We start from the raw sequence: 461,373 nt of genomic DNA, 5'->3' as shown, positions 1-461,373 counted from the left end.
CGTCCGGCGTCAGGGTCTTTTTCGCTGCGGCGTCCGTCACCGGACCGGCGGTTTGAACCGCCTCCGTCTGCGCAAAAAAATGCGTTTTGACCACCGGGATGGCATGCTCGCCCAACACCATGCCGAGCAATCCGGCCAGCGCGATCAACGGCGGCGCCGGCGACTGCACCTTGAGCAGCCAATAGAGAAGTCCGATGCCGAAGCCGACTCCCAGAGAAATGATGTAGCCCATGCTATTCGTCCTTTCCAGAAACACTCTTCAATTCGGCCAGTCCGATCCGAGCACCAGTCCGCAGAAATTCAAGCGGCGATAGTTCGGATCCCACCGGTCCAGTACATCGGCATTCACCGTTCCGAAGGTCGTCTCCGGACGATGTTCCATGCCACGCGCATAGGCTTCGATGATCTTCTTCTTGAAGCCCGATTCGCGCGGATAGGCCTGCACGATTTCATCGCGCTGCTGTGCGGTGAAATCGTCGTGGCAGAAGCCCCGAACATCCATCTGCACGCCGGCGCTGGTCAGCGCAACCAGCGGCGACATATGTTCCGGAATGCCCGGTGTCGTGTGCAATGCGATCGCCTCCCATACTTCGTCGATCAGACGGTCGACCACAACGTGCCGCCGCAGAAAATCGCGCGCGGCATTCGCGCCGTCCACCTCGAACCGGTACGGCGAGTGTTGATACTTCGCCGTCAGCCCAACGTTATGAAACATCGCAGCGACATAAAGCAGCTCGGCGTCGAAGGTGAGGTTCTCGCGATATCCGGTCAGCGCACCAAACAGAAATGCTCTGAGCGAATGATGAAACATCAACTCCGACTCCGTGCCCCGAACCTGATCGGTCGCCGCCCGAGCCATGACACCGTCGGGAATCTCTATGCCGGCAATGGTTTTCTTCATCTCAGCTCCTCAGTGTCGCCTCAGCCCCTGGTGTGCCGCTACACGCCCGCCGGACCGCTACCAAAGCCAGGCGATGTTCAGGACTGTTCGACGTCCAGGGAGCTCCCGTACATTGCAGCGTATCGAATTAAATCCATAAAGACTTTGGCGAATTCTTAAAAACCCTTAACCGACGCGAGTCGTCTGCGAATCCAGTTAAAACGACAGTTCGTGGATGCGCCGCACGCCGTCGCGAATCCATTGCAGAAAGCCACCCGCGCTCTGCTCCACATGGCTCGGCGATGCCAGCACCATCTCCTCGGTTGCATGATGTTCCGACAGCAACCGGCACATTTCCTTCACCACCTCCGGGCGCTGCGCGAGAACAGGCGTCAATGCACTCTTGTCCAGCCTGAACACGATGGCGCGGGTCAGCGCACGCACGACCACAGCGGTCCGGACGCCCGCGAGAACGCCCGACTGGCCGATCGAATCACCCGGCGCAAGCCTTCGCAGTTCGACCTCGCCGCCGTCCTTCGCGACGATCACTTTCGCGACGCCCTGCGCCAGAATATGAAGCTCGTGACCGTCCTCATCTGCCGCGGCGTAGATCATGTCGCCGGCATCGAACTCATGCTGCGTCAGTTGCGCTGCCAGGTGCGATATCTCGTCGCTTTCCAGCGTCCGGAAGATCAGCACATTGCGCAGCAAGCGATGTTTCTCGTCCATCGCCTCGAGAATCGGCTCGGGCACCGACAGCGGCCGCAATACGACACCGCGTGAGAGCAGATGGCGGTGCGCGAGATCGAACAGCTCATTGCGCACGCCGATCTTTTTGCTCAACGTGTCGACATAGCAGACGATCTCGTACTCGATCGCGTCGTTCGTGGCGCGGCGCACGCTTATCAGCGGCTTGGGATCGAGCAGCACGTCCGCGCAACTGGCGGCGGCATTAGCGAGCGCCTCAAGGACCAGCGCAGGCCGGATCGACGGCTTGATGGGCAGCACGATGCTGATGCCATGCGTATGCGACGGCTCATTGGCGTTGACGATATTCGTGCGTGCCGCCACGCTGTTCGGAATCACGACGATATTGCCCTGACCGTTCAACAGGCTCGTCGCCCGCCAGTTGCTCTCGACCACCTTGCCTTCCACCTCGCCGATCGTTACCCAATCGCCGATCTGAAAAGGCTCGGTCGCATTCAGAACGACGCCTGAAAACACATCGTTGAGCGTGCTCTGGATCGCGAGGCCGAGTACGACCGCGAGCGCGCCGGATGTGGCGAGCAGTCCTTTCACCGGCAGTTGCAGCACGAACGCGATCGCCCCCACCGCGGCGGCCATAAACACCAGCGCACCGAGTACGTCCTGAAAAAGACGCTCCCGGTGCCACGTCTCGGGCAACACCACGCGATCGAGCACGATGATCACAAGGCGCGCGCCCTGCAGCCACCACACCACCTCCAGCATCTGCGCAAGCAGATGGCGCAGCGGTTCATCCGGCCAGGGCGCCTCGCGCAGCGGATTCATTCCCGAACGGAACAGCACGTAGCTCGACAGACCGAACATAAGCGCACGCAAGGCGAGGCGCATCTGGTCGCTCTTGCGGTCCATGAAGCGCCAGGCGAGAAAATCGAGGACCAGAATCCCCAGGCCAAACAGCACACCGTCGGTCAGGGTCGGCATCGTGGTCCTCGTTTGCGTGGTGGGACGAACCCGTGCCGATCAGAATGCGAAACAGCTACATCCCAATGCGCCCCAGAAACCGTTCGAATCGCTGACCGGTACGTTCTTGCGCCATGCCCAGCCGTGGGCGTGGGCATGCACGCCGCACAGATTCACGCAGCCGTCCACGCACGCCACCGCGGTCGGCTTGTAACGGCTGTAGCCGCCGAATTCCGCGACCGGCGACCACGACGGGCTGACCGGCAGATCAGGCGGTGCGAGCGGTGCGAATTCGTCGTCCGCGTACACGATCTTGCCGCCCACCACCGTCATCGCGGAGGTCAGGAACTTGATGCGGCTTTCGTCGACGGTAAAGTAGTCCTCGCTGAGTACCGCGAAGTCCGCGAAGTGGCCGGGCACCAGCGCGCCTTTACGGTCGTCCTCGTTCGAGAACCATGCGCTGCCTACCGTGTAGCGGCGCAACGCTTCCATGCGATCAAGCTTGTTCTCGCTCGAATACATCGACGTGCCGCCGACCGTTTTGCCTGACACCATCCAGTAAAGTGAAACGAACGGATTGAAACTCGCGACGCGCGTGGCGTCCGTACCGGCGCCGACCGGCAGTCCGGCGTCCAGCATGCTGCGGATCGGCGGCGTGCGCTTGACGGCCTCTTCACCATATTGCTGAATGAAGTATTCGCCCTGAAAGGCCATCCGATGCTGGATCGCGATGCCCCCACCGAGCGCGCGCACCCGCTCGATGTTCTTCTGTGTGATGGTCTCGCAATGGTCGAAGAACCAGCGCAGCCCGTTGAACGGGATCTCGGCGTTCACGCGTTCGAATACGTTCAGGAAGCGCTCGATCGATTCGTTGTACGTGGCGTGAAGGCGGAACGGCCAGCGGTTCGCCACCAGCAGTTTGACGACGGCTTCCAGTTCGTCCTCGAGCGTATCCGGCAGGTCCGGGCGCGGTTCGAGAAAATCTTCGAAGTCCGCTGCCGAGAACACCAGCATTTCACCGGCGCCGTTCACGCGCAGAAAATCGTCGCCCTCGCCGGGTTTGGTCACCTTCACCCATTTCGCGAAGTCTTCGATTTCCTTCTTGGCATTCTGCGTGAACAGGTTGTACGCGATACGCACGCTCAGTTCGCCATGTTTCGCGAGGTCCATGATGACCGCGTAGTCATCCGGATAGGCCTGGTAGCCGCCGCCTGCGTCGATCGCGCTCGTCACGCCAAGGCGATTCAGTTCGCGCATGAAATGCAGCGTGGAATTGCGCTGATCTTCCGGTGCGAGCTTCGGCCCTTTGGCGAGCGTCGCGTACAGAATGCCGGCGTTCGGCCGCGCAATCAGCATGCCGGTCGGGTTGCCGCGCTTGTCGCGCTGGATCTCGCCGCCCGGCGGATTAGGTGTGTCTTTGGTGTAGCCGACCGCGCGCAACGCCGCTGCGTTCAGAAGCGCGCTGTCGTACAGATGCAGAATGAACACCGGCGTGTCCGGTGCGATCGCATTGACTTCTTCGAGCGTCGGGCCGCGGCGCTCGGCGAACTGGAATTCATTCCAGCCGCCCACCACGCGCACCCATTGCGGCGCCGGCGTGCGCGCCACCTGCTTCTTCAGCATGTCGAGCGCGTCCGCGAGCGACGGCACGCCGTCCCAACGCAACTCCATGTTGAAGTTCAGCCCACCTCGAATGATGTGCAGGTGGGAATCGTTCAGACCGGGGATGACCGTGCGCCCCTTGAGGTCGACGTGCCGCGTCGCGTCGTTCACATGACGCATCACAGTTTCGCGAGATCCCGAAGCGATGATGCGGCCGTTCGCAACGGCAAGCGCATCGGCGAATGAACGCTTGTCGTCCTGCGTCGCGATCTTGCCGTTGAAGAACACGACCTCGGCCGGCGTTGGCTGGGAAGTATTGGAATTCATGGTGATCCTCATAGGGAGCGCTCCGCGCTAAAAAGCGCGGAGCCTTTCCGGGGAAGCGGGTGCGCGTCGCGAGTGCGGCTGGTGCGACGGGTGAGGCGGGTGCAGCTATTTACTTCGTCTTTGCCGGCACAGGCGCCAGAACTTCGTGCGCGCCCGACGTGCGCTGCGGAGCCTTGTGCACCATGGTGTAGGCATAGTCCACACCCATTCCGTATGCACCCGAATGCTCCTTGGCAATCGCCATGACTTCGTTGTACGTCTCTTTGTGCGCCCAGTCGCGTTGCCATTCGAGCAGCACCTGTTGCCAGGTCATCGGCACCACACCGGCCTGAATCATGCGCTGCATCGCGTAGTCATGCGCTTCCTTCGACGTGCCGCCCGATGCGTCGGCGACCATATAGATTTCGTAGTCGCCTTCGTCCATTGCACACAGTGCAAACGTGTTGTTGCACACTTCCGTCCACAGACCCGCAACGATCACCTTTTTCCGGCCGTTTGCAGCCAGCGAGTCACGAACCTTCTGGTCGTCCCACGAATTCATGGACGAGCGTTCGAGCACCTTGTGGCCCGGGAACACGTCCAGCAATTCGGGGTACGTGTAACCCGAGAAACTTTCGGATTCCACTGTCGTAATCGTGGTAGGGATGTTGAACGTCCGCGCTGCCTTCGCGAGTCCTACTACGTTGTTCTTCAGTACCTGACGGTCGATGGACTGAACCCCAAAAGCCATTTGCGGCTGGTGGTCGATGAAAATGATCTGCGAATTGGCAGGCGTCAGGACTTCGAGTTTCGGATTTGCCATGGCTTTGTACATCCTAAAGAATTAGTGAACACAGGAAGACAGGTCGCACTCGCTTGAAGTGCGTGAAAAACTGAAATCCATTCTATCCACGGCCTTCTAAAGAGTCCCCCCCGAGAACCTTAATAGTTCTTAAAAAAGATTGCCGATAAGCAAGACCCCTTTCATCCCTGCCTGGCCCGCGCTGTCACACGCTCAGAACATTTCACATTTTCTGCAGGACTTTATCTGCACGGCGCTCCTACACTTCAATCAGCCCGAAGTCATGAATCAGTCATGAACGCAAGATGCCCCTATTAATACAGTCAAAGGGATTTTCCATGAAAGAAGCACTTAAAGCAGCAGCGCATCGCGCGGCGCCCTTGAAAACACCGACTCGTCTGACTGAAGCCGCGACCCGCGACATTGCCGGGGCGTTGACCACGTTGCTCGCGGACGTTTTTGCCGTGTACCTGAAGACGAAGAACTTCCACTGGCATATGTCGGGGCCGTACTTCCGCGACTATCACCTGCTGCTCGACGACCAGTCCGATCAGATCTTCGCGGCAGTCGATCCGATCGCGGAACGCGCGCGCAAGATCGGCGGCAAGACGCTGCACTCAACCGGCCAGATCACCCGGCTGCAGCGCATTCTCGACAACGACGCGGAATTCGTCACGCCGGCCGACATGCTCGCCGAGTTACGCGAGGACAATCTGGCGCTCGCAGGCTATATGCGCGAAACGCATTCGCTCTGCGACGAGTACGGCGATGTGGCTACGGCAAGCCTGCTGGAAAACTGGATCGACGAAGCGGAGCAGCGCGTGTGGTTCCTGTTCGAATCCGGGCGCAACGCTTAAGGCTGCCTGAGCGGGCGGGCACCTTGAGTCTTGATCTTTGAACCTTGAAGTGAGCACGCTTGTGAGCCGTGGGCGCGCCGCCGCTCAACCTTCGGGTGAAGTGTGCAGCCGTGCTTCGAGAAACTGAACGAGCGCGCGCACTTTGCTGGAGTGACGGCGATTGGGCAGATACGCGGCATAGATCACGGCATCGCTTTGGTGGGGACTCGCATCGAAGTTCTCGAAGAGACGCATCAGGCGTCCCGCGCGAATCTCGGGGCCGGCCAGCCATTCGGGCAGCAAGGCGATGCCGCGTCCCGCCATCGCAGCCTCGAGCAGGATGTCGAGACTGTTCGACAGCAGATGGCCGCGCACCTCGACGCTTTGTTCGACTTGCTGTTCGCCTCGCTGTTCGCCGTGCGTTTCGGCACTTCCCCGGCGGAAGGTCCACACCTGGCGAGCGCGATAGCCGCCGCCGTACGCGACACGAAGACACTCGTGGGCATCGAGCGCTTGCGGTGTCTGAGGCGTGCCGCTGCGCTCCAGGTAGTCGTAGCTCGCCACGACGTAGCGCAGATTGTTCGCCAGCTTTCTGGCGATCAGGTTGGCGTCGCGATCGGGCAGGCCGATCCGGATCGCGACGTCGATCCGGTCCAGCGCGAGATCGGCAAAGTGATCGGCCACGACGACGTCGAGAAACACGCGTGGATTGTCGGCAAGGAACGCCGCCAGGTGCGGTGCGAGCCGCAAGCGGCTGTAAGTGGACGGTACCGAAATTCTGAGCGAACCGACCGGCGAGGCGCCACTGTCGAAGACGCTCTCGTCCGCCTCGGCCAGATCGTCGAGCACCTTGCCGACCTGCTCGACGTACGTAATACCGGCGTCCGTGAGGCTGACCTTTCTCGGTGTGCGGGTCAGCAGCGCGGTACCCAAGGAGGCCTCCAGCGAGTCCATCAACCGCGTAACCGATGAGGTGGCCACCCCAAGACGTTGTGCGGCCTTTGAAAAGCCGCCGGCATCGGCCACTTCCAGCAGCGTATTCAGGGCGAGGATTTTGTCCATGATTGGTCTTATTGACGGTTTGATTGCGAAAAACGCAACACTCGCTTGCATTTTAGACTCATTCTATAAATTCAACGCAACGCATAAGCTGCATCCGTTATCTAGTGAGGGGTGCAACATGCAAGCCGTTCAGGTCGAGGTCAATTACGACAAAGTGCTGCGCACGCCGAATACACGTCTCGCGCATCGTCTGCTGTCCGCCGTCGGCAATCAGGAGATCGACGCAGCGCGTGCTCGCGCCGACAGGCTCGGCATTCAGGCAGTACCCACCATTCCGATAGACGACCGTGTCATCAGCGGCGCGCAGCCGCCCGTCGTCTTCGCCAGCGCCCTGCGGTCCGCAGGGCAAAGGAGCGCAGCATGAGGTCCCTTGAAAAACCCCGCGCGATCATAGTCGGCGGCTCGCTCGGCGGACTGCTCTCGGCCACCACCTTGCGGGCGGCCGGCTGGCAGGTCGAGGTGTTCGAAACATCGCCGAATGAGCTGGAAAGCCGTGGTGGCGGCGTGGTGCTTCAGCCGGATGTGCTGGATGCGCTCCAGTTCGGCGGCGTCGCATTGCCGAACCCTCCTGGCGTGACGTCAGGCGAGCGCATCTATCTGGACCGCGAAGACAACTTCGTCGAACGGCTGTACATGCCGCAGATGCAGACATCGTGGAGCCTGCTGTACCGCGCCATGAAAAATGCGCTGCCCGTGGCGATCGTGCACGCAGGCGAGACCTTTGTCGAATTCCGCATGGAAGGCGAGCAGATCGTCGCGCAGTTCGAAAGCGGCCGCAGCGAGCAGGCGGATCTGCTGATCGGCGCCGACGGCATACGCTCAACGCTCAGGCGGCGCCTGCTGCCCGAGGTTGTGCCGGCCTACGCGGGCTACGTGGCGTGGCGCGGGCTCGTCGAAGAAGCCGATCTGCCACTGCACGCAGCGGACGTGCTGCGTGACCGGTTTACTTTTCAGCAGGACGAGGGGCACTCGGCCCTCGCCTATCTGATTCCGGGCGACAACGATGCGACCGCGGTCGGCGCGCGCCGCTGGAACTGGGTGTGGTACCGCAAATACAGCCGCGAAAAACTCGACGAGCTGCTGGTCGATCGTCACGGCGTTGCGCGCGCGTTCTCATTGCCCCCGGGCACGACCAAAAGCGCGGACATCGCCCAGTTGCGGGACGACGCACACGCGCTGCTCGCGCCGACCTTTCGCGCCCTCGCCGATGCGACCGATGATCCGTTCATGCAACCGATCGTCGACCTGCGCTCGTCGAAGATGGTGTTCGGCCGGGCGATCCTGCTCGGCGACGCCGCATCGGTTCCGCGTCCGCACACGGCGGGTAGCACGGCGAAGGCCGCGGCCAATGCCCATTCTCTGGCGCTTGCGTTGTCATCGATATGGCAAAGCGGCGCAACGATCGACACAGCCCTCAAGCGCTGGGAAATCCAGCAATTGCAACGCGGCAAGCTGATGACCGATCTGGGTATTTCGCTCGGCAACCGGGTGATGAACATCGCCCGCTGAGGCCCGCATTTTCCGTTTTTTTATTTCAAGGAGTTGTCATGTCAACCCAGGCATCCACCACGGCGGGCGGCACAGGCCACGTCAAAATGACACGCAGTCTGATCGCGTTGTTCGCGTTCTGTTGCGGCGCTATCGTTGCGAATCTGTACTACGCGCAACCAATCACCGAACTGATCGCACCGGACATTCACATGTCCGGCAACACAGCCAGCATGATCGTGTCGCTCACGCAGATCGGCTACGCATTCGGCCTGTTCTTTCTGGTGCCGCTCGGCGACCTGCTCGAGAACCGCAAGCTGATGATCATCACCGCGCTGGTCTCGATCGTGAGCCTCGGCGCCGCGGCTTTCGCTCATCAACCCGGCTGGTTCCTCGCGATCTCGCTGCTGGTGGGATTCAGCTCCGTGGCCGTGCAGATTCTGATCCCGCTCGCCGCGCATCTCGCGCCGGACGAGTCGCGCGGCAAGGTGGTCGGCACCATCATGAGCGGCCTGCTGCTCGGCATTCTGCTGGCGCGTCCGATCTCGAGCATGGTGGCCGGGCACTTCGGCTGGCGCGCCGTGTTCGGTTCTGCAGCGGTGCTGATGGCGATCGTCACCACCGTGCTGGCGCTGACTATTCCGCCGCGCCAACCGGAACACAAGGCCACCTACTTCGAACTGATCGGCTCGCTGGGTCATCTGGTCCGCACCATGCCGGTTCTGCGTCACCGCTCGTTCTATCAGGGGCTGATGTTCGCTTCGTTCAGTCTGTTCTGGACCGCGATCCCGGTCGAGTTGACGCGGCATTTCGGACTCTCGCAAACCGCCATCGCCATCTTCGCGCTGGTGGGTGCGATCGGCGCAACTTCTGCGCCGGTGGCCGGACATCTGGCCGATAAGGGTCACACAGTACGCGCGACGCTGATTGCACTCGTGGTGGGTGCCGTCGCTTACATGCCGGCGTTGATCCATCCGGCGTGGGGCGTGTTCGGGCTGGTCGTGACCGGCATCGTGCTTGATTTCGCTGTGCAGATGAATATGGTGCTCGGCCAACGCGAAATCTATGCGTTGCATGCGGCAAGCAGAAATCGCCTGAACGCGCTGTATATGACCAGCATCTTCGTGGGCGGTGCATTCGGTTCGGCGCTCGCGAGCCCGCTCTATGAACACGGTGGCTGGCCGCTCGTCGCCGGTGCTGCCACGGCCTTCCCGCTCATCGCGCTCGCGCACTATCTCGCGATCGGCCGTCCGCACGCTGCCCGCATCGCCTGATTGGCTCTTCGCTTCTGAACCCGGACGGCTCGCCCGAGTCCGTCCGCGTCGGGTTAACAAGTTTTCAGTGTGGCTTCAGGAAATTCCCTGACATCGGCGATACGCTGATCAACATCGTCGTTCCAGCTGAGCGACGTTCAATCGTTTGATTCAGAATTTCTCCAACAGGTGCATGAATGACTCGCAAGTCTAGATTGCTGGCGATGGGCGGCGCGGTCATCGTGGCCGCGCTGATCGTCGTCGCATTGCTGATGTGGAAGCCCGCCATCGCACCGATCAGTCCGCCGCCGGCGTCGTCGTTCGACGCGCAGACCCGGCTCGCCGGCGCGCGCGTCGTGGCGCTAGGCGACTGTATCGTGTGTCACACCGCGAAGGGCGGCAAACGGTTCGCCGGGGGCCTGCCGCTCGCCACCCCGTTCGGCACCATCTACGCGACCAACCTCACGCCCGATGTCGACACCGGCATCGGCAGCTGGTCGCTCGAAGCCTTCACGCGAGCGGTGCGCCACGGCGTCTCGCGCGATGGTCACCTGCTCTATCCCGCGTTTCCCTATATTCACTTCACGCGCATGTCGGATGGCGATATTTCGGCTGCCTACGCCTATCTGATGACGCGCGAGCCGGTGAACGCGACCGCCCCCGCCAACGCCCTGATCTTTCCGTTGAACTTCCGGCCTTTGCTGGCCTTCTGGAACATCCTGTTCCTGCACGCCGGCGAGGAGACAGCGGATGCCTCAAAAGATGCGGAGTGGAATCGCGGCAAGCTGCTGGTGGACAGCCTCGGTCACTGCGCCTCGTGTCATTCGCCGCTCAATGCGATCGGCGGTGAAAAGATGGGCCATGCATTCGACGGCGGCATCGTCGACGGCTGGGAAGCGCCCCCGCTGAACGCACTCGGCGCGGCGCCGAAGCCGTGGACCCAGGAACAGCTCGTGACCTATCTGCGCAGCGGCCGCGCCAGCGAACACGGCGCGGCGGCCGGCCCGATGCTGCCCGTCACGCGCGACCTCGCTACAGTGCCGGAAGAGGACGTACGGGCGATTGCCACTTACATTCTGTCGATTCAGAAGGCGCAACCGGCCGTCGTGAATGCCGCTGCCGAGGGCGCGGCGCATGCCGCTCAAACGAATCAAGCGGATCAAGCCGACGCATCGCCTGCTGCGCAACGCGGTGCGATCCTGTTCGGCGCATCGTGCGCGCAGTGCCACGGCCCCGCCGCGCCAATGCAATCGATCGGCGAGCGCCCCACGCTCGCGTTCAGCACCGCCGTCAACGCAACCACACCACGCAACGCCGCCCAGATGATTCTCAGCGGCAACGGCTGGCACGGCGAAGACAGCATGAACTACATGCCGTCCTTCAGCGAAATCTACAGTGACCAGCAGATCGCCGACCTGGTGTCCTATATCCGCGCAACGTATTCGCAGCGCGGCGAGTGGAAGGACGTCGAGGAAACGGTGGCCCAGGTCAGAAAGGAGAATAACGCGCGATGATCAACCTTACCGTCAATGGCGTGCAGCACGCGCTCGATATCGATCCGTCGACGCCGCTGCTTTACGCACTGCGCAACGACCTGCACCTGCACGGCGCGAAGTTCGGCTGCGGTCTTGGACAATGCGGCGCGTGCACGGTGATCGTGGGCGACCAGGCCGCCTTTTCCTGCCTGATGCCCGTGTCGTCGATCGGCAATCGCCCCGTGCGCACGATCGAAAGTCTCGGCACTGCCGAGCATCCCGGTGCGCTGCAAAAGTCGTTTATCGAGCATCAGGCCGCGCAGTGCGGTTATTGCATCGCCGGCATGATCATGCGCGCCCAGGCGCTGCTCGACCATAATCCGCGGCCGACCGAAAGCGAACTGCGCGATCACATGGAGCCGAATCTTTGCCGTTGCGGCACCCACATGCGCATCCTTGCCGCGATCCGCGAAGTCGCGCACCTGCCCGCGCCCGACGCTGCGCCCACCTCGCCTCACGGCGTGGCGACCCACGGAGGCATGTCATGAGCGTCAAGGAAGACGATTTCAGCGAGGGACGCCGCCGCTTCATGGTGTCCGGCGCGCTGGTGGTGAGCTTCAGCCTGTTCCCCGGCATCAAGGCAATGGCCCAGGAGGTGATCGCCGACGAAGGCGCCGCCGTGCACGTCGCCAAAGCGACCGAGACGCTCGCGGGCAGCCTGAAGACCAATCCGTTTCTCGATGCGTGGATCAAGATCGATCCCGCGGGCAAGGTGACCGTCTACACCGGCAAGGTGGAATTAGGCACCGGCGTGCGCACTGCCCTGCTGCAGATCGCCGCCGAAGAGCTGAACATGGCGCCTTCGCTGATCACGTTCCTGACCGCCGATACGGGCGCCTCGCCGGACGAAGGACTCACTGCGGGCAGCCACACCATCGTCGACAGCGGCAGTGCCTTGCTGAACGCGTCCGCCCAGGTGCGCGGCCTGCTCGTCGAGGCGGCGGCCAAACATTTCGGTGTCGAGAGCAGCGTGCTGAAAGTTCAGGACGCGGTCATCAAGACGCCCGACGGCCGCACGATGACTTATGGCCAGGCCGTTGGCGCGGTCGATCTGCATCGTATGGCCACGCCGGCCTCGCCGTTGAAGGACCCCGCCACGTTCGTGACCATCGGCACGTCGTTGCCGCGCCTCGACATTCCAGGCAAGGTGACAGGCGGCGCGAGCTATGTGCAGGACATGTCGATGCCGGGCATGCTGCATGCCCGGGTCGTGCTGCCGCCGGTCTATGCCGCGAAGCTGCTGAAGACCAATACGCCCGACATTCTGAAGATGCCGGGCGTGGTCAAGGTGATCAGGGACGGCAGCATGCTGGCGGTGGTCGCCAAAGGCGAATGGCAAGCGGTGCAGGCGCAGCGCGCGCTGGCCGCGGGAAGTCAGTGGAGCGCCGGACGCACATTGCCCGACCCGGCTGCAGTACACCGCGATCTGAAGACGATTTCCACGCAACACATCGAGATCGCGAATACGCACAATGCGGCCGGCGCGCCCGTCAAGACGCTGAGTGCGAAGTACACCAAGCACTACATGCTGCATGGTTCGATCGGCCCGTCCTGCTCGGTCGCGCAGTTCAAGGACGGCACCATGACGGTCTGGACGCACTCGCAAGGCGTCTATCCGCTGCGCGATGCGCTCGCGGAAATGCTGTCGCTGCCGAAAGAGAATGTGCGCTGCGTTCATGTCGAAGGATCGGGCTGCTATGGGCACAACGGCGCGGACGACGTAGCATCGCACGCCGCCCTGATCGCCCGCGAGATGGCGGGCCAACCGGTTCGTGTGCAATGGATGCGCGAACAGGAACATACCTGGGACCACTTCACACCCGCGATGGTCACCGAAGTGAGCGCATCGCTGGACGCGAGCGGCAGCATCGTCAACTGGGACTACGCGCTGTGGAGCAGCTCGCACAACGAGCGGATCGTCAACGCGGGCCGGCTCCTTCCCGCACAAATGCTGGAGAAACCGTTCGTGCCGGCGCCGTCGGTGCCGATGATGCAACCCGAAGGCGGCGGCGACCGCAACGCGATTCCGCTGTACGCGTTCCCCAACATGCATGTGATGAACAACTTCTCGCCGACCATGCCGTTGCAAACATCGGCAATGCGCTCGCTCGGCGCGCATATGAACGTCTTCACGATCGAGACGTTCATGGACGAGTTGGCCGCCGCAGCCGGCGCCGACCCCGTCGCGTTCCGGCTCAAGCATATGCAGGATCCGCGCGCCCGTGACGTGATCCGGCTCGCGGCCGAGAAATTCGGCTGGCCGCGCGCGCCGCGCAAGGCCAATCACGGCGTCGGCTTTGCGTTTGGCAAGTACAAGAACCTGATGGCGTATGTGGCGATGGCCGTGGAGATATCCGTGGTGCCCGAGACGGGCCAGGTGATTCTCGAACACGCCGAAGTCGCGGTTGACGCGGGGCAGATCGTCACCCCCGACGGCATCCGCAACCAGATCGAGGGCGGTGTGATTCAATCCACCAGTTGGACGCTCTATGAACAATTGCAGTTCGACACATCGCGCATTCGCAGCTTCGACTGGAGCAGCTATCCGATCCTGCGGTATTCCGCCGTGCCGCGCAGTTTGAACGTGCATCTGATCAACCGGCCGGGTGCGCCCTTTCTCGGCGCCGCGGAAGCATCGATGGGTCCGACCGCCGGCGCACTCGGCAACGCGTTGTTCGATGCAACCGGAAAGCGCCTGCGCGACATGCCCCTGGGGGGCGATAGCCTGCGCCGGCTGATTGACGCATAAAGAATCCGCACGACGCCGCCTGCAACGGATGAATCTGCCTCGCGGACATAAGCACATGAGGTTTCTACAAGGAGCAAGCCAGTGATCATCGATCTATCGGGCAAGACCGCCATTGTTAGCGCATCCACGGGGGGCATCGGCCTCTCGATCGCCGCGGGGATCGCGGCGGCGGGCGCGGATACCCTTGTCAACGGACGCAAACAGGAGGCCGTGGACCGGGCCATCGACGCCATTCTCAAGTCTGTTCCCGCCGCCAAACTACGCGGTTTTGCCGGCGACCTCAGCACGATCGAGGGTTGCGACGCGCTAGCGAAAATCGTGCCGCAAACGGACATCCTCGTGAACAACCTGGGCGTGTACGGTCCCGGCGACGTGTTCACCACCACCGACGACGACTGGGAGCGCTATTTCCAGGTCAATGTGATGTCCGGCGTCAGGCTGACGCGCAACTACCTCAAGGGCATGACGGAACGCAAATGGGGGCGCGTCGTGTTCATTTCGTCCGAATCGGGACTGAACATTCCCCCCGATATGCTCGCGTATGGCTTCTCGAAGACCGCGCAACTGAGCATCGCGCGCGGCATCGCCAAGCAGGTGGCCGGCACGGGCGTCACGGTGAACGCCGTGCTGCCGGGGCCCACCTTGTCGGACGGCTTCCGTGCGATGGTGGAAGAAACAGCGAAGGCGCAAGGCAAAACGGTCGAACAGGTCGGCATCGAGTTCGTGCGCACGCACCGCCGCAGTTCGATCATTCAGCGGCCGGCAAGCACTGAGGAAATCGCCAACATGGTGGTGTATGTGTGCTCGCAGCAGGCTTCGGCGACCACCGGCGCGGCGCTGCGGGTGGACGGCGGCGTGGTGGATACGATTGCGTGAGCGGTGGATATTCGCGTGAGCGGCGGACGCGTGCGTCCGCCGGTTTTCGTCATGGCCGATAGCCGGGTTGACAGAAGCCGCTAGTAGAACCCTCTCTCCCCTTCCGGCCGCGTTTTGAAGCGCTTGTGCACCCAGTAGTACTGCTCTGGAATCTGCGGAATTTCTGCTTCGAGCCACTCGTTCATCCGGCGCGCGTCGGCATAGTCATCGCCGCTCGGATAGTTGTCCCATGGCTTGAACACCTTTAAGCGATACCCTCTGTAGCCCGGCAGCACCTCGCCGATAAACGGCACCACGCGCGCATGACCGGCACTGGCAAGACGGCCGGTCGCCGTGAGTGTGCATGCCGGCACGCCAAAAAACGGCACGAACGTCGAGTTACGCGTGCCGTAATCCATGTCCGCGCCGAGCATCACCGGCTTGCGATCGCGCAGCCAGCGCAACACGATTCGCGCGCTGTCGGCACGGCTTGCCATATGAGAGCCGAAGCGCCCGCGCTGCTCAATGGCCACCTTATCCAGCAGCGGATTCGAGATCGGCTGATAGAGCGCGCCGCATTGCCGCTGCAACGCGTGATTGATAAAAATCGAGCCTGCCTCGATGCCGACAAAATGCGCGCCCAACAATAGCGTCGGCGGCATATCGGGATCGAGCAGATCGATTTCGCTGTCGACCTGCACCAGCTTTTCGAGCTTTGCCGCCGACCCGAACCATTGAACGCTCCGTTCAACGTAGCTGCGGATGACATGACGAAAATGCAGCCCCGCAACTTCATTGCGACGGGCTGCGTCCCAGTGCGGAAAGCACAGGCGCAAATTGGTGTGGACCACCCGCTTGCGCCCGCTCGGAATCTGGTACAGAAGCCAACCGAGGCCGTCCCCAAAGCGGGCCACAAGACCGTATGGGAGGATCGCCAGAAGTTTCAGGAACCCGATAGCGAGCTGGGTGCTCAATCGCGTTAGCATTAAATCGTTCCTTCGCCGAAATAAAATGACCAACCTGCCGCAGATTCCATCTCGCATCCCGCGGCGGCGCGAGGCCGGGTTTGACAGCCCAGACCAGACCGGGCATCGTTTGACTCCATCCTGGTCTCGCGAGAATAAATTCGCGCTATCTTTTCCTGAAGACTTCTGAAGGATGGACGCGGGCCGCCACCGGCCCCCACTCAGTGCGACAATCGGAGCTATTGGATCGCGGACGACTCAGGGCCAGGGCCGTCGCGATCGGGCTACTACCGCAGGAATAATAAATGAAGCTTTCATTTGAAGTATTGGAAGCACTCGACGCAATCGATCGCACCGGTACGTTCGCGGAGGCGGCCGAACTTCTGCATCGTGTGCCTTCGTCACTGAGCTATCTGGTGCAGAAGCTGGAGAGCGATCTCGAGGTCACCCTGTTCGACCGGAGCGGCCGGCGGGCGAAATTCACACACGCCGGGCGCGTGGTGGTCGAGGAAGGCAGACGTCTGCTGCAAGGCGCCGAAGAGCTCGAGCTCAAGGCAAAACGCGTGCAACACGGTTGGGAAGCGGATCTGCGCATCTGCATCGACGAGATCCTGCCGTTCGACGCGATCTGGCCATACGTCCATGCGTTTTACGACGCGAACATGGAGACGCGCCTGCGCCTGTCGCGCGAAGTGCTGGGCGGCACGTGGGACGCCCTGGTCACGCGGCGGGCCGACCTCGTGGTGGGCGCCGCGGGCGATCCGCCCAACGTACCCCATCTCGTCACCCGGCCGATCGGATCAATGCGGCATGTTTTCGTGGTAGCGCCCAATCATCCGCTCGCGGCGCTTCCCGAACCGCTGACGCTGGAAACGGTTGCGCGCTATCGCGGCGCCGTTATCGGCGATACCTCGCGCGAATTGATGCCGCGCACCGTCGGCGCCGCCGCTACGCAGAACTGTCTGACGCTGCCCACGCTCGCCGGCAAACTCGCCGCGCAACTCGAAGGACTCGCTGCCGGCACCATTCCCGAGTGCCTCGCGGCAGCGCCAATCGCGCGCGGCGAACTTGTCGCCAAGCAGGTCTTCGGCATGCGCGAAGTGACGCACTTTTATATGGCCTGGCGCGAAGACGAAACCGGCCAGGCGATGCGCTGGTGGATCGATCGGCTCGACTCGCCCGACCTCGTCGAGCGTTTCGTCAGCCATCTATACGCGTGACAGCGGCTGCTGCGTGTCAGGCGCCGATACAGGCGAGCCAGACGTCCCTCTCACCCACGGCGGCGATTCTTGCCTCCAGTTCGCTCAGCAAGGCGCGGCCGTTCTGAACATCGGGGTCGGCCGGGTACCTGCTCAAGCGAGCCAAGGCGCGCGACAACAACCTGCGCGCCTCGCCCAGACGATCCTGCTCGATCCAGAGCCGCGTGAGACTACTCGCGGCGCGCAGCGCGAGAACAGACGCGCTCTGCCGGCGTGCCGAATCCAGCGCGCTCGTGAACCACGCCGCGGCATCCGCGTCCCTGTGCAAGGCGCGCATCACATCGCCCTTTGCACGGCATAGCTCGGCGTAATACCAGCGCTCCCCCGTGTCCTCGCAATGCTGCAAGGCTTCGTCGATCACGGTCAACGCCTCGGTGTACTGTTCCGCACGCATCAGCGCGCGTGCGAACTGACAGAGCAGCATGGTCAGTTGCGCCAGAAAGTCGATGTGACGAAGTTCGTCCAGCGCGTTGCGAAATTGCGCCAGGCTGGGCGGCTCTTCGCCGGAGAGCGAATACAGATACTCGTCATAGCATGCACAGCACGTGTGCCAGATGGACAGCGATACGCGCGACGAGGTGCTCTTCAGCATCTCGAGCCCGCGTTCTGCCGCCGCGCGATCGCCCGTGAGCAATGCAAGCGGCACAAAAACGTCGCCGAGCACATAGCAGGTCACGAGTTCGAAATCGTGCTGAAGGGCAGCCTCCAGCGCCTCGCCCGCAAGCCGCATTGCCCCTGCCGTGTCCCCCAGCGCCCACGTCACGCGCGCGAACAGCGCCCGCGCGACGATCGCCTGGTCGAACCTGAAGCCGATCGTGTTCCACCGATGATCCGCGGGCACCCACGCGCTCAACATCTCTTCGAGGTTCCGGCGAGCCATGCGCTGCTCGCCGGCGTAATGCAGCGCAACGCCTTCCATGCGTCGGCCGATCAGGCTGTGCGTCGGGTCGGTGAACTGGCCGGCCAACGCTTCGAAGCGCCGCGCCACGACCAGCGCCTGACGCGCCTCGCCGGCCGCCTGATACGAGTGCCGTAGTCCGCACAACGCGCGCGTTTCAAATCCGGCGTGACCTGCGGCAACGGCAAGCGCCAACACCTCGGACCATGCTTCCATCGTCTGCGGAGTCGGACCCTGGGTATAGACCAGCGCAGCCGCCCAGCTCGTGGTCAGCCTCAAGCGCGCTTCGGGCGGAAAGCTCGACGTGTTTGCATCACGAGCGGCATCAAGCGCGACGCGCGCGCGGCTACGGCATTCGTCGACCAGTGCAAGATCGAACAGATACGGGACGACGATCGAGGCAAGCTCGATGCCGACCCCATGATCGCCCGTGGCCGAAAAAGCCCAGTCGAGCGCGGCGCGTACGTTGCCGATTTCACGTGTGAAATCCGCCAGATCGTCTTGCAGCGACGTCACCATCAGTTCGTGCCGCACGCGCTTGAAGCGTTCGCAGAACGACTTTGCGTGGGCAAGCGCGGCGGCGCCACGCTCGCCGTTGTCGTCGAGTCGCTGCAGCACATAGGCACGCGTGGTTTCCAGCAGACGATACCGCGGCGAAGCGCTGCCGTCGGCGCGGATCACCAGCGACTTCGACACGAGGCCACTCAGCGCATTCAGCACTTCCGTTTGTGTCAGGCCGAGTTGCGCGCCGACGTAGTTGGCCGAATCGAACGTGAATGCATCGACGAACATGCCGAGCCAGCGCAAGATGGCGCGTTCGCTGTTGTCGAGCAGGCGGTAGCTCCAGTCGAGTGTCGCCTTCAAGGTCTGATGGCGCGGCAACGCCGTCCTGTACCCTCCCGACAGTATCCGCAAGCGGTCGTCGAGCCGCGCCGCCAGCACATCAAGGCCGAGGATGGCGGCACGCGCCGCCGCCAGTTCGATGGCGAGCGGAATGCCGTCCAGATGCCGGCAGACCTCCCCGGTCAGAAAGACGCTGCGTTCGTCGGACGAAAATTGCGGATCGGCAGCGCGGGCGCGGGCGAGAAACAATTGGACCGCACTCATTTGCAAGACGTCATCGCCTGGATTTTCGGGGCTGGGCACCTCGAGCGACAGAACCGGATAGACGATTTCGTCACGCACCCGCAGCGCTTCGCGACTCGTGGCCAGCACCCGCATGGTCTCGCCGGCTGCCGCCAGCGCCTCCGCCATCGAGGCGGCCGCGTCGATCACGTGCTCGCAATTGTCCAGCACGATCAACAGGCGCTTGCCCTTTATCTCATGCGCGATCTGCGCAAGCGAAAGGCCGGTCGAAGAGATCTTCATGCCGAGCGCCATCGCAAGGGCATCCAGCGCAAAGCGCGGTTCCGACACTGGCGCTAGCGACACGAACGCCACACCGTCGGTAAGGCGCGGCAGCATCTGTCTTGCCGCTTCGATAGCGAGGCGCGTCTTGCCGATGCCGCCCGAGCCGACGAGCGTCACGATCTGCGCGGCTTCGATGTTGGCCAGCACGTCCGCGACGGCGCATTGCCGCCCCACCAGCGGCGATGCATAGAGAGGAAGATTGTGCGTATTGGAATTGGACAGGAGCGCGGTGAAGACGCCCTCTTTCGCATCGGCGATCCCGGCGGGCGCCGCCGACTTCACGGCCATTCGATAGCCGCGGCCCGGCACCGTCACAATGCGGCCGCGATCCGCGCCCAGCGCCTTGCGTATCGCCGCAATGTGCACCTGCAGGTTGTTTTCCTCGACGATCGTGTTGGGCCAGACGTGCCGCATGATCTCCTCCTTGGAGACCAGCGCGCCTTCGGCGGCGATCAGCAATTCAAGGACGTCAAAGGCGCGGCTGCCAAGACGGACCGATTCGCCATGCGAGCGTATTTCTCGATGCTCGATCGAAATTTGGAGTTGGCCAATTTGAATCATCGCAAGCTCACGAATCCATGAGAGTGAATCGATTGAGCGACGGCCTTACTTAGGTCACGATCATCTGTTCTTCGGGTTGTCAGGTCAGGACGGACGCGTGGGCAACCGGAACCCGAAAAGCTTCCTGAGGACAGGCTTATCCGGATCGTCAGATCGGGAAAATACTACGTCAGTTCGAGCCGCTCAACGGTGCAAAATTTTGATGATCAAATCGAATTTTTTGAAGCTTCGATCATACAGGACGATGCACGGCCTGTTGCGGGTCGCCCGCTAGTCTTTCCACTGCGAGCCCAGAATCAGCCCACAAAAGTTCACGCGGCAGTATTCGGGATCGATCCGCTCGAGCACGTCCGCGCCGACCGTGCCGAATGTCGATGCCGGGCGATGCACGATGCCGCGCCCGATCGCTTCGATGATCCGTTCCTTGAACCCGCTGTCCCGCGGATAAGCCTGCAGTATGTCGTCGCGCTGCGCTCGCGTGTACGCATTCAGGTTCTCCGCGAGCAAGTCCGTGCGCACCGCCTCGGAAAGCACCCGTGCCAGCAGCGAGCCATGTGCCGGAATACCGGGCGTCATGTGCAACGCGATCGCATGCCAGACGTCGCTCTGCTCAGCGGCAGGCGCGCCATGGCGCTGCAGAAACGTACGCGCGGCGTTGGCGCTGTCCACTTCATAGCGCAGTTGCGAATGTACGTATACCGAACTGAGACCGACACTTGCGAACATCGCGGCGACATACAGCGTGTCCGGATCGCATACGAGCCGCTCGCGTTCGAGCGTCAACGACGCGAACAGGAACACGCGCGCCGCATGCCCGGCCAGGACATCCGGCAGGCACGCGTGCACGGCGTCCGCAGCCGCCACGGCAATCGGACTTCGCGGAATTGGAACGCCGGCAACGATGTCCGGGGAGTTTGCAAGGCTTGGTGTCATGCAGCGAGTGAGGTGGAGTGCGTTCTTGCAGCGACTCACGTGCGCCGGCTCGCCGGCGTTCGCAAAAACCATGCAATACAGTAGCGTCCGGCACCGCCGATCACGATCGTGCCGAACAGGATCAGCAGCATCCACGCGAACTGCGCCTGATCGAGCGTCCACTCGGGATGCACCAGCGTAAGCGCCATCAGGGTGATCACAATAATCGGCAACGCGGCGAGCCGTGTCGCAATGCCCACAATCATCAGCACGGGGCACAGCACCTCGGCAAAGATCGCGAAGCAGAGCGTGAACGTCTTGCCGACGTGCAGCGGGTCTTCGATCGCCGCCAGTTGACTTGAGTAATGCATGGCCTTCGGCAGACCGTGCACGATCAGCACCAGCACGCTGGCCGCGAGACGCAGGAAGAGCAGCGCGGCGTCGGCCGTGCATGACGGTATCGGTGCGGACGCCAGTTCGGACGCCAGTTCGGATTCGAGGCGGTTCATCGAGGCTGCCCTACCGCTCACAACGCGAAGCAACTGCGACCGCGCGCGCTCCGCCATGTTGTCGAGTCGCTCGGCGGCACGTCGCTATGCCGGACGCAAGTAATTCGGATGCCATGAAACGCTCCATGTGCGCGGGATGCGATGAACTGGCACGGTTGCGCGAGGCCGCCGTGCTGCATTCCGGTTGAGATGAACAAGCCAGCCGGCACAGGCATCGCCCGGGCGATACCGGCGGTTGACCTGCGCTTGAGACGCGCGTGTTCCACGATGTAACGTGCCCGGCTTGAAACCGGCGCGGCATCACGGCCTGAGCAGCAGATTAGGATGAGGACGCACTAAAAGTCCTGACGACGACCTTAATTGTTCTTAAACGCAGTCGCGCACACCGCGCAAGCATTGGGCGGTGGCAGGCAAGCGGACGGCAGGCCGAGGATGGGCACTGCCGCAAACAGACGGGGCATATAGCGATGCTGCCGGCGCAGAACGCCGGCAGCATCAATCTTCACAGCCTGACTTGACCTTATCTGGCTTCGCCCCGCCCCAACTTACGACTCGAGGAAGGCCAGAAGATCGGCATTGACGCGATCCGCTTCCGTCGTGCACATGCCGTGAGGTGCGCCCGGGTAAACCTTGAGCGTGGCGTTCTTGATGATTTGCGCCGACTTACGCCCGGAGTCATCCAACGGCACGATCTGATCGTCATCGCCATGCAGGATCAGCGTCGGTACATCGATCTTCTTGAGATCCGGCGTGTAGTCGACCTCGGAGAATTGCTTGATGCACTCGTATTGACCGAGCACCGAGCCCATCATCCCTTCGCGCCAGAATTCGTCGATCACACCTTGCTGGACTTTTGCATTGGGCCGGTTATAGCCGTAGAACGGCACCGCGAGGTCCTTGAAAAACTGCGACCGGTTGTTCGCGGTGTTGGTGCGAATACCGTCGAAGACCGACATGGGCAGCCCCGTCGGATTGGCCTCGGTCTTCACCATGATCGGCGGCACTGCGCCGATCAGGACCATCCTGGCAACTCGTTTCGTTCCATGACGGCCGACGTAGTGGGAGATTTCCCCGCCCCCCGTGGAGTGGCCGACGAGCGTGGCGCCCTTGAGATCGAGTGCGTCGATGACGGCAGCAAGATCGTCCGCGTAGGTGTCCATGTCGTTACCGTGCGCGGTTTGGCTCGAACGGCCGTGTCCCCGGCGATCGTGAGCGATCACGCGATAGCCCTTCTGCACCAGAAACAGCATTTGCGCGTCCCACGCATCGGCGTCGAGCGGCCAGCCATGCGAGAACACGACTGGGCGGCCCGAGCCCCAATCCTTGTAGTAAATCTGTGCGCCGTCCCTGGTCGTTACGAAGTTCATGGATCGTGCTCCTGTATGTGCAAGATGATTGCCGGTTTTGTTGCCCGATGCAGTGCTTGCGGCGTTGGAAACAGCAGGAATCACCGCTGCCGCAACCGCGCCAGCTCCTGCCATCAACATGCTGCGACGCGACGCGGAAGGTGTTTCGTTTTCGGTTTTAGAGGTCATTTTGGCTTCCTTATCGTTGACGACGACATGAGTGAATTTTTTCGCGTACACGATGCGGCGCACCGGCCCCGGACCGACGCGGCATCGCGACTGATCAGCACGTTAGTGGGATCAAGCGATAAAAGTCCTGACAGCGGTCTTAAACGTTCTTAAACGTCACGCCGTATATCGGATGCTCAAGGGAGTTCGAAGAGAAGACGTGCGGCGCGGCTCAACGTAGCGCGAAGCTAACGTGAAGCTATCTTGAGGCGTGGGACGACCCGATGGCAGAAAGCGTCGAACTGCGAATCACAAACCGCGCAGCCTACGTTTCGATGCAAGGTGAAGGCCGCGAGCGCGGCGGAGTCGAGTCAGAAAATGAGAACGCGAGAAAACAGGAAAGCGAAAAAACAAAAAAGCCGTTCCGAATTTTGCATTCTGGAACGGCTCTTTAGCTACAGCTGAAGCTACTGAATTCTTTGGGGTGGCTGATGGGGCTCGAACCCACGACAACAGGAATCACAATCCTGGACTCTACCAACTGAGCTACAGCCACCACTGACATCTGTTTGACTTGCTAAGCAACTCATTGCTGAGAAACTTGGATCGCCAATGAAGAAACGAGATTATACGAACAAGAATTCCGTTTGCCTAGTCCTTTATTCAAAAATTTCGACGGGCTCACGCAGATGCTGTCTTGCCTCGTTGAAGATGCTCAGATCGCGCGCCGCGAGACGCTTGCTATCGGACAACACACGGCGCCATCCACGCGCACCGGCTTCACCTCGGTAGAGGCCGAGCGCATGACGCGTGATCGCACCAAGGTACGTGCCGCACGCCATTTCAGCCGCGCAATAGTCGATCAGCTTCGCCTCGACCTGCTCGCGCGTGAGCGGCGCATCCGTGGAGCCGTAGAAGCGTGCATCGACGTCGGCCAGCACATAGGGGTTGTGATAGGCCTCGCGCCCGAGCATCACGCCGTCGATGTGCTGGAGATGCGTCTCCACTTCATGGAGCGTCTTGATGCCGCCATTAATGATGATCTCCAGATGCGGAAAGTCGCGCTTCAACTGATAGGCGTATTCGTATTTGAGCGGCGGAATCTCGCGGTTCTCTTTCGGGCTCAGGCCCTTGAGAATCGCGTTGCGCGCGTGCACGACGAACACATTGCAACCGGCGTCCGCGACCGTGCCGACGAAGTCGCGCACGAAGGCATATTCTTCCACCGCGTCGACGCCGATCCGGTGCTTGACCGTCACCGGGATTGACACGGCGTCGCGCATTGCCTTCACGCAATCGGCGACGAGTTGCGGCTCATTCATCAGGCAAGCGCCGAACGCACCCCGCTGCACGCGCTCCGACGGGCAGCCGCAGTTCAGATTGATCTCGTCATAGCCCCACTGCTCGCCCAGCCTGGCCGAACGCGCGAGGTCGTCGGGCTCACTGCCGCCGAGTTGCAAGGCAACCGGTGCTTCTTCGGGCGTAAACGCCAGATGGCGCGGCACATCGCCGTGCAGCAACGCGCCGGTGGTGACCATTTCGGTGTAGAGCCACGTATGCCGCGATATCACGCGATGCAACGAACGACAGTGGCGATCGGTCCAGTCCATCATGGGGGCGACGCTCACGCGGCGCGGACTGGGAGTTTGAGCTGAAGACATGGGGCGGCCGGACGGCTTGAATCAAACCGCAATTTTACCGCAAGTGGCCAACTACCCTTGAAACGCCGCTGACAAGCCGGAATTTCCCCCCAAACACCACCGATAACCCGCTCTTCCAACCGGGTTTTTCAATGCCGAAAATGCTTGGTCGACGGGGTCAGACCACCGTGAACGCCGGTCGCATAACCCTCTGACCGATTATTTCAGTGGCAAGAACAGTAATTTCAGATTATCGGTACAAAGTTTCGATAGTAGGGGTATACACTGCCTTCCATCGACGTTGCAGATACCACCCATCGGCCCCTGCGACGCCTTCCTGAAATGAAATCGAAACGTTACCGGAGTCATACCATGAAGACCAAGCTCATCGCCGCCCTGTTGGTTGCTGTTTCTGCCTCGATCGCTGCCCCCGCATTCGCTAGCGGCTACGGCCCGGCACCGTTCTATCGTCCGTCGGTCGGCGCACCGGCTTCGCAACAAGGCCAGAGCGCGCAAACCGTCGCGGCTGAACGCGCTAACGCCGAATCGAACGCATACGGCGGCGTGAACAACGTGTCGTCGCAATCGGGTACGCGTGCACCGGCTTCCTCGGGCCCACAATCGGTTTTCTTCGGCCACTAATCTGTCGCCGCTGAAGGCTGCCGTCCACAAGACGGCAGCCGAACTGGGCGCCGCGCTTGCAGCGATGCAGGCCGGCGCCCAGTCCTGTTTACGGTCCGATTTACGGCCCGGTTTACACGGCGGCCGTGCCCGCAGCAGTCAGTCAAAAGACTCCGTCTGCATAGCGAAATGCGGAATGCGCCTGCCGGCTCACGTGGTTTCGACTATGCGGCGAGGCCGGCATCGATCGTTTCGCGCGCCGCCCTGAAGCCCGCCTGGGCCGCGGCATGCTCGGTGGACCAAAGAGTGTCGATATGCACGAGCCGCCAGTCGACCACCACAGCGTCGCCGCGCAACACCCGGAAATGCGCCTTGACGCCGGTCAGCACCTGTTCGACCGCGACTTCGATGTCGTAGTCCTGATAGCGCTCCTGGTAGTCGCCCATGTCGAGGCCCTTCGGCTCCATGATCGCCTCCGTGGTGTCTTCCGTGTGCCTGGTGGAACTGCGGCCGCACTTGCCCGCCGGGCCGTTATCGCGGCTCGGAGTACGCGGTTGCCAGCCCTCACCTGACGATCAGTCGCAATCGCCAGAAAGATACTGCCGCCCGCTGCAGGTGATTTCGACTTCGTTGCCGCTCGCTTCGGCCGCCAGCCCGCTCGCCAGCAATTCCGCCGTAACGGATTGCGCAAACTTCGGCATGGGCTGTCCGACGCCGACATCGTTCAGGCGCCGCAAAGCTTCAACCGCTTCAGGACTTAATGACTTCGACATGGCCGTCTCCGTCGTGACGCTGAATTTATCGTAGCAAGTTTTGCGGCCACTCGCAGGGGCGGGTCGAAGTACGGGGGCTGCGTAACTCGCGAATTTCCCGCGCAACGCCAGGTCTATCCCACAAGCGGGACGGCAGCAGATGCGGCAAGCGGCATCGGAAAGGAGGTCGAGATGGAGCGAAGCAGAATGGCAACGCTGACAGCGTGCGTCGCGTTCGCGGCGTTCAGCGCGAGCGGCACGGTGGCGTTCGCACAAACGTCAAAGCCGGCACTAAAGGCACAGGGGGTACAGATGGCACCGCAAAATGGCGGCGCATCGATGGTCAAGCCGCCCGAGGCATCCCCGGGCTCGGGCGGTTCGAGCAATCCGGACAATATGCCGATCAAGCGTCCGCGCCAACCGACCAACGACAAGATGATGCACGAGCCGCCCGCCAGCGCGGCCAACGCAAAATAGCGTCGGCACGCGTGGCGGTGCGAACGGTACACCAAGGCCTACAAACGCGCGATCGACACCTCCGTCGACTTCACCAGCGCGATCACCTCCGAGCCGACCTGCAAGTCGAGTTCGTCGACCGAGCGCGTGGTGATCACCGAGGTGACGATGCCAAACGGCGTGTCCACATCGACCTCGGACACCACCGGCCCGCGGATGATTTCCTTGACCTTGCCTTTGAACTGATTGCGTACGTTGATTGCGGAAATGCTCATGTCGAGTGACTCCAGAAAAGCGATAGAAAACAGTCAGTCAAGGGGTATCAGACGGCCCAGCGAACGTCTGTCGGCCGCGTGAGGCGGCCCTCGTTACGTGCGTCATCAGCGCGATGGGACAGCGCATCGTCGTTCGGCGCCGTCTTCAGTACGCGTTGCAACACAAGTTCTTCCAGCGCGGCAAAACCGGCCGACGCACGCGCCCGCGGACGAGCAAGCGGCACCGGCTGATCGAGCGCGATGCGACCCTCTTCGATCAGCAGAATCCGGTCGCCTAGCGCGACGGCTTCATGCACGTCGTGCGTCACCAGCAGCGCGGTAAATTGATGTTCGCGCCACAAGCGCTCGATCAGCGCGTGCATTTCGATGCGCGTCAACGCGTCGAGCGCGCCGAGCGGTTCGTCCAGCAGCAGCAATTGCGGCCGATGCACCAGCGCACGCGCGAGCGCCACCCGCTGACGCTGACCGCCCGAAAGCTGCGCGGGCCAATCGTTGGCGCGCTCCAGCAGACCGACTTCGTCGAGCACGGCGCGCGCATCGTCACGGGCGCTGCGGCCGAGGCCGACCATCACGTTTTGCAGCACGCTCTTCCAGGGCAGGAGCCGCGCGTCCTGAAACATGATGCGGGTGTCGAGCGGCCGGCCGTCTTCGGCACGCTTTTCGAGCACGCCCGACGTGGTCTTTTCCAGACCCGCGACCAGACGCAGCAAGGTCGATTTCCCGCAACCGCTGCGGCCGACAATGGCCACGAAGCTGCCGCGCTCGATCGACAGATCAAAATCGGCCAGCACCTGGCGCTCGCCATACTGCTTGCCGACGCCGCGCAGCTCGACCGAATAATCGGCGGACCGGCTTGCGTCGTTGCGCGCCGATGCCCCCGCCGCCAGGGGCACGACGCCCACGCGATGCTGATCGCGCGCCGGGTCCGCGCGGTCGAAGCCGGCAGCCTCGTCCGCGTCGTGATCGACGGTGCGCGGTTGCGCCAGTTCGGCTTCGAGATCGCTGCCCGCGATACCGCCGAACGATGCCGACAAGGTCGTTGCGCTCATGTTTTCGCTCCTCGTTGATAGGCCGGATGCCAGCGCAGCGACACGCGCTCGAGACTCTTGGCCAGCACGTCGGCGAGTTTGCCGAGCGCCGCGTACAGCAGGATGCCCACTACCACCACATCGGTTTGCAGGAATTCGCGTGCATTCATCGTCATGTAGCCGATGCCCGACTGCGCGGAGATGGTTTCAGCGACGATCAGCGTGACCCACATCAGCCCGAACGCGAAACGCACGCCGACCAGAATCGACGGCAACGCGCCCGGCAGAATCACATGGCGGTACAGTGCGAAACCCTTCACGCCGTAACTCCGCGCCATTTCGATCAGATTGGCGTCGACCGAGCGGATGCCGTGAAACGTGTTCACGTAGATCGGAAAGAACACGCCGAGCGCGACGAGAAATACCTTTGCCTCTTCCTCGATACCGAACCACAGGATCACGAGCGGGATCATCGCCAGCGCGGGAATGTTGCGGACCATCTGCACCGTCGAATCGAGCGCGATTTCGGCGGGTTTGAAGAGACCCGTTGCGAGGCCGAGCACGAGTCCGATGCCGCCGCCGATCGCAAAGCCGGACACCGCGCGCCACGTGCTGACCTTCACATCCGCCCACATTTCGCCGGACTGGATCAGCGACCACGCGGCCTTCACGACCGCGAGCGGTTCGGGCAGCACGCGCGTGGAGAGAATGCCGCTCCGCGCCGCGAATTCCCACGCCAGCAGAATCGCCAGCGGCGCGAGCCACGGCGCGAGATGCCCACCGATGCGGCGCAATACGTCGAGACCTGCGCCCCGCGGCGCGGCAGGTGCCGCGCCCGCGCTTGTGCCTGCGTTTGTGCGCGGGTTTGTGCCCAGGTTTGTACTTCGTCCCGCACTCACACTAGATTGAGCCATGATGATGTCCTCATTGCTTAACCGTTAGGCGTCGTAGCCGAACCAAGCGAAAGCGCTCAGCTCGAACTCGCCGCTTTCGGCAGATAGTTGTTGCCCACGATCTCGCCGAACGGTCCCGACAGCGGACCGCCCGAACTCTTGATTTGACGGCCCGGCAGCAACGGAAACACCAGTTCGGCGAAGCGATACGACTCTTCGAGATGCGGATAGCCGGACAGAATGAACGTGTCGATGCCGAGCGCCGCATACTGGTTCATCAGCGCCGCCACCTGCTCGGGATTGCCGACCAGCGCCGTGCCCGCACCGCCACGCACGAGCCCCACGCCCGCCCACAGATGCGGATAGACCTCGAGTTCCGCGCGGCCGCCGCGCTTGCCGCCGTGCAATGCGGCCATGCGGCGCTGTCCTTCGGAATCCATCTTCGAAAACGATGCCTGCGCACGGGATATGGTGTCGTCGTCGAGCTTGCTGATCAGCTTGTCCGCGGCGGCCCATGCTTCTTCTTCGGTCTCGCGCACGATCACGTGAAAGCGAATGCCGAACTTGATCTTGCGGCCACGCGCTTCGGCACGGGCGCGAATGTCGGCGATCTTCTTCGCGACGGCCGCGGGCGGCTCGCCCCACGTCAGATACGTATCGATGTGATCGGCCGCGATGTCGTGCGCAGCCACCGACGAACCGCCGAACCATAGCGGCGGATGCGGGTTCTGCACCGGCGGATACAGCGCCTTGCCGCCCTTCGAGGTCAAATGCTTGCCGTTGAAATCGATTGCGTCGTTGGTGTGCGCGGCGCTGAGCAGCTTGCGCCAGATATGCAGGAATTCGTCGGTGATTTCATAGCGCGTGTCGTGATCGACGAACACGCCGTCGCCTTCCAGTTCGGCCGAATCGCCACCCGTTACGACGTTGATCAGCAGACGTCCATTCGACAACCGGTCGAAGGTCGCCGCCATGCGCGCCGCCAGACCCGGTGACGAAATACCCGGACGGATCGCCACCAGAAACTTCAGACGTTTGGTCGCGGCAATCAGGCTCGATGCGACGACCCATGCGTCTTCGCACGAGCGGCCGGTCGGCAGCAGCACGCCCTCGTAGCCGAGCGTATCGGCGGCGACGGCGATCTGCTGGAAGTAGTCGTAATCGGCTGTGCGTGCGCCTTGGGACGTGCCGAGATAGCGGCTGTCGCCGTGAGTCGGAATGAACCAGAACACATTCATATGCTGCTCCTGCTTTTTCGAAACTGGATTGAATTGAGACGTGTGTGACGACGGTGCGTTGGGTGAAAGCGCACACGCTGGTCGCGCGCCGCTGGTCGCGCGCCGCTGGTCGCGCACCGCTAGGCGCGCGCATCCATCCGGCACGAGAGCCGGACATGCAAGCGCAAAAAAGACGGAAAAACTGCAGTGAGGCGCGGATTAGTTTCGACAGCGCATCCGCAGGCGCGCGTGCGCCATGCAGCGGTTGAAGATCGGTATCAGGCAGGACATCGCGACAGCTTCCCTCGACCAAACGTGCGCGTGATGCGCTCGATTAAACAGGCGACGGCGGCAAACACCGTCTGCATGGAGAAGCAGTTTATGGATCGGGGCCCGGCTTTTGAACGATTTTATTTAGCTTAGGTTTTCCACTTTCGTGATTAGCCCGACGTTCAAGCATACGGATGTTGCGCCTGACCGACGCTGAAAACGGGATACCCGGCGCGATCAAATCTGAAGTGCAACACCTTCCCCGTGTAAGGTGCGCACATGCAAAAAAGAAGAACGTATCAACAGCTTCAGCCTGAAGAGCGCATGACCATTGCAAGCATGAAGCAGCAGGGTTCGAGTGTTCGGGCCATGGCCCGAACACTCGGGCGCCCGGCATCAACTGTGAGCCGCGAGCTGACCAGAAACACCTGTTCTGCCGTGGGCGATGCGTCTTCGCCGGCGCACACGCTCAGCACGAGCCAACGCGAGGCTGCGCGCCCATGTCCCAAGCTGCACCCGCAAAGCGTGTCGTGGCGCGTCGTACTCACCCTGCTGGAATGGAAGTGGTCGCCCCAGCAGATCTCAGGTACCCTCAAGCGCATGTGGCCCAACGATCCGACCCAGCACGTCTCGCACGAAACCATCTACACCACCATCTACGCGCAGCCACGCGGCGAGCTGCGCCGCCAGCTGATCGCCTGTCTGCGCCACGGCCACAGCACGCGTATGTCACGCAAGCGGGGCACTGACCGGCGCGGCCAGATCCCCGACATGGTGAGCATCCATGTGCGCCCGCCTGAGGTCGACGACCGGGTGATGCCAGGCCATTGGGAAGGCGACTTCATCAAGGGCGCCGGCAACCAGTCTTCCGTCGGCGTGCTGGTTGAGCGCAGCAGTCGCCTGGTGCTGCTGGCGAAGATGGAAGACGCCACCGCCGCCTCGGCACTGGCGGGCTTCACTGCCAAACTGAATTCGATCGCCGCCCCACTGCGCCAGAGCTTCGCCTACGATCAGGGTAAGGAAATGACCCGGCATCAGGAGCTCAGCGCGGCCACCGGCGTGCACGTGTACTTCTGCGATCCGCACAGTCCATGGCAACGCGGTACCTGCGAGAACACCAACGGGCTGCTGCGGCAGTATCTGCCGAAGGGCACTGACCTCTCCATCTACAGTCAGGACGAACTCGATGCCATCGCCGACAGCCTCAACAGCCGGCCTCGCGCTACCCATGCATTTCATTCCCCATTCGAGGTCTTCGAACGTATGCTCGCAACCGCGTCGATAACCTCAGCTTCCATTCATTAGCCCCCTGTTGCGCTTCACTCTTGAAACCGCCCCCCTATATATAATGGCGCCACATTTCCAATAATCCGGTGCAGGCCGCGCGAACCGCGCCGCCTGAGCTCTCGCGGTGCCATGCATGCAAAAACTCATCCTGCCGTTCGTCGCCGGTTTTCTGGCTTCACTGTTCTTTCATGAATCGACCCTGGCGCTGCTGCACGCAGCCGGGCTGATCGACCCAACCGGTTTTTTCGACTGCGCCGTTTTTGCCGCTCGGGCTGCCCGAGTTCATTGCGAACGCAATCTGGAGCGCGTTCTGGGCGGTGCTGATGGCGTGGCTGTTGCGCGTTGCGCCGGAGCGGCGCGCGCCCTGGGTGCCCGCCTTCGTATTCGGCGGCATTGCGTTGACGGCAGCAAGCGTGTTCGTAGTCGATCCGCTGCGCGGCATCTGGCCGAGCGGCAACATGCTGCCGCGCCTCGCGGTGGGGTTCGCCGCGAACGCGATGTGGGGCTGGGGCGCGCTGGTGTTCATGCGCGCCTTCATGGCAAGCGAAGAAGAGGATTGAGTAGGGATTGAGCGCGGGCTGAGCGTCTTTACGCCGGCTCGCAAGGCGATGCCGATCGGGCAACTGGCATCGCTTCTGCTGCTGTTGTCACCGTTGCCCGCGCTTGCTTAAGCCCGCAGATCACGCAAAGGGTGTTCGTTTGCCGGCCACGGGCTCTCGAACATCGCCGCCACATCGGCGGCATTCACGTCTTCAATGCGCGCGAAACGCCAGCGCGGCGCGTTGTCCTTGTCGATAATGCGCGCGCGAATCCCTTCGATCGTGTCGCCCTGCGCAAAGCTCGTGCGCGTCAGATCGAGATCGCAGCGCAACACATCCGCCATCGAACCCTCGGCACGCGTCACCACTTCCAGCGACACAGCCATCGACAACGGCGAACGTTCGCGCAACACAGCGATCGTCTGCTCGGCCCAATCGGCGGCCTCCCCGCCCTGCTCCTGTTCCTGCTCCAGCGAAGCGAGAATTTGCGTCATGTCAGGCAAGGCGAAATGCCGGTCGATCAACGCACGCGTGCTCGCAAGCAGCGAAGCTTCGGGTGCCGGCACGACCTGATGCGCGGCTGTCTCGCGCTCGACGCACGCCACCACGTCCGTGCCACGTTCGAACAGTTCGGAGCGCAGCGTATCGACTAGCGCGGGCAATGCCGCGTCGTCGATATAGGCGTCGGCGAGACCTGCGTAGAGCGCATCGGCTGCGCCGATCGTTTCGCCGGTGACCGCCAGATAACGGCCCAACGCGCCGGGTGTGCGCGCCAGAAACCAGCTCGCGCCGACGTCGGGAAAGAGACCGATGCGGGTCTCCGGCATCGCCATCTTTGTCGAATGGGTCACCACGCGCAGGCCGCCGGTACGATGCGCACCCTGCGAAATTCCCATGCCGCCGCCCATCACGACGCCGTTCGTCAACGCGATGTACGGCTTCGGGTAGGTAAAAATCGCATGATTGAGGCGGTATTCCTCAGTGAAAAACGCATCGCGCGCGTCGTGTTCGCCGCGCTGCGCCGACTCGTATAGAAAGCGGACATCGCCGCCCGCGCAGAACGCACGCGGATGCGCGCTGCGCACCAGGACGGCAAGCACGCCGGGATCCTCACGCCACTGATCGAGCGCGGCGTGCATTGCGCGGATCATGCCGGTCGACAACGCGTTGAGCGCTTTCGGCCTTTCCAGTTCGATGAACCCGATGCGGTTGGCTACGTAAGTCGCGACTTCGTCGCTGATGGCGGGCGAGGCGGAAATGGACATGGAGAGCTAGGCACGGTGGCGCAAAATGAATTGGAACTGAACGTTATCACGCACTCGCGGCTTTGGGCCTCGTGGCGGGTTTGGTGTCGGATTGGGTGTCGGATTGGGTATCCGCTGCGGCAGGCTTCTTTTTCCGCGAGCGGGACGCGCTCGTGACACCTCGCAGCTGCCCGGCGTCCTGTGTACCCAGCCAGGCATCGAGTGCGACACCCACCACCGTATCCAGCGGCGCGCTCGGAAACACGGGACAGGTGAGGTTCAGCGCGACGATGCCGTGCAGGGTCGCCCAGAACGCCTCCGCCCATACCCCCACCTCCATCGCCGCGGGCAGGCGCCCCGACGCTTTCAACTCCTCGATTGCGGAGATCATGATGGTCAACGCGGCGGCGTCGGGGTCGTCGTCCGATTTCGGCGGCGAGAGGCTGGCTTGTCCGGACGCGGGAGAACCCGCGGCCGCTGTTTCTGCCGCCGTGATTCCGACTGCTTCGACCGACGCTTCCCTATCCGTGAGCGCGGCCAACGGCTTGCTCGCTCCCGCCGCAGACGCAGACGCAGACGCCGCAGCCGCTGCGCCGCCCAGTGCCGCGCCCGTGTAGCTCGGATCTTCCATGAAGATCAGCCGGTAGGTTTCCCGATGCGCGACCCCGAATGCCACATAAGCACGCCCGAGCGCCTTCAAGCGCTCGGTGGGATCGGCGATCTGCGCAAGCGGCACGAACGTCTGCAGCAATTGCGCATAGCCTTCCGCGCACAACGCCTGGGCGATCTCATCGCGGCTTGCGAAGTGAAGGTACAGCGTGGCGGGCGAATACTCGATGGCGTCGGCAATCTTGCGCATTGACAACGCGGCAAAGCCTTCGCGCATCACGATGCGCCGCGCGGCATCGAGGATGCGCTCGCGCAGTGCCTGTTTCTGACGGTTTTTTCGTTCGGCGATTCCCATGCCGCACATTTTCAGGTTGACAAACTGAAAAGTCAAATTAAACTGAACACTGTTTACTTAACGTCGTTCAGTAAATTTTCATCAATCAGTCAACTTCATCCAGGCGCGATACTGCGCCACTTTCAGGAGTCGTCATGCAAGCCTTGGGAACAGTGGGATTATTCGGCGCCGCGGGCGCGGCAGGTCAAATCATTGCGGCCGCGCTGAGCGCGGCGGGCCGGGACTACCGGGTGGTCGGCCGCTCGCGCGCGCCGCTCGAGGCGGCTTTCGGCCATGACCCGCATGCGGAAATCGTCACGTGGAATCCGGACGATCCGGCTTCGATCGAGGCTGCGGCAGCCGGTTTGCAGACCGTGATCTATCTGGTGGGCATGCCCTACGATCAGTTCGCCTCGCATCCGCCGCTCATGGAAAAAACGCTCGCCGGCGTGACGGTCGCGGGTGTCGAGCGCTTCATTCTGATCGGCACCGTGTATCCGTACGGCCGCGCGCGCGGCAATCCGATTAGCGAAAATCATCCGCGTGAACCCCATACGTTCAAGGGCAAGATGCGGCTCGCGCAGGAAAATCTGGTGCTGGCGGCACACGGGCGCGCCAGCGGGGCGAGTCGCCTGTCGACGCTGGTGCTGCGCCTGCCGGATTTTTACGGCCCAGGCATCGAACGCAGTCTGCTGAATGGCGTGTTCGAGGGCGCGGCACACGGCAAGCGCGCGCAGATGATCGGGCCGGTGGATGTGCCGCACGAATTCATCTACCTGCCGGATATCGGACCGGTGGTCGAGAAGCTCACGCGTTCACCCGACGCATACGGCCGGTGGTGGCACCTGTCCGGCGCGGGGACGATCACGCAGCGGGACGTAGCGAGACAGGCCTATGCGCTCGCGGGCCGCGAGCCGAAGCTGATGGTCGCCGGCAAGACCATGCTGCGCATGCTCGGCCTTTTCAATCCGATGATGCGGGAACTGGTGGAGATGAACTACCTGATGACCGAACCGGTAGTGCTCGACGACTCGGCATTGACGAAGCTGATCGGCCCGATCGCAAAAACCTCATACGAGGAAGGTATCCGTCACGCTTTCGACGCAGCACGCGAGGCGGCATCCGTGAGCGCCGCCCCACATGGGGATACGGCAAAGGCGGCGAAGGTGGTGTGACTCGCCGCTTAAACCGCAACGTTGCCCGGCGGGAAATGGCCGCTCTTGAGCAGCACGGGTGTGCCATTGCTGATCTGCAAATGTTCGCGCGCAACCGCCTCGATATGCGGGCGCCCGGCGTCGAACGCGCGCATCCAGCCTTCGGGATCCTCTGAGTACGCGCCGAAGTGATCCTCGAGCGCCTCGACCGAGATCGCGCACGGCACCGATTCGCCGTCCACGAGCGCGGGAAACACAACCGTCAGATTGGAGTCGCGGTAAGCAGGCGCATCCGCGGGAAACCGAATTTCCATGGCCGCCTCATCAGAAGTATCCGGCAGAAAAGGGACGCCGGTGAAAACCGGCCGCCCCCGGAGATGCCCGTTATGGTACTCGCGCGGCTGGACCGCGGTCCAGCCTCCCTCGCCCTTCGGCCCGATGCCTCACACCGCGAGCAGATACGTTCTGCATGCGAGTCGATACGCCGTGATACGGCAAATTGCACTTGTGCCGCCTGCCTCTGTCGAACCGGTTCGACAGCACGTCCGTGCCGACGCAATGACGCCATTTCGAGTTCAGCGAGCACAATATGGGAAAATATTTTCTGAACAACCGCGAACTGCCTGAGCCGGATGCGGCGAACGCATGGTTTGCTTACGCCGAAAACCACGGCATCGACATTCCGAAAGCCATCAGCATCTGGGAAGACGCGGCCACCGAAAGCGGCACGGAAAGCCGCCGAATGGTTAGCGCGGCGGGCATCACGATCGAAACGGCTTAGCCTCCCAGGTGCTCACTGCCGGTGTGCGCGGCGGGTCTTGACACCTGAGTTGACACCCGAGGCGACACCCGAGTCTCGAACCCTATTTGAAAGGAAAACATCACGATGCATTTCATGACGCAACTGCGCCGCTCCGGCCGCTTCCGACCCAGCAGCGCCACGCTTGCTCTAGTTCGCCGGGCGTCCCTGTCTGCCGCCCTGCCCGCCGCCGTGCTGCTCGGTGTGAGCCTGAGCGGCTGCGCGTCGTCGAACACCACTTCGCTCATCAATCTGCCGAACGGCCAGACCGGCTTTGCAGTGAACTGCAGCGGCGCCGACGCCGCTTCGAGTTGGGCCTCGTGCTACGTGCAGGCCGGCAAGGCATGCGGCGCGACCGGCTACGACATCGTATCGAAAGACAACGACGAAGGCGGCGCAGCGGGTGGCAGCATCACGAACGTCGTCTCGGCCAATGTGAAAAACCGTTCGATGATCGTGCGCTGCAAGTAACGCTCAGTGGTGGCGCTCTGTGGCAAAGCTCAGTGCGCCTGCATCTTCGAGAACATGTTCAACACGGCGACCCCGGCAATGATCAGCCCGAGCCCGATGACGGCCGGCACGTCAGGCACCTGCCGGTACAGCACGACCGCGACCAGCGTAATCAGCACAATGCCGGCGCCGGACCACACCGCGTAGACGATGCCCACCGGAATAGTCTTGAGCGTGAGCGACAGGCAATAGAACGCGATGCCGTAGCCGATCACCACGACCGTTGCGGGCCACAACCGCGAAAAACCTTCCGACGCCCGCATAGCGGAGGTCGCGATGACTTCGGCGACGATCGCAATGGCGAGCAACGCGTAAGGAGGCATCCGCATCGGCTCAGGCCTTTGCAAGCGCGAGCTTGCTGTAGTCGTGACCGAGGTGGGCGCACAGCGCCTCCACCACCAGTTCGTGATCCGCGCGCTGCGGCAAACCGGATACCGTGATCGAGCCGATCACACCGGCTCCCGCCACCGTCAAGGGAAACGCGCCGCCATGAGACGCATATTCCGTGTTTGGCAAGGCGTGCTTGTCGGCGAGCGTGCTGCCCGCCTGTTGCATCTTCAAACCGATCGCGTACGAACTGCGCCGGAAATGCGCGACGGTGTTGCCCTTGCGGCGCGCCCAGTCGACGTTGTCCGGCGTCGCTCCGTTGAGCAGGCTGAAGAACAACGGCTGACCGAACGTGCGCACGTCGATGGCGGCGGCGATGCCGCGCGCCTTGGCGACCTCGTGCAGATAGGCACCCACCTGCCAAGCGCGGTCGGCATCGAATTGCGGGAACACCAGCGCGTGTTCCTGAGCGGCAATCACCTGTAGATCGTGTGCGATATCCATGGAGTTCAGAGCAAGGTGAGAAGTGAAGCGCGGGCCGTTGCACCGGCATCCGGACGCCGCGACGAGAACCTGGATTCTAGCGCAGCGTCTGTCGAGGGTCTTCCTGCATGCGACGCAGGCCATGCGCACCGCGACTTCGAAGCGCGCCACGCCTGGGAGGCGACGCCGCATTGGCATGGTTTGAAGCCGGTTCTTAAATAGCTATTGCGCTGGCTGTCGCTTTGTCCTATAATCTTTTCTTCGACGGACGCGGGGTGGAGCAGTCTGGCAGCTCGTCGGGCTCATAACCCGAAGGTCGTAGGTTCAAATCCTACCCCCGCAACCAAGTAGCGCTTAAGTCGCTAAAGCGGTTCGAAACGTCGAAACATCATCAAAGGCTTGCCCAACCGGCAGGCCTTTTTTGTTTTCTGCACCCTGTCTCTTCGCTTGGTTCTCCGCCTCCCGTTTGCGCGTTCTGCGCATCGATCGCACGTATTCTTCCCGTACCCCTTTCCTTCGCCGGATAAGCATCCAGACCGCTAGCAAGCCGGACCGCGCTCAGTAATGCAGCATCCGCCCCGACGCCTCGTCACCGTCGCCCTGATTGATCCGGACTCCAAACAGATCCCGCCTCAACGGCAGCGATCAGCACGCGCGCCCACGGGGGCCTGACCAGCGAAATACCTCACCCCGCACTCACTGGCGCACGCCGCCATGGCCCGCTCCCGGCAAAGCTCGCCCCAGTGATAAACTCCCATCACTCTTTCTCGTCCCCTTCCTATGAAATTCTGTTCTGTCTGCGGCCACGGCGTCAGCCTGAGCATTCCGCCGGGTGACAACCGCGAGCGCTTCGTATGCGGCAGTTGCGGCACGGTGCATTATCAGAATCCGCGCAACGTGGTCGGCACCGTTCCGGTCTGGGACGACAAAGTGCTGCTGTGCCGCCGCGCGATCGAACCGCGCTACGGCTACTGGACGCTGCCGGCAGGCTTCATGGAAATGGGCGAAACCACCGCCGAAGCGGCTTCGCGCGAAACGCTGGAAGAAGCCGGCGCGCGAGTCGAAGTCCAAAGCCTGTTCTCGCTGCTGAACGTGCCGCACGTGCACCAGGTGCATCTGTTCTATATGGCGCGGCTACTCGATCTCGACATCGCGGCCGGAGAGGAAAGCCTCGAGGTGAAACTCTTCGAGGAACGCGACATTCCGTGGGACGAGATCGCCTTCCCGACCGTCGGCCAAACCTTGCGTTTCTTTTTCGCCGACCGTGCCGCCGGCAGCTTCGGCCTGCATACGGGCGATATCTTCCGCTCGCTGCGCGAAGGTTGAGCGGCACGCATGGTTCCCTGGCTCGGACCTGACGATCCGTTTCCCGCCGTCGAGCGCGCGCTCGGCGCGACAAGCGGCGCACCCGGCCTGCTCGCCGCCAGCGGCGACCTGCTACCGTCGCGGCTGATCGACGCCTATCGGCGCGGCATCTTCCCGTGGTACTCGGACGGCCAGCCGGTCTTGTGGTGGAGTCCCGATCCGCGCATGATCCTGCGCCCCGCCGAGTTCAAACTGTCGCCGTCGCTGCGCAAGACGCTCAAGCGCGTGCTGCGCGAGGACGCATGGGAAATCCGCGTCGACCATGATTTCGCCTCCGTGATGCGCGCCTGCGCGCAGGCGCCACGGCACGGCCAGCGCGGCACGTGGATCACCGCCGACGTGGTCGAGGCGTATTCGTCGCTGCACAGAATGGGCGATGCGCACAGCATCGAAACCTGGTTTGAGGGCAAGCGCGTAGGCGGTTTGTACGGGGTGTCGTTCGGTCGGATGTTCTTCGGCGAATCGATGTTCGCTGAGGTCACCGATGCGTCGAAAATGGCGCTGGCCGCGCTCGTCGGACACTTGCGCCGTCACGAAATAGAAATGATAGACTGCCAGCAGAACACGTCGCATCTGGCGTCGCTGGGTGGTCGCGAGATAGCGCGCAAAGCGTTCATTGCGCATGTTCGCGCGTCTGTCGATGCACCGCCGATTCCCTGGCACTTCGACAAGAGCGTATTGCGCGATGTCGTCGCGCCGGCGGCGTAGGAAGAATCAGGCCGAATCCGGATCCGTCGCCCAGCGAGCCGCGGGTCACGAGCCGTCAGGCACGCCGGGTTTGCAACACCAGAGACGCTTCGAGAGCTGCCAACGTGACTCATCCCAACGAGCTGCCTCTTTCCCCGCTTTCCGCGCTGCAATTTTATGCAACAGCGCCCTATCCCTGCAGCTATCTGGATGGCCGCATCGCGCGTTCGCAAGTCGCCACGCCGAGCCATCTGATCAACTCCGACGTCTACACCGACCTCGTCAAAGCCGGCTTCCGGCGTTCGGGTGTGTTCACCTACCGCCCGTATTGCGACGGCTGCCGCGCCTGTGTGCCGGTGCGCGTGCCGGTCGATCAATTTCAGGCGAACCGCACGCAACGCCGCGTCTGGAAGAAGCACGGCGAACTGATCGCAACGGTCGCCCCGCTGCATTACGACGAAGAGCACTACGCGCTCTATATGCGCTATCAGTCGGCACGGCATGCCGGCGGCGGCATGGACCGCGACAGCCGCGATCAATACGAACAGTTCCTGCTGCAGAGCCGGATCAACTCGCGGCTCGTCGAGTTTCGCGAGCCGCTGCCGGATCATCCGGAAGCGCCGGGCATTCTGCGCATGATCAGCATGATCGACATCCTCGGTGACGGGCTCTCGTCGGTCTATACGTTTTTCGAACCGGGTCTGCCGCACACCAGCTTCGGCACCTACAACATCTACTGGCAAATCGAGCAGGCGAGGAGCCTCAAGCTGCCCTACGTGTACCTGGGCTACTGGATTCGCGAGAGTCCGAAGATGGTGTACAAGGCGAATTTCCGGCCGCTCGAAGGTTTGATCGACGGTGCCTGGAAAGTGCTCGATCCCGCCAGCATCGATCTGCCGCCGGTCGATCTGGCGATTCAGGGCCGGCGCGGACCGCTGCGGCCATAGCGTCTGCGGGCGATCGCGGCGTCCACGCCTTCGCGCCCCGTCCGGTTAGTCTCATTCATGCCTTAAAGCCGGTAAAATGGCGGGTTCCCATTTTTCGGCCGCCCGGCCTCGTCCCGTGTTCAGTTCCCTCTACCCGCTCGTACGCGCCCAACTCTTTCGCATGGACGCGGAAGACGCTCACCACCTGACCTTGCGCATGCTCGGCGCCGCCGGTCGCACCGGCCTTGCGGGCGTGCTCGCGCCACACGTGCCGGATGCGCCGCGCACCGTGATGGGGCTGACGTTCCGCAATCCGGTCGGGCTCGCGGCGGGACTCGACAAAGATGGCGCGTGCATCGACGGACTGGCTGCGCTCGGCTTCGGCTTCATTGAGGTGGGCACGGTCACGCCGCGCGCGCAGCCGGGCAATCCGCGCCCGCGCATGTTCCGCCTGCCGCAGGCGAATGCCGTGATCAACCGGATGGGCTTCAACAACGCGGGCGTCGACCAGTTCGTGAAGAACGTGCAGGCCGCGCGCTATCGCGGCATTCTCGGGCTGAACATCGGCAAGAACGCCGACACGCCGATCGAGCGCGCCGCCGAAGACTATCTGTACTGCCTCGAACGGGTGTACCCGTTCGCGAGCTACGTGACCGTCAACATCTCGTCGCCGAATACGAAGAATTTGCGCCAGCTGCAAGGCCCGGGCGAACTCGACGCGCTGCTCGCCGCCTTGAAGGACAAGCAGCAGCGACTGGCCGACATGCACGGCAAACTGGTGCCGCTCGCGCTGAAGATCGCGCCGGACCTCGACGACGAACAGATCAAATCGATCGCCGATACGCTGTTGCGCCACAAGTTCGAAGGCGTGATCGCCACCAACACCACGCTGTCGCGTACCGCCGTCACCGGCATGCAGTACGGCGACGAAGCCGGTGGCCTGTCGGGCAAGCCGGTGTTCGACGCGTCGAACGAAGTAATCCGCAAGCTGCGCACCGAAGTTGGCGAAACGGTGCCGATCATCGGCGTGGGCGGGATTTTCTCGGGCGAGGATGCGCGCGCGAAGCTGGCCGCGGGCGCCTCGCTGGTGCAGCTCTACACCGGTTTCATCTACCGCGGACCGGCGCTGGTTGCCGAATGCGCGCAGGCACTGCGCTAAGTGGCAGTGTGCGGGCGTCCGCGGGCCGTGCCTGGGCCGCCCGCCGCATCCTCACGGATTCCCCACCCATTCCGCATCAGTAATATAGACATAAACAAACGGTATTTACGTTTCGATAGTCTGCTTTGTTATGCTTTCGTCTGCTAAAACGCCAGACGAACAAAAAAGGAACACGATGAAATTTGGCTTGCTGAAGAAGTTGCTCGTCGCCGGCCTGATCGGCGCCTCATTCACCGCTGTCACCGCCCATGCGGACGACCTGCTCGACCAGGTCAAGCAACGCGGCACGCTGCGCATCGGTCTGGAAGGCACCTTCCCGCCGTTCAATTCGAAAGCGCCGTCGGGCGAACTGGTCGGCTATGACGTCGACATCGCCAAGGCCGTGGCCGCGAAGCTCGGCGTGAAGCCGGAATTCGTCACCACCGAGTGGAGCGGCATCATCGCCGGTCTGCAGGCGAACAAGTTCGACGTGATCGTCAACCAGGTCGGCATTACTGATGCGCGCAAGCAGGCGCTCGACTTCTCGCCGGCGTACACGTACTCGGCCGCGCAACTGATCCAGCGTCAGGACGACACGCGTCAGTTCAAATCGCTCGACGATCTGAAGGGCAAGAAGCTCGGCGTCGGTCTGGGCACGAACTACATGGACATGGCGAAGTCGGTGCCGGGCATCGATGTGAAGACGTATCCGGGCGCGCCTGAATACCTGCGCGATCTGTCCGCCGGCCGTCTGGACGCGGCGCTGAACGACCGTCTGATGCTTGCGTATCTGATGAAGAACTCGCAATTGCCGCTGCGCACGGGCGCGACGCTCGCCGCGGGCAACCCGTCGGGCATTCCGTTCAGGAAGGGCAATCCGAAGTTCGCCAAGGCGATCGACGAGGCGATGAGCCAGCTCGAAGCGGACGGCACGTTCTCGAAGATCTCGGACAAATGGTTCGGCATCGACGTCAGCAAGCCGATCAAGTAACACGTAACACGCGCGCCGGATGAAACGAAGGGCGGCATCGTCAATGATGCCGCCCTTCGCTTTTGTCTATGATGTGCGCTTTGCGCGCCAACTCTACCGACCGCTCATGTCCACCACTTCCCTGCTCGTCCAATCGCTTCCTGTGCTCGCACAGGGCGCCGTCCTGACGGTCAAGTTCGCGGTTCTGTCGATGATCTTCGGCCTCTTCGCCGGCGCCGTGCTCGCGGTGATGGGCATCAGCCATAACCGCGTGCTGAACTGGATCGCGCGCGTGTATGTCAGCCTGTTTCGCGGCACGCCGCTGCTGGTGCAGATCTTCGTGATCTATTACGGCTTGCCGAGTCTCGGCATTTCGCTCGACCCCACACCCGCGGGCGTGATCGCGTTGTCGGCGAACGTGGCGGCGTATCTGTCGGAAAGCATGCGCGGCGCGATTCTCGGCATTCCCAACGGCCAGTGGCTGGCCGCCTATAGCCTCGGACTCTCGCGACGCCAGACGCTGCGCTACGTGATCGCGCCGCAAGCCTTGCGCATTGCCGTGCCGAGTCTGTCGAACAGCTTGATCAGCCTGATCAAGGATACGTCGCTGGTATCGGTGATTACCGTGACCGAACTGCTGCGCAGCGCGCAGGAGATCATCGCGTCGACCTATCAGCCGCTGCCGCTGTATCTCGCGGCAGCCGCGGTGTACTGGGTGCTGTGCCAGGTGCTCGAGTGGGTGCAGCATTGGTACGAAAAGCGCCTGGCGCTACCGTCGCGCCACTGAGCCCCCGCACCTCGTCGCCACCCTACCGGCTGGCGGCGAGCGACGCCGCATCCAGCGGCGCGGCGAAGCGCTCGAAGCGCGGTTTGTAGAAGTGATCCGGGTCGAGCGAGAACGCGACATGGCGCGTGCGGCCCATCAGTTCCTTGCGCGGAAAGAAGCCGAAGTAACGCGAGTCGGCGCTGTTGTCGCGATTGTCGCCGAGCATCAGATATTCGCCTCGCGGCACGACCACCGGTCCGAACGAATTACGCGGACTCGGCGCCTCGGGCGCAAGCCGCACCGTGTGCGCAACGCCGTCGAAGCGCTCGGTCAGATAGTCGCCACGTGTGGCTGCATCGCCGGGCAGCGGCTTCAGGTGTAGCGGCCGGTAATCCGCGCGCACACCGTTCACGTACAGCACGTTGTTGCGCATGGCGACGCTGTCGCCGGGCAAGCCGATCAGACGCTTGACGATCAACTCATGTGCGGCGGAAGAATCGACCGTGACGATATCGCCGCGCTGCGGATCGTGCAGATGCGCGATCGTAATGTGGGTGAGCGGTACGCGCAGATCGTAGGCCATCTTGTCGACGAAAATCCGGTCGCCTTCGCGAATTGTCGGCAACATCGACCCGCTCGGCACGACGTTCCAGTCGGCCACGGCGCTGCGGAACAGCACCATCAGAAACAGAAAGGCGACGAGGCTCTTGTTATCGCGCCACAGTTTTCCAAGCATGCGCATCGCAGGCGGCTCCAGTGGAAGGGGAATCGAAAGCTGGGGCACGTGGCCCTTTTTTCGAGTCCGCGCGCCCGTGCAAATCGTACCACCGCCGCTGAAAGCACCGCAGCAACGCGCCCTCACTCGCCCGCGAACTTAAGCCCCAACGCGGCGCGCGCGGCGTCGGCCATTTCGATCATCTGCAGCGACTTGCTATGCGGCATCAGCGGGCTCTCGATCTGCCCCGCCCGAATCAGTTCGCAAAAGTGCGCGGTTTCGTAGTTCAGGCCGCCGCCCTCGAACGATTCGTCGAGTTCGACCACGCGACCGTCGGCGTAGCGGATCGTCGCGCGTGCCGGATTCCACCAGGGTTCATGAATCGTGACATGCCCGCCGGTGGCCATCAGCAACGCGTCGCCCTTGCCGTGCAGGTCAAGTCCGCAAAACAGCTGGGCGATCCCGCGCTCATGCTGGCTATTCAGGCTCGCGAACGTATCGACGCCGGTCTTGCCGAGCCGCCCGAGCGTCTGCACTTCGCGCGGCGCACCGAGCCAGTCGACCGCGAGAAACATCTCATAGACGCCGATATCGAGCAGCGCGCCGCCCGCATGCTCGAACGACAGCGACGGATGATCGTCCGGCACCCCTGGCACCGAACAGCCGGCACGCACAAGTCCGACCTCGCCGATCGGCTCGGCATCCAGATGCGCGCGCAACGTTCTGTAGAGCGGATAAAACGGCGGCTTCATGGCTTCCATGAAAAGCCGTTGCTTCGCGCGCGCGACGTCGAGCACGCGCTCGAGTTGCGGCTTGTTGATGGTGGCGGGCTTTTCGCACAGCACGTGCAAACCGGCTTGCAGCGCGGCGATTGCGTAGTCGGCGTGACTGTCCTGGACGGTGGCGATATACAGCGCGTCGATACCGCTCGCGAGCAATGCGTCGAAACTCGCGCGCACCTCGCCGCCGAATTCTCCGGCGAAGGCAAAGGCGGGTTCCGCGCGACGCGACCACAGCGCGGTCAGTTGCGCCTGCGGCACGTGAGCGAGTCCAAGAGCGAAACGACGGGCAATGCGGCCCGTCCCGACAATCCCCCAGCGAATCATGTCGCGAGAGGAGGTTTCTTGCGTTGCGATTGTCATCGTTCCTTCGAGTCCGTGCAGTTCAGAACAGGCGCTATTGTGACGCAAGCCGCGCGCGTGCGCGGGCATGCTGCCGCACTGTTCGTACTGCAAGGTCCCTGCCGGAAAGTAATTCGGGCCACCGCCATAGCCAGCGCATTCAGTCGCGCATCGGCGGCTCAGAAGTGAACTTGCTGCCGAGCTCTTCCGAGGTGTAGTCGATCATCGCCAGCGAGGCGATTTCCGCTTCCCTCGGATCGCGCCGTTCGATCGCTTCGACCACGCGTTGATGCGTGTTCACCGCCTTCTCCCACAACCCTTCCTTCTGACTCACGATCGGGTTGACGGTCGACAGCGCCCCGCGAATGATCGCCGCCATCTGCTTGAAGAACTGATTGGCGCTCGCCACCACGATGCGCGCGTGGAAGAGTTCGTCGGCGGCCTGGTAGCCGGCTTCGCCCGGCCGGATCACGCGAAACGCCTCGAAGGCCTCGCGAATCGCCGCGATGTCGGCGGCACTGCCCCGCCCGGCCGCCTGCGCCGAGGCGCGCGGTTCGATCAGGATGCGAAACTCGATCACGTCGCGCAGAAACAGCGGATCGGGTTTCGCGCGAAAACGCCAGTTCACGACGTCTTCGTCGATCATTCGCCAATCGCTCATCGGCCGGATGCGCGTGCCGATCTTGGGCCGCACGTCCAGCATGTCGCGCGCGAGCAGCATCGACAGCGCCTCGCGCATGACGGTGCGGCTGACGTCGAACTCCTTCGACAGCACGTCCTGCGGCGGCAGGATGGCGCCGTATTTCTCTTCGACAATGCCGGTCACGAGTCCATCCATGACTTTGCTGACCAGCGATCGATCCTTATTTGCCTGTTCCATGACCCTCTCCCCGAAGCGGGGTTTGCCCCCGCGTAGCCTGTTGATGAACCGGCCCTGATGTGTCGTTTTATCGATGCGTATTGGTTCTCTTACGATACGTTGCTAGCTTCGAAACGGTTGCGCCAGTTGGGAAACGTCCTGAGAGGGTTATCCCTCTGAAGAATTGTTTCTTCCATGTAACGCCGCATGTTTTGACGGGCCATAAGCTTGCGTCTCAAGCGTGCCTGCGCTGCAAAATTTGCATTGTGCGAAGACGCACGTAGTGAATCGAATTGTCTGATCCTCGCCCCTTGGGCGGTTCCGGACCGGCAAGCGTGTCTCAAAGCGGTGTGGCCACCGACGCATAGCGCCCGCCAAAGAAGATCAGCGGCGCGTGTTCGTCGAGCGAGAACACCAGCACTTCGCCGACAAACAGCGTGTGGTCGCCGCATGGATGCCGGTCGACCATGCGCGCCGCGAATCGGGCCGCGGCATGCTCGAGCAGCATCACGTCAGGCAAGCCGTCCACCGGCGCGAAGTGCGGCGCGAACCGGCTCTGCGGCTCGCCGGCAAAGTGCCGGCTATGGGGCTCCTGCGCATCGGACAACACGCTCACGCCGAACCTCGCGCTGTTCATCAGACGCTCGTGCATGCGCGCTCGGTGCCCGACCGACACGACGATCAACGGTGGTTTAAGTGAACCAGACATGAAGGCATTAGCGGTCATGGCGTGCATCGCGTCGCCACTGCCGGTCGAAATGACGACGACGCCGGTGGCGAAGCGCCCCAGCGCATGACGGAAATGGCGCTCGTCGAAGCTCGACACGTTCAGGTTCGCCGCGTTGGCGCGTCCCGCATCCGCGCCTCCTGCGTTTTGCGCCTGCCGTGTCTGAGCGGTATTCACGTCGTTACAGGAGTTCGGACGTATCGACGAACGCCATGCCATCGCGCTCGCGGCGCCGCGTTCCGAAGAGCGGCTGGCTGCCGCGCACCTGGCGCGTCAGTCCGATGAACGGCACGCCATGTTCGAGGTACGGCCCTTCCGTCTTGCGAAAGCCGAATTGCTCGTAGAAGTCGCGCAAGCCGAGCGGCGCGCTCACGCGCGTGGCGTGTCCCGGCCAACGCTCGGCGATCGCCTGCAGCACGCGCTCGAGCAACAGTTCGGCGGTGCCGTCGCCACGCCGCAGCGGGCTCGTCAGCACCTTGTCGATGGTGATTTCCGGATCTTCGGCGTCGCCGGGCTGCAGGCGTGCGTAGGCCAGGATCGGCATGGGCCGCGTCATATCCTCGACCGCGAAGACGTGCAGCGCGGTCTCGTCCCGGCCATCGGCGTCAAGACAGACGTGCGATTGCTCGACCACGAAGACCGCACTGCGCGCCCGCAAGATCAGATACAACTCGCGTGCCGAAAGCTGCTCGAAATCCAGCGTTTTCCAATTCATCACATTCCCCAGCGGTAATAAGTTCAGCGAGGGCGGCGTCGCACGCCGCTCCCGACGGTCTGAGTCAACACGCCCGCCTGTTGTCATGGCTACACGGTACGTCCGCGAAACGCGTGTTTCCGTGCGGCATCGCACTGACGCTGGGCTTTGCCGATTCTTAAATACAAGGCGTCGGGGCGTGGTATGCCCCGTTCGTTTTTCGCCAGCAACACTCGAGAGACCGTTCACCAACAAGGGGGCACCCCAATATGAAAACAGCTCTGCGTCGAATCCTTTCCGAATCGGCCCGTCTCGACGTCTCGCCGGACGCTCTGGCCGACGACGCCGACCTCTACGCCGCGGGCCTGTCTTCGCTCGCGACCGTCCACCTGATGCTGGCCATCGAAGACGAATTCGACATCGAAATTCCGGACCGCATGCTGACGCGCCGGTTGTTCTCCAGCATCGATTCGATGGCCGCCGCGGTCACCGAACTGCAACAGGCGAAGGCGGCGGCATGACCGCCCCGCTGCTGGACACGTCCTCGGCGACGGTGCCGCTCGCCGACCCGGGCGTCGTGCTGAGCGCGGTGGAAACCGAACCCGGGTGGCGTGCGGCGGCGCAGCGCTGCGCCGCCGTGGCCGCGCAGTTCGCCGATGCAGTGGACCGCGAAGCGCGCTTTCCTCAGGAGGCTTTCGAGGCGCTCAGGCGCGAACGTTTGCTGTCGGCGATGGTGCCGGCCGCGTTCGGCGGCGCGGGCCTCTCGCTTGCGGATATCGGTGCGATCTGCGAAACGCTCGCGCAGGGCTGCGCCTCCACCGCGATGGCGTACGCGATGCATCAGATCCAGGTGGCCTGCATCGAGGCGCACGGCAGCGACTCGGCATGGCAGCGGCAGTTGCTCGCGCGCCTCGCTGAACATCAATGGCTGCTGGCTTCGGCGACGTCTGAAGAAACCATCGGCGGCAATATGCGCACCAGCGCCTGTTCGGTCGAGCTCGACGGCGAGCCGGGCCAGCAGCGCTTTCGCATCGAAAAGCTCGCGCCGACGATCTCGTACGGCGCGCACGCCGACGGCATTCTGGTCACCGCGCGGCGCACCGCCGAATCGGCCGCCGCCGATCAGGTGCTGATCGTCGCGTTACGCGAAGAAACGCAGCTGGAAAAACGCGGCGGCTGGGATTCGATGGGCATGCGCGGCACGTGCAGCGAGGGCTTCCGCCTCGTTGCCACGGGTCTCGCCGAGCAGATTCTGCCGACTCCCTTCGCCGATATTGCCGATCAGACCATGCTGCCGGTCTCGCACACGCTGTGGGCCTCCGTCTGGACGGGCGTCGCCGCCGACGCGGTGAATCGCGCAAAAGCTTTCTTCCGTGCGCAAGCGCGCTCGACACCCGGCTCGATTCCACCGGCCGGCCTGCGTCTCGCCGAAGCGGTCGGCCTGCTGCAGATGATGCAGGCACGCCTCTCCGTTGCGTTCGACGCAGCGCGCAGCGCCCACCACGCGCGGCACGGCGGCTCGCAGGCCGATGCGCCGCTCTCGGCCATGCTCGGCTTCGCCTCCGACATGAACACGCTGAAGACCAGCGTCTCGACCACCGCGCTGCAGGTCGTGCAGGAAGTGCTGATGATCTGCGGCATGGCGGGTTACAAGAACGGCACGGAATACAGCGTGGGACGTCACCTGCGCGACCTCTACTCCGCGCCGCTCATGATCAACAACGACCGCATCGCGCAGAACACCGCGAGCCTGTTGCTCGCGCAGCGTCCTGCCGCCCCGGGGAGAGCCTGACATGAACACGATGACCGACACCGCCGCGCTGGCAACAGCAGCGGCAACGGCCGCTTCCGCTCAGAAACCCGCGGCGCCGACATTCCGCGACGAACTGCTCGCCACCGGTCTCCTGATCGATACCGGTGAAAACGGCCTGTATGGCCGCAGCCAGATTTTCGAAGACGTGGTGGATCGTCTGAACGTGGCAATCACGCATCTCGGCGCGGACCAGCAGCCGGAAGTGCTGCGCTTTCCGCCCGCCATGCGCCGCACCGATTTCGAAGACAGCGAGTATCTGAAGAGCTTTCCGAACCTCGCCGGCACAATCCATTCGTTCTGCGGCAACGACCTGGGCCACCACCGCCTGCTGCGCGCACTCGACGACGCCATGACCGAACGCGACGACGACCGCAGCGACGAATGGATGGCGCAGCAGAAACCGACTCGCGTGGTGCTCACGCCGGCCGCCTGCTATCCGATCTATCCGGTGATGGCGCGACGCGGCCCGCTGCCCGCCGACGGCCGCACCATCGACGTGCTGTCGTACTGCTTCCGCCACGAACCCTCGCTCGATCCGGGCCGCATGCAGATGTTCCGGCAACGCGAATACGTGCGCCTCGGCAACGCCGAACAGGTGATGGCATTCCGGCAGATGTGGGTGGAACGCGGCTCGCTGCTGATTACGCTGCTGCAACTGCCGGTGGAAGTGGATCTCGCCAACGACCCGTTCTTCGGCCGCGGCGGCAAGATCGTGGCCGATAGCCAGCGTGCCCAGGCGCTCAAGTTCGAACTGCTGATTCCGATCGCGAGCCCGGACGGCAAAACCGCGTGCCTCTCGTTCAACTATCACATGGAGCACTTCGGCGCGATCTGGAAGATCGCCTGCGAAGACGGCGCGGTGGCGCACACGGGTTGCGTGGGCTTCGGCATGGAGCGCATTACGCTCGCGATATTCCGTCATCACGGGCTCGACGTCAACGCATGGCCGGACGACGTGCGCGCGCTGTTGTGGGGCGACACCGGGGCATGCGTGGCGCGGGGCATGCAGAGCATGCGGCCGGCGTCCATGGCGGATTCGCAGGGTGACGGAGAGAGCGCCGGAGATGGCGTATGAATCCATCCTTGATCCCCACGCCAAAGGGCGGGAAATCGGCCTTCCCGTTGTCCCGCCGGCTCGATCTGCCGGCTCAGGACGGCACGGCCGCGGCCGCCACGCCGCCGCTGCGCCAGCACGCGCCGCACGCGCTGCACCAGGGCGAGCGTGTGTGGCAGGAGACCAACTGTTACGTAGACCTGTGGATCGAACTGCTGCACGGCTTCGGGCTCGATCCGCGCGCGGCGCTCGGCTTTACCGTCACGCAGGACTTCGAAGGCGATCAGTTCACGTTCTTCAAATTCCCGCTCGAAGACCTCGAGCGGCTGTACGGCACCCAGGTGCAGGAACTGGCGATCTACGACTCACTCGAAGCCCGTGTGCTCGCGCAGACTCTGCGCGGCCATACCGTGCTGGTGGAAGTAGATGGCTTTTATCTGCCAAATACGCGGGCCACGTCGTATCGGCGCGAGCATCCGAAAACCACCATCGGTATCGACTTCATCGATCCCGCGGCGGGCCGCCTCGGCTATTTCCACAACACCGGCTATCACCTGCTCGAGGGCGAAGACTACGACGGCGTGTTTCGCAAGCTGCCGCAATTCGCGCAGCAGCCCGATCTGCTGTTTCCGTATGTTGAATTCGCCAAACAGGTTCGGCCCGCCCTGGAAGGCACCGTGCTCGCCGAAGCATCGGCGGAATTGTTGTGTGCGCATCTAAACCGGCGGCCGCTGATCAATCCGATCTCGCAGTGGCGCGAAGCGTTTCCCGCGCATCTCGAGACGCTGCTCGAACGCGGCGAGGCGTTTTTCCACCCGTACTCGTTCAACCTGATGCGGCAGCTCGGCGCGAACTTCGAATTTCTCTCGAAGTATCTCTTGTGGCTCTCCGCGCAAGGCTTCGAGATGCCGGAGTCGATCGTGACGGCGGCGCAGAGCATCGCGTCGGAATCGATGGTGATGCAGTTCCGGCTGGTGCGGGCTATCACGCGTAAACGTCGCGATTCGTGTGAAGACTGTTTCGACGTACTCGAAAGCGCCTACGAAAAGACGCTGCTGCCGCTTGCCGCGCTTGCGCTGTGACGCGTTCCGACCTCTGGCCACAACAACTCGACACCGGCTGGCAGTGCGTCAGCACCCCAGCCGGCGCATGCGCCTCTCCCGCCGACTTACCCACGCAAGGCTGGCTCGCCGCACAAGTACCCGGCACGGTGGCGGGCGCGCGCCGTACCGCGGGCCTGCTGGACATCGCGAATCCACCGCCGCTCGCTTTCGACGATCACTGGTACCGGCTCACGCTGACCGGCACCGGCAAACGCCGCTTGCGCCTGCATGGCCTCGCCACGCTTGCTGAAGTCTGGCTCGACGGCACCAAGTGCCTCGACTCCGATTCGATGTTCGTCGCGCACGATCTCGACATCGAACTGCACGGCAACGCAACTCTCGCGCTGTGCTTCCGTTCGCTGACACCGGCGCTGGCGGCCAAGCGCTCACGCGCGCGCTGGCGGCCGCGGCTCGTTACGCCGTCCACCTTGCGCAACGTGCGCACCACGCTGCTCGGTCATATGCCGGGATGGTGTCCATCGGTGCAAGCAGTCGGCCCATGGCGGCCGATTGAACTATTGAGCGACGCGCCGCACGCATTCGATACGCTCGATCTGAGGAGCCGCCTCGAAGACAACGACGGCGTTGTTTCGCTGACGCTACATTTTCTTCATCCGCATGACGTCGACGCGTGCAACGCTTCGTTGAATTGCGGTGGCTCTGTTTCGTCTTTGCAATGGAGTGATGCATATACACTGACCGGTAGTGTGCGTGTTCCCCATGCCGAACGCTGGTGGCCTCACACGCACGGCGAGCCCACTTTATATCCTCTGACGTTGCAGCTTGATGACGCGCGCGAGATATCCCATTCATTGGGATCGATCGGCTTTCGCAGCATCGAAGCGGATCGCGGCGTGGACTGTACGGGCTTCGCATTGCGCGTAAATGGCACGCCGGTGTTCTGTCGCGGCGCGTGTTGGACCAGCGCTGACCTCGTCACGCTGGGCGGCACCGAGGCGCAACTGCGCCATGCGTTCACACTCGCCCGCGATGCGGGCATGAACATGATGCGAGTCGGCGGCACGATGGTGTACGAGTCCGACGCCTTCTATGCGCTCGCCGACGAATACGGCCTGCTCGTCTGGCAAGACTTCGCACTGGCGAATTTCGACTACCCGAACGATGCCGCCTTCAGCCCTTCCATCGAACGAGAAGCGACACAGTTTCTGACCCGCACGCGGCGCTTTGCATCGCTTGCGGTGCTGTGCGGCGGCAGCGAAGTCGACCAGCAGGCGGCCATGTTCGGCCTGCCGGCTTCGATGCGCGCGCAACCACTTTTCACCGAGCTGTTACCCGCCGTGGTCGCGCGCGAACGGTCAGATGTACCGTATGTGAGCAACTCGCCCTCAGGCGGCGCGTGGCCGTTTTCAACTAATGAAGGTATTACGCACTACTACGGCGTGGGCGCCTATCAACGCCCGCTCGACGACGTGCGCCGCTCGCAGGTCCGTTTCGCCGCCGAATGCCTCGCCTTCGCCAATGTGCCGGACAGCGCCACCTTGCACGACGCGCGCGGCACGCACGGCGCGCTCCATCCGCACGATCCGCGCTGGAAAGCCGCTGTACCGCGCGACCCCGGCGCCGGCTGGGATTTCGACGACGTGCGCGACCATTATCTTCAGACGCTTTACGGAATCGAGCCGGCGCGCTTGCGTTACGAAGATCCGGAGCGCTATCTGGAAGTGTCACGCGCGGTAGTCGCCGAGCTGATGAGCGACGTGTTCGCCGAATGGCGGCGCGCGGGCTCGACATGCGGCGGCGCCCTGGTCTGGCAGCTCCAGGACCTGCGCACCGGCGCGGGCTGGGGCGTGATCGACGCCACAGGGAGGCCTAAAAGCGCCCTGCACGGGCTCGCGCAAACGTTGCAACCCATCCAGCTGCTCATCACCGACGAGGGCCTTAACGGCCTCGATATTCATCTGCTGAACGAACGTGCTCAACCGTTGCACGCACAACTGGATCTGGTCTGTCTACGCGACGGCTGTGTCAAGGTCGTGTCGGCCAGCCGCGCGGTCGAACTGGCGCCGCACAGCACGCAGCGTATCGGCGCGGCGGAATGCCTCGGCCAGTTCTTCGATTTCACGCACGCGTACCGCTTCGGCCCGCGCGCTCACGACGTCACGATTGCAACACTGCGCGATCCGGCGAGCGGCCGGATCGTGTCGGAAGCGGTTCATCTGCCGGAGCGGCGCGCCAGCGAGCGCCACGATCTCGGCCTGACCGTTCACGCCGAGCGCACCGCCGACGGCTGGCAGCTGATCATCGAAGCGAAGCGCTTTGCGCGCTTCGTTCATGTCATTGACACGCATTACCGCGCCGGGCACGACTGGTTCCATCTTCCGCCGAACCGCCCTTGCGTTGTAACACTTCGCCCCGTTGAAGAACTCGTTGCACGTGCATCTAATGCGGTGATTAAAGCTGACGCAACATGTGTGGCGCCCGCCGGCGAAGTCCGCGCGCTCAATGCGATATCCGCCACGTTCTACGGTTGAATGTCGTCCCTGAACTAACTATCCCGCAGAAACGCATAAAACCTCGCGCTGCGCGAACCACCTGTCTGGTCTGCGGAATCACTGTTGGTTTATTCGCGACTTTCCGGTCTTCAAAAAGGACACTTCGTACTGCTCCGCACGCAGCGCATGGAACACATCTGAATCAATTCCGGCACATCTTGGACGGCCCTCTCAAACGCATACGCAAGGGCGATGTCATCTCTGAGACACCTGGGGCAAAGCGATGCTCATCAAGCGCTAACCCAATCCGATCAAGGACTTGGCTCGAATAAAAATACCCTTCGAAGGGGGCGTGCGTTAAGCGGGCGTTGTACAGAATTGAAACAAAAACCCACGTTTGGCTTCGCGCACCGCTAAGGCCTGGTTCGCTGCGCCGCACCAGCACTCGTTTCCCCCAGGGTTGGCACGCTCCTCGCTAAAGGAGAAGCACACCACCGCGTCGCCGCAATGAGATCGACACAACAACGGCGCAACGGCGGTGGAGCATCAGGCCAATACGGGGCCGTTCCTGTTCATCCCTTTGCTGCTCGCCAAGCAGCGCGTCGTCAAACCAAGGATGCAGGCATCGGATCAAAAACGCGAAGCCAAGCAATGCATGGCTTCAACGAGGACCGATCATGTTGACACTTCAATCAGATCTGCACGGCAACCATTTGCTAGGCGCATTACCGTCCCACGAATGGCAAGCACTTGCCCCTCACCTCGAACTCGTTCATCTGCGCACCGAACAATTGCTTTGCGATTCAGGTCAACGCATCCATCACGTCTACTTCCCGACCACGGCGATCATCTCGATGCTCTCGACGATGGAAGACGGCAGCTCGGTCGAAATCGCCGCGGTCGGCCGCGAAGGCATGACCGGCGTGCCGGTGCTCACGGGCGGCGAAACCATGCCGAACCGCGTGCAGGTGCAATGCGCCGGCTTCGCCTACCGGATGAGCGCACAGGCGCTCAAGCAGCAATTCGCACGCTCCGACTTCCTGCGCCGCCTGATGCTGCTGTACATGCACGCCCTCCTCACGCAAGTCGCGCAAACCGCGGCCTGCAACCGCCACCACGCGTTGAACAAGCAACTGTGCCGCTGGCTGCTGATCGAGGTGGACCGCGTGGCATCGAATGATCTGACGGTTACCCAGCAACTGATCGCCGACATGCTCGGCGTGCGCCGCGAAGGCATTACCGAAGCGGCCGGCAAATTGCACGACGAAGGTCTGATTCATCACAGCCGCGGCCATATCAAGGTGCTCGATCGCAAGGGCCTCGAAGCGCGTGCCTGCGAATGCTACGGCCTCGTCAAACGCGAATTCGACCGTCTGCTGCCGCGCCTGCGCCAGGCTGAAACCGTCGAGTAAGCAGGCCGCTCAAGGCTGCAATGTTCGACTACAGGATAGATCAACATGTTCAGGAATACTGCGCGATGTCTCGACGCACTCTTTGTGATTGCGGGCGGGCTGCTCGCTCATTGGATGCGTTTTTCCACGCCAATTGAGTTGCAGGACATCGAGCGTCTCCTGATCGCCTTTAACTGTGTGCTCGTGTTGCTGCTATTTCCCGGCCTTGGCGTGTATGAACCGTGGCGCGGCAAGGCACTGCCTGCCATGCTGTTGAGAGTTGCCGCCGCGTGGCTGGTCGTGGTCGCGACCTCCCTTCTGCTGGCATTCACCCTGCACCGCATGGATGCGGTTTCGCGGCTGTGGTTCGGTTACTCCACGCTGATCTCCGGTGCGCTGATCATCGTCACCAAGTGCGTCGTACATGTCGTGCTGCGCAGCGTGCGCCGGCGCGGCATGAACTTTCGCACGGTCGCAATCGTCGGTGCGCCCGGTTTCTCGCGTACGTTGCTCGCGCATCTGGACCATGCGCCGCAAGCCGGCTTCAAGCCGGTCTGCGTGTTCGACACTAGCGATACCAGCGACACCGGCATCGAAGCGGCCGGCACCTATGGCGCGCGTTTCCATCGCCTGCCGGTGCTGACCGATCTGAACGCGTTCGCCGCCAAGGTGCGCGAAGAGCATGTGAACGAGGTCTGGCTCGCTTTACCGCTTTCCGAAGAACATGCGATCTATCGCTTCACGCGTATCTTCAGACATGACTTCGTCAATCTGCGCTTCATTCCCGATGTGCGCAGCCTCTCGCTTTTCAACCACGCGCTGGTCGATGTCGTCGGTTTACCGACACTCAATCTGAGCGCGACACCCGCCGCGTCGCCGCAGATGTGGCCCAAGCTGATTTTCGACCGCCTGTTCGCGGCGGCCGCGCTGTTCGCGCTCGCACCCGTGTTCGTCGTGCTCGCGATCGGCATCAAGCTGAGCTCGCCCGGGCCGGTGTTCTTCCGTCAGACTCGCAAGGGCGTGGACGGCCAGCCTTTCGCGATCTACAAGTTCCGCTCGATGACCGTGCACCATGAGGCCCATGGCCAGGTCACGCAGGCCGCGCGCAACGACGCGCGCATCACGAAGCTCGGCGCCTTCATGCGCCGCACCAGTCTCGACGAACTGCCGCAATTTCTGAACGTGCTGCTCGGCCAGATGTCGGTAGTCGGCCCGCGTCCGCATGCGGTCGAACACGACGATCTCTACAAGGATCAGGTGTACGGCTATATGAACCGCTACCGCATCAAGCCGGGTATCACCGGCTGGGCGCAGGTGAACGGCTATCGCGGCGCCACCACCAAGGTCGAAAAGATGGAGACGCGCGTCAAGTTCGACCTCTTCTACATCCACAACTGGTCGTTCTGGTTCGACATGAAGATCGTGTTCATTACGATTTTCAAGGGGTTCGTCGGACGCAACGCCTTCTGATCGTGCTGCTGTGGGTTCCTGCTCGGGTTCCTGCGCGCATCGTCGCAGGCATGCGAGCGCGGGGGCGCGGAGGCGCGGCGCTCGCGCTTCGCAAATGGCGAGCTGGATTACCCCCGCGCACAATGCGCGGGGCTTGCAGAAGGTGGGACGTTTATAGAAACGCGCTGACGTCGGTATGAAAACGCACGGCCAGCGCCTTCGCCACCTTTTTGCTGATGGCGCGCCGGCCCGCGAGAATATCGCTCACCACCGTGGGCGATGCGATACCGATCAGATCCTTTTGCTTGAGCCCGTGCGTCTCCAGCAGATGCCGCAGCACCTCGCGCGGCTCGGCTTTCGGAATCGTCACGTTGCTCGCTTCCCAGCTTTCAATTAGGTCGGTGACGATCGCAAACAGATCGGTAAGCGGATCCTCCGCGTTTCCGTTCAGGTGATCGGCGAGCGAGTTGGCGAGCCGCACCATCTTCTGATAGTCCTGCTCGTTGCGAATGGGCGTGATCGGCAGCTGCGTTTGCAGCGCAGACCAGGTTTGAGCGATGTCGGGAAAGGCTCCCGGAAGGCGATCGGCATTCATGAGTTTAAATTCTTCCTCGTCCAAACGTCGTATTCCGCGTGCGTCAATACGTGACGAACGAATAACGACTGTCTGTTGTAGTGAATCGCCGCGATGATCCGGAACCGGTTGCCACCACCATCAAAAACGGTGTATTGCGGCGGCACGTGGTCCACACCCGCGAACGTCTGCTTCAGGTCGTTATAGCCATATGCGAGGCAAGCCTGCGCAAGTGCGTACCACGCAAACAACGCACTGCGCGCCACCGTATATCTCGTTATAAAGCCCAGCAATGCCTTCTTTGAACTGACCCGCATCGAATTTCCTCGTATGGTTTCGCGCACTGAACATGCACGCTCTACCTGCAAGGCTCATGGGACGGGATCAGCACCGATAGTCAACCATTTGGCATAGACCGAACAGCTGGCAATCGCTCACTGCGGTACAACAAACTCACTTTATTCGCATATCGAGAAGTTCGCAATATGCGAATAGTCAAATTCTGTCACGATCGTGCGCGTCACTTCTGCCATGAAGGCGCGCCGGAAAACCGCCGCCGAAAATCGTTCGGCATTCGCGCGGCAAGCCGCCGGCGTGATCTGTCCACGCTGCCGCTCGAAGCGGTCAATCGCCTCGAGCATCGACACGACCGTTTGGGATGCGAAATACACGCCGGTAGGACGCGCTTCGCCGACCGGCACCACCGTTTCAAGCGCCCCGCCCTTGCCGAACGCGATCACCGGCGTGCCGCACGCCTGCGCTTCGAGCGCGACGATGCCGCAGTCTTCTTCGGCGGCGAGCACGAAGGCGCGTGCGCGTTGCAGATGGTCTTTGAGAACGTTGAACGGCTGCTCGCCGAGGATCGTCACGTTCGGACCGGCCTTGGCGCGAATCGCCGCCATCTCCGGCCCGTCGCCGATCACGATCAGCTTGCGGTGCGGCGTCGCGGTGAAGGCTTCAACGATCAGATCGATGCGCTTGCAAGGCACCATCTTGGAGGCGGTGAGATAGAAGTCTTCCTTGTGCGCGCACAGTTCGAATTGGTGCACGTCGACGGGAGGCGGAATCACGGCCGCTTCGCGCCGGTGAATTTTCATCACGCATCGCGCGACGAATTGCGAATTCGCGATCAGACGGTCGACGCTGTTCGCCGAGTGCGAATCCCAGCCGCGCAGATAGTGAAGCCATGCACGCACGACCCATGACTTCGGCCCGCGCGTCAGATTCGCTTCGCGCAAATACTGGTGTTGCCGATCCCACGCATGGCGCATCGGCGCATGCACGTAGCTCATGTGGGTCTGATCGGGGCCGACCACCAGGCCCTTGGCGAGCGCAAAGGAACTCGTGATGATGAGGTCGTAACCCGATAGATCGAACTGCCCGACGGCCAGCGGAATCAACGGCAGATACGCGCGATAGCGGCGCCGCGCAAATGGCAGGTTCTGGATGAACGACGTCGTGACGGGCTTGCCGCCCAGCGGGCGGCGGTCTTCGAGGAAATCGACGAGACTGAAGAGATCGGCATCGGGAAAGCACTCAATGAACTGTTCGAGCACGTTCTCCGTGCTGCCGGGTGCGACGAGCCAGTCGTGCACGATCGCCACGTTCATGATCTCCCCACCTTTAGATAAGCGAAGCGCCCCACAGCCATACCGACGAGTGTAAGTGCCGCATCATTTACCGTGCGTGCGCATGCCCACATTCGACGTGCGACAGTGCGCGAATCGTGACGAACCGTCATTGTTCGCTTCTTGCGAACCAGGCTCTTGCCGATGCGGGTTGATACAGGAACGTTGAGGTCACCGCGCGTCTCGGCTAGAACAGAAGGCCGACGATGCGGGTTTGTGCAGATGGATGCAGGGACAATGCGGGGGGCGATGTGGGAGAGCGAGCCCGCTGCTGCAGGCTCGCATGCGGCTGGAAAAGCGCGGTAATCAGCTCTTGCTGTATTCGATCGTCTCGACGCCCGTATCCGTGCCGAGCATGCACAGATTCGCGCCGCGGCCTGCGAACAGGCCCACCGTCACCACGCCCGGCCATGCATTGATGTGCATTTCCAGCGTGCGCGGGTCGCTGATGCGCAGACCCTTGACGTCGATGATCTCGTTGCCGTTATCGGTAATGAACGGCACACCCTCTTTGGTCACGCGCACCACCGGCACGCCGCCGAGCGCCGTCACGCGGCGGCCGATCGCGGTACGGGCCATCGGCACGACTTCGATTGGCAGCGGGAAATTGCCCAGTGTGTCGACCAGCTTGCTCGCATCGGCGATGCAGACGAATACGTCCGACACCGAGGCGACGATTTTCTCGCGCGTCAGCGCGCCGCCGCCGCCCTTGATCATCGCCCCGCTGTGGTCGATCTCATCGGCGCCGTCCACGTACACCGGCAGCGAATCGATTTCGTTCAGGTCGAGCACCTTGAAGCCGTGCGATTGCAGGCGCGCGGTGGTGGCGAGCGAGCTCGACACCGCGCCGCGATAGCGGGTCTTGCTGGCAGCCAGCGCGTCGATAAAACAGTTCGCGGTGGAGCCGGTGCCGACGCCGATCGCGGAGCCTTCCGGCACGTTGGCGTTCACATAGTCGGCGGCGGCCTGGCCGACCAGTTGCTTGAGTTCGTCTTGGGTCATGGGGAATGCAGGCGAGCAGTAAAAACGATAAGTTTACCGGAGTGGCGGGCGAGCGCCGGATTTACCGGGTAAGGCGACCGTTAAAAACGGTCGCCGCAAGCCCCGGAACGCCGTTTTTGCTGGCGACATGCGAGCCGGTCCTGCCGTGAGCATTCAGGGCTCGGCGAACGGACCGGCGTCGAACGATGCGGCGGTTTTTTACTTCTTCTTCACCGACCGCTGGCGCACCGCTTCATAGAGGCACACGCCGCTCGCCACGGAAACGTTCAGGCTCTCGACCGTACCAGCCATCGGAATCTGCATGACCAAATCGCAGGTATCGCGCGTGAGACGCCGCATGCCTTCGCCTTCGGCACCCATCACCAGCGCGACCGGACCGTCTAGCTCGGTCTCATAGAGGCTCTTGGTGGCTTCATCGGCGGTACCGACAATCCACACGCCTGCGTCCTTCAACTCACGCAGCGCGCGCGCCAGATTCGTGACGGTAATGTACGGCACGGTGTCGGCCGCGCCGCTCGCCACCTTCGCGGCCGTTGCATTCAAACCCACCGCGCGGTCACGCGGCGCGATCACCGCGTGCGCGCCGGCCGCATCGGCCACGCGCAGGCAGGCGCCGAGATTGTGCGGATCGGTCACGCCGTCCAGCACCAGAATCAACGGCGAACCGTTGATGCCGTCGAGCAGTTCGGCCAGATTCTGCGCGAGCGGCATGTCGGTCGCACGCGCGACCACGCCCTGGTGACGCTCGGTGTGCGAGAGACCCCACAGACGCGTTTCGTCGGCGGCGATCAGACGCACGCCGGCTTCTTTCGCCGCGTGCAGGAACTCGGTCATGCGACGGTCTTTGCGCGTGGCGTCGTAGTAAACCTCTTCGACCGTCGACGCGTCGTGCCGCATACGCGCGGTCACTGCGTGGAAACCGTATAGAACCTTGAGACGTGACATGACTGAAAAACCTTTGATTGAGCGCGCCTCGAAGCGCGCGCTACTGTGATGAATACGAGCCTTCTCGGCGTGTTGCTAGCGTATCGGCTTCGATACGTGACTTGATTCCAATAAAACGAAGACCGCGAACGAACACCGCGCGCAACCGGTACGTTTCAACGTACCCGATGCGCGCGGTTCAGGCCGTGATGCGACTTCAGCGCTTCTTGCGGGCCTGCGATTTCGATGCCGGCTTGGCGGCAGCGCCGCCGTGCTTCTTCGCCGCGCCGCGTGCCGCGCGCGCTTCCTTGACAGCCGCGGTTTGCGCCGGCGCAGCCTTCTTGCGCCGTCCACCCGCGCCGGCCGCCGCGCCGCCCACGCCATCCACCGGCGGCAACGAACGTACACGCGCGCCGCCGCCTTCGCCGGATGACTTGTCGGCCAGCGCCGGACGGCTCGCCGGCGGCTTGATCGGCGTATCGCGCACGAGGCGGAAGTCGATCTTGCGCGCATCGAGATCGACGCGGCTCACCTGCACCCGCACGCGATCCGACAGGCGGTAGCGAATGCCGGTACGCTCGCCGCGCAACTCGTTCTTGACCTCGTCGTACTGGAAGTAGTCCGAGCCCAGTTCGGTGACGTGCACGAGGCCTTCGATGAACAGCGAATCGAGTTGCACGAAAATGCCGAACGACGTCACGCCGTTCACCATGCCGCCGTACTCTTCACCGAGCTTGTCGCGCATGAAGTAGCACTTGAGCCAGGCTTCGACGTCGCGCGAGGCTTCGTCTGCGCGGCGTTCGTTGGCCGAGCAATGCAGACCGAGTTCTTCCCAGATCGCCACGTTGTTCGCGCGCTGACGGCCGCGTTTTTCGTCGTCGGCCTGCTGCATCGCGCGGGCGCGCGGCGACAGCGCCGTATTCAACTCGACGCCCTGCGGCGGCTCCGGCTGATACTTGCGGCCTTGCAGAATCGCGTAGATCGCGCGGTGCGTGAGCAGGTCGGGATAACGGCGAATCGGGCTCGTGAAGTGTGCGTACGCCTCATATGCCAGACCGAAGTGGCCGATGTTGTCCGGGCTATAAACGGCCTGTTGCATCGAGCGCAGCAACATGGTCTGCAGCATCTGCGCGTCGGGCCGTTCGCGGATCTGCGCCATCAGCGCGGCGTAGTCACTGGCGTGCGGCTTGTCGCCGCCGGCGAGCGTGAGGCCCATGCCGCGCAGGAAGGTGCGCAGATTCTCGAGCTTCTCGGCGGTCGGCCCGGCGTGCACGCGGAACAGGCCCGGGTGCTTGTTGCGCTTGAGGAAGTCGGCCGCGCAGACGTTCGCGGCCAGCATGCATTCCTCGATCAGCTTGTGCGCGTCGTTGCGGGTGCGCGGAATGATCTGCTCGATCTTGCCCTGCGCATTGCACACGATATACGTCTCAGTCGTGTCGAAGTCGATCGCGCCGCGCTTCTGGCGCGCGGCGAACAGCGACTTGTAGACGCCATACAGATTCTGCAGTTGCGGCAGCAAGGCAGCGCGCCGCGCGGCCTCCGGACCCTTGGTGTTCTTGAGTACGGCGGCCACCTCGGTGTAGGTGAGGCGCGCGGCCGAGTTGATCACGCCAGGGTAGAACTGATAGGCCTTCACTTCGCCGCGCGCGGTGACGATCATGTCGCACACCAGCACACAACGGTCGACGTGCGGATTCAGCGAGCACAGCCCGTTCGACAGCTTCTCCGGCAGCATCGGGATCACGCGGCGCGGGAAGTACACCGAGGTGCTGCGTTCGATCGCGTCCGCGTCGAGTCCGCTCTTCGGATGCACGTAGTGCGAGACGTCCGCGATCGCAACGATCAGGCGGAAGCCTTCGCCGCGACCGACCTGAACCGGTTCGCAATAGACTGCGTCGTCGAAGTCGCGGGCGTCTTCGCCGTCGATCGTGACGAGCGGTACGTCGCGCAGATCGATACGATGACGCGCGTCGACCGGGCGCACTTCGTCGGGCAGTTTGGCGGCTTCGTCGAGCGCGGCCTGGCCGAATTCGTGCGGCACGCCGTACTTGCGCACCGCGATTTCGATTTCCATGCCGGGGTCGTCGATATCGCCGAGCACTTCCACCACGCGGCCGAGCGGCTGCGAATGACGGCTCGGGAAATCGGTGAGCTCGACCACCACGACCTGGCCGACCTTGGCCTTCTTGGTGTTCTGCTGGATCAGGATGTCGTGACCGATGCGCTTGTCTTCAGGCGCGACGATCAAGGCACCGTTCTCGTTGAGCAGACGGCCGATCACGCGCTTGTTGGCGCGATCCGTGACTTCGACGATATGCCCTTCCGGCCTGCCACGGCGGTCATAGCCGACGATGCGCGCGAGCACGCGATCGTTGTGCATGACCTTCTGCATTTCGCCGGTGGGCAGGAACAGATCGTCCTGGCCGTCGTCGCGAATGAGAAAACCGTAGCCGTCGCGATGCCCCTGAACGCGGCCCCCGACAAAGTTCGACGGATGGGTCAGTTGATAGAGATTGCGCTGATCGAGCCGGATCTGGCCGTCGCGCTCCATGGCGCCTAAGCGCTTGAAAAATCCTTCGCGCTCCTGGCGCTTGATCGACAAGGCTTCGGCGATGTCGTTCGCGGCAAGCGGCGCTTCACTCGTGCGCAGGACGCCCAGGATTTCTTCGCGGCTTGGAATCGGATACGGGAATTTGCTCAAGGGCTTGTCGATGATTTTTTCTCGTTGCATGGACGTCGGTCGGCGATGTGGCTCGGCTTAAGAAGCGTTTGGGTTGCGCTTAAGTTGCACTTGCGATTGCACTGGAATAACTGCTCGGGTCCGGCTCGTTCAAGTCTGAGTCCGACGGGCGTGTGCACCGTGCCAACGAACTACTGCGAGGCATTCTAACACCCGTCTTGCGCGCCACGCGGCCCGTCAATAGTTGCTGTAAGCCCCTTGCAGCCTCACTGCGGCGATGTTTAAGTGACTCTTGAGAAAGGCTTGACAGCCCTGAATGGGTCGCTATAATGGCGTTCTTTGCTGTTCATCACCTGCCCAGGTGGCGAAATTGGTAGACGCACTAGGTTCAGGTCCTAGCGGTGGCAACACTGTGGAGGTTCGAGTCCTCTCTTGGGCACCAAGATTCAAAAGTAAAGCCGCCTGGCATTTCGAATAGGCGGCTTTATTTTTTGTGTGAGGCTGCGTGATCCGGTTCAGGTTGCATGGGTCGGATTACGGGGTTGGCAGGACGGTTGAGCCGACGCGAGTTGGCAGTGATCGAGCGGTGAAGTTTTGCTTTGCTGCACGGCACAACCGGGGCGATTGATGAAGCGAATGTTAGTCTGCATGTAGGGATTGACACGCTGCACCATCACGCTAAAATAGCAGCCTAGCTTGAAGACGTGCCCAGGTGGCGGAATTGGTAGACGCACTAGGTTCAGGTCCTAGCGGTGGCAACACCGTGGAGGTTCGAGTCCTCTCCTGGGCACCATAAGGCTGTATAGCGCAGTACAGAGAAGTCCAGAAGACCCCGTAAATCATTGAATTTGCGGGGTTTTTTGTTTATTGCCGTCCAAGCAGGAACACGGCAAGCCATGTGCAGATGAGTGCGTTTTTGAGTACATTGAAAGTTCGAGATCACGCAATGTACTCACCATGCCTCTTACCGTCCGCGAAGTCGAAGCAGCCCGGCCCCGGCCAAAGCCCTACGGTGTCGCCGATGGCGACGGTCTGGTCCTCTGGGTCACGCCGGAGGGCAACAAGTTCTGGCATTTCCGCTATCGCCTGCACGGCAAGCAACCGCGTATCTCGCTGGGACGCTACCCCGACGTCACGCTTCAGAAAGCGAGGCAGCAGGCAGCGGCATACCGGACGCTCGTCGCCGACGGCGCCGATCCGCGCGCGAAACGACGGATAGACCGGCAGCGGGCGGACGCCAGCGACGACGGCACGTTCAGGGCCGCTGCTGAACTCTGGTACAGGAGCAAACAGGATGCGGGTCGGTCCGCTTCGACGCTGGACAAGATCCGGACGTACCTCGACAAGGACATCCTGCCCGAGCTCGGTTCGAGCAAGCTGGTGAACATCACGCGCGCAGACTGCGCCCGCGTTCAGGAACGCTTCGAAAAGCGTGACGCCCTCAACGTCTCGAAGAAGGCCCGCGGCTGGTTGCGCGAAATCTTCAGTCAGGCCATCGCGCGCGGCAATTGCGAATTCAATCCGGCTTCAGAACTCAGGGTCATTGCGAAAGCAGCGCCGAAGGCAAAACCCTATCCTCATCTCCTCGAACCGGAACTGCCCGACTTCCTGCGCGCGCTCGATAAATCAACGAGCCGCCTCATCGCCTACGTCGCTGCTTGGATGACGATCTGGACGGCGAGCCGTCCAGGCATGGTCCGGTACGCCGAATGGACCGAAGTCGATCTCGACGGCGCGCTGTGGACGATCTCCGCAGACAAGATGAAGATGAGGCGCAGCCATGTCACGCCCCTTCCAACCCAACTGGTCAAGGCGCTCAGGGAGCTCAAGAAGCTGACTGGCCGTCACAGGTACCTTTTCCCCGGTATCGGCACAAAGCACGAGGTCATCAGCGAAAACACCATCAACCTCGTGTTCTCCAGGATCGGCTACAAGGGGCGCATGGTTGGCCACGGTGCCCGTCACACCGCAAGCACCCTGCTTCGTGAGCACGGCTGGCAGAAGGACCACGTTGAAATGCAGCTATCCCATCTTGAGGAAGGCACTGCCGGCGACTACAACCACGCCAGGTATCTGCTACAACGTCGAGCAATGATTCAGTGGTATGCCGACTACCTCGATGTGCTCAAGACGGGTATGCGACCTGATCAGCAAGAAGGTTTTCGTCGAAGGGTCAATGTTATACGTTCACGAGCTGCTGTCGAGAACCAACGCGTGAAAACGACGACATAAGAAATTGGTACGACGCCCGAAGGTGTGGTAGCAGGAGGTGAGCGTACCGTGGATGGGCATTCAAACCGCAGCGGCCAACGACGTCGCACAGCCAACGACACCGACTGTCCGTTGACCCGCACGACAAACTGCGGGTCGTGCAGAAACCTCGCCGAAAGGATCTGTCGGACAGCATCGGGGTCCGGGAGGTGCCTAGCCACTGAGACGGACAAGATGGTGCGACTGCCCTGCCGGATGAAAGACGCTTCACTCTCGATACGGAATGGTTTTTTCCTGCTCTGCGTTCCGATCTCGAACGTGCAGCCCTTCCCCCGCGCCACGTCTCCACCGAATACAAATCCCCGAAGCAAAGCAGTCCGTGACGCCCCGCCCCGTTGCGGCCATAAGCCCTGCGTCTTAGATCCTTGCGTTCTGGCGCGAACTCAACATCTTCGCCCTGGTTCTTCACGCGATCGTATCCAAGCGTCATCCAACGCGCTTTGAACTGTGCCGGCGTCAGCCCGTGGCCGTTGTCCCTCACAACCAAGTTCGCGTCTTTGGCCAGCGGGATAGCGGTGTCCACTTGCGAGGCCCCGGCATCCCACGCATTGGCGACAAGCTCTGTTAGCGCTACCTCGGGGTCGCGGGCAATGCGGCCCAGCGTCCTGACGAGATAGTCCTCCTCGAAGAGGTAGCCAAAGCCCTGTTTTTGCTTTGCGGATCGGGGCATGGAGTGCGGCTCCTCAAAGGCCATATTTAACGCGGCGATTCTTGAAGGCTGGCTCGGTCCCTTCGAGAATCTGAACCACCTTGGCACGGATCGTTGGGTTCTCAATGCCGCCAGAGTCGTATGTAAAGCGACTCTCCGCTTTGTTGCACTGTGCGTAGATGATCTGCTCCGCGTCGCACACTACCGCTAGATTGGGGTTGTGGGTGACCATGATCACCTGCCGACGTTCCTTGGCCGCCTTAATGCACTTCACCAGAATCCGATAGATGGTCTGATTGTCCAAGTTCTCTTCGGGTTGGTCGATGACGATGGGAATGTCATCCTTGTCAACCAGCAAGTAGAAAACCAACAGCAGCAGCCCTCTTTCGCCGGGAGAGAGTTGCCCAATCTCCTGATTGTCGTAGGTTAGCGAATAGCGCGGAGAAAGGTAGGCGAGTCCATATAGATAGTCTAGGAGTTCTTGCGCTTCGACTCCCCGGCGCAACTGATCCGCCAACCGTGTTTCGCGCCCTTGTTGGTCTCGTCGGTCATAGCGAAGCATGTCATCAATTTTTTCGGCGAACACAACCGCATCGTCAGCAGTGACGAAGCTCGCCTCCCTCAACAAGACGCGCATGAGCTCATTGCTGTCATCGACCCCTGAGAAAGAGCCCCGCGACTGGCGGTTGAGGCGCCCAAGAAAATGTTCTTGGAATCGAGACTCCTCGATCCTGACCTCGAAGTCTAGCGGCAGAGACATGTCCATCTTTTCTGCCGATTTCACAAAAGCTTGAACGGGTTCATAGAGGCGCTTGTATTCGTCGCCGGTCGCGACGATATGCTCGTGGATCTTCTTGGTTAGTTCGATTCGGTTGGCGCGCAGCCCCGCTAGTCTATTGGGCAGCGCGTTCAGCCCTTCCAGCTCCGCCTCGAACCAAGCGATGCTGTTGACCTTGTCCTTGCTGCCAACGAGATCGACCTTGGCTCCTTCCCACTCGGCTAGCGCCTCCTTATAACGGATGAACAACCGCTGCTTCTCATCCAGTTTGCCCTTGGTCGCCGCGATCGCAGTCTCGACGCCTTCCCTGCGCTTCATCAGGCTGCCGGGTTCGGCGCTCTGAAGCTGGGCGTCAATGTCGAGAATTTCATTGCCAACCGCCGTGGCGATATTGTCGATCGGCGCGGATTCAATCCGGAGCTCGACCAGATCCTCCACCTTAACCCCCGAGTCCAGCTCGTTGAGCAGCGCCTGCAACTCCGCCACGAACAGCTCGTGCGTCTTGCGGTGGTTTGAGAGCGCTTGAACAATTCGCTTTGACACCGCTTGCTTCTTCGCCGCCAGACTCTTGCGCTCGCGAAGCGTCGCCTCTTCCTTGCTGATCTCTTGCGCTTGCTGTTCAAGCGTTTGAATCAACGCCGCCGCCTGCTGTGATTCCACCTGTGCCGTGGCGGAAGCGCCGGGATCTTCAATCTCCGCCGGCTTGGCCCCCTCCAACGCCACGAGCTCGGCCTTCTTGGTGGCGAGTTGCTCCTCCAGTCCAACCTTGAATTCCTGAGTTAGTCGTTTCTGCGTCAGAAGAATTTCGGCATTAATTTTGGAAATTTCATTAAGAACGCTTTGCCTCGCCGCGTTGATTTCCGCCACCTTGAAGTCGAGCAACTCGTCCATCGATGCTTTGCCAAGCTGATCCTCTTCGGGGACGTGGGAGTAGATAATCTTTCGCAGTTCAGTGTCGAATGTCGATGACCCGCCCCCTCCGAGCTCGTTGCAAAGGGTTTCAAGGTAGCTTTGCGGCAGATACTTCACGCGCTCCACGCTGCTCGCCTGGGGATCCTCATCAAGATCCCGCTTGGATTGGTTCCCATCCTGCCAAACGAGGGTTCCGACGAAGTGCTGCGCCAAACGCCCTTTTGGGTTGCGAAACCTGTTGTCGTTGAGAAAAGAAAAACCGCCATGGTTCTTAGTGTCGCCGACAAGCGCAATGATGTCAGAAAGCGCGCTCTTTCCGCTTCCCTTGTTGCCGATGATGGCCACTAAATCGGCGTTCAACGGCAGATCGACATCGAACCATGTGTCGGTTAGGGTCGAGCCCGGCTTCTTGCCAATGCGGATGGCCGAAGCGTATTTCGTCCGATTTCTTTCGACCAACTGCCTCTTGGGCGGGACGTCACCTACATAAACCCTATCATCGAACTCGTATATCGCCTGAGCAAGACCAGAGAAAGTGGCATCCGCCTTGATCCAAGTGAAGCAATTGCCGATCCTATCCTTGTGTTCGGTGTTGCGTAGGTGGTGAGCGTCGGAGCAGTCCAACAGGGCGGCGTTTACCCCTGACTCTCGCAGCTTATTCCGCCCTTTCAAATACGCCTCGGGATTCTCCGCGGCCGTGAATACAAGATCGGCCTCGTTGATGACGCTCTTCTTCTCAGCGATCGTATGGTCGTCCCACTTGAGGTTCTCCCATTCGGTCTTGCCGATGGCGAGAAGATGGCGATCGGCCAAAAGTGGTTTGGACAGGGCCAATTTCACGCGCTCAAAACCCACGTTGAGATTGTTGAACCCCTCTTTCAGTGGTGAACCAAAAGCATCCCGTTTGTCGGCGGGAACCGAATCAATGATCGCCTGACCCAATGCGGTAAGATTCTCGGGGGTGATCACCCCGCCCCACGTCCCTCCGGCAGCTTCGGCACCCGCAATGAGCTTGTAGTCGGGGCTGATCGCGCTCAGAAACTGCTCTCGGATCAGCGCTGGCTCGACTTGATCGAAAATCACATGCAGATTGATACGGCTCCACCCTGATTGAGTGAAACCACCTTTTCCCTCCTTGACCACGCCGCCGAATTTGTCGAGCCGGAGCTCAACAACAGGCAGGATCAAATCCAGATTTTTCAGACGGCCGCCTTCACGCTTTGCTTTGAGCACTCGCTCATAGCCGTCGACGAACAGGTAATCGTTGATGCCGATAACCTTAAAATCAGGCGGGAGCGCTTCGAGATCCGAGAAAAAGGCTTCCCACGCCTCCTCTAGCTTTCCAGGGTAGTTGTTGACGATTGATGCAGGAGTGTGGACGTGGAGATCCCACTTCTTCCATGTCGATCCGATTCTCTCATTGGACATGCTCAGCCCCATGTTTTTATGTTCTCGGCTTCCGCGGGCGCACTGTTCCGCGTCCGAACCCGCCTCAGCAGCACCCCTCGGGGCGCACGCTCCGACTCAATCGGTATGGCGCACAGCCAGCCGCCGGCCTTTCTTGTTCGGCAATAAATGTAACACGATGAAGTGTTGCCATAGCAACGCCCGCCTGAACTTTGGACATGATTGTCCGAGGGGCGCCATGGGCGCGGAAAATCATGCTTCGCGGAGATTCATTTCCGCTGAGTCCGCCGCGCGTCCGGGTGCTGCAACCCGGACGCTATGTCGCGCACTCCTGCTCGGGAGGCTCAACGCGATAGCCGGCGTAGATTAGAACCCGTGGCGGACATACAGCTCGTGACCTTGGTAGAGGCCAAGCGGCACAGCGCCAGCGATCGGATAGTCGAACACCGGCGCGCTGACCCAAGCTGTCCGAAACTGCATGCACTGGCTTGCGCCCTCGCCGGCCACATTGGACGAGGTCAGCGCGATCCCCCACTCCTCGATATCGGTCAATGCGGTGGAAATCTGAACATACGGGTCGCCGACTGAGGTGGCTTAGTCCTTAGTTATTCTCTTCCTGTCACTATAGTGGTCCGCCTGGGCGGTGCAACGTTGTTCCCGTCTAAAGAATTCCGGTCGGTCGCGCGAGCCAGCGCGCAAAAGACCGCGAGCGCTATTTGTCGCGTGATCCCAGCGACGTGTTCGTCGGGTGTGCTGCGCTCGTGGATATGTCGATCTTCCTGTTCGCATGTCAGATCGTGACGAACAGGATCGGCTGGATGCATCTGACGTTGTGGACGAACGACGCGTTCGTCAAACCGCGCTTGCGTCGGCCGACAGATCGCTTCAGCTTCTGCCCTTTAGCTCAGGAAGGCCTTGTTGAGCTTCGTACGGTTTGCCCCGCCCAGCCCCTGAAAGGAGGCCCCCGTGATAATCAGCTGCGCGCCAGAAAACGATTCCTTTGCCAGAAGATCGATGAAAGGCTGAACGATAAAATTTTCCTTGTCCTCGATCGACTCACCCAGAAAGTCTCCGGGCAGGTCGATAATCGATAGGCCCGGATAATGTCCGTGACCCTTGTCACTCAACCACAGTAAGCCGAAGTGATACGCCATCAGGAAATAGAGCGTGTCTGTGCCACCCAGTGTTGAGTTCCAGCGCCGCGAACCGATCTTGATGTTAAAGCCCGTTCTCGACAGGTTCACGTCGACCTCACTGTGCCTCCACACTCCCGGCTTCAGCCGATTGAGTTCCTGAAGATAGAAACGCATACCGGTTGCCAGCTCCTCCTCCGCGGCGCCGAAATCCGTCGCGGCCATCTTCTCGTCAACCTTGATCTGGAGCGGGGCTATCTGCTTCTCGAGTTTCTCAATCTGTTCCGTCAGTTGATCACCCAGCTCGAGCGCCCCCTTCAATCGCCTTACCTGCCTCTGGCGTTCACTGAGCTCGCCCATCGTCATATCGATGGCGCTGATTTCCTGGCTGACAAACGCTGCGACCGCTTGCCGTGCCGGTGCAAGCTCGTTTTCCAGCATTCCAAGCTGCTCATCAATCGCCGAAAGCTGGCGTACAAGCCTTTGCGCCTCCCGTTCCAGCACATCCAGCAAGGCGTCGGCTTCGGCAAGCTCACCATTGAGCCGGTCGCCCTCGAAGCGCAAACGGGTAGCGCCCAGCCCTTCTATGACCGGATCTATCGGCAGCGTCTGATGGCAAAGATGACAGTGAGCATCATCTTCAACCTTTGCTGGCGCAACCGGCTGATCGCATGCGGGACAATGCGTGATCTTCAGATCGGCCAACACGGCGCCGGCGTCCTCCGCCCGACTCAACCGCGCGAGTTCATCGCTCAGATCAGTCCGGTAGCGCCGCATTTCGTCGAGGCGTTCCTGCGTTGCCCTGGCCTGCTTGAATGCGTCCTCTCGCTCAGCGATAAGCAGAGCACGCCTTTCGCTCAGTTCCTCGACGCGCCCTCGCTCCTGCACCGGCACGGCTCTGTCCCGGCCGTCGGAAAGTGTCAGGATTCGCTTGCGCCGAATCTCATCAAGGTCGTGTTCCAGCTGCTTTTCCGCTCGTTCCACTGTATCGGCCGTCACGAGTACCTCATCACCGCCTTCTGCCAACAGGTCGCCAGCCAGCTCGTTGAGTGTCGATCCGTACTGCTCGCGCCTCGCGGCAAGACGCTCAGCCGCGAGCCGCATTTTTACCAGCTCCCCGTACTCCTCGGTGTAGATGTTCTCAGCCAGACCAAGAAACTGCAGCAGACAGGCGTGCTGCTCCGCCTCTGGCTGCATGTCGGCAATGCCACTCCAGAAACGTTGCTGCCGATAGATGTGCCGCAACAGCATGCGGAAACTGAGCTCTGGCCAGGTCTGACCGGACAACGGGTTGCCCTTCGGGAAATGCAGCAACGGGATGCCGAGTTTGCCAAGCAAAAGATGCTGGAATTCCCGCGCTGGCATCGCCTCCTTGTTGACGAAGATTTTTGTCTTGCCACCAGCCTCTTTCCAGCGCCGCTCAACGTACAGGCATTCGTCGCCAACTAGCAGTTCTACGGTCGCGCTGTCGTATTTCGCAAGCAGTTGCTCGTCAAAAGTGGCGTCGATTGAAGTCGGATCGCCCAGCAGGTGATCAAGCGTCTGGAGCCACTTTGTCTTTCCGGTATTGGGTGAACCGACTAGCACGTTGACGCCAGGCAGAAACGTCAAGGCTTCGGTTTGTCCGTTGAAAAGTGTCCTTGTCAGGCGCCCGATCGAAAGGAAGGATTGACTCACGATTCGATTACCTCCCCGAGGCGACGCTGCCCGACTTCCCGATCAAATATTTTGTAGATCATGTTCTTCAGGGACGATCCGCTTTTGCCACCAAAGGCCTTCTTTACCTCGCGCATACGATCCGCAATGGGCGCAAATGACGCGAGTTGGGCCAGGCGTGCCGACCGATCATGTCCAAGATCTGTCAATGCAATCCGGAACGAATTCTTTTCTTTCGTCACAGCTATTAAATTCCTCGCTTCCAGATGGGCCAGTACATGGTAGTACCGCTTGTCCCACGGCCCGTAGTGGTGCCGGACCATTGCCGACTCGACGGCATCGCCAACCCGGGACGTCGTGCCCGTCTGCTGGCACGCCATATCAAAGAACTCAGGATACCGGACGAAGAAATCAAGCTTTGCCATCTTGGTGAGACCGTCGATCCGTCCTGCCGTACCGCACAGCTTTAAAAGCAGCAGCAGGCGAGCGGCATGAAATTCGACGACATCATCAGCCACCAGCGGCAGACTGGCGGGCCGGGTGCCGAGCCGATCCAGCGATCTCATTTGCGCGGCCTCGCGAAGCGATGTAAGCAACGGTCAGTGATGTCATACATGCACCCCTTGAGATAGGCGGCCCGATCCTCCGAACCGATGGGGCGATTCCCATTCATCTCGTCGAGCCGGTCCAGGCACATCATAAGAAACGAGATTCCATCGATATCAAGTTGCCCCGCGCTATACCGCGTGCGCAACGACATCATCTCCGACTTGACGCGCTGCTGGAGCCATTCACCATGATCATCGGCCATATAGCGCGGATTGCGCGTCGCCGCTGCATAGTCGCGGCGCATTTCTACTGCCAGCGCAATAATCTTGTCCGCGCCGAATGAATTCTGAGCCACCGCGCCGATCGAGCTTTGAGCCGGGGTGGAGACCGGCCTGAAGAAGGGCCGGTTGTGGATAAGTGTATGGGTTTCCGGAGTAGTTGTCCTCCTTCGTATGAGGATGCATTGCGCAGTGGAAGCTGCGAAGGGCGTAGCCCGTAGCGGCTTCCACTGCGCGGCAAGCGACGATCAAGCCGATTCGTTCTCGCTCGCACCGTCGGCTCTGCGCGCTGCTTCACGCGAACGGATACGCTTCTTTGCACTGGCGCTGCTATGGCGGAAACGGTAGCTTTCGTTGCCGGTTTCCACGATGTGGCAGTGGTGCGTCAGCCGGTCCAGCAATGCCGTGGTCATCTTCGCGTCGCCGAACACACTGGACCATTCGGCGAAGTCCAGATTCGTTGTCACCGCAACGCTTGTATGCTCGTACAGGCGACTCAGCAGGTGGAATAGCAACGCCCCGCCGGCCTGGCTGAAGGGCAGATATCCGAGTTCGTCCAGTATGACCAGGTCGAGGCGCAGCAGGCTCGCCGCGATCCTCCCGGCGCGTCCCTGCGCCTTCTCCTGCTCCAGTGCGTTGGCCAGATCCACGGTCGAGTAGAAGCGCACCCGTTTGCCGTGGTGCATGATGCCGGACACGCCGATGGCGGTCGCCAGATGCGTCTTGCCCGAGCCTGGGCCGCCGACCAGAACCAGGTTGTGCGCGCCCTCCGTGAACGTCATGCCGGCCAGTTGCGTGACCAGCTGGCGGTCGACCGGCGAGCCATCGAAGTCGAAGCCGGCGATGTCGCGATGCACCGGGAACTTCGCCGCGTTCATCTGGTGGCTGACCGAACGCACGCCCCGATCCGCGACCTCGGCCTGCAACAGCCGTTCGAGCAGCCATTGCGAAGACGCCGCCTCGACATTCACCTGTTCAAGCAGTTCGGCCCAGCCGGCAGCCATGCCGTGCAGCCGCAAGTGTTTGAGTTCGACGATCAGATCACGCATGACCGGCCTCCGGCTGTTGCAGCGCCGGGCGCAGCCCGTCGTAGCGCGATGTGTCGGCCAGCGGCGGTGTTGTCAGTTGTAGCGCAGTATCGATCTTCGGCGGCATCTGCACGCTGCGCATGCGCGACAGCACGTTCACCACATGCTCGACGCTCACGCGCCCGGAGGGCGGCGCCTGCTCCAATGCGAGTTCGACTGCAACCACTATGGCATCCAGACCGCTTTCCGGGACCAGCGCCAGAACCTTCGCCATTACCCGGTCACCACCTGGCTCGCGTAGTAACGCCCGACGCAGGCGTTGCAGCGGCTCGGGCATATCCTGGAACGGCGCACCGTTGCGCAGCGCGCCAGGCTTGCGCTGGATCAGCGGGATATAGTGCTGCCACTCGTATCGCACCAGTCCTTCGTCGGCCAGTCGATCGTGTTCGGCCACCACGGCGTCGTCGCCCACCACCACAACATGGCCAGGATAGAGCCGCGTGCTGAGCATCTGGCCTGCGAATTCGCATGGCACCGAGTAGCGATTGCGGCCAATCACCACCAGGCAGGTCGACGAAACGCGTGCCGCACGCTCAACATAACCGTCGAACGGTGTCGGCATCGGCATCAGATGGGCGCGCTCCTGCTCGAACACGTCGGCGACGCTCAGGTCACGATAGTCCGGATGCTTCACCTGATCCCACAACGACCGGCACCGGGTCGCCAGCCATGCATTCAGATCAGCGAAACTGCCGAAGCGTTGCGCACGCGCCTCAATCCAGATGCGCAGACGGCTGTCCTGCACGTTCTTCTCGACGATGCCTTTCTCCCAGCCACTGGCGACGTTGCAGAAGTCCGGATCGAACAGGTAGTGCGAGCACATCACTGCGAAACGCGGATTGACCGTGCGGCCCTTGCCTTTGTGAACCTTGTCTACGGCCGTTTTCATATTGTCGTAGATGCCCCGGCGGGCCACTCCGCCGAAAGCGGCGAACGAGCGCGTATGGGCATCGAACAGCATCTCGTGCCCCTGGCTCGGATAGGCAACCAGCCAGAACGCCCGCGACGCACACAGCTTCATGTGCGACACCTGCAGCTTGCGGTAAATGCCGCCGACAACCAGTCCTTCCTCGGACCAGTCAAACTGGAATGCCTCGCCCAGCTCGAATCGCAACGGCACAAACGCCGACTTCAAAACCGCCTTGCCTTCGCTTTGCCGCCAGGCCCGGATGAAATCGGTGACCCGCGAGTAACAGCCGTCGTAGCCGCCGCCCTTGATCTCCTGGAACAGCATCCAGGCGGTGCGCCGCTCCTTCTTCGGTCGCCGCGCGTCGACACTGAGCGCCTGCACCAGCACCTCATGAAACGGCGTTAGCCGGGTCGGCTGCGAGCGCCGCTGATACTTCGGTTCCTCCTGAACATCCATGTTCAGATATTTGCTAATCGTGTTGCGTGACAGGCTTGTGAGACGCGCTATCTCGCGTACCGACTTGTTCTGGCGGTGGAACATCCGCCGCACCTTGCCAATCATCGTCATCGGGATCATCCCCAAACACCCTGCCAGAAAAAGTAGCAGGATAGGTTGATTGCCCGGCTAAGTTCTCAGTCGGCGCGATCCCTACATGTGGCTGAATTTTCGGTCGGCGTAAACACAATAATCTCTTCGCCTGCACCAATCTCCCGCAGCTTGTCAGCAAGCTTGCCACCCCCTTGTAATGCTGCGCCCCGCCGGATCTCGGTCGTGCGTTCCTTCCACCATGTAGATATGGCATCGCGCGTAATGATCTTGTCGTCGCGACTGGGGTACCATCGGGCTTCGCCCGCACGCTTGACCCATACGCGCAATTCACCCAACAGGAGTTCGACATGCTCTTGAAGCAGGTCGAGCTTCTGCTGGGCTGAAAGTTTTATCAACGCCAGCAGGTTCGCACGCTCGATATTTGACTTGTCGGCGCGAACATCCCACAGGCAGTTTTCGATCCAGTATTTCGCATCGTTTCCCTTCGCGGATTGAAATGCCGGGCAGTACCCGTCGATGCCCGTGAACAGTTCGAGAAACTTCGCCCCGTTCGATTCACGTCCCGGTGCATCGAGAGGAAACGTCAACACATCAAGCGCAGTTACAGCTGGCCGGTGCGTGACGATACGAAAGCGCGATAGCTCTCGATGTTGGTCGCGGGAAAGTGAAACTTCGAAAATCGAGCTGCCGACGGCGCCTGACTTGCGATAGCACAGGTCCGCGACTGACCAGAGCTTGTCTGCTTCACCGCCTTTCACCTGCACGAATTCAGCGATGCGTCCTGCTTCGCCCGATCGCAGGAGCAGAATGTCATCGTGCGATTCGCAGTGGATTTTCACCAGCGAGGGATCGCACAGCATATCAATCAGAAAGCCGACAGCGACCTCGTCCTGATAACTGAAGCCGGTTCTGGCGATAGGGCCACCCTCTTCCGCCGGACAAGCGTCATCGACAGATGACCAGTTTGTGTCATTGGACGTGTCGGCATATGCCCCGGCCGTTATCGGGTCCCCCATTTGCCCCTCTCTCGCTCTATTCTATTTGCCAGTCTGATTTTCGCATTATCATACTCCAACTAACTCAAGAATTGCCTCCAGGTTCTTTCCTTTCAAGACCCACTCGATCAAACGATCGTGACGTAAGCCGCTTCCATCGCCATGAGCTATGCGGTTTGGGTCGGGAAGGACGAGGCCGGGTTTTGGCGGGCCGATGCAGTGGGTGCGCTACGCCAGCTGGGCATGCGGGCCCGCGAGTTGTTTTGTGGTCGTGCTTCGGCACGTAGCAGAGGGAAGCAAGGGCCGCATGGCCGTGAGGGTGACGGTTCGACTGACTTGCACGATCACCGCCTTAATGTATGCCTCGAGGCGCATTGATGCATTGATTGCACCCTATCGGCTGAGAGCTGGGTAGCGCCACGCACTTGCGACGTTTTCCGTCGGAGCAACAGTTCACCCACTCGCCTTTTTCGCATAAAAGGTCGCTAGCATGTTGCCGGATGACGTCTCTGTCCCATACCAATCACCGATTCATTCTTTCCATTCTGGAATTGACAACGCAACGAGCACAGCAGCCCTCGAAGGACGGCGCGCCAGCGCGGCGCGCGATGCGCCGGCCAACAATGCGACTTCCCCCGGCTTAACGCTTGACCAGGATCACTGGCACCTGCGTATCGCCTGCGTAGTACCGGAACGGGGGCATCTAACCGCTCACGAAACATTCATGTCGTGGCTCTTGAATCTCCTGGCAACCAGCCACATATGGCGACTCGGACAAGCCGGCAACCCGAGACCCATGCGTAAAAAGCAAAATTTTCAGCAAGCGCGCGCACGGATATCCAGCGAGTCGAGCAAGGCCTTGGCGAAGTGTTGACCGAAGGAGAAAGCACGGGACGCTGGGCTCTCCCGGGCGCACTGATCGACGGCCTCACCAGGCTGGTGAACGAGTACGACCGCCAGATCTGCTCGACCCCGGATGCAAATCGTTGCGATGGCCAGCGATCACCTTGACCGGGTGATTGATCTGGCCGAACGTGAAGCGTACTCTTCCCGGTTGCAGAGCCCCGCGGCATTTTAGGCGTACCGCGCCGGGCAGCATGCTCAGCGGCCAGCGCGTGTGGGCTGAATAACCCACAGCGCGCGTCATGCGAACTTCGCCAATCCTAAGCATCGTCACATTGGTGACATCATGGGCTCCGCTGCTTTACAAGCCGATTCTCAGGGTCGTGGACGTCAATTGCCGGGGTAAGCGCTGAACTTCCTCTCATGGCGGGCAAGTCGCCGCGGCGTTGCGAACCGCGCTCGAAAGGGCTCGACGATTGCAGGGTCAACTGCCACTGGCATGTCCAGGAGTCCGTGATCACGAAACCATGCGAATCGGTGCCGCCCGTTTGAAAAAGCCACTTCGCCGCGGCTCAGGCCGATCTCCGGTACCTGAATGGGGCGATGCAGATTCGCCGCGAGCCACTTCCCGAAGAATGCATAGCGATCATCCAGGCCGCCCTTGCCACCGGGCCCAACATAGAGACCCTTATCGTGCTGCCACGACGCGTCGATCGCGTTGACGGAGACCCAAACGATGGGATCAGCAGGGATGCAGTGTGTCCAGACCAGCCGTTCATAGTTCACTTTTATTGCCCTTCAAAAGCGTGGCCCTCAGATCTTCGGAGATGACCATGGCCGTCATGGCGCGAGCCGTTCGATATGGTCTTCGCCAAACTTCGCGATATCGGGCTTTCACGTAACCTGCTCGCCGTATGATGCCCACATCCGCTTGTTGTGGAACGACCACGATATAGAAACTGAATTTGACGCTCGCCGACGTTTCGCAAGGTCGCGGCCATATTGTCGATGAATATGCAATTAAGTGTAACAACAATGCATCTCTCTCGACCAGCAAAGCTGTATTGATGTCGCCGTGCCGTCCGTCGTCTCACGGCATCCCCTGCGGTCGTCCATTGCGGGCAGTCGAACTCCGTGGATAATCGGCCACAGCAAGTGCAATACGGAGCCGAGCGAAATGGACCAGGTAATGCGCATGAAGGATGTCGTGAAAAAGATTGGCCTGTGCCGGGCGACCATCTATGCAATGATCAGCCGCGGAGAATTCCCCCGGCCTATCCGCATCGGAGAACGTGCAACAGGCTGGCGCGAGTCGGAACTGGAGGCGTGGCTTGCGAACCGCACTGAAGCAAGGGAGCGGTCGGCGTCGACGCTACCATCGGGCCGCTGATTTGCCGCTTGCAAGATCAAGAGCCCACTGCCAGCATCGTGCCACGGCATCCCGACGCGCCACACCGGCAGACATAGCTGGGCGTCGCTTCTTCGTCTGTTGGATCTGCAATGGCCAACTGGCAGTCAAGAAACAGTTCCTCACCGGGCGTGACCGCAGTCGACGCATGAATGTACACGCGGTCTTCGATTTCGATCGCCTCGCAATTGGCGTTGCATGAGTGATTGAGCCAGCGCGCGCTGTTTCCCCGACGCCCGCCGTCAATGACGCGTCCGTCCGACAGCCCGAAGAAATACGTGTGGCCGGCGGTGCCGGTGCTTCCATGCTGCCTGAGGGCGGCTGTCCACCTGATCGTCTCGCCCTTGTATTCGATAATTCGCTCGCCGGCTTCGAGTGCCCGTCATGCGAACACGTCACGCCCATGCACGGGCGAGCGTCGAACCACTACATGTCGGCGAATGACCTGTCTGTCCTCTTTTTTCATGGCCAAAGTATAGGGCGACAGATTGCGATCTACGTGTACTTCTTGAAGTACTTCGCCATGTTCCATACCGCGATCACAATCATGATCGACACCGGCCAGAAAAGCAGCCAGATCGGCAGCCGTACCGGCGCGACGAGCCAGATGACCGCAGTCAACGGGATCACGCCGAACGTCAGAAAGCGTTTCGCGTGATGGTAACGGGTCGCCGACTCGTGTCCGCCCTGCGCGCGCCTCACGTGTCGCGCCGCCAGACCGTCGGCCACGGCAACAGCAATCGCGAGCACGAACTGCGGAATCGTCATTGCGAGCATCGCGATGCGAACGCCGAAGAGCTTGATCCCGTACATTGCCACCATGAGCGCCTCGCGCGTCGCCCCGGAAAACGCCGGTTGCAGGTAGGACCCCAAACCATGCGAAGGCAGGACGCCTGCCTCCCATGCCCGCGCCGACGCATCGACGCCGGTCCAGCCGAACCAGCCCCAGTACGCGGCGTCCGCCGCCCACGCAGCCAGCCCGGGATCGGTCGTCTCGCTCAGGTAATAGCGAAGCAGCGCCTGCATCCCACCCACCGGGTCATCGCGCCACAGCGTTTGCGCCGTGGCGAGATCCGCCAGCACCGCGAGGATGCTGGCGAGCAGCAGCCAGAGGACAACGTGGATCGCCAGATCGACGATCCAGAAGAAAGACTTCACACCATCGGCATTACCGTCGCGCGTTTTCGCCGCCATGGTCGCTCGTCTATCGTCAGAACCCGGCACCCTTGCCCTGCACCGTCCACGGTCCAGAGATCGGTGCGGGCGTACCGGCATCCGCGTGGACCGGCATGAAGCTGCCTACGGCGCCGCCAATAGCATCGGGCGACACACCTCCTGCCTCGTCGAACGGCGCCACCGCCTGGACATAGGACGCATAGCGGGATCGCATGTCTGCCACCACGTCGTCCAGCCCCGGCAGCATGATCGGGTCATGCGCGTCGAGCAGCGGCAGCCGTACCTTGACCAGCTGGCCGCCCTCGATGAGCGCGAACGCCTGGCCCTTGGGCAACTGCGTCAGATCAGATGCCTGCAGCATCGGTACCTGTCGTACCGAGATCTGGTCGTGTGTCTGCGCCGTGAAATGCACGCCCTCGCCGTGCCTTACCGCATCCGTCGCGGACGACGCAAGCGTCAGTGATTTCACATCGACCATCGGGAGCTGGTCGGTCAGAATCTTCGCGGTCGTGACGTACTTCACCCGCAGCATCACGACCGTATTGAAGTTCCCGAAAATCTGTTCGGCCTTCGCCCTTGAGCCGATCCTGGCTTCAAGATCAGCGCTCGTCTGCGTGTAGGCGGTGACCTGATAACCGGCGCCGCCCGCCTTGTTGACCAACGGCACGAATTCGTCGCCGACCAGTTCGTTGAACTCGTCCGCATGGATCGAGACGCGCCGCCGGCCGCCTGCCGTGCTTTGCCCATAGCCATGCCCGTACTTGTAGATGCGGCCCGCGGTCGACGTCAGGTCCGCGAACATCGCATTGCCGACCACGCCAGCCACCTCGAAATCCGACAACGCGTCCAGTCCGACATACACAATCCCGCCGCGATCCATCACGCGATTCCAGTCGAACACGGGACGCGGATCGTGGGGATCATCATAGTCGGGCGACAGGAGTTCTGATGTGCGACCTGTGGTGAGCTTTTCCAGGAGCGGATACAGCGACGACACGAGCTTGTCGAAATACGAGCGTTCGTTGCTGATGACCGACAGCAGGCCATTGGCGATCGGATCGGTCCAGCCCTGCTGCCGGATCAGGTTCGCCACCTGCAGCACTTCCTGGTTGCGCTGCAGGCGCATCGCCTGCTTCGCCTCTTCCTTGTCCAGCGGCTCGAGCCCGTCCTCCCATCCCGGGTAATCACGATCGAGCCAGAAGCGGAAGTACCGTAACGCGAGCCCGTCGATGTTCACCGCGTTCCGGTAAATCATCTCGTAGGTTGGGCGAATCCCGAGCGCACTCATCGCCCGGGCCATTACGTTCACGAAACGCCAGACAAAGTCGCGAAATGCAGCGGACTGCCCCTCCTTCGGCAGATTGCCGGCAATGCGCGTGGCAACCTCGGTGATCCGCGAATACGTGCCGATCGGGCTATAGCGCGCCGACCTGTCGGGATAGCCGAGGTGGAAGAACGTGAACTCGCTCTCCCGCCCGCAACGTTTCGCTTCCGCATACATGCGCAGCAGCAGGTCGACGTCGCCCTTCGGATCGAACACGATCACGACGTCACCGCGGCGGATGTCCTGGGCCACCAGCACCTCGCACAGGCGGGTCTTGCCCACGCGCGTTGTCCCAAGCACGGCCATGTGCCCCACACGCTCGGCCATGTCGAACCAGATGGCCCGCTCGTCCGGTTCGACGCCATGCAGCGCGGGGTCTCCTCCAACTGGCGGCAACGGCGCGACGGGATTCCACCGTGCCTCACGGCGGGTCACCTGTGCAATCCGGCTACCGGGATAGCGGCGCTCATGGTCCCGCGCCCGGTCGTACAGGTCATTGCGGGCAAGCAGCCGGCGATTTTCGGGAAAACGGGCCTGATAGAGCCGCTGCGTGTGAATAACGCTCCAGCGAAAGCCGCGTCCGAGGAACACCTCCTTCGCGGAGCACGGAATGTCGGCTGCGGGGATCACGTACTGCGGCAAGCGGCGAAGATTGCGCTGGAAGCGGATCAGCCGCCACGCCTGTCGCCCGCGAACGTAGGCGAGTGACAGCAGCGCGAGGGTCGTGACGCCGCCCGTCGCGGGCGTGATGAGAAAGAGTGCCGGGTGGGACCAAAGGATGCCGGTCGCAGCGAGCGCCCCAATGGAGGACACCAGTTCGACGGGCCTGCGAAAGAAGTTCTCGACCGGATACGCCATCGCCGTCGCCCCGGTGCCTCGTTACGCCTCAGACGACCGAGGTGAATCGGCGTCTTGCGCTACGACCGCCTTCTGCTTCGACTGGATCATCACGTTCGGCGGCGGCACGGGACTGAAGAACCGCTCAGGCTCCGGAACGAGCATCGCAGATAACTGACGGCCGCCGGCGCCCTTGATCGTGTAGTGGAGCAGATAGGAGCGCCCCGCGCCGCCCGCATCGGCGGTCACCGGATAGCCGGACTTCTGGAAATCACGCTGGACCTGCTTCCACGGTTCCGGGGTTGCGCCATCTTCCGCCAGCGTCTGTTCGATCGCGTCGGGATGAGCCTGCGCGAAATCGCGGAAGATCGCGGGCGTCACCAGCAGCATACCCTCCGGCACAAAATGTACACGGGCCATCGATTCGTTGTACGGCAACCCGCCATTGGCAACCCCCTCCTGCACCCAGGCCATGAACCGTTCGGCATTTGGCCGCGGCTGCCGGGCACCCGCCCGGGAGGCAATGGATCGCGACGGAACCCGCGCCTTCTCGCGCGGGCGAACCGGGGCGCTCACCAGATCCGGTACGAGTGCAGGATCTCTTCTCCCGTCGCGATCAACGATTTCATCGTTCAGCACGGCGGCGCTCTCTGCGTCCGGCAGATAAGCCTGCTCACGCTCGTTCATGGACGGCGTGCCGGCATCGAACGCAGCGCTCTCCTGCGGGTCGGGCAAGTCATCGGCCGCGACTGGCGACGACGTTTGCGGGCCAAGCTCTGCGTGTGCTTCAGTCACGCCCTCATCAGTGAGCTCGACACATTCAGCTGTCGGGTTCGGCACAGCGCCCACTTCGATAACCTGAACCGAGGCCGCCGGTAGCGCACGCGGATAGCGAGCCGGATCGGCGTAGAGCCGATCGAGCGGAAAGCGCAGGACCGTGAACGTTTGCTGCCAGGCACCAATCGTCACTGTGATGGTCCAGATGGCGCCGCCTTCCGGCGTCGGCACCAGCGCACCGTATTCCTGCCACGTGTCGAAGAGCCGGTTGTTGTCCGACGGGATGCCAGCCGCGCCGCGCTGTTGCTCTTCATGCGACGCGACGTAAGTGCGGACAGCCTCGGCCAGCGTTTTCGCCACGCACCACAGCGATTCGCCGTCGCAATAGCCGGTGGCTCCCGCACGGTTAAGCGGCACGCCGCCCTCGGCCAGAAGCCGTCGCAGCCCTTCCATCAACCGCTCGATCAACGGAACCGCGCGCGCCGTCGCAAACCGCGTACGGGGACCGGCGAGCAGGTTTTCCGCTACCGAGCGGCGATCCGCATCGCCGACGATCTTCGCCAGCGCGCTGTCTTTCGAGCTGGTCTCGCCGGATAGGTAGGCAGCTAGTTCATGCAGCACCGGCGGATACTGGGCCAGCCAGCTCAATGACGCCGGTGGCACGACGCGCTGCAGCAGCACGATGGCAAGACGCGAATGGGCGCCGTAATCGCGCTCGCCAGGCGCCGGGAAATCCACGCGATACCACTCGCCACCCTGCCCGTTCATGCTGCCGGCCATCGGCACCCAGGGACGGAGTTCGTGCCTGCAAACCAGTTCGACCTTCAGATCCGCGAGCGGCTTGCCGATGTCGTGCAGCAGCGCGCCGACCAGGACCGCATAACTGCACCGCGCTCCGTGCTGCATCTGGTCTTCGGGACTCGCCCCCAGCGGCAGCCGGTACCCCTCACGGAAATGCAGCGCATAGCGCGCCACCTCGAGCAGGTGAATCAGCAGGCCGCCCGGTTGCGCGTGATGATGCGATTCCGATGCGGGCAGGAGCTGCACGAATTCCGTGAGCCGCTGCAGCAACGGTTCGAGGTCGCGCTTCTCGCTGTCGAAAGACAGACCCAGACTGCTGGCGATACGCCGGACTGTCCCCTCAACACCGGTTCGCTGAATCAGCTCACGGTATCCCAGTACCGGCAGGTATTGCGGCGAAGGCGGCACGCTGCGCCTGACAGGCTGCGCGGGCGGCGCAGCCGGAGGCAGCGGCGGAGTCGCATGCACCGTCGCTTGTTGCAACTTCAACCAGTCAACGGCATTGGCAAAAGCCATGTGGGGTTTCCGGCTGAACGGGAGAACGGGATCAGCCTCGGTCGTGAGGCCTCGCGAAAGGTCGCCATGGTTGAACGGTACGCATCGCGCTGCTGGAACCGACGCAAATAACTGCGCGACGGGATGCCGCACCGCGCAGTCATACTGCTCCACAGATGGTCTCACTTGCGAGCCGCCGGCCGGTCCTTTCCCGGCCTTCTGCGGCAAAGGCCGCAGCGTTTTTCTCTCTTGCAGCAGAACCCCTTTTTTGCACTTCGCCGTTTGCGCCTTTGAGCGGGTGATGCGATTCATCCCAGCATCACCCGCGGCCTTTGGATTGGGCCCTTCCCTTTACGCGTCCTTCATTCCCCTTGCCTTTCCAGCTTTCTTGCAACGCCTTTATCCCGCAATGGACAGCACGCGCGCTGTCGGCTCCGTTCATTGGCCCCGTCAAAAAATGACGGCGCGAGCCGCAGCGCTTTGCTGCTGGCATTCCGGCCATACCGGCACCTGCGCTGCCTACAGTGAAGCCGTCAGTCCTTCCCCCTGGACTGACGCGCGCTGTTGACCTGCCGGGCTGCGCCCCGCTCCCGGCAGGTTCTTTTTCGCAGATTCTTTTTCGCAGCTTCTGTTTCCTTCAGGCAACCCCAACCGGATGAGGTCAACGTGAAGCGGGTCCCGATGATGTCCCTGTGCACATTGCTCGTTGCAGCGACCAGCCGCGCCGACTGCATCGACGATGCCGCGCGGTTCCATTACGTCAACGTCCAGCTGGTACGCGCGATCGCCACCATCGAATCGGGACAGCGCGCGGGTGTCGTCCATCTGAATGATGACGGCACCACCGACATTGGGCTGATGCAGATCAACAGCCGGTGGCTCGTGACGCTCTCGCGCTTCGGCGTCTCGCGCGCAGGCCTCCACGACGGCTGCACCAATGCCTATGTCGGCGCATGGATCCTGTCGCAGAACATCCATCGCCTCGGACTCACATGGGATGCCATCGGTGCGTACAACGCCGGCACACGCGAGAAGCGCATTGCCTATGCGCGACGCGTCTACCGCGAATTGCGCCTGGCTCCGGCACCCGTGGCTCAGCCGCAGGAAGCCGTGACCGCCAGGCATTCCAGCTCGAACTTCATTGCCCGGCTTTTTGAACCCATCGCATGGGGGAACGCGCAATGAGCCGGCTCACGTACGAATACGCGATCGAGGTACTGAACGATTACCTCGGCCCGCTGCAACCGATGCTCGCCGATCCCGACGTGCAGGAAATCATGGTCAACCGCGCGGACACCATTTTCGTCGAGCGCAACGGCATCATCTCGTTTGTGGCCGGGTGCGACCTGAATCCTGACGCGCTCGATCGCGCGATCACGATCCTCGCCAACGTCAATGCGAAAGCGCAGACCCCACTGCTCGATGCGCGGCTGCCCGGCCTTCGTCTTGCCGCAGCCCGCCAGCCGGTCGCCATTCACGGCGATATGCTGTCGATCCGAAAGCACGCGCGCCGCCGCATCGGTCTGGCCGACTACGTGCGCAGTGGCGCGTTAGACGTACTGCCTGCCGCGCAGCGCGCCTTCTCCCCGCGCCGCAATGCGGCCCTGCTCGACCGGCTGTCAGGCGGTGGTGCCGCGTTGTGCGAGTTCTTCCAGTGGGTCATGCGTGAGCGGATCAATGTCGCATTTTCGGGCGGCACTTCGTCCGGCAAGACCACGTTGCTCAACGCGATGATCGATGCGATGCCGGCAAGCGACCGGATCGTTACCATCGAGGATACAGCGGAGCTTCAGGTCCACGCGCCGAACCACGTGGGCCTGGAAGCCAACCTCGGCATCACCATCCGCGATCTCGTGCGCTTCTCGCTGCGCATCCGCCCCGACCGGATCATCGTCGGCGAAGTGCGCGGCGCTGAAGCCTTCGACCTGATGGAAGCGCTCAACACGGGACACCCCGGCTCCATCGTGTCGTTTCACGCTGACTCGGCTGACACGGCACCCGCGCGACTCGAATCGCTCATCCGCATGAGTGACGAGGGGCGCCTGATGAGCATCGCCGACCTGCGCCAGAAGATTGCCTCGACGTTCCGATTCTTCGTGCATGCCGAGCGGCAGGGCGCGATACGCGGCCCCGTCGAAATCCGCGAAGTGCTCGGCGTCGAGCACGACCGTTACCGCACGCGCTGTCTCTTTTCCCGCTACGCCGATGTCGAGGAGGCAGCCCATGCCTGAAACAACCCATACCTCCCGGGGCGTGATTGCCATGCGCCGCGCGGTCTCCCCTGCCGTCGGCTGGTGTCGCGCAGTTCGCACAGCGTGGCGAAGTCTTGTGCTGCTCCATGAACGTCCCATCCGGGCAGTCCTCACTGCGTTGTGGCTTGGCTCGATCCCGGTTATCGCTCATGCGGGCATCTGGAACGGTGGCCTGTGCACCGTCTATCAGGACGTGCTCGACAACGAGCTGCTGGAAGTCGTGTCCCTCTCCGCACTGGTCGGCTCGATCGTGCTGTGGCTGCTCGACGATGGTCGCAGCAACATCAAGACGCACGTACTGCGCGGGGTGCTCGGCACGCTTGCGATTCTCAACATGCCGCTGCTGTGGGCACAGGTCTTCAACCATGGCGCGGCCTGCACCGGCACGCTCTGACGGACACCTCTGAGGACACACGCAATGGACGCACAGCACGCCGATCAACGCGCGGACAGCGAACCGGACAATCCGCTCGCGGCACGCATCCGCAAGACGATGCTCGAACAGTTCCTGCTGCTCGGCATCGACCGTCGCTGGTGCATCGCACAGGGTGCCATCGTGATCACGTTTGCCGCCGGTATGCGCAACGCGTGGGTGCTGCTCGCGGTGCTGGTGACGCACCCGGTGCTGTGGCTTGCCGTGCGGCGCGATCCGGACCAGATCCGCTGCTACACCAAATACAGCCGCCAGGGCGATTACTACGAACCGCGCCATCTCCTGCGCCAGAAGGTCAACGCGCGCCCGAAAGGCTTTGCGCGAGGGTTGCCATGCTGAAGTCCGCCTTTGCACGCTCCCCGTTCGACAGCGAATCGCTGGCCCGCGTTGCACGACGCACTGATGGCGATCGGCGCTCGACCGCCGAACTGGTGCCGTGGCTCTTCCGCTTTAGCGACGCGCTCGTCGTCAACAAGGACTCAGCGTTGATGGCGACGTACGCGTTTTCAGGACCCGACGCCGATGCGCTGTCGACGGGCCACATCCTCGAACTGATGGACAACCTTGTCACGTCCCTGCGCGACACGGCGCGCCGTCCGGTCACGATGTGGTGGACCGTCCACCGCCGGCGCAGCGCGCAGTATCTCAGCGCACCGATGCCGGATCCGGTTTCACAGCAGGTGGACGACGCCCGACGGGCAACGTTCGAGCAGGCTGCGAACTATACAAACCGTCACTACGTGACCTTCACGCTGGCGCCCGAGGTCGGCATCGATCGCTTCGCGGGCAAGGTCTCGCACGGGATGACGCGCGACGGGCTTCCCGTCGCCCGGTCGCTGATGCAGGCCGTGCGCGGCACGTTCTCGGACCAGTACCTGTTCGCGTACACCGCCTCGGAACTTGCGACCGTCGTCGAAACGTTCGAGCACATCCTGTTTGGCTTCGTGGCCGGCAACCCGCGCCTCGCCTGCCGACGGCTGTCCGGCGACCGGTTGGGTGCCTTCATGCACGCCTGCGGCTCGCCCGCCAGCGATCATCTGCAGGCCGTGCCGGTCCCCGACATTCCTGCGCTCGACGTCGCCATGTGCGATACCGAAGTGCGGCCCGGCCACGACTACCTCCATTTCTACGCTGGCGGTCGCCAGCGCTTCGGGATCGCAGCAGGCATTCCAGGCCGCCGTGACTTCTGGCCGGACAGCGTTCTGCCGACCAGTCTCGACGGCCTGCTCAAGGTACCGGGCGAGGTAACCATCAGTCACTGCTTCCGGGTCACATCCCCTTCTGCCACGATGCGCTTCATCGACGGCGTGCGCCGCTATCACGAAGGACGCCGGCTCGATACGCGATCGCTCCTTGCCGCCACGCTGCGCGGCGGCGACATGTCTGGTGCGCGGCAGAACCAGGCACGTTCGGCGGCGGCCGACGAAGCCAACCGCCGCGCCGGCAAGGTCGAGATGGCTGAAGAGCTGTACGGGTACTACAACCTGTCCGTGCTGTCGTACTCGCCAGTATTCGAGACAGGGCCGTTCGATGATGGCCACGCCGCTGACGCGGCATGGACCCAGGCCGTGGCCACCCACAAGGCGGTAGAGGAAGCGCTGCGCGCAGCGCACTTCACGCCGTTGCGCGAAACCCTTCACGCCCTTTCTGCGTTCGCAACCACGATTCCCGGCATGTGGCGCGAATGTGCGCGATGGTCGTTCATCGACACGGAAGCCCTTTCCCGCCTGCTGCCGCTGCGCGGTGTCTCGGACGGCCACCGCATCAACGAGCATCTGACAAAGGAAACCGGCGTGCTTTGTCCCGCGCTGGCTGCGTTCCCAACGGAGTTCGGCACACCCTACTGGTTTACCGGCTTTCTGGGTGATGTCGGGCACATGCTGGTATGTGGGCGCACCGGCTTCGGCAAGACGATCTTCATGCTGCTGTGCGCGACGCTCTTTCGCAAGTATCCGAACGCCCGGCTCTATGGCTTCGACAAGGATCTGTCGATGCGCATCCCGACGATCCTGCAGGGTGGTCGCTACATGCATTTCGACAGCGAGGCGGGAGACGTCCACAGCGACGAGCGTGCGCAGATGAATCCGCTGGTGCTGCTGGCTGATCAGCGGCATCTCGAATTCCTCGTCGAATGGGTCGTACTGCTCGTGCAGCAACGCGGCACGTATCGCGTGAGCGCCGGCGACCGGCGCGAGCTGGAAACGGCATTCGCCGCGGTTCGTAGCCGGGGCAGCCGCACCGACCGGCGGCTCTGGCGACTGGGCACGGTCCACGCGTCATTGCCGGCAGGGCCGCTCGCGGACGAACTGGCGCTGTGGGTCGGCGGGGCCGTGCACGCCCACTACTTCGACAATGTCGACGACAGCTTCGATGACGCGCACTGGGTCTCGATGGCAACTGACCGGATTCTCGCGAGCCCGGTGATCGCACGGCCATTCCTGTCGTACGTCACCTACCGCATCCAGGATTCGCTCGAGCAGCGACGCGCGAACGGCGTGATCGGCCCGACGCTCGTGATGCTGCCCGAGATCTGGAACCTCCTCGACGATGAGGCATTCGCCGCGCAGATCGGCAACTGGATCGTCACGATGCGCAAGAAGCTCGGCTGCGTATGGATGGATGCCCAGTCGCCCGAGCAGGTATCGTCCTCGTCCGTCTGGCCGCAGATCCGCGACAACGTACTCGTGCGCGTGTTTGTGCCCGTCGAGAACTTTACGCCCTCCGCGAAGACCGCCTACCAGCGCGACTTCGGCCTGTCCGACGGTCAGATCCGCACGATCCAGAAGCTCGTCGCAAAGCGCGACTACTTCATCGCCGAACAGGGTGGCGCGTCGCGGCGCATTTCGGTGCCGCTCGATCCCCGCTCAATCGCAATCCTGCGCTCGGAAATGAGCGCCCAGATCGTCTTCGACCGGCATCTGCATTCGGGTTATCCGGACTGGAAGGAACGGTACACCGACGAAGCCGCAGCGCAGGCGCGCGGCGATGCAATGCCCGCGCCCGAGCCGGAGGCCGGCCATGCGTAACGCCCTGCTCGGCCGCATCGGCGCACCGGTCGTCATTTGTCTACTTGTGCACGTCAGTGCTGCCCGGGCCGGTGGCGGCATGACCGGCGGCGCCACGGAGATCACGCAACTCCTGAATCACGCGGAACTGGCTTCGTCCGTTTCGCAGCAGGCGCAGATGGTCGAACAGAACGTCCAGGCGCAGATCACGCGCCTGCAGCAGTATGTGACGATGGTCCAGAACCTGAAGCAGGTGCCGGCTTCTCTCATCGACCAGACGATCGCCCCCTACCGCACACAGATGGCGAACTTCCAGTCGCTGTCGACAGCGATCACGCAGCTGCAGCAGGCGGCGAACGCCACGAGTGGCCTGTTCGGGCGCAGCCTGTCGGAGATGAACTCGACCGGCATGTCACCGGCGCAGTGGCTGTCGGCCTACACGTCGCTTGCCTCGACGCGTGGCGGGATCTACCAGCAGCAGCTCACGCAGGACATGCAGAACCTGAACACGCTCGCCGCTCGCGCGGAGAACCTGCAGCAGATCCAGTCCCAGATTCCGAATGTCACCGGCGCCGTACAAGGGCTGCAGATGCTGAACCAGCAGTCGAACGTGCTTGCCGGCGAAATGGTGGACCTGCACGCGCTCATGCAGCGCCAGGTCGCGCAGCAGATGCAGGACCGCGCCGGCGAGGCGCAGGCCCAGGGCAATGCCGCGCAACTCGCCGCCGCGCGCGCCGCAGCGATGGGCCGGGTCAACCAGCAGGAACAGCAGACGACGCAGGGCGCGCCGGACTTCGATCTGCTGCAGAACCCGTGACCCGGAGGCGACGATGCTGCTGCGCTGGCTGATCCGCTCGCTGTGCATGACACCTGCCGAACTGCGGCTCGTCCTCGGGGGTGTACGCGCGTACCGTGGCCACCGTCAGACCATCGACGAGGAACGAGACGCGCAGTGGCGCTTCGACCGGCGGATCACGCGCAATACCCGCCTGTCCCTGCTCACAGGACTCCTGATCGTGCAGGTCGACAGCCCGCAGGTCTTTGCGGCCGGCTGGTTCGCGCTGCCGCTCGCTGCACTGCTGGCTATGGTCCGCCTCGCCGGCGGTCTGCGCTAAACGGATGTGGAATCTGAGTCATGAACGACGTCATCTCGGTCCTCAATATACTATTCGCGACGATGCAGACGAAAGGAGGCAGCCTGCAGACGCTGTTCCTGTCAGACGGTCTGGACCTGCTCGCAGCGCTCGGCCTGATCATCGCGACCTGGCACGTGTTCCTGTGGCTGCTCGAGGGCGACTTCCCCGGCTTCTTCGCGAACCTGTTTCGCCACCTGATCAGGTGCGCGGTCATCCTGGTGCTGCTCACCGCGTGGAGCACCACGGTTCATAGCTATTTCGTCGACAACATGCAAACGATGGCCTCACGCGTGTCCGGCGGCGACGGCAATCCTGGCGATCTGCTGCGTGCGCTCGTCAATGCCGCCTCGACCATCATGCAGGGCGTGCGCACCGAAGCCGCCCAGGTGTGCGAGGAGGTGCCCGATGTCACACCCGAAGGCGTTGTGATTCCGAACACCGAACATCAGGAATGCGGTGCGACGAGTGACGCAGGGGCGAACTCGGCGGGCGTGAGTTCGATCTGGACGCTCGTCAGGAACCTGCCGCTGATCCTGCTCGCGTTCCTCGCGAAAGCGCTGGCGATCATCGCGATCACGCTCATGACGTTGATCTTCGTCGTGGTTGTGCAGTTCGGCTCGTTCCTGCTCGACATTGCCTTCTGCCTCGGACCGGTCCTGATTCCCTGGTATGTGCTGCCTGCCGGTGAATTCCTCTTCGATGGCTGGCTCAGGTTCACGATCTCCGCAGGCCTCTTCAAGGTGGTGGCCTGGCTGATGATGGCGATCGTCTACAGCGGCGTGCTGCCCGGCATCCAGAGCCTCGTGCAGCAGACGGCGATGCAAAGCGGCACAAACAGTGACGCATACTACGCGACGAACTACCTTGCGATGCTCGCGCTTGCGCTCGTCTGCGGCGTAGGGGCTTTCATGATGTGGCAGGTGCCGGACATCGCGAAGTCGCTTGTCTCAGGCGGCGCTGGTGGTGGCTTGCGCGGCTTTGGCAAGGGCGTCATGGGGAACAAGTTGACGCCCAACGTATTGAAATGAGATCAGTGATGCCTACTTTCGTTTTGATGACTCGCATAGTACGCATTCCAGGACGCATCTGCATCTCTGAGATGCTGCTCGTCTGCCTCCCGAGACTGCTGCCTGTCTCGTGGCGTCCGGCTAAATGCCGCCCACGCGAGAAACCCCACTGCTCCCGCGAGCATCATCGCGACGCCGAAATGCTGCGCGCCGACCTGATACAGGAGGAACGCGGCAAACAGGAAAACTGGCAGCACGAAATACAGCAGGATGATCCTGAGTCTGGCCATGGCTGCACCCGCGCAGCAAGTGAACTGGGTTTCAGTCTAGCACCGCACGCGCGGGCCTGCGCGGAGGCATGAGCGATGGATGAACAGATGCCACCGTCGCGTCCGTCCCGTTCAGACCCGGCCGCCCCTGCCGGCACTGATCTCTTCGCGCCGCCCAACACCGGAGAAGCCGTGGCCGCATGGTTCGCTGCATTTCAGCGGCCCGTGTGGGAAAAGCGCCTCGCCATCAAGGTCGCCGCTGCTTTCGCGCTGATTGCAGCCGGCGAATGCGCAGCACTGATCGTCCAGAGTGCGCATAGTGGTCCGCGTCCGTATTTTGTCGAGCATGATGAAAAGAGCGGCGCGGTGTGGGTCTCGGACCGTTACGCCGAAACGTATTCAGTGACCGCGGCCAACAGGCGCTATTTCCTGGTGAAATGGGCCTCACGCGTGTTCACGATCGAGGCCGACAGCCAGGACACGCTCACGCGTCAGATCCCCGCTGCGTTCGGCTGGACATCGGGTGCGGCGACGCGGGAGCTCGAAACCTGGATCACGGTGACCGATCCCGTCGCGCAGCGTGTCGTGCAGACGCCGGGGCTCACCCGTGAATTCGTCGAGAACTCCACCTCGTTCTCGCCCGATGGCCAGGTCGCGTACCTGATCTTCACACTGGTCGAGAGCGTGAACGGCAAACCATCGCGACCGAAACAGATGCTGCTCACGATCAGCTTCCTGCTCGCGCCCGAGACCCTGAAGCCCGGCGAAGAGAAGGACAACCCGATCGGCCTGCGTATCACCCATTTCAGTCTCACGCCCTACCTCGGCGTCAATCCTGGAGCAGCGCAATGAACGTCATTGCATCCGTCACATGCGTCGCGATGCTGCTCGGTGCCAGCATGGCGACGGCCAACGGGCAATCCGCGTCGTCAGCCCCGCCTGCTGCCTCGCCGCTGCCACCGGGCATACCCTCCATGGCACAGAAGCTGCCGGACCCAGCCCCCCCACATCCTGCTCCCTCGTCCTCCCGGCACCGCCGGCAAGCGGCGGCGCTTGCGGCGATCAAAGGTCCCTACCCCGCGCCTGATGACGCGTCGCTCGTCGTATACGACTACGACCCGGACTACTCGTACCCCGTGCTCGTGCGGACCAGCCAGGAAACGCATCTGGTGTTCGGACCAGACGAGGAAGTGGTGGGCGTCTATCTGTCGGATACCGGCAAGCGCTGGCTTGAGCACACCGCTCTGACGAAGCGGGATGTATTTATCGAGGCGCGCCTGCCCGGACTCGAAAATGCCGCCACCATCATCACGTCCCGCCGGCGCTACGAACTCGACCTGCGATCGTCCGATGACGGCAAGGCGTACCACCGGGTCTCGTGGCACTACCTGGGTGCCGACGCGCAGACAACGGTAGGAGAGGTCTCACCGTTTGGCATCGAATACCCGGGTAACGCACCCACGAGCAACGCTGCCGCGCGGCCGGACCGCGCGACGCCCGAAGGGCAGCCGGCATCGGACACGGCGGGGCCGGACGGCCCTCACATTGCGCTCGATCACGCGAACTTCGACTACCGCGTCGAGGGCAAAGCGCCGTTCGCGCCCGTGATCGTGTTCGACGACGGGCGGTTCACGTACCTCCAGCTTCCGCATCAAGCTGAACTGCCCGCCATCTTGCTGATGGACGACAAGGGGGAAGCTGAGATCGCGAGCTTCGTTCCACTTGGCAACGACTTCTACGAGGTCCAGCAGACCGTTCCGTATGGGTTGCTGCTCAAGCGTGGCAAGGAGGAGGTCCGGATCTTCAACGGTCAGGGCAAAGGCTGCGGACTCTTCGGCTGCGATTCAGCGCGCATGACGAACGTCTACGGGAAGCCGTGATCATGGCCGCCCCGCAACACAACGGCCACAGCGGCGCCCCGCTTACGCCCGATCCAGCGCGCCTGACGCGCGTGCGGCGCGATCTCGCGAAAGTGCTGCTAGTCGCGCTGGGCTCTGCCCTAGTCGCGATTGTGCTCGTCCACGCGCTGTCTCACCCGCACGAGAGCGCCGCCGAACGACGCGCGAGAGAGCAGCTCGATGCTGAGGCGCGGCAGCCCAGGGCGTCGCCGGATGCGCTACGCAAGCGGCTGGAGGACCAGCGCAATCTCGCGATGGCCCGAGCAGGAAACGAAACGGCCAGCGCCCCGCTTGGCGGCACGCCGCTTGACGGTATCCCCAAAGGTGCACCCGGCGAAGACGCAGGTCCCCTTCCCCCCAGCTATCACACTTCCAGCCAGTCGGCGGCGAACCGCGATGCCGATCGTCTCGCCCTTCAACGGCAGATCGAAGCGATGCAGAGCCAGTCGCTCGTTGCGTACGAAGACACGACGCGCGGCACCCAGGACGCAGCGGCACGGGCAACCAGTGTCCAGGACCCGGATCGTCCTGCAGGCCGCCTAGCAAACCTTCCGGAACAGTCTGACGCCGCCGCTCAGACGATCCATGGCGCGCCTGACACAGCGTCGTCTGCGTTACAGCAGGCAAGCGTCGCGAGCGGCATTGACCGACGCAACGCGGACTGGCTGAAACAGCAGTCAGACACGGCTGACGATGAGAAACCATTGGTCCCAGTCCCGCTCAGGTCACCGTACATGGTACTGGGCGGCACGCCCATTCCCACGGTCATCCTGCAGGGCGCAAAAAGCGACATGCCAGGCGTCTTCCGCGCGATGGTCGACCGCGACATCTATGACAGCATCGACGGCACCTGCAAGCTCATCCCGAAGGGCACGCGCATTCTCGGCCGGACCAACAATGACGTGGCGATCGGCCAGGACCTGATGCTCATGGCCGCCACCCGGATGATTTTCCGTCACGCGACGATGCGCCTCGACGGCCTGACCGGCAACGATCCCGACGGCGAGGCGGGTGCCAGTGCCGACGTCAACAACCACTTCTTCCGGATCTTCGGCTCGACGTTCCTGATCGCAGGCGTCGCCGCCTGGATCGGCCACAACCAGAACCAGTCGAACGGCACGACGATCAACGTCAACGGCGGCGTGGCGACGGACCTGTCGTCGGCCGCAGCGCAATCGCTGTCACAAACGACGCAAACCATTCTCCAGCGCAACATGAATATCCAGCCGACGCTGAAGCTCGAGCCGGGCCAGCGCATCACGTTCATCACCCAGCGGGACATGATGCTGCCACCCGGCGTCACTGACGGGAGCTGCCATCGATGAAACAAGCCACCACCCTGCTTTCTGCAACCGTCCTCCTCGCCGGCTGCCTGCTCCAGTCAGCCTGCGCCGAACCGCCGCCGATGACGGGGCCCGTCTACGACTTCGACTGGCATCTGAGCGGAGATGCCGAAGCCCGACCGTACCAGGTGTTCGACGACGGCCGGAAGATCTATCTGCAATTCGCCGATCCAAAACGCGTGCCCGCCGTTTTCGCCGACACCGCGGGCGGCCTCCTCCTTCTGCATTGGCGTGCCGATCCGCCGTACATCATCGTTGATCAAATGGAAAACGCGCTTGTATTCCGCGCCTCAGAGCGGGAAGCACGGGCGCTCCGCGCTGCGCCGTCGCGGCCACCGCAAGCCGCACACTTCGGCGCAGCCCAACCCGCGGTGCTCATGCCTGCCGCCTCGTCGGCAGACGTCAACCGCACTTCAGACGCAGCATCGGAAGACAGATAAACGCTGCCCGGTCGTGACTGTCGTGACGCTCTCGTACGCCACAGGGACCGGGCTATGGTCGACTGACCGCATCGATAGGGTAACCGTTGACCGCCAGCAAATTGACCCGTCATTCGACGATTCGTCACGCGTGCTGGAAACGTGTGCCACTGAATTCGCCGTTGAGGGCGCGGCACGCCGCTTAATTCTCTCCACGCGCGCGCTTCAACTCGAGGTAGTTCTGGTTTGCCTCAGCATCGTCCGCCCGGTATGCGATGTCCGGTGCACTGCGCCCGTCATCTCCGTTGAGCCCCGGTAATGACATGAGGTGGTCGCGGAGATCGCCCCTGGCAACGGGAGCCACCATCAATGGGAGCAGATACGCGTCCAGGTGCTTGCCCTGTGGATTTTCCAGTTCCCGGGTAAGCGATTCCAGGTAATCGTCTTTGCGGGATGCATTCCAGTTAATGGCGAAACCTGCGCGGTGGCAAAGTTCCGCATGGACGAGAAGCATCGTGCGACCGTTGCCGTCCAGAAAAGGATGCCCCCAGGCAAGAGCGCCCATGACCATCCCCGGTTTTTCCCGAATCGCCTTGGGATTGTTGCCAGCCGACAGTCCCCATTCAACGGCACGCTGGCATAACTCCGAAGCTTCGAACTGTATCCGCTGTCCCTTCCCGACCAGTCTCCCAACACCGAGAGCATGGCGATCCTGGCCCGCCCACGGGTAAAACTCACTGAACAGGATCCGGTGAACCTCAAGGAAGTGCACGTACGTAATCGAACCTCTGATGGCGTGAAGATACGCCAATGCCGCCTCGAGGTTCGACTCAAAGAATCCGTGTTCTATGTACTTGAGTTCATCCAGATCCTTGATGCCGTCAACGTTACGCAGGTAACCCCTGGTTTCGTAGTCCCCGAACGGGTCGAACACGCTTGATCTCCCTTATGTGGTTCGCCATCAGTCGGGCAAACTGCCGGCCGTTAATCCGATCCTGCTTCTTGAGTGCAACCAGCAGCTTGCCTGTGAGATCGAGCTTGACATCGTCACCCGCCGCTCGCGTCACTGCCTCGGCAAAATCATCGAGGCCCGAGCGCCGGTATTGAATGCCGTAGGCTTGCGCGAGCCGCTCAACAAACTTCCCGACGTTCTGGGTTGGCAGCTTGTCGACATCTGCAGGTAGGCTGGGGGCCGCGCCCGTTTGTGATCTTTCGGGTTGACCGACATACCGCACCCGGATGTTGTCCCAGCCGAGCTTGCGGGAAATCCGGCTCGTCCCTGCGTCAACGAGGCAGACGGAGCGACCGTTTTCGTGCTGGATTGTCACATCAAGGACCGCCACGCCCAGTTTCCCGAGCGCCTCGCGCAACAGCACGTCACAACCAACGGCAAATCGCGCGTTGCCTTCCGGATCCGGACTGGTCTTGGCATAAACACCGGCTCCCAGTCGAACGAGGCGTCCATCGGCAACGAGATGCTGAAGTGCAGTGCTAAGGTGCGACGAACTCCCCAACCCAGCCAGTTCCCGTCGAAGCACGACATTACCCGACCGCTTCTTCAGCGACATCAAAAGCCTACCGTCCAGGTTCATCGATCACCTCCAAATCCGGGTTACATGGTTCCATTATAACCCGCACGAAATTCCTTATACAACAATGGGTTATCGATACAAATCTTGCCGAAGTAGCAGCATGATCCGTTGGCCGGACGGCACCTACAGGGTTTCGCGCAGAAGCGTTGGCAGTCCCCATGGCGCGGGCGGCCCACGCAAGTGGCTCATCCCAGCGCCGCCCGGCGCAATCCCGGGCGTATCGCCGGCTGGTATTGACGGGAGCTCCGACGCCAACGCGTCGCTGTTGCGGGTGAGGATCTGGCAGCCTCGACCGAGGCGTCCAAATTTACCGTCCTGTCACGTTCCGTGGACAACAGAAGCCGTTGTACAGCCGTGTGCCGGCCCGAAGCCCGTTTCACAAAAGTCGTCAAGCTCGGTTTCACGCCGGACAACTGTGGGACAGTGACACGCGCCGGATCTTATACGCGTCACTGGCGGTGAGGCGCACCCGACCGATCGAAGCCCCTGAGGGTCACGCGGACGCGTCCCGTGCCGCCCGGGCCTGGAGCCCGGCAAGCTGGGTCAGCGCATCAGCGGCGCGCTCAACCGGCACGAAAATATGATCGTGAAAGGCGGCGGCAACGACGTTGCAGCTGATGCTGGCCTTCGTCAGCACCTCAGCCACCGCGGCAGTGAGTCCCACCGCCTGCAGATCGGAGTGAACGGTCAGCGTAATCCACGCTGCCCGGAAAAGCACAGGCAACTCCTCGCGCAGTGCTGTCGGCTCATCGATGATGAGGGTCATCCCTTCGCGCTCACGAAACGTCGCCAAAGGCGCGAGCCGCGACACATCCCGGTCCGCCGGAACGGATGAGAAGACATAGGCTCCTTCATTGAGCTCTGGCTGCATTGACGCGAGCAGTTGTTCGAGATCCGAAAGGGGTTGGCTCACTGTGCTCCCTGTACAAGAAGAGAATGAATTGGGCTAGGTATACTGGCCGCGCCATTGCAGGCCGTACCCACGTTGCATATCGAATCTATAGTGACCGAATCCAGCGAACAAGACGCGATTGAAGGCGCGTCCGAGACGTCGTTGAGTTGATCGCGCCTCCCAAGGCCCAAACCCTCAAACAATGGGCCACCTTCGCAGGCAAAACCCAATGTTCAAAGGCGAATTGCACCGTCCTCGCTGACTCTCCATGAGGTCGTAGGATCGCCGGGGTGCGACGGGACGTGTGACCTACGCGACAGAACGCACAAAATGGTCAGAACATAACGTATTACACATATTTTTAAATTTCAAGTCCTTCTTTGCTATCGGCCGGCACCGCACACTTGGCGCATTTGAGGGCGGGAGCAGCGGTGACACGGCAGCAAGGCGAGCAAGAACATCTGGTCGGGGCAATCGGCAAGGCCATTGCGCGGCGACGCAAGGCGCTCGGCCTGACCCAGGAACAGCTATCTGAAACCGCAGGTCTCGCCCAGGCGTCGCTCTCCCACATTGAACGCGGCGTCACCTCGCCCAGCATCGAGCGCCTGGCGCGGCTCGCAGGCATTCTTGAATGCCGTCTTTCAGACTTTCTCGGTGAGACCGGCACAGGTCCGGCCGACCGCGCCACCCGTATCCATCAGAAGCTCTCGGGGCTCAGCCCGATACAGCAGGATGCGTTGGAGCGCCTGATGGATGAGGCCATCGCTCTGGCAACAAACGCACGCCCCGCCGTCAAACGCCGCTTGCGCAAACAGAGCCCCTGACTGCGCGACCGGGCTGCACGGCATTGTCCCCGAATGGCTGATGCTGTTGAAAAAGTCGCTGCCCTGCTTTTTCAACTCGGCGGTGAAAAATCGACCTCTCAGATCGGTCTACAAACCGCTCGCGAATGCCGGCTAAGGGTAAGACGACCCCTAAAAACCTTATGCGGGAGACGTCAACGACTTTTTCAACAGCATCGGCTGCTGGCTGCCATTGGGTCTTCTTTCTATATGTGGCGTCAACCTGCCCCTCTGCCGGTTCGCGAGTACGCAATGCAATATTCCAACGCAGGCCGGGCGATGCGCGGCCGTTGGGCTTGACTGGCTACCGGTCCGCTTTTATCGCCTGCTATCCGCATTCGCCGGAAATGATCCGGCAGACGGAAGGCATTCCCTACCGGATTCCCGACCGGCACTCACCAGTCGTGCCCGACCATGAGATTGAGTCGCCTGTCGTTATATCACTAAGATGTGCGAATTAAATATCGAGCGGATTAGCTTGATTTTTCGATTTCGCCGGCTATCATTCGCGATTGAAGTTGCCCGCTGGAGCCCATCCAGCATCCCTTGCAGCACCGTCGCTTTGCGACACCTTTTGCGGTTGCGCTTCGTCCCATTGTCCGGACCGCCGCAGGTCGTTTGACCAGAAGCTTCCTTCCTTGCCCGCCCTGGGGAATTACCATTCCCCGACGCGGGACATGGCGATTCCCCTTTTTTCGTTCTGGAGAATCGTCATGAATCAGTTAGTCGAACCCCGCAAGTATTTCGACCTTCATCTGCGTGGCCTCGGGTATCTGTCGCGCGTGCGCGACGTAGCCGCCAAAGGCAATGGCCGCAGCAAGGCGAAACCCTTCCTCGCATGCGCCATTTCCGCGTTTCATGGCGATCCCAATGTCGAGAACGGCATCGTCTATCTTTCGCTCGACCTGATCGTCGCCGGCGAAAAGGCCAGGGAAGCGGTCCGCGCCGTGATGGACGACGCGAACGATCCCGATGTGAAAGTCCTCGTTGCCTTCCGGTCGGGTGACCATTACATCCGGACATTCGAGCGTACCGGCAACCGCGCAGGCGAAACCGGCGCCGTACTCAAGGGGCGCCTGCTCAAGCTCTTCTGGGTCAAGGTTGACGGCCAGGAAGTGTACCGCGATGAAAGTGATGGAAGCGACGACGCCGACACGGAAAACGATCAGGCGCCGGAACGGGTCAACGCATATGTACCGTCCACTGACCCTCGTGATCGGCACGATTCGGCCAGCGTCGAGGAGCTTCCGGGCAGTAGCAATGCGCGGGAACCCGGCGAAGCGCCGTCTCCGGCTGAGCGCACTGCTCCGCGCACCAACCGCTATCCAACCCTGCGCCGTCATGGCAACGCCAATGCCCGTCGTGCGCCCGTCAGTGTCGACTGAACCGTAACCCTCGTCCCCCGCCTCGCGGGGGTCTTCTCCCACGCACGACCGGTCTGCCGGTTTTCCCGGGCGACGTATCACGAAACGCCCGGGAAAGCCGGCGCCGACCACCATGCGCACTGGGTTCACGGTGGCCCGAGCACGCCGTGCCGTTTGTGCCGGAACGATTTCTCCGGCCCAGACACGCGCCTGGCAGGTTCAACTGCCAGGCGTCATGCGTCATTCGCTTCTCACCTGCAATGAAAGTACGCATGAGAGCGAATGACGCATGACGGTTTCACTGCCGGCCTGCCAGCTTGCAGGCCCGTCTGTCGCCACGCGAGGCGACACCTTTACAGCCAGCTTCCGGTGCCACTGTCTGCACGGCTGTTCCCACGTCACGTGACGCGGGCTCCGGAATCACCTCCTGTCACGCCTTCGGGCCTCACCTTGTCCAACCTTCGCGGGGATGCGCTTCCCCGCCCGGGCAGCCGTTCGCCGCGTCTTTCCGGAGAACGTCATGACTCAAGCCAGCGAAACACACGGCGTCACTGCCACGATCGTGCCTGATGAACGCCGCATCGATATCCTGCCGCGCTATTTCGGCAGGCACATGATCCGCGCGGAAGTTGCTGTCTACACCGCAATGTCATCGCTATGCGACACCTATCACGGTGGATTCTGGGACTACATCGAACTGTCCAACGGCGCATTCTATATGTCACCGCGCAAGGATGGGCCGCTTGCCATCACCTGTGACGGCAACGGATACGACGGCGAGATGAGCAGCGATGCCGCAGGCATTGTTGCCACGCTGTTCGCGCTGAATGCGATGGCGTGGTCGACCGAAGACGCAAGCTTCACCGACCTCTATCACAGGCTGCTCGCCTTCGTACCGTCTCACGCGGAAAGCCGCGAAATCTTCGCGGCGATCGACTGACGTCCTGCCTTTCTCTTACACCCTGCGGAACGCATCCCGCTGGGGCGCGTCTCCGCGACTCATCACGGAGATGCCCATGTCAAACTGTAGCTGCCGTGCCGTCAAAGCATCCGTCGACAAGCCCCGCGACGTCGGATTGCACTACTGGCCGGGTGTGCGAACGAAACACCACGCGCGAACGTCAGGGACGCTTGCCCACGCCGCGAACCGGCCCGTCGACGAAGGCGATCCTTCGCAGCAGGTTTTCCGGTGCCGTGACGGGCGGATATTGCCGAGCTACACGAACCGGAGCGTCGGTCTTTCCGCCGGCCTCTATCTCGGCCTCTATCTCGGCCTCTTCAACGGGCGCGACGATCCGCTCGGATCCTCGCTTGTCGACGGGTTTGACGGACCGCTAATCGGCAGACTGCGCTATTGCCACACGATCAGGGCCCGCGATGTCGAACTTGACTTTCTCGATCCGTTCGAAGCGCGCCTGTTCTTCCCCGACACGGCGTACGTCGCCGGGCCGGATGGCGAGGTTCCGGCCGCAAAGATCGTGATGCCAATCCCGCTCATGTTCAACTCAGGAGCCATCGTCTTCGATGGCCGCTACTTCGCCGACTGGACCGTGTTCATCATCAGCGCCGTTCGTACTGCGACGGGTCGCGATCTTCGCGCGCAGCGGCGCGTGTGACGCCGGCATCACGGTCGCCGTTTTCACTTTTTTCCATCATCTGCACCGCATCAGCGGTGCTTCCCCGCGGGGCATCGCCCCGCCCCGGGAACGATGCCTCGCCTCACCTTGCGAGGACCATCATGGGATGGCTGTTTGGTCATGGACAGACGCGTGCGCAGTTGATCGCTCGCCGGACAGGTGACGAGGAGCATGACGGCTTGACACGTCGCTGCCTTCGTCACTGCACCAGTGGCAACGTACTGTGGACCGTCTGGGAAATTGAACGCGCGGGCGTTGCACCAATGCGTTTCATCGGCTGCGACCTGCTCGCATGGGACAAAACCTGCGCAGGCTGGGGAAACAAGGATATGTGCGAGGAGATGGAACCGCTTTACTACTCCTGCCCGCTCGCCTATCTCGACATGGTCCCGCCCGTGGCGCCCGCATGGCGCGAGCAGGTTCGCGCATGGCATACGGCACGCTCACGGGCACACTCACGCCCGCTCGCGCCAGGCGATGTGCTCACACTCAGCGGCCTGTCGATAAAGGAGGCTGTCGTCGTGAGTCGACACCATCGCTCGTGGATCGTCGAAAGCGGCGGGCGACTGTTCAGGTTTCCGCCACGTCTGTTCCGTCATATCGTCGGGCAGCGCAGCGCCGACGCGTGCGGCCCGCAACACGCAGGCTGATGCATCAACGCCGTCATGACGCGTCGCGCTCCCTGCGCTACCTGCCGGAAGTTTCCGTCCATGAGCTTGCGGAAATGAACATGACTGCGGCCTGTCCGCGCCGGTTGCGCATCGCCCTATCGGCAAAACCTGTCAGCAGGGCCTGCAATGTTTCGCTCGGCGGTTCGGCTGTGCCGCTGTGCTTACCGCGCAGCGGCCGTCTGTCCGCACGATCTTTCCCAAACCGCGGGACACCATGCCCGCCAGGGAGGGTCCCGCCTCACTCCGTGGAGGCATCATGATTTCGCTTTCCGGCACGCTTGACGTGCGCACCATCAAGGGCAGCAACGGCCCCTTCCAGGTCGGCGAACTGACGACGTCCGTCGGCGACTTCAAGGTTAAGGACAAGCTGCTTGAGCAGTTCGAACCCGGCGCCTACACCGGCACCTTTCTGATCGACAAAATCTATCCGCACAGCTACGTGTGGTACGGCAAGGTCACCGTCGAAATCCGCGCGAAGCTCGCCGACGTGCAACTGGACAACGACGAACCGTTCAGCGAGACAGGGCGCGAGTCCGCCTCGACGGAGCCGGACCCCGTCGACGAGGAACGCGTACCGGCCGCTCCTCGCCCCGCCCACGCGGAAGAAGCGCCCGCAGCCGCGCAGACGGGCAATGATGCTGGTGAGCTGTATCTGCCCGATCTCTTCGGAACCGACCTAGCCGATGCGATCGTCGCCGGCGAGCCGGTGAAGCTTGATCCGACCGTCGATCGCGGCGTGTTCCGTCAACAGCGCGACCAGCTTCGCGCATTTGGCTACGCCTTCCAGGCGTCTACCCAGACCTGGCTGAAGGCCTGATTCCGATCCACCTTCGGTGTGCCAGGGTTCCACGCTCCGGCACACCCGTGACCCACAGGAGATTCGTATGGCCCTGATCTTTCCTCGTCTAGCGCGAAATTTTGTGAAGAACGGGTACTTTCCGACCGACGCCGTCACACTCGCGCGCATCATGCCGGCACTCGCGCTGGCCGACCCCGACCGTCCCTCGCGACTGCTCGATCCCTGCTGCGGTGAAGGCGCCGCGCTGCAGGAACTGAGGGCTTCGCTCGTTGCGCGCTCCACGACGCCCGATAGGGTTCGCGCCTTTGGTGTTGAGTACGACCGCGAGCGTGCGTGGCACGCGAAGGAAGTGCTCGATACGGTTGCGCACACTGACGTTCACGACATGTTCATCACGGCCCGTAGCATGGGACTGCTACTCCTCAATCCACCGTACGGTGATGTCGTATCTGACAAGGCACAGACGGGCGAACGCCAGCCGGATCGTCTCGAGAAGATCTTCTACCTCAGGACGGTCCCCTGGCTCACATTTGGCGGCGTGCTGGTCCTGATCGTGCCGCATTACGTGATGGACCGCGAGTTCGCCACGATGATTGCCCGCAACTTCACACAGGTCCAGGTGTTCCTCGCGCCCGACCAGACGTTCAGGCAGCTTGTGCTTGTCGGCGTCAAGCGCCGGGCGGATGGGGTCGACGCCGCACTGGCCGCGCGCCTGGCCTGCATCCATGAGGGCGAACTGCCATCTGAGCTGCCGCAAAGCTGGACGGCCGAGCCGTATCGCATCCCTTCGATGGCCGGCGAATACGCTTTCATGTCGGCACGGATCGACGCGCCGCAGCTCGAACAAGAGTTGCAGCGCCTGAAGCACGCCACGCTCTGGCCACAGTTCGCCACGATGTTTGCGGCGAAGGCTGTCACGCCGCGGCGTCCACTACGTGATCTGTCCGACTGGCATCTCGCGCTCGCGCTTGCAGCCGGGCAGATCACAGGTGTGGTGACGGGCGCCGACGGCACGCGCCTGTTGATCCGCGGCGACACCATCAAGCAGAAGGAGCAGGAAGTCCAGATCGAGGAAACCGACAAGGGCGAAATCCGGACCACGATCCTGATGCGCGACCGGTTTGTTCCGACGATCGCGGGCATCGACTTCACCCCCGGCCCTAACCTCGGCCGGATTGTCACGATCCGCTAACCTGGATCATCTTCATCAAACCCGCGGGGCAACGCCCCGCAGGGGCGGGATCCGCACTTCACGGACACGACATCATGAATGATACGAGCCTCCGGAGGCAGCCATTGCCCGCCTTCATGGTCGGCTACAGTCTTGACCATAGCCACCGCGTCGTCGTCGGCGTTCGGGCCGCCAGCGCCGATGCCGCCTGTGCCATCGCACGTGCGGCCTTCGACGCCGGAACATTGTGGGACGATACGCCGGACATACCACTGCTCTACGACGACTACGAAGAGCTTGATGGTCAGGTCCTCAACTTCGACGCCACGTCCGTCGCAACGTGGCCGGCCGCCGATGTGTCGGTACGCGCCGCAAGATTGCATGCAGCCGCGCATCGGCTGCTCGCGTTCGCACGACTTGCCGACCGACGGCTACCGCTCGCAGCGGCGATCGAAGCGTGGCATCCCGATACCCTTGTGCCGATGACGGTCACCGCCGAACAGGCGCGCGAACTGCGTGTATTGCTGGAAAGGCTCCATGCCTGCTGACGCACGAGCCCATTTTTCGAACATACCTGCGCGCCCCTCGAAAGGGGCGCTTTCCCGGAGAGTCCCACACGACGTTCGGGGAAAGCGATCCCGCTGATCTGCCGGCAGCAGATCCGTCGTCGCCCGTGACGCGACACCCTTCGTATCACCCGCAGCTTTCTTCCGGCGCCTTCGTCTGCGCGGCTGCGGCTTCGTTCGCGAAGCCCCGGAATCTTCCTCAACCCGCCCGGGTCTGCACCCGGCGGGTGCGCCGGACATTCAGACTGGAGCGCCCTCATGCTGTATCCCATCAAGGAACTGCAGGACATCTTCGTCGATGCCTGCGTACGTGCACCCGATGGCGAACTCACCTTCGTCTCGGCCTTCGGACGCGATGGCGCCGTTCAGCAGCTCTATGCCTCGCTGCACCTGGGTATCCAGGAAGGCGGCATCCGGCAGCTCACGCTGCTTGATCCACACAGCAGCCAGCCGGTTGCGGTCATCCCTATCGGCGACCCGCGGCGGCTCGACAAGTACAGCGGCCGCCTGCCGAAAGACAACCTGTTCGGGAACCTTGTCCATACCTGGATTTATGACGAGTCGCTCCTCAACCCATCGAAAGCCGCTGGTTCGGCATGGTTGCTGGTTGATCGCGACACACAGGCGCACGACGACGAGTCCCTTCAGGCCCGCGTCTGGTCGCTGATCGAACATCTCAGTCCAATACCGCTGCTGCCGCCTTGGCGTACGCCGGTGCTCGACGCACTTGGCGCTCAGCTCGTCAGCCATCTCGGCAACACACCTTATGCGCCTGTCGGGCGCATCCACGCTTCGCGGGTCACGCTCCGCGACACATTCGGGAAGGCCATTTCGGATTTCGTCAGCAGCGGCATGCTCACGCTCGACTAACGCGCACTAACACGCACTAACGCTGGTTCAGACCGCACAAGCCGCATCCGCGGCTCTCTACATTCACCCCAACCTGCGGGACTCACGCATCCCGCCAGGGAAACGTGCGACCCGCGTCTTATGGAGACGCATCATGGAAGATCTGCAACCCGCTGTCGTCGATAGCAACGCCATTGATGAAGATTTGGTGCCCGGCGATCAGTCTCGAGACGTGATCGCGCTACCGGACTTTATCGCGAACTTTGGAGCCGGCCTGCTGGACGCCGTCCGCCAGCAGAATCCGTCGATCTATGACGGCCACCGACCACCACGCTGGGACGCATTGCTCAATGAACTTTCGCGTCAACCATTTCCCGCGCAACGCGAAGTCATCCATGCGATCACGACGCTGCTCACGCAGCAGGCGCCAGGCGGCGTCATCAATGCCGAAATGGGCACGGGAAAGACCTTGATGGGGATCGGCGTCGCAGTCCTGCTGCATCACGCCGGTTATCCGCGCACACTGGTCATCGCGCCACCGCACCTCGTCTACAAGTGGCGACGCGAAATCAGAACGACGGTGCCGGGCGCACGCGTCTGGATTCTCAACGGCCCTGACACGTTACGCAAGCTGCTTCAGCTGCGTGTCATGCGTTCGAAGCCGGCCGTGCCGGAGTTTTTCATTCTCGGTCGCGTGCGCATGCGCATGGGTTTCGACTGGAAGCCGGCCTTTGCCCATCGCGTCGCCACGCTCGACATGGAAACCGACGCGGTCACCCGCGTCTTTGCCTGCTGCCCCCGCTGCGGCGAATTCGTTTGCGATGAGGACGGCAATCCAATGACGCCCGCCCTGGCGCGGCCAGCACTCAACGAAAAGCGCCGTGCCTGCAGTTGCGGCGAACGGCTGTGGACCCTCGCGCCAAAAGGCCAGGGCACACGAACAATGCGCGAGCTGGTGAAAGGCGCGCTGTTGCAGATGCCAACCGTCGGCGAGAAAACCGCCGAGCGGCTGCTCTCGCGCTTTGGCGAATCGATGCTGGCCGACATGCTGCAGGATAATCTGTACGAGTTCATCAATCTGATGGACGACAGCGGTGAGCTCGTTTTCTCGGACCGGCAGGCGAAGCGCATGGAACGTGCCCTCGCCCACACTGAAATCTCGTTCGGACAGGGCGGCTATCAGGCCTCGGAGTTCATCAAACGCTATCTTCCCCAGGGCTACTTCGGCTTGCTGATCGCAGACGAAGGCCACGAATACAAGAACGAAAATTCTGCGCAGGGACAGGCCATGGGTGTGCTGGCCCGCAAGGCCTCGAAAACGTTGCTGCTCACCGGCACACTGATGGGTGGTTACGCCGATGACCTCTATCACCTGCTCTATCGCCTGCACCCCGCCATGCTGATCGACGACGGGTTCAATTACAACAGCAACGGCTCAATGGCAGCGGCGACCATGGCCTTCATGCGCGAGCATGGCGTGCTCATCGATATTCACAGGCAGGTCGATGAAGGGTCGCACCGCACGGCGAAGGGCGACCGGAAGAGCGTCTCGACGGTGAAGGGCCCGGGCTTCGGCCCCAAGGGCATCATGCGGTACGTCGTGCCCTATACGGCCTTTCTTAAGCTCTCGCAGATCGGCCAGAACGTCTTGCCACCCTACGACGAATCGCTGCTCCCGGTCGCGATGACCGACGAAATGGCGGCCGCCTATCGTGCACTCGAATCGACGCTGACGTTGGAACTGCGCGCCGCGTTACGCTGCGGCGACAAGAGTCTGCTCGGTGTGGTGCTTAATGCGCTACTCGCATGGCCGGAATGCTGTTTTCGGCCCGAACTCGTCCGTCATCCGCGCACGAAGCGCATCCTCGCCAGCGTGCCCGCATTGCTGCGTGACGATGAACCGGGTCCCAAGGAAGAAGCGCTGCTGCGACTCGTGCGCGGTGAACTGCTCAATCGGCGGCGCACGCTCGTCTATACGACCTATACCGGCACGCGGGATACGTCGGTACGCCTGAAAAACCTTTTTGATGCGGTCGGTGTCAGGGCATCCGTTCTTCGTGCCAGCGTCGCTGCTGAAAAACGCGAGGACTGGGTCGCGGACCAGCTCGAACGCGGCGCCGAGGTCATCATCACAAACCCGGAGCTGGTCAAGACCGGTCTAGATCTGCTCGAATTCCCGACGATCGCTTTTCTTCAGTCGGGCTACAACGTCTATACGTTGCAACAGGCGGCACGCCGCAGCTGGCGGATTGGTCAGACGCTCGACGTCACGGTGCGTTTTCTCGGGTACGAGGGCACCGCCCAGATGCGGTGTCTGAAACTGATGGGGCAGAAGATTGCCGTCTCGCAATCCACTTCCGGTGACATGCCGGAATCCGGTCTCGACATCCTGAATCAGGGCGGCGAAAGCATCGAGGTCGCCCTCGCACGACAGCTGGTGAATCAGGAATAGCCTCGCTCATAACTCATCTACCTGAACCATCCCTGCACTGCAGACGGCGGAGCTGATAGTTCCTGCGCCATTCAGCAACCACCCAGCTTCGCCAATTCCCTAAACTTCTGGAGGTATGCAGCATGATCCTGTTTCCTGCTTCAGAACTGCGTCCGGTCCTCGTCGAGGCCCGCACGCTTGCCTGCCGGGTCATCCTGGTCAAGGATCACGGCGTCTACATGATGTCGGAGAAATCCAGCCCGTCGCGTGTTACGTCGCGAAACGGCGAATCCCGCCTCATTGCATATGCCGTTGGTTGCAATCCCGAAACGGTGTCATTCGATGAATGGTGGAGCCTCGCATGTACCGAATTCGGCGGCGACGACTTTGCCGAATATTTCGATCATGACGCCGCCATTTTCGACCGTGTTATTGACGACGGCTGGAATCTGGAAATTCGTGCAGACGAACATCACCTCTATCTTGATGTAGTCCTACGCGATGCCTGACGGCCTTCAGACACGAGGAAACAACAGGCGTCGTCCTGAAGCCCCTGTTCTCGCAAGCGAACAGGGGCATTTTCATCCCATCCGATCAACCTGCGTCTCCGCTTCCCGCCGCCTGGAATATCGACGAGCAATTTCTTCAACAACAAAATGGCCATCGCATTGCGTTGGTTCGATCGGCCCGACGGGGCAACAGCGCGATTACACTTGCGAGGTGTCCTCCTGCTTCGGGGGATTCCGGGTTACCGCGGGCTGCTGATGATGCAAAACACCGAATTTTCTGCTTCGCCCCAGGCTGCACTCACAGGACGTCAACACCCGTCGCGCGTGGCCCACACGCTTCTTGCGGCAGGGATTGGAACGGCGGTCGCACTGACTGCCTGGTATCCCGGGCACTACGCAATCGCGCTGCTGGCGTTGCCGGCCGCCTGGTCGAGGTTGCGCAGCCAGCTCGCTGCCTTCATGCTTTGGGCCAGTTATTATCTTGCCGGCGCACGCGACATCCCGATGGTATGTGCGCGGTTCTTCGGGGGCTACGACGAGCTCACGCGGCCGCCCGCGCTCGCGCTCGGCATGGTGCTGTGGGTGCTTCAGGCCATCGTACTTGCGTTGCCCTGGGTCCTGCTCAAACCCGGTCGCTCGCTTCTTGATCGCAGTCACGTCTGGCGCGCGGTGGTCGCGACATTGGTCGTCACTGTTCCGCCGGTCGGCATCATCGGGTGGCTATCGCCGCTCCATGTGGCGAGCACACTTTATCCTGGATGGCGATGGGTTGGCATGGGCCTGGGCATGGCTGCGCTGTGCGCCGCCGCCATGCCGCAAGCGTGGCCCAGGACGCGGGTCACGTGGACGGCACTTGTATGCCTTTCTGTCTGCGCACATTGGCAGTTCGGCTCTGCGGCACCGCCTGCCGGATGGATCGCGGTCGACACAGCACTCGGTCGCTTTGACCAGTCCAGCTACACACCGCTCTACGAACGCAACGCGCGGCTTCAGGCAATAGCCCGGCGCGCGTTCGCAGCAGGGAACATCGTCGTGATCCTCCCCGAACAAATCGCCGGTTTGTGGCGCGCTTCGACGGCGCTCTGGTGGCGTGCCGATATCCAACGCATGCGCGCCATCGGCCAGACACTCGTGATCGGGATAGACATCGCCGTGAAGACCGTACCGTTGCGGTACACCGATAGCGCGATCATCATTGGTGCGGGGCATGGCCGTGTCAATAGCCGGCAACCTGTACCGCTCGCGCTATGGCGCCCGGGAGGAGCAACCAGTGCCGTCCCAGGGAGTCTCGCGCAACCGTATCCCGTTATCGCCGGTAAGCGCGCGGCGATATCACTCTGCTACGAGGATCTGCTGTGGTGGCCGCACTGGCGCACATTAGTTGAAAAGCCGGATGTCGTTATCAGCCAGTCGAACGGCTGGTTCGACGGCGACCTTGCGCTGTCGCGCATCCAGCAACAGGGGATCGCGTCGGTGGCGCGTCTGGCGGGTGCCCCGCTGTTACGCGCCACGAACAGGTAACCGTGCTGCTTACCTGCTGCCGTTGACCGCGTCCTTGAACGCCTTGCCAGCGGTGAACTTCACGGTCTTTGCCGCAGCGATGCTGATTTCCTCGCCCGTCGCCGGATTGCGGCCCGTACGCGCGGCGCGCTTGCCCTGACTGAACGAGCCAAACCCGACCAGTTGCACCGTCTCTCCCCTGACCACGGCTTTCGTGATTGCGCTGACAACGGCATCGATTGCCTCACCCGTGATGGACTTGCTCGAGCCCGTAGCCGACGCAACCGCATCAATCAGTTCCTGCTTGTTCATTACCTTCTTCCTCTTCGTTGAATGACATCCCTGGTGGCTTCCCATACGCTGGGTAGCTTGCCGGTAGCGTCCGAGATACGGATTGCGTACCCTATCGCGAAGACGGCACGCACGCAAGTCCGTCCGGACGCCATAGCACAATGGGCGCGTCGCCGCGATATCGATCGCGCCGCGCAAGTTTCAAATCAGTGAGTTCGGTTCCACGACAAAGGGACAGCGATCCCGGGTACCAGCGGATGCGCCCATCCTCGCATGGTCGGCTCCCAGCGTCTTACGGGTATTCCTCCGGTTCATTTATTCCGGGCGTCGCCAGGGTCTTGAAAACCAACAAGCAGTCGCCATACTGCCTTTCCGATCACCTGGTCTGCCGGACGGCACCTCACATGGATTACCAAGTCAGCTACGAGCACAGCCTGAGAACCGATCCCGACGCGTTCATCGTACGGGTGCCATCGCAGCGCGTGGAAGGCATCCCAGACAATCTTCTCCGGGATCTCCTGCCCGATTACATTACCGAGCTCATCCTCCAGCGCTCACCAGCAATCGGAAAGATTCGAAACCTTCGAATTCTTTGACAATCAGGCTCATCCGGCCGGCAGGTATGGACCGCCGCACGCGCAGGCTGTCTCAACCGTCGCCAGCTGCACCAAATATTGACCAATCAAATGAGTCGGAAGTCTTCCTCGCGTTCGCGCCCGCCGCTGGGCAAAAGCATGCTGTTGCCGCTTCCGGTTGCCCGGATCCGGTCACTTTCACTCGAACATCATCTCGCACTGGAAACCATCACCAGCGGCCACGGTAACGTCGATTTGCTGGTATGCCTGCTCAAAGCCGTCTATACAGCCTGGTATCTTCGGGAGGAAATACCCGCAAGCGCCGGCAGCCGACCTTTCCAGCACGCGGAGGCCGCGCTTGAACGATGTATCGCCAGGGCCGAGCGTGGCGAAGCCTGGGAGATGCTTGATGCGGACAAGAGCGCAATTGAAAAAGTTTTGTTACTTCATGACAAACAGCTCGCGACAGTGCCTGCTCATCGCTTTCTGATGGCGCTCGATTCGCTTAACCACTTTGCCGTTGGGGGACTGAAATCACCGATCCCGCCATTGACGTGCACCGACCAACATTAGGCTGAACGAACCTCTACGCCGAGGTTTGCCGGAAGACTTGCGGCAGGTTGTCCTTGTTGGATGATGCCTTAGCCCGGTCATCGAGCGGACTACCGTAAGCGATACCGAGGATTCCTCCCGCCTGTTCCCGGTATTCGGCGGGCCACATTGGAACATCAACATCACCCTCGAAAAAATCTTGAAGCCCGCCCTTCTCAAAGCACCAATCAAGACAACATCGTTCGTTTTACTGAATTAGTGCGTGGGCCTAGCGGCACCACGCGGAGCCACGATCATCCTCCGAATTTGTGAGATTAAGCATCGCTTTACGAGGTAAACCGTCTACGATCCAATTGCTTCGGGGCCTAAAGTAGACCTTACGGCCATGCTGTCGAGAGTTTGATGGTTTTAAGGCATTGAAACGCCCGGCGGTCAAATGATCGCCGCGACTCCCGAAGAAGCTCACCATCAATAGAAACCCGTCGGCGGTCGGCGTGTGCGCGCGCCCGAGATTACGCGAAGGCGCGGCAGTGACTTCAGTGGCGAAAGCGCAGCACCACCTTGTCAGCACGCTTCAGGTGCTCTGCTGCCCATATCGCACGTAACGACGTGTGGCGACGGGCCACAGCCAGATATTTTGTTGCGCCAGATCGCCGGCCAAACCGATCCGCGAATCCGCGACGTGATCATCGCTGCCGACCGACGGCGTCGATGATCGGCTGGAAATCGAACAGGTATGCCCTCCGTTCAGATCCGTCGATCCGAATTTCGCTGGCAGTGGCTGACGCAGCATTCGCATTGTCCCCAGGGATTGGCGTCTCGAGAGGCGACATCTACGATCCACCGGAACGACCAACTGCTGACGCGCCACTCGTCGGTCGACGCCGGCCGGAACAATGTCGGGACGACGATCAGATCACCTTCAGTCGGGCATTCGCGGCCAACTCTGCTGTCACTGGCGGCCTGCTGGCCCGGCTTACGGAATGGTATGGCTTCCCCCGCCCGAACGCAGCAAAAATCGTCACCGCGATCAAGGCACGAATCGAGTCGGTTGTAGCAAAGACCGCCAGCCCGAGCGAGGCCATGCAAGGGATGGTCTCCGATGTTCAGGCGCTGCTGCCACGTACAACCAAGCAACCCGAAAATTCGAGACTTTAATGGAATCCCGATGCTTTCCGACCGCACCAGTAAGCAATCGCGTGGTGCGACCGGAAGCAATCCTCACCGGACTGGGCAGAATCGCCGGCAACATAACACGAGCCCGATCGAGCATTCGACCTTGGCCGCAGCGAATTCGACACAGCGACGGGAGCGAGGCGACCGGCACCGCAGGAACTGACCAGCGAAGTCTTTACACTTGATTTGCACTCCTATGAGTTTTCATCCGTGACTATCCGCCCCGTCTCACTCTTATTATCAACTCGTCCTGAAATTGTTGTGAAGCGAAATGAGCACATTGGTCCAGTTCGGTCTCTCATGGGAATGCCTGGCGCCAGCGGTACCTCGCACGCGCGGGGCTCGATCATGCTGTACGGACCATGATCCCATCGCGGTGGTGACACCTTCGCGGCCCAGCCGTACTATAACGACAACATCGGCAACCGCATCCGTAACAACAACAACGCGGTCAAGTATCAGAGCGTCACTACGACGGTTGCAGGTCTGGCGGGCTCTACGGCTTCGATGCGGCAGGCGACTGTGTCGACAGTCGTGCGTACAGCTTGGGGGCGTCATACAGGTTCGGAGGATTGACCGTTGCCTCCGTCTACCGCCAGTTGAACAATTGCGGATCGTCCAGGAAAGTGAGTGGCGCAGTGGCAAGCACAGACTCGACGTTGTATGCATCGCTTCAGCGCACCGGGGTGCCGGCGTCAATTACGCATTCAGTTCGGGTGCTGCTGCCGCAGTTGTCAGCCAGACCCAACTGAGCCGACCCAGCCGGTCTACGGCTGCGTGATGGAGCGGGTGAAGGGAATCGAACCCTCGTCGTAAGCTTGGAAGGCTTCTGCTCTGCCATTGAGCTACACCCGCGCGGCACGCATTCTCGCACAGCTAACGGCCTGGCGACAGGCATCAGAAGCACTTTCCTGAAATCGGGCAAACGCGAGCACCGCAGCGCATCTGCGTCGTCGCTGCCATCACGTGCGTCACCGCGACGATCGGAAAAGCATCCGGCATCTTCACAAGTCGACCAGTCAACGGTGCGAAGAAGCCCGTACCCGGCAGATGGATCGATACCAACCGCCCGGCCGTGTACCTGCCAACAATCCGGCCAGCCGCGCGCGAGGTGCGCTGACTCGCGGCGGCGGCACTGCATCCTGAATCACAAAGCACCTTCCGGGTTGTCACAAATGCATCATCGGCCGCGCTCACGATGCAACGGGTGGTGGCCCCAGAGCCGCTGCCAGGAACAACCACCAGGAGATCATCTTGTCCGTCATCCGATCCGCCAGGGCTTACGCCAACAATGCTGTCGCTTACGTCGCATGGTCTGTCGAACAGGTCATTGCCGAGTGTCTTGGATTCGAAATCACCCGCATTTATGCAGACGGAACCGAACGTCCACTGGCTGCGTGGGTTGCCTTTGAAGGCCAGTCCAATCCCGACTGGGTGCCGCAGACCACGTCGGTCTGGCCTGTACAGAAATTCACCTGGCGCGACCTTACCGTGCGGCAGCGCCGTGATGAAGCCAGTCTGCGCCCGGCAGACCCCATTGTGAAATACCGCATCCGCCCGGTGGCCCGCATGCGCGACGGGTTGCAACCCGTCGCGGCACCAGCAGTCGCGCAGTACACAGGCGCTCCGCTGCCACTCGGTTATCTTGACGAGGGCATCGAGACGGGCGATATCAAGGTCACCAGCGACTTTGGCGAGATTCACGCCGCATTCAACAGCGGCATCCTCTCCACGCAGTGGCTTAGCCACGCAATGGAAAAGACGCTCGGTCATGTGCCGACCAAAGGCGATGTCAAGGACGAGATCGTCAAAGTCGATAGCCCGATTCGCGCCTACCTGGCGGGCGACCTTCCAGATCTGGTCCAGGGCCTCTTCGATCGCCTCCACGGAGGCGGTGAGCTCTATCTCGCGCTTTATGAACTGACCGACCCGTTGCTACGACAGCTGATCGTCGAGCATGCGCCCAATGTACATCTCATCCTGTCGAACTCCAGCTTCGACAAGACCACCAAGGCCTGGGACACCGAGAACGATCTGGCCCGCAAGAAGTTGCGCGAAGCCGGCCTTGCGGAGATGCACGACCGCATGTTCAACAACAATGGCCATATCGGGCACAACAAGTTCGCCGTCTATGTAGACCAGCATGGTCAGCCCCAGGCGGTGCTCTCAGGCAGCCTGAACTGGACGGAGAACGGCTTGTGCGCCCAGAGCAACAACAGCTATGTGGCCGGGCACCCGGAGCTTGCTGCGCAGTTTCTGCAGTACTGGAACGACCTGCGCGACGACACCAGCCATTTCGAGGAGCCACAGCCCAGCTTGGCGCCGGCGCGCAATGTACAGGGCGCGCAGCTGCGCAGCGCCAACGCCGGGGCGCTGCCGGCAGTCACCCTCGATGCGGGTGCGCTGCGGCTGTGGAGGTCGCCCAATACGCGGCAGGCCAACAAGCCGTCCAGCAACCCGGCCTTGCCGCCCGATCTTAACGAGGTGTACGGTTTCATCCGTAACGCAAGGCAGGCGGTCTTTTTCGCCGTCTTTCTGCCCAGCGTGAAAGGCGCGACCAGTATCGTGCAGGAAGCAATCGACATGGGCCGCAAGGACACCAGTCTGCTGGTGTACGGGGCCATCAGCAGCCCGATGGCGATGCCGAACTACATCAGCCCGCAGGATCGCGCAGACGGCGGCGACGATGACAGTAGCGACGCCCAGGACAGTCACTACCAGCCTTCGCTCTTCGAAGAAAGCGGCGTGCACATCGTGCGAGCGAACGCGCTCTTCCGGTGACATCACGGGCAACTTCGAGCGCGAACTGCTCAGCGCCGGCAACGCCATCATTCACGACAAGATCCTTGTGATCGACCCGCTCTCCGAAGACGGATGCGTAGTCGTCACGGGTAGCCACAACCTGGGCTACAAGGCCTCGTACGCCAACGACGACAACCTCGTCATCGTGCGCCGAAACCCGCAACTGGCACAGGCGTACATGGTGCATGTGCTGGATCTCTACGAACACTACCGTTTCCGCGGCGTCCAGGCGGAACTCAAGCACGAGGGCAACCGCCCGTGGAGCGGCTTTCTGCACACCGACGCGGGCTGGCAAAATCCCGCGAGCATTGAGGCCCCCTCCCTCGCGCACTATCTCGGTTGAGAGTTGAAGCGACCGGGCGCACGTCCCGATGATGGCGTCTGTGCGCCCGGCGGTGCGAGTCCGTCATTCAATGACACGCTGCAAATGGCCACACCAGATTCTTAGATTCTTACGTAACGCATTTGCGCGCCCGGGGCGTTCGGGCAGGCGATGCGGCGGTCTGGCGGGCGTTGGCTGCGTCATCACTCGAACACGGTCTGGTCACACAGCAGAAAGCGGCAGGCCGGACCTGACGCCGCATGCTGGGGACAATGAATCTCGACGGTCGCCGTAGAGCGCCCTGCCCCGAAACGACCACCCTCTGAGACCCGGACGTGCCATCCGCGAAAGCACGCGACAAAAGGTTCGTACCGCGCGACGGCCAGGCCTTCGGATACAAGCGCACGCAGCATCCGCTCTTCTTCGATATCCGCTATGACGGGACATGCGCTGCCGTTCGTGGCCGCGTCCTCCCGCGAAGCCCGGGAATCCCGCCGCGGCTCGACGCACGAACGGGAACTGCAGCGGCAGCAATCAGGGTGCGTCATTGCGCTTGCGTCCGCGCAGCCCGACGCGAACGCCGGCTGGCAGAATGGGAGGACCTGGCGTCAGGTTCTGGGGAGTCCGATGGTGGCGCATCGTCCTCGATGGCCTCGGCCTGCGGTGTGTCAGCGTTGTCCGGATCCTCCGACCCGGCTGCACCCTGGTCGGGCGACGAACCATCCGGAGTTTCTGCTTCACGTGTCTGCCGCGCCCGATACACGACCTGGTCGATCCGCACGAGATTGAGCGAGATGGACTCGGCGTCGATATGCGCGCCGGCGTCCGCCTCATTGTCGCGGGTGACCCACGGACTGACATAAAAGTCGCCGCGCACGACAACGCTGGCACCGGTGCGGATGTGCTGCAGCACACGCTCTGTAAGGCGCTCGTTCCAGATGGTCACGTCGACGGGAAATGTCCGCTCTTCGCGCTGCTCCAGCGTGCCGTCCTCAAGCCGCCGGTAACTGGCGGACATGACGCGCAACTCGACAATGCGGCGCGTGCCGCTCGCGGTATTGACCTGTTTCATCGTCGGCGACACCAGCACGTTGCCGACCAGTTCTGCATAGATGCCCATTGCGAAACTCCGTTCATCAAGGGATTGCCCCTTTAATTCGAACGTTCGAACGCGCTGTCCACTGCCTGCTTTACTGGTGGGCTGCTCTGCGCCAGCCTGATGATCTCAATCACGCCACGACGGGACCCGCGCCTGTCTCAGCTCTCATCGGTCCGTCGAACCTTGACCGTGCCGTGCTCCAGATACATCGCGAGCTGACTCGCCGCATAGCGGAACACCGACTCCAGTGCATTAAGCTCTTTCGCGCGCGCATTGCACTGCTGCAGGTAGGTGCGCAGCGGCGCCGGGATGCGGTTGAAACAGCCCTTCACACGATGCCAGCCGACCGCATGCGGCGCGCCGCGCATAAACCAGTCGAGCCGGTGGCGCGTTGCGCCACTCGCGAGCGCAATGCGTACGCAGCGAAGCGACACGTCGAGCCCGGCGGTCGCACTCTCCGATGCCAGCGTCTGCATTTCCGTGACCGTCTCGTCAAGCCAGTGCTCGTATGAACGCAGCAGCACGCGTATCCCGGGGTCGCCCGCGATCCGCGACACGGGTAGCGCCATCGCCGGCTCGCCCCTGGCCGCCGCCTTGCGCTCGCCCTTACCCTTAAAGGCCTTTGAACGTCGATCCAGATCCGAAGGTCGGTCAGTCATTGCCGCAGTCCTCGCATCACGGGACCAGCGCCGCTGCCGCAGCTTCCGCGACCGCATCGTCCCCGGACAGCCGCACACTGTCGAGCAGCCGCAGTTCCGCGTCCGACAGACGGCTCACGCGCCTCCGGCTGTGGCGCGGTTCGCGTGCGCCGGTGAAGACATCGCGCGGCAACACACCGAGCAGCGCGCGGGCGGCTTCAACGCGCTGGCGTGCGGCAGTATCCGCATTCGGCAGGAAGTCGACCCGCGAAAGCGGCAGCAGTTCGGCGCGCGTGAGCACGCGCTGGCAGTGCACCGCGAAATGGAACACGGACAGGCACCGGTGTCTGGCCGACCCGATGCGCCGGAAGCCTTCGGTCGACGACATCAGATCGCGCAGTACCGCGGAGCGCACGAGGCGCACCAGATAGTCGAGCTCGACCAGCAGCATCACGATCATGTAGCCGTACGGCGAGCCAAAGCCGAGCGAGACCTGTGCGGGTTCGCGCGATTGCAGCACCGAGTACTCCAGGCCTTTTTCGCGTGCAGCATCCAGCAACTGGCGGGCACGCTGCTGCTCGAGTTCGTTCGCACGCCGGATACCGGCGATCCGCTCGGCGATCTCGATGAGCTTCCAGTCCGCGTACGGATTGTCGTTGCCCGACAGTGACCACAACGCACGCAGCGAAGCGGCCACGCGGCGGCCGCCCGCCATCGGATGTCCCTGTTCTCCCGGCGCGATTGATCTGCCGAGAAAAAGCCGCATCGCGTCCCGCGTGTGCAGCCGCATGCGGTCCGCGCCGTCGCTGCCGAGCTGGCCGATGCGGCTGATCTCCTGCGCCTCGTGCGGGCGCACCAGTGAATCGCTGCCCTGTCGCAGCGCGTGCGTCTCGCGCATGTGGTTCAGCGCGTCTTCGCGTTCGAGAAACAGCTGATATCGGCCGAACAGTGGATCGGCCGGATCAGGATCGTCTTCAGCAATCAGGTGCGCGAGGACCGCGCGTTCCGCGTCGAGGTCGTAGCCGTCGGCAAACGGTGAGGACGTGGAGCGCGAGAAGGCATCAACAGCGGGATCAACATGATCATGATGGGCAGACGAGGTGTCCATGAATGGGCTCCTTGAAACAGATAGTCGGTGACCGGAATGGCGAGCACTGCGGTGTTACCCGGGGTAACACGGCGCGCGTGAGGGTAGCCGGCCAGGCTGGCTGTTACCCCGGGTAACAGCAGCACGTTGCAATGCGCGTCGCACAGACGATAAAGTCCGTCATGCATGACAGCCCACCCGATGCGCTGATCGATGCGCAATCCCGGCACGCAGTGCATCCCGGATCGCCGCCAGATGCCGGCACGCGGTTTCGCGCGTTGACACAGGCAGACCGGCCGGGTCCTGCGGGCTGTGCGACGCCACGATCGCGCCCTCGCCTGGCCCTGCCTGCCTGCGCGCCGCCCGTTCGAGATGCGCTCTTGTGGGGATGAACTCCCCGGCGAGATAGCGGCGCACGAGACCTGCGATGTAGGCGACGGGCAGTTGCACCGGCTGATGCCGGTGACCTGCCGCCATCTCGTCGAGCAGCATCTGCCGATCCGCAACAGGAATCCGCGCGAGGTGCGAAGCGACCAATGACCGCTCGCTCACACTGACCATCGCTGGCCAGGACAGCGGACCATCGTCGGTGCCGCCGGTTGTTCGCGGCGAAATCGAACCGCCCACGACAACCTGCGTCGGGCCATGGCCCCGCGAATAGCTGTCGCTCGGGGTTGTCGTAGTCTGGTATGTAATCCTTCCATATACGCGCGCGTCTGGAACGCACGTTTCCCGCCATCGGTAACGGATCAAACCCGCCCACCGCATCACAGTTGCGGCAGCATTCGCGTCCAGTCCTGCCTCCAGTGGGCGACTTCCGGTTGGCGAGTTCGGGCACGCACGTGCGCCCGCGCAGACGGGCGGCCGGTGGACCGGTTCGCTTACTGGCGTTGTGAATGACGCGCTGAACGGCGTACTGAACGACGCACCCTCGTCCTGGCTGTTACCCGGGGTAACAGCCAGCGGTCTGGATGCCGCAGCGCCCTCTTCTTCATGCAGACTCTGCGCGAGCAGGCGTTTGCGCGTCGCCAATCGCTCGCGCATATCGCCGCGCGACGCCAGGCGCTCAAGCTGGCGTTTCAGTTCGCCCGCATTGACCTGGGTGAACACACGTCGACCGGTGCACTGGCGCATGAACTCGCGAATCAGCCCCTGGCGCAGGAGCCGCGCTCTCGCATTGTCGAGCTGACGCCGGTTAAGTCCCAGCGTGCGTTGCCATTCTCCGGCCGTGTGCGTGAACCAGGTACATTGCCGGTCGGCCTCACGGCGCTGCAACTGCACCATGCGCGAGAGCAGTAGCGCGGCATTCACGTTGCCGATGAGATCAACAAAAATACGTCGGTACGCGACAGTCGGTCCCAGCAACGCGTCACCTGCGAACGGGTCCGCCCGCATCGCTTCGATCGATGCCGGGAGCTGCACGGCCATTGCACAGGTCGCGCGAACGGCGGTCGAGATAGCGTCGACCTCCAGCCGGTAATGCATGCGCGCGGGCTGGCCACCCCGCCATTCGCTCACCAGATTCAGCTCCCGCAGGCGCCGCCGCGCATTCTCCTGCTCCTCGCGCGAGAGGCCCGTCTCAAGCAGCCAGTGTTCGCGGGTCTTGTGGACCCAGCCGCCGTTGGTCTCAACGTCGCGCCCGCGTCGCGTCCAGTACACGAGTTGCGAGAGCAGCAGCGCCTGCTTCGGATGCCCGGTGATGCGGGCCATGCGCGTGCCGAAAGCGATGGGCCGATGCGGCCTGAGCAGGATCCACATCGTTTCGAACTCGGTGATATAGGGATGGCAGCCGGGCATCATGATTCGATCTCCTCCGGCTGCTCCGGGTGCTTTGGCTGCTTCGACTGTTGTCCATGATCCGGACGGTCGGGACGTACGGGCGGCCAGACGATATGGGCGGTGCGCTCCTGGGCCTTGCGCTGAAGCAGCGCAAGCACGGCCGGCCAGAGGATGCGGAACTCATCGGCTGACAGCGCCTTTCGCCGGCGGTGCGCGATGAGGCCCTTCGATCGGAGCAGTCGCCGCGCGGCGCGCTGCTGCGGCTCAGTGAGTGCCAGTCGTCGCGCAAACTCATCAGGCGTGATCTGCAGCCAGGCATGCTGTCGCCCGTTTTCGCTTTCAACCGTCGACAGTTCCGTGAGCATGGCGGCCGCGGCGAGGTCGCCGCAGATCTCGACGAAACAGCGGTCGATCGTGATCGGCACGTCGAGCATCGAGAGAACCATTTCAGTCTCGGCAGGCGGCAGCCCGGGTGAATCGTCCCAGGTCTTGCCGGGCAGCAGGTTGCCCTGCGGATCAAGTCGCATGTCGTACATGGTCAGACTCCTGGTGGGAAGAAGACGGGTGACGGTCTCCGGCATCTGCGTCGAGTGCCGCGAAAAGCGTCGCGAGCGACCATCGCCCGTCACATTGCTCATGCAGCGCCAGATAGCGTTCGCGCAGGTCGCCGATGTCTTTGAGACGGGCCCATGCATCGAACAGCTGATCCATCCCGGAGCGCGACAGCGCGCGGGGTTTCGTCGGCGCGAGAACATTGAGTTCGGCTCGCAGCTGCGTGATCGTTGCGCGCGTGGCCGTGCGGAAAAACCTGCGGATCATCGGAATGCTGGCCTGCCGCTCCACAAAGGCGCGCAACAGATCCTGATCGCGCCACTGCCGCTCGATCAGCTCGCAGCGACGCTGCAGCGCGTCCGCATCCACAAAGACACGCAATGCACCAGCGCCCAGCAGATCGCGCGCGAGTGCGGATGAACGGGCATCGCCGAGCACACGCCGGATTCCGTCCGGCAACCGGTCTGTCAGCGATGTCCGCTGGCGCGACGCTGTTTCACATGAAACTTCGGCATCCTGAATGCCCGTAGCGATGTACCGATCTGTCACGCAGGCGCACGCAATCAGCTCAAGCAGCGCGATGCGTTCGAGCGCTTCGCTCTCCAGTCGCAGGAAGGCGGTGTCCATCACGGCCCTCCCCGCTGAAGACGCTGGTCCGCACCGGGCTCGGGCCAGCGCGCGGGCGTAAAGCGTTCGGGATACGCGGCACGGAATGCGCGCGCCGCGCCAATGACCTCGCCCCACCACTGACCGATCGGGTGATCGGGATTGAGCATCACGTCGAACATCACGTCCATGCGATCAGCGAGCAACGGCTCGCCGACGCTCGCGTCACAGGTGCGGTTCCACGTCTCGTCATCGCGGGCCATGTGTGCGAAGCGGCTGTCAGGCGGCACGCGTGTGACGCCGGTGGCGCTGTTTTGCCGTGAAAGGCTCACGAGCCACCACCAGCCGAGATACTGGTTGAGCATCTCCTCGTTACGCTGCGCGTCGGCATCGGGCGAGGAACCGGATGAGAAACCGGGCGATGAACCGGATGAGAGGCCCGGCGACGAATCAGGCGACAAATCGGGCGACGAATCGGGCGAAAAGCGCGGTCTGCCCGGCGGCGGTGGCTCGACCATGAATCCGTACGGCAGCCCTTGCGCATCGCGCACGCAGCCATCGAGACCACAGGTCCGCGCGAAAGCCAGCACCGCCTCCCGGAAAAGCTCACCCTGGTTTGAGGGCGATGCAGCGTACGGCCCGCTGTCCTGATGACCTTCGTCGGTCACCCGTGTGAACGTACCGTCCAGCGCCGGTTGCGGGCCATCGGGCGGTACGTCTGACCCATCAGGTTGTTTCCCTACGGCGGTCGGGGGCGACACGGCCCGATCCGCACCCGGCGTGGCGCGCGATTGTTGGTCGGCGCCTGATACCAGCACGGCCGACAAAGCCGACGAAGCCGACGAGGCCGAGGGACCTGGCGTTGCCCCTGCACGATCCGCGTCGAGAACCGGCGTGACCGATAAAGGTTCAGGTCGTTCGCCTGGCATGCCACCGAGTTCACGTAGCGCATCACCCGTGGCATCCGGCACGCGCTCGAACAGATGACACATCCGGTCCAGGGCATCGCGCGGCACGCCCAGTTCGCCTGCGAGGCGCTGTCTCAATCCGTCGACCAGCTGCGCAGCGTCAAATGGCGTGGACCGCGCCAGCGTACCGGCCGCATCCGGGTTGTCCGGATTGCACCGGGCGGCGATGCCGGTCAGGTGCGGGTCGATCACCCGCGTCTGCAGCCAGTGATCGTCGAAGCCGAGGCGGCGTACGAGACGCAGCAGCATGCCGATGCCGGGCTGGATCACATCGACGAGCGCGCGCCGGCTCAGGTACACCGTGGCCGGCCCCAGGGCCGACAGACGGTCGATCGCGAACTGGAAGAGCGCGAGCAGCACATGACTCACCGGCGCCCCCTCCTGTTCGAGCAGCCGCGAGAACTCACGTAACGACAGCGTCTCGCCCCGCCCGGCTTCCAGATCCGCCCTGAGCGCAAGATAGCCGTTCGCCCTGTCCCAGAAACAGAGGTCAGCGCGCTGGTCGTTCTCACGCAGGTGGGCCGCCAGCAGCTTCGGCTCGCCCGGGTACGGCACGCAGACGAAGTCGTAGTAAAGGAAGCGCTGGTCGCGCGTTTCGTCGTAAAGGGCCGTCGCTGCGGTCACGCGCGAATTGCCGCCCTTCGCCACCACGTAACGCGTCTCGCCAGGACGGCGGGTCACCGTCACGATCTGTTCGATACCGTTCGCGCGGATCGACTCCTTGAGCTCAACGATGCGCTCATGCGATGCCCGCCGTGGATTGCGCTCGTAGACCATCACATCGAGGATCCTGAGCCGGATCACCGAGGTGAGCTGCGGTTCGGGCGTCCGGGCGGCCGGGGGCGGCACGTCCAGGCGCTGCGCGGCGAGCGCCTCGTGCGTCTCGTGCGCCTCGCGCACCCCTCTGAGCGGGTTTGCTGACACGCTCATGCGAGCGCCCCCTGCCCGATGTCGCGAGCCCGGATGTTGATCGTACCGACGTCGACCATCGCACGTCGCGGTGACCCGGCATACACATTCGCCAGCGACGGGAACAGTTCCCATGCGAGACGGTGCATGACATTCCAGGCCGAATTGTCGAACCGGCGGCGACGATCGAAGTCGTGCACGGGAATGCGCGCCGTCGCCGCGGCCGCATAGGCGGCCGCTGACGGGATCACAGTGTCGAGGACCCGGACTTTTGGATGCCCGGCAAACCGCTGCCGCAGCACGGCGGCAAGTGCCCGCGCATTGGTGGTGCGCTCGTGCGCATTGATCAGCGCAAGCAGGTCGCCGGAACGGAAGGATTCGCCGAAGTCGGCCAGCCGGTTCAGCTCATCGAGCATGGCGATCGTACCGTTGGCGAACTCCCCGGCGCTGAGCGCATCCGGCTTCACGGGCGACACCATGAGGTCGGCCGCCATCGCCGCGGACTTCTGCAGTTCGCCTACCGCACCCTGTGTATCGATCAGCACCACGTCATACGGCTCGATCAGCGGGCTGCGCATCGCCCGGCGCAGGATCATCAGGCGATCCTCGCGCCGGCTCAGCCACGCCTGCAGCGCTGCATCGGGCGTATCGGAGTAGACGAGATCAAGATTCGAGAAAATCGTGCGACTGATGCAGTCGATCGACGGATTGCCGCCTGAGGTCACGACAGCGCTCAGAGCCTGCGGTGAACGGTACTGGACGGGAAAGAACCTGCTTAGACCCGGCTGGACATCGGCATCGATCGCGAGCACCTTCAGGCCGAAGGCTACGAGCAGGCCGCCCAGATTGGCGGCGACGGTCGTCTTACCGACGCCGCCTTTGGTGGAGACGAAGGAGATAACTACCGGCACGGTGGGATGTCCAGGACAGCATCATCGCTTGAGTGGAAATTCAGTTAATGAAACAGAATTTGCGTCGCTAGGTCGGGTCGTAAGCCGGCCCATGTGGATCAGGATCGGGCGCCTCAGTGGCGTCGCCCACGGTCCCGTTCGCGCCAGAGTGCGTGAGTTGCGAGGCAATCCACTTTTCATACTCGTCAGCGGGAAAAAGACGACGGCGCCCCACGCGGATTGACGGTGGCATCGGCAGCCCGAGCGTGAGCCGGTTGCGTGCAGTCGCTGGCGCGATATGCAGCTCGCGCGCAATCTCTTCCAGCGTGTAAAACCGGCTACCGATCATTTTCCCTTCATGACGCGTCGACGCATCATGTCTCCAGAAAACGCCCGTTTAATCCAGGTACGTCCAGACTTGTCCATTACTCAATTGTTCCTATAATCAAGGCACAAGATCACTCTAGGAATGTGAGACAGACATGTCAAGCACCACGGATCACGGCGACTACCATCAGCGTGTCGCGCAGGTGCGCGAACACCTCGGCCTGTCGCAGGACAAGATGGCCCGGCAGCTCGGCCTTTCCCTGCGTGCCTATGCGAATTACGAGCGCGGCGAGCGTGCGGTACCGGTCGAACTGCTGCGCGCGCTCTATGAGCAGTTTTCAGTCGATCCCGTCTGGCTGATGACGGGTGACGGCAACATGATTCTCGACCGCGATGTGCACTACCGGCTCGACCAGAAGACGCTCGACAGCGTGCTGGTCGCCGTCGCACGCATCGAGCAGCGTCTTGATGTGCCGCTCGACGCGAAGAAAAAGGCGCGACTCATTGGCCTGCTCTACGAGCAGTGCCAGTTGCTGGGCGAGAGTGCCGAGCAGATCCTGAAGGACTCGCGCATCAGTCGTCTCGCACGCTGATTGCGGTCAGTGATTGCGCTCAGGTCAACGACGAGAACAATTCTGCAATGATGCCCGTCGACCATCGTTCCAACATTAATCTTCAGACGTAGCGTTTTGTGACGCATGCGTGAAAGCGCCTGTGATATCGCCATCGGTCGTGGAGAAAGGAATGGGACGCCGGGAAGAAATCAGCAAGGAACTGGACGAACTGGCCATCGAGATCGAGAAGGACGCGCTGCTTGCCCGTGGCAGGCAGGCCGCGAAAATCGCATTGGCACCCGAAACGCATATCCGTCTTGAATTCGTCATTGGACAGCACGCGCCCACCAGCGTGCAGATCTGTATCTCGACGGAGCCGGCCGACGATGGCGCACCAGCATAGCGCCGCGCGTTCTGTTCGTGGCGCCGGCCGGCCCGCTGATTCCTGAAAAATTCCCCGAGCCGTTGATCGATTCTCCGCGCGGAATATCGCGCATCGTCACGTGACGGAGCCTCCTTTCGCGGAGTCGATGAGGGGACCCAGTTGACGCCATGACCGTGGTTTAGAGCAAGAACGCCTGTGACCATCTTCATCGCGAAGCACCGCGTCACCCCGGGATCCATACAGGATATCGACGATAGAGCGCCCAGACTGACGCTGTAACCCACACGATCACCTGTCTCTTCAGTCCTTCTTCAAGGCGTGCTCCGTGATGTTGCGTGAGGTTGCGTGATAGAGCGGAACGTTTCGCAGTCCTGCCTGGCATTTGTCGCGTGCCTCCAATTCCCGCGGCGCCGCGCACGTCATCCGCCCGATCATACCCGCGCCCTTCATTTCATTGCCGCCGGAAACGGTCGGCAAGAATCGAAAAACATCGCGCACGCCGTTGCCGAAAATGCAACCGCATGAATATTTTCGCAACGCGGGATCAAGCGCGCGCTGGTTTCGTAATATCAAAGCCCGTTGTCGTCACCCATGTGCATGCGATGCGATTTCGCATCCGCTGCGGGCGACGTGCCTGTCTTCGTTGTGAGGTAATCCATGCGAGGTAATTCATGAATAGTCGCGCCGTAATTCACGACCAGGATCTGATCCGCTCCGCGTTTCCCGAATGGGATACCCTTCACCGGACCATGACATCGCCCGACGTGCTCAATGTCGTCATCGATATCGTGTTCGACTGGCTGAGCATCACCGTTGCCATCCTGATCCTGCTGCGTGTCGGATGGTGGACGGCACCGGCGGCTGTTGCATGGATCGGTAACCGGCAGCGTGCGCTCGGCAACCTGCTGCACGACGCCGCACACCGCAATTTTGCCCGTTCCAGTCGGCTCAACGACGCGCTCGCGCGACTTTTCATCGCGCCGGCGCTCTTCAACGGTCTAGCCCTCTATCGGGAACTCCACGCCCGCCATCACGCGTGGCTCGGCGACCCCACGCACGACCCTGACTACATCGCCGTTCAGCCCGGGCCTGGGGACGGCTGGTGGCAACCGTTTCTCAAGGTGCTGCTTGCGCCAGCGGCCTGGTCAGCTTCAATATTCGGCCACCTGCATCTACGGCGGCTCGGCTGGATGCAGCGGTTGGGCATCATCGGATGGTGGGTCGCCGTACTGGGTGCCGTGACACTTGTGCGGGGTGTTCATGCGGCGGCGCTTTTTTTCGGCATCTGGATGCTGGCGAGAGCCACCTTCTTTCACGCGATCACCACGTTTCGTGAGCTGTGCGATCACTTCGGTCTGGCGCGAGGCGGGATTTTCAGTTACACGCGTGACGTCTCGTCCCGCAGCGTCATGCGCTGGATCATTCACCCGCACAACAACGGCTACCACCTCATGCATCACCTGATGCCGTCGATTCCCTATCACCGCCTGCCTCGCGCACAGCGCAGGCTGCTGGCTTTGCCCGCCTTCGCCAGCGAGGCGAGAGTCTGCCATGCGTACTTTCGCGGCCCTGAGGCCGTCGTGCGCGAATGGGAAGTCCAGGGAGGTGAAAATGCTGCAGCGTAATCTCGGTGCGATCCACGTGGCCGCGCTGCTCGTCTCGGCCAGCTACGGTGTCGCCTTCCTGCTCGGTTCCGGCGAAATGGCACTGCATGCCGGCATGGCGGGCAGTCTGTATGCGATCGTCACCGCACTGGGCATGCTCGGGCTTGCGCTGGCCGCGCCGACACTCTGGCGGGGCCGCGAACTCATCTGGGACGTGTTTGGCGAGCGGTACGGTCCGGTGGTGCGCAGGCTCGTCGCGCTGCTCTCGCTCGTGTGGATGTCCGGCGTACTGGCCGCCCAGATCCATGGCGGTATCGCCGTGCTCGTCGCGACGGGCCTGCCGGCAACCCATGCACTGGTGCTGATCGCCGCGGCGCTGCTGGTCATGTCCTGCATTGAGCTCGGCATCGCTGCGGTGCTCTTTGCGTGCTGCCTGCTGGCGACGAACATCGCGCTTGTGCATGCGCTCGCCGCATCGGGCGGCCTGCCCGTGTACCTGCATGCGTGGCCGTCCTTCATTGCGGAGATATGCACTGCGCCACGAGCCGGGACCCTGGTCACCATTGCAGCGGTCGGCTTTCTGGTCATCACGGGATCCGACTATCAACAGTTCGCCATCGCGGCGCGCCGACCGCGAGATGCGTGGCTGGGCTGCGTGCTCGCGAGCCTCTTCCTGATGGTGACGGGGTTTCTTCCGGCCGCGACGGTCGTCGCTGCGCTTCGCGCCGGCAAGCTGTACGGCCTGAGCGAGACCGCGAGTGCGATCCCATGGATCATGCTGCAGACCAGTGGGGCGATGGGGATGATTTGCATCGGCGTTATCCTCCTGGCCGCGCTCGGATCGGGAACGGCCATCACGCGAGCGATGTCGTCGGCCCTTGAGGGCCTATATTCGCGTGATGGCCGCCACGGCCACGCGAGTGATGGTCACCACGGCCACGCGTCGCGCGTGCTGATCGTTGCCATCGGATGCGCAATCGCGACGGACGGTCAGGCGATCGTATCAACCATCGTTTCGTTGAACGTCGTGTATGTTGCGGCCGTCGGGTTGCTGTTTCTCCTTCACGAGACCGGACGACGCGTTGCGCCGCGCTGCGCATCATGGATGTTGCTCTCTGGCGCCGCGACCTCCCTGCTCGTTTCGTCGATGAACTGGACTGATATCGGAAATCTGCCCGCCTGGCTCCCGCTGCCGGCCGGGTTGCTGGCGTCCGCCTGCGTGCTGGCCGCATGGCGATTCACCCGCGTGCCGGGGCGCGCGCGATCCTGAAGTCCGGCCGTCGAAGCCGGGCAGAATGGAGCGGTGGGCAGGCAATCTTACCCCTGGTCGTTCGGGCGTTCAGACGAGCAATTCTGATTTCGGCTTCGGAAGTTTCAGTCTCCCTGGCTGGATTCGCCCGACCAGCGCTGGATGGCCCTGTAGTCGGTAGGGGTCTTGCCGAGATGCCTGCGAAACAGCTTGGCGAGTCGCCCGCCGCTGCCCACGCCGCAACGTCGCGCGATCTTGTCGACTGGCAGACGGGTCTCGACGAGCAAACGGCAACACCTGTCGAGGCGCAGATGCAGGAGGTAGTCGCACGGTGTGACGCCCATTTCCGCCTTGAAACGTCGCAGGAAGTTCCTGCCGCTCATTGCTGCCGCCTCGGCAGCCCGCCCGATCGCAAGTGGCTGGTTGCCATTTGCCTCCAGCCATCGCGCAGCGGCCCTGATCTTCTCGCTGACATCGCGCGTCGCCGTTCGACAGATCATGTCGGTAAGTTGCGTCAGCGCCGGTGACATGATGTCGTGCGGAATCGGGCGCACAATCTCACCGCCAAGGTCTTCCTGGATGATGCTCAACGCCGCGCGAATCGCCGGAGACACCTCGTGCGTCCTCGGCGCCCGGAGGGCCGTTCTCCCCCCAACTGAAGCCTGTTCGTCGATGCACCAACCGGCTTGCGCGCATCTGAACCCGGCTCCTTCCAGTAGCTGGTGCCCTTCGGCAATGGCATAAACGAGCCCGGCACGCTCACCTGTTCGGCGCAGCCACTCCATGCTCTGCCTGTCACACGCGATGTGTTGAACGCCTGCCCCGCCTGCGACGAAAAGCACCTGGAAATGCCTGACATGGCGCGGCGTGTCGACGCTTTCGGTCCACACGTTGACCGAAGACGAGCTTGCGACGCAACCGCCGGCACTCGAAAGCAGATACACCTGGTACGGCACTGCACGCCCCCGGTCACCTGAAACGAGTGCATTGGCACACTGGAACAGTTCGATCACAGAAGCGGTCTCGCAGAGCGCAAATCCGTCGAATAATGCAATACCAATATGCTTCACTGACTTGATCGTAACGTTCTCTGGCATGTATGCGTGAATATCGTCGCTGGAAAAGGGTGGCCGCCCGTTGGCAGGCAACGTCTCCCGCCTCCATGGACCGTTATGGTCCCGGATCCGTCGCCGGCGTAACATTCACCGCTTGCGTCACTGCGGAACCCCCGGGTGGACGGAATCGAGGTAAATGAAACGGGACCGGCTATGAGAAAGGACAGCGGGAGATCGGACCGCATGACATGTCCCCAGAAAAACACGGGCGACAATGAGCGGCGTGACAAGCGCGGCCGAAAGACGCGCCACGCAGCGTCGAGGCGGCCATCTGCGATGATCCTTCAACTGCCGCCGTCTCCCTCCGGAGCCGGCTGAACCAGGCTTCGGCGTGCCGCTTCCATCACCAGTGCACTGATCTTCGCGAGCGACTCGGGCTCCTGCTCCCAGTGATGCCAGTACAGATCGATCATCACGTCGTGATCGGGGGCGAGCGCAACCAGTCTGCCGTCAATGATTCGCGGCTCGGCCTGCATCGCAGGTACGAGACCATACCCGACGCCGTCAACAATTGCATTGAACAACGCCGACGGTGAAGGCAAATAGTGCTTGATGTACCTGCCGACTGTCGCGCCGAAGTACGACCTGAGAAATATGTCGTGCAACCTGTCCTTGCGGTCAAACAGGATGGCTGGTGCCTTGAGCGCGCCGGGCAGGATCAGGCCGCCAGCGAAATGTTCGCGGGCGAACCCGGGCGAAGCGACACACTGATAGCGCATCTGTCCGACCGGCTCGGCCGCGAAACGCTCACCCACAGGCTCCGCCTGCGTCGAAAGAAAGCCTTTGACGTCGCCGCGGGCAAGCGCATCGAGCGTGTGATCCTGGTCATCGACCAGAATCTCAAGCTCGACATGGTACTGCACCAGTTCGCGCGTCACCGGCTCGAACCAGGTTGCAAGGGAATCGGCGTTGATTGCCAGTGCCAGCGCAGTGGTCGCGGCTCTTCCGGGCTCGATTTCCCGTAGCAGGTCGTCCTCCCGAAGCCGGATGGACATGAAATGACGATAGACTTTTTCTCCTGCCTGCGTCGGCATCACGGTCGGTTCGCGGATCAGGAGGAGTGCCCCCGTTGACCTTTCAAGCCGCTTGACCCGGCGTGTCGCTGCAGCAGAAGAGATGTTTAGTGCCGCGGCCGCCTGCGAGAAACTGCGATACTCAACGACCGCGGCAAACGTTTCCAGTTCGGTCATGTTCAACATCGTGTCCTCTTCCTGAACCACGCATAGGTATCAACAAAAAACTCTGTCTGGAATGCGGCGGCGCCGTCGCCCATAGCCGCTCGAGGCGGCGGCGTCGATGGTTTCCTTCGTTCAGGTGCCGAAGCGCCGCCATCGGTACTCCAGCAGACGCGCACCTTCGCTGAAGTTGTTGCCCGATTCCAGTGGTTGGTCCATGTGCGTAACGGGCTGGGCATTCATTGCATCTTCCAGATCGTTGCCGGCCTTGCGCATGACCATCCATGCCCAGCGAGGATGCGATGCCGGCGCCGTTTCAGTGGTTCCTTCCGAAGCATGCCATTGCAGCTTCAGCCGGCGCCAGGCCGGCGTGGAAGTAGCCCTGCAGACGTTTGATGATCATCGCGTCAGGGTGATACGGCGGCCGCACGAAATTTGCTGCTACGGCTTCGTCGTACCAGGCGCACGTCCATATCTCGAGCTCCCGGGCGTATTCGAGCGTGAGCGGCTTCGACTTTTCGAACATTTTTGTACTCCATTCATTCCCGGACCCAGTCTGGATTGCGCCGCCGATACCTCAATCGCGGTGCACTCGAAGGAAACTAAACACCGGACGTTCAGGCTCAGGCGGGAATACGCGTCAACCGCGGTCATTGTTGCGGAAGAAAATTGCAAGCGGACTCGCAGTTGGTCCGCATGCCAGCGACGAGCTGTGCGATGACCGGCACGCCACTTTCAGGTTTGTGGTGAAGGATGTCGCTCAAGATTTCTCCTTTCTCCCGCAGGACCTTCCATCTCGCACATCAGTCCGTTCCGGCTCAGACGCCGATTGCGCCAAACCGGCGACGAAGATCGGCTCAAAGAGATATCCCTGAACCCAATGCGCGCCACAGGCCTGGGATATGTGCAGGTCTTCCTCGTCCTCGACACGTTCGACCACCACATGCGAAGCGCATCTTCGCGCCAGACGGATCAGCGCACCCAAATGTACTCTAACGCATCCGTTCGAGCGGGCCCGATGCAGATATCCACCATCGACTTTTGCAATGTCCACACTCAGTTCCATAAGACTCCGCACGGAACTGTAGCCTGCACCGATGTCATCGAGAGCGACGCGACATCCGAGCTGTTGCAGCGCCCGGACGAAGTCCGCGACTGCGTCGATGTCGGTCAGCGGCGCGCTTTCCGTCAACTCGATGACGAGCCGTGCCGCGACCTGAGGCTCCCCGGCAAGGGTTTCGATGACCATCGACCGCCAGCCGCCGAGCGCTGCACTCTGAATCGACACGTTACAGCCCAGCGACATGTCCGGATGCGCACGCAGCGTATCGATCACGGTCGTCACGACCCATCTGTCGAGGCGGCTCACCAGTCCGAGCCGTTCGAGAGCGGGAATCCACTTGCCTACACTGACCGGTACGCCATCTCCGGTCCTGCACAACAACGCCTCCCAATAGCTGACGCACTCCGTACCGGTCGCGCTGCAGACCTTCTCATAGCGGAAGCACAACTCGTCGCGTTCCATCGCGCCTAGCAGTTCCCCGGCAATTTCCATGTCCCGCGCGTATCGGGTCCGCCACTTTCTGGTGCCCATGCGCATCTCCGCGGATGCTTCTTTTTCGGGGTCGAACGGTGTGCCGTCGCAGGTCGGGATCGATGCACCGATGGCTGCGCGGATCGGGCCCATCGACGTGAACACCGGCGCGTCGCCCAGCGCCGCGACGACCGCATCGACGATGCTATGGTCGCTGCAAACTGCGTGAGCGTTCGCCAGGTCTTCAGGAACAGCTCGGTCAATCAGAACGACAATCTGCTCTCCGTTGCGCGTCATGATGCCCGACTCCCGCGTACAGAAATCGCGAGCGCGCCCGTATACAACATGCCTGACGGTCAGCGCGGTTGCGGTGCCGTACCCTTTGCGGTCTGCCTTTTTCATTCCTCCAGGATCCCAGGTCGCGCTCAAAGTTCCTAACACGCTCTAACGTCTGGTTTCACCCTCAGTCTCGGCATACGAAACTTCAGCGATGCGCATGGCAGGCCTCTCTGGATCGGGTGGGAAAATGCACCATTTTCCGTTTCGGTGTCGAAAAAAGAACATCGCCTTTGACCCGCCGCCGTTATCTGCGACGACGCAAACGTAACGTCCCCTGCTGGATCGTCCGTAGTGGCTGACCCGAAACCCTCTGTTCGGGTCGGGCGCCAACCAATCCTCGACCATACTCCTCAACGACATTCCCACGCTCGTCATAACTTTCTCATCCTTGATGAAGGTTACGGTACGGCGACCTTCAAGATCGCACCTCAGGTCCTCCGAGTACTCCCTACCCCACGTGAAAAGGGGTGCCAATGGCCGCAGTCTGGGGGTGTGCAAGACACTGATGTCTGCGGTAGCCCACGCGCCGCCGCGTCAAGACCGGTGTCTGATCACACGAAAACAGCCATACCAAAACCTCCGCCCACGACGATGTGCAGGCGCGCTCCGCCCCCGTCTGCTCCAAAATCCCTCGCAGCCAGGCATTCGGTCCACCAGGCCAATTGCGCTCACATCTTTTCCATACGGCCACCGAATCAAGGAGTGCTGAGCGCAAGTCAGGCCTGATCTCTCTGCATTGGGCGAAAAGATGCACTGTTTGAAGCTGAAGTCAGGCCGCCCGCTATACTGGATCGAGAAACCGGACGGCCGCCATGCCCGCTCCTGAGCGCACGAAGCGCGAGCTCGGCGATATGCAGGACCGGTCGCTTCACACCTTGTTCGATCTGCTCACGGCAACTGAAGCCGTTGGTCATGATCAATGCATCCGGCGGGGCTGCGCGCAAGAGCGGCAGCAGCTTGTCTTCCGCTACTTTCATCGACAAATCATAGTGCTCGTTGTTGAAACCGAACGATCCAGCCATGCCGCAGCATCCTGTATCGAGCAGCTTCCAGCGCACACCGAGTTTGTCGAGCAGCGCGGTTTCGCCATGCATGCCGAACAGCGATTTCTGATGACAATGCCCGTGCACGATGACATCGGCATCGAGCGTCGGCCACTGAAATTCCGTTTCGGCGAGGAAGTCCGACAAGAGATGCGTTTGCGCCGAGAGCTTTCGCGCAATGTCATCCTGCGGCAACTGCTTGAGTAATTCGTCCTTGAACACGGACAGACAACCGGGCTCAAGTCCGACGACCGGAACGCCGAGCAGGATGTCTTCCGATAGCTCGTCGACCGCGCGTCGCAACAAGGCCTTCGCCTGGTCAATGAGCCCGTAGTCATACAGCGGACGCCCGCAACACAGACGCTTGTGAGGCAATACCACGTCGTATCCGAGCAGTGTCAGGACATCGAATGCGGCGCTTGCAATTTGAGGCGAGAAATGATCGTTGAAGGTATCAACCCACAGAATGACCTTGCCCGTCTGCTTTGCATTCGGATGCCTGTCGCGTACGCGATGACCATCCGCAAGTTGTCTGAACGGTTTCGACGCGAAAAGCGGCAGATCGCGCTGCGGCGCGACGCCCGCGACCCACTTGCTGATAGGCGCGATGAAACGCGACGACGTCATAAGATTCGTGAGCCATGGAAAACGACTCGCCAGCGGCGCCCATTGCCCGATCCTGCCCATGAACATCGCCTGCCTGGGCCGGCGATGACGCTGGTAGTAGTGAGACAAGAACTCGGCCTTGTACGACGCCATGTCGGTATGCGTTGGACAGTCCGACTTGCAGCCCTTGCACGCGAGACAGCCATCTAGCGCTTCCTTCACCTCGCGGCTGTTCCATCCGTCGGTGATAACTTCTCCTTGCAGCATTTCCCAGAGCAGATGCGCGCGGCCACGGGTCGAATACTTTTCTTCGCGCGTCGCGCGAAAACTCGGACACATGGTGCCGCCATCAAGAGAACGGCACTTCCCCATGCCGATGCAACGCTCCACCGCGCGCTGCAAGCCATCGCCTTCGCGGCTGGCAAACGTCAGTTTCGTCGTGAGCTTCACGGGCTTGTACGACGGTCCCATGCGCAGATTCTCATCCGCGCGGTACGCGTTCACGACCTTACCTGGATTCAGCCGGTTCGCAGGATCCCAGATGGCCTTGAACTCCTCCATTGCCCGCATGACTTCGGGCCCGTACATAATCGGAAGGAACTCGGCCTTCGCTTGTCCATCGCCATGTTCGCCGGACAGTGACCCGCCGTAGTCGACAACAAGTTGCGCCGAATCGCGCAAGAATTCGCGCCACCTGAGCACGCCTTCCGGCGTTCGAATATCGAACGTGATTCGCGCATGCACGCAACCGTCGCCGAAGTGTCCGTAAAGGCACGTCTCGTAGCCGTAGCGGTCGACCAGCGTCTGGAACTGACGCAGATAATCGCCGAGACGCATTGGGTCGACCGCAGCATCTTCCCAGCCGACGATCGGGTCTGGCGTAGCCGGATCGATCGACAGCGAAACAGCGGATGCACCCGTCTCACGAATCGACCAGATCTTCTGCTGCTTCACCTTCTGCTCGACGACGAAACTCGTGACATTCTCACCACCCAAGCCCGCCTTGAAGTACCCATCCGCTTCCTGCGCTTGCGAAAGCGCGTCGTGAACCGTGTCGGCGCCGAATTCGAGCACGACCCAAGCGTCGCCTTCAGGCAGCAGCGCGATCTCTTCCGATTTCAGTCCGCGCACCTCCAGACCACGAATGATGCCGCGATCGAGCCCTTCGATGGCGAGGGGTGAAAAGCGATTGAAATGCGGTACCGCATCCGCCGCTGTGTAAATGTCCTTGAAGCCGAGCACCAACAGCACGCGACATGCCGGGCTATGCACCAGTCGAACCTTGGCCCGAAGCGTCACCGCGCACGTGCCTTCCGTGCCGACGAGCGCGCGCGCCACGTTGAAGCCGTTCTCCGGGAGCAACTGGTCGAGATTAAAACCAGAGACGCGTCGTTTGATTTGTGGAAACTCGTCGCGGATGTGACCCGCGTAGCGGTCGCGCAAATCGCGCAGCTTGCGATAAATCTCACCGCGCCTTCCACCTTCGCAAATGATGGCATCGAGTTCCGCGTCGCTCGTCGGGCCTACCCAGAAGCGCGCGCCATCGTAAGTGGCGATCTCGAGCGCCTCAACGTTTTCCACGGTCTTCCCAGCCATCACCGAATGCGCCCCGCACGAGTTGTTGGCGATCATGCCGCCGAGCGTGCATCGGCTGTGCGTGGCCGGGTCGGGGGCGAACGTGAGGCCGTGCGCTTCGGCGGCGTCGCGCAGCGTGTCGCAGATCGCGCCCGGCTCAACGATGGCCGTGCGCGTCTTCGCATCTACCGATACCACGCGATTCACATACTTGCTCGCGTCGGCCACCACGGCCACATTCACGCACTGCCCGTTCTGCGAGGTACCCCCTCCGCGGGTCAAAAATGGAACGTCCTTGCGACGGCATACGTCGAGCGTTGCGACAAGATCTTCGATATCGGCGGGCACGACGACGCCGAGCGGTATCTGCCGATAGTTTGATGCATCGGACGCATACAGCGCTTTGGAGCCCGCGTCGAAACGCACTTCGCCGCGCACCCTCGCACGCATTTCAGCTTCTAAGGCTTGCAGAAGGGGCAAGCTCCCCTGGAACGGTCTGGCTGATTTCACGTTACTTCGCTGCCTTGGCTGTCATCTTGAAGATACCGGTGGCGTTGCCCGCATCGAAGCGCAGGTCTACCTGCCAACCGCGCTTTGCCTGATCGAACTCACGCTTGCGCGTGATGAACTCATAGAACGAGCCCGGCACCTCTCGGGTAATCTCGTCGCCATCGGACGAACGGAAAGCGCGCCGCACTGTATCCGCCCTATAAGCCGTCTGGAACACGCGCCCAGAACGCGAACGTTCGACATCGGGCTTCATCGGACGACCCTTCGACTTCTCATCCTCCGAAAGGCTGAATACGTCCTCGACGCGATCTGTTGCATGATTGAAGGCATTCCCCTCAGTCGCGATCCATGCCATCTCCGCCGATTCAAGCAGCAACGTGTCGTAATCCGTCTCTCGTGGAATGGCGTGCTGGCGCGAGAATGCGCCGACGATGACGGGCAGCAACTGTTCCGCCGCGTCGCCGGGCAACGATCCGTCGCGCTCCAGGTCCGAAAGCTGTGAGATCGCGAGCGCCGTCAACGGATCTTTGGATGAAGCGACGACGTTCGTCACAGCCTGCTGGAACTCCTTCGAAAAACGCTCCGGGTGTAGCTCACTGACGAAGAACTGGGCGATCTCATCGGGTGCGTCCTCGTGCGCATACGCACGGCCGGTCATGCCGAGCTTGACGAGTGGATAGCGGCCGTTGAGCCTGAAGCCGAGCGGACGAAGAATCCTAGTGAACGCGGCCTCGCCGGGCGGCAGCGCGCCGTTGTGGGGCCAGCGCACCGTGCGCAGCGCTCCGTGATCGAAGAACACTGACCCGCCCTTCGCAATCGCTTCCTTCGTGTAGGTGCGGCCGTTTTCCGACCGCTGTAGAAGATCATCGAAGAGCGCCATATTCATCGCTTGCGCCAACTCGGCGCGGGTTACAGTGCCTTCTTCCCAGTCGTTGAGAATGGAGGGGAAATTGAGCGTGGAAAAAAGGACACGAGTCTTTTCTTCGCCAAGTAGGACATTGAGCAGTCTGGATACGTTTGCGTTGTGCATTGATCTATTCTCTTGAACCCGCCGCCGCCGCGGAGTACGTGTTTGATGGTTTGACTTGGCCCATGGCCTTACTTTCTGCGAAGGGATCCGGCCTCTACGTCGGTGATCAGCTTTTGATCGTGACGGCTTTGGTAACCAAATAAGGTTCCAACGCCTCAGGACCGCCTTCCGAACCGTAACCGGAATCCCCGACGCCGCCGAACGGCATTTCAGGCCACGGCGTAGCGCCCTGATTAATCCATAGCATTCCAACATTCAGGCGTTGCGAAAGCTGATGTACGCTCTTCACGCAATTCGTGAATGCGTATCCCGCAAGTCCATACGGAAGCCTGTTCGCTTCTGATATCGCTTCGTCGAGGGCATCGAATCCTCGTATCGCAGCGACAGGACCAAAAGGCTCCTCATTGAAGATCGCGGCGGTTAATGGCACGTCGGAAAGCACCGTAGGCGCGAAAAAATTGCCTCGATCGCCGATCTCGTTTCCACCCGTCAACAACGTGGCTCCAGACTCACGTGCGTTGCTCACGACCTCTTTCATGGCCGCCAAGCGACGCTTATTTGCCAACGGCCCTAGCGACGTGCTTTTTTCCAGACCGTCACCTATTTGCAACTGTTCGGCATACGCGACCATCGCAGCCTCGAACGACCCGCGCAAGCTGTTATGCACGAGGAATCGCGTGGGCGAAACGCAGACCTGTCCCGCGTTTCTGAATTTTGCGGCACCTAAAACTTTCGCAGCCTCCTCGACATCAGCGTCTGCAGCGATGATGACTGGCGCATGACCGCCCAGTTCCATCGTCGTCCGTTTCATATGTCGGCCGGCCAGACTGGCCAGCTGCTTGCCGATAGCCGTTGATCCTGTGAACGTGACCTTCCGAACTGCTGGATGGGAAACAAGAAACTCAGAAACTTCCGCAGGATTCCCGAAGACGAGACCTAAAACGCCCCGAGGAACGCCTGCGTCCGAAAATGCCCGAATAAGCGCCGCCGGCGAGGCGGGCGTCTCTTCCGGCGCTTTCACAATGAAAGAGCAGCCCGTGGTCAGCGCGGCCGACAGCTTTCGAGCGATCTGATTAACCGGAAAATTCCAGGGCGTAAAGGCTACGACCGGTCCGACCGGTTCCTTCAACACGAGTTGTTGAACATTCTGACTTCGCGACGGAACGACGCGTCCATAGACGCGCAAGCCTTCATCAGCGAACCATTCGATGATCTCCGACGCCGAGAAGACTTCCGCCCGCGCTTCAGCAAGCGGCTTTCCCTGCTCTTGCGTTAGGAGGGAAGCGATGGTCTCGACGCGCTCCCGCAGAAGCATTGCCGCGCCTCTCATTATCCTCGCTCTTTCAACCGCTGCGAAGTTGCGCCATTCAGCGAAGCCCGCTTCTGAAGCGGATGCAGCGCGTTCAAGGTCCTCCTTTGCCGCGCAGGCGACCACGCCAATCCTTTCGCCGGTCGAAGGGCTGATCACATTGATGGTCGCTCCATCAAGTGCGTCACACCAAGTTCCGTTAATGAAAAGCTTGGTATCTGAATAGGTCATTTAACTACCTTCCGTCATAATGCAGCTCAACGCGATTTTGCGAAGACGCTTCGCGAGTCAACTTGCGACGTCGTTGGTGACGCTTCTCAGGTGAGAAGAACGTATATCTTTCGAACTGCCTCGGTGACTCTCAAAGTTCCTGAGAAGCCGGCGGGGATAACGCCCGTGTCGCCCTTGGAGAATTCAGTCTGTGGTGTGGTTTCGCTCTCGAGCGAGAAGGTACCCTCCAGGACGTGGAAGATCTCGTTGCGGTTTGATGGATAGACGAACTTCCAGGCGCCAACCTCTGCCTCCCAGAAACCGACACCCGGACGTGATGGTTCAAAGTCCACCAAAGGACGGCTGATTCTCTTCGGCCTACCAGTGATTAGCATTTCGTCAGCGGGATAGCTCATATTCTCCTGCAGCTGAGTCGGGTCGATCTTACAAACCCGTTCGAAAGTCAACTGTTCCATAGCTTCTCCTAATAAAAAGCGCTGTTACGTTGCCGGTGTCATAGGGCAACGCGTAAGAGACGGCGCATGCGGGCCCTTCGGGCACCTTCGTGCTTAGCTGCTGACACCTGGTCTGCACGCCGCCGCACGCCAGCTCCCATAGCCCGACGAGCCCGCACGCGTGGTTGAAAATGGCGCTTCTAAAACAGTTATGTTCCGTCGACAAAACGTCCTTCCGCCGCCATGTCGACCAGTGGTCGACGGTCACTCGGCACCTCCTTTGGCTGGAGAAAATGCGGAAGTAGCGCAGCATCCCCAGCCCGGCCCACTGCTACGCAAGCTTCGATTGAAAAATCGTCTGGAATGCTCAGTTCGCTACGGATGTGGTCGCTGTTGATCCCTGCAAGAGCATGAGCGCCCCACCCTATAAGGCTAGCCTGCAACGCAAGAAACGCCCAGGCAGCTCCAGCGTCAAATGAATGCGTGGGCAACGATAGTTCCTCATCTTTTCCAGGTATCCGAAATGTCCGCTTTGACATAACCACAACGATCGCCGCGGCACGGACTGCCCACGAGCGGTTGAAGTCATTCAAAAACGAAAGAAACGAGTCCCAGTGATCCGTGTCCCGATGGACGCAAACAAACCGCCAAGGCTGAGAGTTATAAGAGGAAGGAGCCCAACGGGCGGCTTCGAGAATAGTGAGAACGGTACCCTCATCGATAGGATCCAATGTGAAGGCGCGAGGTGACCAGCGCTCGACGAACTGCGCATCGATTGGATAGCTAGGTATGCGAAGCGTTTTGATAGCCATAGTCAGAGCTCGATAACGATCTATTCGAAACCAAAAATAGACGCAACATTTGAGACGGATGTCTCTGGAGTCACGCCTGAGTCTTAACCTATTCAAGAAATCAATCGACACCGCCGGTGCCACCCCGGGGTTAGAAGAGTCTCTGCGGAGTCATACAGGAGGTCTGCAAGCTGCGGCCACCTCAGCGAACCATCGGTCACGACACTCCTTCATAAACAAAACAAATGTTCGCCCTACTTTCGACAACGGGCGAGACCTTGGGTATAGCAGTCCAACCCTGAAGGTAATGCAAGGGTCTACGAGACGAACATCGACCCGATCAAGGTATCCGTGAACACTGAATGGATCGATAAAACCGACACCCATTCCCAGTGCGGCCAACTCGCATGTTGAGTGGGAGAACGAGGTATCGACGCGCATGACACGGTGTACGTCTCGCGATTCGAAAAGGCGATCAACATGCGGCCGGGCTTGATAGTGCGCCGTGGTGGAAATAAACGTACGCCCTTCGAAATCCGTCGGTGAAAGCATCGACTTTTCCGCGAGCTGGTCCCCCTTCTTCATGACGACGTAGTAGGGAACATTACAGAATTCGTCTACTGAAAGGTCCTCGCGGTCGTAAGGTACTTCTGCAAGGCCAAGATCGATTCGTTCCGTCGCAATCCAGTCTTCCACCTTCGTGGAGCTTTGAACATCCAGTGAGATATCAACGTCTGGATGAGTTTCACAAAACCGGGCTATGACTGCCGGCAAAAAAGTTATTCCTAGGGCCGGCATGCATGCGATCGAGACGCTGCCTACGCGAAGTTTCCTCACATCAGCGGCAAGTTCCCCGATCTTTTGGTACGCACGGAATGTGTTCTCTACTTGCTCGTGGATCATCCTTCCTTCAGGCGTCGGCACCAGCCTGCCAGCAGCGCGGTTGAACAATGTCACGCCGAGCTCCTTTTCGAGCTCGGTGATCAAGCGACTCACCGATGGCTGAGACAGCCCCAGTAAGTCCGCAGCACCGTTTACAGTGCCGACCATCATAGTCGTGCGGAATGCTTCAAGTTGCCGGATGTTCATAGTTTCCCAGTTGATAGCCCACTTTCAACAGCCATCATCTATGTTTCGGACCAGCGTCGCAAGGATGTACCGACCACGGTGTTCTGACGGTCGGGCCTTCCTGGTGCTTCGCGGCTGGCACTACTCAATAAAGATTCGGTCACGATGAGCGATTACACTGGCCGACAATCCGTTCGACTTGAAGCACCGGCGTCCGCAGTCAAATAGTCAGAGGTGCGCTCCGTGCAAAACCGCGTTCGTGCCACAGAAGGCATCCCGCATCAGCGGTCTCATTAAATGCAATCTCTCTGATCACTCCAACGATGATGGAGTGGGTGAATCCGTCATGCTGATCACTGATTTCACAGTCCAATGCAACCGTTGCATCAGCCAGGACCGGTGCACCGGTCACGAGAGATGCCCATTGGTTGGAAGTGAAGCGGGCTTGCCCTTTAGTTTTGCGAAATGTGTCAACGACCCCGCAGTGCGCTGTCGAAAGGAGATTTACGGCAAAACTACCTGCCCTCAGGATCGCGTCGTGGGACGAAGCGCTCTTGTTCACGCAGACGATGACCGACGGCGGGTCGTCGGATAGACTGCATACCGATGTAGCGATGAGGCCGACCGGCTTTGCGTCGTGCATTGCGGTAATAACTGTAACGCCGGCAGCGAACAACGACATCGCCTGCTGGAAGTTAGCTCTTGAATCGATGGTTTGCATTTGGTCACCTGCCTGGACTATGACGGATCACGCAAGCTTGAAGATGCTGGGTTTGAGGCCAAGGTTCTCGCGCAGAGTTCGTCCTTCATAGCGATCCCTGAACAACCCGCGGCGGCGCAGTTCCGGGATGAGGAGATCACTAATGTCTTCCATGCCGCCCGGAAGGATGGCCGGGCAAAAATTGAAGCCGTCGGCGCCATCATTCTTGAACCACTCTTCCATCTCATCAACGATGTCGCTCGCAGTTCCAATCGCGAGGCGTACCCAGAAAGTCGATGCGACGCGCTGGTAGAGTTGCCGAATTGAGAGTTTCTCAGTACGAGCCATCTCCAAGAGGTTTGATGCGATGCTCCTGAGTTTCTGACCACCGATGTCCGGCACCGGCCCGTCAAGCGGATACCCAGACAGGTCGCCCAGTGCGTTATAGAGCGAGGCCAGACCACTCAGCGGGTGGATAAGCTCCTGAAGCTGGTCGAACCTGTCTTGCGCCTCTTGCCTGGTCTTACCTACGAACGGTGTAATGCCCGGCATGATTAGCAACTCTTCGGGCTCGCGACCATACTTCGCAAGCCGCGCCTTAAGATCGCCGTAGTAATCTTGCGCATGTTTCAGGTCGTGCGAGTTACTGTAAACCACATCCGCGCATCTAGCAGCAAGTTCACGTCCGGCCTCGGAAGCTCCGGCCTGCACGATGATCGGCTCTCCCTGCGGTGTGCGCGCCGAATTCAGTGGACCCCGCACCTGGAAGTGCTTGCCCTTGTGATCAGGAACGTGCAACTTGTCTTCGTGGTAGAAAAGTCCGCTTTCCTTGTCTCGGACGAACGCGTCATCCTCCCAGCTTCGCCAAAGGGATTTGACGACATCGACGAACTCGTCGGCTCGTTCGTACCGGTCCTCATAAGCAAGGTTCTCGTTCCTGTTGAAGTTTTGAGCTTCCTCATCTGACCATGATGTGACGACATTCCATCCGGCGCGGCCACCGCTGATGTGATCGATCGAAGCGTATTTGCGCGCGATGTGAAATGGTTCATTGTACGTGGTCGAAGCGGTTGCCACCAGGCCGATATTTGACGTCGTCGCGCCCAATGCGGCGAGGAGTGTGATCGGTTCCAACTCAGCATTCCGCATGTCACGCGCAAGAGATCCTTTCGGATTGTCATTGGCGCGGATCCCAAGACCGTCAGCAAAGAAAACCATGTCGAGATGCGCTGCTTCCGCCTTGCGGGCCGTGCTCAGGAAGTACTCGAAACTGAGCGCGCCGTCCGCGGGCACGTCCGGATGCCTCCAGGCGGCCACGTGATAGCCGAGATATCGCATCGAGAGGCCGAGCCTCATTTTTCCGTCTTTGGTCATTGCAAGCGCTCCCATTCGTGGACTGTTCCGCCCGAAACATGGCGGTATGGGTGAATATTCGCGCTTCACCGTCCGATAAACAATGTCGCCAAAAGCGGCCGACTATTTGAAAAGTGGATAAGGGTATCCCCCTATTCTTCGGGTAAAGGCTAGACGGATGCGGTGTACTGCCTGCAACGCAGCCCTGCATCTCCGGCGGTCTGTGCAGTGCGCACCGGTAGCCGCGCTTATCGACATCGACGTTGGAGATCGACGGCCAAGAAATGCTCGGTGCGCGAGGCAATGAGTTTGCCGAGTGAAGTCTGTCCGTATCCGGGGAAACCCTCTATACGAATTTCAAATACCAGACCCTTTTTGACAGCATTGTGTCGTTCACGTCGACGGCACACCATCCTACTCATGCCACCCGTGCATGGCCCGGCGGCGCAACGAATAACCACCGCAACTGAAAGACATCGATTTCGGCGGCGAATGCCAAGAAGCGATGTCTCTCTCTGCCGCTGCTGTCGCGACGCGACGCGCGGCGATACACCCGTTGGGCTGCTCGCCAGCACCGACTGCAAAGGAAACAAGATGCCGAACAGAGCCAACACCCTTGACCCCATCGTCTGCCCGAAGCCAGCAACGAGTTGGATGCGCGATGTTATCGCCGCAAACTTTGGCACATTTTTCGAATGGTTCGACCTGCTCGTCTACGCAATGTTCGCAATCACTGTGTCGAAGCTATTTTTTCCGACCGGCGACGAACAATCGGCGCTGTTGCTTAGTCTGCTCACTTTCGCAAGCTCATTCCTCATCCGTCCGGTCGGTGCGATCATCCTGGGCGTGGTCGCCGACAAACATGGCCGGCGTTTCACGTTAAGCCTCACGGCGTTTCTGATGCTGTGCGGCACTGCCTCGATCACACTTGTGCCCACATACGACAAGATCGGCGTGTTCGCGCCGGTAATTCTAGTCGCGGGACGCCTGCTCCAAGGCTTCTCAGCAGGCGGCGAATTTGGAGCGGCCAATTCATTTTTGACCGAACAGGATGCGAAGCGCAGGGGGTTTTTCGGAAGCCTGCAATGGTCGACGTCAGGTCTCGCCGTACTGGTGGCGTCGCTCTTCGCCTACTGCGTGAATCGTTATCTGTCGCCGCAACAGGTCGAATCGTGGGGCTGGCGTCTGCCATTCGCCTTTGGCTGTCTGATAGGACCGATTGGTCTCTATATCCGACGAAAGGTGAACGAGACGGTGGCGTTCGCGCAGGCAAGTGCAGCGGTTCGCAAGCCGTTGCGCGAAACGGCGCAATCCCATATGTCGAGCGTGCTCATGGGGGCGGTCATTTCAGGCGCCGGTGGCCTCGCTAGCTTTATGAACATCTACATGCCGACGTTCGCAATTCATAATCTGGGAGTCAGCAAGGACGCAGCCTTCCTGTCGTCGACGCTCAGCGGCCTCGTATCCGTCGTTTTCCCGATAATCGGCGGCATCGCAGCGGACCGGCTCGGCACCGTCAAGGTGATGCGTGCCGCGCTACTGTGCGGCATGGTGCTCATCCTGCCGCTCTTTTACATGCTCACGCGTGCGCCGAGCACCGCAACGTTGATCACATTCCAGTGCACCCTTTCACTGGTGTTCTACAGCTTCTACTACGCGCCGGTCGGCTCGTTGCTCTCACAACTGTTTCCTACGTCCTGCCGTACCACCGGCTCGTCGCTCGCCTACGTAATCGCGATGACGCTGTTCGGCGGACTCACGCCTGTCGTGACCAACCTTCTCGTGAAATTGACGGGCAGCATCATGTCGCCGGCCTATTACCTGATAGTGATTTCGACTCTGGCGCTCGTGGCTCTGATCGCCAGCCGCAAGCGCGTCAACTGACATATCTCCGAGCTAACATGCTGCCCATTCAAGAAATCACATTGAAACCCGAATTGCCCAAGCAGGTCTCCGTCGCAATTATTGGCGGCGGAATCATTGGAATCAGTTGCGCGCTTGCGCTGGCGCGCAAAGGTGTCGACGTCGCGGTGTTCGAAAAAGGCGCGATCGGTTGCGAACAGTCTTCACGCAACTGGGGCTGGGTGCGCTCCATCGGACGCGACATTAAGGAACTGCAACTGTCTGTCCTCGCTAACGAATTGTGGCAGTCAATCCAGTCGCAAATCGACGTGGGCTACCGGATGACGGGACTCGCATATCTTGCGAAAGACGAGTCGGAGATGGCGCTGCATCAAAAATGGATCGATGCATCCGGCGCCAGCGGTGTCCGCGTCAGCCTTCTCGCCAAGGCCGAACTCGCGAAGATTCTCCCACAGTCGAGCCGCACGTGGGCTGGGGCGTTGTATAGCCCAAGCGACGGCGTCGCCGAGCCCGCGATGGCCACACGCGGCATCGCAGAACTTGCACGCGCGAACGGCGCATCCATCTTCGAGCACTGCGCGGTGCGCGGCATCGACGTGTCCGCGGGTCGCGTGTCGGGTGTCGTGACCGAGCACGGCGTCGTGAAATGCGCCGACGTGGTACTGGCAGGCGGTGCGTGGTCGCGGCTTTTCTGCGGCAATCATGCAATTGAGTTTCCGCAGCTCAAGGTCCATGCGTCAGTGCTGCAAACCGCTCCTATCGACGCGAAACTGGACGTCGCGATCAACGGAGGCGACTTCACATGCCGCAAACGCGCCGACGGCGGGTACACCGTGTCGAAACTCGGCGCCTCGGTCGCCGATCTCACGCCCGACAGTATCCGCCTGAGCACGAAATTCTTGCGCGCGTGGCTCAACGAGCGCAAGTATCTGCGACTGCGTCTTGGACGCCCCTTTTTCGATGAGCTTAAAATTCCACGCCGCTTCAGCCTTGACAGCCCGACGCCATTCGAAACGTACCGCGTGCTGGATCCTGAGGCGAACAACGGAATGCTCAACGACGCAATGGATTGCCTGAAGCAGACCTTTCCGTCGTTCGCCAATGCGTCGATCGTACGCAAGTGGGCCGGCATGATTGACGTCACGCCCGATGCGCTGCCGGTTATCTCGAAGGTCGAGCAGATACCGGGTTTCTATCTCGGTTCCGGCTTTTCAGGCCATGGCTTCGGCATAGGACCGGCCGCAGGCGCTGTGCTCGCCGATCTGGTGACAGGCGATCGCACACAGGTCGGCATCGAAGACTTCGCCCTAAGCCGTTTTTGCTCGTAGGGATGGAGGTTCCTCCTTTGACGGCGGGACCCATAGCTCGCACGGCTATATACATCCGCCACCGAGACGCCTTCGAGCCCAATGGAGCTCGGTGTGCGCTCAGCGGAGCGGCGGAAATGCTTGGGTGCGGGTTCGAGACCCGACGCAAACGCACGCGACGCAACGAGTTTCTTGACACGATGAACACGATCGTTCCGTGGGCCGAACTGTGTGCGCGGTAGTCGAACTGTATTACCGGAAACGCGAGGTCGCCCGCCGATTCGTTCGGAGCCGATGCTGTGGATTCTCTTCGTGCAGCGCTGCTTCAATCTGGCCGAGCTCGCTTGCAAAGAGGCCCTGTATGACACCACCAGCCTGCGTCGCTTTGTGGGCATTGATCTGGGCTGGGAAGCCGTACCGGATGTGACAACGCCGTCAAGTCCGACGCCTGCTTGAAGCACCAACTCTGCGAACGGCTCTTCGCCGAGGTACGGGGAGTGTATCGACGCCACTGCCGTTGTCCGCGCGGTGCCGGCACCGCAGGACGGGCCGGGCCACCCGCGTCCGTGCACACGGCCAACACCGACGACACGTCATATATCGCGCGGCGTGCAGCAACGACCTTTCGGAAGATTGCGTCGGACTCCGGCGGTCGAGTCGGAGACAGCCGGAGATCGTAAAAAGCAGCGTCCCCCGGGTTCACCCCCTAGGGTGCTGCGATTCCCGATAACCCTTCACCGCCTGCGAGACGGGTAGCTCAGACACGCGTCACAGCCTCATATCGCGCGCCGCAAGCAAAAACGTATCGAGCAGCGGCACGCAGTCGAGCAACTCAGGGCCGCCTGCGCGGTGGAACTCCGGGTGCCACTGCACGCCGACGACGAACGCCGCGCGCCTATAGCGGATTCCTTCGATGATCCCGTCGTCGGACGACACGGCCTCGATGTTAAGATCGCGACCGAGCTCACGGATCGCCTGACGGTGGATCGAGTTCGCGATCACTTCCCTGCGCCCCGGCAACATGCTCGCCAGCGACGAGCGTTCCGGAAAGCGGATCGCATACCGGTGCTGGCTGTAGCGCTCACTCACGTGCGCGTTCGCGGTCGGCACCTCGGTCGCGATGTCCTGATACAGCGATCCGCCGAATGCGACGTTGATGAGTTGACAACCGCGGCACACACCGAGCACCGGCTTGCCCGACTCTACGAACTCGTGCAGCACTCGAGCGCGTACATGTCGTGCACCCGATCGCCCGGCCATTCCGGCCGTGCGTCGGATGCGGCGTAGGTTTGCGGCGACACGTCCGCGCCGCCTTGCAGCAGCCCATTGAGATGCTTCGCGTAGTCGCGCAGCCGGATGTTGCTCGGATGCAGCGTCCCTTGGTGCCCGACGGTCGGGATCATGAACACGAGGACGTCGCGCGACATCACACGGTGCGCAATCGATTCCTCCACATACTGCAGAGTCTTACCACGCAACCCCGGCGCGCCGGGCTTCGGATGGAAGATCCGTGCTGACACGCCGATGCGCAGCGTGCGCTGCGAGCTTCGCTGGCCAGCACGATCGAACACGCGCCGAGCGCGCGCCGCAATGATCCGGCCGAGCGCCGACCATCGCCTGTCGCTACGACGCAGGTACGTGCTGGTGCCGCCGACGCCGCGCCGGCCGGCGGTGGCCGCAATGATTCGAAATCCGGCTGCGCCCCGAAGCCCGGCGGCATGCTCGCCTTGGCCGCGGCGGCGGCCCCCGATCTGGCGAATAGCGCGGCGGCGGGTGATCCGGCGTTGGGCGGCGAAGTAGCCGAATCGGTAGTTGAACCGGCCGACGAAGCATCGGGGGCAGTAGCCAATGAATCTTCGGCGTCGGGTGCAACCGGCGCGGCGAAGTCGCCACCTGTCGCACACCGGCGTCAGTGGCATCGTGCGCGGGCACGGTCTGGACCGGTGATGCGGCGGACAAAGGCGTGGTATCGCTCATGACGAGGGTCTGGCTCGTCCTTTACGGGAATAAAGAGACCAGAGATATATATCTTTCAAAAGTACCACAGGTAGACGGAGCGCCGTCCACCCGTGGAGCATTGTTCTGCATCTTTGGATGTCAGAATCGGTGACGCATACCGACAACCACCAGTGTCTGGGAGTTACCGTTTCCAGTCAGCCCATATGAACCGACCGACGCGACTGCATCAACGAGCCCTCCTGCGGCCGTCCGCTGCGTTCCGCTCGCATGCTGGTAAGCGGCAACCGCGTAGAAGTCCGTGCGCTTCGACAAGGCGTAGGTAGCGCCCGCCGTCACCTGGTTATACGTTGCAGACGTGTCACCTCCAGCGCGGGTGTAGATGTATCCGAGTCCGCCGAGGACACTGGGACTAATCTGATAGAGGGCATACACTTTTCCCGAATTGAAGTGCTGCTGCGATTTGAACGTCGACTGCGCGTCCGCGTTAAACGCCGCGTAGCTATACACAGCTCCGAGCGTCAGCGCAGAAAGCTGATAGCGGGCCGCTGCATGCGCTATTCCGATCGTCGCAGCAGTTTGATAGCCGTTGCTGATGGGTCCGTCAAAGATCGAATCCATCGTACCACTCCACGTGGTCCGAAGCTGTCCCGAGGCGGCCGCGGTATTACTTCCATGAAGATAGCCTGCCGCGATGCTCAATGCTCCGCCAGTGTAACTGGCTGCCGCAGAGTAGGTATTTCCTGACCCAGGCTGTCCAGCCACACCATTCAGTGCGTACAGTCCTTCAAACTGGATACCTCCAAACAAGGGGCTAACGTATTTGATTGCGTTCGAGATGCGCGCACTGTTGTCGTTGTTATCGACGTCTCCGGGAGTTGTGGCTGGAGATCCGAAGACGCTTTCGAGTGTCAACCCTTGAACCTTGTCAACCACCGGATCATACTGCCGCCCCAGCTTAAGAGTACCGACACTGGCGCTCGTGATACCGACCCACGACTGCCGGCCAAATTCGCGCCCACCTTGACCAAATGCGCCGGTGCCGACATTAAAACCATTTTCAATCTGAAAAATTGCCGCCAACCCACCACCCAGGTCTTCTACGCCTTTCAACCCCCATCGATCACCATTGAGATTACCGTTCATCATCGCATAGCGGCTGCCTTGATTGGTGTTGACGTAGCCAAAACCTGCGTCAATCAAACCGTACAAGGTAACGCTCGATTGCGCATGAGCCACGCCGACGAGTGCGGTTGACGCCAACACAATAGCAGCAGACTTTTTCTTGTGCATTTGATCTCCATCGATCATTGAAGAATGACTGTGCAGACTGCGACACAGTGACATTTTTTTATATGTTGTACTAAGTTAATAATCTTCGACCAATCCCCCCGATACCCATTTGAATTTGAACTGACACGGTCGACAGCGCGTCCGAATCAAGGTGACTTCGCCGCAACCACGTTACGGCTGGATCGCATCAAGGTCGAGCGTCGCTAACAGTCGTTGATCCATACAACGACGCCTGTTCCTGCGAACAACCCGCGACCCTGGTCGGCGCGCAGACACCGGTGCCGTATCAGCGACGTTCGTCCCCCCACTCCGGAAGCCGAGCCGACGCATGGTAGACAGCTCGCCTCCAAGGAAGGAGCGTCAGACGCGGCGCGGCATCGGGGGGCCTAGCGAAGAGCACTCCCGCACTGTGATTCGCCAGGCCGTCCGGGACTGCGACGGACTCCTTCTCAGTCGGCCTGTTGCGGCAAGCGGGGGCCCAGTTCGGGGGGCATCAGGCAGGTGAATGGGTCAAGTGCGCTTCGCCGCTGGAACTCATCCTTGACGGCCGTGCGGAGCCTATCGTCCGTCAAGACGTCCGCTCCGGTTGCCGCCATGACCTTCGCAGCATAGGCCAAACCCTTGCGCGCCGGATCCGAATTGCTCTGGGCGGTCCATTGCCAAGTGTGGGACGGCGGGCCAATGACATGGGTCGCCGCCAGAAGCTGCACTGTTGGCACCGTGCGACTCACATCACCAACGTCCGTCGATCCCATGACCGGCTCAGTGACGTCGCGCAACGGCCAGACTTCGTCACACAGCACCGTGTGCTCGCGCGGCGCGAGCTGCCACAACTCGTAGGAAGCAGCGATCGCTTTCGCCGAACAGGACGCCTGATAAGGCGCCGCGATTGCGCGGTCACGTTTGTCGAAGCCAGTAGGCCCCAACTTCGTCAAATTGGCGTGGAGCGCTTCTTCCAAGGGACGATTGCGAAGCAAGCTTGCGACCGCAGCGTGCACGTCTTCGCTCACCTCGGTCTCTGTCATCAACGCTGCGCCTTTGGCTACCTTGCGGACCCGTTCGGCTAGTTCGACCAATTCCGTCTGTTGGGCGGCGCGGATCGAATAACGTACCGTAGCGTGGCTCTGCACGACATTCGGCGCGATGCCGCCTGCATCGATGATGGCATAGTGTATGCGGGCATGGCTCGACATGTGCTCGCGCATATAGTTGACGCCGACGTTCATGAGTTCGACGGCGTCCAGCGCGCTGCGGCCGAGATGCGGCGTAGCTGCAGCATGGGCGGTGCGCCCCGTAAAGCTGAAGTCGATTCCGAGAGTGGCGAGAGAGCCAGAGTCCCATACCATGTTAAAAAAGGCTGGATGCCACGTGATGGCGGCGTCGACGTCGTCGAAGGTGCCTGCGCGCGCCATAAAAGCCTTGCCCGCTCCACCCTCCTCTGCTGGACAGCCGTAGTAACGCACGCGGCCTTTCAATCCGTTAGCCGCGAGATAGTCCTTCACGGCCGTCGCCGCCAAGAGAGCCGCGGCGCCAAGAAGGTTGTGCCCACACCCGTGTCCGTGTCCGTCCTTTTCGACCGGCGAGAACTCGGCCAGTCCGGCCGCCTGGCTCAGTCCGGGGAGCGCGTCGTATTCGCCCAGGAACGCGATGATGGGTCCGCCTTCGCCGGCCTCGCCCATAACGGCGGTCGGAATGCCGGCGACATTCCGGACAATACGAAACCCCTCCTGCTCCAGCATCGCCACATGCTGGGTAACCGATCTGAACTCGTTATAGGACAGTTCCGGCGTTGCCCATACCTTGTCACTGAGCACGAAGAAGTCTTCCTTTTTTCCTTCGACGAGGTTCCAGATTTCTTCCGCGACTGCCATTGATATGCCTCTCTGCATCAGTTGAAAATAGGTTTGAAACTCTAGTCTTCCGAGGGACAGGCCGCCTTCAATCCAACACAATTCCATTCGCGTGACCGAACCGGTCAAGACCTTTTGGAAAGGCCATGATGGCAAAAAGCATGACCGCGCTTGCCATAACCGCATAGAACGCTGGAGAAGCGGGATTGCCGGTGTGTTTCAGCAACCAGGTGACGACAACCTGTGCGGTGCCACCGAAGATAGTGATCGGAACGGCATAAGTGACACTGAGGCCAAGAGATCGTATGCGCGCCGGCAACGCTTCGCCGATTAGCATCAGCACCGAGGGTCCCGCCACGGCGGGCATGGCACTCATCAATACGGTGGCGATGAGCAGGGTCGGCACGCTCTGCGCGAGAATGAGAAGGTGGTATGCCGGGTAGATGCCCACGAGCAGGACCGTGTATGGAAGCGCCACTATGAACCGGACGTTATAGCGATCACAGAGCCACCCACCAAGCAGACCAAACACGATCAGCGACGCACCCAACACTATCGCCGAAAGCATGCCGATATGAGGTGGCATCTTCAGTACAGCGATGGAATATGTGGTCATGTAGATCGCCACGTAGAAAACCGCGGTGCTGGCTCCGAGCATGGCCATGCCGGGCAAGATCGCACGGCGATGCTGCCACAAATCGCGCCAGGGGGTGGCCGTGGTATTCGCGCCATGGCTACGCCCATCGAAGGTTTCGGGCATCTGTTTGCGTAGGTAGAGCGCGACCGGGACTAGTAGGAGCCCGAGGGCGAACGCTAATCGCCATCCCCAACTCTGCATGTTCTCCGGCGCCAGTAGCGACGTGAACGTGACACCGACGATCCCTGCGGCGAAGCTCGAAATGCCCTGGCTGGCGGTCGACCAGCTCGTATAGAAACCGCGTCGTCCTTCGGGGGCTGCTTCCATGAGGAATGCCACAGCCGGCCCAACTTCGCCGCCCAAGCCGAACCCTTGGATGAGCCGGCTAACGACCACGATGATCGGAGCAGCGACGCCGATGGTAGCCCGGTCGGGAGTCAGGGCCAGTCCCATAGTGCCGACAATGATCAGCGCGATGGTAAGGAGCAGGGCCGGCTTGCGTCCGAGGTGGTCGCCGAGCCGGCCGATGAGCAGTGCACCTAGAGGGCGAGTCACGAAACCCACCCCAAAAACTGCGACCGAAGCAAGAATTCCTGTCAGTCCGTCCAAGGATGGAAAGAAAGCCCGTGCTGCGTAGACCGCGAAGAACGAGTAGATCCCAAAATCATAGAACTCAAGAGCGTTGCCCGCGATCGCCGCAACAACCGCTCTCGTAGGCACTCGTCGTTCCGATTGCGCGAATCGCGAGTGTGGCGGCCGGCGCTCATCAAGCACAGTCATCTTCTGTCTCCATTGGGCGAATTCTTCGTTCGCGGTTCGTGATTCGTGATTCGTTGCTGTCCGCCACTAACGAATGCAGTGGCATCGATAGAAGTCTGCCTCGCTGATGTGAACGACACAATCCGGCCAAAATAGGTCAGGTATTTGAAACCCGTATAGGGTGCGCCTCGATACCGATTCTGGATCGACACGCCAGCATCCGATGCTTCACTAGGGTAGACTTGATACGTCCTTTGAAGTAATTCTCACAAAAGACCGTACCGACATTCGAACTGGCGAGCCACGTGAACACATCAGACGGAGCGTGTCACTACGTCAGCATTCAATACAGCCAACGACTGACTGAGGCTGGAATCGACCCGTCGGTCAGAAGCCGGCCGACGAGCGTGACAACGCGCTGCCTGAACCGATGAACGGCATCTACAAGACGGAACTGTTTCATCGCCGCGCCCCTTGGAAAACGAGGGAATCCGTCGAATAGGCAACGCTGGAATGTGTGAGCTGGCAAAACCATCATCGTCTGATGGAATCGCTCGGCTATCTCCCGCACGCTGGGGCTGAAGCAAGCTATTACAGGCAAGTCTGACGTGCCTGCATGTAGTTAAACCAACCAGCCTGCGGTTCAGCTCGCTTGCACGCATCCGCAACACAGCGATGATCGGACTCTTGGATCGGAGCGACAATGACTGTGCGTGGAAAGCACATTCAGCGGATCCTCACATCGGCCACACAAACGGCTGTTAGCTTACTCAAAGCTATCCGGAATCATCTCCGTCTTTCCCGGCAATCGTACTCGTGAATGAGTCTTGTGAAGAACGTCGTCCGAAAAGCCTCTCACATTCGATTTTGAACGCCTCGATCTCTCGCCACTTCTCCGCAGAGGACAGGCCGCGCTCCGTCGCTAGCACGGACGCTGCTTGATCGATCTCAGCCTCGCTGAATTGATGCCGCCAACCAAGTCCGGTGCGCCGAAAAAGAAGATCCATGAGGGTCACGGCATGTTCTTTCTGTATGCCATGCTGGAGATCTGAAAGTCGTGTTGACAGTCCCGATACCAATGCGGGTGAACTGTCGCTTGCGGGCGGCTGCTTTGGCGCATAGTCTGGTCGTTGCCGTCGGTGCTGGGGTCTTAGCCGCTTTGCAACCGCCTTAGCCAAGAGGCGGCCGGCCGAACGATGGCTCAACACGGGCCCGGCGGTCATCGCGAGTACATTTGGCATACCGTCCTCAGTAAGGTCGTGGAGTTGCCGGGAACGATTCCCGAAAGGAACGGCTTTGTCATACGTCAGCGGCCTGACGCCTGCCCAGGTCAGCCGAACCTCCTTCTCCGAAAGCCCTATGCCTGGCATAAGACGGTTAGCTTCTTTGAGCAGCCAGGCCTGTTCCTCGTTAGTGACATGGATGTCCTCTTTGTTTCCCTCGTAGAGGGTCTCTGTCGGCCCGAAATAATGCAGGTCGTGCCAGGGAATACAGTAAAACGGTTCGCGCTTACTGTTCAGCGTTGCGACGCCGTAACCGGCGCAGGAGTTCGGGAGCTTGACAACAATATGCGTTCCCTTGGTCCCGAGCACGCGGCGTTTAGCGTTTGGCTCAGGCGTGGCGTTGACCTCGTCGATCCAAATGCCTGCTAGGTTAAGCACGATAGAAGCACTGACTTCTACGGTCGCACCGTCCAATTGATCCCTAAGCACGACTGGCCAGACGCCGCCGTCGCGACGCCGTCCGAGCGTGGCCAGGGTGTAATTGCGAACGACCGCCCCCATGCGTTCCGCGTCGAGGATACAATCCATGCATACTCGCTCGGGCCAGTCGAACTCGTACTCACGATACACCGCGACTGAATGGATACGGTCAAGATCACGCAATTCGTTCATCAGCGGCATATTACGCGCTTCGGCACCAGAGATACGGTGGTAATCAAGAGGCGGGTTGCGAGGACCGAGCAGTTTCAGAATAAGGAATGCAATATCCACTTGCCAGGCGCGATAGGGACCTTCCTGATAAATCGGGAAGGCGAACTGGAGCGGTCGAGTGCGCAACGATGACGTCTCGACGAACTCGGCCCGCGCCTCCATCGCTTGTTTCGCCATTTTCATCGCTGTCATAAAGCGCGTGGGATGCACAACAAAGTCCCAGATCGAACGACCTGGCGCCAAATAGCGCAGACCACAATGCAAAAGACGACTGGAGCGACTCGAAGTCCCCGAACCGAAGTCACCTTTATCGACGAGAAGGACGCTGTGACCCTGCCCAATGATTTCCTGGGCGGCGGCGGCGCCGTTAATGCCTCCGCCAATAATGACAACGTCGAAGGTCTCGTGGTCGAGAAATTTAAGCGGTGGTCGCACGACTTCTCTCCTTAGTCGCTCGTTAAACGCATGCATCACCCCAGCCGACCTCCCTTCTTAAATGGCGAGATACGATTGGCGAGATGGCTGCGTCGCGCCCGCAATCGCGGACAAACTTCTCAGTAAGTTCATCGGCAGTGACACGGCTACGAGACGGCAACGGCGAAATGATCGTCAGCCGTGAACGCAGGGCTCTGGCGCTAACGGAATTTCGCATTGAACCTTATGGATGGAATGGTAGGCCGTGGATACATTTGAAACAATGTAGCCAATAACGGTTAGCTATTTGCAAAACAGATAGGCTTGGCCGCGCATCGTCAGCGACGACGCGCCTCCGGCGCAGTACGCGCCAGCGTGGTATCAACCGTGTGAGACGTCCGGGGTCGGTGTCCGGTTCAACTGCGCGACTTGGTCGAGCATGATCTTGCTCGGCAGGCCCAGCAGAGGTTTTCCTATCCGCCCTTTCAGCGCGACGATTGATCAATATGGCTTGTCCTCGCGTTGCGAGTGGCATGGAGTTTTTCACGTTTTGCCGGAACCGATGAGATGATGAACGGTGGCGCATAGCGCAGAATCGACCGCATTCCTATGCCGTAGATCCGTGCGCAAGCGCGAGCATCATCGCACAACGTGCTGACGAAATTTAGCAGGACACGTGCGGGGAGTAAGAGGTCCAAAGACGACCGAAAGCATATCGCGGTTTGATACCGACTTCTATGAGCTTCAAGTTGTCAAGGCGGTTTTCACGTTTCGTTAGCGCACAGCCGTCTCTTCTGCATTCCTTTGTTTTGAAGCCGATCATCGCGCACGTAAGACTCCAACGTCTTACCACCTTCTATCCGCCGGCGCGTCACCGCCAGCCTTATCCTGATGCGCGTTACGCTGGAAACCATCCCCAGGAACATGCCCCATCTAAAATATCGGTTGCATGTGCAACCCAGTCAGTATACGGGCACGTTCACTTCAAACCGATGTCTGCTATCTCCTGCATCGCTAATCCCAACCTCCTTCCCGCCAGACCTGAGGGCTCATGTGGACTTTAGCTGTGCACCTTTGGGTATCTCTCCGTCCCTCAAATAGCGCCACAGCGCAATCGTGAGGCGTCGTGCGACAGCGACGATCGCAATCCGTCGCGCGCGGCGGTTCGGTCCTGTGCCCTGCGTGCGCTGGTTGAACCACTGCGTGAGGACGCTGTTGGGCTGGTAGCGCAGCCAGTTCCATGCGATTTCGATCAGCAGCGCGCGGACTCGGCGGTTTCCCTGTTTGCTGATTCCTTGGTCGACCTGGCTTTCGCCGCTGTCGTAGGGCTGCGGCACCAGCCCTACGCACGCACCGACCTCGCGCCGGTTGTTGAACTCCCGCCAGAAGAGCTCGAGGGCAAGGCGTGCCGCGCCCACTTCCCCGATCCCTTGCAGGCGCGCCAGCGCATCGCAACGCTGGCGCGCGGGTGCTGGTACGTCCATCTGTCGCGTCTTCTCCAGCGCTGCAAGCTGCTGTTCGACGAGTGCCAAGCGTTCGCATTCCCGCAGTAACCGCTCGCGCAACTCGCGCGGTAACGGCGTGCCGTCGTGGCAGCGCACTTCGTCGCGCTCGAGCCGGTCCGCGAAAGCCCGGTGATCGACCGGATCCCAGCAGCCGAGGGTGGCCAGCAGCTTGCGCATGCGATCCTGGTGCTGCAGGATTTCCTTCTGTAGTTGCCCGCGCTCGCGCATCAACTGGCGCGATGCCTCGTCGTGTGGTGACGGCGCGTGCACGACGTGCATGCGGTCGCGCTCGCCCCGCAGCCACGCGCGCAGGTTGATGACGAGCTTGATGACATCGAGCCGGTCGGTTTTGGCGCGTCGCTGATGGCGTTCGACCGGAATGCTGGCCGGATCGACCACATAGCAGTCAATGTGTCGGCTATTCAGCGCGCGACAGATCCAGAACGCCTCCTGGCCGGCTTCATAGCTCACGGCGATCCGTACGTCGGTGGGCAACGACCACTTCTCTTTATGGACCTCGATCAGGTCCAGCACTGCCTGCAGACGCGCCGCGGCCTGCGGCTGCGCGACCGTGTGCACGGCCGGCTTCTCGCGTCGGCCGTCGTGGAGTGCGACTTTCCATTTGGCCGCCGCCAGTTCCAGCGACACTGCCAGCACCAGTCCGTCATCACTACCCGTGTATGCCTGATCGTTACGCATGATGTTCTCCCGTGAGCAAACCTCAGCACGCTGATTTTAGGCGTCAGCTTGGCGAGGGCCTCGCTTCATAGGATCTAATCGAATCCCGTCGTTTACATCGTCTGGAATGTATGAAGGATACTGCTCAGAACTCCCACGCTTCGTTGAGCGGACCTTAGGCGCACACCACGCGTCCGTACTGGGCAGACAATTTTGAGGCGAACAATACGAATAGGGAATACCCTTATCCACTATTCGAATACCTAACCGTTATTGGCCACATTGCTTCGGCCGCATCGCAGTCCTACCATCCGTCCCATAACACCTTCGCCAGAAACATGGGCCTACGGGACGGCTACTTGTTGGCAGTGGACAGTATTGAGAATCGTATGACATAGGTGCAAACAGAAGAGAACCGTTCGGATCTGATTCAAGGATGGCCTGCGGATATGCTCCATGGCACCGACAGATTCATCGTGGAGTGCTCCGTCATCGCTGCGGATTTCAACATGGCTGCGGTCATCGAACGGGGCGGCAATATCAATTAGTGATTAGGGGGGAGCATGGTGCGATGCGAGACATTAAGCGACTTGAGATATCTCCTGGAGAAACAGGATCTCACAATTACGGACCATGACCTAAAAGTGTTGTGGGAAGCGGTGCCTCATGTGCTGCGCAGTTGTGAATACTCCGGCGCCATTGAAAACAACGAAGCCGTCGAGCATTCCCATATTTTTACAGTGCTCGACAATCTAGCTGCATAGGGATCTTTTGATGCAAATACCTACGATTGCTGAAGCGTCGAACCTGATACACAAGCGCAAACTATCACCGGTCGAACTTATCGACGCGTGTTTAACGAGGATCGAGTCTGTCGACGCCAGCTTGAATGCATTCATTACAGTAACGGTGGACAGGGCGCGCCAAGAAGCGATTGAGGCCGAACACCGGATGATGAAAGGCGAGCTACGTGGAAGGCTGGACGGCATTCCAATCGGCCACAAAGATATTCTCTTCACGAAGGGCGTCCAGACTAGTGCGCATTCGAAACATCTCAAAGGTTGGGTGCCGGAAGGTGATGCTCACGTCGTGCGTTCGCTCGCGGATGCAGGCGCGATATCGTTGGGCAAACTGGCGATGCACGAATTTGCGCTAGGTGGACCGTCATTCGATCTGCCGTGGCCGCCAGCCCGGAACCCGTGGGATACACGGCGCTTCACGTCCGGTTCATCGAGCGGTACTGCCGCTGCCGTTGCGGCCGGCCTTATTTTAGGCGGTACAGGCACTGATACAGCGGGCTCAATCGCTGCGCCGGCGGCCCTATGCGGCGTTGTGGGGCTGAAGCCGACATACGGTCTATGCAGCAAACGGGGCATCTTACCGCTCGCGCCCTCCTTGGATCATGTTGGACCCTTGTGCTGGACCGCCGAAGATTGTGCGTTGCTTCTTGAGGAAATGGCCGGATATGACCGCGAGGATCCGGCCAGCGCAAAGCGAGCGCCTGCGGATCTCGCTGTGCGGGCTGAAGATAACGTGCGAGGGATTCGTATTGGTATCGCGTCAGACTGGCATGAAACAGAACACCCCGTTACGCCCGCTGTCAAGGAAGGTCTGGATCGCGCAATCTCAGTTTGGACGGAACAGGGCGCACATGTAGACCAGGTGACGATGCCGCGGCTAGAAGAGTATCGGGCAACGTGTTTCGTGATCTTGACAGCAGAGGCTTATTCCGTTCACGAGAAGGCGTTGCGCTCCAACCCATCTGACTTCGGCGAGCAGCTAAGACTTCGACTATTGCTAGGCGCAACACTCAGTGCCGCCGATTATGTCAACGCAGTCAGGCAGCGCAGACGGTTATGTATGGCAACGGCTGCCGCAACTGCCGACGTGGACGTGATTGTTACCGCGGGTGCAGCCAATGGAGCTCCATTCATGACGGATGTGCCCAGGTGGGGTGATCTGGAAAAACCAGGGTTTTACGAACCGTTCAATATCACTGGTTGGCCAAGCATCGTCTTCTGCTCCGGATTCGGGATAGACCACATGCCAGTGTCGGTTCAGATAGCAGCAAAACCGTTTATGGAACACAAACTTATCCAATTAGCGGCGGCCTTCGAGAAGGCTACAAACTTTCGCAACATCCGCCCGCGCATCACTAACGGACAAGCACGCGCTTTCTGTTGATCATTTTCCGCTTTCCGCGGAGTGCCTTGATGGAATGAACCAAAAACGAAATTCGATCACGGATCCGAGGCTCACCCTCATTCGCGATACCTCTCGGAACGGCTTCGAACGTCTCGACCGGAAGCCATCGTCTGCCATGGGAAGTTGGTTCCAAGGGCCACTCGGAGCCCAGAGCCGACGAGGGTCCAACTTCGCACGCAGAAAAACAGGCCATTTACCGACTATCTCGCGGGCAAATGGCGACAGGTTGGAACAGGATAAAGGACAGTGACGTGAGAAAACTCTCGATCTTGTTACTGCAACGAATCGTGCTAGGCGTGGTGACAGCACTTGCAGTTTCGATGGTCATATTTTTTTCTGTGCAAATGCTGCCGGGAGATTTCGCTAGTGCCATACTCGGACAATCGGCCACTCCAGAAACAGTGTCAGCGCTGCGAACGCAACTTGGACTTGCTCAGCCATCGCCGTTGCGGTACGTGCATTGGATCGAACACCTCTGCCGCGGGGACCTCGGATTCTCTTTCTCAGGATGGTCGCCAACGGGCGGTCGATCGGTTTCTGGAATCGTGCTTCCTCGTCTCGGCAACACCCTGTTCCTCGCATGTCTAACCGCTCTCATAGCCGTTCCGGTTTCATTGGTTCTTGGGATCACGGCCGCGATCTACCGAAATTCCTGGTACGACAGAGTAGTGAATTTGATAACACTCGGCGCCATCTCGTTTCCGGAATTCTTTATCGCGTATCTCATGATTCTTTTCATGAGCTCGAAGCTCGGGATTTTTCCGTCAATAGCGTCAATTGGCCCCGACTCCTCGCTCGTACATAGGTTTTATGTCACTCTCCTTCCAGCGCTCACACTGACGCTCATTGTGACGGCTCACATGATGAGAATGACGCGTACTGCAATTGTTTCGCTCTTGACGCAATCATACGTCGAGATGGCCAACCTGAAGGGCCTCCGGCGCACGCGGATCATTGCATTGCACATTCTTCCAAATGCAGTTGCGGCGATCGCCAACGTCATCGCGTTCAATCTCGCCTATCTGGTAGTTGGCGTTGTCATCATTGAAGTGATTTTTGTTTACCCCGGCATGGGCCAGTTAATGGTGGACTCTGTGGCCAGCCGCGACATTCCCGTGGTTCAAGCTTGCGCGCTTCTTTTTGGTGGTATCTATATCGTTCTAAACCTGTTCGCTGACGTCGCTTCAATACTAAGCAATCCTAGGCTCCTGCATCCGAGATAACTCATGAATACAATCCATCACGCGTCAACCCAGCCGGATTCGTCGGCTGGTCTCGATCAGAACTCTCGTACTGACCGAATTATCGCTTTGATGTGTTCGTCGCCGGCGAACGTAAAGATCGCCACGACGATACTTCTATTGGTTTTCTCGGCAGCAGCCCTTGCCCCGATAATTGCACCCTACAGCCAAACCCAAACGTTTGATGCCGTTTTAGCACCTTGGAGCAGCCAGTTCTGGTTAGGTACAGATCAGTTGGGACGAGACGTCTTTAGCCGCCTTCTTTTCGGTGGTCGAAACAGCATCCTCATCGCAGTAGCAACCACAACGCTTTCCTTTTCCGTTGGGGCGACGGCCGGTTCCCTTTCTGCGATCCGCGGTGGCTGGACAGATCAGATCATGAGTCGCGTGAACGACATCCTAATGGCAATCCCGACTTTGATCTTCGCCCTGATGCTCCTGTCCGTATTCGGTACAAACGTACTCAACCTTGTGCTGATCATTGCTTTTCTCGATGCCACCCGGGTCTATCGTCTTACTCGGGCCGTTTCAGTCAACGTTGTAGCAATGGAATTTGTCGAGGTTGCCCGTCTGCGGGGGGAAGGCTGGATTTGGGTCATGCGGCGAGAAATTCTACCCAACATCATCCCGACTCTTGTAGCAGAGTTTGGAATACGCTTTTGCTACGTTTTTCTCACCGTCGCTGCGCTCTCATTTTTAGGTGTCGGTATTCAGCCGCCAACCGCGGACTGGGGATCAATGGTCCGGGAAAATGCTTCATTGGTGGGATTCCTGGATAGCGATCCCATGCTTGCGCTAACGCCGCTCATTCCGGCGTTCGCGATAGGCATGGTGACCATCTCGATGAATTTGATAATAGATTGGACTCTTCAACTCGTTGGCGGATTGAAGGAAACGCGATGACCAATAGGAACCTGAGTGAAAGCGATGTGATTCTTCACGTGGAAGGCCTTGTGATTGACGGTTTCAGCAAAGGTCAATGGCATAGGATTATCGACGACATTGATCTTCGTGTACATCGCGGTGAAGTCGTAGGTCTGATAGGTGAATCGGGCTCAGGCAAGTCGACGCTGGGGCTGGCAGCCATGGGTTATGTGCGGCCGGGGTGCAGAATCGTGAGCGGAAAGGTCGAGTTCTTGAACAGAAACCTTGTCACCGCGTCGGAGTCGGAGCGACTGAACATCCGCGGATCACAAATCACCTATGTCGCCCAGAGCGCCGCAGCTTCCTTCAATCCATCGCAGAGACTCATACGGCAGACAGTGGAAAGTGCTGTGGTCCATGGCATCAAGACCCGTCGCAATGCGGCCCGGGATGCCAAGGATATGTTTCGCGCGTTACTGCTTCCTGAACCCGAACAGATAGGCAGGCGCTATCCACACCAGGTATCCGGCGGTCAACTGCAGCGAGTGATGACAGCGATGGCAATGTCGCCGGAACCGAATCTGATCATCTTTGATGAACCCACAACCGCTCTCGATGTGACGACGCAGATTGAGGTATTGGCCGCGATCAAGGATGTCGTTGAACGTTATCACGTGGCCGCTATTTTCGTCACGCATGACCTCGCGATAGTGTCCCAAATGGCTACACGTCTTATGGTTCTTCACAAGGGAAAATGCGTAGAGGAAGCGCCCACGAGAGAGATGATAGATGAGCCGAAACACGAGTACACACGCTCATTGTGGGCTGTACGGTCGCTGGAAAAGCCGTTCGTTGCCAATCAATCTCGAGAGGTTTTTCTCAAACTAGAAGGCGTTTCAGCGCATTACGGCAGCGTCAAGGTTCTTGATCAAATAACCATGACTATCCCCAAAGGGAGGACTGTTGCAATCGTCGGTGAAAGCGGATCGGGTAAAAGCACGATAGCTCGGGTGATTGCAGGTTTACTGATTCCAAGTAGTGGTGAGGTTGTGCTCGAAGACCGAATTCTTCCTAGTTCTTATGTGAATCGCTCCCGCGAGCAGCTCCGCCGCGTACAGATGATTTATCAAATGGCCGATACTGCACTGAATCCGCATCACACCGTGCGGGATATCCTTGCTCGTCCGCTCGCGTTCTATTCAAAAATCACCGATCCCGAGCTATCCAGACGAGTGTCAGATTTACTCAAGAAGATTGAACTCGATGATAGCTTCGCCTCGCGTCGGCCATCTGAGCTTTCTGGTGGCCAGAGGCAGCGCGTAAGCATCGCCCGTGCTCTTGCGGCTAGTCCTGAGCTCATCATCTGCGACGAAATCACCTCAGCCCTCGACCAGGTCGTGCAGGAGGGCGTACTTAAGTTGCTGATGAAACTGCAGAGGGAGTTCGGTGTGACGTATATCTTCATTACACATGATCTCGGCGTAGTAAAAGCCATCAGTGACGAAGTGGTGGTAATGCAGAATGGGCGAATAGTTGACCAGGGAAGCAAGGAGGCCATTATGGCCCCACCATATGCTCCCTACACCGAATTGCTTCTTTCATCAGTTCCGCAAACTGACCCTGGATGGCTTGACTCGACGATCAGTCAAAGGCGGCCGAAGGGTTCCACAAGACTTAAGTCTTCGGTTTAACCGTCGCGGGTCATACAGACCATAGGCGTGGTTCAACCAGAGGGAGCTGCGCAAGTTGGGAAATTTCATCGCTAATTGGAGCGAAACGGCATGAGCAATCCGCTCGGCGCTTGACCGGACGTAAGAGACGGTTGTTTTTCACTTTAGCTCGCACATTCCAAAAACCCGCAATCCATTCTACGCACAACGAGGAAATATGAATAACGAAATGGGCTATAAACTGGAGCTTCTCTTGCGAGACGTCTCCAGATCCCAAGTTTCCCGCAGACAATTTTTGCAAACATCCGGGGCGCTCGGGCTAGGTGCGACTGCCCCTTCTTTGTGGGCACAAACTGCATACGCCACGCCGAAAAAAGGAGGGACCTTCCGCGCGGGGCTAAGCGACGGCAGCACGACCGATTCGCTTGATCCGGCAACGACAGCCAGTCTGTACATGATCCAGTTGGGGTATGCATTTAGAACATACCTGACTGAGACCACTCCGTCCAACCAGGTAGGGCCGGACTCGGCTCAATCATGGGAGTCGTCGCCCGATGCCAAGGTATGGAAGTTCAAGCTCTTTCGCGGCCAGCAATTTCATAACGGCAAGACATTAACTGCGAGCGACGTCGTAGCCTCAATTAACTACCATCGACGGCCAGGTTCCACATCTGGCGCTAAGACCCTCCTGAAGGACATCGCGGACATTAGCGCTGATGGTGTTGGTGTTGTCGTTATCAAGCTGAGCGCCGGCATGGCAGACCTACCTTATCTCATGGCAGACTACCACTTCCCGATCATGCCCGGAGACGGTAATGGCGGGATTGACTGGGGATCGGGAATAGGCGCTGGACCGTACAAAATTGTCCGCTTCCAGCCCGGTATAGGCGCAGAACTAACACGTCATGACAGGTATCACAGACCTGACCAGGCGTACTTTGATGCGCTTCACCTGATGGTATTGAACGACGTCAACGCTAGGCAGACGGCGCTGCTCAACAACGAGGCCGATGCCATCGTAAGCCTTGACCTGAGAATCTTACCTCTTCTGAGTCGCAATCGGTCAGTCGCAATCGACGAGGTCGCGGGCGGTAGCTACAACGGGATGCCGATGAATTGTCTGTCATCGCCGTTCAAGGATCCGAATGTCCGACTCGCGCTGAAATATGCGTTAAATCGCGAAGAAATCATCGCGAAGATTATGAACGGTCACGCGACGGTGGGAAACGATCAACCAGTGAGCCCGATCATGCCCTACGCCGCGAAAATTCCGCAACGTCACTACGATCCCGACAAGGCTAAGTTCTATCTTCGAAAAGCAGGACTCGATTCGCTTAAGGTTCAACTTTCGACAAGTGATGCTGCAGGCGCTAGCGCCGTAGACATGGCAGTTCTGTTCGCGCAGGGCGCATCGAAGGCAGGGATCGACATCGGAGTGGTCCGGGAATCTGCTGACGGTTATTGGTCAAATGTGTGGTTAAAAAAGCCGTTCGTCGTTGTCAACGCCGGGCAAAGACCAACACCGGACGTTGTGTTCTCGCAGTTCTTTGAGGATGGCGCTGCGTGGAATGATACGCACTGGCACAATGACAGGTTTCAGTCGCTTCTTCTGACGGCGAAGTCAATGCTCGATCAGAAAAGGCGTTCTGAGATATACGCAGAGATGCAAGCCATCTGTAGCGACGACGGAGGTTATTTGATTCCGTTCTTCGCAAACAAGGTTAGCGCACGCAGAAGCAACGTGAAGCATACCAAAACAATTTCCAGCGCATGGGAGCTTGACGGCGGGCGAGCATATCAACGATGGTGGTTCGGGGATTGATGATCTCTTCCACGTTAGCAGGATGGTTGTACGGGTGAGTTTGCGCGATGAAGGAGATAAGATCGCTTTATCACGGCCACTAGCCGACTGCGTCGTTGAAATGGCACTGATCGAACTCGCCGCGATGGATCGTCGTACTTCCATTTAATCGGCCTGGGATTCTTGTTGTGCTCGCGGATATAGCGCATCAGCTTGCGCTCCAGATCCTTTACCGTGGTGAAGATGCCTCGCGCAAACACGTCGCGCTGGATGCGCGAGAATCAGTTCTCCACCTGATTTAGCCAGGAGGTATAGGTCGGCGTGTAATGCAACCGCACGTTTCGGTGTTGCCGCAGGAAATCTTGCACGCGCGGGGTCTTGTGACTGCTGACGTTGTCGCAGATCACATGGATCTCTTGTTTGGGCCGCTGGCTGGCTACAACGTCGGTGAGGAAGGCCACGAACTGCTCGCTGGTATGGCGCGGCGCCATCTCGTGCGGGCACGGGGCACGGTTGTTACGACTGCAGGGCCGACCGTCGTGTCGACTGTGACCTCAGCCGCGTTTCCGTTGTCCGTCATGCCGACGTACCTGTTTTCACGCCTGCCGCTGCATCCGCCCGCACCACCAGTTTGGCTGGGCGCTGCAGCACCAGGTTCTGGAACTGCTGTGCCTGGGCGCCTCGCTGCGGCGTACCGCCGCGACTTTCGCGCTTGCTAGCTACCACCCTGAGCGGCGCTGGTGTCAGCTGGCAAAGTGGATAGATGGCATGAACGCCGCCCTCCGCTCGGGGAAAGAAAGGGCGTGCTGAAGTCGCAGGAGCCAAGTCTGTACCGATGCGACCTTCCTCGATATGCCAAAGTGACGCGGCTAGCTCCCGTTTTTGAAGCGAGGAACGACCAGGGCTACCACGACCTACGGGCTCGACATCTCGAAGCGCGTATTTCAGATGTGCTGGATCGAAGACGAAACCGGTGAATTTGATAGCCGGCGCTTTGACGGAGCCCGGCTGTTCAATGCCGCCGTTGCTTCGGGCGTCCATGTATCGCGGATCCCGACCTGCATCTCGACATCCAGTTCAAACCGGTGGATTTCGTTGCCCAGCAGGCTGATATCGCTGTGAGCCGCGGCGCAGTATGCTGGCCGAGACCGACGCGGACAAATTGACGATGAAAGGGTCTATTCGGTTTGCCTCCTGCCCTGCTCCGTCCTCCGGTAGGTACAGGCGCGTGCAGAAGCCGGGTGAAAGCCGCCATAGGCGGCTACGCGGCATCCCGGCGTCGGGCCTAGCCGTCAGATGATCGTTGCGTACGCGCGACAAAGCGGCGTGCTTTTAGTAGGCAGCAGCAAACGAGTACATCAATGAGTGACTCCGTCGGAATTATGTTACGGCTGGATTGCGTCAAGCTCGAGCATTGCCATCAAAGACCTACAGTTGTTGATCCATACACCGACGAGTGTTACTGCCGACAATAGCGGACCCCGAAACAGCCGGCAGTCGCTGGCGTCGTATCAGCGACATTCGTCCCGACTCCGGAAGCCGACCCGATATCTGGTAGACGGCCCACTTGCAAGGGATGAACGTCAGACGCGGCACGCCGTCCTTGAGTCCAGCAGACTGCACGCCGGTCCCGGCACCGCTGTGCTTGCCAGGGGCTACCCGGGACGGCGGCGGGTTCCTTTCTCACCCGGCTTGTCGCGGCAAGCTGGGGCCGAGATCGGAATTGCTCTGGGCGGTCCATTGCCATGTAGCGCTGGCCAACAAGAACGCGCGCGTTCTCCAGGTCCTGTTGAGTACCAACGCCTCGTATAAACCGGCGGCAACATGAACACCATACACGTCTAACTCTGGCATCACCCAACGCAGGTTTGCGTAGCTCTAGTACGTGATGACGAAATTGGTAGAACCAGCATCCTGAAACCTGTTTCCGGTGCCGGCTGTGTAATCCAAGCCGTTGATTTGTTCAGGACAAGGGTACGCGGATCTCATCAAGGCTGCGGGCGTGCTTCGACAATTGCCCACGAGCAAGCCGGATACATGCATGCAGACCATTTCCCATCAACACAAAGAGCTTGCAAAACGCGTCGGGTCCATATATGCACTGAATTCTGACCCACCGGGAGTGCGGCAGAAATCTTGGACAGTTTATGCCGCAAAGCAGAGGCTCTCTCGGTATTCGATCGGGCTGAGTGAGCCAAGCGAAATCCTGATCCGCTTTTCGTTATACCTGTGGATGTAGGAATCAACTACCTCAATGAATTGGTCAATGGTTGCAGCCTGCCACTCCCAGGAATAGAACAGCTCCGTCTTTAGCCGCCCGAAGAAGCCTTCGCAGGTCGCATTGTCGGGCGAGCATTCTTTGCGCGACATCGAGCGAACCAGCTTCGCATCGCGTATGCGCGAGAGCCACCCGGCCAGCGATATGGGCAGCGCGATCGGAGTGGACGACGGGCCGGTTGTTGCTATTGGCCACCTTCTCGATGGCTGCATCCATCATGGTGTTCGCAAGCTGTGCTTCCGGACGCGTGTCTATTGACCAGCTGATACCCTCGGTGGTGACGGCCAGACCCGACTGCATCAAGATCCCGCAAACCGTATGCATCGGGCTCTGCCTTTTCCTGTCGGGACGACTCGGGACTTTACGTGTCGAACCAATCAACTTGGGCCTCGCGCGCAATGAGTAGACACGTGGTAGGTGCCTCGAGTATCGTGCATCGGTCGCGCAGCGGAAGGCGGAACGGCTCGCCAAACGACCAAAGCGAGCGAAGCTGGCGATTAATGGGACGGCTGCACCAATACGTACAGGAGCGTCTGGAGGGCAAATTACATGACGCTGAAGGGTCGTGAAATTGCCGGGGCCAGGCAGGCACCGTTCAAGGGGCGAAATAAACCGCATCGCGGTGACCGAAAGTGTGTCAACGGATGGGCTGCGCATCCCGCGCTGTAGTCTGGCATTCAGCACGTGCAACTCGGGCTCGCTCATGGTGCCCTTCCAGATATGGGGCTGACCGCTTCTTCTTGGCTTCAGTCAGACCATCCTAGCCTCCGCCGAATCAGCGCCGCCGGTAGCTCGTCGTCTCCGGCGGCTACGCCGCCTCCGACTCCTCACTACCGGCCAAGATGATCGCCGCTATACCGACCGGACAAGTTCATTGTCGCCGTCCATCGTGAAAGACCGTTATCCTGTCTACCTCGACTGGGAACGTTTCGAACAGGTCCAGGCCATGCTGCGCGATAACCATGCGGAATATCAGCGAAACAAGACGCGCGGGGTACCCCGCGACGGTGCAGCGGTGCTCCAGGGCATCGTCTGGTGCGGGCAATGCGGTCACAAGATGGCGGTGCAGTACAAGAATGCCAATAGCTACGCCTGTAACTATCTGCTGCGCAGTCAGGGGGCCCAGCTATGCCAGCACCTGCCCGCTGACCTGATCGATGCGCGGGTCGTTGAGGCCTTCCTCGCGGCAATTGGACCGGCGGAGCTGGAGGCCTGGGCGCGTGCAAAACATGCAAGACAGCAGACCCGTGACGCCACCAATCGGGCAGAGGCGCAGCAGGTCGAACGGCGACGCTATCAGGCGCTCCTGGCCGAGCGCCAATACAATCGCGTCGATCCGGATAACCGTTTGATTGCTGCCGAGTTTGAACGGCGGTGGGAAACGGCGCTACGCGAATTGCGCCAGGCGGAGAATGCGCTCGCCCATCGTCAGGCGCAGGCATGCAAACCGGAGGCGCTGAGCGCTGAAGAGCAAAGCGACTTTCTTGCGCTCGGCGCCCGGCTACCGGAAATCTGGCAGCGGCCGCAAGTCAATCGCGAGAGCAAGAAGGCTCTGCCGCGTTCCCTTATTGATAAAATGATTCTGCAGCGGGTCACGCGCGACCGCATCACGATCCGTGTTGTCTGGCGCGGTGGCGAAATATCCCAACTGGAGGTTGAACCCAGGGTGCACGCCGGACTGGCGCTCTCCCGGGGCGCCGAGATGGAGGCGCGGGTGCTTGAACTTGCCCGGCACGGTATCGACGACGTCACGATCGCCGGGATCCTGACCCAGGAGGGGCATCACTCGGCCCGATGCAGCCATGTCCCAGCACGGACCGTACAGCTCATCCGGCAGCGACATCGTGTGCTGCACGACGCCAGATCAATCCGTGAGCGCCATATCGCCGGATGGCTGACCATTGCCAGGGTGGCGCAATGTCTGCAGGTCTCGACCTCTTGGGTCAAGCGCCGCATCCACACCGGCGTCATCAATGTGCAGCGTGACCCGCAAAGCCGTCAACACCGGATACCGCGGAAAGCATCGCTGCACTCCAGGAACTCAAATCGGGCGTGCGAGACCATCTCGTCATCGCCCCGCGAGCAAACAGATGAGGGCATCAACATGACCTATCGTAGACGTCGTCTTCGTCCAAAATCAAAGTTCGTGTCAGCGCGGCGAGTTCAAGCAAGCGATGCCAATCCGCATTGTTTCGCTCCAGCCGGGACTCCTCCAACCGAGTACGATGCCGGCGTGGCCGATCGCAACCTCGGCCATTAAATGCGGGAACCGGTCACACTGCTGCGCGCTGGCTCCTGACAGACAGAGGTCGCTGTCGATGACATGAATGCGCTCGATCGGCCAGCCAAGGCGACAGCACGGTCGCGCAGCGTGTACTGGCGCCTAATGCTCTCGGTGTTCTCGAAGACTTGCCGCAGCGAAGATTGCCGCACGTGTAGAAAGGCGTCGCGCCGCAGGTGGTCAGCCGTAATTTCTGGTACCGGTCAGTAGACATGGACGAGCCCCGAATGAGTGCGCAGCACGAGATTGGTCAACAGGCGCACCAACGCGCCGTTCGGCTGCAGTAAATGCGCGACGGGTTCGTGTCCAGTAGAAAGGGTTCCTAGTCGTCGCTGTTTCAATGAGCATGGGAAGCCCGTGCTGCACGCCTTGGTAACGCAACGCCGCAGCGCCCTCTGGACGAGGCTGCCGTCGATCACGGCCGTGCGTAACGCCTCGTACGCAGCGACCGGTGCCTGCGCTATGGCATCGCGAGCGGCAGCAAGTTCCACGGTTTTTTTTTCGCGCTATTGCGCGTTCGATGCTGCGTGGATGAACCGAGATACCGAGCTCGGTTTCGAGCCGGTCGGCTAACGCCCGAGCGTGAATCGGTCCGCCGTCTTCAATGCGCTGGTCGATGAAGGCCATGACGTCTGTGCTGAGCTTGTGCGCGCTTTTCGGGCTACGCTGCTTCGGTGTGAGGCCAAGCAACCCATCTCGCGCGAACGCGGCTTCCGCCTGATAGAAGGTCGGGCGAGATACGCCGAAAAATGTCGCCGCTTCGGCCTTCGATGTGCCGCGGACGCTGACGTGACGCAGCGTCTCGTGCTTGAGCTGGATCAGGTCACGTTGGCGCCGAAAAAATCTCCCGACTGAAACCAAGAAGCGTGCACGCGTTCGGGATGCGGGTTCAGCACGCCGAGGCGCTTAAGGCGTTCGATCTACAGACCGAGCTTCTTCAAGGCGGCGCCCTTGCTGCGTACGGTGTGATTTGAAATATGCTGCAAAATTTATATTCCTAAAACAATTAGCTTATCTAATCGATGCATAAATTGGCATGATTTGCCGAAAATACCGGTGCATCGTGCCAGTCATCGAAGAATAAAGCGGCGTAATGTGATTTACGCCGCGACAGGTTCAACCGATGGTTGCAACACCCAGGCTGGCGTTTAGTTTATCTGCAGGCGTCATGAAACCCGACGTCTTTCTGGGTCGCTGTTCAACTGCAAGGTGATCTTCTTCAGATCGCCTTGCGAGTAGCCGGCCAAACCGGTGCCTTTGGGGAAGTACTGCCGGAGCACTCCGTTGGTATTCTCCTTCGTGCCACGCTGCCACGGGCTTTGGGGACTGCAGAAGTAGATCTGCATGTCGGCGGCGACTGTGAATTGCTTGTGCTGTGCGAGTTCCATGCCCCGGTCCCATGTGACCGATCGGCGGAGTTCCGCACGCAGCTTGCGAACCTGTTTGCTCAGCCCGGATACGATACTTTCCGTGTCCTTGCCCTTTACCTTCACGAGGATGGTGAAGTGCGAATGACGCTCTACCAGGGTGGCAATGCGTGTATTGTTCGAGTCGCTCAGCAAGTCGCCTTCTCAGTGCCCCGGAACAGCCCGGTCTTCGACTTCGGCAGGCCGTTCGCGGATTGATACCGCATCAATGATCTGCCCGCGCGGTTGTCCCTTTGTTGACGCTTTCTTCGAACGTCGCATCATCCGGCGCATGCGCAGATCTTCATCAGTTCCGCTTTCAGCACTCCACGGGCCTGAATGAACAGACTGCGGTAAATCGTTTCGTGTAAGACCTGCATGGTTTCATCATCGGGGTACTGCTGCTTCAGCCAGCCGGCGATCTGCTGTGGCGCCAATCTCAGTTGCACCGTTCTGGCGACTAGCCGACTCAGTTTAGCGTTCACGGCAAGACGGCAGGGTTTCGGTAGCCTGCCCTGTGCCGCACGTTTGCGTCAGCCAGCGCTGCCCCGTATTTGTTCAGCCCGCCATGGCGGGCTACTTCACGGCTGATCGTCGACGGTGACCGGCCCAGGCTCGCTGCGATCTGACGGATTGAATCGCCTGCATGGATGCCGAGCGAGCGGCCGATGTCGCTTAACGACTCACCATCTTTCCATCTCTGCCACAACAACGTCTATGCAGGTGATAGCACGCATCTTCATTTTTGATTCACTTACTTTTCCTCTTGGCCCGACATTAGACCAGAAGGTGTTGCAACAACCGGTTGAGCGCGACGCAGCGCATTTTATTTGACATGATCCGCAATCTCCGCCATCAACTCATTGTACCGGCGCAGGTCGTCCGTGCGCAACCAGGAGCGCCCCGCTGCCGCCTGGCGAACGAGTCCGGTACGTCGGCGTCAGTCCATGACGCCATGATGGACACCAGCCGGGCATCGCCGTTGTAGAACATCACGCGGCCTCGCCCCAGTTCTGTCGTCGTGTGCGACGTGAAGGCGGCTACCGCGCTGAGGATGGAATGGATGGATGATTTCGGCCGTTGCGATCGCCTGATCGTCGTCACGAAAAGCAGTTGCTGACTTACGATAAAGCAAGGTCGAGCAAGGGGTGCTTCTTGCCCAACGCCACATTCTCGCCCGACCTCGTAGTCACCGTTTCTCTAGCTTGGCCGAGGCAAACTCCGCAATCGCGTCACTCCTGTTTCGATTTGAACAACAAACCCTTCAAGCTTAACTGGCCAAATTAAACACATTTGATCGTACAGACGCACAGCGCTCAGCACCCTAACACTTTTAAGATCGCTTCGGGCAACCGGTTGCCCTTCACCTGGATCTTCGATGCTTGCTCACTGATCTGGCTCACGTCCTCCTCAGTAAAGGCGAGGTCGAGGGCGCCTAGATTCTCCTCCAAACGGTGCAGCTTGGTTGTGCCGGGAATCGGCACGATCCATGGCTTTCGCGACAGCAGCCACGCCAGCGCAACCTGGGCCGGTGTGGCGTTCTTATGTGCGGCGAAAGCCTTGAGCACGTCGACCAGCACTAAGTTCGTCTTGCGCGCCTGCGGGGAGAACCGCGGGACGGTATTGCGAAAGTCCGTCGGATGGAACCGGGTGTACTCGTCGATCCTGCCCGTCAGAAAGCCGGCGCCTAGAGGACTGAACGACACGAAGCCAATACCGAGTTCTTCCAGAGTCGACAACAGCTCCGCTTCTGGCCCGCGCCAAAACAGCGAATACTCGCTCTGGACGGCCGTCACCGGTTGCACGGCATGGGCGCGACGGATGGTCTGCTCGCCCGCCTCAGACAGCCCGAAGTGTTTGACCTTGCCGTGAGCAATGAGGTCTTTGACCGCACCGGCTACATCCTCAATCGGGACCTCAGGGTCGGCGCGATGTTGATAAAACAGGTCGATCCGGTCGGTGCGGAGACGCTTCAGGCAGGCTTCCGCCACCGTCTTCACATGTTCTGGGCGACTGTTCGTACCGCCCCTGCGCTCACCTGTCGCCATGTCGATGTCGAAGCCGAATTTCGTGGCGATAACCACCTGATCGCGGATCGGTTGCAACGCCTCCCCGACAAGCTCTTCGTTGACAAACGGCCCATAGGATTCGGCCGTGTCGAACAGCGTAACGCCGCGATCATGAGCCGCTCGAATCAGCTTGATCATTTCGTTCTTGTCGCTCGGCGGCCCGTAGACCGCGCTCATGCTCATACAGCCAAGGCCGAGGGCAGAGACTTCCAGATTGCTCTTTCCGAGTTTGCGGATCTTCATAGTTTTGCCTCCTTGCTGACATGACCGCCATTATCAGTAGGTCCGAGCGAATTGTTAGCGACGTCGCCGAACGAAATCCTCGATCCGATTGCAGGCCTCATTGAGCTTCGGCTCATCCACCACTAGTGCCAGCCTCACGAAACCGTTTGCAGTCGGACCAAAGCGACTAGCATCGAGCAGAGAGACGCCTTTCTCTCGGAGCAGTTGCCACGTGAAGTCGTGTGTGCCTATTCCCGTTCCCCGAATGTCGATCATCATGAAGATGCCCGCCTCTGGAAGCAGGCATTGAAGATTCTGAACGGCATTCAGGCGCTGAAACACGGCATCACGCCGCCGGCGATACACGTCTCTCATCTGCGCGACCACGGAACGACGGTGTTCGAGCGCCGCCAATCCAGCTTGTTGGATGAAACCCGGTAGTCCATACAACATGCAAAGTGCCAGTCGACCCAGATGATCGATCGCTGCCTCCGGCCCGATTACCCAGCCTAGCCGCCAGCCGGTCATTGCATGCGACTTTGAAAAACTGCCTAACGTCAACGTTCGGCTCGCCATGCCTTCCAAAGACGCGATGCTAATGTGGTCGCGCTCAAAAGTGAGGTCCGCGTATACCTCGTCAGAGACGACCCATAAGTCGCGCTCGCGCGCCAACGCGGCGATCTGTTCAAGATGTTCGCGCGGCATGACCACGCCAGTGGGATTGCAGGGCGTCGCGAAGAAGATTGCGCGTGTGCGCGCGGTAACTGCGGCTCTAAGCGCCTCGCAGTCGAGATGGAAGCCATTCGCGGCGTCCACCGCTACGGGCACGAGGGTGGCGCCGGAGGCGCGAATTGCAGCTTCGTACGTCAGATACATCGGCTCTGGCACGAGCACTTCGTCGCCGGCCTCGCAGACGCAGAGCGACGACGCGAACAGTCCGTTCTGCGCGCCGGCACAGACGATTACATTCGCCTTGGTGACGGCACGGCCGCTGTCGGCCTGATGTTCAGTCGCGATCGCCTCACGCAGGTTATCCCGACCGGCGCCGCCGGTATAATGTGTATCGTCTTCGTGCAGGGCCGAGATGGCACGTTCAACGACGGGAGCGGGAGTCGGGAAATCCGGATCGCCAACGCTGAGCACGATCACATCTTCGCCTTGAACGGCCGCCAGCCTAGCCGCCCTGTGAATGTCCCACGCCGACGTTCGCTCGCCCTGCAAGCGCTCGACGAGATTCGCAAATTTCAAGTCTATCTCCCTCTTCGGAATGCCAGGCGAACTCCGCTCGCTTGTTGAACATGCATCTTTCTGTGCTCCTAGCGAAAATCTAACAATTTACATAGGATACCGAAAACCCAGTTAGTCCACCGACCCGGTCGTTGGGGATGTTGCCTATGCCTCCAATACATGCTGAAACATTTTTGCCTCGAGTTCCCGGAAGCGGACATAGTCCATGTCCAAGGTTTGATTATCACTGGACAAGAGGAACGCATATCCCGGTCGCCCTCGGCTGCCGTGCGTCTTTGTCAGATAATCGCCGATCTTCGGGAATACAATCATCCGGTCCAGTGTCGCCAATTCGCCAAATCGAATGAGATCTGGATTGTTCACAACATATCCTTCCCGATTCGAACACATGTAAACAAACCTTAGGCCTTTTTGTCTTGACCCACGCAATGCGTTCACTCGCCTTTGAAACTGTCCGGAATTCAATACCGTCTCAACCATCACAGAAAGTTGACTGTATCCCTGCGCCTCCTCGACGGCCGCGAAGAGTTGAGCGCCGGTCAGACGCGCGCCGCACTCGATAAGCCGCGGTCCATTGACCGTCAGCATCACCTCACTGTGTGCCGCGCCGTTGCGAATTCCCAGCGCGTCCAGCGTCTCAAGAACATATTTCTCGACCCTCTCGAAAATTTCCGTCCGCCGCATTACGAGTTGGGCATACTCGTCTGTCGAGATTGTGTCCACCAAGCCACCAACGCCGATCCACATATCGGTGACAAAATGATGGCCCTCACAACTGACACTATTTACCATCAACTCCTGGCCTTGAAGACGTTCTTGAATTACGAATTCCGTATTGATTACTCCTGTCACGTTCGGTTTCCCATGAGTGGTCACGAAGGCAGCTTCTATGTCCTTCGCATTCGAACAAAGTGCGACACCATCCGACTTCGCTCCCATTGTTGGCTTCAATATGACCGTATCCAACTCAGATTCACTGTACCAGGCGAGAAGCTCGCAGAGCGACCGCGAAGCGAATTGCCTCATACTGGATATACCAGCCTTCTTAAGTGCTTCGATCATATGAAATTTGTTTCTGCGAGCCTGCGTTGTTCTGGCGTCATTTCGCGGAACAGCGAAATTATCGGCTAATAAATCTGCTAGTACGACACCGGACTCACTACCGGGCATGATTGCTTTAACTGAATACCCGCGCAGATTTTCGAGTATTCCCGACATGCCGGTCGATTCGAAATGAAAGTTGGCAATGTAGTCAACCGGCTTGTAGCCAAACCGCGACGTTTTTTCTGTTGAGCTAATGTGTATGCACTCGTATCCATGGCCGATGAAAGCCGGTGCCAAATATCGCCCCGACGACCATCCATCAACAATCACAATCACGTTTTTGCTTCTGGTTTGCATTTTTTCGTCCTCGCAAGACTCGCGGCGAAATTGAGATATGCAGTCCCCCACGCTGAGTCGATGTAGTAGCCTCCGCTTATAAAAAGCTCACAAAGGAAAGGGAATAACTCTCTACTTATTGCCGAACTCGCGTCCACAGGTAACAGCGACGCAACATTGTCCAATGCGACTATATCAACGGAGTTTTCCCCTGAACCACACGTCTGTCGTGGTTTGGAGAAATCGGTCGACTCTCGATAAATACGTAGTGGGTTGTACGGACTGGCCGCGTCGCAACTTACGTCGCCAATCATCGAAAGCCGATGCGGCTTTTCGAGCATTTTTGGGTGGAGCAGTGTCGTCGTTGTTTCGTCTGACCGTATGCAGTTGAAAAAGATGTCGAAATCTAGAAGCTCATGACGTGAGTCTGAGGCAGTCTCCGTCCTTCCCCAACATTCGTGACCGAGGCCAACGGTCTCCAACAGGTAGCGCACTCCCGATCCAGTCACTCCCCGTGCACCAGCTATGAGGATCCTAGCGTTTCTTACTTTTTCGATCCTCCGCTCCAGAAACTCTACTAGCTCTTCAAAGCTACTATGGAACGTTTTCTCTAGCGATACTTCTGCCGCATTACTCATCTTTCGTTCCATAAGTTCCAGCGTCACGGCCGCCCCACATACACCCGCCCAGAAACTTACTCCTCGACTCACAAGCTCCAAACCCCGAAAGTCTCGAAGATACTCAAGATCGAGCAGCGTGCCTCCGCCTCGGCGGAACCGGTCTAGCACCTCAACCGCGCCCGTCTGTTGCTTGAAAACATGGCCAAAATAAATGTGAGTATGGCGGACCTCGTTGACGTCTTCACTTAGCTCTTTCAGTCCTAGAATGTACGCATCGGAAGGCGCGTTTTGCCAAGAATGCGACTTGACGATCTCACACCCGACTTTTTCGTATTGCTCGTCCGGGAAGCACCGAATGGGCGAATGCTCTACGGTCACTACAATGCCTTTCTTGGCCAACATCGCAGCATGAGCCGGTACAAGGGGCGTGCGGCGCTCAAAACGTTTGCTTTCGCATCGAAGCCAGATGTGATTCATGAAGCCCTCCTCAGCCAGTAAGAGACATACCTCGATCGCTTCGCGAGACCGGGGAATACCTGTGCCATGATGCCGTCATCGGACGATGTCATAGCTGTAATCGCTCTTCGACACAGAAATCGTGCTCGCGTGCAGTGCTTCGAAAAGTTCGTCGACCAGTGCCAGCAGTATCCGCAATCCGCCGCCCCCCAAGTCGGGTAGCAGTGGTAGTGGTGACGGTCAAATATAGGGAATACAAGCGCACGAGGGATGTCCCGGTGTGGCGCTCCAGATACTTGCCATGGGTGTTGCCGATCAGGAACTGCACCGGCTCTATGAATAGCAGCGAGAAGGTGCCAAGGTCGCGCATTGGGTAAACCTTGCATTGTGCACCGTATGGCGACGCGTCCAAAAGCGCCCGCACTTTCGACGCGCAGCGATCGGTACCGTTGGTGGACAGAACGTGCGCTGGCTCCTCGCTAACTTCCCGCAGAAATTGAGTGAATCCGAGCGTCTGGTCGGCATCGCCATAGAGTGCATAGCGCTTTCCGTGTAGATTCGGCTGAGTGTCCGCCATGGCATCGACTAGTTGTCACAGCTCCATTTCAAGCTCTGCAGGAATCCGCCTTCCCGTCATAAGGAAATGGTCGGTACCTACGACGCCGATGGGCGCGTTCAACGCGATAATCTCCTGGTCGTGCTCGGCGGTGAATCTCCTCGCCTTCTCGCAACAATATTCGTGGAACACCGATGTCGCTTTTGCGTTCAGCGCGCATCCTACTCCCTCCTTTGTCGCTCCCCCGTTGTACATCCGGAAGTCGCCATCGGTCGATGCGTTCCATATCTCAGATGGATCGCAGATGTTGACCGTCACGCCGAATAGATCGAAGTTTCGCCGAATCCCCCTCATGTTGCCGACGACGAAGTCGTCGTCTCCGCCGATAAAGTTCGCGCTGTCGTCCGGCACGCGTGCAAGCGGGGCGGCAGTTCCGGCCTTACCGCGCCAAGAGCGCTTCAGAATGCCCGGTAGCGCATTGTCACAACCGGTCACATGGTTTCCAAAAAACGCGGGCGTGTGTGCGAACGGCACATCGTAGTCTTCCCGTACGCTACCCTTCTGCTCGCCGATCCCACCTTTTCCGTCGAAGGTGATCTGCCGAAGTTGAGACATTGTCGTACTCCAATGAGATAGAAGGTGAAAGCCAGGGTGCGAGTTTGGGCTGCAAAGCCGCGACCATGTCCTCAGCCAGCGGTTCGTCCCGTCTGTCTTCTTCCGTCGAGTCACGCGTCGGTCGGATTGTGTTCGCGCGGATCGCTCTCACGCAGCTATCGTGCCATGTGCGTACGAGGCGTCGAGAGCCCAGCCGAATAGGGCTTTTCGCAAGTTTCCGGAATTGTGGCTTGCGACGTTCGCGACGTCAGCTTCCCGACAAACCCGCGAGTCTTTGTCGCAAATGCAACTCGAGCGCGGGTTCATCTCCATGCTTTGGCGTCTTCACCATCGCCCAAACCCGATTCGGCGTTGGTATGAACGTTGCAAAACCGCTTGGCCGTTTGCCGTTTGCCGTTTGCCGTTTGCCGTTTGCCGTTTGCCGTTTGCCGTTTGCCGTTTGCCGTTTGCCGTTTGCCGTTTGCCGATGATGCACGAACCACCGTCCTTTTTGCGAGTGCTCGGTTATTTATTAGGTATGCTAATGGCCTATGTGTTCATCCGCTGCGAACCCGATAGAAACCCGTTGTCCCGTTTGCAGCACGATGGGCGTGTCGTTGACGCCGTCTTCAAGGGACGCACAAGCACTTGTTGACGGCAGTGTAAATCCGACACCAGACGGTGGCGCAAGGACCAGTGCAAGATTCGGCCATGCCCCGCAGGCGTCGCCGCCCGCGAGGTGAGGAAGACAGACTCAGAACCCGGCCCCGATGTTGTCGATGTCGGCATCGCTGGGTGGTAACGCTGCTCTCGGATCAGCTGAGAGGATAAATTCCGACTTGTGCACCATTGTGAGCAGCGGGAACTTGATAGCCAGATGCCGCGTTGGCAACGTGGGCGTCCGTTCCAGTGCCTTGAAGAAAACATGGATTTCGGTGGGCGTCAGTGCCCGGTCGCGAGGCTTGAACCGCGCGATGACTGACGGCCAGATGGCTTCTGCCGGGTTGTCCACCTTCAGCCCCCTAGCCTGTACGAAACGGCAGGCCTGCAGCACGATATCGTGTGCCTGCACCGGCGAGAGCGGCGGCTCTCCGTTCCCTGATCTTTTTGCACCTAGCCATCAGGCGCGAAGGTGTGATCTCTTCGAGTTTCAGGTGCGCAAACTCCGTCGCGAGATTCCGGTTGTAGACAGACTTTCTTATGGCATGCGTCGACTCCGCGAGGCTGACTTTCACCAATCAGCGCATACGCCGTGCGGGCGGAGACGTCGACAAGGTGCAGCACCGCAAGAACCGCAACAAGTCGAAGATCCGGGCGCGTGTCGAACATGTCTTCGCGGTCGTGAAGCGACTGTGGCGCTTTACGAAGGTACGCGATCGCGGGCTGGCAAAGAACGGTCGAAACGACACGGCTCGAAATCCGCTTCATGACTTCGAGACGTTCAAATCGCGAACACGTCGCTAATTTGGCGCCTTGTTCAGCGCAGCCCCCAGGCATTGCCAGCAACGCACGCGCGCCATCGCCACTGCTTGACGCGCTGACCGGCCAGGACGATATCCATACGGATCGTCATGAAACACCGGCTCCGCGATGGGTTCCAAATATTTGTTTGACCATCTTCTGCGATTCTGTCCGACACCGTCAGGAGGGTCGTCTCGAACGGCACACGCGCTCAACGATCATTCGGGCGGCCACGATCTGCCACCCACTTCATCTACATACCGTAAAGCGCATTTCTGAACGTATCCACGTTATAGATGAAAGGCATCGACACAATCGATTTTACAAATCAATTCTTGTGCTGCACAGTGAGAACCGTCGTTACGGAAATGTGAGTCTAGCTGATTGATCGAACACTTCATATTTATAAACCTAAGTAGTACGACAGATTTAGGTATGTCTCCATGATGCCCACACTTTCGGATGTATCTCTCGACACGCCACCTAAGCTTACCGAAACCGTGCCCGTCGCGGCCTTCCGGATGGGACGATCGACCGTGGAGCCGCATACTGGCTCGATAATTGAACGAAACGGGCCAGATCTGTGAAGGTCCTCGATTGCGTATCCGAGGCGCGCGACGAGTGCCACGATCGCGCCGGACGTCGCGACGTCTACTTGACGTTTGACGACGGCCCTAATCCACTTTGCACACCGGACGTCCTCGATGTGCTGGCAGAACACCGGGTGCCAGCAACGTTCTGCGTCATCGGTGCGTACGTAGAGGACCAGCCGAAGCTGATCCAGCGAATGATCGCCGAGGGACACGAGATTGCCAATCACACGATGACTCATCCGGATTTGTCTGGATGCGAACCTGATGAAGTACGACGCGAAATATTGGACGCGAAGAGGATCATCCGGATGGCGTGTCCCCAGGCCACAGTTCGGCATATGCGTGCCCCTTACGGAATATGGACGGACGAAGTGGTCGTTGAAACGGCAAAGGCGGGGCTGGCGGCTCTTGACTGGTCGGTCGGTCGACCCGCGTGACTGGTCTCGCCCCGGCGTCGATGCGATTGTCAGCGCAGTGCTGGCCTCTGTCCGGCCTGGCGCAATTGTGCTCTTGCACGACGGATGTCCTCCCGGCGAGTCAGGACGGTGCTGTCATGCTGGGCTGCGCGACCAGACCCTCATGGCGCTTTCCCGCCTGATTCCAGAACTGCATGACTGCGGATTTGTAATCAGCTCGCTACCCCTACCACCCTGAACAAACCGACATCTATGAATGCCATTGCCACAATCAGCACTGCCCCGGTTTTGTTGTATGCACTACTCTCGACTGTTTACAAAAGCGTACAGGCCCTCCATGGCCTACCGACGAGTGGTCCGCCGAAGTCGCCCAATGCCGCCGACTCCAACTTTCTGCCTGACGTGGACATCATCGTGCCGTGCTTTAACGAGCAACCGCGCACGCTCTCGGCGTGCCTGGAGTCCATTGCAAACCAGGACTACGCCGGAAAACTCCGGCTCTATGTGGTTGATGATGGTTCTGCGAATCTCGACGCTTGTGAGGCCGGTATACGATGCGTACACACGCGACCCGAGATTCAACCTCATTACGCTCCCCCAAAATATGGGAAAGCGCAAGGCACAAATCGCCGCAATACGCGCTTCATCCGGGGAACTGGTACTCAACGTCGACTCGGACACGACGCTGGCGCCCGATGTCGTCAAGAAGCTCGTATTGAGAATGCGAGACACGACGATAGGCGCCGCCATGGGTCAGTTGACGGCCAGCAACCGGAGCGACACCTGGCTGACCCGCCTGATCGATATGGAGTACTGGTTGGCTTGCAACGAAGAACGCGCGGCACAGGCTCGCTTCGGCGCTGTTATGTGTTGCTGTGGTCCGTGTGCCATGTACCGCCGGTCCGCGCTTCTTTTGCTCTTAGACCAGTACGAGACACAGTTTTTTCGGGGGAAACCGAGCGACTTCGGCGAGGACCGCCATCTCACGATTCTCATGCTGACCGCAGGTTATCGGACAGAGTACGTTCCGGATGCCATTGCGGCGACAGTCGTTCCGGACAGACTGGGGGCGTATCTGCGCCAACAACTGCGCTGGGCGCGCAGTACGTATCGGGACACGTTGCTTTCGCTGCGCCTCCTGCCCTGTCTCGATCGCTACCTTACGCTGGAGGTGATCGGACTGAATCTGGGCTCGCTATTTCTCGCCTTATCGCTTCTAGCGGGGCTCGCGCAGCTCGCATTGACAGCGACAGTGCCGTGGTGGACTGCCCTGATAATCGCATCATGGACCATGATCCGCTGTAGCGTGGCATCGGTTCGCGCTCGCCAGATTCGATTTCTTGGCTTTTCTCTTCACACACCTATTAACCTCTTTCTCTTGCTCCCGCTGAAAGCCTATGCGCTGGGTACATTGAGCAATAGCGATTGGCTGTCCCGTGGCTCTGCAGGCAACGTATCGAACATTCGTGAAAAACAGCCCGACACTCCGGATCCGGTTACAAAGCCGAACATGACTTCAGCGTCAAGAGTTGCGACTCCCGCACCGTCGACCGGATCACGCGTGTGAGTCTTCAACGTTAGCAACGTCTGACGAAGCATTCGATGGCAATTAGTTAATCGGACATATAGGATCTCGAGTATTGCGCCACCCCAGAATCGCCCACCGTCGGCAGTCGTCCGCTTGAGTGCGATCGTCTCACGCAATGGCTCAATTGCCGCCTTCCCAACGCGAGTGCATTCACCGGAATCCTGGTACTCCATTGTCAGTAACTCTTCCGCATGGCAGGCAAAGGATCTTCTATCGGCTAGGGCGTTTTCAATCGGGCCGCGGCAGCAAAACGGCTTCTTTTTCTCCAAGACGAGCGCGTAATTTTCCTTCTTATCTCCATGTCCAAAGCAGCAATCAGCTTCGCCGGTGTAAGGAAGTCATATGGCGACAAGATCGTAGTCGACGGATTGTCGTTCAGCGTCGCGCCTGGAGAGTGCTTCGGTCTGCTAGGGCCAAATGGCGCGGGCAAGAGCACGACGCTGCGTATGGTTCTCGGCATGGCGCCGCCCGACGCAGGCAAGATCATCGTGCTCGGGGAGCCGGTGCCGGCGCGCGCTCGCTCGGCACGTATGGGCATCGGCGTGGTGCCGCAATTCGACAACCTCGAGCCCGGGTTCACCGTGCGCGAGAACCTTCTGGTATTTGGGCGCTACTTCGGCATGAGTACACGTGAAATTGAAACGGTCGTGCCGTCGCTGCTCGAATTCGCCCGCCTCGAAAGCAAGGTCGATGCGCGCGTCACCGAACTATCCGGTGGCATGAAGCGGCGGCTGATGCTGGCACGCGCGCTGATCAACGATCCACAGTTGTTGGTCATGGACGAGCCTACAACGGGTCTCGACCCGCATGCGCGCCACCTGATCTGGGAACGCCTGCGTTCCCTGTTGGCGCGCGGCAAGACGATCCTCTTGACCACCCATTTCATGGAAGAGGCCGAGCGGTTGTGCGACCGACTGTGTGTGCTGGAGGAGGGTCGAAAGATCGCCGAAGGCGGGCCTCGCGCGCTGATCGCAGAACAGATCGGGAGCCACGTGGTCGAGATCCACGGCGGCAATCCGCATGAGCTGCGCACGTTGATCGCGCCGCACGCGCAGCGTATCGAGGTCAGTGGTGGGACCCTCTTCTGCTATGTGTCCGATCCGGAACGGGTGTGTGTACAGTTGCGCGGGCGCGCGGCGCTGCGCCTTTTACAGCGTCCAGCAAATCTCGAGGATGTCTTTTTGCAGTTAACCGGGCGCGGGATGAAGGAGTGAACGATGAGAGAGTTTTATGCAGCGGCCCTGCCCGCGAACGTGTGGAACTGGGTTGCAGTGTGGCGCCACAACTATCTGGCATGGAAAAAAGTCGCGTTTGCCTCGATTCTCGGTAACCTTGCCGATCCTATGATCTATCTGTTCGGCCTCGGCTTTGGTTTCGGGATAATGGCAGGTCGCGTCGATGGCGCATCTTATACCGAGTTTCTCGCAGCGGGTATGGTCGCGACGAGCGCGATGACCGCCGCGACCTTCGAAACGATTTACGCAGCTTTCTCTCGCATGCATGTTCAGCGCATGTGGGACGCGATCCTGTGCACACGGCTCACGCTCGGCGATATCGTTCTTGGTGAACTGGCATGGGCCGCCACCAAGGCCTTTTTTGCCGGCATCGCCGTCATGGTGGTAGCCACCGTGCTGGGTTATGCAGCGTGGTCATCCATTCTCTACGCGTCGCCTGCCATCGCCCTGACTGGCCTCGCCTTCGCGAGTCTGGCGATGATCCTCGCGGCGCTTGCACCCAGTCACGATTACTTCGTGTTCTATCAAACGCTCGTTCTCACGCCCATGGTGCTCCTGAGCGGCGTGATCTTCCCGATCAGTAAGTTACCTGCCGTTTTTTTGCGACGTAGCGCGCTTCTTACCGCTGGCGCATTCCGTCGACCTTATCCGTCCCCCGATGCTCGGACACCCGGTGGTCTCTGTTGCCCTGCATATTGGTGCTCTCTGCATTTGCACGGTGTTGCCGTTCTTCCTGTCGGTGGCACTGTTACGTCGACGCCTCATGTCTTAATGCCTGCTATGGCCAGTACGAGTGAGTAGGAACAACACCATGTCGTACAACGCGAACGCTTCGTGTATCCGCGCACGCGCCTCATCCGCCGACGGTATCCCCGCACCCGATATAGCACCGGAAACGAGTCGCGATGTGGGCAAACAGCAGCGTCAGCGCGCTGCTGATCGCGTACGACCTGTAGTGATGGTCGGCGAGCCACACCTCGTGGTAGCCGAACGTTTGGGCGGCCGGCGCATTACGCACGGTTTGCGTCAGCGCATCGCGCGTCGCCGTCGGGGTTCTCGACGTTGAGGAAAAGGCCGTAGCGTTGTGCGGAATCCGACATGGCCGGCCCTCTCGTGGAAAGACCACGTCAAAGGCAATTTTGCGCCCACATCTCGCGCTATGTAAAGTCATGACGACGTCAGCCATGCCTCAGGCAGAAGCGCGACGCTGCGACCACGCCGCGCGGCTGGGCAGGCCGAGCCCGCAACACGCCCGCAATGAAGCTCGTCACGCTCGACGAACGCAAAGCAGACCACGGCGCGCGGTGACGCGCGCACAACCGCCGCAGCGCGACCAGCGAGTCCGGGTCGATCAGATCCAATGGGCACAGCACCCGGTAGGCGCCTGACAGCAAAGCCGCGAAGCCTTCGGCACGGCCATCGTCGTCGATGGTCCCGGTGTGATGAACGAACTCGCCTCCGGCCGCTTCCACCAGCGCACGCAGCACGGCGTTGATGCTTGGCCGCCCGCCTACATAAACCCATCGACGCCCGCTCAATGCGCGCGTCAATACGCGGTCGTCAAGCAGCGCCTGCTCAACCGCGAACAACTCGTGCTGCAGGCTCGCGACATGTGCCCGCGCGCGCTCCAGCGACAGGCTCGCACTGCTGTCGGGAAGGCATGTGCCGCGGTTCTGATTCATGACGGGCTGCGCTTCGGATCGCACCGTTACGGCAACGGCAGACGGCATGGGTCTCATGGCGAGCGCCTCGTGGCATGGCCCGTAAGCCGTTCGCCCGCTGCCGGAGTGAGAAACCAGCTACGCTCCGTGTCGTACGTGTAGCGCGTCCGACCGGCATGACGCGCGTGCGGCGCCAGCCGATGCTCGGACAGCGGCTTTGCCCGGCCCCAGGAGTCGGCGCGCAGCGCGGGCGGGAAACCGACGTCGTCGAACGCGTAGCAAAGTTGAACCAGCCAGGGTTCGCGGCCCTCTTCGTCAAGCAGCAACGGCGGCCTGGTGCCCGCCTGCAGATGCGCATGCCATTCGCCGTAATACAGCAGCTCGCCGCAGGACTCGACCACGAAGTCGGCCACCCGCGACGCGACACAATCGAAGCGGTGACCGACGCGTGCAAAAAGCAGCATAAGTCTGAGCCGCTGCAAGTAGCACAGCGCCAGATCGCGCAACCCCGCTTCGTCGCTGATCGCGAGTAGCCGGCGCGGCGGTTGCGGCAGGGCGGGCACGCAGGCGGGCGTCAATGCCCGGGCGCACGGCCCCTGCTGCTGCGACTCCGCAACGGGCCATTGCAGCGTCAGGTAGCAGGCCCGGGTGCAGGGTGTACAGCGAGGGCGGCGCCCCGGGGACGCAGCAGATTGGAACGAATCCATAGGTGCGTAAGGTTTGTGGTGCGATTTCTCGGTTAGATGCCAGAATAGATAACGATGAGCATGCTTGAGCAAGTCCGGCTCCTTCTCACTGTGGATCTACCGAAGAAGCCTGGCAAAGCGGACCGGCGACGCACCTGCTCAACGGGGGCGCGGGCCGGCCATTTTTGCCTACTCCGCGCCAAAGCAAAGCGCGTGGTCCGAACAGACGTCACAACTCGGTGCCTTGCAGATGAACAGGCCCTCGCGCTCGCAGAGTTGCTTGTAGAAGAACTTCTTCCACTTCATGTCATGCGTATTCTTCGCGGCCAGTCGCGGAAACCAGTGGCTGATCAACGCGGACAACTCGCGCCGCGACGGCAGAAGCAGGTCTTGCCAAAGGTGGTTTTGCCCGAGGCTCGCGCAGGCCAATGCATGGGCGACGCAGTTCGCCTCGTCTGCCGGCCCGGCGGGCGGATCGGCATGGTGATTGAGCAACGCCACCAGGTCTTCCAGTTCGTCGTCACGCGGCATCGTGGCGGGCGGCAACGCACACGTAAGACCGAGCGCCGGCCCGGCACCCGGGAACCAGCGCGCGAGCATCCGGCGCGTCTGGTCGGCGTCCAGTCCGCGCATCGGTAGCACATGGAGGCCGTGGTGCTCGAACCCGCTCGACAGCACGCCGGCCAGTGCCAGCACGGTGGGATCGCCCGCATCCACCGCGCACGCCATCAGGGTTGCATAGGCGTTCATCGCGTCATCGCTCAGAGAACGGCCGCCGTGTGCGTGTAGCACTTTTTCGGGCAGATCTTCGCGCATGCGGTGCAGCCGACGCACAGTTCCCGATGCACGACAGTCATCACCTTCTTCTCGTACTCGTCGTCTTCATCGTCGCCGTCCAGTGCGATGTGCGCGCCGTCCTCGTCAAGCCCGACGAGTTGCAGCACGCCACGCGGACAGACACGGAAACAACGTCCGCAACCAATGCATTTTTCTTCGTCGAGCCTGTTGACGAAGGTCGGCGTCCAGGTGGCGCCGCTCGGCAGCGTAACGCTGAAGATATCGCTCATGGTGTGGCTCCGTGGCTTCGCTGGTTCAGGCCGCTGCCGCAGCGGCAGCCTTGCGGGCTGCCATCAGCGCGGCGTGGGCGTCATGGCAGCGCCGGGCGACAGCGAGAATGTTCTCCCAGTTGGTCGGGAGTTCCTCTGAGAGGTCGTGCAGGTCCAATTTCGCCCGGGTCGCTTGCGCGTTGAGTTTCTTCAGGTGCGCCTTGAGTTCATCGGCATCGGTGCTCATCGTCTCGGCCCCCTCACAATTCCTTCAGGCACTGTACTGTGCGACGGCGGGGTACGTCCGCATCAGCTCGACCGCTTCGCCGAGTAGCTTTGCGCCAGCCTCGCCGAGCTTCTCCAGCGAAGCGAAGCCGAACCGGTGTACGTCGCGCAACTGCTTGTTGACGACAACGAGCCGCCCCGCGAGCAAAACCATGCGGCCGAAGCCCTCGTGGCTCATCTTCATCATCGGCGAAACCATTTGGCCGGTCTCACGCTCGATCGCCACCGCAATCGCGCTATAGAAAAGCTCGAGCCGCCACAGCGTTTCGGGGTCGGGGTCGCCCATGATCGGAATCGCGCGGCGTTCCTCGGGCGTGTGGATGTACGGCTTGAGCAGTTGCAGGTCGGTCTTTCCGTCCCACACGCCGTGGGCATCCTGCGCGCGCAATTGCCTGACGAGCTGCTGCACGAACGGTGCGCGCAGCAACATTTCGTCGCTGGCCTCGGACGGAATTGCGGATGATTCAGTCATGGGATACCTCATCGTCTTCAAAGTCGTATACTCGTTCGCCATCCTTCGCCAGCGCCTTGCGCAGCCACGGCGGCGGCGTGCCCTTCAGCACCTGTTGCAACTTGCCGAGAATCTCCTCGATGGACTCGGGCCGCGGCACCTTGATCGGGTGAATCTTCAGCGCAACCACTCGCGCCGCGGCCGAGCCGCCGATTGCGGCGACGTACAGGATCGCGCAATCCTTTACGGCTTCGAGCTTGGGCGCGAGCTTGTCCTCGTCGCCGTCCTCTTCGAGCTTGCCACCAAAGTCGAACGCCTTGACGAACCGATAGCCGTCCGGTGTGACGTTGTAGGTGACGATGCTTCTCGCCCAGCCAAAATGCGCATCGACGAACTGCCTGTCCTGGGTGGCGAACGCGATCTTCATGCTGTGTGCTCCTTTAGGTGGGTCAGGCACCGGCCGCGACGACAGGAATGTTCGCTTCCCGCGCCGGATCGCGCGCGGCCAGATCGATAGCGGCCTGCGGCAGCGGCCAGTCGCCCGGATCGTGATGCGGAATCTGCTCGATCATCAGGTTGGCGATCTCAAAGATCAGGTTCATCGTGCCGCGGTAGCCGACGTAGCGTCGATGTGCGTTTCCAATCCGGTCGAAGACCGGAAAACCGATCCGGAAGAGCGGCTTTTGCAGGTGCTCGGCCATCTGCCTGCCGTGCGAATGGGTGATCAGCAGGTCGCAGTCCGCCGCGGCGCGCTCCATATCTTCGAGATCGCCGATCACGACCTGATCAGCGGGCAGCAACGCGTGCGCGGGCGATCGCGTCGTGCTGATGCAGCAGCGCAACTGCGCGCCCATCTCATGCAGCATGCTGCCCACCGCGAACAGCAGATCGGGCTCTGCGCCGATCGCGACCTTGATGCCTCCAGTGTAGAAATGGCCGTCTAGCATCGCATCGAGCAATTGGCTGCGCTGACGCCGGTATTTCGCGGGAACGGGTCGTCCTGCGCGCTGCGCGAGCAAGTGCAACAGACGGTCGTTGGGTTCCAGTCCGGTGAGCCGCCCGAACACTTCGAACGGTGTGCCGGCGATAGCATGCAATGCCTCCGCACCGTCGCGCGTCTGCTCGCCCACACCGATCGTAAATGCCGATGCACCCGCGGCCCGGATCTCCGCGAGCGTGGTACCGCCCAGTGTGGTGCCGCGCCAGTCCGGCGCGATATGGCCGTCGAGCGAGCCGGAAATGTCGGGCAGCACAATGACATCAAAGCCGAACGCTTCGATGATCTCGCGCAGTTCGTCGATGTCGCCAGGCGACAGATGGCTGCCGGGCAGCAGCGTCACCTGATTGGCCACCGTTGGCAACGCCTTGACCAGCGCGTTGACGATGCCGGTAATCGCATGCCGGTAGCCGTCTTCGAATGCGCCGACATAGTCGGGGGTCGACACATAGACGATCTCAGTGTCCTTGAGTTCGGGCTTGCGTTTGCGCACGGTAACGAGATAGCCGGCCACGTCGTCGCCCTCGGTCTCGGTGAGACCTGTTGAACAGATCGCGATGACCTTCGGCGCAACGCGCTTGCGGATGTTGAGCAGCGCGGCCTCGATGTTCTCGTAGCCGCCGAGCACCGCGGTGACTTCCTCCATGGCCGTCGTCTGCAGCGGGATCGCCTCCCTGAAGTGGCGCACCAGCAGCACGAGGCCGAACGACGTGCAGCCCTGCGAGCCGTGCATCACGGGCATGCAGGCATCGAGCCCAAGGAACGCGAGGCTCGCGCCCAGCGGCTGGCTCATCTTGAGCGGGTTGACCGCACAGGCTTTCATAGATTCGACGACATCGGCCATGGCATGTTCTCGAGTTCAGGGGGCGTCAGGTCGGTATACCGGGTTCGAGGCTCATCGCCCACGCCGCGACGCTCGACAGTGGGCGCGCGGCTTGCGTTTGGACCACACCGAGCGCTCCCCCGTCTTCACCCCACGGAGCAGCGATGCGCACCTGTTGCCACACCGGGTTGTAGATCGCGCGGTCGATCTCGTACACCAGCTCGACCATCCCCTCGTAGCCGCCATAAGGGTGGTGGCGTTCCTGGTTCATGTCGAGCCACGGTATGCGGGCCTTCAGTGCGACGAACTGTGAGCGGCCACCGGACAGCATGATGTCGGCCCGCGCGTCCCGGAGCATCGCGTACATCTCGCGCGGCGCCATGCCGTCGATCATGTGGGCGTCGTCGCCCATGATCTCCCTGATCTTGTCCTTGTCTTCCTTAGTGCTCTTCTTGACGCTGGTGCCGACGATTTCGAGCCCTGCTTCCTGCAGCGCGGAAACCACCGACCAAGACTTCACGCCACCTGTGATAAGCAACACCCGCTTGCCGGTAAGGCGCGCTTTGTAGTGTGCGATGCGCTCCCACGCGCGCGCTTCCTCGACGGCGATCAGGCGCTCGGTCCGCTCGAGCAGATCGTCCGGCGCGCCCTGCCGCACGAGCAGGCTGGCGATATGGCGCAGCGTGTCGCTCATGTCGCCGATCCCATAGAACGAGCCCTCAAAGTAAGGGATGCCGTAGCGCCGCTGCATCTTTGTCGCGATGTTGATCATCGACTTCGAGCAGACCATCATATTGACCTTGGCGCGATGCGAACTTGCGATCTCGTTGTAGCGCCCGTCGCCGGAGATGCACGAGAGGATACGGATGCCTAGCGCGTCGAGCAGCGGCTTGGTCTGCCAGAGTTCGCCCGACAGGTTGTATTCGCCAATGACGTTGATGTCATACGGCGTCGTGTACTCGGGCTCGCGCGTGCCGATCACATAGTTGAGGATCGCCTCGCCGCCAAGCTTGTTGCCCAGATTCTTCGGCCCGGCGAAACCGGGGGAAAGGACCGGAATCACCGGCTTGCCAAATTGTTCGGTGGCGCGCTTGCAGACTGCCTCGATGTCGTCGCCGATCAGCGCAGTGACGCAGGTCTGGTAGACGAACACTGCGGGCGGATCGTATTTCTCGATGATTTCGCGCACGCTCCTGAACAGGCGCTTCTCGCCGCCGTACACCACGTCGAGTTCGTTGATATCGGTGGTGAAGCCGATGCGATAGAGTTGCGAACCGGATGAAGCGGCGTGCCGGTTGTCCCACGAGTTACCTTCACAGGCAATCGGCCCGTGCACGAGGTGTGCGACGTCCACCACCGGCTGCAAAGCGATCTTCGCGCCGTCGAACGCGCACCCGCCTGCGGCCGAACCCGGCGAAAGCTGCTTCGTGCAGCCCCTTTTGCGTTCCTTCTCGCTCTTGCCTTGATTCTTGTCGCAACCCGGCTCGTCGAAAACTTCGGCGATTTGGGCATTGAGCGAAACAGACATGACATGCTCCTGATGGATGGACGTTTCTCTAGTGGCAAGTTCCATACCACCGGGAAACGCCTTGAAAACGTGCCAATTGGCGCTGAAGCGCGTCGCTCGCGCGCATCGCCATGGCGGGTTTGAACGGTTTGCGACAGACGGTTCGCGACACAGAAAACGACAACACACGTTCACTGCCTGCCTTGCCGTTCCGTATGGAGCAGGACCCGTGCGATCGCATTCGCGCGCGCCTCCAGCAACGCATCCGGCCCCAAGGGTTCGCGAACCGCCAGGTAAGCAGTCAGCACGCGGCGCATCCGTGGAGCTTTCGCGTAGTCCGTCTACCATGACCGGGATACGCCGCGAAGTCGCAGAGACAGACTTCCAGCAAGCGCTCGAAGCGCTCAGGCCTGATCTCGGCCGGTACGCGTTCGAGCAATGCACCGAGCGCGCCTGCGCGCATATCCCATGCGCTATTTCAGTGTGCATGCGCCATTCGGGCTCCTGCCCCGCTGGGCGGCTCAGTCGTCGTCGGCCAGCACTTCGAGCGCCGCCAGTTGCTCATACTCGTCGCCCACCGCGCAGATCGACAGGTACTCTGCCCGTCCGTTCGCATCGGAAACGTCGTTGACCAGCGCGAGCAGTTCGTGCGCCGTTACCTCGTCATTGATCTCCGCGAGGCTCAACGGGTCGAACGCCGCCACCTCGCGCTCAAAGTCGTCGTAAGCGAACCACGCACGCAGCGCACTGAGTCACACTGCTCGACTACATAAATCATGCCCCGCTCCCTCGCTGAGGTTCGTCACGCAGGCTAGCTACATGCAGCGCAGCAATTTCGTTTTCAGCGGTGCCCCGCTACTCGACACCCTCCGCCGCAATCTTCGCCCACACCGCTCGAGGTAACCACGGCGCGATGCCCGCCGGGCTCGCGCCGAACTGCCGCCGAGCCGCCGACATCGCGCTCTGTGCAATCGCAATCTCCTCGTGCGTCAACGGCAACCGGCGGCCACATGCGCGGCCTCCCGGCAGCACCTGGGCGATCACCTGCCGGTTCGGGTGTTCGAGCAGCGGGACGAGGTGGTCGGCCTCGCCCACACCGGCCAGGCAAACCTAGCCGCTGATGACCTCGACGTTACGGCCGTCCTGCGTCATCTTGACCAGAACTTCATCTGCCACGCCCGATGTATCTGCTGTGTCTGCCATCGCCGCGCTCTCCTCGTCAGCGAATGATGTCGTAGCTGTAGTCGGTCTTCGCCACGTCGATCGTGTTGGCGTCGAGCGCTTCGAAGAACTCGTCCAGCAGCGTGACCAGCACCCGCAACGCACCTTCATAGCCCCAGGTCGGAAAGCGATGGTAATGGTGGCGATCGAAGATCGGGAACACCATGCGTATCAGCGGCGTTTTGGTATCGCGCTCGAGATATTTGCCGTAGGTGTTGCCGATCAGGAAATCCACCGGCTCGGTAAACAGCAGTGAGCGCATGTGCCACAGATCGCGTTTCGGATACACCTTGCAGCCGGCGCCGTAGGGCGACGCGTCGAACACCGCCTGCACCTTCGCAGCCCAGGTTTCGTTGCCGTTGGTCGCCAGAACGTGCGCCGGCTCGGCGCCGAGTTCCAGCAGGAACTGCGTGTAGCCCAGCATCTGGTCCGGGTCGCCGTAGAGCGCAAAACGCTTGCCGTGCAGGTGAGCCTGGCTGTCGGCCATCGCATCGACGAGCTGGCCTCGCTCCTTCTCCAGTTGCACCGGAATCGGCTTGCCGATCACGCGCGAGATTTCCATCAGGAACCGGTCGGTGCCCGCGACGCCAACCGGCGAGTTCAGCACCACCACTTCCTGGCCATGCTCGCCAATGAACTTGCTGGTCCTCTCGCAGCAGTATTCCTGGAACACGAAGGTCGCCTTCGCGTTCAACGCGCGCTCGACCTCCTCCTTGGTCGTGCCGCCTTCGTACATCCGGAACTCGCCGTCGGTCGGCGTATTCCACGTTTCGGATGGGTCGCAGATGATGTTCACCGTCACGCCGAACAGATCGAAGATGCGGCGAATTTCCTTCATGTTGCCGACCACGTAGCCGTCGAAGCCACCGATGAAGTTGACGCTGTCGTCGGGCACGCGCTCAAGCGGCGTCGCTGTGCCGGCCTTGCCGTCCCAGAAGTGCTTGAGGATGCCGAGGAGCGCGTTGTCGTAGCCGGTCACGTGGCTGCCGACGAAGGCCGGCGTGTGCGCGAACGGCACGTCATAGTCTTCCGGCACGCTGCCCTTCTGCTTGCTGTTCTTGATGAGCGCGTCGAGGTCATCGCCGATCACTTCCGCCATGCAGGTAGTGGAGACCGCGATCATGTCGGGCTTGTACAGGTTGTACGCATTTGCGAGGCCGTCGATCATGTTGTTCATGCCGCCGAACACCGCCGCGTCTTCGGTCATCGACGAGCTGACGCACGAGGTTGGCTCCTTGAAGTGACGCGAGAAGTGCGAGCGGTAAAACGCTACACAGCCCTGCGAGCCATGCACAAAACTGAGCGTCTTGTGAAAGCCGATGGCCACGTACACTGCGCCGAGCGGCTGGCAGGCCTTGGCCGGGTTGATGGTGAGCGAGTCGCGTGCAAAGTTCTTTTGCCGGTAGTCTTCGCTCTTGGTCCACTCGACGATCTGCTTGACCTGCTCGTCTGAATGGTTGAACTCGAAATTTTCCTTTTTCGCCTGGAAAATTTTCTGGTACTCGGGCTCACGGAACAGGAATTCCTGGTCGAGAATGTGGTCTGCGGATTGGGGCACGGGATGCTCCTGATATTCAATTCAATGGCCTGCCGGCCGCTGATCAGTCCGGTGATCGGTGCGGTGGCCGGCGCTTAGGGGGTTTTCTTCCAGGGCGCCTTGGCGAGCCCCCACACCGGGCTGGAAATAGCCATGTCCATGTCGCGCGCGAAAATGGCGTAGCCGTCGTAGCCGTGATATGGACCGGAATAGTCCCAGCTGTGCATCTGGCGAAACGGCACGCCCATCTTCTGGAACACGTACTTTTCCTTGATGCCGGAGCCGACCAGATCGGGCTGGACCTGTTCGACGAACCTCTCAAACTCGTAGCCGGTCACGTCGTCGTAAATCAGTGTGCCGTCCTTCACGTAGTGCGTGGTGCGCTGATAGTCGTCGTTGTGGCCGAATTCGTAGCCGGTGCCGACCACGTTCATGCCGAGGTCTTCGTAGGCGCCGATCACGTGGCGCGGACGCAGGCCGCCAACGAACAGCATTACGGTCTTGTCCTGCAGGCGCGCTCTGAACTTCGCGTTCACCGCATCGACCAGGGGACGATACTTGGCGATCACCCTCTCCGCGTTGGCTTTGATGGTGTCGTCGAAGTGGCTGGCGATCTCGCGCAGGCTCTTCTCGATCATCGACGGGCCGAAGAAGTTGTATTCCGTCCATGGAATGCCGTACTTCTCTTCCATGTGCCGGCTGATATAGTTCATCGAGCGGTAGCAATGCAGCAAATTGAGCTTGGCCTTGGGTGTATTCTCGAGCTCGGCGATCGAGCCGTCGCCCGACCATTGTGCGATCACACGCAGGCCGATCTCTTCGAGCAGAATCCGGCTCGACCAGGCATCGCCGCCGATGTTGTAATCGCCGATGATCGCAACATCATAAGGCGTCGAAACAAATTCGGGCCGCTTGTCCGGATCGGCCTTGTCGAATATCCAGTCTCGAATCGCATCGTTAGCCAGATGGTGGCCCAACGACTGGCTGACGCCGCGAAAACCTTCGCAGCGCACCGGCAAAATGGTGTGCCCTTCATACTGTGCACTCTTCTTCTTCGAGACGGCCTCGATGTCGTCGCCGATCAGGCCGATCGGGCATTCACTCTGGATCGAGATGCCCTTGTTCAGCGGAAACAGTTCCTGAATCTCGTCTATGATCTTGTCGAGCTTCTTGTCGCCGCCGAAGACGATGTCCTTTTCCTGGAAGTCCGACGTGAACTGCATCGTCACGAAGGTGTCGATACCGGTAGTGCCGATGTAGTAGTTGCGACGCGCGCCCCACGAGTACTGGCCGCAACCGACCGGACCATGACTGATGTGGATCATGTCCTTGATGGGCCCCCAGACCACGCCCTTTGAGCCGGCGTACGCGCAACCGCGAATCGTCATCACGCCCGGCAATGACTTGATGTTTGATTTCACGCCACAGTCGGGCTTGCCGTCCTCGAAGGTGCCCAAATGCTTGGCGCGCCGTTTGGCCATTTTCTCCGGATAGGCCGTCAGCACTTCATCGATCAAGGCCTTGTTCGCGGCCTTGCGCTCTTCAACTGTGACGCTCATGGGAATGCTCCATAGTGTGGGTATCAAGCCTGGCAGCGGGTAGCCGGCACGGCCCGGTTCATCGCGTGAAGAAGAACACCGTGCCGCGCGCAGCGGCGCTCGCTTAGGCGGTCAGTTCCGCTGCAGGCTTGCCTACTTGCGATTCGTCGATGGACGTCATGATTCCGTGCTCCATTAACAGGTCTTCCAGTTGATCCATTGTGATCGGCGTCGGGATCGTGCCGTTGCCCGCGTTGTTGTGCACCTTGGTGGCGAGCTGCCGATACTCTTCCGCCTGTTTGGATTCGGGCGCGAACTCGATCACCGTCATGCGCCGCAGCTCGGCGTGCTGCACGATGTTATCGCGCGGCACGAAGTGGATCAGCTTCGAGCCGAGCATCTTCGCCAGCGCTTCGGCGAGTTCGAGTTCCTTGTCGGTCTGACGCTCGTTGCACACGAGCCCGCCGATCCGCACACCGCCGCTGTTCGCGTACTTCAGAATGCCCTTTGAAATGTTGTTGGCCGCATACATGGCCATCATTTCGCCGGACATCACAATGTAGATTTCCTGCGCCTTGTTCTCACGAATCGGCATTGCGAAACCGCCGCACACCACGTCGCCGAGCACGTCGTACGACACGTAGTCCACGCCGTCATAGGCGCCGTTTTCTTCGAGGAAGTTGATCGACGTGATGACGCCACGGCCCGCGCAGCCGACGCCCGGTTCCGGGCCGCCGGACTCCACGCAACGGATGTTGCGGTAACCGATCTTCATCACGTCCTCGAGTTCGAGGTCCTCCACCGAGCCGGCTTCGGCCGCTAGCGACAGGATGGTGTCCTGCGCCTTTGCATGCAGGATCAGGCGGGTAGAGTCCGCCTTGGGATCGCAGCCGACGATCAGGATCTTCTGCCCGAGCTCAGTCAGGGCTGCCAGGGTGTTCTGCGAGGTGGTCGACTTGCCGATACCGCCTTTGCCGTAGAACGCGATTTGCCGAAGTTTAGACATTGCATTTCTCCATTCAGGAAGAAGGGTTGAAACCAGGGTTGCGTAACCGCGACCATGTCAGCCTGTCGTGCCTGTATGGGTCTTCTTATATCGAGTCACGCATCGGCCGGACCTGTGTCCGCGCTGGACTCCAAATGCAGCTTCTGTGCCACATCACCAGCGGTACTGCGTCGCGTCCGCCCCGCCGCGCTGCGGCGGTTGGTTCGGGACTTTTGCGGACTCCTCCTGTGTCTTGTCGATTTCGCGACAAACCACGTGAACTTCGTCGCCAATGAAACCATTCGGCGCGTTTGTCGTGCGATTTCTGTCGCATTGGCCTGCGTGCAGCCGGACAATCGCCGGGTTGCCGCCTGGTTCGGTTATTGCTTTGATGGCATCATGGACACACCAACCACCCAACCTTCGCGACCCGTGCCGCGCGAGACGCACTTCGACCGTCTAGGCGGCGAGACCGACGTCAACCGCCTGGTCGACGCGTTCTATCGGCACATGGATACGCGGGCCGACGCGCAGCGCATTCGCGCGATGCATCACCCCGACCTGTCTTCGACGAAGGCCGTGCTGGTGCTGTATCTGTGCGAATGGCTCGGTGCCGACAAGCGATACTCGGCACAGCATGGCCAACCACGGCTGCGCACGCGTCATGCCGCATTCGCGATCGGCACCGCCGAACGGGATGCGTGGCTAGCTTGCATGCGCGCCGCGTTCGACGAGACAGGTGTCGATCCGGCGCTGCGCGACGAACTGATGCAGGCTTTTTTCAAAATCGCCGACCGGATGCGCAACACGCAGACGTGCCCCCCCTTCAACTCTGTTCAACCCGAGGATCTGTGATGACCGAAACGCTCGCCCACAAGGATATCGACGACACCGCGTTCGCCCGTCTCGAACATGAAGGCCGTCTGCTCAACCCGGTACTCAAGGGGCTGACGAACAAGTTCGGCCGGGTCGGCTTCCGCGGCGAACTCGCGCTGCGCTTTGCCCCGAAGCTCGCCGACGAAGCGCGGCCGCCGGAGCTGACCTGCGATCAGGTGATGGCATGTGCGACGATCGGCCATAAGCACTTGCCGTTCTTCGTCGGGTATCTGCTGAGCTTCGAGCATCTGAAGGACGTGGCCGAGGTGCTCAGCGACACGCTCTCGGCGGGTGGCAAGTACTTTCTTTTTTGCGACAACGTCGACCTGAGCAAGCGATATCAGGTGCCATACAAGGGCGCGATGTTCTATGTTCTGCCGATTATCGAGTCCACCGTCTACAACGAGATGCTCGAACTGCTGTACCTCGAAAAGAACGAATTGAAGAAGAAGGACTTAGGCGGCAAGCTGGATGCGGTAGCGGACGCGGCCATCAAGTTCGACGTGACCTTCGACATGATCACCTACAGCGAAGGACTTGAATTGATGGGGCCGGTGCGCAACCCCAACGAGAACCGGCCCGTCTGAAGCGCGGATCCCAACGGCTGCCGCCCGTGCCGCTGCGCCAACCGATGTTCCCTTGCACCCGAAGGCGACCATGATCATGCATACCGACACTGCTTTCGTCGTCCGCGAACGCCTGGCCTCGCGCGTTGTCCGGAACGCCGATGCACAACTCGAAACGAACGTGCCTGCCGCACTTTCCACCTGGCTGGCGTACCACGGCTTCCCTGATCCGCATTCGCGCTGCGTGAACGGCGAAACCCCGTTGATGCGCGCCGCGCAGCATGGCGAGGACGCGGTGGTCGAAGCGTTGCTCGCATTCGGCGCACGCGCCGACGCGCTCGATGACGACGGCAACCATGCGCTCTGGTTCGCGTGCCTGCACGGCGGCCCCGCGACCATCCTGCGGCTGATCGACGCCGGCGCGCCGATCGACCATGTGAACGACGACGACATCACATGCCTGATGCATGCAGCCGCGAGCGGTCGCCTCGACGTCCTGCAGATGCTGCTTGCGCATGGGGCGAACGCAGAACTGTGCGCACCGGATGGCCGCAGCGCGCTCGACATGGCAGCCGACCTCGGGTTGCAACTGCTGCGCACGGCCCGACAGATGGAAGGAGCGGGCACGCAACGTATCACTACAGCACCGGTCCTCCTCTGAGATGTGAGCCGTCGGTCGACGAGCCCATCGGCAGCGAACCCGGTACGGCCGGCATCGTCGACAGGAGATCACAAGATGAATGGCCAACGCGTGTTTCCTCGCGACCGCGCCAGCATCGCCGCATGCAGGCGAGCCCGCACGCCATCGTCCTGCCATTCCCGCAACCTTCGCGAGCAGGTCATACCGCTACCGAAGTCCATCTCCGGCGGCAAGTCTTTCCACGGTATGCCGGTGAACAGCACGAACAGGATGCCATTCAATGCAGCAGCGCGTTCATCAACGCGCGGGCGTCCGCCCCGGGGCGATACCCGTCGCTTTGGCAGCAAGGCTTCGAGCGTTGGCCATAACTCTTCGCCGATTCTTTGTCTTGTCATCCAACCTCAAACGTATACCCCTTGCTTTCGGATGATAGGCTTTGTTAGCGAGCCTTAAGAGGGACGTGCGTCGCGCGACCAGCGAAATCGGTCCACAGATCAGTCGAAAAATCGTATAGTTTGCAGCCTCGTGCGGTGTCGAAGTACCAACGTCACGAAAACCGCTGCACGACGATCCGTTCCGGAAGCATCGCTTCGAGCATTCGCTGAGCACCGACGAGCCCGTATAGAGGGAGACTCATGTCGACGTGATGCGCGGTGTGCTCCATGATGTGATGAAACAGCGCGCCAAAACGCCAGCGAAAGGTCAAGTGCACCGTCGTGGATACGAACGGATCCGAACGCCCCCATTTCGCGCGATCATCGTACCAGTGGATTTGCGGATGCGTGTGGTGCGCGTACACGACGAAACCGACCATCGCGCACCAGAACAGGAACGGCACCCCGAACCCGCATGCGATTGACGGGATCACCCCCCGCTGCGTCGCGCGAGCGATCCACGCGAGCGCGCCGATCCATAGCAGTGCGAACACCGATACCAGCGTGCAGTCACAGAAGAATACCGGGCGCCGCGTCGGCATTGCGGCACGCGACGGGAAAAACATCTTCGTCCACCAAATTTCGATCATGTAGTAGAGACCAGGCGCGCAGCCGCTGCGATAGATCCGTTCCAGTGCGCGCCGTGGCCCACTCAAGGCGCGATATTCTTGGATCGTCAGCGGTGCCCACACAAAATCGACGCCTTTCAGGTTCGTGTAGCCATGATGCACCACGTTGTGACCCACTTGCCACAGGCTATACGGCGTGAGCGACGGCAGGAAGGCGATCCGGCCCAGCCAGCGGTGGAGCGTGCGGTGCCGGGTCAGGCTCTCATGACATGCGTCGTGACCGATGACGAAGAGCCGTCCGATGACGAAGCCCGCCATGCATCCGAATACGGTCTTCAACACGAACCCGTGCGCGAACACGCTCGCGGCGAGCGCACACAATAGTAAAACGTAGTCGAACACGAGCAGCAGAAGCGCGTAGGCGGTGCGGCGTTCGGCGAACGGCGTCAGCCACGAGCGGATGGCCTTGCGATGGGGCAATGGCTCATTGGCGGGAACAGGGTGATTCGGGCTGTTCATGAAGAAAGACCGGTAGAACGGTGCAGCACAACACTACGCATGCGGTCGACGGCTGCATGGCGTGTCCGCGATGATGTGACCAGACCGTTTCGCGCTGGCGGGGAGTCAGCGCGACATCATGTTCATGCTGACATTGTGCATCACCCAGATCGTGCCGAAGATCAGGAACAGCGCGGCGAGCGCGGTGTAGCATAACGCCAGCACGTTCCAGCGCTGGCCGCGCGACAGGTCGAGATGCAGGAACGTCACCAGTTGCACGACGATCTGCACGAACGCCAGCAACGCGAGCGCCATAATCGCGGAGCCGGACGGCAGCAACCGTTGCGCGACGATCGAGAATGAGCCAGCCGTCAGCAGCACGGCGAGCACGAAACCGGTGATATAACCGGCGACGTCACCACGCGAGGCGATCGTGGACGTCGAGTGTGAATGGACCATTTAGAGCATGCTCCCGAGATAGACAAACGAAAACACGCAGATCCACACGATGTCGAGGAAGTGCCAGAAGAGGCTCAAGCATGTCAGACTCGTGAGGTCGCGACCGGACAGTTCAGGCGAGCGGACGACCTGCACGACGAGCACGGCCATCCAGACGAGGCCGGCTGTCACGTGCAGGCCGTGGGTGCCAACCAGCGTGAAGAACGACGACAGGAAGGCGCTGCGACTGGGCCCAGCACCGTTGGCGACCAGGTGCGAGAACTCGCGCAGCTCGAACGCGAGGAACAGCGCGCCAAGCACGAACGTCACGAGGAGCCAGCCGATCACGGCACCACGCCCCTGGCGCTGCGCGCCGAGCACCGCGAAGCCGTAGGTGGTGCTGCTCAGCAGCAGCGCGCCGGTTTCAAGTGCGACACCCGGGATGTCGAACAGGTCCCGTCCGGACGCGCCACCCGCGAACTGGTGCGCCATTACGGCGAACACGGCGAACAGCGACGCGAACAGCATGCAGTCGGTCATCAGGTACAGCCAGAAGCCGAACACGGTGGGCGTTGGGCCGTGGTCAGCGCTCGACCTGCCGTGATGGACGAGTAATGCAGATTGCGTCATGGATCAGGTCTCCGCAGATTCGGGCAATTCAAAGTCGGCCGGGGTGGGTGCGCTGCCGCGTCGTGCTTCGATTTCGCGCACGCGCGAGGCCGGAATCACGTAGCCATGGTCGTCGCGGAAGCTACGCGCGATCAGCGCGGCGACGATCGCGACGAAGGCCAGCACGGCGAGCCACGTGATGTGCCAGACGCCGGCGAAGCCGAGCACGAGGCTGAATGCGCCGATCAGGAACCCGTCCGCGGTGTTCGACGGTAGGTGGATGTCCTCGTAATGCGCCAGTGCGGCATTTGCTGCGCCGCTCTCCTTCATGTGCGCGAACGCGTCGAGCTGGTGGACGACCGGTATGCGCGCGAAGTTGTAGACAGCGGGCGGCGACGCGGTGGCCCATTCGAGCGTGCGGCCGTTCCACGGGTCGCCCGTCAGGTCGCCGTATTCCGGCTCGTTGCGATGGATCACGCTCACGACGACCTGGGCGATCTGGTGCACGACACCGAGTGCGATCAGCACCACGCCGCATGCCGCGACGAACAGCCAGGGATGCCAGGTCGGATTGTCGTAGTGATTCAGGCGCCGGGTCATGCCCATGAAGCCGAGCACGTAGAGCGGCACGAACGACACGTAGAAGCCGACGAACCAGCACCAGAACGCCCGCTTGCCGAGCTTCTCGTTAAGCTTGAAGCCGAACGCCTTCGGGAACCAGTAATGGAAGCCTGCGAGATAGCCGAACACGACGCCGCCTATGATCGCGTTGTGAAAGTGCGCGATCAGGAACAGGCTGTTGTGCAGCACGAAGTCCACGCCCGGGATCGCCATCATCACGCCCGTCATGCCGCCGATCGTGAACGTGACCATGAAGCCGATCGTCCACAGCACGGGTGCGGTGAACTCGATGCGACCGCGGTACATCGTGAACAGCCAGTTGAAGATTTTCACGCCCGTGGGGATCGCGATGACCATCGTCATAATGCCGAAGAACGCGTTAACGTCCGCGCCGGAACCCATCGTGAAGAAGTGGTGCGCCCACACGAGGAATGCGAGCACCGTGATCGCGCACGACGCGTAGACCATCGTTCTGTAGCCAAACAGCGGTTTCTTCGCAAACGTCGCGATCACTTCCGAGTAGATGCCGAACGCGGGCAGCACGAGGATGTACACCTCCGGGTGGCCCCACGCCCAGATCAGGTTCAGGTACACCATCGCGTTGCCGCCGAGCTCATTTGTGAAAAAGTGCATGCCTGCGTAGCGGTCGAGGCCGAGCAGTGCGAGCGTCACGGTTAGGATCGGGAACGTTGCCATGATCAGCACGTTCGAGCACAGCGCGGTCCACGTGAACACCGGCATCTTCATCAGCGTCATGCCGGGCGCGCGCAGCGTGACGATCGTAACGAAGAAGTTGATCGCGGTAATCAGCGTGCCGACGCCGGAGAGCTGCAGACTCCAGATGTAGTAGTCGACCCCGACGCCGGGACTGAACTGCAGCTCCGACAGCGGTGGATACGCGAGCCAGCCTACCTGCGCGAACTCGCCGATCACGAGCGACAGATTGATCAGGATCGCGCTGATCGCCGTCATCCAGAAGCTCAGCGAATTCAGGAACGGGAAGGCGACGTCGCGCGCGCCGATCTGCAGCGGCACGACAAGATTGAAGAGGCCGACCATCAGCGCCATAGCCATGAAGAAAATCATGATGACACCGTGCGCGGTGAATATCTGGTCGTAGTGGTGCGGCGGCAGGTAACCGGGGCCGTGAAACGCGATCGCGAGCTGAAGCCGCATCATTACGGCGTCGACAAAACCGCGCATGAGCATCAGCACCGCGACGATGATGTACATGATGCCGATCTTCTTGTGATCGACGCTTGTCAGCCACTCGGTCCAGAGCCACTTCCAGCGGCAGAGCTTCGTGAGCGTGGCGATGACCGCCAGCACGATGAGCGCCATGAACGCGGCCGCGCCCATGATGATCGGCTGATCGAACGGAATCGCGCCGGGCGTGAGTTTTCCAAACATGGCTTACTCCGTGGTCTGTGTGCGACATGCGGCGTCGCGGAAGGCCGTGACGTTGCCGTTGTTGTATCGGGCAACGATGTTGCGGAACAGGTGCTGGTCGATCGATGAGAAGTAGCGTACCGACTGCTTCTCGCTCGGCTTCGCGACTTCGGCGTATTCGTCCATGCTCAGGCGGTCCGGCGAAGCCTTGACCTTCCGCACCCATGCGTCGAAGTCGGTGGGGCTCGTCGCAAGCGTGCGGAATTTCATGTCGGCGAATCCCTTGCCGCTGAAGTTGGCGGACATGCCTTCGAAATTTCCCGGTGCATCCGCGATCAGGTGCAGACGGGTCTGCATGCCGACCATTGCATACACCTGGGTGCCGAGTTGCGGGATGAAGAATGAGTTCATCACCGAGTCCGACGTGATCCGGAAATTCACCGGCGTATCGACTGGCACGGCGAGCTGGTTCACCGACGCAATGCCGAGGTCCGGGTAGATGAAGAGCCACTTCCAGTCGAGCGCGACCACCTCGACATCGATCGGCTTCACGCTCGACTGCAGCGGCCGGTACGGGTCGAGCTCATGCGTGGTGCGCCACGTCAGGATACCGAGGTACAGGATGATCAGGGTGGGGATCGTCCAGACGGCGATCTCGATCGCCGTCGAGTGCGCCCATTTGGGTGCATAGACCGCGTGACGGTTCGACGCACGGTAGCGCCACGCGAAGAACAACGTCAGCAGGATCACCGGGATCACGACGATCAGCATCGCCCACGTGGCGGTGGCGATCAGCGACTTCTCGGCCGCGCCCACGCTCCCTTTTGGATCAAGCACAGTCAGATCACATCCCGATAGACAGGCGCTCAATGTTGTGACGATGGCTATCGACCGTTTCCTTAAGGCTTTTCTGTCTATCATGGTAGTTAATCTGGGTTGTGGCAGCTTTGACCTGAAGCTCGCTTGACGCATGCGGCATCACACTCGCAGCGTCATGGTCCAACAACCTGCCAGCTTTGTGATTGATGCCGATCAAGGATGAACAAAGCGGCGGGGTGCGGTGCACTGACGCAGTGCGCGGGCTAAATCAGGCGATTGCCCATGTCTTCATGGCTGAACTGAAGCAGAGCCAGGCTGCGAGGGATGGCCTCGATCTGGCAATCGAGGGTCGCAACGGGGCACGTGGCGCGGAACGAAGGACAGACTTTACGGCGTCCGTGTGAACAGGGGAACACCTTGCTGACGGTGCGGTTTGCGGGTAATGCAACGCTCGCAGCATTCTCGATGCGCGGGACAATCTGATCCGGATCAGCGAATACGCACCCTGGCGTTGCTATTTCGGAGTTCGACGAACACGCCCCGTCGCGTTGTTTGCGCCAGCCACCGCCGTCGTGCCGCTAGATCAGTTTTGACCAGGACGCGCTCGAGGGTCGCTCCAGATAACCGTCGAACACCATGGCCACTGCGCGCACGAAGAACCGGCCTTTTGGGGCAATCGAGATGCCGTTTCCATCGATGCTCACCAGTCCCGCCTCCCGGTATGGTTCCAGGGCAGTAAGCTCACTTGAGAAATAGCGGACGAAGTCGATCTGATGCGCTAGCGAGATCGCCGCGAAATTCAGCGGCACGCTGCACATGAGCGTCATGATCACCTCCCGACGCAACGCATCGTCAGGCGATAGGGCAATTCCGCGTTCGACCGGCAGCCGGCTGGGTACCGGTCAATGCGGGTGAAGGCCAATAGTCCGGCCTCAAGGCTCCCGCTATCTCGACATTCCGACGCGTGACCCGATGTCGCATCTTGACTTCGGGCTCGGGACCGGTTGATCCTGCGCAAGGGCCACCCTGATTTGCGCGTCGACAATTCCCCGCATACGTCAACAAGGGCAAAGCGATGAAGCACATGATTAACGCCGTGATGATCGTGGCAAGCCTGTGCGCTACCGGTTTGTTCGAAGTACGGGCATACGCGAATGACGTAAGCGCGAACGGAAGCACGATGGCAGGCGCGGTGCCGGCGGACGGGACCCACGCCGGTGACTTACTCGTGCGTTTGCGTGCCATCTCGATCGAGCCGGAAGTACACGCGAGCGGCACGTTGTCGTCGCTCGGCATGGGTGTCAATAACGCACTCGTGCCGGAGTTGAACCTGATCTATATGATCCGCGATGCGAACGGCGTCGAGCTGATTCTCGGTACCTCGCGGCAACACGTGACGTCTGGTCTTTGCGATCTGGGTGGCGTGAACGTGCTACCACCGACACTGCTGCAATATCACCTCAACCATGCTGGCATGATCCGACCGTATGTCGGCGCGGGGGTCAACTACACGTACTTCTACAACGACGGCCTGAGCGCGGGCCCAGAAGGCACCCGAGGTGTCACGCAGCAGCTTCGGTCCGGCGGTGCATGCTGGCGCCGACGTGCAGATCACGAAGACCGTCTTTCTCAACGCGGATATCAAGAAGATCTGAATGCACACGGATGCCTCGGTCGGCGGCAGTTCGTTGGGCCGACTGGACATCGACCCGCTAGTACTGGGGCCAGGCGTTGGGATGAAGTTCTAGCGAGCGCAGTGAGTGTTCCGTTCCGTTGTTAAGTGCGCACGCTGCTCGGACTGGGCGCCGATCCGGCTGTGCATTACCAGGACGACTTCACTGCCATCGACATGGCGGCCAGCCTCGACTGCCTGCAACTGCTGCGTCAAACCTGAGAACCCCGGCAATGGGCCCACATCACCATCTACAAAAACCCGGCTGCTCCGGCAATGCGCGCCAGAAAGCCCTGCTGCGCATGGCCGGCCACACGCTCGACGTGTGCAACCTACTGAGCTGGCCTTGGACCGCCGCACGCTGCAGGGCCTTCATGGCGCCGCGGCCGATCAGCGAGTGGTTCAAACGCGCGGCACCGCGCATCAAGTCGAGCGAAGTGGTGCCGGAAACGATCGACGCCAATGTAGCGCTGACGCTGTTGCTGGCCGAGCCGCTGCTGTTCCGCCGGTCGCTGATGCAATGCGACGAGCGCCGCATGGTCGGCTCCAATGCGGCCCTGGTGTACACCTGGATCGGGCTCGGCGCGCACGCACCGGCCCCGGACATGCTGCTCGAAGACTGCGCCGCAATGACAGACCACAGCTCGCACCAACGCGCGATCCGCTGCGCCCCATCCACCTGAAACGGAGATCGGATCACCATGCCCCTGTACGACTACCGCTGCGCGGCCTGCGGCCACGCATTCGAAACGCTGGTGCGCGCCGGCCACACGCCCGTCTGCCCGCAATGCGGCGGCACCGCGCTGGACAAGCAGGTCAGCGCGCCGGCCTCGCCCGGCAAGAGCCGCGCGATCATCTCCTTCGCGCGGCGTCAGGCGGCCCGCGAAGGGCACCTCAGCAACTATTCGCCGGCCGAGCGCTGCAAGCTGCTGCGCTAAGCCGAACGGGGAATCGCGCAGCAGGTCAGCGCGCCGGCCTCGCCCGGCAAGAGCCGCGCGATCATCTCCTTCGCGCGGCGTCAGGCGGCCCGCGAAGGGCACCTCAGCAACTATTCGCCGGCCGAGCGCTGCAAGCTGCTGCGCTAAGCCGAACGGGGAATCGCGCTGTCGATGCATGTGAACTTCGAGGGGCGCCTACCCGATGGCACTCAGACTCACCGTCGTCATGTGGCCGGCACGCTGGAACAGGCCACCGCCGACTGCCTGCCGGAACGCGCGAAGGGCATCTGCCGTATCTCGACGCTACCCGGATCCACGCCTTCGGTCAGGATCATCGCGGCCGTGCCGGCCTGCTCGATGATCGTCAGCCGCGCGCTGGTTTCGATAGCGGCGCTGCGGGTCGTGCCGGCACCGCCGCAGGATCGATGTCCGGACAGGCATGCATGAGACGCGAGTTCAATTCGAGCGCGATCGCACGTAGCAGCGCCGCGTCCGGCTGGTGCTCGTCAGGGAAGTTCTGACAACGCGCACGACGTGTTGTTGAACGCCAGCTCCGCGCTCAGCAGGGTCGGTGTGGCCGCGAGCGCGTCAGCAAGCAGCGCGGGCAGCGGCGGATCGAACCTGACATGCTCCGCCCCCAGCCGCTGCAGCAACGCGAGTACCGCCCGGCGGCCACGCAGCACGCGTGTCGCAGCGCTACTTCGTGTTTGCAGTTCAAGCCAGGCGCCGCGGTCACGCAGCATCAGCAACGCGCTGCTGGTCCGCACGCAGGCTGCCGGCAGCGCAGCACGACCAGACGCGCCGTCCCGCCTGCGATGCGGCGCGCCCCGGCATGCGTCTCAAGCGGCCCCTCGCGCCGCTGCGGTTCGCGGTTCGGGTCGGTGAGCCAAAGTGCATCGCCGGGGTCGTGCTGCCGCACGCTCGGCATACCCAGTTCGAGTTCGTCGAGCAGCGCGCCGATGCGCGGCTCGGCATCAGGCCAGAACCAGGCCGGACCTAGACCCAGCGTCTGACCGGTGGCTTAGCAATGTTGCGTCAGCACGGCCGCCCACGCGCTCGCGCGCTTCGATGACAACGACGGAAACGTCCTGAGCGTGCAGTGCGCGCGCCAGCGCGACGCCGCATAGACCCGCGCCGACGATGGCCACGTCGACCACCAGCGATTCGACCGCGGTCATCTCGCCGCTCAGACGAAGTCAGCAGTTCGATGGTCACCGGCTCTTCGGCCAGCACGACTTGACAGGCGAGGCGCGACTTGGAGCCGATGCCGACGAGCGTATCGAGCTTGTCGTTTTCGAGCCGCTGGATCTTCGGCAGGCTCTTGCGCCCTTCCTGTACGAACAGGCGGCACGATCCGCAGTCGGCCTTGCCGTTGCACTTGTGCTCGATGCTCTCGCCTGCGGCGAGCAGTGCCTGCAGCAGGGTCGCGCCGACGGCAACGTCGTAGGTCTTGCCCGAAGGCAGTACGGTCAATGTGGTCATGATGGCGATCTTGATAGAAGGCTACGGATAAAGAACGCTGGCTAGCGGCCACGCTTCACGCGGCCAGTGTGGGTTGCAAGGCATCCACCAACGCTTCGGCGAACCCGCCCAGCGGCATCGCGATGCACGTGATGCCCTGCTCTTCGAGAAAGCGCGCCTCCATACGCGTCGGTTCGTCGGGCAGCACGGCCCAGTGCATGTCGGAGGAGCGCTTCATGATCTGGCGCGCGAAGCTGCGTGTGAGCTGGTCGTCAAAACGGCAGCCCAGAAACAAAAAACTTCGACCGCGGCGCCACGCCTGCACGGCGGGCGGAATGGGCGTCTGGATATCGATCTCGGTCATGACTTCGACGAAGTCGCTGTCAGAGACCAGGTAGTTAGAGGCCGGCGCATGGCCGCCAATCGGCTTGTAGAGCAGCGCGCCCGAGGCCGGCACGGCATCCAGCAACGCGCCGTCTGCGCTATAGGCCGCGAACCAATGGCCGAAATGCTCGGCCTGCGACAGCCCCTGCAACTGCGCCCAGCCGCCCTGCGGCCGCGACTGCGCCAGCGCGCAGGCGAAGGTGTCGTCGTACCAGCTGTCGACAACCAGCCCGGCGCCCATCGCCGCCAGCGCGCAATGCAGTGCCGACGGCGTCGACGTCATGGCGAAGGCCTCATTCATGACGCTCACCAGCGACTTGCGATGCTTGAAGTTTTCGATGAACTGCGCCGCCTGGGTCAGCCGGGTGCGGATCTTGTACAGCACGCTGACCTTGGCCGTGATGATTTCGGCGAGCGCGAGCGGCGTGGCAGGGGCGGCCGTATCGGGGCACAGCGCGAGCAGCGCCGGTCCCAGGTACGGAATGACGCCGCCCGCACACAGGCGTTCGGCGATGGTCTGGACTGAAACGGTCATGGAGTGCGGCTCACAGATAAATGGCAGCGCCGGCGCCCACGTTGGTCGCGGTGTCTTTCAGCGTCTTGACGATGTACTTGACCTGGTCGGTGTCGAGTAGCGTGTGCAGCGGCAGCGCCAGCGCGCGATCGCCGATGCGCTCGGTGTCGGGCAACAGGCCGCTCTTGCGGCCGATCGCATCGCCCGCGTTCAAGTAGTGGAACTGCTGATGCAGCGGATGGCTGTAGGCCACCGTCTCAATGCCGCAAGATTTCATGTCGTCGATCATCTGGGCGCGCGCGCTCTGCGTAAAACGTTTGCCCAAATGCACAACATAGAGCATCCTGTGCACTTCTTCGACGTCCTCTGCCAGGTAGGCTGGCTTGATCCCTTCGAAGCTTTGCATCTCTTCGTGATACCAGGTCTCGACCTGCTTTCGCTGCGCGAGGCGCGTGTCGAGTTCGGCCAGTTGCGCGAGACCGAGCGCGGCGGTCAGATCACTGATGCCCGCCTGCAGCGGCACCCACGAGCCGACCGAGACGGACGCGCGGTCCGTGACGCGCCGCTCGCGCAGATAGCGCAGTTCATGGACGAGTTCGTCATCGTCGGTGACGAGCATGCCGCCCGCTCCTGTGCACAGCGCGGACGGGCTGGAGAAGTCGAACACTGATACGTCGCCGAAACAGCCGACGTTGCGGCCCCGGTAGCGCGAGCCCAACGCCTCGGTACTGTCTTCGATCAGCCGCAAGCGCTGCGCGTCGGCCAGTTCGCGCAGCAGCGCCCACGCGGCCGGGTGGCCGTTGGTATTGCCGGCGAGGATCGCGCGCGTGCGAGGGCCGATCTTCTGCGCGGCTTTTTCGGCGCTCAGACAACCGCTCCAGTAGTCGATGTCGGCGAACACCGGCATGGCTCCCGCCAGCGTGATCGCCTGCGCCACCTGATGCCAGGTGTGCGACGCGCAGACCACCTCGTCTCCCGGGCCGATCCCCATCGCGCGCAACGCAATCCAGGTCGCGAGCGTGCCGCTCGCGACCGCGACCGCATACTCCCGGCCAACCCAGCCCGCAAACGCGCGCTCGAACGAATCAAGCATCGGCCCGTCGCTCCAACGCGAAGATTGCAGCACAGCGTTGACGAAATCGATCTCGCGCGCCGCGCAAGCCGGTTCGCTCAGCGCGATCTCATCGATTTCCATGCGCCCCGTCCTCGGTCAGGATCAACGCATCGGCCTCTTCAGGCCGCTGCGTGATGGACCTGCAATGCCCGGCCGACATCGCGAAATAGATACTGCGCACACCGAACCGAAGCGCTGCTATATCGTCGCGCATCACCGCTGCGCTGACATGCATTGTGAGCACCTCGGGATAACGTTCGTGCCATTGCGTGGCGGCGTCGCGTAGCGTCGGTGCCGTGCGGAGCAGGTCCGCCGCGAAGTCCAATTGCTCGGCGTTCAGGGTCATCTCACTCCTCCACGCCCGCAATGCGCCGCGCTTCGACCGTGATGGGCAGCGGCGTATCGTCGGCCATCGCGGGCAATTCGAGTTGCCAGCCGTTCGCGAGCGTGACGAGACCGCCCCACATCCCGGGCTGCGCCATCGCGACAATGGGCTCCTCCAGGTCCTTCTTTGGCACGTAGGCGCTCAGCGCGCCCTTGCTGTCCTTGCGGATCATGACTTTCATGGTTTCGGACTCCGGAGATTGATGACAGGTTCAAACCACGTTCAAGCGGGATGCGCTGCTTCCTCCAGCAGTGGACGAAGCAACGGCGGCAGATAGGCGAGCACGTACTCAATGTCCTGCGCCGTAGTGGTTTCGCGAGCGACAGACGCACCGCCGCCAGCGTCTCATCGCGCGGCACATCCATCGCGGCAAGCACGTGCGACGGCTCGCTGCCGCCAGACGAGCATGCCGAGCCTGACGACGCGGCAACGCCCGGCAGCTCGATGCGCTGCAACACGACCTCGGCAGGAACCTCGCCGAAACGCAGGTAGCTGGTGCCGGGCAGACGCGATGCCTGCGCCGAAAACACGTGGACGGCCGGCAGTGCGCACCGCAGCCCCTGCTCCAGTGCGTCACGCAGCGCGGCCACGCGCGCCGCTTCGCTCGCTACGTCGCTGATACGCTCGAGCGCCGCTGCAAAGCCGGCGATGGCCGGCAGGTTCTCGGTGCCGCCGCGTCGATGCCGTTCCTTGCTGCCCTGCACCTGCGGCACCAGCGTCACGCCGTGGCGCACGAGGAGCGTACCGATGCCCTTCGGCCCGCGCAGCTTGTGCGCCGACAGCGACACCGCATCGACCCCGCTCTGCGCGAAATGGAACGGCAGCCTGCCGGTGAACTGCGTCGCATCGACATGGAGGCGCGCGCCGGCCGAATGCACGAGATCGCGTACTTCGGCGACCGGCATCAATACGCCCGTCTCGTTGTTGGCCGCCATCAGCGATTCCACCCCGACGTCAGGTCCAATCAGCGCGGCGACACTGTCGAGGTCCAGCGTCCCGTCGGGCCGCACGGCGATGTAGTCGACCGCAACGCCGCGTGCAGCCAGCGCTCGCGCCAGCTTCAGGTGCGCTGCATGTTCGATCGCGCTGAATACGCCACAGTGCCGCCCCCCCGGCGGCGCCGCGTGCAGCCAGCACACGGCCAGGTGATTGGCTTCGGTGGCGCCGCTGGTGAAGATCAACTCTGCGGGCTTGCAACCGAGCGCTCGCGCGATCGTCGCGCGGGCCGCAGCGAGCGCGCCCTTCGCCTGCTGCCCGACGGCATGCTGCGACGACGCGTTGCCCCACGCATCCGTCAGGATGGACAGCATCGCCTGCGCCACGGCGGAGGCTGGCGGCATGGTCGCGTTGTGGTCGAGATAGATCATCGCCGGGCTCCGTTAGTTTGCTTCACGGCCAGAACACGCATTCGCGATCGATGCACAGCGTGTCCAGCAGCTCGGCCAGACCGGTGCTCTCATGCTGGGGCATCCATCGGTGCGACGCATGATCGCGCGCGCTCAGGTGCCACATACCGTCTTCATCGCGCGTGAGCCAGGCTATGTCGATCAGCCCGCCATTCGCGTCGACATTGCGGGAGCAGCACGGGCTCTCGACACGGAACCCCTGCCCATCGCGCAGCACGCGCGGCAGCACATAGTGGTAGCGGGTACGCTCGCGCAACGCTTGCTCGATCTGGCGCTGGGTCAGGTCGAACGGGCGGCTCGCGCGCAAACCGTCGCGCGGCGCCGCCGCTTCTGGCGCACTCGCCTGAACCGTCATGACATGGCTCCTTCTTCAGGTAGCAGGCCGGCGGGCGCGGGCGCAATTTCATTCCCCTTGCATCCGACGACACAGTTGCCGAAATCCACCAGATAGACTGGCTCGCCGCTCTCAACCACCTGGCCGACGTTGACGATTTCGCCGACCGTACCCGCCTCGGCCAGACAATCGTCCTGGCCGCGCTCCGGAAAGCTGCCGTCGTTGCACAGGTCATCCAGCGCGATCACGCGCATGCCCCACTGATAAGCAGGCTGAACCGGTTCGATACTCATGCTGACGGCTCCTGCGGTTGCGACGTTTCCGGCTGGACCCGCGTGCCGATCTTGTGCAGCGCTTCGGCCCGCTCGCCCAGGCCTTGCAGCACGTCGTCCGGCAGGTTGTCGAGCGTACATAGCTCTTTCGCGCGCATGCCGACACGGTGGCCGCTCTCGACGAAATCCACCGCGTAGATATAGAACTGCTGAAGGAAGGTGTCGATGCTGGTGACGTAGCCGATCTCGCCCTTGTTCACCAGCACTTCGCCGATGTCCTTGCCGTTGTACGTACCGTCGTTGCGGATAACCGAGCGTGCGATCACGCGCTCGCCGTAGTTGAAGCGCGGGGGAAACGCGACCTCAATCAGGTCGTCGTCGCGGTTGATGTCAGCCATGCTTCGCTCCTGCTGATCGTTGCGTTTGTCCGGTGGTCATCAGGTTCGCGACCTCGCCCGACTGCCGGCGCCGCCGCGCGAGCGCGCGCACCTCTTCGTCCGCGTCATTCACCAGCGACGCCACGATTTCGCCAGCGGCGCGCCGCGCGACTTCCCAGCGCACTCGCCAATCGGGATCGAACGCGAGGCGCGATAGCAGCGTCGCGGGCAGACGCTCAGCGACGATGCGGCGTACCTCGGCCTCGCTGTCGTCGGCAATACGCAGCAGCGCGGGCATCTCAAGACGCTCGGCCAGTCGCATCCGGACTACGCGATCAGGGTCGCCGATCATCTGCGGCAGCAGCGCGAGCGGCAGACGCTGCGCCACCCACTCGCGCACGCCGTAGTCGGAATCGCCCCGCATGCCGACCAATGCAGCAGGCGACACGCGCTGCGCCACGCGAATCCGCACCTCGCGATGCGGATCGTGGATCAGGCGCGCCAGTTGCGCCTGCGGCAATCGCAACGCGAGCTGCAGCCGGACCATCTCGTCCGGATCGCCGAGCAATGCAGGCAGACAAAACACATCGGCGTGACTCGCGGCGATTGCGCGCACCTCGAAGTACGGATGCGCAAGCTGCTCGTTGGCCAGTTCAGGATGCCAGTGAAAGAAGCGCTCGACGCGGCGCGCGTACGCATCCTGCATGCACGCGTGCCCTGGCCCGCAACCGTGCTCCGCCGGCAACTCGCGGAACCGCACGTAGCCGCAGCCGGTGCAGTCGAGCGGGCCGCCCTGCCAGTGGCGCGGTACAATGTCGCCGACTGGTACGCGCACGTTCTGTACGCTCATGGTTGCGTCCCCGTCCAGCCGCGCGTCGGATACGCACTCAGCGCATCCATTGCATCGTCGGACCCGGCGCCGGTCTCATGACGATCCAAGACATGCGAAAGCAGCGCGCCCCCCACCCGGTCTTCGGGATCGAGCCGGCGCAATTCGCGCAGTAGCATGCGCGCTTCTTCAAAGTCGCCGAGACGCATGTTGAGGTACACGAGGCCCTTCAGTGTGAACAGATAAAAACGCGCGGCCGCGTCATAACGCGTGGTCACGTTCGCGGCCGCAAGCGGTTCCTCGCCGAAATCTGAGCCCAGCGCGGTGCGGGCGACCGCCAGCGCGTCTTCGCCGATCGCACGCGCCTGCGCCAATTTATGGCCGTAGAAGTAAAAGCGGTACAGCGCGATCAACGGCACCGGATGGCGCGGCGCGGCGGCGCGGGCGCGTTGCAACAGCGCGAGCGCCTCATCGGGGCGCTCGCGCAACCGACCCGCCTCGGCGATCAATGCATTGACGCCTGACGGCAAGCCGCCGCCAATCGCGCTCTGCGCAAACGCGGTCATTGCGTCGTCGAGGGCACGGTCGCCGGACTCCATCGCCATCGCTCCTCTTCAGGAAATCTGACGCGGCAGCGGCGGCCGTCCGCGGCCAATCGCGCTGACATCGATGGTCGCCACGCCTGGCGGCGCCGAATCCGCACTGCTGCTGCAACCACAAGCGGCCTGGTTCGGATTGAAGAAGATCAAGCCGGACTGGGTTGGCCTGTCGGCGAAATCTATCGTTATGCCTTCGAGCATCAGCCGGCTCTCAGCCGGCAGGAATACGCGCAAGCCGTTGATGTCGAGTTCCTGTTCGCCTGGTTGTAGCGCCGGCTCGGCGGTGAATTCCGCGGTATGGCCGGAACAGCCGCCGGCGCTCACCACCAGACGAAAGCCGGCGCCAGCCGGCAGGCCCGAAAAGCCCACGATACGACGCATGAACTTCTCGGCGGCGCTCGTAACAGTTACGCTGGACAGCATGATGCGTAGTCTCCTGTTGGATGAATGGCCGGCCCGGCCACGAGCCAGACTCAAACCTGAACGATGCAGCCGTCCACGGGACACACCGCGACGCACTGCGGGTCGTCGAAGTGGCCTTCGCATTCGGTGCATTTCTTGGGGTCGATCGCGAACACGCCGCCTTTCTCGCTGATCGCGACATTGGGGCATTCCGGTTCGCAGGCCGAGCATCCCGTACAGGTGGACGCAATAATCTTCAGAGGCATGGAGGCTCTCCTGTTGTCCTGTCTGGAAGGGTGTGGGATATCACGCCGCTGAGGCTGACGAGGTGTAAGCGCCCTGGCGGATTGAAGCATCGCCGCGGTCCCGATGCACGATGGCGCCGCTGGCGATGCGACTGCGGTAGTCGTTGAACCAAGCAAGCAGCGCTTTTTCGATGAATTCGCCGACGTACTGATCGACCGGCTCGATGCCCGCTTGCGCCAGTTCGTCTTTCGGGCAGGCGCCGATCTTCGCGACCAGCACCGCGTGGCAGTCGTGGAGCGCGCGCACGACCGACGGTAGTTGCTCGTCGTCGCCATAACCGCCCCGGCAATACAGGTCCACCCGGCGATGGCCGCCGAACAGCGCTTCGGCTGCCGAGACCTCGAAGATCTGAAACTCCGCGACGTGGCCGAAGTGCTCGTTGACCCGGCCGCCGCCCTTCGTTGCGACCGCGACCAGCACCTTCATGTCGTCGGCGACGTCGATCTCGCGAGAGACAGCCAGCGCTTCTTGCTTCGCGTCGTGCTGCGCCTGACGCTCGGCTTCGACGCGCTGCTGGTATTCACGGCGGCGGTCGAGGTCGTAGACCACTTCCATCTGCTCGATCTTGTCGAGCGTGAATTCCTCGCTGCGGTCCTCGCCGAGCAGGCCAACCGCATCCGCGCGGCACTGGCGGCAATGACGCATCAGGTTGGCGCCGCCCATGCAGGCGTCCTGCACGGCCTTGAGTTCCTGCGCAGTCGGCCCGCGCTGGCCGCTCAGGCCAAAGTGAGTGCCGTGTTCGGGCTCCGAGATCAGCGGCATGATGTTATGCAGGAACGCGCCGCGTTTCTTCACCTCGCGGTTGACCTCGATCAGGTGCTCGTCGTTGATGCCGGGAATCAGCACCGAGTTGATCTTGGTCAGCACGCCGCGTGCGGTGAGCATCTCGAGACCCTTCATCTGCCGGTCATAAAGGATGCGGGCTGCTTCGTAACCGGTCACGCGCTTGTGCTCCCAGAAAATCCACGGATAGATTTGCTCGCCCACCGCCGGGTCGACCATGTTGATGGTAATTGTCACGTGGTCGATGTTGTACTTGCAGATTTCGTCCACAAGGTCGGGCAATGCCAAGCCATTGGTCGACAGGCACAGCTTGATGTCCGGCGCCTGTTCCTGCAGCATCCGGACCGTCTCGAAGGTCTTCTTCGGGCTCGCCAGCGAATCACCAGGACCGGCAATGCCAAGTACCGTCATCTGCGGAATCTCGCTTGCGATGGCCACGACCTTCTTCACTGCCTGTTGCGGCGTTAGCTTCTGAGAGACCACGCCGGGACGCGACTCGTTCGAGCAGTCGTATTTGCGGTTGCAGTAGTTGCACTGGACGTTGCAAGCCGGCGCCACCGCCACATGCATGCGCGCAAAGTGATGATGGGCTTCTTCCGAGTAGCACGGGTGATTCTTGACCTTCTCCCAGATGTCCGGCGGCAAGTCGTCGAGACTGCCCGACGCGCCGCAACTGGCCTTACCCTCGCCACCGTGCGCGCCGCAGCCGCCACCGGTGGACGGGTCTTCGATCTTCACGCCGAGAGGTTTAATCTGCCCGATGCCGATATAAGCCGCTGCGGGCAAGTCGCTCGCATTTGAACTCGCTTGCATGGATATCTCCTCGCAACCGACGGCGGCCGCGCGCAAGCCATAAAGCCAGATCCATGCCACTCGACAAGAAAGCCAAGGATCAACGTGTTAGGGGATATTTCGCAGTTCTGTATGATCCCGGCGCGCGACGTATCCCTCCAATTTCGTTGCGTCGTGTCGGTGTTGCGACAAATCTCACACGACCTGGAACGCATGTGCCGAACCAGCGAGATGGACCCGCACAAGCTGGGTAGGCGAAGCATTCTCTATCCTGGTCAGAACCGGTGAACCTCAATAGAGGATGTATGCAGCGCATAGCCTATCTGCCGGGGCGTGATCCCCAGGAAGCGCGCCGCCTTCGCCTGGGCCGAGCCGCTGCGCTCCGTCGACCAGATCAATCGTTCGCGTTAACCCTCCGGCTTCCCCGGCTTGCGATGTCGTGAACGTTCAGTCGTCCGCCGCCGGATCCAGATCAGTGGCAGCCTCAGCGGCCGGGCTGCCCACCAGACAGCCGGTGCCGACGCCATATCCGGATCATGATGCCCGTACGGCGGCTGCGACGACGGCACTTCAGCGATCGGCATTTCGCCCAGAGGCGCGGGACGAACCGCATCCTCGCGCTCGATGTAGTGCAGCACCTTCGTCAGATAATGGTCCTCCTGACACAGGAACTTGAAACGGTCGATCACGCCGTCACGCGTCATGGTCGCCTTGCATTCGACACAGTTCTCCAGTTCACGAACTTTGCCCGGCCAGTAGCATCTCATCAGCACCCGCATCGCTTCCGCGTCGAGGCGAATGGACTGCGCGTTTTCACGGTTGAAACGGGCAAGAAGCTGTGCCTTGGCCGGAATATCTTCTCGCCGCTCACGCAGGGGCGGCAACTCGATACTGACCACGTTGATACAGTAGTACAGATCCGAGCGCAACTCGCCGGCCGTCGCCATCCGTTCAAGGTTGCGATTGGTCGCGAGAATCAGACGCACATCCACCTTCACCGGCGTCATGCCGCCGACACGCTCGAACTCGCGCTCCTGCAGCACGCGCAACAGCTAGGCCGGAAACGACGGCGCGATATCGCCGATCTCGTCAAGGCACAGCGTACCGCCGCCAGTTCGAAGCGGCCCTTACTTGTGGCCCCTGCGCGCCGGTGAAGGCGCCTTTCCCGTCGCCGAACAGCTCGCTTTCCCGCAAGGACTCCATCAACGCCGCGCAATTGCCCGGACGAACGACTCGCTGCCACGCGGCGACAAGTCGTGGATCGCACGCGCGATGAATTCCTTGCCAGTGCCACTCTCGCCGTGCAGCAGCACGATGGTACGCGCGGGGGCGAGCTGGTGAATCTGTGCGAACACTGCCTGGATCGCCGCCGAGACACCGACTACCTGGTCGATCTGTTAAGCGGGCTTGATCACCTTCCGCATGCGCCTGACGTCATCCTGCATGCTATCGTGCGCCGCGCATACGCTGCGCTGGAGCAGCAACGTCTACCCCCATCAGGGTCGCGACAATCATCACCAGATGCAGGTCATCGACAAACAGCCGGCTTGCACCGGGGTTCACGCAATCGACAGCGAGCACGCCGAGAGTGCGCCGGTCGGTGTGGATCGGCGTCGCTAGCATGGCGATGCACGCCCCCGGTATCTGGTCCGCGCCACCCATGCGAACAGGAGCGACGGTTCATCATTCACGTTGGACACGATCACCCCGATGCCGCTCTTTCACGCGCGGCCGACGGTGCCTTCGCCGGGACGGAACTGAAGACGCTGCTGCTCGTCACGCGAAAGACCCGTAGCGCTCAGGCCGCCCAGTTGCCGGTCCGGTTCGGCCAGCACCACAAAGGCGCGCCGCCACTCCATGGTGCGCACAAGATAGTTCAGGGACTCGGGAAGGCTTTTGCCACATCGAGCGACGAAACCAGCGTCTTGCTCGCCTCGTAGACACCGTCCAGCGCTTGCCGGGCAACGGCCGCCTGCATGTTCACATTGACTTCCTCTTCGTGCGCTGCGCGCTTTCGATGTACCAGCGCAAAGCGCAAGATCAACGCAAAGACACAGCGTCTAAGGTAAGCCCATTTCTACGCCTGATGATTGAGCCATCGCGCATGTCAATCCCGCGTGCGCAACGACAAATCCGACAAAAAGGACGACGAAAATCCGGGCTCGTCGCGCGCATCGACACAAAAACAACAGCGAAACAACACCGGACCGGCTGAACGAGGCCACTAGAGCGTGAAAATCCACTGGCATGGAAGTTGCAATGAAGGTCGCACTACCCCCGCTTTCAGGAGCCTGCAATGTCGGATTTCCAACGCGTCAGCACCGGCCTTCATCCACGCGGCGCCGACCCCGTGTATCGGGATCATGCCACCACCACGCCGGTCGATCCGCGCGTGATCAGACGCATGCTGCCTTACCTGATCGACATGTACGGCAATCCTGCCAGCCGTTCGCATGCCTATGGCTGGGTCGCCGAAGAAGCGGTTGAACTGGCCCTCGAACAGGCCAGTTCGCTCGTGAACGCGGACCCGCGCGAGATTGTCTGGACCTCCGAAGCGACGGAATCGAACAACCTCGCGATCAAGGGTGCCGCGCACTTTCATCGCGCCAAAGGCAATCCCCTGGTGACGCTCACGACCGAGCACCAGTCGGTGCTTGGCGCGATGCCCGAACTTGATCGCGAAGGCTTCGAGGTCACAGTGTTGCCGGTGCAGGAAAGCGGCCACGTGGACATCGCTGCAAACGGCGCGCTCTGCCGCGCCCGGGGCATCCTGCTGCACGTGGATGCCCCGGGCGCCGGCAAGTGCCGGTCGATCTGATGTCTTTCCCGGCTCACAAGATCTACGGCCCCAACGGCATCGGCGCGCTATATGTGGGGCTCCGGCCGCGCGTGCGGATCGCGTGCCAAATGCACAGCGGCGTCCACGAGCGCGGCATGCGCTCCGGGACGTTGTGCACGCATCAGTTCGTCGAGGAACTGGCATCGCCGCCGACCGCGATCCACTGCTCGATTCTCGCCGAGGACGCGATCAAGGCGGCCGTGTCCGACTTTCGCCCGCGCCAGACGCTTCGAGGCGCAGTAGCCAACGACCTGCAACTCGCCGAGCAACCGACCTGCTCATCCAACCCGAAGTGAGTCCATTCAAGCCTGAGAGGAACCTCCATGGAAACGCTCGCCCAACCGGCTTCCGCCACACCCGGCGTCATGCCGGGCCTGCTCGAATTCACGCCTCAGGCCGCTGCGAAAGTGGCCTCGCTGATCGAGGAAGAAGGCAATCCCAACCTGAAGCTGCGGTTGTACGTGTCCGGCGGCGGCTGCTCGGGCTTCCAGTACGGCTTCGCGTTCGACGACCAGGTGGTGGACGACGACATGCAGACCGTCACGGACGGCGTCACGCTGCTGGTCGATTCGATGAGCCAGCAATACCTGTTCGGCGCGCGCGTCGACTACGAAGACGGCCTGGAAGGTTCGCGCTTCGTCATTCACAACCCCAATGCGCAGAGCAACTGTGGCTGCGGCAGTTCGTTTTCCGTGTAAGACAATCATGACAATCTCACTGACTGGCGCCTCCTGACGACGAGGAGAACAACCAGTTCGACAGTGCATGGGGTCTTGACGTGCAATCGCGTCTCGCGTGCTGCGTGAAGCTGCGCGACGCCGACCTGACGATCGAACCGCCGTGACATACGCGCGACCTCGCGCGTGAGCACTGGGGGGCAAGCGTCCTTAGCGCTGTGCGGCCTCTTCAAGCGCCATGGCGGTCATCGCCGCGAGCGCATAGCCGCGCTGATAGCCGCTGCCTCTGTTTATCTTCCGGCATCGTCGTTCCTATGGATAGCCAATCCCTACAGCGTTTGCATCGCACCGATGGCGTCCGCACGTCCTGGCTGACCACGCACATCGCGTCGTCCATCGCTTTTTGCAGCGCCGTGTTCCTCGCTACACCTAGCTGTTCGAAACAGGACATTCGCGACAGGTCTTCGTTGGGACCGCTTCATCACAGCGCCAGCGAACGCCGGGAAGCCCCGCGGCAAGCGGCTATTCGCAGTAACCGTGCATGGCACAGTACTTGCGATGGGTATGATCAAATGCCTAAAGGACCACTTCCCGTGTCGAATCCGATCATCAACGACACCACACTGCGCGACGGCGAACAGACCGCTGGCGTCGCATTCACGGTTGCCGAAAAATGCGCGATTGCCGAGGCGCTGTCAAGCGCCGGGGTACCCGAACTGGAAATCGGTATCCCCGCAATGGGTGCCGAGGAAATCGATTGCATCCGGACCATCGTCGCGCTGAATCTCGACGCCGATCTGATGGTCTGGGGCCGTCTCACCGACGCGGACCTGGCGTCGGCCTTGTGCTGCAATCCCGACATCATTCACCTGTCGATTCCCGTCTCCGATATCCACCTTCAACACAAGTTGCGCCAGCCGCGCTCATGGGTGCTCGCGCAGGTGAATCGCGTGATCAGCGCCGCCGTCAAAAGCGGCCGCAAGGTTTCGCTGGGCGCGGAGGATGCCTCGCGCGCGGACCCCTCGTTCCTCGACGACGTGGCGCGGCACGCGCAACAGTGCGGTGCGCAACGCATCCGCTTTGCGGACACGCTCGGCGTCCTCGATCCTTTTTCGACCTATGAAGCGATTGCGCGATTGCACGACGCGGTCGATCTGGAAATCGAAATCCACGCGCACAACGACCTCGGGCTCGCGACCGCGAACACCCTTGCCGCACTGCGCGCCGGCGCAACCCACTCCAACACCACCGTCAATGGTCTCGGCGAACGCGCCGGAAATGCCGCGCTGGAGGAGATCGTGATGGGCGTGCGCCATATCATGGGTCGCAATACCGGCGTCGACACGACCGCGCTATTGAGCATCTCTCGGCTTGTCGAACGGGCTTCAGGACGCCCGGTCGCGCTGAACAAAAGCATTGTCGGCGCCAGCGTATTCACGCACGAGTCCGGCATCCACACAGACGGGCTCGCGAAGAATGCATCGACCTACGAGAGCTTCGATCCCGCCGAACTCGGTCGCGAACGCTCGGTCGTGCTCGGCAAGCATTCGGGTTCGCAAAGCGTGCGCCAGGCTTATGACGCGCTCGGCCTGCCCGTCAGTGAAAAGCTGCTCGTGCTGCTGCTGCCCCGTATCCGCCACCATGCCACCCAGCACAAGCAAGCGCCCAGCGCCGCCGACCTGTATCGCTTCCTGATCGAGTTGCGCTACACCGTCGGAGAATTGTCATGAACGGCGCTGTGGTCCGCTTCACGAAGTGCGTCGCGCAACCCGATCAGTCTGGCACGACGCCGCCGTGCGCCACCAGCGACGCCTGCGACAAGTACTTCGCCGAGCCGACGTTCTGTCCGCATCTATCCTCATCCGCTTGCAAGGAGTAAACGCTATGAAAAGCTTTGTCCAGCAACTCAAGGCGCTGTCCTCAGCCGAGGACTTCCTGCAGTTCTTCGGCATTCCGTTCGACCAGAAGATCGTCAACGTGAGTCGGCTACACATCCTCAAGCGCTTCTTTCAGTACATCCAGCAACAGGACGCGCTGCCGGAAAGCGACGAAGGCGCGCTGTTCGCGTCATATCACGCGCTGCTGCTCAAGGCTTACGGCGACTTCGTCACCTCCACGCCGGCGCAGGAAAAAGTGTTCAAGGTGTTCCGGGACACAAATGGGCGGCAGCACGTTTCACTCGACAGTCTGCGCGCGTCGCTGCCCGCGCGCACCCTTGCCTGACAGGTGGAGCAAGACCATGCACATCGTTAAGACCATGCACATTGTCGTCTGCATCAAGCAGGTCCCGGACTCCACGCAGATCCGCGTTCATCCGGTCACCAACACGATCATGCGCCAAGGTGTTCCGGCGATCGTCAACCCGTATGACCTGTTTTCACTCGAAGAGGCGCTGCGGCTGAAGGACCGCTTCGGCGGCAAGGTCACGTTACTTTGCATGGGCCCGCCGCAGGCCGAGGAAGCGCTGCGCAAGTGCATCAGCTTCGGCGCGGACGACGCCGTGCTGCTCACCGACCGCGCATTCGCTGGCGCGGATACGCTCGCTACGTCGTACGCGCTGGCAGCGGGTATCCAGCAGATCGCGAAGGAGCAGGCGGTGGACATCGTGTTCACTGGCAAGCAGACGATCGACGGCGACACCGCGCAAGTCGGCCCCGGTATCGCCAAACGCCTCGGGCTGCAATTGCTGACCTACGTGTCGCGCATCGTCGAGACCGCTCTCGATGCGCGCACGATCACCGTCGAGCGCCGCGCCGAGGGCGGCGTGCACGTGCTCAGGACCGCGCTGCCGTGCCTGATCACAATGCTGGAGAACACCAACGAACTGCGTTTTGCGACGCTGCCCGCGATGATTCATGCGGCCGGCTATCCGGTGCACAAATGGAACTGCGAACAGGCCGGCATCGAAGACCTCAGCAAGATCGGTCTGAAGGGCTCGCCGACAGTGGTCAGCAAAGTCTTTGGACCGACGCCGCGCAGCGAGAAAGCGGAGATGCTCGACCTCGACGCATCGAGTCTTTGCGACGTGTTGGTGAACCTGCTGCAAAAGATCTTCACGCGCCATCCTACTTTGGAAGCTGACCTGCTGATGAAGGAGGGGTCATGAACGCACCCGCCGCCCCCGCGAAGAAACCCGCCGGCCGCGCAGGACGCATCCTCGAACTGCCGGAACACCTGAAGGCCTACAAAGGCGTCTGGGTCTTTATCGAGCACGACCGTGGACACGTGCACAGCGTCTCGTGGGAACTGCTCGGTGAAGCGCGCAAACTGGCCGACACGCTCGGCAGCCGAGTGGGCATCGCGGTGCTCGGCGGCGCGAATGAACCGCTCGAACAGTTTGCCGCAGAAGCCTTCACTTACGGCGCGGACGATGCGTACATCGTCCACGACCCGGTCTTGCAAGGCTATCGCAACGAGCCGTTCACGAAAGGGCTCACCGACCTCGTCCACCAGCATCAGCCCGAGATCCTGCTGCTGGGCGCGACGTCGATGGGCCGTGACCTTGCCGGCTCCGTAGCAACGACCCTGCTGACCGGGCTGACCGCCGATTGCACTGAACTCAACATCGATCCTGCGTCGCGGGCGCTGGCGGCGACGCGCCCCACCTTCGGCGGCTCGCTGCTGTGCACGATCATGACGCTCGCGTACCGTCCACAGATGGCGACGGTGCGCCCGCGCGTGATGCCGATGCCGCTGCGCGACGCCGAACGCACCGGCAACATCGTCCCGGGAACGCTGGGGATGATCGAGACGGATATCGTCACGAGGCTGCTCGACTTTATCCCGGATGCGAGCAGCAACCGGATCAACCTGCCCTATGCCGATGTGATTGTGAGCGGCGGCAAGGGGTTGAAGAGCCCGGAGAACTTCCAGCTGGCGTTCGAACTGGCGAACGTGCTCGGCGGCGAAGTGGGTGCGACCCGGCCATGTGTGCAGGCCGGCTGGGTCGAGGGGGAGCGCCAGGTGGGACAGACCGGCAAGACGGTACGGCCCAAGCTCTACATTGCCGCCGGCATATCCGGCGCGATCCAGCACCGCGTGGGCATGGAAAGCGCAGACGTGATCGTGGCGATCAACACCGACCCGAACGCACCCATCTTCGATTTCGCACACTACGGGATTGTCGGCAATGCGTTGCAAGTGTTGCCCGCGCTGAAGCAGGCTTTTGTGGAGCATTTGACCCGGCGCCGCAAGCAGGCTGCCTGAGGAGAATCACGATGAGAAAACCATCACAGTTCGATGTGATCGTGGTCGGCGCCGGTCCGTCCGGCAACGCTGCCGCTTACACAATGGCCAAGGCAGGTCTGGAAGTGCTGCAGATCGAGCGCGGCGAATATCCGGGCAGCAAGAATGTTCAGGGCGCGATCCTGTACGCCAAAGCGCTCGAAGAGATCATCCCGGACTTCCGCGACGATGCGCCGCTGGAGCGCCACATCATCGAGCAGCGAATGTGGATGCTCGACGACACGTCGTTTGTCGGTACACATGTGCGCAGCGAGGATTACAACAAGCCGCCCTATAACCGCTACACGATCATCCGCGCGCAGTTCGACAAGTGGTTTTCATCGAAAGTGCGCGAAGCCGGCGCACTGCTGCTCTGCGAGACCACGGTGAAGGAACTGATCATGGACGGCGACCTGGTGGTCGGCGTGCAGTGCGACCGCGAGCACGGCGATGTCTATGCCGACGTGGTGGTGCTCGCCGACGGCGTGAATTCGACGCTCGCGCGCAAGGCGGGCTTTCATGGAGAGATCGGGGCCGGCAACGTTGCGCTCGCCGTCAAGGAGATTCTCTTCATGCCCGAGGAGACGATCCGCCAGCGCTTCAACGTCGGCGAGGACGACGGCGTCGTGATCGAGATGGTCGGCAGGATCACCGACGGCATGATGGGCACTGGCTTCCTCTATACCAACAAGGAATCGCTCACCATAGGCGTGGGCTGTATGCTGAGCGACTTCAAGAAAAACCCCAACCGCACGAGCCCCTATGTGCTCCTCGAAAAGATGAAGCGGCACCCGTCGATCGCACCGCTGATTGCGGGCGGCGAGATGAAGGAGTATTGCGCGCATCTGATTCCCGAAGGCGGTTTTCACGCAATCCCGCAGGTCTACGGCCACGGCTGGATGATCGTTGGCGATTCAGGCGGTTTCGTGAACGCCGCGCACCGAGAAGGATCGAATCTTGCCATGACCTCAGGACGCCTCGCCGCCGAAACGGTGATCCACGCGAAAGCCGCGGGCCAAGGCTACCGCGCCGGCACGCTCAAGGCCTACAAGGCCGCGCTCGATCAGAGCTTCGTGATGAAAGACCTGCACAAGTACCGCGACATGCCGGCCGTGCTGCACCAGAATCCGCAGTTCTTCACGACCTACCCCGACCTCATGGCGCGCGCCGCGCGCACGATGCTCACGGTCGACGGTAAGGACAAGAAAAGCAAGGAGCGCGAGATTTTTTCGAGCTTCCGCAAAGCCCGTTCGCTTTCCGGCATCGTGGGTGACGCCTACAAACTCCTGAGGGCCTTCCGATGAGCACCCTACCCGTCAACGTAGAGGAAAAGCTGTTCCAGAACCGTTACCGCGTCGATGCAGGACGGCCGCACGTCCACATCAAGGATGCCGACGTCTGCCGGAGCGAATGCAGCGAGAAGAGTTGCACCTTCGTCTGCCCGGCCTCGTGCTACAAGGCCGAAGGCAACGGCGCGGTGACGCTGATCACCGACGGCTGCCTCGAATGCGGCAGTTGCCGCATCCTCTGTACCGACCACCAGAATATCGAGTGGGACTACCCGCGCGGTGGTCACGGCATCCTGTTCAAGTTCGGTTGACGAACATCGTCATGGCCAGACCAGAACGACATGTGTTTGCTTGCACCCAGAACCGGCCGCCGCAGCATCCGCGCGTCGTCTGCGCAGGCCGCAAGGGCTCGACCGCGCTGCTGAAGGCATTCTGGGCGGAACAGCAGAAACGCCAGGCGCCCGATACCGTCGCGATCACGTATTCGGGCTGTCTCGGCCCGTGCGATCAGGGCACGAACGTGCTCATCTATCCCGACGCGGTGCTCTACAGCGGCGTGACGATGGCCGACGTGGAGAAAATCTTCACGCGTCAACTCGAAGGCCGCGAACCGGTGCGGCGCCTCATCGAAGGCCTGCATGGCGCGCCGGCCGAGCAGATCGACGCAGTCCTGTGGAGCGTCACACTGACCTCTCCGCGAAGCCTTGCCGCCTACTATCTGCTCAACAAATTCCATGCCGGACGCCGCGAACTCGATGAGGCAGAGCACGCGGCCCATCTGGGACTAAAAGCAGCTGCGCATGCCGCCGGGTTGAATGAGGATTGGCAGATGGTACAAGCCGGCGACGCGAACTTCCACGCGCCCGATCCCGCCCGGTCCCGCCCGCTTCTGGCTGTTCACGCTAAAGGCGCTCGCCTTCATCGGCCTGCGGCGCGGCGAACGCGAAACCGCAACACAGTTGATCACACAACTACGACAGCTCGATCCGGCGGGCCACCTCGGCTTCGGCGTAGTGGAAGCGTTGCTGCAACGGTCCGTCTGAGGAGAAGCACGATGTCCAAACAGCCCGCCATCGCATCGTTGGCCGACGACAATCTGGCAGCCGGCGGCGTGGCAGCAGTCGACCGTGCGCTGACCCTGCTGGCTGCCTTCGGCAACGGCACGCACGTGCTGTCATTGAGCGCGCTCGCGGAACGCACGCGTCTGTACAAGAGCACCGTGCTGCGCCTGCTCGCGTCGCTGGAACATGCGCATCTCGTGGTGCGCCGCGCCGATGGCTGCTACGTGCTGGGGTCCGGCGTCGCAAGGCTGCATGCCGTCTATGCGCAATCGTCCTCCAGCGAGTCGCTGGTGATACCCGTGCTGCAGGAACTGGTGGCCGCAACCCGTGAAAGCGCCGCGTTTCACGTACGTCAAGGTGCGCAACGGCTATGCCTGTATCGCGTCGACTCGCCACAGCCTGTGCGAGATCACATCCGCGCGGGCGAGCTACTGCCGCTGGATCGTGGCACAGGAGGCCGGGTGTTGCAAGCCTACTGCCACGAGGGCGACGAGGCACTCGGTCAGCAGATCCGCCGCCAGCAGGTCATCGCGCTAGCAGGAGACCGCGATCCGCAATTGGCAGGTATCGCCGCGCCGGTGTTCGGCCCGTCCGGGCAACTCGCCGGTGTCATTACGCTGACCATGCCCCGCGAGAGACTGGACTCCGCTTGGGCGGAGATAGTGAGGAATTCTGGGCGAACTCTCACACGATACCTTGGCGGAATCAAGCCGGGCGAGGCAGACGGGTAGTGATGCGTGAGGAACGAACTTGGGTTGTTACTCGCTTTTACTGAATGTCTTAATGTTGGCCATTGCGGCCAGCCGCGCTCGATCCCAACTTCGACTCAACGAATGTCAGTACATGGACACCCTCAGTTTGCCAAGTTTTCAATCGGTGATGATGGGTAGGTAGATTGCAACCATAGATTCGGACTTTCAATGTGGCTGTGCCGCTGTGCCTGACGGGTTTCGCTTGATCGGTTCCCCGTCGCTTTCGCACACTCGACGGTGCTCGGACATTCCCGGGCCTTGCCGACCACGCTCTAACCTGTCGTGCCATCACGTCATGATTACCTAAGCAATCGGTCGACTCTTCTCGTGTTGTCAGCGTTTTGTCCTTCTATTAGCCGGGCTGACTACGCAACCGCAGCGGCAGATGTATCTTCTGCCCGGAACTCCCGGTCATCTGCCCACAGCGCCCAGACGGCGCGCGATCTTGTTGGCGTGCGACAGAGTCGCCTCGCTGATATGACCCCGGGCGCGCCTCCAGAAATTCAACGCGATCGAACACCACCGCTTGCGTCGCTGACCGCATCCGGTGTGAGCTGATGGTCGAGCGCGACATGGCCGACGCACCGGCGATGACAGCGCAGCGTTCGCACCACCTTAGTCGAGATACCGACCGCCCCTGAGGTCGGCCGGGCTGTTCTCGACGATTACCGAATTGGAGCCGACTGGGCCGCTTCCGATCGTGATCATGCCAAGGTCCGCGCCAAACCCTGGCTTGACTTGTCTGAGCTATTCGCATCAGTCCCGATGTCGCGGCCCCGATACGCCGCAAGTCCGACAGTGCTTTCAGAAACGCTTGATCTCGACACCGTATTTCCTCAGCGCGTAGCCAATCTGGCGAGGCGTCAGTCCAAGCAGCCGCGCCGCCCTTGCCTGCACCCAGCCGGATCTTTCCATGGCGGCGATGAGACGCTCGCGGTTGGTCATCTTCGCACCACTTCCGAGAGCTGCACCGCCAGGCACTAGCGGAGCCCGCTCGCTGCCGACAGGCGGGACCGCAACTGCGCCCGGCGTAGCAGCCTCAGCCGGGGGCGTACCCGGCTTCACTTGCACTGGTACGATCGGCCCGGGCTGCAGCGCCATCTCGTCCGATCCGCTCTTCCACAGCATCGCGGACAGACACTGGCCGTGGCAGCAGGCAAAGTCGTTTCTCACGATCGCTGGTCCCGGCGCCAGGGTCGCGCTCCGCTGCACGCAATTCTCGAGCTCGCGGACATTGCCGGGAAAACCGCAGTTCATCAACACTTCAATCGCGCTCGCATCGAAGGTCAGCGTACGGCCGTTCTCGCTGTTGAAATTCTTGAGAAACTCAACGGCGAGGAGAGGAATATCACTGCGCCTTTCACGCAACGGCGGCAGCAGCAAGGGAACCACGCTGAGGCGATAATAAAGGTCGGCGCGGAACTCGTTCCTTGCCACCGCGTCTTCCAGGTTCTTATTCGTGGCGGCAACCACGCGAACATCGACCTTGATGGTCTGGTTGCTGCCGACGCGCTCGAATTCTTGCTCCTGCAGGACGCGCAGCAGCTTTGCCTGGAACGAGGCCGAAATCTCGCCGATCTCGTCCAGAAACAGCGTCCCCTTGTCGGCGAGCTCGAAGCGCCCCTTGCGCGAATTGAAGGCGCTGGTAAAGGCACCCTTCTCATGACCGAACAATTCGGATTCCAGCACCGTCTCAGGGAGCGCCGCGCAATTGAGCTTGATGAAGGCCCGCTTGGCTCGCGGCGACAGCTCGTGAAGGGCCTTGGCGACCAGCTCCTTCCCGGTACCGGATTCGCCGCGCAACAGAACTGTGCTGTTCGATTTGGCTACCACCGCGATCTTCTCAAGCAGGCCGCGCAGCGCCGGACTGTCGCCAATGATCCCCTCGACCTGAAACTTCTTACGCTCCTGCGCAGGGTACTTGAGCTCGGACAATTGTTTTTGCAGCCCGTCCCTCCCCGCCATCAGTCGCTCGCGGTCGCTCTTGAATAAGCGATGCAGCTTCACCGTCTGCCCCACCAGGTTGGCGATCATAGTAAGCAGCCGCACGTCGCAATCGAGCCGGAAGTTCGACCCATTGTCCGGGATGCGGTCGATGGTCAGTGTGCCCACGACCTTCGCGTCGATGCGAATAGGAACGCCGATGAACGACACTCGCATGTTGTCGGAAGCACCGAGCACGCCCATGTCGGCGGCACTGAAGCCCGAATGCCCCACTACGTTCTCGGCGACGAGCGGCCTGTCCGTCGACATGATCTGGTCAATTGCCTTCTGCGGCAGGCGCATCCGGTAGCGCTCATCGCTGCCTTCGCTCCAGCCGGCGCCAACGGTAATGTCCGGTACGCCATCATCGTCGAAGAGAGAGACGATGCCGAGCCGCATCTGCACAAACGATTGCAGGAGATCGACGACGTTGGCCAACATGACTTCGAGCCGGCAGGGGGCGGTAAGTACCTTCGATATCTCCAAGATGCCGGTAAGCGCGCTCTCGTACCACTGCACAATAGGGACCGCGTGGTCCGTCTCGGACTTTGAGCTAGGCCTTTCGCGTACGGAAGCGATATGCAGCATGACGACGTCTCCGTTGTTGTGACCATCCTCTCTGTCACCTTGTTCGGATTTACGAGTATTGTGTTGCATATCATCCTCGATCTCGCGCCCTTCACGGGCTGACTTCAAGAGATAACGCCTTTTCATGGCAGGACGGTGAAACTATAGTGCCTTGATTTACTTATTTTCTCCTTTTGCGATCTCGCCGCGCAGATTCCGCCGGGAACGCGAGTTCCATTGATGTCGCTCAAAACAACTGCGATTTGTCTACTCCGGTGCAGCCGATTACAGGTGTCGTCCATCATTGATTGCTGCCTCAGTCTGATGCGCTATACCGATGACTTTGTGATCACCGGTCACTCGAAAGAGTTGCTGGAAGACGAGCTCAAGCCACTGGTCGAGGTCTTTCTGTAGGAGCGCGGACTGACGCTCTCCCCAGAAAGGACCAGGATCACGTACATCTCGCAAGGGTTCGACTTCCTCGGGCAGAACATTCGAAAATATCCAACGGCAAGCTACTCATGAAGTCACCAAAAAGAATGTTCAAGCGTTTCTGACGAAAGTGCGCACAGTCATCAAGGACAATGCATCGGCCAAACAGGTCAATCTAATCGGCCTGCTCAACCCGATCATCGATGACTGGTCGAACTATCGTCGATACGTGGTCTCGAAAGAAGTCTACAGCGCAGTCGACACTGCCATCTGGCAGGCGTTGTGGAAGTGGTGCTGCCGGCGGCATCCGTGCAAGGGCGCACGATGGATCAGAGCGCGATACTTCCATCATGAAGGACGCGGCACTGGGTATTGGACGCGATACTGGTGGACTAACGGCAGAAGGGAACCCAGGACGATTGAGGCTACGCAAAGCATTCGTCGTGTGGACGGAGGATCGAGTGCGCGGGCCAATCTCGTCATGGTCCATCCCGTCTGCCACCAACAGATCCATCGTCGTGGTCTAACAGTAACGAACCTCCTCCCAATCGGGGGCTTTGAAAGGCTTGAGCCGTCTGTATTAAAGGGACATGCACGGTCCTGAGGGGGTCGCTATGCAGCAAATTCGTAGCGGCTACCCGACACGGCGTCAAGAGGTCTCGCGACCACCGCGAAACAAGGACTGATCGTCGGCGCGGGCGTTCGCAGGCAACCCATACGACGGCCACACGCTGGCGGAGCAACTCGAACAGAGCTCCATTCTGTTGCAGGATCTGCCGGGTATGCCGCAACCGAAGGCCGTGCTGGTCGATCTCGGGGTTCGGGGCGTCAATGCCGAAACATCATCAGTATGACTTATTCATCGCGGCAAACGGAAGACCCTGATCAGCACGCAGCGACGTTGGCTCAAGCGACGGCACGCGATCGAACCGGTCATCGGCCATGTGAAGGACGACCACGGCATGCGGCGTTGCTGGCTCTCTTAAGAAACACACCCCAAGTGTCTGATTGGGAATGAGTTTTTCAGACGGGTTGCGGTTGTTCTGTGGCGACGAGCTTCATGCCGAGCTTCTGGGCGCGCTGGGATAACTGCCGAAGAACACGTTCGCGGCAGCGCTCTTCGTAGTAGTCCTGCCCTTGATCGGTGTATTCCTCGCCCTTGGTAAGCATTGTGTAGATGAGTCGCGCGAGCTTGTGGGCGACATCGGTAATGGCCTTCGGTTTGTCCATACGCGAACACATCCGCCTGAAGTACGCGCCCAGTGCCGACTGGCTGGTGCGCAATGCCGTAGCGGCCAGACGCAGGGCCTGGGCCGCGCGGTTAGCGCAGCGCATGGTCTTGCCACTCATCACTTTGCCTCCGGTTATCCGGGTTCCTGGGCACAGCCCCAGCCAGCTCGCGAAGTGTGCCGCCGAGGGAAAGCGTGACATGTCGGCGCCAATCTCCGAGATGACAGCCAGCGCCGTCGTGACGTCGATGCCGTCAATGCGCGTGAGGTCCACGCCGCACATCCTGACCAACTGCGTACGCAGGTCAAACTTCGGCGCGTTGCGTGTCCGGCCGCGCTGCTTGCCCCTGGCAGGTTCACCCTCATGAGTTTGCAGGCGTTGCAACTGTCGCTGGATCTCGCGGTCGCCCTCGGCCAGTTGCGTACCGATGAAGTCGAACGCGTCCACCGCCTGCCTGAGCGCGAACAGGTGCTCGGCACGCCAGGTGCCTTGCAGGCTCTTAGCTATCTCCTCGACGCTGGCAGGGATACGCGCATCCTTCATGCCCGCGAGCGCATGGCCATCCCGCTCGCCGGCCACAATGGCGCGCAGAATCTTCTGGCCCGTCACACCGACTAAGTCGGAGATGACGTTGGCGGGTTGGACGTTCATCTGGGTCAGCGCCTTCTGCATATGCTGGACGTGGCGCGACTGGCTGCGCAACAGCATCCCACGTTGGCGCCACAGCGAGCGCAGCACACAGACCTGGTCGGCCGGGCGAAATGCCCCGCGCAGCAAACCGTACGTCATGAGCTGCTGGATCCATTGAATTGGTAAGGACCTCCCCGATCACCCGGCACCGTCTGGTGCCATCATGGCTGGTGCTACACAACCTTCTGGGAAGGGGGAAGTCATGGACAAGATTACTCGTGTTGGTGTGGATCTGGCGAAGAACATCATGCAGATTCATGCGGTCGACGGCGCCGGCCATGTCGTGGTACGCAAGGCGATTGCGCGCGAGCGATTCATGAGCTGGTTTGCCAATCTGGAACCGTGCCTGGTTGCGATGGAGGCATGCAGCGCGGCGCACTACTGGGCACGCAAGCTGCGCGCGCTCGGGCACGACGTGCGCCTGATTCCACCGCAGTTTGTCGCTCCCTACCGCAAGGGCGGCGTTCACGTAAAGAACGATGCACTCGATGCCGAAGCGACCTGCGAAGCGGCGAGCCGCCCCCACATGCGTTTCGTGCCGGTCAAGTCAGCCGCACAGCAAAGCGTCCTGGTGCTGCATCGCATGCGCACGGGATTTGTGGAGGAGCGCACCGCACTGGTGAACCGGTTGCGCGGCCTGCTGGTCGAGTTCGGCGTGTTCCTGCCGCAAGGTATCAACCAGTTGCGCAAGCATTTCGTCGAGCGCATTGAGGATGGCAACAACGAGCTGGCAGGGCCGGCGCGCCAGGCCCTGATGCGCGGCTGGGCACAATGGCAGTCGCTGGACGACGAAATCGCCTGGTTTGACAGACAGATCGCCGAGCACGCCAGTCACGACCCGCAGGCGCGGCGTTGCATGGACGTATGTGGCGTGGGCCGGCTGACGGCATCGGCCGCGGTGGCGACCATCGTGGACGCGCAGCAATTCAAGAACGGCCGGCAGATGGCCGCATGGCTGGGCATCGTGCCCCGGCAAAAGAGCAGTGGCGGCAAGCAACGGCTCGGGCGCATCACCAAACAGGGAAGCGACTATCTGCGAACCCTGCTGTTTCAGGGCGCACGCTCCGCAGTCCTCACCGCTCACCACCGCCAGGACCGGCTCTCTTGCTGGATCGTCCAGCTTCGGGCTCGCGTGGGCTACAGCAAGACGCTGGTCGCGGTAGCCAACAAGCACGCGCGTATCCTTTGGGCGGTGCTGGCCAAGGGAGAACGATTCGATCCGTCCCACGCGCCCGCTCGCACTGGTGGGGCGGCGGGCGCGTGAAACCCTAAACGACATCACCATAAATTGACTTCGTAGTCGAAGGACGCAACCGACAAGGATAGAGCGACAGGTCAGACCGGCAGCAGGCGAACTCGAAGGATTGTCAGGCGCTACCTCGCATGTATTCGCCGTCCATTGGATGGAGTCCTGCTGCGCGGTTACTACCCGGGCCCGGGCGCGGTTGTGACGGCGCCCAGCAAGGCCGTTTATAGGCATGCAGTCTGTCTCGCCGCCAACCGTTGTCGTTGTAGTCCCTCACTTTGCCGATACAGGAATCAAACACATGAATCACTAAACCCAGCTTGCAAAAACGGGGAGGTCCTTATAGACAATCCAGCACATCGGACTTGCGCCCCGAGACGTTCCTGACGTGACGCGCATTGATCAGCATGACCGTGAAACCACGCGACTCCAGCAGTTCGAACACGGTCCAGTACACGCCGGTCGATTCCATCGCGATGGTGTCGATCCGGCAGGCCTTGAGCCAGTCGGCCATGGCGTTGAGGTCTGCCGTGAAACTGGCAAATTCGCGCACCGGCTCATCGTCCCGATCCGGCGGGACAGCCACAAAGTGGGACGCGCTGCCAATGTCGATGCCGGCGGCATTGGGATGGGTGATCGACAATGCTGCCGCCCGGGACTTGCGCGGCTTCAGGCTGACTGCAGGGTTGCGTTGGGCCAAGGCTTGCTCCATCTTCAGTTGCGGGAATGGCGCTGCATCGGGTACGTCGTTAGCTCACTCTCTTAAACGGGATATCAGCACAGCAGCTTACGCCGTCACGCCGATTCACCAATATCGATGACGTCACCCAGGACCACGCTCAAAGACGGGCATTACGCACCATTGCCTCACCGGTCTTCCGCAGCGCCGCATTCGACTTTGCCACACCGAAGCCACCCTTTGTTTCTTCGGCGCGATTTGCGGCAGCGGGCCGATTATTTCGCTCAAAGGGCAAAGCGGCGATGCGCTACACGCGGTACTGTGCGCTGCCGGTTACAACCTGCGCTGGTTGCTGCGCGCCGTCGTCCGTCTCGGCCGGGGGCCTGGATTTTTTATCCTCGCGGTGCTGCATGGGCTCGCCAATGTCACGCTGCAGCCGAGCGATTGTTCGGCACAACCGCTTTCGATGGGTTGATTCCTGTTCGCCGACAGGCGCACCCTTGGCTTGGCTCGCTACCGCAAACTGAATTTTTTCAGGATCGACTATCTACCCGCACTATGTCTTTGATTCGTGGATAGAGCGATGGCGGCGTCACCGCGCGCAGCAGGGGCCCGGCTTGAGGTGGAGATACTGGCGCACATCAGCGCTCCCGCGAGAGTTATGGGGCCGAACGCCTGCAAGGCACCTCGTAGCGCATGGCTTGCACGTCGGCGTATCCGATAAAGAGACTGCGTCGCAAGCAGGGGGTTGCGTTGCAACCAGAAACGCAAATTCAAGGCAACAACCAGATTGACACATGGCTTGCCGTTCGCGCCGAACCTGCTCGATCAGGCGTTTGCCGTCACCGCGCCGAATCAGGCCTGGTGTGGTGATATCCGTTATGTCGCCACAAAACCCTCGAAACCCCACAGATCCATGCCGCAAAAGCCTTGCTGAAAGATCCCATTTTCTAACCTGGGTGGATTGGTCTTCGCGTGGTCTCACGCGGAGCAACCATGCGTGACGCCTCCTGCAATATTATCTCCCGCATCCAGTTGCTTGCCGGATCACTGCTGTGAAGGGCAGACCATTGGACGGCCTCGGTGAATGCGGGCAGTGGCAGCGGAAGTTCGACGATCCGCAGAGGCATCGTTTTTTCGAAATGCTTGGCCAGCCTGAAGGGCATCGTCCCTATACGGTCAGTGTTTATTAGCATAGGCGGGATCATGCTAAAGCTCTGCACGATGACCTCGTTCCGTCTCTTGAGACCGTGCTCAAGCAAAAACCACTCGTCGATGGAGGGCCGCCGCGTACGTCCGAACCTGACCGAAACGTGCCCCATCGACATGTATCTCTCGAATGTAAGCTGCCCTGATAGCTGCTTGTTCGTGCGGCAGCCTACGCACACGAGTGTCTCCTCGAACAGCTTCGCTTTAGGATGCGCGCTCGACATGAACAATTCCGGCAAGATAAGAAAATCGGCTTCGCCGCGCCGGAGAACCTCATCGGGGTCATCGGCAAGTGGTAGCAATTCGAAGCCGACGGCGGGAGCTTCCCGTGCAATACGCTCCACGATCTTTCGAAAAAATACGACTGCCATGAAATCGGAAAGGATGATCCTGAAGCGGCGATCCGATTTGGCCGGGTTGAAGACGTCCCGGGAAATAACGGAGAGCTGGATGTGCACCAGAGCCTCGCGGATTGGAGCAGCGAGCCCTTCAGCACGCGGTGTGGGGACAAGTTCCCGGCCCCTCATCGTAAACAGTTCATCGCAGAAATAGGCGCGTAGCCGGGCGACGGCCGCGCTCATGGCCGGCTGGCTCAGGTTGATGCTGCGTGCCGCCGCGGTGAGGTTACGCTCGGTCATCAGAGCATCGAGCGCGACGAGGAGATTTAGATCGAGGCCCTTGAAACGCATGATCCCAACTTATCCATAGTGTGGATGTGTTCCATCAAAACAATCGATTTCACGAATTGTACAGTATGGAGGATAGTATTCCTGGTACATCCGACTGGATTTCGCCAACCTGCTGGCGCCTTCGTGGTGCCGGGTAGCGGAAGAAGTGTGTCGTAGAACTGAGCGAAGCCGAGGAAATGACATTGCAGCAGTTGTCGATCAATCACATGCATCGGGGCACGCGAGCGCGGCCCTGTCGCTGCTCGGAGACAGGATCAAGCGCAAGCTTACCGCTGAGCAACTCGGCGTGAGCGGGCAGTCCGTCTGCGACTGGCTCACGCATGGCGCAACAGCGGCGTGGACGGCCCGACGGGCGGCCATATCGGTGGGAACATGAAGCACCACTGACGACGCTTCATCACCTGCACGAAGGAAACGCCGATGCCGAACTCGCTGAACTTTCTCGGCGGATACGGCACCAAATTTCAAGTCAATTTCTCGTGGACGCTCTCATGAATACTGTAGCAAAACGTCGGGCCGGAGAAATGGAATTTAGGCATATCAAAATGGTTGTCGATCTTTGCCCTGACTCCGAGAAAAATCCTCAGGCGTACGCCGAGCATCAACCGAGGCGCATGTCCAATGCGGCCACGGCCTTCGGCGGCATGGACAAGCTGGATCGCGCCGACACGACGCAACAAGCGTCTGGCAGGTCGCGTAGGCGCTTACTACCGGCAAAACTTCGCATAGTTCTCCAAACCCTTTCTATATCGGCCGCTTACCTTCGTACAGTTGAGCCACCGCTCGACTTCGCCTTGACTTCGCGACGAATCGCGAGCAGCCGATTGCAGGTGCCAAATGCATCAGGGACCCGGCCAAATGGATCTCGTGTCAGTCGCAGTCAGATCGTGCGGAAGATGCGGGGGAAGTCTTTGGTAGATCTGGTGCGAAAGGCACGCGCACTCGATGTAATCTCCATCGTGGATGCGGTTCGATCGGCCCGTGAAGCGTTGACGGAAATGCTCTTTTCTTCGGGCTTCATCCCAGAACTGTTCCAGAGTGCAGATGATTTCATGAAATCGAACCGCTTTCTCAGAAAGTCGTTCGCGTGCGTCAGGTCCACCCTCAAAGGCCGGACGGCGCATAGGGGGCAGTCGTGAATTTGGCCGTGTCCACAGCTGAAGGACCTCTCTCCATGCGCTCTCAGGTGCGGTGGAGGCTGGCTTGGGAAAACGAGTTGCGACTCGCCGACCACATCGAACTGTCCGAGTTCTTCCGACAGACCTACGGACCGACAGGGGCGTTTAATGCAAAACCATTCGAAGGCAATCACAGTTGGGCTGGTGCGAGGCCAGAGGTCCGTGCAATCGGCTACGACGCGCGCGGCGTAGCGGCTCATATCGGCGCACTGCGTCGTTTCATCAAGGTCGGCGCAGTCGATCTACTAGTGGCCGAACTAGGATTGTACGCGGTACGTCCAGATCTTGAGGGACTCGGAATCCCTCATTTAATGCGCGTGATGTATCCCGTGTTGCAGGAACTTGGCGTTCCATTCGGCTTCGGCACAGTTCGACACGCGTTGCGGCAACATATTGCAAGGCTGCTCGGCCGACACGGTCTGGCGACTATTGTGTCTGGAGTTCGCGTCAGGTCGACCCTGCGAGAAGTGCATCTCGACAAGCCGCCCACGCGCATCGAGGACGTACTCATTGTCGTCTTGCCGATTGGACGGTCAATGAGCGACTGGCCGACCGGAACGCTAATTGATCGGAACGGGCCAGAGCTGTGAGGCACTGCTTATTCGAAGCGCGTAGCGAGTGCGCTGACATCTCCGGGCGTCGCAGCGTTTATTTGACGTTTGACGACGGCCCTAATCCGCTTTGCACACCGGACATCCTCGATGTGCTGGCGGAACACCGGGTGCCGGCGACTTTCTGCGTCATCGGCGCGTACGCAGCGAGTCAGCCGAAGCTGATCCAGCGAATGATCGCAGAAGGGCACGAGGTCGCAAACCACACGATGACTCATCCGGACCTGTCCAGATGCGAACCCACCGAAGTACAACAGGAAATACTAACGGCAAGCAGGGTCATCAGGATGGCGAGCCCCCAGGCTCCGCTGCGGTATATGCGTGCCCCGTATGGCATGTGGACCGAAGCAGTGCTCACTACGTCAGCGAGCGCTGGTCTGGCGCCCCTCCACTGGTCGGTAGACCCGCGAGACTGGTCCCGTCCCGGCGTGGACGCGATTGTCAGCGCAGTGCTGGCCTCTGTCCAGCCTGGCGCAATTGTACTCTTGCACGACGGATGCCCTCCCGATGAGTTGGGACGATGCACTCACGCTGGTCTGCGCGAGCAGACCCTCATGGCGCTTTCCCTCATGATTCCAGCATTGCATGACCGGGGGTTTGCAATCCGATCGCTTCCTCAACCTCAGCGAACGAACCAGACACCCTATGAACATGCTTGCCGCAACTAGCGCTGTCTCGTTTTATGCGCTGCTCTCGACTGTCTATAAAAGCACGCAGGCGCTTTATGCTCAGCCGACAAACGTGTCATCGCTGTCGGACGGCTTGGTCGACTCCGACGCTCTGCCGGGCGTGGATGTCATCGTGCCGTGCTTTAACGAGCAACCGCGCACGCTCTCGGCGTGCCTGGAGTCCATTGCAAACCAGGACTACGCCGGAAAACTGCGGGTCTATGTGGTTGATGATGGTTCTGCGAATCTCGACGCCGTGAGGCCGGTATACGATGCGTACACACGCGACCCGAGATTCAACCTCATTACGCTCCCCCAAAATATGGGAAAGCGCAAGGCACAAATCGCCGCAATACGCGCTTCATCCGGGGAACTGGTACTCAACGTCGACTCGGACACGACGCTGGCGCCCGATGTCGTCAAGAAGCTCGTATTGAGAATGCGAGACACGACGATAGGCGCCGCCATGGGTCAGTTGACCGCCAGCAACCGCAATGATACCTGGTTGACTCGTCTGATCGATATGGAGTACTGGTTGGCTTGCAACGAAGAGCGCGCGGCACAGGCTCGCTTCGGCGCTGTTATGTGTTGCTGTGGTCCGTGTGCCATGTACCGCCGGTCCGCGCTCCTTCTGCTGCTAGATCAGTACGAGACGCAACTTTTTTGCGGGAAACCGAGCGACTTCGGCGAGGACCGCCATCTCACGATTCTCATGCTGACGGCAGGTTATCGGACCGAGTACGTTCCGGACAGTCTGGGGGCGTATCTGCGCCAACGACTGCGTTGGGCGCGCAGTACGTATCGGGACACGTTGCTTTCGCTGCGCCTGCTGCCCTGTCTCGATCGCTACCTTACGCTGGAGGTGATCGGACTGAATCTGGGCTCGCTATTTCTCGCCTTATCGCTTCTAGCGGGGCTCGCGCAGCTTGCATTGACAGCGACAGTGCCGTGGTGGACTGCCCTGATAATCGCATCATGGACCATGATCCGCTGTAGCGTGGCATCGGTTCGCGCTCGCCAGATTCGATTTCTTGGCTTTTCTCTTCACACACCCATTAACCTCTTTCTCTTGCTCCCCCTGAAAACCTATGCGCTGGGTACATTGAGCAATAGCGATAGGCTGTCACGGAGCGTTGCTGCCAACCTACCACATGGGGGTGGAAACAGGCCGTCACCGGAAACCCGAAGGCGGGACCGAACGCTACAGAATTTTCGGTAATTGCGGCGGCGCTTCGCAGAGCAGATCTTACGCGCGGCCCTTCGACGTTGGTGGTGGCATATGACGGCGTTTGTAGCGACGAGTGATCGTGCACACTACTTATCTTAGATGCTATGGGAGGGCCGTGTCAGTCGTATCCATTTTGCGTGCTCCTTTGCCGAAATGGGTCTGGAAAAGCCGTTTTACTCCAGCGGGCTTACTTCCACCGCCCTCCCATAGCATCTAGAAATGATCGTGCTTTCCGTTGAAAATCTAGCGGTTGGTTTCCAAAATCCCTTATCGACTAACGATTCGTGCATCCGTCGATTCCGCGAAGATTGTGGAGCTACTGAGCCTTACTGCAAGCAGCTCGGCACTCGCCCACCGCCAGATTTTGCACAGACAGGAAGATTCTCCTGTGAAAACTTTGCCGCGCGGCAAAGCGTTCGTACCGCATCTGCATATAAACGTCTCAATTAGGAGTGCTGTATGGATGAACGACATCATTTCTTAATGACACCAGGCCCGTTCGCCTTGAGCGACGAAGTGACGGCACAGATGCAATTCGATATGGGCTCGCGCGACCGGAGCTTCAAAAACATCACGGCTTCGGTGCGTAAACTGATGATCGAGCTGATCGACGGGAATGACACACATTCGGTCGTCCCAATCCAGGGCAGCGGTTCCTACGGTATGGAGGCTGCGCTGGCTACCTTCATCTGTCCGTCTGATTGGCCGCTCGTCTGCATCAACGGAATTTATGGCGAGCAGATACTGAAAATACTGGAGCTGCGAGGCGTGCAGGCCGTCAGCATGAAGGCGCCGAGCGATCAACCGCTCTCGGCCGCCGACATCGCCGCGTATCTGGAGCAGGACCGCACGATGACGCAGGCTCTGATGCAAATAGACGGTCTGGTGGAGGTTTTTGCTATAGAAAGGATACCTCATCAAGAAGACAGGACGGCCTCCCAAACTGCGGGCGCAGCGGTACCTTTGAGGCCAAGATTCGCGAGGCTGAATTGGCCCTTGGGAATACGATGGACCAATTCAATACCTGAGAGAGTAATCGCTGCGTTCCTGAAACGTTTGAAGCCGAGCATGACTTTTGTCCGGGACTCGATGTTGCCATGGTCCTGCTCGACCAAATTATTGAGATATTTCGAGGATCGGACGTTTGTGTCATCAGGCAGCAAGCCATCGGCCTTCATCTCGCGCACGGCGCGGTGCGAGGCTGCACAACCATCAAGCGTGATGGTATTCGGTCGCTGGCCTTGATGTTCGATTGCCTTGCTGAAAAAGGCTTTTGCCGCCTTCACGTCGCGCTTGGCGCTGAGCATGAAGTCTACTGTCTGGCCCACCCGATCCACCACTCGATAAAGATAGACCAACTTGCCGCGCAGCTTGAGGTAAGTCTCGTCGACACGCCGCGACTGCCCTGTGGGCCTGCCAAAGCGGTTCGACCGTTTTACGAACTCCGGCGCAAAGCGCCGCACCCGGCGCAGGATCGTCGTGTGCGCCAGCGACAGACCCCGTTCCGCCATCATCTCGACCAGTTCGCGCAGGCTAGGCTTGTAGCGTAGGTACCAGCGAACACACAGAATGATCACGTCGCGGTCAAAGTGACAGCCTGCGACCAGTTCGTCAAGGCTCTTCAGCTTGCTCATCGTCGGTTCTCAATTTGTTCAGCCTGACACCTTAATCGATTCGCCCCCGCGCTATTTGCACCAGAGCCGTTTCTGTCACCAAGGACTCCATCACTCGCCATGCAGATCGTTGAATATGTCGGCCTTGATACGTCACGAGTGAGCGCACAGTACGAAAAAGTACGTGCCGCGCTCGAGCGCGATGACTTTCGGCAAGCCCAAGTCAAAAAGCTGAGCAATCTTACGCACGGACATTTCTATCGCGCAAAATTGGATTATGCGAATCGCCTGCTGTTCACGTTGATCCGGCACGGCGATCACGTTTGCGCGCTGATGCTCGAAGTCATTGAACATCACGCCTATGAGAAATCCCGCTTCCTGCGGGGCGTCGCGATCGACGAGGACCGGATTCCCGATGTCGATGCGCTTACGTCTGATGGCGCGACGCCGGTGCGCTACCTACACCCAGAGTGCCGGGAAATCCATCTGCTGGGCAATATCCTGTCGTTCGATGATACGCAGGATGCCATCTATCGCGAACCTGTGCCGCTGATCATATCCGGCAGCGCCGGCAGCGGCAAGACTGCACTGGCGCTGGAAAAACTCAAGCAGGTCGATGGGAATGTGCTGTACGTTACCCAATCGGCCTATCTGGCCCAGAACGCTCGCGACCTGTACTACAGCCACGGCTTTGGGCATCCCCGCCAGGACGCGACGTTCCTGTCGTATCGCGAATTTGTCGAGAGTGTGCGCGTTCCGCCTGGACGGGAAGTTGGCTGGCGTGAGTTCGCCTCGTGGTTCACGCGGCAATTGCCATTCAGAGGACTTGACGCTCACCAGAGCTTCGAGGAAATCCGTGGAGTCATCGGCGCCGACGCTAACGGGGCACTCCGGCGGGAGCAGTATCTTGAGCTGGGGGTAAGTCAGTCGATCTTCCCGGCCGATGAGCGCAATCGTCTCTACGACCTGTTCGAGCGTTACCAGGCATGGCTCGTCGAGGCGAACCTGTATGATCTGAATCTGGTTGCCCACGTATGGCGGGCGTTGGCGAGCGCATGCTACGACTTCGTCGTCGTCGACGAGGTTCAGGATCTGACCGACGCGCAACTCGCGCTGATTCTGGCGACCCTGAAAAATCCGGATCAGTTCATGCTATGCGGGGATGCGAACCAGATCGTGCATCCGAATTTCTTTTCGTGGAGCAAGGTCAAAACCCCGTTCTGGCGCGATGAAACGCTCGCCCTGCGGCAGCAGTTAAAGATCCTGCAGACCAGTTTTCGCAACGCCCACGAGGTCACACGGATTGCGAACACGCTGCTGAAAATCAAGCAGCGCCGCTTTGGCTCCGTCGATCGCGAAAGCAACTTCCTGGTCATGCCGGTTGGCGACGAGGCCGGATCCGTAAGCCTGATTGCGGGCAGCGATTCCGGCACGAAAGTGCTCAACGACAGGACGCGTCAATCGACGCGCTTCGCGGTGCTGGTCATGCGCGATGAGGACAAGGCGCAAGCGCGCACGCATTTCCAGACTCCGCTGATTTTCTCGATCCACGAAGCCAAAGGCCTCGGATATGAAAACATCATTCTCTACCGTTTCATCTCCGGGCATCCCGCGCAGTTCGACGCGATCGCGCAGGGCGTCACCGCGAACGATCTGATGGATGACAACCTGGAGAACCGTCGCGCCCGGGATAAGACCGACCGGTCGCTGGAGGTCTACAAGTTCTATGTCAACGCGCTCTACGTGGCGCTCACCCGCGCGACAACCCATGTATATCTGATCGAGTCGGACCTCGGGCATCCGCTGCTGCAGTTGCTGGGACTGCAGCAACGTGTTGAGGGCATTGATGCGAAGACGCAGACCTCGACCCGCGAAGACTGGCTAAAGGAAGCGCGCAGGCTGGAGCTGCAGGGCAAGCATGAACAGGCTGAAGCAATTCGCGAACTGGTTTGCCAGCAACCAGCGGTCCCTTGGCGCGTATTTGATGAGGCGTGGTTGCGTGACACGATGGATCGGGTGTTTCGCCAGCCCGCGTCGGGCAGCAGATCCAGGCAGCAGCTGCTCGAATATGCGTGCAGCTACGATGAGCCGATTCTGGTTAGATGGCTGGCGACGCGGGTGCGTTTCGACGCCGCACGACATCTTGAACAGCAGCGCGCTACGCTTGGGCGCAAACATCTGTCGGCGTATTTTTCCGCGTGCTCCAGGGAGGTCCTGCAGCACTGCGACCGCTATGGCGTGGACCATCGCACCCCGATGAACCAGACCCCGCTGATGGCGGCGGCCGCCGCCGGTAACGTGGCGCTCGTTGAGAGCCTGCTTGAGCGTGGCGCGAACCCCGAAGCGACCGATCACCTCGGACGTAACGCGCTGCACTGGGCATTGCTCGAGGCGTTTCGCGATGCCCGGTTCGCGCGCGGGCCGTTTGCAGCGCTGTATGAGCGGATTGCACCGCCATCCATTGACCTGATGAGCGGTGAACGCCTGGTTCGCATCGATCGGCACCTGTCCGAATACCTGCTGGTGCAGACACTCTGGGCGCTCTTCAAGTCCCGTTTTGCAGTGCCAGGTGGGCGTGCACGTGGGGGATTTGAGGCCGCATCGATCCTGGACGCGTGGCGCGATCTGCCGGACCACATCCTGGCTCCAGAACGCAAACACCGCGAGTACCTGTCCGGGCTGTTGTCGCGTAATGAAATAACGCGCGACTATTCCTACAACCGCCATCTTTTCACCCGTCTCGCGCAAGGGTGGTATCAGTTCAACCCGGCGTTGGCAGTACGGTGCCGGGATGCATCCGATGAGTCGTGGGTCCCCCTCTATGAAGCGCTGAATGTGCGACTGATCGCGGAAAGCGCCGATCCACGGTACCTGAGCCACATTAACGCGCTCATGGAAAAGGCACATCTCGCTCCACTGTCGCCGCCAATCGTCGCATCTGGGGGTCGCGAGGTGCCAAAGGCGCTTCCCTCGCCGGTACGCCCCCTGGCGTCGCACGCCGGATTTTCGGTGGGCGATATAGTCAGCTTCACTGACAAGGCGCTGCACACCCGCACCGGCACAATCGTACGGCTTAACCAGAAGACAGCGGCCATCACTTGCGCTGACTCTGAAGGGCATTGGCGAGTCTCCTACCTTTTGCTACGACGGAGCACGGCATAGGGATGTGGTACAAGCCAGATTTCGCGCGCTACAGCAAGAAGCCCTTCGGCGCGCGTCAAGCAATTGTCGCCTCACTCGTGCAGCGGCGTTGTCACGTTCGCGCGCTGGTCAGCTAAGATGACGTGATGAAAAAGACGAAATCGCTCTACCCTGGCCATCGATTTCCGGCATCAGTCATCAGCCACGCGGTTCGGAGGTATTTCCGCTTTCAACTCAGCCTTCGCGACATCGAGGAGCTACTGTTCGAGCGCGGCGTGGTTGTCAGCCATGAATCGATCCGGTGGTGGACGGACAAGTTCGGCGCCAGTTTTGCGCATCAGGTCAGGACTGCCAGTCGCAAACCGGGCAGCACATGGCATCTCGACGAAATGTTCGTGACGCTGCGCGGCGAGCCCTGGCTGCTGTGGCGTGCAGTCGATGAGCACGGCATTGAACTCGACATCCTGCTTCAGAAGCGCCGCGACAACGCCGCTGCCAAACGCTTCTTCAAACGGGTGTTGGCGGCCTGTCCTGCGGCGCCGAAGAAAATCGTCACCGACCAGTTGCGCAGCTACCCGGCCGCGAAAACGGAGATCCCTGAGCTAGCGAATGTGAAGCACGTTTTCGTCAAGGCCTGCGCGCGCGTGAACAACCGCGCTGAAAACAGTCATCAACCCACGCGTGAATGCGAGCGCCGGATGCGAGGTTTTCGCTTGCCCGAACGCACGCAGTCATTCCTGTCGTGCTTCGGTCCGATCCGCCAACACTTCGCTCAAGCGTCATCTGCTGAGCGCCTCGCTCTATCGCAAACAGCTCGCCGCGCGATTTGAAGCATGGCGTCTCTTCACCGGCATTGCCCAAGCTCCGACCACCGTGTTCTGAGACACGACTGTCCTGACCGATATCTCGTCATGGAGTCAGCAACGTGACAGCGCCGTCGCAACCCCACCTCGGCACATTGATGTCGTTCGGTCCTGGGGACCCCCAAGCGCTCCCACTTCTCCGGAGGGAGGGCGGCGTCCATTCCATCTCGACCGGTCCATGGCCAAATTGCTCTTTTAATTATTTCGAGTATGCATCAAGCGAACAGGTTCGACATTCCATCCGCTAGCGGATGGAACCGATCGAGCCACCTCCAGCGCGGCCGAATTGTCCGGAACGTAACATTCGCGACACGAACAATCGGACGATGCACCGCCATAACCCGACATTGTGCCGGTCGACATCCCGCAAATTGTGCCCCGCCTGTAGATGCTCGCTTGGCACAACGCTTGCAATCCATCGGCGACAACTCAAGAGACCTGACATGCTCAATCCGATCATCAATGACACAACGCTTCGCGACGGCGAGCAGACCGCTGGCGTCGCATTTCGCACTGAGGAAAAATGCGCAATCGCCGCCGCACTGTCGCAGGCCGGCGTGGCCGAACTCGAAATCGGAATTCCTGCCATGGGTGAGGACGAAATGGCGTGCATCGCTGCAATCGTCGACCTGAACCTCGACGCTCGCCTGATGGTTTGGGGGCGCCTCACCGACGAGGATCTCACCGCGGCATTGCGTTGTGATGCCGATATCGTTCATCTCTCGGTTCCCGTTTCGGATATTCATTTGCAACACAAGCTGCGGCAGTCGCGCAGTTGGGTACTGGCGCAGATCGCACGCGTCGTCGGCGAGGCAGCGAAAAACCATCCCAGAATTTCCTTGGGCATGGAAGACGCCTCGCGCGCGGATCCCTCATTTCTCGTAGAAGTGGCTCAATGCGCGCAGCAGCACGGCGCCCAGCGCGTGCGCTTTGCCGACACTGTCGGTATCCTGGACCCCTTTAAGACCTTCTACGCCATTGCAGCGCTACGCGTTGCCGTCGATCTGGAGATCGAAATACACGCGCACGACGACCTCGGGCTCGCCACAGCCAACACACTAGCCGCCCTTGGGGCCGGCGCGACCCATGCGAGCACCACCGTCAACGGGTTGGGTGAGCGCGCCGGCAATGCAGCGCTGGAAGAAGTCGTGATGGGCGCACGGCACCTGCTGCGACGAGAAACTGGCGTCGACACCAGAGCGCTGCCCGACATTTCGTCGTTAGTCGAACAAGCCTCAGGCCGCGCAGTTTCCTTAAACAAGAGCATCATCGGTAGGAACATCTTTACTCACGAGTCGGGCATTCACACCGACGGCCTCGCGAAGCACCCCACGACCTACGAGGGATTCGATCCGGCAGAGCTCGGCCGGCAACGGTCGACGATACTCGGGAAACATTCTGGATCTCAAAGTGTGCGTGAGGCCTACGACGCACTAGGCGTGAGGGTGTCGGAGCGGCTCATCCCGCTCCTGCTTGCGCGCATCCGCTCTTTCGCCACGCAGTACAAGCGGGCGTCGAATGCAACCGATTTGCGCCGCTTTCTGACCCAAGCCTGCGGCATACGGGTCAAAGTGCCGTAGTGTGGTTATGCCCACGCTTGTCGAGCTGGTGGGGCGGACTGCGGAACTGGCTATGCCGAGCCGGGCTATGTGGAGGATGACTACTGGGAGCAGACGCTGGCGATCCGCCTGACGCAGCGCTCGACGACCCGGGACTGTTAAGAAGCCTTAACAAAATGATATTAGGGGCTGTTAAGGAATCGCTGATTAATAGGCCATCCCGCGAGGTTGTCGGCGGCGATGGGTCGGAATTTCCGGATGCCGAAATGAAGCGTTGGCAATTCTGGTGAGTTTGACCCGAGGATGCGCCTCATTTCTCGCACTTTTCACACGCGTGACGGACTGCTCCCATGAACCGACCGCAACCGGTTTCGCGCGATCGCCAGGTTCGCCAGGGCGAACAGACTGAACAGTTGCGCCATGTTCTTGGCCAGTCCCTTGTAGCGCACCTTGCGATGACGGAACAGGTTCTTGACGATATGAGACGGATGCTCGACCCGTGCGCGAATCTGCGCCTTCGTTCGCTCGACCTGGATCACCAGATCCTTCAGCGGACACCTCAGCGATGACGGCCGGGCCTGATAAATCAGTGTTTCCCTAATCCGGCCAATTGCCCAGCCAATTCTGTTTTTTTGTGCAAGATTAGTGTGCGATATCAGTAATCGTGAAAATAATGTTAATAAATTTGATCCGGATTTTTCATTGACATTCGTCAAAGTTCGCCCGCCGGCTTCTTGATCTCGCACCAAATCTCCGACTGGACGCTTGCGTTAGGATCAAGACTGTTCGGCGCAACTATTCTGCGGATGTCGACGCATCGAAAGATCGCCCCTTCGACGCAACCCACGGCACGACGTAGATTAGTTGGGAAAACGTAGCGGCATGGTGGCGCGTTCTCTGCCGAGTGCGCCGTCTTCTGGCAAACAGAGTTGCAGCGAGCGAAAGAGGAAGCGCTGCAGTGCGGTTGCTGCGGACGTGCGGTCGTTCGACTTCGCGTGGCTGAATAGACCGAATTCAGCCACAGGCGGCATCGGCAGCCCGACAGCACGCGGATCGATCACGTGCATAGTATCGCGGCGCACGTGCCAGTCGAGCAGTAAAGCAATGCCGAGTCCGGCCTCAACGGCCGACTGGATCGCCGACAGGCTCGTGCTCGTGCAGGCAACGCGCCACACGATGCCGGCGTCAAGCAACGTCGCAAAGAAGTTCTCCTGCCATCTACATGCTCCGCCGAATGCGATGATTGGTAGGGGGCCATCACGCAGGTCGGCATTGCGGGAACGTGCGGCGGCCCAGCGAAGCGGTTGCCGCCAGGTAACGAGCGGCTCCGCGTGGATCAGCGCAGGATCGCCGATCGCGAAATCAAGTGTGTTGCTTGCGAGCCGCTGCGATAACGCCGGGCTCGCATCAACGACTATCTCCAACGAGACATCGGGAAACGATGCTGAGAATTGCCGCAATGCATGGCGAAGGTGACTCATTGCGATGTCTTCCAGAATGCCCACCCTCACCGTACCCGAGACGTCACCGACAGTCAGTGCGGAACGGGCCGCGAGGCCAATTTCAAGCACCTTGTGTGCATACGGCAGTAGCAGGCTGCCCGCCGAGGTCGGCTTCACGCCGCGCGGTGAACGTTCGAGCAGGCGTTGGCCGACTTCGTCTTCGAGACGCCGAAGGGCCATGCTCACGGCAGCCTGGGTGCGATGAAGAGCCACCGCAGCATTGCTCACGCTGCCGGCCTCTATCACCGTAACGAACGTACGCAGCAGCGTGCTGTCGAGATCGCGAATCATCAATTCCCCTCATGCAAACATAAAGATTATCAGGTTATACCACGCATACAGCCGCGGTTAATATCCTTCCGTCACTCACGCAGAGAGCATAGATGAAGAGGAATTGAACGGACAGCAAACCGGATACGCGTTGCTGAAAGCGTCCGTGACATTCGTGCGTGCTACCGCGCCGATGTCCACCGTCGCATTCATATGCGCGATCCAATGAAGTACAGTACCGTTACCCGCGACGATGGCATACGGCACGATTAGCACAACTTGGCTACCACACCGCTTTGCGGTGTTAGCGCTCGTGGCCATGGTCCAGCCCCCTCTCGAGAAGGAGTTTCCATGTGGTGGCACACGAGAAGATCGAACCAGCTAGCTTCAGTCGACAAAAAACATTCGAGGCGAGAGCGTTCCGCAACGTTTGGCACGAATCCACTGGCAAAAGCCTAGCTGATCAAAAATCGTCTAGGAGCGCCCGACAGTACGCCCTGTCACCGCACAGCGACTGCAACGCGGCTTAGCCCCCACTGCAGGGGAATTCTCAGACTCTCCAAGGGACATCATTGCTTATTGTAAAGGCAGCTGTACCCCTGGTTCGTCCGGCTCAGGCATAAACAGTAACCGGTGCGCCCTGTTTTTTTTCGATCTGGATGGTTATATGAATACAAGCAACGATCGAGCACGTCTTGAGCGAGTCGCTCAAGACGCAGTCGCCCAGATGTTCGCTACTTCGCCGGAGACCGCCGCCTTCCATCGTGGCGATTGGATCGACAGTGAATACTATCGCCGCCACCTCATCGAAACAGTGTTGCGAATCCGCCTTAACAACGAGGTCGACGCGTTCGCGCTGTACAAAATCGGCTTCAAGGACAACACGCTCGCGCAAATTCTCGCGCAATACCTTGCAGAAGAATATGGGCATGAGGGGCTATTTCTGCGTGACATCGAGAAATTCAGCCTGTCTGCAGCCGAGATCGACTGCACCGCACCTTTCCACAGCACCGACAAGCTGATTGGCTATCTTTATTTGAGCATTAGCCGCGACGGTCCGCTGTCGACAATGGTTTGGAACTGGTTTGTCGAATGGTATTCGAATCGCTATAACAAAATCATCACCGAAGCAGGAGCGCGCGCGTTCGGGCACGATCTCGTGAAGCGTTCGCTCGACCACATTCAGCACGACGGATCTCACGGTCACGATGATGTGATGTGGGTCGGTCTGCAGCGGGCAATCGACGGCTGGGGCGGAATCAAACAGGCTGAGACCTATTTGCGCCACTTCGTCGAACTGCTCCACGAGTACTTCGACGAGCTACTTGTGGCGACCACGCCCCGACGCGAAACTGTTGCTATATAAGGAACGTCCCCATGACCGCCATCATAGTGATTGAACCGGCGTCGTCCGGCACGGCGCTTGTCGCCGCCGCTGCGCGCCTTGGTGTCGCTGCGCACGTGTTTTCCGCCGAGCGCGTCGTGCCGCGTGACCTACGGGCGGCCGTCACGTCGTTCACGGTGGTGGACACTGCTTCGTCGAGCGCCGTCGCAGCCGCCGCATGCGCCATTGGCGCCGATGGAATCGTACCTGGGTTCGAATACTCAGTCGATGTAGCGGCGGAAGCGGCCGCTCGGCTCGGTCTCCCGCATCTGCCGCTCGAAGCGGCAGCGCTCACTCGCGACAAGTACCGCAGCCGATCACACCTCGCAATTGCGGGACTGGCGGGGCCCCGATTCGCCCGAATCGCAGATCGCCGTGACATCGTGACGGCCGCCTCGCAGGTCGGCTTTCCAGCCGTTGTTAAGCCTGTGGACGGCTGCGGTAGCCAGCACGCGACGCGCGTCAACTCTCTTGTCGAGCTGCAGCTCGCGGTCGAGCGCGCCATGCGCCACGGCGTTGTAGATATGGGCCGCGAAATTGGCCACGTGTTGCTACTTGAGCAATATGTCGAGGGTCCGGAGTACAGCATCGAAGGTTACGTCGGCCGACATGGGCCGCGCGTGCTTGCGGTGGCAGAAAAGCTGCTGAGTGCCGAGCCGTATTTCGTCGAGATGGGGCACATTGTCGAAGCAGCGTTGGCGCCAGAGCATCGTACAGCGCTGGTCGCTTACGTCGAGAAGGTCGCCGCGAAAATCGGCCTCAACCTCGGCGTTTTCCATGCAGAGGCGCGCATGACGCGCGACGGCCCCGTGCTCATCGAGATCGCCGCACGGCTCGGAGGTGATCGGATCTACCGGCTGGTTGAACTCAGCAAGTCCATCTCCTTGCCAGAAGTGATGATACGCAGTCATCTCGGCGACACCGATCCAGCGCCCCTCTGTGATGCAAGGCATGCGACGTGCGTGAGCGGTGTGCAGTTCTTCACGCCCGTAACTGGGCGCTTCGCCGGCGCCGCTGCGGTCGAACGCGTGCGCGCGACGCCCGGCTTCGAAGAGGTCGAGGTTCTTTCGCACATCGGCGGTACAGTCCTAAAACTGACGGACTTTCGCGCCCGCGTCGGACATGTGCTGTTTACGGCCGCAGATCGCCCGACGCTCGATTTGCGCCTCGCCGAAGCGCTGAAAGCGCTAAAATTCGATCACGCCGATAACGGTAGCTGAAAAATTTTCGCGACATGAGAATCAACTGATCCTCCGAGGGTAATCGCATAGTCGTGCTCAACCGTTGGTCCGACGAGTTCGCTGCTTAATATCACAACATCGATGATGCCGTCACGCTGCGCGCGGGACTGGACGCCAATCGGCGCCGTCGCCCCCAATCCGGAGCGCGAGTCAGTCGTCACGATGGCCTCGCACACCGCACTTAAACAGCCTTTGGCTACATGACTGAGGCGAGTACCTTGACACGCGCCGGCTGACACCACGCCAAACGGATTGTTCAGGGCGGACGAAATAGCTTGCGCACGCCCGAAATATCTTCTCACAAATCAACCAACTCCCTTTATCAGTAGTGAGTCATGGCTGACGAAGCTACTCTCACGTTAGCTTGCTACAAACATCAATTTTATTTGTTTGATATGACCGCAGTCGATTTGATATCGTGGCATCCATGGATATTCACCATGAATAGCATTTTTCTGCCGAGGAGCAGCACAGCTATCGGCAACGGAATAAATAACCTCGATCTCTTCTGTCGAAGGTCCCTGCGCTATTTCCAGCCATCATCATTCCTCAAGTGGATGCATTGCCACAAAGGAGAAAATCCATGAAAAATCACGTCGCATCTTCACAAAGTCCATCACCGACTGTTGACCTATTGTATGACTACGCGCCGTTCCTCCAGCTCTGCGAGTCTGAAGGGGCAATCGGCTCCTTTTCATCACGCACTCCAACTCCGCGCGTTGCCATCGTGGGGGCCGGTATTAGCGGTCTTGTGGCGGCGACTGAGCTGATGCGGGCAGGCGTAAACGACGTTACGGTCTTTGAGGCCCGCGATCGCATTGGAGGAAGAATATGGTCACAAGTATTTGATCCGCGGTACCCGCACCTTATTGCTGAAATGGGCGCAATGCGGGTCCCTCCGAGTGCAACCGGTCTTTTCCATTATTTGAACAAACACGGCATTTCCACGACCACGTCTTTCCCCGATCCAGGAGTGGTTGATACCGAATTGCATTATCGCGGCACTCGCCATACCTGGCCGGCGGGAGATTCACCGCCACCTTTGTTCAGGCTTGTTCATGAAAGCTGGAGGGCATTTTTACAGGAAGGGTGCGTGATCAATGGCACATCTCTTGTAGCGCCGGCAGAAATCACGGTCATGTTGAAATCACATCGCTTTCAGGAAGCGCGTGCGGCATGGCAAACGTGGCTCGATGTGTTCCGTGACAGTTCTTTCTATGCGGCCATTGTCGCGATTTTCACTGGCCCTCGCCCCCCCGGAGGTATCCCTTGGGAAAGGCCTTATGACTTTGAGCTGTTTGGCTCTTTAGGAATAGGATCCGGAGGTTTCCTACCTGTTTATCAGGCCGGATTCACCGAAATACTGCGCTTGGTCGTTAACGGCTATCTGGATGATCAACGCCTGATTTCCTGCGGAATCTCTACACTGGCTGAGCGCCTGGCGGGAGCGGAGATCGCAGGGTGCTCCGTTTCTGAACGGGTTCGCTTCAATAGCGTGGGTCGCATCTACAAAGAGAATGGAAAGATAAAACTGGTAACTGATGAAGACGAGGCATTGGTTTTCGACCGAGTGATCGTCACTAGCAACAACAGGGCAATGCAGATGGTTCATTGCCTGACCGACGACGAAACGTTTCTCAGCCGCGACGTCTCACGAGCCGTCAGGGAAACGCATCTTACGGGTTCCTCAAAGCTGTTCATGCTCACCCGCGACAAGTTCTGGATCACTAAAGACCTGCCAGTCACCATCCAGTCTGACAGTTTTGCGAGAGGAGTATATTGCCTTGATTACGAACCCGATAAGCCAGATGGTCAGGGTGTAGTTTTGCTTAGTTACACTTGGGAAGATGACGCTCACAAGCTACTGAGTGTTCCCGACAAAAAACAGCGGTGTGAGTGCTTTGTTGACGACCTTGCTACATTCCATCCAGAACTTGCGCGCCACCTGGTTCCCGCCGATGACGACTATGAACGTAGCATCCTGCACCATGACTGGCTGACCGATCCGCATTCTTCGGGTGCCTTTAAGCTCAACTATCCGGGCGAAGATGTTTACTCGCAGCGTCTCTTCTTTCAGTTCAAGACCGCGAATGATCCCGCATGGGATTCCGGCCTTTATCTGGCAGGATGTGGCTGCTCTTTTACCGGTGGGTGGATTGAGGGAGCTGTGCAGACGGCTGTGAACAGCGCCTGCGCCGTCATACGTAGCGCAGGAGGAAATCTTTTACCGGGCAATCCTCTTGACGAGATCCGCAGTGCTTATCGTTACTGACATCGGACAGGATGACATCCTATTCGCGGAAATTTTATGTATCCAAAAAACACTGTGGAATCGCTTTGCGATGGCATACGTACCGGTGCACTTTCAGCGGCTGAAATCCGGGAGCGTGCACTCAGCGCTGATTCGCATCTGAAAAAGCTCAACTGCTTCATCCGCACTTGCGGCCCGGACGCGCATTTCGCTAAAGCGAATGATGCCCTGAAAGGCGCACCGCTCTACGGCATTCCCTTTTCCTTAAAGGACAATATTTGTGTTAAGGGGCTCCCTGTCACTGCCGGGACACCGGGGATGGAAGGTTGTATAGCCACGCGCGATGCGCTTGTTGTCAGAAAGCTGAGAGCGCTCGGTGCTGTCGTTGCCGGCAAGAACAACATGCATGAACTCAGCTTTGGTATCACATCGGTCAATCCTCGATGGGGAACGGTGGGAAATCCAGCGGCTCCAGGGCATTTGGCTGGTGGCAGCAGTGGCGGCTGTGCCGCTGCTGTGGCAGCCGGTATCGTTCCGATGGCGATCGGAACGGACACCGGCGGCTCCGTAAGGATACCGGCCGCCTTCTGTGGTATCACCGGCTTCAGGCCCACAAGTGGTCGCTGGTCTTCGGCCGGAATCATTCCAGTTTCTCGCACGAAGGATTCGCCGGGCCTTCTGACGCGGACGGCGAAAGATGCATTACTTCTATATGATCTGCTGTCCCCCGATAGCCACCTTCCGACAAAACAGAAAAATACTCGCGGCCGAATAGGCCTTCCGGCCTCCATGTGGACTGACCTGGAGGATGATGTCCGAAAGTATTGCTGGCATGCCGTCAGGCGATTGACTTGCGCTGGTTTCCAGTGCGTTGAACTGGATGACGCGGTTGTTGCTGACCTGAATAGAACCGGAACCTTCACCATTCCGGTTTACGAATTCTTCACTGACTTTCCCCGCACATTGCTTTCCTTAGGATGGGGAAACAGGATAAATGCTGTATTTGATAACATTCGCGACAAAATTGTTCGCAACATCATTCACGCCAATCTTGGTGGACAGCTTATATCTGCCGCAGATTATTCATCAGCAATCCAGAATATAGGCGTCTTACGTCTACAAATAGACTCGCTGTTCAGCACTCGAGGCATCGATTTTCTCGTGTACCCGACAGTTCCGCGTAGCGTCCCTCATCTGAGCGATGCCAGCAGGCCGGGACTGTTTGCCGAGGTGATACGTAACACCGACTTGGCCAGCAACGCCGCGATACCTTCTATCACCCTTCCAGTTGCTCCCGATGATGCATTACCGGTGGGGTTGAGTATTGACGCCGCGCGGGGCCAGGACCGCCGCCTTCTGGCCGCAGCAATGTCTATGGAAGACATTTTGGCTTCCTGAAAATGGGGCTGCCATTCAACACCGCACAGACGCACGGCACCGATAACAGCCAACATTCATACGCATTGCCAGGAGGCAGATAGCTAATGCAAATTTCGTTGAAAAGAATAAACGTGCTCTTTGACGCAGATAGTTTTGTTGACCGTCAACCTGCCGCAAAAAGTCATTTCATCTGCGGCGAAGGAACCATAAATTTGGTAAAAACCTTTCTGGTCATGAATCGCGGAGGAGACTGTGAATTTCAGGGAGGCGGACAGTGGCGCACTGCCGAGCAGATCATCAGCACGGTAACTCGGGCCCGGGATAAACGTGCCCCCTTAATCTACATTCAGGACAAGGCAGGAGGGACAGGCAGTTTCGACACCACGAAAGTGCTCTCGCCGGACATGGCCAGATTACTTTTATCTCCATTCGGAATGGGCAGGGTCAGTGCATCCCTCGCAGAATTTTCAGAAGGAAATTTGCTAATTTCCGTCATACTCGGTCCGACCTCAGGTCCACTTGCTTTACCGTTGATGCTCGCAGACCTAGTGTTGATGACTGAGAAAGGTGCTCTATGTATGGGTCGTCCGGATATGGTGAAGGCAATGCTGGCCCAGGAGTCCGATCTCTATTCGCTAGGTGGAACAGACGTTCACAGCAAGGGCTCGGGCTCGGTTCAACTGGTATTCAAAGATGAAGAAAGTTTATTCAAGTGCATAAGAAAATTACTGCATGGAAGTTTCAAAGGCAAGGGACCCCATGGCCTTGAATATGAAGAACCCGATGCGGTTGATTTTGAAAAATTAATTCCAACAGATCATCGCACACCCTATGACATGCATCATTTGCTGAATTCCTTTATCGACAAAGGCAGCTTTACGGAAATAAGCGCCGAATACGCGGAGGAAGTGTTGACCGCCTACGCGAGCATCAAAGGAAATTTCGCTGCAATTATCGCCAACAACCCCCGACATAATGGAGGTGCAATTTATCGGAAATCCGCCTCAAAAATGGTAAAAATGATAAATATTGCCGCAAAAACCAACATGCCAATCATATTCATTGCCGATATCCCAGGATTTATGATCGGCAGAGAAGCTGAAAAAAGTGGCATATTTTCGGCCGCAGCGGAATTATTCAGAGCACATGTTCGATGCAAGGTACCAAAATTACTGCTCGTTGCCAGAAAAGCGTATACGGGAGGAGTGTACGCCATGGGTGGTCCTGGATTTGACCCTGTGGCAGTACTGGCGTATCCGCGGGCCCACATCGGCGTTTTCAGCCCGGACACGATGAAGAAAGTAATGTCTGAGTCTGATGAAACCACCAGATCCATAATGCGAAAACTGACCGATGAAATTGAAAACCCAGAATTGTTGAAAATTAATGGGCTGATTACTGATGTCATCGAGATAGAACATACTCGAGAACAAATTACCAAGTATTTGTTCCCTGTAGGGAGTGAAGCTAGCGCCTGAGTTGAATCGCAAGCGTCTCACTTCCACAGTCCAGCGCAGTCTGCTTGTCGGTAACGCGGATACATGGCGGGCGGATATCACCGCATTAAAGGGCGAAGTTTCGCGGTTTGGCCTCGGTCTGCCGTTGTTGAGAGCTAGCGAGGAGTTGCATGCGGCGTCGACTGAAGCCGACGCCGACCGAATGTCGACGAACCAAGTTGCAGTCTCCAGCGAAGCCACGCTCAACCGCGAGCAGATCCAGAAGGACCGAGAAAATGTTGAAACAAGCGCTTGCTGGCCGTGGAAGTCCGACGTTAAGTCGTGAGTTCGGTGCACGGAGTGGTGGCAGGCTGCCGAACCATCGCGATCACTCACAACCGTCCGAGAAACCTGTATTACATAACGGCCGCTAGCGTCGACCGACGACAGTCCCCGTGGCGCACAGCACGCGTACTGTGAGCGATAGACTTCATTAATGATCATCTTCAGCACCCAGCGACCGCGCAGTCGCAGCGTCGTCCATCACCGCAGCGCCATTCAGGCAACAACCAGATTGACACATGGCTTGCCGTTCGCGCCGAACCTGCTCGATCAGGCGTTTGCCGTCACCGCGCCGAATCAGGCCTGGTGTGGTGATATCCGTTATGTCGCCACAAAACCCTCGAAACCCCACAGATCCATGCCGCAAAAGCCTTGCTGAAAGATCCCATTTTCTAACCTGGGTGGATTGGTCTTCGCGTGGTCTCACGCGGAGCAACCATGCGTGACGCCTCCTGCAATATTATCTCCCGCATCCAGTTGCTTGCCGGATCACTGCTGTGAAGGGCAGACCATTGGACGGCCTCGGTGAATGCGGGCAGTGGCAGCGGAAGTTCGACGATCCGCAGAGGCATCGTTTTTTCGAAATGCTTGGCCAGCCTGAAGGGCATCGTCCCTATACGGTCAGTGTTTATTAGCATAGGCGGGATCATGCTAAAGCTCTGCACGATGACCTCGTTCCGTCTCTTGAGACCGTGCTCAAGCAAAAACCACTCGTCGATGGAGGGCCGCCGCGTACGTCCGAACCTGACCGAAACGTGCCCCATCGACATGTATCTCTCGAATGTAAGCTGCCCTGATAGCTGCTTGTTCGTGCGGCAGCCTACGCACACGAGTGTCTCCTCGAACAGCTTCGCTTTAGGATGCGCGCTCGACATGAACAATTCCGGCAAGATAAGAAAATCGGCTTCGCCGCGCCGGAGAACCTCATCGGGGTCATCGGCAAGTGGTAGCAATTCGAAGCCGACGGCGGGAGCTTCCCGTGCAATACGCTCCACGATCTTTCGAAAAAATACGACTGCCATGAAATCGGAAAGGATGATCCTGAAGCGGCGATCCGATTTGGCCGGGTTGAAGACGTCCCGGGAAATAACGGAGAGCTGGATGTGCACCAGAGCCTCGCGGATTGGAGCAGCGAGCCCTTCAGCACGCGGTGTGGGGACAAGTTCCCGGCCCCTCATCGTAAACAGTTCATCGCAGAAATAGGCGCGTAGCCGGGCGACGGCCGCGCTCATGGCCGGCTGGCTCAGGTTGATGCTGCGTGCCGCCGCGGTGAGGTTACGCTCGGTCATCAGAGCATCGAGCGCGACGAGGAGATTTAGATCGAGGCCCTTGAAACGCATGATCCCAACTTATAAATAATGTGGAGGTGTTCCATCAAAACAATCGACTTTACGAGTTGTGCGGCATGGAGGATAGTGTTCCTGGTACATCCGATTGAGTTTCGTCAACCTGCTGGCGCCTTCGTGGTGCCGGGGTAGCGGAAGAAGTGTGCGGTAGAACTGAGCGAAGCCGAGGAAATGACATTGCAGCAGTTGTCGGTCAATCACATGCATCGGGGCACGCGAGCGCGGCCCTGTCGCTGCTCGGACACAGGATCAAGCGCAAGCTACTCCAGCGGGCTTACTTCCACCGCCCTCCCATAGGATTCGTGCATCCGTCGATTCCATGAAGATTGTGGAGCTACTGAGCCTTACTGCAAGCAGCTCGACACTCGCCCACCGCCAGATTTTGCACAGACAGGAAGATTCCCCTGTGAAAACTTTGCCGCGCGGCAAAGCGTTCGTACCGCATTTGCATATAAACGTCTAAATTAGGAGTGCTATATGTACGGCCAACATCATTTCTTAATGACACCAGGCCCGTTGGCCTTGAGCGACGAAGTGAAGGCGCAGATGCAATTCGATATGGGCTCGCGCGACCGGAGCTTCAAAAACATCACGGCTTTGGTGCGTGAACTAATGATCGAGCTGATCGACGGGAATGACACACATTCGGTCGTCCCAATCCAGGGCAGCGGTTCCTACGGTATGGAAGCTGCGCTGGCTACCTTCATCTGTCCGTCTGATCGGCCGCTCGTCTGCATCAACGGAATTTATGGCGAGCGGATACTGAAGATATTGGAGCTGCGAGGCGTGCAGACCGTCAGCATGAAGGCGCCGAGCGATCAACCGCTCTCGGCCGCCGACATCGCCGCGTATCTGGAGCAGGACCGCACGATCACGCACCTTTGTTTCGTGCATTGCGAGACGACTACCGGTGTCATTAATCCACTCGATGCGATCGTGGATCTGGCTAAACGGCGCGGCGTCAGGACGATCATCGACGCGATGAGTTCTTTTGGCGCCACCGACATCAGTGCCAGGAGAATCGCTTTCGACGTGCTCGTAACGTCCAGCAATAAATGCATCGAGGGGCCGCCGGGCGCGGCTTTCGTCATCGCATCACTTGATCTGCTCAGGAGCAAGGGCAATCCGGTCAATTCCTTTGTCCTCGACGTCCGTAATCAGTGGCAAAGTTTCGAGCAAACCGGCGAATGGCGATCCACGCCACCCACGCATGTGATCCAGGCATGCGCAAAAGCGCTTGAAGTACTTGCCAGTGAAGGCGTGATTCACCGCGGCGAACGTTACGGCGCGGTGCGTGACGAAATCGTCCGCTCGACCGAACGATACGCATCGCCACTTCTAAACGCCCAAGTGCGCTCACCCGTGTGTCTGGCGCTCACGGCAAACGGCATCATTAATACCCAGAGGGATTTCGATGCGCTTTACGCGCATCTCACCAACTACAACCTCTATATCTATTCGAAGCTGCATCTTCAGACCCGCAGCTTCAGGATCGGATGCATCGGCTCCATCAAGCCGGCATGGATCCGCCTGCTGGCGACCGCATTTCGAGACTTTTTCGACGCGTCCCGGATTACCGGAAAGGCGTCAATCCACCCCGAAGCTGAATTCGTCAAAGAGGTCTTGTAACATGTCACGGAATATTCCCGGCACGGAAATGTCCCGAGAAACCGCGCTCCTGTATGCCGGTTATCGGCACGACCCCATCACCAAGGCCGTCGCGGTGCCGATCTACCAATCCACCGCCTATGAGCTCGACGGCGATCTGTCGAAGATTGCCGACATCTACAACGTCAAGGAAGACGGATTCACCTACACGCGGATCATCAATCCAACCACGCGCATCCTGGAACAGAGATATGCCACGGTGGACGGCGCCGCCGATGCACTCGCCGTGGCGTCGGGACAGGCCGCAACGTTCCTTGCCCTCGTGAATCTAAGCAGCGGGCAGCCTGGCGACAACGTGGTGGCATCGAAGTACCTGTACGGGAATTCTTGGAACCTGTTGTTCAACACGTTCAAACGGCTGGGCATCGAGGCGCGATCGGCCGACCCACGAGAGGTGTCATCGTTCGAATCGCAGATCGACGATAGAACCGTCGCGATCTTCGGCGAGGTGTTTTCCAACCCCTGTCTTATACCGTTTCCCGTCGCGGCGCTTGCCGAAATCGGCAAGCGCCGCGGCATTCCGCTTGTGGTCGACAACACGACCACGCCGCTCGTGTCCCGCCCCGCTTCGCTTGGCGCCGCCATAACAACATATTCGGCGACGAAATACATCTGCGGCCACGGCACGACGCTGGGCGGGTTGGTAGTCGACAACGGCAACTTCGCCTTCGACGATCCTTCCCGCTTGCCTTTACTCAATGAGCCCGACGAAGCGCATGGCGGAATACTCTGGCGCGATGCCGTGCGGAAACTGGGCGACCTTGGCGCGAGCGCCTATCTCCTGAAGGCACGGATGACCTGGCTTCGCGATACCGGTGCCGCGATCAGTCCGTTCGCGAGCTTCCAATTGATTCAAGGCCTAGAGACGCTGCATCTGCGCATGCAACGCCATTGCGAAAACGCGGCGGCGGTGGCCAGTTTCCTGAAGCAGCACCCGAAGGTCAGGCGCATCTCGTATCCGGGGCTCGCCACTGGACGCGATCGCGAACTCGTTGACGAACTGGTCGACGCCCGCGTCGGTCATGGCGCCATGATCATGTTCGAACTGGACGACGAGGCGGCTGGCCGGGCGTTCATCCAGAACATCCGGCTCATGTATCACGTTTCGAACGTGGGTGATGCGCGGACACTCGTGACGCATCCCGTCTCGACCACTCACACCACCGTCCCGAAAGAGAAACGCGAGGCCGCGGGAATATTCGACGGATCGATCCGCCTGTGCGTCGGCATCGAAAACGTGGACGACGTGATTTTCGATATTCAACGCGGGCTCGACGCCATCTGATGCCCAATCCGGCGAGGAAGATAACCATCATGGAAACGTCTCAAGTCTGGAAACTGCGGAACAAGCGGTTCGATACATTCCATTTCTCCCGCGACATCACGCGGGATCTGTCCGAATTGCGACCGGACAATATCACCGGCGCGCTGTACGTGCTGAAGGACTACCTGGTCATACTGGCTTGTGCGTTTGTCACGGTTCGGTTCAGTTGGTGGCTTTACCCAATTGCGGTGCTCATGATTGGCGCGCATCAGCGGGGGCTGACGACGATCTCGCACGATGCCGCCCACCGGATACTCGCGAAAAATACAAAATGGAACCATTTTCTCGGCATTACGTTCGCCGCCTATCCGATCTTTCAACGGCACTGGGCCTATCGCGTTTCCCATGTGCATCTTCATCATCCGTACCTTGGCGATCCCGAGCAAGATCCCGACCTGCAGTTTTTCATCTCTTCCGGGGTTTATCAGGTGCGCGAGCCGCGCGAGTATGCGTTTTCGATCGTCTGGAAGGCCATTCTGGGCGGGGCCACGCTGCGCTATCTGAAGTACCTGTGGCACAACCGCTTTCTGATTTCGAACAAGGACGACAAGAGCGTCGACAAACGGGGCGCCGCCATCGATTCCTACGGGTTCGCGGCCTTCTGGGTGATCATCATTGCCGGCTTTGCCAAGGCCGGTGCGCTGCATTTACTGGTGCTGTTCTGGCTGATTCCCTATCTGACCACCTTCCAGATACTGGGCTGGTTCATTGAGATCGCCGAGCACTCGCCAATGTGCGAGACCGAGGTCGAAAACGTCTATCTCACGCGCAACCGAAAGGGCAACCTGATCGAACGGCTGCTGTTCGGCGTAAATTTCGATGAATACCATCTGGAGCACCATCTTTCGCCCGGTGTTCCGTTCTGGCTGTTAGCGCGCGCGCAGAACATCCGCATGCGCGATCCGAACTATGCCGAGATTACCGATTCCTGGGGCGGCCTGTTTGTGCGTGGCCCCAAGGGGCAGCCGAGCGTCATCGGCCAGTTGCTCGACCGGAACAGGCGTCTCTACGACGCGCGGCGTGCATCCCTCTCAACGGCGGTGCAAGAGCAATGATGGACAAACCTCGTGATGTGGGTCGCGCCGTCGTCGGAGTCACGGCCAATCGTCACCTTTACGACGGCGTTCACCGTGACTGGTTGCGGCGGCGCTACATCGATGCGCTCGACCGGCACGCATCCGTCGAATGCGTGATCCTGCCAACGATCGACGGCGATCTGCCCTGGGACGCAACCGTGCGCAATTTCCGCGAAGTGATGCGGCGCCTGGACGGCCTGGTATTGACCGGCGACGAATCGAATCTCGATCCCAGGATCTTCAACGAGCAGCAACGCGTCTGGAATCGCGGGGAAGACGATGTCATTCCCGGCGAGCGAGATCGGCCAAGGGATCGTCTGTCATGCGTCGCATTGTCGGTCGCTATTGAACTCGAAATGCCGGTCCTCGGTATCTGCCGCGGTTTGCAGGAGATGAGCGTTCATCGGAACGGCACGCTGCATGCCGACTTGTCAGTGGTGGGCCAAGGCATCGTGCATAGCGAGAACCCGAACGTGCCTCGCGATCAGCAGTATCTCCCCGTTCATACGATCCAGGTCGTTCCCGGCGGACTACTGTCGTCGATCGTCGAGAACCGCGAGCTCTACGTCAATTCCCTGCACAACCAGGGCATCACCACGGTGGCGTCCGGTGTTCAGTTGGAAGCGGTCGCCGAGGATGGCGTGATCGAGGCTCTGTCCTACACGACGTCAGCGGCCTTTCAACTCGCGGTGCAGTGGCACCCCGAATGGCATGCCGCCGCCGATACCACGAGCCGGAAGATATTCAGGGCATTCGGAAGTGCATGCCATGCTTATCAATCAACGGGGCAATTGTCGAAATAGCGGCCGGGCCGGTTTTTTGGCAATCCAATCTCCCTTGCAATTCAATCGCATCTTCAGGCTAACTGGACGATTTATGGATTTACATTTGTTGGCTTTGTTTTCCGTTGCCTTCACGTCCGCAATCGCCGTGCCCGGCCCCAACGTTGCGTTTGCAGTTGCCCAGGCGATCAGGCATGGAATCAAAACGACAATTCCCGGTGCATTATTCGGTTTTGGGCTGGGAACCGCCATTCACGCGACGGTCGTGCTGTCGGGCGTCGGTTTGATCATCTATGACCATCGCTGGATCCTGACTTACCTACGATGGATCGGGGCGATCTATCTCGCCTACCTCGCGGTCGGCGCCTTCTTCGCGAAATCCGGGCCGAGCGACGGGAAGGTCGGCGATTCGAGCCCGAAGCAGATGTTTGTCGATTCGCTGCTCGTTTCCCTGACCAACCCCAAGGGATGGCTGGCCAGCCTGCTCACCTACCCGAGTTTCATCAGCCCGCGCGTTTCGTACACCATCCAGGCAATCTCCTTGGGTCTGGCGGCGATGGTCATTTCGCTCTCGATCTATAGCGGGTATATGTTCCTCGCCCACAAGGCGCGCGCGGCCTTCGACAACAAATCTGCATTCAACAGGGTAACAGGCGTGATTTACGCGTTGGTCGCGCTTGGTCTGATCCTGTCTCCTTATTGACGGACTGGAATCACCGATGGTTTATCGATCAACGGCATGACAAAAAGGAGCACCATGATCTTCGACTATATTTTAATTGGCGGTGGCAGCGCGGATCGATCATCGCGCGACGGCTCGCCGATGCGAATATCGGCTCGGTCCTGCTCATCGAAGCAGGACCACCTGACGAGGGAATCCCCGCGATGATGGATATCTCCCGTCTGTTTGAACTCGATTCCGGTACGGACTGGGCGTTCCTGACCAAACCCAAGAAGCATTCCGGCCGCCAGATCACGTACTCGCGCGCCAGGATGCGGGGCGGCTGCGGCAATCACAACGACTGTGCCTACCTGGTACCGCCGGAAGCGAATTTTGATTCATGGCGCGAGCTTGGTGCCGATGGATGGTCAGGAAAGGATGTCAGACCGTATTTCGAGCATCTGAAAGAACGCGTCACGATCGAGCAGCGTCCGGAGCGACACCTCGTTTCGCGCGCGTTTATCGAGGCAGGTGTCGCGCTCGGATTGCCGAAGGTCGATTTCGGCATTGGCATGCTGACCTTGAACGTGCACGGGCGCCTGAGGAATTCGTCGTCCGTCGCCTACCTCCATCCGTTGACGTCCTTGCCCCCTAATCTGGAGATCCAGACCGACACGCTCGTCGGCAGGATCAAGTTCATCGGCAGCGTGGCCAGCGCCTGCCTCACCGGGAGGGGGCGCATTGCCGCCGGGCGGGAAATCATTGTTTGCGCAGGGAGCATCCAACCTCCTCAGCTTCTTTTGAGCTCGGGAATCGGCGATGCGGTCGATCTGCGTGAACTCGGTATCGACGTGGTCCACCACAGTCCCGGTGTCGGCAAACACCCGATCGATCACTACTCAGTGCCGGTGATTTTCGAAACGGCGGCGCCGGTACCCGACCGGCACATCACGCCTTACGAGGCGATTGCCATGCTGAACACCACACCGGGCGCGCAATCGGTGGAGAGCCAGCTACAACTCGGCCCGACGGCCGGCTGGGTCAACGGGCGGTTCGGTGACGAATACCAAGCGTCGACCCCGAAGCGAGATCTATTATTGCGCTCGAGCCGAATGTCGCCAGAAGCCGGAGCCACGGGTTCCGAAAATTACCTCCCCCGATATTTGCGTCGCGCCGACAATCGACCTCAACTATCTTTCGGACGCCGATCATTACGACGAGAATATTCTGCTCGAGAGCGTTTCGTTTGCCGGCGGCTGGGCCAGACGGAAAGCTTCAAGAGAATTATCAGCAAGGAATTGCTGCCCGGCCCCGACATTATTCAAGAGAGCGATCTGCGCGAATACATCCGGAAAAATTGCCAGACGTACTATCACGCTGCCGGCACCTGTCGAGCAGGCTCCGCCAACGATCCGAACGCCGTCGCGTCCCCGATCTGAAGGTCAAGGGGGTTTCCGGGCTGCGCGTCTGCGACGCGTCCGTGTCCGTGTCCGTGTCCGTGTCCGTGTCCGTGTCCGTGTCCGTGTCCGTGTCCGTGTCCGGCGATGGTGTCGGTCAATATCAATACAACCGTCACGATGGTCGGCGAAAAGGCAGCAGATCTGATTGTTTCCGGTGCCAGGCAGTTTGCTTCCGCCGAAACTGGCAGCCAGTCAAGCGTGGATCGGCAAGTACCTGGCCGATCGATGCCGATATCGGCCAGATGCTCGGATTGGCATCGTCTCAGTCGCGCACTGAAGCAGAAAAGACGAATGAATACGCTGCAGAATAAATCGCAATTCCCGTATGGTTTCCGTGATCGATGCCGGCTGCGGCGAAAGCCGCGACCGAATCGTTTTGATACCTGGCGTACGTTTAACTCATAACGGAGGCTGCAAGCCCATGCCAATCAGAATTCCCAAAGGTTTGCCCGCAGTGTCCGCACTTGAGACGGAAGGCGTCACGGTGATGGACGAAGAGAGCACGGTATATCAGTATCACCGGCCGCTGCGCGTTGGCTTGCTGAATCTCATGCCAAACAAGATCAGTACGGAAATCCAGATTGCCCGCCTGCTCGGCGCCACACCGTTGCAGGTCGAATTGACGCTCGTCAAGATCACCAACCACGCGCCCAAGAACACGCCGACTGAACATCTCGTGTCGTTCTACCACGACTGGTTGGACGTCAAGGCGCAGAAATTCGACGGATTCGTCATTACCGGGGCGCCGGTCGAAACGATCCCTTTTGAGGAAGTCAGTTATTGGGACGAGCTCGCCAGCATCTTCAACTGGACGCAAACCAACGTCCACAGCTGCTTCAACATCTGCTGGGGGGCCCAGGCGGCAATGCATTATTTTCATGGCATGCCCAAATACGCGCTGAATGAAAAAGCCTTTGGTGTATTCAGGCATCACGGCCTAAAAATCGACTCGCCGTACCTGAAGGGTTTTTCCGACGATTTTGATATCCCGGTGTCACGCTGGACGGAAATGCGGCACACCGACATTCCGGCCGACAGCGGCGTCTCTGTGCTCATTGACTCGGCGGAAACCGGCCTCTGTCTGCTCAACGACTGCAAACATCACGCGCTCCAAATCTTCAACCACATCGAGTACGACTCACACACGCTGGCCGACGAGTACTTCCGCGATCGAAACGCGGGCAGAGACATCCATCTTCCGAGAAACTATTTCCCCGACGACTGCGAAACCTTGCCGCCAAAAAACCAGTGGCGTAGTCACGCACATCTGTTGTTCGGAAACTGGATAACCCAGATTTTTCAAACCACCCCATCCGATCCGGGCAGGATCGGCATCGATCGATGATGGCCGCCCGACGGCGTACGCCCATGCGGATTGGAACCACCTCGGCCCCGGCCGCCCCAAGGGCCTCCCGTGCAGATAATTGAAATGACACCTTCTTCTTGATAGATGGCTGAAAACATGAGCATGAAATTCGATGAATTGAAGCACGCAGTGACCTCTGGCGCCATAGACACCGTGCTCGTCTGCATGGTGGACATGCAGGGCCGCCTGATGGGAAAGCGGTGTCATGCCGATTTTTTTGTCCATCACGGCTACCAAGAAACGCACGCCTGCAATTATTTATTGGCCGATGACATGGACATGCTGCCGGTGCCCGGTTATACCAGCGCCAGTTGGGTGGACGGTTATGGCGATTTCCTGCTCAAGCCCGACCTCTCCACCTTGCGGCGGCTGCCGTGGCTCGACGCAACCGCATTGGTGATCTGCGACGTGTTTGATCATAATGGGCAGCCGGTTGTCCATTCGCCGAGACAGATTCTGCAGAAACAGTTGCGCCGGCTGGCCGATCGCGGTATGTGCGCCTGTTTCGCATCGGAGCTGGAGTTCTATTTGTTCGATGAATCCTACGAGGCGATATCGAGAAAAAAATACAATAAGCTGGAGACATTCGGCGCCTACAATCAGGATTACCACATCCTGTCGACAACGCGCCAGGAATCCGTCATGCGCCCGATCAGAAACGGACTGCACGGCGCAGGAATCGCCATTGAATGCTCTAAGGGCGAAGGCGGTTCGGGTCAGGGAGAAATCAATGTCCGCTATTCCGACCCGCTGGTGATGGCCGATCACCATACGATCATTAAGCACGGTAGCAAGGAGATTGCGGCACAGCATGACAAGGCGATCACCTACATGGCAAAGTGGAGTTATGATCTGGCAGGTTCCTCCAGTCATGTCCACGCCTCGCTGCGGTCGCTGGACGGGCGACCGCTGTTTTATGACGACAAGTCGCCTCACGGCATGTCCGATCTGATGCACCATTACCTTGGGGGCCTGCTGAAATATTCGAAGGACATCACCCTCTTTCTGGCGCCCCACATCAACTCCTATAAGCGATTCCAGATCGGCACGTTCGCGCCGACCAAGGTCGCATGGAGCCAGGACAATCGGACGGTCGGTTTCCGCCTTTGCGGCGAAAGCTCGGACGCCGTCCGCGTGGAGTGCCGCATCGGCGGTGCGGATCTGAATCCGTATCTCGCTTTTGCGGCCCTGATCGCGGCGGGTCTTGCGGGCATCGACGAGAAACTGGCATTGCCAGACCCGTTTGTCGGCGACGCTTATCGGGATGCCGAGCTACCGGAAATTCCGAAAACGCTGCGGGACGCCACCGACATCAGTTCGAATTCGACGTGGCTGCGCGAGGTGTTGGGGAACGAGGTCGTCGATCATTACGTGCACGCCGCGCGATGGGAGCAGTTCGAATACGATCGGCGGGTCACGGATTGGGAGTTGGCCAGGGGATTCGAGAGAAGTTGAATCGCCACGGCACTGCCACGTTAAATTGTTCGCGACGCGATAGGGGTTGCCCTTCTACGAGCAGAAAGTTGTCAAGGTCATTTTCGAACTGACTCGTGAATCGCCGACATGTCCCTCCTACACCTCGTCAGGACGAGGTGATGTTGCTGTAGTCGAATCTGCCGGGAGCACCCGTTTTGCAGTATCGAGTCCATATGTCGTAGCGTCCATCTGGGGCCTCTGTTCCTCAAGTGGTTGTGTCGCAACTCCACTTCGGCACATTGATGTCGTTCGGTCCTGGGGACCCTGAAGCGCGCCCACTTCTCCGGAGGGAGGGCGGCGTCCATTCCATCTCGACCGGTCCATGGCCAAATTGCTCTTTTAATTATTTCGAGTATGCATCAAGCGAACAGGTTCGACATTCCATCCGCTAGCGGATGGAACCGATCGAGCCACCTCCAGCGCGGCCGAATTGTCCGGAACGTAACATTCGCGACACGAACAATCGGACGATGCACCGCCATAACCCGACATTGTGCCGGTCGACATCCCGCAAATTGTGCCCCGACTGTAGATGCTCGCTTGGCACAACGCTTGCAATCCATCGGCGACAACTCAAGAGACCTGACATGCTCAATCCGATCATCAATGACACAACGCTTCGCGACGGCGAGCAGACCGCTGGCGTCGCATTTCGCACTGAGGAAAAATGCGCAATCGCCGCCGCACTGTCGCAGGCCGGCGTGGCCGAACTCGAAATCGGAATTCCTGCCATGGGTGAGGACGAAATGGCGTGCATCGCTGCAATCGTCGACCTGAACCTCGACGCTCGCCTGATGGTTTGGGGGCGCCTCACCGACGAGGATCTCACCGCGGCATTGCGTTGTGATGCCGATATCGTTCATCTCTCGGTTCCCGTTTCGGATATTCATTTGCAACACAAGCTGCGGCAGTCGCGCAGTTGGGTACTGGCGCAGATCGCACGCGTCGTCGGCGAGGCAGCGAAAAACCATCCCAGAATTTCCTTGGGCATGGAAGACGCCTCGCGCGCGGATCCCTCATTTCTCGTAGAAGTGGCTCAATGCGCGCAGCAGCACGGCGCCCAGCGCGTGCGCTTTGCCGACACTGTCGGTATCCTGGACCCCTTTAAGACCTTCTACGCCATTGCAGCGCTACGCGTTGCCGTCGATCTGGAGATCGAAATACACGCGCACGACGACCTCGGGCTCGCCACAGCCAACACACTAGCCGCCCTTGGGGCCGGCGCGACCCATGCGAGCACCACCGTCAACGGGTTGGGTGAGCGCGCCGGCAATGCAGCGCTGGAAGAAGTCGTGATGGGCGCACGGCACCTGCTGCGACGAGAAACTGGCGTCGACACCAGAGCGCTGCCCGACATTTCGTCGTTAGTCGAACAAGCCTCAGGCCGCGCAGTTTCCTTAAACAAGAGCATCATCGGTAGGAACATCTTTACTCACGAGTCGGGCATTCACACCGACGGCCTCGCGAAGCACCCCACGACCTACGAGGGATTCGATCCGGCAGAGCTCGGCCGGCAACGGTCGACGATACTCGGGAAACATTCTGGATCTCAAAGTGTGCGTGAGGCCTACGACGCACTAGGCGTGAGGGTGTCGGAGCGGCTCATCCCGCTCCTGCTTGCGCGCATCCGCTCTTTCGCCACGCAGTACAAGCAGGCGCCGAATGCAAGCGATTTGCGCCGCTTCCTGACCCAAACCCGCAGCACGCGGGTGAAAGTCTCGTGAGTGTGGTTATGGCGGCCGAACTTGTCCAATAGAAGTAACGACATGCAAGAAGTTATCGAACAACTGCGTCACCTGTCGTCGGCCGAGGATTTCCTGCGATTCTTCGACATCGCATTCGACGAGAAAGTGGTGAACGTGAGCCGCCTGCACATCCTCAAGCGCTTCTTTCAGTGTATCGAGCAACAGAAAGAACTGCCGTGTAACAGCGCGACGGCCGTGCTCGCCGTTTACCGATGCTTACTGCAGAAGGCCGACAACGACTTCGTTGTATCCACGCCCGCGAAGCAAAAGGTATTCAAAGTTTTTTGGAAGCGGACGGTCGGCGGCTCGTCTCAGTTGACGACCTGCGCGCGTCGCTGCCGGCACGCGGCGGCGCCTGACCTGGAGTACCTCAATGCATATTGTCGTCTGCATCAAGCAGTTCCCGGATTCCGTGCAGGTCCGGGTTCACCCTGTCACCAACACTATCGTGCGCCAGGGTGCTTCGGCGATACAGTTCTTTACAACATACCCTGATCTCGTCGCTCAAGCGGCCCGCACCATGATTACGGTAAATGGCGTCGACAAAAAGACCAGAAAGCACGAGATCATGGCCAGTCTCCGCAAAAATCGCTCGCTGACCGGGCTGGTCAGCGACGCATACAAATTCGGAGAGCCTTCTGATGAAAACGGTCACTGTCAATATCGAGGAAAAGCTGTTTCAGAACCGCTACCGCGTGGACGTCGGGGCGCCGCACGTCCACATCAAAAGCATTGAAGTCTGCACCAACGACTGTGCCGAAAAAACTGCACGTTCGTGTGCCCGGTCTCCTGTTATCGGAAGGAGAGCAACGGCTCGGTCACGCAGATTACCGACGGCTGCCTGGAATGCGGTAGTTGCCGCATTCTGTGCACGGACCATCACAACCTCGAATGGGTGTATCCGCACGGCGGGCATGGCATCCAGTTCAAGTTCGGGTAGACAAACATATCCATCGTCACATCGGCTTCCGCGCGCCGCAAAAGCGGCCGGACGCCTCACCATATCGGAGTAAATTGTTGAATCTCATTACTGGTATCGAATCGACCGATCTGTTTGGCGGCAACGTCCCCTCCCCCGTGCTACAGTTGATCGAGACAACCCGCGGCGGCAGCAATGACGATGTGGCCGCCGCGTTGTGGACTGCGGTCCTGTCGTATCCGCGCTGCCTGCCATCCTACTATCTGCTGTATAAGTTCCATGCGAACCGGGGTGAACTTGGCGAGGCGCAGGAGGTCGCGACCAAGGCTTTGGCGGCCGCCGCCCGGCAAGCGTCGCTCGACAGCGACTGGTGTGCGGTGCAGCCGGGCGACACCGACTTCACCATTCTTGGTCCGGGCCGCTTCTGGCTCTTCACACTGAAGGCGCTCGCGTTCATCAGCGTGCGGCGCGGTGAGCGCGCCGTTGCACTGAAGCTGATCGCCAAGCTGCGCAGGCTGGACCCGCTCGATTGCATAGGCTTGGACGTCGTTGAAGCCTTGCTCGCACAGTCCGGGTCCCGATAATCGCCGTCGGAAGATCAACTGACAGATCGACAATATGCCCGCGGCATGGCTATGGTAGAACTCCATTGCAGTCCGCTCCGTACCTGACCTTGATGAACAAGGACGCACCGCAGCGCCGCTATGAACTGCGAGAGATGTTCAACGCGCTTCGCTGGATCGTACGCGCGGGTGCACCGTGGCGTTTGTTGCCCAATGACTTTCCACCTTGGGAACTGGTCTACCAGCAGACGCAACGCTGGATTCAGGCCGGCTGTTTCGAGGCCATGGTGAATGACCTGCGTTCGATCATCCGGATCGCCCAGGAGCGTCGTGGTCAACCCAGCGCGGTCATTCTCGATGGGCGGACCCTGCAGTCGACCTGCGAGAGTGGACCTCGCGCCGGTTACGACGGCTACAAACGCAAACGTGGCAGCAAGGTCCACATGGCGGTTGATACCTTGGGGCAATTGCTTGCTGTGCATGTTACGCCGGCCAACGAACAGGAACGTGCGCAGGTCGGAGAACTGGCGCGTCAGGTTCAGCAGGCCACGGGCCAGACGGTCAAGGTGGCGTTCGCCGATCAGGGATATACCGGCGAAGAGCCTGCGCAGGCAGCACTCGACGAAGGAATCGAGCTTCAGGTAATCAAGCTGTCGGAGGCGAAAAAGGGCTTCGTGCTGTTGCCGCGCCGCTGGGTGGTCGAGCGCAGCTTCGGCTGGCTCAACCGCTTCCGCAGGCTGGCCAGAGACTACGAGCGATTGCCCGAAACCTTGGCTGGTTTGCACTTCGTCGTATTCTCCGTGCTTATGCTTGTCCACTTTGCAGCCCTTAACAAAAGTGCCTAACACCCTCTAGACAGCCAGATCTTCATTCTAGCCCGAAGCAATCCGCGAAATCGGCACAATCGCCGCTGAGCTCGGCTGAAAAAAGTGAACGCCAACATTCCGTAAAATTGAGGAATGGAGGTATTGATGAACCGAATCCCCAAGGCTGTGTACACTGTTACGTCGCACTAAATTTGGGTTTCAGCGGAGCTGTTCGTCTCGGTATCAAATAGGATAAGTTGTAGCACGCCGCCTTGAACATCATGAGATATGTCGGACGTGAAGAAGGCCAGTACTGCTCTGTTATCGTGGGAAGTGACGAAGCCCCACACGAACAACAAACCAGACCGGCCTATGCCTCGAATTGTATTCGCGTTTCCTGTTCTTGAACGACATCTCAACGCGGCCGATCGCACGCCACAGGTCTATCGGCCCGTCGCTTGCGGGCACTGCGGCTGCTCGGGCGTGTGGTGTTACGGCCGCTATCACCGCAAGGCTGACCGCAGCGCCGCCGGTGATCTCAATCCGGTTCCCGTTTTGCGCTTTCGCTGTCGAGCCTGCAGCCGTACGTGTTCGCGCCTGCCGCTGTGCATTGCGCCCCACCGCTGGTACAACTGGGCGCTCCAGCAGCAGGTCCTGCTTCTGCTGTTTGCCGGCTGCTCGCAGCGCCCCGTGCCAGCGCGATCTTCGCGCTTGGTCGGCATACGGTACGGCGCTGGTGGCAACGCCTCGGCGAATGCAGTCTCACCTTCGAATTCTATTTGCGTAGCCGTTTCGGCCAACTCGGGCGCTCAGTCGAGATTGCTGAATTCTGGTTGCGCTGTCTGCAGCGCATGCCGCTGTGTGAGGCGATGGCCTGGCTCGATGGCGACGGTGTTTGCGTCCCGTGATCAACGGCTTCTGAACGGGTGCGCGACGGCGTAATTCCTGTCATTCCGGCTATCCACACACTTTGCCCACTCGCGCCGAATTCGGATCGCGGTTCTCATGGTTGCTCCCTTTTAACAATTGGAGTGCGCATGAAGGACATCGACCCGAAGGCCCTGTTTCGCCTATCTGTACTCGGACCACTGGTCAGTCGGGAACGGCTTGATCGTGGCGATTTGCAGAAGATCATCCGGCAACTGGCTCAGCAGGAGTACGCCATTCCGGGTTCCCGCCGACACCACATCGGCGAGAAGACGCTTCAGTCGTGGTATTACGCCTGGAAACAACACGGGCTGGAAGGCTTATGCGGCAAGCCTCGTGTTGATCGCTGGCAATCGAAGCTGCCGCCCGCAGTGCAAGCGGCGATCCTTGCGGCCAAACGCGAGAATCCGCGACGTTCGATCCGCCAGATCCGTCTATTGCTCGAGTCCGCCGGTATCGTGGCGCACGACACGCTCTCGCGCTGCGCCGTTCATCGGCTGTTGCAAGCCAATGGGCTCTCGCGGATCATTGGCTCGGCGAGTTTGCCCGAGGAGAAGCGCAGCTTCGTGGCCGAACACGCCGGCTCCATCTGGTACGGCGATGTTCTGCACGGTCCGCACCTGTCGCTCGGCCGTGGCCGCCGCAAGACTTACCTGGCCTCGTTGATGGACGACGCCTCGCGGCTCATCGCCCATAGCGCGTTCTGTTTCTCTGAGACCGCGATCGACATCGAGGGCGTGCTCAAACAGGCCTTGCTCAAACGCGGCGTACCGAAGATGTTGATCGTCGACAGTGGTGCCGCCTACCGCGCTTCCACGCTGCAAGGCATTTGCGCACGGCTGTCGATCAGGCTGGTTCATTGCAGGCCGTATGCGCCTGAGGGTTATGTGCCGGCCAAATATATGGCGCGGCGAACGGCCAGAAGTATGCAACATATTTTAAATCGTTCGATACTGGTTCGCCCATGTTTTCAAAGGAGGGCAAGCCATGTTGGAAACCCTATTCACTCGCCCTTGTCATCTGGCTCGACACTGCTCAAACCCGTTCGCCGCATCGATAGATCAGTATCTCGAACATTGCCTGGAACAAGGCTATCCACGGTCGTCATTGAAGAAGATCGCCTGGGTCGGCTTCGCCGCGCCGGAGAACCTCATCGGGGTCATCGGCAAGTGGTAGCAATTCGAAGCCGACGGCGGGAGCTTCCCGTGCAATACGCTCCACGATCTTTCGAAAAAATACGACTGCCATGAAATCGGAAAGGATGATCCTGAAGCGGCGATCCGATTTGGCCGGGTTGAAGACGTCCCGGGAAATAACGGAGAGCTGGATGTGCACCAGAGCCTCGCGGATTGGATTGGAGCAGCGAGCCCTTCAGCACGCGGTGTGGGGACAAGTTCCCGGCCCCTCATCGTAAACAGTTCATCGCAGAAATAGGCGCGTAGCCGGGCGACGGCCGCGCTCATGGCCGGCTGGCTCAGGTTGATGCTGCGTGCCGCCGCGGTGAGGTTACGCTCGGTCATCAGAGCATCGAGCGCGACGAGGAGATTTAGATCGAGGCCCTTGAAACGCATGATCCCAACTTATCCATAGTGTGGATGTGTTCCATCAAAACAATCGATTTCACGAATTGTACAGTATGGAGGATAGTGTTCCTGGTACATCCGATTGAGTTTCGTCAACCTGCTGGCGCCTTCGTGGTGCCGGGGTAGCGGATGAAGTGTGCGGTAGAACTGAGCGAAGCCGAGCAAATGACGTTGCAGCAGTCGTCGATCAATCACATGCGTCGGTAGTCTTCTTCGCGGGCCCGCCGCATGCTTGGCAACGATTTGGGATTTCCGCGAGGTTCCAGCACTTCAGCTTTCTGGTCGCGCCATCACTGAAGCGCAACCATCGTCAGTGTGGAAGTCAGCCTGTCACGGAAGATCCTCAATGGCATCCAGTCAATCTATCGACGCTGGAACGCTGGCATCGTGAGTCGGCTGACTTCACATCATTGATTCAATCCCGAACTGTCGCGAAGAATGTTATCTGGAGCCAGAATGACCCACCCTACACCGCCTCCTGAGCCATTTGCAATCCTTGCGATGCCAAGGACGGGCACGCACTATCTGGAGCAGTTGCTAAACAGGCATCCGAACGTATTGAGCAACGGTGAGCTGCTCAATACGTATGATACGAATTGGCCCGATAAGGATCGCCTGCTACGTGGCGACCGTGAGCTCCTCGAGCTTGCCTACCTTCGCTACCCGACGCGGAGCGACAAGACCAATGTGACGCATGTCGGCTGCAAGATCAATGAACCTCAGTTTCGCGCCCGTCCGGGCTTATTTGCTGAGCTGGCTCGTTGGCCACGCCTCAAGGTCATCCTCCTGCCTCGCAGAAACACATTGGAATCGCTTCGATCGCTGGTGCAGGCAAGGCAAACCGGCCAATGGCTGAGGTTCAGTTCTGGCAACGATGCGGCTCTGCCTCCGCGCGTCGGATTGTCAATCGCCGACTGCGAGGCCTACTTCAAGACCGCCGAGGATTTCCACGCTAGGGTCGCGCACTCCTTCGCATCGACCAACCTGCTTGTGATGGAGTACGAGAGCCTTCTTTGCGAATCCGCCGCATGCCTGGCAACGATTTGGGATTTTCTCCAGGTTCCAGCGCCTCAGCTTTCTGGTCGCGTCATCCTTCAGCGCCAGGAAACGCGACCACTGGACCAAACGGTACGGAATTTTCATGAATTGCGGCGCCATTTTGCAGACGGACCCTACGCGAGATTCTTCGGGGCTGGTGAGGTCTGACTGGTATTCGCAGCGGCGAGCGATAGCCTACCTTACTTAGGTGGTACGGGTTCGAGTCTTGCCAATAGGGCCTTCCTCCCACAATCAAGGAGAGAGACATGCTGTGCTTAGGAGTGAGCGGCGGGCTGGACAAAGTTCATGAAAATCCACTCGAACTGCCGAACACATTTCTGCACGATGGCGCTGCGGTGCTTGTCCGGGACGGACGCGTAATAGCGGCCGTCGAAGAGGAGCGCCTCAACCGGATCAAGCACTCTAACAAGTTCCCGAGCAGTTCGATTCAATACTGCCTTGCATCCGCAGGGATTCAGCTCAGCGATATCGACCGCATCGCGTTTTACGCTACCGAGGCCTATTGCAACGTCATGCTCGAACGCCTGTTCCTGTCCCAGCCGAACATCTCCATTCCGGTGGATGCCAAGCTGTTTCTGCGTAAGTTACTAATGCAGGAGTTCGGTACCGAAGTCGATCCTTCGCGAGTCTCATTCGTGAGTCACCATCTGGCGCATGCCGTGAGCGCGTTTGCGATGTCTGGATTCGAGCAAAGTCTGATCCTCGCGGTCGATGGCGGTGGTGATTTCCTCTCGGGGCTTTTGGCGCTCGGGTCCGGAACAGAAATTACGCAACTCGCGACTTTCGCAGAGCATAATTCTCTAGGGCTGTTCTATCTCGAAACAATCCGGTATCTCGGTTACGGCTTGTTCGACGAATACAAGGTCATGGGGCTTGCACCTTATGGGGACCCCGCTCCCTATCGCGGGCTCTTCGAGCAATTCTATCAACTCTCCGCCGACGGTGAGTACCGCGTCTACCTGGACCGCATCGGTCCGACGTTGCTCCGCAGCATCCAGGTCCGGCGAAAGGGAATGCCATTCACACAGCAGCATCGAGATGTGGCTGCTTCATTGCAGGAAGCGCTGGAGCGGATCGTGTTTCACATTCTCCGCCATCATCGCGAGGTCACCGGTATGAAGCGGCTGTGTATAGCCGGAGGAGTAGCTCATAACTGCACCATGAACGGTAAGCTGCTGTATTCGGGACTTTTCGAAGACATCTTTGTGCAGCCCGCAGCGCACGACGCCGGTTGCGCATTAGGCGCCGCCCTTATGATGTCAAACGACTTCGGTCAGCCCGCGCCGCGTGAGCGATTGCAGGAGGTCTATTGGGGGCCCGATCTTGGGAGCGATCTAGTCGTGGAGCAAGAATTGAATGCGTGGGCCGGACACCTCGACGTTGAACGCAGTGATGACGTGGCAGGCAGAGCAGCCGACTGGATGGCAAATGGCGCCGTGATCGGCTGGGTGCAGGGTCGTTCGGAGTTCGGGCCACGCGCGCTTGGCAACCGCAGCATTCTTGCCGATCCCAGGCCGACCGCAAACAAGGACCGGATCAACGCCATGGTCAAGAAGCGCGAGGGTTACCGACCGTTCGCGCCATCAGTGCTGGAGGATGATGCGCACGAATTTTTTGACCTCCCAGAGGGTACCCGCGAATTCCCTTTTATGAATTTTGTAGTTCGCGTGCGCGACTCCAAGCGTGCCTTGCTCGGCGCCATCACGCACATTGACGGTACAGCGCGGCTGCAAACAGTATCGCGGAAAACCAATCCCGCCTACTGGGAGGTTATTAATGCGTTCAAGAAGCGGACAGGAATCCCAATTCTGCTCAACACTTCCTTTAATAACAACGCTGAGCCAATCGTAGATTCGGTTGCAGACGCGATTGCCACATATCTGACGACAGAGCTGGATGGACTTGTGGTCGGGCCGTTCCTCGTCAAAAAACGGCCCGCAACGCAGGAACATTGGACTGCGCTCGCGGTTTCACTGCCGCCCTATGCATCGCTCTATCGAATCCGCGCTCACACAGCGCGGGATCGTCAGGAGACGGTATGCGAAATTCGCACCGGCGGCTCCATCTGTGACAGTGTGCGCATTTCACATGAGTTGTTCGATATGCTAATGCAGATCGAAGGCGAAGCCGTGCTCGGACATCTTCTCGATACAATTACGCTTGAGCAGACGCGACGTGAAACCCTCGTCAAGGAACTGCGCGGATTGTGGGAACAGCGTCGGGTTCGACTGCATCCCTCACGGGCGTTGTCACGGTAACGACGCCCTTCCAATGAGTGGCTGAAGGTCTGAAGCTGCGTAACAGCCCTCGCGAGCTATTTTTTCTGGAAGTTAAACAATAGCGTTTGGTCGCCGTGCAGTTCTCGTAGCAACACGCCTGTTTTCAACGGAGCACCAGTCCCGGCCCAAGGTCCGGATACTTGCAGCGGCGAACCATAAAGGTATGGCGGAATTGACACATCAAACGAACTTCGAATTGCTGCGCCGGGAATTGGACACAGACGATCCATGGCGGCTCGACAACAATCCGTTTGAGCACGAGCGCCACAGGCAAATGCTTCGGATGGCACTTTCGCAGGGATCTGTCACAAATGCGCTCGAAGTCGGATGCGCCGGCGGAGCCTTTACGGAAAAATTGGCACCGCACTGCCAACGGCTCACCGTGATCGATATTGTGCCACGCGCAATTGCTAGGACACGCGAACGGATGATGGACCCACCACACATCAATTGGATCGTCTCCGATGTCCAGCATTTTTCGACTGAGCAACAGTTCGATCTGATCGTGGTGGCGGAGGTTCTCTATTACCTCGACGGCAGCGTCGAGGTGCGCGCCGCTGTCCGCAATTTAGCACGGATGCTTGCGCCCGGTGGACAGCTGGTTTTCGGATCGGCACGTGACGCCAATTGCCGGCGATGGGGCCACGTTGCCGGAGCCGAGACGGTCATAGCCATCCTGGAAGAAGAGCTGGTTGAGATCGATCGTTTGAGCTGCGTCGGTCAGTCGTTGAATGAAGACTGTCTGCTCGCCTGCTTTCGCAACGGGACTTCTCCTTCGTGTGGACCAACTTACCAGCGTTAGGCAGGGAGATATTATGCGCATCTGTGGGATCAAACTGACACACGACGGAGCGATCGCCCTTGTCGAGGATGGAAAACTCGTTTTTTTGCGTGGAGCAGGAAAAGCGAGACAACAATCCGCGGTATCAGGCGATCGACGACCTCGACGCGATCACGATCGCATTGTCCGAGCATGGTTTCCGTGCGCACGATATCGACCAGTTTGTCATCGACGGCTGGGACGGGGTAGTCGAGTCGCAGTTTCGGGTCCTCAGTGGGTCGCTTCCCGTCAGCCTAAAAGGGGCCCCTTATGCCGAACGCCGAGCCGATGATCTGCTCGCTTCGCTCGACGGCTCCGGACTGCTTGTCGGCGGCCACTCCTTTCCTTATAAAAGCTATCCTCACGTGTCAGGCCATGTGGCCTCCGCGTACTGCACCAGTCCCTTTGCCCAAAGCGGGCAACCTGCATTCTGTTTGGTGTGGGATGGTGGCATCGTCCCACGGCTCTATCATGTAGAACGCCACCACGCCCGCCATGTTGACTGCCTGTTCCCCATGATAGGTCACATCTACGCCGCGGCGGGTCATCACTTTGGTCCTTATAAGAAGCCGGGCGGCGCCCGGTGGGATCTGGGTGTGGCCGGCAAGCTGATGGCTTACATCGCGCTGGGCTCCGTTGACGAAGATATCGTTGAGGTATTTCGCGGGCTTTATCAGGCACGCTTTGCTGGCGACGCGGAGTGTGCGCAAGCTTATCGCGAGAACATCCACAGCGCGGACGCGTCACTAGCGGCTGTAGGAGAGTTCTTCGAAGCTAGCGCGCTGCGACTGGAAGCCAGGCCATCCGAAGACGTACTCGCCTCGTTCCATGTATTCCTCGAACGTCTTCTCGTTCATGAAATGGGTATCGCGCTGCAGCGCCATTCGATTCCGGGGCCGAGAAATTTGTGCATCGCTGGCGGATGCGGGCTCAATATCAAATGGAACAGCGCCCTGCGCGCGAGCGGTTTGTTCGACGCAATCTGGGTACCGCCGTTTCCCAACGATAGCGGGTCGGCGATCGGCGCCGCTTGTTGCGCGCTGGCAGCTGAGAAGGGCTTCGTGCCGCTGGAGTGGTCGGTATATAGCGGACCGGTCTTAAAAGGTTGCCAAGTACCGCCCGGATGGACGGCGTCTACTTGCTCCATTGCAGAACTCGCCAGCATACTCGCCAGTAGCAAGCCCGTCGTTTTCCTTGCCGGCCGGGCCGAGCTCGGACCACGAGCATTGGGGGGCAGAAGCATTCTGGCCGCCGCGACTTTGCCCACAATGAAGGATCATCTCAACGACATCAAGTTTCGAGAGCACTTCCGTCCCGTGGCGCCAATTTGCCTTGAGGATCGTGCGCCGACCATTTTTAGTCCGGGGAGCCCTGATTCCTATATGTTGTTCGATCATCAGACGCGCGCGGAATGGCGAGAAAAAATCCCTGCCGTCGTGCATCTTGACGGATCTGCCCGATTGCAGACCATTTCAAGAACTTCCGAGCATCCGGTGGCGCAACTTCTGGTCGAATACGAAAAGCTGACGGGTATTCCGTTGCTCTGCAACACGAGCGCCAACTATCACGGACGAGGTTTCTTCCCGGACGCTGCTTCAGCCTGTGCGTGGGGACGCGTCGAACGTGTGTGGTGCGATGGTTTGTTACTGACCAGGACTGGTCTGTCGCCGTCAGTCGACGAAACACTTTTCGCTACGTCGCCGTTCGAAGATTGCTGACGTTGCAGCTCAGTGGTCAGTACGATGCGGTCAATTGTCCCGGCAGCTCGCTTTATCGCTAAGGTCCGAAGACGATCAGCAGGCCGCCCCTGGCTCGATTTTCGCAAGCACTTATCCCGGGCGGAGGTTGCTCATCGACCCACGGAAGCTCGATGCCATCCTCGGAAATTTTCAAGGTAGTTGTTGCCTCAACGTTTAGAGTTCAGACGGTCTTTCGCTCCTGCTTATCGCGCTGCGGAGTGCCTGGCAGGTTGTGAGTTCGATCCGGGTTCAGATGCACAGTACTTATGCGCTGCCACTTGCGCGTGCGGCCTGTCCATCGCAGCGGATTGCGTTGCCGGGCAGTCTCATAGAGCGCCATGCGCCGATCCAGAATGTCCTGATCAAGGTTGGCATGACGCTGCGCCGGCGTCACGAACAGGATCGCGCTGTGACGATGTTCGTCGTTGTACCCGCGCACCAGTGCGCCCACCCAGGTGCGCGCGACGAACAGGTATCGAACGCCTTGAGCGGGTAAGCGGGCCGGTACTTCAGGGGCTTGAACAGCGACTCGGAATAAGGGGTTGTCGTTGCTCACGCCCGGGCGACTCAACGACGGCATGACACCCAGCGCCTGGAGTGTGGCGAGCATCGCCGTGCCTTTCATCGGGCCGCCGTTATCCGAATGCAGAATCACCCAGTCAGGCTGTATCGCTTCACGCGCGCAGAGGTCCCTGAGAACCTCGCTGGCCAGCGCGCTGCTTTCCTCCGCATAGATCTGTCAACCGACGATCTTGCGTGACTGAATACATCCAGAAACAGGTATAGATAAAAGTACTGCCGACGGATCGTCGTCGGCAAATACGCGATATCCCAGGAATACAACTGGTTCGGCGCGTCGGCGCGAACGGAATGCGGTTTGCTGCGAGCGTGGCCGGCCGTTCGCTGCGCCGGTGGGCGAGTTGTTTCTCGGCCTTCAGTATCCGGTAGAACGTCGATTCGGAGGCGAGATAGCGTTGCTGGTCTGCCAGTCGCGACGCGATCTGGCCTGGCGGCAGATGACCGAATTCGGCCGAGTTCGCGACCACCTGCAACTCGGCGCGTTCGTCGGCAGAAAGCTTGTGACATGCCTCGTGGTGCCGTAACGAGCGCCCGTCCGCCGCGTCAGGTTTGCCGCGTTGCCAGCGCTGAACTGTCCGGGCACTACTAAGCCCCAGCATGTTGCACGCGTGTGCCTGGCGAGCCCCGGCCAGGGTCGCCTCGCTGATCAGGCTGGTCAATGTCTTGCGCTCTTCAGGGCCCGTCATTCGGCCTCGCCCTCGAACAGCGCGCGGTACTTTTTTTGCAGCACCAGTAGCGCTGCAGCTTCAGCCAGCGCCTTCTCCTTGCGGTTCAATTGCGCTGCAGTTGGAGATTGGCCTGCTTCAGATCCCGCACCTCCTGGTGCGCTCTCGCGCCGGCTACCACCGATTCCACCAACGGCGCAGAAGTCCGTTCGCCACTGCGCGAGATGATGCGCAAACAGGCCGCGCTCACGACACCAGCCGTTCAACGATTCGTCGACCAACCCGTGGCTCTCCTGCAAGGCCATCAGCCGTTCCTCCAGCGAACAGTCATCCGGACGCTTTGCATGTCCCGAGCTCGAGCTCCGGTTCGCGGCGGCTGCACCTCCCATCCATTTCGTCAATGTCAAAACATTCACGTTCAATTCGTCCGCTACAGTTCCAACCGTTCGGTTGCCCCCGCAGGACCTTCGAGAGCGCCTGCTCCCTGAACCCGACAGAATACGTCTGTTTCGCCTTCAACTTGCACCTCTGACTCTTCTTGATAAAGAAATTCAGAAGCGACAACTATGACGCCGGGGGATTGTTGCGCACCGGCCCGACAAACAGTAGCCCTCAAGGACCACCTGAGTGAACACTTAACCAAGAAGAGTTGACCTAGATTAAGGGTACACAGGGAGGCAGCGAATAGTATGAAGCAATACGACGGGCGGATATCGACGTCCGTCACGCCAGTTCACCCACAACATTACCGATGCGAACGCTGCAGTGCCTGCGTCAACGGGGGACCAATATGTAGATCTCGGATGACAGCAAGCTCTATACATGAATGCTACTTCAAAGTCCGTGGGAAGGATCTCAGTACACGCGAGCGAGCGACCGTCAAAAGTTGAGACCAGTCATTGAGTCCGCGGAGAGCCCAATAGCGGAATGGGGCAGGAAGAGGCGCCCTTCTCTTGCCTGGATCGTGCCGCCCACCAACAAACCGCACTATCAATATCATGAGCATGCCAAATTACGACCTACCGAAAGACATAGCAAACCATCTGGTTGATCCGCAGTTCTATACCAACCTCAATCGCCTCCATGAAACCTATACTTGGGCGCGTGCAAACAACCCCGTCGGGCGCGCCATGGCGGATGGACATGACCCGTTCTGGGTGGTCACGAAACACGCCGACGTCTCCATGATTTCAAGAGAAAATGCCTTGTTTCACAACGGCGACTATTCTGTCGTCTGCAGGCCAAGAGCGTCGATCGAGCATGTCATTTCCACCACCGGTAGTCCAAACATCGCCCGATCACTCGTGCACGTCGACGGCGACGAGCACAAGAGTCTACGCGCGCTGACGCAGTCGTGGTTCATGCCTACCAGCATTCTCGAGCTTGACGACCGCATTCGATCGCTGGCAAATATAACGATCGCGAAGCTGTTGCATCACAACGGGCAAGTGATCGATTTTGCGAATGACTTTGCATTGCATTTCCCACTGAGCGTGATCATGGATATTCTCGGCGTTCCGCAGGAAGATTCCCTGCGCATGTTGACGTTGACTCAGGAGATGTTCGGAAGCGAGGATGCCGAATACAAGCGCGAAGTGCAGCGCCAAGGCGATGCGAGCAGCGCGATGGGCAAGGCCCTGCTGTCCATTGTGGCCGACTTCAAGGATTATTTTGACCGCCTGACCGAAGACCGCCGGAAGAACCCACGTAACGATATCGCAAGCTTGCTGGCCAACGCGGTGATCAACGGACAGCCTATCGATGAAGCGACCCGTCTTGGCTATTACGTGATCATCGCCGCAGCAGGACATGATACGGTTTCGTCGTCCATATCGGTCGCAATGTGGGCGTTGAGCCGCTTCCCTGAGCTACTGCCGCGACTACAGGCGGATCGTTCGCTGATTCCGCAGTTTATCGACGAAACCCTTCGCTACGCATCGCCGGTGCGTCATTTCATGCGTACGGCGACTGCCGACACCAACGTCCGGGGCCGGACAATCCGCAAGGGCGATTGGCTGATGCTCTGCTATGGCTCGGCAAATCGTGACGAGCAGGTCTTCCCTGAGCCATTCGCATTCAATATCGACCGCAAACCGAACAGGCATCTCGCTTTCGGCGCCGGCGCCCACGTGTGCCTGGGTCAGCATCTCGCGAACATGGAAATGCGCATCTTGTTTGAGGAACTGGTCCCGAGGTTGCGGCTTATCGAGCCGGCGGGCGAAATCGAATTCGTTGCGTCCAGCTTCGTGAGCGGCCCAAAGCATCTTACAGTTCGTTGCGTGGTGCATCCGCGTTGACCCACCGGAGTCTGTAGTTGGAGTGAACCCTTGAGGCTCCGCCTTCACTGCGGAAGTTACCAGGCGGCTACGTACGGGTCCCGGCGTGAAGCCGAATATGAGCTCGGGCTTGACGATGAACCGAGCGTCCTCTTTGCGCACCTCTGCATGCAGCGTGGGTTGTGGCGGCCGCACAGCATGGCGATTTCGGCGAGCAGTACGTTAGCCAGTCGGAGGCAGTGCAGTGTAAGCGGCATTGAGCGCGCGGCTATAGCAATGACAGCGGCATCGCGCGCGTCAATCTAGGCATTGCCATCGAGCAGGTCGGCAATGCGGCGCATAGTGAGGCTGGTAAGGATGCGACTAGGACACCAAGGTCAACAGCAACTGCCACGGACAATGCTTCGATGGTGAGCGTGATCTACGACGAAAAAAAGTTCACCGAACGTCTTCAGTTCGGAGATGAGTGCACAGCTTGGTCTCATCGTCGGGCCGGCGCTTTGTTGTACCAACGCTTTCGGTTTCGGCCGAGGGCTACGGGGTGATGGTGGCCTTTGCCTACGTCAACGCTCATGAATGGATCGACTAAGCGACGTTGTTGGCTTTTCATGCATCGAGGGCTTCGGACGTTGCACGGTTCGGTCTGCAACATCGGCGGCAGGTCTCCGCATTCACGTACCGGATGGCCTACCGATGTTCCGGCTGAACTCCTATTAGCGATCACCTGCCCCACCAAGCCCGGTGCCCCCGGCTCACAACTGCAACTTGGAAAATCATGCCGGGCCTAGATTCCCAATTCTCAATTATCGAGGCGTGAAGAAAATAACGGAGTGCGCATGGCATAGATTTGGCTGTTACTTCATGCAACTCCACTTTCTGTCGGATTTGTTCAATGACCACGATATTGGCTCATCAGAAGCAAAAAGAGATTTGGCTTCCAAATGATAAAATCAGTATGCGCAGTGGTGATGGGAGTGTTTTTTGGATTAGCGTGCTGCGATTCAAACCGTGCGCAGAGTAGCGTCACGCTATATGGAGCATTAGACGTTCTCACTGATATCTCAAATCAGGGCAGAGGAACCTTAACTAAAATGTCGAATGGCGGCACGTTCGGATCGCGGCTTGGCCTTATGGGTAGCCAAGCCTTCGGCGACGGATACAAAGCTATTTTCAGACTTGAGAGTGGTTTCGCGCCTAATACCGGCACCATACAGCAGGGCGGCGCACTTTTCGGCCGGCAAGCGTATGTTGGCTTCGAAGGTTCTGAAGGGACTTTGACTTTTGGTCGCCAATACTCGCCAGAGTTTCTTGCTATGAGTGACAACGACGTTTTTTTAGGAGGCTTAGGAGGGAGCGTCTGGGACGTTGATCGCACTTTGCCTAATGGTACCGTCCAAGCTACGCTCCTTACCGAGGTCATTACGTGCCGCGTTAATAATTCCGTTCTTTACTCATCTCCGAAAATTTATGGATTCTCGGTCGGGTTGATGTACGGTCTCGGCGGTGTTGCGAAATCTACAAGTGGTGGAACAACTTTTAGCGGGGCAATCAACTACACCAATGGCCCCGCAACGTTTCATGCCGGATATGTCTATCAGAGGGACGCATTGGATCGGGGATATTACAAAGCACGGGGTGTCGGCGGTAACTATGGGATTGGGCCGGTAAGAGTGTATCTCGGGTACACTAAAGATGACTATTCAATCATAACTGACGCAGCATCGTTTAATAATTCGTGGCGGTATGCAATTGTCAATCTGGGAGTGAGCTACCAAATTACACGTTCGACCGTTTTAATGGCACAAGTTATAAAATTGATTGACACCTCGAATGGAATTACTCAGTCAAAAAACTCGTACATTGTTGGATTAGGTGTTTTTTATTCTATTTTTAAACAAACCAGTATATATATCGGGTACGCACAAACAAAAAATAAAAATGGGTCCACTTACACGTTGGGGCAAGCCCTATATTACGGGGAACCGGCATACCCCAACACCACGGCACGCGTGCTTAGATTCGGAATGCGAACGACCTTCTAGATTAAAGTTGAAAATCGGTGGCTAATTAGCCCGTCCTGAACAATTCGCTTTGCGACCACCGGCGTTACGGCGATGGGACCGCAGCAGTGCGGCGCTCAAGCAAGGCAGCCAGAATAAAGACACAAAGAAGCCGTAGCTTCCTCAGGATCATCCTCAAGTTGTGGCCGGCGCCGCACAACACCGCGTGCATTGCATCACCCAGCGCGCCTTTGAGCCAGTTTCTGCCGAGCTTCCCGTCAGCCTTCATGTGACCGATGGCTGGCTCGATTGCGCTGCGTCGCCTGATCATCGCGCGTAGTCCGCGTGTGATGCCGCGCCGCAAGCCCGGGTGGTAGATCTTCACGCCGTCGACAGCGACACCCTTGTATCCACGGTCGACGATCGCGACTTCCGGCGTGATGTCGCACAGGATTGTCGCCTGCTCCAGCGCTTCAGCCAGCGTATGACCGTCGTACGGATTGCCCGGCATCGAGCGCATCCCAACTACCAGTCCTTCCTTGTGAGTCGTCGTGATCGACACTTTCACGCCGAATTCGTACGGCTTGCGCGCCTTGCCTTTGGCCAGACACTCCACTTCCGGCGCGTGCAGCGCATAGAGCTTGTTCTTGTCCTTCAGCTTCTGCAACAGGATGCGCTTCGTGCGGCCAATCAGCTCCACCAATGCAGCGCGTTCTGGGTCTGCCACCTGGGCGACCTGTCGCTCCACATCGCGCATCACCCGTCCGACGCGTGAACGCAGCGTGCGCAGTGCTTTCCTCATGCGCTTGTACTGCTTCGCGTGAGCGTAGCGACCAATCTGCAGCCCCAGATACGGCGCCTCGCGGTTGTAGTTCTGCCTCAGCTTCAGGCCGTGCCGTGCCGCCGCCTTCACCAGATGTTCGCGACATCGCTCGAGCAGGCGTGAATCGGTTGGATGGGCAATCGCCTTCTCGTCAGGTAGCAGCAGCGCATTGCTGCGCCGCCGCCCCCTTCTAAGGTAGGGTCGAGAACTGGCGCGCGCACGGTAGGCCCCGGTGGCTTCTCCCTCGCTTTCGCGGTGGGCCTCAATCCGGTTGCCATGGTCACGTTTCCAGCTCCCGCCACGTCAAACGCAGCATGCGGCTTTCCCGCACTCGCTTTCCTGCCTGCTTCACGTCAAGGTTTATGGGACCTATCATGCCGGGGACGCTTTCAGTGCGGCAGCACGACGAACCCGGTAGCCGTTGAACAGCTTCAATTCGTCATATAGCCAGCGCCTACTCCACCTCTTCCAGCCGAAGCCCCGACGATTCCGGGATCGACCCATGTGGCGTCGAATCGTCTTCTCCCCCCAGTCCTTGATGAAGTTGAAGCACTCGCTGGACTGTCCAACAGCGAAGTAATTCACCCAGCCTCGCAGCACCGGGTTGATCAGTCGCACCAACCGCACCAACGGATGTTTCAGGCTGACCTGATCAACTGGGAGCGGCTGGACGCATTGATGAGACGCCGTACTTCACCGCGACTCCTTCGCGAAGTGTCGAGTAGCCCGGAGGAACTTCCCCGCCAGGCCCTCACAGATCCGTACGTGAACCTCTCGATTCATACGGCTCTTGTCATCCAGCCGGAGGCAATACCCCCACCAGTGATACAGCAGATCCGGTGCGCGCGCCGCCAACTGCCTGAGCCACGTCCGAGCCTTGGCACGACTTCGTTTGAATCGACGGTACTTGCGCGCCGCCCATTTCGCCAGAATGTCGTTGAAGTGGCCGATCACACGTTTGAATACGCTCATATAGAACGCCGCGTAATAGTTCCACCATCCGCGCAGGGCTGGATTGACCCGCTCGGCAATGTCTTCAATCCCAGCATCCGTCCAGCGGCCGATGTCCCACATCCGCATTTTCTCGCGAATGCGTTTCGCGGCTTTGCTGCTGAGCGCGGGACTGAAGCTGTTGAAGTAGATGCCGCGCTTGCTCTTGGCCAGCCGGCCACGGAAGGTGTATCCCAGAAAGTCGAAGCTCGTGGAGGGATAGTCCTGCTTGCGATTCCCATCCCGGCAGTACACGATCCTCGTCTTCTCAGGATGCAGTTCCAGGCCACAGGCCTTGAGACGCCCACCGATTGCCTCCTGCAACCGTCTGGCTTCGGCGTCACTTTTACAGTGGACCAATCCATCGTCGGCGTACCGCACGAAGGACGTGTCCGGAAAGTGCCTCGCCATCCAGGTATCAAAGGCATAATGCATGTAGAGATTAAACAGTACCGGGCTGACGACACCACCCTGCGGCGTGCCCTGCGTCCGCGACACCATTTCCTGCCCCCTCATCATTGGTGCCGTCAACCAACGTTCGACGTACAGCTCCACCCATGTGCAACGGGCATGCTGCCGCACCGCTTTCATCATGAGCTCGTGATCGACGTGGTCAAACGCACCTTTGATGTCGAATTCCAGTACCCAGTCGTATTTCCAGCAACGACTCCGGACAGCAGCAATCGCATCCAGCGCCGATCTGGAAGGACGGTAAGCATAGGAATCCGGATGGAAACAGGGCTCTACCTGCGCTTCAAGATAATTGCGTACAACCGCTTGGGCAACTCGGTCTGCCACTGTGGGAATTCCCAACAAGCGCTTGCGGTGCTTGTCATTGCCCTTCGGAATTTCCACGCCACGCACCGGCGGGGGAAAGTAGCTCCCTGAAGACATCCGGCTCCACAGCTTGTACAGATTGCCTCCAAGCCGCTGTTCAAATGCCTCGATGGTTTGCCCGTCCACACCATGCGCGCCATGGTTCGCTTTCACCTGAAGCCATGCTGTCCACACAGACTGCTTCGTTATTGCAAACGGCCTGACTCGACTCATCGGCTCATCCCATTCTCTGGTTGGCCCACAAGTCTTGCCGGATGACGCATTCCCTTCGCTCCACCCCCGTTACGAGGCTTCATCGCTACTACGAAATGCTCCGCCCCTGTATCCCGCATCGGTACTCTCGCCTTCTTCGAGTCTTTCAAATCAAGCTTCTCCCTTCGCACCGGAATGACAGGTTCCTATGTTCCGTTCAATCGCCTGGAGTAACGTCACGCCGTCTATATGCCGGTCGCCACCAAGCCAGTCATCAGGCTCCCGCTTGGTTTATCCCGGGATGCAACGTGGACCTTGGTTTTGACGACGGGTGGGAAAAGCTATCGACACCTCATCGACGGTTCGCTTGCGCTCGTCTCGTTATTCCGTACCTGACGCATTCACTGCGCCTTTTCTTCAACGCTCACCACCATGGCTCTTTACCACAGCAGCTTGAAGTGGTTTGATGCCTTCTCCTGAAAGACGACATCGAGGGGCCTGCCCTCATCGATCAAACAGCTTTCATAGCACACACGTTACGAACTTTTTTCAATAAATCGCGCTCCATTTTTACTTCGGCCAATTCCCGCTTGACCCGCCCCGCCCCGGCTCGGCCTCGACCTCCGTCAGTGGTCTCTGATGCTGCCCAACATTCTCCAGCTTGCCATCCTTTGCAGCACGAACCCAGTTTGCTAATGTCTTCATCGAAATTGACAATCGATACGCGGCTTCGAAGACGCCGAGGCAATCGGCTATTACCAGCTTTACTGCCTCTTCACGAAATTCCTTCGTGTACACAGCCTTGGGGATTCGGTTCATCAATACCTCCATTCCTCAATTTTACGGAATGTTGGCGTCCACTTTTTCAGCCAACCTCACCATCGCACGACGCGATTGATGACGATCGCCGCAAGCGATGACCACGATAGACAGATTCGATGTTCTGAGTCCCGGATGTTATCCGAACCACTGAGCAGCGTGACAACTCTCTCTTTGGACTGCGGGTGATCCGGCGTCTGAATCCGACAACGCCGCGTGGACAATTGACGCACCGCAAGGTTTGCGTATATTCAAAGTGTTCAGCTTCTCAATTCCTCGTATGATTCACTCAGGCGGCCCGAGGTAATGTCAAACCAAGCATAGTGCTGGTCAGAATGCCATTGGGAAGAAAAGCGATCGTCATCTACGGTTTTCGTTTTCCTGCAGCGGGCATCGGCTACGCAGTACGCCGGTACGACCGCCTCAATCTTAGTCCACGGGAATTGCGCTGCACTATATCGGCTGGCCCATTTCCCTCTAACGGCGGAACAACCTTCCTATGGACATGCTAGACGTCATCGGTATTGGTATTGGACCCTTCAATTTAAGCCTCGCGGCGCTCATTCAGCCCACCGGTTTGCGAGCGCTCTTCTTTGAGAAGCGCATAGAATTCTCCTGGCATCCCGGGCTCATGCTGACCCAAAGTCAACTCCAGGTGTCGCCGCTCAAGGATTGTGTGACCTTGGTAAATCCCACAAGCCCATATTCCTTTCTCAACTATCTCTCTGTACATCGACGCCTGTACAGCTTCGTGAATAAAAGTGGAAACAGCACATCGCGAAGTGAGTTCACCCACTATTACCAATGGGTCGCGCAATGCCTGGACACGCTTCGATTTGGCGAGGAGGTGATCGATATCAGGCCTTGCAATAAGGGCTATTGCGTGACCACTACCGCGCGCACATATCATGCGCGCGCGGTAGTGGTCGGGGTCGGCGTCGAACCCAAGGTGCCGGCATGTGCGCGGCAGGTGGTTGGCGAGACGGTCTATCACGTAGACGACTACCTTAACCGGAAACCTTTCAGCGAAGACGAACATGTGCTGGTGGTGGGCGGCGGGCAGAGCGGCGCGGAAGTCGTCGAGCACATGCTGACCGAGTCAGGTCCCGACAAGATCACTTGGGCGACGTCGCGCGCCAATCTGTTTGCGATGGACGACAACGCATTTGTCAATGAAGCATACATGCCCAGTTATAGCCAAAGCTTTCACACGCTGCCGATCCAGCAGCGCAGGGCCATTGTCGAAAGCGAAAAGCTCACCAGCGACGGCATCTCCGCCAGCCTGTGCAACCGGCTCTATGAAGCGTTGTACGAACGCAGCGTCCATGGCACGCTAGCCGACTGCTTTCGTCTGTTGCCTTCGGTGACAATGGACGAGATCACCCGCCGCAGCGGTCGCTGGCACATCGGGTTGACCTCGCGGGTCACGTCGCAGCGCAACGGCATAAGCGCGGACAGAATCATCCTGGCAACCGGTTTTCAGCCGCGCCATTTACCATTCGTTCAGAAGCTGCTCGACGGCGCAAGCCTTGAAGACGGTCTGCCAACGCTCGATCCCGATTACGCCGTGCGCTTCGATGCGCCAATGCCCGGTCCCGTGTATCTGCAAAACCAAAGCCGCGTGCAGCATGGCCTGCAAAGCGTCAATCTTTCGCTGGTCGCGTACAGGAACAGTCGCATCATCAACAGTCTGCTGGGTCTTGCCTTCTATCCGGATGTTCCGGACCGGCAACTGCTCGACAGCCTTGAGGATCAGGAGACTGAAGCAGGATCAATACTGTGCGACGCGGCTCAGGCCTCGCGCCGGCCGGCAGTGGCGTAAGCGGATGACTGACTCCTCCATTTATCTATCGACTGGCAAGCGTGCGATCTCGCACCCCGAGCACTTGCCGGCATCCCTGCAATTACGGGCGTTCATTCCGTTTCTGATCGCGTCACTGGTGATCGCCGCTTCGTACGGGACGAGTTTTCTCCTGCCCGAGTACCTGCAATCCCTAGGCATGAAGAGCGATGTCGCCGGCGCCGTGATTTCGAGCGGCATGGTCTCGACCATGATCTGCTGCTGCGTAGCCGGGCGCATAGCCCAGCGTATCGGTGTCATGCCGACCATCGCCCTGGCCTCGCTCGTCATGGCAGGCAGCATGCTCTGCTTAGCCGCTGCGCCAATAAACATTCGTGCCGTCTATGCAGGCGGTTTGCTGTTGGGCGCTGGGTGGTCCGTGTTCTTCATACTCGCGCCGCTGCAAATCATCCATCATCTGTGCCCCGACGCACGTATCCAGTACCTGACCTTCGTCTCCGGCACGCAAATGGCCGGACTAGGCATGGCGGCGCCTTTGAGCCGCCTGATCGCCCAACATACCGGCTCGATCGCGCTGGCCTACCTTCTGTTCGCTGCGGCATGCGCGGTGGCGGCAGTCTGCGTCAAGATCGCCAGCGAGGCGATGAGGGATGGGTCCTGTTTGCCGATGACGCGCGTGGCCATTACCGCGACCGACACGTTGGCCCTGCTCACGGCACGAACAGCAGTGCCGATCGCAATGATCGCACTGGCAGCCTGTGTCTTCGCCGGGCTGGCGACTTACCAGACACCCTATGCCGTCTCGCGTAACCTCAGGCCAGACCTGTTCTTCCTGACGTTCACGACAACCAGCGTGGCACTGCGCTTGTCGCTCGCGAGAACCATGGGACGTATCAAGCCCGACCGACTGGCGCTCGTATTGTTTTTGCTGACCGGCGCCTCGCTCGTACTGTTCCTGTTGAACCACGGCAGCACGACGCTTTATATCGTCGCTACCGCGCTGTTCGCCACGGGCTACGGACTGAGCTACTCGACCCTGAACGGCATGGCCGCGAACCTCGCCGGAGACCACGGCGTTTCGGTGCCCGTGACTTCGCAAATCTTTACGCTTGCCTATTTCATCGGTCTGTTCGGATGCCCTTTCCTATGTGGCGCCCTGATTCACGTTTTCGGCGCCGATGCAATGCTCGTCGTCCTGCTAGGCGCCGTACTCGCTAATGTGGTGCTACTCGGCGTCATGCGCATGAAGGTGCATTTCGCCGCCTGACTTCTCCTTGAAAACTCCGTTCTTTAACGAGGTGGTTCGTATGCTGAATGAAACGCAAAAATCCAAGTGGCACGAAGATGGATATCTAAAAGTGGAGGGCTTTTTCGATCCGGTCACCCGCGAAAAGATTTCTGCTCTGGTCAACGATGTCTCGCGCTGGGAAATCAGCGAAAACAAATGGATGATGTGGTTCGAGAAGACCGAGGATGACCGCAGGATCGTTTCAAAGATAGAGAACTTTTTGGATTTCAACAACGAACTGCGCGACCTGTTGCTGGCCGACAAGCGCATCCAGACTGCCGTCGAATCGCTTCTCGATGAAGATACCCGCATGCTCAAGGAACTGCTCATCTTCAAGTACCCGGACAGCGGCGGCTATCGTCCGCATCAGGACATCTATCACATCCCGCACAATATTCCTCAACGCATGGTGCATGCCGTGGTCGCCATCGGCATCGACGATTCCGATCCGGACAACGGCGGCCTGTTCTTCAGTCCGGGCAACCATCAGAAAGGTGTGTTTCCGATGGACGCCGGCGGCGTGATTCATCCGGAGGTGGCCGAGACGTTCAAGTGGGAACCCGTGCCCTGGAAGGCCGGCGACATCTTCGTCTTCGACGACTACGCGCCGCACTATTCGCAGCCCAACAAAAGCAATCGTTCGCGCCGTACGCTCTATCTGGTGTTCCAGCGCGCCTCAACTGGTGGCCCCACGCGTACGGAATACAACAAACTGAAGCGTGCCTACAACCCACCCGAAGACAAGGAATCGGATATCCAGGATCTGAAGCCGCCAAATGGCATTTTCTATCGTACCTGATGTAATTCACCGGAGGATGTGCGTGTACACAAAGCAGATTGACCAATCCACGATGCGGCCGGAAAACGGCGTTCTTGTTTGCCGGCTGCTCGAACATCTGCCGGCTGGCCTGACAACAGCGTTCGGCACGTCGATTGTTGAGGTCGTGCCGGCGGGCGCTGTCGATCTGCACTCCCATTCCGAGCATGAACTGTGGATACTCATTTCAGGCAAGGGAGTCTTCGAGGTGAATGGTCAGGCGCGGCCAGTCGCAGATTCAACACTGCTCTATATCGAGCCGAACCAGGAGCACGCGATTCGCAATGCCGATCCGGCGGCGAGCCTGAAATTTCTATCGATATGGTGGGACTAACGTGAACACACGCACTTTTTTCGTTTGCCCCGCACCGCCCTGCCCGAACGGAAAACTGCATCTCGGCCATATTGGCGGGGTCTATCTGCTCACCGATCTTTTCGTTCGCTTTCAACGCATGAGAGGTCACCGCGCCTACCACGTCACAGGTGCGGACGAGCATGGCACCTACACAGTAGTGAAGGCGCGCAAGCTCGGTCGCCCGATTGACCAAGTCGCGCAGTTGCATATTGACGAGATAACGGATTGCTTGCGGGCAATGCACATCGAGCCCGATGTCTTCATCAGAACAACGGACGCTACGCATAAGCAGAACAGTCTGAAGATCTTTCGCGAGCTGGAAGCTGCAGGCTACATTGATGTGCGTAATGGCCATCAACTCTACTGCGAAAACTGTGACGAGTTCGTGGCCGATTCGCTTGCCGTCGGCCTCTGCCCCGCGTGCGATGCGTCCACCGACAGCAACTTGTGCGAAAACTGCGGTTTGGCGCAACAGCACTCGAAGTTGCGAACGCCAGTCCACACGTCGTGCGGCAAACCGCTATCGCTTCGCCCCATCGAACAGGCTGTTTTCGACATTCCTCGCATGGCAGCCATGCTTGACGATGCGATCAAGGGGAGTGAATGGGATCAAACGATCCAGCGTAAAGCGCGTGCATGGTTGCGTGACGAATTGCGGCCACTGCCTATGTCGCGCATTTTCGACCGGGGTGTGACACTTGAAGCACCCGCGAAAATTGCGGGGCAAACATTGATGACGTGGTTCGAAGGGCTTTGGTGTTTCGAGACGGGGATCCGCTTGCAGTGCGCGCGCGACGAGGTCAACTACGACACCGTGATGCGCGACCCCGATACACGCCTCCTGTTTTTCATGGGCCAAGATAACCGCTTCTACTACACCATCGGCGTGGCTGGCAGCCTGCTTGCGCGTGGCTATCCGCTTCCGGCAAATCATTCGATCCAGGACTTCTATAAATTGGAGGGCCAGAAATTCTCGACTAGCCGCGACCATGCACTCTGGGCAGATGAAGTATCCCGGCAGGTCGACCCGAGTGTGTTGCGCTATGCGCTCGCTCGGATTGCCAAGCCGTTCGGCACCAACAATAACGATTTCCAGATCGGCGAACTGATCCGGTCGGCTTCGCACATCCTTGCGTGGGAAAGCGCCCTCCGCCGCGATTCACTGCACTCGGCGAATGTCGATGGAAGCGGTCTTACGCCGGCGCACGACGACATAGTCCAACGTTATATCACCGCGATGGACCAGGTACGCTTCTGGAACGCCCTCGATCTGATTGACGAATACTTCGTCGCGACGGGCTTCGGCACGAGCCCGGAAACGTGGCGGCCGGTGCACGTATCCGTCTTTCTGAGCATGCTCCATCCCGTGATGCCAGTGCTGGCCGAACGCTATGGAAACGTGTTCTTTGGCGAGAATTGGACACCGGCACTCGGCGCAAACGCCACGCTATCGGCTACGCCTCCCAGAGCAACGGCCGAATTTCCGCCGTTCGGAATGCCAATTGCCGACTCGTTCATCCGCCAATATCAATCGCGCTTCCAGCGCGCTGTCGATGCCGCGTAACCAACGATGGAGCCAGTCATGTCGATGCGCAGTCGCACTTCGCTCAGTTATGGGGTATTCGACCACACCTCAGGCAAGGACACAGTCAACTTCGCCTATGGGCTTCCCGATCCTTTGACGTTCGCCCGCCTGCAATGGCCGGACCCGCTTACCGTCGAGACGGGCGTCAGCATCTCCGACCTACCGCAGTACACCGACGCCCATGGCCTTCCCGAACTGCGCGGACAGCTTGGCCAAAGGTACCGGATGGCGCGTGGCAATGTCATTCTGACGAACGGCGCTTCACAAGCCCTGCAACTGCTCGCCGATGCTTTTATCGACCCAGGAGACGTCGTGCTGACCGAAGACCCGTCCTATCTCGGCGCGTTGCGCATTTTCTCTATTGCGGGCGCGACGGTGGTTCAAGTAGGTGCGGATTCCTTGGGTGTCGACCTCGATCTGCTCGAACAAGCATTGCTGCACGCAAAGGGGCGAGCCAAGTTGTACTACACCACTCCGGCGTTCCACAATCCGACTGGACGATACTTTGCACACCGGCATATGGTCGAGGTGGAGGCTCTACTGTCCCGCAACGGCGTGCGGCTGGTGCAGGACCTGGTTTATAGCGAGTTGCCCTACGATGGCGCGTCACCCGAGGTTCTGCAGGCGGGTGGCAACATCATCAATGTGCATAGCTTCTCCAAAATCTCAGGCCCCGGGCTTCGCCTAGGCTGGGTGCTGGCCGAGCCGGAAATTGTCGACCGCCTGGCCCACCTGAAATGCGATGGAGGTGTGAGTCCCATTGTCAGCAAGTAAGCATTGGACCTACACCGTCGCGGATTTTGTTGACGCGCGAGAGGATCGGCTGCTAGCGAACGGGATCGATGTGTGAGGCGGCGGGCAGCAAAGGAGCGACGTTCCAGGGTAACAGTTCGTCGATGCGATTCACTGGGTGATCGGCGATGCGCTCGATGACGTAATGCAGGTAGGCTTCGGGATCAACGCCGTTCATGCGGGCAGATCCGATCAGGCTGTACATCGCGGCTGCACGTTCTCCGCCTGAGTCCGCACCGGCAAATAAAAAGTTCCGTCTTCCGATTGCCACGCCGCGCAATGCGCGCTCGGCAATCAGATGTCAATCTCGGCCTGACCATCACTGCAGTAATAGACCAGCGCAGGCCAGCGATTCAACGAATACTGGATCGCTTTGGTGGTGTCCGATTCGCGGAGAGTGTGAGAAGCGTCGTCTGGAACCACCGTTTCATGTCATCGAGTAGTGCACAGCCTTCTCCTGGCGAACGCGCTGTCGTTCTTCAGGCGGCTTGCCACGAATGTGCTCTTCGATGCGATAGAGTGCGCCGATGCGCTCGAGTGCCTCACTGGTGATCGGTGATGCCCGAACAGCGTGCAGATCATGTAGCTTTCGACGTGCATGCGCCATGCACGCTGCTTCGCGAATCTGACCGCCGAGGTAAAGATCTGCATAACCGGCGAACGCATCTGCCTGCAGTACGCCGGTGAAGTTGGCAAGGTGACGTTGTGGATGTTCGCCGCGACGATCTGGCGTATAGGCAAACCAGACGGCTGGCGCTTCGTCCGAACCACTGGGCCGATCATCGCGCACGTACACCCAGAGCCGGCCGGTCTTCGTCCTGCCATTGCCCGGCGCAAGCACCGGCAGCGGGGTGTCGTCGGCGTGAATCTTGGCGCCACCAAGCGCGTGGCGGCGCACCGCGTCGACCAGAGGGTTGAGCAGCCATCTCAGACTGCCCAGCCAGTGGCCCATGGTGCCCGCTTCGATCTCGACGCCGTCGCGCGCGTACATGACGGACTGGCGATAGAACGGGATGTGGTACGCGAACTTCGATGTCGTGATGTGTGCGAGCAAAGCCGGACCCGGCAGGCCACGATCGATCGGCCGGCTCGGCGCTGCGGCCTGCACGATACAGTCGCAGCACGAACAGGCGAATTTGGGGCGACGATGACGGATGACGCGGAAGTGTGCGCGCACGTATTCGAGCTGTTCGGATACGTCTTCGCCCAGCGGGTTGAGTGTGCCACCGCATTCCGGGCAGTTTTCCTCGATGGGTCGATGCACATACTCTTTGCGTTCGAGGTGATCGGGCAGCGGTTTGCGACAGCCCCTCTCGCGGCGTTGTTGCGCCTTCTTCGAATCAGCCTGGGCGGCCGCACCTTCATCGGCCTGCAGGTCCTCAAGTCGCAGCTCAAGCTGTTCGATCTGACGATCGAGTTTCTCTGACTTGCGACCGAACTGCATGCGGCGCAGTTTGGCGAGCATCAGCTTCAGATGTTCGATCTCGATCACGCGGGAGCTGAGCTGGTCCTGCAATTCAACGACCCGCTTCGCGTTTGCATGAGCCGACGCCGCATGCGCGCGCACTAGCGCCTTCAGCGCATCAACGTCGTCGGGCAGGTCGGCATCGGTCAGATCCATGACGACAGTTTACGACTATCTGCTGCACGCGGATCATCGGGTAACAGACGTTTACAAAGCACTGCGCGGTCGTGCCGCGTCGACCGGTTGTCGCCAGTCAAACCCTTCGAGCAGGAGCGAGAGTTGAGCGGTGGTCAACGCCACGACGCCCGCGTCGGCGCGAGGCCATGCAAAGCGCCCCTTCTCAAGACGCTTCGCAAATAAACATAGGCCGCCATCGCTCCAGTACAACGCCTTTAGAAGATCACCACGACGCCCCCTGAAGATAAAAACATGGCCGCCGTATGGATCCTTCTCAAGCACCATCTGTACCTTTGCCGCAAGCGAATTGAAGCCGGAGCGCATGTCAGTGACGCCGGCAGCGATCCAGATCCGTGTGTTTGCAGGCGGCCCGATCATCGCAGAATCCGCTCGAGGACCAGGCGCAATACCGTGGCATCGGGCACGCCTTCTATCCGGACCGAAGTATTGCCGTGTTGAAGCTGAATGCTGCCCTTTGCAGCCTCCCGAGGTGCCGGCGCGTTCGTCGCCTCCGGAGCACGGGCCGCCGGTCGATCGGACTGTACATCGACAACGACAGGCAACATGGTCTCCGCCCGCGCATCTTCGATCAACAGACCCTGAGCGTACAGTTTGCGCCAGGCCCACACCTGATTGGCGTTGATGTTGTTGTCGCGGGCGACCCTTGCGACCGAGGCGCCGGGTTCAAACGTCTGCTCGACGACCGATTGTTTCCATTCCAATGGATACCGTCGGTTCTGGCGCTTGGCAGGTAACTCGACTGTCTGAGGCACTGTGTCCATTCCCGCTGTTTGTGGACAGAGTCGGTCACTCGTGTCCGTCGCAGACGATGATTGCATCTTCTACGCGAGGCGGGGAACGGTACAAATCAGATGCTTACGTCAGCAATATGGCGCTCGCCTTATTGCAGTCGTCGTCTTTGGACGCTCACGTCGAACACCTAAGGACGCACTACCGGAGCAAGCGTGACGCAATGCATAGGCTGTTACAGGCCTGCCGATTCTGCAAACCGGATTACGAGATTCCGAGTGGTGGATTTTCGTTCTGGGTCTCGCTTGCCGAAGGCATCGATTCCGCCGAATTGGTCCGCGAGGTGCGCCGGAAGCACAATGTGAAACTCGTCGAAGGAAAGCACCATGGACCGTGCGGTGCAGCCCGTGTACGCTTAAGGCTACGCTGAAGAAGCCACCGTTTTCGCCAAAAGCTTGTCGCTGAATTTCGGAATGCGAGATCAGCGACCCGACTGGTTCGATTTCCTGGCCCTGAAGGGCCTTGCAAGGGGGTCTCTCGACCCACTTTGACTACTCATGGACGCACCTGTGCCATCAGCCGCGTGCGGCTCATGTAGATGTTGGCCAGCGCGAGTGCAGTAAAGGCGCGCGTGGCGTTCTTCGCGAGGCCGCGATAGCGCACCTTGACGAAGCCCCACAGCCGCTTGACCACCGCAAAGACGTGTTCGACCCGGGCGCGAATCTTCGACTTGTTTGCGGTTTTTCGAGCGCCTGGTTTCATCGACTTCACCACTGCGATTGCGCACACGCTGGTTGGTGAAGTCCTTCGCTTTCGGTGCCTTGCTGGCGATGAGTTCCTTCTGGCTTGCATAGGCACTGTCACCGTACACACGCCGCTCGGCGCCATGCAGCAGGGTCGGCAGCGGATGCTTGTCGTGCACGTTCGCCGCCGTCACTACCGCGCTGTGTGTCAGCCCCGTCTGGCTATCCACACCGATGTGCAGCTTCATGCCGAAGTACCACTGCTGGCCCTTCCTCATCTGATGCATTTCGGGATCTCGCGCCTTGTCCGCATTCTTTGTGGAACTCGGCGCACCGATGATGGTGGCATCCACGATGGTGCCGGTGCCTACCTTCAGTCCGCGCCCTTGCAGTACATCGCCGACCCTCGCGAACAATTGCTCGCCGAGCTTGTTGCGCTCCAGCAGCCGCCGGAACTTCAACAGCGTCGTACCATCAGGAACGCGCTCGCGCCCCAGATCAATCCCGACGAATCGCCGCAATGCGGTGCTATCCAGCAGCGCTTCTTCGCAGGCTTCGTCGGCCAGGTTGAACCAGTGCTGCACAAAGTGCATACGCAGCATGCGCTCCAGACCCACTGGCGGGCGACCGCCTTGACCCTTCGGATAGTACGGCTCGACAACCTCGCACAGCTGCGCCCACGGCACGATCTGCTCCATCGTCTCAAGGAACACATCGCGTTTGGTTGGCCGACGGTACTGTTCAAATCCGGCGCCTTGATCGGCCGCCATCGCAAGGGTCTGTTGTTTCATCCACATCTAACGATTGAACGACCAATGCCGTTGACCTTTTTCAGCGTAGCCTTAAGCTTCAGTTATCTCCAGCCGCGTTTGATCGAGCGCGGCTTGGCTCAGATAGACGATGCGCATGCGAGCCTTCTGACATCGACGCGCTTTAAGCTGCGTGGCTAGAGAATGCCAAGTACTACGGATAGTCGGTGCGAGATGCACAAGCGTAGGCCGAGCGAAGACATCCACTGCGCCGCCCCTACCGCAAACAACTCGACGAACGCTTTTCGGCATGGCACTACGTCACTGATTTCGCCCAGGATCCGTCCGTTATATAGACAGCCCCCCCCTTCGCGCGTGTCTCGGAACCCTCAACGTGAGAACCTCAGTACATTCTGCGTTCGGTTCGGCAATTGATTTACCGCAATAGTCGATTGCTGTGCGTTCTGTACGATCAACGCGTCATCGCTCTGAAGCCGATATCAACATCAAGACCTACCTGATGTAAACGGTATGGAATTCCGACCAAAGTCGAAGCAGGAGAGCAAGTGAAGAAACTTCTGATCGTATCGATCGCCGTCGTGCTGATAGGCTATCTATGCATCAGCGGTATCGCGTACATCCACGACAAGGACTATGCGGAAAGAGCGGCCGTGAGACTGGCCGCGTCCCCACAAGCGTACGGCATCCGTGAAGTGTTAGATCGAAACGCGTGCTATTACTGCCACTCGACGAAAACCATCCTGCCCAACTATGCCGCGCTACCAGGCATTCGTCAGCTAGCCGAGCACGACATACAGACGGGCCTCGCCTACTTCCGCATCGACAGCCTGTACGCGGCGCTCGAGAGTGGCGCACCGGCCCCCGAAGCCGATCTTGCAAAGCTGGAAACCGTTGTGAACGAACGCACAATGCCACCAAATCTGTTTCGCTTCGTACACTGGACCACCGGCTTGAGCGCCTACGATCAACGTGCGCTTCTCGACTGGATCGCGTCCCAGCGACGCAGCGCATATGCGACGCCCGGCGTTGCACCAGAGTTCGCTAACGAGCCGGTACAACCTTTGCCTCATTCCTTGCCGACTGACGCGGGCAAGGTCGCGCTCGGGAAGCAGCTTTTCAACGATGTCAGACTATCGGCGGACAACACGATATCGTGTGCGAGCTGCCACACGCTAGCGATCGGTGGCGTAGATGGAAACAAGGTTTCGTCCGGCGTGGGCGGCCAGTTGGGTGCAATCAACGCACCGACAGTGTTCAACTCGGCACTCAACCGCAAGCAGTTCTGGGACGGTCGCGCCGCCACGCTGCAGGAGCAGGCCGGCGGCCCACCGCTGAATCCGGTCGAAATGGCGTCCACGTCATGGAGTGAGATCATCGATAAGCTGAAACAGGACTCATCGCTGACGCAACAGTTCTTGCGGGTATACCCGGACGGTTGGTCAGGCGAGAACATCACAGACGCGATCGCCGAATATGAGACGACACTGCTAACGCCGAGTCGCTTCGATGCTTACCTGCGCGGCGACATGGATGTGCTGAATGGCGAGGAACTGCGCGGCTACCAGTTATTCAAAGCAAACCATTGCGCGACCTGCCACGTTGGCAAGAATCTGGGCGGACAGTCGTTCGAACGGATGGGCCTTGCGGCTGACTACTTCGCCGCGCGGGGCTACGAACGCACCGACGCAGACAACGGCCGCGCCAACTTTACGAAAGATCCGCTCGATCGTCATGCGTTCAAGACGCCGACGCTGCGCAATGTTGAGTTGACCGCGCCCTATTTCCACGACGGTAGCCGCATCGATCTGCGCGAAGCTGTACGTGACATGGCGACATATCAGGTCGGTAAACAATTGGCCGAATCGGACGTTGACGCAATCGTCGCGTTCCTGAGGACGCTAACGGGTACGCACCAACCCGTCGCGACCCATTGATCCAACCACCGCGGCTGACATTAGGGCGCGACAAAAGCACCTTGCAACGGCCGCGCGCACGCGCTGATCCTCCCCGCAAGGCGCATTGGGGAGAGATGGCGATACCCCTACGGGCCGGTCGGGTGGCCCGACATAGACGTACGACGCGCATGCGCTGATGCAATGAGCACTCGGTCAGTGATTCCGTGGCAAGCGCCGCGATTTTCTCGGTACGTCTCAGCTTGGCGGAATATATGTTCGGAGAATCTTCATGCGTCTTACTGTCCAGCTCGACATGTTCAATCGGGCCCATCCGATGGCATTTGCAATCCTCTGGATCGACAAGGAAAAGCGGCAATGGTCGCGCGAAGGTCATTTTGGACTTGAACTGCCTAAATGGGGCTCGCTGCACGTGGATTGCGGCAATACGCTAGTGTGCGAGCCCAACGACAGGACACCAGTATATGTTCTAGAAGGACTGAATCTAGACTGTTGCTACGGACTCTTCCAAGGTGAAGCCGGACGCGTGCAGTGGTGCACGGAAGGCGACCTCGCTCTGATGTCCGGCCATTGGCGTGTGCAGTGTATCGACAACGAACGGGCGCAGCCGGAACACGGACTGTTCGCTACCGGTGGCGACTCCTAACGCAATCTGGGTTACAGGTTGTGTCGCAGTAAGAGACAGGCGGTAGAATCCGGCTGGTTTTATCGCATCAACGCGGTCAAGTAAAATCCGTCGACCGCAACGCATGACAGGCATGATGGCAAAGACGAAGACGCGGCGCAAGACGCTGCCCACTGGCATTGGCAAGGTACTGAAGCGGCTGCACTACCCGTTGGACGTGATCCTGCTGTGCGTGCGCTGGTACGTGGCGTACTCACTGAGCCTACGTAACCTCGAGGAAATGATGGCCGAGCGGGGTATCGAGGTGGATCATTCGAGCGTGCACCGGTGGGTCATCAAGCTGCTGCCGGTGCTTGAAAAAGCATTCCGCAAACGCAAACGGCCCGTGGGCAAGAGCTGGTGCGTCGATGAGACCTACGTCAAGGTCAAAGGCCAATGGAAATACTTGTACCGTGCCGTCGACAAGACACGTAACACGGTGGATTTCCTGCTGCGCGCCCATCGGGACAAAACCGCGGCGCGCCGCTACTTCGAGAAGGCGATTGAACAGAACGGCGAGCCCGAGACAATCACCATGGACAGGAGCGGCGCCAATCTGGCTGCGCTTGAAGCACTCAATGCCGAGCGTTTAACACCAATCAAGGTTCGTCAAAACAAATACCTGAACAACGTCGTCGAGCAGGATCACCGTGCCATCAAACGCATCATCAAACCGATGCTGGGGTTCAAGGATTTCCGCTGTGCGCGCATCATCCTGTCTGGCATAGAGATCGCACACATGATCCGCAAGGGGCAGATGCGTGTCGATGGCGTCACCTCGACTGCAGCCGAACAATTCTACTCGTTGGCAGCTTAAGCAGTACTACTGATATCACGCTTTTCTCAAGCTGTAATCGTTAGCGCGACAGAACCTCGCATAGCGGACGAACCGCTCGGCCACACCGATCACCATGCGTCGCAGACCGCGGCGTCCGTGCGTGCCCATCACGACCAGGTCCGCGTCACGGCGCTGCACGCAGCGCATCAACGCGCTGGCGATGTTCTCGGCGATGCCTTGCGTCTCTACGATCTCCGTGTCGCCCGCGACATTGAGCTCGCGCATCTGGGCGAGCGCGCCATGTAGCAAGCTCACGCCGACTTGACGCGCAGCGTCCGTCAGTAGATGCGGATCGCACGCGCCCGCGTATGTGAAAGCCGCCGATTGATCCAGCACGTAAACCGCGGTCAACTTGCCGCGCGAGAGCTTTGCGAGCTGGATCGCTTCGGAAAGCGCACATTTCGAGGCTTCGCTGCCGTCCACGGCCACCACGATGTTTGCGTACATGACTGCCTCCTGTTGAAACTTTGAAACAACCGTCGGAAATCAGACGCGCGTGGCGCCGCGCTCGAGCAGCCGTTCGGCCGCATCGAAGGGCGCCTTCACCGCGACATCGGGATCAGGACTCTGCCGGTGCTCGAGCGGGACCAGTTCACCCGTGCGCAGGACCAGATCGAGACGTGCATCGAACATGAGGTGGTTCACCGTCGCGTCCGGCACAGCGTGCCGTATGTCGGTTGCGTCATTCGGCGCATGCCCGCGAATGGCCTCGATCGCAAGATGGCAACCAGAAATGGATTTGCCGAACCGCTCGAGGCGCACCAGTTGTGCTGCTGCGTCAGATTCGATTTGCGCGGATCCTGTAAATCCGAGGTAGACGATCTGCATATCGATTCCCCATACTGCCTCCGCGCGTGCTGTTCTACCCATCGGCCGTTCCGGCGGCCAAAGCCGCGTACGTCAGCGAGCCGATGAAGAAATCATCGGCGCTATTCGTGGCTTCCGATTGACTTGCATCAATGGCGTGGCAGTGCTGCGCAGCCTGCGCTGGCAGGTTGATTGAGCGCGGGCGCGGGACATGGCACCCGAGCGAACCGGCGTGTGCTATTTTTCGGAGCCCGTGCCGACACAACCTTCCCCATGCGCAACGCGGATATAGAGACGCCCCTCGCCCTCCCCGCACATAGCTCGCCGTGGACGCTCTTTTGCATCTTTCTGAGGGTCGGCCTGACTTAGGGCAATGCTGATCAAGTCCACCATTCATGACTGTCATGCGTTATAGCGTGGACATGCAACGGTAAAAGCAAAAACAATGAAGCAACTGACACTGGCGATGGCCGTCGATCAATGCTCGGGATTCGGAGCACAGCGCAAACCTACGCGACGCGAGGTGTTTCTCGATGAAATGAACCGGCTCGTGCCGTGGGCGGAACTGTGCGGGGTCGTCGAGCCGTATTACCCGAAACGCGGCAACGGTCGCCCGCCTATCGCACTGGAGCGCATGTTGCGGATTCATTTTGTGCAGCACTGGTTCAATCTCGCCGACCTTGCGTGCGAAGAGGCGCTGTACGACAGCCTCAGCCTGCGTCGTTTTGTGGGCATTGACCTGGGCAGCGAAACCGTTCCAGACGCGACGACGCTGCTCAAGTTCCGGCACCTGCTTGAAGAGCACAAGCTGGGCGAGCGAATCTTCGCCGAGGTGGGTCGCGTTTTGCAGGCGCGCGGGGCAAAGCTCAAGAGCGGCACGATCGTGGACGCTACGCTGATCGGCACCCCCTCTTCGACCAAGAACAGGGAGAAAGCGCGGGACCCCGAAATGCACCAGACGCGCAAAGGACAGCAGTGGTATTTCGGCATGAAGTTGCATATCGGCGTGGATAGCCAGAGCGGGCTGGCGCATAGCGCGGTCGTCACGGCGGCCAACGTGCACGACAAGCATCCGCTGCCACAGCTTCTGCATGGGGAGGAACAGCGGGTCTATGGCGACAGCGCGTATGCGAGCCAGAAAGCGCTGATCCATGGCAAGGCCCCGAAGGCTCGCGACTTCACGAATCAGCGCACGCGCCGCAAGGACAGCGTCGATGAAGTGGCGCGTCGCAAGAACCGCAACAAGTCGAAGATTCGCGCCCGTGTCGAACATGTGTTCGCCGTGGTCAAACGGTTGTGGGGCTTCACGAAGGTACGCTATCGCGGTCTGGCGAAGAATGCCAATCGCGCCTTCGTTTCGCTCGCGCTGGCGAACCTCTACCTGTCGCGAGGTCGATTTACGGCACAGGTGCGCCCGTAATGGGCGACACACGGGCGAAAAGCCCGCGCAAAGCGCCTGCGGCGCGACAAAACGAACCGGAATGACCATCTTCATTCGTGATTCGGAAAGTTTACGCATGTGCCATCTCAATCAGCCGCGTTTACACGGCTTGATCAGCATTGCCTTAGTTCGGCGGTCCGGCGGCTCACCTTGGCTACTTTCGCGACGAATTCGTCAGACGCCGCCGCTGGCGCGATGAACACACGTACAGCGATATGGTTGCGCTGTGCCAGATTCTGCCAGTGCCCGGCAGCAGCCAGGTCGGCATCGCAATCGGGCGTCTGCGTGGCGGCGCTGCCGGTGCGGTAACTGCGTGGCTCGACTTTACGCTGCCGTCGGTGTTGTTACTCGTGGCTTTTGCATACGGCTTCACGCATCTGTCGGATACAACTTCGCTTCATCTGCTGCGGGGGCTGAAGATCGCGGCGGTCGCGGTGGTCGTCCAGGCAGTCTGGTCGATGGGACGCATGCTCTGCCCTGACCGCGCACGCGCGACGATCGCGGCGGCCTCGGCCATCACAGTAATCCTGCTCGGTGCGGCCTACGGTCAGACTGCGTCGATCGTCGCCGCGGGGATTGCCGGCGCCGCATTTCTGAAGTCGTCGACCGAAGTGCCGCGCGCGCCGCTCGGCATGCCCGGGTCCAAAGCCGGCGCGCTCGCTTGTCTCGCGGCCTTCGCACTGCTGCTGTTCGGACTGCCCACGGTAGCGGCCTATCTCCACAGTTATCCGCTCGATCTGTTTTCGGCGTTCTACCGGGTCGGATCTCTTGTGTTTGGCGGCGGCCACGCTGTGTTGCCGCTGCTGGAAGCGGTCGTCGTGCCGCGCGGTTGGGTTCCCGCGAACACCTTCATGGCAGGCTACGGCGCGGCGCAGACGGTCCCGGGTCCGCTTTTTTTGTCGCCGTGTTTCTCGGCGCCGCCAGCACGGGTCAGCCGTGCAGGGTACGGCCGGCTCACTGATCGCTACCGTGGCGATCTTTCTGCCTTCATTCCTGCTGGTCGGCGCGGCGCTGCCTCTATGGGGCGAGTTGCGCGCGTTCGCGCCAATGCGCGGCGCCATGGCAGGCATCAACGCCGCTGTGGTCGGCATTCTACTCGCCGCGCTGTACGACCCCGTGTGGACCAGCGCAGTGCATACCGGGCGCGATTTCGCGCTGGTCGTCGCGGCCCTGGTCCTGCTCGGCTGGTGGCGAGTGCCGTCGTGGGCGGTCGTGCTGATAACAGCCGCGCTCGCGTGGTGGGTCGTATAAAGGCAATACCCCTTTTTTGCCAGGCATGCGTGTGGATCACTTGCACTGCATTGGCGAGCCCCGTCGCGCTCTGTTGATCCAACTCAACGAGCCTTCCCGCTGCGCGGGTATGGTCCAAGCAATACATCCAAGGCCATCACCCTACGGGGAGCACGACATGAATAATTCCGAATACTCTGGCATGCATCCTGTCGCGGGTCAGGGCCGCGATAAAGCGATCGCATCCGGCCATTTCTATCTCGTCGGCGGCGGTATCGCTTCGCTGGCGGCCGCGGCGTTTTTGATTCGCGACGCCGACGTACCCGGCTGCCGCATCATGATCCTCGAAGCGCTCGACAAACCGGGCGGCAGCCTCGACGGCGCCGGCACGCCACAGGGAGGCTACGTCGTGCGCGGCGGCCGCATGCTCGAGAGCAAGTATCTGTGCACCTACGATCTGTTCGATTCAATTCCCACGCTTGACGGCCGCATCAGCGTCACGAAGGAAATCTTCGACTGGAACGAGACGAGCCGCACTTGCTCGAAGGCTCGGCTCATACGCAACGGCCAGCGCGAAGACGCGCCCCCTTACTGGCTCGCCGAAACGCACCTGCTCACACTCGGCCGTCTTTCGCTCGAACCGGAAGCCCAGCTCGGCGGCAGCCGGATTTCCGACCACTTCGAGCCGGACTTTTTCGAAACCAATTTCTGGTATATGTGGTGCACGACGTTCGCCTTCCAGCCTTGGCATAGCGCCGCCGAATTCCGGCGTTATCTGCTGCGTTTCGCGCATATGACGTCGGGCTTCAACCAGTTGCACGGCATCATGCGCACGGTCTACAATCAGTATGATTCGATGGTGCGGCCGCTGCGCAAATGGCTCGATGACCACGGGGTGAGATTTCGCACCAACACGCGGGTCATCGATCTGCGCTATGACGAAAGCGGTGAACTGAATCGGGTGGCAGGCATCGTCTGCGAACATGAAAGCCGTCGCGTCGAGATTCCAGTCGGTGCGGCGGACAAGGTCATCGTCACGCTCGGGTCAATGACGGCAGGGTCGAGCCTCGGCGGCACGAACCGCCCTGCCGTGTTCAATCATAACGACAGCAGCGGCGCGTGGGCGCTCTGGAAAACCATCGCAGCAGGACGAGCCGAATTCGGCCATCCATCCGTTTTCGCCGACCATGTCGAAGAATCCAAATGGCTGTCTTTTACAGCGACGTTGCATGATCCGACGCTGTTCCGCCTGATCCGTGATCTGACGGGCAACGTGCCCGGCGAAGGTGGCCTGATTACCTTTCCCCAATCGAACTGGCTCGTCTCGATCGTGCTGCCGCACCAGCCGCATTTCCTGGGGCAGCCGAAAGGTGTCGAGGTGTTCTGGGGTTGCGGGCTTTTCGTCGACCGGCCGGGCAATTTCATCGCCAAGCCGATGGCCGGATGCACGGGCCGCGAAATCATGACGGAACTTCTCGGTCATCTGAACGTTCAGGCGGAAGCCCCGAATATTCTCGACGACGCGATCTGCATTCCGTGCCTGATGCCCTTCATCACCAGCCCGTTCCTGCGGCGCAAGCGCGGCGACCGGCCGCAAGTGATGCCCGAAGGCTGGGCAAACCTCGCGTTCGTCGGACAGTTTTGCGAGTTGCCGAACGACGTCGTGTTCACCGTCGAATATTCGGTTCGCTCGGCGCAGACAGCTGTGTACACGCTGCAGAACCGCTCCGGCAGTGTACAAAGGCCAGCACGATCCGCGCGTGGTGTATAGCGCGGCCTCCGCGTTGCACAGGCACTAACCGGCAATGCTGGTTTTGCGCCGTGTGCGGCCGCCCTCACACGCCGTGCGGCACGCGCATGTTCAGGAGAGCGCCGTGGAACTCGAGGCAACACAGCGAAAACGCCCGGGCGCGCTACTCGCACGACTCAAGGAACACTCGCTCGCGCGCATCGGCCTCGGCCTCATCACGGGCGTCGCCGACGACGATCCAGGCGGCATCGCCACATATTCGCAGGCCGGTGCGCAATTCGGTCTGAGCATGCTGTGGACGATGCCGTTCGCGTTTCCGTTAATGGCGGCCGTCCAGGCGAGGTGCGCCAGTCTGGGCCGCGTGACCGGCAAGGGCCTGGCCGCCAACATCAAGGAGGCGTTTCCGGGTTCTGTCGCGCTAACGATTACGGCTTGAGAAAAGCGTGATATCAGTAGTACTGCTTAAGCTGCCAACGAGTAGAATTGTTCGGCTGCAGTCGAGGTGACGCCATCGACACGCATCTGCCCCTTGCGGATCATGTGTGCGATCTCTATGCCAGACAGGATGATGCGCGCACAGCGGAAATCCTTGAACCCCAGCATCGGTTTGATGATGCGTTTGATGGCACGGTGATCCTGCTCGACGACGTTGTTCAGGTATTTGTTTTGACGAACCTTGATTGGTGTTAAACGCTCGGCATTGAGTGCTTCAAGCGCAGCCAGATTGGCGCCGCTCCTGTCCATGGTGATTGTCTCGGGCTCGCCGTTCTGTTCAATCGCCTTCTCGAAGTAGCGGCGCGCCGCGGTTTTGTCCCGATGGGCGCGCAGCAGGAAATCCACCGTGTTACGTGTCTTGTCGACGGCACGGCACAAGGGCTTCCCCGTTGAGCGCAAGCTCAATCGAGGTTCGCGTTAATACATGCTGCAATGCCACGTCGGCGCGCGTGAGAGGGTGAAGGACTGCTGTACTACAACCGGTCATGTTGGGCCGCTGGCCCGGACCCTGATGAAAGACGCGCGCAAGGACCTCATTCGTTGGGCGGGATAGAAATCCCCGTTTCTCTGACAGGTATGCCTTGCGCGGGGTCCAACCCGCTTCACATCACCGCTGGCAGTGCAAAGTGATCGTTTATCCGCTCATGATGACTATCGTTGGTCGTCGGTGTTTGGTCAGGCGCGACGACTTCACGCTGCGGCCGGTTCGTGCTTGAAATCCTCGCCGTAATTTAGCATTGCCCAAGCCGTTCTCGCATCCTTGGCCGCAATCGCGACTGCCGCACGCCAGTAGCCGCGGCGTTCCACCAGGCTGCGTACCCAGCGGCTGAACCGGTCCTGCTTCTCGCCGAGACTGGCGATCACGGCGCGCGCCCCGAGCACCAGCAGGCTGCGCAGGTAGGCGTCGCCTGCCTTCGTGATGCTGCCCAGCCGCGCCTTGCCGCCGCTGCGTGCTGGCCGGGCGTCAGGCCAAGCCATGCAGCCACCTGGCGACCGTTCCTGAAATCATGTCCGGCACCGATGCTCGCAAGCAATGCGCTTGCGGTGGTCGGACCGATGCCGCGCAGTAGCATGAGTCGCTTGCTGCGTTCGCCCTCACGCGCGATCTCCCTGATCGCGCGGTCGTATTCGGCCAACCGGTCCTCAATGAGGTAGCCTGATTTTTTAAGACACTCCTTTTTGATAAACTTTATCAATGGGAGCACAGATGACGAAACCAAGAACATACACACCAGAGCTTCGTGAAGAAGCTGTAAAGCTTGTGCTTGCACAGGGCCTGACGCTGGATGAAGCGGCGAAGCGAATTGCCATTCCGATGGGGACTTTGGCCACGTGGGTCAAAGCAGCCAAGCTTGGCAATGGCGCCGTGACGGCGCCAGGCAGTCGTACGGTTGCCGAATTAGAAGCCGAGGTAGCCAGACTACGTAGGGAACTGGCGGAGACCAAGATGGAGCGAGATATCGTAAAAAAAGCGGCAGCGTATTTTGCGCAGGAGTCGCTGCCAAATACGCGGTCATGAATACGATGCGACTCGATTATCCGATTGCTGTCCTGTGCCGTGCCTTTAAGGTTTCGCGCAGCGGCTTCTATGCCTGGTCTAAAGGTAAGCTGTCTCCACGTGCGCAGGTTGATGAACGCCTGAAAGTCGCCATCAAGGCTGTGCACAAGCAGAGCCGCGAGACCTATGGCACGCGACGCGTGCAGCCTGAGCTTGAGGCACAAGGCTTTATAGCCGGCCGCGACCGCATCGCTCGCCGGCGCCGAGAGCTCAATCTGCGGTGTAAGCAGAAGCGCAAATTCAAAGCGACGACGAATTCGAATCACAACTTGCCTGTCGCCGACAATCTGCTGAACCAGACGTTCGCGCCAACGCGGCCAAACGAAGCCTGGGTGACAGACATCACCTATTGTGCCACCGACGAGGGATGGCTCTACGTCGCCGGCATTAAGGACGTCTTCACCTGTGAGTTGGTTGGATACGCCATGAGTGAGCGCATGACGCAAGGACTCACGGCGCAAGCTCTGTGGCGTGCTGTGCGCAACAAACGCCCCGAGAAAGGCCTGATTCATCATTCGGACGTGGGAGCCACAACCATCACTGTAACGTCGAACCCCAGCGTTGTATTTACGCAAAAAATGGCACGAATTTAAAGCCCGCCGCAAATGAGTACATCAATGAGTACGCTACGAAGGAAGAACAACAAAAAATCCTTTAAACTCAATATGCTATAAGACGAACATGAGTCCTCTCCTGAGCACCGAACTGCTGCTCAGTGAGGTATAGAGGAGTCGAAATTAATTGATCGAGCAGTTGGACGTGCAGCGCTTTTAGTCCGTTGCCGTCCATTATTGGAAAGAAATAATCCAGGTGCAGACGAGTACGTTTTCGAGTACATGGAAAGTTCGAGTTCGAGAAATGTACTCGCCTGCACTCCTGCCTGTCATTAGCCGACCGACACTCTCTCTGCTCGGTTCTGACAGATACACCGTCTCCAAGCCTCGACACTGTGTGGCGTCTATGCGGTCAGAGTCAAGCCGCGCTCGGCAGGCTGTACCGGACCGGCGCTATGCGTCGCGGGATCCTTTGCTATCCAGCCGTCAAGCATATCCGCCCACGCCTGCAACATTGAGCGCCTCTGCTCGGCATATTCAGCCTTGTTGTAGACGGCTCGCACCCCGCGCTGCTCGTGCGCCAGACACTTTTCTATCCAGTCGCTGTTGAACCCGGCTTCATGTAACTGCGTGCTGGCCGTTCTCCGCAGGTCATGCACCGAGAAGGATTCGAAGTCCTCTGCCCCGCTCTCGCGGACAATCTTGACGGCAGCGTCGATCACGCGATTCAGGGTGGCGGCACTTATCGGCAGTTCCGTTTCGTAACGACCGGGATGCAGGTATGAGCTTGCGCCGAAACACGTCTTGAAGGTGACCAGAATATCGAGGGCTTGCTGGCTCAGATAAACGTTGTGCGCGCGCCCGGCCTTCATACGATCTTTTGGAATTGTCCAGACCGCCGCATTGAAATCCACTTCATCCCACGTGGCTAGGATGAATTCCGACTTGCGCACCATTGTCAGCAGCATGAACCTGACCGCCAGACGCAGCGTAGGCAGCGTGGGCGTGCGCTCAAGGGCCTTGAAAAACACATGAATTTCGGCTGGCGTCAGTGCCCGGTCGCGCGGTTTGAAGGTGGCGATTGCGGAAGGCCGGATATCTTCTGCCGGATTGGCTACTTTTAGCCCCCTCGCCTGCACAAAACGGTATACCTGCAGCACGATTTCGCGCGCCTGAACAGCGGGGGCGGCAGCCCCCCGTTCCTTGATCTTTTCGCACCTGGCCATGAGGCGTACCGGAGTAATTTCCTCGAGCTTCAGCCGCCCGAAGTCCGCCGCCAGGTTCCGGTCATAGACGGACCGCCGCATTGTGCGGGTCGATTCCGCGAGGCTCGCTTCGGCAAAGTACTTCTCGGCCCACTTGCCGAACGTTAGCGCCTCGGCCGCTTCCACGCGCTTTTCGACCTTGGCCCGCGACGGGCTGATGCCTTGCTCGACGTCGCGGCGGGCCCGTTCGATAAGCAGCCTCGCTTCCGCGAGGCTGAGTGACATCCCGAAGCTCAATTCGTGCGTCTCACGCACGCCCCTGGCGGGTAGCCGGGGATCGTAACGACCAATGACCAGCGTCTCCCTCCGCCCGTTGAGCCGGTAGTCAAACCGGAAGCTGACGACACCGGAGACCGTAACCGCGACGTACAGGCCGCGCTGGTCGGCCACCTTGTAGATCCTGCCGGCTGGCTTGAGCGCCCGCAATTCCAGATCGGTAAGCATGCAATACTCCGTGAACTGATACCGTCACCTGATACCGTCACGCGTCGTGACGGTATCGCGTTGGATCGTCCGCAGAGCAAGATGCTATACCGTCAACCATACCGTCGGTAGTGCCCAGCTGTTATCAGCCCCCATTAGACTGCACCAGGCAATAAACCCTTGATTCTGTGAGGAAAAGCGGGAGAGGCCGGATGTCTGCAGACTGCTGCAGAGCATCCTGAATTACTCCCACTCAATCGTTGCCGGCGGCTTACCCGAGATGTCGTACACCACCCGGTTAATCCCGCGCACTTCATTAATGATGCGGTTCGACACATGCCCCAGCAAGTCGTGCGGCAGATGCGCCCAATGCGCGGTCATGAAGTCCAGCGTCTGCACGGCGCGCAGCGCAACGACGTACTCGTAAGTCCGCCCGTCGCCCATCACGCCCACGCTCTTCACCGGCAGGAACACGGCGAATGCCTGGCTCGTCAGGTCGTACCAGGACTTGCCGGTTTCCTTGTCGATGAAGGTACGCAGCGTCTCGATGAAAATCGCGTCTGCGCGACGCAGCAGATCGGCGAAATCGCGGCGCACTTCGCCGAGAATCCGCACGCCCAGACCCGGGCCCGGGAACGGGTGGCGATACACCATGGCCGGCGGCAAACCGAGCTTCACGCCGAGTTCGCGCACTTCGTCCTTGAACAGTTCGCGCAGCGGTTCGAGCAGCTTCAGATTCAACGTCTCCGGTAGGCCGCCCACGTTGTGGTGGCTCTTGATGGTCTGCGTCGCCTTCTTGCCCTTGCCGGCCGATTCGATCACGTCCGGATAGATCGTGCCTTGTGCCAGCCACTTCGCGTCGGTCAGCTTGTTGGCTTCGGTCTGGAACACCTCGACGAATTCCGCGCCGATGATCTTGCGCTTCGCTTCCGGGTCGGTCACGCCGGCCAGCTTAGACAGGAACACTTCGCTCGCGTCGACGTGGATCACCTTCACGCCAAGGTGATCGGCGAAAGTCGCCATCACCTGCTCCGCTTCGTTCAAACGCAGGAGGCCGTGATCGACGAACACGCAGGTCAGCTGATCGCCGATCGCGCGATGCAACAGCGCCGCCGCCACCGACGAATCCACGCCGCCCGACAAGCCCAGAATCACGTGCTCGTTACCCACCTGCTCGCGAATCTTCGCGACGGCTTCGTCGATGTAGTGACCCATTTCCCAGTCGGGATTCGCGCCGCAAATCTGCAGCACGAAACGTTCGAGCATCGCGCGGCCCTGCACGGTGTGCGTCACCTCCGGGTGCCATTGCAGACCGTAGAAATGGCGCGTTTCGTCGGCCATCGCCGCGATCGGGCACGATTCCGTCGAGGCCATCAGCTGGAAGCCCGCCGGCATTTCCAGCACCTTGTCGCCGTGGCTCATCCACACCTTCAGCATGCCGTGACCTTCCGGCGTGGTGAAGTCGCTGATGCCTTCAAGCAGGCTCGTATGATTGCGCGCGCGCACTTCGGCGTAGCCGAACTCACGCAGGTGGCCGATATCGACCTTGCCGCCGAGCTGCTCGGCCATCGCCTGCATGCCGTAGCAAATGCCCAGCACGGGTACGCCGAGTTCGAACACCGCTTGCGGCACGCGCGGCGTGTCCGATTCGGTGACCGAGCTCGGACCGCCGGAAAGGATCACGCCCTTCGGTGCGAAATCGCGAATAAACGACGCATCGACGTCGTACGGATGAATTTCCGAATACACGTTGGCTTCGCGAACGCGACGTGCAATCAGTTGGGTGACTTGCGAACCGAAGTCGAGGATCAGGATCTTGTCATGCATGGCAGCGGACGGAGTCATAAGTGAACGGATACGGGATGCCGCGCACGAAGCGCGGCGTTGAATTCAAAGCGGTCCACGTGGGGACGATCGAGCATGAAGCTGAAGCGTAACGATGAAGCGCGCTGGACCGTTCAGCACCACAGGCACTTGCCTGCGGCGCGCGCGAACGGAATCCGGTAGCTTCGGCAGGCGTTCTGGCGCTCGAGGCGTCAGTCATGAGTCAGCCATGAAGATTCAGCCATGAAACGGCGGCCGGGGCGCACCGGGCGCATCGGCGGCGGCGTTGCGGGCATCCTCGCGCGCGGCTGCAACTTCATCAGCCCGCGCGGCGCGTTCAGACGCCGTTAGACCCGGTTCGTCGAGCGCCGGAACAGGATTCACAGGCCGTGTGACCGGCATGACAGGTTCGACCAGAGGTTCGACTACCGGACTAACTACCGGCTCGGCCCGATAGGCCGGAAAGCCCCCAGTCACACGACCGGCGTCGCGCTTGTTGGCAGCATCTTTGGCGGCGTCTTTCGCGGCCTGCTTTTCGGCGCGCTCAGCGGCTACGGCCTCAACCAGGCGCACCTTTTCGCGCCGCCGCACCGCGCCCGACAGGCGCACACCGCCCAGGCCGACCACCAGCAGCACCACACCGGTGATCACCGCGGTGATCTGACCGAAGCCAGTCAGCGCCGGCGTATGCAGCCCGAGCAGCCAGACCAGCATCAGCACGCCCGTCAGCCAGTTCACATGGCCAACGACCTTGGCGACCGTCGACGTGAGCGCCCCGTCGATCGACGCGTGCAAAGCAAGCCACGCGAGCCCGATCAGCGCCACGCCAAACCCCTGGCCGACCAGAGCCGGCTGGGTTTGCACCAACAGCAGCGCGTTGTACAACGAAGTCCAGGGCGTCAGCAGAAACAGCAGGCCGAACGCAAGCAGCAACAACGCATCGAGGATGAGTACAGCGCGCAGCAATGGCTTCATTGGCGATTAGTCCACGTGGTAGTTGGGCGCTTCCTTGGTGATCTGCACGTCATGCACATGCGACTCGCGCAAGCCCGCGCCCGTGATCTGCACGAACTCGGCCTTGTCGTTCATCTCCGCGATCGTGCGGCAACCGCAGTAGCCCATGCTGGCGCGCACGCCGCCGATCAGCTGGAACAGGATCGCGTTGACCGAGCCCTTGTAGGCGACGCGGCCTTCGATACCTTCCGGCACCAGCTTGTCGATGTTCGCGGAGTTGTCCTGGAAGTAGCGGTCCGCGGCACCGTCTTTCATCGCGCCGACCGAGCCCATGCCACGGTACGACTTGTACTGGCGGCCCTGGAACAGGAACACGTCGCCCGGCGCTTCTTCGGTGCCGGCGAACATGCTGCCCATCATCACGGAATTCGCACCCGCAGCCAGCGCCTTGCTGACGTCGCCCGAGAACCGCACGCCACCGTCGGCGATGACCGGCACGCCCGTGCCTTTCAGCGCTTCCGACACGTTGGCGATTGCCGTGACTTGCGGCACGCCGACGCCCGCGACGATACGCGTGGTACAGATCGAGCCCGGGCCGATACCGACCTTGACGCCGTCTGCGCCATATTCGACGAGCGCCTTGGCCGCTGCAGCGGTGGCGATGTTGCCGCCGATCACTTCGACGTGCGGGAATTTCTGTTTGACCCACTTGACGCGCTCGAGCACGCCCTTGCTGTGGCCGTGTGCCGTGTCGACAACGATCACGTCCACACCCGCCTGCACCAGCAGCTCGACGCGCTCTTCGTTGTCTTCGCCCACGCCGACCGCAGCGCCTGCGCGCAGCTTGCCATGTTCGTCTTTACACGCGTCCGGGTGTTCGGTTTGCTTGGTGATGTCCTTGACGGTCATCAGGCCGCGCAGTTCGAATGCGTCGTTGATGACCAGCACGCGCTCGAGGCGGTGGCTATGCATCAGCGCCTTGGCTTCGGCGAGCGGCGTGCCTTCCTTGACGGTAACGAGGCGCTCGCGCGGCGTCATGATATTGCGCACCGGCTCGTCCAGACGCTCTTCGAAGCGCAAGTCGCGGTTCGTGACGATACCGACCAACTGCGCGCCTTCAACGACCGGGAAGCCCGAAATGCCATGCTGGCGTGACAGCGCGATGACGTCGCGCACCTTCATTTGCGGCGGCACGGTGATCGGATCGCGCACGACGCCCGATTCGAAGCGCTTGACCTTGGCAACTTCACGCGCCTGCTCGGCCGGCGTGAGATTCTTGTGGATGATGCCCACACCACCCATTTGCGCCATCGCGATGGCGAGGCGAGCTTCGGTGACGGTGTCCATGGCGGCGGACACGAGCGGCATATTCAGGGAGATGTTGCGGGTCAGCCGGGTCTTGAGGCTGGTGTCGCGCGGCAGAACATCGGAGAAAGCCGGGACGAGGAGCACGTCATCGAACGTGAGTGCTGTTTGGATCAGACGCATGGCAAATCCTATAGGCGCAAAAGCGAATTATACGCGATACCTCCCCGGTTTTCACTGCACTAACAGCAGCTTAGCGAATTTCCGGGGATTTTTTTCACGACTTTACCCGCTTCGATTTCGCTTCCACGTTCGCCTCGGGTTCGATCCGGTTTCGTTTGCGCGTTCGGGCGCATGAAGGCGCCGCCGGGTTCGTGCGCGGGCAATTCGGGGGGGATTCCACGCCGCCGGGCCACCGGGCGGAAACTGCGCGAATGTTTAAAGGCGCCTGAAAACGTCGCATAAAACCGCTGGAATGCAGAATCAAACAAGACGCCCTGCCCGCCGAACGGCTATTCTGCCGACCATTCCAGTTTTTCTTGCAGGGGCAGTCGATGCAGCGCGGTGTGGCATATGGAGTAATGGCCGGGGCCTTATGGGGCATGGTGTTTCTGGTGCCGCGCGTGCTGCCCGATTTTTCCCCGCTGCTGCTGAGTGCCGGCCGTTACACGATGTACGGCATCGTCTCGCTGGCCGCCGCGCTGCCGATGGCGCGCTCGCTCGTCAAACGCCTGACCCGCGAGGATTTCGGCGCGCTCGTCAAACTGGCGTTGGCCGGCAACCTGCTGTACTACCTGTTGCTAACCGCGGCGGTCCATATGATCGGCATCGCGCCGGCATCGTTGATCGTGGGCGTCCTGCCGGTCACGGTGACGCTGCTCGGCCGGCGCGATCACGGCGCTGTGCCGCTCGCCCGCCTCGCGTGGCCGCTTGCGTTGGTGGTAGCCGGTATCGCCTGCATCAATATCGACGTCTTCACGGTGGCGGAAAGCACGCCCGTCAGTTTCGCGACGAAACTCCTCGGCCTCGCCTGTGCGGTCGGCGCGCTCGCCTGCTGGACCTGGTTCGCGGTCGAAAACGCCCGCCACCTGCAGCGCCAGACGCATTTCAGCGGCAATGAGTGGTCGGTGCTGTGGGGTGTGATTACCGGCGCCCTCGGCGCGGCCTTGTGGCTGGTGGTCGCCGTCATGCCCTCTGGCAGCCTGCAGGGGACGCTCGGCGACGAGCGCTGGCACACCTTCTGGATGCTGAATCTGGGCCTCGCAGTCGGCGCGTCGTGGCTCGGCAACGGGCTGTGGAACGCGGCGTCGAAGCGGCTGCCGCTCACCCTGTCCGGCCAGATGATCGTGTTCGAGACGCTATTCGCGCTGCTCTACGCGTTCATTTACGACCAGCGCCTGCCGCGTCCGCTGGAAACGGCGGCGATCCTGCTGCTGGTGGCGGGCGTGTGCTGGTCGGTGCGCCAGCATGCGGACGACGATACGTCCTGTGCGGCCTCGAATGAGGAAAAGGCCCAGCCTTCGGTGCATTGAGACGAGGCACCCGTCACGCTAGCCCGCCACAGCCACAAGACGAGCCTAGCGCGAATCCTTGTTCTGCCAGCGGCGCCCTTCAATCGAACCCGCCTTGCGGGTTTTCTCGACACGCCGTTGCCGGGACAGCTTCGGATCCACCAGCAGCGGTCGATAAATCTCGACGCGATCGTGGTCGGCGAGCAGCGTATCGAGCGGCTTGAGCTTGCCGAACACACCGACCTTCTGCGTGCCCAGATCGATCTGCGGATAACGCTGCAGGATGCCGCTCGCCTCGATCGCCTGCTGCAGCGTGGCGCCTGCCGGCAATTCCACGGCGATCAGCGTCTGCTCGTTGGCGAGCGCGTAGCAGACTTCAATCGACAAGCGCGCGCTCATGCCTTACCGTAGCGCTGATCGGCGCGCTTCACGAACGATTCGACGAAGGTGTTGGCGATGTGGCTGAACACCGGCCCAATGATCTTCTCGAGAATGATGTTGGTGAATTCGTAGTGCAGCGCGAATTCGATCTTGCAGGCATCGGCCCGCAGCGGCGTGAAGCGCCAGAAACCGGTGAATTTGCGAAAGGGCCCGTCCGCGAATTCCATATCGATGCGCGTGGGCCGCTCCATGGTGTTATGCGTAGCAAAGTGCTGCTTGATGCCCTTGAAGTTGATATCGATCTTCGCCTCCATGCCGGTTTCGTCCTGGCGGCGGATTTCGACACCCCCGCACCAAGGCAGGAAGTTGGGGTAATCGGCGACGTCGGTGACGAGGTCGAACATCTGTTCCGCCGAATGGCGGATCAACACGGTTTTCTGGACATCTGCCATAAATTGAACAGCGCGTGGCAAGGGTGGACAAGCGCCGCGGGCTTTCCTCGCCCCGCTTTGCTAAAATCGTGATTTTAAACGAGTTGGGCACTTTCCATTCATGAGCATCATTGACAACAGAAAAGCCTTCTACGACTACTCGGTCGAAGAACGCTATGAAGCGGGGCTCGTGCTCGAAGGATGGGAGGTCAAAGCCCTGCGCGCCGGCCGTGGCCAGATCAAGGAAGGCTACGTGGTCATCAAGAACAACGAACTGTTCCTGATCGGCACGCACATCAGCCCGCTGCCCGAAGCCTCGACCCATATCCATCCGGACCCGGTGCGCACGCGCAAGCTGCTGCTGCACGCCGAAGAAATCAGCAAGCTGATCGGCAAAGTCGAGCAGCGCGGCTATACGCTCGTGCCGTTGAACTTCCATTACAAGGGCGGTCGCGTCAAATGCGAGATCGGGCTGGCCAAGGGTAAGAAGCAGCACGACAAGCGCGAGACTGAAAAGAAGCGTGATTGGGAACGCGAAAAGGCGCGTTTGATGCGTTCGCCGTCGTGATCTGACGGGCGTCGGCGCTGACGGGCGTCGGCGGCGTCGGCGTCGAGTCATGCGCGGATTTGCTGCGCTCGGCGTTACCGCAAGCATCGCCGAATAAAAAAAAGCCCGCACAAATCGCGGGCCATTTTTTTTGGCAGTTCCAGGCAGCGGAGGGTCGGTTCAGGCAAAACAAGTTCAGCTCAGGCCACGCCAGCCCGTCTTGCCGCCAACTTCAGCGCGCCTCGCTCGCGCCCTTCCCCTTGTTCACGATGGTCAGCGCCGAGGCGATCATCGAACTCATATCCGCCAGGTTACCCGGCACGATCAATGTGGTGCCCTGCTTCGCCAGGTTGCCGAACGCGTTCACATACTGCTCGGCCACTTTCAGGTTCACGGCCTCCATCCCGCCGTTCGACTGGATTGCCGCAGCAATCTTCTGAATTGCCTGCGAGTTGGCCTCAGCCACGGCCAGAATCGCCGAAGCCTGCCCCTGCGCCTGATTGATCGCCGCCTGCCGCTCGCCTTCGGACTTCTGAATCGCCGCCTCGCGACCACCCGACGCGATATTGATCTGCTCCTGCTTACGCCCTTCGGATGCCGCGATCAGCGCGCGCTTCTCGCGCTCGGCGGTAATCTGCGCCTGCATCGCGTGGAGAATTTCTTTGGGCGGCGTGAGGTCCTTGATCTCGTAGCGCAGCACCTTAACGCCCCAGTTCGACGCCGCTTCATCGAGCGATGAGACGATGCTGTGATTGATGAAGTCGCGCTCTTCGAACGTCTTGTCGAGTTCGAGTTTGCCGATCACCGAGCGCAGCGTGGTCTGCGACAACTGCGTAATTGCGAACACGAAGTTGCTCGAGCCGTACGACGCCTTCATGGGATCGGTGACCTGGAAATACAGCACGCCATCCACCTGCAGTTGCGTGTTGTCGCGCGTAATACACACCTGGCTCGGCACTTCGAGCGGGATTTCCTTGAGGATGTGCTTGTACGCGATCCGGTCGACGAACGGAAACGCGAAGCTCAATCCCGGCGTCAGCGTACGGTGATAGCGGCCAAGCCGCTCCAGCACCCACGCATGCTGCTGCGGCACGATCTTGAGCGTCTGTGCTGCCAGCACGATCACGATAAGCAGAAACACCGCCCCGACGATGGTTGAATCCATGACTGACCTCCGGTCCGTAGTTCGAATAGTTGTGCGTAGTTCTGCACACGCGTTGGTGCGCGTTCAGTCTGCGGTTACACTGGTTTTCGCCTGCCGGCTGGCCACCACGACAAGACAACTGCCGCGCATCTCGGCGATTTCATAAAGCGGCGCATCTTCGGGCTCGCCAGCGGCCAATTCGACGTCCCATGCAGCCCCGCGGTAATTGGCCCGCGCCCGGCGCTCGTGCCACACCGGCACACTCAACGTCTGGCCGATGTCCAGATTGACGTCCGGGTTTTTCGACGCCTCCTTGCGCGTTCTGCGGCCGAAGCGCGAGCGTCTCAGCAACAGGACTGCCGCCAGCGCCACCACTGCCGCAATCGCAAACTGCAGGTCGGCGTTGACGCCCGCCAGGTGCGCGATGGCCGCCGCCACGCAGCCCAGCGCGATCATTAGCAAATAGAAGGTGCCGCTGATCAACTCCAGCACGACCAGCACACCCGCCCCGATCCACCAGAACAATCCACCTGGCGCCACGTCGACCTCCACAAAGCAAAACACCCCGGATCTACCGGGGTGTTTATAGCACGAAGCGGGTGCATTTACCGCGCGGTGCAGCAGCTTTTACATGCTTTTGACAAACTGCACCGCTTGTTATGCAAACCGCTTATCAGGCACTTTCCTGGCGCTTATTTCTTCGCTAATTTTTCGATTACTTCGCCAGCGATTTAGCCAGTTGCTGCCACGTCTCGATGATCGAATCCGGGTTCAGCGAGATCGACTCGATACCTTCATCGGTCAGCCATTGCGCGAAGTCCGGGTGATCCGAAGGACCCTGGCCGCAGATACCGACGTACTTGTTCAAACGCAAGCAGGTTTCAATCGCGCGCTTGAGCATGAACTTCACCGCCGGGTCGCGTTCGTCGAAATCGACTGCCAGCAGTTCCATGCCGGAATCGCGGTCGAGGCCGAGCGTGAGCTGCGTCAGGTCGTTCGAACCGATCGAGAAACCGTCGAAGAATTGCAGGAATTCTTCGGCGAGAATCGCGTTCGACGGCACTTCGCACATCATGATCAGGCGCAAGCCCTTCTCGCCGCGCTTCAGGCCGAACTTCTCCAGCAGCCCAACCACGCGCTCCGCCTGCTTCAGCGTACGCACGAACGGCACCATGATCTCGACGTTGTCGAGGCCCATCTCTTCACGAACCTTCTTCAGCGCGACGCATTCCATCTGGAACGCTTCGGCGAAGTCGTCGGCGATGTAACGCGATGCGCCACGGAAGCCCAGCATCGGGTTTTCTTCGTCCGGCTCGTAACGCGAACCGCCGATCAGCTTCTTGTACTCGTTCGACTTGAAGTCCGACAGACGCACGATCACGGGCTTCGGATAGAACGCCGCCGCGATCGTCGCGATACCTTCGGTCAGCTTGTCGACGTAGAACGCGCGCGGCGATGCATGGCCGCGTGCCACGCTCTCCACAGCCTTCTTCAGGTCCTGATCGATGTTCGGGTACTCGAGAATCGCCTTCGGGTGAACGCCGATGTTGTTGTTGATGATGAACTCGAGCCGCGCCAGACCCACGCCGCCGTTCGGCAGTTGCGAGAAGTCGAATGCGAGTTGCGGGTTGCCGACGTTCATCATGATCTTCACCGGAATCGGCGGCAGTTCGCCGCGCTGCACTTCGGTGATTTCGGTTTCTAGCAGACCATCGTAAATCTTGCCTTCGTCGCCTTCGGCGCACGACACGGTCACCAGCGCGCCTTCCTTCAGCACGTCGGTCGCGTCGCCGCAGCCGACCACGGCCGGTACGCCCAGCTCACGCGCGATAATTGCCGCGTGGCAGGTCCGGCCGCCACGGTTCGTGACGATGGCGGACGCGCGCTTCATCACCGGCTCCCAGTTCGGGTCGGTCATGTCGGCCACCAGCACGTCGCCTGGCTGCACACGGTCCATCTCCGACGGATCGTGGATCACGCGCACCGGACCCGCGCCGATCTTCTGCCCGATTGCACGGCCGGTAGCCAGCACGTTCGATTGGCCCTTCAGCTTGAAGCGTTGCTCGGCTTTGCCCGCGGCCTGGCTCTTCACCGTTTCCGGACGTGCCTGCAGAATGAAGATCTTGCCGTCGCGGCCGTCCTTGCCCCACTCGATGTCCATCGGACGCTCGTAGTGCTTTTCGATGATGACGGCGTATTTCGCGAGCTCGATCACATCTTCGTCGGTGATCGAGAAGCGGTTGCGCTGTTCGTGCGCGACGTCGACGGTCTTCACGCGGCCTTGCTCGCCAGCCTTGGTGAATTCCATCTTGATCAGCTTCGAGCCGATCGAGCGGCGGATGATCGGGTACTTGCCCTGTGCGAGCGTGGTCTTGAAGACGTAGAACTCGTCCGGATTCACGGCGCCCTGCACGACCGTTTCGCCCAGACCGTAGCTCGACGTGATGAAGACGGCGTCCTTGAAGCCCGACTCCGTATCCAGCGTGAACATCACACCCGCCGCGCCGACGTCCGAGCGCACCATGCGCTGCACGCCCGCCGACAACGCGACTTCAGCGTGGGTGAAGCCCTTGTGGACGCGATAGGAGATGGCACGGTCGTTATACAGCGACGCGAACACGTGCTTCATGCGATCGAGCACCTCGTCGATGCCGACCACGTTGAGATAGCTTTCCTGCTGACCCGCGAACGATGCGTCCGGCAGGTCTTCGGCCGTTGCCGACGAACGCACGGCAAACGACAACTCTTCAGGCGAGCTTTTTTGCAGGATGTCGAAGCCTGCGCGGATATCCGCTTCGAGACGCGCCTGCATCGGTGCGTCGACGATCCATTGACGGATCTCTTTGCCCGCTTCGGCGAGCGCCTTCACGTCGTCGACGTCGAGCGTTTCGAGACGTTTGGCGATGCGTTCAGTCAGGTTGTTGTGATGCAAGAAGTCACGGAAAGCCAGCGCTGTGGTGGCGAAGCCAGTCGGCACACGCACGCCGGCTTCGGCGAGCTGACTGATCATCTCGCCAAGCGACGCGTTCTTGCCGCCGACAATCTCCACATCGGTCATCCGCAACTGCTCGAACGGAACTACATACGCCTCTTCCTTTGCGACGGTAACTGCGTTAGTCATACAAGCCCCTAAGTGTGAAAGAAATTCACGGCTGTGCAAGTGGGCTTGAACGCGAGACGCCCATTGGAAGCGTGAGCTCGCGTCTTGCACAACCTGTTGGAGAAGCAATCGCTGCAAAGGGCCGGAAACGCGACAAAGCGCCAGATGCGCGACGTAGAATGCGGTTGGACGAAATTGCCGATCGATCCACCCCATTCACCGCAAGTTACCGGCTGAAAGCGTGGCGTTAACCGACTGTTCGCGGTGAGTTAGACGCCAATCGCCTGCAATTGCTTATCCAACAGGTTGCCGCTATTCTACCGTGCCGACTCTCAAAATGTGACAGTCGGACGAGAATTGCGCCTCGAATCGCGCCCCGGACCGGCTGACGGGCTCTTGCGAGGCTCTCGCGAGGCCTGCCGCCATCCGGGCGCGGTTGCGGTGCCCACGGCGCGCTGCAACGACGCCGCTGCAATCTACGGTTAGCCACCGTGCAGCGACGTCAACGCAGCGATGTTTGTTTCGAGCGCTTTTTCCTGCTCACGTTCCCCAGCCCCACTGATGCCGCCCACCGTATTCATCGTCTCCGACGGTACCGGGATCACTGCCGAAACCTTCGCGCATTCGATCCTCTCCCAGTTCGACCAGAAATTCCGCCTGGTTCGCGTGCCCTTCGTCGATTCGACGGACAAAGCCTATGCCACGCTAGAAAAGATCAACGAAGCGACCCAGCAGGACGGCCGCCGTCCGATCGTCTTCACGACGCTGGTGGACAGCGCCTCGAATCAGATCGTCAAAGGTTCGAATGCGCTTGTGCTGGATATGTTCCAGACCTTCGTCGAGCCGCTTGAACAGGAACTGGAGCTCAAGTCGAGCCACGCGATGGGCCGCGGCCACCAGAACGCCGACACCGAGGAATACAAGAACCGGATCGAGGCGATCAACTTCTCGCTCGCCCACGACGACGGTCAATCGAACCGCAATCTGGCCGATGCCGACGTGATTCTGGTCGGCGTATCGCGCAGCGGCAAGACGCCGACGAGCCTGTATCTGGCGATGCAGTACGGTGTGAAAGCAGCGAACTATCCGCTGATTCCGGAAGACTTCGAGCGTGGCAAGCTGCCTACGCCGCTATTGGCGCATCGGCAGAAGATGTTTGGTTTGTCGATCGATCCGCAGCGGCTGTCGGAGATCCGCAACGAGCGCCGGCCGGGCAGCAAGTACGCCGCGCCGGAAAATTGCCGCTACGAAATCAATGAAGCCGAAGCCATGATGCGGCGCGAAGGGGTCAAGTGGCTGTCGTCGACGCATAAGTCGATCGAAGAGATCGCGACGACGATCCTGCAGGAAATCAAGCTGGACCGGCCGTCTTATTGAGCGTGAGTTTTACGTGCGCTGGTGGCACTGAGGTGACCGTGGAGGCCGCCTCAGGCCTGAATCAGCGCAACGTCACGCGCGGCGCTGCTGGCGGCATTGTTCGAACACGCAGACAGCCGCCGCGGCCGCCACGTTCAAAGATTCCATGCCCCCCGGCTGAGGAATCGTCACCCGCAACGAAACCGCGTCGCGCCAGATCTGCGATACGCCCGCCCCTTCGTTGCCGAACACCCATGCGAGTGGTCCGCTCAGATCGCAGTCGTAGATCGCCTCGGCGCCGTGCGAATCCGTAATGACGATAGGCACCGCGAGGCGCTCGATCAAGACCTGCGCTTCGACGTCCTCGTGGATTTGCAGCAGAAAATGCGCGCCCATACCCGAACGCAGCACCTTCGACGACCACGCGTAAGCGGTGCCCGGCGCGCAAAACACCTGCTGAATACCGGCGGCCGCCGCGCTGCGCAGAATCGAACCGACGTTGCCGGCGTCCTGCACGCCATCGAGCACGAGACACGTTTGCGCGACCTTCTCCGGCAGCGGCGTGTCGAGCTTTTCGACCAGCAGCAGAATTCCAACACCGTGTACGACGTTCGACACCTGCCCGAACAACGCGTCGGGCAGCGTGACGATACGGTGCTCGTCGATACGCGACACGATGGCCTGCGCTTCGTCGTGACGCAGCGCGCCCTCGGTAACGATGCACATTTCCGGCTGCCCGGCGACGTCGAGATACGCGCTTGCGAGATGGAACCCTTCGAGCAGCGCGTGGCCGCTGCGGCGCTGCTGATGCGTCGAGCCGGCCAGCGCCTTGAGGCGCTTATAGAGCGGATTGTCCCGCGAGGTGATGGCTTTCACAGGCAGCGAAGACAGTGAGAATAAGGAAAGAGTGGACGACGCACCAAGCCACACATGGCGCTCAGGCGCCGCTGCGTTCGCCGAAGGCGTCGTCGTCGAGCATGGCGCGGGTGAGCGTTCCGGACACGACGATCACCGCGCCCGCCGGCAGTTGCTTCGCAGCCGTGCCGAAACGCTGATGCGCTTCGCGCACCGGCGCGAACGAGCGCCGATGATGCTCGCAAGGTCCATGTTCGCGCAGCGCCGCGAGATGCTGTGGCGTGCCGTAGCCCGCATGCGCGTCAAAACCGTAGACCGGATAGGTTTGATGCAACTCCAGCAGCATCCGGTCGCGCGTAACCTTGGCGAGAATCGAGGCTGCCGAAATGCTTTTGACCAGTGCATCGCCGCCGATTATCGCCTCGCTGCGAATGCTTAGCGTCGGGCAGCGATTGCCGTCGATTTTCACGAGTGTCGGCACGACTGAGAGGCCTTCGACTGCCCGCTTCATCGCCAGCATGGTGGCGTGCAGGATGTTCAGCGTATCGATTTCTTCGACGGTAGCCGACGCGATGCAGCAAGCCAGCGCCCGGTCGACGATCTTGTCGTACAGTTCGTCACGCTTTTTGGCGGTGAGCGCTTTCGAATCGTCGAGGCCGCGAATCATTGGCTTCGACGGGTCAAAAATCACTGCCGCCGCGACCACCGGGCCCGCCAGCGGCCCGCGCCCGGCTTCGTCGACACCGCAGACGATGTCGTCCGGCGTCTCGAAGTCCAGACCGACCTGCCGCGCCGCCGCGCCTCCAGCGGTCGCAGCTTTGCGGCGTGGCGCGCGTGCAGTGCTCACGGCCGCGCCTTCCGCTTTTCGATGACGCTCGCCACGACTTCCGCCGCACGCTGCGCGGTGTTCTGCTTCAGCACGTGATGCATCTCCGTGAAGATTTCCGTCAGCGTGCGCCGGTTGGCCTCGTCGCGCAACTGTTTCAGCGTGGCCTCGGCAAGCGCCTGAGGCGTTGCGAAGTGCTGCAGAATTTCCGGCACGACGAAACGCCCCGCCAGAATGTTCGGCAAGCCGACGTACGGCAGATAGCCTTGCCGGCGCATGATCTGGCCGGTCAGCCAGGGCACCTTGTACGAGATCACCATCGGCTTTTTCAGCAGTGCGGCTTCCAGCGTCACCGTGCCGCTCTTGACGAGGATCGCGTCGGCCGCCGTCATCGCGATTTGCGACTGACCGTCGGTGATGGTCAACGCGAGACCGGGATGCGAATCGACCAGCGGCCGCAGCATTTCGCGCAATGCGGGCGTGGCCGCCGGCATGACGAAGCGCAAGCCCGGCTCCTGGTGCTGCATCATCTCCATCGCGGCAAAGAACGTCGGACCGATCAGATCGATCTCCGAGCGCCGGCTGCCCGGGAGCACCGCGATAATCGGACCGCTTTCAGCGAGGCCGAGCGTGCGGCGCGCGCCAAGCGTATCGGGTTCGATCGGTATCTCGTCAGCGAGCGGATGGCCCACGTAGGACGCCGCGACGCCCGCCTTTTCCAGCAGCGCCGTTTCGAACGGGAACACGCACATCATGTGGTCGACCGCTTTGGCGATCTTCTTGATGCGCCCGCCCCGCCATGCCCAGATGGACGGACACACGAAGTGAACGGTCGGAATGCCCGCCTCGCGCAACGGATGCTCAAGGCCGAAGTTGAAATCGGGTGCATCCACGCCGACGAACACCGACGGCGGTTCAGCCAGCAGTTGGCGTTTCAGTTCGTTGCGAATGCCGAGGATCCCGGGAATATGCCGTAGTACTTCGACATAGCCGCGCACCGTCAGCTTTTCCATTGACCAGTGGGCGTCGAAGCCCGTGGCGATCATGCGTGGGCCGCCGATCCCATAGTACTGAGTGGTGGCAGGCAGATGGCTCGCGAGGCCATCGAGCAGCGATGCCGCCAGCAGGTCGCCGGACGGCTCGCCAGCGACCATCGCCACGCGTAGCGGACTTGGGTTCAGGGCCATCGTTTAGCGGATGATGCCGCGTTGCGATGCATCGACAAACGCGAGCAGCGTTTGTACCGGTGCATCGCCATCGCCACCCGCGGACGCGAGTTCGCGCAACTGCACCTTCGCTTCTTCCAGCGACAGGCCGTTCTTGTACAGCAGGCGGTACGCCGAGCGCAGCGCCGAGATCGCGTCCGCGGAGAAACCGCGGCGGCGCAGACCTTCGACGTTGATACCGTGCGGTTCCGCCTTGTTGCCGGCGGCAATCACGAACGGCGGAATATCCTGCACGAGCGCCGACGCGCCGCCCAGCATCGAATGCTCGCCGATGCGCACGAACTGATGCACGCCCGACATGCCGCCGACGATCGCGTGGTCGCCGATGGTCACGTGGCCGGCCATCTGCGCATTGCTCGACAGAATGACGTTACTGCCGACGTGACAGTCGTGACCGATGTGCACGTAGGCCATGATCCAGTTGTCGTCACCCAGCGTGGTGACGCCCGCGTCCTGCACCGTACCGGTGTGGATCGTGGTGAATTCACGGATCGTGTTGCGGTTGCCGATCACGAGCCGGGTCGGCTCGTCCCGATACTTCATGTCCTGCGGACGGCCGCCGACCGATGCGTAGTGGCCGATCCGGTTGTCTTCGCCGATCGTGGTGTGACCTTCGATCACGCTGTGCGAACCGACCGTGGTCCGTGCGCCGATCGTCACATGGGCGCCGATGACGGCATATGGTCCGATTTCGACGGATTCGTCGACTTGTGCGCCCGGTTCGACGATCGCAGTGGGATGAATCCTGCTCATGCGTCCTCGCTTCTGATTCTGTTGCGTTGTCTGGATGGGCCTAGGTGGAGCTTGCAGCGCTCAAGGGAAGCCGCTGACTGCCCGGACTCCGATCTTTAAGCGTCTTTATCCGTGTGCCGCACGGCGCACATCAGGTCGGCTTCCGCCGCCACGACACCATCCACTTCGGCGCGCGCCTTGAACTTCCAGATGCCGCGCATGTGACGCTCGAACGTGCAGTTCAGGATCAGCTGATCGCCCGGTTCCACCACGCGCTTGAAACGCGCATTGTCGATGCCCACGAACAGATACAGCGTGTTCGACGGATCGCTCGGCTCTTCCGAAAACGTCAGCAGGGCCGCCGTTTGCGCGAGCGCTTCGAGGATCAGCACGCCGGGCATCACCGGACGGGTCGGGAAGTGACCCTGAAAATACGGCTCATTGATCGACACGTTCTTCAACGCTTTGATGCGCTTATGCGGCTCAAGTTCGAGCACCCGGTCAACCAGCAGGATCGGGTAACGATGCGGCAGCAGCGCGAGAATCTTGTGAATGTCGAGATTGATTTTTTCGGTGCTCATGGTGTTTCTACTCACGCATTGTCTGCGCGATGATGACTGCGGATGCTGGTGCAGGTGGGTTGGTAACGCGCGCTGCCGGCGCTTGCCGAGACCGGCGGCCACGCCACCCGGTCACGGCAACCGACTTTGCTTCCTGATGCTTGCCCGCCATTTTACGCGGTGCCGGCAGGTTGCCCTACGGATTGGCCCAATATCTCAGGTTTTGTCGCTTGCGGAATGGCTTGCTGTGCCGGCTGGCTTGCCTGCCGACGCGGCATTTTCGAGCGCCTTGATCCGGTCACGGAGTTTGTCGATGTTACGCAGCAAGGCGGCGCTCTTGTTCCAGTCCAGATGATTCACTGCCGGGAACGCGCTGGTGTACATGCCGGGCTTCAACAACGACTTAGACACGCCTGACTTCGCCGTGACGATCACATAGTCTGCCAGCGTCACATGACCGGCAATCCCGACCGCGCCGCCGATCATGCAGTGACGGCCAATTGTCGTGCTGCCCGCGATGCCCGCGCAGCCGGCGATCACCGTGTAAGCGCCGACCTTGCAGTTGTGACCGATCTGCACGAGATTGTCGATCTTCACGCACTCTTCGATGATCGTATCGGCCATGGCGCCACGGTCGATCGTCGTGTTCGCGCCGATTTCGACGTCTGCCGCGATCGACACACCGCCGACCTGCGGAATCTTCACCCAGCTGCCGGTACGCGCATCGCCTTCGCCCACAAAATCCGGCGCGAAGCCAAAACCGTCCGAACCGATCACCGCGCCCGCGTGCACGATCACGCGCTCGCCGAGCTTGCAGCCGTAATACACCGCGACATTCGGATACAGATGCGAGCCTGCACCGATCCGTGTGCCGCGGCCGATCACCACGTTGGCATCCAGGCGCACGTTTTCGCCGATCACCGCGCCCGCTTCCACCGTGACGTGCGGACCGATCACAGCGCTCGCGGCAATTTGCGCGGACGGGTCGATGGTTGCACTCGGATGTACGCCGGGCACCGCCTTCGGTGCGGCCATGTCGATGAAGGTTTGCGCGACGCGCGCGAAGTAAGCGTACGGATTCGGCGTGACGATGAAGTTGCGCGCGGCATGCAAATGCGCGGCCTGCAAATGATTCTCGCCGAGGGCGAGTTTCGCGAGATCGTCGGCGTTGATCAATACCGCGCCCGCACGGGTTGTCTCGACTTGTGACAGATACTTCGGATTGGCGAGGAATGCCAGCTGGTCCGGACCTGCCTGGTCGAGCGGCGCCAGACTGCTGACGCGCCGCGAACCATCTCCGACTACTTCACCGCCGAACTGTTGGACGATGTCCTCGAGCGTAAATGCCATGCCTATCCTGTCTCCTGTGTCGACCAGAGTTAGCGCTTCAGCCCTTACTCCGATCCCATGCAAGATGGTTGCTGCAAACTCAGTCCAACTTGTCAGTTCTACGGCGCCGCGCTGCGATCCGCCAGCCGGCAACCCAGCGCGCGCGTTCAGTTACCCGAGGCCGCGAGTGCCTTGAGCACCTGATCTGTAATGTCGATGCGCGGGCTCACGTACACCGCTTCCTGAACGATCAGGTCGTAGTGCTGTTGCTCGGCGATCTGCTTGATCACCTTGTTGGCCCGGTCGAGCACCGCGGCCAGCTCTTCGTTACGGCGCTGGTTCAGGTCCTCGCGAAACTCGCGTTGCTTGCGCTGAAAGTCCGTATCCAGCTGCGACAGATCGCGCTGCTTCTGCGCGCGATCGGCGGCCGACATCGACGCGCCGTTCTTGTCGAGCGAGTCGGACATCGACTTCAGCTTCTGCGCCATATCGGCCAGATCCTTGTCGCGCTTGGCGAACTCCGCCTCGAGCTTGACCTGTGCAGCCTTCGCGGCAGCCGATTCACGCAGGATACGGTCCGAATTCACCGCAGCGATCCTGGCTTCCTGCGCGTGCGCTACCCCCGCCACGCCAACACCCAGCGTCATTGCCAGCGCAAACGCACACGCCACACGTTTCGAAAACATACCGGTTAGCAAAGTCATCCTCTCGATACTGTAGTTTGGCCGGGCCCGCCGCCTGAAGCCACTCGCGGCCGGATCGCCGGCCGCCGGATCAGAATGCCGTCCCGATCTGGAACTGGAACTTCTGATACTGGTCGCCGGTGTGCTTCGTGAGCGGGAAGCCCAAGCTGAGCTTGAGCGGACCGATCGGCGAGATCCACGCAAGACCGACACCATAGCCGTAACGCAGGCCGTTCGCGCCAATGCTGTTGCCCTCCGTGCCCCAGACGTTACCGCCGTCGAGGAACGTGAAGACACGCAACGTACGGTCGTAGCCCGTGCCCGGCAGCGGGAACGTCAATTCGATGTTACCCACCAGGAGCTTCGAGCCGCCGATCGGGTCGTTGGTCTTCGCGTCACGCGGACCCAGCGAGCTCGGCTCATAGCCTCGCACCGAACCGATACCGCCCGCGTAGTAGTTCTTGAAAATCGGGTATGGCTTGCCGCCAAGGCCGTTACCGTAACCACCCTGGAAGTTGAAGCCCAGCACGAAACCACGCGAGAACGAATAATAGTACTGCGCGTTGATGTCGGCCTTGTAGTACTGCGTGCCGCCGATCGGCGTGCCGTATTCGGCGTTCGCCTGCGTGAAGTAACCGCGGCTCGGCACCAGTGCGCTGTCACGCGCGTCGCGTGACCAGCCCACCGTGATCGGCACGTTGTTCGACACACGGCCGAACTCATGCACGTAGTCGATATAGCTTTGCGGCGTGTTCGCGTCGATGTCCAGCTGGTTCTGCTCGAGGCCGGCGCCGAAGTACACCGTGTCAACTTCGGAGAACGGAATACCGAACTTCAGGTCGCCACCGATCGTGACGATCTTGAAGCTCGAATCCGTCGAGTAGTACAGCGGCTGGTACGTACGGTAGTACACGTCGGTAATCCGCTTGATGCCGTCGACCGTGAAATACGGGTCAACCTGCGTGACCGTCAAGGTACGGTACGTCTTGGCGGTATTCACGTTCACCGAGAGACTCGTACCCGAACCGAACACGTTGTCCTGCGACACACCGGCGGAGAGCACCACCTTGTCGGTCGACGAGAAGCCCGCGCCCAGCGTGATCGCGCCGGTCGGCTTTTCGGCCACCTTGACGTCCACATCGACCTGGTCCGGCGTGCCTTCGACCGGCACCGTGGTCACGTCGACATCGGTAAAGTAGCCGAGACGGTTGATCCGGTCTTTCGACAGCGCGAGGCGGTTCGAATCGAACCACGAGCTTTCGAGCTGGCGCATTTCGCGGCGCACCACTTCATCACGGGTGCGCGTGTTGCCGACCACGTTGATGCGGCGCACGTACACGCGGCGGCTCGGATCCACTTGCAGCGTCAGGTCGACCTTGTGGTGTTCCTGATCGATCTGCGGCTGTGCATTGACGGTGGCGAACGCGTAGCCATATTCGCCCAGCTTGTCGACAATCGCCTTGGTGGTAGCTTGCAGCTTTTCAGCCGAGAAGCGGTCACCCGGTTTGATCTTGATGAGCTTGTTCAACTCCGGCTCGCGATCGAGCAGGTTACCGGCCAGCTTGATGCTGTTGATCGTATACGGCTCGCCTTCGTGCAGCGTGACCGTCAGATACATGTCCTTCTTGTCCGGCGTGATCGACACCTGGGTCGACTCGATGTTGAACTCGAGGTAGCCGCGATTCAGGTAATACGAGCGGACATTTTCGAGGTCGCCGGTGAGCTTGTCTTTCGCGTACAGGTCGTTCTTCGTGTACCACGAGAACCAGTTCGGCGTGGACAGCTGCATTTCGTCGCGCAGCGTACCCGTGCTGAACGCCTTGTTGCCGATGAAGTTGATCTGGCGGATCTTCGCGCTCGGACCTTCAGCCACCGAGAACAGCACCGACACGCGGTTGCGGTCGATCGGCGTGATCGTGGTGGTGACTTCGGCGGCATAGTAGCCACGCGTCAGGTATTGGCGCTTCAGTTCCTGCTCGGCCTTGTCGACGAGTGCCTTGTCGTAGTAACGGCCTTGCGACAAACCGACCGCGCGCAGCGCCTTGGTCAGGTTTTCCTTGTCGAACTCGTGAATGCCGGCGAAGTCGATCGTGCCGATGGCCGGACGCTCCAGCACCTGCACGATGACGACATTGCCTTCGGTCGCGATCTTGACGTCGTTGAAGAAGCCCGTGGCGTACAGCGCGCGAATGGCTTCAGAAGCCTTGTCGTCGCTAAAGGTGTCGCCTTGCTTGATGGGCAGGTACGCGAACACGGTACCGGGTTCGACGCGTTGCAACCCCTCGATCCGGATGTCTTGCACCACGAAGGGCGTCGTTGCGTGAGCAACCAGCCCATGCGCGGCGAATGCCGCGGCTATAACCGTCTTTGGAACAAAGCGATGAGGTTTAAACAACGTGCTTCCCCAGTGTGTATAGCTGCATCAGGTCGGACGGTCGCCATCGTGAACGCCGCCAGACACTTTAAAAATGGATTAAACGAGCCAGATCGTTGAACAGCGCAATCGCCGACAAAGCGACGATGCAGGCGAGACCCGCCCTCTGAAAAACGAGTTGCCAGCGATCAGAGACAACTTTGCCGGTTACAGCTTCAACCAAATAATATAACAGATGCCCACCGTCCAATACCGGAATTGGTAACAGGTTCAGTACGCCGAGGCTAATACTGACAAGGGCCAGGAACGACAGGAATGCAGAAGGACCTAGACGTGCGCTCTTTCCTGCGTAATCGGCGATCGTGACGGGACCGGAAAGATTCTTCAGCGAAGCCTCGCCAACAATCATTCGCCCGAACATGCGCACCGAATAGACAGCGAGATCCCAGGTACGGCGTGCGCCCAGTTGCAGACTTTCGATCGGCCCGTAGCGCACGTCGATCGACGGCACCTGGGTGGCGAGTTCCGCACCGATCCGGCCGATCTGCTGACCCGTTGCGTCATCACGCTGCGACTGCGGGACGATACGAACGTCTTCCAGCTTGCCCGCCGCCTGCCCACCACGCTCGACCTGCAGCGTCACGGGCTTACCGGCGTGCGATTTTACATAAGCGATGAAGGCCGTGGCATTGTCGGTAGGAACACCGTCCACCGCCCGCAGACGGTCACCCACGGCAAGCCCTGCCTTTTGCGCCGCGCTATCCGGCTGCACGCCCGCGACCGTCAGCTTGCCGCCACCCGGCTCGAAGCCGAGATGCGACATAAAGTCGTCGTCGACGTCTTTCTCGGTGATACCGCGCAGGTCCAACTGGAAATCCGACGTGCCGTGGGCATCTTTTGCGCTCAGCACGACACGCTTGTGATCGAATGCCGCGCCGAGCAGTTTCCAGCGCAGGTCCGACCAGGAGCGCACGCGCTCGGATTCACCAGCGTTCTCGGCACGCACAGCAACGATGGTTTCACCGCCGTCGAAACCGGCCGACGCCGCCGGCGTATTTGGAGCAGGCGCAGCAACCACAGCCGCCGGCTCCGTCACGCCGGTGGCGAACACGAGGGCAAACAGCACGATGGCGAGCAGGAAGTTCGCGATCGGACCGGCCGCGACAATCGCGATACGGCGCCACACCGACTGCCGGTTGAACGCATGCGGCAAGGCTTCAACGGGAATCGGCGCGCCGCCTGTTTCGCGCTCGTCGAGCATCTTCACGTAGCCGCCCAGCGGCAGCGCGGCAATCGTCCATTCGGTGCCCGTCTTCGCGCTCACCCATTGGAACAGCGGCTTGCCGAAGCCGATTGAAAAGCGCAACACCTTGACGCCGCACAAACGCGCCACGCTGTAATGTCCGTACTCGTGGACGACCACGAGTACGCCAATCGCGACCGCGAAGGCAAGCAGTTCGATCAGCAGGTTCATAGGCGCCTCACTGGACGGCGCGTTCCGTGCGACGGGCGCCGTCCGGCAGACGCGCGATGAAGCCGGCAGCGGCGCGGCGTGCAGCGGCGTCGGCCTCGATCACGTCTTCGAGCGCGTGCGCGCTGCGGTTCGGCAACGCGTTGAGTACGGCATCGACGACCTGAGCGATCGCCATAAAACCGATCTGGCGCGACAGGAATGCTTCAACAGCGATTTCGTTCGCCGCATTCAGTGCCGCGCTCGCCAACCCACCCTCGGCCAACGCCTTCACCGCGAGCGCGAGACACGGGAAGCGTGTGTAATCCGGCTTTTCGAACGAAAGCGACGCGACCTGCAGCAGATCGAGTTGCGCCACGCCCGAATCGACGCGATCCGGAAACGCCAGTGCGTGCGCGATCGGCGTGCGCATGTCGGGGTTCCCCAATTGCGCGAGTACCGAGCCGTCGACGTACGACACCATCGAATGAATCACGCTTTGCGGGTGAATCAGCACTTCAATGCGCTCGCCCGGGAGATTGAACAGCCAGTGCGCCTCGATCACTTCAAGGCCTTTGTTCATCATCGTGGCCGAGTCGACCGAAATCTTACGGCCCATTACCCAGTTTGGATGCTTGCAGGCTTCGTCAGGCGTGACGTCGACCAGGGTGGCCGGTTCGCGCGTGCGGAACGGCCCGCCCGATGCGGTCAGGATGATCTTCGAGACGCCACCGTGCAGTTCGGCTTCGCGCGGCAGGCATTGGAATATTGCGTTGTGTTCGCTGTCGACCGGCAGCAGCACGGCGTTGTTGTCACGTACCGCGTCCATGAAGATCGCGCCGGACATCACCAGCGCTTCCTTGTTGGCCAGCAGAATGCGCTTGCCGGCGCGCGCGGCAGCCAGGCTCGGCGCAAGGCCTGCCGCGCCAACAATTGCCGCCACCACCGTATCGCAGCCATCGCTCTTCGACACGTCGACGAGCGATGGCTGCCCGTAGGTGACTTCGGTCTTGCAGCCCGCTTCGCGCAGCTTTGCCGCGACGCTCGCGGCGGTATCGGCGTCGCCGACCACCGCGGCTTCAGGCCGAAAGCGCAGGCATTGCTCGACGAGCTTGTCGCCGTTGCGATGCGCCGTGAGCGCGAAAACCGAAAAGCGCTCGGGATGACGCGCGACGACGTCGAGCGTGCTGTCTCCAATCGAGCCCGTGGAACCGAGCAATGTCAGACGTTTTTGCATATCTCTTTCTCTAGCCTAGCAGCAGCATGGCAAGCGGCAGCACCGGCAACAATGCGTCGATGCGGTCGAGTACGCCACCGTGCCCAGGCAACAGGCCGCTTGAATCCTTCACTCCGGCCTGGCGTTTCATCATCGATTCGAACAGGTCGCCCACCACGCTGAATGCCACCAGCAGGGTCAAAGCGAGCAGCGTACGTACGGCGCCTAATTGCGCCAGCAGCGCAGAATACAGGGTCGGCTCGAACGCATGTAAAAAAACCGCAGCAGCGGCGACGATCATCACGGCCAGCCAGCCGCCGATCGCGCCCTCCCAGGTCTTGCCCGGACTGACGGCGGGCGCCAGCTTGTGCTTGCCGAAAGCCTTTCCAGAGAAGTATGCGCCGATATCGGCCAGCCATACCAGGAGCAGCAGCGACAGCACAAATGGCACGCCCTTCATGCGCGCGGCGACGAGAGCATGCCAGCACGCGACGAATACCACAATGCCGGCCGGGAATAGAAAAGCGCGCCAGGCGCCTTGCGCGAGGGCCGGCTTACGCAGAAGCACATACGGACCCGCGATCACCCAGAAAATAGCGGCCGCCTGAAACAGCGGTCGGGGCTCCTCGACGCCGGTGCCGAGACGTGTACTCGCAACCAGCGCGACGGCGGCCACCAGTGCATAAATGACCGGGCCCGCGCCGCCCAGCTTCAGCAGGCGCGCCCATTCCCACGCTGCGAACACGACGACGAAGGCGATCAGCGCGCCGAACGCGCCCACCGGCGCGAACAGCGTGACCGGCAGGAAGATCGCCAGCAGGATGATCGCCGTGATGACACGGGTTTTTAGCATGGAAGCGAATCGACGTTCTGCGATTGCGGCTCGAGTTGAGCACTGGTGCGGCCGAAGCGGCGCTCACGCTCCGCGTAGGATGCGATGGCGTGGCCGAGCGCGTCGGCGTCGAAATCCGGCCAGAACGTGTCGGTGAAGTAGAACTCGGTGTAGGCAAGTTGCCACAGCAGGAAGTTGCTGACACGGCGCTCGCCACCGGTGCGGATAAAGAGGTCCGGCTCCGGCGCATAAGCCATCGACAGGTGTTCGGCGAACGAGTCCTCGTTCACCTCGACCGCCTTGCCCGCCAGCGCCGATTGCTCGGCGAGCTTGCGGGTGGCCTGCATGATGTCCCACCGCCCGCCATAGTTGGCGGCGATGGTCAGCGTGAGACGGGTGTTGCGCGCGGTTTTGGTTTCCGCGCGCTTGATCAGATCGCGAATCCGCGTATCGAATCGGGACAGATCGCCGACCACACGCAGACGGATGCCGTTCGCGTGCAGCTTGCCGATTTCGCGCTCCAGCGCGGTGACGAACAGGCGCATCAGGAACGACACTTCGTCGTTCGGGCGGCGCCAGTTTTCCGAACTGAAGGCAAACAGCGTCAGGTATTCGACGCCCTGCCGGGCGCAGGCTTCGACGGCCGCACGCACTGCGTCGACGCCGCGCGTATGACCGGCCACGCGCGGCAGACGGCGCTGGGTCGCCCAGCGGCCGTTGCCGTCCATGATGATCGCGATATGTCGCGGCACCGCGGCGACATCAGGCACGCGCACGGTTGAGCTGGTATAGGTCATGGCCGTCGGGACAGTGACTGCAAAAAAGAAGTAGAAACCTTGAAGGTGCTGAGCCGGTCGCGGCGTCAGACCGTCATGATCTCGGCTTCTTTGGTCACTACCAGTTTGTCGATTTCCGTGACGAACTTGTCCGTCAGTTTCTGAACGTCGTCACCTGCACGGCGCTCGTCGTCTTCCGAAATTTCTTTGTCTTTCACGAGCTTTTTCAGTTGCTCGTTTGCATCACGGCGCAGGTTACGAACAGCGACCTTGGCCGTTTCCGCTTCGCTCTTGACCACTTTGGTCAGTTCGCGGCGGCGTTCTTCGGTCAGCGCAGGCATCGGCACGCGGATCACGTCGCCTTGCGTGGCCGGGTTCAGACCGAGGTCCGACTCGCGAATCGCCTTTTCGACGACCTGGACCATCTTCTTTTCCCACGGCTGCACGCCGATCGTGCGTGCGTCGATCAGCGTCAGGTTCGCGACCTGCGAAATCGGCACCGGCGAACCGTAGTAATCGCACTGGATGTGATCGAGCAGGCCCGTGTGTGCACGGCCCGTGCGGATCTTCGACAGGTCGTTCTTGAACGCGTCGATGGAACGCTGCATCTTTTGTTCAGCGCCCTTCCTGATATCAGCCACAGACATTTTTAAACCTCCGAACCTTCAAAACGGTGCGAACCGGCCAGCGCGCGCACTATGCGGCGGCCTGGGCTCGCGTTAAAGCCCACGTTATGTGAACGAGAGTTTACACGTGGACGAGGGTGCCCTCGTCCTCGCCCAATACGATGCGCTTGAGCGCACCCGGCTTGACGATCGAGAACACCCGGATCGGCAGCTTCTGGTCGCGGCACAGCGCGAACGCCGTGGCGTCCATCACCTGCAGATTGCGGCCGATCGCTTCGTCGAAGCTGATCGTCGCGTAACGGGTCGCGCTCGGATCCTTCTTGGGATCGGCCGAATAGACGCCGTCCACTTTGGTAGCCTTCAGCACGACTTCCGCGCCGACTTCCGAGCCGCGCAGCGCGGCGGCCGTATCCGTCGTGAAGAACGGATTGCCGGTACCGGCCGCGAAAATCACGACTTTGCCTTCTTCGAGCTGGCGAATCGCGCGGGGGCGGATGTACGGCTCGACCACCTGGTCCATGCGCAGCGCGGATTGCACGCGCGCTTCGATACCGGCGTGGCGCATTGCGTCCTGCAGCGCCAGCGCATTCATCATGGTGGCCAGCATGCCCATGTAGTCGGCCGTGGCGCGATCCATACCGGCCGCGCCGCCCGCGACGCCGCGGAAAATATTGCCGCCGCCGATCACCACGGCCAGCTGCGTTCCGAGACGGACCACTTCGGCCACGTCCGCTACCATTCGTTCGATGGTTGCGCGATTGATGCCGAAGGCATCGTCGCCCATCAGAGCTTCACCGGAGAGTTTGAGCAGGACGCGTTTATAGGCAGTGGGCATAGGGGTATCCAGATCGCGCAGAACAGGGCAACAACAAGGGACTAATGTAGGGGTGAAATACTGATTCGGGCAAGCGTCGCCAAATTGACGAACCCTGGGATTCGCCAGCGGCGTGCGCCACGAGGATCAACCCGCGCGCTGCCTTGCGGCGCTGCCGACCGCGGCAAAGTCTTGCTCCGCCGCGGGTCCAACGGTACTAACCGAAACTTAAGCGATGCTTATTGCTGCTTTGCAGCAGCGACTTGAGCCGCCACTTCAGCCGCGAAGTCGTCCTGCTTCTTCTCGATGCCTTCGCCGACCACGAACAGCGCGAACTTCTGCACGCTCGCGTTGCCAGCCTTCAGCATCTGTTCGATCGTCTGCTTGTCGTTCTTAACGAACGTCTGGTTCAGCAGCGACACCTCCTTCAGGTACTTCTGCACGCTGCCGTCGACCATCTTGGCGACGATTTCAGCCGGCTTGCCCGATTCAGCAGCCTTCTGCTCGGCAATGCTGCGTTCCTTGGCGATCAGATCCGCCGGCACGTCGTCCGACGACAGCGAAACCGGCTTCATGGCGGCGATGTGCATTGCCACGTCCTTGCCGATCTGCTCGTCCGCGCCGGTGTACTCGACCAGCACGCCGATACGGGTGCCGTGCAGGTATGCTGCCAGCTTGTTCGCCGTGTCGAAACGCACGAAACGGCGGATCGACAGGTTTTCACCGATCTTGCCGACCAGTGCGAGGCGCACTGCGTCAACCGTCGAGCCGTCGAGCGGCAGTGCCGACAGCGCAGCCACGTCAGCCGGGTTTTGCGTAGCGACCAGTTCAGCGATCGTCTTCGAGAAGGTCAGGAAGTCGTCGTTCTTCGAAACGAAGTCGGTTTCGCAGTTCAGTTCGACCAGCGAACCCGCGTTGCCGCCGATGAACGATGCGACCACGCCTTCAGCCGTCACGCGCGACGCTGCCTTGCTGGCCTTGTTGCCCAGCTTGACGCGCAGCAGCTCTTCAGCGCGCGCCATGTCGCCGTCGGCTTCCGTCAGCGCCTTCTTGCATTCCATCATCGGCGCGTCGGTCTTTGCGCGCAGTTCTGCAACCATGCTTGCGGTAATTGCCGCCATCATTTGCTCCTTGAGTTCCGTCTGTCACACGCCGCCCGGACTTCGATACCGGCGGCAAGAATTCGTTTCAACATCGCACGCATTATTTACGAGCCATGTTTCAGCCACTGCTCACAGCACACCACTACTTTGTCGCGGCTTAAAAAAAGGGGGCCTGTAGAGAGCCCCCTTTTTTGCCGGACACGGGGCAGCCTTACGCTTCCGGGTTGACCTCGACGAACTCGTCGCCGTCACCGCCACGGGCAGCTTGCACCACTTCATTGACCGAGTTTGCACGGCCTTCGAGGATCGCGTCAGCCACGCCAGCCGTGTACAGAGCGACAGCCTTGCTGGCGTCGTCGTTACCCGGGATCACGTAGTCGATGCCTTCCGGCGAGTGGTTCGTGTCGACCACGGCGATGACCGGAATACCGAGCTTGTTAGCTTCGGTAACGGCAATCTTGTGGTAGCCGACGTCGACCACGAAGATCGCGTCCGGAATACCGCCCATGTCCTTCACGCCGCCGATCGACTTTTGCAGCTTGGCCATTTCGCGCTCGAACAGGAGCGCTTCTTTCTTGCTCATGCGTTCGGTTTCGCCAGCTTCCAGCGATGCTTCCATATCCTTCAGGCGCTTGATCGAAACCTTCAGCGTCTTGAAGTTGGTCAGCATGCCGCCGAGCCAGCGTGCGTTGACGAAAGGCATGCCAGCGCGCTGTGCTTCTTCAGCGATCGTATCGCGCGACTGGCGCTTCGTGCCGACGAACAGGATCGTGCCGCGATTCGCTGCCAGTTGACGCGCGTACTTCAGCGCGTCGTTGTACATCGGCAGCGTCTTTTCGAGGTTGATGATGTGAATCTTGTTGCGATGGCCGAAAATGAAGGGGGCCATCTTCGGGTTCCAGAAGCGCGTTTGGTGACCGAAGTGGACACCGGCTTCCAGCATTTGACGCATGGTAACTGCCATGAAATTCTCCGCGAGGGTTAGGTCTTAAGCCGGCTGCCGTATCTGCCGCGCCGCCAGTTGCATTTTCTGGCTGAACGCGACGGACACCCTGGGTGCGCCGGCTTGCGAGTCTGCTGCCTTGGTGCTGCCTACCCCGTAGCGCAGGCAACTATCGCTACGAGAAGCCTCCCCTGCCAGTTAGTGCCCGTCCGCCCATTAGAACAGCGGATAAAGCAACAAAATAAGACAGAGATCGACTTAGCCAAAGATTATAGCACGCGCCTATAGGCCGACTCAACCCGCCCGGTAGCTCCTGTTTGCCGCTGGCGGTTGCACCCGGGCGCTTGCCGCCGGCCTCGGCAAGGCAAACGCAGGCACCGGCAAGCCACCGCAAACACGAGGACAAAAGGCGCCAACCCTCTCGCAAAACCCTGCGGCGGGTGGAATATGGTGCGATAATCTTGCAATAAATTGCATTTCAGGCCCGACTCATGGCTATTACGCTCAAAAACGAACACGATATCGCGCAGATGCGCGTCGCCTGCAAGCTTGCTAGCGAAGTGCTCGATTACATTACGCCGTTCGTCACGGCCGGCATCACGACCGGCGAACTCGACCGGCTGTGTCACGAATACATGCTCAAGGAACAAGGCACGGTTCCGGCGCCGCTGAATTATCAGCCGCCCGGCTACCCGCCTTACCCGAAAGCCACCTGCATTTCGGTCAACGACGTGATCTGTCACGGCATTCCGGGCGATAAGACACTGAAGAACGGCGACGCGCTGAATATCGACGTCACGGTGATCAAGGAAGGCTATTTCGGCGACACCAGCCGGATGTTCATCGTCGGTGAAGGCTCGATCATGGCTAAACGCCTCGTGCAGACCACCTTCGAATGCATGTGGCTCGGCATCGATCAGGTGCGCCCGGGCGCCCATCTCGGCGATATCGGCTACGCCATCCAGAAACACGCCGAAGGGCAAGGCTACAGCGTGGTCCGCGAATATTGCGGCCACGGCATCGGCACGGTGTTCCACGAAGACCCGCAGATTCTGCACTACGGCCGTCCCGGCACCGGGCTCGAGCTGCAGACGGGCATGATCTTCACGATCGAACCGATGATCAACGCCGGTCGGCGCGACATCCGCACCATGCCGGACCAGTGGACCGTCAAGACCAAAGACCGCAGCCTGTCGGCACAGTGGGAGCACACCGTGCTCGTCACGGAAACCGGCTACGACGTGCTGACCGTTTCGGCCGGCACGCCCGCGCGTCCGCCAGTTGTCGCGGCCACGGCCTGACCGACTTCCGACCTCACCCGCCCGCCAATGAGTAGTGTTCCAGCCGTCGCCCAATCCCATGCCACGTCGCTCAAGGCGGACTACAAAGTGGCCAAAGCCCAGTTGCTGGAACGCTTCAAGACCGCCTCCAACGTCGACTCGCTGATGGCGGCGCTCGCGCGCGCCACAGACGAGTCACTGCGCGCCGCCTGGAACACCTGTGGGCTGCCGCCCGAACTGGCGCTGCTGGCCGTCGGCGGTTACGGGCGGGGCGAACTCGCGCCGCATTCCGACATCGACATTCTGGTTCTGCTGCCCGACGCGCCAATCGAGCATCTCGAAGCGCGCATCGAACGCTTTATCAGCCTCGCATGGGATTTGGGGCTCGAACTCGGCAGCAGCGTGCGCAGCGTTGCGCAGTGCGTCGAAGAGGCCGCCAACGACGTCACCGTGCGCACCTCGCTGCTCGAGGCGCGGTGCATTACGGGGAGCACCACGCTCTTCGACAACTTTGTTGAGCGCTATCGCGAAACGCTCGACCCGCGCGCGTTCTTCCAGGCCAAAGTGCTGGAAATGCGTCAGCGGCACGCCAAGTTTCAGGACACGCCGTATTCGCTCGAACCGAACATCAAGGAGAGTCCGGGCGGTCTGCGCGATCTGCAACTGATTCTGTGGATTACACAGGCGGCCGGTTTCGGCAGTAGCTGGCGCGAGCTCGAGGCACGCGGCCTGATCACCGAGCGCGAAGCGCGCGAACTGCGCCGCAACGAAGGCTTTCTGAAAACGCTGCGTGCCCGGCTGCATGTGATCGCCGGCCGCCGCCAGGACATCCTGGTATTCGACCTGCAAACGCCAGTAGCCGAAAGCTTCGGCTACCAGCCGACGGCCACCAAGCGCGCCAGCGAACAGCTGATGCGCCGCTATTACTGGTCCGCCAAGGCCGTGACGCAGCTCGCCACGATCCTGATCCAGAACATCGAAGCGCAGCTTTTCCCCAACACGAGCGGCATCACGCGCGTGCTGTCGGACCGTTTCGTCGAGAAGCAGGGCATGCTGGAAATCGCCAGCGACGACGTATTCCAGCGCGAACCGAACGCGATCCTCGAGGCGTTCCTGCTCTACGAGCAGACGCCGGGCGTGAAGGGTTTGTCGGCGCGCACGCTGCGCGCGATCTACAACGCCCGCGACGTGATGGACCAGCATTGGCGGCGCGACCCGGAAAACCGGCGCCTGTTCATGGACATCCTGAAGCAGCCGGCCGGCATCACGCACGCGCTACGCCTGATGAACCAGACCAGCGTGCTCGGGCGCTATCTGCTGAACTTCCGGCGCATCGTCGGACAGATGCAGCACGACCTGTATCACGTCTACACGGTCGATCAGCACATCCTCATGGTGTTGCGCAATCTGCGCCGCTTCGCGGTAGCCGAGCACGCGCACGAATATCCGTTCTGCAGCCAGTTGATCGCCAATTTCGACCGACCGTGGGTGTTGTACGTGGCGGCGCTGTTTCACGACATCGCCAAGGGCCGCGGCGGCGACCATTCTACGCTCGGCATGGCCGACGCGCGGCGCTTCTGCCGCAGCCATGGCATCGAGGGCGAGGACGGCGAACTGGTCGTCTGGCTGGTCCAGCAGCATCTGACCATGAGCCAGGTCGCGCAGAAACAGGACACGAGCGACCCCGAAGTCATCAAACGGTTTGCCGAACAGGTTGGCAACGAGCGCCGGCTGACTGCCCTTTACCTGCTGACCGTGGCCGACATTCGCGGCACCAGCCCGAAAGTCTGGAACACTTGGAAAGGCAAGCTGCTCGAAGACCTCTACCGCGCAACTCTGGCGGTGCTCGGCGGCGCGCGGCCTGACGCGCACTCCGAACTGAAGTCGCGCCAGGAAGAGGCGTTGGCCCTGCTGCGCCTCGAAACCGTGCCGGAAGGCGCGCAGAAGGCGCTGTGGGACAAGCTGGACATCGGCTACTTCCTGCGCCACGACGCGGCGGATATCGCATGGCAGACCCGCGTGCTGTACCGCCACGTCGAGACCGCGACGCCGATCGTGCGGGCGCGTCCTTCGCCGATCGGTGAAGCGCTTCAGGTGCTGGTGTATGTGAAAGACCAGCCTGATCTGTTCGCCGGCATTTGCGCGTATTTCGACCGCAATGGCTTGTCAGTGCTCGATGCACGGGTCAGCACGACCCGTCACGGGTATGCGCTCGATAATTTCCTCGTCGCGCATACCGAAGAAGACGTGCATTATCGCGATATTGCCAATCTGGTCGAACAGGAACTGACCGCACGCCTCACGGGTGACGGCACCCTGCTCCCAGGACCGTCGAAAGGCCGTTTGTCACGGCTGTCGCGGACCTTCCCTGTTACGCCGCGCGTCGATCTTCGGGCCGACGAACGCGGCCAATACTACATCCTGTCCGTGTCTGCGAACGACCGGCCAGGCCTTCTTTATTCAATCGCGCGCGTGCTGGCCGAGCACCGGGTCGGCGTCGCGTCGGCGCGGATCAATACGCTCGGCGAACGCGTCGAAGACGTGTTCCTGCTGGATGGACACGGCCTGTCGGACAACCGTCTGCAAATTCAGGTCGAGACCGAGCTGCTGCGCGCGATTGCAGTGTGAGATTTCATGCGAGTCAAATTAACAGCCAAGCACCCGCGGCCGGCTTCGTCCGAACGCGCCCCTGTCCGTACCGGAAGCACCTCGGCGCGTAAGCCGACGCGCCCGGCCGGGCCGAAGCCGTCCACGTCGACGGCGGGTTTTAGCGGGGCGCGGGGTGCAGGCGCTGGCGCAGCGGGTGGTGGCAAGCGGCCGGCGGGCGCAGGTAAGCCGGCAGGCGCCGGTGCGCGTGCACCGCGGGCTGAAGGATCGTTTTCCCGTGAGCGGGATGCGGGTGGTGCAGGCGCTGCGCGCCGGGCACCGTCGGATCGGCCGCCGCGGCGTGAAGGGGCCGGTGGTGCGCCGCGTCGCTTTGAGGGCAGCGGTGATCGCGCTCCGCGTCGCGACGATAGCGAGCGTGCGCCGCGGCGTGCTGATGGTGAACGCAGCCAAGGCGCGCCGCGCCGCTTCGAGGGCGGCGGTGATCGCGCTCCGCGCCGGGACGATGGTGCGCGTGCGCCGCGCCGGTTTGAAGGTAGTGGCGATCGTAGCGAACGTGCTCCGCGTCGTGCTGATGGTGAACGCGGGCAAGGCGCACCGCGCCGGCTTGAGGGCGGCGGTGATCGTGCTCCGCGTCGGGACGAGGGCGCTCGTGCGCCTCGCCGGTTTGAAGACGGTGGCGATCGCAGTGAACGCGCACCGCGCCGCTTCGAAGGCGGCGGTGATCGTGCTCCGCGTCGGGACGATGGCGACCGTGCTCCGCGTCGCTTTGAAGGCGGTTCGGATCGTGGGCGAGCGCAGTCAAGGTGCGCCCCGGCGGTTTGAAGGCAGCTCGGACCGTAGCGAACGTGCGCCTCGCCGCTTCGAAGGCAGCGCAGACCGCAGCGAACGCGCACCGCGCAGCTTCGAAGGCAATCGCGCCCCACGCCGCGACGACGGCGAACGCCGCTCGTTCAGCGGCCCACGCCCGGGCACAGGCCGCCCGTCTGAAGACCGCCCACGTGGCGAGCGTCCTGCGCGCGACGCCTCGGATCGGCCTCGCTTCGGCAGCGATCGCGGCGCACCGCAAGAACGCCGTAGCGGCGAGCGCGGACCGCGCAGCGACAGCGCACCGCGCCGTTTTGAAGGCGAACGCGGCTCGTCCGAGCGTGGCGAGCGTACTTTCGCAAAACCCGTCAAGAGCGGCTACGGCGACCGCACGGATCGTCCGGCGCGCGCGCCGCGCGACGAGCGCGGCGAACGGGCACCGGCCAAACGCGAATTTGGCGATCGTCCGGCGCGTGCCGGCGAGCGTAGTGAACGTAATGACCGTGGCGAACGCCCAGCTCGCAGCTTCGACAAGGCGCTGCCGGCCGCCGGCCGCCGCTTTGGCGATGACACCCGCCCGGCCCGCGCCGACAAGCCGCGTGGCCCCACACCGGCAGCCAGAGCCGAACGCGACACCGATGCCGCCCCGCGCACGCCGCGCCGCGATTACGAAGACGCACCGGGCACCGTGCGCCTGTCCAAACTGATGTCGGAGCTCGGCATGTGCTCGCGCCGCGAAGCCGACGAGTGGATCGAAAAAGGCTGGGTGCTGGTCGACGGCGAGCGGATCGACACGCTCGGCACCAAGATTCGTCCGGACCAGCGCATCGAGATCGATCCGGCCGCCGAAGCCGCCCAAGCGAGCCAGGTGACGGTCCTGATCCACAAGCCTGTGGGCCTTGTATCGGGCCAGGCGGAAGACGGCTACCAACCGGCGATCACGCTGGTCACGCCGGAAAATCGCTGGGAAGGCGACAGTTCCGACATCCGCTTCTCGGTCTCGCATCTGCGCCAGCTCGCGCCGGCCGGTCGCCTGGACATCGATTCGACGGGCTTGCTGGTGCTGACGCAGGACGGCCGCATCGCCAAGCAGCTGATCGGCGGCCATTCGGAGATCGACAAGGAGTATCTGGTGCGCGTGGCGTTCGGCGAACACACCACCGACGTCGAAAGCCACTTCCCGCCGGAAAGCCTCGCGCTCTTGTGCCACGGCCTCTCGCTCGACGACGTGCCGCTGAAACCCGCACAGGTCAATTGGCAAAACGGCGAGCAACTGCGTTTCGTGCTGCGCGAAGGCAAGAAGCGCCAGATCCGCCGGATGTGCGAGCTGGTCGGCCTCGAAGTGATCGGCCTGAAGCGCGTACGGATGGGCCAGGTGATGCTGGGTGCGCTGCCGCCGGGCCAATGGCGCTATCTGTCGGCGGACGAGTCGTTTTGATGCCGGGAGCCTGACGCTCGAACAGTGAAAAACTCACGGTGCCCGCGCCGTGATGTTCACCCAACAAAAAACCCACGCCTCGGCGTGGGTTTTTTGTTTCCGGCGGCGGCATACCCGAGAAAACGATCGTCGCAGACCGGAACGAAGCGTCAATCGTCGCTATTCGGGTCCAGATCCGGAAACAGGACTTCCGTGAAGCCGAACTTCGCGAAATCGTTGATCCGCATCGGGTACAGCTTGCCGATCAGATGGTCGCACTCATGTTGCACCACGCGCGCGTGGAATCCCTCGGCGACGCGGTCGATCGGTTTGCCGTATTGATCGAAGCCGTGATACTTGATCATCGAAAACCGGCTCACCGCGCCTCGCAAGCCCGGCACGGACAGGCAGCCTTCCCAACCCTCTTCCATATCCAGCGACACCGGCGAGATGGTCGGGTTGATCAGCACCGTTTCCGGCACCGGCGGCGCATCCGGATAGCGCTCGTTGTGCCCGAAACCGAAGATCACCACCTGCAGATTGACGCCGATCTGCGGCGCAGCGAGCCCCGCGCCATCCGCGTCGTGCATGGTTTCGAACATGTCTTTGACGAGTTCATGCAGTTCGGGCGTGTCGAAGTGATCGACCGGATCGGCAATGCGCAAAAGGCGCGGATCGCCCATCTTGAGAATTTCGCGGATCATAGATGCCCCTCCAGGAGCTTACGCATACCATCTTCGTCGAGTACCGGGATGCCGAGTTCCTCGGCTTTCGCCAGCTTGCTTCCCGCTTCGGCCCCCGCCACCACGTAATCTGTTTTCTTCGACACCGAGCCGGCCACTTTCGCACCGGCCGCTTCGAGCATTTCTTTCGCCTCTTCGCGGGCGAGTGTCGGCAAGGTGCCGGTCAATACGACCGTCTTGCCGGCCAGCACGCCTTGCGGCGCCTTGGGCGCGGGCGGTCCTTCCGGCCATGTGACCTTGCCCGGCGCACGGAGTTGCTCGATCACCGTCCGATTGTGCTCTTCGGCGAAAAACTGATGAATCGACTCGGCCACCACAGGACCCACGTCGTTCACCTCAAGCAATTCTTCGACCGAGGCATCCATGATCGGATTCAGCGAGCCGAAATGTTTGGCCAGATCTTTCGCCGTCGATTCGCCCACATGCCGGATCCCAAGCGCGTAAATGAAGCGCGCGAGCGTGGTGTGCTTGGCTTTTTCGAGCGAGTCGAGCAGATTCTGCGCGGACTTCTCGGCGAAGCGGTCGAGTTCCGCCAGTGTCGCAAAGCCAACGTTGAACAGATCGGCCGGCGTGCGCACCAGATTCTGCTCGACGAGTTGATCGATGATCTTTTCGCCAAGCCCGTCGATATCCAGCGCCCGCCGCTGCGCGAAGTGCCACAGCGCCTGCTTGCGCTGCGCCGGGCAGAACAGGCCACCCGTGCAGCGTGCAATCGCCTCGTCCGGCAGCCGTTCGATGCTCGAGCCGCACACCGGGCAATGCGTGGGCATGACGAACTCGCGGGCGTCGTCCGGGCGGCGGTCGAGCAGCGCGCTCACCACTTCGGGAATCACGTCGCCGGCGCGGCGCACGATCACCGTGTCGCCGATGCGGATATCTTTGCGGCGCACTTCGTCTTCATTGTGCAACGTGGCGTTCGTCACCGTCGCACCGCCGACGAACACCGGTTCCAGCCGCGCAACCGGCGTGATCGCGCCGGTGCGGCCGACCTGCACGTCGATCGCGACGAGTTTGGTCAGCGCTTCCTGCGCGGGGAATTTGTGCGCCAATGCAAAACGCGGCGCGCGCGAGACAAAGCCGAGCGCGTCCTGCTCATCGCGCCGGTTGACCTTGTAGACGACACCGTCGATATCGTAAGGCAGCGTGTCGCGCTTCTCGCCGACCGCGTGGAAAAACCCCAGCAAGCCTTCGGCGCCCTGCACCACCTCCCGCTCGCCATTCACCGGCAAGCCGAGTTCCTTGTACCAATCAAGCAGTTCGCTATGCCTGGCCGGCATCTCGCCGCCTTCGAGCACACCGATTCCATATGCGAAGAACGACAGCGGCCGCTGCGCGGTGATCTTCGAATCGAGCTGCCGCAAGCTGCCTGCGGCAGCATTACGCGGATTGGCGAACTCCTTCTGCTCAGCGGCCCGCTGGCGCTCGTTCAGTCGTTCAAAATCGCGCTTGAACATGAGCACTTCACCGCGCACGTCGAGTACGCGTGGGATGCGCTTGCCTTTGAGCTTGAGCGGAATGGAACGGATCGTGCGAACGTTCTCCGTGACATTCTCGCCGGTGGTGCCGTCGCCGCGCGTGGACGCCTGGACGAACATGCCGTCGACATAACGCAGCGAGATGGCCAGCCCGTCGAATTTCAGCTCGGCCGCGTACTCCACCGGCACTGGCGGTTCGCTCGCGTTCTTGCCGAGCGCGTCGCCGACGCGTTTGTCGAACGCGACGATGTCTTCGTCTTCGAAGCCATTGTTCAGCGAAAGCATGGGTTGATCGTGCACGACCGGCTCGAAGCCGCTTGATGCCTCGCCGCCCACGCGCTGGGTCGGCGAATCCGGCGCGATCAGGTCCGGATGCTCCGTCTCGATCCCCTCCAGTTCCTTGAAAAGCTTGTCGTATTCCGCATCCGGCAGGTCCGGCTGGTCGAGCACGTAGTACGCATAGTTGGCGCGTTCGAGTTCCGCGCGCAGCCACGCGGCCCGCTCTGCCGGAGCGCTGGTTGCAGGGTGTGAGGCGGGGGTTCGGGCCATGCTGTCGGAAGCTTCTTCAATGGAATTCGGACATTGGATTATCGCAGGAAGCGTGCCCCTTTACATCGGCCGAATGGCCAGTTTCGTGGGTTCCATGCACGACCTGAAACACTGCCCCAAACGCCAACGGCCGCACATCGTGCGGCCGTCGAGTACTGCATGAAAAAGTGCTGCCGTTACTGGCTGAACAAACGCCGGGTGGCCGGCGAACCCGCCGGAATACCCGCCTGTTCGAGCTTCGCGTAGAGCGTCATCAGCTGCTTTTCGATGGCCAGCAGCGCCGTTTCCGGCAGCGGGCGGCGCCCATCGTCGACCACCCGTCCGCCAATACGTTCAGCCAACGATTTCGCGTAGTCGCACATCAGGCGGAACGGCAGGATGTCTTCGTCCGCGACTGGCACGTCGAGCACCAGCGTGATCATCTGGCCGCCCTTGTAGGTCAGGTCGTCGCGCAGGAAATTGGTGTCGCCGAATTGCAGCATGAACACCGGGCTCTGCTTCGCGTCGAGCTTGACGAAGCGCGTGCCGTCGCGCGAGAGCAGCAAACCGTCCTGCGACGCGACGGCCTGGACATAGTTGGCCGACCACGGCGCGCCGTCGGAGAGTACGTTGATCGACAGTTGCGCATCGCACTGCGCCGCGAAGCCGTCGAGCTCGCGCGCCATGGCAACCGTTTCGAGCATGTCGGGAAATTCCGGCGACGCGTCGAGCGCATCGGCAAACTGCTGCACGCCGGTCACGAACTCCGAGAACTCCAGTTCGTTGAGCGCTCCGCTGCGATTGGCCAACTGCGCTGCCGCGCGCAGCTCTTCATAGCGCGCGCCGTTTTGCAGCAATTCCCACGCGCCGCCTTCGAGCTTGCCTTCGATATGCACGGGCTTGCTGCCGGCGCGGCGCAGACGCTGCGCAAGCGGAATCACCTTGTCGCCGGCCACCGGGCCGTTCAACCGAATCGGCACGATGCAGTCGATGCGGCGATCGACGATAGCCGGCGGCGCCGACGAAATCGTCGTGGCAGCGGGCAGGATCGGCTCGACCGGTTCGCCGGCCTTCGCGGCCTGACCGCCTTCGGCTTCAGCACTGTCTTCCGCTTCCGGATAGCCGTTCGGCGTAGTCATCTCGGCCTGAATATCGGCCGGTGTATCGAGCGGCGCGGCGCTTGCGCCAAAAGTCGGCTCGACACGCGCCGCCGCGGATTCCGCCGCCGCGTCCGAACCCACTACCGGCTCGCGCCGCGTGGTCGGCCGGGCCGGCTCGATAAACGGACTCTGTTCTTCCTGATCGTCGCGCGCGAAACTTTCGGCGGTATCGGCCGGCATCGGGCGCGGCATCTTGCGGCGCACTTTCGCGCCCTGCCATGCGTTGTACACGACCACGCCCCCGACCACCACGGCGCCCGCGCCGATCAAACCGAGTGTCAACTCGTCCATGCATGCTCCATCAGCAATTCTTCTGTCTGCGCGGCTCTGCGCCCACCCCACGTGTCGCGCGGCCGATGGCCGCTGCGCTGAACGCGGGCGCCCGCGATGATCAATCTAAACGAAAACTTAAACGATATTCTGGGCGAAACCAGCCGCGGTTTCCATGTCGACCGCGACGATCCGCGATACACCCTGCTCCTGCATGGTCACGCCGATCAGTTGCTGCGCCATTTCCATCGCGATCTTGTTGTGCGAAATGAACAGGAACTGCGTTTTGTCCGACATCGCGCGCACGAGGTTCGCGAAGCGCTCCGTGTTGGCGTCGTCGAGCGGCGCGTCCACTTCGTCGAGCAGACAGAACGGTGCGGGATTCAACTGGAACATCGCGAACACCAGCGCAGTGGCGGTCAGTGCCTTCTCGCCGCCCGACAGCAGGTGAATCGTCGAATTCTTCTTGCCCGGCGGTTGCGCCATCACCTGCACACCGGCATCGAGAATCTCGTCGCCGGTCATGATCAGCCTGGCCTGGCCACCGCCAAAGAGACGCGGGAACAGTTCGCCGAAATGACGGTTCACTTCGTCGAAGGTGCCTTGCAGCAACGTACGCGTTTCGCCGTCGATCTTGCGGATCGCGTCTTCCAGCGTTTCGATCGCATTGTTCAGGTCGGCCGATTGCGAATCGAGGAACGTTTTGCGTTCGGTCGCCGCTTTCAGTTCGTCGAGCGCGGCCATGTTGACCGGGCCGAGCGCCGTGATCGCGTTGTTGATCCGCGTGACTTCGCCTTGCAGGTAGGACGGCTTCATGTCCGGCGTGAGCTTGGCCTGCAATTGCGCTTCATCGACGCCGGCCGCGGCCAGTTGCTCGATGAACTGCTCGCCGTTCAGGCGCGCGGCCTGTTCCTTCAGCTGCAATTCGTTGATGCGGTCGCGCAGCGGCTGCAGCGCACGTTCGGCGGTCAAACGGGTTTCGTCGGCGGCACGCAGCTTGGCGGTCAGGTCGTCCAGTTCGAGACGCGCGGCGTGCAGCGCTTCTTCCTTGACCGCGCGGATATCGAGCGCGTCCTGCAAGCCGGTATGCGCGGTTTGCTCATTGATCGTTTCCAGCTCGGCGCGCGCATCTTCCAGCGACGCGGCGACGCGCTCGCTCTGCTCGTGCGAAACCTGGATGCTGCGCTTCAATTCGTCGATACGGTTCGCCATGTTGCGCGCGGCGAAGCGCGCGTCGGTGGCGGCGCGATCGAGATCGCGCGATTGCGCGCGCGCGGCGGTGAGCGATTCGTCGAGTGCTTCGAAGGCCAGTTGGTGATCTTCGAAACGCGCCTGCAATTCGGCGAGTTCGGCGTCGTGACGCTCGAAGTTCGCTTCCGATTCGCCGCGCAAAGCGCGCTGCTCTTCGATCTGCGCGGTGATTTCCTCGAGCTCTTCGCGGATCTGCGTGCTGCGCTGCGTGTAGCGCTCATGCGCCTGAGCGAGCTTGAGCACGTCCAACTGCAAGGCGTGCACGCGTTGCGTCGCGCGCTCCGACTGTTGACGCACATCGGTCAACGCTTGCGCGGCTTGCGTGTGCGCGGCTTCGGCGCGGATCGCGGCGGCCTTCGCCTCATCGGCAAGCAAGGCTTGCGCACGCACCTGACGCGTCAGGTTTTCGATTTCCTGCTGACGGGCCAGCATGCCGGCCTGTTCGGAGTCGGCGGCATACAACTGGACGCCGACCCGCGTCACCACGTGGCCGGCCTTCACAACGAACGAGCCGCCTTCCGGCAATTGCGCGCGCATGGCGAGTGCCTGCTGCAGATCGTCAGCGACAAAGGCGAGGCCGAGCCAGTCGTTCAGCACGGCGCGAATGCCTGCGTCGTCGATACGAACCAGCGACAGCAACGGACGCAAAGCCGGCGATGCAGCGACCGGCTGACCGGCCGGCGGCGGCGCGTAGAACGCGAGCTTGGCGGGCGGCGCGTCGGTCGCGAATGCCTTGACCCAGTCGAGGTTCGACACTTCCAGCGCGGCGAGCCGCTCGCGCAGCACCGCCTCAAGCGCGGCTTCCCAGCCGGCTTCGACGTGCAGCTTCTTCCACAGACGCGGCAAGCCGCTCAGCTCGTGCTTTTCAAGCCACGGCTGGATCTTGCCTTCGGTCTGGACGTTTTCCTGCAATTGCTTGAGCGCGGCAAGGCGTGCGTCGAGCTGATGAATCTGTGCGCTCTCCGACTGCACGCGCTCCTGGGCAGCGCGCCGTTCGCCGTCGAGGCGCGGCAGCGTTTCCTGCGCGTCGGCGAGACGGGCCTGCGCGTCATGCAGGATTTCTTCGTGCTCGGCGAGCTGCATGCGCAGATCTTCGAGTTGCGCTTCGTCGGGTGCGTCGAGACCGCCCGCTTCCGACTTCAGCCGCTCGTGACGCTGCTGCAGTTGCTGCAATTGCTGATCCGCATTGCGCTGGTGCGCGGCTTCGAGCTTGATTGCCTGTTCGGTCTGCGCGATACCGCCGCGCTCGGCATTGAGTTCACTTTGCGCATCGCGCCAGCGCGCTTCGAGCGCCGGCATCGCATCGTGCTTCGCGGCGGCTTCGTCTTCGGCCAGCGCGGCTTTTTCTTCGGCGACAGCCAGTTGTTCTTCAGCGTCTTCGAGATCGCCTTGCGCTTTCTGGGCTTGCGACTGCCACTGTTCACGCTGCGCGGTCAATGCGGCGATCTGCGCCTGCACACGGTTGCGCGATTCGACGATGAACTTGATCTCGGCCTCGAGGCGGCTGACTTCGGCATTCGCCTCGTACAACGCACCTTGCGCACCCTGCATTGCGTCGCTGGCGGAATAATGCGCGACGCGCAGCGTTTCGAGTTGCGCCTCGACTTCGCGCAGCTTCGCGGTTTGCGCTTCCAGGTCGATCTGCGCCTGTTCGATCGCGCGTTGCTGGCGTTCCTGCTCGCCGCCGGCTTCGTTCTTGCGCAACAGCCACAACAGGCGTTGCTTCTCTTCGCCGTCGGCCTGCAAATCCTTGTATTTGGTCGCGACGATCGCCTGCCCCTCGAGCTTCTCGAGATTCGCACTGAGTTCGCGGACGATGTCTTCGACGCGGATCAGATTCTCGCGCGTGTCGTGCAGGCGGTTCTCGGTCTCGCGGCGGCGTTCCTTGTACTTCGACACGCCCGCGGCTTCTTCGAGGAACACGCGCAGCTCTTCCGGCTTCGCCTCGATCAGGCGCGCGATCATGCCTTGCCCGATGATCGCGTAGGCACGCGGCCCGAGGCCGGTGCCGAGGAAGATGTCCTGGATGTCGCGGCGGCGCGCCGGCAGGTTGTTGATGTAGTAGCTCGAGGTGCCGTCGCGCGTGAGCACACGCTTGACGGCGATTTCGGCATACTGCCCCCACTGTCCGGCGGCACGGCCGTCGGCGTTGTCGAACACGAGTTCAACGCTGGCGCGGCTACCCGGCTTGCGCGCGGTCGAGCCATTGAAGATCACGTCCTGCATCGACTCGCCGCGCAGTTCGGAAGCGCGCGATTCGCCGAGCACCCAGCGCACGGCGTCGATGATATTGGACTTGCCGCACCCATTCGGTCCGACCACGCCGACAAGCTGGCCCGGGACCTGGAAATGCGTGGGATCGACGAATGACTTGAAGCCAGCGAGTTTGATCGAGGTCAGACGCACGGCGATTTCGCTGTTTGAAAAGGGAAAATAAAAGGTGGCTCGTGAAGTCCGCGCCAGCCGTTCGCCGGTACAGCGAAACGGCCCGTGCAACCCCGCGACACGGGCGCCAATCGCACGCGGTGAAGCGTGCGCCGGCTAATGAGGGGCAATCATACCATCGCGCGCGAGCGGTTCTTAGCGTCCTTACGGTCTGTGCTGTCGCCGGTGTCGAGACCCGTGTCCTGATTGGCCGGATCAGGCGGCAAAGCCCTGGTTCGGTGCACCCAGCTGGATAGCGCCGACGCCAGCACGATGCACAGACCGCCCGCCCATTCGCGCGGGCCGGGTGTTTCGCCGGCAAAGAGCCACGCGGACAAGGCCGTGACCACGATCTCGAACAGCATGATGATCGAGGCCCGATTGGCGGGCACTCGCGAGAGGCCGTACTGCACGAGCATATTGTTCGACGCGAGCAGAAAACCGAGGCCGAGCACCAGTAGCGCGGCCGTGCCGAGATGCGCGCCGGTGGGCGGTGCGGGCATCGCCTCGAACAGCGAGGCAAAGGCGCTGAAAATCGCCGCGCCGCCGAAGATCGTCGCAGTGCGCATTTCCGGTTTCATCTCAGGCAGCACACGGCTCGTCTTGAGGATCAGCACGTTGCTCATCGCAAAGCCCATGCCGCCGGCAAGCCCGGCCCATTCGGCCAGGTTGCCGGGCACCGGGATGCCCAGTTGCGGCGACCACAGCATGGTCATCGCGCCGGCCAGAGACAGCGCGGCAAGGCCGGCGCCGGCCCAGGTCAGCCGTTCGTGCAGGATGAAGTGCGCAAAGAGCGCGGTCCAGGCGGGGGTGAGATAGAACAGCAGGAGGACGCGCATCACCTCGCCGTGGATCGAACCCCACACGAAGCCGAGATTGGTAATGCCCGCGGCCAGCGCGAGGGCCGGCAGCAGCCAGTGCCAGCGCACGGTCCTGAGCGCGCGGTAGCGCACCAGCAGAACGAACAGGCAACCGGCGCCGCTCGTGAGCGCGCTCGCCGCCGTGCCCGTTGCGCCGAGCGCATTCAGCATGCGCAGCGGATACCAGATCATGCCCCACACCGAGGCACCGAGCATGATTGCGAGGGTGGGCCAACCATTGCGAAGCCAGTTGGTCATGAAGCGAGACTCCCGCGGCGATTGTTGCTCCTGCGGGCGGTGCTGCCGATTCTGGCGAAGGCGTTCTTGCGCCCCCTGCCTCCTGATCGTCCCAATTGTCCGAAAGTCTCCGATGCTGCTACGTGCATTGCTGCTCCTGCTTCGTTTTTGCGCGAACCGTCCGCGGTTCACGTCGTTCCCGCTGCGTCGCATTGCCTGCGCTGCCTGGCGGGTTGCGCCGCGGCTTACACGCCAGGCGCCGCCGCAATGTGCCCCCAGATGCCCTCTGCGGGACACAATGCTTGCGTTCGGGCCGCTGCAGCCCGGAGTCATCCTCGATACTACCGTCGCGTTTCTATCTGCTGCATGCGTTTTGAGTCGCACACAGCAACGCGGCCATGAATTTCCCGCGCGCGCCGCCACGCTATAATCATCCGCTCGCCGCCGCTGTCGCCCTTTTCGCGTGTTTGATGCGTTTTACGGTCGGCATGCGTGCCCAGCCGCTCTTTGCATCCGTCTGCGCCCATCCTCGATCAGGCTCGATCCGCCCAGTGAACCCGCTACTCGACTCCCTCCAGCCCTACCCGTTCGAAAAGCTACGTGCGCTTTTCAAGGACGTCACGCCGCCGGCCGGCCTTGCGCACATCAGCTTCGGCATTGGCGAACCGAAACATCCCACGCCTGCGCTGATCCGCGACGCGGTGATTGCCTCGCTCGGCGGCCTCGCCGCTTATCCGGCCACCATCGGAACGCCTGCCCTGCGCGAGTCGATCGCGAAATGGGTGACGCAGCGCTACAACTTGCCCGCGATCGATCCGGCCACCCAGGTGCTGCCGGTGTCGGGCTCGCGCGAGGCGCTTTTTGCGCTCGCACAAACGGTCGTCGACCCCAAGCTAAATGCTGACGGCGAGCCTGCGATCGTACTCTGTCCGAACCCGTTCTACCAAATCTATGAAGGCGCGGCGATTCTCGCCGGCGCGCAGCCGTACTTCGTCAATACCGACCCGGCGCGCAACTTCGCCTGCGACTATTCGGCGGTGCCGGCCGACATCTGGGCGCGCACGCAGCTGCTCTACGTGTGCTCGCCGGGCAACCCGACCGGCGCGGTGCTCACGCTCGACGACTGGCGCGAACTGTTCGCGCTGTCGGACCGTTACGGCTTCGTGATCGCCTCGGACGAGTGCTACTCGGAAATCTACTTCGACGAAGCCCATCCGCCGCTCGGCGGCCTGGAAGCGGCGCACAAGCTCGGCCGCGGCTTCGAGCGCCTCGTCATGCTGTCGAGCCTGTCCAAGCGCTCGAACGTGCCGGGCATGCGCTCGGGGTTCGTGGCCGGCGACGCGGCGCTCCTGAAAGACTTCCTGCTATACCGGACATACCACGGCGCGGCCTTGTCGACGGTGTTCCAGAGTGCCAGCATCGCGGCCTGGAATGACGAAACGCACGTGCGCGAGAACCGCGCGAAGTACGTGCAGAAGTTTTCCACCGTAACGCCGATGCTCGCCGGGGTGCTCGACGTCCGCCTGCCCGACGCCGCGTTCTACCTGTGGGCGGACGTCTCGCGCACGGGCCTGTCGGACACCGAGTTCGCCCAGCGCCTCCACGCCGACTATAATGTGACGGTTCTGCCGGGCTCGTTCCTCGCGCGCACTGCGCACGGTGCGAACCCCGGCCGCAATTTCGTGCGCATGGCGCTCGTCGCCGATGTCGACGAATGCACGCAAGGCGCACAACGGATCGTCGATTTTTGCCGCGCGCTCGCGGGCTGAGTTTTTCGTGCGTTTTTTCGCGAGTTTTGTATTCAGCAGCCCAGCGCACCGCATTCCCTTCTCCAGACTTCAACTCTTCAGAAAAGCACGCATATGTCGCAACAACTTCAGCAGATCATTGATACCGCCTGGGAAAACCGCGCCGACCTGTCGCCGAAGGCCGCGCCGGCCGAGGTGCGCGAAGCCGTCGCCCACGCCATCGAGCAACTGGACAAGGGCGCGCTGCGCGTGGCCGAAAAGAAGGACGGCGACTGGATCGTCAATCAATGGCTGAAGAAAGCCGTGCTGCTGTCGTTCCGCCTGGAAGACAACGTGGTGCAAGCGGCTGGCGGCTACTCCCAGTTCTACGACAAGGTGCCGTCGAAGTTCGCCAACTACACCGCTGAAGACTTCGCCGCCGGCGGCTTCCGCGTGGTGCCGCCCGCCATCGCGCGCCGCGGCTCGTTCATCGCGAAGAACGTCGTGCTGATGCCGTCGTACACCAACATCGGCGCTTACGTGGACGAAGGCTCGATGGTCGACACGTGGGCGACCGTCGGTTCGTGCGCGCAGATCGGCAAGAACGTCCACCTGTCGGGTGGCGTGGGCATTGGTGGCGTGCTGGAGCCGCTGCAGGCCAACCCGGTCATCATCGAAGACAACTGCTTCATCGGCGCGCGTTCGGAAGTGGTGGAAGGCGTGATCGTCGAAGAAAACTCGGTGATCTCGATGGGCGTGTACCTGGGCCAGAGCACCAAGATTTACGACCGTGAAACCGGCGAAGTCACGTATGGCCGCATTCCGGCGGGCTCGGTGGTGGTGGCGGGCAACCTGCCGTCGAAAGACGGCTCGCATAGCCTTTACTGCGCCGTGATCGTCAAGAAGGTCGACGCCAAGACGCGTGCGAAGGTCGGCCTGAACGAGCTGCTGCGAGGCGACTGATGGCACGCGGCACCAAGACCGTTGTCTACGGCATCCCGAACTGCGACACCGTGAAGAAGGCCCGTGTGTGGCTCGAAGAGCATGACGTCGAGTTCGAATTCCACGACTTCAAGAAACACGGCGTGACCGAGCCGCTCGTGCAGGACTGGCTGAAGGATGTGAAGCTCGACGCGTTGCTGAACCGTCGGGGCACAACCTGGCGCGGCCTGTCCGACGACATGAAAGCGGCGGCGGACACGCAATCGGGCGCGATCGCCTTGATGATCCACAAGCCGTCGGTGATCAAGCGGCCGGTGCTGGTGGTCAATGGAAAGGTCAAGTCGCTCGGTTTTGCGGCGGACGAATACGCAGCACTGTTTGCCTGATCCGAGCGCGTGAATTGATACGCGTGATCTGAAGCGTGAGACCGGACGCAACGGTTCGAACGCCATGATCAAAGACCTGAACCGGCGCGAAGATCGAACGCAACAAGCGGTAAAACGCGGCCTCGCCGCGTTGCTTAAAAGCTGTTGCCGGCTGCGGTGTCCAACCGCCAGCCGGCATTTTTTCATTTCAAAGTGGCTTGTACTGAATCCATGTCCGGCACCCTTGCTCTTACCGAACAACTGATCGCGCGCGCCTCTGTCACGCCCGACGACCAGCATTGCCAGCGTCTGTTGATCGAACGCCTGTCCGTGCTCGGCTTCGAGCACGAGACGATCGAATCGAACGGCGTGACCAACCTGTGGGCCGTCAAACGCGGCGTCGACGGCACGCGCGGCAAGCTGCTCGCTTTCGCCGGCCACACGGACGTCGTGCCGACCGGCCCGCTCGAACAATGGCACTCTGCGCCGTTCGAGCCGACCCATCGTGACGGCAAGCTCTACGGCCGCGGCGCGGCGGACATGAAGGCGTCGATCGCGGGCTTCGTGGTGGCAAGCGAGGAGTTCGTCGCGGCGCACCCCGCGCATCGCGGCTCGATCGCTTTCCTGATTACGAGCGACGAAGAAGGCCCCGCGACCGACGGCACCGTCAAGGTCGTTGAAGCGCTGCAGTCGCGCGGCGAGCGCATGGACTACTGCCTCGTCGGCGAACCGACCTCGAGCGCGCAGTTCGGCGACATGGTCAAGAATGGCCGGCGCGGTTCAATGTCGGGCAAGCTGATCGTCAAGGGCGTGCAAGGCCATATCGCCTACCCGCATCTGGCGAAAAACCCGGTGCATCTGCTTGCGCCCGCGTTGGCCGAACTGGTCGCCGAGCGCTGGGACGACGGCAACGAGTACTTCCCGCCCACCACCTGGCAGGTGTCGAACCTCCATAGCGGCACCGGCGCGACCAACGTGATCCCCGGCCATGCGGATGTGATGTTCAATTTCCGCTTCTCCACGGCCAGCACGGTGGAAGGCCTGCAGGCACGCGTCCACGCGATCCTCGACAAGCACAATCTCGAATACGACCTGCAATGGAATGTGAGCGGCCTGCCGTTCCTCACGCCGCGCGGCGACCTATCAAACGCGCTGGCTAAAGCCATCAAGGACGAAACCGGCGTCACGGCTGAACTGTCGACCACCGGCGGCACCTCGGATGGCCGCTTCATTGCCCGCATCTGCGAGCAGGTGATCGAATTCGGTCCGCTGAACGCCAGCATCCACAAGATCGACGAACATATCGAAGTCGCACACATCGAGCCGCTGAAGAACGTGTATCGCCGCGTGCTCGAACAACTGATCGCCTGACCAAGGAATATCCGCGATGACGCTCCCGTTTTCCACTGTTCGCGACCTGCTGCGTTTCGCGGTGTCGCGCTTCAATCAGGCCGAGTTGTCGTTCGGCCACGGCTCGGCCAACGCTTACGACGAAGCCGCCTATCTGATCCTGCAAACACTGCATCTGCCGCTGGATCTGCTGGAGCCGTTCCTCGACGCGCGCCTCTCCGCGGCTGAAATCGACGCCGTGCTGAACGTGATCGAGCGCCGCGCCGCCCAGCGCGTACCCGCGGCCTACATCACGCAGGAAGCGTGGATGCACGGCTTCCGCTTCTACGTGGACGAACGCGTGATCGTGCCGCGCTCGTTTATCGGCGAGTTGCTGCAGGACGGCCTGCAGCCGTACGTCGAAGATCCCGAACAGGTCAGCGCCGTGCTGGAACTGTGCACGGGCTCCGGCTGCCTTGCGATCCTCGCGGCGCACGCGTTCCCGAACGCCGATATCGACGCGGTCGATCTCTCCGCGCCCGCTATTGAAGTCGCCTCGCGCAACGTGACGGACTACCGGCTCGACGACCGCATCGCCCTCTTCGAAGGCGATCTGTACGCGCCGCTCGCCGAGCGCCGCTACGACGTGATCATCAGCAATCCGCCGTATGTGAATGCCAGCTCGATGGAGGAACTGCCCGCCGAATACAAGCACGAACCCCACATGGCCCTGGCAGGCGGCGCGGACGGCATGGATATCGTGCGCCGGATCATCGCCGAAGCGCGTAACTGGCTGACCGAACACGGCGTGCTGGTGGTCGAGATCGGCAACGAGCGCGCAAACGTCGAAGCGGCATTCGGTGGCCTCGATCTGGTCTGGCTGTCGACGAGTGCCGGCGACGACAACGTATTCCTGATTCAGGCCGCGGATCTGCCAGTCTGACGTTTTATTGCTGGACCCTCGAGGCGCGCGGCAGGCATTCAGTGCTTGGCCGCGCGCTTTGTCCGTGGGTCGCCCGTGAATTATCGGAGGATCGCCCACGTGTCTCCCGCGTGTCGCCCATGAATCACGCCCCCCAACGCACTCACGTTCGGTAAGATGGGCGCGGTCGGCTGTGCGCGGCGCCGTCAGGCAGCCGCGGCGGCGCTTTGCCAACCCTTCGCCCGCCTATGGAATTCGACCTGCTTCATGTCGGCCCGCTGGTCGCCCTCGCCCATATTCTCGGCGTGATCGCGGCGTGCCACGCGATTCTGTACACCCGCACGTCGCAAGGCGCGATCGCATGGGCTGTGTCGCTGGTCGCCATGCCGTATCTGACGCTGGTGCCCTACCTGTTTCTCGGCCGCAGCAAATTCGAAGGTTACGCGGACGCCCGCCGCATCGAAAACGAATTGCTGCGCACGCGCGCCCATCCTCGGGAATGGGATACAAAAGCCTCCTCCGCCGGGCTGCCTACGCAGGAACTGGGCGCCAGACTTGTGCATTCGCTCACGCGCCTGAGTGGTATGCCATTCCTGCCGGGCAATTCCGTGCGCACGCTCGTGAACGGAGCCGCGACTTTCGAGGCAATCTTCGAAGCGATTGAAAGCGCACGCAATTACGTGATCGTGCAGTTCTTCATTGTGCGCGACGACGCGCTCGGCGAGATGCTCAAAGACGCGCTGATCGCGAAAGCGCAGCAAGGCGTGCGCGTCTACTTCCTGTACGACAGCATTGGCAGTTTCGATCTGCCCCACCGCTACGTGGCGGCGCTGCGCGCGGCCGGCGTGGAGACGCACCCGTTCGCCACCAATCGCCGCTTCGTCAATCGCCTGCAGTTGAACTTCCGCAATCACCGCAAAATCGTCTCCGTGGACGGCGAGCGCGCGTTTGTCGGCGGACACAACGTGGGGGTCGAGTATCTCGGCAGCAAGCCGCCGCTGTCGCCGTGGCGCGATACGCATATCGAAGTGCGCGGCCCGGCCGTCGCCAGCATTCAGTTCGTATTCACTGAAGACTGGCACTGGGCGACCCAGGAGCTGCCCGAGTTCGTCATGCCGGACGTCCAGCCGGCCGACGAGGGCATGCACTGCCTCGTGGTGCCGAGCGGTCCGGCCGACAAGCAGGAGACCTGCTCGCTCTTCTTCGTGGAGGCGATCAACGCGGCACGCGAGCGGATCTGGATCACGACACCTTATCTCGTGCCCGACGAAGCCGTCTTCGCCGCGCTGCGACTTGCGGTGTTACGCGGCGTGGACGTGCGCATTCTGATTCCGTGCCGGCGCGATCACCGTGTGGTGTTCGCCGCCTCGAAACTGTATGCGTACGACTCGCTGCGCGCGGGCATCCGGATCTTCCGCTACCAGCCGGGCTTCCTGCATCAGAAAGTCGTGCTGATCGACAGCGTCGCGGCGGCAATCGGCAGCGCGAATCTCGACAACCGCTCGTTCCGGCTGAACTTCGAGATCATGGTGCTCACCGTGGACCGTGGCTTCGCCAAAGATGTCGAAGCGATGCTGCTCAAGGACTTCGCGGAGTCGCTCGAAATCGACCGCACCGAGTACCGCAAAGCGGGTGCGCTGCGGCGTGTGCTGATGCACGTGGCGCGGTTGTTCTCGCCGATCCTGTAGCGGCCACCGCGGCTCGGGCGCTGCCGGCTTCGACTGCGCCTGGCACCTTACCGCTTGCCGCCCTACCGTGCTTTACAGCAGCTTCTCGACGTCCTCGACAATCGCCTCGGGCTTGGTCAGCGGCGCATAGCGCTTCACCACTTTACCGTCGCGGCCGATGAGGAACTTGGTGAAGTTCCATTTGATCGCTTCGAGGCCCAGCAAACCCGGCGCCTCGCCCGTCAGATAGCGGAACAGCGGATGCGCGTTAGCGCCGTTCACGTCGATCTTGTCGAACATCGGAAAGGTCACGCCGTAGTTCTTTTCGCAGAAGCTGCCGATCTGCGCGGCATCCCCCGGTTCCTGCTTGCCGAACTGGTTGCACGGAAAACCGAGCACCGCGAGTCCGCGCGCAGCATAGGTGTCATAGACCTTTTGCAGGCCCGCGTACTGCGGTGTGAATCCGCATTCGCTCGCCGTATTGACGATCAGCAAGACCTTGCCCTGATAGCGCTCGAGGCTCACTTCCTCGCCGCCGAGCGTACGTGCAGAAAACGAATAAATCGATGTCATGTGTTCTCCCCGTAAAAGCCGTCAGTCTATGCCAAAAGATGCGCCGGTACAGTCGGCCGAATGGCCGATCCTGGCTGAGCGCCCGGTGTCAGCCCCGGCAGTCTAAAATAGCGTTTTTCTTCCGCCGGCCTCTTCGTGATCCGCTTTAACCAGTTCAGCCTCGCGCGCGGCACCAAGCCGCTCTTTGAAAACACCACGTTCACCCTCAACCCCGGCGAGAAGGCAGGCCTGGTGGGGGCGAACGGCGCAGGCAAGTCGACGCTGTTTGCCGTGCTGCTCGGCGAACTGCATGCGGACGGCGGCGATTTTTCGATGCCGCCGACCTGGCAGATCGCCCACGTCGCGCAGGAAACACCCGCCGCTGACAAGACCGCGCTCGCCTACACGCTCGACGGCGACGCGGCCTTGCGCACTATCGAAGCACGCATTGCCGAAGCCTCGGCCGCGCATGACGGCGCCGCCGAAGGCGAAGCGCACGCCGCGTTCGCCGACGCCGACGGCTACACCGCGCCCGCCCGCGCCGAGGCTTTGCTGCTCGGCCTTGGCTTCACGCTCGAACAAACGCGCGAGCCCGTCAGCAGTTTCTCGGGCGGCTGGCGCATGCGGTTGAATCTGGCGCAAGCGCTGATGTGCCGCTCCGACCTGCTGCTGCTCGACGAGCCGACCAACCACCTGGATCTCGACGCGATCGTCTGGCTCGAAGACTGGCTGCACCGTTATCCGGGTACGCTGATCGTGATCTCGCACGACCGCGAATTTCTCGACTCCGTCTGCAACGTCACGCTGCATCTGGAACAGCAGCAGATCAAGCGTTACGGCGGCAATTATTCGCAGTTCGAAATCCTGCGCGCGCAACAAATCGCTTTGCAGCAAAGCGCGTATGAGAAGCAGCAGCGCACGGTCGAGCATCTGCAGAGCTACATCAACCGTTTCAAGGCGCAGGCCACCAAGGCGCGCCAGGCGCAAAGCCGCGTGAAGGCGCTCGAAAAGATGGAAATGATCGCGCCGGCGCACGCGTCCTCGCCGTTCACGTTCGAATTCCGCACACCCGATTCCGCACCGAATCCGATGATGGTGATGGAAGACGTGCGCTGCGGCTATCACGGCGAAGACGGCGAAATTCCCATCGTCGACCATGTGATGCTGTCGATCCAGAACGGTCAGCGCATCGGCCTGCTTGGCGCCAACGGCCAAGGCAAATCTACGCTCATCAAAACGCTCGCCGGCACGCTCGAAGCCCTCAGCGGCCATGTGCGCGAAGGCAAGGGACTGCGCATCGGCTACTTCGCGCAGCATCAGCTCGAAACCCTGCGTCCGGACGATACCCCGCTGCAGCATCTGGCACGTCTGGCGCCGGATACGCGCGAACAGGAATTGCGCGACTTCCTCGGCAGTTTCAATTTTTCCGGTGAGATGGCGACCGCGAAAATCGCGCCCTTCTCGGGCGGCGAAAAAGCCCGTCTGGCACTCGCATTGATCATCTGGCAAAAGCCGAATCTGCTGCTGCTCGACGAACCAACCAACCACCTGGATCTCGAAACGCGTCACGCATTAACCATGGCGCTCGCGCAATTCGAGGGCACGCTGATTCTGGTGTCGCACGACCGGCATCTGTTGCGCGCCACCACTGACGTGTTCATGCTGGTCGCGAAGCACCGTCTGCAGGAATTCGACGGCGATCTCGACGACTACCGCGACTGGCTGCTCCAACATGCCGTGGAACAACGCGCGGCGCTCAAGGCGGGCACGGCGTCAAGCGGCACGGATAGCGCGGACAATGGCGTCAATCGCAAGGAGCAACGGCGCCTCGAAGCAGAAACGCGCCAGAAGCTCGCGCATCTGAAGAAGCCACTGCAAAGCCGCATCACGAAGATCGAAAAGGAAATGGACGCGCTCAACGCGGAAAAGGCGACGCTCGATGCGTTCGTCGTCGATCCGGCCAGTTACGAGCCCGAGCAGAAGAGCAAACTGACGGAGGCGATCCGCCGTCAGGCAGACGTGAACGCGCGCCTCGAAGCACTCGAAGCCGAATGGCTCGAGACTCATGAGGAACTCGAACAAATCGGCTAGCGGCAGGCAGTTGCTGGACCGCGCCGGCATCGATCGGAGGTAGCCCTTGTCACCCGTGAGCTCGTCTGCGTCTTCATCGGAGTCCTCATCTGAGTTGCTCTCCGCGTCTTCATCAGCGTCATCGGTCGCGTCGTCGCAGGTGGCAGCGCCGGCTCCGCTGCAAGGCCTGCGTGTGCTGGACCTGACGCGCCTGCTGCCCGGTCCGGTGGCCGCCTTGCGGCTTGCAGAACTCGGCGCCGACGTGCTGAAGATTGAAGCGCCCGGCGCGGGCGACCCCACCCGCACGATGATGCAATCGTCGGGCGACCGCGTGGCAGGCCGCCCCGGCGCGTTTTACCGGCTGGTGAATCGCGGCAAGCGCGAAACGCGCCTCGACCTCAAATCGGAACCAGGACGCAACGTGCTACGCGCGCTCGCGGCCGAAGCGGATGTGCTGATCGAGAGCTTCCGTCCCGGCGTGATGGAGCGCCTCGGTATCGGCTACGAAACCCTGCGCGCGGTCAATCCGCGGCTGGTCTACTGCGCGATCAGCGGTTACGGTGCGAGCGGTCCGTTTGTCGACCATCCCGGTCACGATCTGAACTACATCGGCTATGCGGGCGTGCTCGATCAACTGGCGAGCCGCGACGGCACGCCGATTCTGCCGAATTTCCAGATTGCCGACCTGCTCGGCGGCGCGTTAAGCGCCGTGACGCAGATTCTTGCCGCGTTGTGGCATGTGTCGCGCGGCGGCGCCGGCCGCTTCGTCGATGTATCCATGACGCACGTCACGCATGCGCACAACGTCGTCGCGCAAGTGGCGCTCGCCAATGAGGGCGCCGCGCCGGCCGCCGGCGCCGGTCTGCTGAACGGCGGTGTGCCCTGCTACAACCTGTATCGGACACTCAACAACCGCTGGCTCGCGGTCGGCGCGCTCGAACTCAAATTCTGGGAAACGCTGTGCATGGCGCTGGACCGCCCCGAATGGGCGACGCGTCACTGGAGCCTGGGTCAGGCGATCGGCGGCCCGGACGCCGCCGCGCTGACGCAGGATTTCGCCGACCTGATCGGCAAGCGCCCGCTGGAGGAATGGGTGTTGCTGCTGGAATCGCTGGACTGCTGCGTCTCGCCGGTGCTGACCCCGACGGAAGCCGCGCAGCATCCGCTGTTCAACCTGCAACCGTACGCCGCGATGAGCGAAGACCAGAACGGCGACGAAGCTGGGGACGAAGGTGGCCACACCCGTCACGCGCCATTGAAGCGCGACTAGGGCTAAGCAAAAAGGCCAAGCTCAGATTTGGCCAGGCGCTCTGCGGTGCGGGCTCACGCCCCACCGCCCCGAAACCTCAGCGCCGCGCCACCGGCTGCCGCGGCAAAACCTGACGCGGAGTTTTTTCGTCGTCGTACAGGAAATGTTTGCGGCCTTCCACGTGACGGCTGATCGTTGCGCGCACTTCGGCGGGAGTGACGTGTTCGGCCACCACCCGGCGCGAAATCTGCCCCGTCGTGTCGATCCACTCGACAATCCGGCAAGCACCGCCCCAAGGCTGGCGAATGGGCTCGGAGACACGGCAGCCGCGCACCTGCATCGGCCGCTCGACCACGGTTTCATATGACTGTTTCAAGGCGCGATCCTCTTTCCGGCATCACAAGGGATGCAATACCTTCGCAGCTTAGGAAAAAGGAATGTCGGGTAGGTTACAGCCAATATGGAGATATTTACCGCGCATTACGGCGGCGGCAGCGCCCGTGGGCGCCGGAGCCCCGTCTATTCGAGCGTGCGGACCCGATCGATGGCTTGCTCGATCCTTTCAACTGCAACAACCTGTAAGCCTTCAATCGGCTGTTTGGGTGCATTGGCCTTCGGAATGACCGCGACCGAAAAGCCCAGTTTGGCCGCTTCCTTAAGGCGATCCTGACCGCGCGGCGATGGCCGGATTTCGCCGGCGAGGCCCACTTCGCCGAATACGACCAGCCCCTTGGGCAGCGGCTTGTTGCGCATCGATGAGTGAATCGCGAACAGCACGGCCAGGTCGGCCGCGGGCTCGGTGATCTTCACGCCGCCGACCGCATTCAGGAACACATCCTGGTCGAAACAGGCGATGCCCGCGTGCCGATGCAACACCGCCAGCAGCATCGCCAGACGGTTCTGTTCCAGCCCCACGGCAAGGCGCCGTGGATTCGGCGCGTTGGCCGAGTCGACCAGCGCCTGCACTTCGACCAGCAGCGGCCGCGTGCCCTCCTGCGTCACCAGCACGCACGACCCCGGCACGGACTGCTCGTGCTGCGACAGAAACAACGCCGACGGATTGGCGACCCCGCGCAGACCGCGTTCGGTCATCGCGAACACGCCCAGTTCGTTGACCGCGCCGAAGCGGTTCTTGATCGCGCGCACCAACCGGTACGAGGAATGCGTGTCGCCCTCGAAGTACAGCACCGTATCGACGATGTGTTCGAGCACGCGCGGCCCGGCGAGCGCACCTTCCTTGGTGACGTGGCCGACCATGATGATGGTGGTGCCCGACTGTTTGGCGATGCGCGTCAATTGCGCCGCGCACTCGCGCACCTGCGCGACCGAACCGGGTGCGGAGGTCAGCGCGTCGGAATAAACGGTTTGAATCGAGTCGATCACCGCGACGTCCGGCCGCTGCTCGGCGATCGTCGCCTGGATTTTCTCGAGCTGGATTTCTGCCAGCAGTTGCAGCTCGCTCGCCTTCGAGCCTGGTTCCAGCAACGAAAGTCGTTGCGCACGCAACGCAATCTGCGCGGCCGATTCTTCGCCGCTGATATAAAGCGCGCGTTTGTCCGCGGCGATTTCCGCGAGCGACTGCAGCAGCAACGTCGATTTGCCGATGCCCGGATCGCCGCCAATCAGCACCACGCCGCCTGGCACGAGGCCGCCGCCCAGCACGCGGTCGAATTCGCTGACGCCGGTCGAAAAGCGTGGCACGTCGGAGGCGTCGATATCGGCGAGACGCCGCACCGGCGCACTCTTTGCGAGCGACTGGAAGCGATGCGTGGAGGGCGTCTCCGCGACCGATTCCACCAGCGTGTTCCACGCATTGCATGACGGGCACTGCCCGGCCCACTTCGGCGATTGGCCGCCGCATTCACTGCAGATGTACAACGTCTTCTGTTTAGCCACGCGCCCTTGCCTGTGTTGCTGTTCTTTGAATTGGTACGTTCGCAGAGGCTCCTCATCGAGGAACTCACTGCAATCGTCATGGGGACCCCGCTTCGCAACAACCGCCATTGAGGCCGCCATCGGCGGCTCTCACCAGCCTGTCAGCGCGCTGCGCCCTACTCCGCGCGCACCGGCACGCGCGGCGCCACCGCGCACATCAGCTCGTAGCCGATCGTGCCGCACGCCTGTGCGACGTCGTCGATCGGCAGCGACGTGCCCCACAGCTCGACACGCGAACCGACGTTGGCCGTCGGGATCGGCGTCAGGTCGACGGTCAGCATGTCCATCGACACCCGCCCGACGATCCGCGTCCGCACGCCGTCGACGATCACCGGCGTGCCTTCCGGCGCGACTCGCGGATAACCGTCCGCGTAACCGCAGGCCACCACACCGATGCGCATCGATGCGCGCGCCTTGAACACCGAACCATAGCCGACCGTATTGCCTTCGGCGATCGTCTGCACGGCGATCAGTTCGGAGGCGAGCGTCATGGCCGGTTGCAGGCCGGTGCCTGCGATCGCGGCCGTCACACCCGAGGGCGACGCCCCGTACAGCATGATGCCTGGGCGCACCCAGTCGAAGTGCGCGGCGGGATGCCACAGCGTCGCCGCGGAATTCGACAGGCTGCGCGCGCCGGCAATCCCTTGCGCGCCGCGCTCGAATGCTTCCATCTGATGGGCGATGCCGCGTTCGCCGTCGGCATCCGAGAAATGGGTCATCAACGTGATCTGGCCGACGCCCTGGCAAGCCCGCGCACGCTCCCACGCGGAGCGGAATTTTTCCACCGTGTACCCGAGGCGGTTCATGCCGGTGTTCATCTTCAGCTGGATATTGACGGGCTTGGACAGACGCGCCATTTCAAGCATGCGCAGCTGTTCGTCCGAGTGCAGCGCCGTGGTCAGGCTGTAGCGGTCGATCACGTCGATATCGGTTGGACGAAAGAAGCCTTCGAGCAACAGAATCGGCCCGGCCCAGCCCAATTCACGCAACTTCACGGCTTCTTCAAGGTCCAGCAGACCAAAGCCGTCGGTTGCGCGCAAGCCGGGAAAAGCGCGCGCGAGGCCGTGCCCGTATGCGTTCGCCTTGACGACGGCCCAGATCTTGGATTTTGGTGCGTAACGCCGGGCGACGGCGAGATTATTGGCGAGTGCGGCAGTATGAATCGTGGCTGAGAGCGGGCGCGGCATAGGTAATTTTCGTAAAGACGCTTGCGAATCAGGAGCTTACAGGGCGTTTTCAGTGCTCGGCAGCCCGCTGGGCGGTGCGATCAAGGATTTTGCTAGTCCGAATTCAGCTATTTTCGTGATATAAAGCCGTGCGCACAACCCATTTCGAACGGTATAAGCCCGGACGCTTTAGATACGGCCGGGGCGGATAGACCGCAGCGAGGACAGCATCGCATCAGATGAAAAAAGGTTTTTACACCATCATGGCCGCGCAGTTTTTTTCGTCGCTGGCCGACAATGCGCTTCTGATCGCTGCTATCGCACTGCTGAAAGATCTTCACGCCCCGAACTGGATGACGCCGCTGCTCAAGTTGTTCTTTGTGCTGTCGTACGTCGTTCTGGCCGCCTTCGTGGGCGCCTTCGCCGACTCCCGGCCGAAGGGCCACGTGATGTTCGTCACCAACACCATCAAGGTTCTTGGCTGTATCACGATGCTGGTCGGCGCGCACCCGTTGATCGCCTATGGCATTGTGGGTTTCGGCGCGGCGGCCTACTCGCCCGCCAAGTACGGCATTCTTACCGAACTGCTGCCGCCTGACCGGCTGGTCGCGGCGAACGGCTGGATCGAAGGCACCACGGTCGGCTCGATCATTCTCGGCACCGTGCTAGGGGGCGCGCTCATTAGCCCGCATATTGCCGCGCCGATCCTCAGGCACCACATTCCCACGGTCAACACACCCGCTGAAGCGGCGATGCTGGTGATCATGGCCATTTACGTGATCGCCGCGCTCTTCAATCTGCGCATTCCCGACACCGGCGCGCGCTATCCGAAACAGGAACGCGGCCCGATCAAGCTGATCACCGATTTCGCCGACTGCTTTCTCGTGCTGTGGCGTGACAAGCTCGGCCAGATTTCGCTCGCGGTCACCACGCTTTTTTGGGGCGCCGGCGCGACGCTGCAATTCATCGTGCTGAAATGGGCCGAAGTGTCGCTGAACATGTCGCTTTCGGAAGCCGCGATTCTGCAAGCGGTGGTGGCAGTGGGCGTGGCGGCCGGCGCGATTTTCGCGGCTTCCCGCGTGCCGTTGAAGAAATCGCTGTCGGTGCTTCCGGTCGGTATCATTATGGGCATCGCCGTGATGCTGATGGCCTTCTACACACGGAATCTGTTCCCCACGCATTGGGGTCTGTATTTCGGCCGTATGCATGTGCCGGGCTATCTGATCGTCGCGTATATCTTCCTGATGATCGTCGGCGGCCTGTCGGGATTTTTCGTCGTGCCGATGAATGCGCTACTCCAGCATCGCGGCCACGTGCTGCTGTCGGCGGGTCATTCGATCGCCGTGCAGAACTTCAACGAAAATCTCTCGGTGCTCGTGATGCTGTGCCTGTACGCCGTGCTGGTTTGGCTCGACGTGCCGGTCTCGGCGGTGATCGTGCTATTCGGCACCTTCGTCTGCCTGATGATGTGGCTCGTAATGCGGCGCCACCTGGCTAACCAACGCGCGTTCGACTCGGTCGCGCTGATCGGCGAAGCCAAGCACTGACGCGCGGCGGGCACCGCGCTTACTGCCCGCGCCTTCCCCCTTTCCTCGCTTTGCCATGACTCAACCCATTCCCAATGTGCTGACGATCGCCGGTTCCGATTCCGGCGGCGGCGCCGGCATTCAAGCCGATCTGAAGGCTTTCTCGGCGCTCGGCGCCTACGGCGCGAGCGTGATCACCGCGCTCACCGCACAGAACACGCGCGGCGTCACGGCGATTCACGCGCCGGAACCCGCCTTTATCACCGCGCAACTCGACGCGGTGTTCGACGACATCCGTATCGACGCCGTGAAGATCGGCATGCTGGCGAATGCGCAAATCGCGCGCGCGGTTGCCGATGCGCTGCGGCGGCACAAACCGAAACATATCGTGCTCGACACGGTGATGATTTCGAAGAGCAATCACGCGCTGCTGCTCCCGGATGCAGTTGCCGCCGTGCGCGACGAGTTGCTGCCGCTCGCCGATCTGCTCACACCCAATCTGCCGGAAGCCGCGGCCTTGCTAGGCGTAGAAGCCGCCACCGACGAAGCCGGCATGGTCGAACAAGGCGAAGCGCTGCGTGCGCTTGGCGCGCGGGCGGTGCTGATGAAGGGGGGGCATTTGAGCGCAGTGGACAGTCCCGACTGGCTCGTCCAGGATAGCGGCACGCTGCGCCTGGGCGGCCCGCGCGTGCCGGTGAAGAATACGCACGGGACGGGCTGCACGCTATCGTCGGCGATTGCGGCGCTGATTCCGCAGCGCGCCGATCTGGCGAGCGCGGTCGCGGACGCCAAACTGTATCTGACCGGCGCGTTGCAGGCGAGCGATCGGCTCGACGTCGGCAGCGGCGTCGGACCGGTGCATCATTTTTACCGGTGGTGGTGAGACAAGAAGGTGCTTCGACATCGCAGCGGCGCTGGCCGCTGCGTTGCACCTCCCTACGCCGCTAGTGCTTGCGGCCGCCCTGTTGTTCGCGCGATTGCCGCGCGTAGGCCTGCGCCAACTCAGGCCAATCGTTCGGCACGATAAAGCCACGCGAGCGTTCAATGCGGTTACCTGCGCTGTCATCGACGAACGCCGCGACCATTGTCGGTCCGTGCTGATGTGACGTTTGCGTAGCGAGCGTTTGAGCATCGACAAAAGCGAATCTCACTCCTTCCGACTCGCCCGGCGTGCCCGCTGCACCTCGCTCGTGCCGTCGCGGCGCAAGCCATTCCAACCGTGGCAACTCGCGCCACGTCTGCGCATGCGCCGCGGCAAAATCCGGCCAATCGTTGCGCGTGACCCACCAGCCCCGTCCATGCGACGGATCGAGTTCGACAGGATCGGCAGGCGTTTCACCCGCTCGGTAGAACAGCCAGCCTTTGATAAACATCTGCGGCGTCCACGGCCCCGCATACCCAACCGATGCAAACTCTTCGCGCGCGCTCAACGGCAGTTGATGATTCAGCACATGCGCGAGCTTCAGATCGAAGCGGTCCTTCAGATTCGGGCCGACGTAATCGGCTAATCGTGCCGTCGACTGCGTGGCCGGCTGCTCATGGCTTTCGCCCGCATGCAGATAGCACTTCACCGCCAACTCCCAATGCAGGCGCGCGCCCTGCTGCGTCGCCACGAGAAAATCGCATTCACCGAGCGTCACGCCCGAGCGCCGCAACGGCACACCGGCCGCGACCAGCCGCGCCGCCGGCCCGTGTTGCAGGAACCATTCGAGCAGCCGTTCGGCGTAGCGACCAAGACGTGTGATTCGCGTCGCGGCGAGGTCGCGCTGCAAGTCGGCCGGATCGGCGTCCAGCGCGCGTAACCAGTCGACGGTGGCATTAGCTTCCTGCTGCGAGTCGAAAGGACGGGCGAGCGCGCCCACGGGTGGTTGCGCGCGCAACAAATCGGCGCTCAGCAGCAACCACGCGAGATCGCGCAAGGCCGGTACGCGCAATGTGTCGAGCAACTCATCGAGCATCGCCGCGGATGGGCCGGGCGCAACGGCGAGCCGCGCCACCGGGCCGCTTGCGTCCGTCACTTTGCCGCGCTGGACGGCACACCGCCCGCCGCGAGCCACGTGTCGCGCGCGAGGCACAGGTCCGCCCAGGCCTTCGCCTTGTCGGGCAGGCTGCGCAGCAGATACGCCGGGTGATAGGTGACGATCACCGGCACGCCTTCATATTCGTGCACACGGCCGCGCAGCGACGAAATGCTCGCCTCGGTCTTAAGCAGACTTTGCGCGGCGAAGCGGCCCAGCGCGACGATCAGCTTCGGCTTGAGCAGTGCCACCTGCCGTTGCAGATAAGGCTCGCAACGCGCGACTTCGTCCGGTTCGGGATTGCGGTTGCCGGGCGGGCGGCACTTGATCAAGTTGGCGATATAGACGTTGCTGTCGCGCGCGAGCGTCAGCGAACGCAGCATATTGTCGAGCAGCTTGCCGGCCTGGCCGACGAACGGCTCGCCCAGACGATCTTCGTTCTCACCAGGTGCCTCGCCGATCAGCATCCAGTCGGCATTGCGATCGCCGACACCGAATACCGTATTCGTGCGTTTCTCGCACAGACGACAGCGTTGGCAAGCGGCGACCTGCTCGCTCAACGCGTCCCAGTCGAGCGTCTGAATCGAGGCGGGCTCAGGCGCCTCGCGGCGCGCTTCTACGGGAGCGTGAGCAGGTTGATCGTCGAACCATGCGAAATCATCGTCGGGCGGAGCGTCGAACGCGGGTGGCTCGGATGCTCGCGATTGCGGCGACGGTTGTTGTACCGGCTGCCGGGCATCGGACTGTGCTTCCATCCGCCCTTGCGCCTGTTCCTGCGCGGGTGGCGGTGGACGACGCTCGCCCTGCGTTCGCGCGGCATCCGCTTGCCGCGTTTCGCCCGCACGCACCGCGGGCCGCGGCGTGCCGGTCACGGACGCTACCTGCCGACTATCCGGCGCATGCGCAACCGACGACGCTTCACGCGCCGCCGCACGCGGATCGTCGAGCCGCGCCGCCTGATCCGCTAACGCGCCAGCGCCCTGCCCGGCCTCAGCTTCAACCGTGGTTTCCTGCGCCGCCGACGTGCCGCGACGCACCCACAGCGGCGTCAGCCCAAACTCTTCCAGTACCGATTCATGCACGGCCATCTGCGCCCTCCGTGGCAAACGAGAAACGCATCACAATGGCGTCCTCCCGGCTGCGATGTCGCGCCGGATAATAGTTTTTGCGCCGGCCAATCGACGCAAAGCCGAAGCGTTCGTAAAGCCGGATAGCCCGATGATTCGACGGCCGCACTTCGAGCAGAAGGCCTTCGAGTTTTTCGGCGCGCGTAATGCGCACCGCTTCGCGCAACAGCGCGAGCCCGGCACCGGCGCCTTGCGCGGCAGGTGTCACGCACAAATTGAGCAGATGCATTTCATCGACCACCGGCATCAGCACGCAGTAACCGATCAGCGTGCCCGTGACGTGACGCAGGCAGATGCCGAAATAGCCGTTGCGCAGCGAATCGCCGAAATTGCCGCGGCTCCAGGGGAATTCGTAGGCGACCTTTTCAATGGCCGCGACCTCGTCCAGATCGGCTTCGGTCATCTGCGACATGTAGCGGTCCGCCAGCAACACGCCGCTCATTGCCGGCCCTCGCCTTGATGCGCTTCATGCGCCAGCCTGGCGGCCTGCTCGGCCTTGGCCGCTTTTTCGGCGGTGCGCTCCGCCGTCGTCTGGGCGACCTTGTCGCGAATGTATTCCGGCGCGGCCCGGTCGGCCGGCACAGTGCGGCCGGCGCGAAACGCGCGCAACGCCGCGTGCGCGAGCGGCACCGCATGCGGCAGCGCTTCGCTATCAACGGTTCGCGCAGCCGCGACGGCGGGTAGCCGCACGCCGAAAGCGGCAGCGGCATTACCGGCCAGCGTGAAGGGGACGTCAGGCAAAACGAGCCGTTCCGGCGCGTCGAGCGAAGCCGGCTGGAGTGTGCGCCATTCGCCAAGGGCCGGGTCCCATGCGTAGTCGGCCCAATAGATCTCGTCCATCCGGGCATCGAGCGCGGCGAGCACGCGAGTCGCCGACGGATCGCGCAGCCGAGCGCTTTCCGCGCAGGCCAGCAGTGTGCTGACCGGCACGACCGGCAGGTTCAGGCCGAACGCGAGGCCTTGAGCGACGCCCGTCGCCGTGCGAAGACCAGTGAATGAGCCGGGGCCGGAGCCGAATGCGATCGCATGGCAGTCCGCCAACGTCAGACCCGCTTCGTCGAAAAGTTCGCGAATGGCGGGCAGCAGGCGCGTGCTTGAGACTGCGCCGGTTTGCTCGTGGCGCACCCAGATCCGGGGTTCGGCGCGGCCCGGGTCCGCTGCCTGGGCGGCACCGCCAACGTCGGACAAAAGCGCTACCGAGCAGAACTCGGTCGAAGTATCGAGGGCAAGAAGCACAGTTTGAGTCATGGACCGTATTGTAATCGGCACGGCGCGTGCAGATGCGGTTTTGGGTGTGGCCGCCCGGCGGGGATCGGTGTTTGGAATAAGCCCTCGGCCCTGCGGCAGCATGCAGTTGTTATGATCATCGGCCCAGACAAAACCAACCCCGCCAGCCGGGCAAAACCACCATGACAGACATCAACGCGCAATTCGTTCAGGCCCAGGAAGATGCCAGGCAACTGCCCGAGCGTCCGGGTAACCTCACCCTCCTGCGCCTCTATTCCCTCTTCAAGCAAGCCACCGACGGCGACGTCCACGGCGACAAACCCGGCTTCACCGATATCGTCGGCAAATACAAGTACGATGCGTGGGCCGCGCTCAAAGGCACCGCTCAGGACGCCGCGAAGCAGCAATACATCGATCTCGTCGAATCCCTGAAAAGCGGCGCGTCGGCCTGAACCGGCCTTGTAGCGGAAAACTGCTTCCAATCAGGTAGCCTGGAAGGGCGGCAAGAAATCGGTAATAAGCCGGCCAAAACAAAAGTTTTCCGCCAGGAAACTTCTTTATGGTGGCGCAGTGCAACAAAACTCTATACAATGCTGCCTGCGCTTCACTGCTTTGCCCGGCTTTCCTCTAGCGGCCCTTGCGGCGCAGCGCCTCGTAGCGTTTAGCTCCAATCCAGTTTAGAACCTGTCCCCTCCTGCCTAGCCCCCTACGGGCGATCATGTCCCAGGCTGGCGGCACGCCGTTTTGGCATGTCGCATCCGATACAGCTTCTAACGAAAAGCTCGCCTTCATTGTCGCGAGCTGCCCCCGTTTTTCGATTTGCTCGCTGCTTCTTTGCTCGCTGAATCCGACGACTTGGGTATGCCGATTGGCGCCGACGTTTTAATTCCGTGTGTACCAAGGATTTACCAAGGATTCTCATGACTTCGAGCAATACCCCCAGCAGCCCGTTGAACGCCATCGCCGATCAAGCCCTCGGTCTCGCCGACGCACCGGTACAAGCTGCAGCAATCGCTGCCGCTCCGGAAGCTGTCGCCGCAGAAGCCGCAGCGCCGACCGGCCCGTCGTTCGCGTCGCTCGGTCTCTCCGCGGATGTCGTCTCCGCGCTGACCGCCGCTGGTTATCAAAACCCGACTCCGGTTCAGCAACGCGCGATCCCCGCTGGCATCGCCGGCCGCGATCTGATGGTCTCGAGCCCAACCGGTTCGGGCAAGACCGCCGCGTTCATGCTGCCCGCCATCGAACGTTTCTCGCAACTGCAAAAAGCCCAAGCCAGCCAGCCGCGTGAGCCGCGTCCGGCTGACGGTGCCCGCACGCGCCGTCCGCAACCGGTTGCCCGTCCGACCATGCTGGTTCTGACGCCGACCCGCGAACTCGCAATGCAGGTCACCACCGCCGCTGCCACGTACGGCAAGCACCTCAAGCGTCTGCGCACCGTCAGCATTCTGGGCGGCGTCGCTTACGGTCAACAACTGATGCTGCTGGCAAAGAACCCGGAAATCCTGGTTGCTACGCCGGGCCGTTTGATCGACCACCTGGAACGCGGCCGTATCGATCTGTCGCAGTTGCAAATCCTCGTGCTCGACGAAGCCGACCGCATGCTGGACATGGGCTTCATCGAAGACATCGAAACGATCGTCGCCGCTACGCCGGCTTCGCGTCAAACCATGCTGTTCTCGGCCACGCTCGACGGCAAGATCAGCTCGCTGACCGGCCGCCTGTTGAAGGATCCGGAGCGTATCGAGATCGTTCAACGCCTCGAACAGCGCACCAACATCGCGCAAACCGTCCATTACGTTGACGACCGCGACCACAAGGATCGTCTGCTCGACCATCTGCTGCGCGACGAAGGCCTCGACCAGGCTATCGTCTTCACGGCAACCAAGATGGACGCTGACCAACTGGCAGGCCGTCTGGCCGACGCTGGTTTCGAATCGGCAGCTCTCCACGGCGATCTGCCGCAAGGCGCACGCAACCGCACGATCAAGGCTCTCCGCGAGCGCCGTGTGCGCGTGCTGGTGGCAACGGACGTCGCCGCGCGCGGTATCGACATCCCGGGCATCACGCACGTGTTCAACTACGATCTGCCGAAGTTCGCTGAAGACTACGTGCACCGTATCGGCCGTACCGGCCGTGCAGGCCGCTCGGGTATCGCCGTGAGCCTCGTGCACCACGCGGAACAAGGCGCGCTGAAGCGCATCGAGCGTTTCGTGCGCACCCCGCTGCCGGTCAACGTCGTCGCAGGCTTCGAGCCGCGCAAGTCGGCTCCGTCGGGCAATGGCGGCCGTCCTGGCTTCGGCGGCCGTGGCCGTCCGGGCGGTGGCAATGGCGGCGGTGGCCGTCGCTTCGGTAGCGGCAGCGGTGCTGGCAAGCCGGCCGGTAATGGCGGCGGCGCTCGCAGCGGTAGCGGCAATGGCGGCGGCTGGGCAGGCAAGTCTGCCGGCGGCGGCTCGCGTGAAGGCGGTTTCGGCGGCGGTTCGCGTGACGGCGGCTACGGCGCACGCCGCAGCGACGGTCCGCGTACGGCGCGTCGCGGCAGCTAAGCAGCGATTCAGCTATTCCCACAGGCAAGCGCTAGTTACGTGACTCGTTCGGTACGTAGCGCAGCCTGAAAAGACCCGAACAGCCCCGCGCTGTCCGTCAGTCGAAAGAAACCGGTGCTCAGGCACCGGTTTTTTTTCGCCCATACTTCGGCGACCGCCGATTTTTCACGATGTGGAAAATTTTTTTGCGTCGTAAAAAATCGTGCTGCACGGCACAAGATACCCTATTGCAAGATGGAAAAAGACATTTCTTAATGCGGAACGAATTACATAAGCAATTGATTTTTAACAACAATAAATATTCAAAAAACGCTCCCTGCCTGCTATTGCGTATCAATCGATTTGCCTAGACTCTTATATAAGACTTCACGAAACAAAACGCCTCAAACGGCCAGCCGCTTCGACGAAGACTGCAAGTTTCTCGCATGAGACCAGAGTCACCTATCCATTACAGGCAACCAAGGAGCACACCATGTCGCGCGAACAACAAGCCAAGCAACTCCAACAGCAATGGGAAACCGATCCGCGCTGGAAAGGCGTGAAGCGTATGTACACCGCTGAAGACGTGATCCGTCTGCGCGGCTCGCTGCAAGTGGAGCACACGCTTGCCAAGCGCGGCGCGGAAAAGCTGTGGGAAAGCGTCAACAACGAGCCGTTCGTGAACTCGCTCGGCGCGCTGACGGGCAATCAGGCGATGCAACAGGTCAAGGCCGGCCTGAAGGCCATCTATCTGTCGGGCTGGCAAGTGGCGGGCGACGCGAACGTGGCCGGCGAAATGTACCCGGACCAGTCGCTGTATCCGGCGAACTCGGTGCCGCTCGTCGTGAAGCGCATCAACAACACGCTGACGCGCGCTGACCAGATCCAATGGTCGGAAGGCAAGAACCCGGGCGACGAAGGCTATATCGACTACTTCGCACCGATCGTGGCCGATGCGGAAGCCGGTTTCGGCGGCGTGCTGAACGCGTTCGAACTGATGAAGGCCATGATCGAAGCCGGCGCCGCAGGCGTGCACTTCGAAGACCAGCTTGCTTCGGTGAAGAAGTGCGGTCACATGGGCGGCAAGGTGCTCGTGCCGACCCGCGAAAACATTGCGAAGCTAACCGCCGCGCGTCTGGCCGCCGACGTCTCCGGCGCGCCGACCGTGTTGCTGGCTCGCACCGACGCGGAAGCCGCCGACCTGATCACGTCGGACGTGGATGACAACGACAAGCCGTTCCTGACGGGCGAACGCACGGTGGAAGGTTTCTATCGCACGAAGCCGGGTCTGGAACAGGCAATCTCGCGTGGCCTCGCCTACGCGCCGTACGCCGACATGATCTGGTGCGAAACCGGCAAGCCGGACCTCGAGTTTGCGAAGAAATTCGCCGACGCGATCCACAAGGAATTCCCGGATCAACTGCTGTCGTACAACTGCTCGCCGTCGTTCAACTGGAAGAAGAACCTGGACGACGCAACCATCGCCAAGTTCCAGCGCGAACTCGGCGCAATGGGCTACAAGTTCCAGTTCATCACGCTGGCCGGCTTCCATGCGCTGAACTACTCGATGTTCAACCTGGCACACGGCTATGCCCGCAACCAGATGACGGCATTCGTCGAAATGCAGCAGGCTGAATTCGCTGCGGCCGAAAAGGGTTTCACCGCGGTCAAGCACCAGCGCGAAGTCGGCACCGGCTACTTCGACGCCGTGACGCAAACGGTCGAGCGCGACGCGTCGACGACCGCGCTGCACGGTTCGACGGAAGACGAACAGTTCTTCGACAAGAAGGTCGCTTAAGTCACCCGAGGTCTGATCGCGGGAAAGGCAAGGCAGACGAAGGAGCGGCCCCGCTAGGAGTGTGCGCGGCAGAGATCTGATGTCATCCGATCAGGCGGGGTAAACGTTGTTAGAAGATGCCGACCAGCTATCTCCCCTACGAGCCGCAGCAGCAGATGTTGCTGCCCCATGCACTGCAAGACTGGCTGCCCGAAGGGCACCTTGCCTACTACATCAGCGATACGGTGGATTCGCTCGATCTGTCCGCCTTTCATGCGCGGTATGCCGGCGGCGGCCCGCGCAACCAGCCCTTTCATCCGGCGATGATGGTGAAGGTGCTCGTGTACGGCTATGCGACCGGCGTGTTCTCGTCGCGCAAGCTGGCCAGGAAGCTGCATGAAGATGTCGCGTTCCGGGTCCTCGCGGCGGGCAACTATCCGGCGCATCGGACGCTTTGCGACTTTCGCGCCTTTCACCTGAAGGAGCTGTCGGACCTGTTTGTGCAGGTGGTGAAACTGGCCAGGGAATGTGGACTGGTCAGGCTCGGGACGATTGCCGTTGACGGCACGAAGATCAAGGCCAATGCGTCGCGCCACAAGGCGATGAGCTACGACCGGATGAAGAAGGCCGAGCTGGAGCTCAAGGAACAGATCGATGCGCTGCTGGCAAAAGCGAAAGTGGCCGACGAGGTGGAGAAGAACGAGCCGGAACTCGATATTCCAGCCGAGATCACGCGGCGCGAGGACCGGCTTGCAGTGATTCGCGCCGCACGCGCGCGCCTGGAAGAACGTCAGCGCCAGGCCGATATCGCACGTGGTCGTAGCGACGACGCACCGTCAGATGACTCGAGCAAGCCGAAAAAGAAGTCCCGTTTCAAATACAAATTCGGCGAACCGAAGCCCGACGCACAGGAGAATTTCACCGACCCGGAAAGCCGGATCATGAAGCATGCCGGCGGCGGATTCGACTATTCCTACAACGCCCAGGCTGCAGTCGACGATACGGCTCACATCATCGTCGCGGCCGAACTGGGTAACAGTGCCGCCGACAGCGTGCAATTGCCAACCGTTCTGGCTGCGGTGCTACGCGATGCCGGCGCCGATCCCCGGCAAGTCCTTGCCGATGCGGGCTACCGGTCGGAAGCAACATTCGAGCAGTTGCGTGAGCACCCCGCCGACCTGATCGTAGCGCTCGGACGCGAGGGCAAGAAAGACGTGAAGATCGATGCCACCAAGCGGCCGCTATGCGCCGCGATGGCAGAAAAGTTTACTTCTGCGCAAACTCAGGCGGCCTATCGAAAGCGCAAATGGCTGTCCGAACCGCCGAACGGCTGGGTAAAAAGCGTTCTCGGGTTTCGACAATTCAGCATGCGCGGGCTGGCCAAGGCCCAGGCCGAGTGGAAACTCGTCTGCGCGGCGCTGAACCTGCGCAGAATGTCGAAAATGACGCCTGCGTAAGCCCAGAAGAGGGCAACCTCGCCTGGATTTCGCCGCCGGGTAAGCCATTTTTGCGCGCACTGGCGAGCAAAACCGCAATCGGCGTTGACGCCGCCCGATGCGGCGTCAACGCCGGCGGATCAAATTCTGTCTGCCGCGCGGACTCCTAGTGGGCCGCCGTCAGGGAGGAGCAAAGCCATCAGGGCAGGAGTACGCCGCTGCACTGATGGCTGGAATCCGGGAGGGCGGCAGCAGCGCAGACAAAGCCAGCACAATGCATTGTGCGGCGAACACAGGACGCGCCGGCCTCATCGCCGGCGCGTTTTTTTTACTATGCCGTATCTGCTGTTCCTTCCGTATCTATTTGCGACGCTAATCGCGGGTTGGCACTCAACGGTACACGATCACGGGAATCTTCGTATGCGTCAGAACCCGCTGCGTCTCGCTGCCGATCAGCAGGCTGCCAAGACCGCGCCGCCCATGCGAAGCCATGAAGATCACGTCGCAGCCGCCCTGCTCCGCGGCTTCGATGATGCCGAGATACGGCGCCGGATGCACGCTGGTGTGGCTGTCGAACGCGACACCGACACGGCGCGCGGCCAGCTCCACTTCGCGCAGATGCACGCGCGCTTCGCGCTCGCTGCGTTGCAGAAACTCGACCGGCGGCTCGATGACCACGTCGGAGAACGGCGAGTACGGATATTGGGGCAGACACGCGTAGGCGGTGACGCGAGCACCGACCGCCTGCGCGAGGTCGATGGCGCCGTCTATCGCCTTGCGTGACAGGTCTGAACCATCGGTCGGAACCAGGATGTGCCTGAACATGATGCCCTCCGTCGCCGGCTGTGCGTAGCGCGGCGTCAGCGTTCCACGAGGCTCGGCATAGAAGCCGCACCAATCGATTGTAGTTCGCAGAAGTGAGGTCAAAGCCATCGTGCGGGTCTGTCCGCATATCGGAAACCCGCTGCACGGCGATTGTGCAGGACGGTAATTGCGCAGGATCGGCGGACCTCAGTGGCAGATGAGCCGTACCTGAGCCGGCGTCAGTTCCAGTAATCAGGATGGCCGTACGTATGCTTGAGAAAGTCCAGAAACAGCCGAACCCGCAGCGGCAAATGCCGGCGCTGCGGAAAAACCGCGTGGATGCCGATCGGCGGCGCAGCGAACTCGTCGAGCACGCTGACCAGCCGGCCAGCCGCGATATCCGTGCCGACCTCCCACCACGAACGCCAGGCGAGCCCATAGCCCTCGAGGCACCACTCGTGCAGCACGGCGCCGTCCGAGCATTCCATCGTGCCGGACACCTTGATCGACACGACCTTGTCGCCCTGCTGGAACATCCAGCCGCGCTGCTGATTGGCGCTCGCGCCGAGCGCGAGGCAATTGTGGTGCGCGAGATCGGCCAGCGTGTGCGGCGATCCGCGCCGGTTCAGATACGACGGCGAAACCACGCACACACGGCGATTCTCACCGAGCTTGAGCGACACCAGCGACGAGTCCGGCAGCTCGCCGAGCCGCACTGCGCAGTCAAACCCCTCGTTGACGAGATCGACCAGCCGGTCGGACAGGTCGAGCGTGATCGACACATCCGGATGCGCCACGGTGAACGCGGGCACCAAGGGCGCAACATGCCTGCGTCCAAACCCGGCCGGCGCCGACAACCGCAAATGGCCGCTTGCCTTCACGCCGCCCGCCGACACGCTGGCCTCGGCGTTCTGCATGTCGTGGATGACGCGCTGGCAATCTTCGAGAAACGCCGAGCCTTCAAAGGTCAACGTGATCTTGCGCGTGGTGCGTACCAGCAATTTGACGCCGAGGCGCTCTTCGAGCGCATCGATGCGGCGGCCGATGATGGCAGGTGCAACGCCTTCGGAGAGCGCGGCGGCGGACAGGCTGCCCTTGGCCGCAACGGCAACAAAAGTCTCGATCTGCTTGAAACGGTCCATGGGGAGCAGAGCCGCACATGCGCGGGAAAGTGGTCGGTGCGCGTCAGATTAGGCGCATGAAAGTAAAAGATCAAATGATCTTTAGCCTCTTTTTTAGCGTGGATCATCACTAATACAATCCACCCTGACCTCTGATAGGAGTGCACGGCAATGTCGGCCACAACGACACCCTTCCCTAAAGCAGTGATTTTCGACGCCTACGGCACGCTTTTCGACGTGCATTCGGTGATCGCTGCCGCGGAGCAGATGTTCCCGGGCTACGGCGACGCGCTCTCGCAATTGTGGCGCCAAAAACAGATCGAATACACGCAGCTGCGCACGCTCGCCGATCCGGCCGGCGCACCCGGCGCGCATTACCGGCCGTTCTGGGACATCACGCTCGACGCCTTGCGCTTCGCCACAAAGAAACTGCATCTCACGCTCGGCCGCGCGGCAGAGAAGCGTCTGATGGACGAATACGCGTGCCTGTCCGCTTTTCCCGATGCCGTGCCCGCGCTGCGCCAGCTGCGCGATGTGCCTTCCACGTCTTCCGGATTCACCTCTGCGCCCGCGGGCGGCAAAGCTGGGGCAAGGGCAAGGCCCGGTCTCGCGATCCTCTCGAACGGCAATCCGCAAATGCTCGACATCGCGGTGAAGAGCGCCGGCATGACGGGCCTGTTCGACCATGTTCTGTCCGTCGACACGGTACGCGCCTACAAACCCTCGCCCGCGGCTTACTCGCTCGGCACGCAAGCCTTCGACGCGGAACCGCGCGAGATCGTCTTCGTGTCGTCGAACGGCTGGGATGTGGCAGGCGCGAGCTGGTTCGGCTTCACGACTTTCTGGCTTAACCGGCAAAACGCACCAGCCGAAGAACTGGGCGTTACGTCGCATGGCGCGGGCGGAGGTATGAACGATCTGCTCGCTTTTCTGAAGTCCCTTGCGTCGCCCGACCGCAATAGCGGCACTGGCAGCACCGGCAATCCCGGCGGCAGCCGTCCGCGCCACAGCCCTGGCGCATGACAGCTACCACCTGATTGCCCGACGCGATTCAACCGCATCTCAACCATTTCAACATTTGCACCTTTGCAATCTGACCGACCAAGGAGAAACCATGGCGAATCCGCTGTCATCGCAATCATCGCTGCAGCTGCCGCAGGGCATGGACATCTCGGCTGAGATCAAGCCGGGCTACGAAGCGATCCTCACCCGCGAAGCACTCGAGCTCGTCGCCGCGCTGCATCGCACGTTCGAACCGCGCCGCCAGGCGCTGTTGCAAGCGCGTGCAGAGCGCACCAAACGGCTCGATGCGGGCGAGCGCCCGGACTTCCTCGCCGAAACGAAGAGCGTGCGCGAAGGCGACTGGACGATCGCGCCGCTGCCGCAGGATCTGCAATGCCGCCGTGTGGAAATTACCGGTCCGGTCGAGCGCAAGATGATCATCAACGCGCTGAATTCGGGCGCGGATTCGTACATGACCGACTTCGAAGATTCGAATGCGCCGAGCTGGGATAACCAGATTACCGGCCACATCAATCTGAAGGACGCGGTGCGCCGCACGATTTCGCTCGAACAGAACGGCAAGTCGTACACGCTGAACGACAAGATCGCCACGTTGATCGTGCGGCCGCGCGGCTGGCATCTGGACGAAAAGCATGTGACGGTGGACGGCAAGCGCGTCTCCGGCGGCATTTTCGATTTCGCGCTCTTCATGGTTCACAACGCGAAGGAACAGGTCGCGCGCGGCACGGCGCCCTACTTCTATCTGCCGAAGATGGAAAGCCACCTCGAAGCGCGTCTGTGGAACGAGATCTTTCTCGCCGCGCAGGAAGCCGTCGGCGTGCCGCGTGGCACGATTCGCGCGACCGTGCTGATCGAAACGATCGTCGCCGCGTTCGAAATGGACGAAATTCTGTATGAGTTGCGCGAACACAGCTCGGGTCTGAACGCCGGCCGTTGGGACTACATCTTCTCGGCGATCAAGAAGTTCAAGAGCGACCGCGATTTCTGTCTTGCCGACCGCTCGCAGATCACGATGACCTCGCCCTTCATGCGTGCCTACGCGCTGCTGCTGCTGAAGACCTGCCATCGCCGCAACGCACCGGCAATCGGCGGCATGAGCGCGCTGATCCCGATCAAGAACGATCCGGCGGCGAACGACAAGGCCATGGGCGGTGTGCGCTCGGACAAGGCACGCGATGCCGGCGACGGTTACGACGGCGGCTGGGTCGCGCATCCGGGTCTCGTGCCGATTGCGATGGAAGAGTTCGTCAAGGTGCTCGGCGACAAGCCGAATCAGATCGGCAAGCAACGCGACGACGTGCTCGTCGCGGCCTCCGACCTGATGGACTTTCGCCCGGAAGCGCCGATCACCGAAGGCGGTCTGCGCAACAACATCAACGTCGGCATTCACTATCTGGGTTCGTGGCTCGCGGGCAATGGCTGCGTGCCGATTCACAACCTGATGGAAGACGCCGCCACCGCGGAAATCTCGCGCTCTCAAGTGTGGCAATGGATTCGCTCGCCGAAGGGCAAGCTCGAAGACGGCCGCAAGGTCACGGCCGAGCTGGTGCGCGCGTTGTCGGCGCAAGAGCTCGACAAGGTGAAGCAGGCAGTCGGCGGCGATACGAAGCCGTATGATCGCGCTGCACAAATTTTCGACGAAATGTCGACGTCGGAGCAGTTTACCGATTTCCTGACGCTGCCGCTCTACGAAGAAATCTGAGGCAACCAGGCTGTCTCATACATCAGCAATAACGACGTCGTACCGGGCCCGCTTTCACCAGCCACACAAGATGAACGAGCGGCCCGGGTCGCAAGGCTGACCGACCGGACGGCCCGACAGGCGTATGCCTGCCGGGCCGTTTTTTTCTGCACTCACCATGGGCCGGTCATGCCGTCCCCTCAGCGCGTGCTGCGATACTCGACCCAATCGCCCGACCTGATTTCCGGGAGGCCCTTCACCGCATTGGGCGCGACCGGATAGAAGCGGCAGTTCACGACGTTACCGTCTACTTTCACCATCACTTCTCTCGCGAGAAAACGATCTTCGACGCCGGGATACACCGCTTCGATCTCGTCGAGCACCGTAACCAGTTCATCGTCGATTTCGTAGACGTCACCCGTGACGTCCACGCCCGCTTCGTCGACCACCAGGCCCGGATATAAGCCGAAGTCGAACAGATGGCCGCGCACCGTGGCCGTGCCGAGCAGATTCGGCGTGGCAATGTCGTTGCGCGCCGCAGCCTCTCTGAGGTCGTTCACTTCACCGGCACGCAACGTGCCGTATACAAAAACAGTCTGCATCGTCGTTTGCTCTCCTTGATAATGGGTTCGGCTTGCCCCGGCTGTTGCCGCGGGTTCAGTTCAGCGACGCGCTCGCCACCAGCACGCCGTCGATATCCGCATAGATCCATTCGCCAGGACGCACCGGCGAGCCCGGCAATTGCACCGGCACGTCGCGCTCACCGGTGCCGAGCTTCTGGCCACGCCGCGGGCAGGTTGCCAATGCCGCCACGCCGACATTGATTTCATTGAGCTCCAGCGTATCGCGCACGCAGCCGTTTAGCACGATGCCCGCCCAGCCATTCCGCTCGGCGATTTGCGCGAGGTTGCCGCCTACCAGCGCGCAACGCAGACTGCCACCGCCGTCGACCACCAGCACCCGGCCGGCGCCCTTCTCCTCGAGCGTAGCGCGCACGAGTGCGTTGTCTTCGAACACCTTCAGCGTCACCGCCTCGCCGCTGAAACACTCAGCGCGACTGAAGAGATGAAAGACCGGCTCGAGCACACGCAGCGTGCCCAGCGCCAGTTGGTCTTCGTGTGCGTCGCACAAGTCTGCGGTTGCAAAGCTCATGGGGGTCTCCTTGGTGTCCGTGTAATCGGGACATTATGCAACGTTGACTCCAACGTAACACCTACAATGAGAAGCCTGCGGTGGTTTTGGGGGGCGTGCGGTTGGATCTGTGCCGTCGGGTCCGCGCTCCGGAGTTGGCACCTGAAGACACGGTGCCTAAGCGCCCGTGCTCACGGCTTCCGTGTCTACACGCGCAGCGTTTTTTGAGTTCCATCCATTGGATCGATCTTCAACATGAATTCGTCCGCTGACTCAGACCAGTCGAGCCAGACCCGCCTCGTCGACATCCCGCCCGAATTTCAGCCGACGCAATCGCACCCGATTCGCGTGCGCTCGCGGCCGATACCGTCGGGCTGGCGAATCGCGCGACACACGCATGCATGGGCCCAGGTGGCCTATGCATCGCGCGGCGTGCTGCGGGTCGCGACGACCGGCACGACGTGGATGGTGCCGCCATCCCGGGCGATCTGGGTGCCGCCGCATGTAACGCACGAAGTAGTCGCCGTCGAAGATGCATTTCTGCGCACGCTCTACATTACCGAAAGCACCGTCCCGGCAGGACTGGATACGCCGCGCGTGGTCGAGGTATCGGATCTGCTGCGCGAAGTCATCGCGGCGCTCGATACGCCGGGCATTTCAGCGACGCGCGAACAACTGCTGGGTGCGCTCGCGCTCGACGAACTGACGCGTTCGGAGCCGCTGCCGCTGTCCGTGCCGATGCCCAACGAAAAGCGCTTGCGCGCGTTGTGCGAGGCCGTGATCGCAGACCCGACTCACGGCGACTCGCTCGAGCAATGGGCATCGAGCGTCGGTGCGAGTACGCGTACGATTGCGCGGCTGTTTCGTCAGGAGTTGGGGGTGAGCTTTTCGAAATGGCGTCAGCAGGCCATTCTCGCACGCGCCATTCCGCTATTGAGCCAGGGGCGCCCGCTATCGCACGTCGCACAAGAGCTGGGTTATCAAAGCCAGAGTGCGTTCTCGGCGATGTTCCGGCGGGCATTCGGCGAAAGTCCGCGTGCATTCATCGAGCGCGGCTCTGAACATCGTGTGGAGAACGGGGATCGTGGCGATACCGAAGCGGATGAAGAGACCGCGCAGAAGTGACGGCGTGACGGCGTGTAGGCGTGTAGGCGTGTAGGCGTGTAGGCGTGTAGGCGTGTAGGCGTGTAGGCGTGTAGGCGTTGCCAAGCGTAACTGCCAGCCGCTGCCTGTCAAACGCGCCGCGCCAGATGACGGATCGCCCCGAGCTGCGCCAGACGCGGCCCGGTCAGCTTGTATCCCTTGCGCTGATACAGCCGCGCGGCAGGATTGTCGACGAACACACGCAGCTGCAACTCGTGCAGCCCGCGCTCGCGCGCCCATTGATGCGACATGTCGAGCAGATAAGTGCCGGCGCCGAGCCGCCGATGCCCTTCGGCAATCTGCACGTCGCGGATATGCAGCGAATCGCCTTCCTGCGTGATGCGCAGCACGCCGATCGGCTCGCCGTCCACTTCGAGAATAAAATTTTCAGACTCGCGCCAACTGCCGAGAAACAGATCGCCACGCCAGACCAGATGGTGCCGGCGATAGTAGCCGCCCATGTTGTTGCGAGTCAGCTCCTCGGCGAACTCGAAATCGTCCATGCTGGCGCGGCGCAGATGAAACGGTGACGGAGCTTCGGTTGGATCGAACATGGTGGAACGACGAAGATGGGTCGGAACAACGGTAAAACAGGCCGCGCGCGCTGGCAATGGCTGTTTGTCCCGAGCATACCAGGACGACACCCAGGCGAACCGGCTGCGGGAATAAAAAAAACCCACTTCTTTCGAAGTGGGCTTCTTAAAATCTGGCGGAGCGGACGGGACTCGAACCCGCGACCCCCGGCGTGACAGGCCGGTATTCTAACCAACTGAACTACCGCTCCAGATTTTTGCACCGTGGCTTGTGAAAGCCTGGCTTATTTGACAACTGCGTTGCCAACTGCACCGCTCAAGCTGCGAACTCAGCATGCTCACTGAACGACGCCGATGTCCTGGCGTCCCCTAGGGGATTCGAACCCCTGTACTCACCGTGAAAGGGTGATGTCCTAGGCCTCTAGACGAAGGGGACAACGTACTGCTTACACCTTTAATGAAAAAGCCCGTTCAGGTTTGTATGAACGGGCTTTGTCTGGCGGAGTGGACGGGACTCGAACCCGCGACCCCCGGCGTGACAGGCCGGTATTCTAACCAACTGAACTACCACTCCAGTTTGCCTATCATGACTTGCGAGCGTTGGTTTTTTCTCTGCAAGCTGCGCCGCTTTACTACTTTCAAACGACGCTGATGTTTGGCGTCCCCTAGGGGATTCGAACCCCTGTACTCACCGTGAAAGGGTGATGTCCTAGGCCTCTAGACGAAGGGGACATAATCTTTTCAGATCTGTCTTTATCTTGCCGCTAACTTAGCTTAACTTCTGGCTAATTTTGTTTTGTCAGCAGCAAAGACCGATATTCTAACTACGTTACAACTGTTTGTGAAGTCTTTTTTGCTACAAGCTCCAGACTTCGGAACCACTTCACTCTGCTCCGATGGTGGAGGTAAGCGGGATCGAACCGCTGACCTCTTGCATGCCATGCAAGCGCTCTCCCAGCTGAGCTATACCCCCCTTGCAGAACAGAAACGAGATTTTAGAGGCCAATTTGCGCTTTGTAAATACCCTTTGAGCAATTGCCTGCGACTTTTTTCGCAAGTCGCAGGCAATCCCGCTCAATGCAAGCGCGAACGCGCTCAGGCCAGCACTTTTTCGATACGGCTCACGACAACATCGCGGCCAAACAGCATCAGCACGCTGTCGATCGACGGTGTATGCGTGGTACCCGCCACCAGCAGCCGAACCGGCATTGCCAGTTGCGGCATCTTCAGCTTGTGCGCGCCGAGCGTTGTCTTCAACGCCGCGGCGATCGCCTCTTTGGTCCACTCCACCGTCTTGAGCGCCGCAGCCAGATCGGACAGCGCCGGACGCACGACATCCGTGACGTGCTGCGCGAGCGCCTCGGCTTCAGGCGCGGGCGTGCAATAGAACATCGCGGCGTTTTCGGCGATTTCCTTCACTGTCGACGCGCGGTCCTTCAGCAAGCCCACCACCGACGTCAGATCGGCGCCTTGCGCGATGGCAGCATCGTCGATACCCAGTTCAGCGAAGAAAGGCCTGGCGAGCTCCGCGAGGCGCGCGTTGTCTGCTTCCTTGATGTAGTGCGCGTTGAGCCAGCTGAGCTTGTCGTGGTCATACTGAGCCGGCGACTTGCCCAGATGCTCCAGATCGAACCATTCGACGAACTGCTCACGCGTGAAGATTTCCGCGTCGCCATGCGACCAGCCCAGACGGGCCAGATAGTTGACCACCGCTTCCGGCAGAAAGCCGGCGTCGCGATAACCCATCACGCTCATCGCGCCGTGACGCTTGCTCATCTTCTCGCCCTGCTCGTTCAACACGGTCGGCAGGTGCGCGTACACCGGCGGCTCACCGCCGAGCGCACGCAGGATGTTGATCTGACGCGGCGTGTTATTCACGTGATCGTCGCCGCGAATCACGTGGGTGATGCGCATGTCCAGATCGTCGACCACCACGCAGAAGTTGTAGGTCGGTGTGCCGTCCGGGCGCGCGATCACGAGATCGTCGAGTTCTTCGTTCGAAATTTCAATGCGGCCCTTCACGGCGTCGTCCCATGCGACGACACCCGTGAGCGGATTGCGAAAGCGCAGCACCGGCTGCACGCCCGCCGGTGGCTCCGGCAAGACCTTGCCGGGTTCCGGGCGCCACGTGCCGTCATAGCGCGGCTTCTCGCCGGCCTCGCGTTGACGCTCGCGCAGTGCGTCCAGCTCTTCCGTCGACATGTAGCACGGGTACACGAGCCCCGCGTCCTGCATCTGCTTGAGCACTTCGCGGTAACGGTCCATGCGCTGCATCTGGTAGAACGGGCCTTCGTCGAAATCGAGACCGAGCCACGCCATGCCCTCAATAATGGCGTCGACGGATTCGGACGTGGAGCGCTCGACGTCGGTGTCCTCGATCCGCAGCACGAAGGTCCCTTTCATCTTGCGCGCGAACGCCCACGGATACAGCGCGGAGCGAATGTTGCCGAGGTGGATGAAGCCGGTGGGACTCGGTGCGAAACGGGTACGGACAGAGGTGGTCATTAGCGATTACTCGGAAGACAGGCGCCGGCGCCGTGGCGAACATGGCCAGTGAAGCGCGGCAGCGGAGCGCGCCCGTGCGGCAGAAAACGCCTTGCACGGACACGAAGGAAATAAATACAAGAGCCGAATTATACCTTCCGAACCCGTGTTGCCTGCCCTCGTCCGAATGGCCAGGCAAGGCAGACAAGTCGCTCAGGAAGCGTGCTTCCGGAGGCCCGACGGTTTCCTCTGCAACGTTTCATTACCGCGCCGACGCGCGCCCGAAGCTTTGATTTATGATGTGCGCGCGCTGCGGGTTGCGATAGAACCACGGCGCATGGGATCGCCGCCGGCGGTCCTGTCTGTTTGACTATCCGCCTGATCGCGGCACAGGTTGCGCCGATTTGCGCCGATTTGCGCTGATTTGCGCTGATTTGCGCCGATTTGCACCGATTGCGCCGCCTCTGCCGTTGCTGGAGAACCCGTTGAAACCGTCATCCCCTCGCCTCGCCCGTCGCACCTTCTCATTGGCCGCCGCCTCCGCGGTGTTGGCCGCCTGCACCACGACCGGCGCCAGCAAAACTGATAGCACGCCGGTTGCCACCACGCCCACCGCGAACACGCCGCCGCTTGAAAAACCGCAGCGGCCCATCCGAGTCGGACTCGCGCTAGGCGGCGGCGCCGCTCGCGGCTTCGCGCACATCGGCGTGATCAAGGGGCTGGAGGCGCGCAATATTCAGGTCGACCTGGTGGCCGGCACAAGCGCGGGTTCGGTAGTCGGTGCGCTGTACGCCTCGGGGATGAACGGCTTTGCCCTGAACAAGCTCGCGCTGTCCATGGACGAAGCCTCGATCAGCGACTGGGCCATGCCGTTTCGCACGCGCGGCTTTCTGCAAGGCATCGCGCTGCAGAACTATCTGAATACGACCCTCAACAACCGTCCGATCGAGAAGATGGCCAAGCCGCTCGGCGTGGTCGCCACCGACCTGAAAACCGGCCAGCCAATCCTGTTCCAACGCGGCAACACCGGCATTGCAGTGCGCGCGTCGTGCAGCGTGCCGTCGATTTTCGAGCCGGTGAAGATCGGCGGACACGAATATGTGGACGGCGGCCTGGTGAGCCCGGTGCCCGCCTCGTTTGCGCGCAAGATGGGCGCGGATTTCGTGATCGCCGTAGACATCTCGCAGCGTCCGGAAAGCGGCCTCACCGCCAGTTCGTTCGATGTGCTGATGCAGACGTTCACGATCATGGGCCAGACGATCAAGGCGTATGAACTCGACAAGTACGCCGACATTGTGATCCGGCCTAATCTGGCCGCCATGAGCGGCAGCGATTTCTCCCAGCGCAACGCTGCGATTCTTGCTGGAGAGGAAGCGGTGGCGAAGATGATGCCGGAGTTGCAGCGCAAGCTAGCCGCAAGCCGCGCCGCGGCTTAACTCGTCGTTGCCCCAAACGCAAAAAGCCCGCTTCGAAAGAAGCAGGCTTTTTTCACACCCAAACCATGAGTGCGGGCTGAATCAGTTACTGATTACCACCAATCGAAGCATTCACACGCTTGCGCAGATCTTCACCGTCCTGATAGGACGTCTCGATCCGGCGTGCGCCCGTGAAACGCTTTTCCCAATAGCCGCTATCCATATCGTCGACGCGGATCGTGCTGCCCGTGGAAGGCGAATGCACGAACTTGTTGTCGCCGATGTAGATGCCGACGTGCGAGAACGTACGGCGCATCGTATTGAAGAACACCAGATCGCCCGGCTTCAGGTCGCTGACGCGCACCTTCTCGCCGACGCGGCTCATTTCCTCAGCGCGGCGCGGCAGCGCCATACCGAGCGTGTCCTGGAACACGTAGCGAACGAAGCCGCTGCAATCGAGCCCCGAATCGGGCGTATTACCACCCCAACGGTAGCGAACGCCGATCATGTTCAGCGCGCCGACCACCACGTCGCCCGCTTTACCGGCCATGCCGGAGAGGAACGATTTGGCGCCGCCGTCGCTGCCGGGAGCGGCCGATTGCGAATTGAGGGAGGACAAAGGATTCGACCCGCTAGGGGTCGAATATGAGGCATTCTGATTAAAACTGCTTACTTCGTCGGCGAACGCGCCGGGAGCTGCTGCCATCAAGACGCCAATGAACATCCCGGCGACGACGCGCGTGCAAGCCTGGGTTAGGTTTCTGTGCTGCATTGGTCGGTATTTTTTGCCTAAAAATCAGTGGGCTACGGAAAAAAGTTTGGTCGATACTAGCCAGTAAGTATTCGTGTGTCAAAACAAATAGAAAAATACAATCGAGACACGCACCCAATTGGTGAAAGAGTGCAAAATCAGTAGTCAAGCGCCGCTTTCAGCAGCTTTCGGGTGTAAGGGTGCGCCGGTGTCGCAAAAATCTGCTCAACGTCCCCGCTTTCGACGATTGAACCGTTTTGCATCACCGCGACACGATGCGCCATTGCCCCGATCACGGCCAGATCGTGGCTGATGAAAACGAAGCCGAGGTTGTACTTCTGTTGCAACCCGGCAAGCAGTTTCAGGACCTGCTGCTGGATCGACACGTCGAGCGCACTGGTCGGTTCGTCGAGGATCAGGATGCGCGGCTCCAGCACCAACGCGCGCGCGATCGCAATGCGCTGACGCTGGCCGCCGGAGAACTCATGCGGATAGCGGTACAGCACCGTGCGGTCCACTCCGACTTCGCGCAGAACCGACACCACCTTGTCGCGCCGCGCCTCCTGGCTCATTTGTGGGCGATGCAACGCGAGCCCTTCGCCCACGATCCGTTCGACGGTCTGACGCGGCGAAAGCGAGCTGAACGGATCCTGAAAGACAACCTGCATATTCGAGCGTAAGGCAGTCTGCTCGGCGCCGCGATAGCTGCCGAGCGCCCTGCCCTGAAACTCGATCTCGCCGTGCGCGGTGCGTTGCAGACCGAGCAGGGCCATCGCCAGCGTCGATTTGCCCGAACCCGATTCGCCGACAATCCCGAGCGTCTCGCCCTGTCGCACGGACACGTTCGCATCGGCGACCGCGCGAAAATGCCCCGAGCGGAACCAGCCGCTCCAGCCTGGCAGTTTCGTTTTGAAATCGACTGAGACGTCGCGCGCTTCGAGCAGCACGGGTGAAATCGGCAAGACAGGAACCACCGTGCGCTCCGGACGGCTTGCCAGCAGACGTTGCGTGTACGGATGCTGCGGCGACTCGAACACCTGCTCGACCGGCCCGCTCTCCACGAGTACGCCCTTCTCCATCACCGCAATGCGCTGCGCGAAATGGCGCACGAGATTCAGGTCGTGGGTGATCAGCAGCACGGCCATGCCGCGCTTCTCGGCTTCGACGCGTTGCAATTCGAGCAGCAGGTCGACGATCTGCGCACGAATCGTCACGTCGAGCGCCGTGGTCGGTTCATCGGCCAGCAGCAAACGTGGGCGGCACGCGAGCGCCATCGCGATCATCGCGCGCTGCCGCTGACCGCCCGAGAGCTGATGCGGATAACTATTCACGCGCTTGCCCGGCTCGGCGATGCCGGTACGCCCTAGCAATGCCACGGCACGCTTACGCGCTTCGTTCGCCGTCACGCCGTCGTGCACGACGATCGTCTCGGCAATCTGATCACCGACCGTATAGAGCGGATTGAGCGCCGTCATCGGCTCCTGGAAAATCATCGCGATGTCCGAGCCGCGCATACCGCGCATCTCGCGCTCGCTTTTGGCGAGCAGATCCTGCCCGTCGAAACGGATCGCCCCACTGACCTGCGCGTCGCTCAACAGACGCAGGATCGACAGCGCGGTCACGCTCTTGCCCGAGCCCGATTCACCGACCAGCGCGACCCGCTCGCCGCGTTGGATCGTGAGCGTCACGTCGTTCACCGCGACCGTATCGCCAAAGATCACATGCAGACGATCGAGCTCCAGCAGCGGCGGCGTCATGCCCTGTTTTGCGTCGTTCTCCACCATGGTGCTCACTGGTTGCCTCCCGCGCGCATGGCGTCGGCGATGCGGGTGTCCAGCGCGTTGCGCAGCGCATCGCCCATGAACGTCAGCAGCAACAGCATCGCGACCAGCACGCCGAACGTCGACAACGAGATCCACCACGCGTCGAGATTTGCCTTACCTTGCGCAAGCAGTTCGCCCAGACTTGGCGTCGGCGACGGCACGCCGAGGCCGAGAAAGTCGAGGCTGGTGAGCGCGAGAATCGAGCCGCTCATGCGGAACGGCAGAAACGTGATCACGGGCGTCAAGCTGTTGGGCAAAACGTGCCGCCACATGATCTGCCAGTTCGAGAGCCCCATCGCCCGCGCCGCACGCACATAGTCCTGCTGACGGTTGCGCAGGAACTCCGCTCGCACGTAGTCGGACAAGCCGATCCAGCCGAACAGCGACAGCAGCACGATCAGCAGAATGAACCCCGGCTCGAAAATCGACGAGAAAATGATCAACAGGTAAAGCTCCGGCATCGCGCTCCATATTTCGATCAGACGCTGCCCGATGATATCGGTACGTCCTCCGAAGTAACCCTGCACGGCGCCCGCCGCAATCCCCAGCACGGTGCCGATCAAGGTCAGCACCAACCCGAATTCCACCGACACGCGAAAACCGTACAGAAGGCGCGCGAAGAGATCACGCCCACGGTCGTCGGTGCCGAGCCAGTTATCGCGCGACGGCGGTGCCGGGTTCGGCGCTTTCGAAAAATAATTCAGCGTGTCGTAGTAATACCGGTTCGGCGGATACACCGCGAAGTTGCCCGGCGTGTCGAAACGATGCTTGATATAGGGATCGAGGTAATCGGCGGGCGTCGGGAAGTCGCCGCCGAAAGTGGTCTCCGCGTAGGTCTTGAACATCGGAAAATAAAGCTGCCCTTCGTAGCGCACCACGAGTGGCTTGTCGTTCGACCACAGCGGCCCGGCGAGGCTCGCCGCAAACGCCACGACGAAGATGATCAGGCTCCAGTAGCCAAGGCGCTGCTGGCGAAAACGCTGCCAGACGCGACGCGCCGGCGATGGCGACACGAACGCGCGAACCGGTTCGGTGCGCGCCGCCGCATCGGCTGAAAGGCGGGCTCGATTCATCAGCGCTCCAGTTGTTCGAATTGGATGCGGGGATCGACCCACACATAGCAAAGATCGGAAATCAGCTTGGTTGCAAGACCGATCAGCGTGAACAGATACAGCGTGCCGAGCACGACCGGATAGTCGCGGCGCACCACGGATTCATACGACAGCAGGCCGAGTCCGTCGAGCGAAAACAGCGTCTCGATGAGCAGACTGCCGGTGAAGAACGCACCGATAAACGCGGCGGGGAAACCGACGATCAACGGCAGCAACGCGTTGCGAAACACGTGCTTCCACAGCACGCGCTTTTCCGATAACCCTTTGGCGCGCGCGGTCAGCACGTATTGCTTGCGGATTTCGTCGAGGAAGGCGTTCTTCGTCAGCATCGTGACGACCGCGAAACTGCCGACCACCGAGGCCGTGATCGGCAACGCGATATGCCACAGGTAGTCGACGATCTTGCCGCCCAAACTCAATTGCGCCCAATTATCCGAGGTGAGATTGCGCAGCGGAAACAGCTGCAGGAAAGTGCCACCGCCGAACAACACCAGCAACAGCACGCCCAATACAAAGCCCGGAATTGCATAGCCGACCAGCACGACGAGGCTCGTTGCGATATCGAAGCGCGAGCCGTTACGCACCGCCTTGGCGATACCCAGGGGCACCGATATCAGGTACGTCAGGAAGAAGGTCCACAAGCCGATGCTGATCGACACCGGCAACTTCGAAACGATCAGCGACCACACGCTCTGGTGGCGGAAATAGCTCTGGCCAAGGTCGAATGTCGAGAAGCGTTTTAGCATCAGGACGTAGCGTTCGAGCGGCGGTTTTGTCGAAGCCATACAGCACTTTCAGTTGCGCGATCTGCTGTGCGTCGACGCCGGTATGCGAGCGCAGACCGAACGGCGCGCCGTTCTCGGCGCCTTTGCGCAGCTCGTGCTGCATCTGTTCGACCGGGCCACCCGGAACGAACTGGATCACGACGAAGGTCAGCGTGAGCACGCCGAGCAAGGTCGGGATCATCAACAGCAGGCGTTTGAGGATGTAGCTCCACATGGCGTCGTTTCCGGTGCGAAGGCGGTGAATGAATGATGCTTTAATGCGCCTCAGTTTGCGGCTGCGGCTGCGCATACCACCACATCGACGTGATCCAGCCTTCCGCGCCATAGTACAGAGGCAAGGTTTTGGGCCACGCGAGACCGCGCTTGAACGCCACCCGGTGCGTCGCGCTGTACCACTGCGGAATCACATAGTAGCCATGCATCAGCACGCGGTCGAGCGCATGCGTCGCGTCGATCAGTTGCTCCCGCGTCTGCGCATGCACGAGCGCGCTCAGGATCGCGTCGACGGCCGGCGATTTCAGCCCGATCATGTTGTCCGAGCCTGGCGTGTCCGCGGCCTTGCTGCCGAAGCGGTCGATCTCTTCCGAGCCTGGCACCTGCACGTCCGGCATACGGATGGTGGTCGTGTCGAAATCGAACGCGTCGAGACGCTTTTGATAGACCGCGAAATCGGACACGCGAAATGTGGCGGTAATGCCGAGCTTCTGCAGATTGCGGATGAACGTCGCGACAATCGGCTCCATTTGCGCGGACGAACCGGAATCGTCGAGGATCTCGAACCGGAACGGCTCGCCCTTGGCGTTACGCAACGCGTTGTCGCGATAGGTCCAGCCCGCCTGCTGCAACAAGGCACGCGCCTGCAACAGATTGGCGCGCAGCGAACCCGGCGGATCCGTGTCCGGCTGCTTCGGCGGCGGACCGAATACCGCCGGATCGAGTTTTGCGCGCCATGGCTCGAGGAGCGATAGTTCGCCCGGCGAAGGCAGACCTTTCGCCTGCAAATCCGTATTGACGAAGAAGCTGTCGATGCGCGTGTACTGATTGAAGAACAACTGGCGGTTCAGCCACTGAAAATCGAATGCGAGATCGAGCGCCTTGCGCACCCGCACGTCCTGAAACAACGGCCGCCGCAGATTGATCATGAAGCCCTGCATGCCGGTGCCGTTATGCTGCGGAAATTCGCGCTTGATCAACTCGCCGCTATCGAACTTCTTGCCGAAGTCGCGCCGCACCCAATTGCGCGCGACGTATTCGACCATTGCGTCGTATTCGCCCGCTTTGAACGCTTCCAGCCGCGCGACGTTGTCCGAATACAGCTTATAGACAATCCGATCGAAGTTATTCATCCCCACGCGCACGGGCAGCGCCGCACCCCAGTAATTCGGGTCGCGTCGATACGCGATCGTGCGGCCGTTATCGTACTTTTCGATCAGATAAGGCCCGCTGGCAATCGGCTTTTCGAACGCGAGCTGGTCGAACGGTATCCGGCTGCCGTCCGGCTTCATCCCCCACTTGCGCGAGAACACCGGCATGCTGCCCACGAGCAGCGGCAACTCGCGATTGCGTTGATGAAAGTCGAAGCGGATCGTATGCGGATCGACCACCACCGCACGCGTGATCTCGCCGAAGATCGACGCGAATTGCGGCGCGGCTTGCGGGCTTTTTAGCGTGTCGAGCGAAAATTTGACGTCGTCGGCGGTGACCGGATCGCCGTTCGAAAAGCGCGCACGCGGGTTGATGTGGAAGGTGGTCGACAGGCCGTCGGGCGCGATATGGATGTCGTCGGCGAGCAGGCCATAGGCGGAGGCCACTTCGTCGCTGCTGCCGATGGTCAGGCTTTCGAACAGCAGATCGACGCCCGGTGCGGTATTGCCGCGCAAAGTGAACGGATTGAATTTATCGAAGCTGGTCAGCCGGCTCGGATTGGCCAGCACCAGCGTGCCGCCCTTCGGCGCATCTGGATTGACGTAGTCGAAGTGCTTGAAATCGGCCGGATATTTCGGCTCGCCGTACTGCGCGATCGCATAGACGGCGTGCGCTTCGGGCGCCGCGAGCAAACCGGCCAGGAGGGACACGCCACACAGTGCGACGGCGCACGCCGAGCGCCAGGAGCGCGGCACAACCGGTAGACCGACACGCGATAGCCTGAGAATCACGCTGCTCCGAAGTGCACGAGGCGCTTGAACCCATCGCGAGCCAGTTGTCATAGGGGCCTTGTTGATCAGTGGGCAATTTCAATGTGAAAGGATTCTACCCAATAAACCTGCGCATTCCATGCGTTGACCCATTGCTTTCCGCTCAGTCTGCCGGCTTTGCGAGCGCAATAAAAAACCGCCCGGTCCGGGCGGTTTATTTCGGCTCCACGACTGGCTGGATCAACCGTAACGTGGCTTACCGTCTTAGTGGTCTTAGTGCCAGCCGCGACGATTGTCGTAGTGGTCGCGGCCGTAATCGTAGCGGCCAGGGGGATGACGACGATACCAGTCGTCACGCGCCCAGTAGCGGCGGCCGTCCCAGTAGCGGTCGCCGTGCCAGCCGATCACGATCGCCGGGCCACCGTAATACACGGGCGCGGGCTGGTAAATGACAGGCGGCGGGGGGGGCGGCGGCGGTGCATAGACCGGAGCCGGGGCCACGTAGATCGGCGCGGGAATGCCGATGTTGACACCAATGTTGACGCCGCCGGCCATTGCAGCACCCGACGCAGCCAACCCGAGAACCCCGATCAGAAGTGGAACAAGACGTGCGGACTTCATCGATCACCCTTTTGAAGAATGTGTGTTGTTGGCCGAAATATAGCGCAAGGCAGCCATCCGCGTATTTCAACTTTGTAATAACTGATGCATAACATCGCACCGTCAGCCGCCCGGTTACGTCTCGTTACATTGGACAAAGGTTTGGTGAAAAAGTAGTGGCGGAGTAATCGAGCCGGCGCCACGATCAGCCTTGTGGCCGCGGTATTGCGGATGAAGCCGGATCAGTAGGATATCGAAGCATTTTTGCATCATGCAACGAGCCTGGCTGGATTCCAAAACCCTTTCGCTCCATCCGCATCCATCGCCCTTGCTTCCCGCGCGTTCGTGCTCTTCTCCTGTAGACGTCGCACATCGGATTGCAAGGCGGTTTATATCGCCCGGTCATTCCGCCGCCGCGATCGCCACGACACCTCGCCGCGCCCGTTCGCATAGACCGCACAAACGAACATCTGATGTTCGAAAGAACATTTCCAAGTTATTTTGATGTCGCCGGTCGTCCGACCTCACCATCGGAGAAGCACTCGGCCGGAAGCCTTATTCAACAGATATTTCAAGAAAGTCAATCACTTAAACCATGGTTTTCCCTAGTACCCGACAGCGCAACCAGTGATACGATGACTGACACTAAACGCTGATAAATGTTCGAATTCGCGCATGCCGGCCGTCCAGCGGCCAGTCAGCGGACACATTGGGTACGGAGACAGATTTTGAAAACAATCATTGGTTTGCGCTGGTGGATCATCGCGCTGGTATGTGCCGGGACGATCGTCAACTATCTGTCGCGCAACGCCCTCGGCGTGATGGCGCCGCAGTTGACGACACTCCTGCACATGAGCACCAAGCAGTACTCGTACGTCGTCGGTGCATTCCAGGTCGGCTATACGATCATGCAGCCGGTATGCGGCCTGATTATCGATCTGATCGGTTTGCGTCTCGGCTTTGCGTTGTTCGCCTGCCTCTGGTCTCTAACGGGCGTACTGCACGGTTTCGCGAGCGGCTGGCTCTCGCTTGCGGCCTTGCGCGGACTCATGGGGTTGACGGAAGCCGTCGCCATTCCGGCAGGCATGAAGGTAGTCGCCGAGTGGTTTCCCAATCGCGAAAAATCCGTGGCGGTGGGCTACTTCAACGCGGGCACGTCGCTCGGTTCGCTGCTCGCCCCGCCGCTCGTCGTCTTCCTGTCGCTGAGATATGGCTGGCAAAGCGCGTTTGCGGTGACGGGTGCGCTCGGCTTTGTCTGGGCTGCGGTCTGGTATGTGCTGTACCGCTCGCCGGCCGATCACGCGCGCATCAGCGCGGCTGAGCGCGAGACGATCGTCAGCGGCCAGACGCCGGGCACGCCGCAGCGGCACAGCATCCGCGAAGTACTTCGTACGCGCCGGTTCTGGGCGATCGCACAAGCGCGTTTCTTCGCGGAACCCGCGTGGCAAACGTTCAGCTTCTGGATTCCGCTTTACCTCGCGACGCAACGCCACATGGACCTGAAACAGATCGCACTGTTCGCGTGGCTGCCGTTTCTTGCCGCCGACCTTGGCGGCCTCTTCGGCGGCTACCTGTCGCCGTTTCTGATGAAGCGTTTGCGCATGCCGTTGATCGCGTCGCGCATCGCGGGTGTCGTGCTCGGCGCTTTCATGATGCTCGGACCGGCATGCATTGGTCTCGTCGCCTCGCCGTATCAGGCAATCGCGCTCTTCTGCGTGGGCGGCTTCGCGCATCAGATGATCTCGGCGCTCGTCAACACATTGGCCGCCGACGTGTTCGACCCCAGCGAAGTCGGCACCGTCGCCGGATTTGCAGGGATGTCCGCGTGGATCGGCGGCCTGGGCTTTTCGCTGCTGGTTGGCGCGCTGGCCGACACGATCGGCTACACACCGTTATTCGGCGCCCTCGGCGCTTTCGACCTCATCGGCGCCACCTTGCTAATCATTCTGATGCGCGGCGTCACTCGCGACGCGCGACCGCGTCAAGTCGACAACAACGCCAGCACGGCTGCGTGACCTTACTCGAAGACACATCATGCGTTCACTGACGAATCTGAAACACCCGCCGCGTTTTTCACTGTTGTCCCAAGTCGGCAATCAAGTCGTGCTCACCGCGCAGGAAAACTGCCGGATCGAACTGTTCGTTCTCGCCGAAGACATCATCCGGGTGCTCGTGCTGCCGCACGGCGAGACGCGCGGTCCGCGAACCTGGTCCATCGCGCCAGGTGCGGACGACGTTGCGCTCGAGGGCCGCGATCGCCGCGACATGAGCGATTTCACGCCACCCACGTTTGACGTATCGGCTAACGCCGAACACGTTGTCGTTGAAACCGCGCGCATCCGTTTGACGCTCACGCTTGATGGCGGATTTTGCGCGTGGGACATCCTTCACGACGCAGCGTGGCATCGCGTGATGAGCGATCGGAAAACGCAGGCGTATAACTTCGGCTGGTGGGACGCGCGCGTGTATCACTACATCGAGCGTCGCAAGGGCGAAATGTATGTTGGCCTGGGCGAGCGCGCGGGTTCGCTCAATCGCGCAGACCAGTCCTACGAAATGCGCAACATCGACGCGATGGGCTATAACGCCCGCACTACGGACCCGCTCTACAAGCACATCCCCTTCTACGTGACATGGCAGCCGCAAACGTCGACAGGATTCGGCCTGTTCTACGACACGCTCGCCGACTGCCGCTTCGACATGGGCCGTGAGCTCGACAACTATCACGGCCACTACCGGCACTTTGTCGCCGAGCATGGCGATCTCGACTATTACTTCATCGCGTCGGCGGGCACGCCCTTGCATGCGGTGCGCCGCTTTACGTGGCTGACCGGGCGTCCCGCCTGGATGCCGAAATGGGGCCTCGGCTACTCGGGCTCGACGATGAGCTATACCGATGCACCCGACGCACAGCAGCGCATGGGCGAATTCATCGAGCGGTGCAGCGAGCACGACGTGCTGTGCGATTCATTCCACCTGTCGTCGGGCTACACGTCGATCGGTCCGAAGCGCTACGTGTTCAACTGGAACCACGAGAAGTTTCCGGATATCGACGGCTTCGTGCAGAGCTATCTCGAACATGGCGTGCGTCTGTGCGCGAACATCAAGCCTTGCCTGCTGCAAGATCACCCGGCGTTCGACGAAGTGGCACGCGCCGGCTTGCTGATCGGGTCGCGTGACGGCGATCCGGCGTGGGTGCAGTTCTGGGACGAAGTGGGTGCGTATCTCGACTTCACGAATCCCGCCACCATCGACTGGTGGAAAGCGCGCGTGAAAGACAGCCTGTTGAAACACGGTATCGCTGCGACGTGGAACGACAACAATGAGTTCGAGATCTGGTCGCCCGACGCGATGGCCCAGGGCTTCGGCCAACCGTATCCGGCGCGCGAAGCAAAGGTGCTGCAAACGCAGCTGATGATGCGTGCGTCGCACGACGCGCAGCGCGAATACGCACCCGACCGTCGGCCGTTCCTCGTCTCCCGTTCGGGCGGCGTCGGCATGCAACGCTATGTGCAGACATGGTCCGGCGACAACTACACCTCGTGGGAAACGCTGCGCTTTAATCTGAAGATGGGCCTCGGGCTCGCCATGTCCGGCGTGTCGAACAGCGGTCACGATATCGGCGGATTCTCTGGCCCCGCGCCAGATCCGGAATTGTTCGCCCGCTGGGTCGCATTCGGCATCTTTCTGCCGCGTTTCAGCATTCATTCCTGGAACGACGACGGTACGGTCAACGAACCATGGATGCATCCCGAAGTCACGCAGCAGGTGGCAGCGCTCATCAAACTGCGCTACCGGCTCATTCCCTACCTGTACGAGTTGCTATGGCAATCGCGCAGCGCGTACGAGCCGGTATTGCGTCCGATGTTCGCCGAGTTTCCGCACGATCCACGCTGTCTCGTCGATGGCGACGACATGATGCTGGGCGCGTCGATGCTGGTCGCGCCAGTGGTCGAGCCCGGCCAGTCGACGCGCGACGTTTATCTGCCGGCCGGCGCGCGCTGGGTGTCGTACTGGAGCGGCGAGGTATTCGAAGGCGGTCAGACCGTGACCCTGCCTGCCCCATTCGAGCAGCCGGTGACGTTGCTGCGTGAGGGCGGCGTGAATCCGTTGAACATCGCTGAACAACACTTCGGCCGTCCCGCCGACGAACGCGCGTTCATCGCCGTGCCGCACGCCGGCGCAGGCATCGCTCGCGGCGGCTGCGTCGAAGACGATGGCGAAAGCGAAGCCTGGCGCACAGGTGCGCAGGGACATTGGAACGTCTCGATTACAAGCGATGCGAGCACGTTGCGCATTTCAATCGTACGGGAAGGCTGGGTCCAGCAGCCGCAGCAGGAAGTTCGCCTGTTCGTGCCAAAAGACGAAGTGCGCCCGGCAGTCTGCGTCGACGGCGCGCTCGTGGCCGACCATACGGCGGACGGCTGGCGATGCCTGACGATTTCCATCGCCCACTGAGCAGGCACGTATCACCGACGTGAAGAGCAACGATCATATATTCAATCAGGAGACACGCAACCTATGAACTCATTCAAGCGCTCGCGTACACGCACATTCGTCTTCTCATGCCTGCCGCTTGCGGGCGCGGTGCTGTCAAGCGGCGCGTCGGCGCAAAGCAGCGTGACGCTGTACGGCGTCGTCGATAACGCCTTTGCCTATGCCAGCAACCAGAAGGGACACGCCAACTTCTACATGAGCCAGGGCAACCTGCAGGCGAGCAAGTTCGGGCTGCTCGGCGCGGAAGATATTGGCGGTGGCACAAAGGCGATCTTCCGGCTCGAAAGCGGTTTCAACTCGCTGACGGGCGCGCAAAGTAGCGCGGGCTTCATTTTCAATCGACAGGCGTATGTCGGACTGACCAATGACAAATACGGGACGGTGACACTCGGCCGCCAGTACACGCCCTACTTCCAGATGGTCGGCGCACTCGGGCCAACGGGCGTACTGACGGGCGCAACAGGCGCTCACCCTGGTGATCTCGACGCGCTCGACACCACGCTGCGCCTCAATAATTCGGTTACCTACTTATCGCCGAACCTCGCCGGTTTGCAATTCAGCGCGCAGTACGGCCTGGGCGGCGTGCCCGGAAGCGTGGCCAGCGGCAGCCAGTTCAGCGCGGCGGCTCGCTACAACTACCAGCCGTTCGCGGTCGCGGTGGGCTACGTGAAACTGAAAGACATCGCGACCAGCCAGGCGCTCGGCACCTACGCCGTCAACTCGCCGGTGAATAGCGGCTACGCGACGGCACGGAGCGCGCAATTGTTCGCAGCGGCAGCTCGCTACACCCACCAGGACCTGATGATCGGCGTGAACTATTCGAACGTGCAATATGCGCCGGGCTCCGGTTCGCTATTCACCGACGAAGGTGTGTTCAATACGTATGGCGTGATTTCCACGTACCGGATCACGCCGGCCGTGACCGTCGGCGCGGGTTACAGCTACACGCAGGCGAGCAAAGCGAATGGCATCAGCGATGCCGCGCGCTATCAGCAGATTTCGCTCGAGCAGACGTACAACCTCTCCGCCCGCACCACGTTGTACGCACTGGAGGCGTATCAGCATGCGCGGGGCAAGACACTGGTTGCGGCAGGCAGCACGGGGACAAGCATCACTGACGCCGTGGCCGTGGTCGGCGACTCGCAGAATACGACGCCCTCGTCAGGCCCGTCGCAATTCGTCGGCATGGTGGGGTTGCGGCACGCGTTCTGATGCCGATAACAGGGTGAGCATCCGCTCCGGAATGGCGGGAATTCCGGAGCGGAAAAACATTTCGCGAGCCTAAAAAACAAAACCCCGCAGAGCCTAAACTCTGCGGGGTTCTCTCTACCACTTCTGGCGGAGACGGAGGGATTCGAACCCTCGATCCAGGTTTTGGCCCAGATGCTCCCTTAGCAGGGGAGTGCCTTCGACCTCTCGGCCACGTCTCCCAAACTTTCGGTTGCGCAGGGAGTCAGCGCAACGAAGCCAAGATAATAGCGGGCCGAACCGCGAAGGTCAATGTCTAGCACACATTTTTTGTGCCAGTTTTGTCACCGACGACGCAATTTATTCACATTGGCGGGGCGTTCAGTCACGCATTCAGAGATGAGGCGCTCCTGTTCGCTCAACCGCGCGCCCCACCCTGTGCAACATTACGTTTGATCAAGTTCGAACGCCTTATGCAGCGCGCGCACGGCGAGTTCCATGTACTTCTCGTCGATCAGCACCGAAATCTTGATTTCCGAGGTGGAGATCATCTGGATATTGATGCCCTCTTCCGACAGCGTGCGGAACATCGTGCTGGCGATACCCACATGCGAACGCATACCGACGCCGACCACCGACACCTTCGACACCTTCGGATCGCCCAGCACCTGCTCAGCCTGCACGTGCCCCTTCACCTGGCCGGTGAGGATGTCCATGGCGCGCTGATAGTCGCCACGACCAACCGTGAACGTGAAGGCGGTTTTACCTTCGACGCTCTGGTTCTGGATGATCATGTCGACGTCGATATTCGCGTCCGCCACCGGGCCGAGAATCTGATACGCGATGCCCGGCTTGTCGGGCACGCCCATCACGGCGATACGAGCTTCGTCGCGCTGAAACGCGATGCCCGAGATGACTGCTTTTTCCATGGTCTCGTCTTCTTCAAAAGTAATCAGCGTGCCCGACTTCATTTCAGTGTCGAGCGGGATGAGCGGATCGGTCAGGCTCGACAGCACGCGCGTCTTCACCTGATATTTGCCGGCGAATTCCACCGAGCGGATCTGCAGCACCTTGGAACCCAGGCTCGCCATTTCCAGCATTTCTTCGAACGTCACGCGATCGAGGCGGCGCGCTTCTTCCACCACGCGCGGGTCGGTCGTGTAGACGCCGTCGACGTCCGTGTAAATCAGGCACTCGTCGGCTTTCAATGCGGCAGCGACTGCAACGGCGGACGTATCCGAACCGCCCCGGCCGAGCGTGGTGATGTGGCCGTCAGGATCGATGCCCTGGAAGCCCGTGATCACGACCACTTTGCCCGCGTCGAGATCGCGCAGCACGCGCTCGCCGTCGATTTCGCTGATGCGTGCTTTCGTGAACGAGCTATCGGTCCTGACCGGCACTTGCCAGCCGGCATAGCTGACCGCGTCGACGCCGGCTTCCTGCAGCGCGATGGCCAGCAGCCCCGAACTGACCTGCTCGCCGGTAGCGGCAATCATGTCGAGTTCGCGCGGGCTCGGCTGAGCCGTGATTTCTTTCGCGAGACCAAGCAAGCGGTTGGTTTCGCCGGACATCGCCGACGGCACGACGACCATCTTGTGGCCAGCCTTGTGCCATTTCGCGACGCGCTTGGCGACGTTCTTGATGCGCTCGACCGAGCCCATCGAGGTGCCGCCGTATTTATGTACGATGAGTGCCATTGTCGTTCTGAACTGGAGGATAAACCGCGCTGGCGCGCTGGAGACGACCGCACAAAAGCACAGGGGCGCAACGTCTTGTGAACGGCGGCAAAGTGTGTGGCGGCGTAGATGCAGCGCGCGTGCAGCACGCGCGGATTTGCCCGGGAATGATCGCTAGTGGCTTGCTTACCGGAAACGACGGATCACGCTCGGAAACCGGCAACATCGACGACAGCGATGGCGAAATCGGGTCGGGCAAACAAGCTAAATTACCCGATCGAGCGTAAAAAGACAAGCCGAAATGCCCGTCGAATGGTCCATATTAGGGGCTGAAAAGGCTTATCCGGTGCGGTTTTGCGCCCTTTTTTCGCCTTGGTTTTCCACCCTGATTCTGGAATTCACCGGATAGATAACCCGCCTGTCCGTGGGTCGGTCAGGCCATCAGCAGATCGTTGCGCCAGATGATCCGGACGCGTGGTTCGGCCGCATTGATCTGCTCGGGCAACGCTGCGCGGTTCAGGCCAAGCAAGGGCACGAACAGCAGATCGACGCCCACATAAAGTAGCGGCACGTCACGTTTCCACGCGGGAATGCCGCGCTCCTGGAACAGATTTTTCAGCGTGCGGCTCGGGCTGCCTGGCAGAGCGCTGGTGCGCATCCGTTCGCCGCCGCTGCGCGAGCGTGCGCTCAATAATGCGCGGCGTAAAACGCTGACGGGTAGCGTATCCGGGTCGTTCGGCGCTGCATCGGTATTGCCGAGGACATCGTCATCGGAATTCGCGCCGGCTTCGCCGCCCAGATTCGCCTCGACAGCCACAAACACAAAAGTGCCCCGCCATTGCGGCAAACGCCAGATCGCTTCACCCTGCCATGCGAGTTCGCTGAGTGTGCGCTCGGTGAATACGGTTTCGTCGGCGGGTTCGCTGCTATCGCCCGCCTCCCAGTAGACGAGCCCCCGGTAACTGCGCAGCGCCTGCCCCGCATGATCGATACGTAGGCTATGGCCCTCGCCGGTTTCCCCGACTTCGCGCAACTGGCGCAAAGCGTCGGTAAGACGCGCGGCCGATGCCGCAACCAGACCCCGAGTACGCATCCAGTAGCGCAGCAGGTTGAGCGCACGATCGTCGTCGAGGGCGAGCAGCGCGTCATGGGACAGCGCGCGGCCTTCATCGCGCCCGGCTGCGTCCAGATCGATTCGCGCGAGGGCGTCGAGCAGACGTTGCGCCGATGCCGCATGCGCGGCCGTGCGCGCAAGGGAGTCGCGAAAACCAGGGAAGTGCACGGCCAACGCTGGCGTCACCTCGCGACGCAATGCGTTGCGCGCGTAACGTGTATCCGCGTTCGATTCGTCGTCGATCCAGCGTAGATTGCGGGCGTTCGCATACTGCTCGAGTTGCGCACGCAGCAGATGCAGCAAAGGTCTCACGCGCACCGCGGAGGCGCCCGCCGGCAAGTACTCGGGCGCCATCGCGGCAAGACCCGCGAGGCCCGCGCCGCGCAGCAGTTGCAACAGCACCGTCTCCGCCTGGTCGTCAGCGTGTTGCGCGAGCCATAGCGTGTGAACGGCGCGTGTTGCGCACATTGCGTCGAGCGCGCGATAACGCGCATCGCGCGCCGCGGCTTCGACACTCACGCCCACTTCACGTGGCACCTCGACGCGCTCAGCCGCGAATTCGACACCCCGTTGCCGTGCAAACGCTTCGCAGTGCGCGAGCCACTCGTCGGCATGAGCGCTAAGGCCATGATGCACATGCAACGCGACGCAACGCGACGCACCCGCGACCCGCACCGCTGCATCGAGCAACACACTCGAATCAACACCGCCACTGAACGCCACCGCAATGCGCACGTTCGCAGGCAGCGCGGACAGCGCCACGCCGACCGACTCGATAACGAGGCGGTCGGCGGGCGAATCAGCTGTGGGAGTCATGTCGCTAGCGCGTGAAGCGCCGATGGACGAAAGAGAACGCGCGCGGGCTTAAGCACCCGGCGTCGTTTCCTTGAACTTGCCGTACGACATCAACCGTTCGAAACGGCGTTGACGCAGGTCGTTGATGCTCATGCCCTGGAACTGGCGCAGCGAATCGGCGAGCGCCCGGCGCAGCATGGCGGCCATGCCCTTCGGATCGCGATGCGCGCCGCCGAGCGGCTCGTTGACGATCTTGTCGATCAGACCGAGCGCTTTCAGACGATGCGCGGTCAGGCCGAGCGCTTCCGCGGCTTCCGGCGCTTTCGCGGCGCTCTTCCACAGGATCGACGCGCAACCTTCCGGCGAAATCACCGAATAGGTCGAGAATTGCAGCATCAGTACGCTGTCGCCGACAGCGATCGCCAATGCGCCGCCCGAGCCGCCTTCACCGATGATCGTGGCGATCAGCGGCGTCTTGAGTTCAGCCATCACATACAGATTGCGGCCGATCGCCTCCGACTGACCGCGCTCTTCCGCGCCGATACCCGGGTAGGCGCCCGGCGTATCGATAAACGTGAAGATCGGCAAGCCGAACTTCTCGGCGAGACGCATCAGGCGCTCGGCCTTGCGATAGCCTTCCGGGCGCGGCATGCCGAAGTTGCGCAGCGCGCGCTCCTTGGTGTCGCGGCCCTTCTGATGGCCGATCACCATGCAGGCCTGGCCGTTGAAACGCGCGAGGCCACCGACGATCGACAGGTCGTCCGCATAGTTGCGGTCGCCGTGCAGCTCGTGGAAATCGGTGAACAGCTCGTTCACGTAATCGAACGTGTACGGGCGTTGCGGATGACGGGCGATTTGCGAAACCTGCCACGGCGTGAGGTTCGCGTACAGATCTTTGGTGAGCTGTTGACTCTTCTTGGACAGCCGCTCGATCTCTTCCGAAATATCGACGGCCGAATCGTCCTGCACGAAGCGCAATTCTTCGATCTTCGCTTCGAGTTCAGCGATCGGCTGTTCGAAATCCAGAAAGGTGGTCTTCATTGGTTGTAATCCTTGGACTTACCGGCAGCGCGTATTCTAACCGCGCTCGCCGATGTCAAAACCACTTCTCAACTATCAATTTTTAACAATCGATAGTTTTTGAAACGGTATGGCTTCTTGTTGTTCAGTAGTCGACCGGCAACGGATCAAGACTACGCCACATATACCAGGTGGCGACGGTGCGCCACGGCTCCCAGTTCGCCGCGACCTCACGCGCTTCGCTGCGCGTAACCGGCTCGCCGCTAAAGTAATTGACGCTGATCGCGCGGATCAGACCGAGGTCGTCGAGTGGCAGCACGTCCGGGCGGGACAGATTGAAGATCAAAAACATTTCCGCGGTCCAGCGGCCGATGCCGCGGATCTGCGTGAGCTCGGCGATCACCGCTTCGTCGTCCATCGACGTCCACTTGCCGACGTGCAACGCGCCCGATACGAAGTGCTGCGCGAGATCGAGCACGTATTCGGCTTTGCGCTTCGAGAGTCCGCACGCGGTCAGCTTGTCCTGACCGAGCTTGATGAACTGCTGCGGCACGAGCTTCGGACAGGCCGCCTCGACTTTCGCCCAGACTGCTTGTGCTGACGCCACCGAAATCTGCTGCCCGACTACCGAACGCGCGAGCGTGACGAACGGATCGCCACGGCTCAGCAGATGCACCGGGCCGAACTTCGGAATCAGCTTCTTCAGAATACGGTCGCGCTTGACGAGGTCTGCACACGCCTTGTCCCAATACGCCGGACGGGTGACTTCAGGCGTGAGACCGCCGATCTGCACCGGCACCGCGAGTTCAGTAGCACCCGCGGCTTCGCCGCCCGCACTCGACGACGCGCGCGTCTTGCGCACGACTTCGCCTTCGTACGTATCGCGCGCGAGTTCCTGCACGTCGCTGGCGAGTTCGGCCGGCAACGCGCCATTGCTTTTTGCACGCGGCGCTTTGGTGCGCTTCGAAGCGGGCGCGGGCGCCGACACACCGTTCAGCGCGCGCCTGGCCGCAACTTTCTTTGCAGCACCCGCCGCTGCCGTGGTCGCCCCGCCCGCCGTAGCACGCGCGCCGGTCTTCACCGCCGCCCCGGCAGTTTTCGACGATGTTTTCTTCACCGCGCCGCTGTCTGCACGAGCCGACGTTCGTGCCGACTTTGCCGCCGCTGCCGCGTTTGTTTTAGACGTGGCTCGTTTAGCCGGCGTCTTCGTGGCCGTTGCCATCCTGCCTCCTGCCTGGCGAGTCGATCAAAGGGAAGTACGAGGTGCGCTCACACGCGCCGCCACTCAGTCAACCCGCCGGGTTTGTCTTCAAGTGCAACGCCGGCCTCGAGCAATTCGGCCCGGATCCGGTCTGCTGCCGCATAGTCTTTCGCCTGCTTGGCGGCCACGCGCGCGGCGATCTTCGCTTCGATCGCGGCGGCGTCGAGCGCGCCTTCCGCGGCGGCGCCCGCAGCCTGCTGCAGGTATGCACGCGGCTCCCGGCCGAGCAACCCGAGCACAGCGCCAAGCGAGCGCAATTGACGGGCCAGCGCGGGGTCGCGCGTGCGGTTCACTTCAGTTGCCAACTCGAACAACACCGACACTGCAACCGGTGTGTTGAAGTCGTCGTTCATTGCTGCCTGGAAACGCTGCGCATGCGCTTCGTTCCAGTCGAGCTCCGCGCCGTCCGGCGTGACGTCTTTCAGCGCGGTGTACAAACGTGCGAGCGCATTGCGGGCGTCGTCGATATGGACGTCGCTGTAATTCAACGGCGAACGGTAATGCGCGCGCGCGATAAAAAACCGCACGACCTCGGCATCGTACTGCGCCAAAACTTCGCGAATCGTAAAGAAATTGTTCAACGACTTCGACATCTTCTCATTGTCGATCTGTACGTAGCCGTTGTGCATCCAGTAATTGACGAAGGTTTCTCCGGTCGCGGCTTCGCTTTGCGCAATCTCGTTCTCGTGGTGCGGAAACTGCAGGTCCTGACCACCGCCATGAATGTCGAAATGTTCGCCGAGCAGCGTGCAGCCCATCGCGGAGCATTCGATATGCCAGCCCGGACGGCCGCGCCCGTATTTCGATTCCCAGCCGGTATCCGCCGGTTCGTCCGGTTTCGCCTGCTTCCACAACACGAAGTCGAGCGGGTCCTGCTTCGCGTCGTTCGCGGCAACGCGTTCGCCGGCGCGCAGATCTTCGAGCGACTTGCCCGACAGCTTGCCGTAGTCCGCGAACTTGCGCACCGCGTAATTCACGTCGCCATCGGCCGCCTGATATGCGTAGCCGTTCGCCTCGAGCTTCTCGATCATGCCGAGCATCTGTGGGATGAAATCGGTGGCACGCGGTTCAAGATCGGGCCGCTCGATGCCGAGCGCATCCGCATCTTCATGCAACGCCTTGATGAAGCGATCGGTCAGCGATTTGATCGTTTCGCCGTTCTCGACTGCGCGCCGGATGATCTTGTCGTCGATATCCGTGATATTGCGCACGTAGGTCACGTTGTAACCGAGCTTGCGCAACCACCGCTGCACGATGTCGAACACGACCATCACGCGTGCATGACCGACGTGACAATAGTCGTATACGGTCATCCCGCAGACGTACATCCGCACGACGCCATCTTGCCGCGGCACGAAAGTTTGCTTGTCACGCGCGAGCGTGTTGTAGATGCGCAGTGATTCCATAGAGAACGGTGCGTGGGCCGAAAGAAATCCGCAATGTGTTTCGTGCATGAGGCACCCCGCGAGAAGACGGCGGGGGTGTCCTGTACTGCCGCTCTGTACTGCAGCACGCACAGCAAAACCGGTGCACCTGGTGCGGCGGTCAGGCTGCGATCAAGGCGGAGACGACCACGAGTGGCGAAAAGACAGTTTGCGGTTCGACGGAACGCGCAGACCTTTTGTTAGAATGGGTCGGAGTATAACATCCAGACCTGAGCCTATGAAACCTTCCAGCGGCCGCGCGCGCAGCGCTGCGACCCTCGCCGCGACGGCATTCTGCGCCGTCGCCCTCACGGTCTTGCCGGGTGCTGGCGCGTACGCGCAGAAAGCCGCCACGATGCCGCAGGGCCCCGCCGTGCGTGACAACACGCCGGAGATCGACGCGTCGATCGCGCAGAAAAACTGGCAAGCCTCGCTCACCCAACTCGACGCGCGCATCGCCTCGAATCCGCACGACGCGCAAGCAAAGTTCAAGCGCGGCACGGTGCTGGCTCACCTGAATCGCGACGACGAAGCGATCACCGCGTTCACCGAACTCACGCAGATGTACCCTGAGCTGCCCGAGCCGTATAACAACCTCGCGGCGCTCTACGCGAAGCACGGCCGTTATGACGAAGCACGCGCCGCGCTCGAAACGGCGACCAAAGTGAACCCGTCTTACGGCCTCGCGTACGAGAATCTCGGCGATCTGTATCTGCGCATGGCCGATGCAGCCTATCGCCGCGCGCAGGGCCTCGGCAAGGCGAGCCCGACCACTACGCAGCGCCTCGTCGACATCCAGAAAATCGTCTCGCCGCCCAAGGGCTCCGTGCCGGCGAAAAAAGTCGCCGCGCCTGTCGAGGCCAGCGCCCCGCGCGCTACCTCGGATATGACGCAGACACCGAGCTTCCAGTTCGGCGGCGCGAATGGCTCGCTCGCCATGCCACCCTATATGGCGCCGTCGCGATAAGGCCGTCACACTTTTCGCCAATACGTTTTTTCCAACCCTGAGGATCTTCATGAAATGGTTGATGTTGGCGCTCGGCAGCGCCGCCCTGATCGCAAACGCCCCCGCTTTTGCCCAGTCCGGTTCGCAGGCCGCGCATCCGTCCGTCCTCTTCAAGACCACGGAAGGCGACATCCGCGTCGAGCTGTATCCTGAGAAGGCGCCGAAAACCGTCGCCAACTTCCTCGACTACGTGAAGTCCGGCCAGTACAGCGGCACGATTTTCCATCGCGTGATTCGCGGCTTCATGATCCAGGGCGGCGGTTATACGCAGAGCTTCGCCGAGAAGCCCACGCGCGCGCCGATTCCGCTCGAAAGCCGTAACGGTCTGAAGAACACTGCGGGCACGCTCGCCATGGCGCGCACCAGCGATCCGAATTCGGCCACCGCGCAGTTCTTCATCAACACGGTGGACAACGGCGGCCTCGACTATCCGAATCCGGACGGCAACGGCTACGCGGTGTTCGGCAAGGTCACGAGCGGCATGGATGTCGTGAAGAAGATCGAAGGCACGCCCACCACCACGCGCGGCCCGATGAGCGACGTGCCGCAGAAGGCGGTCGTGATCGAATCGGCCACGGTTGTCGGCAAGTAGGAACAGAACAAAGCAGAACAAGAAAGCAGCACCCGGCACGCTGCACAAGAAGTCAACATTAACTCTATGCCCCCGGCGTGGCCCGCCGTCATCGCAACTCGCATGACGGGCGGCCACGCCTTTTACCCACCCCGTTCATCAAAGGATTCCATCATGGTTGAACTGCACACGAACCACGGCGTCATCAAACTCGAACTGGACGCTGAGAAAGCGCCGAAGTCGGTTGAGAACTTCCTCAACTACGTGAAGGCCGGTCACTACGACAACACCGTATTCCACCGCGTGATCGACGGCTTCATGATCCAGGGCGGCGGTTTCGAACCCGGCATGAAGCAGAAGCCGACGGCCGAGCCGATCACCAACGAAGCGAACAACGGCCTGAAGAACGTCAACGGCTCGATCGCAATGGCGCGTACGAACGACCCGCATTCGGCAACCGCGCAGTTCTTCATCAACGTGAACGACAACGACTTCCTGAACCACTCGTCGCCGACGCCGCAGGGCTGGGGCTACGCCGTGTTCGGCAAGGTCGTCGACGGCATGGACATCGTCGAGAAGATCAAGAAGGTCAAGACGGGTTCGAAGGGCTTCCATCAGGACGTGCCGGCTGACGACGTCGTGATCGAAAAAGCGGTAATCGTCGACTAAACGTCCGATAAGGGCCAACCCGTTCGAACTGACATCAGGCACCTTCAATGCTGCAAGAAACGCCGCTGCGAAGCGTCGCCGCGGGCGTGCCTGGCGAGGGCAAACGCCCGCACGCCGCACGCCCGTTTTTTTTCCTCTCCGATATTCATCTGAGCGAGGCGAGTCCGCACACGGTCGCCGCGTTCGAGCACTTCATTCGCGTCACGGCCGAGCAGGCGGATTCGGTTTTCATTCTCGGCGATCTGTTCGAGTATTGGGTCGGCGACGACATGCTCGTCGAGCCGTTCGCCACGCGAATGGCGGCGTTGTTGCATACGCTGTCGGAGCGCGGCATCGCGCTCTACATCATGCACGGCAATCGCGATTTTCTGCTCGGCAAGCGCTTCATGAAAGCGGCCGGCGCGATCTGGCTGCCCGATCCGTTCGTGATCACCGCATTCGGCACGCGTATGACCCTCGCGCATGGTGACGGTCTCTGCACTGCGGATCGCGGCTATCAATTTTTCCGGTCCTTTGCGCGCAACCGTCTGGCACAGATGCTGTTTCTCGCGTGGCCGTTTCGTTGGCGTCAGGCGCTTGCGGAGAATATGCGTTCGAAAAGTGAGCGAGGCCGCTCACGCCCGGTTTCGCCGAAGTATGACGTGACGAAGAAGTCCGTCGCTGCTTTATTCAAGTCGTCGAAAACGGCCACGATCATTCACGGGCACACGCACCGCCCGGCGCGGCACCACGAGCCGGACGGCATGCGCTGGGTGTTGCCGGATTGGGATCTCGACCACGGCGAGCGCCGCGGCGGTTATCTGCGGATCGACGCGGAAGGGATTCGGGCACTGCCGCTGGATTGATCGGCGCGGGCGAGGTGCCGGTGACTGGCGGTGTGCATCGGCCACGCCAGGTGACGGCGAATGGCTGTTTGCTCTGCCGGCACGCGCACGCGAATGGACATGATGCGCCGGCGTCGCGCGCGGGATGTTCCCGCGCACCCAATGGAGGACTAGCGCTCCGCCCCCACGCCTTCCACCTTTCCTGCAATCGCGGCCGACAGGCGCCGCAAGTCGAGCAACGCCGCATCGGCGCCTTGCAGCCCTTCGAGACTTGTTCCCAGCCGCTCCAGCGCGTCGACGATTTCGTCGATACGCTTCGATTGCGTGGCGGCGTGATCGATCAGGCCGTGAATTGCCAGCGACACCGGATCGTCCGCATTCGGTGTGATGCCGTATGCGCAGAATGCGCTGCGCTCGGACGTGCGTTTGGCGTCGCGCGCGGCGCCTGACTGTGCATTGGACGCAGCGGCTGACACGACAGAAGCCGCCGCCGGAACGATGATCCGGGCCGGATTGCCCACCGCCGTGCCGCCTGCCGGCACCGGTTTCGTGACCACGGCATTCGAGCCAATCTTCGCGTCCGCGCCAATCGTAAAGCCGCCAAGCACCTTCGCGCCCGCTCCGACGATCACGCCGCGCTCGAGCGTCGGATGGCGCTTCTCACCCCGCGTGAGCGACGTGCCGCCGAGCGTCACGCCCTGGTAGATCGTGCAGTCGTCGCCGATTTGCGCCGTCTCGCCAATCACGACGCCCATGCCGTGATCGATGAACACCCGGCGCCCCAGCGTCGCGCCTGGATGAATTTCGATGCCGGTCATAAAACGCGCCATCTGCGAGACGAAACGCGCGAGCCAGCGGCGCCTGGCCTGCCAGCACGCGTGGGCGAGCCGGTGTAGCACGAGCGCGTGCAGACCCGGGTAACACGTGAGGACTTCCCAGGCGCTGCGGGCGGCGGGATCGCGCTCGCGGATCGTGGCAATGTCTTCGCGAAGTCTCATGAACATGGCAGGGACTGTGTCGTGAGGGAAAAGACCGCCTGCGCGAAACACCACGCGTGGCGGATGCTTGCCGCATAGCAGACCGGCAGCTTTGCTTAGAACGTTTCGAGCGATTGTAGGGCGATTGCGCAAAACCTGCCGGAAGCCCACGCTGCTGGAAAGGTCGTCGATTACGGGAGCAATCGGGGTGAAAGAGGAAATAAAGCTGCGGCGGCAATACCTCGCAGCCCGACCGTGGCTCGGCTCTGCCCGATCGCTATGCCGTCGAATCGCCGGGTAACTGGGCCGCCGCCAAGGCCCGTGGCTCTTAAGAACCGTCTCCACCCGGCGGCTTGGTCTTCAGCAGAATATGCTTGGCGATGCCGCGCACGATATTCACTTCCTCCCGCTCCAGACCGGAACGCGCGAACAGGCGCCGCAAACGCGACATCAGCTTTTTCGGATTGGCCGGATCGAGAAACTCGAGCGCAACCAGCGCGCTTTGCAGATGCGCGTACATGCTTTCGATTTCGTCGCTCGCCGCCCGTGCATCGACCGGCTCGCCCTGCCCTACGGACGCTTGAGCCGCAACTGGAGCCGCGGGCGCTGCCTCGCCATCCGACAAATACGCCGTGCGCAATTCATATGCCAACACCTGCACCGCTTGCGCAAGATTGAGCGAACTGTAGGCCGGATTGGCCGGAATATGCGCGAGCGCGCTACAACGCTCGACATCCTCATTCGACAGACCCGTACGCTCGTTGCCGAACACCAGCGCAATCTCGCCATGTATCGCCTGCTCACGCGCGGCACCAGCCGCGGCACGCGGCGTCCATTGCGGCGGCCCGTATTCGCGCAGCCGCGCGGTCAGCGCGATCGACCAGTGCACGCCGCTCAACGCATCGGCAAGCGTCGGCACGACGTGTGCGGACGCCAGCACGTCGTCGGCGCCGCTCGCCATGGCGATGGCTTCCGGATCGCTTTGCACGTGCGGCACGCGCGGCGAAACCAGCACGAGGCGCGAAAAACCCATGGTTTTCAGCGCGCGCGCCGCGGCGCCCACGTTGCCGGGATGGCTGGGCTCGACGAGCACGAAGCGCGTCGACGTAAAACCGCCGCGCAGGTCCGCCACGGCGGGATCGGAAGAATGGTGGGTGTGGTCCACGATGAAACTCGGCAAGCTAAAGAACGCGTATGGTAGCGCCAACCCCGCATCGGCTCCGAATTGCGCGTGAATTCCGTATGACGACCGCACAAAACGCGCCAATCGGCGTCAAGCCGCTCGCGAGGCAGCAACCGCTGCCGCAGCGCCCGGACTCAGGTAAAATAGCGAGATTCGCGCCCGGCTTTCGCCTATGAACAGACCGGCGCCTCGTTCTTATTCAATTCGTCTCCGTTGGCGGAATACACACCAGTCCTTTGCCGGACGTGCGTTCCGTGCTGTTTCCGCGCCCCTTGATGGCGCTCAATTAGCGCTCATCCCGCGCTCATTTACCGGCAAGCAGCCGTGCTGCCCCGGCACAAGGATCCAGTCTCATGCATCCCATGCTCAATATCGCTGTGAAGGCCGCGCGCCGCGCAGCACAGATCATCAACCGCGCGTCGCTCGACCTCGATCTCATCCAGGTCAGCAAGAAACAGCACAACGATTTCGTCACGGAAGTCGACAAAGCGTCTGAAGCGGCGATCATCGATACGCTCAAGACAGCCTATCCCGATCACGCGATCCTCGCTGAAGAATCCGGCAAGTCGGACAACGAGTCCGAATATCAATGGATCATCGATCCGCTCGACGGCACCACCAATTTCATCCACGGTTTCCCGTATTACTGCGTGTCGATCGCGCTCGCCCACAAGGGCATCGTGACGCAGTCCGTGGTCTACGATCCGACCCGCAATGACCTGTTCACCGCTTCGCGCGGCCGCGGCGCGTTCCTGAACGACCGCCGCATCCGCGTCGCCAAGCGCGACCGCCTCGCCGACGGCCTGATCGGTACCGGCTTCCCGTTCCGCGAAACGGACGGCCTCGAAGCGTACGGCCGCCAGTTCGCTGAAATGACCGAAGCCTGCGCCGGCTTGCGTCGCCCGGGCGCCGCCGCGCTCGATCTGGCCAACGTCGCCGCGGGCCGTATGGACGGCTTCTTCGAGCAAGGCCTGAATCCATGGGACGTCGCAGCGGGCAGCCTGCTGATCACGGAAGCCGGCGGTCTGGTCGGCAATTACACGGGCGACTCGGATTTCCTGCACGTCGGCGAAATCGTCGCGGGCAATCCGAAGGTCTACGCGCAGATGATCCCGATCCTGTCGCGCTTCAGCCGCACGCGCCAGCAATCGGCTTAAGGGTTCGGGTTTTCGGGCTTCAGGCCTCCGGGCTGGGGCCCGTTTTCCAGCCGGCTCTGCGCCTGCAGCGGTATCGGCATCAGCATCAGCATCGGCAACACGAAAAGCGGCTTCGGCCGCTTTTTTGTTGGCACGCCTGCATCCGCCAGGCGTTCGTGCTACAAAGCGAAAGGCCGCACCGGCACGCTTGATCGCCGGCTGCGTTTCGCGCGTTTTTTTTGCAGCGCCCAGCTTCGCGCCAGATTTCCGCGCAGCGTCCTCTCCGCTTCATGAAAAAAGGCTTCTACACAATCATCGCGGCGCAGTTCGTTTCGTCGCTCGCGGACAATGCCCTGCTAATCGCCGCCATCGCGTTGCTGTCGGTGATCCGTTCGGCCGCCTGGGTCACGCCGCTGCTGCAGATGTTCTTCACCATCTCCTACGTGTTGCTCGCCCCGTTCGTCGGCGCTTTCGCCGACGCGATGCAAAAGCGGCACGTCATGTTCGTCTCCAACGCGCTCAAGGCGAGCGGCTGCCTGATGATGATTGCCGGCGTTCATCCGATGATCGCGTACGGCGTGGTCGGCTTTGGCGCAGCGGCATATTCACCGGCCAAATACGGCATCCTCACCGAGCTGCTGCCCGCGGACAAACTCGTCAAGGCGAACGCATGGCTCGAATCGGCCACGGTCCTCTCGACCATTGTCGGCACGATGGTCGGCGGCGCGCTGATCAGCACCCTCGCCGATAAATTCGTCGCGCACGCGCATCTGCCACTGATCCGCTCCTCCGCCGATCTGGCCATGTTTGCAGTCATGCTTACGTACGCCATCGCGGCGGGGATCAACATTTTCATTCCCGACACCGGCGCGCGCTATCCGAATCGTTTGACCGAACCAAAGAAACTGGTCGGTGACTTCTATCATTGCTTCAACGTGCTGTGGGCCGACAAGCTCGCGCAGATCGCGCTGTGGGTCACGACGCTGATGTGGGGCGGCGCGGTCACGCTGCAATTGCTGGTGCTCAAATGGGCGAACGTGAACCTCGGCTTGTCGCTGTCGAAGGCGGCGGTAATGCAAGGCGTCACGGGTCTCGGCATTGCCGTCGGCGCGGCTGCCGCTGCCGCGCTGATTCCGTTGCGCAATTCGCTGCGCGTGCTGCCGATCGGCATCCTTACCGGCGCGGTAGCAATCGCCGTGGCGTTCTACAACAAGGACCTGTTTCCGGCGGGCGCCGGACTTCGTATCGGCTCGTATGTCCTGCCGATCTATATCCTGCTCGCCTATCCGTTGATGATTCTGCTCGGCGCGCTGTCCGGCTTCTTTATCGTGCCGATGAACGCGATCCTCCAGCATCGCGGCGCGACACTACTCTCCGCGGGCCATTCAATCGCGGTGCAAAATTTCAACCAGAATCTGGCCGTGCTGCTAATGCTCGGCGCCTACGCGGTGCTGCTCACCGCGAAGGCGCCGGCGCAATGGATCATCGTCGTATTCGGCAGCTTCGTCACGTTCATGATGTGGCTCGCAAAACGGCGCAGTGACGTGAATGAGCGCACGGTGGATATGCGGGCGCTGGTGGAAGAGTGAGGGCACGGTGCGTGAATTTACATTGGGGCATTTGCGGCATGTGAATTGCGCGGCGGATTGGCCGTTCGGCCAGGGTCCGCTCGCCGCGCCGGCAGGTTAAACTCACGCCCTGAACAGCTAACGCAAGAAGACACCGAGGATGGGCATTCAAACCGCAGCGGCCAATGACGTCGCACAACACACGCCGATGATGCAGCAGTACCTGCGCATCAAGGCGGATCATCCGGGCACGCTGGTGTTCTACCGGATGGGCGACTTCTACGAACTCTTTTTCGACGACGCCGAAAAGGCCTCGCGTCTGCTCGATTTAACATTGACGCAGCGCGGCGCGTCGGCGGGCAATCCGATCAAGATGGCGGGCGTGCCGCATCACGCGGTCGAACAGTATCTGGCCAAGCTGGTGAAACTCGGCGAATCCGTCGCGATTTGTGAACAGATCGGCGATCCGGCTACATCGAAGGGGCCCGTCGAACGCAAAGTAGTACGCGTGGTCACGCCGGGCACGCTGACAGACGCAGCACTGCTGTCCGACAAGAGCGACGTCTACCTGATGGCGCTGTGCGTTGCGCATAACCGCCGCGGCGTCGCAACGAGCGTCGGGCTCGCATGGCTGAATCTGGCGAGCGGCGCATTGCGCCTCGCCGAAGTTGCGCCTGACCAGGTGGCCGCCGCGCTAGAGCGGATTCGTCCCGCGGAAATTCTGGTGGCCGATACGTCCGCCGACTCCGCGAGCTGGACGCCGCCCGTCAACGCCGGCGCCCTCACCCGCGTGCCGGTCTGGCATTTCGATATCGCCTCGGGCACGCAGCGTCTGTGCGACCAACTGGAAGTGGCCGGCCTCGACGGTTTCGGCGCGCATTCGCTAACCGCGGCCTGCGGCGCGGCGGGTGCGCTGCTGCTGTACGCGGCGGCCACGCAAGGTCAGCAATTGCGTCACGTGCGCAGCCTGAAGGTCGAATACGAGTCCGAATATATCGGGCTCGACCCCGCCACGCGCCGCAATCTTGAACTCACGGAAACGCTGCGCGGTACGGAATCGCCCACCCTCTGTTCGCTGCTCGACACCTGCTGCACAACAATGGGCAGCCGTCTGCTGCGTCACTGGCTGCATCATCCGCCGCGCGAAGCCGCCGTGGCGCAAGCACGTCAGCAGGCCATAGGCGCATTGCTCGATGCACCGCTGGGCGCAGGCGTCGACTCTCTGCGAGGCGCGTTGCGGCAGATCTCCGACATCGAGCGGATTACCGGACGTCTGGCGCTGCTGTCGGCGCGGCCTCGCGATCTGTCGAGTCTGCGCGATACGTTCATCGCCTTGCCCGAACTGCGCGCGCAACTCGCGGCCGTTTCGTCCAATGCGGATTCGCTCGCGCGTATCGATGCGTCGCTGGAACCCCCGCAAGCGTGCGTCGAACTGCTCAAGCACGCGGTCGCGCAAGAGCCATCCGCGATGGTGCGCGACGGCGGCGTAATCGCTCGCGGTTACGATGCGGAACTCGATGAGTTGCGAGATATTTCGGAGAACTGCGGGCAGTTCCTGATTGACCTCGAAACGCGCGAACGGGCACGCACCGGCATCAGTAATCTGCGGGTCGAGTACAACAAGGTGCACGGCTTCTATATCGAAGTCACGCGCGGTCAGACCGACAAGGTGCCGGACGACTACCGCCGTCGCCAGACGCTGAAAAACGCCGAGCGTTACATCACGCCGGAACTGAAAACGTTCGAAGACAAGGCGCTGTCGGCGCAGGAACGCGCATTGGCCCGCGAACGCTCACTCTACGACGCGTTGCTGCAAGCACTGCTGCCTTTTATCCCGGACTGCCAGCGGGTCGCCGCTGCACTCGCCGAACTCGATCTGCTGGCTGCTTTCGCCGAACGCGCCCGTGCACTCGATTGGGTCGCGCCGATGTTTTCGCCGGATACGGGCATCGAAATCGAACAAGGGCGGCACCCGGTTGTCGAGGCGCAGGTCGAGCAGTTCATCGCTAACGACTGCACGCTCACGCCTGAGCGCAAACTGCTGCTGATCACCGGCCCGAACATGGGTGGTAAGTCGACCTTCATGCGGCAGACCGCGCTGATCGCGCTGCTGGCGTACGTCGGCAGCTACGTGCCGGCACGACGCGCGGCCTTCGGTCCGATCGATCGCATCTTCACGCGAATCGGCGCCGCGGACGATCTGGCCGGCGGCCGTTCGACCTTCATGGTGGAAATGACGGAAGCGGCAGCGATCCTGAACGACGCGACACCGCAAAGCCTCGTGCTGATGGACGAGATCGGGCGCGGTACGTCGACGTTCGACGGGTTGGCGCTGGCCTGGGCCATTGCGCGGCACCTTCTCTCGCACAACGGCTGTCATACGCTGTTCGCCACGCACTACTTCGAACTGACGCAGTTGCCCGCCGAGTTTCCACACGCAGCCAATGTGCATCTGTCGGCAGTCGAGCATGGGCACGGCATCGTGTTCCTGCATGCGGTCAACGAGGGTCCGGCGAATCAGAGCTACGGCTTGCAGGTCGCGCAACTGGCGGGCGTGCCGAACGCGGTAATCCGCGCGGCCCGCAAACATCTCGCACATCTCGAACAGCAATCGGCGGCGCAACCCGCACCGCAACTCGATCTGTTCGCGGCCCCTATGCCCATGCTGCTCGAAGACGCCGACGACAAACGCAACGCTGCGCCGGAATCCGCGGTGGCATCGCCGGCCATGCGGGCTCTGGTCGAGCGTCTGCGCGCAATCGATCCGAACGATCTACGGCCACGCGAAGCGCTCGATCTGCTGTACGAACTGCACGAACTGGCCGCCGCGCCGGATGCCGATCATTGACGCACACAGACCCCGGCAGCGCCCGCGCAAACTTTGCACGGCGCTGACCGTCGCCCTGACGCTCTCGGGTGGCCTCGTGTCGCTTGTTGCATGTGTTCCGCTCGCGCACGCCGAAACACCGCGCTATGCCTTCGCGGTCATCGCCAACACGATGCAAAGCCCCGCCGACGAAGCACCCACGCAACGCCTGATCGAGGCAATCAGCCGCGACCGCGAAGTATCGTTCATCGTCTACGACGGCAATCTGAAGGGCGCGAAAGAAGCCTGCCGCGATGCGCTATACGAACGGCGCCACGCGCTGCTCGAAACGTCGCGGCCCGCCCTCTTCTTCATTCCGGGGCAGCACGACTGGGCCGACTGCGGCACGGCTGAGGCTGGCGGCTTTGACCCGGTCGAGCGGCTCGATCAATTGCGCCAGACCCTGTTCACCGATTCCACGTCGATGGGTCAGAATCCGATCGCATTGACGCGAGAGAGTGAAGTGTCGCGCTTTCGTCCGTTCCGGGAGAACGTGCGCTGGCAAGTCGGCGATACCGTGTTTGTCGGTCTGAACGCACCGAGTCCGAACAATCACTACCTGACCGCGGGCGGGCGCAACGGCGAGTTCGAAGATCGCGTGATCGCCAACGCATTCTGGCTCGAACATGCCGCCGAATACGCCAAACGCCGCGACGCGCGCGCGATTGTCGTGTTCATTCAGGGCGACCCCGATCCGGAGCGCTACGAACGGCCCGACCGTTTTGCGTGGCTGCGCTTTGCTCGCAATCCGCGCCGCGACGGTTTTCTGGAATTCAAACGCAGCCTCGTCAAACTCGCGCAGATTTTCCGCGGACCCGTGCTGGTGATTCATTGCGACGACGAACGCGCGAGCGCCGGCTTCGTGATCGATCAGCCATTACGTAATGACAAAGGGGTGCTGGTGACGAATCTCACACGCGTCGCGCTTGCGCCGCATGATCGTCTTAACCAGTGGATTCAGATTGAAGCGGATCTCGGCAGAAAACCGCCGTTCCGCGTGAGTGTGCGCGACGTGCCGAAGCAAATGCCGATGCCCACGGCACCGCCCATGCCGCCGCGCGAAGAGCCGCCAGCGTCGATGCCGGCCGTGCCTGCGTTAAGTCCCGCTTCCGAGTTGCCGCCGTTGTTGCAAACGCCTGGGCAGCCGCAACCGGTCCAGCAGCAACCCGACCCGCCACAACATAGACCGGCGGACGACGGCAGCGGCGAGTATGGGCCCGCCATGTCTGCCCCACCCGCCTCGGCCGTTCAGCCGCGCGCACCGGGTGCGTCTTCAAACGTTCCCGGCGCGCCCGCAAGCTCAGTGCAGCGTGGGCCCTGACTTGTCGCCCTCTTCTTCGTCGTCGTCTTCATCGAGGACTTCGAGGCCGTCGGCGCCATGTGCGTGTTCGTGCTGGATTTCGTCTTCGGTAGCCGGACGCACGTCCTTGACGGTCAACGCGAAACGCAGCGCCATACCGGCGAGCGGATGGTTGCCGTCGAGTACGACTTTGTCTTCCGCCACGTCGGTCACCACATAGACGAGCGAATCGAGATCCTCATCGCCTTCTTCCGGCGTGCCTTCGAATTGCATGCCGACTTCGAGCGGTTCCGGGAAGCGATCGCGCGGCTCGATCTTCACCAGATCGGGGTCGTACTCGCCGAATGCGTCTTGCGGCTCGAGCTGGATCTGGGTCTCGAAACCGGCCTCGTGGCCGTCGAGCTCTTCCTCGATCTTGGGGAACGTGCCATCATAGCCGCCGTGCAGATAGACCATCGGCTCGTCGCTTTCTTCAATCAGATTGCCCTGCGCATCCGACAGCTTGTAGGCGACCGACACGACGGTGTTCTTTGCGATTTTCATTCGATTCTCCAGAATACAACTCACATTATACGATGCCCAAGCGGCCCACTGACCACCCGGCCGATGCAGCTTCGGCACGGAAATCTTCGTCCGCTTCCAGGCGGTCGCTCCCTGCCCTCCCGCCTTCGCCCGACACGCCCACGCCGCTGCTCGGCAATCTGACACCGTCGCAATTCATGCGCCGGTACTGGCAGAAAAAACCGCTGCTGATCCGCCAGGCGATCCCGAACGTGGAAGCGCCGCTGTCGCGCGAGGCGTTTTTCGAGCTGGCCGATCGGGACGAAGTCGAAGCGCGTCTGATCACGCACTTTCGCAACAAATGGCAACTGGAGCACGGTCCGTTCGCACCTGACGAACTGCCTTCGGTGAAGCAGCGCGCCTGGACGTTGCTCGTGCAAGGCGTGGACCTCTACGACGATCGCGCGCGTGCTTTGCTCGACCGGTTCCGCTTCGTGCCGGACGCGCGACTGGACGACCTGATGATTTCGTATGCGAGCGACGGCGGCGGCGTCGGCCCTCATTTCGATTCCTACGATGTGTTTCTTTTGCAAGTAAAAGGCAAGCGCCGGTGGCGGATCAGTGCGCAGAAAGATCTGACGCTCCAACCGGGTTTGCCTTTGAAAGTTTTACAGCATTTCGAGCCGGAACAGGAATGGCTGCTCGAGCCGGGCGACATGTTGTATCTGCCGCCGCATATTGCGCATGACGGTGTCGCCGAAGGCGAATGCATGACCTGCTCGATCGGTTTTCGCGCGCCGTCAGCGGGCGAATTGACCGCTCAGTTCCTCTACCATCTGGCCGAGCGCGGCGAGTCGGCTGTACGCCCCGATGCGCTCTATCGCGACCCGCAACAACCCGCTGTCGACCGTCCGGCGGAGCTGCCCGCCGCCTTGATCGAACGCGTTGGCGCGATCCTTGCGGGCGCGAAATGGAGCGAGCAGGACATTGCGTCGTTTCTTGGCACGTACCTCAGCGAACCGAAGCCGAGCGTCGTCTTTGATCCGCCGCAACGACCGCTCAATGAAGCCCGTTTCATCGGTCAGGCATCGAAGTCCGGCATTCGGCTCGACCGCAAGACTAATTTGTTGTACAACCGCCGTTTTTTCTTCCTAAATGGAGAGGAAACGCCGTTTAATGGTGCCAAAAAGTGGTTGATTGACCTCGCTGACCAGCGGTGTATGAGTGCGAAACGCTTTGTAACACTCTCGCACGATTCGTCGGTGACAGCACTGCTTCACGAGTGGTATTGTGCGGGCTGGATACAAGTGGGCGAGCTTGCGTAACTCTGCCTGCCTGTTATACCGTACTGTGAAATTTTGTATGAGAAAGACAACGTATTGACCCCGGATTTATGGATTGTCAGTACGAAAGTGCATATAATTTCCGCCCAAGCCGTAGGGAAGATTCTAGCTCGTCAAAAGAGCGTCTCCACCAGCGGCCCAGGTCGGTGTTGGAGCACATTACCGGTATTATTTTGCGCTGTTGCTTACCTTTAACCATAAAAGGACGTGATCATGAAGAAATCCCTCCTCGTAGCATCCCTGTTGGCAGCTGTGGCACTGGCTGCATGCAACAAGAGCAGCGATCAGGCAGCTACGACCGCAGCTAGCGACGCAACGGCTGCTGCCTCGGCAGCAACGGCTGCCGCTTCGGACGTTTCGGCTGCTGCTTCGGGTGCGGCTGCTGCTGCGAGCGACGCTGCTGCTTCGGCTACGGCTGCTGCTTCGGATGCAGGCGCTGCTGCTTCGATGGCTGCTCCGGCTTCGGGCGCAAGCCAGTAAGCTGTTGCGTAGGGTTTCGCCTCTGGGCGAAAACTGTTTCGGGAAATCACCTCGATTTTCCGGGCAGTAAAGCAAAACGCCACGGATTCACATCCGTGGCGTTTTGTCGTTTAAGAGCGGTTATTTACAACGACACTCACATAATCCTCTATTCAGACGGCGTTGCGTTCTCTTCGAAAAACTCGCGCACCACTTCGATCTCACGTGTGCGCTTAAACGGTGGCAGGCTCTGCCATATGCGGCGCCCATACGGCTTGTCGACCAGACGCGTGTCGCAGATCATCAGCACGCCACGATCGGTCTCAGCGCGAATCAGACGCCCTGCGCCCTGCTTGAGCGTAATCACAGCCTGCGGCAACTGGTGGACCGCAAACGGGCTCAACCCCTTCTTCGTCAGCGCATCCAGACGCGCCGACAACACCGGGTCATCGGGCGGTGCAAACGGCAGCTTGTCGATCACGACCAGCGAGAGCGCATCACCGCGCACATCCACGCCCTCCCAGAAGCTCTGGCTGCCCACCAGAATCGCATTGCCGTACGCACGGAAGCGCTCGAGCAACTCGGTGCGGCTCGCGTCACCCTGCACGAGCAGCGGATAGTCCCAACCGCGCGCTTCGATGGTGTCGCGCAACTTGGTCGAGATGCGGTCCACGGCGCGCAACGTCGTGCACAACATGAATACGCCACCGCCCGATGCTTCGATCGCCGGCAACGCGGCGTCGAATACGGCGTCGGTAAACGTCGGCGACGAAGGCTGTGGCAAATTGCGCGGCACGTACAGAAGCCCTTGCGTCGAATAGTCGAAGGGGCTCGGCAACGTCATCGAACGTTTTGCGTTCAGGCCCATCTGCGCCGCATAGTGCGTGAAATCACCCCGCACCGACAAGGTCGCCGAGGTGAAGATCCATGCGCGCGGCACGCCGGCGCGCTGCTTCGCGAAGATCGGCGCGACCGACAGCGGCGTTTCGTGCAACTGCACCGTATGCGCGAAAACTTCGATCCAGCGCACCTTCTCGTTCGCATCGCCACGTTCGGCCTTGACGTCCGCCGAGGCGGCGTCAGCGGCTGCGCGTTCGGTCTCGGTGGGTGGTGTCGTCCAGCCGGCGAGCACGCCTTGCAACTCGCGTGCGCGGCGCAAACAGGCGCCGATCGATTCGGCTCGTTCGGCCTGACCCGCCAACGCGGAAGTCAATGCGTCGAGTTCGGCCTCGAGCGTTTCGAGCGCGGGGAATAACGGATGATCGTCGGGCAACTGACCGATCGACAAACGCACCGAGTCTTCCTTGAAAGCGAGCCGCACGTCGCGCGCCGCCCGTTCGAGCGTCGAGCCGAGCTTCACCCAGTCAACCGACTCGCGCGCATGACCCAAGCCCTCCGCCACGGAATCGCGTGCGAGTTCGAGAAATTGCGTGGTGGAAAGCGTCTCGCCGAAAAACAGCGTTGCGGTTTCCGGCAGTTGATGCGCTTCGTCGAAGATGACGGTGTTCGCCGTAGGCAGCAATTCGGCCATGCCCGTATCGCGCAACATGATGTCGGCAAAAAACAGATGGTGATTGACCACCACGATGTCCGCCTGCTGCGCCTCGCGGCGCGCCTGCATCACGAAGCACTCCTTGTAGTGCGGGCACTCCTGACCGAGACAGTTTTCACGCGTGGACGTGACCATCGACCACACCGCCGCCGTTTCCGGCACGCTCGCGAGCTCGGCCTTGTCGCCGGTGCGCGTGATCTTGGCGAAGCGAATGATGTCCTGCAGATACGAGGTTTCCTGGCGCGAAGGCAGACGGCCGTTATCCGCGGTGCGCTTCAGATAGTAACGGCACAGGTAGTTCGCACGGCCCTTGAGCATCGCCACCGAGACCGGTACGGCAAGCGCATCGCGCACAGTCGGAATGTCGCGCTGAAAGAGCTGATCCTGCAAATGCTTGGTGCCGGTGGAGACGATCACCTTGCCGCCCCACAGCATGGCCGGCACGAGATACGCATAGGTCTTGCCGGTGCCTGTGCCCGCCTCCACGATCAGCGTGTTTTCGCTGCCGTCGAGACCGTTCGATTCGTCGTTTTCCGGGCCCTGTGCCGCAGGATCCCCACCCGGCGATTGCAGACGCCGCGCCGGACGCTTCTGCGCTTCGAACATCGCGGGTTCGGGCATTGCGCGGCCCGATGCTTCCATGGCCGCTGCAACGGCGCGCGACATTTCGATCTGCGACGCGCGCGAGCGATAACCGTCGATCTGACGGGCAAGCAGGCCGTCGGCGGCGAAGATTTCGTCCAGTTCGGCCACGCGGCGCGGATTCAATGATGCGGAAAGCGCAGACGCGGGAGCACGCGGCGCTGGGGCGCCGGCCGCGGGAGCGTCGTCGGCGGCCGCCATGGCGCTGGGTGAAGTTTCAAGCGGTGAATTCAAGGCAAGCGTTTCCTGCAAAGTCCGGCGCGCGCGGCGCGACCCGGCGCCTGCCAGGCCGCGAACTCAGGCGCGTGCGTCCGGTTCGAGCTGCAATTGCAGCAAGATGATGGTGTCCTTGACTTTGAGTTTGCGCTTTTTCAGGCGCTGCAACTCGAAGTCGTCGATGCCGGGCTCGTCCGACATTCGGTCGATCAAACGATCGAGCCCACTGTGCTCCGATTCCAGTTGCACAATACGGTCGCGAAGTGTGTCTGCGGTGATGACGTGATGTTGATCGCGCATGCTCGCCTCCTCTCGTAAGCGGCACAGGCTGCATGGTGCAGCCCGATGCCTGAGGTTGCTGTCCGGCTTAAAACGCGTACGACGACTGCCTGGCTGCTACCCTACCAGAACCCGCTACAGCGTACTCACTGCTGTTGCTGTTGCTGCTTCTGCTGTTCTTCAAGTTGCTGCTGCTCTTTCAACTGGTCCTGACGTTTCTGCTCGGCTTTCTCGGCCGCCTGCTTCTGACGGGTTTCGACGTCGGCTTTGTGCTGCGCTGCATCGGCCTGCTTCTTCTCGAAGCTCTGCTGCTTCTCCACCCGCTCCTGCGCCTTCTGCGCGCCCTGCTGACGCGCTTGCTCGAGCTTACGCTGGAAGTCGGTCTGCTTCTGATCGTATGCCGCGCTGTTGGCCGCGGCTTGCGACGGACTGATGCCGCGCTGCGCCTGATCCAGCGCATGCTGTTGCTGTTTCTGCTGATAGGCTTGCGCGTTGGCGCTGCGTTGCGGCGCCTCAGCGGCGCGCTGCGCCTGGTCGAGCTGGTGTTGGCGCTGCTTGTCTTCGTAGGCCTGGGCGTTACGCGCATCTTCGGCGGCGCGTTGCGGCGCGCCCGCTTCGTCTTGTGCACGTTTGAGCGCAGCCTGCTCGTCACGCTCGCGGGCGCGCTGGACACGCTGTTCGCCGTCGAGCGCGAGCTGTTCCTTGCGAATGTCGGCCTGCACCGAGCGCATGCTGTCGCGCGCCTTGCCCAGACAGTGGTTGACGAAGAACGTGCTGTAGCAATCGTGTTCGGCCACCGCGTAACGGTAGTTGTTTTCCTCGGTGCGCTGATCCAGTACTTTTTGCCGCGCGTCGAATGCGCTTTGAGGCGATGCCGGGTTGTCGGCATTACCAGCATCGCCCATGCTCGTGCCGTTCGCTGCGCTCGCTGCCTGCGCACCCGAAGCGGCCGCCGGCGCAAGACTGCCGGCGAGTTCGAGCGGCGCTGCGGATTGTGCCGAGGCCGGCGCGGACAGGGTCAGCATGGCGGCCACCACGCACGAGGCGCACGAAGCAACGAACATCCCATTGGACGGAAGCCTTGACCCGAACACGGACCGCGACGCCCACACGAGCGATTCAAGCAACGTAAGCGACTTAAGCGGCGAGCGCGCCAAAGGCGGCGACAAAAAAAAACGGCAAGTGTGACAAGCGAGAGACCAAGCGGGAGCCCAGGCGGTTGAGGGACAAGGAGATTGGCAACGTCGTAAATGGTCAACGGAACATGCCCGAAATTCTATCACCCTGCGGTTGAGCCCTTTGGCATTTATGGCAAAATGCCCCGCTCCAGCAACCTGGTCGCAGCGCGCACGCCCAGCGTGCACCGGCGTGTGCCGCAGCGCGCGACCTTTGATTGAGTAGCAGGAACACCAAGACCTTATGACGGAAACCGTAGCACTCAAGATCGTACAGCGCATCGCCGCCGAACTGTCCGTCCAGCCGCGCCAGGTCGCGGCCGCGGTGCAACTTCTCGACGAAGGAGCGACTGTTCCGTTCATCGCCCGCTACCGGAAGGAAGTGACCGACAATCTCGACGACACGCAACTGCGTAATCTCGAGGAACGCCTGCTGTATCTGCGCGAGCTGGAAGACCGGCGCGCCACGATCATCGCCAGCATCGACGAACAGGGCAAGCTCACCGACGAGCTGCGCGCCGCGATCGAAGGCGCCGACAGCAAGCAGGTGCTGGAAGACCTGTATCTCCCGTATAAGCCCAAGCGCCGCACGCGCGCGCAGATCGCCCGCGAAGCCGGTCTGCAGCCGCTCGCCGACGCGCTGCTGGCCAATCCCCTGCTCGACCCGCAAACCGAAGCCGCCGCCTACGTGGACGCCGAGAAAGGCGTCGCCGACGTCAAGGCCGCGCTCGACGGCGCGCGCGACATCCTCTCCGAGCAGTTCGGCGAAACCGCCGAACTGCTCGGCAAGCAGCGCGATTACCTGTTCAACCAGGGCGTGGTGTCGTCGAAAGTGGTCGAAGGCAAGGAAAACGCGGAAGAAGAAAAATTCCGCGACTACTACGACTACGCGGAAACCATCAAGACCGTGCCGTCGCATCGCGCGCTGGCCCTGTTCCGCGGCCGCAATGCGGGCGTGCTCATGGTCAAGCTGGGGCTTGGCGAGGAGCTCGACGCGCAGGTGCCGCATCCGGGCGAAGCGTTGATCGCTCGCCACTTCGGCATCACCAATCAGAACCGCCCGGCCGATAAGTGGCTCTCCGATGTGTGCCGCTGGTGCTGGCGCGTGAAGGTGCAGCCGCACATCGAAAACGAACTGCTGACCAATCTGCGCGACGAAGCCGAACACGAAGCGATTCGCGTGTTCGCGCGCAACCTGAAGGACCTGTTGCTGGCGGCGCCGGCAGGCCCCAAGGCCGTGATCGGCCTCGATCCAGGTATGCGCACCGGCGTAAAAGTCGCGGTGGTCGATCGGACCGGCAAGGTGCTCGCCACCGACGTGATCTATCCGCACGAACCGCGCCGCGACTGGGACGGTTCGATCGCGAAACTGGCGCGCATCTGCGCGCAAACGCAGGCTGAACTGATCAGCATCGGCAACGGCACGGCGTCGCGCGAAACGGATAAGCTCGCGAGCGAACTGATCGCGCGCCATCCGGAGTTCAAGTTGCAGAAGATCGTCGTGTCGGAAGCCGGCGCGTCGGTGTACTCGGCATCCGAACTCGCGGCAAAGGAATTCCCGGACATGGACGTGTCGCTGCGCGGCGCGGTGTCGATTGCCCGCCGCCTGCAGGATCCGCTTGCGGAACTGGTGAAGATCGAACCCAAGGCGATCGGCGTCGGCCAATACCAGCACGACGTGAACCAGCGCGAACTGGCCCGCTCGCTCGACGCGGTGGTCGAGGATTGCGTGAACGCGGTCGGCGTGGATGCCAATACGGCGTCGGTCGCGCTGCTCGCGCGCGTGTCGGGCCTGAATGCAACGCTGGCTCGCAACATCGTCGACTATCGCGATGCAAACGGCCCGTTCGCGTCGCGCGAACATCTGCGCAAGGTGCCGCGACTCGGCGACAAGACCTTCGAACAGGCCGCCGGTTTCCTGCGCATCAACAACGGTGAGAACCCGCTCGACCGCTCGTCGGTTCACCCGGAAGCCTATCCGGTCGTGGAACGCATGCTCGCGAAGATCAGCAAGCATGTCGGCGAAGTGCTCGGCAATCGCGACGCGCTGCGCGGCCTGTCGCCGGCGGAATTCGTCGACGAACGTTTCGGCCTGCCGACCGTGCGCGACATTCTGCTGGAACTCGAAAAACCGGGCCGCGACCCTCGCCCCGAGTTCAAGACCGCGACCTTCCGCGAAGGCGTCGAGAAGGTCAGCGACCTGACGCCGGGCATGGTGCTCGAAGGTGTCGTGACGAACGTGGCGGCCTTCGGCGCGTTTATCGACATCGGCGTGCATCAGGACGGCCTGGTGCACGTGTCGGCCATGTCGACGAAGTTCATCAAGGACCCGCATGAAGTGGTCAAAGCCGGCCAGATCGTCAAGGTGAAGGTGCTGGAAGTCGACGTGAAGCGCCAGCGTATCGCCCTGACCATGCGTCTGGACGACGAGTTCGGCGCGGCGGCTGCGCCGCGCAGCGGTGGCGGCGCCCAGCAGGATCGCGGCCGCTCCGGCGGCGGTGGACGCGGCGCGCAGCAACAGCGCTCGCGTGAACCGGAAGCAGGCGGCGCAATGGCTGCTGCATTCGCCAAGCTCAAGCAGAAGTAAGCGCTTCGTCAGTGCGTGACTGAATCGCGCACTGACGTTCACCGTTCACGAGACTGAGCGGCAAAAAAAAAGCCCACGCAATTGCGTGGGCTTTTTTATCGCTAGCCGCTTTTCGCTTTTCGCTGTCGCGCCTCGGCATGCAAGGCGCGCCCGAACCCGCGTCCGTCCTCAGATCTCGATCTTCGTGCCCAATTCCACCACCCGATTGGCGGGAATGCTGAAGAAATCGGTCGGCTTGGCGGCGTTCTGATGCATCCACGCGAACACACGTTCGCGCCACACCGACATGCCCGGCAACTGGGTCGGCACCACCGTCTCGCGGGCGAGGAAGAACGACGTGTCCATCAACTCGAACGTCATGTCGTGCGTGCGGCCCACCTCGAGCAACACGGCCTTCACGTCAGGGGTTTCGTTGAAACCGTACGCCGCCTTGACGAGGTACAAACCGCCGTTGAGATCCCTTACCGTTACGCGTTCCTCGTCTTTCACATACGGAATGTCGAGCGTCACGAAGGTCAGGAAAATGGTGCGCTCGTGCAATACCTTGTTGTGCTTCAGGTTGTGCAGCAAGCTCACCGGCACGAGCGAATCGCTGCCTGTCAGATAGATCGCGGTACCCGACACGCGATGCGGCGGATGCGCGAGCAGGCCCTGCAGGAACGGCATCAGCGGGATGCCGTCAGCCGCCGTACGCTCCTTGACGATCATCCTGCCCTTGAACCAGGTCATCAGCAGGAAGAACAGGAGCGCGCCGATGCAAAGCGGCAGCCAGCCGCCTTCCGCAACCTTGAGCAGATTGGCGCCGAAAAAGCCTAAGTCGACCAACATGAACACGCCGATGATCATTGCCACGAGGAACTTGTTCCAGTTCCATACCTTCACCATGACGACGCAGGCGAGGATCGTGGTGATCACCATCGTGGCCGTCACCGCGATACCGTACGCGGCGGCGAGGTTATCCGAGCTCTTGAACGCGAGCACGATGCACAGAATGATGAACAGCAGCATCCAGTTCACCACCGGAACATAGATCTGGCCGATCGCCAGTTCCGACGTATGCAGGATCTTCATGCGCGGCACGTAGCCGAGCTGGATCGCCTGGCTCGTCAGCGAATAGGCGCCGGAAATCACCGCTTGCGAGGCGATCACGGTCGCCACCGTCGACAGCACCACGAGCGGCAGCAGCGCCCAATCCGGTGCGAGCAGGAAGAACGGGTTTTCAATCGCCTTCGGGTCGTGCATCAGCAACGCGCCCTGCCCGAAATAGTTGAGCACCAGCGAAGGCATCACGAGGAAGTACCAGGCCATCCGAATCGGCTTGGCGCCGAAGTGGCCCATGTCGGCGTACAGCGCCTCGGCGCCGGTCAGCACCAGCACGACCGAGCCGAGCACCACGTAAGCCTGCAATACGTGCGCCGCCATAAAGGTGTAGGCGTAATACGGGTTCAGCGCGCGGATCACGTTCGGCGACTGCAGGATATGCCACAGGCCCAACGCGGCGAGCACGAGGAACCACAGCACCATGATCGGACCAAACAGGCGGCCGACAGTGGCCGTGCCGTGCCGCTGAATCCAGAACAGCAGCACGAGGATGACCATCGTGAGCGGCAACACCAGATGGGACATATTCGGCGCGGCAATCTCCAGCCCCTCGACGGCCGAGATCACCGAAATGGCGGGCGTAATCACCGCGTCGCCGTAGAACATGCACGCGCCGAAAATGCCGAGCATCATCAGCAAGCCTGCCGCTTTCGACTTCTGGTCGAGAGAGCGCATTGCCAGCGCCATCAGCGCGAGGACGCCGCCTTCGCCGTTGTTGTCGGCACGCATCACGAACAACACGTACTTGATGCCGACCACGATCACGATCGCCCAGAACAGCAGCGAGATCACGCCGAGAATCGATTGATCGGTCAGCGGAATGCCATGTGACGGGCTGAAGGCTTCTTTCAGCGAGTACAACGGGCTCGTGCCGATATCACCGAACACCACTCCGATCGCGGCAATCGCAAGGGAAGGCAGAGGCTGTTTGTGCACGTGATTGTTATCTGTCATAAACGCGAGAAAATCCGTTCCCTGAGCGGAAAAAACGACCGCTATTCTAAACTGCCCGCCTAGCGCCGCCCGGCTTGTTGTGGATACACCACGTGGATGGTCCGCGAAGTGTAGCACCGCGATTTGGGCACGTCTGCTGCGTCAGACGTTTCGTCTGTGCAGGCGTACGCCTTTTGCAAGGTACCGTTCACAGAACACAATACGACGGACATATGACGCGCAAAAAAAAAGCGGAGCCCAATTGGGCTCCGCTTTGCAGACACTGCGCGGGATACGACGCAACAGGTGTAGCGTCGTACTGCGCATCACGTGCCCGACGAATCCTGCTCCTGCTGCATACCGCGCTTGATCCATGCGCCGAGGTTATGCGGGCGAACCGTATCCCATTCCTCGAACGGCTGGTGAATCCACGGATTGGTAGGCAGATACTGGACGTGGTAATCGGGTTTCACTTTCGAGCAGCCCTTGTACCACAGCACCGCCGAGCGCACCGCGGTGATCGCCGGATAGCGTTCTTTCAGATGCTGCTGTACACGTGCCAGCGTCACACCGGAATCGACGAGGTCATCGACCAGCAGCACGTTGCCGTGCAACTCGCCACGCGTCATGGTGATGTATTGCGCGATGTCGAGTTCGCCCTGCTCCGTGCCGGCCGCTTCGCGGTACGAACTGGTGGCAAGAATCGCCAGCGGCAGATCGTAAATACGCGAGAGCTGATCGCCGACGCGCAAACCGCCGCGCGCGAGACACAGAATCTTGTCGAACTTCCAGCCCGACTCGTGCACCTGCAACGCCAGCAGTTCGATCAGCCGGTGATACTCGTCCCAGCCGACCCACAGGTTCTTGTCATCGTTGCGCGGATCTTTCATCGCAATCATGGGTACACCTTGCACCATGGCTTAAACCTTGAACGGATGACGAAGCAGAATCGTTTCGTCGCGATCCGGACCGGTCGACACCATGTCGATCGGAATGCCCGCCACTTCCTGCACGCGCGTCAGATACGCACGCGCGCTGGCCGGCAGTTTGTCCCATTCCGTGATGCCAACAGTGCTTTCCTTCCAGCCCGAGAAGGTTTCGTACACCGGCTCGCAACGCGCGACTTCCGAAGCCCCACGCGGCAGCAGATCGACATGCTGACCGTCGACCGTATAGCCGATGCACAGCTTCACTTCGTCGAGGCCGTCGAGCACGTCGAGCTTGGTCATGCACAGGCCCGACACGCCGTTGATCTGGATCGAGCGGCGCAGCGCGGCGGCGTCGAGCCAGCCAGTGCGGCGCGGACGGCCGGTCACCGAGCCGAATTCCTTGCCGACCTTGGCAAGTTCCAGGCCGATCGGTTCCTGACGCGTGGCGTTATCCGCGTCGTACAGTTCGCTCGGGAACGGGCCCGAACCGACGCGCGTGCAATACGCCTTGGTGATGCCGAGAATGTAGTTCAGCTTTTGCGGACCGACGCCCGCACCTGCTGTCGCCGCTCCGGCCACGCAGTTGCTCGACGTGACGAACGGATAGGTGCCGTGGTCGATATCGAGCAGCGTGCCTTGCGCGCCTTCGAACAGCAGATTGTTGCCAGCTGCGTTTTCGTCGTAAAGACGGCGCGACACGTCGGTCACCATCGGCTTCAGACGGTCAGCATAGCTCAGCATCGTGTCGAGCGTTTGCTGGAAGTCGACCGCGGCGACGCCCAGGTATTGCGTCAGCACGAAGTTGTGATAATCGAGGTTTTCACGCAGACGTTCGGCGAAGCTTTCCGGCTCGAACAGGTCTTGCACGCGCAGACCGCGGCGCGCCACCTTGTCTTCGTAGGCCGGGCCGATGCCGCGGCCGGTCGTGCCGATCTTGCTCGCGCCACGGCGCGCTTCGCGGCCCTGGTCGATGGCAATGTGGTACGGCAGAATCAGGGTGGTGGCTTCGGAAATGAAGAGGCGATTCTGAACATCGACCCCGGCGGCTTCGAGCTCGCCAATTTCCTTGAACAGTGCTTCCGGCGACAACACGACGCCATTGCCGATGTAGCACGCGACGCCGGGATGCATGATGCCCGACGGAATCAGACGCAAGATGGTTTTCTTGCCGCCGATGATAAGCGTGTGACCGGCATTGTGACCGCCCTGGAAGCGAACGACGCCTTGAGCGTGGTCCGTCAGCCAGTCGACGATCTTGCCCTTGCCTTCATCACCCCACTGGGTCCCCACGACGACGACGTTACGCCCGGGGTTCACATTCACTGCGCTGGCAGACATGTTGTTTCGTAAGCTGGTTAAAAACGTATTCTACCTATGTTCGCGGAACCTTCCGAATTTTTCCGTTTCCGCTCAACGGTATGCACGTTATGTTGGGTATATCGAAAATAGCGCGGCGAGTGGCCGCGCCGGTTGCGGCGACGCTTTGGACGCCTTCTGAAATGCCTTTGGGTCGCCTCGCGAGCGTTCTATCGATTCGCGCTCAGGGACGGGGTTCGACCACCCACGCGCCGTTGCGCTCAACCAACACGCGGTCGCAGGCGAATTCGTCCAGATCGTGCTCGTGGCCAGGAAGCGCCTGGATCACAACCTCACCGGCGTTACGCAGCGCGGCGACGCTGGTGCGCAACGCTTCGTCGTGCTGCCACGGCGCGAGAATCGCGCTGCTGCGAGCTTCCACCGGTGAAATGCGCGCGACTTCGCGCAGATCGAGCGAGAAGCCGGTTGCCGCGCGCGCGCGGCCATAGGCTTGCCCGACGTGGTCGTAACGGCCGCCACGCGCAACCGCATTCGGCACACCGTCCACGTACGCCGAGAACATTACGCCGCTGTGGTACGCGTAGCCGCGCAAATCGGCCAGGTCGATCATCACTTCGGCGCCGTCCACGTGGCCTGCGAGGAACGCGAGATCGTCGAGCGCACGCGCGATGGCCGGTGCGCTCGGCAAGCGAGCACGGGCTTCGTCGAGCACCGAAGCGTCGCCGTAGAGCGTAGGAAGCGAGCGCAATGCGTCGCGCGTGACCGGCGTGAGATTGGCGGTCAGCTCGACGAGGCGCGGCACGTCCTTGCCGGCCAACGCGTCGTAGAGCGCTTGACCGAGTTCGGCGGCAGCAGGCTCCGCTTCGATCAGCGCGGCAAGCACGCCTGCGTGACACAAATCGAGTCGCACCTTCGCGAGGCCGGCCAGACGCAGCGCGTCGAGCATCAACTGCTGGATTTCCAGATCCGCTTCGAGACCGGCGTGACCGTAGATTTCCGCGCCGATCTGAATCTGTTCACGCGTGGCGTGCAGGCCGCGTGGACGCGTATGCGCAACATTGCCGGCATAGCAAAGCCGCGTCACACCCTGACGATTCAGCAGGTGCGCGTCGATACGCGCGACCTGCGGCGTAATGTCGGCGCGCAGACCGAGCGTGCGCCCGGACATCTGATCGACGAGCTTGAAGGTGCGCAGATTCAGATCGTGCCCGCCGCCGGTGAGCAGCGACTCGATGTATTCGAGCAGCGGCGGCATCACCATCTCGTAGCCGTACGAGCGGAAACGGTCCAGCAGATGGCGCCGCAACTCTTCGATCTTGCGGGCTTCCGACGGCAGCACGTCGGCGATATTCTCGGGAAGTAACCAGGTCGACATCGATACAGTCCTACGACGTTGAACACGGCGACTGGGGCGCCGGTAAGTGTGTATGAATGGCGGGCGACAGCTCTATTTTGGCGGCTGCGGCGGGCGTCGTGACTGCCCTTCGCAGTCTCTCAACCGACCTTCCCTGCCCACGCTGGAACGCTCGCTGGTGCGACGCTTGTTGATGCCGCACCGCTCGGCACCACGCCTATCGCCAGCGCATCGGTGCGGGGCTACAGGCGCTCCGCAGCGCCCCTTCAGGTCACGATGAACAGCAGAATCAGCCCGAGCGCCATCACGACCAGCCCGCCGACGCGAATCTGATGCGGCGGCCGTTCCGCTATTTTACGGAACGTGTCGCGCCAGGCGCTCGGGAAAACGAAGGGAAACATCCCTTCGATAATCAGCATCAATGCGATCGCGAGCAGTAACGAGCCGGCTATGTCCATGCGAATGAAGGGGCCGCGATGCGGATGCCGCGGCGTTCCGGTTATCAGTGTTTGCGCGGTGCCGCGGGAGCGTCCGGGGCGGCGCCGCCGGTCGGGCTACGCATGAAGCGGAAGAACTCGCTGCTCGGGTCGACCACGATCACGTCGCCTGGCTTGAAGGTGTTCTTGTACGCCTGCATGCTTTGATAAAACTGGTAGAACTGCGGGTCGCTGCCGTATGCCTCGGCCGCGATTTGCGCCGCCTTGGCATCGCCCTCGCCCTTGATGGTCTGCGCCTGACGATAGCCGTCCGCGAGAATCGCCTGTTGCTGGCCGACGGCGTCCGCCTTGATCTGATCGGCCTCGGCCGTGCCCTTCGCCCGTTCGTCGGCCGCGGACTGCTCGCGTGCGGCGATCATCCGCTTGTAGACCGAGTCGGCCATTGCCGCCGGAAAATCGACGCGCGTCAGTTGCACGTCGACGACCGAAACGCCTAGCGATGCCGCGGCCTTGTCCATCGTGCCACGTGCTTCGTCGGCAACGGCTTGTTGCTTCGCAAGCGCATCGGTCAGCGTGACCTTGCCGAACGCGTCGCCGAGCGCGCTGCGCGACAACAGCGCCAGACGGTCCGACAGGCTTTGCACGTCGCCCTTGGTTTCGGCAAGCAACTTGAGCGGATCGGTCACGCGGTATTTGATCACCGGGTTGGCCAGCAGATCGGTTTTGTCCGACGTGACATAGCGGTCTTCATCCGGCGCGTCGAGCGACTGGATGCGGTTATCGACCAGCGTGACCGTTTGCAACGGCGGCGGCAGCTTTACGTGCAAGCCGGGACCGAGCAAGGCGGGCGCGGTATCGCCATGTGAGGACAGCACCGCCATATGCCGCTGGTCGACCACGAATACCATCGACGATGCGGCGAACAGCACAATGACGAGACCCACTACGAGCGCAATGATTTTGTTCATGATGTGCGCTCCTTATTGAACGTCGTCTTCGCGCATACGGCTGCGGAAGGAGTCGCGTGAACGCAGTGCGTCGCTGCTGGCGGCCGCCTGGCTGGCGGGCGTTGCGGCCGCGGCGGGAGCGGAAGCAGCGGCAGACGGTGCGGCCGCACCGCTCGCGGCTTGCGCCACAGCGGCACCCGAGGCACCCGAGGCACCCGTTGCAGCGGCAGCGCCGGAAGCGGCCGTAGCGGCATCAGCAACACGCTGGCGGGTCTGCTCGACCAGCTTGTCGAGCGGCAGATACAACACGTTGTTGCCGCTCTTGCTGTCCACAAACACCTTGGTCGTATTCGAATAGATCTGCTGCATGGTTTCCAGGTACATGCGCTCGCGGATCACAGCGGGCGCTTTCGAGTACTGCGCGTAGACCTGCCTGAAGCGCTCAGCGTCGCCCTGGGCCTGGGCCACCGTCTTGTCGCTATACGTTTTCGCTTCGTCGATCTGGCGCGCGACATCGGCTTGCGCGCGCGGCAGCAAATCGGCGGCGTACGCCTGCGCTTCACGCTTGGCGCGTTCGTTGTCCTGACGCACTTTGGCGGCGTCGTCGAAGGCGGCTTGCACCTGGTCGGGCACCTGCACGCCCTGGATCGTGACACCGGTCACGGCAAGGCCGGACTGGTACTCATCCAGGGATTGCTGAATCGACGCCATCAATTGCTGGCGAATTGTTTCGCGATCCTGATAGAGGATGTCGTTGGTGCTGCGCGCGCCGACGATGCTGCGCACCGCCGCCTGCGCGGCCTGCATGACGCTCTGATCGGGATCGACGCTGCGGAAGAGATAATCGGTCGGCTTGCTCACCTGGTACTGCACGGCAAAGCGCACGTCGACGATATCGGCGTCGTGCGTGAGCATCGACGCGTCTTTCACGTTGGCGAGACGCACCACGTTGTTACGGCCGATCTCCACCTGGCGGATCTGGCCGATGTTGACGAGTTCGTGCGCTTCGAACGGATACGGCAGGCGCCAATGCACACCCTGCCCCGCTGTGTAGCGATACTTGCCGAACTGCATCACAACGCCGGCCTGGCCATCTTGCACGACGAACACGCCGCTGCCGAGATAGATCGCAATCAGCACGCCGATCACGATACCCACGCCGATGCGCGCGCCGCGACCGTTGTCCGGACGGCCGCCACCCGCACCGCCGCCCTTGCGGCCGAACACCCGGCTCAAACGACGGTTGAAATCGCGCCACATCTCGTCGAGATCGGGCGGGCCTTCACCGTCTTTGGTCGGCGGACGCTTGGGTTCGTTGGGTCGTTGGCGATCGCCATTGCCGTCGCCCCGGCCCCAGCGCGGATCGTTCAGTGAAAGCATGGCGCGCATGCGCAGCCAGATACTCCGCTCGTTGTAATCGTTCACCTGTGTTCGTTCACCAGAGTAGACAGCGGGTCAGTGCAATTGGAGCGGGTCAGTGCCCGAGTTCTGAGACCTTTCGGTCCTCGCGTGGTGCGGCCGACCGGTCTTCTTCCGACAGATCGACCAGCGTATCGGAGAGAGGTTCGGCAGTAGCGATTTCAGCGATGGCAGCGCGCAATGTATCCAGCCCCTGCCCCGTGCGCGCGCTCAAAAAGACGCGCGAAATATTACCATACTCATCCCGCTCGACCGCCTCGCCACGGGCCGCCAACTCCGGCACCGCGTCGATCTTGTTGAACACCAGCACCTGACGGATCGTATCCGCACCGATTGCGTGCAACACCTCGTTCACCTGATCGATCTGATCGAGGCGCACGGCGCTCGACGCGTCGACCACGTGCAGCAGCAGATCGGCGTGGATGGTTTCCTCGAGCGTGGCGCGGAAAGCCGCCACCAGCTGGTGAGGCAATTCGCGAATAAAACCGACCGTGTCGGACACCACCACCTGACCGGCTTCGTCGCCGAGATACACACGGCGGGACGTGGTATCCAGTGTGGCGAAGAGCTGGTCGGCGGCGTACGCCTGGGCCTTCGTCAACGCATTGAAAAGGGTGGATTTTCCCGCGTTCGTATAGCCGACGAGGGACACGGACATGGTCTGGTTGCGGCTGCGCGCGCGGCGCTGCGTGCCGTGCTGACGGCGCAGCTTTTCGAGCCGGGTTTTGAGCGCCTTGATGCGCTCGCCGATCAAACGGCGGTCGGTTTCGAGCTGCGTTTCGCCTGGACCGCGCAAACCGATACCGCCTTTCTGGCGTTCAAGGTGGGTCCATGCGCGGATTAGCCGCGTCGAAAGGTACTGCAACTGCGCGAGCTCCACCTGCAGCTTGCCTTCGTGGCTGCGGGCGCGTTGCGCAAAAATATCGAGGATGAGGCTGGTGCGATCAATCACGCGGCGGTTAAGCGCCTGCTCCAGATTGCGCTGCTGCGCAGGAGCCAGAGCATGATTGAAAATGACGAGTTCGATGTCGTTCGCCTCACACGCAAGACGCAGTTCTTCGGCCTTGCCGCTGCCGACGAACATCTTGGCATCGGGACTGGACCGGCGCCCCGTGAGGGTGACTAAGGGGTTCGCGCCCGCGCTTTGCGCGAGCAGGCTGAGTTCTTCTAGGCTGGCTTCGAAATCGATCTTACCGAAGTCGATGCCGACAAGCGCTGCATTGATCAAATTGGACGGTATCAAAATGAGGCGGCCGGGAGTAATCGCCAACGGGCGACGCTACGCCGGCCGCGACGGGGGTTAGGACTGTTCGGAATCCGGGTGGAAATTCACCGGACGGGCAGGCACGACCGTGGAAATTGCGTGCTTGTAGACCATCTGGGTGACCGTATTCCGGAGCAACACGACGTACTGGTCGAACGATTCGATGTTCCCTTGAAGCTTGATGCCGTTGACCAAGTAGATCGACACCGGCACGTGCTCTTTACGCAGTGCGTTCAAAAACGGGTCTTGTAACAATTGCCCTTTGTTGCTCATAGCAAACTCCGTATTTTTTTGCAGGTTGACTGAATTGACGACGAAGGAAAAAGAGATCCGCCGTCAACCGCTACACTATAGCCGATTTTCATTTTTGCGCGAGGGGCCTGGCCTCGCGGCCAAACCCAGCACACACGCGGGTTTCAGCCTGGGTTTTCGCCTAAATTTCAGCCTTTGTCCGCGTAAGGGTTCGTCGACGATCTGAACTCTATGCGCAATGGAGTCCCAGTCAGCTTGAAAGTTTCCCTGAAGCGGTTTTCGAGGTAGCGTTTGTACGTTTCGGTGATCGCATCGAGCGCGTTACCGTGAATCACAATGATCGGCGGATTCTGTCCGCCCTGGTGCGCGTAACGCAATTTCGGGCGTACCGGACCACGTCGGCGCGGCTGCTGGAATTCCACTGCGTCGATCAGCGCGCGCGTCAGCTTCGGCGTCGGCAGCTTGGTCATGGCGGCGGCGTAAGCGTCGTCCACCGAGCGCATCAGCGGGCCGATTCCGGTTTTCTCCGCAGCGGAAATGAAGTGGAATTTGGCGAAATCGAGAAATTTTAGTTTGCGCTCGAGGTCCGCCTTGGTGCGGTCACGCACATGCGGATCGAGGCCGTCCCATTTGTTCACGCCCACCACCAGCGCGCGGCCCTGCTCCACCACGAAGCCGGCGATGTGCGCGTCCTGCTCCGAGATGTCCTGACGCGCGTCGAGCAGCAGGATCACGACGTTCGCGTCGGAAATGGCCTGCAGCGTTTTCACTACCGAGAATTTCTCGATCGCTTCGAACACCTTGCCGCGGCGGCGCAACCCGGCCGTATCGATCAGCGTGTACGGCTTGCCTTGACGTTCGAAGTCGACGTAGATCGAATCGCGCGTGGTGCCCGGCATGTCGAACGCGATCACCCGCTCCTCGCCCACCAGCGCATTGATCAGAGTCGACTTGCCGACGTTCGGCCGGCCGACGATCGCGATCTTCACGCCGTGCGCCTGCTTTTCCTCGTCGCTCTCTTCCGGCTGCCCGGCGTATGCCGCACCGAGTGCCTCGTTGATCATTTCGGTGACACCGTCGCCATGCGCTGCGGAAATCGCGCGCGGGTCGCCGAGACCGAGTTCGTAGAAGTCGGCGGCCACTGTGGTGTACTTCATCCCCTCCGCCTTGTTGACGACGAGGAAGATCGGCCGGCCGACCTTGCGCAGATAGTCGGCAATCGACTTGTCTTGCGGCGCGAGACCGTTGCGGCCGTCGACGATAAACACGACGATGTCCGATTCCTCGACCGCCTGGCGGGTTTGACGCGCCATCTCGTGCAGGATGCCGTCTTTCGCGACCGGCTCGAAGCCGCCGGTATCGACGACCAGATACGGCCGGTCGCCGGCGCGGCCCTCGCCGTAGTGGCGATCGCGGGTGAGACCGGGCAGGTCGGCAACCAGCGCATCGCGCGTACGCGTGAGGCGGTTGAATAGCGTGGATTTCCCCACATTGGGGCGCCCAACGAGGGCAATAACGGGTTTCATCAGATGTTGTTCACGGTGAAACGCGGGATCGGAATCGACCGCCCGCGTAGCGACGCCATGCGGCCGCTACACGGCAGCGTTTGACGAAAATTATCACGAATTCGGCCAGCCCCGGATGTGCCGACAATATGCGCACCCGGGCGGACGAGAGTTTGGCTGTATGGGGCGGCGCCAATGGGCCGCCAGGTTCAGTCTTTCTTGCTCAACGACTCGCACGCCAGTTCGATACGATTCTCTCCGTATCTATCACGTTAGCGTCGAAGGTGGCGCCGCAAGCAGCCACCGATGGCCACATGGGCCGTTTCTGATCCGACTTGCCGGACCAGCCAGTCCGGCGGAATTCTTCTAGTTAAGCTATTGCACAACAAAAACGCGTGCGGCCGGCAAAGCCGGCCTGCACGCCTGACTACCCGTCGCCTGCGCGATTAGCGCGGGCGGTAGCCGTACAGGTCGCCGTCGTGTGTCAGCACGACCAGCGTTTCGCCGGCCAGCACCGGTGCTGCGGTAATCGGGCTGCCGTCGGTCTTCACACGGGCCACGAGCGTGCCGTCGTCACGCGACAGGAAATGCACGTAACCCTGATAGTCGCCCAGCACCGCGGCGTGCCCCAGAATGAACGGAACGCTGAGCTCGCGATTCTTGAGCTTGTCGTTCTTCCACAGCGGCGCGCCGTTGGTGACGTCGAATGCCGACACCACCGACCAGTCGTCGGCCGCCACCACGGCACGTTCATCCTGCGCGAGACCGCTCGTGCTCGAGAACGCCTTTTCCCACAGCGCGCGGCCCGAGTTCGCATCGAAGCAGCCAATCTGGCCCTGGAACGTCACCGCGCAGGTTTCCGACCCGACCAGCGTGGGCGGACCCGTCACGTCATTAATGCGCTCTACTTCCGTCACGCCCTTCGGATACGACACCGGCGTTTGCCAGTAGTTGTCGCCGGTCTGCAGGTTGATCGCGGCGAACGCGCCACCCGGGAAGCCTGCCAGCACAGCCGCGTCACCCGCGAACGTCATGCCCGACGAGACGCGCAGATTGAGCGGCACCGCGCGGTTGCGGTAGTTCCACTTCTGCTCGCCGGTTTGCGCATTGAACGCGACGATCTGACCGTCGACCGTGCGGACCACCACGAGGCCGTTGCCAACCAGCGGCGGCGAGATGATTTCGCCCGGCGCCTTGGCGGTCCACAATTGCTTGCCGTTCGCGTCGAGCACGTAGACGTCGCCCTTCAGGCCGCCGACCGCCGCGAGCGTGCCGTCACTGCCGACACCTGCCGACAGATCGTCACGCAGCTTGACGCGCCAGATGTCCTTGCCGGTTTGTGCGTCGATCTTCGCAACCGAGCCGTTCGCGCCAGCCGCGTACACCGCGTTGCCGACCGCAACCGGCGAGAACAGGTAACGCCCCGCCTTGCCCACGCTTGTCTTCCACGCCTGCTGCACGTCGAGCACGGGTTTGAACTCGGTGAGCGGCGTCGGCACGCGGCGCTCGTCTTTCGTGGATGAGCAAGCCGCCATGGTGAGGACGGTCATCGCACAGGCAACGGGCACAGCGTAACGTTTCAGCAGATTCATCGGTGGACGAAGCATTCAGGAAATTAATTAAAGGAGACCGGTTGGTCGGTACAGGCGGCGCGCTGCATGCGGCGATTAGCCGCCCAGCGCGTCAAGCTTGAACTGAATCAACTGGCGAGCCGAGCTATCGTTTTTCGACAGCGAATCGAGCGCGAGCTTGTAGGCCGCGCGCGCATCCTCACGCTTGCCTTGAGCCGCGAGCAGATCGCCGCGGCCGTTCGCCACAATGCCCTTGAACGCATCGGACTGCGGTTCGGCGAGCAATGCGAGACCCTGGTCGTAAGCCTTGTCGTCGAGCAGCAGCGAAGCCAGACGCAGCTTGGCGATCTGCTTGAACTCGTCGTCTTTTGCGTGATCGATGGTCCATTGCAACTGGGCCTTCGCAGCAGCTTCGTCACCCGCTGCATACAGCGCCTTGGCTGCGCCCAGCGCGGTCATCTGCGCATACGCGGTGCTGCTGAACTTGTCTTCCATATCGGTGGCGACGCGCGTGATCTTCGCCTTGTCGCCCGATGCCACAGCTTGCTGCACCTGGTCGTACAGCACCGCGGCTTCCGCCGCCTGACGCCGCTGCCAGAAATTCCAGCCGTTCCAGCCGGCTGCGGCAACCAATGCCACCAGCACGATCCACGTGGTTACATTGCCCCACTGCGTCCACCATGCCTTCAGACTTTCAATCGATTCTTGTTCGTCGTGGTAACTCATCGCCCGGCGATTTCCTCTTTCTTGATACGTGTGCGTGTCGAACCAAGTGGCCCGACGACATCGCGATCAGTCGTCGCCGTCTTCGGCGGTTGCAACCATCGCATTGATTAGAAATTCGGTCAAGTCTTCGGCGGGCACGTTATGTTGCTCGTTTTTACCGCCGTTAGAACTTGTATCACGCAGCGGTTTGACGCCGACGGTGCCGTTGGCGATCTCGTCTTCGCCGAGGACCACCGCGAAGGCCGCGCCGCTCGCGTCAGCACGCTTCATCTGCGACTTGAAGCTCGCCGTCTGCCCGTCCGCGCTGCAATGCAGGATCACGTCAAGGCCCGTATCGCGCAAACGCTCCGCGATGATAAAGGCCTGTTCGCGTGCCGCGTCGCCCTGATGGACCACGTACACGTCGCAACCTTCGTCTTCCGGCACGAGTTGTTCTTCTTTCAGCAACTCGAGGATACGTTCGACACCCATGGCCCAGCCGCATGCGCCCGTCGGCTTACCGCCAAGCTGCTCGATCAGCGGATCGTAACGGCCGCCGGCCGCGACTGTGCCTTGCGCGCCAAGCTTGTCGGTCACCCATTCGAACACGGTCAGATTGTAATAATCGAGACCGCGCACGAGACGCGGATTGATCGTGAACGGAATGTTGTTCGCCTTCAGAATGCGTTGCAGGCCTTCGAAGTGCGCGCGCGATTCTTCGCCGAGAAAATCGATGAGCTTGGGCGCGTTCTGCGCGACTTCCTGCATCGCCGGATTTTTCGTGTCGAGCACGCGCAGCGGGTTCGTGTACAAACGGCGCTTCGCCTCTTCGTCGAGCACGTCCATGTGCTTTTCGAGGTACGCGATCAACTCGACGCGATGTGCCGCACGCTCTTCAACAAGGCCCAGCGAATTGAGTTCGAGCTTGATGCCCATCAAGCCGAGGTCGTCCCACAGACGCTGGCACATCATGATGATTTCAGCGTCGGCGTCCGGGCCGGCGAAGCCCAATGCTTCCACGCCGACCTGGTGAAACTGCCGATAACGGCCGCGCTGCGGACGCTCGTGACGGAACATCGGGCCGATGTACCACAGGCGCTTCGGACCGTCATACAGCATGTTGTGCTCGATCGTCGCACGCACGACAGCCGCGGTGTTTTCCGGGCGCATCGTGAGGTTTTCACCGTTCAACGCGTCGGTGAAGCTATACATCTCTTTCTCGACGATGTCGGTCACCTCACCGATACCGCGCTTGAACAACTGCGTATGCTCGATGATCGGCGTACGAATATTCTGGTATCCGTACGAACGCAGCATCGACTTGACGGTTGCTTCAAAAAATTCCCACAGCCCGGTTTCCTGCGGAAGGATGTCGTTCATGCCCTTCACGCCGGACAACTTTTCGAACTTTTTCTTCTGTTCAGTCATCTGTCTTCGATTGACGGTATTTAGTTGAGTGCTTCGGCGCGGCCGTAGCGGCGCTCGACGTAGTCACTCACGATTTGCTGGAATTCTTGCGCAATGTTTTCGCCGCGCAGCGTCTTGACCTTCTCGCCGTCGACGAAGACCGGCGCGGCCGGATTTTCGCCCGAACCCGGCAAGCTGATGCCGATATTCGCCTGCTTCGATTCGCCCGGGCCGTTGACGATACAGCCCATCACCGCCACGTGCATCTTCTCGACGCCAGGATATTGATCGCGCCACACCGGCATCTGCGTACGCAGATACGTCTGAATTTGCGACGCCAGTTCCTGGAACAGCGTGCTGGTGGTCCGGCCGCAACCCGGGCACGCGATCACCATCGGCGTGAACGAGCGCAGCCCCATGGTTTGCAGAATTTCCTGGCCGACGATCACTTCACCGGTGCGCGGACCGCCCGGTTCCGGCGTCAACGAGATGCGGATCGTGTCGCCGATGCCTTGCTGCAACAACACCGACAACGCAGCGGTCGACGCCACGATACCCTTCGACCCCATGCCCGCTTCGGTCAGACCCAGATGCAACGCGAATTCGCAACGGCGCGCGAGTTCACGATACACCGCGATCAGATCCTGCACGCCGCTGACCTTGCACGACAGAATGATCTTGTTGCGCGGGAGGCCGATTTCGACCGCGCGCTCCGCCGAGCCGATCGCCGACTGGATCAGCGCCTCGTACATCACGCTCTGCGCTTCCCACGGCGTGGAACGCGCGGCGTTTTCGTCCATCATCTTTGCGAGCAGGTCCTGGTCGAGGCTGCCCCAGTTGACGCCGATCCGCACCGGCTTGTCGTACTTCACTGCCGCTTCGATCATTTGCGCGAACTGCGTGTCGCGCTTCGCGCCGTGGCCGACATTGCCCGGATTGATCCGGTACTTCGACAACGCCTCCGCGCACGCGGGGTAATCGCGCAGCAGCAAATGACCGTTGTAATGAAAATCGCCGACCAGTGGCACCGAGACGCCCATGCGGTCGAGCTGCTCGCGAACAGCCGGCACGGCCGCCGCCGCTTCCGGCGTGTTGACCGTGATACGCACCAGTTCTGAACCGGCTTGCGCAAGCTCCTTGATCTGGATAGCCGTGCCGATCGCGTCCGCGGTGTCGGTATTGGTCATCGACTGCACGCGCACGGGCGCATCGCCGCCGATCGTGACGAGCTGGCCGCCCCAACGGACGTCGACCGCGTGCGACTTGCGCCGCGCAGCGTGGCCGCCGAACACGGGTTCGTTTGAAACGATCTTGCTACTGGATTGGGATTGAGCTTCGGATTGCATCGAAAAAACCCATTTACGCCGCATGCGCCACACAAAAAACGTAGCGCCTGAATTGAAAAAGCGCCGCGACCCGGTTGGCCGCGACGCATACCGTATCTAATCAAGGCAACGCGAAGCGCGCCACATTACCTTTCGCTGCCGAATATTTGGACGGATCGACCGGCTCGCCATCGAGCGTAAGCGACTCGAGGCCCGCCTTGTTGCCGACCGTGACCTTGAACGGCGCTGCACCCGTCACTTCCTTCGTATCGCCTGCGCGGACGAGGCCGGAGAACAACTCCTTGCCGTCTTTGCCACGCACGCTGAACCAACTGTCTTGCGTGACGCGCAACGCGATGATCGCCTCACCCGCAGCCGGCGCCGCCGTTGCTGCAGTTGCTGCAGTTGCTGCAGTTGCTGCAGTTGCTGCAGTTGCTGCAGTTGCTGCAGTTGCTGCAGTTGCCACATCTGCTGCGGCTGATGCGCCTATCGCGGCGACCACCGGCACGTTCGCGCCTTGCGTCGCAGCCTGGGCCTGCGAACCAGCCTTCGGCGCAACTGCTGCCGCCGCGACAGCCGGCGCGGAAGACGGCGCCGTACCCGTAGCGAGCGGCGCGGGCATCGGTGTAGCCGACGCTGCGTTACCCGCTGCGGCCTGCGTTTCCGGCGCTGAAGCAGCATCTTCCGCTGTTGCCTCGGAGCCTGCCGCCTGACCCTGCGCCACCGCGCCCGATGCCCCGGTCGCGCCACCCTCGGAACCGTTAGCGCTCGCCTTCAACCGTGCAAGCCACGCCGACGATTCGCCGCCATTGGTATGCCACATGCCGAGTGCGATCACCGCGACGATCACCGCCGCAATGCCCCATAGCCACGAGCGGCTCTTTTGCCCGCTGCCGCCAAGCGACAGCGAAACGCGGCCGCGCGGCAAATCCTTGCCAGACGAAGCCGGCATCGACAGATCCGGCGCAGGCACGCCCTTCTCGCGGCGCAGAGCCTGCGTGAACGGCGTGGGATCGGCACCGAGCATCTTCGCATAGCTGCGCACCACGCCGAGCGCGAAGGTCGTGTCAGGCAAATGGCTGATGTCGCCCGATTCGAGCGCACGCAACTTGGTGACGGATACCTTCAGGCGCGCCGACACGTCTTCGATCGTCCAGCCCTTCGATTCACGCAATTGGGTCAAGCGCGCGCCAACCGCTGCCAACGATTCCAGGCCCCCCAGGCCCGGCTGCACAACAGGCTGTACCACCGCCCGCGCGACTGGCGCCGGGTGGCCTTCGTTTGCGTCTGTGTCCTGCGGCTGCGGGTGCTGCGGCTCACTCATCCCAAATCCTTTCGCGTCGATTCTTTTTCACTCGTGCAACCCGGACGGGCCAAAGCCTCACGTCTGAATCGCAGACCGTTTATAACAAAATGCGCGGCCTTATGTGCCGCTTCCGATCGCTTCTGCAAACTTTCTTTTCAATCGCCGATGACACGGCGGGTTTTGCGCGCCCGGATGGCTTTCCTCCGAGCACCCCGCCTTGCCACCTCAGACGATTACACGGCACGAACCTCGATAACTTTAGCCGCCTTCCCGGTGCGCTCAGCGAGGCGCGTGCGGTCTTTCACCGCACCGGCCAACTGACCGCAGGCAGCGTCGATATCATCGCCGCGTGTTTTACGCACTGTGGTGACGACGCCCGCGTCCATCAGCACTTGTGCAAACCGCTTGATCTGTTCCGGTTTCGAGCGGACGAGGCCCGATTCGGGAAACGGATTGAACGGAATCAGGTTGAACTTGCAGGGTACGTCGCGCGTAACGGCCAGCAATTCGCGCGCTTGCGCTTCGCTGTCGTTCACGCCGTCGAGCATGCAATATTCGAATGTAATGAAATCGCGCGGCGCAACTTTCAGATAGCGCTGACAGGCAGCCATCAGTTCGCGCAGCGGATACTTCTTGTTCAGCGGCACCAGCATGTCGCGCAGCGGGTCGCTCGGCGCATGCAACGATACCGCAAGCGCCACCGGCAGATCGGCGCCGAGCCGGTCCATCATCGGCACCACGCCCGAGGTGGACAGTGTGACACGCCGGCGCGACAGGCCGTACGCGTTGTCGTCCAGCATCAGGCGCATGGCGGGCACCACCGCGTCGTAATTGAGCAGCGGCTCGCCCATGCCCATCATCACCACGTTCGTGACAACGCGCTCGCCCTTACCGTCACCGCCCGTGGCGCGCCCGCCGTCCGTTCCGCGCGTTGCGCGCAGCGCGAATTCGGCCATGCGCAGCTGGCCGATGATTTCACCGGTGGTGAGATTGCGGGAGAAACCCTGTTTGCCGGTCGAACAGAAACGGCAATTGACCGCGCACCCGGCCTGCGACGAAACGCACAGCGTGCCACGCGTTTCTTCAGGGATGTAAACGGTTTCAACCGCATTACTGTTGCCGACGTCGATCAGCCACTTACGCGTGCCGTCGGTCGAAATATTGTCGCTGACGATGCCGGGCATCGTGATCGTTGCGCGCCCTTTGAGCTTTTCGCGCAAGGACTTCGCCAGATCTGTCATGCCGTCGAAGTCGGCAGCGTTGTATTGATGGATCCAACGCTGCAATTGCTTGGCGCGAAACGGCTTCTCGCCCAGGCTGTCGCAGTAGGCGACAAGCCCTTGGGCGTCGAGGTCGAGAAGGTTGACGGTGGGACTGCTCGTCATATCGAATCCTGCCATTTCAGTGCGAGACTACGCTCATGCAACAAGCTGCATGAACGCAATGCCGTTCGCGCCCATTCCTGCTGCTTTACCTTACTACTTTGCCGCGCTGTTCGTGCGGATTCGTGCGACAAATCCAATGGCTGCGCACGAAATGCGCGGACAGCGCCGGTCGCTGTAACCCGCTTAACGCGAGTAAACGTTCACTTGCGGGAAGAAGAACGCGATTTCGACGGCAGCCGTTTCAGCTGCGTCCGAGCCATGCACCGCGTTAGCGTCGATGCTGTCGGCGAAGTCAGCGCGGATCGTGCCCTTTTCTGCCTTCTTCGGATCGGTTGCGCCCATCAGGTCGCGGTGCTTCAGGATCGCGTTTTCGCCTTCCAGCGCTTGCACGACCACCGGGCCCGAGATCATGAAATCAACCAGGTCCTTGAAGAACGGGCGTGCGGCGTGCACAGCATAGAACTTCTCTGCGTCAGCGCGCGACAACTGGACCATGCGCGAAGCCACGATCTTCAGGCCAGCGTTTTCGAAACGGCTGTAGATCTGACCGATCACGTTCTTGGCCACTGCGTCCGGCTTGATAATCGACAGGGTGCGTTCGATCGTCATAAAAACTCCAAAAAATTAAGAGGTTACAGATTCAAATGAATCCGCTATTGTAGCATGTTCCCGTGTATGATTGCGATTGAACCCTTACAGCATTGAAAGACTCCAAGCAGGAGTTGGTGAATGCTGGTAGCGTAGGCCGTGTGGAGATTTTCCGGGTATTGAAACTCCCCGCCACCGCGCCAATCTTAGGAATGAACACCCTGCGACTGGCGGCAGAAATTCCGGCCGGCGCTGCACTGCCTGACGCACAATCTGCTGCGCAACTCGCGGCGCAACCCGGCGCAACCATCACGCAACACGCTTCTGAGGTAAGGAGAGACCATGAACGATCATCCGTATAGCTTTGGCCGCAATGGCGCGGTCAGCACGGTCGAAACACGCAACCGCGTACTACGGAACACTTACTGGCTGCTCGCGCTGTCCATGATTCCGACAGTGCTCGGCGCCTGGGTTGGCGTGGCCACCGGTTTTTCGCTGTTCGCCGCCACCAGCCCCGGCATGAGCATGCTGGCGTTCTTCGCGATCGCCTTCGGCTTCATGTTCGCCATCCAGAAAACCAAAGACAGCGCCATCGGCGTATTCGTGCTGCTCGGCTTCACGTTCTTCATGGGCCTGATGCTGTCGCGCATCCTGAGCTTCGTGCTCGGTTTTTCGAACGGCCCGTCGCTGATCATGCTGGCCTTTGGTGGCACTGGTGTGATCTTCGCGTCCATGGCAACGATCGCCACGGTCAGCAAGCGTGACTTCTCGGGTCTCGGCAAGTGGCTGTTCATGGGTGTGATCGTGCTGCTGCTGGCTTCGGTCGCGAACGTATTCCTGCACCTGCCGGCGTTGATGCTGACGGTGTCGGTGCTGGCAATCGTGATTTTCTCGGCCTACATGCTGTTCGACGTCCAGCGCGTCGTGAATGGTGGCGAGACGAATTACATCACCGCCACCCTCGCGATCTATCTGGACCTGTATAACGTGTTCGTCAATCTGCTTGCGCTGCTCGGCATCTTCGGCGGCAACCGCAACTAAGTCTGACAGTCTGACGTAAGGCGCGGCGCCCGAAACGCCGCCCCACAGGAAAAAGCCCATGGCGAGCAATCGTCATGGGCTTTTTTTCATGGCACCGCCGGTCAATGACGAATCGCAGCGCGACTCACGGCGATGCCAGCTAATCGGAGACGGATCACAAGCTCAGCCAGGCGAAGCCTTCATCCTGAGAGGCAACCACCACTTCGGTGGGCGCGGCACCGAGCACACCCGCCATGGCGGCCTGCGCCAGTTCCGGCGAGTTGTTCTGCTGGCTCAGATGCGCGGCCACCAGATGGCGCAAGCGCGAACGGTCGAGTGAGGCCAGAATTTCAGCCGCCGCTTCGTTGTTCAGGTGCCCGTGATTGCCGCCGATGCGTGCCTTCAGCGATTGGGGATATCGGCTTGCCGCCAGCATCCGCACGTCGTGATTGCATTCGAGCACCAGCGCGTCGCAGCCGCTCAGCACCGCGCTGATATGCGGCGTGGAAGTGCCGACGTCGGTCAGCACGCCAAGCCGGCTTGCGCCATTGGAGAGCACGTATTGCAGCGGCTCGCGGGCGTCATGAGGAACGGTGTAAGGGAGGACGCTGAGGTCGCCGATCGCTACCGCCTCGTCGCCCCACAGCACCTGCAGGTCGACATCGGCCTCGTCGGCACCCACCGCGCGGGCGGTGCCCCAGCTCATGTACAGCGGAATCGACCACTTGCGCGCCAGCGTCAGCGCGCTCCCAATGTGGTCGCTGTGTTCATGGGTAATCAGAATGGCGTCGAGACCTTCGACGCCCGCACCGAGCCGCGTCAAACGCCGCTCGACTTCCTTGGCCGAAAAGCCGCAATCAAGCAGAACACGCGTGGTGGTCGCGCCGCTTTGCGCTTCCACCAGCAAGGCATTGCCTTCACTGCCGCTGCCGAGACTGGCGAAGCGCACAGCCCGCTTAGTTCAGTTGTGCGTGCAGCAACGTCACGATGCGCTGCGCGTCCGACGAGTTATCCACTTGCCCGTTTGAATCCACCACCGCCACTTGCGTCACAGTGTCGCCCTTCGAGCGCACGTTGACGAGGAATTCCTGACCCGGCTTCTTCGACGAATTGCCGCTGTAAAACAGCTTGCCGAGGAGCCCTTCCTTCTTCAGCTCCTGCATCGAATCTGCGTAACGCACGTAGTAGATGCCTTTCGAGCGGTCGCGGTTGTCGACGGTAAAGTTGGTACGATCGAGTGCGAGACCCACGCGCAGCCATGCACGGTCAAACGATTCCTGCAGATCGAGCGTCGAGGCACCCGCGCTCTGGTCGATCGTGGCCGGCGCCGTGGCCGGGCGGGCGTCGGTCAGGAGTTGCTTCGACTGCGCTTCGGTCAGGCCGAACTTCTGCATCAATTTCGTCAGGAACAGTGCCTCCAGCGCCGGATCGCGCGGACGCTCTTCCCAGCGTGACGACGTCTTGTCCTGGCCCGTCAGCATTTCTTCCATCGCGCTATGCGTGATCGAGATGTCCGTGGCGTCAGCCGGACCGCGCGACACGAGTGTGCGGAAGCTGTCACGGGTACCCGACGAGTAGGCGAAGTCGATTACCTTGCCGACCGTGCGACGGAACCAGTCGTCCGGAATGTTGGCGCGGTTTTCAGCCCAATCGGTCGTCATGATGCCGGTGGCCGGCGCATCGGTTTTCAGCGCGAAGCCGTTTTCCTGCCAGAACTCCTGCAACTGTGGCCACAGTTGTTCCGGCGAGCGGCCGTCGACTACCAGCCAGCGACGGTCGCCGTCGCGCTCGATGTGCATGCCCAGCGGGTCTTGCGCATTCGGCTGGCCTTCGGTGGAATTGCCCGCGGCGGTGACCGCGCGTTGCTGCGCGCCGCCCAGCGCCAGATTGGCCGGCGGCGCCACATAGCGCTGATCGGTCGGCGTAGTGGTCAGATCGCCCGGAACGGCGAGCGGCGGTGCGCTGCCCGCGCCCTTGTAGTTGACGCGGTCGGAGGCGAACCAGTCGTTCAGCGTGTCACAGCCGGCGAGCGTTACCAGGGCAAGCGCCAGCGCCGCCATGCGGGTTGCGTGGAGGGAAAGTGCGGAACGTTTCATGAGGTCCTTCGTGATGCTGGAACGCGGTGCCTGGTTCTGTGTGCCGGGAACGTGGGCTGGATCGACGTCGGTTAAGGGAGTGCCGGTGGCAGGCTTTCGTTGGCGCTGGGGGTGCCGGGTCGAGCCCGCTTAGCCCAGCAGACCCGCTTCGCGCAACGCGCCGCGCACCACTTCGTGGTATTGCGCGTCGAGCGGCGTGAGCGGCAGGCGGATTCCGCCCTGCACACGACCCAGTTGCTGCAACGCCCATTTCGCAGGAATCGGATTCGACTCGATGAACAGGTTCTTATGCAGCGACAGGAGTTTCAAATGAATTTCACGAGCGGTCTTCGCGTCCGCGGCAAGCGCGGCTTTGCACAGATCGCTCATTGCGCGCGGCGCGACGTTCGCCGTGACCGAAATATTGCCGTGGCCGCCAAGCAGCATCAGCGCGATCGCCGTGGGATCGTCACCGCTATAAATGCCGAAATGGGCCGGCGCCGACTTGATCAGGTGCGCGGCGCGATCGATGTTGCCCGTCGCTTCCTTCACACCGATGATGCCCGGCACCTGCGCGCAACGCAGAATCGTTTCGTTGCTCATGTCCGCGACCGTACGGCCCGGCACGTTGTACAGGATCACCGGCAGATCGACGGTTTCAGCGATCTTCGCGAAGTGGCGGTAGATGCCTTCCTGGGTCGGCTTGTTGTAGTACGGCACGACCTGCAAGGTGGCGTCCGCGCCGACTTCTTTGGCTTGCTGCGTGAGTTCGATGGCTTCGGTCGTGGAGTTGCCGCCCGAGCCCGCGATCACCGGAATCCGGCCCGCCGTGTGCTCGACTGCGGTTTTGACCATCAGCACGTGTTCTTCGACCGACAGCGTGGCCGACTCGCCGCTCGTGCCGACCACGACCAGTGCGTTCGTGCCCTCTGCGATATGCCAGTCGATCAGTTTGCGAAACGCCGGCAGATCGAGGCCGCCGTCTTCCAGCATCGGAGTAATGATGGCAGGGATGCTGCCGCGAATCTGAACGCCGCCAGTGCTGCTTTGATTGCCGTTAGTCATGAAACGCCATGAATTTGATCAGGTAAACCGCGATTGTAGCGGATTAGCCAGCCAGCTCGTAACAAGGCGGGGGTGCCGCCTCTGCGTGCCCGGCTGAGCGATCCGCCTCCATAATTGCGCATATCCGCTGGACGTAAGCCGGGCGCGGCTGCGCGAGAAATCCGTCTTGAAATGCGACCACACGAAGGTGGCCTCGCACCACGTCGAGCAGTTCGCCGGGCGCGAGCAAAAACGCCGGGTTAGACGGCTTGCCGACGCTTTCGTTGCCTTGCGCGAAGGTCTCGTAAACCAGTACGCCGCCAGGCGCGAGCGAGCGCAACAGCTGCGGAAACAGCGGGCGGTGCAGGTAGTTCGTCACCACGATCGCGGCGAATTTCGCCTCGGCGGGCAACGGCCATGCGGCGCCTTCAATGTCAGCCACGTGCGTGGTGACAAGCGGCTCGTCCCGCAGGGCGTCCAACGCCGCCGCGTCTCGATCGAGCGCGGTCACCGGATGGCCCAGCGAGGCAAAGAACCGCGCATGCCGCCCGGTTCCCGAGGCCACGTCGAGCACCACGCCGCCCGCCGCGACCAGATGCGCCCAGTCGCGCACCCAGCGCGACGGTTCGCCGTTTCCGTGCGAGGGACCGTCCGGCATCGCAACGGGCATGCTCATCTTTTCAGCTCGGCGCTCAGTTGTACGACAGGCCCATCGCCTCGCGCACGTCGCGCATCGTTTCCGTGGCGAACTTGCGGGCTTTGTCGCAGCCGTCGGCGACGATCGCGCGCAACAGCGACGGATCGTCCATATACTTCTGCGCGCGCTCGAGCATGGGCTGCTGCTCGCGCAGAATGCCTTCGATCACCGGCTGCTTGCACTCGAGACATCCGATTCCAGCCGACCGGCAGCCCTTCTGAACCCACTCGTGCGTGGCTTCGTCCGTGTAGACCTGGTGCAGCTGCCACACCGGGCACTTGTCCGGATCGCCCGGATCGGTGCGGCGCACGCGGGCCGGATCGGTCGGCATGGTGCGGACCTTCTTGGTGATAGTTTCCGCGTCTTCACGCAGGCCGATCGTGTTGCCATACGACTTCGACATCTTCTGGCCGTCCAGACCCGGCATGCGCGACGCTTCGGTCAGCATGGCCTGCGGCTCGACCAGAATGATCTTGCGCGAACCTTCGAGGTAGCCGAACAGGCGCTCGCGATCACTCATCGACAGGCTTTGCGATTCCTGCAACATCGCACGCGCCTGTTCGAGTGCTTCGTCGTCGCCTTCCTGCTGATAGGCGTTGCGCAGCTCGTGATAAAGCTTGGCGCGCTTGCCGCCCAGTTTCTTCGCGGCTTCGTTGGCCTTCTCTTCGAAGCCCGGTTCGCGGCCGTACAGGTAGTTGAAGCGGCGCGCGATTTCACGCGTCATTTCGACGTGCGGCACCTGGTCTTCGCCGACCGGCACGAGCGAGCCGCGGTACAGCAGAATGTCCGCCGCCATCAGCACCGGATAGCCGAGGAAGCCGTAGGTGGACAGATCCTTGTCCTTCAGCTTCTCCTGCTGCTCCTTGTAGGTCGGCACGCGTTCGAGCCAGCCGAGCGGCGTGCTCATGCCGAGCAGCAACGCCAGTTCCGCATGCTCGGGCACCTTGCTCTGGATGAAGAGCGTAGCCTGCGCCGGATCGATACCCGATGCGAGCCAGTCGATCAGCACGTCCCACACGTTCTTTTCGATCACTTCGGGCGTTTCGTAGTGCGTCGTCAGCGCGTGCCAGTCGACCACACAAAAGAAACACGGGTATTCGGACTGCAGCCGCACCCAGTTTTTCAGCACGCCGTG

At 61.1% G+C, this 461,373-nt stretch carries 386 protein-coding genes, 11 tRNA genes and 49 pseudogenes (2 of these 446 only partly in view); 200 read left to right on the top strand and 246 right to left on the bottom strand.

The genetic code is table 11. From position 1 onward, the window contains the following. The 5 genes from B0G76_RS09100 to B0G76_RS09080 form a co-directional block, all read right to left on the bottom strand. Nucleotides 1-232, bottom strand: the 5' portion of a protein-coding gene (locus B0G76_RS09100; protein WP_120291464.1) for a DUF1427 family protein. 20 nt of this gene lie to the left of the window's left edge; only the first 232 of its 252 coding nucleotides appear in the window; its start codon is at nt 230-232; its stop codon lies beyond the left edge, outside the window. Nucleotides 233-259: 27 nt separating this feature from the next. After that, nucleotides 260-901: an HD domain-containing protein gene (locus tag B0G76_RS09095; protein WP_120291462.1), complete on the bottom strand. Its 642-nt coding sequence runs from the start codon at nt 899-901 to the stop codon at nt 260-262. Between the two features lie 195 nt (nt 902-1,096). Continuing rightward, complete coding sequence (locus tag B0G76_RS09090; RefSeq protein ID WP_120291460.1) at nt 1,097-2,566, bottom strand: mechanosensitive ion channel family protein; 1,470 nt, start codon at nt 2,564-2,566, stop codon at nt 1,097-1,099. 39 nt (nt 2,567-2,605) lie between these two features. After that, on the bottom strand, nt 2,606-4,474 hold the full coding sequence (locus tag B0G76_RS09085; protein WP_120296263.1) for an amidohydrolase: 1,869 nt from the start codon (nt 4,472-4,474) through the stop codon (nt 2,606-2,608). Between the two features lie 109 nt (nt 4,475-4,583). Next, nucleotides 4,584-5,276 (bottom strand): hydrolase, encoded by a 693-nt coding sequence (locus B0G76_RS09080; protein WP_120296262.1) that lies wholly within the window; start codon nt 5,274-5,276, stop codon nt 4,584-4,586. 317 nt (nt 5,277-5,593) lie between these two features. Here B0G76_RS09080 and B0G76_RS09075 point away from each other — a divergent pair, with 317 nt between their 5' ends. Further along, nucleotides 5,594-6,112 carry a Dps family protein gene (locus B0G76_RS09075; RefSeq protein WP_120291458.1) on the top strand — a complete coding sequence of 173 codons (519 nt, stop codon included), beginning with the start codon at nt 5,594-5,596 and terminating at the stop codon, nt 6,110-6,112. A gap of 84 nt (nt 6,113-6,196) precedes the next feature. On the opposite strand, the gene B0G76_RS09070 is transcribed toward B0G76_RS09075, so the two are convergent. After that, entirely contained in the window at nt 6,197-7,153 is a 957-nt protein-coding gene (locus B0G76_RS09070) for a LysR family transcriptional regulator (protein WP_120291456.1), read from the bottom strand. Between B0G76_RS09070 and B0G76_RS43630 the strand changes: the two genes are divergently transcribed. The 7 genes from B0G76_RS43630 to B0G76_RS09035 all read left to right on the top strand — a co-directional run bounded on the left by B0G76_RS43630 (nt 7,152) and on the right by B0G76_RS09035 (nt 15,054). Then, complete coding sequence (locus B0G76_RS43630) at nt 7,152-7,517, top strand: hypothetical protein (RefSeq protein ID WP_259460532.1); 366 nt, start codon at nt 7,152-7,154, stop codon at nt 7,515-7,517. The two genes, B0G76_RS09070 and B0G76_RS43630, sit on opposite strands and share 2 nt — an antisense overlap. Then, nucleotides 7,514-8,662 (top strand): FAD binding domain-containing protein, encoded by a 1,149-nt coding sequence (locus tag B0G76_RS09060; protein ID WP_120291454.1) that lies wholly within the window; start codon nt 7,514-7,516, stop codon nt 8,660-8,662. Before B0G76_RS43630 ends, B0G76_RS09060 begins: the two co-directional genes overlap by 4 nt. A 38-nt stretch (nt 8,663-8,700) precedes the next feature. Beyond that, the gene (locus B0G76_RS09055) at nt 8,701-9,915 is read left to right on the top strand and encodes an MFS transporter (protein ID WP_120291452.1); all 1,215 of its coding nucleotides are present in this window, start codon (nt 8,701-8,703) and stop codon (nt 9,913-9,915) included. Nucleotides 9,916-10,091: 176 nt separating this feature from the next. Further along, nucleotides 10,092-11,408, top strand: a complete 1,317-nt coding sequence (locus B0G76_RS09050; RefSeq protein WP_120291450.1) for a c-type cytochrome — start codon at nt 10,092-10,094, stop codon at nt 11,406-11,408. Then, nucleotides 11,405-11,917 (top strand): (2Fe-2S)-binding protein, encoded by a 513-nt coding sequence (locus B0G76_RS09045; protein ID WP_120291448.1) that lies wholly within the window; start codon nt 11,405-11,407, stop codon nt 11,915-11,917. Before B0G76_RS09050 ends, B0G76_RS09045 begins: the two co-directional genes overlap by 4 nt. Further along, nucleotides 11,914-14,178 carry a molybdopterin cofactor-binding domain-containing protein gene (locus B0G76_RS09040; protein WP_120291446.1) on the top strand — a complete coding sequence of 755 codons (2,265 nt, stop codon included), beginning with the start codon at nt 11,914-11,916 and terminating at the stop codon, nt 14,176-14,178. The genes B0G76_RS09045 and B0G76_RS09040 overlap by 4 nt, the downstream gene beginning before the upstream one ends. A gap of 81 nt (nt 14,179-14,259) precedes the next feature. Then, entirely contained in the window at nt 14,260-15,054 is a 795-nt protein-coding gene (locus B0G76_RS09035; RefSeq protein WP_120291444.1) for an SDR family NAD(P)-dependent oxidoreductase, read from the top strand. An 80-nt stretch (nt 15,055-15,134) separates the two neighbouring features. On the opposite strand, the gene B0G76_RS09030 is transcribed toward B0G76_RS09035, so the two are convergent. After that, complete coding sequence (locus B0G76_RS09030; protein ID WP_120291442.1) at nt 15,135-16,019, bottom strand: lipid A biosynthesis lauroyl acyltransferase; 885 nt, start codon at nt 16,017-16,019, stop codon at nt 15,135-15,137. A 284-nt stretch (nt 16,020-16,303) separates the two neighbouring features. Between B0G76_RS09030 and B0G76_RS09025 the strand changes: the two genes are divergently transcribed. Next, entirely contained in the window at nt 16,304-17,218 is a 915-nt protein-coding gene (locus tag B0G76_RS09025) for a LysR family transcriptional regulator (protein ID WP_120291440.1), read from the top strand. A gap of 16 nt (nt 17,219-17,234) precedes the next feature. Here B0G76_RS09025 and B0G76_RS09020 read toward each other — a convergent pair whose 3' ends face one another. The 4 genes from B0G76_RS09020 to B0G76_RS09005 all read right to left on the bottom strand — a co-directional run bounded on the left by B0G76_RS09020 (nt 17,235) and on the right by B0G76_RS09005 (nt 22,914). Continuing rightward, nucleotides 17,235-20,126 carry a winged helix-turn-helix domain-containing protein gene (locus B0G76_RS09020; RefSeq protein WP_120291438.1) on the bottom strand — a complete coding sequence of 964 codons (2,892 nt, stop codon included), beginning with the start codon at nt 20,124-20,126 and terminating at the stop codon, nt 17,235-17,237. A gap of 270 nt (nt 20,127-20,396) precedes the next feature. Further along, nucleotides 20,397-21,059, bottom strand: a complete 663-nt coding sequence (locus B0G76_RS09015) for a phosphohydrolase (RefSeq protein ID WP_120296261.1) — start codon at nt 21,057-21,059, stop codon at nt 20,397-20,399. Nucleotides 21,060-21,094: 35 nt separating this feature from the next. Next, nucleotides 21,095-21,547: a DoxX family protein gene (locus tag B0G76_RS09010; protein ID WP_120291436.1), complete on the bottom strand. Its 453-nt coding sequence runs from the start codon at nt 21,545-21,547 to the stop codon at nt 21,095-21,097. 545 nt (nt 21,548-22,092) lie between these two features. Beyond that, nucleotides 22,093-22,914, bottom strand: a complete 822-nt coding sequence (locus tag B0G76_RS09005) for an alpha/beta fold hydrolase (protein WP_120296260.1) — start codon at nt 22,912-22,914, stop codon at nt 22,093-22,095. A gap of 431 nt (nt 22,915-23,345) precedes the next feature. Between B0G76_RS09005 and B0G76_RS42820 the strand changes: the two genes are divergently transcribed. Next, nucleotides 23,346-23,516, top strand: a complete 171-nt coding sequence (locus tag B0G76_RS42820; protein WP_183082014.1) for a hypothetical protein — start codon at nt 23,346-23,348, stop codon at nt 23,514-23,516. Nucleotides 23,517-23,541: 25 nt separating this feature from the next. Here the strand turns inward: B0G76_RS42820 and B0G76_RS09000 are convergent. Both B0G76_RS09000 and dusA read right to left on the bottom strand, forming a co-directional pair. Continuing rightward, nucleotides 23,542-23,617, bottom strand: a tRNA-His gene (locus tag B0G76_RS09000). Between the two features lie 103 nt (nt 23,618-23,720). After that, on the bottom strand, nt 23,721-24,722 hold the full coding sequence (gene dusA / locus B0G76_RS08995; protein ID WP_120291434.1) for a tRNA dihydrouridine(20/20a) synthase DusA: 1,002 nt from the start codon (nt 24,720-24,722) through the stop codon (nt 23,721-23,723). A gap of 351 nt (nt 24,723-25,073) precedes the next feature. Here dusA and B0G76_RS08990 point away from each other — a divergent pair, with 351 nt between their 5' ends. Next, nucleotides 25,074-25,343: a hypothetical protein gene (locus tag B0G76_RS08990; protein ID WP_120291432.1), complete on the top strand. Its 270-nt coding sequence runs from the start codon at nt 25,074-25,076 to the stop codon at nt 25,341-25,343. A gap of 203 nt (nt 25,344-25,546) precedes the next feature. On the opposite strand, the gene B0G76_RS08985 is transcribed toward B0G76_RS08990, so the two are convergent. Both B0G76_RS08985 and B0G76_RS08980 read right to left on the bottom strand, forming a co-directional pair. Then, complete coding sequence (locus tag B0G76_RS08985) at nt 25,547-25,789, bottom strand: DUF6566 family protein (protein WP_120291430.1); 243 nt, start codon at nt 25,787-25,789, stop codon at nt 25,547-25,549. Between the two features lie 108 nt (nt 25,790-25,897). Then, nucleotides 25,898-26,095, bottom strand: coding sequence for a hypothetical protein (locus B0G76_RS08980; protein ID WP_120291428.1), 198 nt, complete (start codon nt 26,093-26,095; stop codon nt 25,898-25,900). A gap of 171 nt (nt 26,096-26,266) precedes the next feature. On the opposite strand from B0G76_RS08980, the gene B0G76_RS08975 reads away from it, so the two are divergent. Continuing rightward, on the top strand, nt 26,267-26,551 hold the full coding sequence (locus tag B0G76_RS08975) for a hypothetical protein (protein ID WP_120291426.1): 285 nt from the start codon (nt 26,267-26,269) through the stop codon (nt 26,549-26,551). Nucleotides 26,552-26,589: 38 nt separating this feature from the next. Here B0G76_RS08975 and B0G76_RS08970 read toward each other — a convergent pair whose 3' ends face one another. The 4 genes from B0G76_RS08970 to ssuD are packed head-to-tail and all read right to left on the bottom strand — an operon-like array spanning nt 26,590 to nt 29,964. Then, nucleotides 26,590-26,805, bottom strand: a complete 216-nt coding sequence (locus B0G76_RS08970) for a molybdopterin-binding protein (RefSeq protein WP_120291424.1) — start codon at nt 26,803-26,805, stop codon at nt 26,590-26,592. A 47-nt stretch (nt 26,806-26,852) separates the two neighbouring features. Then, nucleotides 26,853-27,854 carry an ATP-binding cassette domain-containing protein gene (locus tag B0G76_RS08965; RefSeq protein ID WP_120291422.1) on the bottom strand — a complete coding sequence of 334 codons (1,002 nt, stop codon included), beginning with the start codon at nt 27,852-27,854 and terminating at the stop codon, nt 26,853-26,855. After that, nucleotides 27,851-28,747 carry an aliphatic sulfonate ABC transporter permease SsuC gene (ssuC, locus tag B0G76_RS08960; RefSeq protein WP_259460531.1) on the bottom strand — a complete coding sequence of 299 codons (897 nt, stop codon included), beginning with the start codon at nt 28,745-28,747 and terminating at the stop codon, nt 27,851-27,853. The genes B0G76_RS08965 and ssuC overlap by 4 nt, the downstream gene beginning before the upstream one ends. Before the next feature lie 56 nt (nt 28,748-28,803). Continuing rightward, nucleotides 28,804-29,964: an FMNH2-dependent alkanesulfonate monooxygenase gene (ssuD, locus tag B0G76_RS08955; RefSeq protein ID WP_120291419.1), complete on the bottom strand. Its 1,161-nt coding sequence runs from the start codon at nt 29,962-29,964 to the stop codon at nt 28,804-28,806. Nucleotides 29,965-30,492: 528 nt separating this feature from the next. Between ssuD and B0G76_RS08945 the strand changes: the two genes are divergently transcribed. Both B0G76_RS08945 and B0G76_RS08940 read left to right on the top strand, forming a co-directional pair. Next, entirely contained in the window at nt 30,493-31,518 is a 1,026-nt protein-coding gene (locus B0G76_RS08945) for an IS30 family transposase (protein WP_120291415.1), read from the top strand. A 115-nt stretch (nt 31,519-31,633) separates the two neighbouring features. Continuing rightward, a pseudogene (locus B0G76_RS08940) lies at nt 31,634-32,060 on the top strand (hypothetical protein). 107 nt (nt 32,061-32,167) lie between these two features. On the opposite strand, the gene B0G76_RS08935 reads toward B0G76_RS08940, so the two are convergent. Further along, on the bottom strand, nt 32,168-33,304 hold the full coding sequence (locus B0G76_RS08935; protein ID WP_120291413.1) for an enoyl-CoA hydratase/isomerase family protein: 1,137 nt from the start codon (nt 33,302-33,304) through the stop codon (nt 32,168-32,170). A gap of 46 nt (nt 33,305-33,350) precedes the next feature. Beyond that, on the bottom strand, nt 33,351-34,247 hold the full coding sequence (locus B0G76_RS08930) for a TetR/AcrR family transcriptional regulator (RefSeq protein ID WP_120291411.1): 897 nt from the start codon (nt 34,245-34,247) through the stop codon (nt 33,351-33,353). A gap of 134 nt (nt 34,248-34,381) precedes the next feature. Between B0G76_RS08930 and B0G76_RS08925 the strand changes: the two genes are divergently transcribed. After that, nucleotides 34,382-35,401, top strand: a complete 1,020-nt coding sequence (locus tag B0G76_RS08925) for an NAD-dependent epimerase/dehydratase family protein (RefSeq protein WP_120291409.1) — start codon at nt 34,382-34,384, stop codon at nt 35,399-35,401. Nucleotides 35,402-35,409: 8 nt separating this feature from the next. On the opposite strand, the gene B0G76_RS08920 is transcribed toward B0G76_RS08925, so the two are convergent. Then, on the bottom strand, nt 35,410-35,694 hold the full coding sequence (locus B0G76_RS08920) for a DUF1488 domain-containing protein (RefSeq protein WP_120291407.1): 285 nt from the start codon (nt 35,692-35,694) through the stop codon (nt 35,410-35,412). A gap of 275 nt (nt 35,695-35,969) precedes the next feature. Here B0G76_RS08920 and B0G76_RS08915 point away from each other — a divergent pair, with 275 nt between their 5' ends. Next, the gene (locus tag B0G76_RS08915; protein WP_120291405.1) at nt 35,970-36,161 is read left to right on the top strand and encodes a hypothetical protein; all 192 of its coding nucleotides are present in this window, start codon (nt 35,970-35,972) and stop codon (nt 36,159-36,161) included. Nucleotides 36,162-36,266: 105 nt separating this feature from the next. After that, a complete protein-coding gene (locus B0G76_RS08910; protein WP_120291403.1) occupies nt 36,267-36,650 on the top strand; it encodes a hypothetical protein in 384 nt (127 codons plus the stop codon). Between the two features lie 29 nt (nt 36,651-36,679). Here the strand turns inward: B0G76_RS08910 and B0G76_RS08905 are convergent, their stop codons facing one another. Beyond that, on the bottom strand, nt 36,680-37,012 hold the full coding sequence (locus B0G76_RS08905) for a DMT family transporter (protein ID WP_409076748.1): 333 nt from the start codon (nt 37,010-37,012) through the stop codon (nt 36,680-36,682). 10 nt (nt 37,013-37,022) lie between these two features. Continuing rightward, entirely contained in the window at nt 37,023-37,520 is a 498-nt protein-coding gene (locus B0G76_RS08900) for a heme-degrading domain-containing protein (protein ID WP_120291399.1), read from the bottom strand. Between the two features lie 248 nt (nt 37,521-37,768). Between B0G76_RS08900 and B0G76_RS08895 the strand changes: the two genes are divergently transcribed. From B0G76_RS08895 to B0G76_RS08865, 7 genes are all read left to right on the top strand, one after another. Beyond that, a tRNA-Met gene (locus tag B0G76_RS08895) sits at nt 37,769-37,845 on the top strand. Between the two features lie 434 nt (nt 37,846-38,279). Continuing rightward, nucleotides 38,280-38,825 carry an NUDIX hydrolase gene (locus B0G76_RS08890; protein WP_013339039.1) on the top strand — a complete coding sequence of 182 codons (546 nt, stop codon included), beginning with the start codon at nt 38,280-38,282 and terminating at the stop codon, nt 38,823-38,825. Between the two features lie 9 nt (nt 38,826-38,834). After that, entirely contained in the window at nt 38,835-39,572 is a 738-nt protein-coding gene (gene aat, locus B0G76_RS08885) for a leucyl/phenylalanyl-tRNA--protein transferase (protein ID WP_120291397.1), read from the top strand. A gap of 104 nt (nt 39,573-39,676) precedes the next feature. Further along, the gene (locus tag B0G76_RS08880) at nt 39,677-40,498 is read left to right on the top strand and encodes an arginyltransferase (protein WP_120291395.1); all 822 of its coding nucleotides are present in this window, start codon (nt 39,677-39,679) and stop codon (nt 40,496-40,498) included. Nucleotides 40,499-40,574: 76 nt separating this feature from the next. Continuing rightward, nucleotides 40,575-41,636, top strand: a complete 1,062-nt coding sequence (locus B0G76_RS08875) for a quinone-dependent dihydroorotate dehydrogenase (RefSeq protein ID WP_183082013.1) — start codon at nt 40,575-40,577, stop codon at nt 41,634-41,636. 175 nt (nt 41,637-41,811) lie between these two features. Further along, entirely contained in the window at nt 41,812-42,606 is a 795-nt protein-coding gene (locus B0G76_RS08870) for a cystine ABC transporter substrate-binding protein (RefSeq protein WP_120296259.1), read from the top strand. 106 nt (nt 42,607-42,712) lie between these two features. Continuing rightward, nucleotides 42,713-43,372 carry an amino acid ABC transporter permease gene (locus tag B0G76_RS08865; RefSeq protein ID WP_120296258.1) on the top strand — a complete coding sequence of 220 codons (660 nt, stop codon included), beginning with the start codon at nt 42,713-42,715 and terminating at the stop codon, nt 43,370-43,372. A 22-nt stretch (nt 43,373-43,394) separates the two neighbouring features. Here the strand turns inward: B0G76_RS08865 and lepB are convergent, their stop codons facing one another. From lepB to B0G76_RS08840, 5 genes are all read right to left on the bottom strand, one after another. Next, on the bottom strand, nt 43,395-44,093 hold the full coding sequence (gene lepB, locus B0G76_RS08860; RefSeq protein WP_120291391.1) for a signal peptidase I: 699 nt from the start codon (nt 44,091-44,093) through the stop codon (nt 43,395-43,397). A gap of 116 nt (nt 44,094-44,209) precedes the next feature. Further along, entirely contained in the window at nt 44,210-45,208 is a 999-nt protein-coding gene (locus B0G76_RS08855; protein WP_120296257.1) for a Gfo/Idh/MocA family protein, read from the bottom strand. A 139-nt stretch (nt 45,209-45,347) separates the two neighbouring features. Continuing rightward, nucleotides 45,348-46,067 carry a FadR/GntR family transcriptional regulator gene (locus B0G76_RS08850; RefSeq protein WP_120291389.1) on the bottom strand — a complete coding sequence of 240 codons (720 nt, stop codon included), beginning with the start codon at nt 46,065-46,067 and terminating at the stop codon, nt 45,348-45,350. A gap of 319 nt (nt 46,068-46,386) precedes the next feature. Continuing rightward, on the bottom strand, nt 46,387-46,878 hold the full coding sequence (locus B0G76_RS08845; protein ID WP_259460814.1) for a flavin reductase family protein: 492 nt from the start codon (nt 46,876-46,878) through the stop codon (nt 46,387-46,389). 76 nt (nt 46,879-46,954) lie between these two features. Beyond that, a complete protein-coding gene (locus B0G76_RS08840) occupies nt 46,955-47,488 on the bottom strand; it encodes a GNAT family N-acetyltransferase (RefSeq protein ID WP_120291387.1) in 534 nt (177 codons plus the stop codon). 248 nt (nt 47,489-47,736) lie between these two features. On the opposite strand from B0G76_RS08840, the gene B0G76_RS08835 reads away from it, so the two are divergent. The 7 genes from B0G76_RS08835 (at nt 47,737) to B0G76_RS08805 (ending at nt 56,751) form a co-directional block, all read left to right on the top strand. Then, a complete protein-coding gene (locus B0G76_RS08835; protein WP_120291385.1) occupies nt 47,737-47,988 on the top strand; it encodes an acyl carrier protein in 252 nt (83 codons plus the stop codon). Continuing rightward, nucleotides 47,985-49,259 carry an acyl-CoA dehydrogenase family protein gene (locus B0G76_RS08830; RefSeq protein ID WP_120291383.1) on the top strand — a complete coding sequence of 425 codons (1,275 nt, stop codon included), beginning with the start codon at nt 47,985-47,987 and terminating at the stop codon, nt 49,257-49,259. Before B0G76_RS08835 ends, B0G76_RS08830 begins: the two co-directional genes overlap by 4 nt. Before the next feature lies 1 nt (nt 49,260). Next, nucleotides 49,261-50,355: an amino acid--[acyl-carrier-protein] ligase gene (locus B0G76_RS08825; RefSeq protein ID WP_120291381.1), complete on the top strand. Its 1,095-nt coding sequence runs from the start codon at nt 49,261-49,263 to the stop codon at nt 50,353-50,355. Beyond that, on the top strand, nt 50,352-51,416 hold the full coding sequence (locus B0G76_RS08820) for a DUF1839 family protein (RefSeq protein WP_120291379.1): 1,065 nt from the start codon (nt 50,352-50,354) through the stop codon (nt 51,414-51,416). Before B0G76_RS08825 ends, B0G76_RS08820 begins: the two co-directional genes overlap by 4 nt. After that, on the top strand, nt 51,413-53,929 hold the full coding sequence (locus B0G76_RS08815) for a glycosyl hydrolase 2 galactose-binding domain-containing protein (protein WP_120291377.1): 2,517 nt from the start codon (nt 51,413-51,415) through the stop codon (nt 53,927-53,929). The genes B0G76_RS08820 and B0G76_RS08815 overlap by 4 nt, the downstream gene beginning before the upstream one ends. 638 nt (nt 53,930-54,567) lie before the next feature. Next, on the top strand, nt 54,568-55,302 hold the full coding sequence (locus B0G76_RS08810) for a Crp/Fnr family transcriptional regulator (protein ID WP_006048767.1): 735 nt from the start codon (nt 54,568-54,570) through the stop codon (nt 55,300-55,302). Nucleotides 55,303-55,347: 45 nt separating this feature from the next. Then, the gene (locus B0G76_RS08805) at nt 55,348-56,751 is read left to right on the top strand and encodes an undecaprenyl-phosphate glucose phosphotransferase (protein ID WP_120291375.1); all 1,404 of its coding nucleotides are present in this window, start codon (nt 55,348-55,350) and stop codon (nt 56,749-56,751) included. A gap of 151 nt (nt 56,752-56,902) precedes the next feature. Here B0G76_RS08805 and B0G76_RS08800 read toward each other — a convergent pair whose 3' ends face one another. The 6 genes from B0G76_RS08800 to rnr all read right to left on the bottom strand — a co-directional run bounded on the left by B0G76_RS08800 (nt 56,903) and on the right by rnr (nt 63,589). After that, entirely contained in the window at nt 56,903-57,325 is a 423-nt protein-coding gene (locus tag B0G76_RS08800) for a type II toxin-antitoxin system HigA family antitoxin (RefSeq protein ID WP_120291373.1), read from the bottom strand. Continuing rightward, complete coding sequence (locus B0G76_RS08795; protein ID WP_120291371.1) at nt 57,322-57,621, bottom strand: type II toxin-antitoxin system HigB family toxin; 300 nt, start codon at nt 57,619-57,621, stop codon at nt 57,322-57,324. The genes B0G76_RS08800 and B0G76_RS08795 overlap by 4 nt, the downstream gene beginning before the upstream one ends. Nucleotides 57,622-57,762: 141 nt before the next feature. Further along, nucleotides 57,763-58,914 carry a glycosyltransferase family 4 protein gene (locus B0G76_RS08790; RefSeq protein ID WP_120291369.1) on the bottom strand — a complete coding sequence of 384 codons (1,152 nt, stop codon included), beginning with the start codon at nt 58,912-58,914 and terminating at the stop codon, nt 57,763-57,765. Nucleotides 58,915-59,238: 324 nt separating this feature from the next. Next, nucleotides 59,239-59,934: a ribose-5-phosphate isomerase RpiA gene (gene rpiA / locus B0G76_RS08785; RefSeq protein ID WP_120291367.1), complete on the bottom strand. Its 696-nt coding sequence runs from the start codon at nt 59,932-59,934 to the stop codon at nt 59,239-59,241. Nucleotides 59,935-60,132: 198 nt separating this feature from the next. Next, nucleotides 60,133-60,879, bottom strand: coding sequence for a 23S rRNA (guanosine(2251)-2'-O)-methyltransferase RlmB (gene rlmB, locus B0G76_RS08780; protein WP_120291365.1), 747 nt, complete (start codon nt 60,877-60,879; stop codon nt 60,133-60,135). 196 nt (nt 60,880-61,075) lie between these two features. Beyond that, nucleotides 61,076-63,589, bottom strand: coding sequence for a ribonuclease R (rnr, locus tag B0G76_RS08775; RefSeq protein WP_120291363.1), 2,514 nt, complete (start codon nt 63,587-63,589; stop codon nt 61,076-61,078). Between the two features lie 304 nt (nt 63,590-63,893). Here rnr and B0G76_RS08770 point away from each other — a divergent pair. From B0G76_RS08770 to B0G76_RS08760, 3 genes are all read left to right on the top strand, one after another. After that, nucleotides 63,894-63,980: transfer RNA gene (locus B0G76_RS08770), tRNA-Leu, on the top strand. Between the two features lie 264 nt (nt 63,981-64,244). Further along, nucleotides 64,245-64,331: transfer RNA gene (locus tag B0G76_RS08765), tRNA-Leu, on the top strand. Between the two features lie 164 nt (nt 64,332-64,495). Beyond that, complete coding sequence (locus B0G76_RS08760; RefSeq protein WP_116141006.1) at nt 64,496-65,770, top strand: integrase arm-type DNA-binding domain-containing protein; 1,275 nt, start codon at nt 64,496-64,498, stop codon at nt 65,768-65,770. Here the strand turns inward: B0G76_RS08760 and B0G76_RS44725 are convergent. From B0G76_RS44725 to B0G76_RS08710, 10 genes are all read right to left on the bottom strand, one after another. Further along, complete coding sequence (locus B0G76_RS44725) at nt 65,718-66,479, bottom strand: ATP-binding protein (protein ID WP_181916740.1); 762 nt, start codon at nt 66,477-66,479, stop codon at nt 65,718-65,720. The two genes, B0G76_RS08760 and B0G76_RS44725, sit on opposite strands and share 53 nt — an antisense overlap. Nucleotides 66,480-66,492: 13 nt before the next feature. Continuing rightward, entirely contained in the window at nt 66,493-69,576 is a 3,084-nt protein-coding gene (locus tag B0G76_RS08750) for a TrlF family AAA-like ATPase (RefSeq protein ID WP_116148409.1), read from the bottom strand. A gap of 345 nt (nt 69,577-69,921) precedes the next feature. After that, the gene (locus B0G76_RS08745; protein WP_116141003.1) at nt 69,922-70,107 is read right to left on the bottom strand and encodes a hypothetical protein; all 186 of its coding nucleotides are present in this window, start codon (nt 70,105-70,107) and stop codon (nt 69,922-69,924) included. Nucleotides 70,108-70,454: 347 nt separating this feature from the next. Next, nucleotides 70,455-72,365, bottom strand: a complete 1,911-nt coding sequence (locus tag B0G76_RS08740; RefSeq protein ID WP_116141001.1) for a hypothetical protein — start codon at nt 72,363-72,365, stop codon at nt 70,455-70,457. Then, a complete protein-coding gene (locus tag B0G76_RS08735; RefSeq protein ID WP_116140999.1) occupies nt 72,362-72,910 on the bottom strand; it encodes a hypothetical protein in 549 nt (182 codons plus the stop codon). Before B0G76_RS08735 ends, B0G76_RS08740 begins: the two co-directional genes overlap by 4 nt. After that, nucleotides 72,907-73,248 carry a hypothetical protein gene (locus B0G76_RS08730; RefSeq protein WP_120291361.1) on the bottom strand — a complete coding sequence of 114 codons (342 nt, stop codon included), beginning with the start codon at nt 73,246-73,248 and terminating at the stop codon, nt 72,907-72,909. The genes B0G76_RS08735 and B0G76_RS08730 overlap by 4 nt, the downstream gene beginning before the upstream one ends. A gap of 171 nt (nt 73,249-73,419) precedes the next feature. Beyond that, nucleotides 73,420-74,220, bottom strand: a complete 801-nt coding sequence (istB, locus tag B0G76_RS08725) for an IS21-like element helper ATPase IstB (RefSeq protein ID WP_120291359.1) — start codon at nt 74,218-74,220, stop codon at nt 73,420-73,422. Continuing rightward, complete coding sequence (istA, locus tag B0G76_RS08720; protein WP_120296255.1) at nt 74,213-75,736, bottom strand: IS21 family transposase; 1,524 nt, start codon at nt 75,734-75,736, stop codon at nt 74,213-74,215. The genes istB and istA overlap by 8 nt, the downstream gene beginning before the upstream one ends. A 65-nt stretch (nt 75,737-75,801) precedes the next feature. Further along, on the bottom strand, nt 75,802-76,734 hold the full coding sequence (locus B0G76_RS08715; RefSeq protein ID WP_120291357.1) for a dsDNA nuclease domain-containing protein: 933 nt from the start codon (nt 76,732-76,734) through the stop codon (nt 75,802-75,804). 1,212 nt (nt 76,735-77,946) lie between these two features. Beyond that, the gene (locus B0G76_RS08710; RefSeq protein ID WP_116140995.1) at nt 77,947-78,342 is read right to left on the bottom strand and encodes a hypothetical protein; all 396 of its coding nucleotides are present in this window, start codon (nt 78,340-78,342) and stop codon (nt 77,947-77,949) included. A gap of 391 nt (nt 78,343-78,733) precedes the next feature. Between B0G76_RS08710 and B0G76_RS08705 the strand changes: the two genes are divergently transcribed. Next, nucleotides 78,734-78,946 (top strand): AlpA family transcriptional regulator, encoded by a 213-nt coding sequence (locus B0G76_RS08705; RefSeq protein ID WP_116140993.1) that lies wholly within the window; start codon nt 78,734-78,736, stop codon nt 78,944-78,946. Nucleotides 78,947-78,962: 16 nt separating this feature from the next. Here B0G76_RS08705 and B0G76_RS08700 read toward each other — a convergent pair. The 4 genes and pseudogenes from B0G76_RS08700 to mobH form a co-directional block, all read right to left on the bottom strand. Next, nucleotides 78,963-79,430, bottom strand: a pseudogene (locus tag B0G76_RS08700) (SET domain-containing protein). A 29-nt stretch (nt 79,431-79,459) separates the two neighbouring features. Further along, nucleotides 79,460-80,158: a DUF4400 domain-containing protein gene (locus tag B0G76_RS08695; RefSeq protein ID WP_116140991.1), complete on the bottom strand. Its 699-nt coding sequence runs from the start codon at nt 80,156-80,158 to the stop codon at nt 79,460-79,462. Between the two features lie 16 nt (nt 80,159-80,174). Beyond that, nucleotides 80,175-82,322 carry a type IV conjugative transfer system coupling protein TraD gene (traD, locus tag B0G76_RS08690; RefSeq protein WP_116140989.1) on the bottom strand — a complete coding sequence of 716 codons (2,148 nt, stop codon included), beginning with the start codon at nt 82,320-82,322 and terminating at the stop codon, nt 80,175-80,177. Nucleotides 82,323-82,343: 21 nt separating this feature from the next. Further along, a complete protein-coding gene (gene mobH / locus B0G76_RS08685) occupies nt 82,344-84,395 on the bottom strand; it encodes a MobH family relaxase (protein ID WP_116140987.1) in 2,052 nt (683 codons plus the stop codon). 645 nt (nt 84,396-85,040) lie between these two features. On the opposite strand from mobH, the gene B0G76_RS08680 reads away from it, so the two are divergent. The 8 genes from B0G76_RS08680 to B0G76_RS08645 are packed head-to-tail and all read left to right on the top strand — an operon-like array spanning nt 85,041 to nt 92,228. Next, on the top strand, nt 85,041-85,559 hold the full coding sequence (locus B0G76_RS08680; protein ID WP_116140985.1) for a lytic transglycosylase domain-containing protein: 519 nt from the start codon (nt 85,041-85,043) through the stop codon (nt 85,557-85,559). Further along, nucleotides 85,556-86,605 carry a CpaF family protein gene (locus B0G76_RS08675; protein ID WP_116140983.1) on the top strand — a complete coding sequence of 350 codons (1,050 nt, stop codon included), beginning with the start codon at nt 85,556-85,558 and terminating at the stop codon, nt 86,603-86,605. Before B0G76_RS08680 ends, B0G76_RS08675 begins: the two co-directional genes overlap by 4 nt. Then, a complete protein-coding gene (locus B0G76_RS08670; protein WP_116140981.1) occupies nt 86,598-87,020 on the top strand; it encodes a hypothetical protein in 423 nt (140 codons plus the stop codon). The genes B0G76_RS08675 and B0G76_RS08670 overlap by 8 nt, the downstream gene beginning before the upstream one ends. 24 nt (nt 87,021-87,044) lie before the next feature. Beyond that, entirely contained in the window at nt 87,045-87,398 is a 354-nt protein-coding gene (locus tag B0G76_RS08665; RefSeq protein ID WP_243658127.1) for a VirB3 family type IV secretion system protein, read from the top strand. After that, nucleotides 87,392-90,085, top strand: a complete 2,694-nt coding sequence (locus tag B0G76_RS08660; protein WP_116140979.1) for a VirB4 family type IV secretion system protein — start codon at nt 87,392-87,394, stop codon at nt 90,083-90,085. Before B0G76_RS08665 ends, B0G76_RS08660 begins: the two co-directional genes overlap by 7 nt. Further along, nucleotides 90,078-90,881: a conjugal transfer protein TrbJ gene (locus tag B0G76_RS08655; protein WP_258875538.1), complete on the top strand. Its 804-nt coding sequence runs from the start codon at nt 90,078-90,080 to the stop codon at nt 90,879-90,881. Before B0G76_RS08660 ends, B0G76_RS08655 begins: the two co-directional genes overlap by 8 nt. 13 nt (nt 90,882-90,894) lie before the next feature. Further along, entirely contained in the window at nt 90,895-91,179 is a 285-nt protein-coding gene (locus tag B0G76_RS08650; RefSeq protein WP_116140978.1) for a hypothetical protein, read from the top strand. A 20-nt stretch (nt 91,180-91,199) separates the two neighbouring features. Next, nucleotides 91,200-92,228 (top strand): type IV secretion system protein, encoded by a 1,029-nt coding sequence (locus B0G76_RS08645; RefSeq protein ID WP_116140976.1) that lies wholly within the window; start codon nt 91,200-91,202, stop codon nt 92,226-92,228. 2 nt (nt 92,229-92,230) lie between these two features. Here B0G76_RS08645 and B0G76_RS08640 read toward each other — a convergent pair whose 3' ends face one another. Beyond that, nucleotides 92,231-92,497, bottom strand: a complete 267-nt coding sequence (locus B0G76_RS08640; protein ID WP_116140974.1) for a hypothetical protein — start codon at nt 92,495-92,497, stop codon at nt 92,231-92,233. A gap of 75 nt (nt 92,498-92,572) precedes the next feature. On the opposite strand from B0G76_RS08640, the gene B0G76_RS08635 reads away from it, so the two are divergent. From B0G76_RS08635 to B0G76_RS08620, 4 genes are read left to right on the top strand one after another with little or no spacing between them, the layout of a single operon-like run. Then, nucleotides 92,573-93,328 carry a VirB8/TrbF family protein gene (locus tag B0G76_RS08635; RefSeq protein ID WP_116140972.1) on the top strand — a complete coding sequence of 252 codons (756 nt, stop codon included), beginning with the start codon at nt 92,573-92,575 and terminating at the stop codon, nt 93,326-93,328. Further along, entirely contained in the window at nt 93,325-94,356 is a 1,032-nt protein-coding gene (locus B0G76_RS08630; protein ID WP_116140970.1) for a TrbG/VirB9 family P-type conjugative transfer protein, read from the top strand. Before B0G76_RS08635 ends, B0G76_RS08630 begins: the two co-directional genes overlap by 4 nt. 2 nt (nt 94,357-94,358) lie before the next feature. Further along, nucleotides 94,359-95,699 carry a TrbI/VirB10 family protein gene (locus tag B0G76_RS08625; protein WP_116140968.1) on the top strand — a complete coding sequence of 447 codons (1,341 nt, stop codon included), beginning with the start codon at nt 94,359-94,361 and terminating at the stop codon, nt 95,697-95,699. After that, on the top strand, nt 95,696-96,157 hold the full coding sequence (locus B0G76_RS08620) for a TrbG/VirB9 family P-type conjugative transfer protein (RefSeq protein WP_116140966.1): 462 nt from the start codon (nt 95,696-95,698) through the stop codon (nt 96,155-96,157). Before B0G76_RS08625 ends, B0G76_RS08620 begins: the two co-directional genes overlap by 4 nt. A 181-nt stretch (nt 96,158-96,338) precedes the next feature. On the opposite strand, the gene B0G76_RS08615 is transcribed toward B0G76_RS08620, so the two are convergent. From B0G76_RS08615 to B0G76_RS08605, 3 genes are all read right to left on the bottom strand, one after another. After that, on the bottom strand, nt 96,339-97,070 hold the full coding sequence (locus B0G76_RS08615) for a Fic family protein (protein WP_116140964.1): 732 nt from the start codon (nt 97,068-97,070) through the stop codon (nt 96,339-96,341). Continuing rightward, nucleotides 97,024-97,728, bottom strand: coding sequence for a hypothetical protein (locus B0G76_RS08610; protein ID WP_116140962.1), 705 nt, complete (start codon nt 97,726-97,728; stop codon nt 97,024-97,026). Before B0G76_RS08610 ends, B0G76_RS08615 begins: the two co-directional genes overlap by 47 nt. 493 nt (nt 97,729-98,221) lie before the next feature. After that, on the bottom strand, nt 98,222-98,641 hold the full coding sequence (locus B0G76_RS08605; protein WP_116140960.1) for an ACT domain-containing protein: 420 nt from the start codon (nt 98,639-98,641) through the stop codon (nt 98,222-98,224). A 410-nt stretch (nt 98,642-99,051) separates the two neighbouring features. Between B0G76_RS08605 and B0G76_RS08600 the strand changes: the two genes are divergently transcribed. From B0G76_RS08600 to B0G76_RS08545, 12 genes are all read left to right on the top strand, one after another. Next, on the top strand, nt 99,052-99,444 hold the full coding sequence (locus B0G76_RS08600; RefSeq protein WP_116140958.1) for a helix-turn-helix domain-containing protein: 393 nt from the start codon (nt 99,052-99,054) through the stop codon (nt 99,442-99,444). Between the two features lie 731 nt (nt 99,445-100,175). Continuing rightward, nucleotides 100,176-100,847 (top strand): DUF3577 domain-containing protein, encoded by a 672-nt coding sequence (locus B0G76_RS08595; protein ID WP_116140956.1) that lies wholly within the window; start codon nt 100,176-100,178, stop codon nt 100,845-100,847. Nucleotides 100,848-101,346: 499 nt separating this feature from the next. Next, nucleotides 101,347-101,766 (top strand): antirestriction protein, encoded by a 420-nt coding sequence (locus tag B0G76_RS08590; protein ID WP_116140954.1) that lies wholly within the window; start codon nt 101,347-101,349, stop codon nt 101,764-101,766. A 76-nt stretch (nt 101,767-101,842) separates the two neighbouring features. Next, nucleotides 101,843-102,442 carry a hypothetical protein gene (locus B0G76_RS08585; protein ID WP_116140952.1) on the top strand — a complete coding sequence of 200 codons (600 nt, stop codon included), beginning with the start codon at nt 101,843-101,845 and terminating at the stop codon, nt 102,440-102,442. A gap of 122 nt (nt 102,443-102,564) precedes the next feature. Beyond that, nucleotides 102,565-103,113 carry a hypothetical protein gene (locus B0G76_RS08580; RefSeq protein ID WP_116140950.1) on the top strand — a complete coding sequence of 183 codons (549 nt, stop codon included), beginning with the start codon at nt 102,565-102,567 and terminating at the stop codon, nt 103,111-103,113. A 277-nt stretch (nt 103,114-103,390) separates the two neighbouring features. Further along, the gene (locus B0G76_RS08575) at nt 103,391-103,951 is read left to right on the top strand and encodes a DUF3275 family protein (protein WP_116140948.1); all 561 of its coding nucleotides are present in this window, start codon (nt 103,391-103,393) and stop codon (nt 103,949-103,951) included. 67 nt (nt 103,952-104,018) lie between these two features. Beyond that, nucleotides 104,019-105,125: a DUF6094 domain-containing protein gene (locus tag B0G76_RS08570; RefSeq protein ID WP_116140946.1), complete on the top strand. Its 1,107-nt coding sequence runs from the start codon at nt 104,019-104,021 to the stop codon at nt 105,123-105,125. A 74-nt stretch (nt 105,126-105,199) separates the two neighbouring features. Next, nucleotides 105,200-105,652 carry a hypothetical protein gene (locus tag B0G76_RS08565; protein ID WP_116140944.1) on the top strand — a complete coding sequence of 151 codons (453 nt, stop codon included), beginning with the start codon at nt 105,200-105,202 and terminating at the stop codon, nt 105,650-105,652. 276 nt (nt 105,653-105,928) lie between these two features. Continuing rightward, a complete protein-coding gene (locus tag B0G76_RS08560) occupies nt 105,929-106,540 on the top strand; it encodes a hypothetical protein (RefSeq protein ID WP_116140942.1) in 612 nt (203 codons plus the stop codon). A gap of 133 nt (nt 106,541-106,673) precedes the next feature. Continuing rightward, nucleotides 106,674-108,971 (top strand): SNF2-related protein, encoded by a 2,298-nt coding sequence (locus B0G76_RS08555; protein WP_116140940.1) that lies wholly within the window; start codon nt 106,674-106,676, stop codon nt 108,969-108,971. A gap of 122 nt (nt 108,972-109,093) precedes the next feature. Further along, nucleotides 109,094-109,459, top strand: coding sequence for a DUF3085 domain-containing protein (locus B0G76_RS08550; protein WP_116140938.1), 366 nt, complete (start codon nt 109,094-109,096; stop codon nt 109,457-109,459). Between the two features lie 255 nt (nt 109,460-109,714). Further along, nucleotides 109,715-110,980 (top strand): conjugal transfer protein TraB, encoded by a 1,266-nt coding sequence (locus B0G76_RS08545; RefSeq protein WP_258875535.1) that lies wholly within the window; start codon nt 109,715-109,717, stop codon nt 110,978-110,980. A 9-nt stretch (nt 110,981-110,989) separates the two neighbouring features. Here B0G76_RS08545 and B0G76_RS08540 read toward each other — a convergent pair whose 3' ends face one another. After that, complete coding sequence (locus B0G76_RS08540) at nt 110,990-111,316, bottom strand: HU family DNA-binding protein (RefSeq protein ID WP_404935326.1); 327 nt, start codon at nt 111,314-111,316, stop codon at nt 110,990-110,992. Between the two features lie 338 nt (nt 111,317-111,654). On the opposite strand from B0G76_RS08540, the gene B0G76_RS08535 reads away from it, so the two are divergent. The 3 genes from B0G76_RS08535 to B0G76_RS42440 all read left to right on the top strand — a co-directional run bounded on the left by B0G76_RS08535 (nt 111,655) and on the right by B0G76_RS42440 (nt 113,535). Then, a complete protein-coding gene (locus B0G76_RS08535; RefSeq protein ID WP_093633921.1) occupies nt 111,655-111,846 on the top strand; it encodes a hypothetical protein in 192 nt (63 codons plus the stop codon). A gap of 90 nt (nt 111,847-111,936) precedes the next feature. After that, nucleotides 111,937-112,398 (top strand): hypothetical protein, encoded by a 462-nt coding sequence (locus B0G76_RS08530; RefSeq protein WP_116140934.1) that lies wholly within the window; start codon nt 111,937-111,939, stop codon nt 112,396-112,398. Nucleotides 112,399-113,088: 690 nt separating this feature from the next. Then, complete coding sequence (locus B0G76_RS42440) at nt 113,089-113,535, top strand: hypothetical protein (RefSeq protein WP_128586059.1); 447 nt, start codon at nt 113,089-113,091, stop codon at nt 113,533-113,535. A gap of 799 nt (nt 113,536-114,334) precedes the next feature. Here B0G76_RS42440 and B0G76_RS08520 read toward each other — a convergent pair. Continuing rightward, nucleotides 114,335-114,408: transfer RNA gene (locus B0G76_RS08520), tRNA-Gly, on the bottom strand. A 399-nt stretch (nt 114,409-114,807) separates the two neighbouring features. Between B0G76_RS08520 and B0G76_RS08515 the strand changes: the two genes are divergently transcribed. Together B0G76_RS08515 and B0G76_RS43625 are read left to right on the top strand one after the other, a co-directional pair. Next, nucleotides 114,808-116,334, top strand: coding sequence for a phospholipase D-like domain-containing protein (locus B0G76_RS08515; RefSeq protein WP_258875534.1), 1,527 nt, complete (start codon nt 114,808-114,810; stop codon nt 116,332-116,334). A gap of 67 nt (nt 116,335-116,401) precedes the next feature. After that, on the top strand, nt 116,402-116,698 hold the full coding sequence (locus tag B0G76_RS43625; protein ID WP_258875533.1) for a hypothetical protein: 297 nt from the start codon (nt 116,402-116,404) through the stop codon (nt 116,696-116,698). 523 nt (nt 116,699-117,221) lie between these two features. On the opposite strand, the gene B0G76_RS08505 is transcribed toward B0G76_RS43625, so the two are convergent. The 9 genes from B0G76_RS08505 to B0G76_RS08465 all read right to left on the bottom strand — a co-directional run bounded on the left by B0G76_RS08505 (nt 117,222) and on the right by B0G76_RS08465 (nt 125,554). Then, the gene (locus B0G76_RS08505) at nt 117,222-117,797 is read right to left on the bottom strand and encodes a single-stranded DNA-binding protein (protein WP_116140928.1); all 576 of its coding nucleotides are present in this window, start codon (nt 117,795-117,797) and stop codon (nt 117,222-117,224) included. A gap of 137 nt (nt 117,798-117,934) precedes the next feature. After that, nucleotides 117,935-118,435, bottom strand: coding sequence for a hypothetical protein (locus B0G76_RS08500; RefSeq protein WP_116140926.1), 501 nt, complete (start codon nt 118,433-118,435; stop codon nt 117,935-117,937). A gap of 16 nt (nt 118,436-118,451) precedes the next feature. After that, complete coding sequence (locus B0G76_RS08495) at nt 118,452-119,522, bottom strand: PFL_4669 family integrating conjugative element protein (protein ID WP_116140924.1); 1,071 nt, start codon at nt 119,520-119,522, stop codon at nt 118,452-118,454. A gap of 159 nt (nt 119,523-119,681) precedes the next feature. After that, on the bottom strand, nt 119,682-121,301 hold the full coding sequence (locus B0G76_RS08490) for a hypothetical protein (RefSeq protein ID WP_116140922.1): 1,620 nt from the start codon (nt 121,299-121,301) through the stop codon (nt 119,682-119,684). Continuing rightward, the gene (locus B0G76_RS08485) at nt 121,298-121,816 is read right to left on the bottom strand and encodes a hypothetical protein (RefSeq protein WP_116140920.1); all 519 of its coding nucleotides are present in this window, start codon (nt 121,814-121,816) and stop codon (nt 121,298-121,300) included. The genes B0G76_RS08490 and B0G76_RS08485 overlap by 4 nt, the downstream gene beginning before the upstream one ends. Then, a complete protein-coding gene (locus B0G76_RS08480; protein ID WP_258875532.1) occupies nt 121,797-122,270 on the bottom strand; it encodes a DUF2857 domain-containing protein in 474 nt (157 codons plus the stop codon). Before B0G76_RS08480 ends, B0G76_RS08485 begins: the two co-directional genes overlap by 20 nt. Before the next feature lie 188 nt (nt 122,271-122,458). Then, nucleotides 122,459-124,336 carry a ParB N-terminal domain-containing protein gene (locus B0G76_RS08475; protein WP_116140916.1) on the bottom strand — a complete coding sequence of 626 codons (1,878 nt, stop codon included), beginning with the start codon at nt 124,334-124,336 and terminating at the stop codon, nt 122,459-122,461. Continuing rightward, on the bottom strand, nt 124,333-125,226 hold the full coding sequence (locus tag B0G76_RS08470; RefSeq protein WP_116140914.1) for a ParA family protein: 894 nt from the start codon (nt 125,224-125,226) through the stop codon (nt 124,333-124,335). The genes B0G76_RS08475 and B0G76_RS08470 overlap by 4 nt, the downstream gene beginning before the upstream one ends. A gap of 67 nt (nt 125,227-125,293) precedes the next feature. Continuing rightward, a complete protein-coding gene (locus B0G76_RS08465) occupies nt 125,294-125,554 on the bottom strand; it encodes a helix-turn-helix domain-containing protein (protein WP_116140912.1) in 261 nt (86 codons plus the stop codon). Between the two features lie 133 nt (nt 125,555-125,687). On the opposite strand from B0G76_RS08465, the gene B0G76_RS08460 reads away from it, so the two are divergent. The 4 genes from B0G76_RS08460 to B0G76_RS08440 all read left to right on the top strand — a co-directional run bounded on the left by B0G76_RS08460 (nt 125,688) and on the right by B0G76_RS08440 (nt 129,345). Beyond that, nucleotides 125,688-126,125 (top strand): helix-turn-helix domain-containing protein, encoded by a 438-nt coding sequence (locus tag B0G76_RS08460; protein ID WP_116140910.1) that lies wholly within the window; start codon nt 125,688-125,690, stop codon nt 126,123-126,125. Between the two features lie 151 nt (nt 126,126-126,276). Beyond that, nucleotides 126,277-126,489, top strand: a complete 213-nt coding sequence (locus B0G76_RS08455) for a hypothetical protein (protein WP_116140908.1) — start codon at nt 126,277-126,279, stop codon at nt 126,487-126,489. Between the two features lie 653 nt (nt 126,490-127,142). Then, nucleotides 127,143-128,096 carry a fatty acid desaturase gene (locus B0G76_RS08445; protein ID WP_116140904.1) on the top strand — a complete coding sequence of 318 codons (954 nt, stop codon included), beginning with the start codon at nt 127,143-127,145 and terminating at the stop codon, nt 128,094-128,096. Beyond that, nucleotides 128,083-129,345 carry a sodium:solute symporter gene (locus B0G76_RS08440; protein WP_116140902.1) on the top strand — a complete coding sequence of 421 codons (1,263 nt, stop codon included), beginning with the start codon at nt 128,083-128,085 and terminating at the stop codon, nt 129,343-129,345. Before B0G76_RS08445 ends, B0G76_RS08440 begins: the two co-directional genes overlap by 14 nt. Before the next feature lie 104 nt (nt 129,346-129,449). Here the strand turns inward: B0G76_RS08440 and B0G76_RS08435 are convergent, their stop codons facing one another. The 13 genes from B0G76_RS08435 to B0G76_RS08375 form a co-directional block, all read right to left on the bottom strand. Continuing rightward, nucleotides 129,450-130,472, bottom strand: a complete 1,023-nt coding sequence (locus B0G76_RS08435; RefSeq protein ID WP_259460529.1) for a helix-turn-helix domain-containing protein — start codon at nt 130,470-130,472, stop codon at nt 129,450-129,452. 251 nt (nt 130,473-130,723) lie between these two features. Further along, the gene (locus B0G76_RS08430) at nt 130,724-131,638 is read right to left on the bottom strand and encodes an HTH-type transcriptional regulator ArgP (protein WP_164862216.1); all 915 of its coding nucleotides are present in this window, start codon (nt 131,636-131,638) and stop codon (nt 130,724-130,726) included. Between the two features lie 111 nt (nt 131,639-131,749). Further along, complete coding sequence (locus tag B0G76_RS42815; protein ID WP_164862217.1) at nt 131,750-131,890, bottom strand: hypothetical protein; 141 nt, start codon at nt 131,888-131,890, stop codon at nt 131,750-131,752. A 40-nt stretch (nt 131,891-131,930) separates the two neighbouring features. Then, entirely contained in the window at nt 131,931-132,140 is a 210-nt protein-coding gene (locus tag B0G76_RS08425; RefSeq protein ID WP_116140898.1) for a hypothetical protein, read from the bottom strand. Nucleotides 132,141-132,374: 234 nt separating this feature from the next. Continuing rightward, entirely contained in the window at nt 132,375-133,445 is a 1,071-nt protein-coding gene (locus B0G76_RS08420) for an EAL domain-containing protein (RefSeq protein ID WP_164862218.1), read from the bottom strand. A 758-nt stretch (nt 133,446-134,203) separates the two neighbouring features. Further along, the gene (locus B0G76_RS08410) at nt 134,204-137,161 is read right to left on the bottom strand and encodes an FAD-binding and (Fe-S)-binding domain-containing protein (protein ID WP_258875530.1); all 2,958 of its coding nucleotides are present in this window, start codon (nt 137,159-137,161) and stop codon (nt 134,204-134,206) included. A gap of 61 nt (nt 137,162-137,222) precedes the next feature. Continuing rightward, nucleotides 137,223-138,251 carry a DUF1338 domain-containing protein gene (locus B0G76_RS08405; RefSeq protein ID WP_116140890.1) on the bottom strand — a complete coding sequence of 343 codons (1,029 nt, stop codon included), beginning with the start codon at nt 138,249-138,251 and terminating at the stop codon, nt 137,223-137,225. Nucleotides 138,252-138,357: 106 nt separating this feature from the next. Then, nucleotides 138,358-139,791, bottom strand: a complete 1,434-nt coding sequence (locus tag B0G76_RS08400) for an NAD-dependent succinate-semialdehyde dehydrogenase (RefSeq protein ID WP_116140888.1) — start codon at nt 139,789-139,791, stop codon at nt 138,358-138,360. 86 nt (nt 139,792-139,877) lie between these two features. Continuing rightward, on the bottom strand, nt 139,878-140,246 hold the full coding sequence (locus B0G76_RS08395; RefSeq protein WP_102630911.1) for a cupin domain-containing protein: 369 nt from the start codon (nt 140,244-140,246) through the stop codon (nt 139,878-139,880). Nucleotides 140,247-140,434: 188 nt separating this feature from the next. Then, nucleotides 140,435-141,037, bottom strand: coding sequence for a nitroreductase family protein (locus B0G76_RS08390; RefSeq protein WP_116140886.1), 603 nt, complete (start codon nt 141,035-141,037; stop codon nt 140,435-140,437). Between the two features lie 150 nt (nt 141,038-141,187). Further along, complete coding sequence (locus tag B0G76_RS08385; RefSeq protein WP_116140884.1) at nt 141,188-142,105, bottom strand: LysR family transcriptional regulator; 918 nt, start codon at nt 142,103-142,105, stop codon at nt 141,188-141,190. Nucleotides 142,106-142,304: 199 nt separating this feature from the next. Then, entirely contained in the window at nt 142,305-142,805 is a 501-nt protein-coding gene (locus tag B0G76_RS08380) for a flavin reductase family protein (RefSeq protein WP_116140882.1), read from the bottom strand. Between the two features lie 27 nt (nt 142,806-142,832). Further along, on the bottom strand, nt 142,833-144,158 hold the full coding sequence (locus B0G76_RS08375; RefSeq protein WP_102631013.1) for an LLM class flavin-dependent oxidoreductase: 1,326 nt from the start codon (nt 144,156-144,158) through the stop codon (nt 142,833-142,835). 270 nt (nt 144,159-144,428) lie between these two features. Between B0G76_RS08375 and B0G76_RS08370 the strand changes: the two genes are divergently transcribed. The 3 genes and pseudogenes from B0G76_RS08370 to B0G76_RS08360 form a co-directional block, all read left to right on the top strand. Then, nucleotides 144,429-146,021: an MFS transporter gene (locus tag B0G76_RS08370; RefSeq protein ID WP_244201161.1), complete on the top strand. Its 1,593-nt coding sequence runs from the start codon at nt 144,429-144,431 to the stop codon at nt 146,019-146,021. Between the two features lie 17 nt (nt 146,022-146,038). Next, nucleotides 146,039-147,328, top strand: a complete 1,290-nt coding sequence (locus B0G76_RS08365) for an FAD-binding oxidoreductase (RefSeq protein WP_116140880.1) — start codon at nt 146,039-146,041, stop codon at nt 147,326-147,328. A 116-nt stretch (nt 147,329-147,444) separates the two neighbouring features. Beyond that, nucleotides 147,445-147,798, top strand: a pseudogene (locus B0G76_RS08360) (transposase); the annotation flags it as partial. A 277-nt stretch (nt 147,799-148,075) separates the two neighbouring features. On the opposite strand, the pseudogene B0G76_RS08355 reads toward B0G76_RS08360, so the two are convergent. From B0G76_RS08355 to B0G76_RS08340, 4 genes and pseudogenes are all read right to left on the bottom strand, one after another. Next, a pseudogene (locus B0G76_RS08355) lies at nt 148,076-149,156 on the bottom strand (gamma-glutamyl-gamma-aminobutyrate hydrolase family protein). A gap of 248 nt (nt 149,157-149,404) precedes the next feature. Then, nucleotides 149,405-150,556 (bottom strand): porin, encoded by a 1,152-nt coding sequence (locus B0G76_RS08350; protein ID WP_116140878.1) that lies wholly within the window; start codon nt 150,554-150,556, stop codon nt 149,405-149,407. A 449-nt stretch (nt 150,557-151,005) separates the two neighbouring features. Beyond that, complete coding sequence (locus B0G76_RS08345; protein ID WP_116140876.1) at nt 151,006-152,427, bottom strand: amidohydrolase; 1,422 nt, start codon at nt 152,425-152,427, stop codon at nt 151,006-151,008. Nucleotides 152,428-152,494: 67 nt separating this feature from the next. Beyond that, nucleotides 152,495-153,823: an MFS transporter gene (locus B0G76_RS08340; protein WP_116140874.1), complete on the bottom strand. Its 1,329-nt coding sequence runs from the start codon at nt 153,821-153,823 to the stop codon at nt 152,495-152,497. A 302-nt stretch (nt 153,824-154,125) separates the two neighbouring features. Between B0G76_RS08340 and B0G76_RS08335 the strand changes: the two are divergent. Continuing rightward, nucleotides 154,126-154,409 (top strand): annotated as a pseudogene (locus tag B0G76_RS08335) (IS3 family transposase); the annotation flags it as partial. Between the two features lie 169 nt (nt 154,410-154,578). On the opposite strand, the gene B0G76_RS08330 reads toward B0G76_RS08335, so the two are convergent. Then, nucleotides 154,579-156,171, bottom strand: coding sequence for an FAD-dependent oxidoreductase (locus B0G76_RS08330; protein ID WP_102630903.1), 1,593 nt, complete (start codon nt 156,169-156,171; stop codon nt 154,579-154,581). Between the two features lie 1,028 nt (nt 156,172-157,199). After that, a complete protein-coding gene (locus tag B0G76_RS08325) occupies nt 157,200-158,354 on the bottom strand; it encodes an IS110 family transposase (protein WP_116140872.1) in 1,155 nt (384 codons plus the stop codon). Between the two features lie 753 nt (nt 158,355-159,107). On the opposite strand from B0G76_RS08325, the gene B0G76_RS08315 reads away from it, so the two are divergent. The 5 genes from B0G76_RS08315 to B0G76_RS08295 all read left to right on the top strand — a co-directional run bounded on the left by B0G76_RS08315 (nt 159,108) and on the right by B0G76_RS08295 (nt 166,135). Beyond that, on the top strand, nt 159,108-160,517 hold the full coding sequence (locus tag B0G76_RS08315) for an amidase (RefSeq protein ID WP_116140870.1): 1,410 nt from the start codon (nt 159,108-159,110) through the stop codon (nt 160,515-160,517). Between the two features lie 272 nt (nt 160,518-160,789). Beyond that, nucleotides 160,790-161,761: an ABC transporter permease gene (locus tag B0G76_RS08310; protein ID WP_116148400.1), complete on the top strand. Its 972-nt coding sequence runs from the start codon at nt 160,790-160,792 to the stop codon at nt 161,759-161,761. Between the two features lie 3 nt (nt 161,762-161,764). After that, a complete protein-coding gene (locus B0G76_RS08305; RefSeq protein ID WP_116140869.1) occupies nt 161,765-162,682 on the top strand; it encodes an ABC transporter permease in 918 nt (305 codons plus the stop codon). Next, a complete protein-coding gene (locus B0G76_RS08300) occupies nt 162,679-164,334 on the top strand; it encodes an ABC transporter ATP-binding protein (protein WP_102630900.1) in 1,656 nt (551 codons plus the stop codon). Before B0G76_RS08305 ends, B0G76_RS08300 begins: the two co-directional genes overlap by 4 nt. Before the next feature lie 196 nt (nt 164,335-164,530). Then, nucleotides 164,531-166,135 (top strand): ABC transporter substrate-binding protein, encoded by a 1,605-nt coding sequence (locus B0G76_RS08295; protein WP_220377320.1) that lies wholly within the window; start codon nt 164,531-164,533, stop codon nt 166,133-166,135. A gap of 14 nt (nt 166,136-166,149) precedes the next feature. On the opposite strand, the pseudogene B0G76_RS08290 reads toward B0G76_RS08295, so the two are convergent. The 3 genes and pseudogenes from B0G76_RS08290 to B0G76_RS08285 all read right to left on the bottom strand — a co-directional run. Beyond that, nucleotides 166,150-166,602, bottom strand: a pseudogene (locus B0G76_RS08290) (transposase); the annotation flags it as partial. 88 nt (nt 166,603-166,690) lie between these two features. Further along, on the bottom strand, nt 166,691-167,155 hold the full coding sequence (locus B0G76_RS42435; protein WP_146014278.1) for a hypothetical protein: 465 nt from the start codon (nt 167,153-167,155) through the stop codon (nt 166,691-166,693). Nucleotides 167,156-168,259: 1,104 nt separating this feature from the next. Then, nucleotides 168,260-168,659, bottom strand: a pseudogene (locus B0G76_RS08285) (transposase); the annotation flags it as partial. A gap of 139 nt (nt 168,660-168,798) precedes the next feature. Between B0G76_RS08285 and B0G76_RS08280 the strand changes: the two are divergent. Continuing rightward, nucleotides 168,799-169,043 (top strand): annotated as a pseudogene (locus B0G76_RS08280) (IS30 family transposase); the annotation flags it as partial. A 223-nt stretch (nt 169,044-169,266) separates the two neighbouring features. Continuing rightward, nucleotides 169,267-170,652 (top strand): zinc ribbon domain-containing protein, encoded by a 1,386-nt coding sequence (locus B0G76_RS42810; RefSeq protein WP_181916739.1) that lies wholly within the window; start codon nt 169,267-169,269, stop codon nt 170,650-170,652. Between the two features lie 201 nt (nt 170,653-170,853). On the opposite strand, the gene B0G76_RS44720 is transcribed toward B0G76_RS42810, so the two are convergent. The 8 genes and pseudogenes from B0G76_RS44720 to B0G76_RS08220 form a co-directional block, all read right to left on the bottom strand. Then, nucleotides 170,854-171,534, bottom strand: coding sequence for a helix-turn-helix domain-containing protein (locus B0G76_RS44720; RefSeq protein ID WP_409076702.1), 681 nt, complete (start codon nt 171,532-171,534; stop codon nt 170,854-170,856). Between the two features lie 255 nt (nt 171,535-171,789). Next, a pseudogene (locus B0G76_RS08260) lies at nt 171,790-172,791 on the bottom strand (IS30 family transposase). Nucleotides 172,792-173,395: 604 nt separating this feature from the next. Beyond that, nucleotides 173,396-174,391, bottom strand: a complete 996-nt coding sequence (locus tag B0G76_RS08250; protein WP_116140865.1) for an aldo/keto reductase — start codon at nt 174,389-174,391, stop codon at nt 173,396-173,398. Nucleotides 174,392-174,445: 54 nt separating this feature from the next. Beyond that, nucleotides 174,446-175,618: a pyridoxal phosphate-dependent aminotransferase gene (locus B0G76_RS08245; RefSeq protein WP_116140863.1), complete on the bottom strand. Its 1,173-nt coding sequence runs from the start codon at nt 175,616-175,618 to the stop codon at nt 174,446-174,448. Between the two features lie 144 nt (nt 175,619-175,762). Then, nucleotides 175,763-177,019 carry an ATP-grasp domain-containing protein gene (locus tag B0G76_RS08240; protein ID WP_116140862.1) on the bottom strand — a complete coding sequence of 419 codons (1,257 nt, stop codon included), beginning with the start codon at nt 177,017-177,019 and terminating at the stop codon, nt 175,763-175,765. Beyond that, nucleotides 176,995-178,095, bottom strand: coding sequence for a saccharopine dehydrogenase (locus tag B0G76_RS08235; RefSeq protein WP_116140860.1), 1,101 nt, complete (start codon nt 178,093-178,095; stop codon nt 176,995-176,997). The genes B0G76_RS08240 and B0G76_RS08235 overlap by 25 nt, the downstream gene beginning before the upstream one ends. Before the next feature lie 75 nt (nt 178,096-178,170). Beyond that, nucleotides 178,171-179,197 (bottom strand): annotated as a pseudogene (locus tag B0G76_RS08230) (nitrogenase component 1); the annotation flags it as partial. Nucleotides 179,198-180,044: 847 nt separating this feature from the next. Next, nucleotides 180,045-180,456, bottom strand: a pseudogene (locus tag B0G76_RS08220) (site-specific integrase); the annotation flags it as partial. Between the two features lies 1 nt (nt 180,457). Between B0G76_RS08220 and B0G76_RS08215 the strand changes: the two are divergent. The 6 genes and pseudogenes from B0G76_RS08215 to B0G76_RS08195 form a co-directional block, all read left to right on the top strand. Further along, a pseudogene (locus B0G76_RS08215) lies at nt 180,458-180,688 on the top strand (transposase); the annotation flags it as partial. A 580-nt stretch (nt 180,689-181,268) separates the two neighbouring features. Further along, a complete protein-coding gene (locus B0G76_RS08210; protein WP_258875527.1) occupies nt 181,269-181,715 on the top strand; it encodes a polysaccharide deacetylase family protein in 447 nt (148 codons plus the stop codon). Nucleotides 181,716-181,946: 231 nt separating this feature from the next. Next, nucleotides 181,947-182,165, top strand: a pseudogene (locus tag B0G76_RS43615) (chitooligosaccharide synthase NodC); the annotation flags it as partial. A 31-nt stretch (nt 182,166-182,196) separates the two neighbouring features. Continuing rightward, nucleotides 182,197-183,261 (top strand): chitooligosaccharide synthase NodC, encoded by a 1,065-nt coding sequence (gene nodC / locus B0G76_RS08205; RefSeq protein WP_259460528.1) that lies wholly within the window; start codon nt 182,197-182,199, stop codon nt 183,259-183,261. A gap of 320 nt (nt 183,262-183,581) precedes the next feature. Beyond that, complete coding sequence (gene nodI / locus B0G76_RS08200) at nt 183,582-184,496, top strand: nodulation factor ABC transporter ATP-binding protein NodI (RefSeq protein ID WP_120291353.1); 915 nt, start codon at nt 183,582-183,584, stop codon at nt 184,494-184,496. Between the two features lie 3 nt (nt 184,497-184,499). Further along, nucleotides 184,500-185,289: pseudogene (locus B0G76_RS08195) on the top strand (ABC transporter permease). Nucleotides 185,290-185,695: 406 nt separating this feature from the next. Here the strand turns inward: B0G76_RS08195 and B0G76_RS08185 are convergent. The 14 genes from B0G76_RS08185 to nifH all read right to left on the bottom strand — a co-directional run bounded on the left by B0G76_RS08185 (nt 185,696) and on the right by nifH (nt 197,275). After that, nucleotides 185,696-186,199: a DUF2325 domain-containing protein gene (locus tag B0G76_RS08185; RefSeq protein ID WP_258875525.1), complete on the bottom strand. Its 504-nt coding sequence runs from the start codon at nt 186,197-186,199 to the stop codon at nt 185,696-185,698. A gap of 53 nt (nt 186,200-186,252) precedes the next feature. Next, the gene (locus B0G76_RS08180) at nt 186,253-186,741 is read right to left on the bottom strand and encodes a hypothetical protein (protein WP_309546254.1); all 489 of its coding nucleotides are present in this window, start codon (nt 186,739-186,741) and stop codon (nt 186,253-186,255) included. 312 nt (nt 186,742-187,053) lie between these two features. Further along, entirely contained in the window at nt 187,054-187,614 is a 561-nt protein-coding gene (locus tag B0G76_RS08175) for a nitrogen fixation protein NifQ (protein ID WP_116140850.1), read from the bottom strand. Nucleotides 187,615-187,625: 11 nt separating this feature from the next. Then, nucleotides 187,626-187,931 (bottom strand): ferredoxin III, nif-specific, encoded by a 306-nt coding sequence (fdxB, locus tag B0G76_RS08170; protein ID WP_116140848.1) that lies wholly within the window; start codon nt 187,929-187,931, stop codon nt 187,626-187,628. Between the two features lie 25 nt (nt 187,932-187,956). Next, nucleotides 187,957-188,157 (bottom strand): CCE_0567 family metalloprotein, encoded by a 201-nt coding sequence (locus B0G76_RS08165; RefSeq protein WP_116140846.1) that lies wholly within the window; start codon nt 188,155-188,157, stop codon nt 187,957-187,959. Nucleotides 188,158-188,181: 24 nt separating this feature from the next. Next, on the bottom strand, nt 188,182-188,667 hold the full coding sequence (locus B0G76_RS08160) for a NifX-associated nitrogen fixation protein (protein WP_116140844.1): 486 nt from the start codon (nt 188,665-188,667) through the stop codon (nt 188,182-188,184). Beyond that, the gene (nifX, locus tag B0G76_RS08155) at nt 188,660-189,073 is read right to left on the bottom strand and encodes a nitrogen fixation protein NifX (protein ID WP_116140842.1); all 414 of its coding nucleotides are present in this window, start codon (nt 189,071-189,073) and stop codon (nt 188,660-188,662) included. The genes B0G76_RS08160 and nifX overlap by 8 nt, the downstream gene beginning before the upstream one ends. A gap of 22 nt (nt 189,074-189,095) precedes the next feature. After that, nucleotides 189,096-190,487: a nitrogenase iron-molybdenum cofactor biosynthesis protein NifN gene (gene nifN, locus B0G76_RS08150; RefSeq protein ID WP_105512105.1), complete on the bottom strand. Its 1,392-nt coding sequence runs from the start codon at nt 190,485-190,487 to the stop codon at nt 189,096-189,098. 25 nt (nt 190,488-190,512) lie between these two features. Then, complete coding sequence (gene nifE / locus B0G76_RS08145) at nt 190,513-191,994, bottom strand: nitrogenase iron-molybdenum cofactor biosynthesis protein NifE (RefSeq protein ID WP_116140841.1); 1,482 nt, start codon at nt 191,992-191,994, stop codon at nt 190,513-190,515. A gap of 500 nt (nt 191,995-192,494) precedes the next feature. Continuing rightward, entirely contained in the window at nt 192,495-192,677 is a 183-nt protein-coding gene (locus B0G76_RS08140; RefSeq protein ID WP_241975116.1) for a hypothetical protein, read from the bottom strand. Nucleotides 192,678-192,828: 151 nt separating this feature from the next. Beyond that, nucleotides 192,829-193,068, bottom strand: a complete 240-nt coding sequence (locus tag B0G76_RS08135) for a hypothetical protein (protein ID WP_310793928.1) — start codon at nt 193,066-193,068, stop codon at nt 192,829-192,831. Nucleotides 193,069-193,192: 124 nt separating this feature from the next. Next, nucleotides 193,193-194,752, bottom strand: coding sequence for a nitrogenase molybdenum-iron protein subunit beta (nifK, locus tag B0G76_RS08130; RefSeq protein WP_105512107.1), 1,560 nt, complete (start codon nt 194,750-194,752; stop codon nt 193,193-193,195). Nucleotides 194,753-194,826: 74 nt separating this feature from the next. Continuing rightward, entirely contained in the window at nt 194,827-196,290 is a 1,464-nt protein-coding gene (gene nifD, locus B0G76_RS08125; RefSeq protein ID WP_105512108.1) for a nitrogenase molybdenum-iron protein alpha chain, read from the bottom strand. 103 nt (nt 196,291-196,393) lie between these two features. Continuing rightward, a complete protein-coding gene (gene nifH, locus B0G76_RS08120; RefSeq protein WP_018423167.1) occupies nt 196,394-197,275 on the bottom strand; it encodes a nitrogenase iron protein in 882 nt (293 codons plus the stop codon). A gap of 378 nt (nt 197,276-197,653) precedes the next feature. Between nifH and B0G76_RS08115 the strand changes: the two genes are divergently transcribed. From B0G76_RS08115 to B0G76_RS08105, 3 genes are all read left to right on the top strand, one after another. Beyond that, nucleotides 197,654-198,109 (top strand): group II truncated hemoglobin, encoded by a 456-nt coding sequence (locus tag B0G76_RS08115; RefSeq protein ID WP_105512109.1) that lies wholly within the window; start codon nt 197,654-197,656, stop codon nt 198,107-198,109. Continuing rightward, nucleotides 198,109-198,717, top strand: coding sequence for a hypothetical protein (locus tag B0G76_RS08110; protein WP_116140839.1), 609 nt, complete (start codon nt 198,109-198,111; stop codon nt 198,715-198,717). Before B0G76_RS08115 ends, B0G76_RS08110 begins: the two co-directional genes overlap by 1 nt. A 76-nt stretch (nt 198,718-198,793) precedes the next feature. Next, nucleotides 198,794-199,357 (top strand): ankyrin repeat domain-containing protein, encoded by a 564-nt coding sequence (locus B0G76_RS08105; protein ID WP_116148395.1) that lies wholly within the window; start codon nt 198,794-198,796, stop codon nt 199,355-199,357. Nucleotides 199,358-199,455: 98 nt separating this feature from the next. On the opposite strand, the pseudogene B0G76_RS08100 reads toward B0G76_RS08105, so the two are convergent. From B0G76_RS08100 to B0G76_RS08065, 7 genes and pseudogenes are all read right to left on the bottom strand, one after another. Then, nucleotides 199,456-199,731 (bottom strand): annotated as a pseudogene (locus B0G76_RS08100) (transposase); the annotation flags it as partial. A 44-nt stretch (nt 199,732-199,775) separates the two neighbouring features. Next, a pseudogene (locus B0G76_RS08095) lies at nt 199,776-200,858 on the bottom strand (fatty acid desaturase). A gap of 105 nt (nt 200,859-200,963) precedes the next feature. Then, nucleotides 200,964-201,296 (bottom strand): cytochrome o ubiquinol oxidase subunit IV, encoded by a 333-nt coding sequence (cyoD, locus tag B0G76_RS08090; RefSeq protein WP_116140835.1) that lies wholly within the window; start codon nt 201,294-201,296, stop codon nt 200,964-200,966. Beyond that, nucleotides 201,297-201,905, bottom strand: a complete 609-nt coding sequence (cyoC, locus tag B0G76_RS08085) for a cytochrome o ubiquinol oxidase subunit III (protein WP_116117454.1) — start codon at nt 201,903-201,905, stop codon at nt 201,297-201,299. A 3-nt stretch (nt 201,906-201,908) separates the two neighbouring features. Then, nucleotides 201,909-203,915, bottom strand: coding sequence for a cytochrome o ubiquinol oxidase subunit I (cyoB, locus tag B0G76_RS08080; RefSeq protein WP_116140833.1), 2,007 nt, complete (start codon nt 203,913-203,915; stop codon nt 201,909-201,911). A gap of 3 nt (nt 203,916-203,918) precedes the next feature. After that, nucleotides 203,919-204,815 (bottom strand): ubiquinol oxidase subunit II, encoded by an 897-nt coding sequence (cyoA, locus tag B0G76_RS08075; protein WP_164862356.1) that lies wholly within the window; start codon nt 204,813-204,815, stop codon nt 203,919-203,921. Between the two features lie 476 nt (nt 204,816-205,291). Beyond that, nucleotides 205,292-205,603: pseudogene (locus B0G76_RS08065) on the bottom strand (oxygen-independent coproporphyrinogen III oxidase); the annotation flags it as partial. A gap of 185 nt (nt 205,604-205,788) precedes the next feature. Here B0G76_RS08065 and B0G76_RS08060 point away from each other — a divergent pair. The 4 genes and pseudogenes from B0G76_RS08060 (at nt 205,789) to B0G76_RS08040 (ending at nt 207,770) form a co-directional block, all read left to right on the top strand. Next, a pseudogene (locus tag B0G76_RS08060) lies at nt 205,789-206,461 on the top strand (OmpW/AlkL family protein). 157 nt (nt 206,462-206,618) lie between these two features. Beyond that, nucleotides 206,619-207,068, top strand: coding sequence for a hypothetical protein (locus B0G76_RS08055; protein WP_116140829.1), 450 nt, complete (start codon nt 206,619-206,621; stop codon nt 207,066-207,068). An 18-nt stretch (nt 207,069-207,086) separates the two neighbouring features. After that, nucleotides 207,087-207,323, top strand: a complete 237-nt coding sequence (locus tag B0G76_RS08050; protein WP_105512117.1) for a zinc ribbon domain-containing protein — start codon at nt 207,087-207,089, stop codon at nt 207,321-207,323. Nucleotides 207,324-207,494: 171 nt separating this feature from the next. Beyond that, nucleotides 207,495-207,770 carry a hypothetical protein gene (locus B0G76_RS08040; RefSeq protein WP_147308663.1) on the top strand — a complete coding sequence of 92 codons (276 nt, stop codon included), beginning with the start codon at nt 207,495-207,497 and terminating at the stop codon, nt 207,768-207,770. A gap of 59 nt (nt 207,771-207,829) precedes the next feature. Here B0G76_RS08040 and B0G76_RS08035 read toward each other — a convergent pair whose 3' ends face one another. The 17 genes and pseudogenes from B0G76_RS08035 to B0G76_RS07950 all read right to left on the bottom strand — a co-directional run bounded on the left by B0G76_RS08035 (nt 207,830) and on the right by B0G76_RS07950 (nt 219,259). Then, nucleotides 207,830-208,090, bottom strand: a complete 261-nt coding sequence (locus B0G76_RS08035; RefSeq protein WP_147394024.1) for a hypothetical protein — start codon at nt 208,088-208,090, stop codon at nt 207,830-207,832. Nucleotides 208,091-208,297: 207 nt separating this feature from the next. Further along, on the bottom strand, nt 208,298-208,501 hold the full coding sequence (locus B0G76_RS43605) for an FAD-dependent oxidoreductase (protein ID WP_116117460.1): 204 nt from the start codon (nt 208,499-208,501) through the stop codon (nt 208,298-208,300). Nucleotides 208,502-208,517: 16 nt separating this feature from the next. Further along, nucleotides 208,518-208,805 (bottom strand): annotated as a pseudogene (locus B0G76_RS08020) (2Fe-2S iron-sulfur cluster-binding protein); the annotation flags it as partial. Between the two features lie 55 nt (nt 208,806-208,860). Continuing rightward, a complete protein-coding gene (locus B0G76_RS08015) occupies nt 208,861-209,703 on the bottom strand; it encodes an SIR2 family protein (protein ID WP_116140821.1) in 843 nt (280 codons plus the stop codon). A 10-nt stretch (nt 209,704-209,713) separates the two neighbouring features. Next, nucleotides 209,714-210,877: a DegT/DnrJ/EryC1/StrS aminotransferase family protein gene (locus B0G76_RS08010; RefSeq protein WP_116140819.1), complete on the bottom strand. Its 1,164-nt coding sequence runs from the start codon at nt 210,875-210,877 to the stop codon at nt 209,714-209,716. Further along, on the bottom strand, nt 210,864-211,142 hold the full coding sequence (locus B0G76_RS08005) for a hypothetical protein (protein WP_116140817.1): 279 nt from the start codon (nt 211,140-211,142) through the stop codon (nt 210,864-210,866). The genes B0G76_RS08010 and B0G76_RS08005 overlap by 14 nt, the downstream gene beginning before the upstream one ends. Nucleotide 211,143: 1 nt before the next feature. Further along, entirely contained in the window at nt 211,144-211,362 is a 219-nt protein-coding gene (gene nifT / locus B0G76_RS08000) for a putative nitrogen fixation protein NifT (protein ID WP_007177241.1), read from the bottom strand. A gap of 41 nt (nt 211,363-211,403) precedes the next feature. Continuing rightward, nucleotides 211,404-212,548 (bottom strand): annotated as a pseudogene (locus tag B0G76_RS07995) (cysteine desulfurase family protein). Between the two features lie 22 nt (nt 212,549-212,570). Continuing rightward, the gene (locus B0G76_RS07990) at nt 212,571-212,942 is read right to left on the bottom strand and encodes a hypothetical protein (protein WP_116140815.1); all 372 of its coding nucleotides are present in this window, start codon (nt 212,940-212,942) and stop codon (nt 212,571-212,573) included. Further along, nucleotides 212,939-213,214, bottom strand: coding sequence for a nitrogen fixation protein NifZ (locus B0G76_RS07985; protein WP_116140813.1), 276 nt, complete (start codon nt 213,212-213,214; stop codon nt 212,939-212,941). Before B0G76_RS07985 ends, B0G76_RS07990 begins: the two co-directional genes overlap by 4 nt. After that, on the bottom strand, nt 213,211-213,591 hold the full coding sequence (locus tag B0G76_RS07980) for a nitrogen fixation protein NifZ (protein ID WP_027193760.1): 381 nt from the start codon (nt 213,589-213,591) through the stop codon (nt 213,211-213,213). The genes B0G76_RS07985 and B0G76_RS07980 overlap by 4 nt, the downstream gene beginning before the upstream one ends. Then, nucleotides 213,584-214,420: a 4Fe4S-binding leucine-rich repeat protein gene (locus tag B0G76_RS07975; protein ID WP_116140811.1), complete on the bottom strand. Its 837-nt coding sequence runs from the start codon at nt 214,418-214,420 to the stop codon at nt 213,584-213,586. The genes B0G76_RS07980 and B0G76_RS07975 overlap by 8 nt, the downstream gene beginning before the upstream one ends. Beyond that, on the bottom strand, nt 214,417-214,998 hold the full coding sequence (locus B0G76_RS07970) for a hypothetical protein (RefSeq protein ID WP_116140809.1): 582 nt from the start codon (nt 214,996-214,998) through the stop codon (nt 214,417-214,419). The genes B0G76_RS07975 and B0G76_RS07970 overlap by 4 nt, the downstream gene beginning before the upstream one ends. 15 nt (nt 214,999-215,013) lie before the next feature. Beyond that, nucleotides 215,014-215,421, bottom strand: coding sequence for an iron-sulfur cluster assembly accessory protein (locus B0G76_RS07965; RefSeq protein ID WP_120291349.1), 408 nt, complete (start codon nt 215,419-215,421; stop codon nt 215,014-215,016). 50 nt (nt 215,422-215,471) lie between these two features. Beyond that, nucleotides 215,472-215,666, bottom strand: a complete 195-nt coding sequence (locus B0G76_RS07960) for a 4Fe-4S binding protein (RefSeq protein ID WP_026226294.1) — start codon at nt 215,664-215,666, stop codon at nt 215,472-215,474. A 40-nt stretch (nt 215,667-215,706) separates the two neighbouring features. Beyond that, nucleotides 215,707-217,302, bottom strand: coding sequence for a nitrogenase cofactor biosynthesis protein NifB (gene nifB / locus B0G76_RS07955; RefSeq protein WP_116140806.1), 1,596 nt, complete (start codon nt 217,300-217,302; stop codon nt 215,707-215,709). A 254-nt stretch (nt 217,303-217,556) separates the two neighbouring features. After that, nucleotides 217,557-219,259 (bottom strand): annotated as a pseudogene (locus tag B0G76_RS07950) (sigma 54-interacting transcriptional regulator). Nucleotides 219,260-219,577: 318 nt separating this feature from the next. Between B0G76_RS07950 and B0G76_RS07945 the strand changes: the two are divergent. From B0G76_RS07945 to B0G76_RS44710, 12 genes and pseudogenes are all read left to right on the top strand, one after another. Continuing rightward, nucleotides 219,578-220,251, top strand: a pseudogene (locus B0G76_RS07945) (aminotransferase class V-fold PLP-dependent enzyme); the annotation flags it as partial. Further along, nucleotides 220,231-220,416 carry an iron-sulfur cluster assembly scaffold protein gene (locus B0G76_RS44715; protein WP_258875753.1) on the top strand — a complete coding sequence of 62 codons (186 nt, stop codon included), beginning with the start codon at nt 220,231-220,233 and terminating at the stop codon, nt 220,414-220,416. The pseudogene B0G76_RS07945 and the gene B0G76_RS44715, both read left to right, overlap by 21 nt. A 27-nt stretch (nt 220,417-220,443) precedes the next feature. Then, complete coding sequence (gene erpA, locus B0G76_RS07940; protein WP_116140804.1) at nt 220,444-220,818, top strand: iron-sulfur cluster insertion protein ErpA; 375 nt, start codon at nt 220,444-220,446, stop codon at nt 220,816-220,818. Nucleotides 220,819-220,841: 23 nt separating this feature from the next. After that, nucleotides 220,842-220,964, top strand: a pseudogene (locus tag B0G76_RS43600) (2Fe-2S ferredoxin); the annotation flags it as partial. Between the two features lie 426 nt (nt 220,965-221,390). Further along, nucleotides 221,391-222,527 (top strand): homocitrate synthase, encoded by a 1,137-nt coding sequence (gene nifV / locus B0G76_RS07930; RefSeq protein ID WP_105512129.1) that lies wholly within the window; start codon nt 221,391-221,393, stop codon nt 222,525-222,527. Continuing rightward, complete coding sequence (locus B0G76_RS42800) at nt 222,524-222,676, top strand: hypothetical protein (RefSeq protein WP_164862329.1); 153 nt, start codon at nt 222,524-222,526, stop codon at nt 222,674-222,676. The genes nifV (B0G76_RS07930) and B0G76_RS42800 overlap by 4 nt, the downstream gene beginning before the upstream one ends. Nucleotides 222,677-222,681: 5 nt before the next feature. Next, complete coding sequence (nifW, locus tag B0G76_RS07925) at nt 222,682-223,020, top strand: nitrogenase stabilizing/protective protein NifW (RefSeq protein WP_105512130.1); 339 nt, start codon at nt 222,682-222,684, stop codon at nt 223,018-223,020. Between the two features lie 34 nt (nt 223,021-223,054). Continuing rightward, nucleotides 223,055-223,903 (top strand): electron transfer flavoprotein subunit beta/FixA family protein, encoded by an 849-nt coding sequence (locus B0G76_RS07920; protein WP_105512141.1) that lies wholly within the window; start codon nt 223,055-223,057, stop codon nt 223,901-223,903. Next, nucleotides 223,900-225,003 (top strand): electron transfer flavoprotein subunit alpha/FixB family protein, encoded by a 1,104-nt coding sequence (locus B0G76_RS07915; protein WP_116140802.1) that lies wholly within the window; start codon nt 223,900-223,902, stop codon nt 225,001-225,003. The genes B0G76_RS07920 and B0G76_RS07915 overlap by 4 nt, the downstream gene beginning before the upstream one ends. 11 nt (nt 225,004-225,014) lie before the next feature. Further along, nucleotides 225,015-226,325: an FAD-dependent oxidoreductase gene (locus B0G76_RS07910; protein ID WP_105512132.1), complete on the top strand. Its 1,311-nt coding sequence runs from the start codon at nt 225,015-225,017 to the stop codon at nt 226,323-226,325. Further along, a complete protein-coding gene (locus B0G76_RS07905; RefSeq protein WP_105512133.1) occupies nt 226,322-226,621 on the top strand; it encodes a ferredoxin family protein in 300 nt (99 codons plus the stop codon). Before B0G76_RS07910 ends, B0G76_RS07905 begins: the two co-directional genes overlap by 4 nt. A gap of 11 nt (nt 226,622-226,632) precedes the next feature. Further along, the gene (locus tag B0G76_RS44710; RefSeq protein WP_408901764.1) at nt 226,633-228,102 is read left to right on the top strand and encodes a helix-turn-helix domain-containing protein; all 1,470 of its coding nucleotides are present in this window, start codon (nt 226,633-226,635) and stop codon (nt 228,100-228,102) included. An 825-nt stretch (nt 228,103-228,927) separates the two neighbouring features. On the opposite strand, the gene nifA is transcribed toward B0G76_RS44710, so the two are convergent. Continuing rightward, a complete protein-coding gene (gene nifA / locus B0G76_RS07890) occupies nt 228,928-230,802 on the bottom strand; it encodes a nif-specific transcriptional activator NifA (protein WP_258875523.1) in 1,875 nt (624 codons plus the stop codon). Between the two features lie 162 nt (nt 230,803-230,964). Between nifA and B0G76_RS43595 the strand changes: the two genes are divergently transcribed. The 3 genes and pseudogenes from B0G76_RS43595 to B0G76_RS43590 form a co-directional block, all read left to right on the top strand. After that, entirely contained in the window at nt 230,965-231,087 is a 123-nt protein-coding gene (locus tag B0G76_RS43595; RefSeq protein WP_258875522.1) for a hypothetical protein, read from the top strand. A 148-nt stretch (nt 231,088-231,235) separates the two neighbouring features. Next, nucleotides 231,236-231,709: a group II intron maturase-specific domain-containing protein gene (locus tag B0G76_RS44705; protein ID WP_181916737.1), complete on the top strand. Its 474-nt coding sequence runs from the start codon at nt 231,236-231,238 to the stop codon at nt 231,707-231,709. Between the two features lie 54 nt (nt 231,710-231,763). After that, a pseudogene (locus tag B0G76_RS43590) lies at nt 231,764-232,085 on the top strand (IS5/IS1182 family transposase); the annotation flags it as partial. 43 nt (nt 232,086-232,128) lie between these two features. On the opposite strand, the gene B0G76_RS07880 reads toward B0G76_RS43590, so the two are convergent. Next, nucleotides 232,129-233,136 (bottom strand): IS110 family transposase, encoded by a 1,008-nt coding sequence (locus tag B0G76_RS07880; protein ID WP_258875752.1) that lies wholly within the window; start codon nt 233,134-233,136, stop codon nt 232,129-232,131. A 91-nt stretch (nt 233,137-233,227) separates the two neighbouring features. On the opposite strand from B0G76_RS07880, the gene B0G76_RS07875 reads away from it, so the two are divergent. After that, complete coding sequence (locus tag B0G76_RS07875) at nt 233,228-234,289, top strand: IS110 family transposase (protein WP_116140796.1); 1,062 nt, start codon at nt 233,228-233,230, stop codon at nt 234,287-234,289. A gap of 328 nt (nt 234,290-234,617) precedes the next feature. On the opposite strand, the pseudogene B0G76_RS07870 reads toward B0G76_RS07875, so the two are convergent. After that, nucleotides 234,618-234,944, bottom strand: a pseudogene (locus B0G76_RS07870) (transposase); the annotation flags it as partial. Nucleotides 234,945-235,233: 289 nt separating this feature from the next. On the opposite strand from B0G76_RS07870, the pseudogene B0G76_RS43585 reads away from it, so the two are divergent. Then, nucleotides 235,234-235,425: pseudogene (locus B0G76_RS43585) on the top strand (hypothetical protein); the annotation flags it as partial. 161 nt (nt 235,426-235,586) lie between these two features. Next, a pseudogene (locus B0G76_RS43580) lies at nt 235,587-235,842 on the top strand (IS3 family transposase); the annotation flags it as partial. A gap of 58 nt (nt 235,843-235,900) precedes the next feature. Here B0G76_RS43580 and B0G76_RS07865 read toward each other — a convergent pair. Further along, nucleotides 235,901-236,848 carry a LysR family transcriptional regulator gene (locus B0G76_RS07865; protein WP_116140779.1) on the bottom strand — a complete coding sequence of 316 codons (948 nt, stop codon included), beginning with the start codon at nt 236,846-236,848 and terminating at the stop codon, nt 235,901-235,903. A gap of 491 nt (nt 236,849-237,339) precedes the next feature. Here B0G76_RS07865 and B0G76_RS07860 point away from each other — a divergent pair, with 491 nt between their 5' ends. From B0G76_RS07860 to nodC (B0G76_RS07845), 4 genes are read left to right on the top strand one after another with little or no spacing between them, the layout of a single operon-like run. After that, nucleotides 237,340-237,987: a hypothetical protein gene (locus tag B0G76_RS07860; protein WP_120291347.1), complete on the top strand. Its 648-nt coding sequence runs from the start codon at nt 237,340-237,342 to the stop codon at nt 237,985-237,987. A gap of 35 nt (nt 237,988-238,022) precedes the next feature. Next, nucleotides 238,023-238,616 (top strand): NodA family N-acyltransferase, encoded by a 594-nt coding sequence (locus B0G76_RS07855; RefSeq protein WP_105512354.1) that lies wholly within the window; start codon nt 238,023-238,025, stop codon nt 238,614-238,616. Further along, a complete protein-coding gene (nodB, locus tag B0G76_RS07850; protein WP_116140793.1) occupies nt 238,613-239,305 on the top strand; it encodes a chitooligosaccharide deacetylase NodB in 693 nt (230 codons plus the stop codon). The genes B0G76_RS07855 and nodB overlap by 4 nt, the downstream gene beginning before the upstream one ends. Beyond that, nucleotides 239,283-240,524, top strand: a complete 1,242-nt coding sequence (gene nodC / locus B0G76_RS07845) for a chitooligosaccharide synthase NodC (protein ID WP_120291346.1) — start codon at nt 239,283-239,285, stop codon at nt 240,522-240,524. Before nodB ends, nodC (B0G76_RS07845) begins: the two co-directional genes overlap by 23 nt. Nucleotides 240,525-241,013: 489 nt before the next feature. Here the strand turns inward: nodC (B0G76_RS07845) and B0G76_RS42795 are convergent, their stop codons facing one another. Both B0G76_RS42795 and B0G76_RS07835 read right to left on the bottom strand, forming a co-directional pair. Beyond that, a complete protein-coding gene (locus B0G76_RS42795) occupies nt 241,014-241,451 on the bottom strand; it encodes a hypothetical protein (protein WP_183082012.1) in 438 nt (145 codons plus the stop codon). Beyond that, nucleotides 241,451-242,167: an IS6 family transposase gene (locus B0G76_RS07835; RefSeq protein WP_116140789.1), complete on the bottom strand. Its 717-nt coding sequence runs from the start codon at nt 242,165-242,167 to the stop codon at nt 241,451-241,453. Before B0G76_RS07835 ends, B0G76_RS42795 begins: the two co-directional genes overlap by 1 nt. Before the next feature lie 99 nt (nt 242,168-242,266). On the opposite strand from B0G76_RS07835, the gene B0G76_RS07830 reads away from it, so the two are divergent. The 3 genes and pseudogenes from B0G76_RS07830 (at nt 242,267) to nifV (B0G76_RS07820) (ending at nt 247,730) form a co-directional block, all read left to right on the top strand. Further along, entirely contained in the window at nt 242,267-245,308 is a 3,042-nt protein-coding gene (locus B0G76_RS07830) for a UvrD-helicase domain-containing protein (RefSeq protein ID WP_259460527.1), read from the top strand. 125 nt (nt 245,309-245,433) lie between these two features. Next, a pseudogene (locus tag B0G76_RS07825) lies at nt 245,434-246,169 on the top strand (IS6 family transposase). Nucleotides 246,170-246,593: 424 nt separating this feature from the next. Then, nucleotides 246,594-247,730: a homocitrate synthase gene (nifV, locus tag B0G76_RS07820; protein WP_116140787.1), complete on the top strand. Its 1,137-nt coding sequence runs from the start codon at nt 246,594-246,596 to the stop codon at nt 247,728-247,730. Between the two features lie 305 nt (nt 247,731-248,035). Here nifV (B0G76_RS07820) and B0G76_RS07815 read toward each other — a convergent pair. Together B0G76_RS07815 and B0G76_RS07810 are read right to left on the bottom strand one after the other, a co-directional pair. Then, nucleotides 248,036-248,263, bottom strand: a pseudogene (locus B0G76_RS07815) (transposase); the annotation flags it as partial. 306 nt (nt 248,264-248,569) lie between these two features. Further along, on the bottom strand, nt 248,570-249,502 hold the full coding sequence (locus tag B0G76_RS07810) for a LysR family transcriptional regulator (RefSeq protein ID WP_105512312.1): 933 nt from the start codon (nt 249,500-249,502) through the stop codon (nt 248,570-248,572). 646 nt (nt 249,503-250,148) lie between these two features. Here B0G76_RS07810 and B0G76_RS07805 point away from each other — a divergent pair. The 6 genes and pseudogenes from B0G76_RS07805 to B0G76_RS07775 all read left to right on the top strand — a co-directional run. Further along, nucleotides 250,149-250,847, top strand: coding sequence for a hypothetical protein (locus B0G76_RS07805; RefSeq protein ID WP_105512313.1), 699 nt, complete (start codon nt 250,149-250,151; stop codon nt 250,845-250,847). 11 nt (nt 250,848-250,858) lie between these two features. After that, nucleotides 250,859-252,085 (top strand): ATP-grasp domain-containing protein, encoded by a 1,227-nt coding sequence (locus tag B0G76_RS07800; RefSeq protein WP_105512314.1) that lies wholly within the window; start codon nt 250,859-250,861, stop codon nt 252,083-252,085. Nucleotides 252,086-252,689: 604 nt separating this feature from the next. Continuing rightward, the gene (locus B0G76_RS07795; RefSeq protein ID WP_116140785.1) at nt 252,690-254,378 is read left to right on the top strand and encodes an NAD(P)/FAD-dependent oxidoreductase; all 1,689 of its coding nucleotides are present in this window, start codon (nt 252,690-252,692) and stop codon (nt 254,376-254,378) included. A 36-nt stretch (nt 254,379-254,414) separates the two neighbouring features. Next, nucleotides 254,415-255,755: an amidase family protein gene (locus B0G76_RS07790; RefSeq protein WP_105512316.1), complete on the top strand. Its 1,341-nt coding sequence runs from the start codon at nt 254,415-254,417 to the stop codon at nt 255,753-255,755. An 86-nt stretch (nt 255,756-255,841) separates the two neighbouring features. After that, complete coding sequence (locus tag B0G76_RS07785; protein WP_116140783.1) at nt 255,842-257,215, top strand: carboxyl transferase domain-containing protein; 1,374 nt, start codon at nt 255,842-255,844, stop codon at nt 257,213-257,215. 517 nt (nt 257,216-257,732) lie between these two features. After that, nucleotides 257,733-257,849, top strand: a pseudogene (locus tag B0G76_RS07775) (IS3 family transposase); the annotation flags it as partial. A 58-nt stretch (nt 257,850-257,907) separates the two neighbouring features. Here B0G76_RS07775 and B0G76_RS07770 read toward each other — a convergent pair. After that, nucleotides 257,908-258,855 carry a LysR family transcriptional regulator gene (locus B0G76_RS07770; protein WP_116140779.1) on the bottom strand — a complete coding sequence of 316 codons (948 nt, stop codon included), beginning with the start codon at nt 258,853-258,855 and terminating at the stop codon, nt 257,908-257,910. A 483-nt stretch (nt 258,856-259,338) separates the two neighbouring features. On the opposite strand from B0G76_RS07770, the gene B0G76_RS07760 reads away from it, so the two are divergent. The 16 genes and pseudogenes from B0G76_RS07760 to B0G76_RS07680 all read left to right on the top strand — a co-directional run. Next, a complete protein-coding gene (locus B0G76_RS07760) occupies nt 259,339-260,490 on the top strand; it encodes a 2-aminoethylphosphonate--pyruvate transaminase (RefSeq protein WP_105512309.1) in 1,152 nt (383 codons plus the stop codon). Nucleotides 260,491-260,518: 28 nt separating this feature from the next. Further along, the gene (locus B0G76_RS07755; protein ID WP_241975111.1) at nt 260,519-261,814 is read left to right on the top strand and encodes an O-acetylhomoserine aminocarboxypropyltransferase/cysteine synthase family protein; all 1,296 of its coding nucleotides are present in this window, start codon (nt 260,519-260,521) and stop codon (nt 261,812-261,814) included. Then, the gene (locus B0G76_RS07750) at nt 261,814-262,908 is read left to right on the top strand and encodes a fatty acid desaturase family protein (RefSeq protein WP_259460526.1); all 1,095 of its coding nucleotides are present in this window, start codon (nt 261,814-261,816) and stop codon (nt 262,906-262,908) included. The genes B0G76_RS07755 and B0G76_RS07750 overlap by 1 nt, the downstream gene beginning before the upstream one ends. Beyond that, a complete protein-coding gene (locus B0G76_RS07745; protein ID WP_116140775.1) occupies nt 262,905-263,732 on the top strand; it encodes a gamma-glutamyl-gamma-aminobutyrate hydrolase family protein in 828 nt (275 codons plus the stop codon). The genes B0G76_RS07750 and B0G76_RS07745 overlap by 4 nt, the downstream gene beginning before the upstream one ends. After that, on the top strand, nt 263,698-264,414 hold the full coding sequence (locus B0G76_RS07740) for a LysE family translocator (RefSeq protein WP_243658107.1): 717 nt from the start codon (nt 263,698-263,700) through the stop codon (nt 264,412-264,414). Before B0G76_RS07745 ends, B0G76_RS07740 begins: the two co-directional genes overlap by 35 nt. A 182-nt stretch (nt 264,415-264,596) precedes the next feature. Next, nucleotides 264,597-265,811: a GMC family oxidoreductase gene (locus B0G76_RS07735; protein WP_404935324.1), complete on the top strand. Its 1,215-nt coding sequence runs from the start codon at nt 264,597-264,599 to the stop codon at nt 265,809-265,811. Nucleotides 265,812-266,157: 346 nt separating this feature from the next. Then, nucleotides 266,158-267,177, top strand: a complete 1,020-nt coding sequence (gene metA, locus B0G76_RS07730; protein ID WP_258875519.1) for a homoserine O-succinyltransferase — start codon at nt 266,158-266,160, stop codon at nt 267,175-267,177. Between the two features lie 117 nt (nt 267,178-267,294). Continuing rightward, the gene (locus tag B0G76_RS07725; RefSeq protein WP_199730251.1) at nt 267,295-268,653 is read left to right on the top strand and encodes a glutamine synthetase family protein; all 1,359 of its coding nucleotides are present in this window, start codon (nt 267,295-267,297) and stop codon (nt 268,651-268,653) included. Nucleotides 268,654-269,261: 608 nt separating this feature from the next. Next, entirely contained in the window at nt 269,262-270,398 is a 1,137-nt protein-coding gene (nifV, locus tag B0G76_RS07720) for a homocitrate synthase (RefSeq protein ID WP_116140769.1), read from the top strand. A gap of 42 nt (nt 270,399-270,440) precedes the next feature. Beyond that, nucleotides 270,441-270,778, top strand: a pseudogene (gene nifW / locus B0G76_RS07715) (nitrogenase-stabilizing/protective protein NifW). 14 nt (nt 270,779-270,792) lie between these two features. After that, nucleotides 270,793-270,891 (top strand): annotated as a pseudogene (locus B0G76_RS43575) (nitrogen fixation protein FixA); the annotation flags it as partial. Continuing rightward, nucleotides 270,892-271,044: pseudogene (locus B0G76_RS43570) on the top strand (FAD-dependent oxidoreductase); the annotation flags it as partial. It abuts the pseudogene before it with no gap. 16 nt (nt 271,045-271,060) lie between these two features. Then, nucleotides 271,061-271,359 (top strand): annotated as a pseudogene (locus B0G76_RS43565) (ferredoxin family protein). Nucleotides 271,360-271,436: 77 nt separating this feature from the next. Continuing rightward, on the top strand, nt 271,437-271,922 hold the full coding sequence (locus B0G76_RS07695) for a hypothetical protein (RefSeq protein WP_116140767.1): 486 nt from the start codon (nt 271,437-271,439) through the stop codon (nt 271,920-271,922). 32 nt (nt 271,923-271,954) lie between these two features. Beyond that, complete coding sequence (locus B0G76_RS07690; protein WP_116140765.1) at nt 271,955-272,746, top strand: IS5 family transposase; 792 nt, start codon at nt 271,955-271,957, stop codon at nt 272,744-272,746. A 998-nt stretch (nt 272,747-273,744) separates the two neighbouring features. Beyond that, nucleotides 273,745-274,500: pseudogene (locus B0G76_RS07680) on the top strand (DDE-type integrase/transposase/recombinase); the annotation flags it as partial. Nucleotides 274,501-274,759: 259 nt separating this feature from the next. Here the strand turns inward: B0G76_RS07680 and B0G76_RS07675 are convergent. Then, a pseudogene (locus B0G76_RS07675) lies at nt 274,760-275,205 on the bottom strand (LysR family transcriptional regulator); the annotation flags it as partial. Between the two features lie 468 nt (nt 275,206-275,673). Here B0G76_RS07675 and B0G76_RS07660 point away from each other — a divergent pair. The 4 genes from B0G76_RS07660 (at nt 275,674) to nodU (ending at nt 281,093) form a co-directional block, all read left to right on the top strand. Beyond that, a complete protein-coding gene (locus B0G76_RS07660; protein WP_105512252.1) occupies nt 275,674-276,423 on the top strand; it encodes a sulfotransferase in 750 nt (249 codons plus the stop codon). A gap of 98 nt (nt 276,424-276,521) precedes the next feature. Further along, nucleotides 276,522-278,534, top strand: a complete 2,013-nt coding sequence (locus tag B0G76_RS07655; RefSeq protein WP_116140763.1) for a carbamoyltransferase — start codon at nt 276,522-276,524, stop codon at nt 278,532-278,534. A 184-nt stretch (nt 278,535-278,718) separates the two neighbouring features. Further along, a complete protein-coding gene (nodS, locus tag B0G76_RS07650; RefSeq protein WP_105512239.1) occupies nt 278,719-279,357 on the top strand; it encodes a nodulation methyltransferase NodS in 639 nt (212 codons plus the stop codon). A gap of 68 nt (nt 279,358-279,425) precedes the next feature. Then, nucleotides 279,426-281,093: a nodulation protein NodU gene (gene nodU / locus B0G76_RS07645; RefSeq protein WP_310793960.1), complete on the top strand. Its 1,668-nt coding sequence runs from the start codon at nt 279,426-279,428 to the stop codon at nt 281,091-281,093. 202 nt (nt 281,094-281,295) lie between these two features. Here nodU and B0G76_RS44700 read toward each other — a convergent pair. Further along, a pseudogene (locus tag B0G76_RS44700) lies at nt 281,296-282,858 on the bottom strand (IS3 family transposase). A 498-nt stretch (nt 282,859-283,356) separates the two neighbouring features. Between B0G76_RS44700 and B0G76_RS07625 the strand changes: the two are divergent. Beyond that, nucleotides 283,357-284,655 (top strand): cytochrome P450, encoded by a 1,299-nt coding sequence (locus tag B0G76_RS07625; RefSeq protein WP_116140757.1) that lies wholly within the window; start codon nt 283,357-283,359, stop codon nt 284,653-284,655. Nucleotides 284,656-284,822: 167 nt separating this feature from the next. Here the strand turns inward: B0G76_RS07625 and B0G76_RS43560 are convergent. Beyond that, nucleotides 284,823-285,305 (bottom strand): annotated as a pseudogene (locus B0G76_RS43560) (transposase); the annotation flags it as partial. Between the two features lie 270 nt (nt 285,306-285,575). Here B0G76_RS43560 and B0G76_RS07620 point away from each other — a divergent pair. After that, on the top strand, nt 285,576-286,676 hold the full coding sequence (locus tag B0G76_RS07620) for a porin (protein WP_116140755.1): 1,101 nt from the start codon (nt 285,576-285,578) through the stop codon (nt 286,674-286,676). 64 nt (nt 286,677-286,740) lie between these two features. On the opposite strand, the pseudogene B0G76_RS07615 reads toward B0G76_RS07620, so the two are convergent. The 4 genes and pseudogenes from B0G76_RS07615 to B0G76_RS07600 form a co-directional block, all read right to left on the bottom strand. Beyond that, a pseudogene (locus tag B0G76_RS07615) lies at nt 286,741-287,604 on the bottom strand (IS5 family transposase); the annotation flags it as partial. 225 nt (nt 287,605-287,829) lie between these two features. Next, entirely contained in the window at nt 287,830-288,084 is a 255-nt protein-coding gene (locus tag B0G76_RS07610; protein WP_258875751.1) for a group II intron maturase-specific domain-containing protein, read from the bottom strand. Nucleotides 288,085-288,150: 66 nt separating this feature from the next. Next, nucleotides 288,151-289,437, bottom strand: coding sequence for a group II intron reverse transcriptase/maturase (ltrA, locus tag B0G76_RS07605; RefSeq protein WP_404935323.1), 1,287 nt, complete (start codon nt 289,435-289,437; stop codon nt 288,151-288,153). A 571-nt stretch (nt 289,438-290,008) separates the two neighbouring features. After that, nucleotides 290,009-290,295 (bottom strand): annotated as a pseudogene (locus B0G76_RS07600) (transposase); the annotation flags it as partial. A gap of 499 nt (nt 290,296-290,794) precedes the next feature. On the opposite strand from B0G76_RS07600, the gene B0G76_RS07595 reads away from it, so the two are divergent. Genes B0G76_RS07595 through B0G76_RS07570 form a run of 6 tightly spaced genes read left to right on the top strand, consistent with a single transcriptional unit; the run spans nt 290,795 to nt 296,915 of the window. Next, the gene (locus B0G76_RS07595) at nt 290,795-292,117 is read left to right on the top strand and encodes a lysine N(6)-hydroxylase/L-ornithine N(5)-oxygenase family protein (RefSeq protein ID WP_116140751.1); all 1,323 of its coding nucleotides are present in this window, start codon (nt 290,795-290,797) and stop codon (nt 292,115-292,117) included. Between the two features lie 4 nt (nt 292,118-292,121). Then, nucleotides 292,122-293,363, top strand: coding sequence for an MFS transporter (locus B0G76_RS07590; protein ID WP_116140749.1), 1,242 nt, complete (start codon nt 292,122-292,124; stop codon nt 293,361-293,363). A gap of 40 nt (nt 293,364-293,403) precedes the next feature. Next, nucleotides 293,404-294,183, top strand: a complete 780-nt coding sequence (locus B0G76_RS07585; RefSeq protein WP_105512247.1) for a phytanoyl-CoA dioxygenase family protein — start codon at nt 293,404-293,406, stop codon at nt 294,181-294,183. A 16-nt stretch (nt 294,184-294,199) separates the two neighbouring features. Then, complete coding sequence (locus B0G76_RS07580; RefSeq protein WP_105512248.1) at nt 294,200-294,535, top strand: cupin domain-containing protein; 336 nt, start codon at nt 294,200-294,202, stop codon at nt 294,533-294,535. 1 nt (nt 294,536) lies between these two features. Further along, nucleotides 294,537-296,120 carry a class I tRNA ligase family protein gene (locus tag B0G76_RS07575; protein WP_116140747.1) on the top strand — a complete coding sequence of 528 codons (1,584 nt, stop codon included), beginning with the start codon at nt 294,537-294,539 and terminating at the stop codon, nt 296,118-296,120. Nucleotides 296,121-296,138: 18 nt separating this feature from the next. Continuing rightward, nucleotides 296,139-296,915 carry an aminotransferase class I/II-fold pyridoxal phosphate-dependent enzyme gene (locus B0G76_RS07570; protein ID WP_258875518.1) on the top strand — a complete coding sequence of 259 codons (777 nt, stop codon included), beginning with the start codon at nt 296,139-296,141 and terminating at the stop codon, nt 296,913-296,915. A gap of 52 nt (nt 296,916-296,967) precedes the next feature. Here B0G76_RS07570 and tnpC read toward each other — a convergent pair. The 5 genes and pseudogenes from tnpC to B0G76_RS07545 all read right to left on the bottom strand — a co-directional run. Further along, a pseudogene (gene tnpC / locus B0G76_RS07565) lies at nt 296,968-298,554 on the bottom strand (IS66 family transposase). A gap of 51 nt (nt 298,555-298,605) precedes the next feature. After that, nucleotides 298,606-298,953 carry an IS66 family insertion sequence element accessory protein TnpB gene (gene tnpB, locus B0G76_RS07560; protein WP_116140743.1) on the bottom strand — a complete coding sequence of 116 codons (348 nt, stop codon included), beginning with the start codon at nt 298,951-298,953 and terminating at the stop codon, nt 298,606-298,608. Further along, the gene (tnpA, locus tag B0G76_RS07555; RefSeq protein WP_258875517.1) at nt 298,950-299,357 is read right to left on the bottom strand and encodes an IS66-like element accessory protein TnpA; all 408 of its coding nucleotides are present in this window, start codon (nt 299,355-299,357) and stop codon (nt 298,950-298,952) included. Before tnpA ends, tnpB begins: the two co-directional genes overlap by 4 nt. 523 nt (nt 299,358-299,880) lie before the next feature. Then, nucleotides 299,881-300,177, bottom strand: a complete 297-nt coding sequence (locus B0G76_RS44695; RefSeq protein ID WP_409076747.1) for a transposase — start codon at nt 300,175-300,177, stop codon at nt 299,881-299,883. After that, nucleotides 300,119-300,766, bottom strand: a pseudogene (locus tag B0G76_RS07545) (IS5 family transposase); the annotation flags it as partial. The gene B0G76_RS44695 and the pseudogene B0G76_RS07545, both read right to left, overlap by 59 nt. Nucleotides 300,767-301,383: 617 nt before the next feature. On the opposite strand from B0G76_RS07545, the gene B0G76_RS07540 reads away from it, so the two are divergent. From B0G76_RS07540 to B0G76_RS07530, 3 genes are all read left to right on the top strand, one after another. Continuing rightward, nucleotides 301,384-302,772, top strand: a complete 1,389-nt coding sequence (locus B0G76_RS07540) for a cytochrome c peroxidase (protein WP_105512250.1) — start codon at nt 301,384-301,386, stop codon at nt 302,770-302,772. 250 nt (nt 302,773-303,022) lie between these two features. Next, a complete protein-coding gene (locus B0G76_RS07535; RefSeq protein WP_116140739.1) occupies nt 303,023-303,397 on the top strand; it encodes a DUF3564 family protein in 375 nt (124 codons plus the stop codon). 112 nt (nt 303,398-303,509) lie between these two features. After that, nucleotides 303,510-304,232: an IS6 family transposase gene (locus B0G76_RS07530; protein ID WP_183082196.1), complete on the top strand. Its 723-nt coding sequence runs from the start codon at nt 303,510-303,512 to the stop codon at nt 304,230-304,232. A gap of 15 nt (nt 304,233-304,247) precedes the next feature. On the opposite strand, the gene B0G76_RS07525 is transcribed toward B0G76_RS07530, so the two are convergent. Then, nucleotides 304,248-304,700, bottom strand: coding sequence for a universal stress protein (locus tag B0G76_RS07525; RefSeq protein ID WP_116140737.1), 453 nt, complete (start codon nt 304,698-304,700; stop codon nt 304,248-304,250). 39 nt (nt 304,701-304,739) lie between these two features. After that, the gene (locus B0G76_RS07520; RefSeq protein ID WP_259460525.1) at nt 304,740-305,123 is read right to left on the bottom strand and encodes a hypothetical protein; all 384 of its coding nucleotides are present in this window, start codon (nt 305,121-305,123) and stop codon (nt 304,740-304,742) included. Between the two features lie 382 nt (nt 305,124-305,505). On the opposite strand from B0G76_RS07520, the gene B0G76_RS07515 reads away from it, so the two are divergent. The 5 genes and pseudogenes from B0G76_RS07515 to B0G76_RS07500 form a co-directional block, all read left to right on the top strand. Beyond that, complete coding sequence (locus tag B0G76_RS07515; RefSeq protein ID WP_116140735.1) at nt 305,506-306,480, top strand: IS5 family transposase; 975 nt, start codon at nt 305,506-305,508, stop codon at nt 306,478-306,480. 209 nt (nt 306,481-306,689) lie between these two features. Continuing rightward, a pseudogene (locus B0G76_RS43555) lies at nt 306,690-307,346 on the top strand (chromate transporter); the annotation flags it as partial. 91 nt (nt 307,347-307,437) lie between these two features. Further along, the gene (locus B0G76_RS43550) at nt 307,438-307,752 is read left to right on the top strand and encodes a chromate transporter (RefSeq protein ID WP_258168513.1); all 315 of its coding nucleotides are present in this window, start codon (nt 307,438-307,440) and stop codon (nt 307,750-307,752) included. 157 nt (nt 307,753-307,909) lie between these two features. Further along, nucleotides 307,910-309,530, top strand: a pseudogene (locus B0G76_RS07505) (oleate hydratase). Nucleotides 309,531-309,605: 75 nt separating this feature from the next. Next, nucleotides 309,606-309,914: pseudogene (locus B0G76_RS07500) on the top strand (divalent metal cation transporter); the annotation flags it as partial. A gap of 29 nt (nt 309,915-309,943) precedes the next feature. On the opposite strand, the pseudogene B0G76_RS07495 reads toward B0G76_RS07500, so the two are convergent. Together B0G76_RS07495 and B0G76_RS07490 are read right to left on the bottom strand one after the other, a co-directional pair. Continuing rightward, nucleotides 309,944-310,360 (bottom strand): annotated as a pseudogene (locus tag B0G76_RS07495) (transposase); the annotation flags it as partial. Between the two features lie 306 nt (nt 310,361-310,666). After that, nucleotides 310,667-311,124 (bottom strand): annotated as a pseudogene (locus B0G76_RS07490) (IS110 family transposase); the annotation flags it as partial. A gap of 59 nt (nt 311,125-311,183) precedes the next feature. Here B0G76_RS07490 and B0G76_RS43545 point away from each other — a divergent pair. After that, nucleotides 311,184-312,064, top strand: a pseudogene (locus B0G76_RS43545) (IS3 family transposase); the annotation flags it as partial. A gap of 428 nt (nt 312,065-312,492) precedes the next feature. Here B0G76_RS43545 and B0G76_RS07475 read toward each other — a convergent pair. The 4 genes from B0G76_RS07475 to guaB all read right to left on the bottom strand — a co-directional run bounded on the left by B0G76_RS07475 (nt 312,493) and on the right by guaB (nt 318,042). Beyond that, on the bottom strand, nt 312,493-313,797 hold the full coding sequence (locus B0G76_RS07475) for a site-specific integrase (RefSeq protein WP_120291342.1): 1,305 nt from the start codon (nt 313,795-313,797) through the stop codon (nt 312,493-312,495). Nucleotides 313,798-314,019: 222 nt separating this feature from the next. Next, on the bottom strand, nt 314,020-315,603 hold the full coding sequence (gene guaA, locus B0G76_RS07470) for a glutamine-hydrolyzing GMP synthase (RefSeq protein WP_120291340.1): 1,584 nt from the start codon (nt 315,601-315,603) through the stop codon (nt 314,020-314,022). 234 nt (nt 315,604-315,837) lie between these two features. After that, entirely contained in the window at nt 315,838-316,575 is a 738-nt protein-coding gene (locus B0G76_RS07465) for a hypothetical protein (RefSeq protein ID WP_120291338.1), read from the bottom strand. A gap of 6 nt (nt 316,576-316,581) precedes the next feature. Then, nucleotides 316,582-318,042: an IMP dehydrogenase gene (gene guaB, locus B0G76_RS07460; protein ID WP_120291336.1), complete on the bottom strand. Its 1,461-nt coding sequence runs from the start codon at nt 318,040-318,042 to the stop codon at nt 316,582-316,584. A 371-nt stretch (nt 318,043-318,413) separates the two neighbouring features. Here guaB and B0G76_RS07455 point away from each other — a divergent pair, with 371 nt between their 5' ends. Further along, nucleotides 318,414-319,391: a DMT family transporter gene (locus B0G76_RS07455; protein ID WP_120291334.1), complete on the top strand. Its 978-nt coding sequence runs from the start codon at nt 318,414-318,416 to the stop codon at nt 319,389-319,391. Nucleotides 319,392-319,436: 45 nt separating this feature from the next. Here the strand turns inward: B0G76_RS07455 and B0G76_RS07450 are convergent, their stop codons facing one another. Both B0G76_RS07450 and B0G76_RS07445 read right to left on the bottom strand, forming a co-directional pair. Further along, the gene (locus tag B0G76_RS07450; RefSeq protein WP_120291332.1) at nt 319,437-319,769 is read right to left on the bottom strand and encodes an RnfH family protein; all 333 of its coding nucleotides are present in this window, start codon (nt 319,767-319,769) and stop codon (nt 319,437-319,439) included. Further along, nucleotides 319,766-320,203, bottom strand: a complete 438-nt coding sequence (locus B0G76_RS07445; RefSeq protein ID WP_115780217.1) for a type II toxin-antitoxin system RatA family toxin — start codon at nt 320,201-320,203, stop codon at nt 319,766-319,768. Before B0G76_RS07445 ends, B0G76_RS07450 begins: the two co-directional genes overlap by 4 nt. Before the next feature lie 100 nt (nt 320,204-320,303). Here B0G76_RS07445 and smpB point away from each other — a divergent pair, with 100 nt between their 5' ends. Further along, entirely contained in the window at nt 320,304-320,750 is a 447-nt protein-coding gene (gene smpB, locus B0G76_RS07440) for an SsrA-binding protein SmpB (protein ID WP_120291330.1), read from the top strand. Nucleotides 320,751-320,961: 211 nt separating this feature from the next. Here the strand turns inward: smpB and B0G76_RS07435 are convergent, their stop codons facing one another. The 3 genes from B0G76_RS07435 to ppsA form a co-directional block, all read right to left on the bottom strand. Beyond that, nucleotides 320,962-321,894: an SPFH domain-containing protein gene (locus B0G76_RS07435; RefSeq protein WP_120291328.1), complete on the bottom strand. Its 933-nt coding sequence runs from the start codon at nt 321,892-321,894 to the stop codon at nt 320,962-320,964. 63 nt (nt 321,895-321,957) lie between these two features. Then, complete coding sequence (locus tag B0G76_RS07430) at nt 321,958-322,413, bottom strand: NfeD family protein (protein ID WP_120296253.1); 456 nt, start codon at nt 322,411-322,413, stop codon at nt 321,958-321,960. A gap of 175 nt (nt 322,414-322,588) precedes the next feature. Next, nucleotides 322,589-324,994, bottom strand: a complete 2,406-nt coding sequence (gene ppsA, locus B0G76_RS07425; RefSeq protein ID WP_120291326.1) for a phosphoenolpyruvate synthase — start codon at nt 324,992-324,994, stop codon at nt 322,589-322,591. 540 nt (nt 324,995-325,534) lie between these two features. On the opposite strand from ppsA, the gene B0G76_RS07420 reads away from it, so the two are divergent. Then, nucleotides 325,535-326,350: a pyruvate, water dikinase regulatory protein gene (locus B0G76_RS07420; protein WP_120291324.1), complete on the top strand. Its 816-nt coding sequence runs from the start codon at nt 325,535-325,537 to the stop codon at nt 326,348-326,350. A gap of 72 nt (nt 326,351-326,422) precedes the next feature. On the opposite strand, the gene B0G76_RS07415 is transcribed toward B0G76_RS07420, so the two are convergent. From B0G76_RS07415 to rpsB, 16 genes are all read right to left on the bottom strand, one after another. Continuing rightward, nucleotides 326,423-327,205, bottom strand: a complete 783-nt coding sequence (locus B0G76_RS07415) for an RNA methyltransferase (RefSeq protein ID WP_120291322.1) — start codon at nt 327,203-327,205, stop codon at nt 326,423-326,425. Nucleotides 327,206-327,266: 61 nt separating this feature from the next. After that, nucleotides 327,267-328,031, bottom strand: a complete 765-nt coding sequence (rnhB, locus tag B0G76_RS07410; RefSeq protein WP_120291320.1) for a ribonuclease HII — start codon at nt 328,029-328,031, stop codon at nt 327,267-327,269. Continuing rightward, nucleotides 328,028-329,197 (bottom strand): lipid-A-disaccharide synthase, encoded by a 1,170-nt coding sequence (gene lpxB, locus B0G76_RS07405; protein ID WP_120291318.1) that lies wholly within the window; start codon nt 329,195-329,197, stop codon nt 328,028-328,030. Before lpxB ends, rnhB begins: the two co-directional genes overlap by 4 nt. Nucleotides 329,198-329,200: 3 nt before the next feature. Then, nucleotides 329,201-329,989 (bottom strand): acyl-ACP--UDP-N-acetylglucosamine O-acyltransferase, encoded by a 789-nt coding sequence (gene lpxA / locus B0G76_RS07400; RefSeq protein WP_120291316.1) that lies wholly within the window; start codon nt 329,987-329,989, stop codon nt 329,201-329,203. 95 nt (nt 329,990-330,084) lie between these two features. Beyond that, the gene (gene fabZ, locus B0G76_RS07395) at nt 330,085-330,549 is read right to left on the bottom strand and encodes a 3-hydroxyacyl-ACP dehydratase FabZ (protein ID WP_120291314.1); all 465 of its coding nucleotides are present in this window, start codon (nt 330,547-330,549) and stop codon (nt 330,085-330,087) included. A gap of 195 nt (nt 330,550-330,744) precedes the next feature. Further along, nucleotides 330,745-331,878 (bottom strand): UDP-3-O-(3-hydroxymyristoyl)glucosamine N-acyltransferase, encoded by a 1,134-nt coding sequence (gene lpxD / locus B0G76_RS07390; protein ID WP_120291312.1) that lies wholly within the window; start codon nt 331,876-331,878, stop codon nt 330,745-330,747. A 146-nt stretch (nt 331,879-332,024) separates the two neighbouring features. Continuing rightward, a complete protein-coding gene (locus B0G76_RS07385) occupies nt 332,025-332,561 on the bottom strand; it encodes an OmpH family outer membrane protein (RefSeq protein ID WP_183082010.1) in 537 nt (178 codons plus the stop codon). Nucleotides 332,562-332,631: 70 nt separating this feature from the next. Next, entirely contained in the window at nt 332,632-334,935 is a 2,304-nt protein-coding gene (gene bamA / locus B0G76_RS07380) for an outer membrane protein assembly factor BamA (RefSeq protein ID WP_120291308.1), read from the bottom strand. A 67-nt stretch (nt 334,936-335,002) separates the two neighbouring features. Next, nucleotides 335,003-336,388, bottom strand: coding sequence for an RIP metalloprotease RseP (rseP, locus tag B0G76_RS07375; protein WP_120291306.1), 1,386 nt, complete (start codon nt 336,386-336,388; stop codon nt 335,003-335,005). Nucleotides 336,389-336,395: 7 nt separating this feature from the next. Beyond that, nucleotides 336,396-337,601, bottom strand: a complete 1,206-nt coding sequence (locus tag B0G76_RS07370) for a 1-deoxy-D-xylulose-5-phosphate reductoisomerase (protein WP_120291304.1) — start codon at nt 337,599-337,601, stop codon at nt 336,396-336,398. A 10-nt stretch (nt 337,602-337,611) separates the two neighbouring features. Continuing rightward, nucleotides 337,612-338,433, bottom strand: coding sequence for a phosphatidate cytidylyltransferase (locus B0G76_RS07365; RefSeq protein WP_120291302.1), 822 nt, complete (start codon nt 338,431-338,433; stop codon nt 337,612-337,614). Continuing rightward, nucleotides 338,427-339,209 carry a polyprenyl diphosphate synthase gene (gene uppS, locus B0G76_RS07360; RefSeq protein ID WP_028199369.1) on the bottom strand — a complete coding sequence of 261 codons (783 nt, stop codon included), beginning with the start codon at nt 339,207-339,209 and terminating at the stop codon, nt 338,427-338,429. The genes B0G76_RS07365 and uppS overlap by 7 nt, the downstream gene beginning before the upstream one ends. A gap of 65 nt (nt 339,210-339,274) precedes the next feature. After that, nucleotides 339,275-339,835 (bottom strand): ribosome recycling factor, encoded by a 561-nt coding sequence (frr, locus tag B0G76_RS07355; RefSeq protein ID WP_054035184.1) that lies wholly within the window; start codon nt 339,833-339,835, stop codon nt 339,275-339,277. A 100-nt stretch (nt 339,836-339,935) separates the two neighbouring features. Then, nucleotides 339,936-340,649, bottom strand: a complete 714-nt coding sequence (gene pyrH, locus B0G76_RS07350) for a UMP kinase (protein ID WP_028199371.1) — start codon at nt 340,647-340,649, stop codon at nt 339,936-339,938. A gap of 218 nt (nt 340,650-340,867) precedes the next feature. Continuing rightward, nucleotides 340,868-341,749 (bottom strand): translation elongation factor Ts, encoded by an 882-nt coding sequence (tsf, locus tag B0G76_RS07345; protein ID WP_120296252.1) that lies wholly within the window; start codon nt 341,747-341,749, stop codon nt 340,868-340,870. A gap of 193 nt (nt 341,750-341,942) precedes the next feature. Continuing rightward, on the bottom strand, nt 341,943-342,695 hold the full coding sequence (gene rpsB, locus B0G76_RS07340) for a 30S ribosomal protein S2 (protein WP_120291300.1): 753 nt from the start codon (nt 342,693-342,695) through the stop codon (nt 341,943-341,945). A 470-nt stretch (nt 342,696-343,165) separates the two neighbouring features. On the opposite strand from rpsB, the gene map reads away from it, so the two are divergent. The 3 genes from map (at nt 343,166) to B0G76_RS43540 (ending at nt 348,803) form a co-directional block, all read left to right on the top strand. Next, complete coding sequence (gene map, locus B0G76_RS07335; protein WP_012433449.1) at nt 343,166-343,975, top strand: type I methionyl aminopeptidase; 810 nt, start codon at nt 343,166-343,168, stop codon at nt 343,973-343,975. Between the two features lie 27 nt (nt 343,976-344,002). Then, a complete protein-coding gene (locus B0G76_RS07330; RefSeq protein WP_120291298.1) occupies nt 344,003-346,582 on the top strand; it encodes a [protein-PII] uridylyltransferase in 2,580 nt (859 codons plus the stop codon). A gap of 154 nt (nt 346,583-346,736) precedes the next feature. Then, on the top strand, nt 346,737-348,803 hold the full coding sequence (locus B0G76_RS43540; protein WP_409076701.1) for a pseudouridine synthase: 2,067 nt from the start codon (nt 346,737-346,739) through the stop codon (nt 348,801-348,803). A 149-nt stretch (nt 348,804-348,952) separates the two neighbouring features. On the opposite strand, the gene def is transcribed toward B0G76_RS43540, so the two are convergent. The 5 genes from def to B0G76_RS07300 form a co-directional block, all read right to left on the bottom strand. Next, complete coding sequence (gene def / locus B0G76_RS07320; protein WP_120291296.1) at nt 348,953-349,486, bottom strand: peptide deformylase; 534 nt, start codon at nt 349,484-349,486, stop codon at nt 348,953-348,955. Next, complete coding sequence (gene ligA / locus B0G76_RS07315) at nt 349,483-351,549, bottom strand: NAD-dependent DNA ligase LigA (RefSeq protein ID WP_120291294.1); 2,067 nt, start codon at nt 351,547-351,549, stop codon at nt 349,483-349,485. Before ligA ends, def begins: the two co-directional genes overlap by 4 nt. Nucleotides 351,550-351,725: 176 nt before the next feature. Then, entirely contained in the window at nt 351,726-352,979 is a 1,254-nt protein-coding gene (locus B0G76_RS07310; RefSeq protein ID WP_120291292.1) for a cell division protein ZipA C-terminal FtsZ-binding domain-containing protein, read from the bottom strand. Between the two features lie 117 nt (nt 352,980-353,096). Beyond that, nucleotides 353,097-356,615 (bottom strand): chromosome segregation protein SMC, encoded by a 3,519-nt coding sequence (gene smc, locus B0G76_RS07305; RefSeq protein ID WP_120291290.1) that lies wholly within the window; start codon nt 356,613-356,615, stop codon nt 353,097-353,099. Nucleotides 356,616-356,764: 149 nt separating this feature from the next. Then, nucleotides 356,765-357,751, bottom strand: a complete 987-nt coding sequence (locus B0G76_RS07300; RefSeq protein WP_120291288.1) for a DMT family transporter — start codon at nt 357,749-357,751, stop codon at nt 356,765-356,767. A gap of 530 nt (nt 357,752-358,281) precedes the next feature. Here B0G76_RS07300 and dapC point away from each other — a divergent pair. The 6 genes from dapC to cls all read left to right on the top strand — a co-directional run bounded on the left by dapC (nt 358,282) and on the right by cls (nt 364,703). Further along, entirely contained in the window at nt 358,282-359,499 is a 1,218-nt protein-coding gene (gene dapC / locus B0G76_RS07295; RefSeq protein WP_120296250.1) for a succinyldiaminopimelate transaminase, read from the top strand. 93 nt (nt 359,500-359,592) lie between these two features. After that, complete coding sequence (gene dapD, locus B0G76_RS07290) at nt 359,593-360,420, top strand: 2,3,4,5-tetrahydropyridine-2,6-dicarboxylate N-succinyltransferase (protein WP_120291286.1); 828 nt, start codon at nt 359,593-359,595, stop codon at nt 360,418-360,420. Continuing rightward, nucleotides 360,420-360,785, top strand: coding sequence for an ArsC family reductase (locus B0G76_RS07285; protein ID WP_120291284.1), 366 nt, complete (start codon nt 360,420-360,422; stop codon nt 360,783-360,785). Before dapD ends, B0G76_RS07285 begins: the two co-directional genes overlap by 1 nt. Before the next feature lie 210 nt (nt 360,786-360,995). Then, nucleotides 360,996-362,135 (top strand): succinyl-diaminopimelate desuccinylase, encoded by a 1,140-nt coding sequence (dapE, locus tag B0G76_RS07280; RefSeq protein ID WP_120291282.1) that lies wholly within the window; start codon nt 360,996-360,998, stop codon nt 362,133-362,135. A gap of 16 nt (nt 362,136-362,151) precedes the next feature. Next, on the top strand, nt 362,152-363,036 hold the full coding sequence (gene prmB, locus B0G76_RS07275) for a 50S ribosomal protein L3 N(5)-glutamine methyltransferase (RefSeq protein WP_120291280.1): 885 nt from the start codon (nt 362,152-362,154) through the stop codon (nt 363,034-363,036). A 227-nt stretch (nt 363,037-363,263) separates the two neighbouring features. After that, nucleotides 363,264-364,703 (top strand): cardiolipin synthase, encoded by a 1,440-nt coding sequence (gene cls, locus B0G76_RS07270; protein WP_120291278.1) that lies wholly within the window; start codon nt 363,264-363,266, stop codon nt 364,701-364,703. 72 nt (nt 364,704-364,775) lie between these two features. On the opposite strand, the gene B0G76_RS07265 is transcribed toward cls, so the two are convergent. Then, entirely contained in the window at nt 364,776-365,255 is a 480-nt protein-coding gene (locus B0G76_RS07265) for a glutathione peroxidase (RefSeq protein WP_120291276.1), read from the bottom strand. 135 nt (nt 365,256-365,390) lie between these two features. On the opposite strand from B0G76_RS07265, the gene B0G76_RS07260 reads away from it, so the two are divergent. After that, nucleotides 365,391-367,325 (top strand): ATP-binding cassette domain-containing protein, encoded by a 1,935-nt coding sequence (locus B0G76_RS07260; RefSeq protein ID WP_120291274.1) that lies wholly within the window; start codon nt 365,391-365,393, stop codon nt 367,323-367,325. 157 nt (nt 367,326-367,482) lie between these two features. Continuing rightward, entirely contained in the window at nt 367,483-368,574 is a 1,092-nt protein-coding gene (locus tag B0G76_RS07255; protein ID WP_259460812.1) for a CaiB/BaiF CoA-transferase family protein, read from the top strand. 76 nt (nt 368,575-368,650) lie between these two features. Here the strand turns inward: B0G76_RS07255 and B0G76_RS07250 are convergent, their stop codons facing one another. The 3 genes from B0G76_RS07250 to alr form a co-directional block, all read right to left on the bottom strand. Beyond that, entirely contained in the window at nt 368,651-368,929 is a 279-nt protein-coding gene (locus tag B0G76_RS07250; protein WP_120291270.1) for a DUF2866 domain-containing protein, read from the bottom strand. Between the two features lie 143 nt (nt 368,930-369,072). Continuing rightward, nucleotides 369,073-370,449, bottom strand: a complete 1,377-nt coding sequence (gene radA / locus B0G76_RS07245) for a DNA repair protein RadA (protein WP_120291268.1) — start codon at nt 370,447-370,449, stop codon at nt 369,073-369,075. Between the two features lie 155 nt (nt 370,450-370,604). Beyond that, nucleotides 370,605-371,675, bottom strand: coding sequence for an alanine racemase (gene alr, locus B0G76_RS07240; RefSeq protein WP_120291266.1), 1,071 nt, complete (start codon nt 371,673-371,675; stop codon nt 370,605-370,607). Between the two features lie 218 nt (nt 371,676-371,893). Here alr and lplT (B0G76_RS07235) point away from each other — a divergent pair, with 218 nt between their 5' ends. Both lplT (B0G76_RS07235) and thiD read left to right on the top strand, forming a co-directional pair. Next, complete coding sequence (gene lplT, locus B0G76_RS07235) at nt 371,894-373,201, top strand: lysophospholipid transporter LplT (protein WP_120291264.1); 1,308 nt, start codon at nt 371,894-371,896, stop codon at nt 373,199-373,201. A gap of 55 nt (nt 373,202-373,256) precedes the next feature. Continuing rightward, nucleotides 373,257-374,063, top strand: coding sequence for a bifunctional hydroxymethylpyrimidine kinase/phosphomethylpyrimidine kinase (gene thiD, locus B0G76_RS07230; protein WP_120291262.1), 807 nt, complete (start codon nt 373,257-373,259; stop codon nt 374,061-374,063). A gap of 61 nt (nt 374,064-374,124) precedes the next feature. Here thiD and B0G76_RS07225 read toward each other — a convergent pair whose 3' ends face one another. From B0G76_RS07225 to tsaB, 4 genes are read right to left on the bottom strand one after another with little or no spacing between them, the layout of a single operon-like run. Further along, nucleotides 374,125-375,198: a DUF1853 family protein gene (locus B0G76_RS07225; RefSeq protein ID WP_409076700.1), complete on the bottom strand. Its 1,074-nt coding sequence runs from the start codon at nt 375,196-375,198 to the stop codon at nt 374,125-374,127. After that, a complete protein-coding gene (locus tag B0G76_RS07220; RefSeq protein WP_120291260.1) occupies nt 375,195-376,286 on the bottom strand; it encodes a uracil-DNA glycosylase in 1,092 nt (363 codons plus the stop codon). The genes B0G76_RS07225 and B0G76_RS07220 overlap by 4 nt, the downstream gene beginning before the upstream one ends. Next, nucleotides 376,273-376,767: a ribosomal protein S18-alanine N-acetyltransferase gene (gene rimI / locus B0G76_RS07215; protein ID WP_120291258.1), complete on the bottom strand. Its 495-nt coding sequence runs from the start codon at nt 376,765-376,767 to the stop codon at nt 376,273-376,275. Before rimI ends, B0G76_RS07220 begins: the two co-directional genes overlap by 14 nt. Next, nucleotides 376,764-377,573, bottom strand: a complete 810-nt coding sequence (gene tsaB, locus B0G76_RS07210) for a tRNA (adenosine(37)-N6)-threonylcarbamoyltransferase complex dimerization subunit type 1 TsaB (RefSeq protein ID WP_120291256.1) — start codon at nt 377,571-377,573, stop codon at nt 376,764-376,766. The genes rimI and tsaB overlap by 4 nt, the downstream gene beginning before the upstream one ends. Nucleotides 377,574-377,734: 161 nt before the next feature. On the opposite strand from tsaB, the gene B0G76_RS07205 reads away from it, so the two are divergent. From B0G76_RS07205 to B0G76_RS07190, 4 genes are all read left to right on the top strand, one after another. Next, the gene (locus tag B0G76_RS07205) at nt 377,735-378,004 is read left to right on the top strand and encodes an acyl-CoA-binding protein (RefSeq protein ID WP_120291254.1); all 270 of its coding nucleotides are present in this window, start codon (nt 377,735-377,737) and stop codon (nt 378,002-378,004) included. A gap of 468 nt (nt 378,005-378,472) precedes the next feature. Next, a complete protein-coding gene (locus B0G76_RS07200; protein ID WP_120291252.1) occupies nt 378,473-380,095 on the top strand; it encodes a DEAD/DEAH box helicase in 1,623 nt (540 codons plus the stop codon). Nucleotides 380,096-380,567: 472 nt separating this feature from the next. Next, nucleotides 380,568-381,872 carry an isocitrate lyase gene (gene aceA / locus B0G76_RS07195; protein WP_120291250.1) on the top strand — a complete coding sequence of 435 codons (1,305 nt, stop codon included), beginning with the start codon at nt 380,568-380,570 and terminating at the stop codon, nt 381,870-381,872. Nucleotides 381,873-381,988: 116 nt separating this feature from the next. Then, nucleotides 381,989-383,308: an IS1182 family transposase gene (locus B0G76_RS07190; RefSeq protein WP_120291248.1), complete on the top strand. Its 1,320-nt coding sequence runs from the start codon at nt 381,989-381,991 to the stop codon at nt 383,306-383,308. 369 nt (nt 383,309-383,677) lie between these two features. Here the strand turns inward: B0G76_RS07190 and B0G76_RS07185 are convergent, their stop codons facing one another. Together B0G76_RS07185 and B0G76_RS07180 are read right to left on the bottom strand one after the other, a co-directional pair. Next, nucleotides 383,678-384,112, bottom strand: a complete 435-nt coding sequence (locus B0G76_RS07185) for a universal stress protein (protein WP_120296248.1) — start codon at nt 384,110-384,112, stop codon at nt 383,678-383,680. Nucleotides 384,113-384,330: 218 nt separating this feature from the next. Next, the gene (locus tag B0G76_RS07180) at nt 384,331-385,233 is read right to left on the bottom strand and encodes a LysR family transcriptional regulator (RefSeq protein ID WP_120291246.1); all 903 of its coding nucleotides are present in this window, start codon (nt 385,231-385,233) and stop codon (nt 384,331-384,333) included. Nucleotides 385,234-385,383: 150 nt separating this feature from the next. On the opposite strand from B0G76_RS07180, the gene B0G76_RS07175 reads away from it, so the two are divergent. Both B0G76_RS07175 and aceB read left to right on the top strand, forming a co-directional pair. Continuing rightward, complete coding sequence (locus tag B0G76_RS07175) at nt 385,384-386,235, top strand: (S)-2-haloacid dehalogenase (protein WP_120291245.1); 852 nt, start codon at nt 385,384-385,386, stop codon at nt 386,233-386,235. A 91-nt stretch (nt 386,236-386,326) separates the two neighbouring features. Next, the gene (aceB, locus tag B0G76_RS07170) at nt 386,327-387,937 is read left to right on the top strand and encodes a malate synthase A (RefSeq protein ID WP_120291243.1); all 1,611 of its coding nucleotides are present in this window, start codon (nt 386,327-386,329) and stop codon (nt 387,935-387,937) included. Between the two features lie 179 nt (nt 387,938-388,116). Here the strand turns inward: aceB and B0G76_RS07165 are convergent, their stop codons facing one another. Together B0G76_RS07165 and rraA are read right to left on the bottom strand one after the other, a co-directional pair. Continuing rightward, on the bottom strand, nt 388,117-388,518 hold the full coding sequence (locus B0G76_RS07165) for a gamma-glutamylcyclotransferase (RefSeq protein WP_120291241.1): 402 nt from the start codon (nt 388,516-388,518) through the stop codon (nt 388,117-388,119). Nucleotides 388,519-388,573: 55 nt separating this feature from the next. Further along, nucleotides 388,574-389,068, bottom strand: a complete 495-nt coding sequence (gene rraA / locus B0G76_RS07160) for a ribonuclease E activity regulator RraA (protein WP_120291239.1) — start codon at nt 389,066-389,068, stop codon at nt 388,574-388,576. Nucleotides 389,069-389,302: 234 nt separating this feature from the next. Here rraA and B0G76_RS07155 point away from each other — a divergent pair, with 234 nt between their 5' ends. Next, a complete protein-coding gene (locus B0G76_RS07155) occupies nt 389,303-390,172 on the top strand; it encodes a helix-turn-helix domain-containing protein (RefSeq protein ID WP_120291237.1) in 870 nt (289 codons plus the stop codon). Nucleotides 390,173-390,279: 107 nt separating this feature from the next. On the opposite strand, the gene B0G76_RS07150 is transcribed toward B0G76_RS07155, so the two are convergent. The 7 genes from B0G76_RS07150 to gltX all read right to left on the bottom strand — a co-directional run bounded on the left by B0G76_RS07150 (nt 390,280) and on the right by gltX (nt 393,228). Then, nucleotides 390,280-390,744, bottom strand: a complete 465-nt coding sequence (locus tag B0G76_RS07150) for a GNAT family N-acetyltransferase (RefSeq protein WP_120291235.1) — start codon at nt 390,742-390,744, stop codon at nt 390,280-390,282. Nucleotides 390,745-390,897: 153 nt separating this feature from the next. Then, a tRNA-Asp gene (locus B0G76_RS07145) sits at nt 390,898-390,974 on the bottom strand. Between the two features lie 109 nt (nt 390,975-391,083). Further along, a tRNA-Glu gene (locus B0G76_RS07140) sits at nt 391,084-391,159 on the bottom strand. Nucleotides 391,160-391,220: 61 nt separating this feature from the next. Continuing rightward, nucleotides 391,221-391,297 (bottom strand) — tRNA-Asp (locus tag B0G76_RS07135). An 82-nt stretch (nt 391,298-391,379) separates the two neighbouring features. Further along, nucleotides 391,380-391,455: transfer RNA gene (locus tag B0G76_RS07130), tRNA-Glu, on the bottom strand. Between the two features lie 165 nt (nt 391,456-391,620). Then, nucleotides 391,621-391,696 (bottom strand) — tRNA-Ala (locus tag B0G76_RS07125). A 122-nt stretch (nt 391,697-391,818) separates the two neighbouring features. Continuing rightward, nucleotides 391,819-393,228, bottom strand: a complete 1,410-nt coding sequence (gltX, locus tag B0G76_RS07120) for a glutamate--tRNA ligase (protein ID WP_120291233.1) — start codon at nt 393,226-393,228, stop codon at nt 391,819-391,821. 464 nt (nt 393,229-393,692) lie between these two features. On the opposite strand from gltX, the gene B0G76_RS07115 reads away from it, so the two are divergent. Further along, entirely contained in the window at nt 393,693-394,643 is a 951-nt protein-coding gene (locus B0G76_RS07115; RefSeq protein WP_120296247.1) for a patatin-like phospholipase family protein, read from the top strand. Nucleotides 394,644-394,728: 85 nt separating this feature from the next. Here B0G76_RS07115 and B0G76_RS07110 read toward each other — a convergent pair whose 3' ends face one another. From B0G76_RS07110 to B0G76_RS07085, 6 genes and pseudogenes are all read right to left on the bottom strand, one after another. Continuing rightward, on the bottom strand, nt 394,729-395,394 hold the full coding sequence (locus B0G76_RS07110; RefSeq protein ID WP_120291231.1) for a C40 family peptidase: 666 nt from the start codon (nt 395,392-395,394) through the stop codon (nt 394,729-394,731). A gap of 137 nt (nt 395,395-395,531) precedes the next feature. Then, nucleotides 395,532-397,157 carry an ABC transporter ATP-binding protein gene (locus tag B0G76_RS07105; RefSeq protein ID WP_120296246.1) on the bottom strand — a complete coding sequence of 542 codons (1,626 nt, stop codon included), beginning with the start codon at nt 397,155-397,157 and terminating at the stop codon, nt 395,532-395,534. A gap of 5 nt (nt 397,158-397,162) precedes the next feature. Further along, nucleotides 397,163-398,269, bottom strand: coding sequence for an ABC transporter permease (locus B0G76_RS07100; protein WP_120291229.1), 1,107 nt, complete (start codon nt 398,267-398,269; stop codon nt 397,163-397,165). After that, nucleotides 398,269-399,307 (bottom strand): annotated as a pseudogene (locus B0G76_RS07095) (microcin C ABC transporter permease YejB). The gene B0G76_RS07100 and the pseudogene B0G76_RS07095 overlap by 1 nt, the downstream one beginning before the upstream one ends. Before the next feature lie 40 nt (nt 399,308-399,347). Further along, a complete protein-coding gene (locus tag B0G76_RS07090) occupies nt 399,348-401,300 on the bottom strand; it encodes an extracellular solute-binding protein (protein ID WP_120291227.1) in 1,953 nt (650 codons plus the stop codon). 201 nt (nt 401,301-401,501) lie between these two features. Further along, complete coding sequence (locus tag B0G76_RS07085) at nt 401,502-401,849, bottom strand: hypothetical protein (protein WP_120291225.1); 348 nt, start codon at nt 401,847-401,849, stop codon at nt 401,502-401,504. Between the two features lie 707 nt (nt 401,850-402,556). Between B0G76_RS07085 and B0G76_RS07080 the strand changes: the two genes are divergently transcribed. The 3 genes from B0G76_RS07080 to B0G76_RS07070 all read left to right on the top strand — a co-directional run bounded on the left by B0G76_RS07080 (nt 402,557) and on the right by B0G76_RS07070 (nt 407,537). Then, complete coding sequence (locus tag B0G76_RS07080; protein WP_120296245.1) at nt 402,557-403,843, top strand: MFS transporter; 1,287 nt, start codon at nt 402,557-402,559, stop codon at nt 403,841-403,843. A gap of 19 nt (nt 403,844-403,862) precedes the next feature. Next, nucleotides 403,863-406,286: a glycoside hydrolase family 31 protein gene (locus tag B0G76_RS07075; protein WP_120291223.1), complete on the top strand. Its 2,424-nt coding sequence runs from the start codon at nt 403,863-403,865 to the stop codon at nt 406,284-406,286. Between the two features lie 63 nt (nt 406,287-406,349). After that, entirely contained in the window at nt 406,350-407,537 is a 1,188-nt protein-coding gene (locus B0G76_RS07070) for a porin (RefSeq protein ID WP_120291221.1), read from the top strand. A 124-nt stretch (nt 407,538-407,661) separates the two neighbouring features. On the opposite strand, the gene B0G76_RS07065 is transcribed toward B0G76_RS07070, so the two are convergent. From B0G76_RS07065 to cysS, 6 genes are all read right to left on the bottom strand, one after another. Then, nucleotides 407,662-407,755 (bottom strand) — tRNA-Ser (locus B0G76_RS07065). Nucleotides 407,756-407,959: 204 nt separating this feature from the next. Then, entirely contained in the window at nt 407,960-409,210 is a 1,251-nt protein-coding gene (locus tag B0G76_RS07060; protein WP_120291219.1) for an aspartate kinase, read from the bottom strand. Between the two features lie 412 nt (nt 409,211-409,622). After that, a complete protein-coding gene (gene tilS, locus B0G76_RS07055) occupies nt 409,623-411,119 on the bottom strand; it encodes a tRNA lysidine(34) synthetase TilS (RefSeq protein ID WP_120291218.1) in 1,497 nt (498 codons plus the stop codon). A 48-nt stretch (nt 411,120-411,167) separates the two neighbouring features. Next, nucleotides 411,168-412,139, bottom strand: coding sequence for an acetyl-CoA carboxylase carboxyltransferase subunit alpha (locus B0G76_RS07050; protein ID WP_007181378.1), 972 nt, complete (start codon nt 412,137-412,139; stop codon nt 411,168-411,170). A 124-nt stretch (nt 412,140-412,263) separates the two neighbouring features. Next, nucleotides 412,264-413,340, bottom strand: coding sequence for a DNA-3-methyladenine glycosylase (locus B0G76_RS07045; RefSeq protein ID WP_120291217.1), 1,077 nt, complete (start codon nt 413,338-413,340; stop codon nt 412,264-412,266). A 47-nt stretch (nt 413,341-413,387) separates the two neighbouring features. Continuing rightward, the gene (cysS, locus tag B0G76_RS07040; RefSeq protein WP_120291215.1) at nt 413,388-414,785 is read right to left on the bottom strand and encodes a cysteine--tRNA ligase; all 1,398 of its coding nucleotides are present in this window, start codon (nt 414,783-414,785) and stop codon (nt 413,388-413,390) included. A 256-nt stretch (nt 414,786-415,041) separates the two neighbouring features. Between cysS and B0G76_RS07035 the strand changes: the two genes are divergently transcribed. From B0G76_RS07035 to B0G76_RS07020, 4 genes are all read left to right on the top strand, one after another. Continuing rightward, nucleotides 415,042-415,770, top strand: a complete 729-nt coding sequence (locus B0G76_RS07035) for a tetratricopeptide repeat protein (RefSeq protein ID WP_120291214.1) — start codon at nt 415,042-415,044, stop codon at nt 415,768-415,770. A 49-nt stretch (nt 415,771-415,819) separates the two neighbouring features. Beyond that, complete coding sequence (locus B0G76_RS07030) at nt 415,820-416,401, top strand: peptidylprolyl isomerase (protein WP_120291212.1); 582 nt, start codon at nt 415,820-415,822, stop codon at nt 416,399-416,401. A 153-nt stretch (nt 416,402-416,554) separates the two neighbouring features. Continuing rightward, nucleotides 416,555-417,049, top strand: coding sequence for a peptidylprolyl isomerase (locus B0G76_RS07025; RefSeq protein ID WP_054041841.1), 495 nt, complete (start codon nt 416,555-416,557; stop codon nt 417,047-417,049). A 47-nt stretch (nt 417,050-417,096) separates the two neighbouring features. Next, nucleotides 417,097-417,894: a UDP-2,3-diacylglucosamine diphosphatase gene (locus B0G76_RS07020; protein WP_120291210.1), complete on the top strand. Its 798-nt coding sequence runs from the start codon at nt 417,097-417,099 to the stop codon at nt 417,892-417,894. A gap of 149 nt (nt 417,895-418,043) precedes the next feature. On the opposite strand, the gene cysE is transcribed toward B0G76_RS07020, so the two are convergent. Then, nucleotides 418,044-418,877, bottom strand: coding sequence for a serine O-acetyltransferase (gene cysE, locus B0G76_RS07015; protein ID WP_120291208.1), 834 nt, complete (start codon nt 418,875-418,877; stop codon nt 418,044-418,046). Nucleotides 418,878-419,178: 301 nt separating this feature from the next. Further along, entirely contained in the window at nt 419,179-420,015 is an 837-nt protein-coding gene (locus B0G76_RS07010) for an RNA methyltransferase (protein WP_120296244.1), read from the bottom strand. Between the two features lie 371 nt (nt 420,016-420,386). Here B0G76_RS07010 and B0G76_RS07005 point away from each other — a divergent pair, with 371 nt between their 5' ends. The 4 genes from B0G76_RS07005 (at nt 420,387) to B0G76_RS06990 (ending at nt 426,924) form a co-directional block, all read left to right on the top strand. Beyond that, complete coding sequence (locus B0G76_RS07005) at nt 420,387-421,190, top strand: inositol monophosphatase family protein (protein WP_120291206.1); 804 nt, start codon at nt 420,387-420,389, stop codon at nt 421,188-421,190. A 269-nt stretch (nt 421,191-421,459) separates the two neighbouring features. Beyond that, complete coding sequence (gene lplT, locus B0G76_RS07000; protein WP_120291204.1) at nt 421,460-422,758, top strand: lysophospholipid transporter LplT; 1,299 nt, start codon at nt 421,460-421,462, stop codon at nt 422,756-422,758. Between the two features lie 139 nt (nt 422,759-422,897). Then, nucleotides 422,898-425,585 (top strand): DNA mismatch repair protein MutS, encoded by a 2,688-nt coding sequence (mutS, locus tag B0G76_RS06995; protein ID WP_120291202.1) that lies wholly within the window; start codon nt 422,898-422,900, stop codon nt 425,583-425,585. After that, nucleotides 425,572-426,924 (top strand): hypothetical protein, encoded by a 1,353-nt coding sequence (locus B0G76_RS06990; RefSeq protein WP_120291200.1) that lies wholly within the window; start codon nt 425,572-425,574, stop codon nt 426,922-426,924. Before mutS ends, B0G76_RS06990 begins: the two co-directional genes overlap by 14 nt. On the opposite strand, the gene B0G76_RS06985 is transcribed toward B0G76_RS06990, so the two are convergent. After that, a complete protein-coding gene (locus tag B0G76_RS06985) occupies nt 426,904-427,446 on the bottom strand; it encodes a peptidylprolyl isomerase (protein ID WP_120291199.1) in 543 nt (180 codons plus the stop codon). The two genes, B0G76_RS06990 and B0G76_RS06985, sit on opposite strands and share 21 nt — an antisense overlap. 32 nt (nt 427,447-427,478) lie before the next feature. Between B0G76_RS06985 and B0G76_RS06980 the strand changes: the two genes are divergently transcribed. Continuing rightward, on the top strand, nt 427,479-428,729 hold the full coding sequence (locus B0G76_RS06980; RefSeq protein ID WP_120291197.1) for a cupin domain-containing protein: 1,251 nt from the start codon (nt 427,479-427,481) through the stop codon (nt 428,727-428,729). Nucleotides 428,730-428,960: 231 nt separating this feature from the next. Then, nucleotides 428,961-429,227: a hypothetical protein gene (locus B0G76_RS06970; protein ID WP_120291195.1), complete on the top strand. Its 267-nt coding sequence runs from the start codon at nt 428,961-428,963 to the stop codon at nt 429,225-429,227. Between the two features lie 148 nt (nt 429,228-429,375). On the opposite strand, the gene B0G76_RS06965 is transcribed toward B0G76_RS06970, so the two are convergent. The 3 genes from B0G76_RS06965 to B0G76_RS06955 form a co-directional block, all read right to left on the bottom strand. After that, nucleotides 429,376-431,634 carry an ATP-dependent DNA helicase gene (locus tag B0G76_RS06965; protein ID WP_120291193.1) on the bottom strand — a complete coding sequence of 753 codons (2,259 nt, stop codon included), beginning with the start codon at nt 431,632-431,634 and terminating at the stop codon, nt 429,376-429,378. Between the two features lie 63 nt (nt 431,635-431,697). Further along, on the bottom strand, nt 431,698-431,916 hold the full coding sequence (locus B0G76_RS06960) for a DUF465 domain-containing protein (RefSeq protein ID WP_120291191.1): 219 nt from the start codon (nt 431,914-431,916) through the stop codon (nt 431,698-431,700). 125 nt (nt 431,917-432,041) lie between these two features. Continuing rightward, a complete protein-coding gene (locus tag B0G76_RS06955) occupies nt 432,042-432,959 on the bottom strand; it encodes a hypothetical protein (protein WP_120291189.1) in 918 nt (305 codons plus the stop codon). On the opposite strand from B0G76_RS06955, the gene B0G76_RS42785 reads away from it, so the two are divergent. Then, nucleotides 432,919-433,083: a hypothetical protein gene (locus B0G76_RS42785; protein WP_183082246.1), complete on the top strand. Its 165-nt coding sequence runs from the start codon at nt 432,919-432,921 to the stop codon at nt 433,081-433,083. The two genes, B0G76_RS06955 and B0G76_RS42785, sit on opposite strands and share 41 nt — an antisense overlap. A 231-nt stretch (nt 433,084-433,314) precedes the next feature. Continuing rightward, nucleotides 433,315-435,657: a Tex family protein gene (locus B0G76_RS06950; RefSeq protein ID WP_120291187.1), complete on the top strand. Its 2,343-nt coding sequence runs from the start codon at nt 433,315-433,317 to the stop codon at nt 435,655-435,657. A 168-nt stretch (nt 435,658-435,825) separates the two neighbouring features. Here the strand turns inward: B0G76_RS06950 and B0G76_RS06945 are convergent, their stop codons facing one another. From B0G76_RS06945 to ndk, 17 genes are all read right to left on the bottom strand, one after another. Then, nucleotides 435,826-437,712 carry a potassium transporter Kup gene (locus tag B0G76_RS06945; RefSeq protein WP_120291185.1) on the bottom strand — a complete coding sequence of 629 codons (1,887 nt, stop codon included), beginning with the start codon at nt 437,710-437,712 and terminating at the stop codon, nt 435,826-435,828. Between the two features lie 305 nt (nt 437,713-438,017). Beyond that, nucleotides 438,018-438,608 (bottom strand): phosphoribosyltransferase, encoded by a 591-nt coding sequence (locus tag B0G76_RS06940; protein ID WP_120291183.1) that lies wholly within the window; start codon nt 438,606-438,608, stop codon nt 438,018-438,020. A gap of 3 nt (nt 438,609-438,611) precedes the next feature. Beyond that, nucleotides 438,612-439,958, bottom strand: coding sequence for an adenylosuccinate synthase (locus B0G76_RS06935; protein WP_120291181.1), 1,347 nt, complete (start codon nt 439,956-439,958; stop codon nt 438,612-438,614). 202 nt (nt 439,959-440,160) lie between these two features. Continuing rightward, complete coding sequence (locus B0G76_RS06930; RefSeq protein WP_120291179.1) at nt 440,161-441,312, bottom strand: ATP phosphoribosyltransferase regulatory subunit; 1,152 nt, start codon at nt 441,310-441,312, stop codon at nt 440,161-440,163. A 245-nt stretch (nt 441,313-441,557) separates the two neighbouring features. Next, nucleotides 441,558-441,749, bottom strand: coding sequence for a DUF2065 domain-containing protein (locus B0G76_RS06925; RefSeq protein ID WP_120291177.1), 192 nt, complete (start codon nt 441,747-441,749; stop codon nt 441,558-441,560). Nucleotides 441,750-441,793: 44 nt separating this feature from the next. Then, nucleotides 441,794-442,696 (bottom strand): protease modulator HflC, encoded by a 903-nt coding sequence (hflC, locus tag B0G76_RS06920; RefSeq protein WP_120291175.1) that lies wholly within the window; start codon nt 442,694-442,696, stop codon nt 441,794-441,796. Between the two features lie 12 nt (nt 442,697-442,708). Beyond that, on the bottom strand, nt 442,709-444,100 hold the full coding sequence (hflK, locus tag B0G76_RS06915; protein ID WP_120291173.1) for an FtsH protease activity modulator HflK: 1,392 nt from the start codon (nt 444,098-444,100) through the stop codon (nt 442,709-442,711). Between the two features lie 49 nt (nt 444,101-444,149). Then, complete coding sequence (gene hflX / locus B0G76_RS06910; protein ID WP_120296243.1) at nt 444,150-445,337, bottom strand: GTPase HflX; 1,188 nt, start codon at nt 445,335-445,337, stop codon at nt 444,150-444,152. A gap of 57 nt (nt 445,338-445,394) precedes the next feature. Further along, on the bottom strand, nt 445,395-445,631 hold the full coding sequence (gene hfq / locus B0G76_RS06905) for an RNA chaperone Hfq (protein WP_006051315.1): 237 nt from the start codon (nt 445,629-445,631) through the stop codon (nt 445,395-445,397). Nucleotides 445,632-445,798: 167 nt separating this feature from the next. Beyond that, on the bottom strand, nt 445,799-447,136 hold the full coding sequence (gene der / locus B0G76_RS06900) for a ribosome biogenesis GTPase Der (protein ID WP_120291171.1): 1,338 nt from the start codon (nt 447,134-447,136) through the stop codon (nt 445,799-445,801). A 425-nt stretch (nt 447,137-447,561) separates the two neighbouring features. Beyond that, nucleotides 447,562-448,707 (bottom strand): outer membrane protein assembly factor BamB, encoded by a 1,146-nt coding sequence (gene bamB / locus B0G76_RS06895; RefSeq protein WP_120291169.1) that lies wholly within the window; start codon nt 448,705-448,707, stop codon nt 447,562-447,564. A 75-nt stretch (nt 448,708-448,782) separates the two neighbouring features. Beyond that, a complete protein-coding gene (locus B0G76_RS06890) occupies nt 448,783-449,412 on the bottom strand; it encodes a tetratricopeptide repeat protein (protein WP_120291167.1) in 630 nt (209 codons plus the stop codon). A 66-nt stretch (nt 449,413-449,478) separates the two neighbouring features. Continuing rightward, the gene (gene hisS / locus B0G76_RS06885) at nt 449,479-450,819 is read right to left on the bottom strand and encodes a histidine--tRNA ligase (protein WP_120291165.1); all 1,341 of its coding nucleotides are present in this window, start codon (nt 450,817-450,819) and stop codon (nt 449,479-449,481) included. Nucleotides 450,820-450,839: 20 nt separating this feature from the next. Beyond that, the gene (gene ispG / locus B0G76_RS06880) at nt 450,840-452,144 is read right to left on the bottom strand and encodes a flavodoxin-dependent (E)-4-hydroxy-3-methylbut-2-enyl-diphosphate synthase (protein ID WP_183082009.1); all 1,305 of its coding nucleotides are present in this window, start codon (nt 452,142-452,144) and stop codon (nt 450,840-450,842) included. A 100-nt stretch (nt 452,145-452,244) separates the two neighbouring features. Continuing rightward, on the bottom strand, nt 452,245-453,447 hold the full coding sequence (locus tag B0G76_RS06875; protein WP_120291161.1) for a helix-turn-helix domain-containing protein: 1,203 nt from the start codon (nt 453,445-453,447) through the stop codon (nt 452,245-452,247). Nucleotides 453,448-453,662: 215 nt separating this feature from the next. Beyond that, nucleotides 453,663-454,814, bottom strand: coding sequence for a 23S rRNA (adenine(2503)-C(2))-methyltransferase RlmN (gene rlmN, locus B0G76_RS06870; RefSeq protein ID WP_120296242.1), 1,152 nt, complete (start codon nt 454,812-454,814; stop codon nt 453,663-453,665). A 183-nt stretch (nt 454,815-454,997) separates the two neighbouring features. Next, nucleotides 454,998-455,423, bottom strand: a complete 426-nt coding sequence (gene ndk, locus B0G76_RS06865) for a nucleoside-diphosphate kinase (protein WP_120291159.1) — start codon at nt 455,421-455,423, stop codon at nt 454,998-455,000. Nucleotides 455,424-455,744: 321 nt separating this feature from the next. Between ndk and B0G76_RS06860 the strand changes: the two genes are divergently transcribed. Beyond that, entirely contained in the window at nt 455,745-456,443 is a 699-nt protein-coding gene (locus tag B0G76_RS06860; protein ID WP_054038214.1) for a Bax inhibitor-1/YccA family protein, read from the top strand. Nucleotides 456,444-456,597: 154 nt separating this feature from the next. Here B0G76_RS06860 and B0G76_RS06855 read toward each other — a convergent pair whose 3' ends face one another. From B0G76_RS06855 to B0G76_RS06835, 5 genes are all read right to left on the bottom strand, one after another. Then, nucleotides 456,598-457,371 carry an MBL fold metallo-hydrolase gene (locus tag B0G76_RS06855; RefSeq protein ID WP_120291158.1) on the bottom strand — a complete coding sequence of 258 codons (774 nt, stop codon included), beginning with the start codon at nt 457,369-457,371 and terminating at the stop codon, nt 456,598-456,600. Between the two features lie 7 nt (nt 457,372-457,378). Beyond that, nucleotides 457,379-458,518 (bottom strand): outer membrane protein assembly factor BamC, encoded by a 1,140-nt coding sequence (gene bamC / locus B0G76_RS06850; RefSeq protein WP_120291156.1) that lies wholly within the window; start codon nt 458,516-458,518, stop codon nt 457,379-457,381. 129 nt (nt 458,519-458,647) lie between these two features. Beyond that, a complete protein-coding gene (dapA, locus tag B0G76_RS06845) occupies nt 458,648-459,562 on the bottom strand; it encodes a 4-hydroxy-tetrahydrodipicolinate synthase (RefSeq protein ID WP_120291154.1) in 915 nt (304 codons plus the stop codon). Between the two features lie 43 nt (nt 459,563-459,605). After that, complete coding sequence (locus B0G76_RS06840; RefSeq protein WP_259460524.1) at nt 459,606-460,217, bottom strand: bifunctional 2-polyprenyl-6-hydroxyphenol methylase/3-demethylubiquinol 3-O-methyltransferase UbiG; 612 nt, start codon at nt 460,215-460,217, stop codon at nt 459,606-459,608. A 16-nt stretch (nt 460,218-460,233) separates the two neighbouring features. Continuing rightward, a protein-coding gene (locus tag B0G76_RS06835) for a tryptophan--tRNA ligase (RefSeq protein ID WP_093633534.1) crosses the window boundary here: on the bottom strand, nt 460,234-461,373 show its 3' portion. It continues 63 nt past the right edge of the window; 1,140 of the gene's 1,203 nt are visible here — the last part of the coding sequence; its start codon lies off the right edge, out of view; the stop codon is at nt 460,234-460,236.

Origin of the sequence: Paraburkholderia sp. BL23I1N1 (assembly GCF_003610295.1) — a bacterium.
In the GTDB taxonomy this organism is placed as follows: domain Bacteria; phylum Pseudomonadota; class Gammaproteobacteria; order Burkholderiales; family Burkholderiaceae; genus Paraburkholderia.
Note: the sequence above shows the minus strand (reverse complement) of the source record. Positions and strands in the feature narration are given on the sequence as shown.

Excerpts from the sequence above, each read along its gene's own strand:
- B0G76_RS09095 (WP_120291462.1), bottom strand. The coding sequence starts at position 901 with ATGAAGAAAACCATTGCCGGCATAGAGATTCCCGACGGTGTCATGGCT.
- B0G76_RS09090 (WP_120291460.1), bottom strand. The coding sequence starts at position 2,566 with ATGCCGACCCTGACCGACGGTGTGCTGTTTGGCCTGGGGATTCTGGTC.
- B0G76_RS09085 (WP_120296263.1), bottom strand. The coding sequence starts at position 4,474 with ATGAATTCCAATACTTCCCAGCCAACGCCGGCCGAGGTCGTGTTCTTC.
- B0G76_RS09080 (WP_120296262.1), bottom strand. The coding sequence starts at position 5,276 with ATGGCAAATCCGAAACTCGAAGTCCTGACGCCTGCCAATTCGCAGATC.
- B0G76_RS09075 (WP_120291458.1), top strand. The coding sequence starts at position 5,594 with ATGAAAGAAGCACTTAAAGCAGCAGCGCATCGCGCGGCGCCCTTGAAA.
- B0G76_RS43630 (WP_259460532.1), top strand. The coding sequence starts at position 7,152 with ATGATTGGTCTTATTGACGGTTTGATTGCGAAAAACGCAACACTCGCT.
- B0G76_RS09070 (WP_120291456.1), bottom strand. The coding sequence starts at position 7,153 with ATGGACAAAATCCTCGCCCTGAATACGCTGCTGGAAGTGGCCGATGCC.
- B0G76_RS09060 (WP_120291454.1), top strand. The coding sequence starts at position 7,514 with ATGAGGTCCCTTGAAAAACCCCGCGCGATCATAGTCGGCGGCTCGCTC.
- B0G76_RS09055 (WP_120291452.1), top strand. The coding sequence starts at position 8,701 with ATGTCAACCCAGGCATCCACCACGGCGGGCGGCACAGGCCACGTCAAA.
- B0G76_RS09050 (WP_120291450.1), top strand. The coding sequence starts at position 10,092 with ATGACTCGCAAGTCTAGATTGCTGGCGATGGGCGGCGCGGTCATCGTG.
- B0G76_RS09045 (WP_120291448.1), top strand. The coding sequence starts at position 11,405 with ATGATCAACCTTACCGTCAATGGCGTGCAGCACGCGCTCGATATCGAT.
- B0G76_RS09040 (WP_120291446.1), top strand. The coding sequence starts at position 11,914 with ATGAGCGTCAAGGAAGACGATTTCAGCGAGGGACGCCGCCGCTTCATG.
- B0G76_RS09030 (WP_120291442.1), bottom strand. The coding sequence starts at position 16,019 with ATGCTAACGCGATTGAGCACCCAGCTCGCTATCGGGTTCCTGAAACTT.
- B0G76_RS09025 (WP_120291440.1), top strand. The coding sequence starts at position 16,304 with ATGAAGCTTTCATTTGAAGTATTGGAAGCACTCGACGCAATCGATCGC.
- B0G76_RS09020 (WP_120291438.1), bottom strand. The coding sequence starts at position 20,126 with ATGATTCAAATTGGCCAACTCCAAATTTCGATCGAGCATCGAGAAATA.
- B0G76_RS09015 (WP_120296261.1), bottom strand. The coding sequence starts at position 21,059 with ATGACACCAAGCCTTGCAAACTCCCCGGACATCGTTGCCGGCGTTCCA.
- B0G76_RS09010 (WP_120291436.1), bottom strand. The coding sequence starts at position 21,547 with ATGAACCGCCTCGAATCCGAACTGGCGTCCGAACTGGCGTCCGCACCG.
- B0G76_RS09005 (WP_120296260.1), bottom strand. The coding sequence starts at position 22,914 with ATGAACTTCGTAACGACCAGGGACGGCGCACAGATTTACTACAAGGAT.
- B0G76_RS42820 (WP_183082014.1), top strand. The coding sequence starts at position 23,346 with ATGGCAGAAAGCGTCGAACTGCGAATCACAAACCGCGCAGCCTACGTT.
- dusA (WP_120291434.1), bottom strand. The coding sequence starts at position 24,722 with ATGTCTTCAGCTCAAACTCCCAGTCCGCGCCGCGTGAGCGTCGCCCCC.
- B0G76_RS08990 (WP_120291432.1), top strand. The coding sequence starts at position 25,074 with ATGAAGACCAAGCTCATCGCCGCCCTGTTGGTTGCTGTTTCTGCCTCG.
- B0G76_RS08985 (WP_120291430.1), bottom strand. The coding sequence starts at position 25,789 with ATGGAGCCGAAGGGCCTCGACATGGGCGACTACCAGGAGCGCTATCAG.
- B0G76_RS08980 (WP_120291428.1), bottom strand. The coding sequence starts at position 26,095 with ATGTCGAAGTCATTAAGTCCTGAAGCGGTTGAAGCTTTGCGGCGCCTG.
- B0G76_RS08975 (WP_120291426.1), top strand. The coding sequence starts at position 26,267 with ATGGAGCGAAGCAGAATGGCAACGCTGACAGCGTGCGTCGCGTTCGCG.
- B0G76_RS08970 (WP_120291424.1), bottom strand. The coding sequence starts at position 26,805 with ATGAGCATTTCCGCAATCAACGTACGCAATCAGTTCAAAGGCAAGGTC.
- B0G76_RS08965 (WP_120291422.1), bottom strand. The coding sequence starts at position 27,854 with ATGAGCGCAACGACCTTGTCGGCATCGTTCGGCGGTATCGCGGGCAGC.
- ssuC (WP_259460531.1), bottom strand. The coding sequence starts at position 28,747 with ATGGCTCAATCTAGTGTGAGTGCGGGACGAAGTACAAACCTGGGCACA.
- ssuD (WP_120291419.1), bottom strand. The coding sequence starts at position 29,964 with ATGAATGTGTTCTGGTTCATTCCGACTCACGGCGACAGCCGCTATCTC.
- B0G76_RS08945 (WP_120291415.1), top strand. The coding sequence starts at position 30,493 with ATGCAAAAAAGAAGAACGTATCAACAGCTTCAGCCTGAAGAGCGCATG.
- B0G76_RS08935 (WP_120291413.1), bottom strand. The coding sequence starts at position 33,304 with ATGTCCATTTCCGCCTCGCCCGCCATCAGCGACGAAGTCGCGACTTAC.
- B0G76_RS08930 (WP_120291411.1), bottom strand. The coding sequence starts at position 34,247 with ATGGGAATCGCCGAACGAAAAAACCGTCAGAAACAGGCACTGCGCGAG.
- B0G76_RS08925 (WP_120291409.1), top strand. The coding sequence starts at position 34,382 with ATGCAAGCCTTGGGAACAGTGGGATTATTCGGCGCCGCGGGCGCGGCA.
- B0G76_RS08920 (WP_120291407.1), bottom strand. The coding sequence starts at position 35,694 with ATGGAAATTCGGTTTCCCGCGGATGCGCCTGCTTACCGCGACTCCAAT.
- B0G76_RS08915 (WP_120291405.1), top strand. The coding sequence starts at position 35,970 with ATGGGAAAATATTTTCTGAACAACCGCGAACTGCCTGAGCCGGATGCG.
- B0G76_RS08910 (WP_120291403.1), top strand. The coding sequence starts at position 36,267 with ATGCATTTCATGACGCAACTGCGCCGCTCCGGCCGCTTCCGACCCAGC.
- B0G76_RS08905 (WP_409076748.1), bottom strand. The coding sequence starts at position 37,012 with ATGCCTCCTTACGCGTTGCTCGCCATTGCGATCGTCGCCGAAGTCATC.
- B0G76_RS08900 (WP_120291399.1), bottom strand. The coding sequence starts at position 37,520 with ATGGATATCGCACACGATCTACAGGTGATTGCCGCTCAGGAACACGCG.
- B0G76_RS08890 (WP_013339039.1), top strand. The coding sequence starts at position 38,280 with ATGAAATTCTGTTCTGTCTGCGGCCACGGCGTCAGCCTGAGCATTCCG.
- aat (WP_120291397.1), top strand. The coding sequence starts at position 38,835 with ATGGTTCCCTGGCTCGGACCTGACGATCCGTTTCCCGCCGTCGAGCGC.
- B0G76_RS08875 (WP_183082013.1), top strand. The coding sequence starts at position 40,575 with ATGGCGGGTTCCCATTTTTCGGCCGCCCGGCCTCGTCCCGTGTTCAGT.
- B0G76_RS08870 (WP_120296259.1), top strand. The coding sequence starts at position 41,812 with ATGAAATTTGGCTTGCTGAAGAAGTTGCTCGTCGCCGGCCTGATCGGC.
- B0G76_RS08865 (WP_120296258.1), top strand. The coding sequence starts at position 42,713 with ATGTCCACCACTTCCCTGCTCGTCCAATCGCTTCCTGTGCTCGCACAG.
- lepB (WP_120291391.1), bottom strand. The coding sequence starts at position 44,093 with ATGCGCATGCTTGGAAAACTGTGGCGCGATAACAAGAGCCTCGTCGCC.
- B0G76_RS08855 (WP_120296257.1), bottom strand. The coding sequence starts at position 45,208 with ATGACAATCGCAACGCAAGAAACCTCCTCTCGCGACATGATTCGCTGG.
- B0G76_RS08850 (WP_120291389.1), bottom strand. The coding sequence starts at position 46,067 with ATGGAACAGGCAAATAAGGATCGATCGCTGGTCAGCAAAGTCATGGAT.
- B0G76_RS08840 (WP_120291387.1), bottom strand. The coding sequence starts at position 47,488 with ATGAATTGGAAAACGCTGGATTTCGAGCAGCTTTCGGCACGCGAGTTG.
- B0G76_RS08835 (WP_120291385.1), top strand. The coding sequence starts at position 47,737 with ATGAAAACAGCTCTGCGTCGAATCCTTTCCGAATCGGCCCGTCTCGAC.
- B0G76_RS08830 (WP_120291383.1), top strand. The coding sequence starts at position 47,985 with ATGACCGCCCCGCTGCTGGACACGTCCTCGGCGACGGTGCCGCTCGCC.
- B0G76_RS08825 (WP_120291381.1), top strand. The coding sequence starts at position 49,261 with ATGAACACGATGACCGACACCGCCGCGCTGGCAACAGCAGCGGCAACG.
- B0G76_RS08820 (WP_120291379.1), top strand. The coding sequence starts at position 50,352 with ATGAATCCATCCTTGATCCCCACGCCAAAGGGCGGGAAATCGGCCTTC.
- B0G76_RS08810 (WP_006048767.1), top strand. The coding sequence starts at position 54,568 with ATGTTGACACTTCAATCAGATCTGCACGGCAACCATTTGCTAGGCGCA.
- B0G76_RS08805 (WP_120291375.1), top strand. The coding sequence starts at position 55,348 with ATGTTCAGGAATACTGCGCGATGTCTCGACGCACTCTTTGTGATTGCG.
- B0G76_RS08800 (WP_120291373.1), bottom strand. The coding sequence starts at position 57,325 with ATGAATGCCGATCGCCTTCCGGGAGCCTTTCCCGACATCGCTCAAACC.
- B0G76_RS08795 (WP_120291371.1), bottom strand. The coding sequence starts at position 57,621 with ATGCGGGTCAGTTCAAAGAAGGCATTGCTGGGCTTTATAACGAGATAT.
- B0G76_RS08790 (WP_120291369.1), bottom strand. The coding sequence starts at position 58,914 with ATGAACGTGGCGATCGTGCACGACTGGCTCGTCGCACCCGGCAGCACG.
- rpiA (WP_120291367.1), bottom strand. The coding sequence starts at position 59,934 with ATGACCCAAGACGAACTCAAGCAACTGGTCGGCCAGGCCGCCGCCGAC.
- rlmB (WP_120291365.1), bottom strand. The coding sequence starts at position 60,879 with ATGTCACGTCTCAAGGTTCTATACGGTTTCCACGCAGTGACCGCGCGT.
- rnr (WP_120291363.1), bottom strand. The coding sequence starts at position 63,589 with ATGCAACGAGAAAAAATCATCGACAAGCCCTTGAGCAAATTCCCGTAT.
- B0G76_RS08760 (WP_116141006.1), top strand. The coding sequence starts at position 64,496 with ATGCCTCTTACCGTCCGCGAAGTCGAAGCAGCCCGGCCCCGGCCAAAG.
- B0G76_RS44725 (WP_181916740.1), bottom strand. The coding sequence starts at position 66,479 with ATGCCCCGATCCGCAAAGCAAAAACAGGGCTTTGGCTACCTCTTCGAG.
- B0G76_RS08750 (WP_116148409.1), bottom strand. The coding sequence starts at position 69,576 with ATGTCCAATGAGAGAATCGGATCGACATGGAAGAAGTGGGATCTCCAC.
- B0G76_RS08735 (WP_116140999.1), bottom strand. The coding sequence starts at position 72,910 with ATGAGATCGCTGGATCGGCTCGGCACCCGGCCCGCCAGTCTGCCGCTG.
- istB (WP_120291359.1), bottom strand. The coding sequence starts at position 74,220 with ATGCGTGATCTGATCGTCGAACTCAAACACTTGCGGCTGCACGGCATG.
- istA (WP_120296255.1), bottom strand. The coding sequence starts at position 75,736 with ATGACGATGATTGGCAAGGTGCGGCGGATGTTCCACCGCCAGAACAAG.
- B0G76_RS08715 (WP_120291357.1), bottom strand. The coding sequence starts at position 76,734 with ATGGGGGACCCGATAACGGCCGGGGCATATGCCGACACGTCCAATGAC.
- B0G76_RS08705 (WP_116140993.1), top strand. The coding sequence starts at position 78,734 with ATGGACCAGGTAATGCGCATGAAGGATGTCGTGAAAAAGATTGGCCTG.
- B0G76_RS08695 (WP_116140991.1), bottom strand. The coding sequence starts at position 80,158 with ATGGCGGCGAAAACGCGCGACGGTAATGCCGATGGTGTGAAGTCTTTC.
- traD (WP_116140989.1), bottom strand. The coding sequence starts at position 82,322 with ATGGCGTATCCGGTCGAGAACTTCTTTCGCAGGCCCGTCGAACTGGTG.
- mobH (WP_116140987.1), bottom strand. The coding sequence starts at position 84,395 with ATGGCTTTTGCCAATGCCGTTGACTGGTTGAAGTTGCAACAAGCGACG.
- B0G76_RS08675 (WP_116140983.1), top strand. The coding sequence starts at position 85,556 with ATGAGCCGGCTCACGTACGAATACGCGATCGAGGTACTGAACGATTAC.
- B0G76_RS08670 (WP_116140981.1), top strand. The coding sequence starts at position 86,598 with ATGCCTGAAACAACCCATACCTCCCGGGGCGTGATTGCCATGCGCCGC.
- B0G76_RS08665 (WP_243658127.1), top strand. The coding sequence starts at position 87,045 with ATGGACGCACAGCACGCCGATCAACGCGCGGACAGCGAACCGGACAAT.
- B0G76_RS08660 (WP_116140979.1), top strand. The coding sequence starts at position 87,392 with ATGCTGAAGTCCGCCTTTGCACGCTCCCCGTTCGACAGCGAATCGCTG.
- B0G76_RS08655 (WP_258875538.1), top strand. The coding sequence starts at position 90,078 with ATGCGTAACGCCCTGCTCGGCCGCATCGGCGCACCGGTCGTCATTTGT.
- B0G76_RS08650 (WP_116140978.1), top strand. The coding sequence starts at position 90,895 with ATGCTGCTGCGCTGGCTGATCCGCTCGCTGTGCATGACACCTGCCGAA.
- B0G76_RS08645 (WP_116140976.1), top strand. The coding sequence starts at position 91,200 with ATGAACGACGTCATCTCGGTCCTCAATATACTATTCGCGACGATGCAG.
- B0G76_RS08640 (WP_116140974.1), bottom strand. The coding sequence starts at position 92,497 with ATGGCCAGACTCAGGATCATCCTGCTGTATTTCGTGCTGCCAGTTTTC.
- B0G76_RS08635 (WP_116140972.1), top strand. The coding sequence starts at position 92,573 with ATGGATGAACAGATGCCACCGTCGCGTCCGTCCCGTTCAGACCCGGCC.
- B0G76_RS08630 (WP_116140970.1), top strand. The coding sequence starts at position 93,325 with ATGAACGTCATTGCATCCGTCACATGCGTCGCGATGCTGCTCGGTGCC.
- B0G76_RS08625 (WP_116140968.1), top strand. The coding sequence starts at position 94,359 with ATGGCCGCCCCGCAACACAACGGCCACAGCGGCGCCCCGCTTACGCCC.
- B0G76_RS08620 (WP_116140966.1), top strand. The coding sequence starts at position 95,696 with ATGAAACAAGCCACCACCCTGCTTTCTGCAACCGTCCTCCTCGCCGGC.
- B0G76_RS08610 (WP_116140962.1), bottom strand. The coding sequence starts at position 97,728 with ATGAACCTGGACGGTAGGCTTTTGATGTCGCTGAAGAAGCGGTCGGGT.
- B0G76_RS08595 (WP_116140956.1), top strand. The coding sequence starts at position 100,176 with ATGAATCAGTTAGTCGAACCCCGCAAGTATTTCGACCTTCATCTGCGT.
- B0G76_RS08590 (WP_116140954.1), top strand. The coding sequence starts at position 101,347 with ATGACTCAAGCCAGCGAAACACACGGCGTCACTGCCACGATCGTGCCT.
- B0G76_RS08585 (WP_116140952.1), top strand. The coding sequence starts at position 101,843 with ATGTCAAACTGTAGCTGCCGTGCCGTCAAAGCATCCGTCGACAAGCCC.
- B0G76_RS08580 (WP_116140950.1), top strand. The coding sequence starts at position 102,565 with ATGGGATGGCTGTTTGGTCATGGACAGACGCGTGCGCAGTTGATCGCT.
- B0G76_RS08575 (WP_116140948.1), top strand. The coding sequence starts at position 103,391 with ATGATTTCGCTTTCCGGCACGCTTGACGTGCGCACCATCAAGGGCAGC.
- B0G76_RS08570 (WP_116140946.1), top strand. The coding sequence starts at position 104,019 with ATGGCCCTGATCTTTCCTCGTCTAGCGCGAAATTTTGTGAAGAACGGG.
- B0G76_RS08565 (WP_116140944.1), top strand. The coding sequence starts at position 105,200 with ATGAATGATACGAGCCTCCGGAGGCAGCCATTGCCCGCCTTCATGGTC.
- B0G76_RS08560 (WP_116140942.1), top strand. The coding sequence starts at position 105,929 with ATGCTGTATCCCATCAAGGAACTGCAGGACATCTTCGTCGATGCCTGC.
- B0G76_RS08555 (WP_116140940.1), top strand. The coding sequence starts at position 106,674 with ATGGAAGATCTGCAACCCGCTGTCGTCGATAGCAACGCCATTGATGAA.
- B0G76_RS08550 (WP_116140938.1), top strand. The coding sequence starts at position 109,094 with ATGATCCTGTTTCCTGCTTCAGAACTGCGTCCGGTCCTCGTCGAGGCC.
- B0G76_RS08545 (WP_258875535.1), top strand. The coding sequence starts at position 109,715 with ATGATGCAAAACACCGAATTTTCTGCTTCGCCCCAGGCTGCACTCACA.
- B0G76_RS08540 (WP_404935326.1), bottom strand. The coding sequence starts at position 111,316 with ATGGGAAGCCACCAGGGATGTCATTCAACGAAGAGGAAGAAGGTAATG.
- B0G76_RS08535 (WP_093633921.1), top strand. The coding sequence starts at position 111,655 with ATGGATTACCAAGTCAGCTACGAGCACAGCCTGAGAACCGATCCCGAC.
- B0G76_RS08530 (WP_116140934.1), top strand. The coding sequence starts at position 111,937 with ATGAGTCGGAAGTCTTCCTCGCGTTCGCGCCCGCCGCTGGGCAAAAGC.
- B0G76_RS42440 (WP_128586059.1), top strand. The coding sequence starts at position 113,089 with ATGATCGGCTGGAAATCGAACAGGTATGCCCTCCGTTCAGATCCGTCG.
- B0G76_RS08505 (WP_116140928.1), bottom strand. The coding sequence starts at position 117,797 with ATGGGCATCTATGCAGAACTGGTCGGCAACGTGCTGGTGTCGCCGACG.
- B0G76_RS08500 (WP_116140926.1), bottom strand. The coding sequence starts at position 118,435 with ATGACTGACCGACCTTCGGATCTGGATCGACGTTCAAAGGCCTTTAAG.
- B0G76_RS08495 (WP_116140924.1), bottom strand. The coding sequence starts at position 119,522 with ATGGACACCTCGTCTGCCCATCATGATCATGTTGATCCCGCTGTTGAT.
- B0G76_RS08490 (WP_116140922.1), bottom strand. The coding sequence starts at position 121,301 with ATGATGCCCGGCTGCCATCCCTATATCACCGAGTTCGAAACGATGTGG.
- B0G76_RS08485 (WP_116140920.1), bottom strand. The coding sequence starts at position 121,816 with ATGTACGACATGCGACTTGATCCGCAGGGCAACCTGCTGCCCGGCAAG.
- B0G76_RS08475 (WP_116140916.1), bottom strand. The coding sequence starts at position 124,336 with ATGAGCGTGTCAGCAAACCCGCTCAGAGGGGTGCGCGAGGCGCACGAG.
- B0G76_RS08465 (WP_116140912.1), bottom strand. The coding sequence starts at position 125,554 with ATGATCGGTAGCCGGTTTTACACGCTGGAAGAGATTGCGCGCGAGCTG.
- B0G76_RS08460 (WP_116140910.1), top strand. The coding sequence starts at position 125,688 with ATGTCAAGCACCACGGATCACGGCGACTACCATCAGCGTGTCGCGCAG.
- B0G76_RS08455 (WP_116140908.1), top strand. The coding sequence starts at position 126,277 with ATGGGACGCCGGGAAGAAATCAGCAAGGAACTGGACGAACTGGCCATC.
- B0G76_RS08445 (WP_116140904.1), top strand. The coding sequence starts at position 127,143 with ATGAATAGTCGCGCCGTAATTCACGACCAGGATCTGATCCGCTCCGCG.
- B0G76_RS08440 (WP_116140902.1), top strand. The coding sequence starts at position 128,083 with ATGCTGCAGCGTAATCTCGGTGCGATCCACGTGGCCGCGCTGCTCGTC.
- B0G76_RS08430 (WP_164862216.1), bottom strand. The coding sequence starts at position 131,638 with ATGTTGAACATGACCGAACTGGAAACGTTTGCCGCGGTCGTTGAGTAT.
- B0G76_RS42815 (WP_164862217.1), bottom strand. The coding sequence starts at position 131,890 with ATGCGCAAGGCCGGCAACGATCTGGAAGATGCAATGAATGCCCAGCCC.
- B0G76_RS08425 (WP_116140898.1), bottom strand. The coding sequence starts at position 132,140 with ATGTTCGAAAAGTCGAAGCCGCTCACGCTCGAATACGCCCGGGAGCTC.
- B0G76_RS08420 (WP_164862218.1), bottom strand. The coding sequence starts at position 133,445 with ATGACGCGCAACGGAGAGCAGATTGTCGTTCTGATTGACCGAGCTGTT.
- B0G76_RS08410 (WP_258875530.1), bottom strand. The coding sequence starts at position 137,161 with ATGCGTGCGAGGGTGCGCGGCGAAGTGCGTTTCGACGCGGGCTCCAAA.
- B0G76_RS08405 (WP_116140890.1), bottom strand. The coding sequence starts at position 138,251 with ATGCACAACGCAAACGTATCCAGACTGCTCAATGTCCTACTTGGCGAA.
- B0G76_RS08400 (WP_116140888.1), bottom strand. The coding sequence starts at position 139,791 with ATGACCTATTCAGATACCAAGCTTTTCATTAACGGAACTTGGTGTGAC.
- B0G76_RS08395 (WP_102630911.1), bottom strand. The coding sequence starts at position 140,246 with ATGGAACAGTTGACTTTCGAACGGGTTTGTAAGATCGACCCGACTCAG.
- B0G76_RS08390 (WP_116140886.1), bottom strand. The coding sequence starts at position 141,037 with ATGGCTATCAAAACGCTTCGCATACCTAGCTATCCAATCGATGCGCAG.
- B0G76_RS08385 (WP_116140884.1), bottom strand. The coding sequence starts at position 142,105 with ATGAACATCCGGCAACTTGAAGCATTCCGCACGACTATGATGGTCGGC.
- B0G76_RS08380 (WP_116140882.1), bottom strand. The coding sequence starts at position 142,805 with ATGCAAACCATCGATTCAAGAGCTAACTTCCAGCAGGCGATGTCGTTG.
- B0G76_RS08375 (WP_102631013.1), bottom strand. The coding sequence starts at position 144,158 with ATGACCAAAGACGGAAAAATGAGGCTCGGCCTCTCGATGCGATATCTC.
- B0G76_RS08365 (WP_116140880.1), top strand. The coding sequence starts at position 146,039 with ATGCTGCCCATTCAAGAAATCACATTGAAACCCGAATTGCCCAAGCAG.
- B0G76_RS08350 (WP_116140878.1), bottom strand. The coding sequence starts at position 150,556 with ATGCACAAGAAAAAGTCTGCTGCTATTGTGTTGGCGTCAACCGCACTC.
- B0G76_RS08345 (WP_116140876.1), bottom strand. The coding sequence starts at position 152,427 with ATGGCAGTCGCGGAAGAAATCTGGAACCTCGTCGAAGGAAAAAAGGAA.
- B0G76_RS08340 (WP_116140874.1), bottom strand. The coding sequence starts at position 153,823 with ATGACTGTGCTTGATGAGCGCCGGCCGCCACACTCGCGATTCGCGCAA.
- B0G76_RS08325 (WP_116140872.1), bottom strand. The coding sequence starts at position 158,354 with ATGCGTAACGATCAGGCATACACGGGTAGTGATGACGGACTGGTGCTG.
- B0G76_RS08315 (WP_116140870.1), top strand. The coding sequence starts at position 159,108 with ATGCAAATACCTACGATTGCTGAAGCGTCGAACCTGATACACAAGCGC.
- B0G76_RS08305 (WP_116140869.1), top strand. The coding sequence starts at position 161,765 with ATGAATACAATCCATCACGCGTCAACCCAGCCGGATTCGTCGGCTGGT.
- B0G76_RS08300 (WP_102630900.1), top strand. The coding sequence starts at position 162,679 with ATGACCAATAGGAACCTGAGTGAAAGCGATGTGATTCTTCACGTGGAA.
- B0G76_RS08295 (WP_220377320.1), top strand. The coding sequence starts at position 164,531 with ATGAATAACGAAATGGGCTATAAACTGGAGCTTCTCTTGCGAGACGTC.
- B0G76_RS42435 (WP_146014278.1), bottom strand. The coding sequence starts at position 167,155 with ATGGACGCCCGAAGCAACGGCGGCATTGAACAGCCGGGCTCCGTCAAA.
- B0G76_RS08250 (WP_116140865.1), bottom strand. The coding sequence starts at position 174,391 with ATGAAGATCCGCAAACTCGGAAAGAGCAATCTGGAAGTCTCTGCCCTC.
- B0G76_RS08240 (WP_116140862.1), bottom strand. The coding sequence starts at position 177,019 with ATGCAAACCAGAAGCAAAAACGTGATTGTGATTGTTGATGGATGGTCG.
- B0G76_RS08235 (WP_116140860.1), bottom strand. The coding sequence starts at position 178,095 with ATGAATCACATCTGGCTTCGATGCGAAAGCAAACGTTTTGAGCGCCGC.
- nodC (WP_259460528.1), top strand. The coding sequence starts at position 182,197 with ATGTGGTTGATGATGGTTCTGCGAATCTCGACGCTTGTGAGGCCGGTA.
- nodI (WP_120291353.1), top strand. The coding sequence starts at position 183,582 with ATGTCCAAAGCAGCAATCAGCTTCGCCGGTGTAAGGAAGTCATATGGC.
- B0G76_RS08185 (WP_258875525.1), bottom strand. The coding sequence starts at position 186,199 with ATGAATCAGAACCGCGGCACATGCCTTCCCGACAGCAGTGCGAGCCTG.
- B0G76_RS08175 (WP_116140850.1), bottom strand. The coding sequence starts at position 187,614 with ATGAACGCCTATGCAACCCTGATGGCGTGCGCGGTGGATGCGGGCGAT.
- fdxB (WP_116140848.1), bottom strand. The coding sequence starts at position 187,931 with ATGAGCGATATCTTCAGCGTTACGCTGCCGAGCGGCGCCACCTGGACG.
- B0G76_RS08165 (WP_116140846.1), bottom strand. The coding sequence starts at position 188,157 with ATGAGCACCGATGCCGATGAACTCAAGGCGCACCTGAAGAAACTCAAC.
- B0G76_RS08160 (WP_116140844.1), bottom strand. The coding sequence starts at position 188,667 with ATGACTGAATCATCCGCAATTCCGTCCGAGGCCAGCGACGAAATGTTG.
- nifX (WP_116140842.1), bottom strand. The coding sequence starts at position 189,073 with ATGAAGATCGCGTTCGCCACCCAGGACAGGCAGTTCGTCGATGCGCAT.
- nifN (WP_105512105.1), bottom strand. The coding sequence starts at position 190,487 with ATGGCCGATGTCGTCGAATCTATGAAAGCCTGTGCGGTCAACCCGCTC.
- nifE (WP_116140841.1), bottom strand. The coding sequence starts at position 191,994 with ATGTCTGTTTCGCTCAATGCCCAAATCGCCGAAGTTTTCGACGAGCCG.
- nifD (WP_105512108.1), bottom strand. The coding sequence starts at position 196,290 with ATGAGCGTCACAGTTGAAGAGCGCAAGGCCGCGAACAAGGCCTTGATC.
- nifH (WP_018423167.1), bottom strand. The coding sequence starts at position 197,275 with ATGTCTAAACTTCGGCAAATCGCGTTCTACGGCAAAGGCGGTATCGGC.
- B0G76_RS08115 (WP_105512109.1), top strand. The coding sequence starts at position 197,654 with ATGGACACACCAACCACCCAACCTTCGCGACCCGTGCCGCGCGAGACG.
- B0G76_RS08110 (WP_116140839.1), top strand. The coding sequence starts at position 198,109 with ATGACCGAAACGCTCGCCCACAAGGATATCGACGACACCGCGTTCGCC.
- B0G76_RS08105 (WP_116148395.1), top strand. The coding sequence starts at position 198,794 with ATGCATACCGACACTGCTTTCGTCGTCCGCGAACGCCTGGCCTCGCGC.
- cyoD (WP_116140835.1), bottom strand. The coding sequence starts at position 201,296 with ATGGTCCATTCACACTCGACGTCCACGATCGCCTCGCGTGGTGACGTC.
- cyoC (WP_116117454.1), bottom strand. The coding sequence starts at position 201,905 with ATGACGCAATCTGCATTACTCGTCCATCACGGCAGGTCGAGCGCTGAC.
- cyoB (WP_116140833.1), bottom strand. The coding sequence starts at position 203,915 with ATGTTTGGAAAACTCACGCCCGGCGCGATTCCGTTCGATCAGCCGATC.
- cyoA (WP_164862356.1), bottom strand. The coding sequence starts at position 204,815 with ATGATAGACAGAAAAGCCTTAAGGAAACGGTCGATAGCCATCGTCACA.
- B0G76_RS08055 (WP_116140829.1), top strand. The coding sequence starts at position 206,619 with ATGGGCCCACATCACCATCTACAAAAACCCGGCTGCTCCGGCAATGCG.
- B0G76_RS08050 (WP_105512117.1), top strand. The coding sequence starts at position 207,087 with ATGCCCCTGTACGACTACCGCTGCGCGGCCTGCGGCCACGCATTCGAA.
- B0G76_RS08040 (WP_147308663.1), top strand. The coding sequence starts at position 207,495 with ATGCATGTGAACTTCGAGGGGCGCCTACCCGATGGCACTCAGACTCAC.
- B0G76_RS43605 (WP_116117460.1), bottom strand. The coding sequence starts at position 208,501 with ATGACCGCGGTCGAATCGCTGGTGGTCGACGTGGCCATCGTCGGCGCG.
- B0G76_RS08015 (WP_116140821.1), bottom strand. The coding sequence starts at position 209,703 with ATGACCGTTTCAGTCCAGACCATCGCCGAACGCCTGTGTGCGGGCGGC.
- B0G76_RS08010 (WP_116140819.1), bottom strand. The coding sequence starts at position 210,877 with ATGGAAATCGATGAGATCGCGCTGAGCGAACCGGCTTGCGCGGCGCGC.
- B0G76_RS08005 (WP_116140817.1), bottom strand. The coding sequence starts at position 211,142 with ATGACCCTGAACGCCGAGCAATTGGACTTCGCGGCGGACCTGCTCCGC.
- nifT (WP_007177241.1), bottom strand. The coding sequence starts at position 211,362 with ATGAAAGTCATGATCCGCAAGGACAGCAAGGGCGCGCTGAGCGCCTAC.
- B0G76_RS07990 (WP_116140815.1), bottom strand. The coding sequence starts at position 212,942 with ATGACGGTTCAGGCGAGTGCGCCAGAAGCGGCGGCGCCGCGCGACGGT.
- B0G76_RS07985 (WP_116140813.1), bottom strand. The coding sequence starts at position 213,214 with ATGAGTATCGAACCGGTTCAGCCTGCTTATCAGTGGGGCATGCGCGTG.
- B0G76_RS07980 (WP_027193760.1), bottom strand. The coding sequence starts at position 213,591 with ATGGCTGACATCAACCGCGACGACGACCTGATTGAGGTCGCGTTTCCC.
- B0G76_RS07975 (WP_116140811.1), bottom strand. The coding sequence starts at position 214,420 with ATGAGCGTACAGAACGTGCGCGTACCAGTCGGCGACATTGTACCGCGC.
- B0G76_RS07970 (WP_116140809.1), bottom strand. The coding sequence starts at position 214,998 with ATGGAGTCCGGCGACCGTGCCCTCGACGACGCAATGACCGCGTTTGCG.
- B0G76_RS07965 (WP_120291349.1), bottom strand. The coding sequence starts at position 215,421 with ATGCTGTCCAGCGTAACTGTTACGAGCGCCGCCGAGAAGTTCATGCGT.
- B0G76_RS07960 (WP_026226294.1), bottom strand. The coding sequence starts at position 215,666 with ATGCCTCTGAAGATTATTGCGTCCACCTGTACGGGATGCTCGGCCTGC.
- nifB (WP_116140806.1), bottom strand. The coding sequence starts at position 217,302 with ATGCAAGCGAGTTCAAATGCGAGCGACTTGCCCGCAGCGGCTTATATC.
- erpA (WP_116140804.1), top strand. The coding sequence starts at position 220,444 with ATGGAAACGCTCGCCCAACCGGCTTCCGCCACACCCGGCGTCATGCCG.
- B0G76_RS42800 (WP_164862329.1), top strand. The coding sequence starts at position 222,524 with ATGAACGGCGCTGTGGTCCGCTTCACGAAGTGCGTCGCGCAACCCGAT.
- nifW (WP_105512130.1), top strand. The coding sequence starts at position 222,682 with ATGAAAAGCTTTGTCCAGCAACTCAAGGCGCTGTCCTCAGCCGAGGAC.
- B0G76_RS07920 (WP_105512141.1), top strand. The coding sequence starts at position 223,055 with ATGCACATTGTCGTCTGCATCAAGCAGGTCCCGGACTCCACGCAGATC.
- B0G76_RS07915 (WP_116140802.1), top strand. The coding sequence starts at position 223,900 with ATGAACGCACCCGCCGCCCCCGCGAAGAAACCCGCCGGCCGCGCAGGA.
- B0G76_RS07910 (WP_105512132.1), top strand. The coding sequence starts at position 225,015 with ATGAGAAAACCATCACAGTTCGATGTGATCGTGGTCGGCGCCGGTCCG.
- B0G76_RS07905 (WP_105512133.1), top strand. The coding sequence starts at position 226,322 with ATGAGCACCCTACCCGTCAACGTAGAGGAAAAGCTGTTCCAGAACCGT.
- B0G76_RS44710 (WP_408901764.1), top strand. The coding sequence starts at position 226,633 with ATGGCCAGACCAGAACGACATGTGTTTGCTTGCACCCAGAACCGGCCG.
- B0G76_RS07875 (WP_116140796.1), top strand. The coding sequence starts at position 233,228 with ATGGACAAGATTACTCGTGTTGGTGTGGATCTGGCGAAGAACATCATG.
- B0G76_RS07865 (WP_116140779.1), bottom strand. The coding sequence starts at position 236,848 with ATGCGTTTCAAGGGCCTCGATCTAAATCTCCTCGTCGCGCTCGATGCT.
- B0G76_RS07860 (WP_120291347.1), top strand. The coding sequence starts at position 237,340 with ATGAATACTGTAGCAAAACGTCGGGCCGGAGAAATGGAATTTAGGCAT.
- B0G76_RS07855 (WP_105512354.1), top strand. The coding sequence starts at position 238,023 with ATGCGCTCTCAGGTGCGGTGGAGGCTGGCTTGGGAAAACGAGTTGCGA.
- nodC (WP_120291346.1), top strand. The coding sequence starts at position 239,283 with ATGAACATGCTTGCCGCAACTAGCGCTGTCTCGTTTTATGCGCTGCTC.
- B0G76_RS42795 (WP_183082012.1), bottom strand. The coding sequence starts at position 241,451 with ATGAGGTATCCTTTCTATAGCAAAAACCTCCACCAGACCGTCTATTTG.
- B0G76_RS07835 (WP_116140789.1), bottom strand. The coding sequence starts at position 242,167 with ATGAGCAAGCTGAAGAGCCTTGACGAACTGGTCGCAGGCTGTCACTTT.
- B0G76_RS07830 (WP_259460527.1), top strand. The coding sequence starts at position 242,267 with ATGCAGATCGTTGAATATGTCGGCCTTGATACGTCACGAGTGAGCGCA.
- nifV (WP_116140787.1), top strand. The coding sequence starts at position 246,594 with ATGCTCAATCCGATCATCAATGACACAACGCTTCGCGACGGCGAGCAG.
- B0G76_RS07810 (WP_105512312.1), bottom strand. The coding sequence starts at position 249,502 with ATGATTCGCGATCTCGACAGCACGCTGCTGCGTACGTTCGTTACGGTG.
- B0G76_RS07805 (WP_105512313.1), top strand. The coding sequence starts at position 250,149 with ATGAATACAAGCAACGATCGAGCACGTCTTGAGCGAGTCGCTCAAGAC.
- B0G76_RS07800 (WP_105512314.1), top strand. The coding sequence starts at position 250,859 with ATGACCGCCATCATAGTGATTGAACCGGCGTCGTCCGGCACGGCGCTT.
- B0G76_RS07795 (WP_116140785.1), top strand. The coding sequence starts at position 252,690 with ATGAAAAATCACGTCGCATCTTCACAAAGTCCATCACCGACTGTTGAC.
- B0G76_RS07790 (WP_105512316.1), top strand. The coding sequence starts at position 254,415 with ATGTATCCAAAAAACACTGTGGAATCGCTTTGCGATGGCATACGTACC.
- B0G76_RS07785 (WP_116140783.1), top strand. The coding sequence starts at position 255,842 with ATGCAAATTTCGTTGAAAAGAATAAACGTGCTCTTTGACGCAGATAGT.
- B0G76_RS07770 (WP_116140779.1), bottom strand. The coding sequence starts at position 258,855 with ATGCGTTTCAAGGGCCTCGATCTAAATCTCCTCGTCGCGCTCGATGCT.
- B0G76_RS07760 (WP_105512309.1), top strand. The coding sequence starts at position 259,339 with ATGTACGGCCAACATCATTTCTTAATGACACCAGGCCCGTTGGCCTTG.
- B0G76_RS07755 (WP_241975111.1), top strand. The coding sequence starts at position 260,519 with ATGTCCCGAGAAACCGCGCTCCTGTATGCCGGTTATCGGCACGACCCC.
- B0G76_RS07750 (WP_259460526.1), top strand. The coding sequence starts at position 261,814 with ATGCCCAATCCGGCGAGGAAGATAACCATCATGGAAACGTCTCAAGTC.
- B0G76_RS07745 (WP_116140775.1), top strand. The coding sequence starts at position 262,905 with ATGATGGACAAACCTCGTGATGTGGGTCGCGCCGTCGTCGGAGTCACG.
- B0G76_RS07740 (WP_243658107.1), top strand. The coding sequence starts at position 263,698 with ATGCTTATCAATCAACGGGGCAATTGTCGAAATAGCGGCCGGGCCGGT.
- B0G76_RS07735 (WP_404935324.1), top strand. The coding sequence starts at position 264,597 with ATGATGGATATCTCCCGTCTGTTTGAACTCGATTCCGGTACGGACTGG.
- metA (WP_258875519.1), top strand. The coding sequence starts at position 266,158 with ATGGTTTCCGTGATCGATGCCGGCTGCGGCGAAAGCCGCGACCGAATC.
- B0G76_RS07725 (WP_199730251.1), top strand. The coding sequence starts at position 267,295 with ATGAGCATGAAATTCGATGAATTGAAGCACGCAGTGACCTCTGGCGCC.
- nifV (WP_116140769.1), top strand. The coding sequence starts at position 269,262 with ATGCTCAATCCGATCATCAATGACACAACGCTTCGCGACGGCGAGCAG.
- B0G76_RS07660 (WP_105512252.1), top strand. The coding sequence starts at position 275,674 with ATGACCCACCCTACACCGCCTCCTGAGCCATTTGCAATCCTTGCGATG.
- B0G76_RS07655 (WP_116140763.1), top strand. The coding sequence starts at position 276,522 with ATGCTGTGCTTAGGAGTGAGCGGCGGGCTGGACAAAGTTCATGAAAAT.
- nodS (WP_105512239.1), top strand. The coding sequence starts at position 278,719 with ATGGCGGAATTGACACATCAAACGAACTTCGAATTGCTGCGCCGGGAA.
- nodU (WP_310793960.1), top strand. The coding sequence starts at position 279,426 with ATGGAAAACTCGTTTTTTTGCGTGGAGCAGGAAAAGCGAGACAACAAT.
- B0G76_RS07625 (WP_116140757.1), top strand. The coding sequence starts at position 283,357 with ATGAGCATGCCAAATTACGACCTACCGAAAGACATAGCAAACCATCTG.
- B0G76_RS07620 (WP_116140755.1), top strand. The coding sequence starts at position 285,576 with ATGATAAAATCAGTATGCGCAGTGGTGATGGGAGTGTTTTTTGGATTA.
- B0G76_RS07595 (WP_116140751.1), top strand. The coding sequence starts at position 290,795 with ATGGACATGCTAGACGTCATCGGTATTGGTATTGGACCCTTCAATTTA.
- B0G76_RS07590 (WP_116140749.1), top strand. The coding sequence starts at position 292,122 with ATGACTGACTCCTCCATTTATCTATCGACTGGCAAGCGTGCGATCTCG.
- B0G76_RS07585 (WP_105512247.1), top strand. The coding sequence starts at position 293,404 with ATGCTGAATGAAACGCAAAAATCCAAGTGGCACGAAGATGGATATCTA.
- B0G76_RS07580 (WP_105512248.1), top strand. The coding sequence starts at position 294,200 with ATGTGCGTGTACACAAAGCAGATTGACCAATCCACGATGCGGCCGGAA.
- B0G76_RS07570 (WP_258875518.1), top strand. The coding sequence starts at position 296,139 with ATGTCGATGCGCAGTCGCACTTCGCTCAGTTATGGGGTATTCGACCAC.
- tnpB (WP_116140743.1), bottom strand. The coding sequence starts at position 298,953 with ATGATCGGGCCGCCTGCAAACACACGGATCTGGATCGCTGCCGGCGTC.
- tnpA (WP_258875517.1), bottom strand. The coding sequence starts at position 299,357 with ATGGACACAGTGCCTCAGACAGTCGAGTTACCTGCCAAGCGCCAGAAC.
- B0G76_RS44695 (WP_409076747.1), bottom strand. The coding sequence starts at position 300,177 with ATGCAAGCCAGAAGGAACTCATCGCCAGCAAGGCACCGAAAGCGAAGG.
- B0G76_RS07535 (WP_116140739.1), top strand. The coding sequence starts at position 303,023 with ATGCGTCTTACTGTCCAGCTCGACATGTTCAATCGGGCCCATCCGATG.
- B0G76_RS07530 (WP_183082196.1), top strand. The coding sequence starts at position 303,510 with ATGATGGCAAAGACGAAGACGCGGCGCAAGACGCTGCCCACTGGCATT.
- B0G76_RS07525 (WP_116140737.1), bottom strand. The coding sequence starts at position 304,700 with ATGTACGCAAACATCGTGGTGGCCGTGGACGGCAGCGAAGCCTCGAAA.
- B0G76_RS07520 (WP_259460525.1), bottom strand. The coding sequence starts at position 305,123 with ATGGGTAGAACAGCACGCGCGGAGGCAGTATGGGGAATCGATATGCAG.
- B0G76_RS07515 (WP_116140735.1), top strand. The coding sequence starts at position 305,506 with ATGAAGCAACTGACACTGGCGATGGCCGTCGATCAATGCTCGGGATTC.
- B0G76_RS07475 (WP_120291342.1), bottom strand. The coding sequence starts at position 313,797 with ATGCTTACCGATCTGGAATTGCGGGCGCTCAAGCCAGCCGGCAGGATC.
- guaA (WP_120291340.1), bottom strand. The coding sequence starts at position 315,603 with ATGCATGACAAGATCCTGATCCTCGACTTCGGTTCGCAAGTCACCCAA.
- B0G76_RS07465 (WP_120291338.1), bottom strand. The coding sequence starts at position 316,575 with ATGAAGCCATTGCTGCGCGCTGTACTCATCCTCGATGCGTTGTTGCTG.
- guaB (WP_120291336.1), bottom strand. The coding sequence starts at position 318,042 with ATGCGTCTGATCCAAACAGCACTCACGTTCGATGACGTGCTCCTCGTC.
- B0G76_RS07455 (WP_120291334.1), top strand. The coding sequence starts at position 318,414 with ATGCAGCGCGGTGTGGCATATGGAGTAATGGCCGGGGCCTTATGGGGC.
- B0G76_RS07450 (WP_120291332.1), bottom strand. The coding sequence starts at position 319,769 with ATGAGCGCGCGCTTGTCGATTGAAGTCTGCTACGCGCTCGCCAACGAG.
- B0G76_RS07445 (WP_115780217.1), bottom strand. The coding sequence starts at position 320,203 with ATGGCAGATGTCCAGAAAACCGTGTTGATCCGCCATTCGGCGGAACAG.
- smpB (WP_120291330.1), top strand. The coding sequence starts at position 320,304 with ATGAGCATCATTGACAACAGAAAAGCCTTCTACGACTACTCGGTCGAA.
- B0G76_RS07435 (WP_120291328.1), bottom strand. The coding sequence starts at position 321,894 with ATGGATTCAACCATCGTCGGGGCGGTGTTTCTGCTTATCGTGATCGTG.
- ppsA (WP_120291326.1), bottom strand. The coding sequence starts at position 324,994 with ATGACTAACGCAGTTACCGTCGCAAAGGAAGAGGCGTATGTAGTTCCG.
- B0G76_RS07420 (WP_120291324.1), top strand. The coding sequence starts at position 325,535 with ATGCCGCCCACCGTATTCATCGTCTCCGACGGTACCGGGATCACTGCC.
- lpxB (WP_120291318.1), bottom strand. The coding sequence starts at position 329,197 with ATGGCCCTGAACCCAAGTCCGCTACGCGTGGCGATGGTCGCTGGCGAG.
- lpxA (WP_120291316.1), bottom strand. The coding sequence starts at position 329,989 with ATGAGCAGGATTCATCCCACTGCGATCGTCGAACCGGGCGCACAAGTC.
- fabZ (WP_120291314.1), bottom strand. The coding sequence starts at position 330,549 with ATGAGCACCGAAAAAATCAATCTCGACATTCACAAGATTCTCGCGCTG.
- lpxD (WP_120291312.1), bottom strand. The coding sequence starts at position 331,878 with ATGGCATTTACGCTCGAGGACATCGTCCAACAGTTCGGCGGTGAAGTA.
- B0G76_RS07385 (WP_183082010.1), bottom strand. The coding sequence starts at position 332,561 with ATGACTTTGCTAACCGGTATGTTTTCGAAACGTGTGGCGTGTGCGTTT.
- rseP (WP_120291306.1), bottom strand. The coding sequence starts at position 336,388 with ATGAACCTGCTGATCGAACTGCTTGCCTTCGCGGTCGCGATTGGCGTA.
- B0G76_RS07370 (WP_120291304.1), bottom strand. The coding sequence starts at position 337,601 with ATGCAAAAACGTCTGACATTGCTCGGTTCCACGGGCTCGATTGGAGAC.
- B0G76_RS07365 (WP_120291302.1), bottom strand. The coding sequence starts at position 338,433 with ATGCTAAAAACCCGTGTCATCACGGCGATCATCCTGCTGGCGATCTTC.
- uppS (WP_028199369.1), bottom strand. The coding sequence starts at position 339,209 with ATGACCTATACCAGCTCAACCGTGCGCGTGCCTGATGTCGCCGCGGTG.
- frr (WP_054035184.1), bottom strand. The coding sequence starts at position 339,835 with ATGTCTGTGGCTGATATCAGGAAGGGCGCTGAACAAAAGATGCAGCGT.
- pyrH (WP_028199371.1), bottom strand. The coding sequence starts at position 340,649 with ATGCCCACTGCCTATAAACGCGTCCTGCTCAAACTCTCCGGTGAAGCT.
- tsf (WP_120296252.1), bottom strand. The coding sequence starts at position 341,749 with ATGGCGGCAATTACCGCAAGCATGGTTGCAGAACTGCGCGCAAAGACC.
- rpsB (WP_120291300.1), bottom strand. The coding sequence starts at position 342,695 with ATGGCAGTTACCATGCGTCAAATGCTGGAAGCCGGTGTCCACTTCGGT.
- map (WP_012433449.1), top strand. The coding sequence starts at position 343,166 with ATGGCTATTACGCTCAAAAACGAACACGATATCGCGCAGATGCGCGTC.
- B0G76_RS07330 (WP_120291298.1), top strand. The coding sequence starts at position 344,003 with ATGAGTAGTGTTCCAGCCGTCGCCCAATCCCATGCCACGTCGCTCAAG.
- def (WP_120291296.1), bottom strand. The coding sequence starts at position 349,486 with ATGATCCGCGAAATTCTCAAGATGGGCGATCCGCGCCTTTTGCGCATT.
- ligA (WP_120291294.1), bottom strand. The coding sequence starts at position 351,549 with ATGGCCCGAACCCCCGCCTCACACCCTGCAACCAGCGCTCCGGCAGAG.
- B0G76_RS07310 (WP_120291292.1), bottom strand. The coding sequence starts at position 352,979 with ATGGACGAGTTGACACTCGGTTTGATCGGCGCGGGCGCCGTGGTGGTC.
- B0G76_RS07300 (WP_120291288.1), bottom strand. The coding sequence starts at position 357,751 with ATGACCAACTGGCTTCGCAATGGTTGGCCCACCCTCGCAATCATGCTC.
- dapD (WP_120291286.1), top strand. The coding sequence starts at position 359,593 with ATGTCGCAACAACTTCAGCAGATCATTGATACCGCCTGGGAAAACCGC.
- B0G76_RS07285 (WP_120291284.1), top strand. The coding sequence starts at position 360,420 with ATGGCACGCGGCACCAAGACCGTTGTCTACGGCATCCCGAACTGCGAC.
- dapE (WP_120291282.1), top strand. The coding sequence starts at position 360,996 with ATGTCCGGCACCCTTGCTCTTACCGAACAACTGATCGCGCGCGCCTCT.
- prmB (WP_120291280.1), top strand. The coding sequence starts at position 362,152 with ATGACGCTCCCGTTTTCCACTGTTCGCGACCTGCTGCGTTTCGCGGTG.
- cls (WP_120291278.1), top strand. The coding sequence starts at position 363,264 with ATGGAATTCGACCTGCTTCATGTCGGCCCGCTGGTCGCCCTCGCCCAT.
- B0G76_RS07265 (WP_120291276.1), bottom strand. The coding sequence starts at position 365,255 with ATGACATCGATTTATTCGTTTTCTGCACGTACGCTCGGCGGCGAGGAA.
- alr (WP_120291266.1), bottom strand. The coding sequence starts at position 371,675 with ATGCCGCGCCCGCTCTCAGCCACGATTCATACTGCCGCACTCGCCAAT.
- lplT (WP_120291264.1), top strand. The coding sequence starts at position 371,894 with ATGAAAAAAGGTTTTTACACCATCATGGCCGCGCAGTTTTTTTCGTCG.
- thiD (WP_120291262.1), top strand. The coding sequence starts at position 373,257 with ATGACTCAACCCATTCCCAATGTGCTGACGATCGCCGGTTCCGATTCC.
- B0G76_RS07220 (WP_120291260.1), bottom strand. The coding sequence starts at position 376,286 with ATGGCCGTGCATGAATCGGTACTGGAAGAGTTTGGGCTGACGCCGCTG.
- rimI (WP_120291258.1), bottom strand. The coding sequence starts at position 376,767 with ATGAGCGGCGTGTTGCTGGCGGACCGCTACATGTCGCAGATGACCGAA.
- tsaB (WP_120291256.1), bottom strand. The coding sequence starts at position 377,573 with ATGACTCAAACTGTGCTTCTTGCCCTCGATACTTCGACCGAGTTCTGC.
- B0G76_RS07205 (WP_120291254.1), top strand. The coding sequence starts at position 377,735 with ATGACAGACATCAACGCGCAATTCGTTCAGGCCCAGGAAGATGCCAGG.
- B0G76_RS07200 (WP_120291252.1), top strand. The coding sequence starts at position 378,473 with ATGACTTCGAGCAATACCCCCAGCAGCCCGTTGAACGCCATCGCCGAT.
- aceA (WP_120291250.1), top strand. The coding sequence starts at position 380,568 with ATGTCGCGCGAACAACAAGCCAAGCAACTCCAACAGCAATGGGAAACC.
- B0G76_RS07190 (WP_120291248.1), top strand. The coding sequence starts at position 381,989 with ATGCCGACCAGCTATCTCCCCTACGAGCCGCAGCAGCAGATGTTGCTG.
- B0G76_RS07185 (WP_120296248.1), bottom strand. The coding sequence starts at position 384,112 with ATGTTCAGGCACATCCTGGTTCCGACCGATGGTTCAGACCTGTCACGC.
- B0G76_RS07180 (WP_120291246.1), bottom strand. The coding sequence starts at position 385,233 with ATGGACCGTTTCAAGCAGATCGAGACTTTTGTTGCCGTTGCGGCCAAG.
- B0G76_RS07175 (WP_120291245.1), top strand. The coding sequence starts at position 385,384 with ATGTCGGCCACAACGACACCCTTCCCTAAAGCAGTGATTTTCGACGCC.
- aceB (WP_120291243.1), top strand. The coding sequence starts at position 386,327 with ATGGCGAATCCGCTGTCATCGCAATCATCGCTGCAGCTGCCGCAGGGC.
- B0G76_RS07165 (WP_120291241.1), bottom strand. The coding sequence starts at position 388,518 with ATGCAGACTGTTTTTGTATACGGCACGTTGCGTGCCGGTGAAGTGAAC.
- rraA (WP_120291239.1), bottom strand. The coding sequence starts at position 389,068 with ATGAGCTTTGCAACCGCAGACTTGTGCGACGCACACGAAGACCAACTG.
- B0G76_RS07155 (WP_120291237.1), top strand. The coding sequence starts at position 389,303 with ATGAATTCGTCCGCTGACTCAGACCAGTCGAGCCAGACCCGCCTCGTC.
- B0G76_RS07150 (WP_120291235.1), bottom strand. The coding sequence starts at position 390,744 with ATGTTCGATCCAACCGAAGCTCCGTCACCGTTTCATCTGCGCCGCGCC.
- gltX (WP_120291233.1), bottom strand. The coding sequence starts at position 393,228 with ATGACCACCTCTGTCCGTACCCGTTTCGCACCGAGTCCCACCGGCTTC.
- B0G76_RS07110 (WP_120291231.1), bottom strand. The coding sequence starts at position 395,394 with ATGCAGCACAGAAACCTAACCCAGGCTTGCACGCGCGTCGTCGCCGGG.
- B0G76_RS07105 (WP_120296246.1), bottom strand. The coding sequence starts at position 397,157 with ATGGTGGAGAACGACGCAAAACAGGGCATGACGCCGCCGCTGCTGGAG.
- B0G76_RS07100 (WP_120291229.1), bottom strand. The coding sequence starts at position 398,269 with ATGAATCGAGCCCGCCTTTCAGCCGATGCGGCGGCGCGCACCGAACCG.
- B0G76_RS07090 (WP_120291227.1), bottom strand. The coding sequence starts at position 401,300 with ATGACAACTGGCTCGCGATGGGTTCAAGCGCCTCGTGCACTTCGGAGC.
- B0G76_RS07085 (WP_120291225.1), bottom strand. The coding sequence starts at position 401,849 with ATGAAGTCCGCACGTCTTGTTCCACTTCTGATCGGGGTTCTCGGGTTG.
- B0G76_RS07075 (WP_120291223.1), top strand. The coding sequence starts at position 403,863 with ATGCGTTCACTGACGAATCTGAAACACCCGCCGCGTTTTTCACTGTTG.
- B0G76_RS07070 (WP_120291221.1), top strand. The coding sequence starts at position 406,350 with ATGAACTCATTCAAGCGCTCGCGTACACGCACATTCGTCTTCTCATGC.
- B0G76_RS07060 (WP_120291219.1), bottom strand. The coding sequence starts at position 409,210 with ATGGCACTCATCGTACATAAATACGGCGGCACCTCGATGGGCTCGGTC.
- tilS (WP_120291218.1), bottom strand. The coding sequence starts at position 411,119 with ATGACTCCCACAGCTGATTCGCCCGCCGACCGCCTCGTTATCGAGTCG.
- B0G76_RS07050 (WP_007181378.1), bottom strand. The coding sequence starts at position 412,139 with ATGAAGACCACCTTTCTGGATTTCGAACAGCCGATCGCTGAACTCGAA.
- B0G76_RS07045 (WP_120291217.1), bottom strand. The coding sequence starts at position 413,340 with ATGGCAACGGCCACGAAGACGCCGGCTAAACGAGCCACGTCTAAAACA.
- cysS (WP_120291215.1), bottom strand. The coding sequence starts at position 414,785 with ATGGAATCACTGCGCATCTACAACACGCTCGCGCGTGACAAGCAAACT.
- B0G76_RS07035 (WP_120291214.1), top strand. The coding sequence starts at position 415,042 with ATGAAACCTTCCAGCGGCCGCGCGCGCAGCGCTGCGACCCTCGCCGCG.
- B0G76_RS07030 (WP_120291212.1), top strand. The coding sequence starts at position 415,820 with ATGAAATGGTTGATGTTGGCGCTCGGCAGCGCCGCCCTGATCGCAAAC.
- B0G76_RS07025 (WP_054041841.1), top strand. The coding sequence starts at position 416,555 with ATGGTTGAACTGCACACGAACCACGGCGTCATCAAACTCGAACTGGAC.
- B0G76_RS07020 (WP_120291210.1), top strand. The coding sequence starts at position 417,097 with ATGCTGCAAGAAACGCCGCTGCGAAGCGTCGCCGCGGGCGTGCCTGGC.
- cysE (WP_120291208.1), bottom strand. The coding sequence starts at position 418,877 with ATGTTCATGAGACTTCGCGAAGACATTGCCACGATCCGCGAGCGCGAT.
- B0G76_RS07005 (WP_120291206.1), top strand. The coding sequence starts at position 420,387 with ATGCATCCCATGCTCAATATCGCTGTGAAGGCCGCGCGCCGCGCAGCA.
- lplT (WP_120291204.1), top strand. The coding sequence starts at position 421,460 with ATGAAAAAAGGCTTCTACACAATCATCGCGGCGCAGTTCGTTTCGTCG.
- mutS (WP_120291202.1), top strand. The coding sequence starts at position 422,898 with ATGGGCATTCAAACCGCAGCGGCCAATGACGTCGCACAACACACGCCG.
- B0G76_RS06990 (WP_120291200.1), top strand. The coding sequence starts at position 425,572 with ATGCCGATCATTGACGCACACAGACCCCGGCAGCGCCCGCGCAAACTT.
- B0G76_RS06985 (WP_120291199.1), bottom strand. The coding sequence starts at position 427,446 with ATGAAAATCGCAAAGAACACCGTCGTGTCGGTCGCCTACAAGCTGTCG.
- B0G76_RS06980 (WP_120291197.1), top strand. The coding sequence starts at position 427,479 with ATGCCCAAGCGGCCCACTGACCACCCGGCCGATGCAGCTTCGGCACGG.
- B0G76_RS06970 (WP_120291195.1), top strand. The coding sequence starts at position 428,961 with ATGAAGAAATCCCTCCTCGTAGCATCCCTGTTGGCAGCTGTGGCACTG.
- B0G76_RS06960 (WP_120291191.1), bottom strand. The coding sequence starts at position 431,916 with ATGCGCGATCAACATCACGTCATCACCGCAGACACACTTCGCGACCGT.
- B0G76_RS42785 (WP_183082246.1), top strand. The coding sequence starts at position 432,919 with ATGGCGGCCACCACGCACGAGGCGCACGAAGCAACGAACATCCCATTG.
- B0G76_RS06955 (WP_120291189.1), bottom strand. The coding sequence starts at position 432,959 with ATGTTCGTTGCTTCGTGCGCCTCGTGCGTGGTGGCCGCCATGCTGACC.
- B0G76_RS06950 (WP_120291187.1), top strand. The coding sequence starts at position 433,315 with ATGACGGAAACCGTAGCACTCAAGATCGTACAGCGCATCGCCGCCGAA.
- B0G76_RS06945 (WP_120291185.1), bottom strand. The coding sequence starts at position 437,712 with ATGACAGATAACAATCACGTGCACAAACAGCCTCTGCCTTCCCTTGCG.
- B0G76_RS06940 (WP_120291183.1), bottom strand. The coding sequence starts at position 438,608 with ATGGTGCAAGGTGTACCCATGATTGCGATGAAAGATCCGCGCAACGAT.
- B0G76_RS06935 (WP_120291181.1), bottom strand. The coding sequence starts at position 439,958 with ATGTCTGCCAGCGCAGTGAATGTGAACCCCGGGCGTAACGTCGTCGTC.
- B0G76_RS06930 (WP_120291179.1), bottom strand. The coding sequence starts at position 441,312 with ATGTCGACCTGGTTACTTCCCGAGAATATCGCCGACGTGCTGCCGTCG.
- B0G76_RS06925 (WP_120291177.1), bottom strand. The coding sequence starts at position 441,749 with ATGGACATAGCCGGCTCGTTACTGCTCGCGATCGCATTGATGCTGATT.
- hflC (WP_120291175.1), bottom strand. The coding sequence starts at position 442,696 with ATGAACAAAATCATTGCGCTCGTAGTGGGTCTCGTCATTGTGCTGTTC.
- hfq (WP_006051315.1), bottom strand. The coding sequence starts at position 445,631 with ATGAGCAACAAAGGGCAATTGTTACAAGACCCGTTTTTGAACGCACTG.
- der (WP_120291171.1), bottom strand. The coding sequence starts at position 447,136 with ATGAAACCCGTTATTGCCCTCGTTGGGCGCCCCAATGTGGGGAAATCC.
- bamB (WP_120291169.1), bottom strand. The coding sequence starts at position 448,707 with ATGAATCTGCTGAAACGTTACGCTGTGCCCGTTGCCTGTGCGATGACC.
- B0G76_RS06890 (WP_120291167.1), bottom strand. The coding sequence starts at position 449,412 with ATGAGTTACCACGACGAACAAGAATCGATTGAAAGTCTGAAGGCATGG.
- hisS (WP_120291165.1), bottom strand. The coding sequence starts at position 450,819 with ATGACTGAACAGAAGAAAAAGTTCGAAAAGTTGTCCGGCGTGAAGGGC.
- ispG (WP_183082009.1), bottom strand. The coding sequence starts at position 452,144 with ATGCAATCCGAAGCTCAATCCCAATCCAGTAGCAAGATCGTTTCAAAC.
- B0G76_RS06875 (WP_120291161.1), bottom strand. The coding sequence starts at position 453,447 with ATGAGTGAGCCGCAGCACCCGCAGCCGCAGGACACAGACGCAAACGAA.
- rlmN (WP_120296242.1), bottom strand. The coding sequence starts at position 454,814 with ATGACGAGCAGTCCCACCGTCAACCTTCTCGACCTCGACGCCCAAGGG.
- ndk (WP_120291159.1), bottom strand. The coding sequence starts at position 455,423 with ATGACGATCGAACGCACCCTGTCGATTATCAAGCCGGACGCAGTGGCC.
- B0G76_RS06860 (WP_054038214.1), top strand. The coding sequence starts at position 455,745 with ATGAACGATCATCCGTATAGCTTTGGCCGCAATGGCGCGGTCAGCACG.
- bamC (WP_120291156.1), bottom strand. The coding sequence starts at position 458,518 with ATGAAACGTTCCGCACTTTCCCTCCACGCAACCCGCATGGCGGCGCTG.
- dapA (WP_120291154.1), bottom strand. The coding sequence starts at position 459,562 with ATGACTAACGGCAATCAAAGCAGCACTGGCGGCGTTCAGATTCGCGGC.
- B0G76_RS06840 (WP_259460524.1), bottom strand. The coding sequence starts at position 460,217 with ATGAGCATGCCCGTTGCGATGCCGGACGGTCCCTCGCACGGAAACGGC.